Annotated in this window: 327 protein-coding genes, 5 tRNA genes, 1 other RNA gene and 4 pseudogenes (1 of these 337 cut by a window edge); 162 read left to right on the top strand and 175 right to left on the bottom strand. The window is 65.5% G+C overall.

Features of this window, described 5'->3' with window-relative positions:
- Positions 1-288: 288 nt before the first annotated feature.
- Positions 289-906 carry a trimeric intracellular cation channel family protein gene (locus EPN33_13150; protein TAN21570.1) on the bottom strand — a complete coding sequence of 206 codons (618 nt, stop codon included), beginning with the start codon at positions 904-906 and terminating at the stop codon, positions 289-291.
- 33 nt (positions 907-939) lie between these two features.
- Positions 940-2,160: an amidohydrolase gene (locus EPN33_13145; protein TAN21550.1), complete on the bottom strand. Its 1,221-nt coding sequence runs from the start codon at positions 2,158-2,160 to the stop codon at positions 940-942.
- 28 nt (positions 2,161-2,188) lie between these two features.
- On the opposite strand from EPN33_13145, the gene EPN33_13140 reads away from it, so the two are divergent.
- The 3 genes from EPN33_13140 to EPN33_13130 are packed head-to-tail and all read left to right on the top strand — an operon-like array spanning position 2,189 to position 5,712.
- Positions 2,189-4,981: a PIG-L family deacetylase gene (locus EPN33_13140; protein TAN21549.1), complete on the top strand. Its 2,793-nt coding sequence runs from the start codon at positions 2,189-2,191 to the stop codon at positions 4,979-4,981.
- A gap of 40 nt (positions 4,982-5,021) precedes the next feature.
- Entirely contained in the window at positions 5,022-5,294 is a 273-nt protein-coding gene (locus EPN33_13135) for a DUF2191 domain-containing protein (GenBank protein TAN21548.1), read from the top strand.
- On the top strand, positions 5,281-5,712 hold the full coding sequence (locus EPN33_13130; GenBank protein ID TAN21569.1) for a PIN domain-containing protein: 432 nt from the start codon (positions 5,281-5,283) through the stop codon (positions 5,710-5,712). The genes EPN33_13135 and EPN33_13130 overlap by 14 nt, the downstream gene beginning before the upstream one ends.
- Here the strand turns inward: EPN33_13130 and EPN33_13125 are convergent.
- The 3 genes from EPN33_13125 to EPN33_13115 all read right to left on the bottom strand — a co-directional run bounded on the left by EPN33_13125 (position 5,669) and on the right by EPN33_13115 (position 7,287).
- Entirely contained in the window at positions 5,669-6,979 is a 1,311-nt protein-coding gene (locus EPN33_13125; protein TAN21547.1) for a phosphopentomutase, read from the bottom strand. The two genes, EPN33_13130 and EPN33_13125, sit on opposite strands and share 44 nt — an antisense overlap.
- A 10-nt stretch (positions 6,980-6,989) precedes the next feature.
- The gene (locus tag EPN33_13120; protein ID TAN21546.1) at positions 6,990-7,205 is read right to left on the bottom strand and encodes a hypothetical protein; all 216 of its coding nucleotides are present in this window, start codon (positions 7,203-7,205) and stop codon (positions 6,990-6,992) included.
- Positions 7,206-7,211: 6 nt separating this feature from the next.
- A tRNA-Ala gene (locus tag EPN33_13115) sits at positions 7,212-7,287 on the bottom strand.
- A gap of 83 nt (positions 7,288-7,370) precedes the next feature.
- On the opposite strand from EPN33_13115, the gene EPN33_13110 reads away from it, so the two are divergent.
- From EPN33_13110 to metH, 5 genes are all read left to right on the top strand, one after another.
- Positions 7,371-7,958 carry a hypothetical protein gene (locus EPN33_13110; protein ID TAN21545.1) on the top strand — a complete coding sequence of 196 codons (588 nt, stop codon included), beginning with the start codon at positions 7,371-7,373 and terminating at the stop codon, positions 7,956-7,958.
- The gene (locus EPN33_13105) at positions 7,959-8,402 is read left to right on the top strand and encodes a PIN domain-containing protein (GenBank protein TAN21544.1); all 444 of its coding nucleotides are present in this window, start codon (positions 7,959-7,961) and stop codon (positions 8,400-8,402) included.
- A gap of 7 nt (positions 8,403-8,409) precedes the next feature.
- Positions 8,410-8,802: RNase P RNA component class A (gene rnpB / locus EPN33_13100), an RNA gene on the top strand.
- Positions 8,803-8,809: 7 nt separating this feature from the next.
- The gene (aroA, locus tag EPN33_13095; protein ID TAN21543.1) at positions 8,810-10,114 is read left to right on the top strand and encodes a 3-phosphoshikimate 1-carboxyvinyltransferase; all 1,305 of its coding nucleotides are present in this window, start codon (positions 8,810-8,812) and stop codon (positions 10,112-10,114) included.
- Positions 10,115-10,130: 16 nt separating this feature from the next.
- On the top strand, positions 10,131-13,706 hold the full coding sequence (metH, locus tag EPN33_13090; GenBank protein ID TAN21542.1) for a methionine synthase: 3,576 nt from the start codon (positions 10,131-10,133) through the stop codon (positions 13,704-13,706).
- Positions 13,707-13,849: 143 nt separating this feature from the next.
- On the opposite strand, the gene EPN33_13085 is transcribed toward metH, so the two are convergent.
- From EPN33_13085 to EPN33_13075, 3 genes are all read right to left on the bottom strand, one after another.
- On the bottom strand, positions 13,850-14,920 hold the full coding sequence (locus tag EPN33_13085; GenBank protein TAN21541.1) for an agmatine deiminase family protein: 1,071 nt from the start codon (positions 14,918-14,920) through the stop codon (positions 13,850-13,852).
- Positions 14,920-15,810 (bottom strand): carbon-nitrogen hydrolase, encoded by an 891-nt coding sequence (locus EPN33_13080; GenBank protein TAN21540.1) that lies wholly within the window; start codon positions 15,808-15,810, stop codon positions 14,920-14,922. Before EPN33_13080 ends, EPN33_13085 begins: the two co-directional genes overlap by 1 nt.
- A gap of 63 nt (positions 15,811-15,873) precedes the next feature.
- Complete coding sequence (locus tag EPN33_13075; GenBank protein ID TAN21539.1) at positions 15,874-16,449, bottom strand: hypothetical protein; 576 nt, start codon at positions 16,447-16,449, stop codon at positions 15,874-15,876.
- 20 nt (positions 16,450-16,469) lie between these two features.
- On the opposite strand from EPN33_13075, the gene EPN33_13070 reads away from it, so the two are divergent.
- Genes EPN33_13070 through EPN33_13060 form a run of 3 tightly spaced genes read left to right on the top strand, consistent with a single transcriptional unit; the run spans position 16,470 to position 19,221 of the window.
- On the top strand, positions 16,470-17,744 hold the full coding sequence (locus EPN33_13070) for a pyridoxal phosphate-dependent aminotransferase (protein TAN21538.1): 1,275 nt from the start codon (positions 16,470-16,472) through the stop codon (positions 17,742-17,744).
- Complete coding sequence (gene galE, locus EPN33_13065; protein TAN21537.1) at positions 17,741-18,739, top strand: UDP-glucose 4-epimerase GalE; 999 nt, start codon at positions 17,741-17,743, stop codon at positions 18,737-18,739. Before EPN33_13070 ends, galE begins: the two co-directional genes overlap by 4 nt.
- A 14-nt stretch (positions 18,740-18,753) precedes the next feature.
- Complete coding sequence (locus EPN33_13060; GenBank protein ID TAN21536.1) at positions 18,754-19,221, top strand: thioredoxin-dependent thiol peroxidase; 468 nt, start codon at positions 18,754-18,756, stop codon at positions 19,219-19,221.
- A gap of 1 nt (position 19,222) precedes the next feature.
- Here EPN33_13060 and EPN33_13055 read toward each other — a convergent pair whose 3' ends face one another.
- From EPN33_13055 to EPN33_13035, 5 genes are read right to left on the bottom strand one after another with little or no spacing between them, the layout of a single operon-like run.
- Positions 19,223-20,548: a glycosyltransferase gene (locus EPN33_13055; protein TAN21535.1), complete on the bottom strand. Its 1,326-nt coding sequence runs from the start codon at positions 20,546-20,548 to the stop codon at positions 19,223-19,225.
- Positions 20,355-21,365 carry a glycosyltransferase family 9 protein gene (locus EPN33_13050; protein ID TAN21534.1) on the bottom strand — a complete coding sequence of 337 codons (1,011 nt, stop codon included), beginning with the start codon at positions 21,363-21,365 and terminating at the stop codon, positions 20,355-20,357. Before EPN33_13050 ends, EPN33_13055 begins: the two co-directional genes overlap by 194 nt.
- A complete protein-coding gene (locus EPN33_13045) occupies positions 21,362-22,786 on the bottom strand; it encodes an O-antigen ligase domain-containing protein (GenBank protein TAN21533.1) in 1,425 nt (474 codons plus the stop codon). The genes EPN33_13050 and EPN33_13045 overlap by 4 nt, the downstream gene beginning before the upstream one ends.
- Before the next feature lie 3 nt (positions 22,787-22,789).
- Positions 22,790-24,892 carry a hypothetical protein gene (locus EPN33_13040; protein ID TAN21532.1) on the bottom strand — a complete coding sequence of 701 codons (2,103 nt, stop codon included), beginning with the start codon at positions 24,890-24,892 and terminating at the stop codon, positions 22,790-22,792.
- 6 nt (positions 24,893-24,898) lie between these two features.
- Positions 24,899-25,909: a hypothetical protein gene (locus EPN33_13035; protein ID TAN21531.1), complete on the bottom strand. Its 1,011-nt coding sequence runs from the start codon at positions 25,907-25,909 to the stop codon at positions 24,899-24,901.
- A 156-nt stretch (positions 25,910-26,065) separates the two neighbouring features.
- Here EPN33_13035 and EPN33_13030 point away from each other — a divergent pair, with 156 nt between their 5' ends.
- The 4 genes from EPN33_13030 to EPN33_13015 are packed head-to-tail and all read left to right on the top strand — an operon-like array spanning position 26,066 to position 29,249.
- Complete coding sequence (locus tag EPN33_13030; GenBank protein ID TAN21530.1) at positions 26,066-26,581, top strand: DUF892 family protein; 516 nt, start codon at positions 26,066-26,068, stop codon at positions 26,579-26,581.
- A gap of 32 nt (positions 26,582-26,613) precedes the next feature.
- Complete coding sequence (gene glgA, locus EPN33_13025) at positions 26,614-27,840, top strand: glycogen synthase (GenBank protein TAN21529.1); 1,227 nt, start codon at positions 26,614-26,616, stop codon at positions 27,838-27,840.
- 6 nt (positions 27,841-27,846) lie between these two features.
- Positions 27,847-28,614 (top strand): type III pantothenate kinase, encoded by a 768-nt coding sequence (locus EPN33_13020; GenBank protein TAN21528.1) that lies wholly within the window; start codon positions 27,847-27,849, stop codon positions 28,612-28,614.
- Positions 28,611-29,249, top strand: coding sequence for a hypothetical protein (locus tag EPN33_13015; GenBank protein TAN21527.1), 639 nt, complete (start codon positions 28,611-28,613; stop codon positions 29,247-29,249). The genes EPN33_13020 and EPN33_13015 overlap by 4 nt, the downstream gene beginning before the upstream one ends.
- Here EPN33_13015 and EPN33_13010 read toward each other — a convergent pair.
- The 3 genes from EPN33_13010 to EPN33_13000 all read right to left on the bottom strand — a co-directional run bounded on the left by EPN33_13010 (position 29,229) and on the right by EPN33_13000 (position 32,146).
- Positions 29,229-30,086, bottom strand: coding sequence for a site-specific DNA-methyltransferase (locus tag EPN33_13010; protein ID TAN21526.1), 858 nt, complete (start codon positions 30,084-30,086; stop codon positions 29,229-29,231). The genes EPN33_13015 and EPN33_13010 overlap by 21 nt on opposite strands.
- Before the next feature lie 92 nt (positions 30,087-30,178).
- Positions 30,179-31,615: an adenosylhomocysteinase gene (locus EPN33_13005; protein TAN21525.1), complete on the bottom strand. Its 1,437-nt coding sequence runs from the start codon at positions 31,613-31,615 to the stop codon at positions 30,179-30,181.
- A gap of 33 nt (positions 31,616-31,648) precedes the next feature.
- The gene (locus EPN33_13000; GenBank protein ID TAN21524.1) at positions 31,649-32,146 is read right to left on the bottom strand and encodes a hypothetical protein; all 498 of its coding nucleotides are present in this window, start codon (positions 32,144-32,146) and stop codon (positions 31,649-31,651) included.
- Positions 32,147-32,621: 475 nt separating this feature from the next.
- Between EPN33_13000 and EPN33_12995 the strand changes: the two genes are divergently transcribed.
- Entirely contained in the window at positions 32,622-33,635 is a 1,014-nt protein-coding gene (locus EPN33_12995; protein TAN21523.1) for a folate-binding protein, read from the top strand.
- Between the two features lie 3 nt (positions 33,636-33,638).
- Here the strand turns inward: EPN33_12995 and lon are convergent, their stop codons facing one another.
- The 4 genes from lon to EPN33_12975 form a co-directional block, all read right to left on the bottom strand.
- Complete coding sequence (gene lon / locus EPN33_12990) at positions 33,639-36,092, bottom strand: endopeptidase La (GenBank protein TAN21522.1); 2,454 nt, start codon at positions 36,090-36,092, stop codon at positions 33,639-33,641.
- A gap of 77 nt (positions 36,093-36,169) precedes the next feature.
- Positions 36,170-36,721, bottom strand: coding sequence for a hypothetical protein (locus EPN33_12985; GenBank protein ID TAN21521.1), 552 nt, complete (start codon positions 36,719-36,721; stop codon positions 36,170-36,172).
- Complete coding sequence (locus EPN33_12980) at positions 36,721-38,202, bottom strand: hypothetical protein (protein TAN21520.1); 1,482 nt, start codon at positions 38,200-38,202, stop codon at positions 36,721-36,723. Before EPN33_12980 ends, EPN33_12985 begins: the two co-directional genes overlap by 1 nt.
- 14 nt (positions 38,203-38,216) lie before the next feature.
- Positions 38,217-38,849, bottom strand: a complete 633-nt coding sequence (locus tag EPN33_12975) for a peptidylprolyl isomerase (GenBank protein ID TAN21519.1) — start codon at positions 38,847-38,849, stop codon at positions 38,217-38,219.
- 155 nt (positions 38,850-39,004) lie between these two features.
- Here EPN33_12975 and EPN33_12970 point away from each other — a divergent pair, with 155 nt between their 5' ends.
- Positions 39,005-39,853, top strand: a complete 849-nt coding sequence (locus tag EPN33_12970; GenBank protein TAN21518.1) for an alpha/beta hydrolase — start codon at positions 39,005-39,007, stop codon at positions 39,851-39,853.
- On the opposite strand, the gene EPN33_12965 is transcribed toward EPN33_12970, so the two are convergent.
- Together EPN33_12965 and EPN33_12960 are read right to left on the bottom strand one after the other, a co-directional pair.
- Complete coding sequence (locus tag EPN33_12965; protein TAN21517.1) at positions 39,850-40,254, bottom strand: hypothetical protein; 405 nt, start codon at positions 40,252-40,254, stop codon at positions 39,850-39,852. The two genes, EPN33_12970 and EPN33_12965, sit on opposite strands and share 4 nt — an antisense overlap.
- 168 nt (positions 40,255-40,422) lie before the next feature.
- Entirely contained in the window at positions 40,423-41,613 is a 1,191-nt protein-coding gene (locus EPN33_12960) for an acyltransferase (protein ID TAN21516.1), read from the bottom strand.
- A gap of 9 nt (positions 41,614-41,622) precedes the next feature.
- On the opposite strand from EPN33_12960, the gene EPN33_12955 reads away from it, so the two are divergent.
- From EPN33_12955 to EPN33_12915, 9 genes are all read left to right on the top strand, one after another.
- Positions 41,623-43,164 carry a hypothetical protein gene (locus tag EPN33_12955; GenBank protein ID TAN21515.1) on the top strand — a complete coding sequence of 514 codons (1,542 nt, stop codon included), beginning with the start codon at positions 41,623-41,625 and terminating at the stop codon, positions 43,162-43,164.
- A complete protein-coding gene (gene hemE, locus EPN33_12950) occupies positions 43,161-44,201 on the top strand; it encodes a uroporphyrinogen decarboxylase (GenBank protein ID TAN21514.1) in 1,041 nt (346 codons plus the stop codon). The genes EPN33_12955 and hemE overlap by 4 nt, the downstream gene beginning before the upstream one ends.
- Before the next feature lie 18 nt (positions 44,202-44,219).
- The gene (gene uvrA, locus EPN33_12945) at positions 44,220-47,162 is read left to right on the top strand and encodes an excinuclease ABC subunit A (protein TAN21513.1); all 2,943 of its coding nucleotides are present in this window, start codon (positions 44,220-44,222) and stop codon (positions 47,160-47,162) included.
- A gap of 37 nt (positions 47,163-47,199) precedes the next feature.
- Positions 47,200-47,694 (top strand): hypothetical protein, encoded by a 495-nt coding sequence (locus EPN33_12940; GenBank protein ID TAN21512.1) that lies wholly within the window; start codon positions 47,200-47,202, stop codon positions 47,692-47,694.
- Positions 47,670-48,203: a hypothetical protein gene (locus tag EPN33_12935; protein ID TAN21511.1), complete on the top strand. Its 534-nt coding sequence runs from the start codon at positions 47,670-47,672 to the stop codon at positions 48,201-48,203. Before EPN33_12940 ends, EPN33_12935 begins: the two co-directional genes overlap by 25 nt.
- A gap of 18 nt (positions 48,204-48,221) precedes the next feature.
- On the top strand, positions 48,222-48,905 hold the full coding sequence (locus EPN33_12930) for a M48 family peptidase (GenBank protein ID TAN21510.1): 684 nt from the start codon (positions 48,222-48,224) through the stop codon (positions 48,903-48,905).
- A 46-nt stretch (positions 48,906-48,951) separates the two neighbouring features.
- Positions 48,952-50,064, top strand: a complete 1,113-nt coding sequence (locus tag EPN33_12925) for a VWA domain-containing protein (GenBank protein ID TAN21509.1) — start codon at positions 48,952-48,954, stop codon at positions 50,062-50,064.
- A gap of 152 nt (positions 50,065-50,216) precedes the next feature.
- Entirely contained in the window at positions 50,217-54,857 is a 4,641-nt protein-coding gene (locus EPN33_12920) for a hypothetical protein (protein ID TAN21508.1), read from the top strand.
- Between the two features lie 319 nt (positions 54,858-55,176).
- Entirely contained in the window at positions 55,177-56,070 is an 894-nt protein-coding gene (locus EPN33_12915) for a hypothetical protein (GenBank protein TAN21507.1), read from the top strand.
- 604 nt (positions 56,071-56,674) lie between these two features.
- On the opposite strand, the gene aroF is transcribed toward EPN33_12915, so the two are convergent.
- From aroF to EPN33_12900, 3 genes are all read right to left on the bottom strand, one after another.
- Positions 56,675-57,781: a 3-deoxy-7-phosphoheptulonate synthase gene (aroF, locus tag EPN33_12910; GenBank protein TAN21506.1), complete on the bottom strand. Its 1,107-nt coding sequence runs from the start codon at positions 57,779-57,781 to the stop codon at positions 56,675-56,677.
- A gap of 193 nt (positions 57,782-57,974) precedes the next feature.
- The gene (gene lexA, locus EPN33_12905; protein TAN21505.1) at positions 57,975-58,586 is read right to left on the bottom strand and encodes a transcriptional repressor LexA; all 612 of its coding nucleotides are present in this window, start codon (positions 58,584-58,586) and stop codon (positions 57,975-57,977) included.
- A 77-nt stretch (positions 58,587-58,663) separates the two neighbouring features.
- On the bottom strand, positions 58,664-59,770 hold the full coding sequence (locus EPN33_12900; GenBank protein TAN21504.1) for a penicillin-binding protein: 1,107 nt from the start codon (positions 59,768-59,770) through the stop codon (positions 58,664-58,666).
- Between the two features lie 185 nt (positions 59,771-59,955).
- Here EPN33_12900 and EPN33_12895 point away from each other — a divergent pair.
- The 5 genes from EPN33_12895 to EPN33_12875 all read left to right on the top strand — a co-directional run bounded on the left by EPN33_12895 (position 59,956) and on the right by EPN33_12875 (position 65,361).
- Positions 59,956-60,033: transfer RNA gene (locus tag EPN33_12895), tRNA-Arg, on the top strand.
- Positions 60,034-60,085: 52 nt separating this feature from the next.
- A complete protein-coding gene (trpS, locus tag EPN33_12890; GenBank protein ID TAN21503.1) occupies positions 60,086-61,054 on the top strand; it encodes a tryptophan--tRNA ligase in 969 nt (322 codons plus the stop codon).
- A gap of 1,025 nt (positions 61,055-62,079) precedes the next feature.
- The gene (locus EPN33_12885) at positions 62,080-62,970 is read left to right on the top strand and encodes an N-acetylmuramoyl-L-alanine amidase (GenBank protein TAN21568.1); all 891 of its coding nucleotides are present in this window, start codon (positions 62,080-62,082) and stop codon (positions 62,968-62,970) included.
- Between the two features lie 31 nt (positions 62,971-63,001).
- Positions 63,002-64,096 (top strand): hypothetical protein, encoded by a 1,095-nt coding sequence (locus EPN33_12880; protein TAN21502.1) that lies wholly within the window; start codon positions 63,002-63,004, stop codon positions 64,094-64,096.
- Between the two features lie 290 nt (positions 64,097-64,386).
- Positions 64,387-65,361, top strand: a complete 975-nt coding sequence (locus tag EPN33_12875) for a MoxR family ATPase (GenBank protein TAN21501.1) — start codon at positions 64,387-64,389, stop codon at positions 65,359-65,361.
- A 230-nt stretch (positions 65,362-65,591) separates the two neighbouring features.
- Here the strand turns inward: EPN33_12875 and EPN33_12870 are convergent, their stop codons facing one another.
- Entirely contained in the window at positions 65,592-66,038 is a 447-nt protein-coding gene (locus EPN33_12870; protein ID TAN21500.1) for a hypothetical protein, read from the bottom strand.
- Between the two features lie 246 nt (positions 66,039-66,284).
- Between EPN33_12870 and EPN33_12865 the strand changes: the two genes are divergently transcribed.
- Complete coding sequence (locus tag EPN33_12865) at positions 66,285-66,623, top strand: 4a-hydroxytetrahydrobiopterin dehydratase (GenBank protein TAN21499.1); 339 nt, start codon at positions 66,285-66,287, stop codon at positions 66,621-66,623.
- Between the two features lie 197 nt (positions 66,624-66,820).
- Here EPN33_12865 and EPN33_12860 read toward each other — a convergent pair whose 3' ends face one another.
- Genes EPN33_12860 through EPN33_12850 form a run of 3 tightly spaced genes read right to left on the bottom strand, consistent with a single transcriptional unit; the run spans position 66,821 to position 70,760 of the window.
- The gene (locus tag EPN33_12860; protein TAN21498.1) at positions 66,821-69,043 is read right to left on the bottom strand and encodes a S9 family peptidase; all 2,223 of its coding nucleotides are present in this window, start codon (positions 69,041-69,043) and stop codon (positions 66,821-66,823) included.
- A gap of 41 nt (positions 69,044-69,084) precedes the next feature.
- Positions 69,085-69,354 (bottom strand): hypothetical protein, encoded by a 270-nt coding sequence (locus EPN33_12855; GenBank protein ID TAN21497.1) that lies wholly within the window; start codon positions 69,352-69,354, stop codon positions 69,085-69,087.
- A 20-nt stretch (positions 69,355-69,374) separates the two neighbouring features.
- Positions 69,375-70,760: a UDP-glucose/GDP-mannose dehydrogenase family protein gene (locus EPN33_12850; protein TAN21496.1), complete on the bottom strand. Its 1,386-nt coding sequence runs from the start codon at positions 70,758-70,760 to the stop codon at positions 69,375-69,377.
- Positions 70,761-70,883: 123 nt separating this feature from the next.
- Here EPN33_12850 and polA point away from each other — a divergent pair, with 123 nt between their 5' ends.
- Positions 70,884-73,391, top strand: coding sequence for a DNA polymerase I (gene polA, locus EPN33_12845; GenBank protein ID TAN21567.1), 2,508 nt, complete (start codon positions 70,884-70,886; stop codon positions 73,389-73,391).
- A gap of 10 nt (positions 73,392-73,401) precedes the next feature.
- Here the strand turns inward: polA and EPN33_12840 are convergent, their stop codons facing one another.
- The 6 genes from EPN33_12840 to galU form a co-directional block, all read right to left on the bottom strand.
- The gene (locus tag EPN33_12840) at positions 73,402-73,806 is read right to left on the bottom strand and encodes a MarR family transcriptional regulator (protein ID TAN21495.1); all 405 of its coding nucleotides are present in this window, start codon (positions 73,804-73,806) and stop codon (positions 73,402-73,404) included.
- A gap of 162 nt (positions 73,807-73,968) precedes the next feature.
- Positions 73,969-74,772 carry a YmdB family metallophosphoesterase gene (locus EPN33_12835; GenBank protein TAN21494.1) on the bottom strand — a complete coding sequence of 268 codons (804 nt, stop codon included), beginning with the start codon at positions 74,770-74,772 and terminating at the stop codon, positions 73,969-73,971.
- Between the two features lie 8 nt (positions 74,773-74,780).
- On the bottom strand, positions 74,781-75,074 hold the full coding sequence (locus EPN33_12830) for a cell division protein ZapA (protein ID TAN21493.1): 294 nt from the start codon (positions 75,072-75,074) through the stop codon (positions 74,781-74,783).
- A gap of 13 nt (positions 75,075-75,087) precedes the next feature.
- Positions 75,088-75,381 (bottom strand): hypothetical protein, encoded by a 294-nt coding sequence (locus tag EPN33_12825; GenBank protein TAN21492.1) that lies wholly within the window; start codon positions 75,379-75,381, stop codon positions 75,088-75,090.
- Positions 75,382-75,450: 69 nt separating this feature from the next.
- Positions 75,451-76,041 carry a DNA-3-methyladenine glycosylase gene (locus EPN33_12820; GenBank protein ID TAN21491.1) on the bottom strand — a complete coding sequence of 197 codons (591 nt, stop codon included), beginning with the start codon at positions 76,039-76,041 and terminating at the stop codon, positions 75,451-75,453.
- On the bottom strand, positions 76,025-76,930 hold the full coding sequence (galU, locus tag EPN33_12815; GenBank protein TAN21490.1) for a UTP--glucose-1-phosphate uridylyltransferase GalU: 906 nt from the start codon (positions 76,928-76,930) through the stop codon (positions 76,025-76,027). Before galU ends, EPN33_12820 begins: the two co-directional genes overlap by 17 nt.
- 55 nt (positions 76,931-76,985) lie before the next feature.
- On the opposite strand from galU, the gene selD reads away from it, so the two are divergent.
- Together selD and EPN33_12805 are read left to right on the top strand one after the other, a co-directional pair.
- The gene (gene selD, locus EPN33_12810; GenBank protein TAN21489.1) at positions 76,986-78,005 is read left to right on the top strand and encodes a selenide, water dikinase SelD; all 1,020 of its coding nucleotides are present in this window, start codon (positions 76,986-76,988) and stop codon (positions 78,003-78,005) included.
- Between the two features lie 153 nt (positions 78,006-78,158).
- Positions 78,159-78,977 carry a hypothetical protein gene (locus tag EPN33_12805; protein TAN21488.1) on the top strand — a complete coding sequence of 273 codons (819 nt, stop codon included), beginning with the start codon at positions 78,159-78,161 and terminating at the stop codon, positions 78,975-78,977.
- A 46-nt stretch (positions 78,978-79,023) separates the two neighbouring features.
- Here the strand turns inward: EPN33_12805 and EPN33_12800 are convergent, their stop codons facing one another.
- Positions 79,024-79,791 (bottom strand): ferredoxin--NADP reductase, encoded by a 768-nt coding sequence (locus EPN33_12800; GenBank protein TAN21487.1) that lies wholly within the window; start codon positions 79,789-79,791, stop codon positions 79,024-79,026.
- A gap of 250 nt (positions 79,792-80,041) precedes the next feature.
- Here EPN33_12800 and EPN33_12795 point away from each other — a divergent pair, with 250 nt between their 5' ends.
- Positions 80,042-80,683: a hypothetical protein gene (locus EPN33_12795; GenBank protein TAN21486.1), complete on the top strand. Its 642-nt coding sequence runs from the start codon at positions 80,042-80,044 to the stop codon at positions 80,681-80,683.
- 1,202 nt (positions 80,684-81,885) lie between these two features.
- On the opposite strand, the pseudogene EPN33_12790 reads toward EPN33_12795, so the two are convergent.
- Positions 81,886-82,587 (bottom strand): annotated as a pseudogene (locus tag EPN33_12790) (NYN domain-containing protein).
- 279 nt (positions 82,588-82,866) lie between these two features.
- Here EPN33_12790 and EPN33_12785 point away from each other — a divergent pair.
- Positions 82,867-83,370: a GAF domain-containing protein gene (locus tag EPN33_12785; protein ID TAN21566.1), complete on the top strand. Its 504-nt coding sequence runs from the start codon at positions 82,867-82,869 to the stop codon at positions 83,368-83,370.
- 13 nt (positions 83,371-83,383) lie between these two features.
- Positions 83,384-85,114, top strand: a complete 1,731-nt coding sequence (locus EPN33_12780; protein ID TAN21485.1) for a mismatch repair protein — start codon at positions 83,384-83,386, stop codon at positions 85,112-85,114.
- 246 nt (positions 85,115-85,360) lie between these two features.
- On the opposite strand, the gene EPN33_12775 is transcribed toward EPN33_12780, so the two are convergent.
- On the bottom strand, positions 85,361-86,215 hold the full coding sequence (locus EPN33_12775) for a DUF2231 domain-containing protein (protein ID TAN21484.1): 855 nt from the start codon (positions 86,213-86,215) through the stop codon (positions 85,361-85,363).
- Positions 86,216-86,287: 72 nt separating this feature from the next.
- On the opposite strand from EPN33_12775, the gene EPN33_12770 reads away from it, so the two are divergent.
- Positions 86,288-86,365: transfer RNA gene (locus EPN33_12770), tRNA-Arg, on the top strand.
- Between the two features lie 4 nt (positions 86,366-86,369).
- Here the strand turns inward: EPN33_12770 and EPN33_12765 are convergent.
- Positions 86,370-86,777, bottom strand: coding sequence for a nuclear transport factor 2 family protein (locus tag EPN33_12765; protein TAN21565.1), 408 nt, complete (start codon positions 86,775-86,777; stop codon positions 86,370-86,372).
- 324 nt (positions 86,778-87,101) lie between these two features.
- On the bottom strand, positions 87,102-93,176 hold the full coding sequence (locus EPN33_12760; GenBank protein TAN21483.1) for a choice-of-anchor D domain-containing protein: 6,075 nt from the start codon (positions 93,174-93,176) through the stop codon (positions 87,102-87,104).
- A 352-nt stretch (positions 93,177-93,528) separates the two neighbouring features.
- Between EPN33_12760 and EPN33_12755 the strand changes: the two genes are divergently transcribed.
- Positions 93,529-94,119 carry an MBL fold metallo-hydrolase gene (locus EPN33_12755; GenBank protein TAN21482.1) on the top strand — a complete coding sequence of 197 codons (591 nt, stop codon included), beginning with the start codon at positions 93,529-93,531 and terminating at the stop codon, positions 94,117-94,119.
- Here the strand turns inward: EPN33_12755 and EPN33_12750 are convergent.
- Positions 94,034-95,044, bottom strand: coding sequence for a hypothetical protein (locus tag EPN33_12750; protein TAN21481.1), 1,011 nt, complete (start codon positions 95,042-95,044; stop codon positions 94,034-94,036). The two genes, EPN33_12755 and EPN33_12750, sit on opposite strands and share 86 nt — an antisense overlap.
- Positions 95,045-95,133: 89 nt before the next feature.
- Between EPN33_12750 and EPN33_12745 the strand changes: the two genes are divergently transcribed.
- Positions 95,134-95,685, top strand: a complete 552-nt coding sequence (locus EPN33_12745; GenBank protein ID TAN21480.1) for a DinB family protein — start codon at positions 95,134-95,136, stop codon at positions 95,683-95,685.
- 114 nt (positions 95,686-95,799) lie between these two features.
- On the opposite strand, the gene EPN33_12740 is transcribed toward EPN33_12745, so the two are convergent.
- Complete coding sequence (locus EPN33_12740; GenBank protein ID TAN21479.1) at positions 95,800-97,626, bottom strand: hypothetical protein; 1,827 nt, start codon at positions 97,624-97,626, stop codon at positions 95,800-95,802.
- Positions 97,627-97,882: 256 nt separating this feature from the next.
- Between EPN33_12740 and EPN33_12735 the strand changes: the two genes are divergently transcribed.
- The 5 genes from EPN33_12735 to EPN33_12715 are packed head-to-tail and all read left to right on the top strand — an operon-like array spanning position 97,883 to position 100,978.
- Positions 97,883-99,220, top strand: coding sequence for a hypothetical protein (locus EPN33_12735; protein TAN21478.1), 1,338 nt, complete (start codon positions 97,883-97,885; stop codon positions 99,218-99,220).
- A gap of 23 nt (positions 99,221-99,243) precedes the next feature.
- Positions 99,244-99,825, top strand: coding sequence for a CDP-alcohol phosphatidyltransferase family protein (locus EPN33_12730; protein ID TAN21477.1), 582 nt, complete (start codon positions 99,244-99,246; stop codon positions 99,823-99,825).
- Between the two features lie 24 nt (positions 99,826-99,849).
- Positions 99,850-100,089, top strand: coding sequence for a hypothetical protein (locus EPN33_12725; protein TAN21476.1), 240 nt, complete (start codon positions 99,850-99,852; stop codon positions 100,087-100,089).
- Between the two features lie 19 nt (positions 100,090-100,108).
- Positions 100,109-100,438: a hypothetical protein gene (locus EPN33_12720; GenBank protein ID TAN21475.1), complete on the top strand. Its 330-nt coding sequence runs from the start codon at positions 100,109-100,111 to the stop codon at positions 100,436-100,438.
- Between the two features lie 9 nt (positions 100,439-100,447).
- On the top strand, positions 100,448-100,978 hold the full coding sequence (locus tag EPN33_12715; GenBank protein TAN21474.1) for an N-acetyltransferase: 531 nt from the start codon (positions 100,448-100,450) through the stop codon (positions 100,976-100,978).
- On the opposite strand, the gene EPN33_12710 is transcribed toward EPN33_12715, so the two are convergent.
- The 3 genes from EPN33_12710 to EPN33_12700 form a co-directional block, all read right to left on the bottom strand.
- The gene (locus EPN33_12710; GenBank protein ID TAN21564.1) at positions 100,975-102,561 is read right to left on the bottom strand and encodes a hydantoinase B/oxoprolinase family protein; all 1,587 of its coding nucleotides are present in this window, start codon (positions 102,559-102,561) and stop codon (positions 100,975-100,977) included. The genes EPN33_12715 and EPN33_12710 overlap by 4 nt on opposite strands.
- A 146-nt stretch (positions 102,562-102,707) precedes the next feature.
- Positions 102,708-104,690 carry a hydantoinase/oxoprolinase family protein gene (locus tag EPN33_12705; protein TAN21563.1) on the bottom strand — a complete coding sequence of 661 codons (1,983 nt, stop codon included), beginning with the start codon at positions 104,688-104,690 and terminating at the stop codon, positions 102,708-102,710.
- A 2-nt stretch (positions 104,691-104,692) separates the two neighbouring features.
- Complete coding sequence (locus EPN33_12700; protein ID TAN21473.1) at positions 104,693-105,634, bottom strand: GntR family transcriptional regulator; 942 nt, start codon at positions 105,632-105,634, stop codon at positions 104,693-104,695.
- A gap of 246 nt (positions 105,635-105,880) precedes the next feature.
- Between EPN33_12700 and EPN33_12695 the strand changes: the two genes are divergently transcribed.
- From EPN33_12695 to EPN33_12635, 13 genes are read left to right on the top strand one after another with little or no spacing between them, the layout of a single operon-like run.
- Positions 105,881-108,805 carry a TonB-dependent receptor gene (locus EPN33_12695; GenBank protein TAN21472.1) on the top strand — a complete coding sequence of 975 codons (2,925 nt, stop codon included), beginning with the start codon at positions 105,881-105,883 and terminating at the stop codon, positions 108,803-108,805.
- Between the two features lie 46 nt (positions 108,806-108,851).
- Complete coding sequence (locus EPN33_12690; GenBank protein TAN21471.1) at positions 108,852-113,225, top strand: hypothetical protein; 4,374 nt, start codon at positions 108,852-108,854, stop codon at positions 113,223-113,225.
- Entirely contained in the window at positions 113,215-114,495 is a 1,281-nt protein-coding gene (locus tag EPN33_12685; protein ID TAN21470.1) for an MFS transporter, read from the top strand. Before EPN33_12690 ends, EPN33_12685 begins: the two co-directional genes overlap by 11 nt.
- Positions 114,480-115,817, top strand: coding sequence for a DUF2891 family protein (locus EPN33_12680; GenBank protein TAN21469.1), 1,338 nt, complete (start codon positions 114,480-114,482; stop codon positions 115,815-115,817). The genes EPN33_12685 and EPN33_12680 overlap by 16 nt, the downstream gene beginning before the upstream one ends.
- Complete coding sequence (locus tag EPN33_12675) at positions 115,636-116,043, top strand: type II toxin-antitoxin system VapB family antitoxin (GenBank protein ID TAN21468.1); 408 nt, start codon at positions 115,636-115,638, stop codon at positions 116,041-116,043. The genes EPN33_12680 and EPN33_12675 overlap by 182 nt, the downstream gene beginning before the upstream one ends.
- Positions 116,040-116,420, top strand: a complete 381-nt coding sequence (locus EPN33_12670; GenBank protein ID TAN21467.1) for a PIN domain-containing protein — start codon at positions 116,040-116,042, stop codon at positions 116,418-116,420. Before EPN33_12675 ends, EPN33_12670 begins: the two co-directional genes overlap by 4 nt.
- A gap of 34 nt (positions 116,421-116,454) precedes the next feature.
- Positions 116,455-116,703 carry a hypothetical protein gene (locus tag EPN33_12665; GenBank protein ID TAN21466.1) on the top strand — a complete coding sequence of 83 codons (249 nt, stop codon included), beginning with the start codon at positions 116,455-116,457 and terminating at the stop codon, positions 116,701-116,703.
- Positions 116,621-117,106 carry a PIN domain-containing protein gene (locus EPN33_12660; GenBank protein ID TAN21465.1) on the top strand — a complete coding sequence of 162 codons (486 nt, stop codon included), beginning with the start codon at positions 116,621-116,623 and terminating at the stop codon, positions 117,104-117,106. The genes EPN33_12665 and EPN33_12660 overlap by 83 nt, the downstream gene beginning before the upstream one ends.
- 27 nt (positions 117,107-117,133) lie before the next feature.
- A complete protein-coding gene (locus EPN33_12655) occupies positions 117,134-118,345 on the top strand; it encodes an ergothioneine biosynthesis protein EgtB (GenBank protein ID TAN21464.1) in 1,212 nt (403 codons plus the stop codon).
- A gap of 6 nt (positions 118,346-118,351) precedes the next feature.
- Entirely contained in the window at positions 118,352-119,473 is a 1,122-nt protein-coding gene (locus EPN33_12650) for an L-histidine N(alpha)-methyltransferase (GenBank protein TAN21463.1), read from the top strand.
- A gap of 10 nt (positions 119,474-119,483) precedes the next feature.
- Entirely contained in the window at positions 119,484-120,992 is a 1,509-nt protein-coding gene (gene guaB / locus EPN33_12645; protein ID TAN21462.1) for an IMP dehydrogenase, read from the top strand.
- A gap of 36 nt (positions 120,993-121,028) precedes the next feature.
- On the top strand, positions 121,029-121,943 hold the full coding sequence (locus tag EPN33_12640) for a GNAT family N-acetyltransferase (GenBank protein TAN21461.1): 915 nt from the start codon (positions 121,029-121,031) through the stop codon (positions 121,941-121,943).
- On the top strand, positions 121,930-122,730 hold the full coding sequence (locus EPN33_12635) for an exopolysaccharide biosynthesis protein (protein ID TAN21460.1): 801 nt from the start codon (positions 121,930-121,932) through the stop codon (positions 122,728-122,730). Before EPN33_12640 ends, EPN33_12635 begins: the two co-directional genes overlap by 14 nt.
- A 110-nt stretch (positions 122,731-122,840) precedes the next feature.
- On the opposite strand, the gene EPN33_12630 is transcribed toward EPN33_12635, so the two are convergent.
- Positions 122,841-124,367, bottom strand: a complete 1,527-nt coding sequence (locus EPN33_12630) for a UbiD family decarboxylase (GenBank protein TAN21459.1) — start codon at positions 124,365-124,367, stop codon at positions 122,841-122,843.
- A 17-nt stretch (positions 124,368-124,384) separates the two neighbouring features.
- Here EPN33_12630 and EPN33_12625 point away from each other — a divergent pair, with 17 nt between their 5' ends.
- Complete coding sequence (locus EPN33_12625) at positions 124,385-125,008, top strand: class I SAM-dependent methyltransferase (protein ID TAN21458.1); 624 nt, start codon at positions 124,385-124,387, stop codon at positions 125,006-125,008.
- Here EPN33_12625 and EPN33_12620 read toward each other — a convergent pair.
- The 5 genes from EPN33_12620 to EPN33_12600 form a co-directional block, all read right to left on the bottom strand.
- Positions 124,974-126,086, bottom strand: a complete 1,113-nt coding sequence (locus tag EPN33_12620; protein TAN21457.1) for an NAD(P)/FAD-dependent oxidoreductase — start codon at positions 126,084-126,086, stop codon at positions 124,974-124,976. The genes EPN33_12625 and EPN33_12620 overlap by 35 nt on opposite strands.
- The gene (locus EPN33_12615) at positions 126,046-126,750 is read right to left on the bottom strand and encodes a methyltransferase domain-containing protein (protein ID TAN21456.1); all 705 of its coding nucleotides are present in this window, start codon (positions 126,748-126,750) and stop codon (positions 126,046-126,048) included. Before EPN33_12615 ends, EPN33_12620 begins: the two co-directional genes overlap by 41 nt.
- The gene (locus tag EPN33_12610; GenBank protein TAN21455.1) at positions 126,687-127,943 is read right to left on the bottom strand and encodes a beta-ketoacyl-[acyl-carrier-protein] synthase family protein; all 1,257 of its coding nucleotides are present in this window, start codon (positions 127,941-127,943) and stop codon (positions 126,687-126,689) included. Before EPN33_12610 ends, EPN33_12615 begins: the two co-directional genes overlap by 64 nt.
- A 204-nt stretch (positions 127,944-128,147) precedes the next feature.
- Entirely contained in the window at positions 128,148-128,891 is a 744-nt protein-coding gene (locus EPN33_12605; GenBank protein ID TAN21454.1) for a YebC/PmpR family DNA-binding transcriptional regulator, read from the bottom strand.
- A gap of 28 nt (positions 128,892-128,919) precedes the next feature.
- The gene (locus tag EPN33_12600) at positions 128,920-129,363 is read right to left on the bottom strand and encodes an NUDIX domain-containing protein (protein ID TAN21453.1); all 444 of its coding nucleotides are present in this window, start codon (positions 129,361-129,363) and stop codon (positions 128,920-128,922) included.
- A gap of 232 nt (positions 129,364-129,595) precedes the next feature.
- Here EPN33_12600 and EPN33_12595 point away from each other — a divergent pair.
- Both EPN33_12595 and EPN33_12590 read left to right on the top strand, forming a co-directional pair.
- Positions 129,596-129,727, top strand: a pseudogene (locus tag EPN33_12595) (ATPase).
- Between the two features lie 119 nt (positions 129,728-129,846).
- The gene (locus tag EPN33_12590; protein TAN21452.1) at positions 129,847-130,170 is read left to right on the top strand and encodes a carboxypeptidase regulatory-like domain-containing protein; all 324 of its coding nucleotides are present in this window, start codon (positions 129,847-129,849) and stop codon (positions 130,168-130,170) included.
- Here EPN33_12590 and EPN33_12585 read toward each other — a convergent pair.
- Genes EPN33_12585 through pyrR form a run of 3 tightly spaced genes read right to left on the bottom strand, consistent with a single transcriptional unit; the run spans position 130,151 to position 132,896 of the window.
- On the bottom strand, positions 130,151-131,437 hold the full coding sequence (locus EPN33_12585) for a dihydroorotase (GenBank protein TAN21451.1): 1,287 nt from the start codon (positions 131,435-131,437) through the stop codon (positions 130,151-130,153). The genes EPN33_12590 and EPN33_12585 overlap by 20 nt on opposite strands.
- Positions 131,434-132,354, bottom strand: coding sequence for an aspartate carbamoyltransferase catalytic subunit (locus tag EPN33_12580; protein TAN21450.1), 921 nt, complete (start codon positions 132,352-132,354; stop codon positions 131,434-131,436). The genes EPN33_12585 and EPN33_12580 overlap by 4 nt, the downstream gene beginning before the upstream one ends.
- Positions 132,355-132,356: 2 nt before the next feature.
- Complete coding sequence (pyrR, locus tag EPN33_12575) at positions 132,357-132,896, bottom strand: bifunctional pyr operon transcriptional regulator/uracil phosphoribosyltransferase PyrR (GenBank protein TAN21562.1); 540 nt, start codon at positions 132,894-132,896, stop codon at positions 132,357-132,359.
- A 78-nt stretch (positions 132,897-132,974) separates the two neighbouring features.
- Here pyrR and EPN33_12570 point away from each other — a divergent pair, with 78 nt between their 5' ends.
- Complete coding sequence (locus EPN33_12570) at positions 132,975-134,273, top strand: adenylosuccinate lyase (protein ID TAN21449.1); 1,299 nt, start codon at positions 132,975-132,977, stop codon at positions 134,271-134,273.
- Between the two features lie 5 nt (positions 134,274-134,278).
- Here EPN33_12570 and EPN33_12565 read toward each other — a convergent pair whose 3' ends face one another.
- Both EPN33_12565 and EPN33_12560 read right to left on the bottom strand, forming a co-directional pair.
- Complete coding sequence (locus tag EPN33_12565) at positions 134,279-134,974, bottom strand: hypothetical protein (GenBank protein TAN21448.1); 696 nt, start codon at positions 134,972-134,974, stop codon at positions 134,279-134,281.
- Positions 134,971-135,852 (bottom strand): thiamine phosphate synthase, encoded by an 882-nt coding sequence (locus EPN33_12560; GenBank protein ID TAN21447.1) that lies wholly within the window; start codon positions 135,850-135,852, stop codon positions 134,971-134,973. Before EPN33_12560 ends, EPN33_12565 begins: the two co-directional genes overlap by 4 nt.
- A gap of 107 nt (positions 135,853-135,959) precedes the next feature.
- On the opposite strand from EPN33_12560, the gene EPN33_12555 reads away from it, so the two are divergent.
- Both EPN33_12555 and EPN33_12550 read left to right on the top strand, forming a co-directional pair.
- Positions 135,960-136,265 (top strand): HU family DNA-binding protein, encoded by a 306-nt coding sequence (locus EPN33_12555; protein ID TAN21446.1) that lies wholly within the window; start codon positions 135,960-135,962, stop codon positions 136,263-136,265.
- Between the two features lie 168 nt (positions 136,266-136,433).
- Positions 136,434-136,754, top strand: coding sequence for an RNA-binding protein (locus tag EPN33_12550; protein TAN21445.1), 321 nt, complete (start codon positions 136,434-136,436; stop codon positions 136,752-136,754).
- A 55-nt stretch (positions 136,755-136,809) separates the two neighbouring features.
- On the opposite strand, the gene EPN33_12545 is transcribed toward EPN33_12550, so the two are convergent.
- Positions 136,810-138,063: a threonine synthase gene (locus tag EPN33_12545; GenBank protein ID TAN21444.1), complete on the bottom strand. Its 1,254-nt coding sequence runs from the start codon at positions 138,061-138,063 to the stop codon at positions 136,810-136,812.
- On the opposite strand from EPN33_12545, the gene EPN33_12540 reads away from it, so the two are divergent.
- Positions 138,062-139,312, top strand: a complete 1,251-nt coding sequence (locus EPN33_12540; GenBank protein ID TAN21443.1) for a cation:dicarboxylase symporter family transporter — start codon at positions 138,062-138,064, stop codon at positions 139,310-139,312. The two genes, EPN33_12545 and EPN33_12540, sit on opposite strands and share 2 nt — an antisense overlap.
- Before the next feature lie 46 nt (positions 139,313-139,358).
- On the opposite strand, the gene hemH is transcribed toward EPN33_12540, so the two are convergent.
- Positions 139,359-140,405: a ferrochelatase gene (hemH, locus tag EPN33_12535; protein TAN21442.1), complete on the bottom strand. Its 1,047-nt coding sequence runs from the start codon at positions 140,403-140,405 to the stop codon at positions 139,359-139,361.
- 10 nt (positions 140,406-140,415) lie between these two features.
- Positions 140,416-142,140 carry a gamma-glutamyltransferase gene (gene ggt / locus EPN33_12530; protein TAN21441.1) on the bottom strand — a complete coding sequence of 575 codons (1,725 nt, stop codon included), beginning with the start codon at positions 142,138-142,140 and terminating at the stop codon, positions 140,416-140,418.
- Between the two features lie 63 nt (positions 142,141-142,203).
- On the opposite strand from ggt, the gene EPN33_12525 reads away from it, so the two are divergent.
- Both EPN33_12525 and EPN33_12520 read left to right on the top strand, forming a co-directional pair.
- Positions 142,204-142,488: a type II toxin-antitoxin system prevent-host-death family antitoxin gene (locus tag EPN33_12525; GenBank protein ID TAN21440.1), complete on the top strand. Its 285-nt coding sequence runs from the start codon at positions 142,204-142,206 to the stop codon at positions 142,486-142,488.
- Complete coding sequence (locus tag EPN33_12520; GenBank protein ID TAN21439.1) at positions 142,463-142,912, top strand: PIN domain-containing protein; 450 nt, start codon at positions 142,463-142,465, stop codon at positions 142,910-142,912. The genes EPN33_12525 and EPN33_12520 overlap by 26 nt, the downstream gene beginning before the upstream one ends.
- A gap of 135 nt (positions 142,913-143,047) precedes the next feature.
- Here EPN33_12520 and EPN33_12515 read toward each other — a convergent pair whose 3' ends face one another.
- From EPN33_12515 to EPN33_12505, 3 genes are all read right to left on the bottom strand, one after another.
- A complete protein-coding gene (locus tag EPN33_12515) occupies positions 143,048-143,755 on the bottom strand; it encodes a hypothetical protein (GenBank protein TAN21438.1) in 708 nt (235 codons plus the stop codon).
- 162 nt (positions 143,756-143,917) lie between these two features.
- Positions 143,918-144,499: a phosphoribosylglycinamide formyltransferase gene (locus EPN33_12510; protein ID TAN21437.1), complete on the bottom strand. Its 582-nt coding sequence runs from the start codon at positions 144,497-144,499 to the stop codon at positions 143,918-143,920.
- Positions 144,496-145,524: a phosphoribosylformylglycinamidine cyclo-ligase gene (locus EPN33_12505; GenBank protein ID TAN21436.1), complete on the bottom strand. Its 1,029-nt coding sequence runs from the start codon at positions 145,522-145,524 to the stop codon at positions 144,496-144,498. Before EPN33_12505 ends, EPN33_12510 begins: the two co-directional genes overlap by 4 nt.
- A 26-nt stretch (positions 145,525-145,550) precedes the next feature.
- On the opposite strand from EPN33_12505, the gene EPN33_12500 reads away from it, so the two are divergent.
- Complete coding sequence (locus EPN33_12500) at positions 145,551-146,099, top strand: DUF1572 domain-containing protein (GenBank protein TAN21435.1); 549 nt, start codon at positions 145,551-145,553, stop codon at positions 146,097-146,099.
- A 2-nt stretch (positions 146,100-146,101) separates the two neighbouring features.
- Here EPN33_12500 and EPN33_12495 read toward each other — a convergent pair whose 3' ends face one another.
- Both EPN33_12495 and EPN33_12490 read right to left on the bottom strand, forming a co-directional pair.
- Positions 146,102-146,536 carry a PIN domain-containing protein gene (locus tag EPN33_12495; protein ID TAN21434.1) on the bottom strand — a complete coding sequence of 145 codons (435 nt, stop codon included), beginning with the start codon at positions 146,534-146,536 and terminating at the stop codon, positions 146,102-146,104.
- Positions 146,508-146,759 (bottom strand): plasmid stabilization protein, encoded by a 252-nt coding sequence (locus EPN33_12490; GenBank protein ID TAN21433.1) that lies wholly within the window; start codon positions 146,757-146,759, stop codon positions 146,508-146,510. Before EPN33_12490 ends, EPN33_12495 begins: the two co-directional genes overlap by 29 nt.
- A 78-nt stretch (positions 146,760-146,837) precedes the next feature.
- Here EPN33_12490 and EPN33_12485 point away from each other — a divergent pair, with 78 nt between their 5' ends.
- Genes EPN33_12485 through EPN33_12475 form a run of 3 tightly spaced genes read left to right on the top strand, consistent with a single transcriptional unit; the run spans position 146,838 to position 148,987 of the window.
- Positions 146,838-148,268, top strand: a complete 1,431-nt coding sequence (locus EPN33_12485; GenBank protein ID TAN21432.1) for an MFS transporter — start codon at positions 146,838-146,840, stop codon at positions 148,266-148,268.
- Positions 148,269-148,300: 32 nt separating this feature from the next.
- Positions 148,301-148,648, top strand: coding sequence for a hypothetical protein (locus tag EPN33_12480; protein TAN21431.1), 348 nt, complete (start codon positions 148,301-148,303; stop codon positions 148,646-148,648).
- Between the two features lie 6 nt (positions 148,649-148,654).
- On the top strand, positions 148,655-148,987 hold the full coding sequence (locus tag EPN33_12475; protein TAN21430.1) for a type II toxin-antitoxin system PemK/MazF family toxin: 333 nt from the start codon (positions 148,655-148,657) through the stop codon (positions 148,985-148,987).
- Here the strand turns inward: EPN33_12475 and EPN33_12470 are convergent, their stop codons facing one another.
- The 3 genes from EPN33_12470 to EPN33_12460 form a co-directional block, all read right to left on the bottom strand.
- Positions 148,988-150,208: an FtsX-like permease family protein gene (locus EPN33_12470; GenBank protein ID TAN21429.1), complete on the bottom strand. Its 1,221-nt coding sequence runs from the start codon at positions 150,206-150,208 to the stop codon at positions 148,988-148,990.
- A gap of 3 nt (positions 150,209-150,211) precedes the next feature.
- Positions 150,212-150,967 carry an ABC transporter ATP-binding protein gene (locus EPN33_12465; GenBank protein ID TAN21561.1) on the bottom strand — a complete coding sequence of 252 codons (756 nt, stop codon included), beginning with the start codon at positions 150,965-150,967 and terminating at the stop codon, positions 150,212-150,214.
- A 74-nt stretch (positions 150,968-151,041) separates the two neighbouring features.
- Complete coding sequence (locus tag EPN33_12460; GenBank protein ID TAN21428.1) at positions 151,042-152,460, bottom strand: HlyD family secretion protein; 1,419 nt, start codon at positions 152,458-152,460, stop codon at positions 151,042-151,044.
- Between the two features lie 86 nt (positions 152,461-152,546).
- On the opposite strand from EPN33_12460, the gene bioB reads away from it, so the two are divergent.
- The 3 genes from bioB to EPN33_12445 are packed head-to-tail and all read left to right on the top strand — an operon-like array spanning position 152,547 to position 156,535.
- Positions 152,547-154,691: a biotin synthase BioB gene (gene bioB / locus EPN33_12455; protein TAN21427.1), complete on the top strand. Its 2,145-nt coding sequence runs from the start codon at positions 152,547-152,549 to the stop codon at positions 154,689-154,691.
- A complete protein-coding gene (bioD, locus tag EPN33_12450) occupies positions 154,684-155,289 on the top strand; it encodes a dethiobiotin synthase (protein TAN21426.1) in 606 nt (201 codons plus the stop codon). Before bioB ends, bioD begins: the two co-directional genes overlap by 8 nt.
- The gene (locus tag EPN33_12445; GenBank protein TAN21425.1) at positions 155,276-156,535 is read left to right on the top strand and encodes an adenosylmethionine--8-amino-7-oxononanoate transaminase; all 1,260 of its coding nucleotides are present in this window, start codon (positions 155,276-155,278) and stop codon (positions 156,533-156,535) included. The genes bioD and EPN33_12445 overlap by 14 nt, the downstream gene beginning before the upstream one ends.
- Here EPN33_12445 and EPN33_12440 read toward each other — a convergent pair.
- Both EPN33_12440 and EPN33_12435 read right to left on the bottom strand, forming a co-directional pair.
- Complete coding sequence (locus EPN33_12440; GenBank protein ID TAN21424.1) at positions 156,504-159,146, bottom strand: serine/threonine-protein kinase; 2,643 nt, start codon at positions 159,144-159,146, stop codon at positions 156,504-156,506. The genes EPN33_12445 and EPN33_12440 overlap by 32 nt on opposite strands.
- A gap of 40 nt (positions 159,147-159,186) precedes the next feature.
- Complete coding sequence (locus tag EPN33_12435; protein ID TAN21423.1) at positions 159,187-159,390, bottom strand: cold shock domain-containing protein; 204 nt, start codon at positions 159,388-159,390, stop codon at positions 159,187-159,189.
- Between the two features lie 195 nt (positions 159,391-159,585).
- Between EPN33_12435 and EPN33_12430 the strand changes: the two genes are divergently transcribed.
- Positions 159,586-161,016, top strand: a complete 1,431-nt coding sequence (locus tag EPN33_12430) for a hypothetical protein (GenBank protein TAN21422.1) — start codon at positions 159,586-159,588, stop codon at positions 161,014-161,016.
- A 22-nt stretch (positions 161,017-161,038) separates the two neighbouring features.
- On the opposite strand, the gene dacB is transcribed toward EPN33_12430, so the two are convergent.
- On the bottom strand, positions 161,039-162,598 hold the full coding sequence (dacB, locus tag EPN33_12425) for a D-alanyl-D-alanine carboxypeptidase/D-alanyl-D-alanine-endopeptidase (GenBank protein TAN21421.1): 1,560 nt from the start codon (positions 162,596-162,598) through the stop codon (positions 161,039-161,041).
- A 148-nt stretch (positions 162,599-162,746) separates the two neighbouring features.
- On the opposite strand from dacB, the gene EPN33_12420 reads away from it, so the two are divergent.
- The 9 genes from EPN33_12420 (at position 162,747) to EPN33_12380 (ending at position 167,726) form a co-directional block, all read left to right on the top strand.
- Positions 162,747-163,235: a septal ring lytic transglycosylase RlpA family protein gene (locus EPN33_12420; protein TAN21420.1), complete on the top strand. Its 489-nt coding sequence runs from the start codon at positions 162,747-162,749 to the stop codon at positions 163,233-163,235.
- 139 nt (positions 163,236-163,374) lie between these two features.
- On the top strand, positions 163,375-164,307 hold the full coding sequence (locus EPN33_12415; protein TAN21419.1) for an rRNA pseudouridine synthase: 933 nt from the start codon (positions 163,375-163,377) through the stop codon (positions 164,305-164,307).
- A gap of 24 nt (positions 164,308-164,331) precedes the next feature.
- Positions 164,332-164,766, top strand: a complete 435-nt coding sequence (locus EPN33_12410) for a CoA-binding protein (protein TAN21418.1) — start codon at positions 164,332-164,334, stop codon at positions 164,764-164,766.
- Entirely contained in the window at positions 164,763-165,197 is a 435-nt protein-coding gene (locus EPN33_12405) for a hypothetical protein (GenBank protein TAN21417.1), read from the top strand. Before EPN33_12410 ends, EPN33_12405 begins: the two co-directional genes overlap by 4 nt.
- A 5-nt stretch (positions 165,198-165,202) precedes the next feature.
- Entirely contained in the window at positions 165,203-165,391 is a 189-nt protein-coding gene (locus EPN33_12400; GenBank protein ID TAN21416.1) for a hypothetical protein, read from the top strand.
- A gap of 94 nt (positions 165,392-165,485) precedes the next feature.
- Positions 165,486-166,352 carry a protoheme IX farnesyltransferase gene (cyoE, locus tag EPN33_12395; protein TAN21560.1) on the top strand — a complete coding sequence of 289 codons (867 nt, stop codon included), beginning with the start codon at positions 165,486-165,488 and terminating at the stop codon, positions 166,350-166,352.
- Positions 166,353-166,361: 9 nt separating this feature from the next.
- Positions 166,362-166,775 carry a DUF420 domain-containing protein gene (locus tag EPN33_12390; protein TAN21415.1) on the top strand — a complete coding sequence of 138 codons (414 nt, stop codon included), beginning with the start codon at positions 166,362-166,364 and terminating at the stop codon, positions 166,773-166,775.
- Positions 166,776-166,929: 154 nt separating this feature from the next.
- Positions 166,930-167,379, top strand: coding sequence for a hypothetical protein (locus EPN33_12385; protein TAN21414.1), 450 nt, complete (start codon positions 166,930-166,932; stop codon positions 167,377-167,379).
- A gap of 11 nt (positions 167,380-167,390) precedes the next feature.
- Positions 167,391-167,726 (top strand): hypothetical protein, encoded by a 336-nt coding sequence (locus tag EPN33_12380; protein TAN21413.1) that lies wholly within the window; start codon positions 167,391-167,393, stop codon positions 167,724-167,726.
- Here the strand turns inward: EPN33_12380 and EPN33_12375 are convergent.
- The 18 genes from EPN33_12375 to EPN33_12290 form a co-directional block, all read right to left on the bottom strand.
- Positions 167,723-169,054 (bottom strand): class I SAM-dependent RNA methyltransferase, encoded by a 1,332-nt coding sequence (locus tag EPN33_12375; protein TAN21412.1) that lies wholly within the window; start codon positions 169,052-169,054, stop codon positions 167,723-167,725. The two genes, EPN33_12380 and EPN33_12375, sit on opposite strands and share 4 nt — an antisense overlap.
- Positions 168,856-169,272 (bottom strand): PIN domain-containing protein, encoded by a 417-nt coding sequence (locus EPN33_12370; GenBank protein TAN21411.1) that lies wholly within the window; start codon positions 169,270-169,272, stop codon positions 168,856-168,858. Before EPN33_12370 ends, EPN33_12375 begins: the two co-directional genes overlap by 199 nt.
- Entirely contained in the window at positions 169,272-169,550 is a 279-nt protein-coding gene (locus EPN33_12365) for a type II toxin-antitoxin system Phd/YefM family antitoxin (GenBank protein TAN21410.1), read from the bottom strand. Before EPN33_12365 ends, EPN33_12370 begins: the two co-directional genes overlap by 1 nt.
- Positions 169,543-170,226: a hypothetical protein gene (locus EPN33_12360; GenBank protein ID TAN21409.1), complete on the bottom strand. Its 684-nt coding sequence runs from the start codon at positions 170,224-170,226 to the stop codon at positions 169,543-169,545. Before EPN33_12360 ends, EPN33_12365 begins: the two co-directional genes overlap by 8 nt.
- A complete protein-coding gene (treS, locus tag EPN33_12355) occupies positions 170,223-171,950 on the bottom strand; it encodes a maltose alpha-D-glucosyltransferase (GenBank protein TAN21408.1) in 1,728 nt (575 codons plus the stop codon). The genes EPN33_12360 and treS overlap by 4 nt, the downstream gene beginning before the upstream one ends.
- A gap of 6 nt (positions 171,951-171,956) precedes the next feature.
- Positions 171,957-174,254: a sensor histidine kinase gene (locus EPN33_12350; protein ID TAN21407.1), complete on the bottom strand. Its 2,298-nt coding sequence runs from the start codon at positions 174,252-174,254 to the stop codon at positions 171,957-171,959.
- Positions 174,254-174,871, bottom strand: coding sequence for a response regulator (locus tag EPN33_12345; GenBank protein TAN21406.1), 618 nt, complete (start codon positions 174,869-174,871; stop codon positions 174,254-174,256). Before EPN33_12345 ends, EPN33_12350 begins: the two co-directional genes overlap by 1 nt.
- A complete protein-coding gene (locus tag EPN33_12340) occupies positions 174,868-175,743 on the bottom strand; it encodes a class IV aminotransferase (protein ID TAN21405.1) in 876 nt (291 codons plus the stop codon). Before EPN33_12340 ends, EPN33_12345 begins: the two co-directional genes overlap by 4 nt.
- A 51-nt stretch (positions 175,744-175,794) precedes the next feature.
- Entirely contained in the window at positions 175,795-177,060 is a 1,266-nt protein-coding gene (locus EPN33_12335) for an ABC transporter ATP-binding protein (protein TAN21404.1), read from the bottom strand.
- Between the two features lie 1,012 nt (positions 177,061-178,072).
- Complete coding sequence (locus tag EPN33_12330; GenBank protein ID TAN21403.1) at positions 178,073-179,299, bottom strand: hypothetical protein; 1,227 nt, start codon at positions 179,297-179,299, stop codon at positions 178,073-178,075.
- 164 nt (positions 179,300-179,463) lie between these two features.
- Positions 179,464-179,811: a hypothetical protein gene (locus EPN33_12325; GenBank protein ID TAN21402.1), complete on the bottom strand. Its 348-nt coding sequence runs from the start codon at positions 179,809-179,811 to the stop codon at positions 179,464-179,466.
- Between the two features lie 360 nt (positions 179,812-180,171).
- Positions 180,172-183,411, bottom strand: a complete 3,240-nt coding sequence (locus EPN33_12320) for a hypothetical protein (protein ID TAN21401.1) — start codon at positions 183,409-183,411, stop codon at positions 180,172-180,174.
- 1 nt (position 183,412) lies between these two features.
- Positions 183,413-184,738, bottom strand: coding sequence for a hypothetical protein (locus EPN33_12315; protein ID TAN21400.1), 1,326 nt, complete (start codon positions 184,736-184,738; stop codon positions 183,413-183,415).
- Between the two features lie 568 nt (positions 184,739-185,306).
- On the bottom strand, positions 185,307-186,062 hold the full coding sequence (locus tag EPN33_12310; protein TAN21399.1) for an ATP-binding cassette domain-containing protein: 756 nt from the start codon (positions 186,060-186,062) through the stop codon (positions 185,307-185,309).
- Positions 186,059-186,406: a hypothetical protein gene (locus tag EPN33_12305; GenBank protein ID TAN21398.1), complete on the bottom strand. Its 348-nt coding sequence runs from the start codon at positions 186,404-186,406 to the stop codon at positions 186,059-186,061. Before EPN33_12305 ends, EPN33_12310 begins: the two co-directional genes overlap by 4 nt.
- Positions 186,407-186,409: 3 nt before the next feature.
- A complete protein-coding gene (locus tag EPN33_12300) occupies positions 186,410-186,904 on the bottom strand; it encodes a biotin/lipoyl-binding protein (GenBank protein ID TAN21397.1) in 495 nt (164 codons plus the stop codon).
- Positions 186,901-188,412, bottom strand: a complete 1,512-nt coding sequence (locus EPN33_12295; GenBank protein ID TAN21396.1) for an acetyl-CoA carboxylase biotin carboxylase subunit — start codon at positions 188,410-188,412, stop codon at positions 186,901-186,903. Before EPN33_12295 ends, EPN33_12300 begins: the two co-directional genes overlap by 4 nt.
- Positions 188,412-188,765: a hypothetical protein gene (locus EPN33_12290; GenBank protein TAN21395.1), complete on the bottom strand. Its 354-nt coding sequence runs from the start codon at positions 188,763-188,765 to the stop codon at positions 188,412-188,414. The genes EPN33_12295 and EPN33_12290 overlap by 1 nt, the downstream gene beginning before the upstream one ends.
- Positions 188,766-188,834: 69 nt before the next feature.
- Between EPN33_12290 and alr the strand changes: the two genes are divergently transcribed.
- On the top strand, positions 188,835-189,926 hold the full coding sequence (gene alr / locus EPN33_12285) for an alanine racemase (GenBank protein ID TAN21394.1): 1,092 nt from the start codon (positions 188,835-188,837) through the stop codon (positions 189,924-189,926).
- Between the two features lie 27 nt (positions 189,927-189,953).
- On the opposite strand, the gene EPN33_12280 is transcribed toward alr, so the two are convergent.
- From EPN33_12280 to EPN33_12270, 3 genes are all read right to left on the bottom strand, one after another.
- Positions 189,954-191,174 (bottom strand): aspartate aminotransferase family protein, encoded by a 1,221-nt coding sequence (locus EPN33_12280; protein ID TAN21393.1) that lies wholly within the window; start codon positions 191,172-191,174, stop codon positions 189,954-189,956.
- Positions 191,175-191,262: 88 nt separating this feature from the next.
- Positions 191,263-192,249, bottom strand: a complete 987-nt coding sequence (locus EPN33_12275) for a D-2-hydroxyacid dehydrogenase (protein TAN21392.1) — start codon at positions 192,247-192,249, stop codon at positions 191,263-191,265.
- 35 nt (positions 192,250-192,284) lie between these two features.
- Positions 192,285-192,734: a hypothetical protein gene (locus tag EPN33_12270; GenBank protein ID TAN21391.1), complete on the bottom strand. Its 450-nt coding sequence runs from the start codon at positions 192,732-192,734 to the stop codon at positions 192,285-192,287.
- Positions 192,735-192,794: 60 nt separating this feature from the next.
- Here EPN33_12270 and EPN33_12265 point away from each other — a divergent pair, with 60 nt between their 5' ends.
- From EPN33_12265 to moeB, 5 genes are all read left to right on the top strand, one after another.
- Positions 192,795-193,271, top strand: coding sequence for a hypothetical protein (locus EPN33_12265; protein TAN21390.1), 477 nt, complete (start codon positions 192,795-192,797; stop codon positions 193,269-193,271).
- Positions 193,272-193,328: 57 nt separating this feature from the next.
- Complete coding sequence (locus tag EPN33_12260; GenBank protein TAN21389.1) at positions 193,329-194,243, top strand: PLP-dependent cysteine synthase family protein; 915 nt, start codon at positions 193,329-193,331, stop codon at positions 194,241-194,243.
- Between the two features lie 8 nt (positions 194,244-194,251).
- A complete protein-coding gene (locus EPN33_12255) occupies positions 194,252-194,701 on the top strand; it encodes a M67 family peptidase (GenBank protein TAN21388.1) in 450 nt (149 codons plus the stop codon).
- Between the two features lie 6 nt (positions 194,702-194,707).
- Entirely contained in the window at positions 194,708-195,019 is a 312-nt protein-coding gene (locus EPN33_12250) for a MoaD/ThiS family protein (GenBank protein TAN21387.1), read from the top strand.
- A gap of 106 nt (positions 195,020-195,125) precedes the next feature.
- Positions 195,126-196,298, top strand: coding sequence for a molybdopterin-synthase adenylyltransferase MoeB (moeB, locus tag EPN33_12245; protein ID TAN21386.1), 1,173 nt, complete (start codon positions 195,126-195,128; stop codon positions 196,296-196,298).
- A gap of 26 nt (positions 196,299-196,324) precedes the next feature.
- On the opposite strand, the gene thiD is transcribed toward moeB, so the two are convergent.
- Positions 196,325-197,209, bottom strand: coding sequence for a bifunctional hydroxymethylpyrimidine kinase/phosphomethylpyrimidine kinase (gene thiD, locus EPN33_12240; protein TAN21385.1), 885 nt, complete (start codon positions 197,207-197,209; stop codon positions 196,325-196,327).
- A gap of 67 nt (positions 197,210-197,276) precedes the next feature.
- Here thiD and EPN33_12235 point away from each other — a divergent pair, with 67 nt between their 5' ends.
- Positions 197,277-198,029: a nucleotidyltransferase family protein gene (locus EPN33_12235; GenBank protein ID TAN21384.1), complete on the top strand. Its 753-nt coding sequence runs from the start codon at positions 197,277-197,279 to the stop codon at positions 198,027-198,029.
- Here EPN33_12235 and EPN33_12230 read toward each other — a convergent pair.
- A complete protein-coding gene (locus tag EPN33_12230) occupies positions 198,024-199,118 on the bottom strand; it encodes an AI-2E family transporter (GenBank protein TAN21383.1) in 1,095 nt (364 codons plus the stop codon). The genes EPN33_12235 and EPN33_12230 overlap by 6 nt on opposite strands.
- 2 nt (positions 199,119-199,120) lie before the next feature.
- Here EPN33_12230 and EPN33_12225 point away from each other — a divergent pair, with 2 nt between their 5' ends.
- On the top strand, positions 199,121-199,936 hold the full coding sequence (locus EPN33_12225) for a tryptophan-rich sensory protein (protein ID TAN21382.1): 816 nt from the start codon (positions 199,121-199,123) through the stop codon (positions 199,934-199,936).
- Here EPN33_12225 and EPN33_12220 read toward each other — a convergent pair.
- Both EPN33_12220 and EPN33_12215 read right to left on the bottom strand, forming a co-directional pair.
- Positions 199,924-200,307: a type II toxin-antitoxin system VapC family toxin gene (locus tag EPN33_12220; protein ID TAN21381.1), complete on the bottom strand. Its 384-nt coding sequence runs from the start codon at positions 200,305-200,307 to the stop codon at positions 199,924-199,926. The two genes, EPN33_12225 and EPN33_12220, sit on opposite strands and share 13 nt — an antisense overlap.
- Entirely contained in the window at positions 200,304-200,555 is a 252-nt protein-coding gene (locus tag EPN33_12215) for a ribbon-helix-helix protein, CopG family (protein ID TAN21380.1), read from the bottom strand. The genes EPN33_12220 and EPN33_12215 overlap by 4 nt, the downstream gene beginning before the upstream one ends.
- 43 nt (positions 200,556-200,598) lie before the next feature.
- Here EPN33_12215 and EPN33_12210 point away from each other — a divergent pair, with 43 nt between their 5' ends.
- The 4 genes from EPN33_12210 to EPN33_12195 are packed head-to-tail and all read left to right on the top strand — an operon-like array spanning position 200,599 to position 203,238.
- Positions 200,599-201,759: an aminotransferase class V-fold PLP-dependent enzyme gene (locus tag EPN33_12210; GenBank protein ID TAN21379.1), complete on the top strand. Its 1,161-nt coding sequence runs from the start codon at positions 200,599-200,601 to the stop codon at positions 201,757-201,759.
- A gap of 11 nt (positions 201,760-201,770) precedes the next feature.
- Positions 201,771-201,980 carry a hypothetical protein gene (locus tag EPN33_12205; protein TAN21378.1) on the top strand — a complete coding sequence of 70 codons (210 nt, stop codon included), beginning with the start codon at positions 201,771-201,773 and terminating at the stop codon, positions 201,978-201,980.
- 37 nt (positions 201,981-202,017) lie between these two features.
- The gene (locus EPN33_12200; GenBank protein TAN21377.1) at positions 202,018-202,482 is read left to right on the top strand and encodes a GatB/YqeY domain-containing protein; all 465 of its coding nucleotides are present in this window, start codon (positions 202,018-202,020) and stop codon (positions 202,480-202,482) included.
- A gap of 3 nt (positions 202,483-202,485) precedes the next feature.
- Positions 202,486-203,238 carry a hypothetical protein gene (locus EPN33_12195; GenBank protein ID TAN21376.1) on the top strand — a complete coding sequence of 251 codons (753 nt, stop codon included), beginning with the start codon at positions 202,486-202,488 and terminating at the stop codon, positions 203,236-203,238.
- On the opposite strand, the gene EPN33_12190 is transcribed toward EPN33_12195, so the two are convergent.
- Entirely contained in the window at positions 203,121-203,846 is a 726-nt protein-coding gene (locus tag EPN33_12190) for an HAD family hydrolase (protein TAN21375.1), read from the bottom strand. The two genes, EPN33_12195 and EPN33_12190, sit on opposite strands and share 118 nt — an antisense overlap.
- 71 nt (positions 203,847-203,917) lie before the next feature.
- Here EPN33_12190 and EPN33_12185 point away from each other — a divergent pair.
- The 3 genes and pseudogenes from EPN33_12185 (at position 203,918) to EPN33_12175 (ending at position 208,324) form a co-directional block, all read left to right on the top strand.
- Positions 203,918-204,736 (top strand): annotated as a pseudogene (locus tag EPN33_12185) (serine/threonine protein kinase).
- Between the two features lie 1,943 nt (positions 204,737-206,679).
- Positions 206,680-207,504 carry a phosphatidylinositol kinase gene (locus EPN33_12180; GenBank protein TAN21374.1) on the top strand — a complete coding sequence of 275 codons (825 nt, stop codon included), beginning with the start codon at positions 206,680-206,682 and terminating at the stop codon, positions 207,502-207,504.
- A 10-nt stretch (positions 207,505-207,514) separates the two neighbouring features.
- Complete coding sequence (locus EPN33_12175) at positions 207,515-208,324, top strand: DUF3037 domain-containing protein (protein ID TAN21373.1); 810 nt, start codon at positions 207,515-207,517, stop codon at positions 208,322-208,324.
- A gap of 32 nt (positions 208,325-208,356) precedes the next feature.
- On the opposite strand, the gene EPN33_12170 is transcribed toward EPN33_12175, so the two are convergent.
- Both EPN33_12170 and EPN33_12165 read right to left on the bottom strand, forming a co-directional pair.
- Positions 208,357-209,247, bottom strand: coding sequence for a VWA domain-containing protein (locus tag EPN33_12170; GenBank protein ID TAN21372.1), 891 nt, complete (start codon positions 209,245-209,247; stop codon positions 208,357-208,359).
- Between the two features lie 245 nt (positions 209,248-209,492).
- Positions 209,493-210,755, bottom strand: coding sequence for a hypothetical protein (locus tag EPN33_12165; GenBank protein TAN21371.1), 1,263 nt, complete (start codon positions 210,753-210,755; stop codon positions 209,493-209,495).
- Between the two features lie 30 nt (positions 210,756-210,785).
- On the opposite strand from EPN33_12165, the gene EPN33_12160 reads away from it, so the two are divergent.
- From EPN33_12160 to EPN33_12150, 3 genes are all read left to right on the top strand, one after another.
- Positions 210,786-211,460, top strand: a complete 675-nt coding sequence (locus EPN33_12160; GenBank protein TAN21370.1) for an ABC transporter ATP-binding protein — start codon at positions 210,786-210,788, stop codon at positions 211,458-211,460.
- Positions 211,393-212,673 carry a tRNA 4-thiouridine(8) synthase ThiI gene (locus EPN33_12155; protein ID TAN21369.1) on the top strand — a complete coding sequence of 427 codons (1,281 nt, stop codon included), beginning with the start codon at positions 211,393-211,395 and terminating at the stop codon, positions 212,671-212,673. The genes EPN33_12160 and EPN33_12155 overlap by 68 nt, the downstream gene beginning before the upstream one ends.
- A gap of 132 nt (positions 212,674-212,805) precedes the next feature.
- Complete coding sequence (locus EPN33_12150) at positions 212,806-214,023, top strand: DNA (cytosine-5-)-methyltransferase (protein TAN21559.1); 1,218 nt, start codon at positions 212,806-212,808, stop codon at positions 214,021-214,023.
- Here the strand turns inward: EPN33_12150 and EPN33_12145 are convergent.
- Positions 213,949-214,374, bottom strand: a pseudogene (locus EPN33_12145) (very short patch repair endonuclease). The gene EPN33_12150 and the pseudogene EPN33_12145 sit on opposite strands and share 75 nt — an antisense overlap.
- Positions 214,375-214,508: 134 nt before the next feature.
- Here EPN33_12145 and EPN33_12140 point away from each other — a divergent pair.
- Positions 214,509-216,344 carry an ATP-binding protein gene (locus EPN33_12140; GenBank protein TAN21368.1) on the top strand — a complete coding sequence of 612 codons (1,836 nt, stop codon included), beginning with the start codon at positions 214,509-214,511 and terminating at the stop codon, positions 216,342-216,344.
- Positions 216,345-216,388: 44 nt separating this feature from the next.
- Here EPN33_12140 and EPN33_12135 read toward each other — a convergent pair whose 3' ends face one another.
- From EPN33_12135 to EPN33_12045, 19 genes are all read right to left on the bottom strand, one after another.
- On the bottom strand, positions 216,389-217,438 hold the full coding sequence (locus EPN33_12135; protein TAN21367.1) for an EscU/YscU/HrcU family type III secretion system export apparatus switch protein: 1,050 nt from the start codon (positions 217,436-217,438) through the stop codon (positions 216,389-216,391).
- Between the two features lie 3 nt (positions 217,439-217,441).
- Entirely contained in the window at positions 217,442-218,209 is a 768-nt protein-coding gene (locus tag EPN33_12130) for a type III secretion protein (protein ID TAN21366.1), read from the bottom strand.
- 11 nt (positions 218,210-218,220) lie between these two features.
- Positions 218,221-218,490 (bottom strand): flagellar biosynthetic protein FliQ, encoded by a 270-nt coding sequence (locus EPN33_12125; GenBank protein TAN21365.1) that lies wholly within the window; start codon positions 218,488-218,490, stop codon positions 218,221-218,223.
- A 51-nt stretch (positions 218,491-218,541) separates the two neighbouring features.
- Positions 218,542-219,207 (bottom strand): flagellar biosynthesis protein FliP, encoded by a 666-nt coding sequence (gene fliP, locus EPN33_12120; protein TAN21558.1) that lies wholly within the window; start codon positions 219,205-219,207, stop codon positions 218,542-218,544.
- Positions 219,208-219,343: 136 nt separating this feature from the next.
- The gene (locus EPN33_12115) at positions 219,344-219,610 is read right to left on the bottom strand and encodes a hypothetical protein (protein ID TAN21364.1); all 267 of its coding nucleotides are present in this window, start codon (positions 219,608-219,610) and stop codon (positions 219,344-219,346) included.
- Between the two features lie 9 nt (positions 219,611-219,619).
- Positions 219,620-219,955: a FliM/FliN family flagellar motor switch protein gene (locus tag EPN33_12110; GenBank protein ID TAN21363.1), complete on the bottom strand. Its 336-nt coding sequence runs from the start codon at positions 219,953-219,955 to the stop codon at positions 219,620-219,622.
- An 8-nt stretch (positions 219,956-219,963) separates the two neighbouring features.
- A complete protein-coding gene (locus tag EPN33_12105; GenBank protein TAN21362.1) occupies positions 219,964-220,389 on the bottom strand; it encodes a flagellar basal body-associated FliL family protein in 426 nt (141 codons plus the stop codon).
- Positions 220,390-220,545: 156 nt separating this feature from the next.
- Entirely contained in the window at positions 220,546-221,793 is a 1,248-nt protein-coding gene (locus tag EPN33_12100) for a flagellar hook protein FlgE (GenBank protein TAN21361.1), read from the bottom strand.
- 43 nt (positions 221,794-221,836) lie between these two features.
- Complete coding sequence (locus tag EPN33_12095; GenBank protein TAN21360.1) at positions 221,837-222,148, bottom strand: flagellar hook capping protein; 312 nt, start codon at positions 222,146-222,148, stop codon at positions 221,837-221,839.
- 9 nt (positions 222,149-222,157) lie between these two features.
- Positions 222,158-223,531 carry a flagellar hook-length control protein FliK gene (locus EPN33_12090; protein TAN21359.1) on the bottom strand — a complete coding sequence of 458 codons (1,374 nt, stop codon included), beginning with the start codon at positions 223,529-223,531 and terminating at the stop codon, positions 222,158-222,160.
- Between the two features lie 62 nt (positions 223,532-223,593).
- Positions 223,594-224,046 (bottom strand): hypothetical protein, encoded by a 453-nt coding sequence (locus EPN33_12085; protein ID TAN21358.1) that lies wholly within the window; start codon positions 224,044-224,046, stop codon positions 223,594-223,596.
- Complete coding sequence (locus EPN33_12080; GenBank protein TAN21357.1) at positions 224,043-225,359, bottom strand: FliI/YscN family ATPase; 1,317 nt, start codon at positions 225,357-225,359, stop codon at positions 224,043-224,045. The genes EPN33_12085 and EPN33_12080 overlap by 4 nt, the downstream gene beginning before the upstream one ends.
- Before the next feature lie 71 nt (positions 225,360-225,430).
- Positions 225,431-226,102 (bottom strand): hypothetical protein, encoded by a 672-nt coding sequence (locus EPN33_12075; protein ID TAN21356.1) that lies wholly within the window; start codon positions 226,100-226,102, stop codon positions 225,431-225,433.
- 11 nt (positions 226,103-226,113) lie between these two features.
- Positions 226,114-227,121, bottom strand: a complete 1,008-nt coding sequence (gene fliG / locus EPN33_12070; GenBank protein TAN21355.1) for a flagellar motor switch protein FliG — start codon at positions 227,119-227,121, stop codon at positions 226,114-226,116.
- Between the two features lie 16 nt (positions 227,122-227,137).
- Positions 227,138-228,832 carry a flagellar M-ring protein FliF gene (gene fliF, locus EPN33_12065; GenBank protein ID TAN21354.1) on the bottom strand — a complete coding sequence of 565 codons (1,695 nt, stop codon included), beginning with the start codon at positions 228,830-228,832 and terminating at the stop codon, positions 227,138-227,140.
- Between the two features lie 18 nt (positions 228,833-228,850).
- On the bottom strand, positions 228,851-229,165 hold the full coding sequence (gene fliE / locus EPN33_12060) for a flagellar hook-basal body complex protein FliE (protein ID TAN21353.1): 315 nt from the start codon (positions 229,163-229,165) through the stop codon (positions 228,851-228,853).
- A 10-nt stretch (positions 229,166-229,175) separates the two neighbouring features.
- Complete coding sequence (gene flgC / locus EPN33_12055; protein ID TAN21352.1) at positions 229,176-229,628, bottom strand: flagellar basal body rod protein FlgC; 453 nt, start codon at positions 229,626-229,628, stop codon at positions 229,176-229,178.
- Complete coding sequence (locus tag EPN33_12050) at positions 229,625-229,981, bottom strand: flagellar biosynthesis protein FlgB (protein ID TAN21351.1); 357 nt, start codon at positions 229,979-229,981, stop codon at positions 229,625-229,627. The genes flgC and EPN33_12050 overlap by 4 nt, the downstream gene beginning before the upstream one ends.
- Positions 229,968-231,080 (bottom strand): AAA family ATPase, encoded by a 1,113-nt coding sequence (locus tag EPN33_12045; GenBank protein ID TAN21557.1) that lies wholly within the window; start codon positions 231,078-231,080, stop codon positions 229,968-229,970. The genes EPN33_12050 and EPN33_12045 overlap by 14 nt, the downstream gene beginning before the upstream one ends.
- Before the next feature lie 446 nt (positions 231,081-231,526).
- Here EPN33_12045 and EPN33_12040 point away from each other — a divergent pair, with 446 nt between their 5' ends.
- The 3 genes from EPN33_12040 to EPN33_12030 are packed head-to-tail and all read left to right on the top strand — an operon-like array spanning position 231,527 to position 234,972.
- On the top strand, positions 231,527-233,680 hold the full coding sequence (locus EPN33_12040) for a glycosyltransferase (protein ID TAN21350.1): 2,154 nt from the start codon (positions 231,527-231,529) through the stop codon (positions 233,678-233,680).
- Positions 233,677-234,477, top strand: coding sequence for an FkbM family methyltransferase (locus EPN33_12035; GenBank protein TAN21349.1), 801 nt, complete (start codon positions 233,677-233,679; stop codon positions 234,475-234,477). The genes EPN33_12040 and EPN33_12035 overlap by 4 nt, the downstream gene beginning before the upstream one ends.
- 18 nt (positions 234,478-234,495) lie before the next feature.
- A complete protein-coding gene (locus EPN33_12030) occupies positions 234,496-234,972 on the top strand; it encodes a gluconokinase (protein ID TAN21348.1) in 477 nt (158 codons plus the stop codon).
- Between the two features lie 6 nt (positions 234,973-234,978).
- On the opposite strand, the gene EPN33_12025 is transcribed toward EPN33_12030, so the two are convergent.
- Positions 234,979-236,004 carry an AAA family ATPase gene (locus tag EPN33_12025; protein TAN21347.1) on the bottom strand — a complete coding sequence of 342 codons (1,026 nt, stop codon included), beginning with the start codon at positions 236,002-236,004 and terminating at the stop codon, positions 234,979-234,981.
- 45 nt (positions 236,005-236,049) lie between these two features.
- On the opposite strand from EPN33_12025, the gene EPN33_12020 reads away from it, so the two are divergent.
- Positions 236,050-237,249, top strand: coding sequence for a GGDEF domain-containing protein (locus EPN33_12020; GenBank protein TAN21346.1), 1,200 nt, complete (start codon positions 236,050-236,052; stop codon positions 237,247-237,249).
- Between the two features lie 5 nt (positions 237,250-237,254).
- On the opposite strand, the gene xseB is transcribed toward EPN33_12020, so the two are convergent.
- The 8 genes from xseB to EPN33_11980 are packed head-to-tail and all read right to left on the bottom strand — an operon-like array spanning position 237,255 to position 245,613.
- Entirely contained in the window at positions 237,255-237,503 is a 249-nt protein-coding gene (gene xseB, locus EPN33_12015) for an exodeoxyribonuclease VII small subunit (GenBank protein ID TAN21345.1), read from the bottom strand.
- The gene (locus EPN33_12010) at positions 237,481-238,473 is read right to left on the bottom strand and encodes an ROK family protein (protein TAN21344.1); all 993 of its coding nucleotides are present in this window, start codon (positions 238,471-238,473) and stop codon (positions 237,481-237,483) included. Before EPN33_12010 ends, xseB begins: the two co-directional genes overlap by 23 nt.
- Positions 238,474-238,494: 21 nt before the next feature.
- Entirely contained in the window at positions 238,495-239,319 is an 825-nt protein-coding gene (gene mutM, locus EPN33_12005; protein TAN21343.1) for a bifunctional DNA-formamidopyrimidine glycosylase/DNA-(apurinic or apyrimidinic site) lyase, read from the bottom strand.
- On the bottom strand, positions 239,312-240,076 hold the full coding sequence (locus EPN33_12000; protein ID TAN21342.1) for a uroporphyrinogen-III synthase: 765 nt from the start codon (positions 240,074-240,076) through the stop codon (positions 239,312-239,314). The genes mutM and EPN33_12000 overlap by 8 nt, the downstream gene beginning before the upstream one ends.
- 12 nt (positions 240,077-240,088) lie before the next feature.
- The gene (locus EPN33_11995) at positions 240,089-240,994 is read right to left on the bottom strand and encodes a hydroxymethylbilane synthase (protein ID TAN21341.1); all 906 of its coding nucleotides are present in this window, start codon (positions 240,992-240,994) and stop codon (positions 240,089-240,091) included.
- Positions 240,991-242,418 carry a glutamyl-tRNA reductase gene (locus tag EPN33_11990; GenBank protein TAN21340.1) on the bottom strand — a complete coding sequence of 476 codons (1,428 nt, stop codon included), beginning with the start codon at positions 242,416-242,418 and terminating at the stop codon, positions 240,991-240,993. The genes EPN33_11995 and EPN33_11990 overlap by 4 nt, the downstream gene beginning before the upstream one ends.
- Positions 242,310-243,191, bottom strand: coding sequence for a hypothetical protein (locus EPN33_11985; GenBank protein TAN21339.1), 882 nt, complete (start codon positions 243,189-243,191; stop codon positions 242,310-242,312). The genes EPN33_11990 and EPN33_11985 overlap by 109 nt, the downstream gene beginning before the upstream one ends.
- Positions 243,192-243,243: 52 nt before the next feature.
- Entirely contained in the window at positions 243,244-245,613 is a 2,370-nt protein-coding gene (locus tag EPN33_11980) for an LPS-assembly protein LptD (protein TAN21338.1), read from the bottom strand.
- A 26-nt stretch (positions 245,614-245,639) separates the two neighbouring features.
- Here EPN33_11980 and EPN33_11975 point away from each other — a divergent pair, with 26 nt between their 5' ends.
- Complete coding sequence (locus tag EPN33_11975) at positions 245,640-246,476, top strand: RDD family protein (GenBank protein TAN21337.1); 837 nt, start codon at positions 245,640-245,642, stop codon at positions 246,474-246,476.
- 15 nt (positions 246,477-246,491) lie between these two features.
- Here EPN33_11975 and thiL read toward each other — a convergent pair whose 3' ends face one another.
- Entirely contained in the window at positions 246,492-247,430 is a 939-nt protein-coding gene (gene thiL, locus EPN33_11970) for a thiamine-phosphate kinase (GenBank protein TAN21336.1), read from the bottom strand.
- Positions 247,431-247,538: 108 nt separating this feature from the next.
- Here thiL and EPN33_11965 point away from each other — a divergent pair, with 108 nt between their 5' ends.
- Positions 247,539-248,018 carry a polymer-forming cytoskeletal protein gene (locus tag EPN33_11965; protein TAN21556.1) on the top strand — a complete coding sequence of 160 codons (480 nt, stop codon included), beginning with the start codon at positions 247,539-247,541 and terminating at the stop codon, positions 248,016-248,018.
- Between the two features lie 112 nt (positions 248,019-248,130).
- Here EPN33_11965 and EPN33_11960 read toward each other — a convergent pair whose 3' ends face one another.
- From EPN33_11960 to EPN33_11940, 5 genes are all read right to left on the bottom strand, one after another.
- Entirely contained in the window at positions 248,131-248,424 is a 294-nt protein-coding gene (locus EPN33_11960; GenBank protein ID TAN21335.1) for an ethanolamine utilization protein EutN, read from the bottom strand.
- Positions 248,421-248,708 (bottom strand): ethanolamine utilization protein EutN, encoded by a 288-nt coding sequence (locus EPN33_11955; protein ID TAN21334.1) that lies wholly within the window; start codon positions 248,706-248,708, stop codon positions 248,421-248,423. Before EPN33_11955 ends, EPN33_11960 begins: the two co-directional genes overlap by 4 nt.
- Before the next feature lie 3 nt (positions 248,709-248,711).
- Complete coding sequence (locus EPN33_11950) at positions 248,712-248,981, bottom strand: ethanolamine utilization protein EutN (protein TAN21333.1); 270 nt, start codon at positions 248,979-248,981, stop codon at positions 248,712-248,714.
- Positions 248,982-248,998: 17 nt separating this feature from the next.
- On the bottom strand, positions 248,999-249,304 hold the full coding sequence (locus tag EPN33_11945; GenBank protein ID TAN21332.1) for a BMC domain-containing protein: 306 nt from the start codon (positions 249,302-249,304) through the stop codon (positions 248,999-249,001).
- A 109-nt stretch (positions 249,305-249,413) separates the two neighbouring features.
- Positions 249,414-250,196, bottom strand: a complete 783-nt coding sequence (locus EPN33_11940; protein ID TAN21331.1) for a class II aldolase/adducin family protein — start codon at positions 250,194-250,196, stop codon at positions 249,414-249,416.
- A 29-nt stretch (positions 250,197-250,225) separates the two neighbouring features.
- On the opposite strand from EPN33_11940, the gene queA reads away from it, so the two are divergent.
- A complete protein-coding gene (gene queA, locus EPN33_11935; GenBank protein ID TAN21330.1) occupies positions 250,226-251,257 on the top strand; it encodes a tRNA preQ1(34) S-adenosylmethionine ribosyltransferase-isomerase QueA in 1,032 nt (343 codons plus the stop codon).
- Positions 251,258-251,361: 104 nt separating this feature from the next.
- A complete protein-coding gene (locus EPN33_11930) occupies positions 251,362-252,213 on the top strand; it encodes an RNA methyltransferase (protein ID TAN21329.1) in 852 nt (283 codons plus the stop codon).
- Here the strand turns inward: EPN33_11930 and EPN33_11925 are convergent.
- Together EPN33_11925 and EPN33_11920 are read right to left on the bottom strand one after the other, a co-directional pair.
- Entirely contained in the window at positions 252,178-252,771 is a 594-nt protein-coding gene (locus tag EPN33_11925; GenBank protein TAN21328.1) for a hypothetical protein, read from the bottom strand. The genes EPN33_11930 and EPN33_11925 overlap by 36 nt on opposite strands.
- 33 nt (positions 252,772-252,804) lie before the next feature.
- Positions 252,805-253,437: an alpha/beta fold hydrolase gene (locus tag EPN33_11920; GenBank protein TAN21327.1), complete on the bottom strand. Its 633-nt coding sequence runs from the start codon at positions 253,435-253,437 to the stop codon at positions 252,805-252,807.
- A gap of 2 nt (positions 253,438-253,439) precedes the next feature.
- On the opposite strand from EPN33_11920, the gene EPN33_11915 reads away from it, so the two are divergent.
- The 3 genes from EPN33_11915 (at position 253,440) to EPN33_11905 (ending at position 255,931) form a co-directional block, all read left to right on the top strand.
- Positions 253,440-254,786 carry a replication-associated recombination protein A gene (locus EPN33_11915; protein ID TAN21326.1) on the top strand — a complete coding sequence of 449 codons (1,347 nt, stop codon included), beginning with the start codon at positions 253,440-253,442 and terminating at the stop codon, positions 254,784-254,786.
- A gap of 426 nt (positions 254,787-255,212) precedes the next feature.
- A complete protein-coding gene (locus EPN33_11910) occupies positions 255,213-255,506 on the top strand; it encodes a type II toxin-antitoxin system prevent-host-death family antitoxin (protein ID TAN21325.1) in 294 nt (97 codons plus the stop codon).
- On the top strand, positions 255,503-255,931 hold the full coding sequence (locus EPN33_11905) for a PIN domain-containing protein (protein ID TAN21324.1): 429 nt from the start codon (positions 255,503-255,505) through the stop codon (positions 255,929-255,931). The genes EPN33_11910 and EPN33_11905 overlap by 4 nt, the downstream gene beginning before the upstream one ends.
- A gap of 153 nt (positions 255,932-256,084) precedes the next feature.
- Here EPN33_11905 and EPN33_11900 read toward each other — a convergent pair whose 3' ends face one another.
- The 8 genes from EPN33_11900 to ispE all read right to left on the bottom strand — a co-directional run bounded on the left by EPN33_11900 (position 256,085) and on the right by ispE (position 260,774).
- Positions 256,085-256,576: a 50S ribosomal protein L9 gene (locus EPN33_11900; protein ID TAN21323.1), complete on the bottom strand. Its 492-nt coding sequence runs from the start codon at positions 256,574-256,576 to the stop codon at positions 256,085-256,087.
- A gap of 2 nt (positions 256,577-256,578) precedes the next feature.
- Positions 256,579-256,863: a 30S ribosomal protein S18 gene (gene rpsR, locus EPN33_11895; protein ID TAN21322.1), complete on the bottom strand. Its 285-nt coding sequence runs from the start codon at positions 256,861-256,863 to the stop codon at positions 256,579-256,581.
- 26 nt (positions 256,864-256,889) lie between these two features.
- A complete protein-coding gene (gene rpsF, locus EPN33_11890) occupies positions 256,890-257,336 on the bottom strand; it encodes a 30S ribosomal protein S6 (protein ID TAN21321.1) in 447 nt (148 codons plus the stop codon).
- Positions 257,333-257,932 carry an aminoacyl-tRNA hydrolase gene (locus EPN33_11885; GenBank protein ID TAN21320.1) on the bottom strand — a complete coding sequence of 200 codons (600 nt, stop codon included), beginning with the start codon at positions 257,930-257,932 and terminating at the stop codon, positions 257,333-257,335. The genes rpsF and EPN33_11885 overlap by 4 nt, the downstream gene beginning before the upstream one ends.
- A gap of 6 nt (positions 257,933-257,938) precedes the next feature.
- On the bottom strand, positions 257,939-258,655 hold the full coding sequence (locus tag EPN33_11880) for a 50S ribosomal protein L25 (GenBank protein TAN21319.1): 717 nt from the start codon (positions 258,653-258,655) through the stop codon (positions 257,939-257,941).
- A 12-nt stretch (positions 258,656-258,667) separates the two neighbouring features.
- Entirely contained in the window at positions 258,668-259,693 is a 1,026-nt protein-coding gene (locus EPN33_11875) for a ribose-phosphate pyrophosphokinase (GenBank protein ID TAN21318.1), read from the bottom strand.
- A 53-nt stretch (positions 259,694-259,746) separates the two neighbouring features.
- Positions 259,747-259,820: transfer RNA gene (locus EPN33_11870), tRNA-Gln, on the bottom strand.
- Entirely contained in the window at positions 259,821-260,774 is a 954-nt protein-coding gene (gene ispE / locus EPN33_11865) for a 4-(cytidine 5'-diphospho)-2-C-methyl-D-erythritol kinase (protein TAN21317.1), read from the bottom strand.
- A gap of 38 nt (positions 260,775-260,812) precedes the next feature.
- Here ispE and EPN33_11860 point away from each other — a divergent pair, with 38 nt between their 5' ends.
- Genes EPN33_11860 through EPN33_11850 form a run of 3 tightly spaced genes read left to right on the top strand, consistent with a single transcriptional unit; the run spans position 260,813 to position 264,378 of the window.
- A complete protein-coding gene (locus EPN33_11860; protein ID TAN21316.1) occupies positions 260,813-262,129 on the top strand; it encodes a phosphopyruvate hydratase in 1,317 nt (438 codons plus the stop codon).
- Entirely contained in the window at positions 262,126-263,673 is a 1,548-nt protein-coding gene (locus EPN33_11855; GenBank protein TAN21315.1) for a 2,3-bisphosphoglycerate-independent phosphoglycerate mutase, read from the top strand. Before EPN33_11860 ends, EPN33_11855 begins: the two co-directional genes overlap by 4 nt.
- A complete protein-coding gene (locus EPN33_11850; GenBank protein TAN21314.1) occupies positions 263,674-264,378 on the top strand; it encodes a hypothetical protein in 705 nt (234 codons plus the stop codon).
- On the opposite strand, the gene EPN33_11845 is transcribed toward EPN33_11850, so the two are convergent.
- Positions 264,373-264,786, bottom strand: a complete 414-nt coding sequence (locus tag EPN33_11845; protein ID TAN21313.1) for a PIN domain-containing protein — start codon at positions 264,784-264,786, stop codon at positions 264,373-264,375. The two genes, EPN33_11850 and EPN33_11845, sit on opposite strands and share 6 nt — an antisense overlap.
- Positions 264,786-265,013 carry a hypothetical protein gene (locus tag EPN33_11840; GenBank protein ID TAN21312.1) on the bottom strand — a complete coding sequence of 76 codons (228 nt, stop codon included), beginning with the start codon at positions 265,011-265,013 and terminating at the stop codon, positions 264,786-264,788. The genes EPN33_11845 and EPN33_11840 overlap by 1 nt, the downstream gene beginning before the upstream one ends.
- An 88-nt stretch (positions 265,014-265,101) precedes the next feature.
- On the opposite strand from EPN33_11840, the gene EPN33_11835 reads away from it, so the two are divergent.
- The 4 genes from EPN33_11835 to EPN33_11820 all read left to right on the top strand — a co-directional run bounded on the left by EPN33_11835 (position 265,102) and on the right by EPN33_11820 (position 270,886).
- Positions 265,102-268,311: a hypothetical protein gene (locus EPN33_11835; GenBank protein ID TAN21311.1), complete on the top strand. Its 3,210-nt coding sequence runs from the start codon at positions 265,102-265,104 to the stop codon at positions 268,309-268,311.
- A gap of 102 nt (positions 268,312-268,413) precedes the next feature.
- On the top strand, positions 268,414-268,989 hold the full coding sequence (locus EPN33_11830; GenBank protein TAN21310.1) for a BON domain-containing protein: 576 nt from the start codon (positions 268,414-268,416) through the stop codon (positions 268,987-268,989).
- 25 nt (positions 268,990-269,014) lie between these two features.
- Complete coding sequence (gene mscL, locus EPN33_11825) at positions 269,015-269,443, top strand: large conductance mechanosensitive channel protein MscL (GenBank protein TAN21309.1); 429 nt, start codon at positions 269,015-269,017, stop codon at positions 269,441-269,443.
- 165 nt (positions 269,444-269,608) lie between these two features.
- Complete coding sequence (locus EPN33_11820; protein TAN21308.1) at positions 269,609-270,886, top strand: ATP-grasp domain-containing protein; 1,278 nt, start codon at positions 269,609-269,611, stop codon at positions 270,884-270,886.
- Between the two features lie 424 nt (positions 270,887-271,310).
- On the opposite strand, the gene EPN33_11815 is transcribed toward EPN33_11820, so the two are convergent.
- Positions 271,311-271,592, bottom strand: a complete 282-nt coding sequence (locus EPN33_11815) for an oxidative damage protection protein (GenBank protein ID TAN21307.1) — start codon at positions 271,590-271,592, stop codon at positions 271,311-271,313.
- 17 nt (positions 271,593-271,609) lie between these two features.
- Between EPN33_11815 and EPN33_11810 the strand changes: the two genes are divergently transcribed.
- The 9 genes from EPN33_11810 (at position 271,610) to EPN33_11770 (ending at position 279,295) form a co-directional block, all read left to right on the top strand.
- Positions 271,610-272,533 carry a methionyl-tRNA formyltransferase gene (locus EPN33_11810; protein ID TAN21306.1) on the top strand — a complete coding sequence of 308 codons (924 nt, stop codon included), beginning with the start codon at positions 271,610-271,612 and terminating at the stop codon, positions 272,531-272,533.
- On the top strand, positions 272,445-273,089 hold the full coding sequence (locus EPN33_11805) for a hypothetical protein (GenBank protein ID TAN21305.1): 645 nt from the start codon (positions 272,445-272,447) through the stop codon (positions 273,087-273,089). The genes EPN33_11810 and EPN33_11805 overlap by 89 nt, the downstream gene beginning before the upstream one ends.
- Positions 273,086-273,673, top strand: coding sequence for a hypothetical protein (locus tag EPN33_11800; GenBank protein ID TAN21304.1), 588 nt, complete (start codon positions 273,086-273,088; stop codon positions 273,671-273,673). The genes EPN33_11805 and EPN33_11800 overlap by 4 nt, the downstream gene beginning before the upstream one ends.
- Positions 273,674-273,679: 6 nt before the next feature.
- Complete coding sequence (atpH, locus tag EPN33_11795) at positions 273,680-274,219, top strand: ATP synthase F1 subunit delta (GenBank protein ID TAN21303.1); 540 nt, start codon at positions 273,680-273,682, stop codon at positions 274,217-274,219.
- Positions 274,220-274,281: 62 nt separating this feature from the next.
- Positions 274,282-275,811, top strand: coding sequence for a F0F1 ATP synthase subunit alpha (locus EPN33_11790; GenBank protein ID TAN21302.1), 1,530 nt, complete (start codon positions 274,282-274,284; stop codon positions 275,809-275,811).
- A 2-nt stretch (positions 275,812-275,813) separates the two neighbouring features.
- Positions 275,814-276,713, top strand: coding sequence for an ATP synthase F1 subunit gamma (gene atpG, locus EPN33_11785; GenBank protein ID TAN21301.1), 900 nt, complete (start codon positions 275,814-275,816; stop codon positions 276,711-276,713).
- A gap of 15 nt (positions 276,714-276,728) precedes the next feature.
- On the top strand, positions 276,729-278,192 hold the full coding sequence (gene atpD, locus EPN33_11780; protein TAN21300.1) for a F0F1 ATP synthase subunit beta: 1,464 nt from the start codon (positions 276,729-276,731) through the stop codon (positions 278,190-278,192).
- A gap of 3 nt (positions 278,193-278,195) precedes the next feature.
- The gene (locus EPN33_11775) at positions 278,196-278,453 is read left to right on the top strand and encodes a hypothetical protein (protein ID TAN21299.1); all 258 of its coding nucleotides are present in this window, start codon (positions 278,196-278,198) and stop codon (positions 278,451-278,453) included.
- Positions 278,454-278,614: 161 nt separating this feature from the next.
- The gene (locus tag EPN33_11770; protein TAN21298.1) at positions 278,615-279,295 is read left to right on the top strand and encodes an adenine nucleotide alpha hydrolase; all 681 of its coding nucleotides are present in this window, start codon (positions 278,615-278,617) and stop codon (positions 279,293-279,295) included.
- 190 nt (positions 279,296-279,485) lie between these two features.
- Here EPN33_11770 and EPN33_11765 read toward each other — a convergent pair whose 3' ends face one another.
- The 3 genes from EPN33_11765 to vsr form a co-directional block, all read right to left on the bottom strand.
- On the bottom strand, positions 279,486-280,379 hold the full coding sequence (locus tag EPN33_11765; GenBank protein ID TAN21297.1) for a hypothetical protein: 894 nt from the start codon (positions 280,377-280,379) through the stop codon (positions 279,486-279,488).
- Positions 280,379-281,590 carry a DNA cytosine methyltransferase gene (locus EPN33_11760; GenBank protein ID TAN21296.1) on the bottom strand — a complete coding sequence of 404 codons (1,212 nt, stop codon included), beginning with the start codon at positions 281,588-281,590 and terminating at the stop codon, positions 280,379-280,381. The genes EPN33_11765 and EPN33_11760 overlap by 1 nt, the downstream gene beginning before the upstream one ends.
- Before the next feature lie 118 nt (positions 281,591-281,708).
- Positions 281,709-282,146, bottom strand: coding sequence for a DNA mismatch endonuclease Vsr (gene vsr, locus EPN33_11755; GenBank protein TAN21295.1), 438 nt, complete (start codon positions 282,144-282,146; stop codon positions 281,709-281,711).
- A 146-nt stretch (positions 282,147-282,292) separates the two neighbouring features.
- Here vsr and EPN33_11750 point away from each other — a divergent pair, with 146 nt between their 5' ends.
- The 3 genes from EPN33_11750 to EPN33_11740 are packed head-to-tail and all read left to right on the top strand — an operon-like array spanning position 282,293 to position 286,129.
- Complete coding sequence (locus EPN33_11750; GenBank protein ID TAN21294.1) at positions 282,293-285,484, top strand: hypothetical protein; 3,192 nt, start codon at positions 282,293-282,295, stop codon at positions 285,482-285,484.
- Between the two features lie 28 nt (positions 285,485-285,512).
- Entirely contained in the window at positions 285,513-285,743 is a 231-nt protein-coding gene (locus EPN33_11745) for a toxin-antitoxin system HicB family antitoxin (GenBank protein TAN21293.1), read from the top strand.
- A complete protein-coding gene (locus EPN33_11740) occupies positions 285,740-286,129 on the top strand; it encodes a PIN domain-containing protein (protein TAN21292.1) in 390 nt (129 codons plus the stop codon). Before EPN33_11745 ends, EPN33_11740 begins: the two co-directional genes overlap by 4 nt.
- A gap of 4 nt (positions 286,130-286,133) precedes the next feature.
- On the opposite strand, the gene EPN33_11735 is transcribed toward EPN33_11740, so the two are convergent.
- Entirely contained in the window at positions 286,134-286,835 is a 702-nt protein-coding gene (locus tag EPN33_11735) for a hypothetical protein (protein TAN21291.1), read from the bottom strand.
- Positions 286,832-287,242 carry a hypothetical protein gene (locus EPN33_11730; GenBank protein ID TAN21290.1) on the bottom strand — a complete coding sequence of 137 codons (411 nt, stop codon included), beginning with the start codon at positions 287,240-287,242 and terminating at the stop codon, positions 286,832-286,834. Before EPN33_11730 ends, EPN33_11735 begins: the two co-directional genes overlap by 4 nt.
- A 115-nt stretch (positions 287,243-287,357) precedes the next feature.
- On the opposite strand from EPN33_11730, the gene lipA reads away from it, so the two are divergent.
- Complete coding sequence (lipA, locus tag EPN33_11725) at positions 287,358-288,269, top strand: lipoyl synthase (GenBank protein ID TAN21289.1); 912 nt, start codon at positions 287,358-287,360, stop codon at positions 288,267-288,269.
- Between the two features lie 34 nt (positions 288,270-288,303).
- The gene (locus tag EPN33_11720; GenBank protein TAN21288.1) at positions 288,304-289,740 is read left to right on the top strand and encodes a PAS domain-containing sensor histidine kinase; all 1,437 of its coding nucleotides are present in this window, start codon (positions 288,304-288,306) and stop codon (positions 289,738-289,740) included.
- Between the two features lie 31 nt (positions 289,741-289,771).
- Here the strand turns inward: EPN33_11720 and EPN33_11715 are convergent.
- Positions 289,772-289,858: transfer RNA gene (locus EPN33_11715), tRNA-Leu, on the bottom strand.
- A gap of 95 nt (positions 289,859-289,953) precedes the next feature.
- Here EPN33_11715 and EPN33_11710 point away from each other — a divergent pair.
- A complete protein-coding gene (locus EPN33_11710; GenBank protein ID TAN21555.1) occupies positions 289,954-290,439 on the top strand; it encodes a ferritin-like domain-containing protein in 486 nt (161 codons plus the stop codon).
- A 113-nt stretch (positions 290,440-290,552) separates the two neighbouring features.
- On the opposite strand, the gene EPN33_11705 is transcribed toward EPN33_11710, so the two are convergent.
- The 3 genes from EPN33_11705 to EPN33_11695 form a co-directional block, all read right to left on the bottom strand.
- Positions 290,553-290,885 (bottom strand): ArsR family transcriptional regulator, encoded by a 333-nt coding sequence (locus EPN33_11705; protein ID TAN21287.1) that lies wholly within the window; start codon positions 290,883-290,885, stop codon positions 290,553-290,555.
- Between the two features lie 83 nt (positions 290,886-290,968).
- Positions 290,969-292,606 carry a glycosyltransferase gene (locus EPN33_11700; GenBank protein ID TAN21286.1) on the bottom strand — a complete coding sequence of 546 codons (1,638 nt, stop codon included), beginning with the start codon at positions 292,604-292,606 and terminating at the stop codon, positions 290,969-290,971.
- A 4-nt stretch (positions 292,607-292,610) separates the two neighbouring features.
- Positions 292,611-294,035, bottom strand: coding sequence for an FAD-dependent oxidoreductase (locus EPN33_11695; protein ID TAN21285.1), 1,425 nt, complete (start codon positions 294,033-294,035; stop codon positions 292,611-292,613).
- 42 nt (positions 294,036-294,077) lie between these two features.
- Here EPN33_11695 and EPN33_11690 point away from each other — a divergent pair, with 42 nt between their 5' ends.
- Positions 294,078-295,667, top strand: a complete 1,590-nt coding sequence (locus tag EPN33_11690) for a peptidase S10 (protein ID TAN21284.1) — start codon at positions 294,078-294,080, stop codon at positions 295,665-295,667.
- Positions 295,668-295,730: 63 nt separating this feature from the next.
- Here the strand turns inward: EPN33_11690 and EPN33_11685 are convergent, their stop codons facing one another.
- The 6 genes from EPN33_11685 to EPN33_11660 form a co-directional block, all read right to left on the bottom strand.
- The gene (locus EPN33_11685; protein ID TAN21283.1) at positions 295,731-296,804 is read right to left on the bottom strand and encodes a hypothetical protein; all 1,074 of its coding nucleotides are present in this window, start codon (positions 296,802-296,804) and stop codon (positions 295,731-295,733) included.
- Positions 296,801-297,733 (bottom strand): ABC transporter ATP-binding protein, encoded by a 933-nt coding sequence (locus tag EPN33_11680; protein TAN21282.1) that lies wholly within the window; start codon positions 297,731-297,733, stop codon positions 296,801-296,803. The genes EPN33_11685 and EPN33_11680 overlap by 4 nt, the downstream gene beginning before the upstream one ends.
- On the bottom strand, positions 297,730-298,590 hold the full coding sequence (locus EPN33_11675; protein TAN21281.1) for a hypothetical protein: 861 nt from the start codon (positions 298,588-298,590) through the stop codon (positions 297,730-297,732). The genes EPN33_11680 and EPN33_11675 overlap by 4 nt, the downstream gene beginning before the upstream one ends.
- 204 nt (positions 298,591-298,794) lie before the next feature.
- The gene (locus EPN33_11670) at positions 298,795-299,802 is read right to left on the bottom strand and encodes an ABC transporter ATP-binding protein (protein TAN21280.1); all 1,008 of its coding nucleotides are present in this window, start codon (positions 299,800-299,802) and stop codon (positions 298,795-298,797) included.
- Complete coding sequence (locus EPN33_11665) at positions 299,789-302,356, bottom strand: hypothetical protein (protein TAN21279.1); 2,568 nt, start codon at positions 302,354-302,356, stop codon at positions 299,789-299,791. The genes EPN33_11670 and EPN33_11665 overlap by 14 nt, the downstream gene beginning before the upstream one ends.
- 10 nt (positions 302,357-302,366) lie before the next feature.
- Positions 302,367-302,951, bottom strand: a complete 585-nt coding sequence (locus EPN33_11660) for a hypothetical protein (protein TAN21278.1) — start codon at positions 302,949-302,951, stop codon at positions 302,367-302,369.
- 437 nt (positions 302,952-303,388) lie between these two features.
- Between EPN33_11660 and EPN33_11655 the strand changes: the two genes are divergently transcribed.
- Positions 303,389-307,453 (top strand): choice-of-anchor D domain-containing protein, encoded by a 4,065-nt coding sequence (locus tag EPN33_11655; GenBank protein TAN21277.1) that lies wholly within the window; start codon positions 303,389-303,391, stop codon positions 307,451-307,453.
- Here the strand turns inward: EPN33_11655 and murJ are convergent.
- From murJ to EPN33_11635, 4 genes are all read right to left on the bottom strand, one after another.
- Positions 307,386-308,969, bottom strand: coding sequence for a murein biosynthesis integral membrane protein MurJ (murJ, locus tag EPN33_11650; GenBank protein TAN21276.1), 1,584 nt, complete (start codon positions 308,967-308,969; stop codon positions 307,386-307,388). The two genes, EPN33_11655 and murJ, sit on opposite strands and share 68 nt — an antisense overlap.
- 181 nt (positions 308,970-309,150) lie before the next feature.
- Positions 309,151-310,470, bottom strand: coding sequence for a DoxX family protein (locus EPN33_11645; GenBank protein ID TAN21275.1), 1,320 nt, complete (start codon positions 310,468-310,470; stop codon positions 309,151-309,153).
- Between the two features lie 25 nt (positions 310,471-310,495).
- Positions 310,496-313,030, bottom strand: a complete 2,535-nt coding sequence (locus EPN33_11640) for an FtsX-like permease family protein (protein TAN21274.1) — start codon at positions 313,028-313,030, stop codon at positions 310,496-310,498.
- Positions 313,031-313,033: 3 nt separating this feature from the next.
- Positions 313,034-313,363 (bottom strand): PadR family transcriptional regulator, encoded by a 330-nt coding sequence (locus EPN33_11635; protein TAN21273.1) that lies wholly within the window; start codon positions 313,361-313,363, stop codon positions 313,034-313,036.
- A gap of 49 nt (positions 313,364-313,412) precedes the next feature.
- Here EPN33_11635 and EPN33_11630 point away from each other — a divergent pair, with 49 nt between their 5' ends.
- The 3 genes from EPN33_11630 (at position 313,413) to EPN33_11620 (ending at position 316,814) form a co-directional block, all read left to right on the top strand.
- Positions 313,413-314,234 carry an ABC transporter ATP-binding protein gene (locus EPN33_11630; protein ID TAN21272.1) on the top strand — a complete coding sequence of 274 codons (822 nt, stop codon included), beginning with the start codon at positions 313,413-313,415 and terminating at the stop codon, positions 314,232-314,234.
- Positions 314,222-315,886 carry a hypothetical protein gene (locus EPN33_11625; protein ID TAN21271.1) on the top strand — a complete coding sequence of 555 codons (1,665 nt, stop codon included), beginning with the start codon at positions 314,222-314,224 and terminating at the stop codon, positions 315,884-315,886. Before EPN33_11630 ends, EPN33_11625 begins: the two co-directional genes overlap by 13 nt.
- An 85-nt stretch (positions 315,887-315,971) precedes the next feature.
- Positions 315,972-316,814: an ABC transporter substrate-binding protein gene (locus tag EPN33_11620; GenBank protein TAN21270.1), complete on the top strand. Its 843-nt coding sequence runs from the start codon at positions 315,972-315,974 to the stop codon at positions 316,812-316,814.
- Here EPN33_11620 and EPN33_11615 read toward each other — a convergent pair.
- From EPN33_11615 to EPN33_11580, 8 genes are all read right to left on the bottom strand, one after another.
- The gene (locus tag EPN33_11615) at positions 316,811-317,248 is read right to left on the bottom strand and encodes a PIN domain-containing protein (GenBank protein ID TAN21269.1); all 438 of its coding nucleotides are present in this window, start codon (positions 317,246-317,248) and stop codon (positions 316,811-316,813) included. The genes EPN33_11620 and EPN33_11615 overlap by 4 nt on opposite strands.
- Positions 317,245-317,556, bottom strand: a complete 312-nt coding sequence (locus EPN33_11610) for an AbrB/MazE/SpoVT family DNA-binding domain-containing protein (GenBank protein ID TAN21268.1) — start codon at positions 317,554-317,556, stop codon at positions 317,245-317,247. Before EPN33_11610 ends, EPN33_11615 begins: the two co-directional genes overlap by 4 nt.
- Before the next feature lie 30 nt (positions 317,557-317,586).
- A complete protein-coding gene (locus EPN33_11605; protein TAN21267.1) occupies positions 317,587-318,027 on the bottom strand; it encodes a hypothetical protein in 441 nt (146 codons plus the stop codon).
- A gap of 245 nt (positions 318,028-318,272) precedes the next feature.
- Positions 318,273-319,835: a DHA2 family efflux MFS transporter permease subunit gene (locus EPN33_11600; protein TAN21266.1), complete on the bottom strand. Its 1,563-nt coding sequence runs from the start codon at positions 319,833-319,835 to the stop codon at positions 318,273-318,275.
- 60 nt (positions 319,836-319,895) lie between these two features.
- Positions 319,896-321,206: an HlyD family secretion protein gene (locus EPN33_11595; GenBank protein ID TAN21265.1), complete on the bottom strand. Its 1,311-nt coding sequence runs from the start codon at positions 321,204-321,206 to the stop codon at positions 319,896-319,898.
- Between the two features lie 8 nt (positions 321,207-321,214).
- The gene (locus EPN33_11590) at positions 321,215-322,717 is read right to left on the bottom strand and encodes a TolC family protein (GenBank protein ID TAN21264.1); all 1,503 of its coding nucleotides are present in this window, start codon (positions 322,715-322,717) and stop codon (positions 321,215-321,217) included.
- Positions 322,638-323,267 (bottom strand): TetR/AcrR family transcriptional regulator, encoded by a 630-nt coding sequence (locus EPN33_11585; GenBank protein TAN21263.1) that lies wholly within the window; start codon positions 323,265-323,267, stop codon positions 322,638-322,640. The genes EPN33_11590 and EPN33_11585 overlap by 80 nt, the downstream gene beginning before the upstream one ends.
- A gap of 78 nt (positions 323,268-323,345) precedes the next feature.
- Positions 323,346-323,816, bottom strand: a complete 471-nt coding sequence (locus tag EPN33_11580; protein ID TAN21262.1) for a methylated-DNA--[protein]-cysteine S-methyltransferase — start codon at positions 323,814-323,816, stop codon at positions 323,346-323,348.
- A 33-nt stretch (positions 323,817-323,849) separates the two neighbouring features.
- Between EPN33_11580 and EPN33_11575 the strand changes: the two genes are divergently transcribed.
- The 12 genes from EPN33_11575 (at position 323,850) to EPN33_11520 (ending at position 337,998) form a co-directional block, all read left to right on the top strand.
- Entirely contained in the window at positions 323,850-324,191 is a 342-nt protein-coding gene (locus EPN33_11575; GenBank protein ID TAN21261.1) for a transcriptional regulator, read from the top strand.
- A 14-nt stretch (positions 324,192-324,205) separates the two neighbouring features.
- Positions 324,206-325,024, top strand: coding sequence for an arsenite methyltransferase (gene arsM / locus EPN33_11570; GenBank protein TAN21260.1), 819 nt, complete (start codon positions 324,206-324,208; stop codon positions 325,022-325,024).
- A gap of 43 nt (positions 325,025-325,067) precedes the next feature.
- A complete protein-coding gene (locus EPN33_11565) occupies positions 325,068-326,027 on the top strand; it encodes a hypothetical protein (protein TAN21259.1) in 960 nt (319 codons plus the stop codon).
- Positions 326,006-327,085, top strand: a complete 1,080-nt coding sequence (locus EPN33_11560) for an MCE family protein (GenBank protein TAN21258.1) — start codon at positions 326,006-326,008, stop codon at positions 327,083-327,085. The genes EPN33_11565 and EPN33_11560 overlap by 22 nt, the downstream gene beginning before the upstream one ends.
- 12 nt (positions 327,086-327,097) lie before the next feature.
- Positions 327,098-327,820 (top strand): response regulator transcription factor, encoded by a 723-nt coding sequence (locus tag EPN33_11555; protein ID TAN21257.1) that lies wholly within the window; start codon positions 327,098-327,100, stop codon positions 327,818-327,820.
- Between the two features lies 1 nt (position 327,821).
- Positions 327,822-329,231 carry a HAMP domain-containing histidine kinase gene (locus EPN33_11550; GenBank protein TAN21256.1) on the top strand — a complete coding sequence of 470 codons (1,410 nt, stop codon included), beginning with the start codon at positions 327,822-327,824 and terminating at the stop codon, positions 329,229-329,231.
- Positions 329,232-329,300: 69 nt separating this feature from the next.
- Positions 329,301-330,566, top strand: coding sequence for an MFS transporter (locus tag EPN33_11545; GenBank protein TAN21255.1), 1,266 nt, complete (start codon positions 329,301-329,303; stop codon positions 330,564-330,566).
- Between the two features lie 110 nt (positions 330,567-330,676).
- Positions 330,677-332,089, top strand: a complete 1,413-nt coding sequence (locus tag EPN33_11540; protein TAN21554.1) for an MmgE/PrpD family protein — start codon at positions 330,677-330,679, stop codon at positions 332,087-332,089.
- Between the two features lie 115 nt (positions 332,090-332,204).
- Positions 332,205-333,695, top strand: coding sequence for an alkaline phosphatase family protein (locus EPN33_11535; protein ID TAN21254.1), 1,491 nt, complete (start codon positions 332,205-332,207; stop codon positions 333,693-333,695).
- Positions 333,670-335,379 carry a hypothetical protein gene (locus EPN33_11530; protein TAN21253.1) on the top strand — a complete coding sequence of 570 codons (1,710 nt, stop codon included), beginning with the start codon at positions 333,670-333,672 and terminating at the stop codon, positions 335,377-335,379. The genes EPN33_11535 and EPN33_11530 overlap by 26 nt, the downstream gene beginning before the upstream one ends.
- 7 nt (positions 335,380-335,386) lie before the next feature.
- Positions 335,387-336,907 carry an MmgE/PrpD family protein gene (locus EPN33_11525; protein TAN21252.1) on the top strand — a complete coding sequence of 507 codons (1,521 nt, stop codon included), beginning with the start codon at positions 335,387-335,389 and terminating at the stop codon, positions 336,905-336,907.
- A 2-nt stretch (positions 336,908-336,909) separates the two neighbouring features.
- A complete protein-coding gene (locus EPN33_11520; GenBank protein ID TAN21251.1) occupies positions 336,910-337,998 on the top strand; it encodes a tartrate dehydrogenase in 1,089 nt (362 codons plus the stop codon).
- Here the strand turns inward: EPN33_11520 and EPN33_11515 are convergent, their stop codons facing one another.
- Positions 337,999-338,664, bottom strand: coding sequence for a response regulator transcription factor (locus EPN33_11515; protein TAN21250.1), 666 nt, complete (start codon positions 338,662-338,664; stop codon positions 337,999-338,001).
- A gap of 107 nt (positions 338,665-338,771) precedes the next feature.
- Here EPN33_11515 and EPN33_11510 point away from each other — a divergent pair, with 107 nt between their 5' ends.
- The 8 genes from EPN33_11510 (at position 338,772) to EPN33_11475 (ending at position 351,783) form a co-directional block, all read left to right on the top strand.
- Positions 338,772-339,491: a response regulator transcription factor gene (locus EPN33_11510; GenBank protein TAN21249.1), complete on the top strand. Its 720-nt coding sequence runs from the start codon at positions 338,772-338,774 to the stop codon at positions 339,489-339,491.
- Positions 339,488-340,936 carry a HAMP domain-containing histidine kinase gene (locus EPN33_11505; protein TAN21248.1) on the top strand — a complete coding sequence of 483 codons (1,449 nt, stop codon included), beginning with the start codon at positions 339,488-339,490 and terminating at the stop codon, positions 340,934-340,936. Before EPN33_11510 ends, EPN33_11505 begins: the two co-directional genes overlap by 4 nt.
- 10 nt (positions 340,937-340,946) lie before the next feature.
- Positions 340,947-344,255: a TonB-dependent receptor gene (locus EPN33_11500; GenBank protein TAN21247.1), complete on the top strand. Its 3,309-nt coding sequence runs from the start codon at positions 340,947-340,949 to the stop codon at positions 344,253-344,255.
- 164 nt (positions 344,256-344,419) lie between these two features.
- Entirely contained in the window at positions 344,420-345,460 is a 1,041-nt protein-coding gene (locus EPN33_11495; protein ID TAN21246.1) for a hypothetical protein, read from the top strand.
- Positions 345,461-345,463: 3 nt separating this feature from the next.
- Positions 345,464-346,015 (top strand): cytochrome c, encoded by a 552-nt coding sequence (locus EPN33_11490; GenBank protein TAN21245.1) that lies wholly within the window; start codon positions 345,464-345,466, stop codon positions 346,013-346,015.
- A gap of 56 nt (positions 346,016-346,071) precedes the next feature.
- Positions 346,072-347,346: a TolC family protein gene (locus EPN33_11485; GenBank protein TAN21244.1), complete on the top strand. Its 1,275-nt coding sequence runs from the start codon at positions 346,072-346,074 to the stop codon at positions 347,344-347,346.
- Entirely contained in the window at positions 347,303-348,601 is a 1,299-nt protein-coding gene (locus tag EPN33_11480) for an efflux RND transporter periplasmic adaptor subunit (protein TAN21243.1), read from the top strand. The genes EPN33_11485 and EPN33_11480 overlap by 44 nt, the downstream gene beginning before the upstream one ends.
- A gap of 5 nt (positions 348,602-348,606) precedes the next feature.
- A complete protein-coding gene (locus EPN33_11475) occupies positions 348,607-351,783 on the top strand; it encodes an efflux RND transporter permease subunit (protein ID TAN21553.1) in 3,177 nt (1,058 codons plus the stop codon).
- Positions 351,784-351,803: 20 nt separating this feature from the next.
- On the opposite strand, the gene EPN33_11470 is transcribed toward EPN33_11475, so the two are convergent.
- On the bottom strand, positions 351,804-352,063 hold the 3' portion of the coding sequence (locus tag EPN33_11470) for a PIN domain-containing protein (protein ID TAN21242.1). The gene runs 145 nt beyond the window's last position; 260 of the gene's 405 nt are visible here — the last part of the coding sequence; its start codon lies beyond the right edge, outside the window; the stop codon is at positions 351,804-351,806.

Below are 352,063 nucleotides of genomic sequence, written 5' to 3'. Positions count from 1 at the left end.
GCTGCGCTGGGGGCCCCTACGCCCCAGCTCCGCTTGGGAAGGCCGCGCGCTTCTGTGGGTGCGCCGTGTTCGCCGCGCGGCCCGCTCTCTAAGGCCGAGAGCCCGCTGCGCTGGGGGCCCCTAGGCCCCAGCTCCGCTTGGGATGACCGCGCGCGTCTGTGGGTGCGCCGTGTTCGCCGCGCGGCCCGCTCTCTAAGCCGAGGGCCGGCTGCGCTGGGGGCCCCTACGCCCCAGCTCCGCTTGGGACGACCGCGCCGCGTTTGTGGGTGCGGGGCTACGCTCCGGGGGCTAGGCGCCGGTGATGCGCGCGACCGGCAGGCCCCAGCCTCGCCGCATGGCCGCAATGCGCAGCGCGAAGCACAGCCCCGCGCCTACAATCGCCGCCGCGACGGGCGAGGTGTGCAGCCCGTTGCCGACGACCACCGCGCCGGCGCCCACCAGTGCCGCCACCGCATAGAGCTCGGTGCGCAACACCGACGGAATTTCCCGCACCAGCACGTCGCGCACCACGCCGCCGCCGATGCCGGTGGTCATGCCCAGCAGCACCGCCGCCACCGGTCCGGCATGGTAGGCCAGCGCCTTGCTCGCCCCGGCGACCGCGAACATCGCCAGGCCGGCGGCATCGAAGGTCAGCACGGGGCTGCTCAACCGGTTGATGGTGCCACTCCAGCGGAAGGTGATCAGGCCGGCCAGAACCGAGACTCCGACGTAGCGCCAATCGTAGATGGCCGCGGGCGGCGTCGCACCGATCATGAGGTCGCGGGTGATGCCGCCAGCATTGCCCGCGGCAAAGGCCAGCACCAGGACGCCAAACAGATCCAGCCGGTGCTTTACGCCCGCGGTCGCGCCGCTGAGCGCGAACACAAACGTGCCGCCCAGGTCAAACACCACCAGCAGCGTCGAGATGACGACGTGTTCGGTAATTACCAAGTGCGCTCATTATGAAGACAACCACGCCTGCGCAGCAACTACCAGTGCTTCGACGCCGGTTTCCAGCGTGGGGTGGAGCACGGGCGCAAAGTGCGGGCTGTGATTGACCGGGATCGTGCCCAGCTTGCCCTCTTTTTCGGCCTGCGCATACGCTGCGGCGTCAATTCCACCCACAAACCAGAACACCGAGGGCACGCCCCATTCGCTGCCGAAGGAGCCGAAGTCCTCGCTCGCCATCGTGGGCTTAGTGTCCCGGACGCGATCCGCGCCGAAATGCTGGCGCAGCGCCTCCTCGACGCGCTGGGTTGCCTGGGGATCGTTGCGCACCAGCGGGTAGCGGTCGAGGGGCTTGATCTCCGGAGGCCGGGGCGCACCGGAGGCGGCTGCCTCAGCATTGACGATGCGTGTGATCGCCGCCAGTACGTGCTGGCGCACGCCTTCGTCAAAGGTGCGCACGTTGAGCTTGATCACCGCCTCGTCGGGAATCACATTTTCCTTGGTGCCGGCCTGCAGCGCGCCGATGGTGACCACCACGGCGTCGTTGGCGGCCACCTCGCGCGACACTATGGTCTGCAGCCGCAGCACCACGGAAGCCGCCATCACCACCGGATCGACGCTCGCCTCCGGCATGGAGCCGTGCGCGCCGCGGCCGAAGAGCCGGATTTCGAGGCTGTCCGCCGCCGACGTGGTCGCGCCCGCGCGGCCGGCAACGGTTCCCGACGGCATGCTCATCACATGCTGGCCCAGCACGACGTTCGGCTTGGGAAAGCGCCGGAACAGGCCGTCGTCGATCATGGCCTGTGCGCCCGCAGCGGTTTCTTCCGCCGGTTGAAAGGTGGCCATCAGTGTGCCGTGCCACTGATCCCGGGCCTGGGCAAACAGCGTGGCCGCGCCGATCAACCAGGCGACGTGCATGTCGTGGCCGCAGGCGTGCATCACGCCGGGCGTTGTGCTCGCATAGGCAAGGCCGGTGGCCTCGGTGACCGGCAGCGCATCCATGTCGGCGCGCAGCATCACCTCCGGCCCAGCGCCGTTCTCGAGCAGCCCGACCACACCCGTCTTCCCCACACCTGACGTAACCTTGTATCCGGCCGCGCGCAGCTTTTCCGCCGCCACCCCCGCGGTGCGTGTCTCCTGCATCGACAGCTCCGGATGGGTATGCAGGTCCTTGTAGATCTGTTCCAGGCTGGGCAGCAACCCGCCCAAGTTGCCAGGTACGGAAGCGCTCATAGCTTTACTCTAGGCCCGTTTTGTTACGATGAATTGTTTCCTGAGGAGCGGGTCCATGAAGCTGCGTGCATGCGCGATTGCGACAGGATTGTTGCTGGCCGCGGCGATAGCGGTGCGGGGGCAGGCGCCGCCGCCGCGCGCCATCGCCATCGCGCCACTGGTCGCCAGCCGCCAGCTTCCAATGGATCGCGGCGCGGCGGCGGTGTGGCAGAGCCTGGAAAAGCTGCACACCCGCGCCAGCCTGCTGTTCATCGTGGCGCACCCGGATGATGAAGACGGCGGTTTGCTCACCTACGAATCGCGCGGCCAGGGGGCGCGCGTCGCGCTGCTGACGCTCAACCGCGGCGAGGGCGGGCAGAACCTGATGTCGAACGACTTCAACGACGCCCTTGGCCTGGTGCGCACCCAGGAGCTGCTCGCCGCTGACCGCTATTACGGAGTGCAGCAGTTCTTCACCCGGGTGGTCGATTTCGGTTTCTCCAAAACCAAGGAAGAGACCTTTCAGCAGTGGGGCCGCGAGCGCGTGCTGGCCGATGTGGTCCGCGTGGTGCGGCAGGTACGGCCGCTGGTGATCGCCTCAACCTTCGTCGGCGGTCCCAGCGATGGCCACGGCAACCATGCCGCCTCGGGCGAGCTGGCGCAGGAGGTTTACGCTGCCGCCGCCGATCCCAAGCTGTTCCCCGAACAGATTCGCGCGGGATTGCTTCCCTGGCACGCGAGCAAGGTCTACGCCCGCGTTCCCATGCGCGCCTTTACGCCCAAGGGCATTTTCGACTACGCGCGCGGGATTTACACGCCCGGCCGCGTTTACGACTACGTGCAGCAGCGCTGGATCGAGGGCAAACCCTCGGTCAACGTGGCGGTTCCGGAAGGAACCTATGATCCCGTGCTCGGCGCCTCGTTCACGCAGCTCGCGCGCCAGGGACTGGCGGAGCAGCGCACGCAGTTGAGCGGCATCGGTATTCCCGACCTGAGGCCGGAGAGCACGCCCTATCATCTTTATGGCAGCGAGGTGAAAACCACCGGCCACGAAGGTTCAATGTTCGCCGGCATTGACACTTCGCTCGCAGGCATCGCGGATCTCGCACCGGGAGAAAATACCGGCGCGCTGCGGGAGGCGCTGCGGGCCATCAACGGTGACGTGGAGCAGGCGATGCGGCAGTTCCGTGGCCATCAGCCGCAGGCGATTGCGCCGGTGCTGGCGCACGGGCTGGCGGCGATGAACGCGCTGATACAGCAGGTCGCCGCAGGCGATTTCAGCGCGGCCGCCAAGGCCGACATCGAGCACGAGCTGCGCATCAAGCAGGCGCAGTTCAATGACGCCATTGTCGAGGCGCTCGGATTGCAGTTCACCGTGCGCGTGGCAGGGCGCGGCCGCGGCGGACGGGGTGGTCCGGCGGTGAGCCGGCAGGTGGTGATTCCGGGCGAGCAGTTCCGGGTCGATACCCACTTTGCCAATCCCACCCACGCGCCGCTCGCGCTGAGTTCGGTCACGTTGCGCACCGCTTCCGCTCAGCCGGATTGGACCATTTCGCAACCGGCGCCGGCTGCGGAAGAGGTCTTCACCGTGACCGTGCCGGCGAAGGCTCCGTCGACGCGTCCTTATTATTCGCGGCCCAATGATATTCAGCCCTGGTACGACATCGACGATCCCCGCTACGTGACCTTGCCCACCACGCCCTATCCGCTCGCCGCCTGGGCGAAAATCAGCTACGCGGGTGTGACGCTCACCATGGCGCAGGATGTGGAAACCGTGGCGCGCCCGGAGGCCAGCGGCATCGTCGAGAATCCGCTGGTGGTGGCGCCGCCGATTTCCGTGGTGGTCGATCCGCGCCAGGGGATTGTGCCGCTGTCGGCGCATGCAGTGAGTCTGACGGTAACGGTGCACAGCAATGTACCCGGCCCGGCGCGCGGCAGTGTGCATCTGCGCTTGCCCGAGGGCTGGACGGCGTCTCCCGCGAGCGCCGGCTTCGCGTTGCAGCAAAGCGGCGAAGAAGCACCGCTGCATTTCACCGTCACGCCCCGCGATCTCACCCGCTCCAGCTACAGCATCACCGCCGTGGCCCGCTACGACGGCCACGACTACGAAGAGGGCTATCACACCGCCGGGTACATGGGCCTGCGCCCCTACAGCCTCTATTTCCCGGCGATCTACAAAACCCGCGGCGTGCAGGTGGCGATGGCGCCGGGCCTGAAGGTCGGCTACGTCAGCGGCACCGGCGATCATGTCGCCCAGGATCTGGTGAACCTGGGCGTGCACATGCAGTTCCTGAGCGCCAGTGACATCGCCAACGGTGATCTGGGCGCCTATGACGTCATCGTGCTCGGCATCCGCACCTATGCCGCGCGCCCCGAGTTGCGCACCTTCAATGGCCGCCTGCTGCATTACGTGCATAACGGCGGCGTGCTCATCGTGCAATACCAGACCTCCGAGTACGATCATGACTACGGCCCATATCCCTATTCGCTGGGTGGGAACGGCGAGCGGGTGGTGGTCGAAACCGATCCGGTCAACATTCTCAAGCCCAGCGATCCGCTGCTGAACTGGCCCAACCACATCACCGAAGCCGATTTTCGGGGCTGGGTCGAGGAGCGCGGCCACGGCTTCATGCAAAGCTGGGACCCGCGCTACACGGCGCTGATCGAGACGCATGACCCGGAGCAGCCGCCGCAAAAAGGCGGTCTGCTCTACGCCGCTTACGGCAAAGGCGTGTACGTCTACGAAGGCGTGGCGCTCTATCGCCAGCTCGCCGATGGCGTGCCCGGCGCCTATCGCCTCTTCGCCAATCTGCTCAGTCTGCCGCGGCGCGCACAGCATTGAGCCAGCTCACCCATACTGCACGATATGGTAGTATGGGTCCATGAAGACGACGGTGGAGATCGCCGACGGCTTGCTGCAGGAAGCCAAGGCCGTCGCGCACGAGCAGAAGATCACGCTGCGGGAACTGGTGGAGGATGGCTTACGCTTGGCGCTGGAGCAGAAGCGCAAACCCAAAAAGCCGTTCAAGCTGAAAGACGGTTCCTACCGCGGCCAGGGCATGGTGAAGGACTTCACCTGGCCGGAGCTGCGCGACATTATCTACGAGGGGCACGGCGGGAATCCTCTGCCCCCGGACGGTGATGATCGCGGTTGACACCAACATTCTGCTGTACGCTCATCGCGCCGAGTTGCCGTGGAACAGCGCCGCCAGCGAGCTGTTGAAGAAGCTGTCGGAGGGGGCGGAGCGGTGGGCGATTCCGTGGCCCTGTATTCACGAATTTCTGGGCGTTGCCACGAATCCGAGAGCCTTTAAACCGCCGACGCCGCTGCCGGCGGCGCTACGGCAAGTGGAACTTTGGATGGCGTCGCCCAGTCTGCGCCTACTGGGCGAGGCGGCGGGGTATTGGGAGCGGTTGCAGGAACTCGTGCAGGCCGGGCATTTGGCGGGGAGTGTCATTCACGATGCCCATGTCGCGGCGCTGTGCCTCCAGCACGGCGTGGAGGAGCTCTGGTCAGCCGATCGTGATTTCAGCCGGATGCGCGGGCTTCGGGTGCGGAATCCGCTGCTGTAATCTCGGCGAGAAACGATTCGCCGGCGGCGAGCTGGGTCCCGAAGTTTTCCGCAATCGTGGCGCCGATGTCGGCGAGCGAGGCGCGCGTGCCCAGATTGACCGCCCGTGCGCCCGGCGCATACGCCAGCAGGGGAGCGTACTCGCGCGAGTGGTCGGTTGAGGGCGTGGTCGGGTCGCAACCGTGATCGGCGGTCAGCAGCAGCAAATCATCCGGGCGCATGGCGTCGACAATGCGGCCCAGCCCCTCGTCAGCTTCCGCCAGCGCGGCAGCGTAGCCGGTGACGTCGTTGCGATGGCCGTAGAGCATGTCGAAGTCGACGAGATTGGTGAAGATCAGGCCGCGTTCGATTGACTGGCGCGGGGCCGGGCGTGGCTGCGCCACGCCACCCGCTTGACGCTCGACCGGGCTGGGGGCCCCGGGAGCCCCAGCCCGGCCCTCGCGTACCGGCCCCAGCGCGGCCAGCGTCTGGGCAAGGCCGTCGGCATTCGATTCCATGGCGGCGTGCGAAGTGATGCCGCGCCCAAGGAAGATGTCGAAAATCTTGCCCACGGCATGCACCGGAACGCGCTGCTCCTCCAGCCGGTCCAGCAACATGCCCGGCGGCGGCGGCACGGCATAGTCATGGCGGTTTCGGGTGCGCGTGAAGCCGATCTCCGCGTCGCCAATAAACGGCCGCGCAATGACGCGGCCCACGCGCCAGGGGCCTTGCAGCAGCTCGCGCGCCGCTGCGCACATCGAGTAAAGCTGATCAAGCGGCACGCCTTGCTCGTGCGCTGCGACCTGGAAGACGCTGTCGGCGGAAGTATAGACAATCGGAAAGCCGGTGCGCAGATGCTCGGCGCCCAGGCGCTGGATGATTTCGGTTCCGCTGGCGGCGACGTTGCCCAGGGTGCGCCGCCCAATGCGCTGCTCGAAGGCCTGGATCAGCTCTGCAGGAAATCCGCCGGGAAATACGGGAAAGCCCGGGTCCAGGATGATGCCCGCCATTTCCCAGTGGCCGGTGGTCGTGTCTTTACCATCTGAGCGCAGCGCGCAGCGGCCAAAACCGGCGGTGGCCGGGCGTTGCGCCGAGACGCCCGTAAGCGGCCGAATGTGGCCCAGGCCCAGACGCTCGAGCGTCGGCAGGGGCGTCGGGCAGTGCGCGAGGACGTGGCCGAGCGTATCGCTGGCCGCATCGTCGGGCCCGTAGCGCGCCGCATCGGGCATGGCGCCAATGCCCACGCTGTCGAGCACGACCAACACGACGCGGCGAAAGCGCAGAGGCATTCTCTGCCGATTATTGCTTGGCGCGCGTGCGCTGTCGCTGCTGCCAAAGCAGGAGAATGAGGCCCAGGAGGGCGGCCGCCGCCGCAGGCCAATCGGATCGTGGCGCGCCCTGAGGTTGACCGCCCCCGAGCGCGGTCACCGGCATGTGCGGCAACAGCAGCACCAGCAACCCGCCGGCGAGCAGCGCCAGCCCCAGCCAAGTCCAGAAGCGAGCCGAAACAGTCACGAGGAGTGGTGGACGTGAGGGGGATCGAACCCCTGACCTCCGCGTTGCGAACGCGGCGCTCTCCCAGCTGAGCTACACGCCCCTTCGGAGCTTGATTTTAGCATGGGAGCCGGAATTTTCCTATTGACAGGGGCCATCGATTTCCTTATAAATATAAGTGGAGCAATGGGCGCAAAGACCATCGGCGAATTGAGTGCAGAACTCAAGAATCAACTCGTGCGAATGCGGATTGCGCCGGCGGGGACAGAAATTGCTTCGGTATCGCTGCTGAGCGGGAGCAAACCGGAGGCGGCCCGCAAAAAACGCGCGAATGCCTCCGCAGCAAAAAGCTTCGGCGCCGGCGACTCCATCTTCATCACGCTGCGGGAGGCGCCAGTCTCGGCGGGCGCCGAGCAACACCTGGAGGATTTGCTCCAAACCCTTGCCGAGGCCGAGCGGATTCCGCAATACGCGTTTGTGGCGCTCAAGTGGTTGCGCGACACCTACTTGCCCGGCCGCCACTCCTGGGCCGCTAGCCCCGAGGAGCGCGATCGTGTTCTGCGGCGTGCCATCGATATGGACCTCATTCGTGTCCATCGCGTGCCCAACCCCAAACACCCCGAGTTCCCTACCTCGAGTCTGCAATTGAATCGCGCCCATGCCGAGGTGCAACGGCTGTTCGGCCCCCATCCGGCGAAATGGGATTTTACTCCCATCAAAATTGAGGGTGAGCCCGCCTCCGTAACGCTGCGCCGGATGCGCGACGGAGACTGATTGCCGACCGCTTTCCTCGATTCGAGTGCCGCCCTTAAGCTGTATTTCGAAGAGACGGGGAGCGAGTCCATGCGCGCCTTCGCGGGCCGCGGCCTTCCTTGCGCCATCTGCTCCATCGGCGCCGTCGAATTCCGCGCGGTGGTGCGCGCAAAGGAACGTTCGCGAGTGCTGTCCGGCGGCGACGCCCGCTCGATGCTCGTCCACTTTGAGCAGCGCGTGAGACACGCCTGGACCTACCAGCCCGTGAATGAGGTGGTATTCGCCCTGAGTGCGGTTCTGATCGATCGTCACCCCTTGCGGGCGCCCGACGCCCTGCAGCTAGCCGCGGCCATGGTGCTACTTCAGATTCAGCCGATTGAGTTTGTCAGTTCCGATCATCGTTTGCTGGAGGCGGCGCGCCGCGAGGGGTTAGCCTGCTGGGATCCGGCGGGCGGCGTAGAATAGAGGTTCGGCAGGCGGGCGGGCAATCGCGGCGGAGCGCGCGCAAGCGCGCGGCGTCGAGGAAAGTCCGGACTCCGCAGGGAAGCGTGCTGGCTAACGGCCAGGGGGCCGGCTTCACAAAGCCGGTTTACGGAAAGTGCCACAGAAAAGGTACCGCCGCAGGTGTTCGCATCTGCGGTAAGGGTGAAAAGGTGCGGTAAGAGCGCACCGCTCCGCTGGCGACAGCGGAGGCAGGGCAAACCCCACGTGGAGCAAGGCCAAATAGGGAAGGGAGGACTTTCCCGGTCCGCTTGAACTTCCGGGTAGGCCGCTAGAGGCCGTCAGCAATGGCGGCTCCAGAGGAATGATTGCCGCCGCGATTTCGGTCGCGGCACAGAATCCGGCTTACAGTCCGCCTGCCACATTTTTCGATGGATCTCGCTCTCACTCCGGCCCGCAACTTCTCTGGTGCGGTGCGGCCGCCGGGGGACAAATCGCTCTCGCATCGCTGTGCTCTGCTGGCCGCGCTGGCCGAAGGGTCATCGAAGCTCAGCCATTACGCGACCGGCGCCGACTGCCAGAGCACGCTGGCGTGTCTGGCGGCTTTGGGCGTGGGTATCGAGCACAGCGGGCCGGAAGAAGTCGCCATCACCGGGGCCGGCTTGCGCGGACTGCACGCGCCCTCCGGTCCCCTGAACGCCGGCAATTCCGGCACCACGCTGCGCATGCTCAGCGGCATTCTGGCGGCGCAGCCCTTCGCCGCCGAAATTTCCGGCGACGCCTCGTTGTGCAATCGCCCCATGCGCCGCGTACTGCAGCCGTTGCGCCTGATGGGCGCTCAAGCTGCTGCGGCCCCGAACGACCGTCCGCCGCTGACGTTTGCTCCCGCCGGCGGCTTGCACGGCATCGACTACGCTTTGCCGGTTGCCAGCGCACAGGTAAAGAGCGCCCTGCTGCTGGCGGGCCTCTATGCCACGGGCGTAACGCGCATTGTCGAGCCTCAGCCCACACGCGACCATACGGAACTGCTACTGCGGCATTTAGGGGTGCCGGTCGAGCAAGCCGCGCAGCCGCGCGCGGTCAGCCTCGCGGGGCCGGTGGAGCGGCTGGCGCCGCTGGGCGACTTCCGCATTCCCGGCGATCCCAGCTCGGCGGCATTTTTTCTGTGCGCCACCGCCGCCATTCCGGGCGCCGATCTGCTGGTGGACGGCATTTCGCTGAACCCCACGCGCTCGACCCTGCTCGATGTGCTGCGCCGCCTGGGTGCACGCCCCGAGGTGGTCTCGATCGAGGAGCACGCCGGCGAACTCATGGGCAGCCTGCACCTCGATGGCCCGGAATTTCTCACCGGCACGCGCATCGCCGGCGCCGAAGCGGTCGCGCTGATCGATGAAATCCCGATTCTCGCGGTGCTGGCGACCCGCACCCGCGAGGGCATCGAGTTCGCCGACGTGGGTGAGTTGCGCGTGAAGGAAAGCGACCGCCTTGCCGCCATCACCCATAACCTGCGCGCCATGGGCGGCGTATGCGAAGAGCGTCCCGAGGCGCTGTTCGTTCCCGGCGGCCAGAAGCTGCACGGCGCCGAGTTGCCGAGCTACGGCGACCATCGCATTGCCATGGCGTTTGCCGTTGCCGCGCTGCTGGCTTCCGGCGACAGCCGCATTCAGGACGCCGGCTGCGCTTCGATTTCCTATCCCGAGTTTTATTCGGCTTTGGAACATCTGGTAGAACGGTAAACTGGAAGTTCTGACTATGCTCGATGCTCAAGCCCGTCGCGTTGCCCTTTATGCCGCTTTGCGCCAGCGCATTCTGGTGCTGGACGGCGCCATGGGCACCATGCTGCAGCAGCGTCAGCTCACCGCTGCCGATTTCGGCGGTCCGGCGCTTGAAGGCTGCAACGAGAATCTGGTACGCACGCGGCCGGACGTTTTGCTCGATATTCACCGCGAGTATCTCGATGCGGGCGCGGACATCATCGAGACCGACTCCTTCGGCTCGACCAGTATCGTGCTGGGTGAATACGGCCTCCAGGCCCATGCGCGCGAAATCAGCCGTATCGCGGCGCAGCTCGCCCGCCAGGCCGCCGATGCGGCGTCCACGCCGGCGCGGCCGCGCTGGGTCGCTGGGTCGATGGGGCCGACCACGAAAGCGATCACCGTCACCGGCGGCGTGACCTTCGAGCAACTGCGCGCGGCCTTCCGCGAGCAGGCCGAGGGGCTGGTCGAAGGCGGCGCCGATCTGCTGCTGGTCGAAACCTGCCAGGATACGCGCAACATCAAAGCCGCGCTGCTCGGCATCGAGGATGCGGGGCAAGCGCTCGGCGTCAAGATTCCGGTCATGGTCTCGGGCACCATCGAGGCCATGGGCACCATGCTCGCCGGACAATCGGCCGAGGCGCTCTGGGTTTCGCTCGAACACGCGGATCTGCTCTCGATCGGCCTGAACTGCGCCACCGGTCCGGAGTTCATGACCGATCATGTGCGCACGCTGCATACCCTCAGCCACCGCTACATCTCCTGCTATCCCAACGCCGGCTTGCCCAACGAGGAAGGCAAATACCGTGAGACGCCGGAGTCGCTGGCGCACCAGATGCAGCGCTTCGTGCAGCACGGCTGGGTGAACCTGATCGGCGGCTGCTGCGGCACCACGCCGGCGCATATTGCCGCCCTCGCCGCCATGGCTGCCGGTCAGACGCCGCGCCTGCCGCCGGCCCCTTCGCCGCGCGCCTTCTTCAGTGGCATCGAAACCGTCGAGGCGGACGATGCCACCCGGCCCCTGATCATCGGCGAGCGCACCAACATTGTGGGTTCACGGCTGTTCAAGCGGCTGGTGGCGGAAGAAAAGTGGGAGGAGGCGAGCGAGATCGCCCGCCGCCAGGTCAAAAACGGAGCCCACATTATTGACGTTTGCCTGCAGAGCACCGAACGCGAAGAGATCGGCGATATTCCGCCGTTTTACGAAAAACTCATCCGCAAGATCAAAGTGCCGGTGATGATCGATACCACCGACGCCCGCGCGGTTGAGCTTTCGCTCACCTATTGCCAGGGCAAGGGTCTCATCAACTCCATCAACCTGGAAGATGGCGAGGAGAAGTTCGAGCGCATCTGCCCGCTCGCCCGCCGCTACGGCGCGGCGCTGGTGGTGGGCTGCATTGATGAAGACAAGCTCCAGGCGCAGGCGTTTACGCGCGAGCGCAAGCTGGCCATCGCCCAGCGCTCGGTCGCGCTGCTCACCGAGAAATACGGTATTCCGGCGCACAACATCGCCATTGATCCGCTCGTTTTTCCGTGCGCCACCGGTGATGAAAACTACATTGGGGGCGCTGTCGAGACCATCGAGGGCGTGCGTCTGGTGAAAGAAAACCTGCCGGGCGTGAAGACCGTGCTGGGCATCTCCAACGTTTCCTTCGGGCTGCCGGCGGCGGCGCGCGAAGTGGTCAACTCCGTCTTCCTGTATCACTGCACCAAAGCCGGCCTCGATCTCGCCATCGTCAACGCCGAAAAGCTGGAACGGTTTGCTTCGCTTCCCGCCGAGGAGCGGGCGCTGGCCGAAGCGCTGCTGTTCAACGCGCCGGTGGAAAGCGTCGCGCCGGGCGCGCCCGCCGATTGGCGCCAGCAAACGAAGCAGCAGCGGGCGCGGCTCAACCAGCACCATATCGCCGCCATCGCCGAGCATTTCCGCGCCCCGCGCGCCTCCAAGGCCGCCGCCGTCGAATCGCTGCCGCTCGACGAGCGCCTGGGCCGCTACATCATTGAAGGCACCAAAGACGGTCTGGTCGCCGATCTCGAGCGGAAGCGCGCCGAGGGTGCCACCCCGCTGGAGATCATCAACGGCCCACTCATGACCGGCATGGCCGAGGTGGGGCGGCTGTTCAACAATAACGAGCTGATCGTGGCCGAAGTGCTGCAATCGGCCGAAGCCATGAAGGCCGCGGTGACGCACCTCGAGCAGTTCATGGAGAAATCCGAGTCGGCCACCAAGGGCTCCATCATCCTGGCCACGGTCAAGGGCGATGTGCACGACATCGGCAAGAACCTGGTCGATATCATCCTGTCCAACAACGGCTACCGCGTCGTGAACCTGGGCATCAAAATCCCTCCCGAGCAGTTGATCGAGGCCTATCAGCGCGAGCATCCCGACGCCATCGGCCTGTCGGGGCTGTTGGTGAAAAGCGCCGGCCAGATGGCGGTCACCGCCGGCGACTTGCGCGACGCCGGCATCACCGCCCCCTTGCTGGTCGGCGGCGCCGCGCTTTCGGAGCGCTTCACCACCACCCGCATCGCGCCCGAATACACCGGTCCCGTCTGCTACGCCAAAGACGCCATGAGCGGCCTTTCGCTGCTGAACACGCTCATGGATCCGGCCGGTCGCGCGCGCCTCGCCGCGCCGGCGCCGCCACGCGCCAACATCGTGCTCCCGGTGCCCGCGCCGGAAGTACCCATGAGCACGCGCCGCAGCCGTAAGGTCAGCGCCGATTTGCCCATCCCCACGCCCGCCAGCCTGGAGCGCTTCGTGCGTGATGTGCCGCAGCTTCAGGAGGTCTGGAGCTACCTCAATCTGCTGATGCTCTACGGCCATCACCTCGGCTTCAAAGGCAACTTCGAAAAGGCCTTGGCGCAGCGCGATCCCAAAGCGCTGGAGATGGCGCAGCTCGTCGAGGACCTCCAGCGCGAAGCCGCCGAAATCCTGCATGTCCGCGCCGTCTGGCAATTCTTTCCCGCCGAGCCTGACGGCAACAGCATTCATCTGTTTGCCGCCGACGCCCCCGCCGGCGCTATTCCGCTGCACAGCTTCCACTTCGAGCGGCAGCGCAAGGAAGACGGCCTCTGTCTTGCCGACTACGTCCTGCCGCCGCGCAGCGTCGATGAACGCCTCGTTCGCGACCACCTCGCCTTGCTGGTTGTCACCGCCGGTGCGGGCGTGCGCGAACGCGCCGAAGCCGCCAGGCAGGCCGGCCGCTACGTCTACTCGCATGGCCTGCAAGTGCTGGCGCTCGAAACTGCCGAGGCCACCGCAGAATGGCTGCACCGCCGCATCCGCGAGGACTGGGGCTTCCCCGATCCGCCGGAGATGACGATGAAAGACCGGCACACCTCCCGCTACCGCGGTAAGCGCTACGCCTTCGGTTATCCCGCCTGCCCCAATCTCAACGATCAGGCCGGCATCTGGAAACTGCTGCGCCCCGACGAAATCGGCGTGCACCTGACCGACGGCATGATGATGGAACCGGAGGCCTCAACCAGCGCCCTGGTTTTCCATCATCCCGCCTGTGCCTATTACTCCATCAGCGACGAGGCAGCCGGCCGGGCCGTCCCGCTGGGAGCCTGACCCGCTCGCGCGTCTTCGTCTTCCTCGCGCCAGTCGCGGTCGTCGTGCCGCGTCCAGTAGGCCATCAGCGCGATCACCACGCCGCACCACGCCCACCCGAAGAACGCCGCCCAGTGGAAATACATATCACTCTGTGAGATTCATTACGGCGCCCCGGCGTTGCGTCCACTCCGCCAGGCGCGCGGCTGCTGTTGCGTGAGGCAGTGGAAGGCGCCCAGGCCCCAGACCAGGTCGCGGCAGTCGAGGCCCACCACGCGGCGCGCGGGAAACAGCGCCTCCAGCACGCGCGCCGCGGCTTCGTCCTGGCGGCAGGCGAATTGGGGCAGCAGAATGGTCTCGTTGCCGATATAAAAATTTGCGTAACTGGCGGGCAAACGCTGGCCTTCCCATTCCACCGGCGCCGGCATGGGCAGGGTGTGGATGTCGAGGCGCCGGCCGCGCGCGTCGCGCAGGCTGCGCAGGCGCTCCAGGTTGGCGGCGAGGGGTGCGGCGTTGGCGTCCCCGGCGTTGCGCTCCAGCGCGGTGACCACCACGCCGGGCGCCACGAAGCGGGTGAGGTCGTCCACGTGGCCGTCGGTGTCGTCGCCCACGATGCCCTCGCCCAGCCACAGAATTGTTTCCACGCCCAGGTAGTCGCGCAACCGCGCTTCGATCTGCGTGCGCTGCAATTGTGGATTGCGGTTGGGGTTGAGCAGGCAGGCTTCGGTGGTGAGCAAGGTGCCTTCGCCATCCACGTCGATCGAGCCACCCTCGAGAATCATGCCCGGATGAAAAACCGGCAGCCCGAGGGCGTCGCCAATCCGCGACGGCACGGTATCGTCCAGATCGAACGGCGGATACTTCCCGCCCCAGGCGTTGTAGCCCCAATCGACAATGGCCTGACCGCTATCAGCTCGATTCAGAAAAATTGGTCCATGGTCGCGAATCCAGGCGTCGTTGTTGGCGATATGAAAAAACTCGACTTCGGCCACATCACCGATCTGCGCGCGTGCCGCCGCCTCCATCGCCGCATCCGCCACGCAGATGCGCACGCGCTCGCCGGGCGCCAGCGCCCGCACCATGGCGGCAAAGATTGGCGGGATGCGGTCCAGCTTGCCCGGCCAGCTAGCTTCTTTATGCGGCCAGGCGAGCCAGGTAGCCGCATGCGGCGCCCACTCGGCGGGCATGTGGAAGCCCTGCGGACCCGGCGGTCGCGTAAGGTCGAGGGCCGCCATCAGTCGCGCAGCCGGTGGGTGAGGTCCTGATAAGCGTCCAGGCGGCGGTCGCGCAAGAACGGCCAGTTCTGGCGCACGGTTTCCACTTCGTCGAGATCGCAGGCCGCCATCACGATTTCTTCCTGATCGGCCGATCCCTGCGCCAGCATCCGGCCGCTGGGATCGGCGATGAAGCTATTGCCCCAGAATTCAATCCCGTTGCCCTGCGGCAGTCCGGGGTCATGCTCCAGACCGACGCGATTGACGGCGGCCACAAAGACGCCGTTGGCGATGGCGTGCGCCCGCTGCGCCGTGATCCAGGCATCAAGCTGGCGCTCGCCGTATTCTTCCTTTTCCGCCGGATGCCAGCCGATGGCGGTCGGGTAAAACAAAATTTCTGCGCCCGCCATGGCGGTCAGCCGCGCGGCCTCGGGGAACCACTGATCCCAGCACACCAGCACCCCGAGCGGTCCCTTCGCGGTTGCAAAGCGCTGGAAGCCCAGATCGCCCGGCGTGAAGTAAAACTTCTCGTGATACAGCGGATCGTCCGGAATGTGCATCTTGCGGTAGCGTCCGCGCAGCGTGCCATCGGCATCGATCACCACCGCGGTGTTGTGATAGATGCCCGCGGCGCGGCGCTCGAACAGCGAGGCGATGACCACCACGCCAGTGCGTTTCGCCGCCGCCGCCAGCGCCTCGGTAGTCGGTCCCGGAATCGGCTCGGCGAGCGCGAACCGCTCGATATCCTCGACCTGGCAAAGATACGGCGTGCGGAACAGCTCCTGCGTGCAGACAATGTCGGCTCCGCCCGCGGCTGCCTGCTCGATGCCATTCACTGTCCGCGCTACATTCCCCTGCGGATCCGAGCTGGCCTTCGCCTGCAGCAGCGCAATATTGACCACCCTCGCCATCGTTCGATTGTACGGCACCCCCGCGCCTGCCTGTCCCCTGGCCCCTGACCCCCGACTCCTGCTTCACCGGTACAGCAGCAGCACCAGAAACAGATACACCCAGATGATGTCGAGGCAGTGCCAGATGATGCTGGTCAGGTCCATCAGCAGCGGCCGGTCGGACTGCAAGCGCCCGCGCCAGGCGCGCGAGAATACCCAGGCCAGCAGCCCCAGCGCCACCAGAATGTGCGCCGCGTGCGCCGCGGTCACGATATAGAAAAAGCCGCTGTTCGGATGGGTACTGATATAGACGCCGCTGACCAGCAGGTAGCGCCAGGCCAGCGCCTGGCCGAGCAGGAACAGCAACCCCAGCCCCAGCGCCACGCCCGCCCAGCGCAGCGTGGCGCGCATCAAGCGCACCTGCAGAAATCGCCGCGACCGCCAGAGCGCCACGCTGCTCGCCAGCAGCAGGCAGGTATTGGCGGTCAGGATGGTAGTCAGCTCGGGCGAGAGCCAATAGATGGTCAAGCCATGGCGCTTGATGTAAGCCAGCGTCAGCGCCAGGAAGAACATGGTCATGGCGGCCATGACCAGCCAGACGGCGCGGCGGAATTTCCGCACCGACAGGCCAATTTCCCAGTCCCGGTACTGTGTTGCCATGCTGTAGTTCCATTGTACGAATGACTGGCGCGGGGCCCCGAGCGGCTGCGCCGCTCGACCCGCTTGGCGCCCGGCAGGGCTGGGGCCCGTGGCCCAGCCCCGCCCGAGCGCAGGGCTACAATGAACAGCAGCCCTTCTGCATGTTTTCCGCGCGCACCGCCTGGCCCCTCGAACCCAATCGCCTGCATCAGCTTGCGGAGCAGTGTCGTGGCGACGGCAGCCTCATTGATCTCACGATTTCCAATCCCACCCGCTGCGGGTTTGAGTATCCGGCTGAGCTCGTGGCGGCGCTTGCCCAGCCCACGGCGCTCACCTACACGCCGCAGCCGCTGGGCCGGGAGCCGGCACGCGCCGCGGTCGCCGCCTATTACCGTGAACGCGGGCTGGCGGTTGCGAGCGACCGCGTCGCGCTCACCGCCAGCACCAGCGAAGCCTACAGCCATCTGTTCCGGTTGTTGTGCAACGCCGGCGAGGCGGTGCTAATGCCTTCTCCCAGCTACCCGCTGTTCGAGCTGCTCGCGGGTGCGCAGGACGTGCGGCTGCACGCTGTGCCGATGCTGTACGACCAGGGCTGGCTGCTGGACATGGCCATGCTTGAGCGGGCGCCCGATGACGTCCGCGCCCTGTTGCTGGTGCACCCCAACAACCCCGCCGGCAACTATATCCAGCCACAGGAGTGGCGCGCCGTGCAGGCGCTGGCTGCCGCACGCGGCTGGGCGGTGGTGGTCGATGAAGTTTTTTACGATTTCGCCATGCCGCCCGGAGCGCCGGTGGCCCTGGACTTCACCGCCTGCCCGGCCCTGACTTTTCTGCTGAACGGCTGCTCGAAGTTGTCAGCGCTGCCGCAAATGAAGCTGGCCTGGATCAGCGTCTTTGGGCCTGCCGCGCAGGTGCGCACCGCCTGGGCGCGGCTGGAGATGCTGCTGGATTTGTACTTGTCGGTCAGCACGCCGGTGCAGCTTGCCGCGCCGGTGCTGCTCGAAGCGCGGCGGGTGATGCAGCCGCAGATTCTGCGCCGGTTGTGCGAGAATCTGCATACGCTGGATGCGGCTCTCACGCGACTGCCCGCGATCGAACGCTTCCCCGTGGCTGGCGGCTGGAGCGTGCTGCTGCGCCTGCCCCGAATCCACAGCGATGCGGAGTGGGCGGAACGGCTGGTCGAACGCGCCGGTGTGCTCACCCATCCGGGACATTTCTATGGCCTGGAGATGGAGAGCTGTCTGGCGCTGAGTCTGCTGCTGCCGCCGGAGGTGTTTGCCGCGGGTGTGGCGCGCATGGCGAAGGAGATGGCATGAACATTCTGGTGGCCGGAGGCGCGGGTTATATCGGCGGCGTCATGAGCGAGCTGCTGCTGGAGCGCGGGCATAACGTCTGCGTCTACGACAACCTGTCGCATGGCTACCGCGACGCGGTGCCCGTGGCCGCGCATTGGGTCGAGGGCGATGTGGGCGATCGGGAAAAACTCGAGCGCGTTTTCGCCGAGCAGCGCATCGAAGGCGTCATTCACATGGCGGCCTTCATCGAGGTGGGCGAGTCGGTGCGCGAACCGCACAAATATCTGGAGAACAACACTTTGCGCGCCGTGGCCCTCTTGCAGGCCATGGAGCGCGCCGGCGTGCGCTTGCTCGTGCTCAGTTCGACCGCGGCCGTCTACGCGCCCAGCGCGCAGCCGCTGGCCGAAACTGCACCGCTCGCGCCCGCCAGCCCCTACGGCCTGAGCAAGCTTTATCTCGAGCGCCTGCTGGCCTGGTACGCCAGCCGCGGCCTGCACTATTACGCCCTGCGCTACTTCAACGCGGCCGGCGCCACGGCGCAGCGCGGCGAACGGCATCAACCGGAGTCGCACCTGATCCCGCTGGTGCTGGAGGCGGCGGCGGGCGAGCGCGCGGAGATCCAGATTTTCGGCGACGACTATGCCACGCCGGACGGCACCTGCATCCGCGACTACATTCACGTGTGCGACCTGGCCGAGGCGCATCTGCTGGCGCTCGACGCCCTGCGCGCGGAAGCGGCAGCCGGCGCCGCGGCGGGCCCTCTGCCGGACCTTGCCGCGCGCGCCTTCAACCTCGGCAATGGCGCCGGGTTTTCCGTGCGGGAAGTCATCGCAGCGGCCGAAAAAGTCTGCGGCCGGCCCATACCGCAGCGGTCATCTCCGCGCCGCAGCGGCGACGTGGACCGGCTGGTGGCCGACAGCACCAGGATGCGCGCGCTGGGCTGGCAGCCGCGTCTGTCCGATCTGGAAACCATGATCGCCTCCGCCTGGAGCTGGAAGCAGATAAAGCGCCGCTGACCTACAATCGAGTTATGCAAGCCGGCGATCGCGCTCCCTCGTTTTCGCTTCCCGATCAAAGCGGCCAGGTCCGCAAGCTGAGCGATTTCCGCGGCCATCCGCTGGTGCTCTATTTTTATCCGCGCGCCAGCACCTCCGGCTGCACCGTGGAAGCGCAGGAGTTCCGCGATCATTACGCCACCTTTCGCCGCCGTGGTATCGCCATCGCCGGGGCCTCGCCCGACACGGTTGCCGCGCAGAAGAAATTCGCCGACAACGAATCTTTGCCCTTTCCCCTGCTCGCCGATGCCGAGCGCGCGCTCTGCGAGACGTACGGCGTGCTGCAGCCCAAGAGCATGTATGGCCGTAAGTTCCTGGGGGTGGTCCGTACGACTTTCCTGATCGACAGCAAGGGCGTCGTACGCGCGGTGCTGGAGAAGGTCAAACCGGCGGGTCACGCCGAAGAAGTCCTCGAGGCCATCAAGACACTGGGTCTCGCCTGAGCTACGCCGCGCTCCGCCGCACCGCCAGCAGATCCTGAAACAGCGCCGCCAGCTCGGCCCCGCGCCGTTCGATACTGAACAGCGCGCGCGCCCGCTGCCGCGCCCGCTGGCCGCAGGCCAGCCGGAAGGGGCGGTCCTCCAGCAACCGCCGCAGGGCGGCCGCCAGCGCGGCCGGATCATTTGGTGCGACGGTCAAGCCCGTCAGGCCGTGCAGGCTAACCCAATCGGTGCCCGTCGCCAGCGTCGTATTCACCACCGGCAGGCCGGTCGCCATAGCCTCCACCTGCGCCACGCCAAAGGCCTCGGCGGGTGTGCGCGAGGGCAGTGCCAGCACGTCGGCCTCGTGCAAGCGCTGGGGCAGCTCGGCGTCCGGGACGTGTCCATAGAACCGGACGCGCTCGCCGAGACCGAGTTGTGCCGTCAGCCGCTCGAGGGCCGGGCGTTCGCGGCCGTCACCCAGAATATGCACGTTGGCCGCAAGACTCACGGCGGTCCGCAGCAGCACATCCACACCTTTATAGGGGACCAACCGCCCCAGAAACGCGATCACTGGCCACCGTTTCGGCCGCCGCTGCGCGCCCGCTTGGAGAAACGGCCGCAGGTCGAAACCGAAAGGAATCACGTGCACGCGCTCCTGCAGCGCCGTCAGCGCGCGGCATTGGGCGCTGCTGCTAGAGCTGACGACAATCGCCTCGGCGCGCTCCAGAAAACGCCGCGTAATTTCCTGCTGCGGCAGCGTCATCCAGCGCGGCCGGTCCAGCACTTCCGCGTGCAGCGTGGCGATCCAGCGGGTATGCCCCGGCAGGGCGAGCGCGGCCGCTTCGGCCAGCGGAAAGGGCAGATGAAAGTGCAGTAAATCGCTCTGCGCCGCGAGCGTGCGCAGTGCCGGATAAAATCCCGCCGCAACCGGCATGCCCGCCACCACCGGCGCCGGCAGCTCCCGTCCCTCGATGCCGGACGGAAACGGCCGCGGCGGGCTGCTCCAGGGCCGGCAAGCGAGCACGCGCACGCCGAAGCCGCGCTGCGCCAGATCGCCGGCTTCGGCGTGCAATACCGCCTCCACGCCGCCGCGGTCGCGGCCCCAGAATTTGTTCACCAACCCTAGCCGCACACTATCCGGCACAGACCCGCTCCTAGCGCCGGAGATAAAGCTGCGCGCTGCTCCAGACGGCATCGACCGAAACTTGTTCCAGGCAGCGGGCGTGGCGGCAGCGATAGGCCTGTCCACGCACGCCGGCGCGCGGATCGTAGCAGGGCCCGCAGCCCGCCAGACCCTGCACGAAGGGCTGGTCCGGCGCGTGAATTTGCGCGGCCGGTGTGGGCCCATACATGCCGAGCGCCGGGCGATCCAGCGCCTGCGCCAGCACCAGCGGCAGCGAATCGTTGCCGATGACCAGATCGGCGGCGGCGATGACCCCGGCGCTATGACGCAGCGGCAGAACGCCGGCCAGATTGCCGCGTGCGCCTTCCGGCAGGCGGCGGCAGATCCAGTCGACGCCGTCGCGGTCACCGGCGCCGCCGATCCAGCGCAGCGCCACGCCAGCGGCGCAGGCGCGCTGCGCCAGCTCGAGGAAGCGCTCGCGCGGCCAGACCCGGTTCGGCATCGCCGACCAGGGATTGCTCGCACCTCCCGGCGCCAGCGCCCAGCGCGTTCGCGCCCCGGCGTCTTGCCACAAGGCTTCGCCGCTGACCAGTTCGCTGGCGCTCAACTGCAGACGCGGCCGCAGCGCCGCGGGCGCACGAATGCCGGCCGCCGCCAGCAGATGCGCCAACTGTTCCAGCCGGTGCTGCTCCAGCCGGTAGGGCACAGTGTGGCCGAAGGCCAGCACCTGGCCGCCGCCGCTCAGCCGCGCGGTAGCGTACAGCCAGCGCGAGCGGTGCGCCAGCAGAATCATGCTGGGGCCGTAACGCCGCTGCCAATTCCGCAAAGCCCGCAGCCATTGCCAGCCGCTCGGCGTCCGCAAAACCCGCAGTTCGTCCACGTCGGGATTGTGTTGCAGCAGGGGTGCGGCATACGCCGTCGTGATCCAGCCGAGCGTGGCTTGTGGGTACGCAGAGCGCAGTGCCCGTGCCAGCGCCGTGGTCAGTAAGACATCGCCCGCCGCGGCGAGCTTGACGATCAGAAATCGCGGTGCGCCGCTCATGTACGTTGCCTGGCGCTGGCGTGGCTGCGCCACGCCACCCGCTTGACGCTCGGCCGGGCTGGGGGCCTCGGGAGCCCCAGCCCGGCCCCCGCGTGTCGACTCCAGCCGATGCCGGCGGCGGCGGTGAGCATAATCGCCAGCGCGAGCAGCCGCGCGTTCCAGAGCGCTTCCTGGGTACAGCAGGCGGCGAGCAGGCCGCCGTAGCCGGCCAGCACCGGCGCGGCGGCATGCCGGCGGGTACGGTCGAGCCAGCGCAGCGGCGCGGCCACCGCCGCGAGCAGCAGAAGCAGACCGACGGGGCCAGTCGAAGCCCACACCGTCAGGAACATGTTCTGCGCGCCGCGGAACGGACGGGCCGGCTCGACCGGCCCGTCCCCGCCAATCGCGGGCACGCCTAAATAGAGCGCGCGCCCGTAGCCCAGACCGAGCAGGGGATGGCGGGCAATCTGCCGCAGCGCCTCCTGCATGCTCTCCAGGCGGTCGCGGGTGCTGGCATCTGTACTGGGCGCGCGCACCGGCCCGCTCTGCCCGGCCTCCGTCAGCGTGGCGGCGGCGCTGCGCACGCGCTGCCAACTGCGCGCGGGAAACAGCAGCAGGATGGCCAGCAGCAGCACCGCGGCGCGCACTGTCGCGCGCCGGTGTCCCGCCCACCAGAGAAGGAGCATGCCGATCGCGAGCGCGGCATAGCCGGCGCGCGAATCCGCCGCGACCACGTTGCCCGCGATAGCCAGCACCAGCGCGTATGCGGCCCAGCGCCGCCCGCCGCGCGGGGTTGGCTGGCAGAGCAGCCAGAGCAGCGCCCAGGCGCAGGTCACGGCGTAGAAGTTGGCGTCGTAAAACAGCCCGGTGGCGCGCGGCATCGGGCCGCGCGCCAGCGGGCTCAGCGCCAGCACCAGCCGCGCCGCCTGCGCCAGGCCCAGCACCGCGTTCACCGCGATCGCGACCAGCAGCAGCTTGCCCGCGCGCCGCCGCCACGCCTCCCCGCCGCCCGCCAGCGCCACGCCCAGCAGGATAAATAGCCCGAGCTTGGCGGCATGCGCCAGGATGCTGAGCGCGCCGACGCGCGTGAGCGTCACGTCTCCGGCGCTCACCCAGGCCGGCGCCAGCGTCAGCAGCGACCACGCCAGCAGCGCCACCATGCCGATGGCCAAGCCCGGCCAGCGCTCCGGGAACAGTTTGCGCCCGGACCACCAGGCGTAAGCGAGAGCGGGGACCGCCAAGGTGGGCACGATAAAGTTCGGCAACGTCAGTCCCTGCGACCAGGCGATGTGCAGTCCCAGCGTGTGCCCGGAGACGATATCGGGAACGAACAGCAGCGCCAGCAGCAGCAGCGTCCGGATGCCCAGAGCGGCATCGGATGTGGCAGACCGATAGACCGACTGACCGACAGACCGATCGACCCATGTGGCAGTGGCGCTCATCGCTTAGGCCCGCATTCGCATCACCGCGGTCTCGGCGCCGGCCGCCGCTTCCAGGCGCCACAAGGGCCGCGCCGGATCGCAGGTCTTTGCCGGCGCCCGATTCACCACCAGCGCCAAGTTGCGCCCGCCCGCAGCTTCGAGCACATCGAGGCCGCGCCGCAGTTGGCTGGCGGGCGTCTGGCCATAATGGCTTACCACTAGCGTGCAATCCGCCAGCGCCGCCCAGAGGCTTGCTTCTGGCCCCGTTAAAACCGGAGGACCGTCGATGATCACCCAGGAAAATCGAGCTCGGGCCGCTCGCAGCAGATCGTTTCCGGCCCCGGCGGCCAGTGGCAGGCAAACCTCGCTTCGCCGCCCGGCGGCGATAAAGTGCAGATTGCCCTCCGCGTGCAGCACGCTCTCCACGCTGGCTTGACCGGTCAGTAGTTCGCTCAGTCCCGGGGCGACGGTCGCGTGGAAGCGTTCGTGCAAGGCCGGCCGGGCGCAATGGGCATCGAGCAACAGCACCGAGGGAACCTGCTGCGCGAGCTGTGCGGCCATTTCCAGTGCCAAATCCGACTTGCCTTCCCCCGCACCGGTGCTGGTGACCAAGGCTATTGCGACCCCGCTTTCGTTTTGCGCCAGCAGCAGTGAAGTGGTGCAGCGCTGAGCTACCGGCGCCACGGCCGCGCGGAGGTCGAGGTGGCGGGAGCGTCGCGGCAAAACGTCCGCCACCGGTACCCCCATCTCCTCTGCTTCCGGAAAGCGCAGGCGATCATCGGTCCGATCCTGCCACCAGACCGCGCTCAGCCCCAACGCCAGGCCCAGAAGCAGCGCCGCCGCCAGCGTCGAGGCCAACCGCGGGCTCACTGGCTGCGGCAGCGCCGCCGCCGGATCGCTCACGAGCAGCGCCGGCGGTGCGGCTCCGACAGCATTCGCCGCCTGCTGCAATTGCTCGAGCACGCCGGAGTAGACTTGCTGCCGCGCCGTCAGACTGCGCTGCGCCAGATCAAAACGCGCCAGCTCGGTTCGCAACTGCATCTGCGTGCCGCGCTGGCGCGCCAGGGCCGCACGCAGGCCGTGCAGTTGCTGTTCGACTGCGGCCAGGGCTTGGTGCTCGCGCTCGCGATGTTCGCGGCGCAGCGCGGCCAGGCTGGCGTCGAGTGAGGCAAGTTGCTGACGCGTCTGCCGCAGCGGCAGCGCCTGCGGCCGGTATTTTTCCCCCAGCTTCTCTACCTCGGCGGCCAGTGTGGCCCGCTGCGCCAGCAGATCTTTCGGCACGCCCTGGGTGGCATAACTGGAATCGGCAGCGCCCGAGGAGGCGTGCTGGGCGATCGTCGCGGTCTGTTGCAGCGCCGCGATTTCACCGCTCGTTTCCGCCGCGGCCAACTGCTGCCAGCGCTGGCTTGCGACCTGCATCTGGTGTGCGGGGTCGCTCAGGCCCTGCTGCCGCGCGACGGCGGTCACTTCCTGGGTGGCCGCCACCACCGCCGCGCGCGCCTGCCCGGCCTGCTCGCTCAAAAACTGCACCCGTTCCAGGGCCGCGGACCGGGCTTCGGCCGCCTTCCGCCGGTCGTAGGCTGCGATCATTTGCTGCACGAACGCCGTGGCTAACTGCGGGCTGGGGGCCGTGAAGCTAAGCTGGATCACCTGGCTGTCCGGCAGACTGGCGACCCGCAAATGCCGCCGCAGCGCCGCGACGCGTTCGGCACGTGAGGGCGGCAGGGGCCAATGCCGTGCCAGCCACGCGGGATAGCGGACCGGCGCCGGCAGCAGACCGGCCGCCTGCGGTCGTAGCGCCTGCGCCGCGCCCGCGACTACCGACCGCGCCGCCAGTTCCTGCGCTGTGGTCGAAGGCAGCGGCAGTAATGAAGCCATCTCCGGCTTCGCTTGGGGCGAGACTTGCGGCTCGACGCTGGCTTCCGCCTGATACTGCGGCCGGGCGCAAATCTGAAACGCAACTCCCGCCGCCAGCACCAAAGCCATGATGGCCGCCAGCGTTCCCCAGCGGCGGCGCAGCGCCCGGCGCCATGCCGTCCCGGGCGCGATCGCCTCGCGGCAGGTGTGCAGCGCCGGCTTGGCGCTGGGGCGGCCGAACAGATCACGTTGCATGGGCGTCAGGGGCATAGCGTCCTATTGACACACCAGCTTGCCGCCAGGGCCGATCGTACAGGGAGGCGTACTCGCGGGAGCGGTTGCGAAGCGTGGCGTCCAGTGGAAAATGATCACGCCTGCGATGATCTGCGCGACGGTGGTGGCCGCGAGTTGGAAGCCGGCGGCCAGGCCCGATTTGCCGGGGCTATAGGGGATATAGACCAGATCGAAGGGCTGCAAGCTGGGATCGGCGGCTTTAGCCTCCCGCACCCGGTCTGTGTTCACCCAGCTTGTGTGCAGCGTTCCGCCGGGCAGCCGGTGCACAATGCGGGTGTGACTGGTCAGGCTGTCGTGGCGCGCGCCCCCGGCCAGCGCCAGGGCTTCGAGCAGCGTCAGGCCGCTTGGAGGCAGCGGGTAGGCGCCGGGCCTGACCACATCGCCGGCGATGTAGACTTGTCCGGCAGGCAGCACCTGCACCATGTCGCCAGCACGCAGCGGCAGCGTGGCGGCGCTGCCGCCTCGCGCCAGCGCTTCCACCGGAATTTTGACGCCTGCGCTGCCCCCCGGTGGCCGCACCAGGACCTTATCGCCCGCGGCGCTGCGCACGACGCCGCCCGCGGCCGCCAGCATCGCGCCCAGGTCGGGATAGGTGCGCGCGGAGTAAACCCCCGGCGAACGCACCGCGCCGCTCACCGTCACCGGTTCGGGCGCGAATTGCTTCACCAGCACTTGTACTTGCGGGTCGCGCAAATACGTCTGCTGCAGGCGCGCCGCCAGCTTCCGTCCGGCCTCGGCGGCGGTATCTCCCTCAAGCCGGATGGCGCCGACTTCCGGCATGGCAAAACGTCCGTCAGCCGCCAGGCGCGCTTCCGTGCTCAGCTCGGGCGCGCCGGTCACACTGACGGCAATCAGGTCCCCCGGCTCAAGCCGCTGGGCTGCAATCGGCGGCGTGTCCTCCTGCACCGGCAGCGTGGCTTGTGCCGGCGCGGTTGCCGCCAGCGCCAGCGCCACGGCAATCGGGAGTGCATGATGCCAGAGTTGATGGGGCACCTTGCTAGCATCGACAGCTCATGAGAGAAACGCAATCAGCGTCGATGGGGGTACGCGCGTCCCGCTTTGAACCTTTCCGAGGGGTGCCGGCGGCAACAGCCGGGCCCATCCCGGCATCCGATTGCCCGTTCCCATTTCACCCAAGGAGCTAGCGCCATGCCCGTTTCCAGCAGCGAACACGACCGCTACATTCTGCATTTGAACCACGCTCTCGCCATGGAGAGTGCCCTGGTGGACCATCTGGAAAAACGCGCCGCCGCGGTGCCCAAACCCGACGTGCGCCAGCAGTTGCTGCGTCATCGCGATGAAACCATCCAGCACCGCGAGGCGGTTCGCGACTGCATCCTGTCACTCGCCGGTGAGGCCACGAGCACCAAGGCCAGCGTGCAGGCGCCGATTACGCCCGGCGTGCTGGGCAAAGTGATGACCGCGCTCGAAAGTGAAAAGGAAGATAAGCTGCTGATGGACGCCTTGGCCGATTTCGCCGTCGAAAATTATGAAGATGCCGTCTACGCTGGCCTGAGCCTGATTGCGCGCAACCTTGGTTACCCGCACCACGCCACCCGCTTCGAGGAGATCCGCAAGCAGGAGCGCGCCATGGCGGATTTCATCTCCTCGCATCAGCCCGACGCGGTACGCGACGCCTTTCCGCCGATTGCGCAGGCGGCGTAGGCCGCCAGCAAGCGCATGGTAAGGTGAAACACATGCGCGTTGCCCTGTTCACCCGCGAGTATCCTCCTCACATTTACGGTGGCGCCGGCGTCCACGTCGACTATCTCAGCCGCGAATTGGCGCGCAGCATCGAAGTCGAGGTGCACTGCTTCGGCGAGCAGCACAGCCGCTCCGGCAATCTCACGGTCGTTGGCCATGAGCCGTGGAATCGACTGACCACGGAAGAAAAGTTTCGCGGTGCTCTCGAGGCGCTCAGCGTGAATCTGGATTCCATTCAGCGCCTGCGCAATGCCGATGTGGTGCACACGCACACCTGGTACACGTCCATGGCGGGCTTCTGGGCCAAAAAGCTCTACGGCATGCCTTTTGTGCTCACCACCCACAGCCTCGAACCCCTGCGTGCCTGGAAAGCCGAGCAGTTAGGCAGCGGCTATCAGATGAGTTCGTGGATGGAAAAAACCGCAATCGAGAGCGCCGATGCCGTCATCGCCGTTTCCAACGGCACCAAAGCTGACATTCTGCGCGCCTACCCGGCGCTCGATCCCGCGCGCATTCACGTCATCTACAACGGCATCGATCTGGACGAGTACCGCCCCGACGTGGGAACTCAATATCTCGATGCCTTTGGCGTCGATCGCTCGCGTCCCTATATTCTCTTTGTCGGCCGCATCACACGCCAGAAGGGCGTAACCCATCTGGTGGACGCCATCCACCACCTGCCCACCGACACCCAGGTCGTGTTGTGCGCCGGCGCGCCCGACACCCCCGAAATTGCCGGAGAGATGCGCGCCAAGGTCGAGGCTCTCCGGCGCACGCATCCACGCGTGCTCTGGATCGAAAAGATGGTGAGCAAGCCCGAGGTCATTCAGCTCTACAGCCACGCTGCCGTGTTCTGCTGCCCCTCGATCTACGAACCCTTCGGCATCATCAACCTCGAAGCCATGGCGTGTGAAACCGCGGTGGTGGCCACCGCGACCGGCGGCATCAAGGAAGTCGTGGTGCCCGGCGAGACCGGCATTCTCGTTTCCGTGGCGCAGGACCCGGAGACCAACGCCCCGCTCGATCCCGCCACCTTCGCCCGCGATCTCGCTACCGCGCTGGCATCCCTGCTGGCCGATCCGGCGCGGCAGCAGGCCATGGGCCGCGCCGGCCGCGCCCGCGTCGAAGCCATGTTTTCCTGGCGCGCCATCGCGGCCCAGACCGTCGAGCTGTACGAATCGCTGGCCGGGGAGCGAGAAGTTGCCGCTGTGCGACAATGAGTGCCAGTGTTACTGGCGCTTGATATTGGTAACTCCAACACCGTCATCGGCCTGTTCGCCGGCGAGAAGCTGGAAGCTTCCTGGCGCCTCACCACCGCGCGGCATCAGACCGCCGACGAATTCGCTCTGGCGCTGAACGGCTTGCTGGCCGCGCATGCTGTCGCGCCCGCACGCATCACCGGTGCGATCGTGGCCTCGGTCGTGCCACCACTCGACGCCAACGTGCGCGCGGCGCTGCGCCGTCAGTTTGGCCTCGAAGCACTTTTCGTCGGCCCCGGCCTCAAGACCGGTATGCCCATTCACTACGACTCGCCCGCCGATGTTGGCGCCGACCGTATCGCCAATGCCATCGCCGGCTTCGCCGCCCACGGCGGCCCGCTGATTGTCGTGGATTTTGGCACCGCGACCACCTTCGACGTGGTCTCCGCCCAAGGCGAATACCGCGGCGGTATCATATGCCCTGGATTGGCCATTTCCGCCGAGGCCCTCGTCAGCCGCACCGCCCGCCTGCAGCGTGTCGAGCTCCGCGACCCCGGCCGCCTGATCGGCTCGACCACCGTCGGCAGCTTGCAGTCCGGCCTCTACTACGGCTATCTCAGCCTGGTGGACGGCCTGATTGAGCGCCTGCTCGCCGAGCTGGGTGCGGCCACCAAGGTCATCGCCACCGGCGGTCTGGCGGCGCTCATTGCCCCCGGCTCCCGCCATCTCCGCACCTGCGACGAGAACCTGACGCTGACCGGCCTCCGCCTCCTCTGGGAGCGAAATCATCCGTGAGCCCGCTGGCGCTGCCCGAAGCGCTCGAGGGCGACGGCTTCAACCGCCGAGCCAGCATCCCCTTCGGCCTTACGCCGGAGCACGTCCGCGCCGCTATGCAGGATTTCCTTGACTTCCTAACCGCGGTCGATTCCCAGCTTCATAGCCGCGGCATGATAAGCCTCGAAAACACAATGATGCAAGCCAACTTCAGCAGTTTAGTTGGGGAGCTGATCGCCAACCAGATACCCCGGTATTGCCCGACACTGGCCCGGAACGTTTATCACAACGGCCATCCCGACCTCCTGCCAGCGGGGAAATACCTAGGCGATGCAGCCCAACATGCCGGAGCCAATGGCATTGAGATTAAGGCGTCCCGCTATGCTCAGGGTTGGCAAGGACACAACGCCGAAGATGCCTGGTTGATGGTGTTTGTGTTCCGTAGCGGCCGCAACGGCCCGAAGCTCTTGCCCGGGCAGGGGTTCAAGTTCCTGCTGGTTGCGGGTGCGCTCTTGTCCAAAAGCGATTGGCAGTTTTCGGGCCGCTCGAGCACGAGCCGCCGAACCATCACCGCGAGCGTCAAACCGGCCGGCGCTGCCCGAATGACGGCGAACTGGATCTATAAGTGCCGCGAGCTACGCGAGCGTGAGCGATAGCTGATCCTGCGGTACAACCAGGTTCGCCAGCCTCGTAATGTTGTCCGGGGCGGCCTGGTAAAATGCAGCACTCCGCTCGATGCCGATGGATCCCACGGCGAGTGCGTTGGCAGCGGCCAGGGTTGACCCGGACCCCATAAACGGGTCAAGGATTGTCCCAGAGCCGCAGGGGAGCGATGCGAACACCAGCGCGCGCAGCAGAGCCTGTGGCTTTAGACTGGGGTGGTTGGCCAGCGCGCGCTCCTGCGCTGAAGTTCGCCCTGCCTCGATCACGTCTGCGAAGGGTGATCCATCCTGGAGTCGCCGGAGGCCTCCAGTTCCGTATTCACTGAGGCAGTCCGAAAGGCGCATTCCTTTTGGCATGGGCTTGCGCAAGATGCCCCAGGGCTCGTAACTGCCGCGCGGCAAAGAACACACATCCGGGAACTGCTCCTCTGCGTTTTTCGGCCGGTCGCCGCCGCGCAAGGTTCGTACAATTCTCACCAGTTGACCACGGAACTCCAGGCCCCCTTCCACCAGCGCCGCGTAGACCAGTTGACACAAAAACGAATTGGTCGCGATGAAAACATGCCCCCCGGGCCGCAGCACATGCGCCGCCGCTGCGGCCCATTCGGAAAAAAAAATACTGATCTCGCGGCGCTCTTTGGCGTTCAACGCCGTAAACCGGGGCAGTGGCTGGCGGTTCGCGCCGTCAAAGCTGGGAGGAATGCGCCAAATGCCTCCGGTCTTCGCGGCCCGCTTCTCCAGTTCGGCCGATTCATACTCGCGCAACCCGTAGGGCGGGTCGGTCACGATGGCGTGAATCGAGTGTTCCGGCGCGTGGTGCATCCAGGCCATGCAATCCGCATGGACCAGGAGCGCTCGCCCCACCTGTTGATGAGGAAAGCCGCCCGCCGGAGGTTCGGTGTGCGAGGGCACGTTCTGCCCGCTCAGTAGCGGTAGTGATCGGGCTTGTAGGGGCCGGTGACGGGCACGCCCAGGTAGTCGGCCTGCTGGGGGGTAAGGGTGGTCAGGCGGACGCCGATTTTTTCCAGGTGCAGGCGGGCGACCTCTTCGTCGAGCTTCTTGGGCAACGTGTAGACGCCGGGCTTGTAGGTGTCGCGGTTGCGCCACAGATCCAACTGCGCCAGCGTCTGGTTGGAGAAGCTGTTGCTCATCACAAAGCTCGGGTGCCCGGTGGCGCAGCCCAGATTCACCAGCCGGCCTTCGGCCAGCAGGAAGATGCTGTGGCCGCCGGTGAACTGGTACTGGTCCACCTGCGGCTTGATGTTGGTGCGTTGGGCGTCGGCGGCGGCGTTGAGCGCGTCCACCTGGATCTCATTGTCGAAGTGGCCGATATTGCAGACGATCGCCTGATCCTTCATGTGGCGCATGTGGTCGACCGTGATCACCTCGCAGTTGCCGGTGCAGGTGACGTAAATATCGCCCCGGCCGAGCGTGTCCTCGACGGTGGTCACCTCGAAGCCTTCCATGGCCGCCTGCAGCGCATTGATCGGGTCCACTTCGGTGACAATCACCCGCGCGCCAAAGCCGCGCAGCGATTTCGCGCAGCCCTTGCCCACATCGCCGTAACCGCAAATGACGGCCACCTTGCCTGCCACCATTACGTCGGTGGCGCGCTTGATGCCATCGGCCAGCGATTCGCGGCAGCCATAGAGGTTGTCGAACTTCGACTTGGTGACGGAATCGTTGACGTTGATGGCGGGCACCAGCAGCGTGCCCGTCTCCTGCATTTTGTACAGGCGGTGGACGCCGGTCGTGGTCTCTTCCGACACGCCGCGCCAGGCTTCGACGATCTTATGCCAGCGCCGCGCATCTTCGCCGTGCACGCGCAGCAGCAGGTCCTTGATCACTTTTTCCTCATGTGAGGCAGAAGGCGACTTGACCCAGTCCGAACCGTTCTCCAGCTCGTAGCCTTTATGGATCAGCAGCGTCATGTCGCCACCGTCGTCCACGACAAGCTGGGGTCCCAGCCCATCCGCGTGCGACACCGCCTGGTACGTACACCACCAGTAGTCCTCGAGGCTTTCGCCCTTCCAGGCGAACACCGGCACGCCCGTCAGCGCGATGGCCGCGGCGGCATGGTCCTGGGTGGAGAAGATATTGCAGCTTGCCCAGCGCACGGTGGCGCCCAGCGCCCGCAGCGTCTCGATCAGCACCGCCGTCTGCACTGTCATGTGCAGCGAACCGCTCACGCGCACGCCGGCCAGGGGCCGCTCGGGCGCATACTTGCGCCGGATCGACATCAGGCCGGGCATTTCCTGCTCGGCAATGGTGATTTCCTTGCGGCCCCAATCGGCGAGGCGCAGATCGGCAACTTTATAATCCCCGGCCGCAGCCGGCTTCGAATCCAGTACAGTGCTCATTCAGGTAGTGTAACCGTGGTTGCGGTTAACGCGCTAGGCGGCCACGGCGTCGCGCAGTTGCAGCCGCGCTTCATGGATCAGGCGCGCACAATAGCCGGGGTCGAGGTCGAGCCAATCGGCCAGCACCGCCGGCGGATAGCCCTCCAGCTCGTGGAGCAGATAAAGCAGCCGTTGCCCCGCCGGAAGCTGCCGCACCGCCTCGCGCAGCCGCAGGCCGGATGGGGGCGCCGCGCCACCGCCACCGGCAGCAGCAGCGTCGCTCGCGAATAATCCCCGGAAATGAACGGCGAAATGCGCGACCAGCCGCTCCCCATCCATGATCTCTTCCCTTAGACCGTGGCCGCTGTCGGCGCCCCGGCAGGCGTCCAGGAAGATATTGATTTCCATCCGTCGCGCCCGGTTCGCATCGCTCAGCATCCAACGGCACAGGGTGTAAATGCGCCGGCGCTGGCGTTCATATTCGGATTGCAGGAATTGTTCGTGAATACAGCCGCTGAGCGGCTCCAGTTGTAATTGTGTGCGGGTCGCCATCCCAACTCCTCTCGGCACCGTTTCTCGCGTTGCCTTTTATTCTTGCCCGGTTCCTGTGTAGCTTGCGCTTTGCCTATATCCTTGCAACTGAAACGCCACCACGCCGGGGCCTGGGCCAAATGCCCCCGGGCGGTGGACACCCACCGTGGATGCCCGGCGCTGCCGTGAGCGCCAAATGCTATGAATAAAGGAGATGCGGCGCTTCGTGGCCCGTCCTTGGGTGCGCTGCGCCGCTTCGCGAAATTGCTGTCCAGGAAAAGTCGCGGTAAAAACTACCTCTCGCGGAGAAGATGTCATACTGCTGCCCGTTTCAAAACGATCCCGTGCCCTCGCACTCCGTGGTTAAACTCAACATAGCAGAGGATTTCAATTTAGTTCGCCGCTCCCAAAGGCGGAATCTGGGCTGTACCGGCGAATACCAGCAAGTAGGCAAGGCCTTGCCGGTTTTGTCTCTCTCAGGCACGCTAGAAGAGAGATGCGTACTACTCCGCTTGCCGCTTCCGGCCAGGTCGTAACGCCCTATCGCGGCGGCCAGATTGCCGCCGTCTCCTCACCTGGCCTGGAATTTCACCCCTGGCCGGCCGGGCAACTGCTGCTCTATGACGCGAGCTGGCGCGCCGTGCTCGCCCTGGAAGGTCCAGAGGCGCGCAAGTGGCTAAACGGCATGATCACCACCAATGTGCGGGATCTGGTGCCGGGTCAGTGGGCGCCGGGTTTTCAGCTTGACCCCAAGGGCCACATTCTGGCCAGCCTCGACCTGGTCTGCACCGCGCCCGATTCCTTTTTGCTGCTCACCGATGAGGCGCAGCGCGAAGGCCTCGAACAGCGCCTGCGCCGCTTTGTCTTTATTTCGAAGCTGACGATCGAGGATCGCAGCGCCTCCTGGTCGGCGCTTCGGCTGCGCGGCCCGCGTGCGGCCGAGATAGCAGCAGAGGCTGGCTGGTGCGCTCCCGCGCCCGAGCCGCAGCAGGGGCTCGCGCATCCATCCGGCGGCTGGACGCTGGCGAGCGCGCCGGCGGGCATACCGCAACTCGAATTCGTCGCGCCCGCCGCCGCCGCCGCCGCTCTTTGGGAGCGCCTGCAAGCACTCGCGCAGCCAGCGGGGCCGGCCGCTCAGGAACGGGACCGCATTTTCGCCCGCCAGCCTCTGTATGGGGTTGACATCTCTGAAGCCGAACTGCCGCAGGAAACCGGCCAGATGGATCACCTCAGCTTTACCAAGGGGTGCTATATCGGGCAGGAGATCGTCGAGCGCATCCGCGCCCGCGGTGCCGTACACCGGCATTGGAGCGCCTTTGGTTTTGCGGCGCACGTGGCGGCCGGCGCTGCCATCGAATCCGAGGGCCGCGCCGCGGGCAAAATCACCAGCGTCGCACCGCCCACACAGGACAGTGCCGACACGAAATATTTTGCCCTGGGCTACATCCGCGACGCCACGCCAGGGGCGGCTGTCACCGCTGCAGGCGTGAGCGGCCAGCTACTCGAGTAGCGCTCAGGCACGCGAGCGCGCGGCCACCGGATCTTTCGCCGTCTCTGCGCCGCTCGCCGCGGGCGCCTTGGCTTCGGGCGCGCGGGCGGGGCGGTCCGACTTGGGCAGGGCCCACTCCAGCACCTCGTCCATGGCCCGGACGTAATGCAGCTCCAGGCCGTCGAGCTGCTCCGGCTTCAGGTCCTCTTCCACGTTCTGGCGGTTTTCCGCCGGCAGCACGATGTGCTCGATGCCCACGCGCTTGGCGGCCAGCAACTTTTCCTTGATGCCGCCAATGGGCAGCACATCGCCGGTGAGGGTGATCTCGCCGGTCATCGCCAGCTTCGGCCGGACGGGCTGATTGAGCAGCAGTGAAGCCAGCGCCGTCGCCATGGTGATACCCGCCGAGGGACCGTCCTTGGGGATGGCGCCCGCGGGCACGTGCATGTGGATATCGTGCTCTTTGAAGAAATCCTCGGCCAGCCCGAGCGTGGCCGCATGCGAGCGCACCCAGGTGAGGGCCGCCTGCATGGACTCCTGCATCACCTGGCCGAGATGGCCGGTCATGGTGAAGCCCTTGCCGCCGGGCATCTGATTGGCCTCGATGAAGAGCACATCGCCGCCGGTCGGCGTCCAGGCCAGGCCCACGGCGACGCCCGGCCGGCGCGTGCGCTCGACCACCTCGACTTCGTCGCGCACCTTGGGGCCGCCGAGAAACTCGCGTACAATCTCCGGCGTCACCGGCAGCTTCGCGCCTTCGGCGCCCGCGGGAATTTTGCCCTCGGCAATGCGGCGCGCGTACTTGCGGATCAGGCTGCCGATCTGGCGCTCGAGGCTGCGCACGCCCGCCTCGCGCGTGTATTGCCGGATGACGCGCTGCACCGCCTCGTTCTGGAATTCCAGCCGCTGGGCGTCCACGCCGTTCTCCTTGGCCTGCTTGGGAATCAGGTACTTGAAGGCGATGTGCAGCTTCTCTTCTTCCGTATAGCCGCTCAGCTCGATGATTTCCATGCGGTCGCGCAGCGGCTCGGGAATGGTATCGAGCATATTGGCGGTGGTGATGAACAGCACGCGCGACAGATCGAAGGGCACGTCCAGGTAGTTGTCGCGGAAGGAGAAGTTCTGCTCCGGATCGAGCACCTCGAGCAGCGCCGAGGTGGGATCGCCGCGGAAGTCGCGCCCGATCTTGTCCACCTCGTCCAGCATGAACACTGGATCGTTGGTATCCGCGCGCCGCAGGCCCTGAATGATCTGCCCCGGCAGCGCGCCGATGTAAGTGCGGCGATGACCGCGGATTTCCGCCTCGTCGTGCACGCCGCCGAGCGATAGCCGGAAAAACTTCCGCCCCAGCGAACGCGCAATCGAGCGGCCGAGCGAGGTTTTGCCCACGCCCGGGGGGCCGACGAAGCAGAGGATCGGCCCTTTCATGGTGGGGTTCAGCCGCCGCACCGCCAGATAGTCGAGGATGCGGTCCTTGACTTTTTCCAGATCGTAATGATCCTCGTTGAGAATGGTGGCGGCCTTGACCAGATCAATCTCTTCAGCCGAGCTGCGCGACCAGGGCAGTACCGCCAGCCACTCGACGTAGTTGCGCGTCACCGAATAATCCGCTGCCGCCGGCGACATCTTCGAGAGCCGCTGCAGCTCCTTCATCGCCTCCGTCTTGACTTCGTCCGGCATGCCAGCAGCTTCAATTTTCTTGCGCAGCTCCTCGGTGTCGCGCTGGGACTCATCGCCCTCGCCCAGCTCCTTCTGAATCGCCTTCATCTGCTCGCGCAGGTAGTACTCGCGCTGCGACTGCTGCACCTGATCCTGCACTTCGGTCTGGATCTTGGAACGCAACTGCTGCACTTCGAGCTCGCGCACCACGTGCCGGTTGACCTGCTCCAGCCGCAAGCGCACGTCGGGGGTCTCCAGCACTGCCTGGCGCTCCGCGGTCGGCAGCGATGGCAAATTGGCCGCCACAAAGTCGGTCAGCCGCGCGGGATCGTCGATGCTCGCCACCAGGCTCTGCAGCTCGTCTGACAAGGTGGGCGATAGCGCCACAATCTGCTGGAACACGCTCACGATATTGCGCTGCAGGGCTTCGGTTTCCGAATCCACCGTCGCCGGCTGATCCTCGACCTGCTCCACCTGCGCCCGCAGGAACGGCTCCGACTGCTGCCAGTTCAGCACCCGCGCCCGCGTCAGCCCTTCGGTGAAGATGAACAGGCTCTGGTTCGGCAGCCGCACGATCTTGTGCACGATGGCAATGCTGCCCACGGTGTGCATATCGCTGGGCTGGGGGTTATCGATACGCGCATCCTTTTGCGCCAGCACCAGAATCAGCTTGTCTTCCCCCAGCGCGTTGATCAGATTGACCGAAGACTGCCGTCCCACCGTCAGCGGCAGCACCGCATGGGGGAACAAAATCGTCTCGCGCACCGGAAGCACGGGGATCACGGCGGGAAAATCGGGGAGGCGAACCGAGGTAGCCATAGTTGATTAGAGTATATGCATGAAATCTGATAATAGCAAGCGCAACTACAAACGACTTATCTAGGGGTTATGACGCCTCAGCCTGCCGGCGTGATCAGCAAAAATCGGGTAACGTTATCCGCCCGATCACCGATGCCATGTTCTACCACTCTGGCTCCATAAGTGGTTGCTGCCAAAGCACCGGCAATGGCGGCCGTGTCGTGGCGCAGGTTGGCTTCACGAACACTGCCGGCCGTGTCAAAGAACGGCTCTGCCTGCCACTCCGGATGCCGCACCAGGAACCGGCGGCACTGCGCTAGCGCCACCGGATGGGAAATCAGGCGGTGAACCCCGGCCAAGGCGGTGTGTACCGGCACGATCAGGCACTGCTCGATAGGCAGCGTGTGCTCGCCCAGCGTCCGGACGCTGCTGGCCGCCAGCAGGCGCTGCACCGGCCCAATCGCCCCAACCAGAGAGTTCTCGACGGGTACAACTGCCCGCTGCGTCCGGCCGCTCGCGAGCGCAGCAAAGACGTCCTCAAATGAGTGGCATGCAAGCAGCTCGGCTCCTGGCTGCAGGATGGCGGCGGCGGCGGCGCTAAAGCAGCCGGCGATACCCTGAATCGCAACCGGCATCGCCATGGTTGCCATCAGTGCGGCTGCGCCTCCCGGGCGGCGAGGGCGCCGACCAGCGCCACACGCGCCAGAACCAGCGGCTTGAGCAGCGTAAATTGCGCGCTTTCGGCGTGGGCTGCGGTTGCGGCAAAATCCACGCGCGCCGCTTCGCTATAGGCCTCCAGCACCGCTGCGCCGGCGCGGCCGGCGTCCTGCGCGATACCGGCAAGGGCGTCGGGATCGCCGTTCAGGTAGGCGGCGTCGTCGCTGCGGGCCTGGCGGTCGGCTTCGTCGAGGCAACTTTCGAGCAGCGCGGCGGCATCTTCGCGGTCGCCCAGCTCTTTTTCCATTGCCGCCACGCGCACCGCCTCGGGCAGCGCCACCGGCCACAAACTTGCATCGAGCATACCGCTCGCCTGTCCGGCGAGCGCCAGCGCGCCATTGGGATTGCGATGCCGCTGGCTTTCGGCCTCGTGCACCAGTTTCCGGAATTGCTGCCACGCCGCTGCCTGCGCGGAGCGATCGGCGTCTGCGGCTGCATCGGCGGGAGGCGGAAGCTGCAGTTGGAACCGCCGCCGCGGTTGCAGCCCAAAGCGCCCGCGGAATTGCCCGCCAGCGCTCAAATCCATCTGCGGCCACTGCTGCGCCCACTGCGCAGCTTGGAGCGGATCGAGCAGCCGGAGCACCGTGAGCAGGCCGCGCGCTGCGGTGTACGTGGTTTGCGAAAGCGTCAGCGGCCCGGTGCGCAAGCTGCTGAGTTGCGCCGCAATGGTGCTTTGGAGTTCCTGGTCCAGTTCCGGTTCCTTGCGATGTCCGGCCAGCAGAAACGGCACCGCGGCTTCGATGCGGCGGGGGTCGGTTTCCTGCTTCGCCCATTGGTAGCCGCCCTGCACCAGCAGCATTTGATCCAGGCCGGGATTGTCGGCCCGCCGCAGGAGTGCCGCTACGCCCCGGTAAGGGAAGGCTCCGGTCACGCGCTCGCACTCATCGACCAGCGCCGCGAGGGCATCGAGCCTCTTCTGTTCGCTTGTCTCTGGCGCGTGCGCCCTCGCCATCGCCATGATGAGCTGGCTGTAGAGCGGTTCTTTGGGTACATCGGCGGAGCGCGTCAGTTGCAGGGCGGCGACGGCCTCATCGTGCCGCGCCAGCTCGGCCACGGCTTCCTGCTCGACCTCGGTTTTGACCTGAACGCGCGCCGTATCCAGCACCGGGTCGCCCGTCCCCGACGGCAGCGCCAGCGCTATCGCGAACGCGGCGCGGAAATCGCTCAGCGCCGGCTGGTCCGCGCCGGACGTCTCGTGCCGGCGGCGCCGCCCCGGCCCCAACTCATCGCGCGCAATCGCGCTCAGCATCGCCGGCGCCAGCAGACTCGGAACCGATGCGGTTGCCTGCCGCGCCTGTGCCAGCAACTGCACCACCAGCGGGTCCGGCTGTGCTGGGGTCGTTTCCGGCTTCTGCGCCGCGGCGCAGAGGCTCAACGCCAGCAAACAGCAGAGCGCAACGCCGGTGCGAAGCATGGGTGGCGCCTCTCTTAGGGGGCGGTGGTGGCGGTCCGGTGGATGGTGATCTTTATGATATGGACCGGCGTGAGAGGACGATTGTCACTCCCGTCGCGCGGCACCTGGCTGATGGCGTCGGCCACGTTTTGGCCGCTGATCACCTGGCCAAAAATAGTGTAATTGCCATTCAGCGAAGGATAGGGCGCCACGGTAATGAAAAATTGCGAGCCGTTGGTGTTGGGGCCGGCGTTGGCCATGGCGAGCCGCCCGGGGCGGTCGAAAGTCAGGTCGGGCGAAACTTCATTGGCGAACGCGTAGCCGGGAGTGCCGCTGCCGTTGCCCAGCGGGTCCCCCCCCTGAATCATGAAATTGGGGATCACGCGATGAAAGGTCAGACCGTTGTAGAAGGGCTTGCCGGCTTCGATTTTACCCGTGCGCGGGTTGACCCACTTTTGCGTCCCCTCCGCTAAGCCGATGAAATTACCCACCGTCAGCGGCGCCGCCTTGGGAAACAGTTGCACCGTAATCGTCCCCAAATCCGTTTGAATAGCGGCGGCGAAATTGCCGGGCGGAGCGGGTTGCGGCCCTAAATGGGGGGAGGAATGACAGCCCGCCAGGGTTACGGCCGCCACAACGGCCCCAAACACCAATGCATGTACGCGCATGCTGAAATTTTAGCCCGCTTTACGCAGCCGCGCCTAGAGGCGCAGACATCATATGCAGGGGGCGGCGAGACGGCTCCCCCCATGACATTTTTTTTGGTTGTACTGGCCTCCGGGCACGTTATGATGTAGCCGCTGGAGGCTGGAGTCCACCACCGATGCAGATAAGACGCGAACGGTATGGACAACTCAATTGCCTGACCGCGATTCCGGACGGGCCGGAGCAGTCTGCGCCCTTGCTGCTCGTCCACGGCCTGGGCGGCGGGATCTGGGGCTGGGAGCCGTTTCAAGCCTGGTTTGCCGAGCGCGGTTTTTGCAGTTACGCCCTCGAGCTGCCCGGTCATGGCGAGGATACCGACCCGGCCACGGCTCAGCGCATGGGCACCTACAGTGTGGAGAGCTACGCGCTCTGGGTGGCGGCGGCCATGGCCGAAATCGGCCGCAAATTTGTCATCGTCGGTCACAGCATGGGTGGTCTGATTGCGCAGAAACTCGCCGAATCCCACCGGCAGCCGGGCTATGTCTTTTTGGCCAGCGCGCCGCCCTGGCACATGTTCCGCCGGGCATATGGCTCCATGTGGCGGCATTTGTTGCGCCATCCCTGGAAGGAAGTGGTGTGGCCCATGTGCGGCGGCTCGGTGGTGCTGGATGCATCGCTGCAGGACCGGTTGGTCAACAACCGGCTGACGCCTGAGGTGCGCGCCGACATCGCGCACCGCGATGTACCCGATTCCGGCCGCGCTTCCATGCAGATGGCGGTCGGTCTGGTCAGCGTCGATGTGCGCCGCGTCACATCGCCCTGCCTGGTGATTGGCGGCAGCGACGACCGGTTGATTCCGATCAGCGAGCAGAAGTGCTTGTCAGAATTCTACAAATGCCCGCTGCAGGTCTACGATTGCGGCCACATGCTGATGATTGAAACTGGCTACGAAGCCGTCGCCGGCGGCATTCTGTCCTGGATTGCCGAGCTGCAGGGCAAGCCCGAAACCGCTGCCGGCGCCAGTTAACTGAGTACACGCGCGCGCTGTTGCACCAGTTGGCCGTATTCAATATTCGACTCGTCGGGCAGCAGCACCCAGAGCGTGTAAATTCCCAGCGCCGTTCCGAAGGGAATATTGATCAGCCGGATGATGCCCAGCACGATGGCCAGCATCCGCGCCCAGCTCTGGGCCATCAGCAGGCCCGCGCCGGCGATGATCGTCAGCACGGAATAAATCAACAAGGCCGTGCCGAGACCGCCCATCAGCGGTCCCAGAAAGTGCGGCATACCGCTACTCCAGGGGCCACCCCAGCCCCAGTCCCAAGTGTTGTTGAAACTGGAAAATCCGATCAGGACCAGTCCGCCGGGCAACCCGATTACTCCCAGGACAATCCAGAGCACGCCCAGAATGTTGCGATGCTTGGTCACGCGGCCCACTGCCGATCGCGGCGGCAGCCCCGGCGCCGCTAAAGCCGGCGCTGTGACTGCCGCCTTGCCACAGTGCGTGCAATAGGCCACGTTGGCATCTAACCGCGCCCCACATTGATTGCAGAACATAGTTCTTACCTCGTCCCACCGCCTCTACTTCGCAGCATATTACGATAATTCCGTTCCTGCCTCTACTGTACGTATCGGCCGCCGCGCCGGTTCACGCACATGACCAATCGCAGGCTTCCAATGGTCTTTGAGCTGCAAAAGCGGGCTTTCCAGCCAGCGCCAGGAGGCCGCGGCCACCAGCAGTGCCAGTGCCAGGCTGATGAGGTCGCGGCCAAACACCCCGGCAACGCTGCCGTTTAGCTGCAATCCCCACCAGGTGGTCGCCGCGGCGCCTACCAGAGCCAGCGCCGGATAGTGGATCAAATACGTGGTGTAGCTGACGGTGCCGAGCTGGCGCGCGGGCCGCAGCCGCAGAAAACGGCAGAGCGGCGCGGTGCTGCCCGCCCGCAGCACCGTCCAGCCGATCAGTCCGGCAAAGGCGATGGCGAGCAGCGAGTAGCCGAAGGTGGCCATCCAGAGATTGCTGCGCGAGCCGCCGGTGGCCAGCGCCAGCAGCGCGAACGCTCCGCCTGCGCTCAACCCCACCCCGCGCAGCCATTGCGGCAGCTTTTGGAGGTTGCTGCGATAGCGCAGTAGCAGCGCCAGCGCCGCGCCCCAAGCCAGACTATCGAAGCGCGCCGGCAAGAACTCATATTCCGGAAACGCGTGCGTATGGATCGCGAAGCGCAGGACTGGCGCGGTGAGGATCACGGCGGCCAACAGCGGCCACAGCCGCGCCGGCCGCACCCAGCGCACCACCGGCGCCCACATCAGATAAAACAGCTCTTCAATCGACAGCGACCACAGCACCGCCAGTCCGGCATAGACAAACACCGGCGCCTGGAACAGCCAGCCATGAAAATAGGCCACCACGCTCGACAGATACAGGGCGTGCATCGTCCAGTAGGTCCACGACTGCGGTCCGCCCCAGGCCACCGCGGCGAGCAGGTAGATGACCAGCAGGCAATAGTAGATGGGAAAAATGCGCAGCGTGCGGCGCGCGTAAAACGTCGAGAAATAATGCGGCCGCTCGCGGCTGGCGAGCAGAATCGAGGTGATTAAAAACCCCGACAGGACGAAAAACAGATCGACGCCCGCCCAGCCCAGGCCTGTGATCGCGTTCTTCCAGACCGTGCCGATGGTGTAGTGAAACGAGATGACGGCCAGCACCGCAATGGCGCGCAGGCCGTCCAGTTCCGCGATTCTGCCTTTGTTTTGCGGTGATAAAGCCAACTTCGTCCAAGGTATCATTGAACGTACATGCCTGATTTGGCGGTAGCTTGGAGGAGCCCTGAACGCCAGCGGACGGGCCCTGCCGGGAATCGAAGCCCGCACTCCAAGCGACCATCGGGAGCGACCAGGGCAAAAAGTGGCGAGCCACTGTCCACGGAAGACTGGATCTCCAGGGCATGGAATCCCGCGCAATTACGCCGTTTGGGCCGCGCTTTCAGCGATCTGGCGGTGGCGGAGCTGTGCCGCGGTGGCGGCCCGGTGCTGGCGCCCGATTTTCTCAAGCGCACGCGCTCGCTGCTGCGCAGCGCCCGCGGCGGCGCCGAACGCGCTCCTGGCTGGCTGCGGGAATTGTGCGCCGCCAGCCTGCATCAAAGTCATCCCCGCGCCATGGCGCAGCAAATCTGCGCTCCGGTGCCGCTCGCCGCGCTGGCCGAATCGGTTGTCGCCGCGCTGAATCAGAGCATAGCGGTGTGGGAGATGTCACCCGCGGCGACGCTGGTCGACCGGGAAGTCATGGGCCGCTTCAAGAAGCTGCTCGGCTATCCGGATTCCGCCGAAGGTTCGCTGACGCCAGGGGGCAGTTTCGCCAATCTCACCGCGCTGCAAGCGGCACGCGCGGCGCTGGCGCCGGAAGCCTGGGAGAGCGGCGCCACCGGCAAGGTTGCCATTCTCGCGGGCGTGCAGACGCATTACTCCGTGGCGCGCGCCGCCGGCATCATGGGCATGGGTACGGCCTGCGTGTTTCCGCTGCCGCTCGATGCCGCCTTCCGCACCGATGCCGCGGCGATTCCGGCCGTGGTGCGGCGCGCGCGCCGGGCCGGTTACCGGCGCTTTATTCTGGTCGCCACCAGCGGCTCGACGCCCTGTGGCAGTTTTGACGATCTGGAAGCCTTCGCCCGCGCTGCCGCGGCCCTGCGACGCCAGCGCGGTACGCGCGTCTGGCTGCATGTGGATGCGGCGCACGGCGGCGGCATGGCCTTTTCGCCGCACCTGCGCCGCCTGCTGCGCGGCATCGAGCAGGCCGATTCGATTGCCTTCGATCCGCACAAAATGATGTTCATGCCGCTGACCGCGGGTGCGGTTCTGGTGCGCGCGGGTGTGCGGTTGCGGGGTGCGTTCGAGCAAAACGCACCGTATCTGTTCAGTCCGGTGCGGCGCGAGATCCCCGATGTCGGGCCGTTCACGCTGGCTTGCTCGCAGCGCTTCGAGGCCCTGAAGGTATGGCTGGTGTGGCAGGCCTACGGTCCGCGCTTTTTCGCGGCGCTCACCGAAGCGGTCTGTGCTGCGGCCGACGCTGCTCATGATTACTGCAGCCGCTCACGGATTCTTGAGCCGGTACATCGCCCGCAGGCCAACATCTTCTGCTTCCGCCTGCGCGGCAAATCCAGCGATGGCCGCCATTGGGCGATTAAAGAAGCCCTCAACGCCAGCGGACAGGGTTATCTCAGCTCGACGGTGCTCGACGGCGGCCGTTGCTTCCGCATGGTGGCGATGAACCCGCGCTCCCGGCGCCAGGACGTCATCGCGGTGCTGCGTTCGGTCGAACGGCTGGCAGCGGAGCGCGCATGACCTCCGCGGAGCGTTTCCGAGCCGCCTGTGCCGGGCAGCCGGTCGACCGGCCGCCGGTGTGGCTCATGCGCCAGGCCGGACGGTACATGCCCGAGTACCGCGCCGTGCGGGCACGCTATTCGCTGCTCGAAATCTGCCGTACGCCGGCGCTCGCCGCTGAAGTCACGCTCACCGCCGCCCGCAAGCTGGGTGTCGATGCCGCCATTATCTTCGCCGACCTGCTCCTGCCCGCGGCACCGCTGGGTCTGGAGCTGGAATTCGTCGCCGGCGAAGGTCCGCGGCTTGCGCCGCCGGTGCGCACGGCGGCCGATGTGGCGCGGCTGCCGGAAGACTGGCACGGCGCCCTGGGCTTTGTGAGCGAAACCATCCGGCTATGCGTGGCTGATGCTGGACCGGATTTGCCGGTGCTGGGCTTTGCCGGCGCGCCGTTTACGCTCGCCAGCTATCTCATCGAGGGTGGCCCGTCGACGCAGTTTCTGCACACGCGCCAGCTCATGCGCGAAGCGCCTGCTGCCTGGGATGAGCTGCTGCGCAAACTAACCTCGGGTCTCGCCGGCTTTCTGGCCGAACAGGCCGCGGCTGGCGCCGCAGCGGTGCAGTTGTTCGATAGCTGGGTGGGCACGCTGCCGCCGGAGGATTATCGCCGCTGGGTTTTGCCGCACAACCAGCGTCTGGTGCAGGCGCTACGTCCGGCCGGCATTCCTGTGATTTATTTTTCCACCGGCACCTCCGGCTACCTCGAACTACTTGCGGAAACCGGCGCGGATGTACTGAGCCTTGACTGGCGCGTGGAACTGCGCGAAGCCTGGCGGCGGCTTGAGCCTCTGCCGGGGCGGGTTCCCGCCCTGCAGGGCAACCTGGACCCCACGCTGCTGCTCGCGCCTTTGCCGGTTCTGCGCGCCGCGGTGGAGGATCTCCTGCGCCAGGCCCGCGGCCACAAGGGCTTTATTTTCAACCTGGGCCACGGCATTTTACCTGCCACGCCGGTCGCAGCCGTGCAAGCGCTGGTGCAATGGGTTCGCGCGGCCGCCTGCTAAACTGAAGGTTTCTGGACTATGCCGGAAACAATTCAGATCCGCGGCGCTCGCGTTCACAACCTGAAAAACATCGATGTCGCTCTGCCCCTGAACGCCTGGACGGTGGTCACCGGGGTCTCCGGTTCCGGCAAGAGCAGCCTGGCGTTCGACACCATCTACGCCGAGGGCCAGCGCCGTTACGTGGAATCGCTGTCCGCCTACGCGCGCCAATTTCTGGAGCGCATGGAAAAGCCCGATGCCGACTCCATCGACGGCATCGCCCCCGCGGTTGCCATCCGGCAGAAAACCTCCAGCCGCAATCCGCGCTCCACGGTGGGCACGGCGACGGAAATCTACGATTACCTGCGCCTGCTTTTCGCCCGCGCCGGCACGCCGCTCTGCCCCGAGTGCGGCCGCCCGCTCGAACGCGAGGATGTCGACAGCGTGGTGGCGCGGCTGTTCGCGCAGGTGAACGGCCGCCGCTGTTTGGTGCTGTTTCCCGTCAAGGCGCCGGCCAAACGCGCGGGCCGGGCTGGGGCTACTGGGGCCCCCAGCCCGGCCGAGCGTCAAGCGGGGGGCGTGGCGCAGCCAGGCCAGGCCCCGCGCCAGTCAATGCGCAACGGCATGAAGGAGCGGCTCGCCGAGTTGCGCGGCCGCGGCTTCAACCGCCTCTGGCAGAGCGGCCTGACGGTGGAGTTCTCCACCCCCGAGTCGCTGCTGGAGTTGAATTTCCGCAAACCGATCTATGCGCTGGTGGACCGCCTGCGGGTCGAGCCGGACGAGCGCCCGCGCCTGGTCGAGGCGCTGGAAACCGCCATCCGCGAGGGCGGCGAGGCCGCCTTGGAATTTGTTCCAGAAACCGAAGGCGAGACAGTGCCGCCGCGCTGGCGCGTCGCCGGGCATCTGGAGTGCCCGCATTGTGGCCGTGCCGTTGAGACGCCCGAACCGCGGCTGTTTTCCTTCAACAACCCCTACGGCGCCTGCCCGCGCTGTCAGGGGTTTGGCCGCTCCAGCGAGATTGCCCGCGACCGCGTCATCCCCGACCCCGGCCGCAGCCTGGCCGAGGGCGCGATTGAAATTTGGAACACGCCCCGGGGCACGCGCTGGCGCAACGTGATGCGGCGCTACGCGCCGCTGGCGGGCGTGCCGCTGGACCGTCCCTGGCGCGAGCTCAGCCCCGAGCAACAGCACTGGGTGTGGGAGGGCAGCGGCCGCTTCCCGGGCGTGCGCGGCTTTTTCGCCTATCTCGAGCGGAAGAAATATAAAGTCCATGTGCGTGTGCTGCTTAGCCGCTATCGCAACTATGCCCTCTGCCCGGACTGCGGCGGTGCGCGGCTGCGGCCGGAGGCGCTTGCCGTGGTGTTGCGTTCCGCAGGCAAGATGACCGCCAACATTGCCCAGGTTACGGCCATGACGGTGGAGCGCGCGCAGGCGTTTTTCTCCGGCCTGGTGCTCAGCCCAGGGCAAGCCGCCGTCGCTCAGCCCGTTCTGCTGGAAATTCACCGCCGGCTGGAGTTTTTGCGCAAAGTGGGCCTCGAGTACCTGACGCTCGATCGCATGGCCTCGACGCTTTCCGGCGGCGAAGCGCAACGCATTCAGCTCGCTGCCTGCCTCGGCGGCCAGCTTGTCGGCGCGCTCTACGTGCTCGATGAGCCCTCCATCGGTTTGCACCCGCGTGACACCCAGCGCCTGATCGCCATCCTGCTCGAGCTGCGCGACATGGGCAATACGATTCTGGTGGTGGAACACGATCCGGAGGTGATGCGTGCTGCCGATCAGTTGCTCGATCTCGGCCCCGGCGCGGGCGAACAAGGCGGGGAGGTGGTGGCCATGGGAACCTGGCAGCAGGTCGCACACACTCCGGCTTCCCTGACCGGGCAGTATCTGCGCGGTGAGCGGTCGATCCCCGTACCCTCGCAGCGGCAACATCCCGGCCGCCGCGCGCTGACCGTGCACGACGCGCACGCCAACAACCTCGCCCACCTCGAGGTCGAAATTCCGCTGGGCTTGCTCGTCGCCATTACCGGTGTTTCCGGCAGCGGCAAAAGTACCCTGCTGCACGAGGTCTTGTATCGCAACCTCCATCGCGTGCTGCACCGGGTGGAAGCTGCGGCCGAAGAAGAGGAAGATACCGGCGCCGGCGCGGAATGGACCGGCTGCAGCGGCATCGACGGCCTCAGCTACGTCCGTGAAGTCGTTCTGGTCGATCAGTCGCCGATCGGGCGCTCGCCGCGCTCCAATCCGGTGACCTATATGAAGGCCTTCGACGGCATCCGCGAGCTGTTCGCGCGCCAGCCCGGCGCCCGCCGCCGCGGCCTGCGCGCCGGTCATTTCTCCTTCAACATTCCCGGCGGGCGCTGCGAAACCTGCCAGGGCGAAGGCGTGGTGACGGTGGACATGCAGTTTCTTGCCGATGTCGAGCTGGTCTGCGAGGAGTGCAATGGCACACGCTATCAGGCGAAAGTGCTGGAGGTGGAGTACAAAGAGCACAACATTCATCAGGTCCTGCAGATGAGCATCCACCAGGCGCTGGAGTTTTTTGCCGATCAGCCCAAAATCGTGCGGCCGCTGCGCTTGCTGGAAGAAATCGGCCTTGGCTACCTGCGCCTGGGCCAGTCGGCGACGACACTGTCGGGCGGCGAGGCGCAGCGTCTCAAGCTGGCCGCGCATCTTGCCCAGCCGCGTTCCGCCGACCGCACCCTGTTTCTGTTCGATGAGCCCACCACCGGCTTGCACTTTGACGACATTGCCAAGCTGCTGGCCGCCTTTCGCCGGCTCATCGCAACCGGCGGCTCGGTGGTCGTCATTGAGCACAATCTGGAAGTCGTCAAGTCGGCGGATTGGATCCTGGATCTAGGTCCGGAAGCGGGCGAGCGCGGCGGTCGTTTGGTGGCGGAAGGGACGCCGGAAATGGTCGCCGAAGCCCAGGAATCACTCACCGCGCCATTTTTGGCGCCGCTGCTGCTGCCCGTGTCCGCATAAGGTTGTCACCCTAAGCGGAAAGCGGCATCCTAGGATTGTGCATGTTCGTTCGCGCATGTTGGTGTTGGCACTGCTGGTCGTGTTGCCGGCTGGGCTGGCGGCGCAGGTCGCCTCTACGAGCGCCGTTCATCTCGACCCCAAGTGGGTGCAAAACTACGCCAAGCTGCAGGCCAAAGCCGCCAAGCAGCAGGGCCATAAACTCGCCGAAACCCTGGCGACCATGGCCGCCTATGACTACACCTTTGCCGACACCAGCTTCAAGGCTCACGATGCCTCGGCCGCCGATCAGTACATGGCGCAGATGACGGCACACGCCGATCAGGCCTGCGCTCTGCTGCAGACGCAGGTCAAGCTGGGGAAGAAGGACGGCATCAAACACGTCGAGGAAAACATCCAGCGCATCAGCTTTGGCTTGCGCGGCCTCGAGCAATCGGTCGGTTTCCGCCAGCAGGCGAAAGTGAAGGCCGCGGTCGATCACTTCACGGATCTGAACTACGAGTTATTGCAATGGCTGTTCGCACCCAAATCGTAGGCGCTGCTCTCGCGGGGCTGCTGCTCTTCGCCACGGCAGCCAGCTCCCAAATTCTCGGCCGCGATCCTCTTACCCCGCAGGAAGCCGACCAGGTGCGCAACACCGCCGACCAGCTCAACCAGCGCGTGCCGCTGCTGCTGAGTTTTGCGCAAGTGCGGCTCGATCAGTTTGAAAAGATCCGCGCCGCGCCTGCCACCTCGCCCGGCCGCTCCGCCCAGTTGTACCTCATGCTGCAGCAGTACCGCGCCATTCTGGCCGAATATGACGACGCCGTCGATGACCTCGCCAGCCCTCCCCAGCCCGGCGGACCGAAATATAAGGTCGGCAAAGTGCTCGATGGCGTCATCAAAGCGGAACAGGCCATGCTCGCGCACCTGCAACAAATTCAAAACAACTCCTCCTCCGCCGATCTCGCCAGCTATCATTTCGAACTTCAGAACTGCCTTGACGCCACCAACGACAGCCTGCAAAATGCGGAACAGGACCGCGCCAACGCCGGCAAGAAATGAACGGTGCGCCTGCCGCGAATGCGAGATTTAGAGCCTACCTTTCTGGCCGTTTTCCGCGAGCTGAAGCCGCGCACGCCGCTGCCGGCGCTGGAGATTCAGTTTTATCCGTTTGCCCAGATCAATAACACCATCCGGCTCCGGCAGGGCAAGCTGCTCATCCGGCTCAGCGATTTGCTGCAAGCGGCGCCGGAACTCGTTCTGGAAGCGCTGGCGCACATCCTCTTACGCAAACTCTACCGGCGGCCGATTCCGGAGAGCTACAACGCCCGCTACCGCCGCTTTCTGGGGCGGCGCGACATGGTCGAGAAAGCACATCTCATCCGCCAGATCCGCGGCCGCAAGCAGCTCGGCTCCCCGCAAGGCCGCCTTTACGACCTGGAAGTGCTGTTCGATGATCTCAACCAGCGTTTTTTTGCCGGCTGGATGGCGCGGCCCAATCTCGCCTGGGCGGCAGCGGTGGCGCGCCGCAATCTCGGGCACTACGACCCGGCGCACAACGCCATTCTCATTAGCCGCGTCTTTGATTCGCCGCGTGTACCCCGTTTCGTGCTGGAATACGTCCTCTACCACGAAATGCTGCATCTGCGCTTTCCGGTGAAAATGCGCGGCAGCCGCCGCTGTGTCCATTCGGCCGAGTTCCGCACCGAGGAGCGCCGCTTTCCCGGCTGGGCCGAAGCCGAGATTGCCCTCAAGCGGCTGTAGCGGTGTAGGGTTAACATCAAGGAAAGCGGTTCTGAACCTCTCGCCTATGCATCGCCATCCTGCATCTCTCGCGCTGATCCTTGCCCTGGTTTTTGGCTTGGGCGCCGCGGCCGCCTTCGCGCAGGGCCTGCCCAAGCAAGGCCCGGTCATCATTCCGAAAAAGAAGACCACGCCTGCGCAGCCCACCACACCCCCGCCACCGCCGCCCGGGCAGCAGACCCTGAAGCCCGCGCAGAAGCCACAATACAACTTCAGCGTCAATGTGCCTGAGGTTCAGATTCCGGTTTCGGTGCAGCTCAAGGATGGCCAGTTCGTGCCCAACCTGCCAGCCAAGGATTTCGAGATTTTTGAGGATGGTGTCAAGCAGACCATTGACAAGGTGACGGTCACCAACGACGCGCCCATGACCGCGGTGCTGCTGGTGCAGTTCAACAACACCTGGTATCCCATCCTCTATAACATCCTCAACGCCTCCTACGCCTTCACCGGCGCGATGCAGCCGCAGGATTGGGTGGCGCTGGAGACCTTCGATCTCAAGCCCACCATCGTGGTGGACTTTACCCACAACCGGCGCGCCATCCAGGCCGCCATCTCCTCGCTGCATTTCGCCAACTTCAGCGAAAGTGATCTGTTCGATTCCCTCTCCAACACGATTGACCGCCTCAATGGCGTTCAGGGCCACAAGACCATCATCCTCATCGCCACCGGCCTCAATACCTTCAGCCACATCAACTTCGATCAACTCCGCAAGCAGATCGCGCAGACGCAGAACATCACCATCTTCAGCGTCAGCATGAGCTTTGCGCTGGAGGAGTGGCTGCAGGAGAACGGCTACACCGGCATGTCGCAGATGAGCCTGCTGCAGGGCGACAACGAAATGCGTTACTTCGCCACCGCAACCGGAGGCCGCTATTACCAGCCGCGCTTCATCGGCGGCTTCTCCGATGTCTTCCGCGACATCGCCGGCGCCGTGCGCAGCCAGTACCTGATCAGCTATGTGCCCACCAACAAAAAACTCGACGGCACCAGGCGCAACGTCAAAGTCGCGCTGGTCGCCCCCGACGGGCAGCCGCTGATCATCACCAACCAGAAGCAGAAAAAGCTGAAGTACACCATCGACTACCGCAAGACCTACACCGCCCGGCACGTGGTGGAGTAGCAGTTGTTGCGAGGCGGATCGGTTACCGCTCGGTAACTTTCACAAAATTGTGACATTTTGCATCCCCGTCACGATATTGCTTGACGCGAGTCGGAGCACGCGCCTACTCTCCTCGTGAGTAGCTCACACCGTGAGCCACAGAAGGGTTGAAAATGCGGATGGCACGTAGCTTGCTCTCTCTCATCCTGACCTTGGGGCTGGCGCTCGCCTGTGTTAGCGTTGCCGCCGCACAGCAGCCGCCGCAGGGCGGCTTTCCGCCCTTCGTTTACAGCGCGCGCTCGCGCACCGTCGCGGTCGAGTCCGGCGACGCGACCGTCACCGCGATGATTCCAGTATTCCGAAAGCCCGGCCGCGGGCTGCCCTTTTCGGTTGGCCTCACCTACAACTCCAACATTTACATCAACACCGGCTCGGCCTTCTCCCTCAGCAACATGAACGGCTGGATGGTCGGGCCCAGCTATGGCCAGATCAACAATACGATCGACCAGAGCCACTCCGAGCGCGACGGCAGCGGCTACTGCCTCTGGAGCACCATCGGCGGCTTCTACTACACCGACCCCTCCGGGGCCGAGCACGATTTTCCTGGCAGCTATACCACCAAGGGCATCCTGACCTACCCGCGCGGCACCTGCCGCGCCGCCAGCGGCGCCGTCGTTACCGAGGCCAGCGACGGCTCCGGCTATCGCATCGACGCCGGCCCGAGCGGCTCCTGGTCGGAGACCGACAGGCACGGCGACGTGATCTATCCCAACGGCGGCAACAGTGGCCACGTGATCGAGGATTCCAACGGCAACTATATCTCCGACAGCGTCAGCGGCGCCGAAACCGACTGGACCGACACGACCGGCGCGGTGGTGACCAAGGAGATTGCGGAAAGCTCCGGCTGCACCAACCCGGTCGACGGCGTCCATTACCCCTCCTGTACCGCGATCGAGGTGCCCGAGCCCGGCTCGTCCGGCTACGCGACCTATTTGCTGGTTGAAAACACCATCGCCGCCAACACCTCGGGCTATTGCTCCGGCATCAGCGACTACTCGGGAACCGTCACCGTGCCTGTGTACCTCGTGTTGCCCGAGTACGCCAGCGGCACGCACTGGTACTACCAGTTCGGCTACGACGGCGCTGCCCGGCTGAACTCGATTACGTATCCTGCCGGCGGCGTCACCACCCTCAGCTACGGCAGCATGTGCACCTACGGCGATGGCAGCGTCGCCAGCGTGCAGGTGACGGAAAACAGCGGCCAGAACAGCGGCACGACCACCTACACCCGCGGAACCGGCTCGATGACCGTCGCCCGGCCCGACGGTTCGAAAACGGTCGTGACCTACGACGCCGGCGGCCTGCCGACCGATGTGAAAAATTACGACACCGACAGCCAGACGCTGCTCAAAGAGGTCGCCTACACGAATACCGGCGGCACGCCCGATTTTCCCTCCGCCGCCATCACCTACCTCAATGGCATCAAAGTCTCCGAGCGCGACACCACGTTTGACAGCTATGGCAACCTCACCAAGGCCACCGATATCGACTGGGCGCGCGACGCCAGCGGCGCCACGCGGCGCGTCACTTCCGTCAGCTATCTCTACGACACCAGCCCGAACATCGTCGACCGCCCGGAGACCATCACCGTGCAGGACGGTGCCTCGAACACCTACTCCCAGACGGCGATCACCTACGACAACTACGCCAGCCCGTCGGGTCTGGTCGCCTCCTCGGGCGCGCTCAACCATAACGCCAACTTCTCCGCTAGCTACACCACGCGCGGCAATCCCACCGAAGTCAGCCGCTACAGCTCCTCAGGCGCCGCGCTCGACACCTACTACCGCTACGAGGACACCGGCAACGTAGTGGCCACGGACGAACCCAACGGCAACCTCGTCTCAACCAGCTACGGCAACTGCGCCGACAGCTACCCCAGCAGCACGAGCGCGCCCGGCGGCAGCGGCGCGGCCACATTCGGCTATGACTGCGGGACCGGGCAGTTAACCTCGCGCACCGACCAGAACGGCAAGACCGTGTCGCTGGGTTACGATGCCTACGCCCGCCTCACCGGCACATCTAACCCAGATGGCGGCGGCGAGACACTCGGCTATCCCAGTCCCACGGAAACCCAGGTCTCGACCAAAATCTCCGGCAGCCTGGGCGCAACCCATTACACGCTGACCGATGGCTACGGGGCGACGCTGTTCTCGCAGACGCCGGTGCCCGGCGGCGGCTGTGACACGATCGAGTACATCCTCGACGACCTGGGTCGCGCCACCCAAGTGAGCGACCCCTACAACGAAACCACCTGCCTCGGCACGGTGCACGGCTCGGGTTTCACCACCGCGGTTCTCGACGGCCTCGGTCGCCCGAAATCCATCACCCTGCCCGACGGTTCCTCAACCACGAGCTACGCGTATACCGGCAGTGCCACGAAAATCACCCCGCCGGGTGGCACGCCGGCGCGCATCCTGGAGCGTGACGGCTGGGGTGACCTTTGGAAGGTGTGCGAACTCAGCGCGCAATCAGGCAGCTCCGCCTGCGGCCTGGCGATTGGCGGCAGCGGCTTCCTGACACAGTACACCTATAGCCCCCTCGGCCTGCTGAACGGCGTGAGCCAGCACGGCGAAAGCCGCAGCTTCGCCTTTGACTGGCTGGGCAGAATAACGAGCGAGACCACACCGGAATCCGGAACTAACTCGTTCACCTTCGATTCCTCCGGCACCTGCGGTACCGCCGCCGGCTCGTTGGTCGAGCGTGTCGACAACGCCGGCAACGTAACTTGCTACGCCCATGACGGCTGGGGCCGCGTTACCGCCATCACCTATCCCTCCGGCCCCAACGCCGCGGCCACTCCTGCGAAGACGTTTGTCTACGACGGCGCCACGGTCGACGGCGCCGGCATGACCGACGCCGCCGGCCGGCTGGCGGAGGCCTACACCGGTCCGGCGAGTGCTAAGATCACCGATGAGGGCTTCGGCTACGACGCCATGGGCAGGCCCAGCGAGTTTTACGAGGCGACGCCGCACTCGGGCGGCTACTACGTCATGGGCGAGAGCTGGTGGCTTGATGGCCAGCCGCAAACCCTGACGCAGCCCGGCATTCCCGCCGTCACCTACAACCCGGACACCGCCGGACGGATTACGTCGGTGACTGCCGCGAGCGGCCAGAACCCGGTGGGCAACGTGACCTACTTCCCTGGCAATCTGGTGAACGCGGTGACCTACGGTTCAGGCGATTACGACAGCTACGTCTACAACAATGACCAGCGCATGACGCAGTACACGCTGGACATCAACGGCAGCAACGACATCGGCAAGCTGGGCTGGAACGGCAATGGCACCCTCGCCTCACTCGACATCACCGATCCGTTTGCGACGGGCGACACCCAGAACTGCACGTACACGCAGGACGACCTGGGGCGGCTGAGCGCGGCCAGCTGCGGCGGCGAATGGAGTCAGACGTTTTCGCCTGATACCTTCGGCAACCAGTCCGCGCCCAGCGGGGGCAGCAGCCCGCTGGTGGCGAGCTTCAACGGCAAGAACCAGTTTGCCAGCGTCAGCGGCTTCGTTCCCAACTACAACGCCGACGGCGACCTGCTGGACGACCCCGTCGGCCAGGTGCGCAATGATTACGCCTGGGATGCCGACGGAAAGCTGATCGGAGAGAACGGGATGACGCAGACGTTCGACGCGCTAGGGCGGATGGTAGAGAACAGCAGCGCCGGGGAGGCGTTGTACACGCCCTCGGGTGCGCAATACGGCAACCTGCAAGGCCAGTCGACGGTAATCTGGTACGTCATCCCGTTGCCGGGCAGTGCGGCGGCGGTGTACCGGGGCAGCGCGCTGGCGCAGTACGAGCATGCCGATTGGCAACGGAGCTGGCGGCTGCAATCCACCCCCTCGCGCGGTTTCGACGGCGATCTCGCCTATAGCCCCTACGGCGCCTACTACGCCGGGACGGGCGGGCCAGCCTTCACGGGTGTTTTCCTTTACGAGGCGGGCCCCTACCAGTTCCCCTATCGCGCCGAATCACCCGCCCTCAAACGCTGGCTCTCGCCCGACCCGGCGGGGCTGGCCGCGGTCAACCCCGCCAACCCACAGACGTGGGACGCCTACGCCTACGTCGATAACCAGCCGCTGAGCAGCACCGACCCCACCGGCCTTGTCCGGCCCGCTGACTTGATGGGCTGGCTGGACAGCGAAATTGCCGGCATCCTGGACGGTGGCGGCGCAGGCGGCGGCTGCCAGATCAACGGTGCGGACGCCGGCTGTGGCCTAACGGAGGCGATCCTGGCCTCCGGCTCCGGTGCGCAGTGCCCGAACAACAACTGCGATCCGGGTGGGCCCGCCCCCTTCCAGTGCCTGCAGGGCGTCTGTGGCTATATGACCGTCCAATACGCGAGCACTCACGACAACGAAGTAGACGGCGCGCTGCTTACCAATTCCCAGTATCAGCAGTACCTCCTGTTTTCGTCACCAGGCCAAACCGAGGCACAGCGGGATCGCCTGCTGGCCGGGCTGGCCGCCGACGGATACGGAGCCACGCAGATATCGGCGCTGCCCGAATTCATAAGCGGTGGGAACGCAAACTTCGCCTGCAAGGCTGGCTTTGGCTGTCCTGCTGATGGTCGCTACGGGTACGGTGTTCACGTGGAAGGGCCCCGGGGCAGCCAGTTTATGCACGACGACACCAACAGCCCATACATCGGCCCGTTCTCGTTCTGGGGCGTAGATCCTTGGGCGCTACTGGAGCATTTCGCGGTCGACGTATTTTATGGATCCCTGTGCGGTTGCGTCATTGGCCGCTGAGCGGCCGGCGGGGGGCGGTCGCTGGGGGCTCGTGTTCGGGAGCGTCGCTGTTCTCGTCTCGCTGCTCTCCTCAACGGGCATCCCTCGCCCGAGTGAGAATCCCAAGGCGGTTGTCGTTACCGCCGCGTGGCGACTCAACGCCAGCAGCTTTCTCGCGGGCCCGCTGGCGTCCCCCCGCATTGGGGTGGGCGAGAAAAGCGTGCCGCCAATTTCTTCGATCTGGTTCGTGGACCCAGGCGTCCTGGTCGCAAGCTGGGTAACACGAAGAAGAACGCCGCCCAGATTGCTTCAGAACGGCAGTGAAGACCAAGCGTACCTAGTGAACCTCATATTTGTTGATGCAGGTTCGGGCGCCCTCCAGTACCGTACCACTGTGGCCGCTTATTCGCCCTGGGCGAGGATCGTCTTTGCCGCCCGAGGCAAATTCATCCTCTGGGACGGCAGCGATCTCACGCTCTACGGACCCAAGGCTGTCCCCCTCCGCCGCGCCAAACTGCCCCAGCGCCCCTGGACCTGGGATATTTCCGCATCGCCGGACCACGTCCTGCTTAACTCATTTTCGTATAGCCGAACCGCGGGCAAGACTTGGGAGTGGTTTGCGATTCGCACCGACACGCTCAAATGGCAATCGTCGACCGATGGGCCAACGGCCCAAGTTGCGGGGCCGAACGTGATCGGGGGCAGTTCGGGCTGGGGCTACTCGGTCCGCCGGAATGGAGGCGGCTGGACCGATGTGCCGGGCCTCCAGCCGGACCGGGGCATCATAGGCTTCGCTAACCCGAACCTCATGATACTATTCGGCGCCTTGCTGGACACAACCACCGGCATCGTCCGTCCCGTCCCCGGAATTGGCAGCGCGTGCGCCTGGCCTGGCAACGATTTTAGCTATGAGTCGTCGGGCGGAAAAAGGCTCGCTTTCGGGGATTGCCCGATGGTCGGTGCGCACCCCGCCTTCGATGTCGGCGGCCATAGCGTGTGGCGCGGGATCAGCATCTTCGACGCCCCATCATACAACCTGGACCACCGGCTGGTGGCCCAAGGGGCCAGCCTTAGGGGCGACGTGCGTCAGGCGCTTTCCTCCGATGGCCATCGCTTCGCGATCTTACATGGCACCGTGATCCAAATGTTCATCCTCCCCCCTCTGCCAGGCCCGCACCCGCTGCATCCGGAGTCGGTGACGGGTCATCAAGGCACGATGCGGCCGTGGCGCTAGCGCGCGCTACCATAGCGGCGAAGCCTACCTCAGCAGTCGCGGCAGGCCGGTCCATTTTGAGCGCAGCGGCCGTCGCCCTGGTGCTGCTCCTCCCCTGCGCGGGGCAGCGCCTGCCGCCCGTGAAGCCGGTGTGGCGCTTCGATTATCGAAAATTGCCCGGCAGCAACACCCTCGGGCTGCGCTTGCGACTGGTGCGGCGGACGGAATACGAGCGCATCTTCAGCCCTGGGCAGCAAGACGCTGCCTGCGGGCAGCCTCAATCTTCCCGTCCGGTATCTCGGTGGGCCCGAGAAGCGTGCAGTGTACGCCTATGATTGCCGGGCTTCCGAGTGGATCATTACTCTCCGCCGCTTTCAATGGCTTCTGCCGCTTGCCAAAAAGTGGCGATGGGAGGTATGGACGGTTTTTCGGCTCCAATGTCAATCGGCCCAGGTTCCGTCAAATTTGGCCGCTGGCGGCCAGCATCACCATTCTTTCTGGCGTAAGGTTGCTCTGATTGCCGCGGCGGTAACGGCCGCTGCCGTCCTGCTCGTGTACGAGCTCGCCAAGCCGCGAAAGACCACGATTTACGTGCCGCCGCCCGGGGCGCAGTGAGGCTCCCGCGCTATACCGCCCGGCACGTGGTCGAGTAGGCAGCGGCGGCCTCGTAGGGCGGCGCGGGTGCGAGCGGAGCCGGCAGCGTGCGGCCGACCGCGGCGGCGATGGCGCGCAGTGAAGGCATCAGCTCCGCAAGCTCCTGGGGCGCGATGGCCTGCTCGCGGTCGGACACCGACTCTTCCGGCCGCACGTGCACTTCGAGGCACAGGCCGTCGGCGCCGGCCGCGACCGCGGCACGCGCGGCCGCGGGGATCAGCGCGCGCCGCCCGGTGCCGTGGCTGGGATCGACCAGCACCGGCAGGTGGGTCAACTCATGCAGCGCCGGCACCGCGCTCAGATCGAGCGTATTGCGCGTGTGCGGATCGAAGCCCCGGATGCCGCGCTCGCACAGCACCACCTGATTGTTGCCGCGCGCCAGCAGGTATTCGGCCGCGCCCAGCCATTCTTCGAGGGTGGCGCTGGGCGAACGCTTCAGCAGCACCGGCTTACCCAGCTTGCCCAGCCGTTTGAGCAGCGCGAAATTCTGCATGCTGCGCGCGCCCACCTGCAGCATGTCGGCGTACTCGGCTACCAGCGGCGCATCTTCGGCGGTCATGACTTCCGTCACCACCGGTAAGCCCACGCGCGCTCCCGTTTCGGCGAGCAGTTCGAGGCCGGTGCGGCCCAGTCCCTGAAACGCGTAAGGCGAGGTGCGCGGCTTGTAGGCGCCGCCGCGCAGCAGATGCGCGCCCGCTGCCCGCGCGCCCAGCGCGGTTTGCTCGAGCTGCTCGCGGCTCTCGACCGAACACGGTCCCGCGATGATGACTACCTCGCTGCCGCCAATCACCGTCCCGCCCACGCGTACCCGCGTGCCCTGCGGCCGTTGGCTCCGCGCCGCCAAGGCGGCTCCCGCGAGCGGCTCCAGTGCTGCCACCCCCGCCAGCGCACCTTGCGTCCGGAGATCGGCAATCAGATCCGGCTCGGGCAGCTCCTCGCATTCATCGCCGGGCACGGCCGCGTACACGCCCGGGCCCAGATAGGTCAGCGCCGAGGTGGTAAACCCCAGCCGTTCCAGGAGGGTGCGGACGTTTCCGGTTTGTTGCGTCGTGGCGTCGGGCTGCATGCGAATTAACATGATGTTCCTGAGCAAAACAAAAGGCCCGCTGAAGATCGCTTCAGCGGGCCTGGGATTCTGATACTGCCTGGACTAGAGAGGTCTCAAGGCAGATCCCGCCCGTTGGTCCGGTAATACCAGTAATAGGTAAATCGGCTTATGCAGGTGGGAATCATGGACGTAGATCTGACTCTACCACAGACGCGACAGCGCGCTACTGAAATTTTCGTAACACTCCGATCACACGCCCCTGTACCTGCACGCGCTTCGCCGCCACGTGAATGGGAGGCATTTTGGCGTTGGCCGGTTGCAGCCGGATCATGCCGCCGGGCTCGTGGTAGAGCCGTTTCAGCGTCGCCTCGACGCCATCCACCAGCGCCACCACGATCTGGCCGTCCTCGGCAGTTTCGCGCCGCTCCACCATGACGTAATCGCCGTCGACGATGTGATCCTCGATCATGCTGTCGCCGCGCACCTCCAGCACGAAGCTGGCGCGGTTGCGGGCGATGTCTTGCAGCGAGATTTCTTCCGCGTTGGCGATGGCTTCGACCGGCCGGCCGGCGGCGATGCGGCCCAGTAGCGGCAGCGCGCCCCGGTCGGCCGCGCGCCGCGCCGGCGGCCGCCGCAACTCAATCGAGCGGCTTTGATTGAAGCCGCGCCGCAGGCAGCCTTTTTTCTCCAGCGTCGCCAGATGCGCATGCACGGTGGCAAGCGAAGTGAGCTTCAGCCCCGCGGCGATCTCCTCGTAGCTTGGGCAATACCCCTCGCGTTCGATAAAGGACTGCAAAAACGTCAGCACTTCGTGTTGCCGCTTGGTCAGTACCATGGCCGCCACTATAGGCGAATAAAACACGAAATGTCAAGCGCAAAACGGTTGCGCACGGCCCAAGAGCAGGGCGGCTGCTAATAGCCGCCGTCGCGGAGAGTCAGGGCGGGCCAGGAGGTGGGGCGGGTTTCGGCGGTGAAGATGTGCTCGCGGTCGAGGGCGGCGTAGATCTTGCCCGCGACGTCGGCGGCGCGCGGGCCGGAGACGGCGCCGTTGCCGCGCAAAATCACCACCACCACCAGTTGCGGATGGTCGATGCCCTGATAGCTGGCGAACAGGCCGAAGCGGGTGCCGTCACGGCTGCAGGTGCCCGTCTTGCCCAGAATGTGCTCGCCGCGGATGCGGGCGCCGCGCGCGGTGCCGTACATCACTGCTGCCATCATGCCGTCCTTGATGACAGGTGCATAGTTGGCGATATTCAGGTGGCGCTTCACGCGCGGCGTGAAGTCGGCTACCTGCTCGCGCGTCGTCGGGTGCTGCAGGTAATAGAGGGTGCCGCCGTTGGCGATGGCAGTTACCAGCGCCGCCAATTGCAGTGGCGAAATGTAGACGCCCTGACCGAAGCTGCTCAGCTTGGCCACGCCGCCCGGTCCCGGCTGCGTCGGCACTTTGCCCGGATCTTCGCCGGGGATGTTCCAGCCGGCGCGTTCGCCCAAGCCGACTTCGCGCTCGAAGTCCGTCACCGCGTCAAAGCCCATGCGCCGGCCCAGCGCCTCGAAATAGGCGTTGATGGAGTACGCCATGGCCTTGACGAAGGTGACCGAATCATGGGGTGCGATCCGTACCGGCTGATTCTCCGTGACCACGCCGTGATCGAGCGCCGCCAGTCCCACCGCCATCTTGGTAGTCGAGCAGGGCTGGTACTGAGCCGAAAGCGCCAGTCCTTGATTCACCATGGTGAGAATGCGCCCGCTGTTCGGATCGACGACCACGGCGGTGCCGTTGCGTTCGCCCAGCGCATTCACTGCCGCGGCGCGCAGGACTGGGTCCTCGCCGCCGGTCACATCGTCGGCGCTCAGGCCGTAGGCGACCGGGCGGGCGTTCCAGCTCTGCGTGTAATGCACGCGGCGGATATGGCTGCGGTGTCTGCGGCGTGATTGCGCTGCGCCTGGCAACAGCAGGGCGGCAGCCACGCCAATGACCAGCAAGAGATGTATATGCGATGAGCGGAAAAGCTTGGGCACAGTGACGCTCGTGTACGACTGCAAGTGATTGTACTCACATTAACGGCAAAACCGAAGCCCCGAATGAGTGATTTTCTGTCCTGCCCGTTTACTCATTTGCTTACAGTCGGTTACGCAAATTGTGCTTTCGGCATGCCGCCCGCAGGCAACCCGTCCCCTGCGCTAAACTAAGGGGGACGCGTCGCGCGCCTGTAGCTCAGCTGGATTAGAGCGTTCGCCTCCGAAGCGAGAGGTCGCAGGTTCGACTCCTGCCAGGCGCACCACCCGCCCGCGTCAACAGAGAAACCGCCCGCGGCGCATTCGCGCGCTTCCTGCATGCCTAAAATCGCGCTCACCGGAATCAAGCCCAGCGGCCATCCCCATCTCGGCAATTACCTGGGCATGATCCGTCCGGCGCTGGCCCTCGCCGAGCGCTATCAGTGCCTGTACTTCATTGCCGACTACCACGCCCTCACAACGCTGCATCAGGGCGATGAGCTGCGTCTCTATACACGCGAGATCGCGGCAACCTGGCTGGCGCTGGGTCTTGATCCGGAACGTGCCCTGCTGTACCGGCAGTCGGATGTGCCGGAGGTGATGGAGCTGGCCTGGATTCTCAGTTGTTTCACCGCCAAGGGGCTGCTCGACCGCGGCCACGCCTTTAAAGACGCGCTGGCGCAGCAACGCGAAGTCACCGCCGGACTGTATACCTACCCGGTGTTGATGGCCGCCGATATCCTCGCCTTTGGCGCCCAGGTGGTACCCGTGGGCCGCGACCAGAAGCAGCATGTGGAAATGTGCCGCGACATTGCGCAGCGCTTCAATCACGCCTACGGCGATTTGCTGGTCGTGCCCGAAGCGCTGATTCAGGAAGAGGTCGAAACCATTCCCGGTCTCGACGGCCGCAAGATGAGCAAGAGCTACGACAACACGCTGCCGCTGTTTCTGGACCGCGCGCCGCTGCAGAAGCTGGTGATGCGCATTCAGACCGATTCCACGCCTGTCGCCGAGCCCAAGCAGCCCGAAACCGCCGCCGTGTTTCAGCTCTACCGTCATCTGGTGGGTGCGGCCGCAGCCGCGCCTCTGGCCGCGAAATTGCGCGCGGGCGGAACCGGCTGGGCCGCCGCCAAGCAGGCGCTGGCGGAGGCGCTGGAGGCGGTGCTGGGCGAGCCGCGCGCCCGCTATCAGCAGTGGCTGGCCGATCCCACCGGGCTGGCCGCGGTGCTGGCCCATGGCGCCGAACGCGCCCGCGCGCTGGCGACGCCGCGCCTGGAACGCATCCGGCGTGCGGTCGGCGTTCGCTAGGGTGCGAGGCGCGGCACCAAATCGGTCACCCACGCGGGTGTCTTTAGGCATTGAATCCCCGCGCCTGTCCTGCTCACAATGAAGGTACGTTGCGTGTTTTGTTTCAGCTTCGCTTCCTGACGGGCGGGAGCGCCCTGGTGCTGGCCGGGGTGCTGGCGCTTGGGGCGCAGTCGCCGCGGCGCACGGAAGCCGCCGATGCTCTGCGCCAGGTGCAGCAGTTGCGCACGGCGCTGTTGCACAAACCGGTGGCGCAGCGCACCACTTCCGATTACAACCGGATCCTGGCACTGCTGACGCCGCTGTGGGCGAATCCTCAGGCGCCCGCCGCCGATGCCGCGCGCTTTACCGCCGCCAGCGTCGAAGTGGCGCAGGCGCGCGATCGGGGCGATCGCAGCGCCTACAGCCAGGCCGGCAGGATCCTGCGCGATCTGCTGCGCCTTTCCCCCTACACCAGCTACCGCCGCAACGCCGAGTTTGCGCTCGCGCAAATCGAAATTTATCACCTTCGCGATGTTGCCAGCGGGCGCGTCTGGCTGCGGGATTTTATCCGCCGCTATCCGGCCGATCCCCGCATCGCCGTGGCGCGCGCCGAAGCCGCTGGCCGCCGTGTTCCCGAACCGGAGTACATGGTTTCCCGCGGCCCCTTGCCAGCGCTGCCCTCGGTCGCGCCCCCGCAGGCGGTGCTCGCGCCCGAGGCGCCTGCCGCGGCCGCGCCGCCTCCCGCCGCGGCTGCGGAAGCGGCGACCGCGCGCTCGCGACGATGGACGGTCCATATCGGCAACATCGAGGGCGTGCAGGTGTTCACCAACGGCCATGGCAGCAGCGTCGTCATTGCGCTGCGCAGCAAAGTGCACTATAGCCGGGGCGCTCTGCCCAAGCGGCATCTGGTCTATTTCGATGTCAGCAGCCAGGGCGTGCCCGCTCACGACAATACCGGCGCCGCGCACCTGCGCGTGGGCGACGGCCGCGTCGTCAGCATTCGTATAGCGAATTTCAACCGTACCAGCACCCGCGTCGTGGTGCAGATGACGGCGGGCGTGCGCGCCGATCATGGCGGCTTTTATCCCAATCCCGACCGCCTGATCATCGGCCTTACCGGCGCCCATGCGGCTGCCACGACGGCGGCGCCTGCCCCGGCGGCGCCGATTCCTGCCGCCAAGCCGCTGGCCAACGGTCGCGATTCCCTCACCCGCGCCCTGGGCCTCAAAATCAAGACCGTGGTGCTCGACGCCGGCCATGGCGGCCACGATACCGGCACCATCGGCCGCGGCGGCTTAGACGAGAAGAACATCGTCCTGGACGTAACCCTGCGTCTGGGCAAACTATTGCGGCAGCGCCTGGGCCTCAACGTGGTCTATACCCGCACCACGGATGTCTTCATCCCGTTGCAGGAGCGCACCGCGATCGCCAACGCCGCGCATGCCGACCTGTTCGTTTCCATTCACGCCAACTCCGGCCCTTCCCCGCAAACCCGCGGCGTGGAGACCTATTTTCTGAATTTCACCCGTGACCCGCGCGCGCTGGCCGTGGCTGCGCGGGAAAATGCCGGCAGCGGTGACGGCATCCATGACTTGCCGCACCTGCTCCAGACCATCGCGCTCAACAACAAGCTGGAAGAATCGCACGAGCTTGCCGCCGATGTCGAACGCAGCCTGTCTCGGGCGACCGGCGAAGATAATCGCGGCGTCAAAACCGCGCCGTTCGTGGTGCTCATCGGCGCCCGCATGCCCTCCATCCTGGCGGAGATTTCCTTTCTCAGCAATGGCACCGATGACCGCCGTCTGCGCACCGCCGCCTATCGCCAGCGCATTGCCGAGGGACTTTATCAGGGGCTGCGCACCTATATTCTTTCGCTGAGCGGCACGTCCGCAGCTACTATTGCCAGCGACGCCTCCGTCCCCGCCCCGCACCGCTGACAGCAACCGCGTTCGGTTCTACACTAAAGAAGTGAAGTGGGTTCGTTGGTTGCTCGCGCTGGCAGTTCTCGGCACGGCGGCACTGGCCGCCACACCGCGCGTACCGGGGGCATCGCTCCCCGCCTTCTTCGACGGCTGGCAGAAGGCGCACAGCACTGTCCTCACCCGCGCCGGCTGGCAGTTGCCGCAGCCGGATGCGGCGGCGATGCGCGAGTACGGCTTGCGAGCCCTCGAGCACGATACCTATCAACGTTCCGGTCGTACGATCCACATCGAGGGCTTTCGTTTTCAGGATGCTGGTGGCGCCTACGGCGCCTTTACCTACTTTCGTCCGGCGAATTTCCACGCCTTTAGCTTGGGACCCAAGTACGCGCAGGCGGCTTCGGGCAATACCGAGATCTGGTTCACTCGCGGCGCCTGGCTCGTGCATGTCCACATGGATGTGTTAACCGCCATGACCGGCCGTCAAATGCGCGATCTTGCCACCGCCATGCCGGCTTCGGCCAACGCCGGCTTGACGATTCCCAGCCTGCCGCAATATTTGCCCAGCGATTATCAAACCGCTAATTCCGTGCATTATGCCGAAGGGCCAACAGCGTTTGCGGCCTCCTGCGCCTGGCTGCCGGCCCGCGCGGTCGGATTCAATCTCAGTGCCGAGACGGTTGTAGCGGACTATAACCTGCCCAATCGTCCCCCGGACGCACAGTTACTGGTGATCGCTTACCCAACGCCCCAGATGGCGCGCACCCGTCTGAGCCAGCTCGGCAGTCTTGTTGGCGGCGTGATCCGCCGCAGCGGGTCCTTTCTGATTCTGGTGCACGGGCTGACGAAATCGCAGGCTACGCCGCTGCTACAGGCCGTGAACTATGACGCCGACCTGACGATCGTTCCGCCAAAATATGTCGGGTTGGAAGGCTTGCCCGCGCTGATTCTGGCCGTGTTCGTCCTCTGCGCCTTCGTCATCAGCGTCTCGATCGTGTTGGGACTGATCACCGGCGGGTTGAGCGCCTGGCTTGATCGCCGCCTTCCGGGAGGCTTCCGCCTATTGCAACCGCAGTCGTTGACCCGGCTGCACTTGGGAGGGGCAGAAAGTTCCATTACGGCTGGTGGTCGTGACCACTTGTAACCGATTGAAAACAAAGAGACTATAGCGGCTCCAGAAAATATTTTTGATCTTGACAGTGCAGCGTTTCCGCCCGTAATATGCCCCCATCGATAGTTTCGGGGCCCAGCCCTTGCCGGCGGGTCTTGTTGCATCCCTCTTGCCGGGCTTCTTCGGAACTGTTCTCCAACCGCCCGCCCTCCTGTTGTGCCAGCAAAGGCATGGCAGCGGGGCGGGCATTTTTACAGGTCGGCGCCGCTCGACGCGCGTCGTTCACCGGGGCAAAGCCCGAGTAACGGCGGCGCGAGCCGCGAATGGTAAAATCAAGCCAACTCGTGGCGAGCCCCATCGAATCCGCCGTGGAACCAGGTTTGGCGCGATTGGAGCAGGCGCTGCATCGCGTGGTGCGCAACTCCGGCGATGCGGTTCGTCTGGCCGTAGTCGCAGTGCTGGCGCAGGGGCACGTGCTCATTGAAGATGTCCCTGGCGTAGGCAAGACCACCCTGGCGCAGGCGCTGGCACGCGCCTTGGACTGCAACTTCCAGCGTATTCAGTTCACCAGCGATCTGCTGCCGAGCGATGTGATCGGCGTCAACATTTACAGCCAGTCGGCCGAGCGCTTCGAGTTCCATCCCGGTCCGCTGTTCACCAACCTATTACTGGCAGACGAGATTAACCGCACCACGCCCAAGACGCAATCGGCGCTGCTCGAGGCAATGAACGAGCGCCAGGTGACGGTGGATCATCAGTCTTACCCACTGCCGCAGCCGTTCTGGGTGATGGCGACGCAAAACCCGATCGAGCATCACGGCACCTATCCATTGCCCGAGTCGCAACTCGACCGCTTCCTGTTGCGCATCCGCATGGGCTACCCGGCGCCGGCCGACGAGCGCGCCATTCTGCGCGGTGAAGCCGGCGCCAGCATACTCGAGCGCCTGGAACCGGTCATCAGCCAGGCCGAGATACTGCAGTTGCAGCGCGGGGTTGAGGCGGTGCAGGTTTCCGATGATGTGGTCGATTACGAACTGGCGCTGGTGGATGCCACCCGCCATCATCCGGCGCTGGAACTGGGCGTAAGTCCGCGGGGCATGCTCATGCTGCATCGCGCGGCGCAGGCGTGGGCGATGCTGGAAGGCCGCAACTACTGCGTCCCGCATGACGTCAAGCGCCTGCTCCTGCCCTGCTGCGCCCATCGCGTAGTGCTGCGCGGACACGCCGCCGAGCACGCTTCCGATACCGCCCTGCAGGTGCTTCAGGAAATCGGCGCGCAGGTGGCTGTGCCGGAATAGAGCCGTATTTCAGAACGTCAGTATTTCAGTACCGCGAAGCCTGACGCCTATGGCGGCAGCTTGGAGGAGCCCTGGGCGCCAGCGGGCGGACCCTGCCGGGAATCGAAGCCCGCACTCCGAGCGACCAACGGGAGCGACCAGGGCAAAAAGTGGCGAGCCACCGCGCTGGCCTGAAACAAAAAGCGGAGCGGCCGGAGCCGCTCCGCGGTTGAGGTGGTCATTGCGAGGACTTACAGAAGCCCGCCGCCGCTGCAGCTATTGCTCACCACTTGAATGTTGGTGACCTGGAGCTGCTCCGCCTGCTGGGCCTGTTGCTCGGGTTGCTGTTGTTCCTGTTGTTCTTGCTGGTTCTGGGCGGGATTGGTAGCGGCTGCCGCCGGCGCCGAACTCGGCGTGCCGGTTACCGTCACCGTCTTGCCCACGTGAGAACTTAGATCCACTTCGCTGCTGGCAGCGGTGAGTGCGTAGGTTTTCGCTGTGGAAGAATCCGTCAGCTCATAACCCTGGCCGTTGCTGGCCTTTTGCAGGCAGCCGGTTGCGGTTACGGGTTGCTGACTCTGTTGTGCCTGTTGCTGTTGCGGTTCCTGTGTCTGTTGTGCCGACGCCAGCGGGGTCATGGCCAGACCGACCATGGCCGCCAGCGCCATCACGGCCAGCGCCAAAACCGAGTTTTTCATCTTCTTCGCCATTGTATTCCTCCTGAAGTTCAAACAATTGCGCATCAGCCCGACGAAGAAGTGGCTACATTCCGCTGCCAGACGCTGCTTGCTCGCCAGCGCGGATTCGGGCTTTCTGCAGGCTTTTCTTTTTGCCTCTGAGGTAAGGGATGCCGCGCCGCTGCGGAAGGTTGGGATGAAAGCGGAGTGGAAGCCTCTCACACCGGGGGGCGACAACTTGGTGGTACCGTGATTTCAGGAGGGAAAATGCCATCCGCTCTCGCCGAAAAACACTGTGCGCCGGTTCCTGCCGGCACCGCGCCGCTGCGTGGCGATGCCCTGCGCCGGCTGGCTGCAGAGACGCCCAAGTGGGAAGTCATCTCCGAACACGAACTGCGGCGCAAATTCGCCTTCCCCGATTTCGCCAGTGCGCTGCAATTTGTGAATGCCATCGGCGCCATCGCCGAGCGCGAACAGCATCACCCCGACATCAGTCTCGGCTGGGGCAAAGCCGCCGTCACAACCTGGACGCATTCGGTCAACGGCCTAAGCGAGAATGATTTCATTCTTGCTGCCCAGATCGACCGCCTGCCGCAGGCGAGCTAGCACAGCGGCGGGTTGGGGCTCGGGGCCCCCAACCGGGCGCGAGCAAAGCGGGGCGCGCGGCAGAGCCGCGCTGGGGCCCGCGCCATCCGATGCCACGAGAACGATTTCATTCCCGCCGTGCCCGCACCGGCGTCTCGCCCGACTGAACACTGAAAACTGATTACTGACAACTCTCTCGGCCGCCTGCCGCAGGCGAGCTAATTGTTGGTCGCGATGGTCTGGCCTTCCTGCAGTACCCGCTGGAAGAAGTTCGCGGTCGCGGCGTAGGTGTGGATCCAACTGATCCAGCGCAGGAAGCCGTGAATCTCATCGGGCAGCACCATTTGTTCGAAGGGCACTTTGGCGGCGCGCAGGCGGCCGACGAGGCCGATCATCTGCCCAAAATCCACGTTGCGGTCGTCGTCGCCCTGAATCAGCAGCACTGGCGAGCGCCAGTTGGCGACATAGGCATCAGGGGAGGAATCGAACCCGAGATTGCCGCGCTGACCCGGTGGCACTTGGTCGCTCTGTCCAGGATGGTCGTACTGCCAGGGCGCTGGGGGCGGCCCGCCGCGCGAATAGATGGTGCTCCAATCCTCGACGCCGTGGAAATCCACGCCCGCGGCAAACAGATCGGAGTTGTGCGACAGCGCCATGCCGGTCAGGTAGCCGCCGTAGGAGCCGCCCCAGATGCCGATGCGGTGCGGATCGACAAACGGCAACGTGCGCAAATACTGATTCGCGGCCACGATATCGTCGTATTCTTTGCCGCCGCGCGGGCCCGTGTGGGGCGCCATGCGGAACGCCCGCCCGTACATGATGCCGGTGCGGTAGTTCACCGAAAGCACGTTGAAACCGAGGCTGGTCAGGTATTCATTCTCCGCGTAGGCGTAGTGATAGTAATCCATCGGGTGGAAGCCCAGCATCATCTGCCGGCGCGAGCCGCCATGGACGAAAATCAGCGTGGGTAGCGGCTTGTCCGCCGCGGCGCTGCGCGGCCGGAAGAGCTGGCCGTGAATGTGAAGGCCGTCGGTGGAGGGGAATATCACCTGCGTGGGCGTGACCAGTTGGTTCCCGGGAAAATCCGCCGGCAACGCGCCGATCATGGTGCGCTCGCCCCCGGCGCCAATCACATAGGGCATGGCCGGCGAAGTACCGCTCGATCCCAGGCAGACGAGTTGCTTGCCATCGCCGGTTTCTACCGGACTCCATTCGATCGTCGCTCCTTGCGTGACGGCCACTGGCGCGCTGCTGCCATCGAGCGGCACCCGCCACAAGTGGCGGCGATCAATATCGTTCTGGTTCGAGTTGTACACCACCGTCGTCTTGTCGGGCAGCAGCGTCACCGCCTTGATCTCGAATTGCCCCGGCGTCAGCAGCTTGGCGGTGTTGAGCTTGCCATCGGTAGTTACGTCCGAAACCGAGTAGAGGTGGTTCCAGCCGTCGGCTTCCGAGCTAAACAACACCTCGTGATTGGCGCCAACCTGCAAAGCATCGCCCATGGTGGTGCGGTACAGCGTGTCATCCGGCTGCGTGCCGCTCTCCCAGAAGCGATGCGCGGTGAAGGTTGTGGCGTCGGCCACCCACAGCTCCCACTTGGGAATGCTGACCGCCGGAATTGGCCCCGGTTCGAGATCGGCGGGCTCGGGGCCGTCCGGCGGCGGCAGAATCTTGTCAAAGTGCCGCTCGCGGATGAAGACGATCTCGGAACCGTCCGGCGACCAGCGCGGATAGGAGTCGTTGTCGACCGATGGGGCAAGGTAGTGAATGTAAGAGCCGCCGAGGGTGTAGACGGCAATGAGGGAATGTCCGGGCCGCCGGGTCACCCAGGCGATGCGTTTGCCGTCCGGCGACCATTGCGGCTGCAGGTTATCGCCCTGAATCCACACCAGCATGTGCGCCTGCTGCTTGCCTGATGTGGGTGCAATCCAGAGCAGGTTGCGTGCCGCCCAGATCACCCATTGCCCATCCGGTGACAGGGTGATGTCCTCGCAATCCTCATTGGGGCAGCCCATCTCGCCCAGCAAGACCGGCTCCTGGCCACGCGTCACCGACCACACCTGTTGCTGCGGCTGTACCACGCTGCTGTTTGGATCGGCGGTGTGGTCGAGCCGATTCCATTCGCTGCCGCGCGCGTAGACCACAGTCTTGCCATCGGGCGTGATTTGCAGCGCCGCGATCTGCTGGCCGTCGTCGAGGGTGTAATGGGTGAGCTGGATGGGCCGGAAGCTGGGGCCATCTGCCACGAACACATTGCGCACGCCGCGCAGGTCTTCCGTCCAGGCGATATGCTCGCCCTGCGTGGAGGCCACTAGCGAGCTGGGGAAGGGCGAATCCATCACCTGCCGCAGCGTGAAGCCGCCGGGAGCGGCCGCGCCCGGCGCTTGCGCCGACAGGGCAACGGAGAGGCCAAGGAGAGCAAGAGGGAGCAGACGAGGCATATCGCGCTCAGCCTAATCCAAGCTGCTGGCCAGAAGCAAGCTTATCGATTTTCCGTCACGCGGGTCGCCGGCGTGTTCTGGCAGCCCAGCGTTCCGGTCACGCCGGAGGTGACCTGCGCACAGGCGTTGTCGTGCGCGGCCCGGATGGCTTCCGGCAGCGTGCGCCCTTGCGCGGTGCGGCAGGCGCTCTGGCCCTGGTACGTGACGCAGACAGTGGCGCTGAACTTGGCGGTGTGCGTGCTCGACCAGGTGAGGTAGAACAGCACGATCACCACCAGCGCGATCAGGGAAAAACGAAGCGTGCGCGGCATGACGGCTTGGAAGATCCAGTCTATTCCGAGTGCGCGAGGGTTTCCACTGCGGCCACGCCACGTCCGATGCCGCAATGCCGGAACCCATGCGCTTCGAGTTCGCCAGGCGCGAATAGATTACGCGCGTCGAACACCAGGCGCTGGCGCATGCGCGCGCCCATGGCCGCCCAATCGGCCGTGCGGAATGCCGGCCATTCGGTCAGGATCAGCACCGCTTCTGCCCCTTCGGCCACGTCTTCAGCGCGATCGCAGTAGTGAATGTCGCCTTGGAGCTCGGTGCGGGCGCGGCCCATTGCCTGCGGGTCAAACGCACGCAAGTGCGCGCCCAATCGCAGCAGCTCCCGCACCACAGCATAGGCGGGAGACAGGCGCGTGTCGTCGGTTTCGGATTTGAAGGCCAGTCCCAGCACGCCCAGCGTCTTGCCCTGCAACACCCACAGTTCCTGACGCACTTTCTTCATGAACTGCTCCACCCGGCGCGCGTTGATGGCCTGCACTTCCCGCAGCAGCCCGAAGTCGTAGCCCAGTTCGGCTGACATCTCCACGAACGCGTTCAGGTCCTTGGGGAAACAAAATCCGCCAAACCCGATGCCCGGCCGCAGAAATTCCTCGCCGATGCGGTGGTCCAGCCCGATGCCCCGCAGCACTTCGGCGGCATCCGCGCCCGCCAGTTCGCAAATGTCAGCGATGGCATTGGCGTAGGAAATCTTCATCGAGAGGAACGAGTTGGAGGCGTGTTTGATGAGTTCTGCACTGTTGACGCTGGTGGCCACCCACACCGGCGCTGTCCTGCCGCAACTGCGGCTGGGCTGGTCATGCCAGCCGCAATGGCAGGTGCCCTCCAGCACCGGCGCATAGATTTGCCGCAGGCGCTCGCCGGCACGCTCCTCGTTGCAGCCCACCACAATCCGGTCGGGATGGAAAAAATCGTAGACGCCAGTGCCCTCGCGCAGAAATTCCGGGTTCGAAGCCACATCAAAGTCGAGCCCTTGGGCACAGGTCGACAGCACCCGCTGAATCTGCTCCCCGGTACGCACCGGCACCGTGCTCTTGCTGATCACCAGCCGGTAGCCGCGGGCATGGGCCGCAATGGCGCGCGTCACCGCATCCACGGCCGCCAAGTTCGCCTTTCCGTCCGCATCCGGCGGCGTTCCCACGCAGATGAAGATGACCTGCGCAAACTGAATCGCCTCGGCAATATCGCTGCTGAAGCGGAGCTTGCCCGCCGCGCGTGCTGCGGCAATCACCTCCGGCAGGCGTTGTTCATAAATGGGCACGCCCCCGGTTTGCAGCAGCTCAATTTTGGCCCGGTCGGCATCGACGCAGAGCACGTCATGACCAAGGGCCGCCAGACAGGCGCCGGATGTCAGACCAACGTATCCTGCGCCGACGACGGAAAGCTTCATGCGACTGTAGTATAGAAGATGCCCGATCGCCCCGGCGCGCTGTTCGCCCTGGCGCGACTGCATTAGAATTTGGTCTTGCCCTCAGCTACATTTCCTCCCCGGCAGCTTTACCTGATTGACACGATGGGCTACGTGTTCCGGGCGTTTCACGCCTTGCCGCCGCTCAGCAATTCCCGCGGCGTGCCCACCCAGGCGGTGCTCGGCTTTGTGAACATGCTGCGAAAGTTGATCCAGGAGCAGCAGCCACAGGCGCTGGCCGCCGTTTTTGATCTCGCGGGGCCGACCTTTCGGGATGAACGCTTTGCCGCCTACAAAGCCAACCGTGCCGCCGCCCCGGAGACGCTAGCGCCCCAAATTCCCTATATCCGCCGCGCCCTGGAAGCTTATCGCGTGCCCATCCTCGAGCTGGCGGGCTTTGAGGCCGATGACGTGATCGGCACGCTCGCCCACCAGGCCGCCGCCGCCGGCGATGAGGTCGTGGTCGTTTCCAGCGACAAAGATCTGCTGCAGCTCGTGGGCCCGCACGTGCAGGTCTACAATCCCAGCAGCAACACCTTGTACGACGCCGAACAGGTCATCGCCAAGTTCGGCGTCCGTCCCGAACAGGTCGCCGATTACCTTGCCTTGCGCGGCGACGCCGTCGACAACATCCCCGGCGCACCCGGCATCGGCGAAAAAGGCGCGCAACAGATCATCGCCCGCTTCGGCTCCCTCGATGCCGCCCTCGCTCATGCCGCCGAGGTCGAACGCAAAACCTACCGCGAATCGCTCCAGAACAACCGCGAACAGATTTTGCTGAGCCAGGAGCTGGCCACCATCGCTACGCAGGCCCCTGTCGCCTATGAGCCCGATGCCTGGCGCCTGCAGTCCCCCGATGAAGACCGCTGCCGCGCGCTCTTCACCGAACTCGAATTTCATCACCTGTTGCAGGCTCTCCCCGCGGTTCCCCTCGCGCCGCCGCCGGTCTCCGAGGCTTATGCGGCTGTCGATCTGGAAGCGCTGCTGAAGTCCGCGGAGCCTCTCGGCTTGGCCGTTGGTCTCGATGGCAGCCTGGGTCTGGGTTCGACGAGCGACACGCGATCCGGTTTTGCGACCGCCGCCATCGTGGCCGAATGCCGCACCGCGCTGGCGGATGCCTTGCACAGCCCGCAGCGCCACTGGGCCTGGGCTGATGCGCGCGAAATCCGTGCGGGCCTGGCTGCGATGCAACTGTCCCGGCCGGCTCTGGATCCCGACCGCGTGTCCGATGTCGGCCTGCTCGCCTATCTCGACGATCCCACCCAGTCCGGCTACGCGCTGGAGGCCGTCGCCCGCCGTCTCGCGCTTCCGCCCGAGGTTGCCGATGCCGGCCAGGCCGCGCTCACCGCCGGTCGCGCCTCCACCGAGCTGCTGGCGCACGTGCGCACCTCCGGCCAATGGCCGGTCTATCGGGACATCGATTTGCCGCTGGTGCCCGTACTGGAGGCCATGGAAGCCGCCGGCGTGCGGCTCGACCCCGAGCCGCTGCGCCAGCTTTCGCTCGACTTGGAGAAGCGCGCCCTCGCCTGTCAGGAGCAGGTGTTCGAGCTCGCCGGCTGCCGCTTCAATCTCAATTCGCCCCAGCAGCTCGCCGACGTCCTGTTCGGCAAGCTCGCGTTGCCGGCGCCAGCCAAGCGCGGCAAAACCAAGACCCCTTCGACCGCGGTGGATGTACTCGAGACGCTCGCCGAGCACGCCGTCATTCCCCCGATTCTCGAATATCGCCAGCTCAGCAAGCTGAAGTCGACGTATGTGGATGCTCTGCCGCCGCTCATCCGGCCCGAAACCGGCCGCCTGCATACCACCTTTGTGATTGCCGGTTCCGCCACGGGCCGCCTGGCCTCCATCAATCCCAACCTGCAGAACATCCCCATCCGCAGTGAAATCGGCCGCCAAATCCGCGCCGCCTTCGTGGCCGATCCTGGTCATGTTCTGCTTTCGGCCGACTACTCCCAGATTGAGCTGCGCCTGCTGGCGCACTTCAGTCAGGATCCGCTCCTGCTGCAGGCGTTTCGCGGCGATACCGACATCCATCGCCTTACGGCCGCCGAGGTATTCGGCGTGCCGCCGCTACTCGTGACCGACGAGCACCGCCGCCGCGCCAAGGCGGTCAACTTCGGCATCGTCTACGGTCTTTCCGCCTTCGGCCTGTCGCGCCAGTTGGGGATTCCGCAAAAAGAGGCCGCCGGCTTCATCCGGCGCTATTTCGAGCGCTACGGGGGCGTGAAAACCTACATCGAGCGCTCGCTGGCGCAGGCGCGTCAGGAAGGCCGCGTGCGCACGTTGTTCGGACGCGTGCGGCCGATTCCCAATCTCGACTCGCGCAATCCCGGGCTGCGCGGCTTTGCCGAGCGCACCGCCATCAACACGCCCCTGCAAGGCACCGCCGCGGATCTGATCAAGCTGGCCATGATCCGCCTGCAGCCGCAACTGGCCGCGCATGACGCGCGCTTGCTCCTGCAGGTGCACGACGAGCTGGTGCTGGAAGTTCCCGAGCGCCAGGCCGAGGCTCTCGCAAGCGCGGTCCGCGCCGCCATGGAAGGCGTCGCCGCGCTCGCGGTACCCCTTCGGGTTGAAGTCGGCATCGGTCCCAACTGGCGCGACCTCAACTGAGCCGACCCCCTCAGCGCGGCAGCGGCTCGGTACCCTCCTGCAGCAAATCGAGGTACTGCTGGTAGGCAAACAGCATGGGCATGTTCGAGTCTCCAAATCGCTGCACCATCCCCAGCCGGGTCATGTTTGCAACCGCGCGGGCCACCGTAGGGTAGACCAGACCCGTCCGCTGCTCAATTTCCGGAATCGAGAAGATCGGTGCCTTTTGCAGTGCCGAGTGTACGTGTAGAGCAGACAGCCGCGTTCGCCCCAGGCCGGAAAGCTTTGCCCGATCTTCCTCGAGCAATTGCAGAATCGCAGCCGCGGTCGCCGCGGCCTGCTCGGCCGTCTCACTGATTCCGGCAAGGAAGAACTCGAGCCATGACTCCCAATCGCCTTCCGTACGAACGCGTTGCAGCAATTGCTCGATCAGCACGGCTTAGCAGCGGCAAAAGTGGGCCAACATTGACCGGTGGATCGGGTGGAAGCGGCGCAGGCACAAAGGCCCGATATGGCCGAATCTCAGCGGACAACTCGATCCAGCATCCCGTTCGGGGGTTCACAATTAAATTTTTTAAATGCGCGCATAGGCGCGCGTCTATTCCTCAATTCGCAACTGGACGCGCTCGATGGCGGTGGCGCGGCCCTCCAGGCTTTCGATGAGAGTGCCGCACAGCCGGACATCTTCTATGGCCTGCTCCAGTTTGCCGGGGTAGCCGTGCAGCAGGCGGGGCAACACGCTGGCGAAGGTCGATCCAATCACGCCCTCGTAGGCGCCGGTCATGCCCACATCGGTCTGGAAGGCAGTTCCCTGCGGCAAAATGCGCTCATCGGCCGTCGGCACATGCGTGTGCGTGCCCAGCACCGCGGTTACGCGGCCATCCAGATACCAGCCCAGCGCCTGTTTCTCGCTGCTCGCCTCGGCATGAAAATCCACCAGGATGGTGCGGCACTCCGGCGGCAATTGCGCCAGCAGTGCGTCGGCGGTGCGGAACGGGCAGGCCAGCGGGGTCATGAAGACGCGCCCTTGCAAATTCAGTACCGCGAAGGGCTCGCCACCGGCGGTTTGTCCCTGAAACAGGCCGCGCCCTGGCAGGGCATCGCCAAAATTCGCCGGCCGCAGCAGCCGGTGGGCGGCGTGCTCGGGCTGATCCTTGGCGCTCTCCCACCACGGTCCGATGTCGCGCTTGTCCCAGATGTGGTTGCCGCCGGTCAGCACTGCAATACCGCAGCCCAGCAGTTCCTGTGCCAGCGGCGGCGTAATCCCGAACCCGCCGGCGGCGTTCTCGCCGTTGGCGATGACCACGTCCGCCCGGTGTTGCGCCGCCAGATCGGCCAGATAATCCCGCACTACGCGCCGGCCGGCATGGCCATAGATATCTCCAATGAACAGCAGACGCATGGGCGCGCCTACCCCGCCCGGTCGAGCAGGTGGTCGAGATCCGCTGTCAGCGCCCGCGCGCGCTCGCCCACCTCGCGTTGCAGTTTTTCCACCTCGCCGCGCAGCGCCTCGTTCTCATCGGCGAAGTTGATCGCTGCCAGCACGGCCACCCGCAACGAGTCGACCACGTGCGTTTCTTTGGCCACCTGCCGCATCTTGGTGTCGACGCGCTCGGCCAGACGCTCAATGGTGGCGCTGTCGCCGCCGCCGATCGAGTAGTTCTGATCGTAAATGCTGACGCGCGTGCTGAGTTTGCCCGTCATCGCGCGGCCTGCGCTAGCCCTCCACGGCCTCGAGCAGTTTGCTCAGCCGGCCCAGGCGCTGGCGCACTTCGTTCCGTTCCTTGCGCAGCGTCACCAGTTCCTGTTCCTGCTGCGTCTGTCCCTGCCGCAGCTTGTCCTGCGCCGCCTGTAGCGCACGCAGCTCCGCCAGCGCGCGATCGCGTTCGGCACGCGCCTTTTGCAGCGCCTCGGCGACCTGCTGAATCCTGGTTTCCAGTTCGAGAAATTCGTCCCAGCCCTCGCGGGCGAGTTCGGGTGATGGCTCGGGTGATGGCGCGGTAGTAACCATAAAGCAGAATCAGAATAGCTGTTTGCCCCCACCCGATGCAATCGGCAAGAACGCTGGGAGGGCCGCGCGTCAGCTACTGTCGCGCAGCGTCTCCAGCACCGGCCCGCGCGGCCGTGTCACCGCAGCGTGGCCCGGGAGCAGAAACCGGTTCGGCAGCAGCGCGGCTTTGCGGATGCCGACGCGCGGCGTCACTATGATCTCCTCTGGCCGGAAGCCGTCGTCGGCCAGAAAAATCTCTCCCCTCTTCGTCAGGTCGCATCCGTTGCTGGCCCGGGTTACGTCCAGCGCCCGTGCCAGCCGGCCCGGCCCGGAGAGCGTCAGTGGCGGCACACCCTCTTCTTCGGCCGCGCGGAACAGCACCCCGCCTGCCTGCCCATCCGGCAGCGTCGAGACGTTGAGGCATAAATGCATCCCGTAGATCAGGTAGATGTAGAGGTGGCCGGGTGGCCCGAATAAAACCGCATTGCGCGCGGTGCGCCCCACGGCCGAATGCGCCGCTGCATCGCCGCTGCCCAGGTAGGCTTCCGTCTCCACCAGCCGCACGCGCCGCTCGCGGCCCTGCTGGCGCCGGATCAGGAGTTTGCCCAGCAACGCCGGGGCGACCTGCAGCGGGCTGGCGTCAAAAAACGCCCGCGGCAAGACCCTATAGCTGCAGGCCATGCAGGTACTGGCGGAACGCGGCGCCCAGATCCTCGCGCTTCAGCGCCAGCTCCACGGTCGCCTGCAAGAAGCCGAGCTTGTCGCCGGTGTCGTGCCGCCGGCCCTGGAACTGGTAGGCGTAGAAGGGCTCTTCCTGCGCCAGCGCCCGCATGGCGTCGGTGAGCTGGATTTCCCCTCCGGCCCCGCGTTGCTGCCGCCGCAGATGCTTGAAAATGCCCGGCGTCAGCAGATACCGTCCCACCACCGCTAAATCCGAAGGCGCCTGCGCCAGCCGGGGCTTCTCCATTACATCCGCCACCCGCACCACCGGCCCCAGAAACTGATCCGGCCGTAGCCGGTCGGTGGCCGGCGCGGGCTTGACGACGCCGTAACTGGAAATCGCTTCGCCCGCAATTTTTTCCACCGCCACCACGCTGGCGCCCGTGGCTTCATACACGTCCAGCATCTGCCGCATCACCGGCACTTGCGCATCAATCACATCGTCGGCCAGCAGTACCGCGAACGGTTCCTCGCCTACCAGGTTTTCCGCGGCCAGCACGGCGTGCCCCAGGCCGAGCGCCTCCTTTTGCCGTACGTAGGCGACATGGATCATGTCGCTCACTTCCCGCACCACCGCCAGCAGGTCGGTTTTGCCCTTCTCCTCCAGCATCCGTTCCAGCTCGAAGCTGACGTCGAAGTGATCCTCAATCGAGTTCTTACCCCGGCCGGTGATGATCACAATTTCGTCGATGCCGCTGTCCAGCGCTTCTTCGACGCCGTATTGAATGATGGGCTTGTCGACCAGCGCCAGCATCTCTTTGGGCTGCGCCTTGGTGGCCGGCAGAAAGCGCGTTCCCAGCCCGGCGGCGGGAAACACGGCTTTGCGGATTGGTTTGGGCGGGGTCGGCATCGCTCGGGGCCATTTCAGTTTAGCAAACGCGCCTGCCACAGAGGATAATCGATACATGCGGCGTTTGACCGAACTGGCGCGCGCCTGCGGCTGCGCCGCCAAGCTCAGCCCGCAGATGCTGGAGGCCGTCCTGCCGGGATTGCACGGCTTTCACGACCCCAATTTGCTGGTAGGTTTTGAGGGCGCCGAAGACGCTGCCGTCTATCGCCTGCCGCCCTCGGCCCCGGCCAACTCCGCCCTGGTCCAGACCCTCGATTTCTTCACGCCCATCGTGGATGATCCTGGCGACTTCGGCGCCATCGCCGCCGCCAACGCCCTCAGCGATGTTTATGCCATGGGCGGGCGTCCCGTCCTGGCGCTGTCCATTCTGGCCTATCCGCCCGGCGAGGGCACCGAACTGCTGCAGCGCATCCTCGAAGGCGGTCTGGAAATCCTCGCCGAGGCGCGCTGCGCGCTCGGCGGCGGCCACAGCCTGCGCGACGACGAGCTGAAATTCGGCTACAGCGTCACCGGCCTGATCGATGCCACGCGCGTGCTGCGCAACAGTGGCGCCCGCGCCGGCGATCAGTTGTGTCTGACGAAATCCATCGGCACCGGCGTGCTCACGACTGCGCTCAAGCGCGGTGAGCCCCTCGACCCCGCTGATTTTGCGGCCGCCGTCCGCTCCATGCGCACGCTCAATCGAGAGGCCGCCGCTGCCGCTCTGGCCGCCGGCGCGCACGCGGCCACCGATGTCACCGGCTTCGGCCTGCTCGGCCACGCCCGCGAGATGGCGCGCGCCAGCGGCGTGCATCTGCGCCTGGAGGCGGCGGCCGTGCCCTTGCTGCCTGGCGCCCGCGCCTGCGCTCTCACGTGCCAGTCGCAGGGCCTGCACAACAACCAGGCTTTTGTATCCCCCGACGTAGAGTTCACCGGTGCGATCCCGGACGACCTGCAAGCGCTTCTCTTCGATCCGCAAACCAGCGGCGGCCTGCTGGTCAGTCTTCCGGCCGCGGCCGCCCCCGGCTTTCCCGGCGTCTGCATCGGCCGTGTCGAACCCGCACGCCCGGATGCCCCCTGCCTGACTGTAGTCTAAGGGAGGCAGCTTGGAGGAGCCCGGAGCGCCAGCGGGCGGACCCTGCCGGGAATCGAAGCCCGCACTCCAAGCGACCAACGGGAGCGACCCGGGCAAATAGTGGCGAGCCACTCTGCGGAGTTCCGGAGCTGCGGCTGTTGTACACTCGCCTTCGTGGCTCCCTTCCGCCTCGCCGCGCCCGAATCTCTGCGCCCGCTGCTGGCCGCGGCGTCCGTCGAGGTCCTCAGCCCCGCCGTGCCCGGCGACGAGCGCGAGCGCGAGCGCTGGCGCCGACTCTGGCTGGAGCGCCGCCAGGGTGCCGGCGCGACGCCTGCCGAAGCCGCCGCGGCGCTGCAATCTCCCTCACTGCGCGCGGTATTAGCGGCCTTGGATCGCCGGGCCGACGGCGTGCTTTTGGATGACACCGCACCCGCGACTGCGGCCTGGCAACTGCTGGAACCACGAAACCGGCAGGTCTGTACCGAGCTCTGGCTGGGAGGCCATCCGGAAACGCCCTCGGAATGCTTTGCCTGGTGGGAAATGCCGCCGGCCGGAAACGTGTCACTGGCCGCGGAGCAACTGTGCGGTGCCGTTGCGGAATTTGCCCGTCTGCAGGCGCAGCCGGCGGTGGCCGCGGTAGTCAGCTTTCTGGGTAGCGCGGTCACCCGCCGCCCGCCCGCGCCCGCGTTTCTTGCCACCTTAGCCGCGCGCGCGCCGGTGCAGCCGATCTCGCTTTACAGTCCCCTGTTCTTCCGCGACGGCGGGCTCCAGGCCGCCGCCCTGCTGGCCGAAATCCGCCGCCATACCGGCGCGGCTGCGCCCGTTCTCTTTATTCCCCAATTGGCGCGCGATGAATTTGCCGCCGCATTGCTGACGCTGAAGGTGCCTTGGGCGGGCCCGCTACTCGCCGGTGCCGAACTCCCCGCCGCCCGCTTACCGGCTCAGGCCACTCCCGCTGATGCGCAGGCCGCCGCGGCTTGGCTTGTCCGTTGATCTATGCGACCAACGGGAGCGACCAGGGCAAAAAGTGGCGAGCCACTTAGGCTCCCGCCGCCACCTTCGGCAGAATGAAGTACACCTCTTCGTGCAGATCCGCCTTGGGGTAACCGCAGCGCGTCAGAATCCCCTTGGTGTTCTCGATCATTTGGGGGTGCCCGCACAGATACGCCGCCGTGTGACCCGCGGCAAAGCCCGCCGCGTCCGCGTATTTGCGCACGAGATCTTCGGCGCGTCCGCGCTCGCCTGCCCACGCCGGATCTTCCCACGGTCGCGAAATCGCCAGCGTCACGCCCACATTCGGCAGCCGCGCTGCCAATTGCTGCAGCTCCTCCGCGTAGCCGAACTCCCACGAGCGGCTGCCCGCCTGAATCAGCACCATGCGCGTGCCCTCGGGCGCCCAGGCGGCATCCCGTGCCCAGCTTCGCAACATGCTCACGAAGGGCGCGATGCCGGTGACCGTGGCCACCATCAGGTGCTGCGCGTGGCCGCGTTTGCGGTCCAGTTGAAACAGACCCTTGGCGGAGCGCCGTACATGCACGGTGTCGCCCACCTGCAGCCGGTAGAGCAGCGGCGTCAGCTCACCGTGGGGCACCAGCTCGAAGAACAGCTCCATTTCTTCTTCCAGGGGGCTGGAGACGACCGAGTACGGCCGCTCATGGATTCCGTTTTCATCTTCCACCGCCAAGGTCGCGTACTGGCCCGGGCGGAACGGAAACGGCTGCGGCAGCCGCAGCCGCACCGTCCACAAATCGCCGCTCAAGTCGTGGCGGGCGGTAATCACAGCAGGGAAGTATTTGGCTGTGTCCATGGTCACCCCGGTGCTGCTGCGATTGTACACGTCCACCCGTCCAACTGTTCCGCCTACCCCAGGGGATACCTAGTTGTAGTGCCTCTTCTTGCCAGAAGCACCATATGTTGGGCATAACCCCAACAGTCACTTTAATTTCCTCTATTTGTGGGCCCGACTCACAAGAATAAACTTGCAAGCGGCTGGCTCCGATGGTACAACTGTACGCGGTAGTGCTGTTGCTTCTGCCCGCAGATGTAAGGAGGTTTCGATGAACATTCGCCGTTCGTTCTTGGCGACGATGGGACTGGCCGCCGCTGTTGCGTGCCTGCCCCTGTTCGGAACCACCGGTGCGATTCTGAGTCCGATGGCAGGCACGGTGGCTGTTAATGGCCAACCTGTCGCCGCGGGTTCGGCCATTGTAGCCGGTGATATTGTTTCGACGAGTGCCGCTGGAAGCGCCCGCATGGTGCTCCCTGGCGGTTCCATGATCGCCGCGTCTAATACCAATTTCCGGATGGAAAGCGTCAATGGCGCTACCCAAATCCGTTTGACCAACGGTCTGGTGAAGGTTGCCGGCATGCTGCCGGTCGCCCTCAACACCCGCACCGTGGTTCCCACCACCTCGCAGTCGCGTTTCAACGTCTATGACCTTTCGGGGAAAGTGTACGTTGAGGCCGTTGCCGGCTCGGTTGCCGTGAAGTCTGCCCACAGCAGCTACACGGTCAAGGCTGGCAGCGCGGTGTCTTTCAGTGACGCGCAAGCTGCGCCGGCCGCCGCTGGCGGCGGTGGCGCCTCGATGGCGGTTCCGGTCGCGATTGGTATCGCGGCGGGGGCGGCTGTCGTGACGGGCATTGTCGTTCACGAAGCGACCAAGTGCTCCAACTGCGTCGTCAGCCCCTCGGGTCTGTAAAGATTCGCTAGGCTGCAACAGCAACAAGGCCGTCCCGCTCGGCGGGACGGCCATTTTTTTTGCTGAAGCGAAGCCGGGGCAAGGGGCCCCCGGGGGCTCGCCACTTTTTGCCCGGGTCGCTCCCGATGGTCGCTGGGGGTGCGGGCTTCGATTGCCGGCAGGGTCCGCCTGTTGGCGCTCAGGGCTCCTCCAAGCTACCGCCGGCGGAGCGGCTTGGCGGCCTTTGGGAGCGGGCCGCGCGGCGGGACAGCCGCGCTGGGCGCCCGCGATGAAGCAAAGCCCAGGCTGCAACAGCAACAAGGCCGTCCCGCTCGGCGGGACGGCCTTGTGCTGCAGCTCCGACCGAATTCTCTAGCCTAGCGCTTGGGTTTCCGCCGCCGCGGGCCCGCGCCGCCTTCGCCCTTCGGCTTGCGGCCGCCGCGCTTCTTCCGCCCGCCGCCATCCGCCACTGCGGCGGCCAGGCTGAGCGGGGCTTCCTCGGTTTGCTCGCCATGGATTCCGCTGTAGTAGCCGAGCACGGCGATTTGCGAATCCTCGGGATCCACTTCTGCGACCGCCACCACGGCCGCGGGGCCTTCCGCGATGTTGCCGTTACCCTCTACGGCACTGACCGCCGCTTCGCCTTGAAATACCGGCTGTTGGTCCCCGTCCGTGGCGGGCACTTCTGGTCCTGCCTCGGCACCATTGCCGATGTCGCGTGCCTCGCCGCTGCCCTCTTCCGCGCTGCCCACGTTGCCGGGCGAGGCGCTGGCGGGCGCACCATTGCCGGTGGGCGGAATGAATACCCGCAGCGCGCCCCGGCGATCACGCTGCAGCCGCAGCCAGTTTTGATTCTGGCCGGCGCGCAGCAAATCCACGATCGAGCCAAATCCGAACTGCTGTTCATCGAAATTCGGCTCTTCCGCCCGCAGCAATTGCTTCACGTTGCGCAAATAGAGCGGCCGCGGATTGGTGCCCTGCAGCGGCGCCAGAATGCGTTGCAACAGATCCAGCGCCTCTTCCGGCGGCCGGCTGGGCGCGGCCGCGGCCGGCGGCGCGCTTTCATAGCGCGGCGCCGCGGCCGGGGCTTCGTCCATTTCCTCTTCCATCCCCTCCGGCCGGACTTCACCCTCGCTGATCGCGGGTTCGCTGGCCGCTACCGGCTCGCGCTCCAGCGGCTCAACCACGAAGCTGTTGCCCTGCTGGCGCAGGTTCACCAGGCCGGCTTCGGCCATCTTCTGCATGAACACGCGGAAGGAGCTGGAGCCGTAGTCGCGTTCATTGAAGGTCGAATCCAACTGGATCAACGTGCTCTTCAGCAATCCGAGCTGCGCCTGCACTTCGCGGTCGGCCAGCACCTTGAGGCCGCGATAGACCAGCGGCACGGCGCGCTCCAGCGTGTACACCGCCCGCCGCCGCGTGCTATCGTCCCGCCGGCGTTCGGCGGGCGAGGTCGCTTCGACCAGATTTTCATAGGCGAGGAATTCGCGGCAGTTGCGCTGCAGAATGCTGCTGGTGAAGCTGCGGCCGCCCACCACGAACACGGCCTTGTTGTACTGTTTCAGTTTTTCGACGAGCGCAATGAAGTCGCTGTCGCCGCCCACCACCACAAAGGCGTTGATGTGGGGATGGTTGATGGCCATTTCCAGGGCGTCCAGCGCCAGGTTGATATCGGCGCCGTTCTTGTCGCCGCGCGGCGTGAGGTCGCGTTGCACCATCAGAACGGCGTTTTGGGTCAGCGTCCGGGTCAGCTCGCCCGCCCGCTTCCAGTTGCCATAAGCGATTTTGGTTACGACTTCGCCGCGCTCCTTGAGCGCTTCCAGCACCAGCGCCAGGTCGAAGTCGCGGTTGAGCGTGCTGCGCACCCCGATCTGGATGTTGTCGAAGTCAATGAAGACTGCAATTTTGAGTTTTTCTTCGTTCACAGTTTTTTAGGCCTGCGACCGGCCCTGGCGCCGAAGCGTACGTCCTGTATTGCCTGAACTGGCAACGGCGCTGCGCACTAACAAAGAGTTGGGTCCGGTGCGGCGGTTTCGAATCGCGCATGGCAAAAGCGGACTGCGGCACATGCGCCATTCCTAGGCTACCACATTCTCTGCGGGAATGCCAGCCCTGGCCCCTGAGCCCTGTCCCCTGTCCCCTGCCTTATGATGGAGGGCATGGCCGCCTCCGAATCTGCTTCTGCTCCCCACGTCGCCCTGGCGATGGATCTGGACCGCGTCGAGGCTCTTTCCGACGATCTGGAGCGGGTCGCCGAGGAGAGCGACGCCGCCGGCCTCCTGCGCGTGCTGGTCGGCATGTTCAAGGCCCGCGTGCCGCATTATCACTGGGTGGGCATCTACCTGCTGGAAGGCGGCGAGTTGCGCCTGGGTCCTTTCGCGGGCGCCCCCTCGCCGCACGTGCGCATTCCCGTCGGCGAGGGCATCTGTGGCGCCGCAGCCAAGCAGCGCGCTCCCATCATCGTGCCCGACGTGCACGCCGACCAGCGCTATTTGGCTTGTTCGGTGGCCACGCGCTCCGAAATTGTGGTGCCGATTCTGGATCAGGGCCGGGTGCTGGGCGAAATCGATATCGATAGCGACCACCCCAACGCCTTCAACGAGCACGATCAGGCCTTGCTGGAACGTGCCGCCTCGTTGATTGCCGGCGCCCTCTCCCGCGCCCCCCGCCGCCCGCGCTGGGAACAGCCGGAGGCCGTGGCTGGCTAGCGCTCCCGCCGCCGTGGGCGCCGCTGCTGAATACGCGCGCCGCCTCGAACAACAGCGCCGCCGGCGGGCGGAGGGCCAGCGCCTCGATCTCCGCCTTGGCCTGGCCAAGCTGGCGACGGTAGCCGGCTGGCTCATCCTCGCCTGGTTGTCACTCATCCGCCATCTGTTCGCCGGCGCCTGGCTCTGGCTGCCGCTGGCGCTGCTCATTTTCCTGTTCTGGTGGCACGACCGCGTCATCCGCTCCCGCCGCCGCGCCGAGCGCCTTGCCAGCTATTACGAGCGCGGCCTGGCGCGTCTGGAGGATCGCTGGAGCGGCAGTGGCGATGCCGGCGAGCGCTTCCGCGATCCCCAGCACGCCTACGCCTCCGATCTCGATCTTTTTGGCGCCGGCGGTCTGTTCGAACTCCTCTCAACCGCCCGCACCTCCATGGGCCAGGAATGCCTGGCTGGCTGGCTACTCGCGCCCGCCGCGCCCGCCGCCGTGCGCCGGCGCCAGGCTCAGGTCGATGCGCTGCGCCCTCAGGTCGAGCTGCGCGAAACCATCGCTGCCCTGGGCGAGGACCTGAACCAGAGCGTCAACCCCAGCCGCCTGCGCGCCTGGGCCGAGGCCGCGCCCAGTTTCCGCCGCCTCTGGCTGCGCTGGATTTTTGCCGCGCTCGCCGCCGGCGCCATCCTCCTGCTCGTCTACGCCATCCTCACCGGCCAGTTTGCCTGGCTGTTTCTGCTCGTCCTCGCCGAGGTTCTGGTCCTCTTCCGCCTCGGCTCTCAGCTCGATCCCGTTCTCGCCAATCGCGGCGCCGATGGCGCCGGGCTGAGCTTATTTGCCGGCGTCGTCGAGCGCCTGCCGCAGCCGCTCCCCGGCGCTGCTGCGGCTCTGCGCCAACTCGCGCATCTTTCCGACTGGATGGAAGCCAAAGACAGCCTGTTGGGCAAAGGCCTCGATTTCACGCTTCTTTACAGCGTGCATTTGGCCTACGCCGCCGAGGCCTGGCGCCGCCGTTATGGCGCTCAGGTCGCGCAGTGGCTGGATGCGGTGGCGCAATTCGAGGCGGTGCTCTCGCTCGCCTGCTACGCCTACGAACATCCCGGCGATCCCTTTCCCGAGCTCGATGAATCCGGCGCGCCGCATTTCCTCGGGGAAGAGCTCGGTCATCCCTTGCTGCCGCAGGCCACCTGCGTCCGCAATTCGGTCACGCTCGACGATTCCACCCGCGTGCTGCTGATCTCCGGCTCCAACATGTCCGGCAAGAGCACGCTCCTGCGCACCGTGGGTATCAACGCCGTGCTTGCACAGATGGGCGCGCCCGTCCGCGCCCGCCGCCTCCAGCTCAGCCCCCTGGCGCTGGGCACCCGCCTGCGCACCGCCGATTCGCTGCAACTAGGCCGCTCCGGCTTCTACGCCGAAATTCTGCGCCTTCGCCAGGTCTTCGAGTTGACCCAAGCCGGCCTGCCGCTCCTGTTTCTGTTCGATGAGTTGCTGGAGGGCACCAACTCCCACGACCGCGTCGTAGGCGCTCAGGGCCTGTTGCGGGCGCTGCTGGCCCGTCCCGCTCTGGGCATGATCACCACCCACGATCTGGCCCTGACCGCGGTCGCCGCCGAAGGCGGCGTTGCCGTCCGCAACATGCACTTTGAAGACCAGATCGAAGGCGACGACGTCAGCTTCGACCACAAACTCCGCCCCGGCGTCGTGCAGAAAAGCAACGCCCTGGCCCTCATGCGCATTATCGGTCTGGACGTGTGAGCTATCGCCGGTGGGCGGGCTGCTCTGTCGGCTCCCCGGGTTGTTCTGGCGGCCGATTTTACCGGCCCCGGGGGCGCCGTAAAGCGAGGGAGACGGCAAGAACCTCGCACCGCTGTCCAGCCCGCCACACGCACGCCTGCACCTCGAGTTTCCTTCCGTTGCGTTCCTGCCGCCGTCCTCCTTCGGTTTCGCAATTGAGAAAGGCAAACAACAAAACCCCTTCCGCGGAAGGCCTCCAATTGGATGCTAACAGGCTCTGTGCCCCGGCAGGCGAATTTCGATTTGTCCTTTGCGAGTGCGGACTTCGAAGCAGGGTTGGGGATGCACCGCCGGTCCGTTCAGCACCCGGCCATCCTTCAGGGCAAAGCGCGAGAAGTGGTAAGGACACACTACGCTATCCTCCAGCAGCTTACCCTCCGCCAGCGGGCCGCCAAAATGGGAACAGGTTTCCGCCAACGCAAAAATCTGCTCGCCGCGCCGAACCAGCACAATCGGGGTGCAGTTGTAATACGCGCGGGTCAGTTTTCCCGCAGGCAAAGCCTCGGCCGCCATAATGGCGGTAAACTCGCTCGGATATTCCGCACCTGCGCTGCGGTCCACTCCCACGCGTTGCTGGTACACCATCTGCCCGCCGAGCCGGGCAGCGCAGCCCATTATGGCGAGCCCCAGCAAGGAAGCGATCCTGCCGCTCGTTCGTGCCCCCTTCCTGCGCAGTACGAGCGAGGTGGTGAATATCCCGATGGCGCCCAGGTTCAGGAGTCCGTGGAACAATCCGGTTCTCCGCGCCGGAGGATCCACATCCGACCAATCCGTTACTCCCGCCGCTGCCGCCGCCAGCGCGCCCGCCAGACCGAGGGTGATGGCCGCATCCGCGGCATGAGCAAGCCACGTGCTGTCGCCGGCCAGCGCCAGGGCATCGAACACCGCTGCACCACTCCATAGTCCGATCGGGATATCCGTCAGCACGACGTGGAGCGGCTCCCCCAACCACGTCCCATTCAGAAAGTTCCTCATGGCTTGCGCGACCGGGCTACCGCGGGCGTACAGCACCCTGTCGAGCGCCTTTTGCAACCGCTCTGGAATGGGAGCCGCCTCTGCCATACGCGTAACGATGCTCCGGATTACGCCGCCGTTGTCGCCGAGGCCACCCGTGCTACCATCAAGTATTCGCGTGCGCCCTTAGCTCAGTTGGATCAGAGCGTCTGGCTACGAACCAGAAGGCCGGGAGTTCGAGTCTCTCAGGGCGCACCACCTCTTACAAACCGAGTTCGGTGAGGCCGGGGTGGTCCAGCGGGCGCGGGCCGAGCGGCCAATGATAAAGGCGCTCACTTTCCTTGAGGGCCAGGTCGTTAATGCTGGAATAGCGCAGCGCGCACAGCCCTTCCCCATCAAATTCCCAGTTCTCGTTGCCGTAGGAGCGCCACCACTGCCCCTGGCTATCGTGGCTTTCATAGGCATAGCGCACGGCGATGCGGTTGCCCTCGAACGCCCAGAGCTCCTTGATTAAACGGTATTCGAGCTCGCGCGCCCATTTCTGCTTCAGGAACGCCACAATCTGATCACGGCCGCGGACGAAGTCGTTGCGGTTGCGCCAGCGGCTGTCGGCCGAATAGCCGAGCGCAGCGCGCTGGGGATCGCGGGCATTCCAGGCATCCTCAGCCATGCGGATTTTCTTTATGGCAGTTTCACGGGTAAACGGCGGCAATGGTGCTCCCACATCTCCTCCTTGCCGTCAGTATAGTCCGCTGCGGCAAAGCCGCATTTCCCGACAGAATCCGCTCATGCCGCCACCCATCGTCAACGTCGGCTATCGCTCAACCAACTATTGGATGATCGGCGCTCCCCCGATGGCGTTCACTTAACGCGGCAACTTGGAGACGCCCCGAGCGCCAGCGGGCGTCCGTTGCCGGGGAGCGACGCTCGGCCACAGCCCGACCACCGGGAGGGCGGCTCCAGCAAGAGGTGGCCGTGCCACCTTGCCGGCCGCCTACTGCACGATCAGCGTCAGCTTCTGCACAGCATTGCCGCTCGTGCCGCTGGCGGTAACCGTCAACGTATAGGTGCCCGCCGGTGTGCCCGACGTCGAGCTGCTCCCGCCGCTCCCGGCCCCGCCGCCGCACGCCACCATCAGGCTCAGCGCGCAGAAGCCGATCCCCGCAACCAGCCGGCGCCGCGCCCGTCCGCGCAGCCCCAGCCAACCCGCCAGCAGCAACAGCCCGAGCGCGCCAAGCGCCCAGTTGGCGGCCGGTGGCCAGCCCGCCGGCGCATCCGGCGGCGGCACGGCGCGGCTCCCCCGCGCCGTCGTGACGACTGTGACCGTTACCGCCGCCGCTTGGGTACCCGAGATTGTGAAGCTGGTCGGCGCCGCCGTGCAATTGACGCCCTGGGGCGCGCCGGCGCAGCTCACGCTGAACGAGCCGCTCGCCCCTGCCGACGGCGTGAACACCAGCCCGTAGGAAGCCGTTCCGCCCGCCGTCACGCTCGCCGTGTTCGACGAGCCGCTGGCGATGCTCGCAGTCAGCGCGCTCCCGGTGCCGCTCAGCGACACCGTTTGCGTGTTCGATCCGCCGTAGGTCACCGTCAGCGTGCCGCTGCGGCTGCCCGTGGCCGTGGGAGTGAACGTCACCGCGGCGGTGCAACTGGCGCCGGCGGCCAGCGAACTTCCGCACGTGTTGGTGGTGGCAAAGTCGCCCGAGGCAGTGATGCCCGCAATGGAGATCGCCGAGTTGCTCTGATTGTTCAGCGTCACCGTTTGCGCGCTGCTGGTGGATCCGGTCAACTCGCTGGCAAACGTCAGTGACGTCGGCGAAACCATCAACTGGGGGGCCGCGGCGCCGGCCGCGCCCACCATCGCCACCTGGGCCGTCAGGCCGCCCGAAGCGGTGATGTTGAGCGATCCGGTGCGCTGTCCGCTGGCCGTGGGATCGAACGTGACGGCCACGCTGCAATTGGCTCCGGCCGCCAGCGTGCTCGTGCAGGTCGTGGTGAAGGGGAAATCCGGCGTCGACACGATCGTCAAGCCGCTCACCGCCACCGTGCCGCCGTTGGTCAGCTTCACGGTCTGCGCCGCGCTTGCCGTGCCCACCGGTTCCGAGCCGAAGCTCAGCGACGTCGGCGTGGTGGTCAGCGACGCCGATCCGCCGCTGCCCGCCATGGCGACCACGGCCAGCGAACTCGATCCTCTGGCGGCCGCCAGGCGGCGCGCCCGCATCGTCAGGGCCGGGTTCGACGCGCTGCTCGCCAGCGCGCCCGTGAACGAGATCGCTCCCGTCAGCGGACCCGCCAGGGCCGGCGTCAGCGTGATATTGATAGTGCAACTGGCGCTCGCGGCCAGGCCCGTCGAGCAGGTGTTGGTCTGGCTGAACTCGCCCGAGGCTGTGATGACCAGGCTGTTGATGGCCAGGCCGCTGTTGTTGGTCAGCGTCGCCGTCTGCGGCTGGCTGGGCTGTCCCACCGTCACGCCGCCGAAGTTCAGCACCGAGGGGCTCAGCACCAGCCCGTTCGGACTGCCGTCACCGGCCAGCGACACCGCCTGCGTGCCGGCGGAGTCGGTGATGGTCAGCGCCCCCGTCTGATGGCCTTGCAGCACGGGCGCAAACGTCACCGCGATGCTGCAACTGGCGCCGGCGGCCAGGGAGGCGCCGCACGTCGAGGACGCTGTGAACTCCCCGCTCACCGCGATGAACTGAATGCTCAGCACCGCCGTGCCCGAGTTGGTCAGCACCACGGTCTGCGGGGCTCCCGTCAGCGCCGCGTTGGCGCCCGGGATCGGCTGGCTCCCGAAGGCCAGCGCGCTGGGCGACAGGCTCGCCCCCGCCGCCACGCCCACCCCCGTCAGCGCGATCGGATGCAGCCCGTCCACGCTGTCATACAGGTTCAGCGTGCCCGTGCGTGTTCCTGTCGTCGTGGCGTTCATCGTGACGTTGATGACGCAGTTGGCGCCTGCCGCCAGCGAGCTGCCGCACGTCGTCGCCGCGCTGAAGTCGCCGCTCGCCGCGATGCCGCTCAAGCTCAACGGTGCGCTCCCGGTGTTGCTGATCGTGACGGTTTGCGGATTGCTCGGCGCGCCCACCGTCTGGCTGCCGAACGACAACTGCGCCGGACTGGCCAGGATCCCCGGCTGGGTCCCGGTGCCGCTCAGCGTGGCCAGGCTCCCCAGCCCGCCCGTGCCGCTGAGCACCACCGCGCCGGCCCGCGCTCCCCCGGCCGACGGCGTGAAGGTGACCGAAACCGGGCAACTCGCGCCCGGCGCCAGCGGCGCCGTCGTCGAGCAGCCGCTCACCAGCGTGTAGTCGCCGCTGGCGCTGATCGAGCTCAGCGTCGCGGCGGCCGTGCCGTTGTTGCTCACCAGGATGGTCTGCGCCTGCGAGGCCGTGCCCACCGCCTGGGCGCCGAAGGCCAGCGACGGCGGCGTCAGCGCCAGGCCGGGCGCCGTGCCCTGCCCGCTCAGCGCCACCGTCTGCACCGTGCCGCCTGCCGTGACGGTCAGCGTGCCGGTCACCGGGCCCGTGGAGCTCGGAGCGAAGCTGACATTGATGCCGCAGCTTGCCCCCACCGCCAGCGTTCCTCCGGTGCAGTTGTTGCTTTCCGCGAAACCGCTGGAGGCGGCGATGGAAGTGATGCTCAACGCCGCCGTCCCGCTGTTGGTCAGCACCACGGTCTGCGCCGGCGAGCTGGTTCCGCTCAATTGGCCGCCGAACTGCAGCGCGCCGACGCTCAGGTTCGCCCCCGGCGCCACGCCCGTTCCGCTCAGTACCACCGCTTGCGTGCCCAGGCTGCTGGTGATCACCAGCGCGCCGCTCTCGGCCCCGCTCACCTGCGGCGTGAACTGCACCTGAAGGGTGCACGTCGCCCCGGCCGCCAACGTCGCCCCGCAACTGTTGGCGGCGCTGAAAGCGCCCACCGCCGTCACCGTCAGCGAACTGACCGCCGTCGTGCCGCTGTTGCTCAGCGTCAACGTCCGCGCCGGGCTGCTCGTCCCGACCAGCGTCGGAGCGAAGCTCAGGTTCGCCGGCGTCAGGCTCAGGCCCGCCGCCGCGCCCGTGCCGCTCAACGGCACCGTCTGCGTTCCGCTCGACGCATTGTCGGTGATCGTCAACGTGCCGGTGCGCGCGCCGGTGGCCGTCGGCGTGAAAATCACCGCCAGGCTGCAGCTCCCGTTGACGGGGATGGTGGCGCAACTGCCGGCCACGCTGAAGTCCCCGCTCGCCGTCACCGCGCTCACCGTCAGCGCGCTGCTGCCGCTGTTGCCGATGGTCACGCCCAGCGCCGCGCTCGGCGTGCCCACCGTGACCGAGCCGAACGCCAGTTGCGAAGGCGTAATCGCCACGCCCGGCGCAATCCCGGTGCCGCTCAGGCTGACCGTCTGCGGACTGCCCGCCGCGCTGTCGTTGATCGTCAGCGCGCCGCTGGCCGCCCCGGTTGCGGTCGGGCTGAAGGTCACGCTGACGCTGCAGCTCGCCCCCGCCGCCACGCTCGAGCCGCAGCCGTTGGTCTGCGCGAACGGCCCCGTCACGCTAATCGAAGTGATGCTCAGCGGCACGCCCCCGCCGTTGCTCACGGTAATCGTCTGGGCCCCGCTGGTGGTGCCCGTGGCCTGGCTCCCGAAGCTCAGCGCGCTGCTCAGCAGTCCCGCCGTCGCCGGCGCCGCGCCCGTCCCGATCAGCGCCACGCTGGTGGCGCCGAGGTTAGTCGCGAGCGCCAGCGTGCCGCTCCGCGTCCCGAGCGCCGCCGGCGTGAACGTCACCGTCACCGTACAGGTGGCGCCCGGCGCCAGCGATGTGCCGCAGTTGTTGCTCTCGCTGAAGTCCCCCGAGGCGCTGATCCCGCTGATGGCGTCCGCCGCCAGGCCGGGATTCGTAAACGTCACCGTCTGCGATGCGCTCGTCGTGCCGGTCGCCTGGGCCGCAAACGTCAGGCTCGCGCCCGACGCCACCGGAACCCCCACCGCGTTGACCACCTCCAGAACGCGGTGCGAGTTGCGTTCTACAAAATACAGGTTCCCCTTGGCGTCCAGTTGCGGCATCATCGGCTCGCCGATCTCGGTCTGCGCCGCCACGCCGGTCCCCGTGCTGTAGTTGTCCACCCCGTTTCCGGCCAGTGTCACGATGTTGCCGCTGGCGGCGATCACTTCGCGGATTTTGGCGTTGAACGCGTCGGCGATGTACAGGTTTCCCGCGCCGTCCACCGCCACCCCGCCGATCGGACCCAGCGTGGCCGCCGTCGCCGCCGCTCCGTCCCCCGCTCCCTGCGTGCCGCATGCGCAACCGGCGACCGTCGTGATGATGCCCGTCTTGGCGTTCACCTCGCGAATCCGCCCGCTCACGTCCGCCGCCGTCACCGCCGCGTACGGATTGTTGCTGTCGCCGATATACAGGTTTCCTGCCCCGTCCAGCGCGACCGCCCACGGTCCGTTGAACGTCGCCGCCGTCGCCGCGCCGCCGTCCCCGCTGTCGGTGCCGCTGCCCACAATGCCGGCGACCGTCGTGATGACCCCCGTCTTGGCGTCCACCCGCCGCACGTCGTGGTTCGACGAATCGCCGATGTACAAGTTCCCCGCGCCGTCAATCGCCAGCGCGTTCGGGTTGGCCAGTTGCGCGCTCGTTGCCGCGCCGCCGTCCCCGCTGAATCCGGTCTTGCCGTTGCCCGCGTACGCGCTGACCACCCCTGCCGGCGTAATCGCGTACACCGTCGAGGTCAGGTTGTCGGCCACAAACAGCGTGCCCGCGGCGTTCGCCGCCACCGCCGCCGGGTTCACCATCGGTGTGCCGCCCGCGATCTGGGCGATATTGCCGTCCGGAGTGACCAGGCTCAGCCGTCCCGGTTTCCCGCTGTCGTTGTCTCTATACGTCGCCACGTACACGTTGCCACTGCCGTCCGACCACGCCGCCGCCGGATCCAGCGCCGTGTTCAGGGCCGGGTAGATCGGATCGGAGGCCTGTGCGTGGATAAACGAGTCGTAGGCGTTGCCGTTCCCCGCCACCAGCGCGCTTGCCCCGCCCGCCGCGGCCTCATACACCTGCATGTTTTCGCCCACATACAGTTTGCCCGCCGCGCTGACGTAGATGGCGCCCAAAAACGTGTTCGGAGCCGCGATCACCTGCGTCAACGTGCTGCTCCCCGCTGCGATCTCCCACAGGCCGCCCTGGGCCGTCGACGTGGCGAAATACACATTGCCCGCGCTGTCCACGCTGTCGCCCAGCAGGCCCGAAAGGCTGACCTTGGTGGCGGTGGCCCCGGCCGCCGGCGCCACCGTGCCGCCACCGGCGACTACAGTCACGTTGCCGTTGGCCAGCGTGATCTGGGTGAGGGTCGGGAACGCCGTCGGGCTCCCCAAATCGGTAACATACAGATGCCCGCTGCCGTCCGCCGCCACCGCGCTGATGGACGCGTACGGGTACGCCAGCGCCTGCGTGGCGCCTCCGCCCCCGGCCACGGTCGACATCACGCCCGCCGCGCTGACCTCGCGCACATGCGCGGCAACGCCGTTGGCCCCGCCGGCGACGATGAACACGTCTCCGGCCCCGTCCACCGCCACGCCCTGCGGCCCCAGCAACTGGGCCTGATTCGCCGCTCCCCCATCGCCGCTGTATCCGGCCACGCCCGTGCCGGCGAATACGCTGATCTTGCCCGCCGTGTCAATCTTCCACACGACATTGTCGAGATAGTCGGCGACGTACACGTCCCCGCCGCTGTCGGCCGCGATGGCCGCGACGTTCGACAACGTCGCTTCCGTCGCCGCCCCGCTCCGGACCGCGCCCGGGCAGGGGTCGGATGCCGTGTTGGCGCAGACATGGGTGGCGCCGGTGCCCGCCAGCAGCGTCAGGTTGCCGCTGTTGTCCATGCGGAACACGTGGTTCACGTCGGAGATGTACAGGTTGCCGGCCGCGTCGCCCGCCAGTCCCGTCACCCCGGCGATGAAATTGGCCTTCAGCGCCGGCATGGCGTTGGGTCCGCCGCCCGCGATGGGTTTCACGGTGAGCTGCTGGGCGCCCAGCGGCAGCGCCGCCGCAAACGCCAGAAGAGACACTAAGGACATGAGGAATCGGGGGGGGCGTGTCATACGGGGTGAAAGTATATCATCACATCTCGATTTTCTGACACTCTCGACTCATTTTTTTTGTATCCTAACAAGGCACACAGCCAATGTGCCGCGATGGTCGCCTGGCCGGAGCAGCGGCATTGCGGCCCCGTTCCGCCTCTGAACTCGTCCAGAATGATGCGTGACACTCGGGAGTAGAGTGAACGCATGCAAACGCAATGGGCTCCCGAGCCGCGCCGGCTGGCGTCGCCCCCACGGTCGCAACGCCGCGCAGCGGCGCCGCCAGCCCGCCTGGACGCCGGACCAGGCCGAGGTCGTCGTCGCTTGTCCCGCGCATCGGAACCGGTCACCCCATGTTGACTAGAATCTACTCATGCCGCCACCCATCGTTAACGTCGGCTATCGCTCGACCAACTATTGGATGCTCGGCGCCGGGCCGAATCGGCTGCTGGTCGATCTGGGTTGGCCGGGAACGCTGGGCAAAATGAAGGCGGCGTGGCAGCGCGCGGGCGTGCCCGCCGGCGAGGTGCGCTACGGCCTGGCAACGCATTACCACATGGATCACGCCGGACTGGCCGAAGAGCTGAAGCGCGAAGGCATGCGGCTGATCGTCCTGGAGCAGCAAGTGGCGGCGATTCCGGCGATGCGCGCCCACATGAAGCCGGGCGATCACTACATCGAGATCACCAGCGACGGCAACCTGGTAATGGCTGCTGCGGAAAGCCGGCGGCTGCTGGCCGAACTCGGCCTGAGCGGCGAGATCGTTCCTACGCCCGGGCACAGCGACGACAGCGTTTCTCTGCTGCTCGACGATGGCAGCGTGTTTACCGGTGATCTGCCGCCGCTGGGCCTGGCCACCGAAGAAGAACTGCCGGCGGTCACGGCAAGCTGGGACCGGCTGCGCGGGCTCGGGGCTCGCTGGATTTATCCCGCTCATGGTCCCCAGCGCTCGCTGATGGCGTGACGGGCATAGCCGCCGCGAGCAGAAACAAGGCGCCGGCGAACATGAGCGTGTCGGCCAGAAAGTTGAAGCCGATGAGATTGCGCAGCGCCACTGCCATGGGGACGTAAACGGCGGCGACCACCACCAGCACGGTGGCGCCAAGTGCGGTGGCGGCGCTGCGCGTGTGCTTGTTCCGCAGCAAGAGCACGCCGGCGACGGCGTAGATGACGGCGGCGAAATACGTCCAGAAGGCGTGGCCGAAAAGGCCCGGCGGCGTGACCCGGTTCAGCGGAATGCCGGGCACGTAGTTCGCATGCAGAAATTGCTCCAAACTGTAATACAGAATTGCAATGGCGACAAAGTAGCGCGCCGCCGTGGCTTGGATTTCGCTGAGGCGTCGATCGCCCGTGAAGGCCGGGCTGGGGCTCGCGGGGCCCCCAGCCCGGCCGAGCGGCAAGCGGGTGGTGTGGCGCAGCCACGCCGGGCCCCGCGCCAATCGATGGCCCGTGAGCGCTGCGGCGCCCGCCAAGGCGCCACCGCTGAAGGCAAGCTCCCGCAGCGCCAGCGCCAGAGCGAAGCGATTGCCGGGCTGATGCAACCACCCTGGGATATCCATGAGCAGGACGAAGAGAAAAAAGACGAGCGCGACCAGGCTGGCGGCGAGGCGTCCCTGGACGCGGGTCACCAGGCTGAGGCCGGCTGCGATGAAACAGGTACCCACAAAGTACGCCCAGAAATCGTGCCAGGGAATCCAGGGCGGTATCAAAGCGGCAATGGCGCGGTGGAGCGTGAGATGTTGGCTGCCGAAGGCCGCCAGCGGAGCGGCATAGCAGACCGCGCCCAACCACAGGACCGCGTCGCCACCGCGGCGCACGCACAGCGTGATGATGGCAGTCACGATAACGGCGCCAAAGACGCCATAGCACCAGAGCACGGGACTCAGCATCGAAGATTCCCTCAGGCTGCCATAACAGTAGAACGCCCACAATAGCCGCTTCGCGCGGGCGTTCGATAGCCAATCGGGCTGACGCAGCGATGCTACGATGCGGAAGAGGAAAGAACATGCCTGCTATCGAGCGCCCGCAAGCTCACGAAGCCGATCCGTACTTTTTCCGCTACATCGACTTGGTCGCGGGCCAGGACCCACTCGCCGTGATGGAGGCGCAGCTTGCCGAGGTGAGCGCGTTGGGCGCGAAGATCTCCGAGCAACAGTCGCAGCACCGCTACGCAGCCGGAAAGTGGAGCCTGCGGCAGGTGCTGAACCATGTGACCGACACCGAGCGCGCGTTCGCCTTCCGCACGCTCTGGTTCGCGCGCGGCTTCGAGACTCCGCTGGCCAGCTACGATCAGGAAATCGCCGCTGCCGCCGCCCAGGCGGATGCTATCGCCTGGGCCGAGCATCTCGAAGAGTTTCGCCGTGTCCGGCTGGCCAGCGTATCGCTGTTGGCGCATCTGCCGGCGGAAGCCTGGGATCGTGCCGGCATCGCCAGCGGCAAGCGCATCACGGTACGTGCGCTGGCGTTTCTGATTCCCGGCCACGTGGCGCACCACCTCGCGATTGTGCACGAAAGTTACCTCAGCGCTTAGCGCTTGGCGGCAGCTTGGAGGAGCCCGGAGCGCCAGCGGGCGGACCCTGCCGGGAATCGAAGCCCGCACTCCAAGCGACCATCGGGAGTGACCAGGGCAATAAGTGGCGAGCCACTAGTGCAGGCGGATGTAGGTGAGGGCGGAGACCGTCTGGCCAGCCTGCGTGGCTTGCGTGGGGTCGACCTGGTTGCTGTCGAAGCCGCCGGCAACAGCCGGCGCCTGCTGGAGCAGGCTGAGATCGACTTTCAGCAGAAAGAGGCCATCCTGGCGCAGGACAAGGCCGTAGGCGCGGCCGTCGGAGCCAGTGTAAACGGCCATAGTGGACGGCTGCGCGAGGGTGCTGCTCTGCCAAGGCAGGCCGTCCGGGGCGGAGGGCACGCGTCCCCAGCGGAGGGGATTGGGCTGGGCGGGAGTGCCGTTGACGGCGGCCTTCGGCAACCCAACCACGGCGATGCAGCCGCCGGTATTCGCAAGCCAGCCCAGATGGCCGACCAAATCCACATCCATGCCGCGCCAGGGCAGCGCGCAGCCGCTGGTCACCGTAAACTGCGCGGCAGGCGCCGTGCTCGTGCTTCCTTGAATCGCAGCGTTGTTGAGATTCAGATTCAGGAACGTTCCGGCGGCGCTATCGGCAGCCGTGAGTTCGCCGCTGGTAGGATCCCATGCGGCACCGGCGGTCTGGGTACCGAAAAAGGCGCCTTGCGGCGAGAGGGTGACGACCGTGCCCTGTTGCAAGTTGAGAATATCGACCCCGCTCGCGCCGCTGGCAGCCACGAACGGCGCAAAGATACGTTCGGTGCGGGAGTCATAGGCGAAATTGAAGCTGGCGGGCACGGCGATGGCGGCGGAGGTCTTGCCGGTGTTGAGATCGAGCGTGATATAGCCGGCGGCGGTATCGAGAATCGCCAGATGCCGCGCACTGTCGATCAGCATGGCGCAGACCATGCAGGAGGTGCCGTTGACGGTCACCGCGGTGTTGACCGGAAGTGCAAAAGAGCTCACGACCGAATTCTGACTGGCATCCACGACCTGCAACAGGTTGCTGGCGGCACTGGCCACGAGAATGCGATTGCCCGCAGGATCAGCGGCGGCCAGACTGGGCTGATAACCGGCCGGCATGTTCACGGTGGCGATCTGCTGCCCCGAATCGAGATTGACCACGGCCAGGGCTGCCGGTTGCGGCACGTAGGCTTCGCTGGCGATCAGCGGCTTACCGCTGGAATCGGTGCCGGCCTGAACGGCGGTGATAGCGATGGCGCTGGCGGTAGCGGGGTTCGTCGGCAGGCTGCGGACCAGGACCGAATTGGGCGGGCCAAAAGGATCCGGGTTGATGACGCTCAGCCCCAGCATGCCGGGCTGCTCGATGTTCGCCGCGACTTTCATTTCCGTCGGGCTGATTAATTGCGTACCGGTGATCGAGGCCCCACTCATGTCGATGGTGGCGCCCTGGGCAAAATTGGTGCCAAGGACATCGAAGCTGACGGGCAGGCCCGCGGTGACGATGCTGGGCGTCACGCCCGTAACCAGGGCGGTGGGATTCAGCAGGGTGAGCGTCCAGGTCGCGGTCTTGGTGGTTTCGGCGGCGGCGGTGGCCTGAATCACGACCTGATTGGGACTGGGCACGACCAGCGGCGCCTGGTAGACGCCATCCGGTGTGATGAAGCCCAAAACCGCGTTGCCGCCCTGCACGTACTTGCCGTCCTGACCCACCGCATAAAGGATGGTGGGGTTGGAGGTGTTAGCGATCTGGCCCACCATCGCCAGGCTGGAGGGCACGACCTGACCGTCGGCATTGAGGGAGGAGATGACGAGATTGCTGGTGGTGGCCGCGAGCGAGATGGCCAGCGGCGGCGGCGGAATGTAATAGGTGTTACAGCCGCCGGCACTGAGCAGAATCAGGCCGGTAAACAAAAGAAAAGGCCAAAGGCGGCGACGGCTCATGCAAACTGAATTCGTCATGCGGCGGGAAAGTCAGTGCTCATTATACCGAAAGAGAACGGCGGGTCAGTGGCCCTTGACGTGCTCAAGAATTTATCAGATATGATCCGCATCTTTTTGGAAAGCACTACCGAATTGGCGCTGGCGACCGGGGCCATTGTCTTGTCGACGGGCATCGCCTATTTGGCGCTCCAGCTTCTGTGCCGGGGCATCGAGCAAAAATTGCATCCGCATCAGTGATTTAAGGTGGACGAAGCGCATGCTGCATCCGTTACAATCGACGCCAATGCGTTCTCCTTCGCGTCGTTCGTGGGCCCTGGGAGCCGGGGCGGCTGTGATCGTTGTGGCCCTTGGGTTTTGGGGCTGGCATGCGCGGGCGAATCCCGCGGCTCCTATCACGGTCGCATCGCCTGCGGCGAAGGCCGCTGCGGCAGCGCCGGCCACCGTTAGCCACAGCATCACCATTCCCCGGCGCAGCAATTTTGTGCTGGCGATGGCCCCGTTTCATCTGTCGGCGAGCCTGCTTCACAACCTGGTTGCCGCGGCACGCCCTGTGTACGACCTGGCGGACATCCGTGCCGGCCGGACGCTCACCTTGGTGCGCAACACCGCGGGCGATTTGAAGGCGCTCGTGTATCAGATCGATCAGAACCATAAGCTTTGGATCAAGGCCGAGGCCGCCGGCATGCCCGGCGCCGGCGCCCGTACCTGGCAGGCCACGATCGAGACGATTCCGTTCACCACCCGGTTGCAGAGCGTGTGCGGTGTGGTGCAGTCGTCGCTATTTCAGGCGATCGAAGATGCCGGGGCGCAGGATGAGCTGGCCGTCAAGATGGCGGACATTTTCCAGTGGGACCTGGATTTCAACTCCGATACGCGCGCGGGCGATGAGTTTAAGGTGCTGGTCGAGGAGCACCTGCTGCAAGGCAAGTTTGCCGGCTATGGACAGGTCGTGGCGGCGCAGTACGTCAACGATGGCCGTCCCTACTCGGCACTGCGGTTTCACGACCCGCAGGGTTACATGGCTTACTACATGCCCGATGGACGGCCGATGAAGCGGGAATTTCTGAAATCACCGCTGCCGTTCATTGCGCGCGTGACCAGTGGCTTCAGCTTGCACCGCCTGAATCCGGTTTTGAAAATTTATCGTCCGCATCTGGGAACGGATTTGGCCGCACCGGTGGGTACGCCGGTGCAAGCCATCGGTTCCGGCGTGATTGCACGTGCGGGCTGGCGTGGCGAAGACGGGCGGATGGTCGAGATCCGCCATCCCAACGGCTACCAGACCTTCTATCTGCACCTGTCCAGAGTTTTAGTGCATGTGGGTGAGCACGTGGCGCAGGGACAGCACATTGGACTTTCGGGCAGGAGCGGCCTGGCGACCGGACCGCATTTGGATTTTCGAATTGAGCACGACGGCGTCTTCAAAAACTACGAGGTATTCCGCCGCAAGTTGCCGCCAGGCAAACCGATTGGCCCCAAGCTGATGCCCCAGTTCGAAGCTTTGCGCGCGCGCTACATGCCTGAGCTGGCGCAACTGCAACCAGCGAAGAATGCCGCGACGGCCACCGCTGCCCCAGCGGGCCGCCGCCCGTAAACGCCGTTTGCGATAATTAGGGCGTGGCGACGGTAACGGTCAAGCCGGCCTGGCCGGAATGGTTCTATCCTGCTAACCTGCTGACCGAGCTGCGGCTGCTGGCAGTTCCGGTCATTGTGGCCGCCGTGGTTCTTCGCAAACCGGGCTGGGCCGCCTTGATCTTCATCGCTGCGGCGGTCAGCGACGGCTGCGACGGCTGGATTGCGCGGCACTTCAATCAGCGCTCCGCGCTGGGGCTTTACCTCGACCCGGCGGCCGACAAGATTCTGATTGCGGCGCTGTTTCTGACGCTGGCGCTGGTCGGTGAAATGCCGTGGACGGTGACCATCATCATCTATATCCGGGACCTCTGCATCGTGGTTTCCGCGGCAGCTCTCTATTGGGGGGCAGGATTCCGCGACTTTCAGCCCACCTGGTGGGGGAAGGCGTCGACCACCGCCGAGCTCGCAACTGCCGGAGTCACGCTCCTGGAAGCCTGGTCGACGAACGGATTATTCCGGTTTTTGGAGCGCGTGGGCTGGGTTGCCGTCGTCAGCCTGGCCGTGGTCTCCGGCATCCACTATGCTTTCACCTCGGCCCAGCGTTACCACGCGCAACGGGCTTGACCGCTGGCGGCATCCTACGGTGCGGTGACGAAAGAACCCATCCCGATCACGCGAACGCCGTCCGCGCGGGAGCGGATGGTGCACCTCGCCGAGCAATGCTCGCGGCGCGCACGGGTGCAGAGCGACCGCGCCAAAGCCCTGCTACGGGCGGCGCGCACGCCCGAAGGCCGGCGGCGCAACGTGTTGGCGCTGATGGCGGTGTGCGGCGCCGCGGGCGCCCTGATCGGCCTGGCGCTGGGCTGGCACAGCCAGCGGCGGCGTTGAAGGAGATGCCGGAGGCGATATGTCGCATGCAACAGTACGCGAGAGCTGGGCTGGGGATCCCGGGGCCCCCAGCCCGGCCGAGCGTCAAGCGGGTGGCGTGGCGCAGCCACGTCAGGCCCCGCGCCAATCAATGTCCATGCCGGAACTCAACCGCCGCCTGGTAGAGCAGCGCGGCGCGATGGTCGATACCATCACGACCCTGCGCCGCCGCGTCCGGAGCAAAGCCCGCAACCTGATGCCCTATCAGCAACTGCGGCGGCACCCGGAAGCCGGCATGGCGCTTGCGGCAGTGGTGGGACTGATCGCCGGCCGCGTGATCGGCAGGGTCGCCGGAGGCTTTCTTCGCTAAGCTGACAGAGTGGATTACCGCGGGTTGACGCAAGCGGATGTGGCCGAGATTTTTGCGCTCGATCAGCGCTGTTTTCCGGTCGGGATTGCCTACAGCGCGGAAGAAATTGCCGCGTACTTGCGGATGCCGGGGTTTCATCAGGGCTGCTCGCGCGCGGGGCGGCTGGCCGCCGTGCTGCTGAGCGCGCTGGGCAAACGCGAGGGCCGGGCCGGGGATCCTGGGGCCCCCGGCCCCGCCAAGCGTCAAGCGGGTGGTGTGGCGCAGCCACACCAGGCCCCGCGCCAATCAATAGGCCGGGGGCACGTCATCACGGTTGATGTGGCGCCGGAGGCGCGGCGGCAGGGAATAGGGCAGGAGCTGATGCGCAACGCCGAGGCGTATTATCGCGCGCGCGGGGCGCGCGGCATGCGGCTGGAAGCGGCGGTGAACAACGCCGGCGCACTGGCGTTTTACGCGCGTTTGGGTTATCACATGACGCGGCTGCTGCCAGGCTACTACGCCGCGGATCTGGACGCACTGCGGCTGGAGCTGGACTTTTAGGATCTACCGGATTTGCCCATACCGCCGCCGCCGGGTGATTCAAGGCGGATGCGGGCGCCGGCGGGAACGAGGAGATTGGTCTTGCCCGGCAGTTCGCGTTCCTCGCCGTCCTGCACCAGCAGGGTACGGCCGCAGGCGCCATCCGACCCGCCGTTCAGACCGTAGGGGGCGAAGCGGCGGCGTTCACACAACAGCGTGACCTGCGCGGGCGCAAGCACTTCTACTTCGCGGATGAGACCATTGCCGCCGCGAAACTTTCCCGTGCCGCCGGAGCCGCGGCGGTAGGCGTAGCGATGGACGCGGAACGGATAGGCGTACTCGAGCGCTTCGACCGGCGTGTTGAGGGTGTTGCTCATGTGCGTGTGCACGCCGGAAAGGCCGTCGGCATCGGGCGCGGCGCCCATGCCCCCGCCGCAGGTTTCGTAATAAGCGTAAGGCTGGCCGGCGCGATGATCGCCAGCGGGATATTGGCCGCCGATGGTGAGGTTGTTCATCGTGCCGCTGCTGGCCGCGGGGATGCGGTCGGGCAGCGCTTGCGCGAAGGCGCGCAACAGGACATCGACGATGCGCTGCGAGCATTCGACGTTGCCGGCGGCGACGGCGGCGGGCGGACCCGCGTCGAGCACGCTGCCGGGCGGGATGACCATGGCGACCGGGCGCATCAGCCCCGCCGTGGGTGCGGCCTCGGGCGGCAGGAGGCACCGGAAAACGTAAAACGTGGCCGAGTAGGTAATGGCGGCGACGGCGTTGACACTGCCGGTGACCTGCGGATCGCTGCCGGAAAAATCAACCCTGGCGCGGGCGCGGCGCGGATCGAGCGTGAGGGCGACGTGCAGGCGGATGGGGCCGGAACCGAGGCCATCGTCGTCAAGAAAATCCTCGGCAGTAAACGTGCCCCCGGGCATGCGCCGCAGTTCGGCGTGCATGAGGCGCTCGGAGTGATCGAGCAGCGCGGCCATGTTGCGCTCCAGGCGCGGCAAGCCGTACTTGGCCGCCAAGGCCTCGAGGCGCGCGGCGCCAATGCGGCAGGCGCCCAGCTGCGCCGTCAGGTCTCCTTCGCGCTCCTGCGGCGTGCGGACGTTGCTGAGGATCAGGCGCAGCAGGCCCTGGTCGAGCTGGCCGCGGCGCATCAGCTTCAGCGGCGGGATACGAATGCCTTCCTGAGTAATCTCACGGCACAGTCCCATGGAGCCGGGATAGGTGCCGCCGACGTCGGCATGATGGGCGCGGTTGGCCACATAGAACTCCGGCCGGCGCCGGGCCCGGCCGGAGCCGGCGAAGACGGGCATAACCAGGGTGATGTCGGGCAGGTGGGTGCCGCCCTCGTAGGGATCGTTGAGGATGGCGACGTCGCCGGGCTCGAGCGCGAGTGCCTTGAGCGCGGCGGCGACCGACATGGGCATGGATCCGAGGTGTACGGGCATGTCATCGCCCATGGCGATGACCTCACCGGCGGCGTTGAACAAGGCGCTGGAGTAGTCGCGCCGCTCTTTGATGTTGGGCGAAAAAGCGGTGCGCCGCAGCGCCACGCCCATCTCCTGCGCGATGGCGTGAAAGGCGCTTTTAAAGATCGCCAGCTCAATCCCGTCGTTTACTGGCGCGGGTCCCTGCGCGGCTGCCCGGGGCCGATGCTGACCGCGCGGGTTGTGCGCGCCGCGCTTCCCGCTTGTGCTCGCCGCAGCTTGGGGGCCCCGAGGCCCCAAGCCGCGGCTGCGCTGCTCTCTGATATTCACGACGCGACCTCCAGGATCAGGTTGCGCCAGCCGTCCACGCGGGCGCGCCAGCCGGGCAGCACGACGGTGGTGGCGCTGTACTCATTAATGATGGCCGGACCGGTGAAGGCATCGCCGGCGTGCAAGCGGTCGCGGTTGTAAACGGCGCTCGCGCGCGGGCGGCCCTGGAACCAGACGGGGCGCTGGGCCACACGCGCCTGGCGGCCATTGCCGCGGCGCGGCGTCTGGCGCCGCATTGACAGTGGGGAAGAGGCCGCAATCATGCGGACGCGCACGCTCACCACCTCCAGTGGCCGTGCGGCATCGGCGTAGCCGTAGCGGCGCTCGTGCAGACGATGGAAGCGCGCGGCAAAGCCGGCGCCCGCCGGCAGCGTCAGCTCAAAGCCCTGGCCGGCGTAGCGGACGTCGAGCGAGCGCTCAGCCACCGCGTGCAGGTGCTCGGTGCGCATTTCCTGTGCGCCCTGGCGCTCGAGCTCGCGGAAGATGTGTTCGAGCCGGGGCGCCAGGGCCGGCGTGACTGGCGCCATGACGGTGCGGGAGTAGTCCCGGACCATGTCGGAGCGCAGAATGCCCACCGCCGAAAGCGCGCCTGGCAGCCGCGGGACCAGGACGCGGGGAATCTCCAGCGCCTCGGCCAGCGCGCAGGCGTGCAGCGGGCCGGCGCCGCCAAAGCAGACAAGGGTGAACTCGCGGGGATCGTAACCGCGCTCGACCGAAATCACCCGCAACGCCTTGGCCATGGCGGCCTCGGCGAGGCGCACAATCCCATCGGCAAAGGCTTCTACCGTGGCCACGCTGCCTTTGGCGGCGTCGAGAAAGCAGCGCGCGCGGGTCACCTCAAGCCGCATGCCGCCGCCCAGTAGGCCGGCAGCGTCGAGCCGGCCAAGGATCAGGTTGGCATCGGTGACGGTGGGACGCTCGCCCCGGCCGTAGCAAATCGGTCCGGGATCAGCGCCGGCGGAAGCGGGGCCGACCTGCAGCGCACCGCCGGCATCGAAGCTGGCGAGCGAGCCGCCGCCGGCGCCGACGGTGTGAATATCGAGCATGGGCACGGCCACGGGCAGGCCCAGGACCTGCGCTTCGTGGGTCGTGTGCAACCCGCCGTTCTCCAGCAGCGCCACGTCGGTCGAGGTGCCGCCCATGTCGAAGCTGAGGATGCGGTCGAAACCAGCCTGGCGCGCAGCCTGGTACGCTCCCACGACGCCGCCGGCGGGGCCGGAAAGGATGGTGCGCACGGGTTCCCGGGCCGCCGTCGCGGCCGAGGTAATGCCGCCGGAGGATTGCATCACATGCAGGCGCGCGCCCGGATTCTGGCGCCCTAATCCGGCATCCAAGTCGCGCAGGTAGGCACCCATTTTGGGGGCGAGATAGGCATTCAGCAAAACTGTGGCGCCGCGTTCGTATTCGCGGAACTCGGGCAGGATGGCGTGCGATACGGAAATGGGCACGCCCAGAGAGGCGAGGGCAGCGGCGACGGCACGCTCGTTGGCGGAATTGGCGAAGCCGAACAGCAGCGAGATGGCGATGGCCTCCGGCCGGGCGGTGGCGACGGCTTCCGCCAGGCGCGCCAGATCGGCAGGCGTGGGAGCTTGCAGGACGCTGCCGTCGGGCAGCGTGCGCTCCGCGATCCCGAAGCGCAAGGACTCCGGCGCGAGCGGCGCGGGTTGCGGGTTCGACCAGCGATAGAGCTCCGGACGCGCCTGCCGGCCGATGGCGACCGTATCTTCGAAGCCGGCGGTGGTGATGAAGGCAACGCGGGCGCCGGTGCGCTCCAGCAGGGCATTCGTGCCGACGGTCGTTCCATGGCGAACTTCGGCCGCTGCGGCATCGAGTTGCTTCAGGCTCTGCAAAATGGCCTGGCCAGGATGGCTCGGCGTGGACAGCAGCTTGAGCACACGCAGCTCGCCCTCCTCGACCCAAACGCAGTCGGTGAAGGTTCCGCCGGTATCGATGGCGATGCGACGGGAGGCGACGGCCACGCTCACGAACGCCTCCGCGGCCGGCCGGGCCGGGGATTCACGGGTCCGCAGCCCGGCCGGACGTTAAGCGGGTCGCGTGGCGCCGCCCCGCGGGGCCCCGCGCCAGTCAATGTCCGGCGCGGAGTGGGCAGCAGCGCGGGCCGGACTTCGACGCCGGCGCGGCCGCGCTGCAGGGCGGCGGCATCGTTGAGGGGCGCCGCCGCGCTCGGCCAGCCCATAACGGCGGCGGCTTCCGCCAGCGGATGCGGTTCGGAGGGGGCGCCCATCAGGCTGCTGGGTTCGGTGATGAGCTCGCCCAGGCGCGCTTCCGTGGCCGTCATGAAGACCCCGGCGGAGCGGCGGACGGTCTGGGCGACGTGTTCGGCGGCGCGCTGGCGGGCTTCGTCGGGCCGGCGGGCGCGGATGGCGTCCATGATGAGCTCGTGCTCGTGCACGAGCTGCGGTCCGTAGGCGTCCATGGCAATGATGAGATAAAAAAAGCGCATCAGCCGGGACTGAATCGCCGTCACGATTTCCACCAGATGCTCATTGTGAGTGGCCTGGGCGATGCCTACGTGCAGGTTGAAATTGCGCTGCAGGAAGGTGGCGTAGCTGGCGCGCACGCCCACCCGGTACTCGTACTCGGCCGCCTGTTCCAGCGCCTTGAGCTGTTGCGGCTGCACGCGCAGCGCCGCCAGGCCGGCCGCCGCGGGATCGACGATGAGCTGTACTTCATGCAGGTTATGGAACTCGGCGAGCGTGAGCGGGGCGATAAAGTAGCCGCGGAAGGGGACGATGGTGATCAGGCCGTCGCGCTGCAGGCGCTGGCAGGACTCGCGCACCGGGGTGCGGCTGACCTTGTAGCGGCGGCAGAGCTCGGCCTCGCTGAAAGGCTGCCCCGGGCGCAGCGCGCAGGTAATGATGTCCTGTTTGAGGGTGCGGTAGAGGCGTTCGGCGGTGGTCATCAGAAATAGCCTGGCGCAAACGGTGCAATCAACAATCGGTATACAATCCGTGATCCTACGGTGTGCCGTGGGGTGCTGTCAAGACGGGAGGTGCGGGGCATATCCAGAGAATACAGCCATATCTTCCCCAAGCACAAACTCGGACTCAAAATTAAATTGACAAACTGATTTTGATGAATTATAAATGGCCGGAGCGGGTGCAGCCGGAGAGTCCATTTCAGTCACCCGCCACAAAGGAGTCTGTCCATGAAGACGCTATTCCGTTTGCGCACCCTGGGGCTCGCGCTGGCGCTCGCCCTGGCGGTCCTGCCGGCCGCTCAGGCCCAGTCCAGCGGGCAGATTCAAGGCGTGGTGAGTGATCCCAGTGGCTCCGCGATCCCGGGCGTGAAGGTGGTGGCCACCAACACCGCCACGGGCACGACGCGTGCGGTGGAGACCGGCGTCGACGGCCGCTTCCTGCTGCCGGCACTGCCCCTCGGGCCCTACAGCCTGACCTTCAGCCATGTGGGTTTTACCACCACCAAGGTGGCGGGCATCGTGCTGCAGATCGGCAGCAACATCGTGCGTCACGACGCGCTCAAGCTGGCGGCGCAGCAGACCACGGTCGAGGTCTCGGGCACGCCGCCGCCCATTGACGTCACCAAGAGCAACGTCGCCGGCGTCATTACCACCAAGCAGATCACGCAACTGCCCATCGCCAACCGGCAGTACCTGGATCTGTCGCTGCTCATGCCGGGCACGACCCAGGACGCTTCGCGCTCCTTTTACAACAACGTGCAGATCGGCGGTGGCGGCCATTACTACTCCAACAGCTTCACCGTGGACGGGGTGAACAACAACTGGGCGGAGATGGGCGAGCCGCGCCAGAATATCCCCGAAGGCGCGGTGCAGGAGTTCAAGGTGTACACGTCGCAGTACGCCGCCGGAACCGGAGGCATGGCCACCGGCGGGGCGGTCGCCGTGGTCACCAAGAGCGGCACCAATGCCTTCCATGGTGATGTCTTCGAGTACTGGCGCAATCAGGGACTGAACCGGGACAACCGCTTCCAGCAGGCGGCCGAGCTGGCGCAGCATACCGGCAAGGCGCCGCTCAACCGCAATCAGTTTGGCGGCGATCTGGGCGGGCCCATCGTCAAGAACAAGCTGCATTTTTTCGGCAGTTGGGAATCCACACTCACCCACAGTTCCTACACCGTCTTCAGCAACAACCCGGCGATTTTTGGCGGCTTCGAGGGCGTGTTTCCGCGGCCCAGCCACGACGACTTGCTGAATCTGCGCTTCGACTACCAGATCAATGCCAACCAGATGATGTTTGCGCGTTATAGCCAGGAGTGGAACCTGCTTACCTGCCAGGGCTGCGGCGGCGACCGCGCCTCCAATTCCGGCTACGACGGCTTGATCCCGCGCAAGTCGCTGGTGGCCGGCCACACCTGGCAGCTCAGCTCCAACGTGGTGAACAATTTCCGCTTCCAGTACGCGCGCTCCGCCTACCTGCTGGCGCCCACCCAGTGCCCCCAGGCCTGCGGCCAGAACATCTGGACGACGCTGGGGCAGTATCCGGCGTCGCGCTTCGCCCCCTACCATGTGCAATTGAATTTCCCCGATTTTGCCTGGGGCAGCGACTATGGCGAAGTGGGCATCGAGCACCATTACGAGTACAAGGACACGCTCAGCATTCTGCACGGCGCGCACAACATCCAGGCCGGCTTCGATATCCAGTACGTGCCCTTCGCCGATGACGGCAGCTACGATCATCTCGGCCATTTCTCCTTCAACACCGATCCCAGCCAGCCGCTCAACCCCAGCAACGCTCCCAATAACGCCAGCTTCAGCGCCGCCAATCTGTACTATCCCGCCAGCGGCACGACGCCGGCCTACGGTCCAACGTCCTTTTTCCAGCTGCAGCCGCCGGTGACGACCTCCGTGCCGACCGCGGACACGAGTTATTTTTTCAGCGACCAATACACCGGCATCCGCAACCTGAACCTGAGCCTGGGGCTGGTGTACGATCGCCAGTTCGGCTCCTTCAACGAGCACATCAACCCGGCCGCGTATCCGCAGCCGGTGCCCTTTCTGGGTGACCCGTCCCAGCGCGGCGACAAGAACAACTTCGGGCCGCGCCTGGGCCTGAGCTGGGATATGAATGGCAACGGCCGGGATGTGCTGCGCGCCGGCTACGGCATTTACTACGGCAATATCCAGACGCTGCAGAATTTCGGAGAAGACCGCAACTTCGCGCAGCAGGAAATCCTGATTAGCTGCAGCAAGCCCGGGCAGGCGAGCTGCCCCAGCTATCCCGACGCCACTGGTCCGGCGCTCACCATCCTGCCGACGCTGACCGTGCTGGCGCCCAATTTCCAGAATCCCTATTCGGAGCAGTACAATCTGGGCTTTTCGCGCGAGCTTTCGCCCAACTTCTCCCTGAACGTCGATGGGGTGTATGAACTGACGCTGCGCGACTACAAAGTGGTGGATTTGAACTATCCGGTGAACGGCGTGCGTCCGCTGTCGCAGTTCAATCAGATCCAGCAGCACGATCCCATCTACAAATCCAAGTACAAGGCGCTGTATGTGCGCGCGGATAAGCGCTTCAGCCGCAACTATCAGTTCCTCCTCTCCTACACGCTTTCCAGTTGCATGGGCAGTGGCGCGCAGGGGGCAGTGACCGACTACAACAACTGGTCGCTCGACTGGGGACCGTGTTCGATTGACCGCCGCAATGCGCTGGTGGCCAGCAGTTCCTACCAGGCGCCCTGGGGCATCACGCTGGGGGCGATCTACAATCTGCGTTCTTCGCCGCCCTTCAGCGTGACCTCGACCACGCGCAACGCCGACGGCACCTCGCAGTATGTCGTGGGCACCAGCCGCAACCAGGCGCGGCGCGACCTCGATTTTACGGCAGTCAACGCCTATCGCACCTTGCTGGGGCTGCCCGCAGTATCCTCAGCCGACATCGCGAATGAGCGCGTCAACGAATTCGACCTGCGGGCCTCGCGCGGGTTCAGCCTGGGCGAAGCGCGGCAACTCGAGGTGATCGGCCAGCTCTTCAATGTGTTGGGCACCTACAACTACACCGGGGTGACAACCAATTTGCGCTCCAAGGCCTGGGGGCAGCCGACCAACGCCGGGCCGCTGCAACAAGCGGAGTTGGCCATCAAGTTCTCGTTCTGATAACGTCAGGCCTGCCAGCTCCGGGCTGGCCAAGGAGGGTAACGCCATGCGCCGTTTATTGCTGTGTGTCTCGCTGGGGGTGTGTCTGGGCGTGGGAGGCGCGGCGCAGGCGAAGCCGTCGGTGGCCCCTCAGTCTCCGGCGGCTGCAGCCGGACCGCTCAGCCGCGTCTTCGCGACGGGCTGGTTGCTGCAGGATACGAACCACGACGGCCTGGCGGACGCCATCGTGGGCCACATCGTCGTGCCCGCGCAGCCGACGGAAGCGCAAAACGCCGCGGCGGCGAATTTTGCAGCGCGGCTGGCCCATGGCTCGATGGGGTTGACGCCATCGCTCGTGGTCGTTGCAGGCACAGCGGCAGCGGCAAGCGGGCCGCACATCTATATCGGCCGCGGCGCCGTGCCGGCCGCGGATGCAGCCGCCCTCCGCGGCTGGACGTTCCGGCTGGAACCGAAGCATGGGCGCGTGGCGCTGCTCCAGCCTGGAACCGGCAATCACGATCTGCTGGTGGTAGGCGATGCCGCGGGCATGACCACGGCGGCTGATGCGTTTACCGCCCACGCGCCGTTCCTGTGGCCGACCGGCAAGAAAGCTGCCGACCTGAGTGCCATTGCGGCGGCGGTGAACGCCGCGGCGCCGGGCGCGAAGGTAAAGCTGGTGGGGCTGGACTATCTGGCCGGACAGGCAGGCATCGATAAGGCCTATTTGGTGGCGAGCGGGCCGATCACCGCCGCCGGGCTGGCCAAGGCATTTGCGGGCGGCAAGCTGGCGCCGGTGCATGAGCTGTTCGTGCTGGGAGGAAAGGCGATCACGGCGGTCAACCCCAAGCCGTTTCATGCCAAGCCGGTAGCAGCGCCGCCGGCGGCGGCAGAGACTGAGTCGCCGGCCAGCGGCAACGCTCCTGGCGACGGCATGAAAGGCCTCGATCTGGCCAAGGTTTATACCGCCAAGGGATGGTTTGCCAAAAGCGGCCCGGTGCCGGTGCCGGCAGTCCTCAAGGCGCACCTGTATGTGCCGGCCGGCGCGGCGGGCGTCGCGCTGGCGAACCTGGCAGCGCGCATGGGGCTGGAGTCGCTGGGCGTCACGCTGCCCCTCGCTTCGCCGGCGAGCCTCGCCAACCTGAAGAAAATCGACGCGCAGCCCGTGGTGGCGGGTAGCAACGCTATGGCCGAGGCGATTGCGAAGAAGCTCCAGGCACACGATCCCACGGCGGCGCAAGCCGATCCGGCGCTTGCACCCGGCGAGGGCGAAGTACGCGTCGTGGACAACAGCTTTGGCAAAAATGCCGCAGTTATGGCCCAGGGCGATGCCGCCGGGCAGGCAGCGGCGCTGAGTCTGCTGGCCGATCATTTTCCCAACGTCTGGCAGGTGGGCAAGCAGTACGCCTCGCTGGAGAACGTGCGCTACGCCCTGCACCGCTTCTTCTCGTTGCACTCGGGCGTGGGTCAGGCATCGGCGGGATTATTCTTCCTGAACCAGTGGCTCGATGCCATCGGCACCAAGCCGGTGAGCCATGTGCAGGTGTCACTGTACGCCGATCTGGTCGATCCGAAGCTGGCAGGCTTTATTCAGCAGGAGGTGCAGGCCAAGCTGCATGTCCCGGCGACGGTCGAAGCGGCGAGCCTGCGCGCGGGAACGCGCTGCTGCGATGCCGATCCGGACTTTCATTACAGCAACCCGGAGTTTCCCTTCCAGCAGGCGAAGCCGACGTTTTCGCAGACCATCCATATTCCCTGGGAAGGAACGACGCTGCTCGACGATGTGCGCACCGCCGCGGCGAAGCTGAAGCCGGGCGAGCCCGTGACCCTGGAAGCGCGGGTGAGCGAAGGGCCGCAGGAACGCGAGAAACTGGCGGCGCAGTTGCACGACATGCTGGTGAAGGCGGGCGCCAACCCCGCCGCGCTCCACATTACCGTGCTCGACGCCTATAAGCAGGGCTATAGCTGGCTGCACGACGTGGTCGGGCCGGAGCTGGCGCAGTTGCAGCAGCAGGGCCACAAGATCGCCAAACTGGATATTGACGCCGCCAAGGACGTGGACGAAACCGGAATCCGTGACATGTACTCGCCCGCGCGCTGGATGCAGGAGCTCTATCCGGTAGACGAAATTCTGGCCAAGCAGATTCCGATGCCGCTCGCCGACATTCATCTGGCGGAGTTTGACGACTCGCGGCCGGTGGAAACGCCGCTGCAGATCGCTTTCCGCGATCCCATGAATCCGGCGCCCAGCCCGACCTACAAGGTCACCGCCTACGACACCGCCGGCAACGTGCTGCTGAGCAAAACGTTCTCCGTGCACACGGTAATGCAGCCCTACTTCAGCGCCATGCCGACCTACGAAAACGTGCAGGTGGATACGGGCTGGGTCACGCTCACCAACGGTGCGCAGACACTGCTCGATCAGCGCATCGAGACCGACATCGAAAAGTTCTGGCACACCTACCAGACCGTCACGCTGCCGCGCATTTACCGCTTCATCCTGGCGCAGGCGCACGGCCATCTCCGGCCCGAGTACGTGCCGCCGTTCGATACGCTGCAGATGGATTTCCAGCTCTCCGAGCCGAACTACAACATCGGCATCGACCGGGAGCGGATCTCGTCGCTCGAGGCGCTGCAGGAGGACCTGTTCTATTCGACTGAGACGTTCATCGACACGATGGGCGATCTGGAAAACGGGCGGCCGGAAGACTACGTCGGGCGCATCATTCCGGTGATGCATCCCTCGCGCGACGGTGAAGACGGGACGGTCAAGATTAACTTCTACGCCAAAGCCGCGCCCAATCCGCTGGTCAGCTTGAGCTGGACGGACGCGCAAGGCAAGCAGCATAAAGAACTGCGCAATCTGCCGGCCCTGAGTGGTGCGTTTCAGCCGCGGTTGATTGCCGCGCGGGTGAAAGCCAACGTGCCGGGCATTGAAGACCTGACCTGGCTGCTGCCGGTCGACAAGCGGCATTACGACATGGCCGCCTGGGCGAAGCTGGAAGGCCGCGAGCGGCTGGAAAGCAGCATGTTCACCGTGGATCAGGCGCGTGGCGAGCTGCACTGGCTGGACGCGATGCATGCCGCCGGCATTTATCCCGACGAGCTGGCCTGGCCCGATCTACGGCACATGCAGGTCGAGCTGGAACTGCCGCGGGCGCTGGGGCAGCCGCCGAAATCTCCGCAAGCACGGATGTTAGTGAGCTGGAACGTGCCGCCGCCGGCGCACGCGCGGCCGCAGATTGCGGACGTGCAGCCCATGGCCACGCCCACCGGGCAGAAATACTTTGTGCAGTGGCAAGAGCCGATCGGGCCGGCGGAGAGCGCCGCGAATCTGGCGCGTCTGGCGCAGTATCCGGGTGTCAATGTTTACTCGATGGGGCGCAGCTATTTAGGCCAGGTGATCTGGGCCGCGGACATCATGCTGCCCACGCCCGCCAAGCTGATTTCCTGGCCCAAGGAGACGACCTGGAAGGCCTCGATTGTCTACTCGGCGCGGCAACACGCCGATGAGCCCTCGAGCACCAGCCACGTCGAACGGCTGGCGGAGCTGCTGGTGAGCGACCCGGCGTACCGCAAGGATCTGCGCCAGGTAAATGTGGTGCTGCATCCGATTGACAACCCGGACGGCGCCAAAATGGACGTGATCGAAGACAAGATCATGCCCGACAATCTGCTGCACTTCGCCTATCACGGCTCGCTGGCGGCCGATGTGTCGATGGGACAAGGCGAGATCGACCCGGTCTATCCGGAATCGCGCACTCGCCGGCTGCTGCTGACGCAGTGGAATCCGGATGCGTTTCTGAATCCGCACGGCTACCCTTCGCACGAGTGGGTGCAGCCCTTCAGCGAATATAGCGCCTGGGTGCAAAGCCGCGATGGCGCCAACAACGGCCGCACCTGGTGGCTGCCGCGCGGCTGGTTCACCAGCCTGGGCTATGAACGCGCCGATAGCCCGGACAACTATTCCAAGGCCATCGCCTTCGCGCTGCGCGACCGCATTGTGGACGCCGAACGCAACGTGTCCGGCCTGCTGCCGCTGGAGAGCCGCATGGACGCGCGCTATCAGCGCTGGGGTCAGGCCTTCCAGCCCGACAACATGCAGCAGCCGATTGTGAACGGCATCCGCATCTATATGTCGCTAACCGGAACGACCAGCCACCGGCCAGGCATGGCCGGCCAGGGCGCCAATAACAAAGTGACCTGGGATCAGGGCTACACCGAAGCACCGGATGAAACCGCGCACGGCGCCTACATGCAACTTATGGCCTCAGCCGGCTTTGCCTATGATATGGTGCACCTGAAATACCTTGCCCAGGGCAAGCTGCGCGTCGAGCGCAGCGAGCACCCGGGCAAAGATGGCGTGAGCTGGCTGCGGAACCGCAAGCGGCCCATCCTGCCCAGCTCCGAACCCAAGGTCGCGCCCATGCCCGATGGCCATTAACGATTCCGCCAGTTCGCCGCCAACCTCGCCGACGGCCTCCGCCCCGGCACCGCCGCCGTTTCGCTGGAAGGCGACGACGTCCGCCCAGCGCAAGACGCTGGTTGCGTCCGGCCTGGGCTGGATGCTCGACGCCTTCGACGTGATGCTGTACTCGCTGGTGTTGACCCACCTCATCACCGCTTTCGGGATGAGCGAGTCCACCGCGGGGCTGCTGAACACTCTCACCCTCATCGCCAGCGCCATTGGCAGCCTGATCATCGGCCTGCTGGCGGACCGTCTCGGGCGGCGGCGGATGCTGAGCGTCAGCATCCTGATTTACTCGCTGTTCACCTTCGCCAGCGGTTTTTCGACCAGCATTACCATGCTGGCCACGTTCCGGTTTTTTCTGGGCCTGGGCATGGGCGGGGAATGGAACGCCGGCGCAGCGCTCGTGGCCGAGACCTGGCCGACACACTGGCGCGGCCGCGCGCTCGGCATCGTGCAGAGCAGTTGGGCCATCGGCTACGCCTTCGCCACGCTGGTCGCGGGACTGGTGCTGGCCCATGCGAGCTGGCGCTGGGTGTTTTTTGTGGGCGTGATACCGGCGCTGGTGACGCTTTGGATTCAGCACGGCGTGCCCGAGCCGGAGCTGTGGCAGCAGCAGCGCGGCAAACCACCCAAAGTACCGCATCCGGAACTATGGCGGCGGGCGACGCCGCGCCTCGTGGCGCTGCTGGCGATGAACACCTTCGGCATGTTTGCCTGGTGGGGCATGTTCACCTGGCTGCCGGCCTATCTCATGTTGCCGCTGGACAGGGGCGGGCGCGGTTTTGCCCTGCTCGGCAGCACCGCTTTTCTGCTGATCCTGAACCTATGCGGCATGCTGCCCGGCTATCTGCTGTTTGGGGTGTTCGCCGACCGGTGGGGGCGCAAGCGCACCATCGTGATCTATCTGGCGATTGCGGCGGCATTGGTGCCCTGGTTTGCAGCCGCGCGGCAGCCCACCGAGATTCTGATTGCCGCCTCGCTGGTGGCCTTTTTCGGCACGGGCTTTTTCACTGGCTCCGGCATCTTGGGCAGCGAGCTGTTCCCCACGCCCATCCGTGCCACCGCACTCGGCGCCTCCTACAACGTCGCCCGCGGCCTGAGCGCGTTCGCGCCGCTGCTGATCGGCGGCTTTGGCCAAACGCACGGCCTGGCGGGAGCCTTCGAGTTGTGCGGCATCGCGTTCGCGCTCGCCGCAGTGGCCGCCCTGTTTGTGCCGGAAACGCGGGGATGGGAGTTGGAATGAGAAGAGTTCACAGCTTACAGTTCTCAGTTCTCAGTTTTGTGGCCGCGTTGGCCCTGGCCGGATGTAGCGCCAAGGCACCTGCGCCGGCGAGGGTCGAAACTTCGCCGGTGATGCCGGTGGAGCAGGTGCATTCGGTCGAGGCGTTCTTGCAGACCTTGCCGGCGGCGCAGGCGCCGCCGCTCACCGAGATGGATGCCATGACGCTGGCGGCGTATCCGCTGTCATGTCTCGATCACATTCAGGCTAGTCCGGGGACATCGTATGCCGCGTTTGAGCCCGTCGCGGCCAAGGCGAAGGGCAAGCCGGCGGCGGCCGCGCCTGCGCCGCGCGGCGGGTATCTCTGGCAACCGGCGGGCGCTAGCCGGCTGTTGCCCGGCTATGCGAAGCAGCGGGCGTTTTACGGCTGCTTTGACTGGCACTCGGCGATCAACTCCACCTGGACGTTGGTGACCCTGCTGCAGCGGTTTCCCAAGCTGCCGCTGGATTCGTTGATTCGCGGGACGCTGAACCAACATCTGGGCAAGAGCAATCTGGCGGGCGAGCTGGCATACCTGCAGCAACACAAGTCGTTCGACCGGCCCTACGGACAGGCGTGGATCCTGAAGCTTTATGGCTCGCTGCTCGACTGGAACGACCCGGAAGCAAAAAAGTGGGCTGCCAATATGGCGCCGCTGGCGGCATTTGTCTCCCAGAACCTGGCTGACTATTGCAAGCATCTGCCCACGCCGGATCGCATCGGCGTCCATCCGAACACCGCCTTCGACATGGATCTGATGCTGCCCTATACCGCGGCGGCGCATGATACGGCGCTGCACACGGTGATTGTGGCGACGGCGCAGCGCTTCTACGCGCACGATCAGGATTGCCCGACGGCGTACGAGCCTGCCGGGGTTTCATTCCTGTCGCCTTGCCTCGCCGAAGGCGCGCTGATGGCACGGCTGTTGCCGCAGGCGCAGTTTGTCGCCTGGTACAACGCCTTCATGCCGCGTATGTATTCGACCGCCTTCCGGACGCTGGTGACGCCGTTCGACGCCAGCAAGATGCTGCCCTCGCAGATGGCGGGCCAGTCGCATCTTCTCGGCCTGGCGTTTTCGCGCGCCGCGGCCATGACCGCCATTGCCGGCGCCCTGCCCCACGGCGATGCCCGCATTCCGGTGCTGGAACGCCTGGCGGCGATCCACGCCAACGCCGGCTTCAAGGACCTCGACAGGGCCGGCTATCTGGAGACACACTGGATCGCCACCTTCGCCCTGCTGTATCAACTCGAGTTGCCGCCGCCGGGGGCGGCCGGCCGGCGCGTGGCATCCATACACCAGCAGTAATATTGTATGGATGAAGAAAACGCTCAATATCGATGCTGAGCTGCTCGCCGAGGCGCGGGCCATCTGCAAAGCGCGCACCGATACCGAGACCATTCATCAGGGCCTGAGGGCTCTGGTCCGTCAGGCCGCCTACGAGCGGCTGCGCCGTTACCTGGGCTCGGAGCCGGACGCCCGCGATGTTCCCCGGCGGCGCGAGCCGCTGCGCGCGCGCCGAGCGGCGCGATGACCCTCGTTGATACGTCGGTCTGGGTCCGCGCGCTGATGGGCAAGCTGGAGTATCAAGCCAAGCTGGACGGGCTGCTGGCGCGCCGAATCGCAGGAGGACACGAGCTCGTCCACGGCGAGCTGCTGGCCGGCGACACCGGCGGACGGGCGCGCCTGCTCCGCGATTACCGCGAACTGCCTTGGGCCCCGCGGCTTCCGCACGAGCAGGTGGCCGCGTGGGCGCGCCGGCATCAACTCTGCGGTCGCGGCGTGGGCTGGATCGATCTGCATCTTTTGGCTGCGGCGCAGCAGCAGAACTGGCCGCTGTGGACCGCCGACGAACGCCTCGCCGATCTGGCGCAAGAGCTAAGACTCGCCTACGCACCTGGCAACACATAGGCTGTGTACACAGCCTATGTGTTAACCTGAGGGCGTGAACAAGAACGTCACCTTGGCGATCGATGAGCGGACGCTGAAGGCGGCGCGCGCCTACGCCAGGCAGCACGACACCACCCTGAATAACCTCATTCGGGAGTGGCTGGAGCGCACAGTCGTGAACGATCAGGCGGCGGGCGTCGACCGGCTGTTGCGCACGATGGATGAGCATCCCGGGCACTCGGGCGGCTGGAAATGGAATCGAGAAGAGATTTATGAGGAACGGCTCGGCCGCTGGATCAAGTAAGGCCTTTCTCGATACGAACATTCTGATCTACGCGCTCGACAAGGACGAGCCGGAAAAACAGCAGCGCAGCCGCTCGCTGCTGGTCGACCTGGGGTGCACGCGCAGCGGCGTAATTTCGACCCAGATCCTGCAGGAAGTATTTTCGGTTGCGATGCGCAAGCTGAAGCTTTCGCCCCTGGGCGCCAGGGCGGTGGTTCGCGACTTGTCGGCGTATGACCTCGTGCAGGTGAATCCGGCGATTATCGAAAGCGCCATGGACTGCGTCATCCTGCAGCGGATTTCGATTTGGGATGCGCTGATCGTTGCCGCGGCGGCGGCCGCGGGCTGCCGCACATTGTATACGGAAGGCCTGCAGGCGGACTCAACCATTCTGGGTGTGCGGGTGGAAAATCCACTGGCCTAGCCGCACAATCAATAGAGGAGGTGCGATATGGCAGGGGTGCTGCAGCGGTGGCAGGAGGCGCAGGCGGCAAGCGATCAGCTCTGGCGGGCGGTGAAGCCCGAGGCTCTGTACGAGCGCCCGGTTCCGGAGCGGCATCGGTTGGTGTTCTATCTCGGGCACTTGGAGGCGTTTGACTGGAACCTGCTGGCGCCGGCGCTGGAGCTGAAGCCCTTTCACGCCGAGTGGGACAAGCTGTTTGCCTTCGGCATTGATCCGGTGGATGGCGCCCTGCCGTCTGATCCCCCTTCGGCCTGGCCCGCGATCGGCGAAGTCGGCGATTACAATCGCAACGTGAGGCAGCGGCTCAGCGACGCACTGGCGCGGCAGGGAGGCGAAGCCGTGGCGCAACGGCTGGAGGTGGCGCTGGAGCACCGCTGGATGCATGTGGAAACGCTGAGCTATTTATTCCATAACCTCCCGTATGAGCACAAACAGCCGGGCCCGGCACCGCGCCAGAGCAGTGGAGCGGTCAAAGCAGCGACAGCGCCAGTGGGCATTCCGGCAGGCTGCGTTACGCTCGGCCAAAACCGGCGCGGCGCTTTCGGCTGGGACAACGAATTTCCGGCGCACACCGAACCGGTCACGGCGTTCTTGGCGGATCGCTACAAGGTGACCAACGGCGACTATCTGGCGTTCGTGAACGATGGCGCCGCACCGCCCCATTTCTGGACTCAGCACGACGCGACTTGGTTTTATCACGGCATGTTCGGCGAAGTGCCCCTGCCGCTCGACCAGCCCGTCTACGTCACACACGCGGAAGCGACCGCCTACTGCCGCTGGAAGGGTGCGCGTTTGCCGAGCGAAGCGGAATGGCACCGCATGACCTATGGCACGCGCGATGGCAGCGAGCGCAGTTTTCCGTGGGGCGAAGCCGCGCCCCAGCGCGCCGCCGGCAATTTCGATCTGCGCGGCTGGGATCCGGCCTCGACCACGGCGTTTCCCGAGGCCGCCAGCGCCTGGGGCGTGGAAGATCTGGTCGGCAACGGCTGGGAATGGACAGCGACGCCGTTCGCGCCGTTCCCAGGCTTTTCCGCATTCGATTTCTATCCCGGTTATTCGGCCAATTTCTTCGACGGCAAGCATTTCGTGATGAAAGGCGGTTCGGCGCGTACCGCGGCCTGTCTGTTGCGGCGCAGCTTTCGCAACTGGTTCCAGCCCAGCTATCCTTATGTGTACGCCGGCTTTCGGTGCGTCAGCTAGGACAACATGGCTGAGACTCTAACGCTCCCCGCACTGCCCGAGGAATCCAGTGATAACGAGTTGCTGCAAGCGGCTCGCGCCGGGTTACTGCGGGAGGGCCAGAAGAGCCTGCCTTGCAAATACTTGTACGACGAAGTGGGCTCGCTGCTGTTTGAGGCCATATGCGCTTTGCCGGAGTACGGACTGACGGCCGCCGACGAACGGCTGCTGCGCGCGCATGCCCGCGAAATGATCGCGCCCTTCCGCTCCGGCGTGATGGTGGCGGAGCTGGGCAGCGGCAGTGCGCGCAAGACGCGTTGGATCTTGCGGGCTCTGACCTCCGGCAGAAAAGACGATCGGCCGCCAACGCGCTATTGGCCCATTGAAATTTCGTCCTATGCCCTGGAGCGCAGTCAACGCGAGCTGGCCGCGATCGCGGGCCTGGAGGTCGAGCCACTGGCCGAGGAGTACGTACAGGGATTGCGAACGATTGCGCGCCGGCGCCGGCAGGCCCCTGACGAGACAACTTGGAGACGCTCTGAGTGCCGGCGGCCGTCCAATGCCGGGGAGCGACGCTCGGCTCCAGCCCGACCACCGGGAGGGCGGCTCCAACAAGAGGTGGCCGTGCCACTGAGTAGGCGCCCCTTGTTGGTCTTGTTCCTGGGCAGCACGCTGGGCAACTTCGATCCCCCGGATGCGGTCGCATTTTTGCAGGACCTGTGCAATCTGCTGCAGCCCGGCGATGGCCTTCTGCTCGGGCTCGATCTGGTTAAACCGGCGGCGCTGTTGCGCCGCGCGTATGACGATCCGGCGGGCGTGACCGCGGCGTTCAATAAGAATCTGCTGGCGCGGCTGAACCGGGAGCTGGGAACGGATTTTGACTTGGCGCAATGGCAGCACCGCGCGGTCTACCGGGCGCGCCAGCGGCGGGTGGAAATGCACCTGCGGGCGCGGCGGGCGCAGCGCGTGCGACTTCCAGACGGCGAGGTGTTCGAGTTTGCGCGGGGCGAGACCATCTGGACGGAAAGCTCGCACAAATACCGCCTGCGCGACATCCGTAACCTGTTGACGGAGGCCGGCTTCCGGCTGGAGAGGCAATGGGTGGATGCCGCTTGGCCGTTTGCGGAGACGCTGGCCTTGGTAAACTAAACGCTTACCCATGATTGAGCTGCCGATTCCTGATTCGCTCACCTTCGACGACGTTCTCCTCCAACCTGCCTATTCCGAAGTCCTGCCTACGGAAGTGCATACGGCGACGCGCATGAGCCGCCGCATCCGGTTGAACATTCCCATCCTTTCGGCCGCCATGGACACGGTGACCGAAGCCCGGCTGGCTATATCGCTGGCGCAGCAGGGCGGGTTGGGCGTGATTCACCGCAATCTGACGATTGAGCGCCAGGTGGAAGAAGTCGATAAGGTCAAACGCTCCGAGAGCGGCATGATTGTCGATCCCATCACCATGGAGCCGGAGCAAAAAATTGCCGAAGCCCTGGAGGTCATGCGCAAGTACAAGATTAGTGGCCTGCCGGTGACCCGGCAAGGCAAGCTGGTGGGCATATTGACCAACCGCGACCTGCGCTTTGAGACGCGGACCGATATTCCCATCGGCGAGGTGATGACCAAGGAGAACCTGATCACCGTGCCCGTGGGCACGACGCTGGAAGCCGCCGAAGCCATCCTGCATCAGCACCGGGTGGAAAAACTGCTGGTGGTGGATAACAACTACGCGCTCAAGGGTCTCATCACCGTCAAAGACATTCAGAAAAAACTGAAATACCCGCTGGCGGCCAAGGACGAGCAGGGCCGTCTGCGCGTAGCGGCAGCGGTCGGAGCGACCGGCGATTTTCTGGAGCGCGCACAGGCGCTGGCGGCGAAAAAAGTGGATGTAGTTGCGGTGGACACGGCACACGGACACTCCAAACGCGTGCTGGAGGCGGTCCGGAAGCTTAAGGCGGCACTGCCGGATATCGATGTGATCGCCGGCAACGTAGCGACGTTCGAAGGAGCACGCGACCTCATTGAGGCCGGTGCAGACGGCATCAAGGTCGGCATCGGTCCCGGCTCCATCTGCACCACGCGCATTGTGACCGGCGCAGGCGTGCCCCAGATTACCGCCATCCTCAATGCGGTGAAGGCGAGTGTGGCGGCCAGCAAGAATCCGGACAAGCGCGTGCCGGTAATTTCCGATGGCGGCGTGAAGTATTCCGGCGACATCAGCAAGGCCATTGCGGCCGGCGCCAGCGCGGTGATGATGGGCAGCCTGTTTGCCGGCACGCACGAGAGCCCGGGCGAGATCATTCTGTATCAGGGCCGGACCTTCAAGAGCTATCGCGGCATGGGCTCGTTGGCCGCGATGGAGGCGGGTTCGGCCGAACGCTATGGCCAGCACGAGTTGCAAACCGCCGCCGAGGGCAATCGCAGCGACAAGCTCGTACCCGAAGGCATTGAAGGCCGCGTGCCCTACAAAGGGCCACTGGCGGCGATGGTGCACCAGCTTGTGGGCGGCCTGCGCGCCGGCATGGGCTATTGTGGTTGCGCGTCGATTGAGGAGTTTCAGCAAAAGGCTCGCTTCCTGCGCATCTCCACCGCAGGTCTGCGCGAGAGCCACGTCCACGACGTGATCATCACCCAGGAAGCTCCCAACTACCGGCGCGAAAGCAGCGACTGAGGCAACTGCGAGCCGCTCCGAAGCACCTAGAGAAAGGTGAGCTGGAAGCGGCACCGCGACGCGAATCTCGCGCCTTTGGCGGCGGTGTGGCAGGCGGCGGAAGCGGCCGGCGCGCAAAGCGTGTTCCAGACCTACGCCTTTGCACGCCATTGGGCCGCCTGCTTTGCCGATGAAGCCGAAATCTCCATCGCCTGGCGCAGCGACCCTCCCGTAATTATTCCCCTGGCACGGTGCCGCGGGCGCTGGGGTTTGCTGGGCGAAGGACTGTTCGACTATCAGGATTTGGTGGGTGCCGCTGAGCCGGAAGTAGAGGCCGATGCGGCTCGCTGGCTGGCCTCACAATGGGGCGCACCGGTAACGGTTACGGGCGTTCCAGAGGCATCGCCGTGGCGGGAGCTTTGGAGGCTGTCGGGGCTAAGGGAAAAACGCTACGCTGCGGCGCCGTTACGCCCGGCAGGCGCGGATGATTTAGCGGCAGGGCATCCCCGGGTCGAACACCGCTGGCGCGCGGCCGGCGTCACCCTGGCCGTAGTATCGGCGCCAGCCGATCGCCTCCGCATGCTGGACTGGCTGCTTGCCCGCAAAGCGGCGGCACTGGAAGCCCGGAACGAGCGCAACGTACTGGGCCCGAAGGAATGCCGGTGGGTGCTGCGCATGGTCGAGCAGGAGCCGGCGGTGGCCGAGTTGTGGCAGTTGCGTCGCCGCGGGGACGTGGTGGCGGGTCTATTGTGCTGGCTCACCCCGCAGGTCCGCTATGCCTACACCATCGCTTATGAACCCGGGGCGGCAGCGATGTCTCCGGGTGTTCTGGCGTTATACGCGCTCTTGCGTCACACTAGGAGAGAAGGGCGGGCATTCAATTTTCTGACCGGTGAGCAGGCATTCAAGCAGCGTTTTGCCACCGCCCGCGAAGAACTGTTGCGCTACCAGAAGGACGATGGCACATTCTAATTCCGACTCTGCCGGATGGGTGGATACCCATTTGCATCTATTGCCCGGCCTGGACGATGGCCCCAAAGATTGGGACGCATCGCTGGCGATGGCTGAGGTGCTGATCGCTGACGGCACGACGCACGTCGTGGTAACGCCGCACAGCAACTATCAGTTCTCCTTCTCACGGGCGCGGACCGCCGAACTCTGCGGCGAGCTGCAGGAAAAGCTGCAAGGGCGCGTGCAGGTCATGGCCGGCTGCGAGGTGCATCTCAGCTTCGAAAACGTCAGCGCGCTGCTGGAGCGGCCGCGCGAGCTTTCGCTGAATGGCGGCCGCTATGTTCTGGTGGAATTCCCTGAATTCTTCGAGCGGCAGGCGCTCGGCAGCGCGCTGGAGCAGATCGCCGCGGGGGGCATGGTGCCGGTGCTGGCGCATCCGGAGCGTAACCCCGTGCTGCAGCAGAATCCGGGAACGCTGGATGAATATTTGCGGCTCGGCTGCCTGGCGCAAGTGACGGCCTCCTCGTTTCGCGGGCGTTTTGGCAAGCGCGCCGAACAGTTCAGCCTGGAACTGCTGCGCGGCGGCCGCATTCACCTCGTCGCCAGCGACGGCCATTCCGCCGAGCAACGCTCACCGAAGATGTCCGCGGCGGCCGCGTTCATTGCCGAGCGTGCCGATGAAGAGATGGCTCAGGCGCTCTGCAGCGCCAATCCACTGGCGATAGCGCTCGACCGGCCGAAGTTACCCTACGCGCCCAAGCCGCCCGAGAAGAAGAAGAGTTTCTTCGCCCGGCTGATGAACAGTTAGAGCAAAACCAGACCTGCTATAGCCCGGCGGCCCGGGTCGTTTGCGGCTTCGACACCAGGAGAAGCCGCACGCACTCCGGCCGAGCGTGCTACACCAAGTCTGGTTTTGCTCTAGAGACCCAACTTCGGCCAGAGGGCGTCGACGGTGGCCTTGGTGGCAGCGTCCATGAGAATTTCGCCCGGCCAGGGGCGGAGAAAGCCTTCACTGGGCCATTTGCGCGTCGCATCGACACCCATTTTCGAGCCGAAGTTGGGCAAGCGCGAAGCGTGGTCGAGGGCGTCCACGGGACCGAGCGTGAATTGAATGTCGCGCTCCGGATCGATGTGATTGAAGGCTTTCAGGACCACATCGGGAATATTTTGCACGTCGACATCCTCGTCCACGACGACGATGCACTTGGTGAACATCGCCTGCCCGAGACCCCAGATGCCGTTCATGATCTTGCGCGCATGGCCGGGATACGCCTTGCGGATGCTGACGATCATGAGGTTGTGAAACACGCCTTCAACGGGCAGATTCACATCCACAATCTCGGGGAACTGCATTTGCATCAGCGGCAGGAAGATGCGCGTGATGGCCTCGCCCATCCAGCCGTCTTCCATGGGCGGTTTGCCGACGATCGTCGTGGCGTAAATGGGATCACGCCGATGGGTGATGGCGGTGAGATGCAGCACCGGGTAGTCATCCGCGAGGGAGTAGAAGCCGGTGTGGTCGCCGAAGGGGCCTTCGCGCCGGCGCTCGCCCAGATCGACGTAACCCTCGAGCACGATTTCGGCGCAGGCCGGGACTTCCAAATCCACCGTCTGGCATTTGACCAGTTCCACGGGATGCTGGCGCAGGAAGCCGGCAAGCATCATTTCGTCCAGCGAAGGCGGCGCCGGCAGAATCGCGGCAAACGTCGTGGCCGGATCGGTACCGATGGCGACGGCGACCTCCATGCGCTCACCCTGGGGGGAGCGGTCGAGCGGCGCCTGCACCGCGGGCAAACCGTGGGCGCGGCGGAGCACCTCGCCGCCCGCCTCCCCCAGCGCGCGCTGGCGTTCACGCAGGTGATCCGCGCCCTGCTTGTGAATCTGCCAGTGCATGCCCAGCGTCTGGCCGTCGAAAACCTGCAAGCGGTACAAGCCCACGTTGCGCCGTCCGCTGACCGGATGCTTGCTGAACACCAGCGGCAGCGTGATGTAGCGGCCGGCATCTTCTGGCCAGCACTGCAAAACCGGAAAATCGAGAACCGAAAAATCTGCTCGCTTCACGACCTCCTGGCAGGCGCCGGATTTGACCGTGTGCGGGAAAAAGGCGCCCATTTCGGCCAGCTTGGGCAACATCTTCAGCTTGCCCAGCAAACCCTCCGGCGGTTTCATTTCGAGCAGGGCGCGGATGCGCGCGGCGATTTCATCTACTTGATTGACCCCAAGCGCCATCGCCATGCGGCGGCGCGAACCCATTTGGTTAATAAGCAGCGGATGACCAGCGTAGCCGGTAGGGTTTTCAAACAGCAGTGCCGGGCCGCCGCGTTTGCTGACGCGGTCGGTGACCTCGGTGATTTCCAGTACCGGGTCGACCGCGGCGCGGATGCGTTTCAGTTCTCCGGCTTGTTCCAGGGCGGCGATGAATTCGCGTAAATCGGCAAACGCCATGCGCCATTATAGTGTGCATGGCGGACGCGAAAGCGCACTGGCAGCAGGTATACGCGAAGGGTAAACCCGGCGAGCGGAGCTGGCACCGCCCGCATCTGGAGTGCTCGCTGGAGCTGATCATGCGCGTGGCCGGCCCGCCGGACGCGGCGATCATCGACGTCGGCGGGGGTGACGCCACTCTGGTGGACGATCTGCTGGCACGCGGCTATTCCCGGCTGACGGTGCTCGATATCGCGCCGGCAGCACTGGCGGCGGCGCAAAAACGCCTGGGCGCGGCGGCGGAACGCGTGCGCTGGCTTGCCGCAGACATCACCACCGCCCCGCTCGAAGCCGCCGCCTTCGACATTTGGCACGATCGCGCACTGTTCCATTTCCTGACCGGCGCGGACGAGCGCCACGCCTATGCGCGTCAGGCGCACAAGGCCATCAAGCCAGGCGGCTTCCTGATGCTCCGTACCTTTGCGCCCGGTGGGCCATTCCAATGCAGTGGCCGCGAGGTCCGGCGCTACGATGCCGCAGGCTTACAGGCGGAACTCGGACCCCAATTCGTTCTGGAGGAGAGCGGCAGCGAGCGCCACGTCACCCCTGCGGGCGGCGTGCAGCCGTTCACCTTCGGTCTCTTCCGGCGCGCCAGCGGGTAGCCGCCACGAGTCGCCTGCCCAGGGCCGGATGAGCGCAGAGAGGCAGTAGCGCGGCTTGCAGCCAGGCAGGCGCGAGCACTGCGGCGCGCAGCCCGGCGCCGGTACGGAAACTGGCGCGCGAGGCTTGCCGCAGTGCCGTGGCGTAACCGGCCGTATTTCCCTCCGCGATGGCCGCCGCCGCAAGCTGACCGGAAAACAACGCGCGGGCGATGCCGTCGCCGGTAAACGGATCCACAAATCCGCTGGCATCGCCTGCCATGAGGTGGCCGCCGGCAAGCGCCACCCGCGGGCCGAGCGTGATTCCGGCGGTGATCACCGTGGGCGTGGCCTGGTGTGCGCCGCGCAAGCGGGCCACGAGAGCGGCGCTGCCCTCGACGCGCGCGAGCCAGGATAGAAAATCCGAACTGTCCGCTGGGGGCGGCGCGAGCCGCGCGCGCAGCAGGCAGCAGACGTTGGTCCAGCCGTTCTCCACCGGCGCCACCCCGCAATAGCCCCCGCGCAGGCTGTAGAGCTCGACTTCCGGCCGCAGCGGCAGGCCGTCGAAGCGGGCCTTAAGGCCCAGCCAGCGCGCTCCGCCGGTGGCTGGCTGCCGGCCGGTGGCCCAAATGACAGCGCGGGCGGCCAGCGGCTCGCCGGTGGCCGTGCGCAATAGCCAGCCCTGGCCAGATGGCGTAGCGTCCGCGATGGCGCACCGCGGCCGCAGGCTGACGCCGGCTTGTCCAGCGGCGCGCCAGAGAGTGGCATCGAGCGCCAGGCGCGAAATGCCGCGCGCCGGCTGCGGCAAAGAAAAGGCGGCGCTGGCCCCGTGGGAACTGACCAGGTGCGCTTGGCGGATGACGGGAGCCTGGGCAAGCAGCGCGGGCGTCCAACGCTCCAGTAACGGCACAGCTTCGGCGGAGATAAATTCACCGCACACCTTGTCGCGTGCGCGGCCGTCGTCGAAGCCGCTGCGCTCGCAGAGCACCGCCGTCAGGCCGCGTTCGGTGGCGGCGAGCGCCGCGCTCGTGCCCGCCGGGCCGGCGCCGACAATGGCGACATCATAGATCACGGTTGCACCAGAGGATGAGACCCACGCGATAGTGGCTCAGCCGCAGAACCTTATGGGGCCAGGGCTGCGCAAGCTGATCGAGTTCGGCGGCCGTGTAGGCCTGGCGCACGCTGCGCGGTCCGTCGTAGCGGGTGATGCGGCTGAAGCGCGCTGCCAGCAGGCGAATGAACCAGTAAGGAATCCAGGCGCGCTCGAGGTCGTTGATGAGCACCGCTCGCCGGGCGACGCGCCGCATTTCCGCCAGCAACTGCCGTGCCATATCGCCATGAAAATGGTGCAAAAACAAGTTGCAGGTGACCACGTCAAAGCTGGCGTCCGTAAAGGGGAGCTGCAGCGCGTCGCCTGCGACCCGGCAGCCGCTTGCGCCCAAATGGGAGGTGCGGCGGTCGAGCATCACCACCTGCGCGCCGGACATTTGGGCCAGGAGTGCTGCCAGCTCACCGCGGCCTGAGCCGACATCCAGCCATGTGGCCGGAGCGATCTGGGCAGCATGCAGCAGTTGCCGCCAGGAGCTCAGGCCCCCGAGATGGCGGTTGATCCACCAAAGCTCGGCAAGACTACGGTTGACTTCCTGCGGCGTGCCGGCATCGTCATCGAGCAGCTCCTGCGCCAACTGCTGCCGCACGGCGATCAAGCCTCCGCGGCGCTGAGCACCAGCGCGGAGTTTTTCGATCCGAACGCAATACAGTTGCACAGGGCATGGCGGATGGCGGTTTTGCGGCCGGGTTGCGGCACGTAGTCCAGATCACAGTCGGGATCGGGAGCTTCGAGGTTGGCCGTGGGTGGCAGCGTGCCGTCGCGTATGGCCAGCAAAGTTGCGGCTACCCCGGCGGCGCCGCAGGCTCCCTGCGGATGCCCGATGAGCGATTTCAACGACGACATGGGAATGGCATAGGCCGCGGGGCCGAAGGCGCGCTTGATGGCGCGGGTCTCGATGCGGTCATTGAGTACGGTCGCGGTGCCATGCAGATTGACGTAATCGATGACTTGCGGCGCGAGGCCGGCGTCTTCCAGCGCCAGGGTCATGGCGCGCGCGGGTTCTTCCGCCGACTCGTCCAGGCGCACCCGGTGAAAGGCTTCACACGTGGAACCGTAGCCGGCGATCTCGCCGTAAATATGGGCGCCGCGCGCCCGCGCATGCTCGCGCTCTTCGACCACGAACATCCAGGAGCCTTCGCCCAGCACAAAGCCATCACGGTCGCGCGAGAAGGGGCGTGAGGCACGCGCCGGTTCCTGATTCCAGCGCGTGGTGAGAATTTTCATCAGATGAAACGCCCGCACGATCAGCGGGGAGAGCGGCGCGTCGGTGCCGCCGCAGAGGACCGCATCCACCGTTCCGCACTGGATCTGCTGGCGTGCGTAGCCGAGCGCATCCGTGGAGGAGGTGCAGCCGGTGGAAATCAGGTGGCTGAAGCCGCGCAAATTAAAGCGCATGGAGGCTTCGCTGGCGATGGTGCCATGCGTCGCCGAAGGAATCGTATACACGCTGCAACGCCGGTCGGCACCGCTGAAATACAGCGAAAACTGGCGCTCGACGAATTCCAGCGCGCCGCCTCCGCTGCCGATGAGCACGCCCATGCGGCGGCGCTCGTCCAGGCGCAAGGCTGCCGGGTCGATGCCCGCATCCGTCAGCGCCTCACCGCTGGCCGCCAGCAGCAGCGGCACCACCCGGCTGACGTGCCGCAGCTCGGTCTCGTCCATGTAGTCCCGAGGCTCGAAGCTAGCGGCGTAGCCGCCGATCTCAATCGGCAGTTGTGCTTCGACAAAGGCGTCGATGCGCCGGATTCCACTTGCGCCTGCCGTCGTCGCTTGCCAGAAAGCTTCCCGCCCCAACCCGTTGGGGCTCACCGCCCCGATTCCGCTGATGACCGCCCGACGGAATTGCATGATCCTACTATGAGTCTTAGACCTGCCTTGGGATGCAGATAAGTTCTTCAGTATTTCTGAATCCAGTGGCGGCAGCTTGGAGGAGCCCGGAGCGCCAGCGGGCGGACCCGGCCGGGAATCGAAGCCCACACTCCAAGCGACCATCGGGAGCGACCAGGGCAATAAGTGGCGAGCCACGTTGCTGCTTGCGTGCGGCTCTAGCTCTTAGGCGCTGGCCAGTTCGGCTTCGTCCATGTCGAAGTTGGAGTAGACCTGAGTGACGTCGTCGCTTTCGTCAATGGCGTCGAGCAGCTTCACCATCTGCTCGGCGTCCTTGCCGTGCAGTTTGATGTAGTTCTGCGGGATCATGGCGACTTCGGCGTTGGCGGGCTCGATCTTCTGCTGTTTGACGGCGCTGAGGACGGAATCGAAATTTTCCGGAGCGGTCAGCACTTCCCAGCTTTCGCCGTCATCGAGCATGTCGTCCGCGCCGGCCTCAAGAACCGTCGCCATCAGATCATCTTCGGCAGCGGCGGCCTTGGGAACGGAAATCGAGCCGCGCTTCTTGAACATCCAGGCGACGCTGCCGGCCTCGCCCATGTTGCCGTTGTTCTTGCTCATCAGGTGGCGGATTTCGCTGACGGTGCGGTTGCGATTGTCGGTGGTGACATTCATCAGCACGGCCACGCCGCCCGGGCCGTAGCCTTCGAGCGAAAACTCCTCGTACACCGCGCCCGGAAGCTCGCCGGTGCCGCGCTGGATGGCGCGTTTGATGTTGTCGGCGGGCATGTTTTCCGCCTTGGCCGCCAGCACAGCGGTGCGCAGGCGGGGGTTGCTCTCGGCGTCGCCGCCGCCTTCGCGGGCGGCAATGGCAATTTCTTTGATCAGGCGGGTGAAGATTTTGCCGCGTTTGGCGTCGGTGGCAGCCTTCTTATGCTTGATCGTGGCCCATTTGGAATGTCCGGACATAGCGCGGAAGCTATTGTAGCAAAGCCTATCAGTGCACGAGAGCCAAAACCTCGTCCAGCCCCGGGACTAAGGCGTACTGCGCCAGATCGGGCCATTCGACCCAGCGCGCCTGCCGGGCATCGGTCGCGGCGTGCGGTTCGGCGCGCGTGTCCAGCGGACTGGCTTCGTACTCAACCAGTACGTAGTGATATTGGACCTGGCCCGAGGCATCCCGCACCAGGCGGTCCACGACCGTGAGCAAGCGGCCCACCGCGATCGCAATGCCGGTTTCTTCCTCCACTTCACGCGCGGCCGCGGCGCGCGTCGTCTCGCCCAGCTCGACGGCGCCGCCCGGCACGCTCCACAAACCTTCCAGCGGCGGATGGCCACGCTCGACCAGTAGCACAGCATTCCCTCTCCGCACCGTCACCCCCACCCCGACGATGGGACGCTGCGGGAACTCTCGCCCAGAGGAAGAAGCGTGATGGCTCATGCTTGCTTGACCATAGTAGCCGCCTCTTGCCGAATCTGTGTATCTTAGTCGTAGGCAGGGGCGCGAAGCACCCCCTGCTGGGAGGAATCTTGTGAACTGCCCTGCTTGCGAAGCCGACCTGGATCTGGACGAGGAACAACTGCAGGAAGGTGGCATCGTCCACTGCGAAGACTGCGGCTCTCGTTGTGAGGTCGTTAACCTGCATCCGCTGGAACTCGAAAAAGTGCAAGGCGACGACGACGACGACGATGACGAAGACGATGACGACGATTTCGACGACGATGATGACGATGACGACGATGAAGACGAGGACGAAGACGGCTATGGCGACGATGTCGACAACGACGATGAGGACGAGGAGTGAGTGGCTCGCGTAACGCGGGGGCCGGACTGGGGCTCCCGGGGCTCCCAGCCCGGCCGAGCGTTAAGCGGGTGGCGTGGCGCAGCCCCCCCCGGCCCCGCGCCCGTCAAAAGGCGCAGGCCTTGGCGGCCTTGCTGTTGACGCTGGCCGTGAGCATGGGCGCGCAGCAAGCGCCGCCGTTGGGCCGCAGTATCTACGGCACGGTGCTCAGCGCCCTGAACCAGCCCATCGCCTCCGCCATCGTGGTCCTCAAGAACATGAAGTCCAATGTGATCCACAACGTGATCACCGATGAGCGCGGCGCCTACGCCTTTCACGATCTGCAGCCCGGCGCCAGCTACCAGGTCTACGCCGAATGGCAGGGCCACCGCAGCAAAACCCGCACCGACTCGCAATATAATCCCAACCCGACGGTGCGCCTGGATCTCACAATTCCGGTGTCCTAGCGGAGTAAACCACCCGTCCGCCCACGATGGTGTAGATGGCTTTGCCGCGCAGCTTCCAGCCCGCGAAGGGTGAGTTGCGGCTGAGGGAGGCGCCCTGCGCCGGGTCATAGGTCCACGCCGCCGCGGGATCGAACACGGTGAGGTCGGCGAGGCTTCCGCTGGCGAGCGTGCCTCCGGGAAGGCCGAAGGCACGCGCCGGCGCGCTGGTGAGAGATGCGACCAGGCGCGCCAGCGACAGCTGGCCGGTTTCGACCAGGCGCAGGCCGAGCGGCAGCGCGGTTTCCAGGCCGATGATGCCGAACGGCGCGCGGTCGAACTCCTGCAGCTTCTCGTGCGCGGCGTGGGGCGCATGATCGGTGGCGAAGGCGTCGAGCGTGCCATCGGCCAGGCCGGCCACCACCGCGGCGCGGTCGGCGGCGGTGCGCAGCGGCGGGTTCATCTTGAAGTTGGTGTCGTAAGGCGTCGCATCCTCATCGCACAGGATGCAGTGATGCGGTGTGACTTCGGCGGTGACGCGCACGCCCCGCGTTTTGGCTTCGCGCAGCAGCCGGACCGAGGCCGCCGTCGAAACGTGGGCGATGTGGATGTGCGCGCCGGTTTCTTCCGCCAGCAACAGATCGCGCGCCACCATGGTGGCTTCGCTGGCGCTGCTGATGCCGCGCAGTCCCAGCCGCAGCGCCACCGCGCCGGCGTGCATCGAGCCGCCGGCGGACAAGTGCAGGTCTTCGGCATGCTCAATCACCGGCACCCCCAGCATGCTGGCATATTCCAGCGCCCGCCGCAGAATCTGGGCGTTCATCACCGGCCGGCCATCGTCGGAAAACGCCACCGCACCCGCCTCGCGCATGGCGCCCAGGCCCGCCAGGTGCTCGCCTTCGCTCCCCGCGGTGACGGCGCCGATGGGATACACGCGCGCGTGCCCGGACTCGCGCGCCCGCTGCAGCAGATAGGCCGTGCCGCCCGCATCATCATTCACCGGATTGGTGTTGGGCATGGCGCACACGGCGGTAAAGCCGCCCGCGGCGGCGGCGCGGGTGCCGCTGGCGATGGTTTCCTTGTAGGCAAAGCCGGGCTCGCGCAGATGCACGTGCAGGTCAATGAAGCCGGGCGCGATGATCAGCCCCGTGCAGTCCAGCACTCCCGGGCCGGCGGCGGCAATGTCTGTGCCCAGATCGCGGACGCGATCTCCCTGCACGACCACATCGCCGGTCTGGTCCAGCCCTTGCGCAGGATCGAACAGCCGGCCGTTCTTGAGGATCAGGTTCATCGTTTTGCACCGAGGACCGTGTGCAGCACCGCCATGCGGATGAGCACGCCATTTTCCACCTGCTCGCGGATCACCGACTGCGGCGAATCCGCCACTTCGGCGCTGATCTCCACCCCGCGGATCACCGGCCCGGGGTGCATCACCAGCGCATCCGGGCGGGCGGCGCGCAGCCGTTCGGCGGTGACGGAAAAGCGGCTGACGTATTCGGCTTCGCTGGGGAAAAAGCTCTCATGCATGCGCTCCATCTGAATGCGCAACACCATCACCACATCGGCGCCGTCGAGCGCGGGCTCAAGCTCGCCGTAGAGGCGAACGTTTTTGCCATAGGCGGCAAACTCCGGCGGCAGCAGCGTGCGCGGGCCACAGAGGCGCAGCTCGGCTCCCAGCCGTGACAGCAGCAGAATGTTCGAGCGCGCCACGCGGCTGTGCAGAATGTCGCCGATGATGGCCACCTTCAGGCCGGCGATGCTGCCGCGGTGGCGCAGAATCGTGAAGCCGTCGAGCAGCGCCTGGGTGGGATGCTCGTGCATGCCGTCGCCGGCGTTGATCACCGGCACATCGGCGTGATCGGCCACCAGCCGGGGCGCGCCGCTGGAGGCGTGGCGCATCACGATGCCGTCAATCGCCATGGCGCGCAAGGTGTAAACGGTATCCAGCAGCGACTCGCCTTTTTCAATGCTGCTGGCCTGGGCGCTGACGGAGACGGTCTCGGCCCCCAGCCGCCGCGCCGCGACTTCAAACGAGGTGCGGGTGCGCGTCGAGGCTTCGTAGAACAGCAGCAGCAGCCGCTTGCCGGTGAGCATTCGCGGCGGTGGCGTTTTCTGGAACGCGGCGGCGAGGCTGAGAAACTGCTCGATGCGAGCCAATGGCAAGCCCTCGATGCCGAGAACGTGCGCTGGTTCGGGATGAGCGTTCATGCTTAGACCGGTTCGACCAGGAGCACCCGTTCGGTGCCGTCCATCTCCTTCAGCTTCACTTCCACCATTTCGCGCGCCGTGGTTTGCACGTATTTGCCCACGAAGCTGGCCTCAATGGGCAGCTCGCGGTGGCCGCGGTCGATCAGCGCGCACAACTGCACCCGGCGCGGACGGCCGTGATCAAACAGCGCGTCGAGCGCGGCACGGATGGTGCGGCCGGTGTAGAGCACGTCATCCACCAGAATCACGTTCAGGCCATTGATGTCAAAGTCGATCTGCGAGGGTTTGACTTCGGGCTTGACGCCCACCGGCGACAGGTCGTCCCGGTACAGCGTGATGTCGAGCGTGCCGACCGGCACCGGCTTGTTCTCGATGCGGCCCGCAAGAGCGGCCAGGCGGCGCGCCAGCGGCTCGCCCCGGCGCCGGATGCCCACCAGCGCCAGCCCCTCCACGCCATTGTTCTTTTCCACAATTTCATGCGCCAGCCGCACCAGGGTGCGCTCAATCTCGGAGGCAGACATGAGTTGCGCTTTCTCGCGCAACAGAGGCATGGAGTCAGCCATAGCGAGGTTATTCTAACAGGGGACAGGGGCCAGGGGACAGGGGCCAGGCAAAACAACATGATCGCAAGGTATACACGCGCGGCGATGGGCCGCATCTGGAGCGACGAAAACCGCTTTGCGCAGTGGCTGGCGGTGGAAAAGGCCACCGCTGCCGTCGAGGCGGAAATGGGCATCATTCCCGCCGAGGCGGCACGGGAAATCGAGGCCAAGGCCGCCTGCGAACCGGAGCGCATCGCGGAGATTGAGGCCGAGGTCAAGCACGACTTGATCGCCTTCACCACCAACGTCGCCGAGCACGTGGGCCCGGCCGCGCGCTATTTTCACTACGGCCTGACCTCCAACGACACCATCGACACCGCCCAGGCGCTCCAGATGCAACAGGCCGCCCGGCTGCTGCTCGAAGACCTCGATGCTCTGGGCGCGGTATTGCGGCGGCGGGCCCGGGAGTTTGCCCACACCGTCCAGGTCGGCCGCACCCATGGCGTGCATGCCGAGCCGATCACCTTCGGACTCAAGCTCGCGCTTTGGTATAGCGAAAATGTGCGCAACATCCACCGTTTGCGCGCCGCGGCCGAAGACCTGCGCCTGGGCAAGTTGAGTGGCGCGGTCGGAACCTTTGCCCACTTGGACCCGGAGGTCGAGGCGCGCATCTGTCAACGGCTCGGGCTGAAACCCGCGCCCATCGCCAATCAGGTGATCCAACGGGAAGAGCATGCCGCCTTTCTGTGCGCCATCGCCGTGTGCGGCGCCTCGCTCGAAAAAATTGCGCTCGAAGTCCGGCACCTGCAGCGCACGGAAGTGCGCGAGGCCGAGGAGTTCTTTTCAGAAAAGCAAAAAGGGTCTTCCGCCATGCCGCACAAGCGCAATCCCGTCACCAGCGAGCAGATCTGCGGTCTGGCGCGGCTGCTGCGCTCGAACGCGCTGGCGGAGCTCGAAAACGTGGCGCTCTGGCATGAGCGCGATATCAGCCACAGTTCCGTCGAGCGGGTCGTGTTGCCGGATTCCTGCATTCTGCTCGACTACATGCTCGCCAAGACCACGAACCTGATCGATAAGCTGCTGGTCTATCCCGAACGGATGCAAAAGAATCTGGAGTCCTCGTTCGGCCTGGTCTTCAGCGGCCAGCTCTTGCTGGAGCTGGTCGAGAGCGGCATCAGCCGCGAGCAGGCCTACCGCTGGGTGCAGCGGCATGCGATGGAGAGTTGGCGGACAGGGGCCGATTTCCGCACCGCCATTGAAGCCGATCCGGAGATCCGGGCGCAGGTGAAGCCGGAGACCATTGCGGCGGCCTTCGACCTCAAACATCACCTCCGCAACGTGGATGCGATTCTGGACCGGGCGCTGGCGCAGGAATAGCGGGGTTAACGGGCTGCGTCGCCGGCCTTCACTCGCACCAGCACAAAATGGGTGCCGTCGCTTCCGGTGCGCACCGCCACATAGCGCACATCGTCTTTTGACCGCCGGAGCTGCAGGCCTTGCGTGCCGTTTTCCCAGCGCTGCTGCACCGCACCCAGCCGGCTGAGCTGCTGCTGGTAATAGTGCAGCACCTGCGCGGTCGAGGCGGGGGCCCGGAACTCAGCGACGTTCACCAGCATGGCGCCGCCGCCGCCGCGCAGCGTGACCTCGGCGCCGGGGCTGTCGAAGTGGACTCCGCGGATGCCATCGATCTCACTGAAGTCAGCGCTGTTGTCGTGGAACGGCGAATCGGCGGGGGACAGCACCTCGGTCGCCCCCGGATAAATCGTCATGTCCAGTTGGGCGAGATCGGGCTGCGGCACGACCTTGATATCGCCGAATGGCGATTGTATGCTCACCCGGGCATTTTTGCCGTCGCCTTGCACATGGAGGTTGCCGAGGGGCGATTGAATATTGGTGACCTGATTGGCGCCGCTGCCGCTGGTCACAATGTGGGTGTTGTGCACAAAGCGGCTGATGACGAACACGCCAAAGCCGACGATCACCACCAGCACAATCAGGATGCCGGCAATGACCGCCAGCCAGGCATTGTTGCGCTGGGGCGGCCGGGGAGCGGAAGGCGGGGGGTAAGAGGTGCTCATGATGGTTGGGGACCTCGCTGCGGCGCAAGCGGGTCGATCGGCACAACCGGGCCGGGCCCCGCGCCTGTCAATACTACGCGCAAATCGGCCGCCATGTTCCCGGTGGCGAACAGCCGGATGCCGGCGATCCCCGCCGCGCCCTGGGCAAGGCACTGCGCGGCGTTGCCGGGGTTTACGCCACCCAGTGCCAGCACCGGTCTACCGCACTGGGTTGCTGCACCCAACGCCTCCAGACCCAGCGGCGGCCCAAAGGCCAGCTTGGACGGAGTGGTGAAAACCGGCCCGAAGACGCAAAAGTCGGCACCTTCAGCAGTCACCACCTCGACGGCGCTATGGCAGCTCTGCACAATAAGAAACTCGGGCGGTACGAGCGGCCGCAGCCGGGACGGCGGCAGGCCGTCCGCCGGGCAGTGGACGCCATCAAAGCCGGCCGCCAGTGCTACATCCAAACGGCTGTTTACCAGCAGTTTGGGGCGGCCCGGCGGAATGGCCGCACGCAGCTTGCGGCAAAAGGCCAGTAATTCTCTCCCACTAAGCTGCTTTTCGCGAACTTGGATAAAATCTACACCCGCCCGCGCCACCTCCACCAGCCGCTCGAATCCCTCCCAGCCGGAGCCATTGCTGATGCAGTATAGCCAAGGGTGATCTAACGATCGAAGTGCGTGATTTCGCTTGCCGCTGCCCATAAATTCAACAAACCCAGTCCGCTGACGATCCCGCGCACCCAGGAGCTCAGCAGCACCAGCCGCCAGGAACTCGCTCCGCTGATGACCGCGATGGTATTGGTCCAAATCGGTGTCCAGGGCAGGGTCAGCAGAACCAGACCGACTTCGATGGTGAACACCACCAGAACCGCCTGCCACAGACTGCGTCTCCATGAGAGGGAATGCCGGGCGGCTGGCGATTCTGGATTTTCGGCCATAGAAGATTGCATGCTGCCTAATATTCTGCTATAAACCGGGTCAGTCTCCCCCTGGAGGGCATCATGAACCGTAGTGACCTGAGCTTGGCGATGGCGAGTGCCAGCGGCATTCCGCGCATGACCGCGGAGCGGGCACTGAATGCGGCACTGGCGGCGATGGCCGAGGAGCTGACGCGCGGCCAGCGTGTCACCCTGGCCGGTTTTGGCACCTTCAAGCCAGTAGCCCGCAAGGCGCGCATCGGGCGCGATCCGCGCACCGGCACACGGCTGGAGATTGCCCCCTGCAACTCCGTCCACTTTGCCGTCAGCCCCGAGTTGCGCGACGCCCTGAACCTGACCGTGCTGCGTGCCCATAGCGCCGGTGCGTAACCGGGTTCCCCCCATTGGGGTGCCCGCAACGCACCCGGAAACCGTGGTATATTGACTATGCGTTTGTCTTCTGCTCGATGCCTGTAGACCGCCGGTACGAACCTGTTCCGCTCGCCTATTCGCTATAGACCAGCCAAGTCAAATAGCTCTCTCGTTGAAGGAATTCCCTTGAAGAATATTTTTGTTGGAAATCTGTCGTTTCACACGACAGAAGCAGATTTGCGTACCGCGTTCGAACCGCACGGGGCTGTTAGCCGGGTCAGCATCATGACCGACCGCGACACCGGCCGTTCCCGTGGTTTCGGTTTCGTGGAAATGGAAGACGATCAGCAGGGCGACGCCGCCATCGCGGCGCTGAACGGCAGTGAAATCGACGGCCGGGCTCTGAATGTGAACGTTGCCCGTCCCCGTCCGGAACGCGCCGGCAACGGCGCCCGCGGTGGACGCGGCGGCTTTGGCGGCGGCGGCCGGCGCGAACAGCGCTGGTAGGGGCCTCGCGTTTCATTCATCATCAAGAGCGGCTCACCGAGCCGCTCTTTTTGTTTTACTGTAGAACGTCGAGATATTTCAGTGCGCCGCCGGTGTTGTAGAGCACCACCGTCTCGTGCGGCTGCATCCAGCCGGAAGCGTAAAGCTGGCGCGCCGCCGCCACGGTCGCGGCGCCTTCCGGCGCGGCAAAGATGCCTTCTGTCGCCGCCAGTTCGTGCACCGCTTCCAGAATCGCTTCGTCGGTTACGGCCACCGCGGTTCCGTGGCTGTCGCGCAGAATATCGAGCACAATCTTGTCCGCGTAGGGCTTGGGCACACGCAGGCCCGCAGCCAGCGTTACCGCGCCCTTCCAGGCATCGATGGCCTCGGTGCCGCGGCTAAAGGCTTTCACCACCGGCGCGCAGCCGGTGGATTGCACCGCGACCATGCGCGGACGCTTGGCGCCCATCCAGCCCAATTGCTCCAGTTCGCCAAAGCCTTTCCACATGCCAATCAGGCCCACGCCGCCGCCGGTGGGATAAAAGATCACATCCGGCACTTTCCAGCCGAGCTGCTCCACCACCTCGTAGCCCATGGTCTTTTTGCCCTCGACGCGATAGGGCTCTTTCATGGTGCTGACGTCGTACCAACCTTCGCGCTCCTGCCCCTCTTTCACCAGCCGGGCGCAGTCGCTGATCAATCCGTCCACGAGGGTGACATGCGCTCCATAAAAGTTGTACTCGGCTAAGTTGCCTTTGGGCACATCCTTGGGCGCAAAAATGTGGGCTTCCAGGCCGGCCTGGGCCGCATAGGCGGCCAGTGCGCTGCCCGCATTGCCGGCCGTCGGGATGGCAATCTTCTTGACGCCGAACTGCTTGAGCATGGTGACGGCACAGCCCAGGCCGCGCGCCTTGAAGCTGCCCGTCGGATTCAGGCCTTCATCCTTGACGTACAAGTTCTGCGCGCCCATTTTCTCACCCAGCCGGCGCGCGTGCAGCAGCGGCGTCTGGCCTTCGCCCAGCGTGACCGGCGTATCCGAGGGCATCAGCTCCTGATACTTCCACATCGAGCGTTCCGCCTGCGACCGCGCCTGCAGCTTTTCGGGATTGAGTACCTTGCCCACGGCCGCCAGGTCATAGCGAACATACAATGATCCCTGGCATTTGGGACAGACGGTTTGCGGCCGGTCCGCCGCGGCATGCTCTCCGCAGCGGCTGCATTCCAGGTGGGTAACGTAGGTCACCACAGCAGCATAGCACTGGCCCTGGCCCCTGACTCCTGGCCCCTGACCCCTGGCCCCTGGCCCCGGTTCCCTGTACCCTAGGCCCATGCGCCGTCTGACGCTTACGCATTGGATTTTCATCGCGCTGGTCGGGGGGGTGGGGATCGGCGCTTTGTGGCCGCACTTCGGTATGGCGTTGAGCCCGCTGGAGGTGATTTTTCTCCGGCTGATCAAGATGATCGTGGGCCCGCTGATCTTCGCCACGCTGGTAGTCGGCATCGCCGGACATGGCGAACTCAAGGGCCTGGGCCGCATCGCCGTCAAAGCCATTGTTTTTTTTGAGGTGGTCACCACCTGCGCGCTGGTGCTGGGATTGCTGGCGGTGAACTGGCTCAAGCCCGGCGCCGGCGCCACGCTCGGCGGCGCGGCCGCGAGCGGAACCGTACTGGGGGGCGGGGGCGTGCATCCCGGCCTGCTGGACAGCCTGATTCTGCATACCTTCCCGCAAAGCTTCGCCCAGGCGCTGGCCAACGGCGAAGTCCTGCAGGTAGTGGTGTTCAGCGTGCTGTTTGCCATTGCGCTGGTGATGGCGGGCGCCGAAGAAGGCCAGCCCGCGCACGTGGTGCTGCGCTTTTGCGAGGGCTTGATGAAGATCATGTTCAAGCTCACCGAAATCGTGATGTGGACGGCGCCCTTCGGCGTGTTGGGCGCCGTCGCCGCCAGTATCGGCAAGCAAGGGCTGGGGGTGCTGGTGCCACTGGCCGAGCTGGTAGCTACGCTCTACGGGGCGCTGGCGGTGTTCCTGGTGGTCGTGTTCGGTGCGACCATCGTGCTTTTCCGGGTACCCTTGGCCCGCTTCTGGGCCGCCATCAAGGAGCCGACGCTGATTGGCTTTTCCACTTCGAGTTCAGAAGCGGCACTGCCCAGCGCACTCGAGAACATGGAAGCCATGGGCGTTTCCCGCCGTATCGTCGGCTTCGTGATTCCGACCGGCTACAGCTTCAACCTGACGGGAACGACCCTGTACCTGAGCCTGGCGGCGATGTTCATCGCCCAGGCGGCGCACATGCACATGAGCCTGGGCCAGCAAATCTTCATGCTGCTGACGCTGATGCTGACCAGCAAAGGCGTCGCCGGCGTATCGCGCGCGGCGATTGTGGTGCTGGCCGCCACCGCTGCGACCTTTGGCTTGCCACTGTCGGGCGTGGCGCTGCTGCTGGGCGTCGATCAGTTTCTGGACATGGGCCGCACCGCCGTCAATGTAATCGGCAACTGCCTGGCCGCGGCAGTAGTGGCCCGCTGGGAAGGCGAAACCCTCGCCGCCCCCACCGAACTAGCCGCCGCCACTCGCGGCTGATAGCTGATGGCCAACCGTCAGCGAACCCCTCGGCGCCCCCAGCAAACTACCGGCCGCTAGTCACCACGGATGGTTGATAGCTGACAACTGGCGGCTTCTTCGTCAGACAGCAGCCCTCATAGCAGCCATCGGGCCAAACACCGCAGCGCCCAACCCCTCGGCGCACGCGCTCGGGATCACACCGCTCGAGAATGAGTTCCCGCAGCAGACTGGCAAACGCCGGATGGTCTCCCGGCGTCTTCACGCGCACCATCGGCACGCCCAGCGTATCCGCCTTTTGCCGTACCTCGCGGTCCAAGTCGTAGACCACTTCCATGTGGTCGGAAAGAAAGCCCAGCGGCACGACGGCCACGCCTGGCACGGCGCGCTTGGCGCAAGCGATCAACACGGATTCCACCGTGGGTTCCAGCCAGGGATCTTCCGGCCGGCCGCTGCGGCTCTGAAAGGCGAGATGGTAGCGCGCCTGGCCATTGGCGGTGGCAATCAGCCGCGCCGCTTCCTGCAACTGCTCCCTATAGGGCGCGACCGCCGCCATGGTTTCCGGAATGCTATGCGCCGTGAAGATGATTTCACTGCCTGAGGGGAGCTGCTCCAGCGCGTCCTGCACGCGTTCGATCCAGATCGCCAGGTATTCGGGGTGATTGTAGAACAGCCGGATTTTGTCGATCTGCGGTGCGGCCTTGCCCAGTGCCGCCGCGACTATGCCCCGTGCGCGCTCGATATCCTCGCGGTACTGCTGGCAGCCGGAATAAGAGCCGAACGCCGAAGTCACCACCGCCAGCGCGCGCCCGATTCCGTCCTGCGCCATCTTGCGCAGCGTGGCTTCCAGCATCGGATGCCAGTTGCGGTTACCGATGTAAACCGGCAGGCGCGGACCTTTCAGGTCCAGCTCGTTTTGCAGATGCGCCGCCATGGCGCGCGTGGCTTCCACGATCGGGCTGCGGCCGCCCATGGCGCAATAGTGCTCGGCAATTTCCTGCCGCCGCTGCGCGGGCACATTCCGGCCGCGCAGAACGTTTTCCAGGAACGGCAGCACGTCTTCGAGCTTCTCCGGCCCGCCGAAGGAAACCAGTACCACCGCGTCATATTGCATGGGTTATATCTTAACGGCTGGCGCCCCCACCTTTCACTACTGCCAGCGGCGGTTGCGGGATCGCTTCGCCGTCTTTGCGCGGATCCGAGGCGCCGTATTTTACTCCGGTTGTCGAATCGAACATGACCGCTTGACCGCCGCCCACGCGATCGCTGTACTCGTTGCCGACGGTAATATGGTCGCCCTTGGCCGTAAGGGTATCGATCACGCTCTTGGGTGCGCGGTCTTCGATGAAGAAATGACAGCCGCCAAAGGTGTGGTTCGTGAAGCGCGGTGCTTCCATTGCGGCCTGAATGTTCATGCCGTAGTCGGCAATGTCGCTGACGTACTGCGCATGCGCCTGAGCCTGGTTCAGGCCGCCCATGATGCCGAAGCCAATGTGCAGGTCTCCTTTTTGCATGAACGCCGGAATCAACGTGTGGAAGGGACGTTTATGGCCGGCGAGCTCATCCGGATGACCGGGCGTGAGCACGAATAAGGCACCGCGATCCTGCAGCATGATGCCGTAATGATCGACCACCACGCCGGAGCCAAACTCATCGTACAAGCTCTGAATCAGCGAGACGATATTGCCCTGCGCGTCAATCGCGGTCAGATAGACGGTGTCGGCGTTGAAGCGCGCGGCATCGCCGGGAGGATAGCTGCAGTTCGCCTGATTCATGTGGATGAGCTTGGCGCGCTGCGCGCCGTAGACTTTGGAGATCAGCCCGGAAACCGGAATTTTGGCGAAGCGTGGGTCGCCGTCATAGCGCCGCAGGTCGGAATAGGCCAGCTTCATCGCTTCTGTTTTGACGTACCAGGTCTTGGGATTGGCAAAGCCCCATTGCGCCAGCGGAAACTGGCCGAAAATGTTGAGCATTTCGAGTGCGCCAAAGCCCTGCGTGTTGGGCGGAAGCTCGTAGACCTGCCAGCCATGGTAGGTAGTCGAAATCGGCGCGACCCACTCCGGGCGAAAAGTGGACAGATCCGCCGCGCTCATCACGCCGCCCAGCCGCTTCGACGTTGCCAGAATCGCCTTGGCGATCGGGCCATCATAAAAGGCGTCCGGTCCCTCGTCGGCGACCAGGCGCAGCGCCCGGGCATATTCGGGATTGCGGAAAACCTGGCCCACCTGCGGCGTCTGACCGTCGATCAAAAAGACGCGCCGGCCATTCACGTCCGCGGCGAGCTTGCGCTGCTGCGGTTTCCATGCGCTGGCGATCCACTCCGTGACCGGGTAGCCGTGCTCGGCATAGTAAATCGCCGGCTGAAACAGCGCTTTCCAGGGCAGCTTGCCGTAACGCGCATGCAGCGCCTCCCAGCCGCGCACCGCACCTGGCACCGTGACCGCGTCGATCCCGGACATGGGCATGCGCTGGTCGCCTTTGGATTCGAGATAGGCGGGCGTAAGTTTTTCCGGCGACCAGCCGCTGGCGTTCAGACCTGCGAGCTTGCCCGTTTTCGCGTTCCACACCATGGCGAACAGGTCGCCGCCCATGCCGTTCATCATGGGTTCGACCACCCCCAGTGTGGCGTTGGCCGCGATCGCGGCGTCGGCGGCCGAGCCGCCCTCGGCAAGAATTTGCGCGCCGGCTTGCGCTGCCAGTGACTGGCTGGCCGCGACGATGCCCAGGCGGCTGATCACCATCGAGCGCGCCTGCTTACGGCCCGGGAGCTTAGGATTGTTCGGAATTTGCGCCAGCAACAAACCGGCTGCCGCCACCAGCATCAGGAAAAGGCGAAATAGAGACCGCATGCGCGCAGTGTAGGCGAAACCGCATTGCAGCTACAAGTGGCTGCATGAGGGTACAATAGCCCTATGGCCACCTCGGTCGGTATCCGGGAATTGAAAAACAAGCTCAGCGCCTACGTGCGCCGCAGCGAGGCGGGTGAAATCATCGAAATTACGGCTCATGGCCGAACCGTAGCGCGCCTCTTTCCGCCCGCCTCTGCGCAGGCTCCCGGCATGGGTTACGACGCGCTAGTGGCGGCCGGCCAAATCATCCCGCCGCGCGATCCCCATGCAAGGATTCGCTGGCCAAACATTCACCTTCCGCCAGGAACCGCGGCAGCCCTGATTGACGAAGATCGAGATGAGCGCTGAGCCACAGCACCGGACCGATTACATCGAGAGCAGTGCTCTCGTCGCTGCCTTTCTAGAGGGCGACGCGCAGGCCCGCTCCATCATTTTCGGGTCAGGGCAAATTATCTCGTCATCACTGACCTTGGCAGAGGCCGAACGCGCGCTCACTCGCGCCAAAACCACCGGACGCATCACCTCCGGCGAAGAGGCGGAATTCGCACTGGCTCTCTGGGATTTTTCACAACGCTGTTCCATGATGCCCGTGAGCCAGCTCATCCTCGGCAGAGTCGGGGCGCCTTTTCCGGCAGAGCCGGTTCGAACCCTGGATGCGATCCACTTGGTTACGGCGCAGACGTTGGGTTTGCCACCGCAACTGGTGCGGATTCTGACCCGTGATCGTCGCGTCCGCGCCAACGCGCTCGCCCTCGGCTTCCAGGTTGCCTGAGGGGACAGGACGGCGGCAAACAGCAGGCTCAACAGGCTGCCCGCACCGCCCTAAGCAACTCGGTAGCGCTCGCGAAAAGCCGTGCAAACACTTGTTGGCGGCTATGGTCGTTCATTCCAAGTCGCTCAGCGACCTTCAGAAAATTCTCGCCTTTGCATGCGCGACGCCTGTGGAGCGGAGCGCTTGGAGATCGCGGAGGAACTGGATGTGCATCGCTGGATCAGCAATTTTCTTGCACTTCAGAAACGCCTCCAGCTTGCCGATGCTTTTCTGTTCCTCGACCTTGGGAATGAATTCAGCCAGCTTGCTCTCGTTTAGCGAATCGATGAGCACTTTTGTGAGATAACCCACCTGCTCGTCAAATTCGCTCTGCTCTTCCGTCGCCGGGATGTGCAGAGATGTCAGGCAGTGCTGGTCGGCATGGGCCAGCGGCCTGAACAGGTCCCAGCCGTTATTCTTATGCCACTCCTTCTGAAACGCTTCGAACTCTTGCCTAAATACCAGGTCTGGCATCGTGGGTTGTGCGAACTCGGCCAGGAAACTGCGTTTGATGGCCGTGCCGCTCATTGGGCCCGGCGGGGCGATATCGAAGGTTTGCCAGTGCCCGCGTTCTGATTCAGGCAGGCATTGGCCCAGATCGCCCAAGTAGGCAGCGATGTAGTTCGACTGGTCATTGTCAATTGGCAGACCCGCGATTCGTGCGTTGGGGACAAGACAGGCGATGACGGTGGAGTTGGTCTCCGGTGACTTTGCATTCCAGAAAGCTTCGATGTCGATGCCGGTTCCCGCTCGTGCGATGTATTGAGCGCACTCGTCAATTGCACTCGCGATTAGATCGGCCATCCACGCATTATAGACCGCCATAATGAGCGAGTTGGCGGGCTGGGCGGCAGGCTCTGGCAAGCTCCCGCTCCGAACTTTCGGCACATCGCAACCCTACAATTACGCCGACACTCCCGCACCGCGTCCAAAACCGAGAGCGCCGCCGGCTCTGCGAGCAAGCCGCTAAATAGCCACCACGCGGCGATCCTGGAGACGATAGGTGCCGATGGCGACGCGGCGAATGGCTGCGGGGTAGAGCTTGTGCTCTTCGACGAGAATGCGTGCCGCGAGCGAAGCGGCGTCGTCGGTATCGAGCACCGGGACGACCGCCTGCAGAATAATTGGCCCGCCGTCGAGCGTCTCATCGACGAAGTGCACGGTGCAGCCGGAAAACTTTACGCCGCCATCGATGGCCTGCTGTTGGGCATCTAGTCCCGGAAATGACGGCAGCAGCGAAGGATGGATGTTGAGAATGCGGTTGGGAAAGGCCCGCAGAAAATAGCCGCTCAGCAGGCGCATGTAGCCCGCCAGACATACCAGCTCGACGCCCGCCTCGCGGAGCTTGGCCACCACCTCGCGGTCGTACTCCTCGCGCTCGCGGCCGGCGCTCGCCAGCGCGCAGGTCGCCAGGCCTTGCTCGCGCGCCCAGATCAGCCCCGGCGCCTGCGGGCGGTTACTCAGCACCAGCGCAATCTGCTCCGGAAACGCCGCCGCAATCGCCTGCAGATTCGATCCGCGTCCGGAAATCAGCACCCCAAGCTTCATGCCTTCCACACCACCCGCCGGCCGCCAGTAACGATGCGCCCAATGCGCAGCACCGGCTCGCCCTTGCGCTGGAGGTAACGCGCAAAGGCCGCAGCATCCGCTGCGCGCACTACCGCGATCATGCCGATACCGAGATTGAAGGTCCGTCGCATGTCCGCCAGCGGCACCTCGCCGAGCCGCTGCAAAAGCTGAAACAGGGGCGGCCACGTCCAGCTCGCGGCGTCGATTTCTGCGGCGCAGATCTTGGGCAGAATGCGGGGTAAGTTGCCCGGAATCCCACCGCCGGTAATGTGGGCCAGGCCACGCAGCCGTGGCAGCCAGGGCCGCAACAGCGGCAAGTAACTGCGGTGCTCCGCCAGCAGCACCTCGCCCAGGCTCGCTCTGCCCACCTCTTTGAGCCGCGTGCTCGGGCGATACCCCGCTTGCTCGAACAGAATTTTCCGCGCTAGCGCATAGCCGTTGGTGTGCAGGCCGGCCGAGCGCAGCCCGAACAGGATGTCGCCGGGCCGAATGGCGGCGCCGGTCAACAGCGTGCGTCTTTCGGCCACACCTACGATGCAGCCGGCCAGGTCATATTCGTTCGCCGCGTAGAAGCCGGGCATTTCGGCAGTTTCGCCGCCCAGCAGCACGCAGCCATTTTCGCGGCAGCCACGGCTTAGCCCTTCGACCAGTGCAGCCACGGTCGACGGCTGCATGCGGCCCAGCGCGATGTAGTCCAGGAAAAACAGCGGCCGCGCGCCCTGCACCAGAATGTCGTTGACGCAATGGTTCACCAGATCACGGCCGACGGTATTGTGAATGCCGGTTTGAAAAGCCAGCTTGAGCTTGGTCCCGACTCCATCCATGCTCGCCACCAGCACCGGTTCGCGCAGGCCGCGCGGAAGCTGGAACAGGCCGCCGAAGCTGCCAATCTCGGCCAGCACCTGCCGGTTGAAGGTGGCGCGTGCCAGCCGGGCAATCTGCTTTTTAGCGCGATCAGCGGCAGCGATGGAAACACCCGCAGCGGCGTAGGTTTGGCGAGGCATGGAAACACAAATTCTACAATGAAAGCATGGCTCTCGAATTCACCGCCTCCTGCCTTGCCGACGCCACCAGCCTGTTCCATTACTACAAAACCATGGGCGAGCGCGCCTTCGCCCAGCTCAGCGACGCACAGCTCACCGCGGCGCTCGACCCGGAGATGAACTCCATCGCCCAGATCGTGAAGCACCTGGCCGGCAATATGCGCTCCCGCTGGCAAGGCTTTCCCGACGCGGACGGCGAAAAACCCGACCGCAACCGCGACAGCGAGTTTGAAGCGCCGCCGCAAACCCGCGCCGCGATGATCGCCCTGTGGGAGACAGGCTGGAATTATGTCTTCGACGCCCTGACCCCGCTCACCGATGGCGATATGGCGCGCGCCGTCACCATCCGCGGCGAAAAGCACTCCATCACCCAGGCCGTCCATCGCCAGCTTGCCCACTACGCCTACCACGTCGGCCAAATCGTGTTTCTCGCCAAGCACTTGCAGGGCGCCGCCTGGCAGAGCCTGAGCATCCCGCGCGGCAAATCCGCCGACTTCACCCGCCGCGTCCAGTCCGGCGAAACCAGCCAGCGCTAAAGTTACGAACCGGCGAGCAGGCAGAGAGCGCCGCGCGCTGCGAGCGCTCGGTCGAGGGTTACGACCAGTCCGTCTGCCGCATCCGCTGTGGCAAGCATCCAGGCATCAGCCCACATCTTTGGCGAGGCGGATCGGTCGCGGGTGTGTTGCCGGAACTGCCGCTCCACCAATCGGGGTTCGGCAATAAATGCCACCCGGTCATCGGAATAAAATCGGTCGTACACGCGCCAGGCTTCCCGCATGGTGAGCGGTTTGCCGTCCATGGCGGCCGCCGTCGTTGTGAGGCGTAGAAATCCGAGCTGCGAAAGCCGGCAGAAGGCAATGGTGCCGCGCTCACGCTCCCACCAGTTCCGCGCGACAGCCGCGTGGACATGCTCCGGTGTGGCAATTGCCAACCAGACGTTTAGATCAGGGAAGCTCAACGAGCTCATAGGCATCCTGGTTGCTCAGCCCGATGCGCCGGCCAGCGGGACGGATCAATGGAGGATCGAGTCGCAGACGGTGCGCTGGGCGAGCCGGCCGCGCTTCGTCCACGGCGCGTTCTACGCCGGCCAGGATTAATTCACGCGCCGAGCAGCCACGCCGTGCCGCCGCTTCCCGAATGCGCCGGTGGAGGTCGAAGGGCAAGTCTAGCGAGGTGCGTACGGTCTCGGGCTTCATTCCATTATTTTGGCTGCCCGACTTAAATAAGTCAAACAGCGTCGCGCCGCGCCTTCTCAAAGCGTAGGGCCTCACTGGGTGCAACGGCGGCTACACTGGGCACATCATGAAGGATCGCCCGGGCATCGTCGCGCGTGGGGGCTTTACGCAGCTTGTCGTACCGGAGGGCGGCCTGTGCCACGGCGAAAATTGACTCCATCTCTACAGCCGAGTAGGCACCAGCATGATATATTCCGTTCCCGGCGCGTGGCTTGGGCCGGTGGCATCGGCAATGTGCTGGAGTGGTACGACTTCGGCCTCTACGGCCTGCTGGCGCCGGTGCTGGCGGCGCTGTTTTTCCCCTCGCAAAGCGCCTGGGTGGGACTGCTGGAGGTGTACGGCGGCTTCGCCGCAGGCTTTGCCATGCGGCCCCTGGGCGCCTGGGTGCTGGGCCATTGGGGCGACCGGCGCGGACGGCGCTACGTCATGGTCGCCTCGGTGCTCCTGATGGGCGCCGCCACCGTGGCGATGGGCCTGGTGCCCACCTATGCGGCCATTGGCGTCTGGGCGCCGATCCTGTTGATTACCATTCGGCTGTTTCAGGGGTTCTCGGTTGGCGGCGAATTTGTCGGCTCCGTCACCTACCTCGTCGAAGCGGCCGCACCGCGCCGGCGTGGCTGGGCCGGCAGTATCGCCAATCTGGGCTCGACTGGCGGTATGCTGCTCGCCGCAGGCGTTGCCGCGCTGGCGGCGAGCTGGGCTGGTCCCGTGGTACTCGCGGCCTGGGCCTGGCGGGCTCCGTTTATTGCCGGCGGCGTGCTGGCGCTCGCCGGCTATTGGCTCCGTCGCGGTCTGCCGGAGATGCTTCCCGCAGCCAGCAAGCAGAACAAACCTGCCGCCGCTCCCCTGGCGCAGGCGCTGCGCCGCGCGCCGCGGACCATGCTGCTGGCCACTTTGTTCAGTTCCGGCTACGGCATCGCCGATTACCTGACGATGGTTTATCTGCCTACCTACGCCCACACATTTGGACACCTGTCGCAGGCCTTCGTGCTGCGCGTCAACACCGCCGGGCAAGCCTTGGCGCTCGCCGTGGTGCCGCTGGCAGGCTGGCTGACTGACTGGGCCTTGCGCCGCCGCACGTTGCTGGCCGCAGCCTTCTTCCTCGAGGCGGCCATCGCCTGGAGCGCCTTTGCGCTCGCACGCCAGGGTCCGGCCGAGCTCTGGCTAGCACAACTGCTGTTCGCCGGCCTGCTGGCTCTGGTGATGGGTGCCGGACCGGCCATGCTGGCAGAACAATTTGCGCCCGAGTTCCGTGTTTCCGGTCATGCCGTGGCGTTTAACGTGGGCATTGGCATGGCAGGCGGGACCGCGCCGCTGGTTGCCGTCGCCCTCACTCACGGCGTCGGAACCCCGATGGCGGCTGCGGCTTACCTGATCTTTGCGGCTCTGCTCGCCGCCGTTTCCATCCTGTTGTTGCCCGACCGCAGCCGCGAAGAGCTGCTGGTAGATCCCCACTCCTGGCCGGTTTGAGACTAGCTATGCGCATAGCTACGCTAGAAGCTATGGCGTGCATAGATCCGCATAGCGTCGTGGCTCCCCAGCGCCATATTTCTGCCGTCGAGGTGCTCTACGACGGAGGACCGGGCGGGTACGCGCTGGCACGGCTCGTTTGGGACGGTGAAGAAGAAGTCGGAATCCGGTGGAACGGGTCGCCGGGCGAACCCGGTATGGGCAATCCGCAGTCCCGCGCTCGCCCGACCTGGTTTCTGCTGCCGCGCGAGATGGCCCAACCGGCGATCGATCTGGCTGAACAGAACAATACCGCAATACCGCGCTGGCGGCGGGCTATCGCGCCATGGCGGCAGATCCGGAGCGCGAAGCCGAGGCTTGGGAATGGACCGAGGGATTAATCGGCGATGGTACCCGTCAGGCGCGGTGACATCTGGTGGGTCAGCTTCGATGCCGCGCAGGGCGGTGGGGTGCGCAAGACGCGTCCGGCCGTGGTTATCAGCAACAATATAAGCAACACAATTCTCAACCGGGTGGTGGTGGTCCCGCTGAGCCGCCAAACCGAAAAGATTTATCCCAGCGAGGCCAAAGTCAATGCCGCTGGAGTCGAGGCCAAAGCCATGGCCGACCAGATAACCTCCGCCGCAAAAACGCGGTTGCTACGGCTCGGTCGCCTGGAAAACGCGGATCTCCGTGGCGTGGAGCAAGCGATTTTGCTGCACTTGGGCATACACCGCTGACTATTCGAATCGTAGCGCCTCGATGGGGTCGAGGCGGGCAGCCTTTTTCGCCGGGTAGAAGCCGAAGAAGATGCCAATGCCTGCGGAAAATACCGCCGCCACAACAATCGAGGCCGGCGAAATATCCACCGGCCACTGGGCGATGGCCGAGATCACCCACGAGGTGCCCAGGCCAAAAAAGATCCCAATCGCGCCGCCCGCCAGCGCCAGCACCAGCGCCTCGATCAAAAACTGCCGCTGCACGTCGGCTTCCGTCGCGCCCACGGCCATGCGAATGCCAATTTCGCGCGTGCGCTCGGTAACCGATACCAGCATGATGTTCATGATCCCGATGCCGCCGACCAGCAGCGACACGCTGGCGATCGAAGCCAGCAGGATGGTCATGATCTGCGCGCTCTCGTTGGCGACATCCGCATAAGCGGCGAGATTCATCACCGCGAAATCATCTGGCTGGCCGGGACGGATGCGGTGCCGGCTGCGCAGCAGGTCGGTGATCTGCTGCTGCGCCGCCGCGGTCGCCTGGTTGGAGACCGCCGAGACAGCAATGTTGCTCAGCCAGTAATTGCCGGTGATTTTCCGGTTGAGCGTGGTGTAGGGCACGTAGACGTTGTCGTCCTGGTCCTGCCCCATGCCGCTTTGACCTTTGGCGATGAGCGTGCCCACGACCTTGAAAGGCAAGTTCTTGATGCGGATGGCTTTGCCCACCGGGTCGGCGCCGTCGGGGAACAGATTGTTCACCACCGTCGCGCCCAGCACAGCCACGTTGTTGGCGTCGGTAACGTCCGGTTCGGTGAAGGTCGAGCCCTGATCGAACTGCCAGGCGCGGATGTCGAAGTAGCTGGGCTCGGTGCCGGTGATGTGCGTGCCCCAGTTGTTGGCGTTGTACACCACTTGCTCGCTGGCGGTCGCGCCCGCGGCCGCCGCCCGCACCGCCGGCACCTGCGCCAGAATGGCTTGTTCATCCGCATAGGTCAGGGTCTTGGTCTGCCCCCAGCCCAAATGCACCGCTCCCGCCTGGCGGCTGCCCGACTGCACGTAGAGCAAATTGCTGCCCATGGCCTGGATACGGGCCTGCACCTGTTCGCTGGCGCCCTGACCCACGCCCACCATGGCGATCACCGCCCCCACGCCGATGATGATGCCCAGCATGGTGAGGATGGAGCGCATTTTGTTGCGTGTCAGCGCCACCAGGGCGACGCGCAGTACGGAGACGAGATCCATAATTCAGTCCTCGGCTTCCCCCTCCTCTTCGGCGCCATTTTCCGGCAGCTTCTGGAGTTCTTCTGCGGCATCGGCGGGATGCGCCACCGGCTCATCGCGGCGGATACGGCCATCTTTGAAATACACAATGCGCGCGGCGAATTGGGCGATGTCAGGCTCGTGCGTCACCAGCACGATGGTGATGCCGTGCTCGCGGTTGAGCTTCTGGAAAATGGCCATGATCTCGATGCTGGTGCGGCTGTCGAGATTGCCCGTAGGCTCGTCGGCCAGCAGCAGCGAAGGCCCATTCATCAGCGCCCGGGCAATGGCCACGCGCTGCTGCTGTCCGCCGGAGAGCTGGCTGGGGTAGTGGTCCTCGCGCTCCGCCAGGCCGACGATGCGCAACACCTCGCGCGCGCGCTCCTTGCGCTCGGCAAGAGGCATGCGGGCGTAGAGCGCCGGCAGCTCGACGTTCTCGAGCGCCGTCGTGCGACTCAGCAGATTGAAGCCCTGAAAGACAAAGCCGATCTTGCGGTTGCGGATATGGGCCATCTCGGTCTTGTCGAGGGTCGAGACATCGACACCGTCGAGCTTGTATGAGCCGCGCGTGGGTCGATCCAGACCGCCGATGACATTCATGAACGTGCTTTTGCCGCCGCCGGACGCGCCCATGATGGCCACGAACTCGCCCTTGTGGATCACAATATCCACCCCGCGCAGCGCGGGCACCTGCACCTCGCCGAGATCGTAGATCTTGTGGACGCCGGCCACCGCAATCACAGGAATCGCCTGCGCCTCGCCGGCGAATATCACTTCCGTGCTGGTCAGGACTTCGTTCACGGTCTTACCCTCCGTTAGCGGCCCGGGCGTCCGCCGCCCGCGCCCGGCAGGCCGCTGGCCGTCTTCGCCAGCTCGCCGGTCACCACCTTGTCGCCGGCTTTCAGTTGTCCTTGCAGCACCTGCGTGACGGCGGTGTGGGTGAAATCGGTGATTCCGGTGCGCACCTTGACCGGAACCAGCTTGTGGTTGGCGTCCAGCGTCCAGAGAATCGCCGTGGTGGGACGGTTAGTCTGTCCACCGGCCACCTGCGGATGCGTGGCGTGCTGGCCTGGCGCGTGCGCCCCCGCCGCGGGTTTCGCCTGCGGCGCGCCGTTGCCGCTATCCTGCATGCCGTACTGCCCCAGCAGCGTGCGCAATTGAACCGGCGTCAGGCTGGGCTTGAAGCGCAGCGCCGAATTGGGCACTTCCAGCGTGTTCAGGGCGCTGGCCACGGGAATGTTCACGTAGGCGGTCATGCCGGGGAACAGCTTCTGGCCGGAATTCTTGAACTCAATAATGGTGTCGTACTCGACCACGTTCTGCACCGTGGTGGCGTTCATGCGCAATTGCTTCACCACGCCGCGATACGAGGTATCCGGATAAGCATCCACCGTGAACGTCGCCGGGTCGCCAACTTTGAGGCGGCCTTCGTCGCTCTCGTCGGTCTGCATGTAGACCCACATCGTATCCAGATCGGTCGCTTCGCTGAACAGCAGCGGCGCCGAAAACGAGCTGGCGACCGTCTGGCCGGCATCGACCGCGCGGTTGATGATCACGCCGTCGACCGGGGCGTAAATATTGCAGTAACCGAGATTGGTTTCCGCGGTGGTGACCTGGCTTTGTTTGCCTTTGGCCGCAGCCTGAGCGGACTTGAGCGCCGCTTCCGTCTGCGCCAGGCCCGCCTGCGCGCTGGAGTGCGCGGCCTGATCGGTCTGAAAGGTGGCGACATCGGTATCACGCTGGGCCGCGGACACAATGCCCTGTTGGTACAGGCTCACGCTGCGGTCGCGCTGCAACGTCGCCTGCTGCAGCGCGGCCTGGGCTTGCTCGATTTTGGCCTTGGCATCCTGTACGTTGGCCTGCGCCACGCCTACCTGCGCTTGGGCGTTGGCGAGATCGGCCTTGGCGGCCGCCAGCGCATTCTCGTAGGGCGTCGGGTCGATCTGCGCGATCAACTCGCCCTTCTTGACCCTGGAGTTGAAGTCCACGTTGATCTTGGTGATCCGGCCCGACACCTGCGCGCCAATCGAGACGGTGTTGATCGGGTTGACCACCCCAGTTGCCTGCACTACGGAAGTAATGTTGCCGGTCCGCACCGCCGCCGTGAAATACGTCGGCGCCGATGAGCGGTTGGCGACCAGTACAATGGCCACGATAATCACCACCACTACCGCTGCCAGAACCTGGAAGCTGCGCGCATGCAGCAAGGAGCGTGGGTGCTTTTCGGTTGCCATTTCTCTGCCTTCACTTCTGAGAACGCCCCGGCCAAAGACACGGTTACACCACCGCCGTTTCCAGGCGGTATCATGGTCTACGAACCATGGCTACTGCGACCACTGCTCCGAAATGGACCGTAGAAGATGTATCCAATATCTACAATCAACCCCTCCTGGAGCTGATTGAGCAAGCCCACGAAGTCCACCGCCAGCACCAGCGCCACCACTCCGTCCAGATGTGTCATCTGCTGTCCATCAAGACGGGCGGCTGTCCGGAGGATTGTTCCTATTGCCCGCAGAGCGCCCGCTATCACACCGGCGTCGAAGCCGGCAAACTGCTCGACCTGGAAACCGTGATGCAATCGGCCGAGCAGGCGCGCGCGGGCGGTTCCAGCCGCTTCTGCATGGGCGCGGCCTGGCGGCAGGTCAAAGAGGGCGCCGACTTTGATCGCGTACTGGAGATGGTGCGCGGCGTGGCCGGCTTAGGCATGGAAGTCTGCTGTACCCTCGGCATGCTCAACGCCGAGCAGGCGCAGCAGCTCGCCGACGCCGGCCTCACCGCCTACAACCACAACCTCGACACCTCACCCGAGTTCTACGGCCACATCATCACTACGCGCACCTATGAAGATCGCCTGCGCACGCTCGAACACGTCCGCGGCGCCGGCATTTCGGTTTGCTGCGGCGGCATTCTGGGTCTGGGCGAAGCCGACGCCGACCGCGTGCGGCTGCTGTTCACGCTGGCGAATATGAATCCGCCGCCCGAGAGCGTGCCGATTAACGCGCTGGTCGCGGTCGAAGGCACGCCGCTGGCGGAAAACATGCCGGTCGATTGCTTCGAGCTGGTGCGCGCCATCGCCACCGCGCGCATGCTGATGCCCGATTCGCGCGTGCGCCTCAGCGCCGGCCGGCTGGCGCTCAGCGACGAAGCGCAAGCGCTCTGCTTCTACGCTGGCGCCAATTCGATCTTCGTAGGCGAGAAGCTGCTCACCACGCCGAATCCCGGCGAGGATCACGATCACGCGCTGCTGGCGAAGCTCGGGCTGGACCCGGAACCGGCGCCCGTTGCGACTTCCCTTTTCCCTCTTCCCTCTTCCCTCTCCTCCGGCCTCGCGGAACTGGAGCGGGCCTGGGATGAAGAACTCGCCGAGCGCGAACAACGCCAGCGCCGCCGCCGGCTGCGGGCCGCCGAGGGCGAGGATTTTTGCTCCAACGACTATCTCGGCCTGAGCCAGCATCCGGGCATTCGGGCGGCGATGGTCGAGGCCCTGGATCAGGGCCTGGAACTGGGTTCCACCAGTTCGCGCCTCGTGCGCGGCAACCACGCCGCCATCGTCGAGCTCGAAGCCGAGTTCGCCGCCTGGCAAAACCGCGAGGCGGCGCTGCTGTATAGCTCCGGTTACACCGCCGGACTGGGTGTGATCACCGCGCTGGTCGGCCGTGGCGACATTGTATTTTCCGATGAGCGCAACCACGCCAGCCTGATTGAAGGCATCCGCGCCGCAGGCGCGCGGCGGGTGCTCGTGCCCCACGTCAGCGCCGATGCGCTGGCCGAACGGTTGCGCCGCTATCCCGCCGTCGGCAAGCAGCGCCGCTGGGTGGTGATCGAGTCGGTCTACAGCATGGATGGCGACTTCGCGCCGCTCGAAGCCATCGCGGAATTGTGCCGCCAGCACCACGCCGGCCTGATCGTGGATGAAGCCCACGCCCTGGGCTTGTATGGCCCTGAAGGCGCCGGCCGCGTCGCCGCCGCGGGCGAGGCGGTTGCCAACGCCGCCGCGGCCGTGTTGCATCCCTGCGGCAAAGCTATGGGCGCCAGCGGCGCGCTGGTGACCGGCTCGCGGCGCCTCATCGAGCACCTCGTGAATCAGAGCCGCAGCTTCATTTACTCGACCGCGCCGGCGCCGCTGCTGGCGGTGCAACTCACCGCCGCGCTGAATGCGGTGCGGCGCGAGCCCCAGCGGCGCGAGCAGGTGCTCGCGCGCGCGTGCCAAATCCGCACCGAGCTGGCCGACGCCGGCCTGGCGACGCTCGGCGCTCCCGCTTCGCCCATCATCCCCGTGATTGCCGGCAGCGACGCGGCGGCGCTGAAGCTCGAAGCTGCCCTCGCCGCCGAAGGCCTGGACGTCCGCGCCATTCGGCCGCCCACCGTGCCCGAGGGCACGGCGCGGCTGCGCATCACCGCCCACGCCGGCCAAAGCCCGGCCGCGTGCAGCCGCCTGGTGCGCGTGCTGGCGGCGCATGCCTAACGGTTGGTTCGTCACCGGCACGGATACGGGCGTCGGTAAAACCGTGGTAGCGGCAGCGCTGACGCTGGCCACGCCCGGCGCCTACTACTGGAAGCCCATCCAAAGTGGCGTCGCGGGCGATCCGGCGACCGACACCGAGGCCGTCGCCCGCTGGACCGGCCTTCCGCCCGCGCGCATTCTGCCCGAAGCCTATCGCCTCAAGCTGCCCGCCTCGCCGCATGTTTCCGCTGCCGCCGAAGGCGTCGCCATCCGCCGCGAGCGGCTCGGCCTGCCGCCAGCGCCCGCACCCATCATCGTCGAAGGCGCGGGAGGGTTAATGGTCCCGATCAACGACGACGCCACCATGCTGGATCTAATGGTCTGGCTGGCGCTGCCCGTCGTGCTGGTGGCGCGCACCGCTCTCGGCACCATCAATCACACCCTGCTGAGCCTCGAAGCGCTCCGCCGCCGCGGCCTCGCGCTGCATGCGCTGGTGCTGAACGGCGAGCCCGTGCCTACGACGAGGGAAACCCTGCGCCGCTGGGGCAAGCCCGAGCGCCTGATCGAACTGCGGCCGTTGCCTGTGCTCAATCCGGAGGCGCTGCGTGGCCTCTTCTAATCCCTATCGTGGTCGCATCTGGTTTCCCTATACGCAAATGCAGGGCCTCGCCGCGCCGCTCGAAATTGTGCGCGGCGAAGGCGTCTGGCTCTACGCCCGCGACGGCAGCCGCACCCTCGATGCCATCAGCTCCTGGTGGGTGACGCTGCACGGCCACGCCGAGCCGCGCATCGCCGAAGCCATCGCGCGCCAGGCGCGGACACTGGAGCAGGTGATCCTCGCCGACTACACTCACCCCCTGGCCGAGGAGCTGGCCGAAAAACTCGTTGCCATTACCCCGGCCGGCCTCAATCACGTCTTTTACTCCGACGACGGCTCGACCGCCGTCGAAGTCGCGCTGAAAATGGCGCTGCAATGCTGGCAGCAGCGCGGCCAGCCGCAGCGGCGCCGCATCGTCGCTCTCGAAAACGCCTATCACGGCGACACCCTGGCTGCGATGTCGGTGAGCGAGGCGACCGCATTCACGGCGCCCTTTCAAGAATGGATGTTCCCGGTCGAGCGCGTTTCCGCAGAACGCCCCGAACCCCTCGCCGGGCTGCTCGCCGATCACAGCCACGAAATTGCGGCCCTCATCGTCGAGCCGCTGCTGCAAGGCGTGGGCGGCATGCGCGTCCAACCGCCGGAATTTCTGCGCAGCGTGCGCCAGCTCTGCGATCAGCATCACGTATTGCTCATTGCCGACGAAGTCCTCACCGGCTTCGGCCGCACCGGAACCATGTTCGCCTGCGAGCAGGCCGGCATCTCTCCCGACATCCTGTGCCTCTCGAAGGGCCTGACCGGCGGCGCCCTGCCGCTCGCGGCCACGCTCTGCACCGACGCCGTCTTCGAGGCCTTCTTATCCGCCGACCGCGAGCGCACGCTCTTCCACGGTCACTCCTACACCGGCAATCCGCTGGGCTGCGCGGCTGCCTTAGCCTCGCTCGAAATCTTCCGCACCGAGCCGGTCATGCAGCGCATCGCCGCCATTGCCGCGACCCATGCACGCGCGCTGGACCGCCTGCGCACCCATCCGCGCGTAGCCGCCGTCCGCCAGACAGGCACGGTCGCCGCGATTGAGCTCCGCGACGATGGCCGCGGCTATCTCTCCGAAGCTGGCCTGCACCTTCGCCGTCACTACGAAAAAGAAAGCGTCCTGCTGCGGCCTCTGGGTCCGGTGGTCTACGTCCTCCCGCCGTACCGCATTCAGCCCAGCGAGCTCGAGTGGGTCTGGGACGTTATTGCCGACTCTTTGGAGACGCTAGCGTAAGCAGGCCAATGTTTTCCGACAGCCCGGGCTCGTCCTGAAAGACGGCCTGGTTGCCATCCGGCGATACTGCGACGTAATTCACGACGCCCACGTCATTGTAATTCGCGTCCCAGAGCGGCACAATGCGGGTTGAGACCTGCGTCCGGCCCCGGCCATCCCAGGAGAGCTTCCACAGGACGGTGCCCAGGTCAGCTTGCGCCTGCAGCACGTACAGGCTGCCTGCGGCGGACACGGCACGGTTGACTGAGCCCTGGAATATCTGCCGCGGCGGCGCATGCAAGTCCGTCACCCAGAGGCCGGCAGCGGGATCATTCGCCCTGCGGGCCGTAAGGCGATAGGCCACCTGCCGCTGATCCGGCGACCAGGCCAACAGGTCCGCACCCGCGGGAAGAGCACCGATCGCCTGAACCTTGCCATCTGGGTTCAGTACATCCAGGGTGTTGCCATTCTGGAAGAGAATCCTGCCATCACGCCCAACCGACAGGTAATACGATGCTGTCGTCGGTAAGCGATACAACGTGCGCGGCGATCCGCCCGCAACGGGGACTGTGCGAATGGCGTGGGGGTACATGGAGACAAAGTACAAGCTCTGGCCGTCCTGGCTCCATACCGGAAAGATATCTTCCCGCTGATCCTCGACCAACGGCACTGCGCCCGATCCGTCCGCATTGGCGACGCCGATGCTCTCGCTGACCACTCCTTTAAGTGCGGCGAAATAGGCCAAACGCTTGCCGTCGGGCGAATACTGCGGGCCCCACAGCCAGCGCGCGGGATCCACGTGCAGCATCTGTGGCGTTTGCTGATTGACCGGCGTTTGCAGATTGACCTCGGCCAGCCCGATGCCGACGTGCATCGTGTCGAAGATGATCCGCTTTCCGTCAGCGGAGATATCGAGGTCGGCGTCGTCGCCTTCGCCGGAAGTAATCTGCTGCAAGCCCGAGCCGTCGACGTGGATCTTCCAAAGGTTCATCGCCCCGGAGCCGTTGTACGCGAAGTAAATGGTGTGGCTGTCGGGTGTCCAGACGGGCGAGGTGGCCAACCCCGTAGTCGTCAGCACGCGGATTTTGCCGCTCGCCAGATTGGCCACCGCAAGATCGCGGTAGGGTCCGCTGGTATAGTTGGCCGTGGAAAACGCGACATAGCGGCCATCGGGGGAAAGGCGCGGGTATACCACCTCGGTATCGCCCGGAGGAATGCCCACGATCTGGTGTGGATTTTCTCCGCCGCTGCTCGCCTCCCACACCGCGCCGTCGTGCTCGTACACCAGGTCGCCGTCGCGCGTGAAGCTGGGCTCGGCAGCATCGGGCACCACGCGGCGCGGCGTGCCGCCCAGCGCCGGAACTTCCCAGATATCCGAGAGGCCGCTGTGGTTCAGCCGCGCGTAGGCGAGCGTTGCGCCATCCGGCGACCAGGCGGGATGTTGCTTCGCGTTCGGCCCGTGCGTGACCTCCGCCGGTGTGCCACCACTCAGCAGCGCCACGTAGATGTTGTAATGGCCGTCTTCGTTCGAGGTAAAGGCGACCGAGCGGCCGTCGGGCGAAAACACCGGCTGCGCCTGCACGCCCGGAAAGTTGGTCACCGCCGTAAAATGCCAGTGCGCCGACGGCGCCGGGCGCATCGCGAAAAACACAGCCAGGCCCACAACCACCGCGGTGAGGGCCACCGCGGCGAGCATCGGAACCTGACGGCGCGGGGCAGGCAGCGCGGCGAGCGCCGCGGTGCGGGTCGAGGAACTGCCGGTGAGCGCCGCCAGCGCAAACTCGAGGTCGCGCGCCGATTGAAAGCGCGCGGCCGGATCTTTTTCCAGGCAATGATCGACCACCCGCTGCAGCGCCGGTGCCAGCGTATCCGGTGCCGCCGTGATCTCCGCCGGTTCCTCTTTGAGCACCGCGGTCATAGTTTCCGCGGCAGTGTCACGCTGGAAGGCGCGCCGGCCGGTCAGCATTTCGTACAGAATCGCGCCCAGGGCAAACAGATCCGAGCGTGCGTCCGCCGCCTGGCCGCGCACCTGCTCCGGCGACATGTAGCCCGCCGTGCCCAGCACCTGCCCGGCACTGGTCACCTGACCGGCGGCTACGGTCTCGGCGTCGTCACTGACCGTCTCAGCCACTTTGGCCAGGCCGAAATCCAGAATCTTGGCTTGGCCGTCGCGCGTGAGAAAGATATTTTCCGGCTTGAGGTCGCGGTGAATGATGCCCTTGGCGTGCGCCGCCGCCAGCCCGCGCGCCACCTGCTGCGCTATCTCAATCGCTTTCCGCGGCGGCAACGCGATCGCCGGCGTGAGCCGCGCGCGCAGCGTCTCGCCCTCCAGCAGCTCCGTCACCAGATAAGGCGCGCCCTCGGCCACGCCGAAGTCGAACACGGCAAGAATATTGGGATGACTGAGCTGACCCGCCGAGCGCGCTTCGGTCTCAAAGCGCCGCAGCCGCGTGGGATCGCTTGTCACCGCCGCCGGCAGCACCTTGATCGCCACGTCGCGGTTCAGGCGCCGGTCGCGGGCACGATAGACTTCGCCCATTCCGCCCGCGCCCAGCGGCGCCACGATCTCATACGGTCCGAGAGTGACTCCCGCCTGCATAGACTGGTAGTGGCGATTATACCCCGCGCGCATCCCTAGGCCCGGGGTCGGATTGAGTTGTCGGTCGGGAGCTCTACAGTACCGTCACATCTTCGGCCAGCAGACCCTTGGGGCCCTGCTTGACCTCGAACTCCACCGCCTGGCCCTCGGCCAGGGAACGATACCCTTCGCCCTGAATCGCTGTGTAATGCACAAAGACATCCTCACCGCTCATGCGGGTGATGAAGCCATAGCCCTTGGCATTGTTGAACCACTTGACAGTTCCCTGCTCTTTCACTGACTACCTCTCGGAGATAAAGAATACGCGCTGGGACTGGATGCTGTCTCTCCCGCAGCCACTCCGAACACGCCGCACAGGATAGCATGGAACTCCCGCCCCCCAGTAGAGGTTTTTCCACTAGGGTCACCCTGCGCCGTTGGCGCAAAAGGCCCAGCGCCACCTCCGGGTGCAACCCAGTGCATACTGTACCCCATGAAGCGCCTCCCCCTCGCTTGCCTGTTGGCCGCGCTCGCCGCCGCGCTGCCGCTGCTGCTGGCCGCAACCCGCCCGCCGCAGCCTAACGCGAAGGCCGGGCCGGGGCTCCCGGGGCCCTCGGCCCGGCCGAGCGTCAAGCGGGTGGCGTGGCGCAGCCACGCCAGGCCCCGTGCCAGTCAAAGTCATTTGGCGGCAGCTTGGAGGAGCCCCGAGCGCCAGCGGGCGGACCCTGCCGGGAATCGAAGTCCGCACCCCAAGCGACCATCGGGAGCGACCAAAGCAAAAAGTGGCGAGCCACATCTTTTTGTTTGGGCCATGGAGTCACGGCATCCGCATGCCGCTATGGAGATGAAACCCGGCGTCCGCTCGCCGCAAGGCCTGGGCCGCGATTTTCTGGCCGTGTTCAACGTCGCGCCCGGCGCCAAGCCCTTCGGCAAGCTCGTCGCCATGCTGCCCGTGGGCCAGGCGAGCATGGCCCACCACACCAGCTACGCTCTGCCGCCGGATGGTCATTTGTACGCCAACGACTGGCTCGGCAACCAGACCTACGTTTTCAATCTTCACAACCCCCTGCACCCGCGCCTGCTGCGGCAGTTTGGCAGTGTGGGCAACTTCAGCTACCCGCACTCGTTCATCTATTTGCCGAACGGCAACACCCTGGCGACGTTTCAATACTCCGGCGGCTTCAATCACGCCACCGGCGGGCTGGTCGAGTTCGCGCCCGACGGGCATGTCGTCCGCTCCGTCTCCGCTGCGGTCGCCGGCTACCCGAATATTCGCCCCTATAGCCTGGCCGTCGTGCCCGCGCTCGACCGCGTCGTCTCCAGCAGCGCCGACATGATGGGCGCGCAGCCCAGCCGCGTTGCGCAGGTCTGGCGTCTCTCCGATCTCACACTGCTCAAGACCATGGTTCTGCCCGGCTCGGATCCGCGCACGCTCCCCGACGTTGCCGATTCTTCCGAGCCGCGCGTGCTTGCCGATGGCCGCACCGTCGTCGTACCCGACTTCTACTGCGGCCTGTACCGGGTCGACGGCCTCGCCGGCAATAATCCCACGCTGCGCGCTATCTACGACCCCGGCTACCGCTTTTGCGAAGTTCCCGTCGTTGAGGGACAATACCTCATCTGGAATACCCAAAGCGGCCACGCCATCCTCAGCATCGATATGCACGACCCCGAACACCCGCATGAGGTCAGCCGCATCCTGCTGCCGCCAAGCAATGACCCGCACTGGATTGCCGCCGAACCTGGAGGCGATCGCCTGGTGATTACGGGGTATGGCGCCATGGAAACCGAAGTTTTGTTTGCCGCCATCAACCGCAGCACCGGCCAACTCCGTCTGCTGCCTTACAAGCTCAACCTCACCCGCCGCTGGCCGAACGGCTGGACCGGCAGCGCCATCCCGCATGGCGCGGTCTTCGGCAATTGATGCGAGCCGCCGCCCGGCTTCGCTACCACGCGGCGAGCAGGTTGGCGATCTGGTCGATCTGCTTGCGCACGGCAGCATTCGGCCGGTTGACGTTGTTGCTTAGGATCGAAAATACCAGCGTGTCGCCCTCGCGCGCCTGCACGTAGCCGCTGAGCGAGTTGACGTGGCTCAGCGAGCCGGTTTTGGCGTCGAGCCGCCCCGTGGCCGCTTCGTGCAGAAAGCGGTGCTGCAGGGTGCCGTCCTCACCGGCCACAGGTAACAGGGCGTGCCACGCTTTCGCCTCTTGGCCCCGGTCCATATAGAGCAGCAGGCGCACGATGCCCGCGGGTGTGACCAGATCGCTGCGCGCCAGACCGGAGCCATCGATCAGCGCCGTGTCGGTGGCATTCAACCCCGCCTGATACAAGAAGCCATGGACGACCGCCTCGCCCGCGCGCGTCTCCGCATCCGGGCTGGGATCATGGGCTGGCGAGGCGCTATTGCCCAGCAGTTTTCCCAGCACGCGCAAGAGCAGCTCCGCTTCCAGATTCTGGCTGACCTTGGCCGTGACCTGTTCGATTTCGGCCAGCGGCGGCGATTGCCATGCGGTGAGCTGGTAGGGTGGGCCGGACAGGCAGTTGCTATGGCAGGCAATGACTTTGCCCTCGACTTTGATCCCCTGCGCCTCTAGTGCCTGCTTGAGCAGTTGCCCAGCGTACAGCGCCGGATGGCGCACCGCCAGAGCTTCCAGCACCCCAGGGTTATCCAGTGCCATCATGCCGGTCAGCCGCAGCGCGCCTGTGGCCGGGTCCAGATTGAGGTCCACGCGCGTGGCGCTGCCGGCTGCGCCGGTGCGGATCAGATTTTCCGTAGCGGGCGGATTCAGTGCCGGCGTCCAGACCAGCCGCGGCAACGCGCCCGGCCGCGGTCCAGGGTAAATCTGCAGGAAGCGGGTGTTGTCGTTCAGCGTCAGCGCCGACACCGGGGCGCCGTAATCCCAGAGCATGTCGTCGATGGCCCAACCGACGGGATAGGGATCATCGGTGAAATAGCTGTCGTCCCCGACGATGTTGCCTTTGATCTGCGTCACGCCACGCCCGGCCAGCGACCGCGCCAGCAGCAAGGGGATGGCACTCGGATCGTACGGCAGCGCAGGCTCCGGCGGCGGCACCTCGTAGGGGTAGGACCGCCCCGACAAACTCGGGTCGCCGGCGCCCACTAGAACCACGTTGCCGGCAATCACCCCCTGGGCATCCGGCGCGGCGGTCGATTGCACCACTGTGTGAAACCGGAAGTTGCTGCCCAGCAGGCTGAGCGCAGTCGCCAGCGTGAACAGCTTGGCGTTCGACGCCGGCGTAAACCAGCGCTCGCCGTTATGGTCGAACAGCACCCGCCGCCGGCTGGCGTCGTAAACGTACACGCCCCAGAAGCCGTGCTGAAATCCAGGCCCGCGCAGTATCTGCCCCAGCCGTCGCTGCAACACCTTCTCGACCGGCGTCAAGGGAGGATCGGTCTTCGGCGGCACGCCCGCCGCCGCTGCCACCGCGGGCAAAAGTAAGGCAATCAGGGCGATTCGGGTCAGACGGACAGTTCGGCTCGGCATTGTGGACTTTCGAGGCAACCTAAGCTATAATTAGGGCATCTTACTTCCACTACGAGAGCCATCCGGCACCCTCGAGGAAGCATCCCCAAGCAAAGGAGTTTAACGCCACAGCCGTACCCGAACAGCACCATTTGTTCCCTAGCTGCTCATGAGACGAATCTTTGCCTTCCTCCTTTTGACCATGTCGCTCCTCAGCGCGCCTTTGGCCGTGCGGGTTCCTAACGCATCATCGGCAGGCCAGCCTGAGGACTTTAGTCCTGCCGCCCCCATTCCTCCGGTCAAGCTCCCCTACCAGGTGGGTATCGCGAGCTGGTATGGCTCATTTTTCCAGGGAAAAGAGACCACCAGCGGCCATCCGTTCAATATGTGGGCCATGACCGCCGCCCACCGCACCCTGCCGTTGGGCACGCGCGTCCGCGTCACCAACCTCGCAAACAATCTGGCCGTCATTTTGCGGATCAACGACCGCGGTCCGGTGCCTGACTCCCGCATTATTGACCTGAGCTATGGCGCCGCCCGGGCGCTGCATTTCAGCGGTCAGGGCCTGGCGCCGGTTCGTATCGACATTCTTGCCCGCAAAGGCCCCCTCGGCGTCACCGCGTCGCCCAACGCCACCCAACTCGCCTCGCTGCCCTGATACCCTAGATGGGCATGGCACTGGCAAAGCTCCTGACAGTTATGCGGGCGGCGGTGGGGCACGGGGGCCCCCGCCGCCGCTCCCCCGCAGACGCGGAGAACGGGCCGCCGGGCGAAGCACGGCTGGGTGCCCGCGATCAATGAAAAGCCGGCTGCAAAAGCTCATCGCCCAGGCGGGGTATGCCTCCCGCCGGCAAGCGGAAACACTGATCACCACCGGCCAGGTGAGCGTCAACGGCCGCATTGTGACCGAGCTGGGCAGCAAAGCCGACTGGGACACGGACCGGATTGCCGTAGCCGGCAAGCCGCTCCAGCGCGAACGGAACCTGCGCTACCTGCTGTTTTACAAGCCCAAAGGTGTGGTCAGCACCCTCAGGGATCCAGAGGGCCGCCCCAGCATCAGCGATTACACTCGCCTGCTGCGGGGCATCAAGGAGCGTCTCTATCCCGTCGGGCGGCTGGATTTTCACTCCGAGGGCCTGATCCTGCTTACCAACGACGGCGAGCTCGCCAACCATGTACTGAAAGCCAGCACGGCGCTGCCCAAGACCTACTGGGTGAAAGTCAGCGGCCGGCCCAGCGAAGAACATCTCGAACGGCTCCGGCGCGGCGTCACGATCGATGGCCGGCGCACCGCGCCGGCGCAAATCCGCTGGCTGCGCGACGCCGGCGCCAGCGGCCGCGCCCGCCAGCAGGCAGGCGTTTACCGCACCTCGCGCGAAAATCCCTGGCTCGAGGTGGTGCTGGTCGAAGGCCGCTATCATCAAATCCGCAAAATGTTCCAGCTCGTCGGTCACCCGGTGGAAAAGCTGAAACGCGTGGCCATCGGCAAATTGACCATTGGCCAGCTACAATCAGGAAAGATGCGTCCCCTGACCGAAGCCGAAATGTTCGGCCTGCAAAAAGCAACCCCACGCCAACCAAGGGCGCGAGGTAAGGCGGGCGCGCCGCCCTTGGCGGCAGCTTGGAGGAGCCCCGAGCGCCAGCGGGCGGATCCTGCCGGGAATCGAAGCCCGCACTCCAAGCGACCAACGGGAGCGACCAAAGCAAAAAGTGGCGAGCCACATAGCTAATCGCCAATCGCTACCGATTTGCTCATGAAACTGAAGCCAGAAATCCTGGAAACCATCCGTACCGCGCACACCATCGCTGTCGTCGGCCTTTCGAGCAATCCCGCGCGGCCCAGCTATGGGGTGGCTCGATATTTGCAGTCCCAAGGCTACCGCATTATTCCGGTAAACCCGGGCGAGCGCACGGTGCTGGGAGAAACGGCCTTCCCCTCGCTGGATGCGATTCCGGACACCCTGCGGCCGGTAGATATCGTCGACGTCTTTCGCCGCAGCCAGTTTGTGCCGGATATCGTGGAGCAGGCGATCGGTCTGGGCGCGCGGCTGCTCTGGCTGCAGGAAGGTGTATCCCATGCCGGCGCCGAAGCGCGGGCGCACCAAGCCGGCATGCAAGTTGTGTCCGACGCCTGCCTGCTGAAAGCCCACGGACGCTTTGTGCGCCCAGAAGCGGTGCCGCAATCATGAATCCCTGGACGAACCTGCTGAGCTGGGTGTTGCTGTTTCACATCGCCGGTATCGTGCTTTGGATCGGTGGCTTGTTTTACGCTCTCTCGGTGGCGCGCAGCGGCCGCAGCGGCGATGCGCTGCCGCTGCGCCAGCAGCGGGCGGAGCTGGCGCAAAAGGCCATGCGCGCCATCGCGCATCCCGGCGCTGCCATCACCATCCTGGCGGGGCTGATTTTGTTTTACCTCCTGCCCGGCATTCGCATGGCGCCCTGGCTGCACGCCAAACTGCTGCTGGTCGTGATCCTGATTATCTTGGACATCCTGCTGACGGTCCGCCTGCGCCGCATGCCCGAGCAGGACCTGGCGCCCAGGCAATTGGGCATCTTCCACGGCTCCATTGCCCTGGTATTTTTCCTGATCCTGATCATGGTGCTGATCCGGCCCTTCTAGCCGCCATGCATACGATTTATGTCATCGTTTTGATCGCCTGCACCGCCGCCGTGTTGGCGCTGGTGCTCTGGCGGCTGCGGCATTTGCGAGCCAATCCTATGCCCAGCCGCGGGCGGCTCATCAACGAATGGATCTGGACCGTAGTGCCGGTCGCCATTTTGGTCGCGCTGCTCTGGCGTACTCTGCCAAAATAGGAACTTGCCCGAATTGCAGCACACTTCTGCGCCCTCGCTGACAGCAAGACCCGTCAGGCCACGGACGCTTCCGCCCGCGGCTCCCGCGCATACGCTGGGCGAGTGGGCCGGAAGCTGTCTGGCGCTGACCAAGCCGCGCGTCACCCTCCTGGTCGTGCTGACCGCCGTCGCCGCCTGCTACGTCGGCGCCGACACGGCGCTGGGTTGGGCGCTATTGCTCAAACTCGCTGTGGGCACCGCCCTCCTGGCCGGCGGCACCGCGGCGCTCAATCAGCTTTGGGAGCGGCGTACCGACGCCCTCATGTCCCGCACCATGGCGCGCCCGCTGCCGGCGGGAAAAATTCAGCCGCCGCCGGCCGCTCTCTTTGGCGGCGTGACCATCGCCGCCGGTACAGCACTGCTCGCCTGGGGTATCAATGGGCCCTGCGCCTATTGGGGGCTGGCGACCAGCGCCGTCTACCTGCTGGCGTACACGCCGCTGAAGTTCCGTTCCCCCATCAGCACGCTCATTGGCGCGCTGCCCGGCGCCGGACCCATCCTGATGGGCTGGGCTGCGGCGCGGGGTGGCCTCGACACCGCCGCCTGGATTCTGTTCGGCATTCAATTCTTGTGGCAGTTTCCGCACTTCCTCGCCATTGCCTGGCTCTACAAAGAGCAGTACGAACGCGCCGGCATCCGCATGTTGCCCGTGGTCGATGAAAATGGCAGCGAGACCTCGCGCCAGGTGCTGCTCTATTCGCTCGCCCTCATTCCCGTCAGCCTGCTGCCCAGCCTGATCGGCCTCACCGGACCGCTCTACTTTGCGGGCGCGCTGGTGCTGGGCTGCGGCCTGCTCTATGCCAGCCTTCAGAGTGTGCGCGCCAAAACGCGCAAGAGTTATCTGTCGCTATTGCGGGCCAGCGTGATCTATTTGCCGCTGCTGTTCGGCCTCATGGCTTACGACCGGCTCTTCCATCCCTGATCGGGCATCATGTTTGGCTGGAGTTCATTGCCTGTCTGGATCGCCACCCTCAACCTGGTGAGCGCGGCGCTGCTGGTCTGCGGCCTGGTTTGCATCAAGCGCAAGCGCGTGCGCGCGCACCGTGCCTTCATGCTTTCCGCCTTTGCCACCTCGGCCGTATTCCTGGCGGTTTATCTCGCCGATCATTTTCACAACGGCATCGTTTACTACACCGGCGTCGGCTGGCTCCGGCTTACCTATTTCGCCATCCTCAGCACGCACTCGCTGCTCGCCTCCGCGGTGCCGGTTCTGGCGATTATCACCCTGGTGCTGGCGCTGCGCGGCCGATTTCGCCGCCACCGTCAGTGGGCGCGCTGGACCTGGCCCATCTGGATGTATGTCTCGGTGACCGGCGTCGCCGTCTACTGGATGCTCTACCGCTGAAGTTTTCAGTTCTCAGTTTTCAGTTCTCAGTCCTGCCGCCGCCGTCCCAGCGTGCGCCCATCTCGACGAGCCTTTACTGAAAACTGATGACTGACAACTGATAACTGCCCACTTTGGCCTTCCACTTGCAAGTTCCAGAGCAGGAGGATTTTCCATGCGAAAGTACTGCGGTTGGATTGCGCTCGTGGGCCTGCTGCTCGCTTCTCTGCCGGCTCTGGCGCAAGGTCCCACGCGCTTTAACATCTTTGGCGGCGCGCTGTTAGGCTCGCCCAGCGGATTTGTGGGCGGCGGCGAGTTGATTTTTCCCATCAACAGCCACATTGCTTTTGTGCCCAGCGCCGCGCTCGGCCGCAGCGGTCATACGGGACTTTTTACGCTAGATGGTACTTTTCGCTATGAGTTCCACCCCGACAATGAAGCCTTCATCCCGTACATTCTCGGTGGCGTCGGCCTGTCGCAATGGGGTTCGGCCACGCACGGTTCGGCGATTATCGGCGCCGGCATTCGCTTCCCCATTGGCCACGACATCTGGATCGTACCCGAAGCGCGTGCCGCCGATCACGGCCTGGCCCGCTTCACCATTGGCATCAGCAAATCGTTTTAAAATAAGGGAGCGTGAAGTCTGCCGTAAAAGCTCCTCTCGTCCTGCTGGGCCTGGCAGTTGGCTTGGCGTTACTTGTCGCGCTTACCAACGTTGGCCAGCGGCCTGCGTTGAATCCAGAAGCGGCCGCCGCGAGCGCGCCCGTGCCGGAAGAAGCCGATGCTGCCATCGGGCAGATGGTGCTGGCGCGCTGCGGCGGCTGCCATGGACTCAACACCCTTACGCAGCATCCGCAGGACGCCACCGGCTGGACCAGGACCGTCAACGAGATGGTCGGCCTCGGCGCACAAGTTTCCGCACAGGATGAGCCCGCGCTCGTCGCCTACCTCGCTAGGCACTTCGGCAACTAAGTTTCGCGGTGCAGCTTGACGGCCGTCTCGATGTGCGCCGTCTGCGGGAACAGATCCAGCAGGTGCATCTCCATGATGCGGTAACCCGCCGACAGAAGCTGCCGCAGGTCGCGCCCCAGCGTGGCGGGGTCGCACGACACCAGATGCAGGTGCACGGGCGCCAGCGCCACGATGGCCGCCGTCAGCTCCGGGCCGAGTCCGGCGCGCGGCGGATCCGCGACCAGCAGATCAACCGGCTCAGGAGTACGGCGGCGCAGGTACGCCAACGCCGGCATGGCCGCGATCGTCACCCCGGCGGTACGGGTCGTGGCGAGATTGTGGCGCAGGTCTTTTGCCGCAACCGGGTTGGCCTCCACGGCCTCCACTCGTGCAAACGCCGCAGTTAGAGGCAGGGCAAACAATCCCACCCCGCTGAACAAGTCGAGCGCCGCCTCGCCCTGCTCGCCCGCGGTCACCGCTGTTACGATCACTTCCGCCAAGTAGCGGTTTACCTGAAAGAATGCGCCGGGACTGACGCGATAGCTCCGGCCCGCGACCGCAAACGAGAGTGGGGCATCGTCGTGCAGACCACCATCCTGATTATCGACGGCCAGTTCGAGTTCCGCTCGCCCGCTGACGTCGGCGGCGGCAAGCTCGGCAATGCCCTGGTTAATCGCCTCTGATGCAATCGGACAGTGAGTGATGGCCAGCACGCGGTGGCTCGCCGCCTCGTAATAACCCGTACCCACGCCCGGCTGCGCCTGCAAGCGGACGCGATTGCGATAGCCCCACGGCTCGGCGGCATGTTCCTGCACTTCCCCCTCCCACACCACGCCTCCGGTCCGCTGCAATGTTTCAAGCAGGATGGCGCGCTTGAGCGCAAGCTGCTGCGCCGCGCTGGTGTGCTGGAGCTGGCAGCCGCCGCAGCGGCCGAAGTACTCGCAGCCCGGCGCAATCCGTTCCGGCGAAGGTTCCAGAATCTCGAGCAGCCGCACCCGCCGGCCCTCGCGTTCTATGCGCACGCGCTCGCCCGGCAGGGTAAAGGGCACGAAGACTACCTCGCGGCGCCCAGCCGCATCTGCCGGCAGCCGCGCCAGTCCCTCCCCGCCGTTCACCAGCTTTTCAATGGTGACTTCGAGCGTCTCTACCACTAGAAATCCACCGCCACGCCCGCCGCCACCGCCGCACGGTACAGTTGCTGATCCAGAGTCGCCAGCGGAAGATTCTGGCGCAGCGCCAACTCGAGGTATCCCGCATCGTACGCAGTCAAGCGATATTGCCGCGCCAGCGCCGCGCTCGCCGCGAGAGGGGTTTGCGCTCCCGGTTCGATATGAACGAGCGCTAGCCACGCCGCAGCCTGCTGACAAGCGTAGTCGAAAGGATGTCCCAAGGTGTTGTTGCGGTCGGACATCACAATCGCATTCATGACTTCCCACGGCAACAGGTCAGGCGCTAGCGCCTCGTATTGCTGCTGGATCAGCTCTCGCACCGACACTGCGAGCACGGGAATCTCGCCCTCCAGTACCCAGCGGAGCAGCACGGAAGCATCCAGCACAAGGCCTTTCACTAATGGCCTTCGTGGATCATGGCTACGATTTCTTCGTCGCTCACCGGCCGCGTGCCAGGGCTGAAGTGCTTCCGGTACTCGTCGAGGTCAGCAAAGATCTCCTTCCAGGTGCGCTTGGGCACTTCCGCCGCAGGAACGACCTTGGCTACAAGTTTGCCATGCCGGGTGATGCCGATTTCCTCGCCCGTGCGGGCGCGCTCCACCAGCTCGGAGAGCTTTTGCTTGGCTTCAAATAGGCCCACGGTCTTCATCGCATCCATTTCATCTAGATTATACATCTAGGTAGAACAGGCTCAGGCGCGGTGCTTTCCAATGCTCCAGCAGCCGGCGCTGCACGAATTGCCGCTCGATCATGGCGAGCTGCTCCGGTCGCAGCCGGCGCCGGTAAGCGGCCAGATCGCGGTCCATATCCGCGCGCAGCGCGACCATGACTTCCACCGGCGTTGCGGCCGTGAGTGCCGCCAGCAGCTTCTCATCGCATACCGTCAAAACTCGGTCAAGTTGCTCGAGCGGCCCCATCGGATCAGCGGCCGCCAGGCGCCGCACGGTATCGACGACATCGCTGGCCGTCCCGTCAGGCAATGCCGCAGCAAGCCGTGCGGCGGCGTTTTCCAGATGCGCGCGGATGCGGCCCGGACTAAAGGTATCCTCTTCCGGCGATGGAGGTTCAGGCGTCGAGGGCGCGCCCACCGCTGCCGCCCGCGCCGCTTCGGCTGCGTCCAGCACTGCTGCGGCGCAATACATTAGCGAGCGATGCCGCTGCGTATCGCGGCGGCGGCCGGAATCGAATTTCTCAAAGGCGGCATCAATGCCGGCCAGCACTGCCGCCAGCGGAATGCCGGCTTCGCGCCAGGACGCAATCAGCGCCCAATCGACCGGCGAGAGCAGAATCTGCGCGCCCCGCTTGTGCTGAAAATGCTCTTCGATTTCGGTGAAGTAGTTGAAGTAGTTCACAACGCAGGCACGTCGCTGCCGCCCGGGGGTTCTAAACGGAACCAATAATAGCCGTAGGCGCCCAGACTGAGCTGGTAGGGCGCGGTGGCGATTGCCGGAAACACCGTCTCGCCGAACATTTCATGCGGCGTCCAGCCGGCAAAGCTCGACAGATCCAATTCGACCGCCTGCGAATGCCGCGACAGGTTGGCCACCACCAGCACGCAGCGCGCGCCCGGCATCTCTCCCCAGGAGTGCGAGGACTGCTTCGCCAGCCGGCGCAGGTAGACCAGCACGCGCTCATTGCCCGGGGTCAGGAAAGAGATTCCGCCCCAGCCGAACAGCGGGTTGTTGTGCCGCAGCTTCAGCAGCGATTTCATCCAGTTGAGCAGGGAATTGGGGTCCTGAAACTGCCGCTCCACATTGACCGCCTGAAAGCTGTAGATGGGGTTCTGAATGAGGGGCGCATACAGGCGTTCGGTGGGCGCCTTGGAAAAGCCGCCGTTGCGGTCGATGTTCCACTGCATGGGCGTGCGCACGCCGTTGCGGTCGGAGAGATAAATATTGTCGCCCATGCCGATTTCATCACCGTAATAGAGAATCGGCGTGCCCGGCATGGAGAAGAGAATCACGTTCATCAGCTCAATTTCGCGGCGGCTGTTGTCCACAATCGGCGCCAGCCGGCGGCGGATGCCGAGATTGAGCTTCATGCGGGGTTCGCGCGCGTACTCGTAGTACATGTAATCGCGCTCCTCGTCCGTGCACATCTCCAGCGTCAGCTCATCATGGTTGCGCAGAAACAGGCCCCACTGGCAGTTCTCCGGGATGGGCGGTGTCTGCGCGAGAATGTCCACGATGGGCCGGCGCGTTTCCTGACGTACCGCCATAAACAGCCGTGGCATCAGCGGAAAGTGAAACGCCATATGAAATTCCGCCGGCTCGCCCGGCTGTGACTGCCCGAAATACCGTACCACGTCGCTCGGCCATTGATTGGCTTCCGCCAGCAGAATGCGGTCCCCGCCGTAGCGGGCGTCCACCTGACGGCGCAACTCTTGCAAAAACGCATGCGTTTGGGGCAGATTCTCGCAGATGGTCTGCTCGCGTTCGAACAAATACGGCACGGCGTCGCAGCGGAAGCCGTCCAGGCCGAGATCCAGCCAGTAAAAGACGGTCTCGATCATCGCCTTCCGCACCGCCGGTTCCTCGTAGTTCAAATCCGGCTGATGACTGTAAAACCGGTGCCAGAAATAGGCGTTGGCGACCGGATCCCAGGTCCAGTTGCTGACTTCGGTATCGGTGAAGATGATCCGCGCCTGCGCGTAGCGGTGCGGGTCGGAACTCCAGACGTACCAGTTGCGATAGGGGGAATCGGCGGAACTGCGCGCCTGCTGAAACCAGGGATGCTGGTCCGAGGTATGGTTGAGCACCAGATCTGCGAGCACACGCATGCCCCGCGCGTGCGCCTCCTCCAGCAGTTCCCGGAAGTCCTCCAGTGTGCCGTAATCGGGATCCACGTCGTGAAAGTCGGCGATGTCGTAGCCGTCGTCGCGCAGCGGCGAAGGATAAAAGGGCAGCAGCCAGAGACAGTCCACCCCCAGCCATTGCAGGTAATCGAGCTTGTCGATCAGGCCGCGAAAATCGCCGATGCCGTCGCCGTTCCAGTCGGCAAAAGCACGCACCGGCACTTCGTAGATGACGGCGTTTTTGAACCACAAGGACGGGGCGGGAGCGGCAGACGTACTCATGCTTCTTTAGTGTGCCGGAGCCGCGGTGGTGGCGTCCACTAGCGGGGTCGCGCTTCCGTCGGCGGCAGGCGCGGGCTGACGCGGTAGAAAGACGCGGAACGTCGTCCCCTGACCCGGTTCGCTCGCCACTTCAATGCGGCCCTGGTGCAGCTCCACTACCGAGCGCGCGAAATAGAGGCCCAGGCCGGTGCCGAACTCCCGGCCACTGAGCGGGTTCTGAATGCGGTTGAACTTCAGGAACAGACTGGAAAGCTTGTCGGCGGGAATGCCCACGCCGTTGTCGCTGACCTCCACCACGACCTGGTCGGGCGTCGGACTCCAGGCAAGCCGCACCGTTCCGCCTTCCGGCGTGTACTTGATAGCGTTATCGACGAGATTGGCGAACACCTCGCGCAGCCGCACCGGATCACCCTGCACCAGCCCCGCGCGGCTGTCGCCCGGACTGGCCGCCTCCGTGAGCAGCAAGTTCTGATGGTAGCGCGCGGCGCGCGGTTGAAACTCGCTCGCCAGCGTGCGCAGCAGCGCCGGTAGATCCACCGCCTCGGTGCGCAGCAGCAGGCTGCCCTGTTCCAGACGGCTCACGTTCAGCAGATCGTTCACCAGCGCGATCAGGCGCTCATTCGATTCATAGGCGCGCTGCAAGTAGTGCTTCTGTTCGATGTTCAGCGGCCCCAGCACTTCCTCAATCAGCAGCGCCAGCACGCCTTTCACGCCGCTCATGGGCGTGCGCAACTGGTGGCTGGCGATGCTGATGAACTCATTCTTCATGCGGTCGACTTCCCGCTCCTGGCTGGCGTCGCTGAACACCACAATGCAGCCCTGCACCCCGCCCTGCTCGTCCCGTACCGGCGCGGCGCTGAACGTCACCGGCAGCCGCGTGCCGTCGGCGCGCAGCAGCGTCAGGTCGCGCAGCAGGCGGAAGGTCCGGCCCTGCGCCATGGCGCGGCGCACAGGGTCGGGATGCTGCGGAAGCTGGCCTGGATGCTCTTCGCTGAGCTGGATGACTTCGGTATAGGGACGATGCAGCGCCTGCGCCGCAGTCTCGCCCGTCAGCGCCGCCGCGGCGCGATTGAACTCGATGATGCGGCCTTCGCCATCCACGGCAAACACGCCGTCGCCCATGCTCCCCAGCAGCGCTTCGGTCTTGGCGCGTCCGCTCTCCACCTCGCGGCTGTAGCGCTGGTAATAGCGGAAGGCGGCGCGTAACAGCAGGCCGGTGGCCACGGCCAGCAGAAAGATCACCAGCGCGATCAGCGCCAGCTTGTCGTAAAAGACGCGGTAGATATAAAAGCTGAAGCGCACCGGCCGCACCAGCACCAGCGCCATCTGTTCTTCCGGCAGCGGCGCATAGGTAATGGCGTGGCTCTCGAGCTGAATGGCGCTGACAAATTCGCCGCTGCCGCTGTGACCGGTCAACGCCCTGGCGGTCCCGGGGAGCTGCGCGATAATCGCGGGCGTGAACGGGCCATTCACCGGACCCGAAACAATCTGATGGTCGCGGTCCACGACGTATAAATAGCGGTTGGGGCCGGCGCTGAGGTGGTTCACCCAGTCCCCGACTACCGCCGTGGGCAGAAAGCCCACCAGCACGCCGGTGCTGCCCGCTGCGCCCGGGCGGTGCGCCGGCGGGTTGAAGCTGACCGGCACCGCAAACGCCAGCCGCCGCGGCCAATGCGCCCGGGCCGGCAGCGCCGCCGAGGTTACGGACCGGCCTGCCTGGGCCTGCTGAAACCAGAGGGGCAACACCGCCGCGGTCAGCACCGGAACCAGAGCAGCCGGCGGCGGGGACAGATCCGTGGCCGCAACCGTGAAGTCCGGAACTTGGCTGCTCTCCTCCGGCGCCGCCGCCAGCAGGGCGCCATCGCCGCGGTAGAGCGCAATCGCCATGAATTCCGCGCGCCGGGCGCGCAGGCGCGACAGATTTTGCCGCGCGCTCTGCTGCGCGCGGGCGAGGTCTTGTTCTTGCTTCCGCTGCGTCCGCGCCGAGCGCGACTCCGGCTGCAGGCTCTCCCGCAGCAATTGCTCCAGCGAGCTCTCATCCGCCGCGCCCGCCAGCGCTTCCCGCTCCCCGCCAAAGTTGGCTTTGAGCAGCGATACCGAGAACTGGGCCACCTGCTGGTCGGCGCCCGACTGCGCCGCTTTGGTGTTGCGGATGCTGGTGGCCACAATGTAGTAGGTCAGCAGCAGAATCGGAACGAAGGTGAGGATGACGAAAATGGCGGTGGAACGGATGACCGAGGCGGTCAGCCAGCGCAACAGCGCCTCGGCTTGATTCGAGATCGCCTTGCGCAGCGCCGACCACATCAGTTCGGGCTCTCTACCGGCGCGCGCAGGTTCTCCAGGCAGGCCGGACAGCGCAGGCGCACCCGGAAGTTGCGCGACCAGGGATCGGAGAAATCACCATCCAACTGCAATTCCATCCGCCCGCCGCACTGGCGGCAGCGGTAATCCCGCTCATAGCCTAGCAGCGACGCCAGCGCCCCAGCATCCCCCTGCGCCGGATCCACGCTCAGCCGGAAGCTGGCAATCGGCCGCCGGCCGGGATTCGATTCCAGCAGTTGCCGCACCCGCGCCACCACGTCGGCGGGCGCGACTTCCGATTTCACCAGATAGTCCGTCGCGCCCAGCCGCGCCGCCTGATGCTTGTCCATGTGCTGGCTGAGGTTGGTGAACAGCACCACCGGCGTGGACAGGAAGCGGCGGTCGGCGCGCAGCGACTTCAGCACCTCCAGGCCGCTGATGTCGGGCAGCATCACATCCAGCAGGATCAACTGCGGCGCCGCCTGGCGCACGCTCTGCAGTGCCTCGCGCCCGCTCGCCGCTTGACGCACCGCATAGCCTTCATGCTCCAGCCGCCGGGCATAGGTATCCCGGATCAGGTCTTCGTCTTCCACGATCAGGATGGGCCGCCCCGCGCTCATACCTGTTTTGCCGCGAGCTCCTTGTGCGATGCCACGTAACCCCCCACCAGTTCCTTGAAGATAGCTTGGGCGCGCGCGGTCAGCGGCCCGCGCGGAATGTCCCGGGCTTCAATCCGCTCCACCGCCTGCACCTCGCGCGTGCTCGAGGTGATGAAAATCTCCTCGGCCGTGTACAAATCGGCCTCGGTCAGCGCCGCTTCCTCAATTTTCAGTCCGTGCTTGGGCGCGGCCGCCAGCAACAGCTTGCGGCTGATGCCCGGCAACGCGCCCGAGCTCAGCGGCGGCGTGCGCAGCCGCCCGTTGCGCGCCACAAAAATGTTCGCCGAAGTGCATTCGGCCACTTCCCCGCGCGGATTCAGCAGCAGCACGTCGTCGTAGCCGCGCGCATGCGCCTGCTCCACCTGCACCAGGTTATGCGACCAGGTCAGCGTCTTGGTGCCCGCCAGCGGCGCTTCCGGGTCGCGCCCATGTGGCTGCAACAGCAGCTTTGCCGCCTCGCCCCAGCTCCGCAGCGCCCGCGTAAACACCAGCACGTCGGTCGCGCGCTCATGCGGGCAGTCCAGCAATCCGCCGCCGTTGCGGATGAAGTACACCCGCGCTACCGCCTCCTGCGCGTCATTCCGGGCGATGACGGCCGCCAGCGCGCGCTGCATCTCCTCTTCCAGCCCACTCATATCCATCAGCAGCTTGGCCCCATCGGTCGCCAGTCGCTGCCAGTGATCTTCCAGAGCAAACGGCACGCCCTGGTAAATCCGCAGCGTACTGAACAGCCCCCAGCCGCTCAGCAGCCCCGTCTGCAGCGGCGAGACCCGCAGCTCCGCAGTGGGAACCAGCTGGCCGTTGTGCCAGGCAAAAGCATGAATTGAGTTCACAACCTAATCATAAGCGCCCCGCGCCGCCAGGGTCGAGCCACTCTCATGCCTTCAGCTTCCCGCGGGCTCGCCGGCACAGGCGGAGCCCTCACTCCCTTGCCGCAGCCAGTCAAGTTCGGGAACCGCAGGCGGCCCAGTCAGCTCCCAGAACCGCTGCTCCAGCGCCGGGTGCCCTCCGCCCCCGTCGGCCGTGCCGCTGGCGAGCGCGCTCAGGCTGCCGGTCTCGACCAGCCGCCCGGCTTTCAGGATCGCGTAATGTGTCGCCACCCGCTCCACCAGCCGCAGATCATGACTGGCGAGCAGCACCGTTCCCCCGCCCGCTGCAAACCGCCGGATGATTTCGGCCAAAATCGCGCTCGCCGTAATATCCAGTGCCTCGAACGGCTCATCCAGCAGCAGCACCTCCGGAGTGCCCACGAGCGCGCATGCAACCCGGATTTTCTGCTTCATCCCGGAAGAATAAGTCGGCAACAGGCCGTTCTCCGCCCCACCAAGATCGAATAGCTTCAGCAGCGCCTCCGCCCGCCGCGCCGCCTCCCGGCCCGGCAGCCCCAGCAGACGTCCCACCAGGATCACTGACTCCGTCCCCGTCAAATAGTCGAATTCCTCGAGCGAGCCGGATACCAGCCCCACGCGCGGGTCGCCGAGCCCCGGCCGCACCTCACGCCCCAGCACCCGTAGCGTTCCCGCGCTCGGCTCCAGCAAGCCCGCAAGCATAAATATAGTCGTCGTCTTGCCGGCGCCATTCGGGCCCACGAGGCCCAGCACTGTACCCGTCTCGACCGCGAACGACAGCGCTTCAACCGCAAAGCGCCCCCAATCGCCGTAGCGCTTGCTCGCCTCCCGCAACTCGATCGCCGCGCTCACGACAGCACCGCTCCCATCCGCGCCAGCACCCGCGCCGGCCAGGTAGTCGCAAGCTGACTCTTTAAACGCCGGACCACCGCCTCCCGGATCAGCAGGCAGACCCCGGCAAGCGCTGCCGGCCAGATCCACGCCGCGGCGCCGGGCCAGGTGCGCAGAAATGCAAGCAGGAAGCCTACCGTCCAGATCATGGTGCCCAGCAGAATCCAATTCCCTCCGGTCGCATTCATTCCGGAGCGGAAATCCGAGCGCTCTACCGGCTCCGGGTAGGCGCACGACAGCAACAACCCCGCCGCGCCTTGCGAGGAAATAGTGCTCACCGCGAACGCGACTGTCGCCACGATCCCCGTCCAGCCCCCGGGCCGCTGGGCCACCGAAAGAGCCAGCGTCGGCGCAAGGACGACAATTTCGATCCAATCCAGCACCCGCCCGCGCTGCAAAAGCACTTGCCATGGCGCCACCGCGGCCGACGCATGGCGCCAGGTTCCGGCGCCGTCAATGCCAAGCAGATTCCCGCGCACTAGCGAAAGGAAAAGCAGCGCAAAGCCGCAGAAGGCAATCGGCATCCCCGGCTGCATTGTACCGGGCGCGAGCAGGGCGAATATCGGGAGCCAAAGCGCGCCGAAGGCTAACGCGAAGTCGATGTTGGCATGCCGCAACCAGCCAATCAGCGCCGCGCGGCGGAGGGCCGCAGCCGGACCCGCGCCTGCACCCAACGCTCCGGTGCGAATCACTTCCCGCTGCCGCCCTGCCAGTCCTTGCAGCAGGACGCGTCGCGTGAGCCAGCCGTCCGCAGCACAAACCGCCAAAAGCAATCCGAGCAGTTCCGCCACGCCGCCCGCACGCTGTCCCACCCAATGCAGCGGCACCAGGCCTCCTGCCAGCCAGTTCCAGGTTGCCAGCCCAAGGGCAATGGCGAGCCCGGCCATGCGCTCAACGACGGCTCCGCCCGGTCGGAGTAGCACCAGCGCCAAATGCGTCACGCGCAGCGTAGCAAAGAACAATAGCGAAAGCGCCGCCACCAGCAGCAGCGCCCCACCTGCAGAAGGCCGCAACGCAAGCACCGCGGCGACCAAAGTGACCACAAACCCGCCGGCGACCACAGCGGTGAGCGGCGCCAGCGCAACCGCGGCCGTATAACCAGCCCAGAACCCAGGCCGGATGGCCCACGGGCGCAGCGGCACGTGCCACCCGAAGTCCACACGCAGGATTGCCGCCGACGCCAGCCACGCGCCCCACAACCCCAGCCCCAACTCGCCCATGCGTCCATCGAACGCCGCCGGGCTGAGGTTCGCGTGCAAGCGAGCAATCAGCGAAACTCCCAGCGTGATCCCGGCTGCCAACCCCACCAGAAGCGGCAGCGCACCCCCGCGAGCCTGAGTCCTGCGCCACCGCCCGCCCAGCAGCGCGCCTACTAAGAACCAAAAGGAGGCCAGCGCGCTCGCGGACCGCCGCTCGGCTCCGCTCATTTGAGGCACGCAAAAGCGACATAGCCGCCGAGGTACCAACCGGCGGCGAAGGCGATTGGGTTCCCTGTCATACCCCAGACCTTCAGGCCGATAGACACGACTGTTCCGGTGAGGCACCAGTTCCAGCGGCCGTCGGGATCGAAACCAGACGCCGGGTCGCCATCCACGTATGCATAGGGGTTCCAGGTCTGCGGCTCGAGCGGGTCGACGCCACCGAGCGGCAAGCCAAAGCCGGGCAGGGTCGCCAGGCTGGCGACGGGCGATTCGGGTTCGAGGTCGCCGGGCGCGCCCGCGGCGGTTATGCCCAGATCAAAGCCGTTGGGCGATGGCGCCGGCGGGCCGTTCACGCCTGCCGGGTCGGGCGTGGCCCAGCGGGCTTCCAGCGCGGCGTACTTGCGGTACTGGAACTGGCTCAGGTTCGATTCGCTGTCCAGCTCGTGGCCGGTAAACAGAATCGGCGTCGCCGTCTGCGTGCAGCCCGTCGGCATGCCGAACGGACCATACGTCAGAAAGCTCCCATTCGGGTACGTCGCGTTCTGCCCACACGTGGCCACGTTATTGCCGTTTTCGTCGGTCACGGCGCGCGTCGTCCCGACCTGGTCGGTATGGAAGTAGTACACCGTGCCCACCCCGGATCCAACCACCGCGGCGATCCGCTCGGCCTCAGGCGATGCCGGCGCTGCGGCCACGCGGTTGCCCGCTTTCGGCGGGTTCGACCAGATGTAGTCTGTCCAGACGCCGTTCGTCAGGCTCGCAACCATGTTGCCCAGCGCATCGCGCGCGTAGACGGTTGTCACCGAGTCCGCCGTCTTTTCCACCCGCCGCAGTAGACCGTCGTAGACGTAGCTGCCGCTGGCGCCTTCGGTGTAGAAGTTCACCAACTGGCTGTTGCCGTCCCAGGTGTAGTTCGACCCGGCGCTGTCGGTCAGCAAATTGCCGCTTGGGTCGTAGCTGTAGCCGACGATCTGATTGTTGCTGTTGAAGCTCAGCCCGCTCAGCATCGCGCAGCCCGTGCCGCTCGACAAACCCAGGTTGCCGTACTGATCGATTGCAAATTGACAGCTCGTGCCTCCTCCCGTCGACCAGCTCAGCAAACGGTTGAGCTGATCGTAGTTCATGGTGTAATCCTGGCTCGCGTTGCCGAGTGCATCCGTCAGGGAAACCACGTTGCCGTTATCGGCCGTCTGCACCCCCGCCTTCGTATACCCAATCGACAGGTCCATCCTCCAGGTGCACTGCTGCGATGATTGGGCTCATCCCGCAAGCGCCGGGCCCCCCCGCCCCTCCCGCACCATCCGTCCCGCCCGCTGCCGGCGGCTCGCCGGGACCCGCCGCGCAGACGCCCCTGGACCAACTAAAAAGCCGATTGATCCGGTGATCACGCATTTTAAGCCTTGATAAGGCTGAGAACGTAGGCTCCGGTGATAGAGATAGCTGACGTCGTGATAGCCAGTAGGAGGAAGGCGCCCTCCAGCCCGATCGAGGTCGCAATAACCTGTGGATCTGGATCGTAGCCAGCAGATGCGACGTGAGTTATGTAGAGCCATATCGCGTATACCTGGATGGCGATGAACAGCAGCAAGAACACTGGGCCGAACGGTACACCAAACCCCCGAACCAGCTCTATATCAAATATGCTCGTGCAGGCCAACATCAGTACCAGCCCAAGGAGCGCAAACGTTCGCCGAACGTGCGTGGAGGCCAGCGCGGCGGTGGAACTCTTAGCGTCAGGCATTGTCTGTTCAGTGTCCTCCTGGTACACGGCCTATGGCCTCACCGACCGCTAACCCGACAGCCCCAACATAAAACGCCGCTGCTGCCATTAGCCTCATGAGAGATCGCTGCCCCTGGGAACTAGCCGTGCTGCCCATCCGACGCAGGCTGGAACGGAAGCTCGACAGATAAAAGGCAAATACCGCCGCAGGCGCACCCACCGCGACCGCTATCGTCCACATCACGGGGCCAGCAAATGCGGAAGCCACGGACCAAGCCATAAAAGCGCAACCCACGACCATGAAACCAAGCATGACCCAAATAACCTGGATCTCGCGCCGGGGGTCAAATTGAGTCTCCATTTTGCCTCTCTCCGAGCGGATCACATCACAAAGTGGCATGCCAGGGCGTGGGCGCCGAGGGACCACCCAATAGCGCCGAGGAACGGGTCCGCCGTGGCCAGGCCGGCAAGCCCAAAGCCTAGGGCGCCAACGCTCATTGCTACGCAGCCCCACCATCGTCCCGACGGGTCGACGAAAACTACGGGCGTATTGCCGACATACGCATACGGGTTCCATGTCTGCGGTTCAAGCGGGTCGACGCCACCGAGCGGGAGGCCGAAGCCAGGCAGGGTCGCCAAGCTCGCGACGGGCGATTCGGGTTCGAGATCGCCGGGTGCGCCCGCGGCAGCCGGGCCGAGGTCAAAGCCGTTGGGCGAGGGCGCAGGCGGGCCGTTCACCCCGGCCGGGTCGGGCGTGGCCCAGCGGGCTTCCAGCGCCGCGTACTTGCGGTACTGGAACTGGCTCAGGTTCGATTCGCTGTCCAGCTCGTGCCCGGTGAACAGAATCGGCGTCGCCGTCTGCGTGCAGCCCGTCGGCATGCCGAACGGGCCATAGGTCAGAAAGCTCCCGTTCGGGTACGTCGCGTTCTGCCCGCACGTGGCTACGTTGTTGCCGTTCTCGTCGGTTACGGCGCGCGTGGTCCCGACCTGGTCGGTGTGGAAATAGTACACCGTGCCCACCCCCGAGCCGACCACCGCCGCTATCCGCTCCGCATCCGGCGACGCCGGCGCCGCGGCCATCCGGTTGCCCGCCCCGGGCGGGTTCGCCCAGACGTAGTCCGTCCAGACGCCGTTCGTCAGGCTCGCCACCACGTTGCCCAGCGCGTCCCGCGCGTAGACGGTCGTGACCGAGTCCGCCGCCTTTTCCACCCGCCGCAGCAGGCCGTCGTACACGTAGCTGCCGCTTGCGCCCCCGGTGTAGAAGTTCACCAACTGGCTGTTGCCGTCCCAGGCGTAGTTCGACCCGGCGTTATCCGTCAACAAATCCCCGCTCGCGTCGTACGTGTAGCCCACGATCTGATTGTTGCCGTTGAAGCTCAGCCCGCTCAGCATCGCGCAGCCGCTGCCGCTCGACAAACCCAGGTTGCCGTACTGATCAATCGCAAATTGACAGCTCGTACCTCCTCCCATCGACCAGCTCAGCAATCGGTTGAGATGGTCGTAATTCATGGTGTAGTTCTGGCTCGCGTTGCCGAGCGCATCCGTCAGGGAAACCACGTTGCCGTTATCGGCCGTCTGCACCCCCGCCTCCGTATATCCAATCGAGAGGTTCATTCTCCAGGTATTATCGCTCGGATCGCTGGGGTTTTTGACCGAGATCTGAACCGGTTGCAGGCGGCTGTTGTAGTCCACGTACCCTACCAGCCCGTTGCCAAACTCCTCTTCGCTCAGCCCGCCCGCCGGCGAGTAGGTCCGATAGTGCAGGAAATCGTACTTCGCCGTCTGGTCCGACAAAAACTTCGCCCGCCCTTCGTAATCCGTGGTGGCGTCAATCTCGCGCCCATCGGGCAGCTCCTCCCACTCGGCGTCGCCCAGATAGTCGTAACGCAGGCTGGTGTGATACGTTTGGCTGCTCACGACGGTGTCATAGGTCTGCAATCGGCCCATGGCATCGTACTGGTCCATGCCAATTGAAGTTGAACCGCTGATGACCCGCGTCATGCGGCCAGTGGCGTAATCGGTCGCAGCACCGGTGGAGTCGATGTCGTAGTCGATCTCGACCGCTGGCGTTGCCGCGGTCTTGCCGCTCACCGTGTAGCTGCGCGCGCGCAAACGATTGAGCGCGTCATACGTGTAGTTCTCGATGGTGCCGTTGGCGTCCTGCTGCTTGATTAAGTTGCCGTCGTTGTCGTAGGTATAGTCCACTGTTCCACCTTCCGGGTTGATCGCGTCCACCAGCCGGTTGAGATTGTCATAATCGAACGTGCGCGTCTCGCTGCCCTGGGTCACAGCCTTCAAGTCATCGAGCGAACCGTAGCCATAGTAGGTGGCGTAGCCGTCGCCGCTGGCGTCAGTGAACTCCTTCACTTCGGCCAGACGCCCGAGTGCATCATAGAACTCCTCGCGCGCCCGTCCGGCGGCGTCGGTGACCGTCCGGTTGGGACCGGAGTAAGCTATGGTCATCGTACCTCCATCGGAGTGTAGGATCTGCGTCGGGCGCCCCAGGCCATCAAACGCGGTCGTGTCGCCTGGCTCGGTGGAGTTGCTGGTGGCCTTGGTCGAGCCGATGCCGCTCGAAAAATAGGGATAGGAAACATACAGTGGCATCTGCTCGCCGTCGAACGCCGTGTCGGTCGTGTCCCAATTGGTCCCGTTGTACGTCAGCTTGCGGTCGGCACTGCCCAGGCCACCCCAGTGCGCAAATGCGTCGGTCCAGGCGGAGTTTATCGCCAGCTTTTTGGTCTCGACCGAGTTGGCCGTATAGGCGTAGGTGATCTTGCCGCCATCCGGATTGTTCTGCCCGGTGAGCCGGTCGAGCGGATCGCTGTAGGTGAAGCTGGTCGTGGTCGCGTTCTGCACGTCCGTGCGCGAGGTCTCAAGACCCGTCGTGTTGTCGTAGGCCATGGTGAACGAGTGCTGGACGGTCTTGCCCGCGGTCGTGGTGTTCGGCAGCGTGATCTGGGTAAGGTAGGCTGCCTGATCGCTCGAACTATAGGCAAAGCTCGTGGTATTGCCGTTGCCGTCGGCGTGGGTGAGCCGATTTCCGGCATCGTCATACGTAAACGATTCGCTGATGTTGCCGGTGTAGTTAACCTTGGTCAACGTGGTCAGGTTGCAGCGCGCGGTGATGCCCCGGCCGGCCCCGTAGGCCGGATCGCGCCCATCGGTGGCGCCGCTCGCCACCAGCGGCGACTGGTCGTAGGCGTACTCGGTCTCCGCCGTCACCGTCCGCGAGCTGCCCTCGATCTCAACCACCGTCGGCCGGTCCACGATGTGCACGCCGGGCGCGCAACCGTAGGTATGCAGCGTCACCCGGGTGAGCGCGCCCGGCGCGCCCGAGCCGTAGTCGTACTCGTCCCTTTCCGTTTGCTGTTCGTTCGCATCGTAAAAGTAGGTCTGCTCGCTCACCTTGCCATCATCTTCGGTAATTTCCTTCGACGCCATCTCGCGCGGGTTGTTCCACGTTTCCGCCGTTGTCCGCAGCGTCGCCCCGTTCCAGTCTTTGGCCGTAATCGTTGCCTCCACCGGCATTTGCAGCGTCGAAACGGTCGCGTCGTTTGGCTGCAAGGGCACCGTGTAGCCGGAGTAGGCGTAAACGGTGGCGACGCTTGCGCCCCGCACTTCATCCTGATTGGTGACCGTTACTGCTCCACGCCGCCCCGCTCGATGGCCAGGTGGTCGCGTAGGCAAAGCTCTGGTCCAGAACCTCACTTGACCCGTCGAGGCTGACGTAGCGCGCCGTGATCGCCGGCTCGCCGTAGCGGTCCAGGCAGGTTCCGCTGGTCGAGGCGAACTGCCCGCCTTCGGCGGCCGCGTTCATCCCCCAGACGTAGCGCACGTAGCCGCCCGTTGGGAACGTCACCCGGTCGAGCAGCCCATAGGTCGCATCGTACTGGAAGGTGAAGCTCTCGCCGTCCGGCAGCTCAATCGAGGTCACCACGGGCTGCGAACCCGAAACCGTTCCCGGCACTGTACACGTTCCTGACTCGGACGTGCTGTCTACGCTGTAGCTCGACGCCGCCGTGCCCCAGTCTACCGTATAGGCCGCGCTCTCGCCCGCAATCTGCACGCTGTCGCCCGCGCTTGCCCCAAACCCCGAGGTCGCCACCGCCGCCCGGCCCACCGTGTCGGTCGCGGTCACCTTGCCACTGCCGCTGTCCGTGAGGGTGATCTCGTTGCCGTTGCGGTCTTCAATGACGTCGGGCAGCTCGGCCGTGAAGCCGTTCGCCAGCGCCTGCCTGCCGGGGTCGTTGAAGATGTAGCGGGTGCCGTCGGCATCGGTGACCGTTACCGGCTGCAGGCTGAAGCTGCCGCTGGGCTCGCTCGTCGTCGCCAGAATCGCACCCTCCCCGCCCGTCGTCACCCCGCCCGGCGCCGGCTGCACCTGGGAGCACGAGTTCGCGGGCGCGCCCGGCGCCGGACCAAAAATCGACAACCCCATCGCGTGCCGCCCGCCCTCGCTGTCGCGGAACATATAATCGGTCGCGTAGTCGCACACATAGCTGCCGTTCACCTCCTGCCGCGTCACCTCCGTCAGCTCCGGCAGCGAATAGGTCCAGCCGCCCTGCTCGAGGTAGGATGCGTCCGTATTCCAGCTCGGGTTGCCCGGCGCGTTGTTTTCCAGATGGTGTACGCCCGCGAAGTCGTACACGAAGCAGAACGGGATCGAAAGCTGCCGTCCTTTGGGCGGCGTGGTGCAAATGCGCCAACTCACCGATCCCGTCGCCGGGTTCACGAACTCGCTCACGCCGCCGCCGAACACCTGCACCGCATCGTCGCCCTGCGGCAGCCGCGCGCTGATGTAGCTATGGCCGTGCTCGGGTAACGGCGTCGCCGTCGAAGCCGTGAGATTGGGGATTTGCGCGTACGCCAAGCCAGCGCCGAACAGCGATAGGGCGATGGCAATTAACCTGCTGGCGGGGGCGAGGAGCGGGATTCTCAACTGCATGGCAGCGTCCGGAAATGAGCCGAATAGCTACCAGCCTCAACTCACGCCGTGATGCAGTCAATCCCCGTTCATGTGGGGTCACGCCGTCCCATTTCAGGGCTCACGCATTCTCCCTTCCGGCCAACCAAATGATCCCTTTGCCCATCTAATTACTCATAACCGTCCTTAGCTTGACCGGGCAGCTCCGCCGGCCCTGCCCTGCGTAGCGCGAGCGCGAAGCAGGGATACCGTGGGTGCGCACCGCCGATCCAACACTCGAACCATGTCCGTCAGCCTTGTCTCACCACTCGCGACTCGCCACCCGCCACGGCGCCCCGTACGCGCCTGTTCCATTTCCTGTTCCGCGTGTGCCACTCCAGACATTCAAGATCCCCAGCAAATACGCTGCTTTGCGTTGCAAAGTGGTACAGTTAGCGTAAAAAAAGGGAACAGCGGACGAGACCAAAAGCGCACATGTGGCGGCAGCTTGGAGGAGCCCCGAGCGCCAGCGGGCGGACTCTGCCGGGAATCGAAGCCCGCACTCCGAGCGACCAACGGGAGCGACCGGGGCAAAAAGTGGCGAGCCACCTCAGCCCGCCTTGAGCGCCCACTCGTCCTGCCGCAGGAATTCGCGGACGACCGGATCGGCGGTGGCATCCATCTCCGCCACGGTGCCGAAAAAGCGGACTTCGCCCTCGTGCAACAGCACCAGGCGATCGGCCAGGCGCCGGGCCAGGCGGGTGTCGTGCGTAACAACTATGCTCGTCAACTTGACCTGTTGTTTCACGCGCACGATCAGGGCGGCGATCTTCTGCACCATGATCGGGTCCACCATGGTCGTGGGCTCATCGTAGAGGATGGCCTGGGGTTTGGCGGCCAGCGCCCGCGCGATGGCCACGGCGCGCTTCATCCCGGTCGACAGGCTCGCCGGGTAGTCTTCCCGCTCGGCGCGCAGCTCGACCATGTCCAGCAGGCCGTCCACCACCTGCGCGATCTCTTCTTCGTCGTGCATGCCCCGCTCGCGCAGTGGAAAGGCGACGTTTTCGGCCACCGTGAGCGAATCGAACAAAGCGCCGGACTGGAACACCAGCGTTACCTTCTTGTGCATGGCATTCCGTTCGGCCTCGGTCATATCCGGAACCGACTGCCCGTCCACCAGTATCCGGCCGCTATCGGGCGTGAGAAAGCCCATGATCAGCTTCAGCATGACCGACTTGCCGACGCCACTACGCCCGAGAATGCAGACGGTTTCGCCGCGGCACACCTCGAAGCTCACGTCCCGCAAGACCGTATTCGAGCCAAAGCTTTTGTAGACGTTGCAGAACTCGAAGTAGCAGTCGCTCATGCTTGTTGCCGCCAGCCGCGATATTGCTCGAGCGTGTCCGCCTCAGCCGTCCACTGGCGCTGGACTTCTTCCGGCGCCGCCGGATCGACCAGATCGTGAAACAGCGCCTCCGCAGCGGTATCGTCGTCGGCCAGCACCGTAAACACGCCCTCCCAATCGATGCGGCAAACCACCGTACTGGTTCCGTTATCCATCCTTCGGCGCACCAGCAGGTACGGTTCCTCGCCGCCTCCGATCTCGGCGGTTCCCAGGTGGACCAAACTCCAGTCCCCAAGCGGCACGCGAAAATCGGATTGCCGGCAGAGGCCGGTGATCGCGAAGACTTGTCCGTCGGCAGCCCGCATTCGTTACTCGACCTCGGCGAGAACTTGCCCGGTAGCGACCGTTTCCCCCGAGGTTACCGCAAGAACCACCAGCGTACCGCTCTTGGGCGAGCGCACCTCGTTCTGCATCTTCATTGCCTCCAGCACCAGCAATTCCTGGCCGCTCTCCACATGGACTCCAGCTTCGACCATCACCCGCACGACTTTGCCCGCCATCGGCGCCGTCAGGCGAGCGCGGCCGGATTGTTCGAAATGGTGGCGTGCCAGCGCCTGACGCGGATCGCGCACCGCGGCCGCCGCGCCACGGCCGGCGCCCGAAATCCAGATCGCGCCCTCGGCGCCGCGCGCCCAGGCGAACGTGTAGCTGCGGCCCGCGAGCAGCAGCGAAAGCGTGGCCGCATTCGGCTGCGCGATTTCGACCGCCAATTCCTCGCCGTCAGCGCTCACGCGCCAGCCGCCATTGCGCCGGGCGATTTCCAGCCTCCGCGATTGCCCGGCAATTTCGATCTCGAACGTCATGGCCGGCCTCCGCCGAGCACGGCGAGACGCGCGGCGCGCTGCCAGTTGCTCGGTCCGTCGATCTGCCGGTCCGTCGGCCGGTCGCCCAGGCTCAGCGTGGCGGCAACGGCGGCAGAGGCGCTGGCCGCCTCGAACCAGGCATCAGCATCGGGAGCGGGCAAGGCGGGCTTGGCCTGCAGGCGTGCGACGAAGCCGGTGTCGGTGCGGCCCGCCTCAAAGTCCGCATCGGCGAACACGCGCCGGAAAAATTCGAGGTTGTTCCGCAGGCCGGCAAGCTGATATTCGCGTAGCGCGCGGCGCATCCGCGCCAGCGCCTGCGGGCGATCTTCGCCCCAGACAATCAGCTTCGACAGCAGCGGATCGTATTCGAGCGGCACCGTCCAGCCCTCGTACACGCCCGTGTCCTCGCGCACGCCCGGACCCGAGGGCGGCCGCAGTCGCAGGATCGTGCCCGGGCTGGGCATGAAGTTTTGCTCCGGGTCTTCGGCGTAGATGCGGCACTCGATGGCGTGGCCACGGCGCACGATGTCGTCCTGACCGAACGAAAGCGGCTCGCCCGCGGCGATGCGGATCTGCCAGGTGGCCAGGTCGAGGCCCGTGCACCATTCTGTGACCGGATGTTCAACCTGCAGCCGCGTATTGACCTCGAGAAAATAGAAGCCCTCGTGCTCATCCACCAGAAACTCGACCGTGCCCGCGTTGGTGTAGCCGGCGGCGTTGGCAATGGCGCAGGCGCAGGCGCCCATGGCCCGGCGGGTCTTCTCGCTCAGGTGCGGCGAGGGGCTCTCCTCGATGATTTTCTGATGGCGGCGCTGGATACTGCACTCGCGCTCGCCCAGCCAAAGCATGGCGCCGTGCTCATCGCCCAGAATCTGGATTTCGATGTGGCGCGGCGCCAACACGGCACGTTCCAAAAAGACGGCGGCATCGCCAAACGCGGCGCCCGCTTCCGCGCCGGCCAGCGCGTAGGCCGACGGCAAGTCTTCGGCCCGGGTCACCAGACGCATGCCCTTGCCGCCGCCGCCCGCGGCGGCTTTCAGCATCACCGGGAAGCCGATTTGCGCCGCCACGCGCTGTGCCTCTGCGACCGACGTGACCGCATCCACGGTGCCCGGCAAAATCGGGATGTTGTGATCCTTGGCCAGCTTGCGCGCCGCCGTCTTGCTGCCCAGCGCCGCCATCGCCTCGGGCGCCGGGCCAATGAATTTCAGTCCGGCATCACGGCACGCGGCCGCAAATTCAGCATTCTCGGACAGGAAGCCATAGCCGGGGTGAATCGCTTCGGCCCCGCAGCGGCGGGCGGCATCGAGTACGCGCTCGACGTTGAGGTAGCTCTCATGCGCTGGCGCTTCCCCCAGCCGGTAGGCTTCATCGGCCTCGAGCACGTGCAGCCCGCAGCGGTCGACATCGGAATACACGGCAGCGCTGGTGATGCCCAGGTCACGGCAGGCCCGGATCAGGCGGACAGCGATCTCACCCCGGTTGGCGATGAGAACTTTTCGGAACATCAATTCCCCAACGCGGGGAGCCAGTTCAGGCTGGCGGCCAGCTTCAGGACATCATCCACGCTGATATCGTTCCAGTGATTGCGCTCGGCGCCCACGCCGCTCTCGATCGCCTGCTTCAGGTAGCAGCCGCCCAAATCCACCGCCATCCGGTCGCTGAGCGGCACGCCCGTGCGGCGCTTGAATTCGACCCAGGCGGGGTGGGGCAGGCCCAGCCAGACGCCTTCGCCGTTGACCAGAAACTTGAGATCGACGGTGTCGGAGTGGCGCGTGGCAATGCCCACCATCAGGCACTGAAACTCGCAGTGCACGCTCTCGTGGGTCAGCGGATCGGTAGCAGTAAAGTCCTCGTACATAGCGGCAAGCTATCACCATACCATGCCGGCAGCTCTGGTAAAGTGAAGGAAGCTCTCCGCGTTCCACGCATGAAATCGCGTAATTGGGTGGAAATCTCCCGCGGCGCCCTGCGCCGCAACCTCGCCTACGTCCGCCAGCTCTTGCCGCCCGCAACCGCCATCTGCGCGGTGGTGAAGGCCGACGCCTACGGCCACGGCGCGGTCGCTTGCGCCGAGGTGTTTGCCGCCGCAGGCGTGGAATGGCTGGCGGTCACCTCGGTCGAGGAAGGCGTCAAGCTCCGCCACGCCGGCTTGCAGCCGCGCATTCTGGTGCTCGGAGGCTTTGAAGCCGAGGACGCGGCCGATCTGTTGCAGCATCACCTGACGCCGGCCGTTTGGGACGCCGCTCAGGTCCGCTGGCTGGGTGCCGCGATGAATGGCCACCGCGCAGGCATTCATCTGAAGCTGGAGACGGGCATGGGGAGGCTCGGAGTCACCGCAGCGCAGGAAGCCGAAGTCGCTGCCGCCTTGCACGCTGCGCCGGGCGTGCAGGTCGAGGCCGTCTTTTCGCATCTCGCCAGCGCCGATTCGCCTGACGGCCATCCGAGCGAGCAGCAGCACGAGCGCTTGCTGGCCGAGGCGGCCGCGCACCACTTCACCGCTACCTCGCCCGCCTGGCACCTGCTCAATAGCGAGGCCGCGCTGCGGTTTCCACAGTGGGGCGGCGCGATGGCGCGCGTGGGCCTGGCGCTGTACGGTTACAGTGCACAGCCGGAGCACGCTCAGCGCCTGCAGCCGGCGCTGACCTGGAAGACGCGCGTGGTGGGGGTAAAGGAATTGCCCGCAGGCCACGGCATCGGCTACGGCGCCCGCTTTCATACGCCACACACCATGCGCGTGGCCACGCTCGCTGCGGGCTACGCCGATGGCTACCGCCGCGAGTTTTTCCCCGGCGCCCAGGTCGCTCTGGGCGGCGCGCCTGCGCCCGTGGTCGGCGCGGTGAGCATGGATCTGACCACGGTCGATGCCTCGGCGGCGCCGCAGCTCGCCCTCGGTGATACGGCCACGCTGCTGGGCGCCGGCGCTCCCGATGCGGCCGGGCTGGCGCAACTGGCGCATACCATCCCCTACGAAATCCTGTGCGGCATTTCCGCCCGCGTCGAGCGGATCTACGTCGATTGAATCTTTCGACCGCGGGCGAACACCTAACTATGCCTTTTTCGCTGCGCGAAGCGCCTTGCCGACGATGCGCAGGGCTTTGTCGACGTGCTGCTCTTCGAGAATGTAGGGCGGCAGCATGCGGATGGTGTAGGTGTGGGTGACGTTGGCGAGCAGGCCCTGCTCGACCATGCTGTCAAACACCGGCTTGGCGGGACGGTCGAACTCCATGCCCAGCATCAGGCCTTTGCCGCGCACTTCCTTCACAAATTTGTGCTTCTTCGCCAGAACTTCCAGGCCCTGCTTCAGACGCTCACCCATGGCGCGGATGTGGGCGTACATCTCTTCGCGATCGAGAATATCGAGCACCTCGATGCCCAGGCGGCATGCAAGCGGCCCACCGCCGAATGTCGTTCCGTGGCTGTGGGAAGTCAGCGCCGTCGCCGCCGCGCCGCGCGCCATGCAGGCGCCCAGCGGATAGCCGCTGGCAATGGGCTTGGCGGTGATCAGGATATCCGGAACGAGATCGGTCCACTGGTGCGCGAAGAGCTTGCCGGTGCGGCCCATGCCGCACTGGATCTCATCAAAGATCAGGCTGGCCTGATGCTGTCGCGCCAGATCGGCCGCGGCGCGCAGGAAGGAGGTCTCCAGCACGTGGATGCCGCCTTCGCCCTGCACCGGTTCAAGAATGATGGCGCAGGTATTGGCGTTTACGGCCGCCGTGAGCGCGGCCACATCGTTGGCAGGCACGAAGTGCACTTTCGGGAGCAGCGGCCCGAAGGGGGTGCGATATTCGGTCTGGCCAGTCACGGAAAGCGCGCCCATGGTGCGGCCGTGGAAAGAGTGATCGACGGCGACCAGCTCATACTTGTCCGGCGAAATTTTCTGCGCCACCGCGCGCGCCACCTTGAGCGCGCATTCAGCGGCTTCGGCGCCGCTTACGGTGAAAAACGCCCGCTCCATGCGGCTGGCTTTGGTCAGCTTCTCCGCCAGCGGCCCCTGGTAGGCGTTGTAATACATGTTCGAGCTGTGAATCAGCAGCTTGCTCTGTTCCTTGATCACCGCCAGCAGGCGCGGATGCGCGTAGCCCAGGGCGTTCACGCCGATGCCGGTAATGAAGTCGAGATACTTCTTGCCGGTGCTGTCGTACACGAACACGCCCTTGCCGCGCTCCAGCAGCAGCGGCACGCGGGTGTAGGTGGAAAACAGATATTGGGCTTCAAGATCCTGAATGCGCTTCAGGGCCGTGGTGGTGGAAGGCGCAGTGTCCATGGGAGTGAGTTTACAGTTTACAGCTTACAGTTTACAGTTGCGCGCCGCGCCTGCGGGAGAGATTGGCGGGCGTAGCCGCCACGGGAACTCAGTAGCCGCGGGCCTTGTCGACCAATGGTGACAGCGGCTGGCCGGTGAGGAAATTGCGCAGATGGCGCGCCACCAGCGCGGCCTGCAGATCCCAGGTGTCGGGCACCGCAGCCGCTACGTGGGGCGAAATCAGCAGGCGCGGGCAATGCCAAAGCGGGGAGTCCGGCGGCAGCGGTTCGCGGCCAAACACGTCGAGCGCGGCGCCGGCGAGGCGGCCGGTCTGCAGCGCCGCCAGCAGGGCGCCTTCGTCGAGTGCCGTCCCGCGGCCGAGATTGAGCAAGAATGCGTGCGGCGGCAGCAGCGCCAACTGCGGCGCCGCCACGCGCGCGGCGGTGGCCTCGGTTGCGGGCAGCGCCAGCACCAGATAATCCGCTCGCGGCAGTAATTCCTCCAGTTGCTGATCGCCATAGACCACGGCACAACCGGCAACCGGCAACTCGGGATGGTGGCGCACGCCCAGCACTTTCATGCCTAGCGCGGCCAGCCGCGGCGCCAACTCGCGGCCGATGTTGCCCAGTCCGGCGATCACGGCGGTGGCGCCGGCAACGCGCCGCATGCGGCCCAGCCAGCGTTCCGGCTGCCAGCGCGCCGCGGCCTGATCCTGCATGGCCTCCGGCAGCCGCCGCGCCAGCGCCAGCAGCAGCGCCACCCCATGCTCGGCCACCATGGCGGCATGAACACTCGCGCCGTTGGTCACCGCGATGGGACTGGCGATCAGCTCAGGGCTAAGGAGTTGATGCACTGCCGACGAGGGGCAGTGAATCCAGCGCAGGCGCTTGGCGCCGCGCCACAAGCGCGGATCGAGCCGCCAGGCGATGACCGCATCCGCGTCGGCGAACAGTTCCGCCTCGGCCGCCGCGGTTGTATCGGTGAGCGGATCTTCGACAGCGCGCGGGTAGGTACAAAACGCGACCTGCGGAAATTCCTGCTGCAACTGCGCTGTGGCCGTCGCCGGCCAGTGCCAGATGCCACGCACGCTGTGCATGGCAATGACGATTTTGGCCGTCGGCGCGCTCACGCTCAGGCCTGGAGAACGGCCGCGGCGTCTTCTTCCCAGGGCTTGGGCTGACGGCCCTCGTCGCGATACCAGATGCGGTCGTAGAGATAGCGGTCGCTCACCGACCCCAGGCTCTCGTTGTAAAGCGAGGGGATGCCGCAGGCGAGGCGCAGCTCATCTTCGAAGTGCGCCAGCGCGCTCATCGTTTCCGGCAGCGCCGGAATTTCGGCATCGGCGGTCTTGAAGAACTTCTGATAGCCACGGTCTACCAGCCGGGCGAGCTCCCCGCGCACCACCAGGCCGGGGCGGACGGCGATTTCGACCGCACGCTGCTGCTCGCCGAGAATGGCGGCGCAGCCGTTCTTCCGCGCCAGCACCTTGCCATCACGCAGGGAACTCAACTGAAAATCCATGGCGGCCAGCTTTTCCTGCGCGGCCGCCAGGGTGGGCGGGGTATTTTTCACTCGCGTCATGGAGTCTCATTATAAGCCCGCAGCAACAGCCCGGCGGCCGCGTTACGGTAGCCTTGAGAGATGAATCCCTACGACGTATATCTGGGCGACGCTGATCCGATGGCGGTACTGGCGGCAACGCCGGAAAAATTGCGCGCCCTGGCGCGCACCCTGCAGCCACGTCTGGACGACAGCCCCGCCGCGGGCAAGTGGACCCCGCGGGAAATTTTGGCTCACCTCGCCGATGAGGAAATCGTGTTCGGCTTCCGCTATCGCCAGGCGGTTTCCGAAGATCACCATGTGATCCAGCCCATGGATCAAAACCGCTGGGCGCAATCCTACTCGATCTATAGCGGCGACCAGGCGGTGGCACTGTTTGCGGCGGTGCGCGCGTGGAACCTCCTATTTCTGCGCTCCCTCAGCGCCGAACAGTGGGCAAAGCCGCTGACCCATCCCGAGCGCGGTACCATGCCATTCCGGGTTTATGTCGAAACCGGCGCCGGGCACGATCTGAACCACCTCAGCCAGCTCGAGGCCGCTGAGCGCGCGCTGGCTTAGAGGCGAGTGCGACCGGGGTCACGCTGCGCCGCCGAGGCCGGTTGCTAGACTTGGGGCATGGCCGTGGGGCAGGGCATCGTCGAGCGCATTGGCAACACGCCGCTGCTTGGGTTCGCGCGGATCGGCGCCGAAGCGCCCGCGGTCGAGATTGTGGCCAAGGCGGAGTGGGCCAACCCAGGCGGCAGTGTGAAAGATCGCGCCGCCTGGCGCATTATGCAGGCGGCGGAGCAGGCGGGCGAACTGCGCGCCGGGCGCACCTTGCTCGATGCCACCAGCGGCAACACCGGCATCGCCTACGCCATGCTGGGCGCGGCGCGCGGCCATCGTGTGCGGCTGTGCCTGCCGGAAAACGCCAGCCCCGAGCGCAAGCGCATTCTCGCCGCCTACGGGGCCGAACTGCAACTGACCGATCCGGGCGAGGGATCCGACGGCGCCATCCGCGCCGCCCGCGCGCTGATTGCAGCCGAGCCGGAACGCTATTACTACGCCGATCAGTATGCGAATCCCAACAACTGGCAGGCGCACTACTACGGTACGGCCGAAGAAATCTGGAAGCAGACGCAGGGACGCGTGACCCACTTCGTCGCGACGCTCGGCACCAGCGGTACCTTCATGGGCACGGCGCGCCGGCTGAAGGAGTTGCAACGCGACATCCGTTGCATCTCGCTGCAGCCCGATTCGCCCTTTCATGGCCTCGAAGGCTTGAAGCACATGGCCACCGCGATTGTGCCGCCCATTTATGATCCCGCGCTTGCCGATGAGGACCGCGCGGTGAGCACCGAAGCTGCCTACGCGATGGTGCGGCGGCTGGCGCGCGAGGAGGGCCTGCTCGTCGGCATCAGCAGCGGCGCGGCGCTGGTGGGCGCCCTGGCGGTAGCGCGCACCGCCGCGCCGGGCGCGCTCATCGTGACGATTTTCCCCGACGCCGGCGACAAATATCTCAGCGACCGCTTCTGGGAAGCCAAGGGGTAATCTGGATTATGGCTCTAGTCATCCCGCAAGCGCAGCTCGACGCGGTTTTGCGCCACGGCGAGCAAACCTATCCGGACGAATGCTGCGGCCTGCTGCTCGGCCGCATGGAAGCGGGTGGGCGGCGATGTATCACGGCCATCCGTCCCATGCGCAACGCCAACACGGCTTCCCCGCGCAATCGCTTCGACTTCGACCCGCGCGAGCATCTGGAGGCACAGCGCCTGGCCCGCAGCCGCGACCTCGAGATCGTCGGTTTTTATCACTCCCACCCCGACCATCCGGCGCGGCCGTCGCAGTACGACCTCGACCATGCCGCCTGGCCGGGCTACTCCTACCTCATCGTCGCCATTCACCAGGGCAAGCGCATTCCGATGGATGGCGCGAATTCCTTCGAATTGGCGGAGGACCGAAGCCAATTCTTACCTGAACGCATCGAATCAACCCAGGAGGTGTCGTAACCAACCATGTCTGTTTCCATTCACATCCCCACCGCCTTGCGGCCCTACGCGGACCGGCAAGCCACGGTGGAGGCCGAGGGCGGAGATGTGGCCGAGCTGCTCCAGCATCTCGTCCAGTCGCACCCGCAACTCCGGCCGCATCTGTTCACCGCGGACGGCCAGCTCCGCAGCTTTGTCAACGTCTACGTCAACGACGAAGATATCCGCTATACTGGGAGTGAGCGCACTCCTGTGAAACCCTCCGACACGCTCTCGATCATCCCCTCCATCGCCGGCGGCTGTTGCGCCGGGCGATGTTGCGGCTCGCACCGCCTTTAGGCGGGGCTGCGCCCCACGGCCTTTCTGTGGCCGGCCTCCCCGATTCGCCCCCGTATAGAATTTTGACTGAACCTCCGGCCTGGCAGGCCGGTGGAGGTATTTATTTATGGCTACCGCGACCATGCCCGATCTCAGCAACGATGAGATTCTCCGTTACAGCCGTCATCTGATCATTCCGGAAGTCGGAATGGACGGGCAGCGCAAGTTGAAGGCGGCGCGCGTGCTCACCATCGGCGCAGGCGGGCTGGGCGCGCCCGTGGGCCTGTACCTGGCCGCTGCCGGCGTGGGCACCATCGGCATCGTCGATTTTGACGTGGTCGATTTCACCAACCTGCAGCGCCAGGTTATTCACTCGACCGCCGATGTCGGCCGGCCGAAGCTGACCTCGGCGACCGAGTCCATCTGCGCCATCAACCCCGGCGTGGAAGTGGTCGGTTACGAGACCAGGCTCGACAGCAGCAACGCGCTGGAGATCTTCCGCGGCTACGATCTGGTGATCGATGGCACCGATAACTTCCCGACCCGCTATCTGGTCAACGACGCCTGCGTGCTCAGCGGCATTCCGAATATCTACGCCAGTATTTACCGCTTCGAAGGCCAGGCGTCGGTGCTGGCGCTGCCCGATGGCCCCTGCTACCGCTGCTGGTATCCCGAGCCGCCGCCGCCAGGCTTGGTGCCAAGCTGCGCCGAAGGCGGCGTGCTCGGCGTTCTGCCCGGCTTGATGGGCATGATCCAGGCGACCGAGGCCGTCAAGCTGATTTGCGGCATCGGCGAGCCGCTGAAGAACCGGGTGCTCTTATTTGATGCCCTGCAAATGCGCTTCCGCGAGCTGAAGCTGCGCAAGAATCCGGAATGCCCCGTCTGCGGCACGCACCGCACCATCACCAAGCTGATCGACTATCAGGAGTTCTGCGGTATTCGCGGCGAGGAGAAAACGCCCACAGCCGCCGACGCCGCCCAAGTGCCTGAAATCACAGCCACAGCGCTGCAGGCCGAGATCGCCACCGGCAAGGCGCCGTTTATTCTCGATGTGCGCGAGCCGCACGAGTGGCAGATCGGCCGCATTCCCGGCGCCGTGCTGATTCCGCTGGGCGAGCTGCCCAAGCGCCTGAACGAGCTCGACAAAAGCCGAGCTATCGTGACCCAGTGCCGTTCCGGCGCGCGCTCGCTCAAAGCCGCGCATGTCCTGCTCGATGCCGGCTTTGCCAACGTGCGCAATCTGAAAGGCGGCATCCTCGCCTGGTCCGACGAAGTCGATCCCAGCGTGCCCAAGTATTAGGCGGTCGGCGGCGGCGGCGCGAGACGCTAGCGGGTGGTGTAGCTGGGCTGCGGCGCCGGATCGACGTTGCGCGAGGTGGGGGCTTCCTGCAGCCGGTAAAGGTGATTCAGCGGTCCGGGGCCAGGGCCGATGGCGTAGGACTGCTTCAGCGCCGCCGTGAGATAGGCCTTGGCCATGACCACGGCATCCTGCACCTGCTTGCCATTGGCGAGATTGGCGGCCAGGGCGGCGGAAAAGGTGCAGCCGGTGCCGTGGGTGTTGGGCGTGCGCACCCGGTCGGCGGTGAGGGTGACGAACTTCTCGCCATCGTAGAGCACGTCGGAAGGCCGCTCCGCGTGGCCGCCCTTGATGATGATGTAGCGCGGACCCATCGCGCTCAGCTTTAACGCCGCTTGCTCGAACTCTGCGGGTTTGGTCGGCCGGATGCCGGTCAATGCCTCGGTCTCATCTAGGTTTGGCGTGAGCACGTTGACCCGCGGGATAAGCTGTTTGCGGAGCGCCTCCCAGCCGCCTTCGTCCATCAAAACCGTGCCCAAGGAGGCTTGGCGCACCGGATCGAGCACCACCCACGGAAGAGGATGCAGTTCCAACTGCCGCGCCACCGCTTCCACATTGGCGCGGTTGCCGAGCATACCGATTTTCACCGCGCGGGGTGACAGCTCGCTCAGCAGGGCCTCTAGCTGGCGTTCGAGCATCTTCGCCGAAACCGCTTCGTAAGCCTGTACGCCGCTGGTGGTTTGTACGGTAAGTGCCGCGATGCAGGCCAGGCCATACGCCTGATTGGCGGCAATCGCCTTGATATCGGCCAAAACGCCGGCTCCGGCGGTGGGGTCAAAGCCGGCAATCGTCAGCACCAGTGGAGGCGCGGCAGGCAAAGGGGCCATTACTTTTGTGTAGACCCAAAGGCCCATGAATGCAAGAAATTTCTAGGCAGGCGGGACAACCGCCAGTGCCGTCGCGCCACTCTGCAAGGACTACATGTTGGGCATCATACCGGCTGCCGGCAGCGCCACCCGCATGCAGCCGCTGGGCGGCTCGAAAGAACTCCTGCCGCTGGGGCGTCACCCGGCGGCCGGCGAACGCGCGGGTGCTCTGCGCGTGGTGTCAGAGTATCTGTTGGAGCGCATGCGGCTGGCCGGCGCCGACCGCGTCTGCTTCATAGTGGCCGGTGATAAACCGGACTTGCTTCGTTTCTATACGCACAGCGCCTGGGCGGAGCAGATTTTTTTTGCGCTGCAGCCGGAGCCGGCCGGACTCTGCGATGCAGTGTTCCGGGCCGCGCCGCTGGTGCGGCCGCAGGAGCCGGTGCTGATCGGCCTGCCGGATACGGTTTGGTATCCGCGCGCCGCGTTTGCAAACGCGGTGCGTGAGGATGTTCATGTGATCACCTTTCCGGTGGCCCGCCCGCAGGAATTCGACGCCGTGATTGAAGCGGCGCCGGGCCAGGTAGCGCGGGTCGAGGTGAAGCGGCCCGGGAGCGGCACGCGGCGGGTGTGGGGCGCCATTACGGCGCCCGGCGAGGTCTTTCTGCGGCTGCACAAATTCTGGTGGACCCGGGGCCGGCAGGAGCAGTTCCTGGGCGATTTGTTCAACGCCTGGATCGCCGCCGGCGAACGCGTCAGTTGCGACCGCCAGGGCACGCACTACTGGGACATTGGCACGCCCGCCGGCTACGAGCAGGCGTTGGCCGAGCGCGTCTGGGAAGAACCAGAACCGCAGCGGGCCTCATGAGGCCGGCTCAATCGGAGGTGGCGGTGGGGGCGTGCTGGAAGGCAGGATGATGGATCGTTCGCCTTGAAACGTGCGCCAGCGCGTCCAGGCGGCGCGCAAAATGGCCAGGATGGGAACGGAAAGATAGACGCCAATAATGCCGGCAATTTCCGCCCCGGCCAACACTCCAAACAGGACCGCAAGCGGATGTAGTTGCACCCGGTGGCCGAACATGCGCGGCGACAAGTAGTAGTCCATGAACAGCCGCCAGGCCCCGATGAACAGCGCCACGAAGATCACGTAGGGATATCCGGAGAAGAACGCCACCGCCAGCACCGTGACGGCGCCGATCAGTGGGCCGACAATCGGAATGAAATCCAGCAAGCCTGTGGCTACGCCCAGCGCCACCGCATACGGAATCCGGAACGCGACAAAGCCTCCGACATAAACCAGCAGCGTCAGCACCGCGAGGATAATCTGGATGCGGATGTAGTTGGCGAGCACATCGTGCATGTCCTGCAGCAAGTCGCGGACAAACGACCGCTGGCGCAGGCGATCGAGCTGGTCGAGGATAGCCTGAGCAAAGCGCCCGCCGCTGAGCAGAAAGAAGATCGCCAGTACGGGCACGAGCAGCACCCAGATGATGTTGCGGCCGACGCTGGCGAAGGCGGACAACATCTCCAGGATCCAGCCGGAGATTTCATGCTGGTGGCTGGCCAGAAACTGCTGGACGCGCTGTTCCGTCTGCGGATTCCAGTGCCGCAGCCGCGCGATCTGCTGCAGCAGCTCCCCGCTGGTTATGCGGTGCATCAAGGCCGGAAGCGAATCGGATAGCCGGCCCGCCTGCCGGAGGATTTGCGGACCAAAGACGGCAAAAAAAAGACCGATGGCCACAGAGATGAGGATGTAAATCGTTAGAACCGCGTGCCCGCGCGACAGCCGCGCCCGGTGCTGCAAACCGGATACCGCCGGCTCCAGCAGGTAGGCGAACATGATGGCGAACAGAAACGTGACCAGCGTGTGCCAGGCGAAGTAGATAAACAGCAGCGCCAGCGCATACAACAGGACGGTCGCCAGGGCCCGCGCGGTGCGGGCATCAAACAGCAGCATTGATGGGCGCGGGCCCCTGCGCGGCTGCGCCGCGCGTCCCGCTTGTGCTCGCGCCGGACTGGGGACCCCGTGAGCCCCAATCCGGCGCTGCGCATGGCTGTGGCCGGGATGCGTTGCCTTCCCGAAACCGGCCGCCCTTGGTAGTTCTGCAGCTTTTTCGGCCAGCTTTGCTCACGGCGCAAAGCGGCGCGACCGGCTGGAGGCCGGCTTCACCCGATTTCAGCAGTGCGATCATGATGGAGAGCACGGCCATGGCAATCATAGCCCTACAAAGTTGGATGCTGCTGCTGTTCGTGGTGGTGAATTTTGCCGTAGCCGGCGCCGGGGCACGCATCGGCGGGCGCAACCATTTCACCGAAATCTGGTACAACAGCCTGCGCAAGCCAGCGTGGTATCCCGCGGAATGGGTATTTGCGCCGGTCTGGAGCGCGATTGCCGCGGTCACCGGCGTTGCCGGCTGGGCCATCTGGGGCCAATGGAGGAACGGTGCGGCCGCCACGGCACTCGTGCTCTACGGCTTTTGCCTGGGATTCAATGCCGTCTGGCAAGGGGTGGTGTTTGGCTTGCGGCGCCTGGGGAAAGGAGTAGCGTTCGCCTGGCTGCTCTGGGGCACCATCGTCCTCACCATGCTCTATGCCGCAGCCGATGGCACCTGGACCTGGCTCTGGCTCCTGCCCTATTGGCTCTGGGTCGGCTACTGCCTCCGGCTCAATCACGCACTGTGGGTGCGCAACCGCGTGCGCGCCCTGCCGCCTTCATCGCTGGAGCCGGAAGTCTTGCCCGCGGCTTCCCCGGAGCCACCACCTCAAACGTCGTAAAAGCGCAGCTCCGGCATCGGGAAGTGCCGACGGTTGCGCGTCCAGAAATTGAGCCTTTGTGTAACCGCCACACTGGCGATGAGCGCATCGGGCAGCTCCAGCCCGTGGCTGGGAGCATAGCGGCGCATCAACTCGCCCGCCAATTCTCCCTCCTCGCGATCCAGCGGAAGGCAGGTCAACTCCGCCAGGAGCTGTCGCAGGGCTTCGCGCTCCGGCGCCAGAACGCCGCGCCAAAGCTCTGCCACGTTGATGGCGCTCGTAGCGATCAGATCCTCGCGCTGACTCAGATCGTGCCAAGCCTGAAGTAGGATCCGATTACGCCCCCGAAAAACCTCGATCAGAATATCGGAGTCGACCAGAATGCCTGTCATCGCAGGCGTTCAGCACGGGTGTTGCGGCGCATCGAGCGGATATATTCGTCGGTATCGGGCAAGTCGGTGCGGTCCTTCCAGATGCCGACAACGGCTTCCATTGCTTTGCGCCGCCGTTCGAACGAACTGACGTATTTTTCCCGCAGTGCCTTACGCACGAGATCCGACACGGTCGTGTGTCGTGCGCGTGCCTCCGTGCGGAGCCGATCCCAGAGTATTTCATCGAGGTAGAGCTGCGTGCGCCTCATGGTGCATAGCATACACCGCTGCAATTGACCCAGTGGAGCGGGTATGCTGAAGGGGATGGCGCCGCAACCGATCTATCTCGACAATCACGCCACCACGCCGGTAGACCCGCGGGTGTTCCGGGCGATGGAGCCTTATTTCACAAGTGAATTCGGCAACGCGGCCAGCAACAGCCATGCCTATGGATGGGCCGCCGCGAAAGCCGTGCAGCAGGCGCGGACGCAGGTGGCGGTGCTGATTGGCGCCGAGCCGAAAGAGATCGTTTTTACCAGCGGTGCGACGGAAAGTGACAACCTGGCCATTAAAGGCGTGGCGGACTGTTGTCGCGGCAAAAATGCACACATCATTACCACCAACTTCGAGCACCATGCGGTGCTCGATCCGTTTATACGGCTGGAGCACGAGGGCTTTGCCGTCACACGGTTGGCAGTCGATCACGACGGCCGCATCCGGCTGAGCGAGCTGGAAGCGGCGCTGCGGCCGGAGACTGTGCTGGTCAGCATCATGGCGGTGAACAACGAAATCGGCACGGTACAGGATATGGAAGCCATCGGTGCGCTTACCCGCGCCCGCGGCATCGTCTTTCACTCCGACGCCACACAAGCGGTGGGCAAAATGCCGGTGGACGTGAAGCGCTGGAAAGTGGACTTGCTGTCACTTTCGGGCCACAAGATGTACGGGCCCAAAGGCGTGGGCGGCCTGTTCGTGCGCTCGGGCGTCAAGCTCATTTGCCAGCAGGATGGCGGCGGGCATGAGCGCGGCATGCGCTCGGGCACGCTCAACGTGCCCGGCATCGCCGGCCTGGGCGCGGCGGCGGCTATTGCGGCCGAGGAGCTGCCGGAAGAGAGCCGCCGGATCGGCGCGCTGCGCGACCGGCTGCGGGATTTGATTCAGACGGGAGTTGAAGGCGTAAAAGTCAACGGCAGCCAGACCCAACGCGTGGTCCACAACCTTCATCTAACCTTCCCGGAGGTGGATGCGACCACGCTGATGATGAGCATGCCCGAAGTCGCCTGTTCGTCCGGCTCCGCCTGTACGTCCAGTTCACGCAATGCCAGCCACGTGCTGTTGGCCATTGGGCTGAGCGAGGATGAGGCCCAGCGCTCGGTTCGTTTTGGCCTCGGCCGCTTCACCACGGCTGAGGAAATCGATCGTGCCGCAGCGCGTGTGGTTGACGCGGCACGGCAGTTGCGCGCTCTCGCTTAGGCGCCACCACCATGGCCGATGTGCTCAGTTGGGACGACGCCGACGAGATTGCGCAAATCCTGCGCGCGCGCTTTCCCGATACCAACCCGGAAACGGTCGCCGAATTGGAGATCGCCCGCTGGGCGCGTGAAATTCCCACGCTCCAGGGCAAGCCGGCGCCGGGAGAGAGATTTCAGGCGCAGGTCGAGAACATCCGGGCCGCATGGTCCCGTGCCGCGTGAACTGTAAGCTGTAAACTGTAAGCTGTAAGCTTGCGTTATGGCCCTCTCCGAACAGATTCAGCAGGACCTGGTCGCGGCGCTCAAGGCGCACGACGAGCTCCGCTTGTCCACGCTGCGCATGATGAAGTCCGCGCTCCAGTACCGTAAAGTCGAGACGGGGCACGACCTGGATGATGCTGAAGTTCACAAAGTGCTGGGCACGATGATCAAGCAGCGCGAGGACTCGGCCGAGCAGTTTACCGCCGGCGCGCGGCCCGAGCTCGCCGCCAAGGAAAAAGCCGAAATCGTCATCATCGAGGGCTATCTGCCGCGGGCGCTGTCGCCGGAAGAAATTGAAGCCACCGTCCGGGCCGCGATTGCCGAAACCGGCGCCGCCAGCCCGAAGGATTTGGGCAAAGCCATGAAAGCGGCCATGGCGCGCTTCCAGGCCAACCAGCAGCGGGCCGACGGCAAGCTGGTCCATGCCGCTATCACGCGCCTGCTCAGCGGCCAAAACGGGTAATTCATGAAGCCGCGCTGGAGTACGCGCCTGCTCCGGGAGCTGGCCTTCATCGTCATTATTGGCACCCCCGTGCTGTTGTTTTTTCTGGTGATGGCGCCGCGTTCCCATGCGGCGCACCTGCTGCGGCAGTTGCGCACGGTGCAGGTGGAACAGACGCGATTCACTGCCATTGAGGCCTTGGCGCGCGCGTACGGCGATTCCGCCGCCTGCGTGGGCGACAACTGCCTGTTCCAGTTCCAGAACGCCTGGCTGCACTGGCTGCGGCTGGCGCCACACACCGAGTTCAGCGTCATGATCCGGCGCGAGGGCGGCGCCAGCGACCCCGGCGGCGGCGTGGTCGGCTCCATGGATATGGCCATGCTGGTTAGTCCCAATACGTACACCAACCGCGGCGGCGCCATCGCCAGCGCCATGGTCTTCGACCATATGGACGCGGACGGCCTGCCGCCTTACGACGCTGCGATTACCTTCGACAGCAAGGGCCAGCCCGGCCGCACCGTGGTGCGCATGTCGCCGCGCGCCAGTGCCGGCGAGCAGCGCCGGGCGCACGAGTTCAACCTGGGCTGCCTGACGCGCGTCGGCGGCTGCCGCACCAGCCGGCAATTGCTGCCGGCGGTGTGGCGTGGCGTGCGCCGCATTCAGACGGTGCGGCTCGCGCCGCCCTTACGCGGGGCTGCGCCCCGGGCCTCCCGTTGGTCGGCCTCCCCGCGGCCGAGGCCGTTAATCACATCGCAGACCGCGGCGGCCGTGAACTGAGCCCCTAATTCCCGGAAGCGGCGCTCGAGATCGCTCGCCGGCAGACAAATCCCGATGAAGGCCACGCCGGCAGCGGCAGCGCAACGCGCGTCGTCGACCGTGTCGCCGATATAGAGGCGCGCGCCGAGCCGGCGCAACCCCTCGGGATCGGGCTTGGCGGGAGCATCCTCCAGCGCGACCATCTCGGCAAACGCGCCGGCGGCACCGCAGTGCCGCAGCGTAAATTCGGCATCGCGGCGCGGCCGGCCGGTGAAAATGGCGAGGCGGTAGTGTTCTGCGAGCTGCGCGAGCTGTGCCGGCGGCAGCAGCCAGGATTCGCGGTGAATGAGTCCCTCCGGACCAAATACGCCTTCGCCAGGCGCGCCCCGGTAAATTTGGCTGAACACCTCGACCACGCGCTCACGCGCTACCGCAATCCCTTGCTGCCGTAGCAATTCGCGCGTCACATCCCAGTCGTTATTGAACCCGCCTGCCAATTTGAGGCTGACAATTTCGGCATCCGCCGCGGGGCGTCCGCCCAGCGCCTCCAGCGTGCGGCCAATGCAGGTGCGAAACGACGCCGAGACATCCACCAGCACCCCGTCGAGATCAAAGACCAAAGTATCCATCGAGAGAACTTATACTGTAGGGCATCGTGGAGCAGCGATATCGCATTTTAGGCAAACTGGGCGGCGGCGGCATGGGTGTGGTCTATAAGGCCGAGGACACCACCCTGGGCCGGTTCGTGGCGCTGAAGTTCCTACCGGACAACTTGAGCCAGGATGCCCAGGCGCTGGAACGGCTGCGGCGCGAGGCGCGGGCGGCGAGCGCGCTCGACCACCCCAATATCTGCACCGTTTACGACATCACCACCCAGGATGGCCAGCTCGCCATCACCATGCAATTCCTCGAGGGCACGACGCTCAAAGGCAAGCTGACACGCGGCCAGCCGCTGCCGGCCGATACCGTCGTGGACCTCGCCATCCAGATTGCCGACGGCCTGGCGGCGGCGCACGCCAAGGGCATCATCCACCGCGACATCAAGCCCGCCAACATTTTCGTTACCACGCGCGGGCAGGCGAAAATTCTCGATTTCGGCCTGGCAAAGCAGCAGGCGCTGGAGCCGGGCGCCGCCGATCCGGAAGCGCCGACCATCGCGGGACCGCCCAGCGACCTGACCTCGCCGGGCACAACCCTCGGCACCATCGCCTACATGAGCCCGGAGCAGGCGTTGGGCGAGCCGCTCGACGCCCGCACGGATTTGTTCAGCTTCGGCGCGGTGCTGTATGAAATGGCCACGGGCCGATTACCGTTTGAAGGCCAGACCACGCTGGCGGTATCGGACGCGATTTTACACAAGGCACCCACGCCACCCGAGCAATTGCATCCGCAGATCCCGCCGGAGCTGGCGCGCATCATCGAGCGCTCACTCGAAAAGGACAAAGCCCTGCGCTACCAGAGCGCGGCCGACATGGAAGCCGATCTGCGGCGGCTGAAACGCGATACCGACTCCGGCCGCGTGAGCTCCGCCGTGCGGGTCGCGCCGGCAGCGGTGCGCCGTCGGCGCTGGTGGATTCCAGGCGCCATAGCGGCGGTGGTGATTGCAACTGGGCTGGCGTTCGTCTTCACCCGCCGTGCGCCGGCGCTGACCGACAAGGACTCCGTCCTGCTCACCGCCTTCAGCAATACCACCGGCAACGCCGCCTTTGACGGCACCTTGCGTACCGCGCTCGCGGTCAGCCTGTCGCAGACGCCCTACTTCAATGTCGTCTCCGATCAGCAGATCGCCAGCACGCTGGCGCTGATGGAGCAGCCGGCGAATGCCATCGTCACGCCTGCCCTCGGCCAGCAGATTTGCGCGCGCGATCAGATAAAAGCGATGCTCGAACCCTCGATTGCCAGCCTCGGCAATCAGTTCGTGATCACGCTGCAGGCGGTCGACGCGGCTAGCGGCAGCACGCTGGCGGAAACCCAGGCGACAGCAAACGGAGAAGGCGAGGTGCTCGGCGCGCTCGATAAAGCCACCGCGCGGCTGCGGGGCAAGCTGGGCGAGTCGTTAGCCTCGATTCACCAATTTGATCAGCCGCTGGCCATGGCTACCACCTCATCGCTGCCGGCACTGAAGGCGTTTACCCTCGCCGGTCAGGAGCTCGGGCAGGGCGAGTATGGGAAGGCGGTGACGGCGGCGCAACAGGCGGTCGCGCTCGATCCGAATTTCGCCATGGCCTACCGGGTTCTAGCCACAGCGTACGATGACGAGGGCGGTCTGCAGAAAATGCTGCCCGCAATGCAGCAGGCGTTTGCCCTGCGTAATCGCACCAGCGAACAGGAAAAGTTGCTAATTGCCGCCAGCTACTACGAATTGTCGGGCCAAATCGACAAGGCAATCCCTGCGTATCAGCTCTATATCCAGACGTACCCACGCGACTTCCGCGGCCAGAACAATCTGGGTGTTGCGTACGCCCAACTGGGCCAGGCGAGCAACTCGCTCACGCCAGCACTGGCCGCAATCCGATTGCAACCACAAAATGTTCTGGCTTATTCCAATGCCGCCTTCGCATATCTCGCACTCGACCGCCCGGACGAAGCTAAATCCATTCTCGACGAAGCACTCGCGCGCCACGTGGATAAGCCATTCATCCACATTTCGCTGGCCCTCGTAGCGTTGGCTGAAGGCGACCATGCGGGTTGGGTGCGGGAAGTGGCGCTGGCGAGCCGTACCTCGGGCGGCAAGCTTCAGATGCTGGCCTATGAGGCCGATATTGCTGCCATGCACGGCCAGTTGGCTGAGGCCCATGCTCTCGACCAGCAGCAAGATCAGATCGGCGCGCAGATGGACAATCAGTTTGTTGGCGACCAGAACGCCGCCTATGAGGCCGCAAACGAAGCTGCTGTCGGGCTAGTGGCCACCGCGCAGCGCGGTATCGCGCCTCTGGTGCGTTCCCAGGACCCATCGGTGCAGGACACTGTCGCTTGGACAGCGGCGGTGATCGGTGATACGGCCACAGCCGAGCGCCTTGCGGCCGAGCTGGCGCGTTCCCAGCCCCTGAGCATTTTCGTGAACTCGATCCAGGTGCCGGATATTCAGGCATGGATTGCGCTGAAAAAAGGCGACGCCAAAGCTGCCGTCGCAGCGGCGCGAAAGGCCGAGCCCTACGACGGAGGCTCGATGACGTCGCTCTACACCCGCGGCGCCGCCTTCCTCGCGGCCGGCAACGGAAGTGCAGCCGCGAGCGCATTTCGCAAGTTGCTGGCACTGAAAGGCATTGCGCCGGAAAATTCCGATGCGCTCGCCTGCGGCCTCTCGCAGCTTGGCCTCGCGCGCGCGCTCGCGCTGCAGCACCAGACCGCGGCCGCCCGCACGGCCTACCAGGACTTCTTCGCGCTCTGGCAACACGCCGACCCCGGCCTGCCCGTCGTCGCCCAGGCGAAAACCGAGTACGCCCGGCTACACTAGCCGTAGTGCCAATCGTCGCGGTAGAACATGTGCGGCCGATGCGGGGCGGAGCGCAATCGCACCTGATGCGCTGCGCCGACGGGCATTTCTACGTCGTCAAGTTCGTGAACAATCCGCAGCACCGGCGCGTGCTGGCGAATGAGTGGCTGGGGGCGCGGCTGGCGCGCGGACTCGGCTTGCCGGTACCGCCGGCGGCGATGATCGAAGTGCCGGAGGAACTGATTGCCGGCTCGCCGGGACTGCGGATGCGCATCGCCGGTCAGATCGTGCCCTGCGCCAGCGGCCTCCAGTTCGGCTCGCGCTTGCCCGCCGATGACCCCTATGCGCCGATTTACGACTACTTGCCCGAGCCCGGTCTGCACCTGATTGCCAATCTGGAGAATTTTGCCGGTTTTCTGGCGTTCGATAAATGGACGTGCAATTGTAACGGGCGGCAGGTGATTTACTGCCGTACGGGTCCGCACAAGCCGCTGCGCGCCTGGATGGTGGACCAGGGCTTTTGCTTCAATGCCGGCGACTGGGATTTCCCCGACAGCCCGCTGCGCGGGGTGTATTGCCGCAATGTGGTCTACGCGGGCGTGACCGGGTGGAAATCGTTTGAGCCCTGGCTGACGCGGCTGGAGCAGTATGAAGAGGCAGCGATCTATGCCGCTGGCGAAGAGATGCCGCCGGAGTGGTACGGCGACTTCGACGAGCTGCAGGCGCTGCTGGGGCGGCTGGTGCGGCGGCGGCCGCGCGTGCGCGAGTTGATCTGGGAGGTCAAACTTTCCCCCCGGGCCCCGTTCGACAACTGGCGCGATATGGCCTTCGAGGCGGCGGGAGGGCGATAGAGTAAGAGCCATGCTGCGGGCCTGCCAATACGTACTCATCCGGCTGGCGCCGAATCCCATCCGGGACGAAGCCGTCACCGTGGGCGTAGCGCTATTCGATGCGCGGCAGGGAGGGTTCACGGGCGTGCGGCTGCTGCCCGACCTGACCCGGGTGCGGCAGCTTGCGCCTCAGTTTGACCCTGCCGTGCTGGAAGGACTGGAGGCCGACCTGTTGCTGCGGCTGCGGACCAGCGAGCCGGCCTGGCTGTCGCGGCAATACTTCCTGGAGCTGGCACACGAAACCTTCAGCCACACGCTGCGGCTGAGTGATCCGCAAACGGTGCTGACCGCCGATCCAGCCACCGAGCTGGACCGCCTGTACCAGCAATATGCCGCGCCGGTAAGCGCGATTCCGGACGCCGAGGCCGCCGTCGCTCGCGGCGCGCGCCGCCGGGTGTTGCTGCATCTGCGGCGCATCTTTACCGAAGAGCGCGTGCTGCGGCACATGCAGCGCAACGTGAGGGCCGGCGAATGGCTGGCGACGCCCGACCGCTTCGCGTTCGATTTCCATTACCAGGAGCGCGGCGGTCAGCAACACCACGTCATCCAGGCGCTGCCCTGGGCGAGCGGCGAAGGAATGGTCAAAGAATTGTGTTTCACCGTCGAGCGCGTGCGCCGGCATCTGGGCCCATTCGACGTGGCCGCCTTTCACGATGACGCGCCCGACGAGGAAGCCGCCTACCTTGCGGCGCTGCTCAGCGAAGCCGGCGTCCGGCTGCTGCCGCTGGCCGAAGCGGCTGCCGAAGCCGGCCGTATCCGGGCAGCTCTCGGTCTGCGCTGACTGTAAGCTGTGAACTGTAAGCTGTAAGCTTTTTACCGCCAGTACCCGCGCCGCGTCACCGCATGCAGGTGCTTGTGCTGCGGATCGCGCACCACGACGCGAATGGCGTGAAAGCCGGGCGCGGTCTGGCTGGAGCGGTAGACAAGACTGTACTGCAGACGGATGTCCTCCGCCACCTTGCGGGTAATATCGTTGACCTGGTTCAGGTTCTTGGGGAAGTACGCCAGGCCGCCGGTCAGCTCCGCAATCCGGTTCAGCACGCGTGCGTTGTCGCGCCGCACCCAGCCGCTATCTTCGTGATCGCTCAGGCCGATGCAGTAGATCAAGGGCGCATTCTGCACCCGCAGAATCTGCTCGGTTTGCTCGAGATTGTGGCCGCTGGCGTCGTCGGCGCCATCGCTGATCAGCAGGATGACTTTCTTGGTGTTTTTGCCGTAGCGGTTCAGGTACTCGACGCCGCGAATGATGGCGTCGTACATCGCGGTGGCATAGTCGGGATTGATTTCGCCGAGTCCCTGCTCCAGCGCCGCAATACTGCCGGTGAAGGGCGCCACCAGATGGTACTCGTCGTTGAACTTGACGATGAAGGTCTGATCGTCGGGATTGCCGGCACGCACGAAATTCAGCGCCGCGCGGTCCACCTGCTCGCGCTTGGAACGCATACTGCCGCTGTTGTCCACCAGAATGCCGGCGGAAACGGGCGCATCGCCACTGGTAAACGAATCCAGCGTCTGCGCGGCGTCATTATCGTAAACCGTGAAATCGGACTGCGGCAGGCCGGTCACGGCGCGCCCATGCTGGTCGAGCACGCTCACCTGCGCCAGCACTTCGCCGACATCGGCGCGAAAGATAGGCACGCTCTGCTGCTGTGCGAACGCAGCGGTCAGAAGGAGCAGGAAGATGGGGAACAGCCGCCGAGCCATGAAGCTGAATTGATTATCGCATTCCGGCCTGCCCGCACCCTCCGCACTCGGCACGAAATCCCAGTGCTGGGGCTGATGATGGATGTCAAGTGGCTCGCCACTTTTTGCCCGGGTCGCTCCCGATGGTCGCTTGGAGTGCGGGTTTCGATTCCCGGCAGGGTCCGCCCGCTGGCGCTCAGGGCGCCTCCAAGCTGCCGCCAGCTGCCACCGGTGCTGTACACCGAAGATCGATCCCACGGCCAGATCTATGGAAGCGTGCTGGCCGTGAGTCCGTTTGCGGGGGCGTAGCGGCGGGGCAGCCGGGCGGAAAGATTCTTGAAGGCGGGATAAGCGGCCACGAAGGCCAGCGTCAGCACGAAGCTGGAGTAGCTGCGGATGAAGTAGCCGTGGAACACCCAGGCTTGCAGCGCCAGCGTGCCCGCCGACAGCACGGCGCAGCCGGCCAGCACCGGCCAGGCGTTCTGGCGCTTGGCCCAGCGCTGCAGCCACAAGCCCGCCCGCAGCAGCAGCGCGGTCAGCACAAGCGACGCCATGAGCAGGCCGAGGCCCTGCGGCAGCCAGATTTCCAGTACGCGGATCACCAGGGTTTGCAGAATGTAGAACACCAGCGAATTGGCGCCCCAGTAGCGGAGTTCTTTCCACGGCGCGGGCTTGCCTAAAGCAAAATCAGCGTCCGTGTATCCCGCTCCGAGAGGGAGCGTGCGGCTTTTCCTGGGGTCAAAGCCGCAGGCGGTCTGGCCCGCCGGGCCATAGCGATGCTGATTTTGCTTTGAGCGCGCGCGCGGCCGGTGTGCAATCCAGTAGCGGAACAGATCGAGCAGCAGCGTGGCGTAGGCCACGCCCAGCAACCAGTAATCGGCGCTCATCCAGAATTTGTCGAAAACGAAACCGCGCGTGGCGACCACCGCGCCCAATGCCAGCAGTGCCAGCAGCGCCACGCCGAGGCGCATGCGGCGGCGGGGATAGCGTTTGAGGTGCGCGCCCAGCAGGTAAAAACTCAGCCACGGCAGCAGCGGAAACAAGCCTGGCGACAGGAAAAACGACGACACGCCGCCGGCGCTTGTTTTCCAGTAGTACACGTGCGCATTCAGGAAGTGGATCAGGTAAGGCAGCGGGAACAGCCAGGTCCAGAAGCGCGGCAGCATCCAGCGCAGCACCAGCATCGCCAGCATCGCCATGCCGGCGCTCTGGAAGACATCGGCCTGGCCCAGGGTGCCATTCACGTAGTTGTTGGCGAAGCCGGCGAAGATCAGAAACAATCCGTTGGCGGCGATGCGCAGCTCGTCCCCGCGGTCGCGCGCGGCGATGTGCCAGAGGTTCATGCCCGTGGAGGCAAAAAACAGCACCGCGCCTTCGGTGCCGATCTGCAGCCAGGGCGCGTGCGGGAAGGGCACATGCGCGATGACCATCAGCAGGCAGGCGAAGCCCTTGATCATGTCGACCGCAAAATCACGTTCGGCGGCGACAGCAAGCGGGCGCGGAGCGGGGTAGGTTACAGCTAAGGCCATGCGAAGCAGGTACTATATAAACTCATTCTCATGCCTACGATTGTGCGGGCCGAAAAAGTTACAAAAATATACCCCGTCGGAGAGATTCAGGTGGCAGCCTTGCGCGGGGTGACGCTGGCGGTGGAAGCGGGCGAGTTTGTCTCCATCGTGGGGGCTTCGGGCAGCGGCAAAAGCACCCTGCTGCATATTCTGGGAGGGCTGACGCAGCCCACCCGTGGCCGCGTCTTCATTGAAGGCACGGAATACGGCACTTTATCCGATGGCCAGCGGACGGCCCTGCGGCGGCGCTCGATCGGCATCGTCTTTCAGAAGTTCAATCTGCTCCCTACCTTAGATGCCGCCGCCAACATTGCGATTGCACGCGAAATTGCCGGCGCACCGGCGATTCCCGACGGCTACGAACAACACCTGGTGCAACTGCTGGGCATCGGCGAGCGGCTGCATCACCGTCCGACGCAGCTTTCCGGCGGCGAGCAGCAGCGGGTAGCGATCGCCCGCGCGCTCATCAACCAGCCCCGTATCCTGCTGGCCGATGAGCCCACCGGTAATCTCGACTCGGTCAACTCGGAAGCCGTGCTGGGCGTGCTGCTGGAGCTGAACCGGACGCTGGGGCAGACGATTCTGATGATTACGCACAATGCCGCTGCAGCCTCCATTGGTAACCGCGTGCTGCACATGCGCGACGGTCTCATGGTTGAGGATTAGCTCTCAGTCGTCAGTTCTCAGTTGTCAGTTTATGGAGTTCCTGCTGCATGGGCACGAGTTCAACCTGAAAGGGGCGAACCGGGGGTTTTTCACCTCGCGCCTGCGCGCCAATCTTGAACTCATGCTCGAAGGCTGCGGCTGCACTATCGGCATGCGTGGCCTGGGATTGCTGGTGAGCTGTCCGATCGAGCACGCTGCCGCAGTGCGCGCGCGGCTGCAACGGGCGCTGGGCGTGCAGACCATTACCGCAGGGGAGCGCACCGAGCCGGAGGCTGGCGCGATTGCGCCGGTGGCGCTGGCGGCCATTGCGGCGCAGCGGGGGCCGACGTTCGCGCTTGACGTCCAGCGGCCGGATAAAGCGCTGGCGCTGCGGTCCTATGACGTCGCCGTCGCCGTGGGTCGCTATATTGAAGAGCGGCTGGGCCTGCCCGTCGATCTGGAGCAGCCCGCGCGGAAATGCACGATTCTACTGAGCCGCAAGGGCGCGCTCGTAAGCCGGGGCGCCGAGACCGGCCCCGGTGGCATGCCCGCCGGAACCGCCGGACGCATGGTGGCGCTGCTGTCGAGCGGCTTTGATTCCCCGGTCGCCGCCTATCGCATGATCCGGCGCGGCGCCCGCGCCGGCCTGCTGCATTTTTACGCGACGCCACCCGCCGGCCAGGGCTCGAGTGTGCCTGCCGTCGAAGCGCTGGCGCGCCAGCTCACCCGTTACCAGCTCCACACGCGGTTGTATCTGTGTCCCTTCGTGCCGGTGCAGCAGGCCATTGTCGCGGCGGCGCCCAGCCGCTTCCGCGTGCTGCTCTACCGCCGCATGATGCTGCGCATCGCCGCCGCCGTGGCCACGACCGCCCATGCCCACGGGTTGATCACCGGCGACTCGCTCGGTCAGGTCGCCAGCCAGACGGTGCTGAATCTTGAGGCGGTCAGCGCCGCGGTCCGCTTGCCGATTTATCGCCCCCTGATCGGTGACGACAAGCACGCCATTCAGGCGGAAGCGCGCGCCATCGGCACCTTCGCCATCTCCAGTGAGCAAACAGAAGACTGCTGCAGCGCCTTCATGCCCCGCAGCCCCGCGTTGTCCAGTTCGCCGGACGAGCTCGCGGCCGCCGAGCGTGACCTGCCCACCGACGAGCTGGTGCGCGCTGCCGTCGACGGCATTCAAACCGTCCGCCTCAAGCTTGCCGGTGGGGAGCCAGCCACCGCTGCCACCTGACTCCCTCTGCGCGGTAAAATTGCTAAAATCGGCTCGCCACTGCGGCCCGCAGGAAGTAACCTTGAGGAGGATCGCTGACGTCCAATGAAAGCTCCGACCACGACATCTCAGGACCGCTCGCGCGAGCCGGGCATTACGGCCGTTGAACTCTGTGTTGGGGCCGGTGGCCTGGCTCTCGGTGCCGCGCGGGCCGGCATATCTAAGCAGGTTCTCATCGACAACGATCCGCGGGCCTGCGAAACTCTCCGCGAAAACTTGAAGGCACTTGTCTCCGTCCAGTCGAGCTGGAGCATTTGTTGCGAGGACATTTCGGGGTACGACTTCTCACAACACTCGGGGGTTGACGTTGTCATCGGCGGACCGCCATGTCAGCCATTCTCCCGCGGCGGAAGCCGCCGTGGCTGGACGGACAAACGCGAAATGCTGCCCCACCTCGTGCGGGCTGTCCGCGAATGCCACCCGCGCGGTTTCCTGATTGAAAATGTTAGGGGGCTCCTGGACCCCCCATTCAACGATTACTTCACCTACGTTACCCTCCAACTCCAGTTTCCAGGTGCCGAACGAAGACGGGGGGAACGATGGCGAGAGCACAGAGCGAGGCTTCTTCGTTTACAGGCCCGAAGATCTGCCTCCGAACCTCGGTATAACGTAACCTGGCGGACTCTGAACGCGGCCGACTACGGGGTGGCTCAGCGCCGCGAGAGGGTTTTTGTCGTCGGGCTTCGCGCCGACATTGCGGAGACCTTCGCCTTCCCCGAGCCGACGCACACGCGCGAGAAGCTCATTTTCGAGCAATGGGAAACTAGCGAATACTGGGATCGCCATGGCGTGGCAAGGCCGGGGCGGCTTTCGCGCTCACCACGGCTGGGGACCGACTGTCTTCCGCACGATTCTCCGCCCCTGGGCGCGGCCTGGCGAACGGTACGCGACGCGATCGGCGACTTGCCGCGATTGAGCCGAGGCCGTGCGTCGCGTGGGATTGCGAATCATTGCCTCAATCCCGGCGCACGCTCGTACGCGGGGCACGAGGGTAGTCAGTTGGATTGGGTCGCAAAAACGATCAAGGCCGGGCGCCACGGCGTGCCCGGTGGAGAAAATACCCTGAGCATGCGCGGCGGACGCGTGCGTTACCTCTCAGTGCGCGAGTGTGCGCGCCTCCAGTCGTTTCCCGACGACTGGGTATTCAGCGGCTCTTGGTGCTCCTGCATGCGCCAAGTTGGGAACGCCGTCCCAGTGAGCCTTGCCGAGGCGGTCGCGGTACCGCTTGTCGCCGCGTTGAAGGGCCCGGCGCAACCGGCTAGCCCAAAATGCGCCCTTGCGAAGCCCGTGCTCCCAAATTCGAAGCACTGAGACTCCCTCGGCCCGTAAACGCCGAGCCACCCAGCGGTCTCGCCGGACATTAGACTCGATCTTTTTGCGCCAGAAGGCTTGGCGCGCATATGGGAGCCTCCGCTGACACCTTCCGCACCCGTGCCAGAAGCAGCCGTCAACAAACAGTGCGACCCGCGCCGCCGGGAAGTAGAAGTCGGGTCGGCCTATGACTCCGAGCGGACGAACACGCCAGCCCCGGAATCGGAGCCTCACCAGGCACATCCGGACAAGCACTTCGGTCGAGCGGTTACCGCCTGACCGAACTCTCGCCATCCGCTTCGAGCGATTCTCAGCGCTCAGCGGGTCGTGCCGCTTGACTGCACCACTCATTTTGGCTACCCTCAAAAGAGTCCCCGGACTTCGGCGGGATTGGCCGACTGCCTTAGCATTCTTCCATAACCGCCTTGGCTTGGGACACTTTTTCTATTCGCGGCCGCTTAACCTTCCGCGAAAGAGGAGACATCATGACCAACCCTGCCCTGAAGCCCCCCAAAATAGTCGGCGAAACCCTGGAGATGAAGGTCGCCAACATGACGTTCATGTTGGAGCGGCTTGCGCAAGACTGCGCGCCGCTGCAGTTTATCCGCGAGCTGACGGAAAATGCGATCCAAGGCGTACAAGCCGTTGACGGCGGTCGCGGCGAAATTCGCTGGGACTTTGACCGTGTACGCTACGAGCTCGAGCCGAAAGAAGGCTACAAGCTCGCAGTCATAGACACGGGCATTGGCATGACCGGCCCGGAGATGGTTGAGTATATCAACCAACTTTCCTCGTCGATGCACGCCCAATCCAAGCACGGTAACTTCGGAATGGGTGCTAAGATCGCCGCCGCCCCCAGGAGCACCCACGGCCTCGTGTACCTGAGCTGGAAGAACGGCCAGGGATCGATGATCCACCTTTGGAAAGATCCTACGAGCGGGGCCTACGGTCTTCGCCGACACCCGAACGGCGAGTTCTGGCTACAGATTACGGACGACATCAAACCGGATCCAATCAAGGGACACGGAACTGCCGTTATCATGCTCGGCAACAATTACGATGAAAACACGATGAACGCGCCGCCGGAGGCCCAAATTCCATCGCGCTGGATCACGCGTTACCTGAACGGGAGGTACTTCAGGTTTCCCGAAGGCGTGACCGTAAAGGCTAGGGAGAACTGGTCCGCGCTCGATGACAGCCACAACATGCTCAGGAAAGTGACCGGGATGGAGGATTGGCTCAAGAAGAACTCATCCGAGTCGGGGGTCCTGAAACTCAAGGACGCCAAGGCGCTGTGGTGGATACTGAAGGACAAGGTCGACGACTCTGGTAGCCACCCGGCCAACGGGCACTGCGCGGCCCTCTACGACGACGAGTTGTACGAGATGACGGTTGGTCACCCAGGAGTGATTCGACTGCAGTCGTTCGGAGTCATTTTCGGGTATAACAAGGTGGTCATATACGTGGCCCCTACGCAGAACGAAAGCGGCGGCCTGACGGCCAACACTGCCCGAACCCAGCTTCTCGTCAGTGGACAACCCTTGCCCTGGGCCGAGTGGTGTGCCGAATTTCGCGAAAACATGCCAGACCCAATATCGAGACTGATCGACCGGGTTGCGGCGGGCGCGGGGAGCACTGAAAGTGCGGCGTCAATTCGTGAGCGTCTGAAGCAGATTAGGGATTTGTTCAAATTCAGCCGCTACCGCCCCGCGTCCTCGGGCAAATTTGTCGTCGAGGACGATTTCACGAACGCTGGCGGGATGGCGCGTCGGGACGGTGCTGGAGCGGCCGGCTCGGGTGCAGGTGGAAGCTCGCAGAGAGGCAACGGTGGGCGCGCCGGCGATATCTACTCGCTGTTTGCCGGTACGGGCACAACCCCGGCGGAGGAAGTTGCGGGTCTCTTCGACCCTCAGGTGAAGTGGGTCTCGGTAAAGGATGGCTCGCGCACGAGAGACTTCCTCGAGGACCGCGCGGCAAAGTACCTGGCGCTCTCAAACACTATTCAGGCAAACGCGGATTTTAGGGTGTTCACGGACATGACCGCCCGCTGGTGCAGGCAGTACGGCCACGTTCCGAGCGCGGAGCCGGTGATCGAGTCGGTCGTGCGGGAATGGTTCCAGCAGCAGCTGGTCGAGGCCGTTCTGGGCGCACTCGCTCTCCGCAGGTCCGGGAACTGGAGCGAGCAGGAAATCGAGCAGCTGTGGTCCGAAGAAGCGCTCACGTCCGCGGTGCTTCCCCGGTACCACATCGACGAGCGCGTCAAGCGCGCACTCGGCGGCAAGTTGGGAACCCTGAAGGACAGAGAAGCGTCGACTGCGTAGCCGCCCGCAGACGAGCGCGCGTTCTGGATCTCCGGTGCGGCGCTCTAGCCCGCGCGCCAGCGCGCCTGGCGGTGCAGGAAGGCGAGAATTTCGGCGACCGCGGTGTAGAGGCGCCCGGGGATGGGCGCGCCGATTTCGACATAGCCATACAGGGCGCGCGCGAGCGGGCGATCCTCGACGATGGGTACGCCGCTGCGCACGGCCAGAAAGCGGATGCGGGCCGCCACCAGATTACGCCCTTTGGCGACCACCACCGGCGCCGCCATCACCGCAGGGTCGTAGCGCAGGGCGACGGCGTATTCGGTGGGGTTGACGATCACCACGCTCGCGAGCGGCACATCGCGCATCATGCGGCGGCGCGCCATCTGCCGTTGAATGCGGCGGACGCGGCCGCGGGTTTCCGGATTGCCCTGCGTCTCCTTGTTATCTTCTTTGACCTCCTGCTTGGTCATCTTCAGCGACTGTTCGTGCTGGAGGCGCTGCAGCAGGTAATCGGCGCCGGACCAGATCAGCAGCACCAGGCCGCCGCGCCAGGCCATGGCCATACACAGCTTGACCGTCCAGGCGAGCGCCTCCGGCACGCTCATGCTGCCCGACTGTATCAGTTGATTCCAGCTTCCGGCGAGCACGCTCCAGGTGAGCCAGGCCATCACGCCCGCGGGAATAATCGACTTCGCGGTTTTGCTCAGCGTCGCCGGCGAGAAGATGTTCTTGACGTTCTCCACCGGCGACAGCCGGCTCAGCTTGGCCAGCGCCTTGCCGGAGAACACAAAGCCGCCCTGAAACGCCACCGCGGTGCCGCAAATCCAGGCGGCCGCGGCCATCGCCGCCGACCACTCCAGCGTCAGCAGAAAGGTCGAGCGGAACTGCTGCCAGCCGATCAGCAGCCCGGGCGTGGTGGCCTGTTGCAACAGCGCCGCCATCAGCCGCCGCCACTGCGCCACGCCGCCGCTCGAACCCCAGGCCATGACGGCGATGGCGGCGAGCAGGCCGACGGCGCCGGGCAGATCGCGGCCGCGCGCGACCTGGCCTTCCTTGCGCGCTTCTTCGCGCCGGTGGGCTGTTCCTGGTTCTGTTTTTTCGGAGTTCGCCACCGCCTATACCTTGTGCGCGTTTTGCAGAAAGAAGCCGATGGCGCTCTGGAACTGCGGCCCCACCAAACTCGGCCAGAAGCGCAGGGCGGCAACGAGCACGGCGTAGCCGACCAATTGCTTGACCGGAATGCCGACATACATCACCGGCAACTGTGGCGCAATTTTGGAGAAAAAGGCCAGCGTGACGTCGATCAGCAGGGTGGCGATGAGGATGGGCATGACCAGCTCCAGGCCCCAAATCCAGAGGTTGCCGGCAAAGTGCAGCAGTTGCTGGCCGGTGAGCGCCGCAAGGCTGGTGCCCAGAGGCAGCTTGGCGAAGCTCGAGAGCAGCGCCAGCAAAATCCAGCGATGCACACCCATCTCCAGGAAAATGTAGAGCACCACCAGGCGATGGAAGGTGGTCATGATGGTGCTGCTGGCGCCGGTGGTGGGATCGATCGACGTTTCCAGACTCAGGCCCAACTGGAAGCTGGCCACTTCACCGGCGAGGATCGCGCCTTCAAACACCACCTGCGCGGCCAGACCCAGAAAGGCTCCGATAATCAACTCCGACAGCGCATCCCCGAACAGATCGAGCACCGTGCGATGCGGCATCACGGGCGAGGTAATGGGCAGCAGCAGCGCCGTCAGCGCGATCACCAGCGCCGCTTTGACGCGCGCCGGTACGGCCGTTTCGCCAAAAAATGGCGCGGCGATGAGCAGGCCGCTCATGCGGCAGGCGATCAGCAGCGCCGGCACCACGTAGGCGATCCACTGGGTGGGGATGGTCACCGGTGCGCGCCTCAGTGCAGATAGGGGTAAAAGTCGGCGAGCAGGCGGAGGGTGAAGGACACCATCTCGTGAAACATCCAGGGCGCCAGAAAAAAAGCGCTGATGGCGACCGCGGCCAGGCGCGGGACGGTCGAGACGGTGGTGTCCTGAATCGACGTCACCACCTGCAGAATGCTGACCACCAGGCCGATGACCGTGGCAAAGATGAGGATGGGCGCGCAGATCAGCAGCGTGATGTCCAGCGTCTTGCGGGCGAGTTCAACGGCTTGATCGGGGTTCATGGAGGTCGGTCGGTGTTTCGGTCAGTCGGTCTATCGGTCACGTAAGCGTCGTCACGCAAAGCTGTGGAGCAGGGAGCCAACCAGCAGATGCCAGCCGCCGGCGGCTACGAAGACGAGGAGTTTCAGCGGCGTCGAGATCACCACCGGGGGCAACTGCAGCATGCCGACCGCGGTCGTCACCGAGGCCACCACCATGTCAATCGCCATGAACGGCAGGAACAGCACCACGCCAATCTGGAAGCCGGTCTGCAGCTCGGAGACGATGTAGGCGGGAATGACCACGCGCATGGGCAGCGCCTGAGCGTTGGCCGGTCGCGGCATCCTGGCCGCCGCGGTGAACAGCGCGAGGTCGTTTTCGCGCGTGAAATGCAGCATGAAATCCTTAACCGGCACGCTCGATCGGTCGAGTGCCTGGGTGATGTTGATGCGGCCGTTGTTGTAGGGAACGACCGCGTTCTGGTAAATCTGCGCGCCCACCGGCTGCATGATGAAGTACGTCAAAAACAGCGTTAGCCCGATGAGAATCTGATTGCTGGGCGCGGAGTTGGTGCCCAGCGCCTGGCGCAGAAAGTGAAACACCACCAGCAGGCGCACGAACGGCGTCATGGAGACCAGAATGGCCGGAATGAGCGTGACCAGCGTGAGAATGACGACGATCGTCCAGGACAGGTCGTTGTTCATGCCGGGCAGGCGCAAGCCGGGGGCTTGCACCAGCATCGCCGCGGGTGCGATCACTGCAGGGCTTCCTTTGGCGCGGGCACCCAGCGCGGCTCTGCCGCGCGGCCCGCTTGTGCTCGCGCCGGGCTGGGGGCCCCATGGCCCCAGCCCGGCGCTGCGCTGTGAGTTGTGTGAATCACTGGAGTTCTCCGCCCGCTTGGCTGGATGACGGCGGCGTCTGCAGGAAATCGTCAAAGTCGTGTTCGCCGAGTTCGGTGAGCAGCGAGAGGGAATGCGTGGTCGCGCCTACCAGCAGCTCGCGGCCATCGACCGAGAGCAGCCCGATAAAACGGCGCTCGCCCAGCGAGAGGGTTTCAATCAGCCGCAGGCGGCGCTGACGGCGGTGATGCGGCCGGGCCAGCCAGCGGCGCAGATCAAAACCGTGCATGCTGTGGGTTGCCATGAGATCCGTTTACGCCAGCCGGGTGATGCGCACCGCCAGCTTTTCGTCCACGCCTTCAAATTCCGCCCAGGCGAGCAGTTGACCGTTGGCGCGGACGGGAACATCGGCATTCTGCTGCCAGCGCGTTTCCACCACCGATTGCGGCGCCATGCGCAGCACATCGCCGACCGTGAAGTGCGGCACGGACAGTTTGACTTCGAGATTGCAGGGCAGCCACTGCAGATCCGTCCAGCGGTCGAGCGGACTGGACGGTGCGGGCGCTGCCACCGCCTCGGGCGCGGCGGGAGCGGGTGGTGCGGCCGCTTCGGGAAGGACTTCGGCAGTGGCAGGGGTAGCAGTGGCCATAGGGATTCTCAGCGCTGGATCAGAAACTGATCAAAATAGACTTCACGAACGCCGGCATCGGGCAGGCGCTTCTGCATTTCCGCAAGCACGGCTTTTTTGAGATTTTCTTTGCCCGCCGGCGTGAGCAGCACGGCGGAAGTCTGCGCCGTCACCAAATTCACCAGGGTGTCGCGCGCGACCGTCTGCACGGCGACATCGTCTTTCGCCGTGGGAGTATTCAGTCCCAGAGAAACGCCCAGCCGCAGATAGGCCGGTGTGGGGTCGTCCAGGTTGTAGACACTGGTGGGCAGGGTAATCACCCGCAGCGGCAGTGTTGCAGCCGCGGCTTTGACTTTTTTGCCGCCCCCGTGGAGCATCCCGCAGCCGGTCAGGAGCATGACGGAAAAGGCAACCGGCGCGGCGGCAATTCTTAGACGCTTCCTCATGCCCTGCATTAAGGCAATTGAAGCGCCATGGCCAGCTTAGAAGTCTCTAAGAAAAAGGGGGCTGGCCGCGCGCCTGCACGGCCAGCCCTGGCGGAAAGAACGATTGACTGGCGCGGGGCCTGGCGTGGCTGCGCCACGCCACCGGCTCCCCCGCGTATCGGACCATTATTGCTGCATGTTGAGCGTCGCCTGGGTGACTTGATTGAAGGTGGTCACCGCTTTAGCGCTGGCTTCGTAGCTCTGCTGCGCCTGAATCAGTTCGGCGAACTGACCGGCAATATCCACGTTGGACTGCTCAATCGAGCTGCCCTGCACCGAGCCGCGATTGCCGGACCCTGGTGTCCCGATGGTGGCGATGCCGGAGGCAGCGGTGGCGATGAAATTGTTGTTGCCAACCGCCTGGATGCCCTGGTCATTGGCGAAGGTTGCGAGTACGACCTGCCCCAGCGTCTGGGATTGCCCGTTGCTGAAGGCGCCGGTGATGGAGCCGTCGGGGCCGATACTGAAGTTGATCAAGCTGCCGCTGGGCACACCATCCTGATGCGAGGCCAGAGGGGCTGAGGCCGCCGCCGCCTGCGTGATGAGCGAATTGCCCTGGGGACCGAACAGCTTCCAGTTGATGTTGAACGCCGCCGCGCCATCGGCGAGTGCGGGCGAGGTGAGGTTGACGGTAATCTGCGGGGGCGTGCCGGTGCCGCCGGTCAGGTCGCCACTGGTATTGAAGGTCAAATTGCCGCTGGCCATGGTGGTGGGCGTGGCGCCGCCCGTATCCGCGCCGGGCAGGGTGACGGTATAGCTCCAGGCGTTCGTGCCGGTCTTGGTAAACGTCGCGGTCAGGGTGTGCGTGCCACCGAGGGAGTCGTAAACCTGAACCGGCTGCGAGAACGTGCCTCCCACCGCGGTCTGGCTATCGAGATTCATTCCCATCGTGACATTGGCAGTGGCCCGGGCAGGGCTGGTAATGCCACTGCCCACCAGCAGATTGCCGAGCGGCGCGTTGGGGTTGACCACGCCATTCACCGCTGGATAGCCCTGCACCAGACTGCCATCGGATGCTTCCAGATAGCCGGTGTTGCCGAGGACGAAATCGCCGGCGCGGGTGTACACTTGCTGGCCGTTGTTGTTGACCACGAACATGCCCGAACCCTGAATGGCCAGGTTCGAGTTAATGCCAGTGGACTGGATGGCGCCGTCGGTCAGGTTCATGGTCACGTTGCCGATGGCGGTGCCGGTGCCGACCTGCATCGGGTTGCCATCGCCGGATTCACCCAATGACTGATAGAACAGGGTGGTGAACTGAGCGACCGACGATTTGTAGCCGGGCGTGTTCAGGTTGGCCAGGTTATTGGCGATCAGCGTCATCTCCTGCGAGCTGGAGTTGAGGCCGGATAGCGGGACGGAAAAGGAAGGCATAGGGGCTCCTGTACGGAAAGTTGCAAATTGCCAGTTGAAGGTTTCAGGACTGGGCGGGCTTGGGACCAGCGTTGGCGCCGGAACCCGTGCCGGAGCCCGAGCCAGTGCCGGAACCGGAGGCGGGCTTCAGATCCTGGTTGATCGAAATCAACTGCTCCAGGCTGTTGAACTGGACCAGTTGCGAGACAAACTGCGTCGGATCCATGGGCTTGGTCGGATCCTGATGCTTCAGCTCGGCGGTGAGCAGACTGATGAAGTCGTTGCCGTTGAGCAGGCTATTGGCGTTGGTGGGCGCAGGACTGGGCGGGTTGCCGCTGCCGACGCTGCTGGTGTTGGGTGAAGCGATGCTGTGCATACGGTTACCTCAGGCGAGCAAATTCAGACGCGATCCTTGGGGGGTGGGGGGCAGCAATTCGGTGGGGGCCGCAGGCGCGGGTAGCGGCGCGGCGGGAGCGTGTGACGTGACGAAAGGGCGCGGCGGGGCTTGCGGCTGCGAATGGTTCTGCGCACTGCCGTTGCTGCTGCCGCCAGTCTGGGAGTGAATGAGTTGCAAATTACCGACCTGCACCTGGCGGGCGGTGAGCGTCTGCTCCAGCACCGGCAACTGCGCGGTGAGCCAGTGATGGGCATCGGCGCTGGCGATTGCCAGCGTCGCCCCGAGCACGTTGTTTTGCATGGTGGCGTGCAGTTGCACGGTGCCGAGCTGCTCGGTGCGGACGGCAAGGTTGATTTCGCGATTGGCCTGTCCTCCGAGCGCCGCATGAGCGGAAGCAGCTTGCCAGCCGGCTTGCAGGGACGGCGAGGGCGCGGCGGCCGGCGGAGCGGGATTGGCGGCCGTGGCCGGCGAAGCTGTGCCCGGCGCCGGATGGGACGCGGCCGCGAGCGGTGCGGCCGGCGTGGCCGTTCCCGCGGCGTTCGCAGCGAGGCCAGACGGCGCTGGCCCAGGCGTTACAGGCGGCGCAGCCGGCGCATTCCCATTGATCTTGAACGCGGGCTTGGCCGCGCTGCCGGAAGCCGGCGCGCCCGGCGTCGCGGGTGTAAACGCTTGCGCTCCGTTGCCGTTGGAGTTGCCGGCGGCGTTGCCGCTGCCAGCATGGGAATCATTGCTTGCCCCCGGCTGACCCGGCTGTGCCTGGCTGACCGGCGCCGGTGCAGCGTCGGTGTGCGTGGGTGCAGGTGTTGCCACGGCGGCGGGTGCCGCCGGGGCAGCGGACTTTGCGGACGCGATCGCGGGAGCCGGCAGCGTCGTACTGGCCGCCGCCACCGTGACTACCGGAAGCTTGGGCGCGGCGGTGGGCACCGCGGCGTCAGATTGCGGCGCGCTCTCCGTCACTGCCGCGGCGCTGCCCGGCGGCGCCGGAATGGGCAGTGGTGTCGCAGCAACCGCAACTGCTGCCGCCGGCAAAGAAGCGGCGGGCGCAGAAGGAGACGGGGTACCTGGGACGGCAATCAGGGCCGCTACCGGCGCTGCCGATGCGGCCGGTGCGGAAGCAGAGGACGGGGGCGTGCCTGGCTTCTTATCCGGCTTACCCTTGCCGGGCGTGCCTTGCGGCCCCGCAGATTTTGCGGATGCGGCCGGCGCCGCCAATGCCTGCTGCAAGTGCTTACCAAAGCCGTTTGTCTGCGCCGCAGCGCCATGGGGCGCTCCTGTGGAATTCGGCGAAGCCGGCGTGGCCGATGCGGAAACCGCGGCATTAGCCGGGGCCGGTGCGGGCGCGGACGTTGGAGCGACTGCCATCACGCTCCCCTTCTTGCACGCCGCCCGCCAAAGTCCCGTCCCCAAGGGAAGATTAGAAGCTTCTAACCTTCCTCGTGCTGGCGGTCGTGCCGGCGCAGCAGGAAGGCTTCATCCAAGGCGGCCTGGTCACGCCGGAGGCGTTCACGGCGCTCGGCCTCACGGCAGTGAGCCTCGAGGGTGTCGAGGGTTTCGCGCTCGCGGGTGCGGTGCAGCAGCACAAGCTGCTGCTGAAGCTGGGCGCGCTCGGCCTGGACTGCCTCGAGCCGCAGGCGCACCGCGCGCTCGGCTTCAATCTCATGGCGCAAGCCGGCAAGCTGCAACTCGGCGCCGCTGACCTCACTGCTCAGGTCGCGCAGCAGCGCCGACTGCTCGCTGCGAGCCTCGGCGCGGTTGCCGGCTTCGGCGGCGGTAATCGCCTGGCGCCGGGCGGCCAGCCGCGACAGCTTCATTTCTTCCTGCCGCTCGAGGCTGCGGCGTAGTTGCAGGACGCGCTGCAAGGAAGCGGTGAATTTCACGCGCTTTCTCCCAGCGGCAGCTCGAGCAATTGTTGCACCGAGGCGGCGAAATCGAGCTTCTCTGACGAGCCCTGGCGCAGGTACGACTGGATCACCGGCAGCGCCTTCAGCGCCTGGTCGAGCAAGGGATCGGCCCCAGCCTGATAGGCGCCGATGCGCACCAGGTCTTCCGAGCGGCGGTAGGCCGCCAGAAGCTGCCGCAGCCGGCCGGCCTGGCGGCGATGCTCGGGTGAAGTGACGGCGGGCATGAGGCGGCTGAGGCTGTCCAGCAGATGGATCGCGGGATAGTGACCCTGCGAGCCGAGCTGGCGGTCAAGAATGATATGGCCATCGAGCAGCGAACGCACGGCATCGACCAGCGGATCCTGCTGATCGTCGCCCTCCATCAGCACGGTATAGAAGGCGGTGATGCTGCCGTCGCGGAACTGGCCGGCACGTTCGACCAACCGCGCCAGCAGCGCAAACACCGAGGGCGTGTAGCCTTTGGCCGTGGGCGGCTCGCCCGCGGCGAGGCCAATTTCACGCTGCGCCATGGCGAAGCGGGTGAGCGAATCGACCACCAGCAGCACGTGCCTGCCGCGGTGGGCAAAATGTTCGGCGATGGCCGTGGCGGCGAGGGCGGCGCGGATGCGCAACAGCGGCGACTGATCGGAAGTTGAAACCACCACCACCGAGCGCTTGCGGCCTTCGTCGCCGAGCGCGTCCTGCAAAAATTCGCGGACTTCGCGGCCGCGTTCTCCCACCAGCGCCAGCACGGTGAGGTCGGCCATGGTATTGCGCGTCATCATGCCGATGAGAGTGCTCTTGCCCACGCCGCTGCCGCCAAAAATCCCCAGACGCTGGCCGCGGCCGCAGGTCAGCAGGCCGTCGATGGCGCGGATGCCCGAACCGAGCGGCTGTTCGATGAGGACGCGGTCCATGGGCGAGGGTGGCTCGGCATCATACGGCCGCGTCGCATCGGTGAGAATTTCGCCGAGCTCATCGAAAGCAAGGCCGCTGCCGTCGGTGACGCGTCCGAGCAGGGCATCACCCACCGGCATGGCGGGCTTGGCGCCCCAGGTCACCAGGCGATCGCCGAAGCGAATGCCTTGCAATGCGCGTAGCGGCATGCTCAGGACGGTAGATTTGCGGAAACCAACCACTTGCCCCTCCACGCCGCGGCCATCGGCGCCGAGAATGGCGCAGACTTCACCCACCGAGCAGGGCGGGCCATCGCTTTCGACGATCTGGCCGACGGCTTTGACCACGCGGCCGCTCCAGCGCCAGGTGGGCAGGGACTCCAGCGTGTGGAAGTAAGGACTGAGCGGCTGCATGGATTCCCGCAGGGCTGCGCTCGGCTGCGGCGAGCGATCCGCTGGCGGTGAAGGTGCCGTTTCCAGCATGACTAGTCCAGGGCGGGTCTGGAGGCATGGACCAGCGCCGTGCGCCGGCCGAGCAAGTCGGCAAAGCCCCGCTCAATCTCCTGCAGTTGCGCATCGAGGCCGAGGTCGGTGGAACCTGTCGAGGTTTCCAGGCGGCAGCCGTTGGGTTCGAGCGCTGGGTCGGCATGCAGCGTGGGTGCGGGCGCCAGCAGGGGCTCGCGCACGAGCAGCGCCTCCCAGTGCGGCATCTGCGACGGCGGTACATACAGTTCGACGCGGGTGCCGGACGAAAGACGGTCGAGTGCCAGACGGGCGCTGGCGGCCAGAAAGAGGGGATCCATCTGCGCCTCGCGGTGCAGGATGCGGCGGGCGATGCTGAGCGCCAGCTCCACGACTTCCCGCTCCAGGTGCAGAAAATAACGTTCCCGCTGTTCCGCAAACGCCAGCAGCACCTGCGCCACCGTTTCGCGTTCGCCGGCGATGCCGCGTTCGAGCGCCGCGGTGAGACTGGCCTCCATTTCCGCGCGGCCCTGCTGCCGCGCTTGCTGTTCACGCGCGGAAACTTCTGCTTCGCTGACGCCGGCGGGCTGCGGCGCGGGTTTCGACTGGGTGCGCTGGTCCTCGCCGGGTTCGGCGTGATCCAGATAGACGAACTTTTCGACAACCAGCGTGCGTGCAGACGAGGACGTTTTCATAGCGTTCGCGCTCAGACAATCAGCTCTTCGTTGTGGTCCGCTTTGAGAATCATCTTGCCTTCCTGTTCCAGACGGCGGGCAAGGTTGACCGCTTCCTGTTGCGCGTGCTGCACATCGCGGGCGCGCACTGGCCCCAGGGCTTCCATGTCTTCCTTCAGCATATCGGCGGCACGGCTCGACATCGCCTGCAACACATGCGTGCGCAGGTCATTGGGCGCGCCTTTGAGAGCCAGGGCGAGGGTGCGCTTGTCCACGGCGCCCAGCCACTCGCGCAGGCTGGCTTCGGGGACCGAGACCATATCGTCGAAGGTGAACATGAGGTCGCGGATGCTGAGCGCCATGGCAGGATCGGATTGCTCGATGGCCTCCAGCACGCGCTTGCTGGCGGCCATTTCCGTGCGGTTGAGGATATCGGCGACGGCTTTGACGCCGGCGTAGGCGCGGCGGGACTTTTCCCCCAGACCTTCAAACTTGCGGTGCAGCACCATGGAGATCTTTTCGGCCATCTCCGGCGAGAACTGGCGCATTTCCGCCAGGCGGCGCACGGCTTCGGCGCTGGCGCGCTCGGGCAGCAGGGTCAACAGGCTGCTGGCGGCGCGCACGCCCAGGTGGGCCAGAATGACGGCGATGGTCTGCGGGTGCTCGTCCTGCAGGAATTTGGCGAGTTGCGGTGGATCGGCCTGCTGCAGCGAATCGAGATTGCCGGCCCGGGCCTCCTGTGCTTCCATCACCTGGCTGAGCAGCTCGCGCGCTTCCTTGTCGCCGAAGGCCTTGACCAGCAGGTTGGTGGCGTACTCGGTGCCGCCCTGGGCAAGGTAGCTGTGCGTCATCAGGAGGTTGCTGTATTCCTCCAGGACGTCGTGGGCTTCGGTGGGCGCAACAAAGGAGAGCTCGCTGATCTCCTCGGTGAGGCGCTGCACATCATTTTTGGGCAGGCAGCGGTAGACCGAAGCCGCGGCATCATTGCCCAGCAGGACCATGAGCACGGCCGCTTTGCGCACGCCGGAGGGGGCAGGCATGGGAGCCAAATGCATGTTAGCGGACCTCCTGGTGCTTGTTCATCCACCCTTGGACCAATCGGCCGGCGACAGCGGGTTCGCGCCTGACGCGTTCCGACAAACGTTCCTTGAGCTGCAGTACGTGGGCGACCTCGGGCGGGGTGGCGTCGGGATCGGCTTCGAGCAGCTCGGTCATGTTCAAGATCTCGTGCTCTACTTCCGGCGGCATGGCCGGGGTTTCGTTCTCCTGCGGTGCTGCCGGCGCCATAGCTTCACCGACGCCGAGCTGCGGATTGGGCGCATGCGCACCCGCAGCGGGCTTATGGCCGCGCAAGGTCATCGCCAGCGCCAGCACCACCAGCAGCAGGGCGCCCAGGGCCGCCGCGATCCAGGACAGCGGTACGGGCAGGCGGTCGCTCCAGGGCACCGGCGCCGCCGGTTTTCCGGCCGCGGCCGGGGGCGCCGGCGGATTATAGAACGGAAGGTTGGAAACGGTCAGCACATCGCCGCGTGCGGGATTGAGGCCAATCGCGGCCGAGGCCAGTGCCTGCAGTTGCTGCATTTCGGCGGGCGAGCGCGGCACGTCGACCGTGATGGTTTTTTTGCCCTGCGGCTGCGTCGTGATGGCGTCATCCACGACCACGGCGGCCGTGATGCGCTGAACGGAGCCGGCGGCGCGGGTCGTGTGGGTCACGTCGCGGCTGACCGCAAAGGTCTGGCTCTGGGTCTCCTGACCCTGGGGACCGCTAAGGCCGAGTTGGGCCTTGAAGTTCGTGCCCGGCGCCTGCGACGTGGGTAAATTGCTGGTGGTGCCGGGCACGCCGCTGGCGGGGGCGACGGCGGCCGGACCGGTGCGGCTGACATTCGAACTGACTACGGCGCTGGCGTTGGGATTGTAGGTTTCCTGGGTTTGGTCGCTGGTCGTGGGATCATAGGCGACTGCCACGCTGGCATGCACATGCGCCGCGCCGACGATGGGCGCCAGGGTGGCGATGATCTTCGCCTGCAGGTCGCTCTCGAGCTTGCTCTGCGTCTGCTGGCCGCTGCTCAGCGCCACCTGGCCGCTGGCGTCCATCACAGAAACATCCTGCGCTGCGAGGTGATCGACGGCGCCCGCCACCAGATGGCGGATGGCGGAGACCAGACTTGTCCGTAACTCACCATCGCGCAAGTTGACGACGACGGCGGCCTTGGCCGGCCGCTCTTCGGAGGTGAACAGGGAATCGTGCGCCTGGGTGATCTGCACCCGGGCGGTGCGCACGTCGTCCATGGACTCGATGGTGCGCTCCAGTTGCCCCTCGAGAGCGCGCTGGTAGTTGACCTGCTCGGCGAAATCGCTGCCGCTCCAGTTGGTCTTATCGAACAGCTCAAAGCCCTGCTGGTTGCTGTGCGGCAGACCCGCTGCCGCCAGCGCCAGGCGCGCGCGGCTGAGTTGCGCCTCGGGCACGCTGATGCTGGCGCCGTTGGTGCCGGTCTGATAGGGAATGGCCAGCATGTCGAGCCTGGCCGTCACCTGCTGGGCGTCGTTGGGCTGCAGATTGGCGTACAGCACCGTGTAGTTGGGCTGGTTGGCGCGCAGAATCAACATGGCCAGCAGCACCAGCACGCCGATGACGCCGCCGGCCACGATCAGCCGCTGGCGCGGGTTCATGCTGCCCATCATCGATCCCATCTGGGCGCCGGCCTGGCGCAGCGAAAGCAGCGATTGTCCGGGAGTGGCGGTTTGCGACATGGCTTAGTTCAGCACCGGTTAGAACTGCATGTTGGCGATCTGCTGATAGGCCGCGACCGCCTTGTTGCGCAACTGCAACATCATGCCGAAGGCCAAATCCGCCTTTTCGACGGCGATCAAACTGGCGTGCAGGTCCTGGCTTTTGCCCTGCAGCAAGGCGCCCACCTGCTGTGCCGCCTGCGACTGCATGTCCTGCATGTTCTGGATGGCGCCATCGAGCTGCCCGGCAAAGCTGCCGCCGGCGGCGCCATCCGCTCCGGCGGGCGGCGTAGGCGCGGTGGCCGGTGTCGGGGGCGTGAGTAGTGGCAGGTTGGCGGAGATTAGCGGAATCATCGTAAGCCGTTTAGCTCAACAGGGTGAGCGTTTGTTGGATCATGCCCTTGGTGGCCTGGGTGGCGGAGATATTGAGCTGATAGGAGCGGACGGCCTCCATCAGGTCGGTCATCTCCTGCGCGGGATTGATGTTGGGATAGGTGACGTAGCCCTGGGCGTTGGCGTTGGCGCTGCCGGGTTCATAGCGGCGGATCAGCGGGGACTGGTCGGTGACGACGGCCTGGACGGCCACGCCTTCGCCGGCCGTGCCCGTGCCGGACGGGGGGGAGGCCTCGGCGGTATCCAGCGCGTTGGCAAACGCCAGCGGCTGCGAACCGAACACCACCTCCTTGCGGCGATACACCTGCCCGGGATTGGCGCCCGCGCTTTCGGCATTGGCGAGGTTGCTGGTGACCACCTCGGCGCGCTGGCGCTCCGCCAGCAGCGCCGAAGCGCTGATATCGAGCACGCCAAACAGATTCATGGCAACTGACTCCCTCCGTTAATGGCCAGGCTCAGGCGATGGAATTCGTCGCGCAGTAGCGCCACGCCGGTGGCGTACTGGAGCTGGGTTTGCGCCATCAGAAATGATTCCCGGTCGAGGTTCACGTTGTTGCCGTCGGGGCGCTCCAGCAGGCCGCGGACGTTGTGTTCGGCGCTGGCCGGATCCAGGCCGCCTTCGGCGGCGGCGAGCGCCTGCTGAAAATTCAGATCGCGCGTCTGGTAGCCGGGCGTATCGATGTTGGCCATGTTGGAGGCGATGAGCGTCTGCCGCGTGGTGGCCACATCGAGATAGCTCTCGAGACCGTGAATGATGGCGGGATCAAACGAAAGCATGAGTTCCGGTTGCCTCCGTCCACGCCTCAGCACGGCGAGGACCAATGCGGCTCACGCCGCCTTCGCCCGGGGCTGCGCCCCACGCCTCCCGCTGGTCGGCTCCCCTCACGTCGCCGGTGCGCGGACGAGGGGCGGTCTGCCAGGCTTGGGCGGCGGGAAAATGACGCGGCAGCAGCTCTTCCTGACCCGAGGCCAGAATCGAGGCCCGTTCGAGCGCGTGCTGCAGTTCGCGCACGTTGCCCGGCCAGGGATATTGTTCCAGCAGATCGAGCGTCTCGGCGGCGAAGCAGAGACCGGTCTCGCCCGTTTCCGTCTGCCATTGCCGCAGAAAATGCCGCGCCAGCGGCACGATGTCTTCCGGACGCTCGCGCAGCGGCTGCAGTTCGATGGGGAACACCGCCAGGCGGTAATAGAGATCGCGGCGGAACTCACCCGCCGCCACCTTGGCGGCCAGATCGGCATTGGTGGCGGCCAGCACGCGCACATCCACGTGCTGGGGGTCGTTGCAGCCCAGCCGCTGCAGCTCGCCCTGCTGCAGGAAGCGCAGCAGCTTGGCTTGCAGCGCCAGCGGCAGGTCACCGATTTCATCGAGAAAGAGCGTGCCGGTGTGGGCGTTCAGGATGCGGCCGGCGCGGGATTGCACCGCCCCGGTAAAGGCGCCGCGCACGAAGCCGAACAGCTCGGATTCCAGCAGAGCCTCGGGAATCGCGGCGCAATTGACGACCACGAACGGCCGCTGCGCGCGCGGACTGGCGGCATGCACCGCTTCGGCGATCATCTCCTTACCGGTACCGGTCTCCCCCAGCAACAGTACCGGCGTGCGGCGCGGCGCCACCATGCGCACCAGCGCGCTGACATCGCGCAGATGGAGGCTGCGGCCGATCATTTGCGGCAGCAGCTCGACGGCTGCGCCCAGCCGTGGCTCCAGCGGAAGGCTGCGCGGCGCCGCGGCCACCGCGGTCAGCCGCGCCGGAGCAGCGGACCGTTGCGGAACCGCTCCGGCCTGGAGCTTGTCCAGGCAGGCGGGCACGCCCTCGGCCGGAAACGTCGCCGAATCCACGACCTCGACCGGCATTTGCGGATACTGCGCCGTGACCATGTCCCGTAGCTCACCGGCGTCGAGATCGGGCAGTTGCCGGTCCAGGACCAGGCCGGCGCAGGGCGTGGCCTCCAGTTTCAACAGGGCATCGGCGCCGCCCAGGGCTTCCAGGCCCGGCTGGCGGGCCGCCAGCAAGGCATCGAGGACCTGTTTGCGGAAGGCGGCATCGCCGCTGGCCACCAGCACGACGGGCGGCGGGACAGCGGAGACGGATTGTGGCGTGTGAGTCAAAGTGGCTTCTCCTGAGTAGCAGTATCCAGATACTACGGAGGGATTCTTAGAATTTGATTAGGCCAACATTAATTTTTTCTTGGTCCGGCCACCGTTTTCAGTGATTTCCGGGCGCTCCGCTTCACCCGCTGCACGCCGGGGGCCGCGCCCGCCGGGGCCGCGGGCTGGCCCTCGGCGTGCTGATTGTGATGTGAGTCATTGAGGAGTCAATTGACGTGTCCCTGACCAGCATCGCGCTCGCCGGTTACGGCGTCCGCACCCGCCATGGCGCCAGCGTGCCCGCCGCGGCGTCCGTTCTGCACCCCGGCGAGCGGCTGCTCGCGGGAACGCCGGCGCAACTGCACGCCGCGGCGGCGACGCCCGGGCGCACCACCTTTGTTCCGGTGCACTATGCCGCCGGCGGGGAGTGGGAGCTGCTTGCGCTGGAGCCGCGGGGCTTAGGACCTCCGCTGCCGCCCGGCGAAGCCGGTGACGAGCGGATCGATCTGCGCATCCGCATTGCCGCCACTACCGCCGCGCCCGAGCCGGCAAGCGAGGGCGGCAGCCAGCCCTGGCAGCGGCTGCGGACGGCGCTGTGGCAGGAGATGGCGCAGACCGGCAGCGGCGTCGCGGCCATGGCGCAGCTCACACAAGCGCCGGGGCTGCACGCAATATGGCCAGCCCTTGGTTTGCGGAATCTGGTGGCCATGCTCGCGCGACAAGGTGCGCGGGCGGAAGCCCTGAAGCTGGTCGAGCAGGCGCGGCAGGCCCATCCGGAGTATCGCGAACTGGACTATCTGGCGGCGAAATTATTGCTGGCGGAAGGCGATCCCCTCGGGGCGCTGGCCGCGCTGCGACGGGCGACCCGGGAGGTCGCGAACCCCGGGGCGGTGTACGTGGGCAGCGGCGGCGAGGCAGGCTATCGCGCACACCACGTGATGGCACAAATCGCCGAGCGCAGCGGCAACCAGGCGGTCGCTATCCGTCATTATCTGACCGGGGTGCTGGCGCGGCCCGCGTATGAGCCCTCCGTGATTGGGCTGCTGGGGCAGCGGGCGCCGCGGTCGTCCTTGCCCGGTCTGGATATGCTGCTGCTGCATCTGGGGCGCGCGGAACCCCGCTATCAAACCGCGGTATTCACCTGGTGGCTGCTGCATCAGCGCTGGGAGACGGCGGCCCGCGCGCTGCGCATATGGACGATGCCGGAGGAGCAGCGCCGCGCGGCCGAGGAACGTTTGGCCGCGGTACATCCGCCGGTGCAATGCGCACGCCGTGCCGGCGAGCGTGCCGGTGTGGTGCTGCAAGGGCCATTCCTCATGGTGGCGAGCTCGGCCCGCATCAATCGCTATTTGGGAGGGGCTCTGCTCGCCGATGCTGCCTTGGACGTGGCGCTCGAGCCCACACTCCCGGCCGAGGAGCGGCAAGGCGCCTTCCCGGCGCCCGCGGGTTGGGCGCAGGGGTTGCGGCGGCTGCCGCGGCGGCTGGACGTTACCATCCGCCATGGCTGGCCGCCCGAGTTCACGCCGCCCGGGCGCGGCAAGCTGGCGGTGATTCTGCCCTGGGAGTTCGGCGCCATTCCGCGGAGCTGGGTCGAGCCGATGAACCGCATGGACCGCATTTGGGTGCCGTCGCAATTCGTAGGTGAGGTGTTGGCGCGGGCGGGCGTCGAGGCCAGCCGGGTTGAGGTCATCGCCAACGGCATCCACCGGGAGCTGTTTCGCCCGGAAGGCGCAACCGCACGGCCTGCAGAAGTCCGTGGCATGAGTTTTCTATTTGTTGGCGGAGCGATTGCACGCAAAGGGATGGATGTGCTGCTGGCGGCCTGGCGCCAGGCCTTCTCCGCCCGCGATGAGGTCACGCTCGTCATTAAAGCCATGGGCGCGCAGACGTTTTACCGCCATCTCAGTCTCGCGGAGGAGATTGCCGTAGCCAGCCGCGATGCCAAGGCGGCGCCGATCCTCTATCGCGAGGACACGTGCAGCGAGGCCGAGCTGGCGGCGCTCTATCGCGGTTGCGATGTGACCGTGCTGCCGTATCGTGGCGAAGGCTTCGGCATGCCGCTGGCGGAAGCACTGGCCTGCGGCAAGCCGGTGATTGCGACCGCCGCCGGGCCGGCGCCCGAGTTTTGTCCGCGGGAGGCCGGCTGGTGGGTGACCGCCCGCGAGCAGGAGGTTCCGCGCGCGCTGCAGCCGCCGCAGGCCATGACCGGCCCGTTCACCTGGTTCGAGCCGGACGTGGACAGCCTTGCCGCGGCCCTGCAAGCCGCCGCCAGCGCCAGCGCCGCCGAGCGCGCCCGGCGCGGCGGCATTGGCTCCGCGCACCTGCACGCCCGCTACGGCTGGGAACACATTACCGCGCAGTACCGGCAAAGCCTGGAAGCCTTGTTATGAAAACCGCACCGCGTAAGGCTGCTTTCGTCTTGGGCGCCACTGATCAGGGCACCTTCATCCTCAACCGCTTCGACTACCACCGGCTGGCGCCCGATACCACCATCGGCATCGGGTTCCATCTCATGGATAGTTGCGCCTGCGATCCGACGGAAGTGAACGCCGAAGTGGGGCTACTGGAGATGAGCCAGCAGCTTCGCGGCGCCGGGGTGGTCGCGCTCGACTGCGGCGCCAACATTGGCGTGCATACGGTGGAGTGGGCGCGGGCGATGACGGGCTGGGGCACGGTGGTCGCCTTTGAGCCGCAGGAGCGGCTGTTCTACGCACTGGCCGGCAATATTGCCCTGAACAACTGCGCCAACGCCTGGGCGCGGCATGCTGCGGTGGGCAGCGCCTGCGGCAGCCTGCGCGTGCCCGTGCCCGACTACAACCAGCCGGGCAGCTTCGGCAGCCTGGAAATGCGGTGCGCGGCGGACAACGAGAATATCGGCCAGCCGATCGATTACTCTTCCGGCGCGACCGCTGAAGTGGAATGCGTCAGTGTCGACTCGCTGGGGCTGGGGCGCGTGGATCTGCTCAAGATCGATGTCGAAGCCATGGAGATGGAGGTGCTCGAGGGCGCCCGGGCGACGATTGCGCGCTGCCGTCCGGCGCTGGTGGTGGAGGCGCTGAAAGGCGAAAAAGAAAAGCTGCAGCCCTGGCTGGAAGCCGCCGGCTACAGCGTGTTTGCCATGGGGCCGAACCTGGTCGCGGTGCATGCCGCCGATCCGCTGTGCCAGAGGATCCGGCCCGCCCACTAAAACGTTATTCTGGGTACGGTGTTGTACTTGGTCATGGGTGTGGCGGGAGCAGGCAAAACCACGGTGGGCCGCGCGCTGGCCCAGGCGCTGGGATGTGCGTTCCTGGAAGGCGACACGCTGCATCCGCCCGCCAACATCGAGAAAATGGCGCACGGTATTCCCCTCAACGATGCCGATCGCGCGCCCTGGCTCACCGCGATCCGCAAAAAGCTGGAAGAGGCCGCCGCAACAGGCTCCGATCTCGTGGTCGCCTGCTCGGCGCTGAAGCAGCGCTATCGCGACACGCTCGATCACGGCCTGCCCGTGCGCTGGATTTATCTCCAGAGCGACCCGGCGCTTTTGCACCAGCGGTTGGAGCAGCGGCAGGGACATTACATGAAGGCCAAGATGCTGGCCAGCCAGCTTGCCGATTTGGAGCCGCCCAGTGCGGCGAACGCGGTCATCGTAGACGCGGCGCTGCCGCCCGATCAGATCGTGGCGCGGGTGCTGACTTAGTCCGGGTCAGGCAGCCGGAGTTTCGGCCAGCAGCGTCCGGAGTTTGTTCTGCAGGCTCTTGTAGCTGATTTGCAGTTGCCGTGCGGCGAGGCGGCGGTTCCAGTGCGTGTCGGCGAGGGCTTTGAGGATAGCGACCCGCTCTGCTTGCCACGCCGCTTGCCGGCCGATAGCGAGCAGGGAAACGGGTTGGGCCGGGCTCAGCGATGGTAGCGACGAAGTGAGCGCCGGAGTTGCAACCGCCTGCGGCGGCGCCGGTTCGAGGAGGCTGGCCAGAAGGGCATCCGTATCGGTGAGCACGACGTAGCGCTTGATGAGGTTTTCCAGCTCGCGCACATTGCCCGGCCAGGAATATTGCAGCAAGCGCTTCCGCAACGTGGCCGGAATGACCGGCACGGCGCGTTGATATTGGGCACTGTATTTTTCCAGGAAGTGGTCGGTCAGCCGCGGAATATCCTCGAGCCGTTGCCGCAAGGGCGGCAACTCCAGGGCGATCACGTTGAGACGGTAAAAAAGATCGCGCCGGAATGCGCCTGCGGCGACCGCCGTGTGTAAATCCGCGTTGGTGGCCGCCACCACACGCACATTCACGCTCAGCGAGCGCCGCCCGCCCAGCCGGCTGAACTCACCATCCTGCAATACCTGCAACAGCTTGGCCTGCAATTGCAGCGGCATTTCGCCGATCTCATCGAGGAAGATCGTGCCATCCTCGGCCAGTTCGAATTTGCCCGATTTCTGGCGCGTGGCGCCGGTGAACGCTCCGGGCTCGTAGCCAAACAGCTCACTCTCCCACAGTTCGTCCGGGATCGCGGCGCAGTTGATTTTGACGAACGAGGCGGTCCGTTCGGGATGGGATCCCAGCAGGCGGGCGACGACCTCCTTGCCCGTCCCACTCTCGCCCTGGAGCAGCACAGTCAGATTCGTACTCGCAATCTGATCCAGCGTGCGACGAATGGCGAGAATGGTTGGGCTTTCTCCCAGCAGCGGCAGCGGAGTTGCCAGGGCAGGCGCGAGGGCGAGCGAACGCATGACCATAATGGCTCACCGTAGCGCAAAAACAGGACGCAAACATCCCCCTTGATGGGTGCTGCCGGATTGAGGCTCAAGATGGCGCGGCGCGGGGATCGCCGCCAAGCGCAAGAGGCGACAAGGCGGCGTTCTTGCTCATCTCATCCCTGTGAGAGCCGGGTGAAAGGCGAGTGGATGCGTGTACAACCAGGCAAGCTGACCATCCCCGCTGATGCCATTGTCGAGGTCGAAAACGAGCCCAGCCCAGAACTGTTTGCGCAGCATGGCGCCGCCCTGACCAGTCTATTGCGTTTGGCTTTGTTGTCGGGCACGGAGTTGACGTTGCCAACGGCCCTGCAACTGGTGCTGGATACCGCCCAGACGCTCGTGAATTCCGATCGTCAACTGATCTGTTTTGCGCCGGCCCAGGCTCCCCAGGCTTGGGAGCGGCTGGGGCATGGCATTGAACTGGGGACGGTGCCGGAGGAAAACGTGCTCAACGCCTGGGTCGGGCATGTAGGCAAGCCGGTTCTGGTCACACGCGGCCGAAATGTTGAAGTGGACGCGTATCTGGACCGGCTCCAGGCGAAGGTAGCCGCCGCGGTGCCCCTGTTTTTGCAGCATGGCTGGGCGGGATCACTCCAATTGTTTCGCATCGCCGAACGGCACTTCAACGAGACCGAAGCGCGGCTGACATGGATCCTGAGCTTGCTGGCGGAAAATCAGATGGCGGCGATTGAATCCATGCGGCAGTTGACGCAGTTGGCTTCGACCGATTACCTGACCGGGCTGCGCGCGCGTGGATATTTCGAGCGCGCGCTGGAGCAGGAGGTTCATCGCTGCCTGCGCCGCTCCAGCCCGAGCGGCTTGCTGCTGCTCGATCTGGATGACTTCAAAGCCGTCAATGACCGCTGGGGACACCAGGCCGGGGACGACGTGCTGCGTCAGTTCGCGCGGCTCTTACCGCTGGGGCTGCGGGAAGTGGACACGGTCGCACGCTTCGGCGGTGATGAATTCGCGCTCATTCTGCCCGATACCGGTGCGGAAGGCTTGCGCCTGGTCGCTGAGCGGGTGAGTGAGAGCGTCGAACAGTTCCGCTTCCGGCTTCCGGAATGCGAGCAGGATCTGCACCTGCACCTCAGCCTGGGACAGGCGGTTTGTCCCGATCAGGGACGCAGCGCCGAACAGGTCCTGCGTGCGGCCGACGCCTCGCTCTACGAGGCCAAACGGCACAAGCAGCCACTCTGGCATGGCGTGCGGCACGCAAGCTGAGTGGGCTAGCTCTCCTCGGCGCTGCCATTGTCGTGCAGCGAAAAAGGCGCGGCGGTGGCTTCGCCGGCGCGCTTCACCAGCATTTCCACCTTGCCTTCGGCTGCATCAAGCTGCTGGCGGCACTCTTCGACCAGTTTCATGCCCTCCTCAAAGAGCTGCACCGAGCGCTCCAGCGGCAGCTCGGCGCTCTCCAGTTCCTTGACGATGGCCTCCAGCCGTCCCAGGCTGTGTTCAAATCCGCCGTTTGCGGGCATGCGCGTCCTCCTCGGCGATCTGGGGCAGGTGGGCGGCGCCGACCAGGCCGGCATCGGCGCCCAGCGCGCTAGGCACGATGGTGGGATTGGTGGAGCGCGCCACCAGCGAGCGTTTGTGGACTTCGGCCATGAGGCTGGGGGCGAACGCGTCCCAGCCGTTGGCGACGCCGCCGCCAACGACATACAGCGGCAGATTGAAAATATTGATGAGGTTGGCAATGGCCACGCCCAGCGAGCGGCCGACCATCTCGAACACTTCGCGGGCGACGGTATCGCCCTGCTTGGCCTTGATATAGACGATTTCGGCGGTCAAGTCACCCAGTTCGTCGGCGTCGCGCGCCAGTTCCGGCGAGCGGCCGACGCGCACCGCGGCCATAGCCATGCGGCTGATGGCGCTGGCGGAGGCGTAGGCTTCGACGCAGCCGAGATTGCCGCAGCCGCAGAGCGCGCCGTTGGGGTCGATGGTCATGTGGCCGAGTTCGCCGGCCATGCCTTCGCGGCCGTGCCAGATGCGGCCGTCGAGAATCAGACCTCCGCCGATGCCCGTCCCCAGCGTCATCATGCAGAGGCTATTCACGTTGCGGCCCGCCCCCACCCAGCTCTCGCCCAGCGCGGCGGCGTTGGCGTCATTCTCCAGCACGACCTGGGTGCCGAGAAGCTGCTCAATATCGTCGCGCACGGGAAAATCGCTCCAGCCGGGCAGATTGGGCGACTGGCGCACGGTGCCATCGGCCAGGTTGATGATGCCGGGCACGCCGATGCCGATGCCGCCCAACTGCGCCTCGGGCAGACGCTGCTCGATTTCCTTCACCGCGTCGCACATGTCGGCGACCACGCGCAGGCGGCCCTCCTTGACTTCGGTGTCGAGGTTGATGCGCTCGCAGATGGCGCCCTCCGGATCGACGGCAGCGACGCGCAGGTTAGTGCCGCCGAGATCGACGCCAATGGTGTAGCGGGAGTTGGTACTCATCCCCAGCAGTATGGAGGCGAATCAGGGCTTTTGGCAATGCGCGCAAAAGTGGGCACTGCGCCCGGCGAGCACGGTGCGCCGGATGGGGCGGCCGCAGCCGGGGCAGGGTTCACCGGTGCGGCCATAAACGCGGTGCTGGAGGTGGAACCAGCCGGGTTCGCCGCGGCTATCGACGTAATCGGAGATGGACGAGCCCCCGGCGGCAATGGCCTCGTGCAGTACCTCCCGGATGGCCAAACGCAGGCGGCGCAGGCGGGGCGCGGAAACCCGGCGGGCGCGGGGATGAATGCCGGCGCGAAACAGGCTTTCATCGGCGTAAATGTTGCCCAGACCGCGCAGCAGCTTCTGGTTCATCAGCGCGGACTTGATCGGCGCCGCACGGCCGCGGAAGAGCGCGACGAAGGCGGGGGCGGCAATCTCCAGCGGCTCGGCGCCGGGCGCGATGCCCAGTTCCAGCGCGAAGCCGCCTCCTGCCGGCGCCGGCGCCAGCGCGATTTTGCCGAAGCGGCGGGGATCGCGAAAGCGCAGTTCGCGGCCGCCCGAGAGCCGCAGGTGCGCATGGGTGTGCGCCGCCAGCGGCGCTTCCGGCGCCGCGAGCACAAGCTGGCCGGTCATGCCGAGATGAAACAGCAACTGCCAGCGTAGCTTCGCACCTTCCAGCGAGAACACCAAATACTTGCCCGCACGCTCGATGGCAGCGATACGCGAGCCCGCGAGGCCCGCGAATGCTTCCGGGTTACCGCGCAGCACTGAGGCGCGGCGCAGCCGCACATCCTCGATCCGCTGGCCCAGGATCTGACTGCGCAGGCCGCGCGCGACGGTTTCCACTTCCGGCAGCTCAGGCACGCCAGCAACTCCGCAGCGCGGCGATGATGCTCTCCACGTCCGGCTGTTGTGCGGTGGCGGTCACTTGCCAGCCGAGCTGCGCGACTGCCGTCGCGGTGACCGGTCCGATCACGGTGATACGGACATCCCGCATGCGGCGGCTGTGATCCTCGCCGAGCAGCGCGGCCAGATTGCGGGCGGTCGAGGGACTGGTGAACACTGCCGCATCGGCGCCCGGGAACAGCGCCGGCGCTGCCGCGCGCGAGGATTCGGCCAGCACGGTTCGATAGGCCACCGGACTGACAACCGTCGCTCCCCGCTCGCTCAGCACGCGCGGAATCAGTTCCCCAGCAGCCTCGGCGCGTGGGAAGAAGATGCGCTTACCGGCCAGGGGCTGCGCGGCCAGCGCCGCCGCAATGCCGGCGGCTTGCGCGGCCTGCGGCAGCAGGGTTGCGGCCCAACCGGCGCGATGTGTCAGCGCCGCTGCCGTTGCCGTGCCCACGGCGCAGATCCAGCCGCGCGGCGGCGCCAGTGACCGCACTTGTGCTCGCGCCAACACGGCGCGCGCCGCATTGGCGCTAGTGAAGATGCAACCGTCAAAAGTAGCGAGTTCTTCGAGTGCGGCCTCGAGCGGCGCGGCATTGAGTGGCGGCGCGATTGCAATGGTGGGCAGTGCCACCGCCTCGGCGCCCTCGGCGCGCAGCCGCTCGAGCAGTTCGCCGGCTTGCTCGGCCGCGCGCGTGACTACGATGCGGCGGCCAGTGAGAGGCGGGGGCATGGGAAAATTCTCTTAGCCGAGAAAGGAGGCGGCGCCCTGCGCCAACAGAGTCTCGGCGAGGTGTATGCCCAGAGCCTCGGCCTGTTCGGGAGCGGCCGAGGCAGCTTGACGTAAGACCTGCGTGCCGTCGGCTTTGGCAACCAGAGCGTCGAGATACAGTTTGCCCTCACCCTGCTGGGCATAGGCGGCCACCGGTGACTGGCAGCCGCAGTTGAGCCGGCGAAGGAAGGCGCGTTCGGCGGCGATGGCGGCAGCCGTGGGCGGGTGGTGCAGAGGGGCGATGGCGTCCAGAACCGCGGTATCGCCGGCGCGGCACTCCAGCACCAGCACGCCCTGACCCGCGGCCGGAACAAACTGGGTGGGGTCGAGACGCTCGGCGATGGCGTCCGCGAGTTCGAGCCGCTCCAGGCCGGCGACCGCCAGCAGCAGCGCATCATAAGCGCCTTCGCGCCAGCGGCGCAGGCGGGTATCGACATTGCCGCGCAACGCGACGATCTGCAGGTCGGGACGCAGCGCCAGCGCCTGCGCCTGGCGGCGCAGGCTACTGGTGCCCAGGCGGGCGCGCGCAGGAAGAGTGGTCAGCGTCATGCCGGGAGCGGCAATCAAAGCATCGCGGGGATCGGCGCGCTTGAGGGCCGCACCCAGCACCAGACCGGCCGGCAATTGCGCGGGCACATCCTTGAGGCTATGAACCGCAACATCCAACTCGCCCGCCAGCAGATGCGCTTCGATATCCTGCGTGAACAGGCCTTTGCCGCCGATCGCCGCCAAGGGCACGTCGGTGCGGCGGTCGCCGGCGGTAGTGACATAGTCGACGATGCAGTCGCGGCCGTGAGCGTGCAGCAGCGCTTGCACGTGCGCGGCCTGCCAGCGCGCCAGGGCCGAGGCGCGCGTGCCCAGGCGCAGCGGCGCGCTCATTCCCGCCCCACCGGCTGACCGGCTTTGGCGCTGCGCGCGTCTTCGCGGGCGGCCGGCTGGCGCAGGCCGAACAGCCGCGCGGCCCAGGCGAGCAGCAGCGGACGCTCGGCGGCGGGCGCCTGCGCCGCTTCTTTTACCTGCACCAGCGGTTCGTGCAGCCACTTGTTCATGAGGCTGCGCGTCAGGGCTTCTATGGCATCGGCTTGTTCCGGGCTGAGCAAGCCGAGGCGCTTGCGCGAGCGTTCCCATTCGGCGGCGCGCAGGGCCTCGGCGCGGTCCTGCAGCGCGCGCAGCAGCGGGGTCACGTCCTGCGCCTGCCGGCGCTGGAGATAGGTTTGCACTTCTTCTTCGATGATGGCTTCGCCCAGGGCGGCTTCCTGCCGCCGTTCGTGGAGATGGGTGCTGACGACCTGATCGAGATCATCGACGTTATAGACGAAGGCGTTTTCAAGCTGATGCACGCTGGGCTCGATATCGCGCGGCACGGCGAGATCGAGAAACAGCATGGGGCGGCCGTGCCGGCGGGCCAGAAAGCGTGCGGCGTCGGCGCGCGTGACCAGGGGTTGCGGCGCACCGGTGCAGGAAATAACGACATCGGCCAGCTCGCCCAACTCCGCGAGGCGCTCCAGAGGGTGAGCCTCCCCACTGCATTTTTCCGCCAGCTCCCGCGCATGCGCGAAGGTGCGGTTCAGGACCAGCAGGCGGGTGGCGCCTTGCGCCAGCAGGTAGCGGGCGGCGGCGGTGCCGATCAGGCCTGCCCCCAGCAGCAGGACGGTCTTATGGCTGAGATCGCCAAAGATCTGCCGGGCCAGGTCGACGGCGGCCTGGCTCACGCTTACCGGCTGCGCGGCGATGGCGGTCTCGGTGCGCACCCGCTTGGCCGCATGAAAGGCGCGCGCGGCGACGGCTTCGATCTCGGAACCCGCCAGGCCGGCGGCCTGCGCGGCCGCAAAGGCCTGCTTGAACTGGCCCAGGATTTGCGGCTCGCCCACCACCAGCGAATCCAGGCTGGCGGCGACGCGAAACACGTGGCGGATGGCGGCGGCGTTCTGAAGCTGATAGAAGTGCTGGACTTGCGGCAGACGGGGCTGGCCGGTGGCCGCCGCGAGAAAGGCGAACAAATCGGGCGCCACGCCCTCTTCGGCGGCCACCAGTACCTCTACCCGGTTGCAGGTCGACAGCAGCATGCCCTCGCAGACCTCCGGCTGCGCCGCCAGCAATTCCAGCGCCGCCGGCAGCGCCGAGGCGGGCAGCGCCAGCGGCTCACGCTGTTCGAGCGGCGCGGTGTGGTGACTGATGCCGAGGAGATGCAGGCTCATTGCAGAAAAAGGGAATGCACCTGGCTCATGCCATTGGCAAACCAGCCGGCCAGGGCGATGGCGAAGCACGCCAGCGTCAGATACGCCGACCGGCGGCCGCGCCATCCCGCCGACCAGCGCGCGAATAAGAGCACCAGATACATCACCCACGCCAGCAGCGCCAGCAGCACTGTGGGATCGTTCAGCGCCACGCCACCCAGCAGCGCATCGGCCCAGTAGGCGCCGATGACCAGGCCGGCGGTCAGCAGTGGAAAGCCGATCAGCAACGAACGATAGCCAGCCAGATCCAGGGTCTGCAGCGAGGGTAAACCGATCTTGACGGCGCGGGGAATGCCCTTGGCCTTGAGGTTGCGCTCGGCCATGAGGTACAGAATGCCGCTGCCCATGGCGACCACCAGGCCGGCATAACCGATGAAGATCAGCACAATGTGTACGTATATCCAGCCGTTGAACAGCAGGCCGTGGTCCAGCGGCGGCGGCCCGCCGCGCACGCCGGCGGGAACGATCGTCGCCGCGGCCGCCAGCAGGCAGATCAGCGGGACTACCACCAGACTGAGGGCCCGCGGCGAGTACACCCGGTAGACCAAAAGGAAAAAGGCGGCGATGACGAAGGCCAGCAGACCGGTGATGATGCGGTAGAAATCCGCCGAGTGCGCTGTGAAGATGGCGGTAGTCTCGACCAGGCTGACGAACTGGAACAGGAAGCCGGCGGCGACCGCGGCGCGCGCCAGGCCGAAGATGGCGTTCTGCTGCTGCGGCTCTTTCAGCAGCGCTGCGGTGATGGCGGCGGCCAAGCCGGCGACATAGAAGCCAAGCGCGACCCGGGCCCACAAAAAGCTAAACGCTAGTAGAGAATGCACGCCAGCACCGAACCTCAATTATAGCGTTGCAGGGAGCTATCTGGCATGGCGAGCGCATGTGCGCGAAGTGCTAGAACACTTGGTTTTGGCGCTTGAGATTGCCGAAGGTGGCGATATTCGCCAGCGTGAAGCTGAACAGAATCTGGTTCTCACGGCGCACCGACGCCAGTGCGAAGCGGCGGTATTCCACCGAAAAGCCGCAACAGTCCCAGTTATGACTGAGCTGAAAGGTGGTGTACAGCAACTGGCCGCCATGGGCGTCGTAGGCGACGTTGCCGCCAACGCTGGTGCCCGGCTGGGTGATGTCGCCGTAGCCCATGCCCAGACGCAGTTGGTTGTAACGTGGAAGGGTCAGGCCGGAAGCAGCGCCCGGCAGCGGGCGCAGCAGATAATCGCTGCCGGAGATGAAGGCGTTGCCGAAGTGAAAATTTCCGGTGAAAGCGCTGGCGCTGATCTGGTGATTATGGCTGTCATAATCCAGGCGCCATACGCCGTCGAAGCGGGCGAACGGAGAGACGCGCAAAATCGAACTCAGGGGCGAATAGTGCAACGGCAGCGCCTCAGCGGCAAAGGGTGACAGCAAAGCGGTCGCCAGAAATACATTGCGTTGGCCCGGCTGCAGCGCGCCGCCAAAGGTGGGATCGAAGTAGTACTTCTGCAACAGCGTCCAGGAGAGCAGCTCACGGGAGCGGCCTTTGGGACCGGTGGCCGTCAATAGGCGGTTGGTAAAGCCATAGTCGAGCTCGCGCGTGTTGGAGAGAATGTCGAGGGCATCGAAACGGATCACGTCGTTGGCATCCTGCACGCCACCGGTAACGTGATAGCCGATTTCGGGTTCAAAGACGTGCTCCAGGCGGTCGCCGAGCAGACCGCCGGGACCGGAATAAACTTTGGCGAGCGCGGGCGGGCGCCATTCGATATCGGCACCATAAGCGTTGCGCCACAAATCGCCGGAGAGCAGCAGCGGCGCGGCCGTGGGGGACGGAGATGCGGCCTGGCGTTCGGAGTAGAAGGTTGAGTTGACCGAAACGTCGCCGGTAAACGTACCGACGGAGGTCGCGATCGGGAGGCGCAGATGCGGTGTGAAATTCAGCCGCGGCATGATGCCGGTGACGAAATCCGGCTCGTTGCGGTCGAGCAGCCCGGCGTTGGCATCCCAGGAAAAATACAGCGGCCAATGGCGCGTCAGCGGCTGGGCATAGGCGTTCCAGTCGAAGCTGGGCAGTGCGGTCAGGTTCAAGCTGGCATTAGGAGTGGTTCCAAGGAAGTCCTGATAGCGATGGCCGGCGACGGTGAGGTCCTCGCCGTTCCATTGCTTTTCGGAAAACCCGGTGGAAATGGCTTCGGAGTTGATGGCTTCGGCAAAGGTGTTCTTGAAAACGAGGCGGTACAGGTAAGACGAGAGATAGTCCACGTCGAGCACGGTCCGGAAGCCATTGGCGGCCGTGTGGTCGCCGGTGACGTGCAGTTCCTGACCTCCTTGGTGCAGGCGGCCGCCACGGCTCAGCGCCAGGCCGTGATCGAAAACGCCGTCCAGTTGCAGGTCGAGATCGGAGTTTAGGGTGGGACGGCTGGCAATGTGGACGTGGTCGGCCCAGCCGCGGGCGCTGTACCATTCGCCGCCGGCGGTCACGTTTACGTTGGGAGCCGCCGCCCAAAAATAAGAGTCGCCGAGCACATAGCCCTTGACGTTGCTCTTGCTTACGACGGGCACGAGAATGCCGCTGTGGCGGCCGGTGCGGGTGGTCGAATAGGTCAGAAAGGGCGCGTAGAAAATGGGCACGTCAAAAAGACGGAAGACGACGTGGCGGAGTTTGGCGTTCTTGCCCAACTCGACGGTGACCTGTTGCGCGCTGAAGATCCATTTGGGGCTGGACAGAGTGCAGGAAGTCAAGGTGCCGTCTTCCAGCCGGTAGACGTCGGGGCCGAGGCGCTCCAGTTTGCGCCCGGAGAAGACCAGGGGATTGGAGGCGAGCGCGGTGGGCTGGCGCCCGCGCAAGCGGATGCCGCTCACGCCATGGAAATCGTCGAATTCCCCGGTCGAGCGCAGGAAGTTGTAGGTGGCGCGCGTGCCCTCGATGTGCGTCTGCTCGGCCACGCTGTCAAAGGCGACATGGCCGATGGCCACGGCTTCGCCGGTCTGAGCGTTGTAGGTCATCTGGTCGGCACTGAGCCGCGAAGCGCCCAGAGTGAGATCCACGTTACCTGTGGCACGATATACCGTGTGACCGGGTACGAGACTGGCGGAGATGCGGTCGGCAGCCAGGGTCACGATGGCGCCGCGCTGCAGGGCGCCTTGCAAGGGGAATGTACGCTTCGGCCGCGTTTGGGGAGGGTTACTGCTTTGATTCCCCGCCTGGGGCCGGGCGGGCTGGGTGAGGCCAAAAACGGTGGCTACGCCGAGGATAATCAAAGATGGCAGACGCACACGTGCCCACATTGTTCTTTGTAGCTTAGCGAATTCCGATGGCGAATCTGCGTAACGATGATCCTCCCGGCTTGTTGCCGCCGCTGCCCGCGTGGCGGCGCGAGGTGCGCGAGCGCGTAGAGGCTTACCGCGCCAGTCACCCGCAGCCACCGCGCGGCAGACCCGCGCGAGTCAGCGAGGCCGGGCTGACGCCCGACGCCGGCGCGGACGAGCGCGTGCTGCCCTTCCAGCTACAGCCGGCGCTGCTGGTGCGGACGGGAACGGGCTCGGTTGAACCGATTGCGGATCCGGTTCCTCTGGCGGAACCGGTGCCGATTCGCAAGCCCGAGCCAGTTGCCGAGAAACGGGAGAGTGCCACCGAACCGGTCTGGAGCAACCAGAGCGAATACTTGCAGCTTCCGCTGCCGATGGGCGCGACCGCCGCGGTGGCGGCGGGGCACTTGCCGGTCGACGTCGCGCCGCCGGGACTGCGCCTGCAGGCCGGCCTTACCGACGCGCTGGTGGTGATCGTGGCCGCCGTTTTGTTCGCCTTGGCCGGATGGGCGAGCCAGAATTTCCCGGCGCTTTCCAGCGGAGAACTGCGGCGGCTATTGCCCGCGCTGGTGGCCGTGCCCGCCGGTTTGGCGGCGGTGTACCTGCTGCTGTGTGCCTATGCCGGAGGAGCAACGGTCGGCATGCGCCGCCACGGTCTGGCGGTGCGCGGGTGGGATGGACCGCTGACGCCGGAAGCACGGCGGCGGCGGGGCTGGGCGAGCGTAGTTTCGCTGGTGGCGCTGGGTCTGGGCTTTTTCTGGATCCTGTGCGACCGGCAGCATTTGAGCTGGCATGACGCCATGTCGCGCACCTGCGTGGTGCTGGCGCCGCCGGAGGAGTAGCAGTGGCTCGCCACTTCAGGCCCAGTGTTGCCAGCCGCGCGGGGACAAACGCCGTCGCCGTCCGGAGGTATCGCGCAGCCAGCAGCCGGAGCCGGCGATGATGCGACCGATTTCGCGGTGGCCGGATGCGCGAGGCAAGCGGCGGTGGGGTGGCAGCGTAAACAGCAGCTCGTAATCTTCGCCGCCATAAAGCGCGCGTTGCAGGCCGGCGGGCGCCGGGAGCGAGTCGGCGAGGATTTCTGCGCCCACGCCGCTTTCGCGGCAAAGATGGTCCAAGTCAACGGCCAAGCCATCGCTCAAATCCATGGCTGCGCTGGCGCGGCCGCGCAGCGCCGCTCCCAACTCCCATCGCGCGCGGGGGCGCAGATGCCGCGCGCGGGCATGGCGGGCGGCGGCGCTCGCCATCGGCTGCTGATCGTGCACCAGCTCGCGGCCCCAAGCGGCTTCGCCGAGGGGGCCAGAAACAAAAATCCGGTCGCCGGGCCGCGCGCCAGTTCGGCGAAACGCCTTGCCGGCAGGCACCTGGCCGACGCCGACGGCATCGAGAACAATGCCGTGGAGCGAGGCACTACTGTCGCCGCCGATCAAGGTGGCGCCGGCCTCGCGGCAGGCGGCCAGGAATCCCCGATAGAAGCCGCGTGCCCAAGCCGTGGGTAAATCGGGCGGTAGCGCGGCGGAAACCAGCAGGGCGAGCGGCTCGGCGCCCATGGCCGCCAGATCGCTCAGGGCGCGGGTAGCGAGGCGACGGCCGCACGCGGGCGCGGGGTCACGGGCGCGCAGAAAATGGACATCTTCGACCAGCAAATCGGTAGTGAGCACCAGCTCCCGCCCCCGGCGCGGCCGCACGAGAGCGGCATCATCGCCGATGCCCAGGCGCAGCTCGGAGCGCCGGGTGGGGGCGAAAGCCAGCGCCTGACGGCGAACCCATTGCAGCCATGTGCGCTCGGGCAGCATCTTGTATTGAGAGTAGCGCGATGGCGCTAAGGGATTCCCCGGTTGCCGTGCGCTACGTGCGACCGTACAATAAACTTAAGACTTTAATTACGAGGTGTGCCCTTGCCCATGTGGAAGAGCCAGAATGAGCGGGAGACTCCCGCACCGCCCGCCAAACCGCAAAGTGTCAACCCGCCGGCGGCTCCTATGCCGGTCAGTTCGGCCCCGGCGCCGCAGCGTGTGAGCAGCGGAGGATCCGAGCGCGCCACGCACCTGAGCAAGACCATTCAGCTCAAGGGCACGGTCAGCGGCAACGAAGACCTCTTTGTGGACGGCAAACTGGAGGGCTCCGTCGAGCTGCCGAAAAACGTCCTCACCATCGGCGCCAATGGCCAGGTGCAGGCCAACGTCAATGCCCGCGAAGTGATTATTCTCGGCAAGCTGAACGGCAACGTCATTGCCGCCGACCGGGTGGAGATCAAGGCCCAGGGCGCGCTCACCGGCGATGTGAGCGCGGCGCGCATCAGCATTGAAGACGGCGCTTTTTTCAAGGGCGGCATCGACATCCGCAAGCCGGGCAACGTCAACACCGCCAAAGCCTCGGCGTAGCTTCTTCGCTCAAGCGCGGGCACCCGGCTTCGCTGCGCTCCGCCGCCTGCGCTCCGCGTCCGCAAGAACGGGGCTGGGGCCCCGTCGCCCCAGCCCCTCCCGGGTGCGCGGATTAGGCTAAATCGAGGTGGTCGAGGATGCCGATGACCGCAGCGTCGATGGGGGCGTGGGGGCGGTCGACGGCGGTCATGGCGGCATAGCCGTCGAGCACGACCAGGACGCGTTCGCCGACGCCAGCGTCAACCGCATCCAGGGCAATCAGGGCTGCTCCTCCGGCGGGCGTGCCGCGCGCCGGAAGCTGGCCATCGGCGAGCGCCTCCGGTTCGATGAGAAGCAGCTTGCGGCCTTCGTGGCTGGGATGCTTCTGGGTGGCGACGACTTCGCCGATGACGCGGCCGACGATCATCGAGCGGCCTCCGGCAGCCAAGCGCGGTTGGCGGCGGGATCGACGATGCCGACGATAGTCGCTTCGGTGGGCGTGTCGCCCTGCCAGGCAAAGCTGGCTTCTTTGCCGCGGCAGATGTAGACGATTTCGCCCACGCCTGCGCCGACGGCGTCGAGGGCGACCTGGGTGTGGCCGACGGCGGCCCCTTGAGCGTTGAGCGGCTGGATCAGCAGCAATTTATAACCGCGCAGGGCATCGTCTTTGGCGGTGGAAACGACCGTGCCGGAAATGCGGGCGAGAAACACTGGTTAGCGCACCGGTTCGACGGTGTCAACGATGCCGACGATGGCGGCGTCAATGGGTTTTTCCTGGCCGTCGCGGGCCATGCGGGCGGAGCTGCCCTGGACGATGAGTACACGCTCTCCCGCCCCAGCGCCGACCGTATCGACGGCCACGACATAGCCGGCTTCATCCTTGCCTTCAGCGTTCTGCAGGCGGGCAACCAACAGCTTGAATCCTTCAAGGCGGGGATCTTTGCGGGTGGCGACGACGGTGCCGATGACGCGGGCCAGTTGCATGAGAAGTGAATCCGCGTTCAGGCGTTGGCAGGCAGGCCGGGCAGTGGCACAGCGCGCGAAAGGCCGGCAGCGGGACGCGGAATGACGTGGACCGAGATCACCTCGCCGATGCGGCGGGCGGCAGCGGCGCCGGCATCGGTGGCGGCTTTGACGGCGGCGACGTCGCCCTGCACGATGGCGGTGACGTAGCCGGCGCCGATTTTTTTTTCCCAGCCGACCAGGGTGACGTTCGCGGCTTTGACCATGGCGTCAGCCGCTTCGATCATCGCCACCAAGCCCTTGGTTTCGATCATGCCCCACGCTTCGCCGCTGAGTTCTGCCATAGCTGCATCTCCTCGGAGGATTGTAGCTTACCTTACCAGGTGCACGAAGGGGAAGCCGACCAACGGAAGGCGCGGGGGCGAAGCCCCCGATAAAAGCGGCGCGAGCCGCTTACCAGCGGCGCTTGCCATTGGCAAAGTTCAGGGCGGGCGGAGAGGCCGCCGCAGGGAGCTGGGGGGCTTCGGCCACGACCGGGCAAGTGGGCGAGAGGGCGGCGGCGCTGGTAACGCCTTCGTAACGCTGGCGGGCGATCAGGAGCTTGTCGACTTCTTCCCGGCCGAGCAGGTTCTGGCGGCCGAGCAGATGGGTGACCAGCGCGATACGGGCAAAGTGCTCGACCGTCTCCATCTTGAAGTAGGCTTTCCAGACGTCTTCGCCGTAGCAGACCACGCCGTGATTGGCCATGAGGATGGCGTCGTAGTGCGGGATGAGCGGGCGAAGGGTGGCGGAGAGCTCGGGCGTGCCGGTGGTGCCGTAGGCGGCGAGGGGAATGCAGCCGAGAGCGAGCACGACTTCGGCGAGCAGCGCCTGGTTGAGCGGAATGCCGGCGGCGGCAAAGCCGGTGGCGGCGGGCGGATGGGCATGAACGACGCCGTTGATTTCGGGGCGGAGCTGGTAAATGAGCAGATGCATGGCCATTTCGCTGGAAGGATTGCGAGTGCCTTCAAGCTTGCGGCCTTCGAGATCGGTGACGACCAGGTCGGCGTCGGTCATCAGGCCCTTACTCATCGAGGTGGGCGTGGCGAGAATGCGGCCGCCGGGCAGGCGGACGGAGATGTTGCCGTCGCTTGCGGCGACGAGGCTTTTCTGGTGCAAAAACTGGCCGATGCGCAGGATGTCGGCGCGTGCGGCGGCCTCGATCGCTTCGGGGGCTTGGGCGTGCTCGTCTGCCATGCGGCCATTATCCCCTATGCTGAAAAAGAATGCGTCTGAGCGAATTTGATTACGAGTTGCCGCCGGAACGGATCGCGCAGCAGCCGCCGGAGGAGCGCGATGCGGCGCGGATGCTGGTGTTGCACCGCGCCGATGGACGCCTAGAAGACCGGCGGTTTCGCGAGCTGCCCGAGCTGCTGGCGCCGGGGGACTTGCTGGTGGCGAACGACTCGCGCGTATTTCCGGCGCGGTTGCTGGGGCAGCGGGCGAGCGGCGGAAAGGTGGAAGTGCTGCTGCTGGAGCCCCAGGGCGGTGTTGAGTGGACGGCGCTGGTGCATCCGGGGGCGCGGCTGGACGTGGGCGCGCGGTTGTCTTTTGACGAAGGATTAGAGGCCGAGATTGTTGCACGTGGAACACGGGGCGAGCGGAGGCTACGGTTTTCCGGCGTTGAACACCTGAGCGCGTGGCTGGAAACGCACGGGCACGTGCCGCTGCCGCCGTATATCCGGCGGCCGGACGAGGCGATGGACCGCGAGCGCTATCAGACCATTTACGCGCACGAAGCGGGTTCGGCCGCGGCGCCGACGGCGGGTTTGCATTTTACGCCGCGGGTGCAGGCGGTGCTGCTGGAGCGGGGCATCCGGTGGACGGCGGTGAGTCTGCACGTGGGGCTGGGGACGTTTCAGCCGGTGGTAAGCGAGGAGATCGAGCAGCACCCGATGCACACCGAACGCTTCTCGGTAAGCGAGAGCGCGGCGGCGGCGCTGAACCGGGCGCGGGCGGAGAGCAAGCGGATCGTGGCGATTGGCACGACCGCGGCGCGGGTGCTGGAGACGATCGCGCCGGAGCCGGGCGCCGCATTCCGGGCGCAGAGCGGGGCGACGGGTATTTACATTTATCCCGGCGGTCGGCCGTTCCGGGCCGTAGATGCGCTGCTGACCAATTTCCACGCGCCCAGGACAACGCTGCTGATGATGATCGCGGCGTTCGCCGGAATGGAGCCCGTGCGGGCCGCCTACCAGCACGCCCTCGCCGGCGGCTACCGCTTCCTGAGCTACGGCGACTGCATGCTGATGCTGTAAATTTCGGTGTTCCAGGCGCTGTTCCATCCAACTTCCAAACTGTGCCATTTGCACGCGAAAAGCCGCGCCAGGACTGAGTGGGCCGCGGACACTGCGGCAACGGAATGGAACAGCAAACGGAACAGCGCGCGGAGGTGGCAAGATTTTGTGACAATTGGAAGGTGCCGCAAGAACCGACTCCTATTGGGCGCCATCATGGGCTACTGACCGAATTCCGCCGGGCGTTTCGCGAGGGACCGCCGGAGACGCCGCTGGCGATGGAGGGGCCGCGACTGGTCGGCGAAGCGCTGCGCAGCGGCGTGCAACTGGAGAAGGTGCTGTTCAGCCGGCGCGGCCTGGAGCAGCAGGGCGCGAAGCTGCTGCCGCAACTTTCCAAACACACCGAGGTTGCCGTGGCTGAAGACGCGGTATTCGCCGGGGCGATGGATGCGGAGCATCCGCAGGGCGTGGCGGCGCTCGCGGCATGGGCGGCGGCGAAGCTGGAGGCGGTATTCGGCGAGCGGGCGTTAATCGTGGCGGCGGCGGGGTTGCAGGATCCCGGCAATCTGGGAACGCTGATCCGGGCGGCGGACGCGTTTGGAGCGAGCGGGGTGGTGGCACTGGCGGATACGGTGAGTCCGTTCAATGCCAAGGCGGTGCGGGCGAGCGCGGGATCGCTGTTTCATTTGCCGGTTGCGGCGAGGGTGACGGCGGAAGATCTGATCGCGGCGTGCCGCAGCCGGGGCGTGCGGCTGGTGGCAACCGGGGCGCGCGGCGGCGTGGCGCCTGCCGAAGCCGGCCTCGAGGGTCCGGTGTGCCTGATGATCGGGCAGGAAGCGGCGGGCGTGCCGCGGGCGCTGCTGCGCGCGGCGGATGCGACGGTGAGCATTCCCATCGCCAGCCGTGTGGAGTCGCTCAACGCGGCGATGGCGGGGGCGATCTTACTTTTTGAGGCGGGCCGGGTGCGGGGCCATTGATTGGCGCGGGGCCCCGCGTGGCTGCGCCGCGCGACCCGCTTGACGCGCGGCCGGGCTGGGGGCCCCTGGAGCCCCAACCCGACCCGCGCTCTCCAGCAATAGTTCGACCAGGAATTTCTTCCAGACGTTGGCGTAGGTGTGGGTACCGTGGCCGTGGGTGTCGGGGCCATCGGGGATGAGGATGAACTGGCCGTGCCTGACCTGCTTGATGGCCGACTCCATTACCAAGGTGTCGATGTCGGGCGGGTTGACCTGATCGTCGGCGGAGTTGACCGCGATCAATGAGCACTGGATCTTGCCGAGCTCGGGCGCGGGGTTGTAGTCGCTCGAAGCGGCAAACTGATACAGCATGTTGTTGGCGTCTTCGCGCTTGCGGTAGCGCTCGATGGCGGCAGTAAAGCCCCGATCGGCGAGCTCCTCGGTGGGCATGCGGCGGCGCATGTCCTTGGGGCTGGAGACCATGATCATGAGGGCGTAGAAGGCGCCGTCGAAGTGCGGCTCGACGGCGTAGTTGCCGCCGTCGTAGCCGGGGGCCTGCGTGATCGAGTCCATGACCATACGGCGATACCAGCGCTTCCCTCCCTGCTGCGGCTACGCAGGGAGGGGATTGCGGCCGGCGATCTGGGCGGGTTCGCTGGCCAAGGGCATGGAGGCATCCATGAAAGTGGGGTACATTTCCGGCCACATCCAGCTCTGCATGCCGCCCATGGAGGTGCCCATTACCAGGCGCAAATGGTTGACGCCGAGGTGCTGGGTGAGCAGGGCATGGGTGGCGCGGATCATGTCGTGGTAGCCGTAATGCGGGAACTTGGCGCGTAGGCCGTCGCTGGGCTTGCTGGATTCTCCGTGACCGATGAGGTCGGGCAGGATGATGTAGTGATTGCGGATGTCCAACGGTTCGCCAGGGCCGTAGAGCGGGTCGGCGAAGATGGGGCTGAGGAACTGATGGCCGGTGCCGCCGGTGCCGTGGATGATGAGGACGGCGTTGGTGGCAACGCCTGCGGCATTCTTCTGGAGATGGCCGAGCGTGGTGTAATGAAGGCGGAGCGAGGGCAGGACCTCGCTATCGGCGAAGCGGAAATTGTGGATGACGTAGTCGCCCTCGGTGGTGGGCCAGTTGACGCGCGGGAGGCGTTGCTGGGCGCTGAGGGTGAAGGCGAGGGCGGCGAGCAGGCCGGCCAGGCAAAGTATGCGCTTCATAGCGGGCAGCATAGCAGAACTCATGTATGTCGTTGTTTGAATCACAAGGCGGACCGGCGGCCCCGCCGCCGCTGGCGGACCGGATGCGGCCGCAGCGGCTGGAGGAACTGGTGGGGCAGCAGCATCTGCTGGGGCCGGGCAAGCCGCTGCGGGTGCAGATCGAGCGGGATCAGTTGGGATCGATTCTGCTCTGGGGTCCGCCGGGGGTGGGCAAGACGACGCTGGCGCGAATCATTGCGGTGCAGACGCGGCGGCGGTTCGTGCCCTTCAGCGCCGTGACCAGCGGGATCAAAGAGATCCGGGAGGTGATGGCGGCGGCGGAGCGGGCGCAGGCGGCGGGGCAGCGGACGATTCTGTTCGTGGATGAAATCCACCGCTTCAACCGCGCGCAGCAGGATGCGTTTTTGCCCTACGTCGAGAGCGGGGCGATTACGCTGATCGGGGCAACGACGGAGAATCCGAGCTTTGAGGTCAACTCGGCGCTGCTGTCGCGGGCGCGGGTGTATGTGCTGGAGGCGCTGGGTGATGCCGATCTGGAGGCGCTGCTGCGGCGCGCCATCGGCGACCGCGAGCGGGGCGTGCTGGCGGAACGGAGCGAAGTGCGCGAGTTGCTCGTGGGCGAGCCGGAGCTGCGGCGGATGGCGGCGTTTGCCAACGGGGACGCCCGCGTGGCGCTGAACCTGCTGGAAGTCGCGGCCAGCGGAGCGACGCCGGATGCCGAGGGGCGGATCGAAATTACGGCCGAGCTGCTCGATGCGACGCTGCAGCACAAGGCGCTGCTCTACGACGCCGCGGGCGAGCAGCACTTCAACCTGATTTCGGCGCTGCACAAGTCGGTGCGCAACAGCGATCCCGATGCCAGTCTGTACTGGCTGGCGCGGATGCTGGAGAGCGGCGAGGACCCGATGTACGTGGCGCGGCGGATGGTGCGCATGGCGTCAGAAGACATCGGGCTCGCCGATCCGCGCGCACTGGAGCAGACGCTGGCGGCGCGGGCGGCGGTCGAGGCGCTGGGGATGCCGGAAGCGGCCATGGCGCTGGCGCAGGCGTGCGTGTACCTGGCGCTGGCGCCCAAATCGAATGCGCTCTACACCGCCTACGGCAAGGTGCTGGAGGATGTGCATGCGACGCGCGCCGAGCCGGTGCCGCTGCATCTGCGCAACGCGCCGACGGGGCTGATGAAGGGCCTGGGCTACGGCCGCGGCTACCAGTACGCGCACGACCTGGAGGCGAAAGTCGCGGCGATGGAATGCCTACCGGACAACCTGCGCGGGCGGCGCTATTATGAACCCGGCGAGCAGGGCTGGGAAAAGCGCATCCGTGAGCGACTGGAGGAATTGGAGAAAACGAGGCGGCCCGATACCGACCGGTGAAGCCGATCATGCCGCCCCGGCAGGTCGTCGCGAGTTGCAGACGGATCTCCGGTCGGCGATGAAAAAGCGGCAAGCCGAAGAGGGGGTGGTGCTCCGAGCCCTGAGTACCGCCATGGGTAATGCCGAGGCGGTCGATTTCCCACCCGGACCACAGGCCCAAACCGAAGTGGAACGCCGGGAGCTTGGGGCTGCCGATGTGGCTGGGATCGCGCAGCGGATGCCGCAATTGCCCGCGCAGAGGCGGCGATTGTGGGGTGCTATTTTGGCAGCTGAGGATTGGCGGGGTCGGACGCGGACTGCTGGCGTCGCCTGATGGGGCAGCAGTGACAGCCGTTTCGGAACGTATGGACGATTTTTTATTGTCGTGCCCTGAGCCGCGTTCTGACAGCGCTGGTCATTGTAGCTTCGTGAAGCTACAATAGGCATATGACGACGGTGGGGTTGCGAGAGTTGAAGAACCGGCTGGCTGAATACATCCGCGAGGTGAGAGCGGGTGGGGCGGTGGTGGTGACCGATCGCGGGGTGGTGGTGGCGGAAATCGTGCCGCCGGGAGGGGTTGTGGCCCGTGCGGCCGCGACCCCTGGGCTGGCGGCGCTCGCCGCGAGGGGAGAGGTGACGCTGGGCGCGCCCAATGACCCGAGTGTCTACCCGGAGCTTCCCCCGCTGCTGCGTCCGGGCCGAGCTGCGGAATTGCTTGACGAGGAGCGCGGGGAGCGTTGAACGTTTACGCGGAGTCGAGCGCTGTGCTGGCGTGGCTGCTCGGTGAGGCGCTTACTGCGCAGGTACGCGAGGTACTGCAGCGCGCCGAAATTGTTGTCGCGTCGGAACTTACGTTGGTGGAAGTGGACCGGGTGCTGGTACGCAGTCTAGCGTTGGGCGAGTCGACCGAGGCAGCAACCGCAGCGCGGCGCGCTCAAATGCAAGAGGCCGCCAGCCGCTGGCAGGTACTCCATGTGACTGACGGGATCATGGCACGAGCGCGGCGGGCGTTCCCCTCCGAGCCGGTGCGAACGCTGGATGCGCTACACCTGGCTTCGGCGCTCGAAGCCGCCGCAGCCGTGAGCGGCTTGGAGCTATTGAGCCTGGACGCGCGGGTGCGGCGGTCGGGGGAGTTGCTTGGGTTCCGGCTGCAGCCGCTGGGTTAGCTTCGGGGGTCGGGGTCTGGGGGCTAGACCGCATCGCCATTGGTTGCGGCGGTGAAGCGCGGGTGAGTTGCTGGAGGAGGAGTGGGGGAGAGTGAGGCGGGCGGTTGAGGCGGGCGACCGCCGCGGGGGCGGCGGTCGTGCGCGGGGGTGCAGCTAGGCTTCGGGGGTGGGGGCGGCGTCGGCGGCGGATTCGTCGCCGGTGGACTCGCGGGCGATGGTGATGGCGAGTTCGGCTTTGACGTCGCGGAAGAGGTGGAGGGTGACTTTGTGGTCGCCCAAGGATTTGAGCGGGTCGGGAAGGTCGATCTTGCGGCGTTCGAGGTCGAAGCCGCGTTCGGCGAGGGAGTGCATGATGTCCATCGAGGTGACGGAGCCGAAGAGGGCGTCTTTTTCGCCGGCGCGGCGCTCGAAGACCAGTTTGACCTGGGCGAGCTGAGCGGCGAGGGCCAAGGCGGCGTCGCGGTCGCGGGCTTCGCGGCGGGCGGCGGAGGCGCGCATCTGCTCGATGTTGCGCAGGTTGGCGGGGTTGGCGGCGATGGCCAGGCGCTGGGGCAGGAGGAAGTTGCGGCCGTAACCGTCGGCGACCTTGACCACGTCGCCTTTGCGGCCGAGCTTTAAGACATCTTCTTTGAGAATGATTTCCATGGCTATATCTCCGCGGCGAAGGGCAGCAGGGCGATCTGGCGCGCCTGCTTGATGGCGCGGGTGAGATGACGCTGGTGCTGGGTGCAGGTGCCGGTAATGCGGCGGGGAACGATTTTGCCGCGCTCGGCGACAAACTGCTGCAGCAAGCGGTAATCTTTGTAGTCGATCTTGTCGATGCGATCGACGCAGAACTTGCAAACTTTGCGGCGGCGGGTGAATTGCTTTTTGGGGCCTCCGGAGCTGCTGCGGCCCGCGGGACCGGAGGTAGGGCGTTTTCCATCAGTCATGGCATGATCCTCGATTCTGAAATGGGTTAGCTGGCGAGGGCTCCATCGCCTTCGCCTTCGCCGCGACCTTCCATGGCGGCGGCGGGATCGTCATCGGCGTGGCCGGCGCTCTCGGGACGCGCGGGGCGGCGCTCGAGGCGGGCGGCGCGATGACGGCGGCGCTTTTCGAGCCGCTTTTCCAGCTCGTCGGTGCGCACCGCGAGATACTTGATCACCGGCTCGGCGATGCGGAGGCGGCGCTGCAGCTCCCCAATGGGTTCCGAGCCGGCGGATTCCAGCTCGAACAGGACATAGTTGCCCTCGCGGAAGCCGCGCACGCGGTAGGCGAGCCGGCGGCGGCCGAGCTTGTCGACTTTACGGACGGTGGCGCCACTGGCGTTGGCGGCGGATTCGAAGCCGGCGACCAGTTGGTCGGCTTCTTCGTCCACCAGGTCGGGGCGCACGATAAAGATCACTTCGTAGGTTCGATTCATTCTGTTTCTCTCTGCTTCACGTTGTACCGTGTCATCGCCGCGGCGATGCCATCTTTCAAAACCAACTCCACCACATCGGCCGCGGTGGCCGCGGTCTGCAAGGCTTCCTGCGTCTGCGCCTTGCTCCAGCGGTGCAGCACAAACTCCACCCGGTCCGCAATCGGATGGCCGGGGTCGATGCCCAGGCGCAACCGCGCAAACTCCGTCGTTCCCAAACGCGCGACCACCGACCGCAGGCCGTTGTGGCTGCCGGCCGAGCCGCGCTCCCGGAGCCGGAGGGTGCCAAAAGGCAGATCCAGCTCATCACAAACCACCAACAAATCCGCCACCGCTTCCTTGCCGATCAACTGGGCGATGGCGTCGCCGCTGAGATTCATATAGGTCAGCGGCTGGGCGAGCCATACGGGCTTGCCCTGTAACTGCCCGCGTGCTGTCAACGCCTGGCATTCGCGGGTGCGAAGCCGGACGCCGGCGCGGCGCGCCAATTCGTCTACCACCATGAAACCGAAGTTGTGAGGCGTCGCCTCATACTCGGCTCCCGGATTGCCGAGTCCCACCACCAGATACGGCGCATCGGGATCAGGGCTCGCCGGCATGGGTGGCTACTTCTTCTTCTCCTTCTTCTCCTCGGCTCCCTTCTCGGAACCCTTTTCGGCGGCCTTTTCGGCGCCGGGCTCTTCCTCAGCCTTCCCCTTCTTGATGACTTCCGGTTCAGCCGTAGTGGCGGCAGCTTCCGCCGGCGTGGGCTCAACCACTTCCTTGATGGCGATGACGTGGACGACGACGCGATCGGCTTCCGTCAGCACGCGGCGGTTGGCGCCGACCTGCAGATCGGAGACCCGCAGGGTCTGACCGATGGAAAGATTGGAGACATCCACCAGCACCTGCTCGGGGATGTCGCTGGGCAAGCACTCGATTTCGATTTCGCGGGTGACCAGTTCGAGAATGCCGCCCTGGGTCTTGACGCCCACAGCCTCGCCCTGGGGATGCACGGGAATGCGCACGCGGATGGCCTGATCCATGGCGATGCGCTTGAGATCGACGTGCAAGAGGTGGCCCTTCAGCGGCTCGCGCTGCCAGTCGACCACCATGACGGCGGTGGTTTCGCCGCCGGCGACGGCCAAATTGAAAATGGTGTTGTGTCCGGACTCGGAATGGAGGATGCGGCCGACGGCTTTGGGGTCGACGCTGAGGCTGATCGCCTCCTGGCGGGCGCCGTAGAGGGTCGCCGGGATGCGGCCGGCGAGGCGCATCTGGCGCGCCGGACCTTTACCACGCGTGGCGCGGGTTTCGGCTTCGAGAGTTACAGAAATCGGCATAACGAATGACTCCTAAACAAACAGCAAACTGACCGAGGTCTCGTCGTGAATAGAGCGGATGGCGGCGGCCATCAGACCGGCGATGCTCAACACCTGGATGCGCGCCCGCGCCTGCGAAGTCTCGGGCAAGGGAATGGAATTGGTGACGACGACGCGCTCGATGGGCGATTTTTCGAGGCGCTCGACGGCGGGACCACTGAGAACGGCGTGGGAGGCGCAGGCGAGCACGCGCTTGGCGCCGTTGCGGATCATGGCGTCGGCGGTTTTCACCAGCGTGCCGGCGGTGTCGATGATGTCGTCGAGAATGACGACGGTGCGATCCTGCACGTCGCCGATGACGTTCATGACTTCACTCACGTCCATAGCGACGCGGCGCTTGTCCACGATGGCGAGGGCGGCATCGAGCTTCTTGGCGAAGAAGCGGGCGCGCTCGACGCCGCCGGCATCGGGGGAGACGATGGTGAGATCGGGCAGGTCCATGCGGCGGAAGCAGTCGACCAGCACGGGCGAGGCGAAGAGGTGATCGACGGGGATGTTGAAAAAGCCCTGAATCTGGGGGGCGTGCAGGTCCATCAACAGGGCGCGGTGGGCGCCAGCGGTGGTGAGCAGATCGGCGACCAGCTTGGAGGAGATAGGCACGCGGGGCTTGTCTTTACGATCCTGGCGGGCATAGCCGAAATAAGGGATGACGGCGGTGATGCGGCGGGCGGAGGCGCGCTTGAGCGCGTCAATCATCAGCAACAGCTCCATCAGGTGGATATCCACGGGATCGCAGGTGGGCTGGACGACGAAGACATCGGCGCCGCGGACGTTTTCGAGGATCTGAACGTAGTTTTCGCCGTCGCTGAAGCGGGTGAGGCGGCATTGGCCGGGCTCGATGCCGAGGTGGTTGCAGATCTCGGCGGTGAGCGCGGGATTGGAGGTGCCGCTGAAGATCTTCAGCTTGTCGTCCGGGTGCGCCTTGCGCGGGCCGCGGGAGGGCTGCGTCTTGTCCGCCTTGTCTGCCGATTGCGCCACTTTCATAGGACTGGTAGCCATACAGTATTTCAGTGTCTCAGTACATCAGTATTTCAGTTACTGACGAACGCTCTTGGCTGGGGCGTTAGGATTCGAACCTAAATGCCATGCTCCAAAGGCATGTGTCCTGCCATTGGACGACGCCCCATCAACTCTCGAACTGCACACCGTGCTGAACCACGCGGCGGGGCACGAAGCGCGCACGCCAAGTACAATGGCGGCGCGCCAAGGCTGTGGCCACGGCTTTGGCCGGCTCGGCACGGCTGAACAAGCCGAACTGAGCGGCTCCGCTGCCGGTCAACCCGACCCAGGCGGCGGAGGTGCGGCAAAGCTGGCGGTGAATGCGCGGAAAGTCTGGGGAAAGAGAGAGGACTCCAGCGAGGAAGTCGTTCTCGATTCCGGCATGGACTTTCGGCTCTTGCGAGCCGCGGTTCCGTAACGTGCGGAACGCCGGCAGCACCTGGTCAACCAGGCTGCAGAACTCCATTAGTGTACTGGAACGGACCTTTTCCGTCAATTGGGCGCGGTGGCGGCGGTCCCAGTCGGCAAAAGCGGCAGGGGTAGCCAGACCCGAGGTGCTGGCGGAGCGGGGCATGGCCAGGATGCAGTGCCAGGGGGCGAGATCGGGCAGGGCGTAGACTTCATCGCCACGGCCGAGGCCGAGAACGGTGCCGCCGAGGAGGAACAGGGGCACGTCGGAGCCGAGCTCGCGGGCGAGGGCGAGCAGGTCGCCGAGGGCCGGAGGGCGGCGCGCGGCGCGGGCGAGCATTCGCAAAACGGCGGCGGCATCGCTGGAACCACCGCCGAGGCCGGCGCCGAGAGGGATTAGCTTGTGGAGCGTAATGGCGATGGCGCCAGGGATGGCGAAGCGATGGGCTGCCAACTCAGCGGCGCGGACGGCGAGATTGGCGCGGCCGGTGGGGATGGGCAGGCCCGTGGTGGTGAGGGTGACGCCGCGGCCACGGTGGAGGGTTAGCTCGAGGCGGTCGGCGAGGGAGATGGTCTGGAAGACGGTGCGGAGCTCGTGAAAGCCGTCGGAACGGCGGGCGAGGATCTTCAGTCCCAAATTGATCTTGGCGTAGGCGTGGGCGGTGGCGTACATGGGCGATGACCAGAAGCCAAAGCTAGTAGAATCGGGGCATGGACGCAATAGCCACGCTGACGGCGCGGGAAATTCTGGACTCGCGGGGCAATCCGACGGTGGAAGCAGACTTGACGCTGGAATCGGGAGCGCGGGGGCGGGCGGCGGTACCGAGCGGGGCGTCAACGGGCGAGCATGAGGCCGTGGAGCTGCGCGATGGCGACCCGAACCGCTATGGCGGCAAAGGGGTTACGCGGGCGGTGGCCAATATTAACCAGACGCTGGGACCGGCACTGGTAGGGCACGACGGAGAAGACCAGACGGCGCTGGACCACCGCCTGATCGAACTGGATGGGACGCCAAACAAATCACGGCTGGGCGCCAACGCACTGCTGGCGGTGTCGATGGCGGCGGCGCGGGCGGCGGGGAATGCCCACGGCTGGCCGCTGTACCGTTCGCTCGGTGGGCTGAACGCGCGGACGCTGCCGCTGCCGATGATGAACATTCTGAATGGCGGCGCGCACGCCGACAACAACGTGGATTTTCAGGAGTTCATGGTGATGCCGGTAGGGGCGCTGCGATTTTCCGAGGCGTTGCGCTGGGGCGTGGAGGTGTTTCATGCGCTCAAGGCGGTGTTGAAGAAGCGCGGCTATGTCACGGCGGTGGGCGATGAGGGCGGGTTTGCGCCGAGCGTGAAGAGCAATGAGGAAGGCATTGAGGTGGTGCTGGAGGCGATCGCCAAGGCCGGTTATAAGCCCGGAGAGCAGATCGCGATTGCGCTGGATCCGGCGGCGAGCGAGTTTTATGACGCGGCGGCGAAGCGATATGTCTTCAAGAAATCGGACCAGCGGTCGCTGACGGCGCAGCAGATGGCGGAGTTCTGGGCGGGGTGGGTGCGGCAGTATCCGATTGTGTCGCTGGAAGACGGCATGGCGGAGGATGACTGGGAGGGCTGGAAGGCACTGACGGAGAAGCTGGGCGCGCAGATTCAGCTGGTGGGCGACGATTTGTTCGTCACCAACCCGGAACGATTGCGGCGGGGGATTACGGCGGGCGTGGCGAACTCGATCTTGATCAAGCTCAACCAGATCGGAACGGTGACGGAAACACTGGAGACGGTGCGGCTGGCGGCGGAGAATGGCTACAGCAGCGTGATTTCACACCGGTCGGGGGAAACGGAAGACACGTTTATTGCCGATCTGGCGGTGGCGACTAACGCGGGGCAAATCAAGACGGGATCGGCGAGCCGGACCGATCGCGTCGCCAAGTACAACCAGCTTCTGCGGATTGAAGAAGAGCTGGGCGCGGCCGCAAGGTTTCCTGGACGCGCGGCGCTGGCGAGGAGTCAGGGGCCAGGAGCCGGGGGCCAGGGTTGAGCGCGCAGCCGGTGGTGCTGGCGATTCTGGATGGCTGGGGATTTGCGCCGCCGGGACCGGCGAACGCGATTGCGCTGGCGCGGAAGCCGGTGTACGACCGGATGCTGCGGCGCTATCCGAACACGCTGATTCACACCTCGGGCCCCTACGTGGGTTTGCCGGAAGGACAGATGGGCAACAGCGAAGTGGGGCATCTGAACATCGGCGCCGGGCGCGTGGTGAAGATGGATATCACGCGCCTCGATGAGGCGATTGCCGACGGCAGTTTTTTTAAAAACGCCGCGCTGCTGGGGGCGATGCGGCACGCGCGCGCGGGACAGCAACTGCATTTGCTGGGATTGTGCAGCGATGGGGGTGTGCATGCGCACCTCAACCATTTATATGCGCTGCTGCGGATGGCGAAGCAGGAGGGGGTGGAGCGGGTGTGGGTGCATGCCTTCACCGATGGGCGCGACACACCGCCGCACTCGGGGCGCGAATACCTCGAGCAGATCGAGCAGAAGATGCGGGAGTACGGCTGCGGGGCAATCGCAACGGTAAGCGGGCGGTACTACGCGATGGACCGGGACCAGAGGTGGGAGCGGATCAAGCTGGCAGTTGAGGCGATGGTGCATGGCGCCGGACCGACGGCCATGTCGGCGACGGCGGCGCTGACGGCTTCCTATGAGCGCGGCGTGACGGATGAGTTCGTGGTGCCGGCGGTGGTGGGCGAGGGACGGATCCGGGACGAGGATGCGGTGATCTTTTTTAACTTCCGGGCCGACCGGGCGCGGCAGACGACCAAGGCGCTGACGCGCAGCGGCGAGGCGCCGGCCGGGCTGGATACGGTGATTCCGCCCAGTTCGGTGCCGCAGCGGCTGCATTACGTGTGCATGACGCGGTACGACAAGACGTTTACGCTGCCGGTGGTGCTGCCGCCGGAGGCGCTGGAGCACATTCTGGCGCAGGTGCTGGCGGAGCGCGGGCGGCGCAACCTGCGGGTGGCGGAAACGGAAAAGTACGCGCATGTGACCTACTTCTTCAATGGCGGAATCGAAAAGCCGTTTGCCGGCGAGGAGCGGACGCTGGTGCCGTCGCCGAAGGTAGCGACTTACGATTTGAAGCCGGAGATGTCGGCCGCGGGTGTGGCGGAGGCGGTGGTGAAAGGGATGGCGAAGGGCGCGTTTGACCTGATCGTGGTGAACTTTGCCAATGCCGACATGGTGGGACACTCGGGCAAGATTGAACCGACGGTGAAAGCGGTGGAGACGGTGGACGGCTGCCTGGGCGAGATCGAAGCGGCGCTACAGCGCAAAGGCGGGGCGATGCTGGTGACCGCCGATCATGGCAATGCGGAAGTGATGCGAATGCCGGATGGGAGTCCGCATACGTTTCATACGACCAATCCGGTGCCGCTGATTCTGGTGGCGGAGCCGGAAGCCGGCCAGGCGCCGGTGCGGCTGCGCCACGATGGGTCGCTGCGCGACCTGGCGCCGACGCTGCTGGGGATGCTGAAGCTGCCGGAGCCGCCGGAGATGACGGGAAGGGATTTGAGGATCCGCTAGATGGAAAAACTGGATTTACGCGAGAAGGGTGGGAATCAGCAGTACTCGGAGCGGCGGTTGTTCATGCAACTGCTGGCGTTCGGGAACTGCACCATTGTGCCGGGACTGCGGCGGGCGCTGCTGGCGAGCGAAATGGAAGGCGTGCTGTACGAGGATGTGAACGACCCGAATGGGGTGGGGCTGCTGACGTGGAGCGAAGATCCGGCGTTTTTCGTGACCACGTTGCGGGAGTTTTTGCAGGCGCCGCCGTTCAACGAGCTGACGTTCAAGCCGGAGTACACGATGCTGGGGCACACCTACGGGATCGGATTCGAGCCCGATCTGAAGGACGTTTTGCTGGACAAGCCGCGGCGGTCGGTGACGGAGGCGGCGCATCCCTGGGCGGTGTGGTATCCACTGCGGCGGGCAGGAGCGTTTGCGGCGCTCGATCCCAAGGATCGGGGCGCGATCCTGAGTGAGCACGGGGCGATCGGGCACGCGTTTGGGACGGCGGGGTACGCACAGGATATCCGGCTGGCGTGCACGGGACTGGACCGGAACGATAACGACTTCGTGATTGGGCTGGTGGGGGAGAAGCTGCATCCGCTGGCGGCATGCGTGCAGGCGATGCGGAAGACGCGGCAGACGGCCAACTTCATTTCGCAGATGGGGCCGTTTTTTGTGGGGCGGGCGGTGTGGCGGGCGATGAAGACGGGAAAGCTATAGCAAATCGCGGGGACGAGCGGCGATGTCGGGGAAGGCGCGGAGTATCGCTTGATCAAACGTTACTAACGGGCAGCCGCGCCGTTCGGCGAGTTCGACGAACAAGGTATCGTAAACGGCAACGCCGGAATCGGCGGCGCGAGCTAGAGCCCTGATCCAAAGGCTGGAAATCACGGTGGTGGTGATGGGCAATGCTTTTGCCAGAGTGAGCCGCTCCTGCGCACGCTCGAAACTGATCAGTCCTGCGCGCAGGTTCGTCCAGAAGACATTGGCCAGCTCCGCCTGCCAGTGCGCCGGCGCCAGAACGCGTTTCACCGATCGCCACATGGGCTCCACTTCGTAGAGAAAGGGTTCAGTGCCGAGCAGGAGATAGGCAATAACATTGGTGTCCGCCACCACCTGGGTCAGCATTACGGACGGCCCACTCGCTTCCAAGCGTCAATTTCCTCGGCTGTAGGTGCGCGCACCTGATGACGGCGAGATTCGGCGATGGCGCGGAGGAGGGCGTCGCGGTCACGATATCGCTCCTGGAGACATGCGCGAGCTTCCTGCTCCATGGAGGTGCCATTGCGACGGGCGGCTTCCTTCATTTCCTTGACGGTTTCGTCAGGCAGGTTGCGGATGGTGATGGTGGCCATGACAGCATCATGCTAGCACTTTTTCGGGGCTGAAAAAGGGGCAGGGCTGGGCTATGCTCGGGTGTCGGCTTTTCCAGGAGAGCAAACCATGGTGCGACGGATGTTGTTGATACTGGCTGCCTTTGCGGTAGCCGCGGCGGCGCAAACAGTGAACCCGGCGCTGTATTCGGGGATGAAATGGCGGATGGCGGGGACGTTCCGCGCCGGGCGCACGGTGGCGGTGTCAGGGAATGCGGGGCAACTGGACACCTACTATATGGGCGCGGTCGATGGCGGAGTGTGGAAGTCGAACAACGACGGCACGACGTGGGAGCCGATTTTCGACCACGAGCCGGTGGCGTCGATCGGGGCGATTGCGGTGGCACCGTCCGACCCGAACATCATCTACGTGGGTACGGGCGAGGCGGATCCGCGGTCGCAGTTCTCCGAGGGCGCCGGGATGTTCAAGTCCAGCGATGGCGGCCAGACGTGGACGCGGATTGGACTGGAAAAGACCAAGCAGATTGGGCGGATCGTGGTGGATCCGCATGATCCGAACAGGGTGCTGGTGGCGGCGTTGGGGAACGTGTACGCGGCGACGCCGCAGCGGGGCGTGTACCGCTCGAGCGACGGCGGGCAGACGTGGACGAAGGTGCTGTTCACGGACGACAACACGGGCGCGATTGACCTATCGATGGATCCGGAAAACCCGCAGGTGCTTTATGCGGCGCTGTGGGCGACGCGGCGTCCGCCCTGGACGGTGTATCCGTCGTCGCACGAACCGGGCAGCGGGCTGTATAAGTCGACCGATGGCGGCAGCACCTGGACGCATTTGAGCGACGGATTGCCGGCCGATCCGGGACGGATCGGGGTGGCGGTGGCGCCGACGGATTCGAACCGGGTGTACGCGATGGTGGATGCGGGCGCGAAAGAGGGCGGATTTTACCGGTCGGATGATGCGGGTGCGACCTGGAAGCTGATGGACACCGACAAACGGGTCTGGAACCGGGGGTGGTATTTCGAGTCGATCACCGTCGATCCGAAAGATGAAAACACGGTGTTCGCAATCAACACGTCGGTGTACCGGACGACCGATGGCGGGGCGAATTTCACCGTGTTCCGGGGCGCGCCGGGCGGAGATGATTATCACCAGCTTTGGATCAACCCCAGCGACCCCAGCCATATGGCGTTGGCGAGCGATCAGGGCACGATTGTGACCGTGAATGGCGGCAAGAGTTGGAGTTCGTGGAACAACCAGCCGACGGCGGAGATCTACGACATCACCACCGATAACCGCTCGCCTTATTGGATCTACGGGGCGCAGCAGGACAGCAACAACAACGGCGGCGCGGCGGCGAGCGCGGGGCCGGGCGGCACGCGCGCGACTTTCGGCACGGGATGGGCAGGGGAATGCGCGGCCGGCGAGAGCGGCGGGATCGCGGCGAATCCGCTGGCCAAGGATCAGATTTTCGGCGGGACGGTGGCCAAGTGCACTCCGGCTTCGGGGGAGCGGCACGACGTATCGCCGCTGCTGGCGTATCCGGGGCAGAACTTCCGGAAGACGTGGACACTGCCGGTGGCGTTCTCGATGGCGGACAAACATGAGCTTTTCTTCGCCAACCAGTTCTTATTCCAGACCGTGGACGGGGGGAATTCATGGCGGAAGATCAGCCCGGACCTGACACGCGAGGATCCGGGGATTCCGGCGAATCTGGATGCGGCGACGGCCAAAGATACAACCTACGCGGAACGGGCGTACGGGCCGCGCTGGGGCGTGATTTATACAATTGCGCCTTCGCCGCTGCTGGCGCATGAGATCTGGGTGGGAACCGACGATGGCTACATCCAGGTGACGCGGAACGACGGCGCGACGTGGCATAACGTGACGCCGCCGGAGCTGACGCCCTGGAGCAAGGTCATCCAGATGACGGCGTCGTATTCGAATCCGGAAGAAGCGTTTGCGGCGGTCGACCGGCACCGGCTGAATGACAACCGCCCTTATATTTACCGCACACGGGACGGCGGAAAGACGTGGACGAAGATCGTGAACGGGATTCCGGAGGGTCAGTATCTGCAGTCGCTCACGGCCGATCCGGCGCGCAAGGGGATGCTGTTCTGCGGCACCAACCTGGGCGTGTATGTGTCGTTCGACGACGGCACGCAGTGGCAGTCCCTGCGGCTGAACATGCCGCCGGTGGAGATTCGCGGGTTTGCGTTCCACGGCAAATCGCTGGTGATCGCCACGTTCGGGCGCTCGTACTGGACGCTGGACGACATCAGTCCGCTGCGACAGGCGCGGGCGTCGATGAACGACGCGGCAGCGGTGCTGTACAAGCCGGAGCCGGCGGAGCTGGCGGCCGGGAGCCACCGCTCTTACGGCGGGGCGAATACGCCGCAGGAGACCGCGAACCTGGATCCGATGCTGGTGGTGTCGGCGGCGGCGCCGCCCTCCGGCGCGGTGATTCATTACTATTTGCAGTCGGACAGCGGGCCGGTAACGCTCGATATCCTGAATCGCGCCGGCACCGTGGTGCGGCATTACAGCAGCGCGGAGCCGGTGTTCCATGTAGACCCGAACACGTTGACGGTGGCGCCGGAGTTTGCGGCGGCGCTGCCGGTGCTGAGCGCAGCGGCGGGGTCGCACGAGTGGAGCTGGGATTTGCGTGAGGTGAAGCCGGGCGCCGGCCCAGGCGGCGGGCGGGGCGGATTCTTCGCGCGCTTCTTTGGCAGCGGCGGCACGCCGGCGGCGCCGGGCGCGTACACCGTGCGGCTGACGGCGAACGGACATCAATACACGCAGCCGCTGGTGGTGACGGCCGGGCCCGGGGTTCACTACTCGGCGGCGGCGATGGCGGCGCAGGCGCAGCTTGCGGACCAGATTCAGGCGGTGCAGAGCAAGGTTTCGGCGGCGCGGCGTGAAGCGGGCGCGGTGTATGCCAAGCTGACCCGGCTTGCGGCGCAGGCGGGCGACAACAGCACGCTGGCGGCGTCGATCGCGGCGCTGAGTGAGAAGGCCCATGCGATCGAGGGGTTTGCAGCGGCGTCGCCGAATCCGGATGCATCGGGAGAAGGCGATGCGGTGCCGGCGCCGACCAGCCTGACGGGGCTGGAGGGCATCCTGCGGCAGCTTGCCGGCGCGGCGCACAACGGCTACGACGCTCCCTACGAAACCGTGCGGCAGGGCTTCGCCAAGGCCAACGTGATGGCGGAGGCGGAGCTGGCGAAGTGGAACCAGCTCAAGACGCATGACCTGGTGGCGCTGAACGAGCAACTGCAGAAGGCGAACCTGGGGACGGTGAGCGTCAGCAGCCGGGAATAAGCTAGTCAGCGGGTCAGCTAGTCAGCTAGTCAGCTAGGCAGAATTGCCCGGAAGCGCGGGGCGATGCCGCCGATGTCCGCGATAGGCGCATCTAAATGCGTCATGAAGAGGCGGCGAGGCGGGAGTGGTTTTCTGTGGCTAGCGGGAGGAGTGGCAGCGGGGACGGCGATCGGCTGGATGACGGCGCCGCACCGCGGGGGCTGGACGCGGAACCAGGCGCGACAAAAAATGGGCCATTGGTATCGCGCCAGTGTCCGGCGGATGCGCAAGCGCGGACGCGATCTTGAGAACCGGGTGCAAGGGGGGGTGGCCGAATTACGGGAGGTCTGGAGCGGGCGCGAGCATTACGTGGACGCGAATACGCTGACCGACCAGGTGCATACCGCCATCGGGCGCGAGTTCGCCGAGCTGCTGCCGCATATCAATCTAAACGCCGTCGGACACACGATTTATCTGCATGGGTACGTGCGCGAGGCCGAGCAGCGGGAACGGCTGATGGCGGCGATTTGTGGGGTGGACGGGGTGGAAGAGGTGAGCGCGGCGGAACTGCGGGTGCAGCCATGGCGCGAGCCAAGGGGTGATACGTTCGTAGTGCCAGAAACGGACCAACGGGAGGCGAGCGCGCCAGCGCCGCCGGCATCCAGACCGCGCCGGCGCAACCCATCCGCACCGGCGTAATCCAACTTGCGGCAAGATAGAGCGCATGTGGAAAGAATTTCGCGCTTTTATCTTCAAAGGCAATGTGGTTGATCTGGCGGTGGCGGTGGTGATCGGCGCCGCGTTTGGCGCTGTCATCACCTCGCTGACGAAGGACATCCTGACGCCGCTGATTGCAGCGATCGTGGGGAAGCCGGATTTCTCCCGGTTTCACCTGGTGCTGAACAACAGCAACATCACGTACGGGCTGTTCATCAACGCTCTCATTGCCTTCATCCTGATCGGGGCGGCGGTGTATTTCTTTGTGGTCGCACCGATGAACTCCATGCTGCGGCGGCTGCACGGGCCGGCGGCGGACACGCCACCGACGACCAAGAAGTGCCCGGAGTGCCTGAGCGACATTCCGGTGGAGGCGCGGCGGTGCGCGCACTGCGCGCAGCCGGTGGGGCCGGCGACGGCGGCTCCGGCAAGCTAGAGCGCGCGTTCACCTGGGCGCGTGGCAGACGCACGGTGCGTGCGCCGAGAGCGGGTTGTGTCCGCGGGATGCGCGCGGCGCCAGGTGGAGTGGGGCTGCTAGAAACGGAGGCGACGCTTGGGGTACGCAAAAAGCGAGTCAGGGGAAAAGTGATAGCGTGGTCTTATGGCTTCTGGGCGGCGGGTGCTGCTGGTCGCGACGACGACGGGCTATCAGACGGAAAGCTTTCGCAAGGCGGCCGAGGCGCTGGGGGTGGAGTTGGCGCTAGGCACGGACCGCTGCGACAAGCTGCTGGATCCGTGGGGCGATCACGCGGTAGCGATCAAGTTCAATGATGTGAAAGGGGCGCTGGAGGCGCTGCGGGCGCGAGGGCCGTTCGCCGGGATTGTGGCCTCGGGGGACCGGGCGGCGGTGATGGCGGCGAAGGTGGCGGAAGGGCTGAAGCTGCCGTTTCATCCTGCGGCAGCGGCGGTGTTGTGCCACGACAAGCTGGCGTTCCGGGAGGCGATGAAGGCGGCAGACCTGCCGACGCCGTGGGTACAGAAATTCAAGCTGGATACCGTACCGGCAGTTGCCGCGGCGGCGGTGAAGTATCCGTGCGTGCTGAAGCCGGCGATTTTGTCGGGCAGCCGGGGGGTGATCCGGGCGAATAACGCGGAAGAGTTTGCGGCGGCATTTGAGCGCATCCGGCAGATATTGATCGACCCCAGCATCCGGCAGTGGCGCGATCCGGGCGGGGACTGGATTCTGGCGGAAGGCTATATTCCCGGGACCGAGTACGCGCTGGATGGCTGGATGGCGACGGGCGAGCTGCGGCGCTTTGCGCTGTTCGACAAGCCGGACCGGCTGGAGGGACCGTTTTTCGAGGAGACGGTGTACGTCACGCCGTCGCAGCTCGCGCTGGAGCAGCGGGCGCTGATCTGGGACATGGTGGAAGCGGCGGCGCGGGCGGCAGGGCTGGGACCGGGGCCAATTCATGCGGAAATCCGGCTGGACGGCGACACTGCGTATGTGCTGGAGGTGGCGCCGCGCTCGATCGGCGGACTGTGCGGGCGGGCGCTGCGCTTCCGGCGCGAAGCAGGGATGGGGCCGGATGGGCGGCTGATCTCGCTGGAGGAACTGCTGATCCGGGGCGCGCTGGGCGAGCCGGTGGGATCGTGGCAGCGGGAAGAGCGGGCGGTGGGGGTGATGATGATTCCGATTCCGCGCTCGGGCGTGCTCGACCACATTGACGGGATCGAGAAAGCACGCCAGGTGCCGGGCGTGGAGGCGATCGAAATTACCGCGAAGCTGGGCGAACCGCTGCTGGCACTGCCGGAGGCATGCAGCTACCTGGGATTCATTTTTGTGCGGTCGGTGACGGCGAAGGGGGCGGAGAAGGCGTTACGCGATGCGCACGCGGAGTTGGGGGTGTATATGCGGGAAGCGCTGCCAGTACTGTAGAGAGTTGTCAGTAATCAGTTTTCAGTGATCAGTCGGACGGGGCGCCTGCGGGTGCGGCTCGGCAACGCTGATGGCTGACTGCTGAAAGCTATTTGGCTTTGGTGGGGACGGGGACGAAGCCGGGGGGGAGGGCGGCGCCTTCGCCGAAGAAAAACTGGGCTTTGATAGATCGCGGGCGCCCAGCGCGGCTGCGCCGCGCGGCCCGCTCCTCAAGGCCGCGGATCCGCTGCGCCGGGGGCCCCACGCCCCAGCTCCGCTACTTGGCTTTGGTGGGGACGGGGACGAAGCCGGGCGGAAGGGCGGTGCCTTCGCCGAAGAAGAACTGGGCTTTGATAGATCGCGGGCGCCCAGCGCGGCTGCGCCGCGCGGCCCGCTCCTCAAGGCCGCAGATCCGCTGCGCCGGGGGCCCCACGCCCCAGCTCCGCTACTTGGCTTTGGTGGGGACGGGAACGAAGCCGGGCGGAAGGGCGGCGCCTTCGCCGAAAAAGAACTGCTCGAGTTGTTCCTGAATGAGTTTTTGGGCCTCGGGGGTCCAGGGAGCGAGGCGGTATTCGTTCATGACCATCTTGGCGTGTTCTTTCCAGAGGACCCAGGCTTCGGCGGAGACGTTTTCGAAAATGCGCTGGCCTAAATCGCCGGGCCAAGGTGGTTCTTCGAGGCCGGGCAAGTCGCGGCCCAGCTTCACACAGTGAACGATTCGAGCCATGCTCTTATCATAGACCCGTGCGGATCGTATTTCTCGGAACTCCTGCCTTCGCCGTGCCCACTCTGGAGGCGCTGGTGCGGGCACCAGGCATGAAGGTGACGGCGGTGGTGTGCCAGCCGGACCGGCCCGCAGGGCGGAAAGGGGAATTGCAGGCGCCGGCGGTGAAGCGGGCGGCGGAGAAGCTGTGCATCGAGGTGTATCAGCCGGAGCGGATGCGGGGCGGGGAGGCGCAGGCGTGGCTCGAAGCGCAGCGGCCGGATGCGCTGGCGGTGGTGGCGTTTGGGCAACTGCTGCCGAAGACGATGTTTGGGCTGCCGCGCTGGGGCGCGATCAATGCCCATGCGTCGCTGCTGCCGCGCTTTCGCGGGGCGGCGCCGATCCAGTGGGCGCTGGCGCAGGGCGAAACGGAAACGGGCGTGACAACGATGCGCATCGACGCAGGACTGGACACGGGCGACATTTTGCTGCAACGGGCGCTGGCGATCGGGCCAGAGGAGACGGCGCCGGAGTTGAGCTTGCGGCTGGCGGCGCTGGGGGCGGAGCTGATGGTGGAGACGTTGACGGGTCTGGAGATGGGCAGCGTGCAGGCGCGGCCGCAACCGGAGGGGGCGACGCTGGCGCCGATCTTGCGGCGCGAGGATGGGCGCATTGACTGGAGCTGGACGGCGCAGGCGATCTACAACCGCTGGCGGGGGTTTCGGCCCTGGCCGGGGATTCATGCGCGCTTTCGCGACCGGCAGCTTGCGATTCTGCGCTGCCGGCCAGTGGCGGGAATCGAGGCGGATCCGGGCTGCCTCTTGGAGCGCGCGGGCGCGCTGATGGTGGCCTGCGGCGCGGGCGCCCTGGCGCTGGATGAGGTGCGGCCGGAAGGCCGGCAGGCGATGCGCGGGGCGGATTTTGCCCGGGGCGCGCGGCTTGACCGGTCGGCGAGGCTTCAGTAAAATAGGTGATTCCAATGCCCTTTTTGGATCCGGATCCCGGGTCCCTGTCCGAATCCAGAACAACTGTACAAGCATGGATAAGATTCTTCAGGAGTTAGGCAATTTACTGCTCGGCAGCATTCCGACGATTCTGCTGTTCGTGGCGCTGCAATACTACCTGAAATGGGTGCTGTACCGGCCCTTGCAGCGGACGCTCGACGCCCGGAGCGGGCGGATTGAAGGGCGCAAGGCGGCGGCGGAGGGGATTCTGGCAGCGGCGGAGCAGAAGCTGGCCGGCTATGAAGCCTCGCTACGGCAGCGGCATCTGGAAAACTACAAACTGATCGAGGGCAAGCGGCAGGAGGGCCTGCAGCAAGGGCAGACGCAGATTGCGACGGCGCGGCAGCAGGCGGCGCAGGCGACCGTAGAGGCGCGGCAGCGGCTGGCGGAGCAGTCGAGCGAAGTGCATGCGCAACTGCGCACCACGGCCGAAGGACTGGCGCAACAGATTGTGGCCAAGGTTCTGCGCGGCAACTCCGCGGCGAAACTGGATCAGGCGCCGGGGGTGGGGGCATGAATTTGATGATGCTGGCGGCGTGGGTGCAGGCGATGCCGGATATGCGCAGCATGAGCTGGTGGCTGCCGAGCGGCGCGGCGCGGGATATCGTGTGGTGGGCGGTGTTCAGCCTGAACCTGCTGGTGCTGCTGTGGTTGCTCTGGAAGATGCTGTACGGCGGGAAGAAGTGGAATATTCCCATGATGCTGCGCGGGCGCGGGGAGATGATCCGGCAGGAAATTGAGGGCGCGGAGAAGGCGCACCAGCAGGCGGAAGCGCGGCTGGCGGAGATTGAAACGCGGATCACCAATTTGCCGGCCGAGATTGCCGCGCTGGAAAAAGAGGCGGCGGCGGAAGCGGCGCTCGAGTACGCGCGTGTGGTGGAGGAAAGCCGGCGGGAGGCCGAGCGTATCCTGCTGCTGGGCAAACAGGAAATTGAGGCAGCGTCGAAGCTGGCGCAAAAAGAACTGAAGGGACTGGCGGCGGCGCTGGCGGTGGATTTGGCGGGACAGCAGATCCGCGAGCGGCTGACGCCGGAAGAAGACGAGGCGGTGGTGCGGGCGGCGCTGGCGAGCATGAGCTTCGACAGCGGGCGGCCCAACTAAGGCGCTATGGCAGCCGTGGAACAACGTTACGCGCGCGCGCTGGCCGATCTGGTGGCCAAGGGCGATATGGAAGCCGAGCCGATGCGCGCGGATTTGGCGAAGCTGGCGGCGCTGGTGAGCGCGAGCCAGCCGCTGCGGGCGGTGCTGGCCAGTCCGGCGGTGCCGTGGGAGCGCAAGAAGAAGCTGCTGGATGTGCTGGCGCAGAAGCTGAAGCTGGCGCGGCTGACGCGGAACTTTCTGCTGGTGACGGCGCAGCGCGACCGCATCAGCTATGTGCCCGGGATTGAGAAGGCGTTTGAGCAACTGCTGCTCGATCAGCAAGGCATTGTGACCGCCGATGTAACGAGCGCGCGCTCGCTGTCGGAGGCGGAGCGGGCGGCGCTGGAAAAGGAACTGGAAAAACATCTGGGCCGCAAGCTGCGGGCCCGCTATCGCACCGATCCCGAGCTGGTGGGCGGCTTCCGCGCGCAGGTGGGGGATCAGGTGTACGACGGCAGCATCCGGGGGCGGCTGGCGCGGCTGCGGCAGGCGCTGCTGAGCGCCTAGCGAGGCGCCCGGCGATGGTACGAACGAACTAACCACTAACCACTGACCACTGACCACTCATTATGGCTTCCCTTCGCACTGACGAAATTTCTGAAATCCTGCGGACGCAGATCGAGAACTACGACACCGTGATGGCGGTGGACGAGGTGGGCTCGGTGGTGTCGGTGGGCGATGGCATTGCGCGCATTTACGGCCTGGAAAAGGTCATGGCAGGCGAGCTGGTGGAGTTTCCGCACGGGGTGGCGGGCATTGCCATGAACCTGGAAGAAGACCAGGTGGGCGCGGTGATGCTGGGCGACTACACCGAGATCAAAGAGGGCGACCAGGTGAAGCGGACGCACCGCATCATGTCGGTGCCGGTGGGCGAGGCGCTGATTGGGCGGGTGGTGAATGCGCTGGGACAGCCGATTGACGGCAAAGGCGCCATCGCCACCGAGCAGTTCAACCCCATCGAGCGCATTGCGCCGGGCGTGCTCGACCGCTCACCGGTGAAAGAGCCGATGCAGACGGGACTGAAGGCGATTGACGCCATGGTGCCCATCGGGCGCGGGCAGCGCGAACTGATCATCGGCGACCGGCAGACGGGCAAGACGGCGGTAGCGCTGGACACGATTCTGAACTCGAAGGGCAAGGACCTGATTTGCATTTACGTTGCCATCGGGCAGAAGCGCTCGACGGTGGCGCAGGTGGTGGCGACGCTGGAACGCTACGGAGCGATGGACTACACCATCGTGGTGGCGGCGACGGCGAGCGATCCGGCGCCGATGCTGTACCTGGCGCCGTACGCGGGCTGCGCGATGGGCGAGTACTTTCGCGACTCGAAGCGGCATGCGCTGACGATTTACGACGACTTGTCGAAGCACGCGGCGGCATACCGCGAGATTTCGCTGCTGCTGCGGCGGCCGCCGGGACGCGAGGCGTATCCGGGCGATGTGTTTTACCTGCACTCGCGGCTGCTGGAGCGCGCCAGCAAGCTGAGCCAGGAAAAGGGCGGCGGCTCGCTGACCTCGCTGCCGGTGATTGAGACGCAGGCGGGCGACGTGAGCGCCTACATTCCGACCAACGTGATTTCGATTACCGACGGGCAGATCTTTCTGGACAGCGATCTGTTCAACAGCGGCGTGCGACCAGCCATCAACGTGGGTATATCGGTGAGCCGCGTGGGCGGCAACGCGCAGATCAAGGCGATGAAGCAGGTGGCGGGCACGCTGCGGCTGGCGATGGCGCAGTACCGGTCGCTGGCGGCGTTTGCGCAGTTTGGCAGCGACCTGGACAAGACGACGGCGGCGCAGTTGGCGCGCGGGCAGCGGATGGTGGAGCTGCTGAAGCAGGATCAGTACTCGCCGCTGCCGGTGGAGAAGCAGGTGATCGCGATTTTTGCGGCGACGAACGGGTACTTGGACGACCTGAAGGTGGAACAGGTGCGGCCGTTCGAGGCGGCGCTGTACGAGTTTTTGGACAACGCCAAGCCGGGGCTGGTGACCGAGCTGGGACAGAAGAAGACGCTGGACGACGAGCTGAAGGCGAAGATCCGGGCCGCGCTCGATGAAGCCAAGCAGCGGTTTGCGGCCGAGGAGCAGGCGAGAGCGTAAGGATGCCGAACCTTCTCGACATCCGGCGGCGCATCCGCTCGGTGCGCAACACGCAGCAGATCACGCAGGCGCTGAAGATGGTGTCGGCGGCGAAGCTGCGGCGGGCGCAGGAGCAGGCGCTGGCGGCGCGGCCCTACGCCGAGCAGTTGCACGGCCTGATGGCGGGGCTGGCGGGTTTTCTGGATGCGCAAGAGCTGGCGGATATGCGGCTCGAGGACGAGGAGTGGAACCTGGGGCAGTTGCTCGACCAGCGCGCCGTGCGGCGGCGGCTGCTGGTGGTCGTGACCACCGACAGCGGCATGGTGGGCGGCTTCAACGCCAACGTGCTGAAGGCGGTGGCGGCAGCACAGGCGGAGGGGGCGGGCGTCGAGAACCGTTATTTGTGCGTGGGGCGCAAGGGGCGGGACGCCTTCAAACGGCACCATGCACCGATGCTGGCCGAGCATGTGGGCCTGTTCGCGCATGCGATTCAGCACGAGGCGGCGCGGCAGATTGCCGCCGAGGCGATGCGCGCGTTTGCGACCGGCACAGTGGACGAAGTGCTGGTGATCGGGAATGAATTCAAGTCGGTGTTGCAGCAGGTCGTGGTGACGCGGCGGTTGCTGCCCTTCGCGCTGCCGGAAGCGAAAGCGGCGGGGGAGATGCGGGACTACATTTTTGAGACGGCGCCGGCGCAGCTTATCGGTGCGCTGCTGCCGCGCGCGATTGAAACGCAAATTTACCGCTCCTTGCTGGAGTCGCTGGCGAGTGAGCATGCGGCGCGCATGAACGCCATGGAAGCGGCGACGAGCAACGCCGGGGATTTGATCGACTCTTTGACTTTGCATATGAACCGCGTGCGCCAGGCCGCCATCACCAAGGAAATCATCGAGGTGGTGAGCGGGGCGAGCGCGCTGGGATAAGACGGAATTTTTCGCATGGCCACACCAACTGCAACTGCCACCAACGTCGGACACGTGATTGAGATCACGGGTCCGGTCATCGTCTGCCAATTTCCGGAAGGGTCGCTGCCGCCGATCAACCAGGCGCTGCGCGTGACCTCGAAGGGCTTCGACGTGCCCAACCCGATGAGCATTACCGTCGAGGTGCAGCAGCACCTGGGCGAAGGGCGGGTAAAGTGCATCGCCATGGAAGCGACCGAGGGATTGGTGCGCGGCATGGAGGCGATCGACACGGGCGGGCCGATCATGGTGCCGGTGGGCAACGCCTGCCTGGGGCGGGTGATGAACGTCATCGGGGAGCCGGTGGACAAGCTGGGGCCGATTCAGACGGAGCTGCGCTCGCCCATCCGGCGGCCGGCGCCGTCGCTGGAGGAGCAGTCGACCGAGCTGCAGATGTTCGAGACCGGCATCAAGGTGATTGACTTGCTGGAGCCGTACCTGCGCGGCGGCAAGATTGGCCTCTTCGGCGGCGCGGGCGTGGGCAAGACGGTCATCATCATGGAGCTGATCAACAACATCGCCACCAAGCACGGCGGGGTATCGGTGTTCACGGGCGTGGGCGAGCGCACGCGCGAGGGCAACGACCTGTGGCTGGAGATGTCGGAGTCAGGCGTGATTCACCCCGGTGATTCGGCGAAGAGCAAGGCGGCGCTGATCTACGGACAGATGACGGAGCCGCCGGGCGCGCGGCTGCGGGTGGGACTGACGGGGCTGACGGTCGCCGAATATTTCCGCGACGTCGAAAACCAGGACGTGCTGCTTTTCATCGACAACATTTTCCGGTTCACGCAGGCGGGCTCGGAAGTGTCAGCGCTGCTGGGGCGCATGCCTTCGGCGGTGGGCTACCAGCCCAACCTGGCCACGGAAATGGGCGAACTGGAGGAACGGATCACTTCGACCAAGAACGGATCGATCACGTCGGTGCAGGCGATTTATGTGCCTGCCGATGACTATACCGATCCGGCGCCGGCCACCACGTTCGCTCACCTGGATGCGACCACGAACCTGAGCCGCGCGATTTCGGAAATGGGTATTTATCCGGCGGTGGATCCGCTGGCGTCGTCGTCGCGTATTCTCGATCCACGCATCATCGGGGCCGAGCATTACGGCGTGGCGCAGAAGGTGAAGCAGGTCTTGCAGAAGTACAAAGACCTGCAGGACATCATCGCCATTCTGGGCATTGAGGAGCTGAGCGAAGAGGACCGGCTGACGGTGGCGCGGGCGCGCAAGGTGCAGCAGTATCTGTCGCAGCCGTTCTTCGTGGCGGAGCAGTTTACCGGCTTGGAAGGCAAGTACGTCAAGCTGGCGGACACGATTGCCGGGTTCAAGAAGATCGTCGAGGGCGGCCTGGACGAAGTGCCGGAGCAGGCGTTCTATATGCAGGGGACGCTGGAGGACGTGTACAAGAAGGCCGAAGAGCTGCAGAAGGGCGCAAAGTAGGCGATGGCCGAGACGCTCAAGCTGGTGCTGGTGACGCCGCAGAAGCTGGTGTTTTCTGCCGAGGCGCGCTGGGTGGAGATTCCGGCGACGAGCGGCGAGATGCGCGCGCTGCCGGAGCATGCGCCCACGCTGGGGGAGCTGGGCAAGGGGACGGTGCGGTATGAGGCCGTCGCCGGTGGCGAGCAAAGCGTCGAGGTGACCGGCGGGTTTTTTGAGGTGCTGGGCGATAAGGTGACGCTGCTGGCCGATGCCACTGCGTAAGGAGGGTCGGGGCGATATGCGGCGCGGCGCGGCGTCCTCAGGCGCTCAGGCTCGCACAGGCGCCACTGGCGCCTGTTGCCGTACTTCCGTGTACGCTCCCTCGCCCTCGCTCCTTGTGTCCTTGCGGCGCTTGCACCTCACCCCTCCCGGAGATTTGAATTATGCCGCACGAGAAGCTGCCTAAGGCTTACGTTTCCTGGAGTTCGGGCAAGGACTGCGCGTTTGCGCTGTGCGAGGCGCGGCGGCTGGGGCTGGCCGATATTGTCGGTGTGCTGACTACGCTCAACGAAGTCTACGACCGCGTGGCGATGCACGGGGTGCGGCACGCGCTGCTGCGGCGGCAGATTGCTGCGCTGGGACTGCCGGCGCTGGAGATTCCGCTGCCGAGTCCGTGCAGCAATGAGATTTACGAGGAGCGGATGGCGGCGGCGTGCGAGGGGCTGAAGGCGCAGGGCATCCGGCACGTAATTTTCGGGGATTTGTTTCTGGAAGATATTCGCGCCTATCGCGAAGCGAATTTGGCACGGGCGGGGATGAAAGGGATTTTTCCGCTGTGGGAGCGGCCGACGCGGGCGCTGGCGGAGGAGATGCTGGCGGCGGGGATCGAGAGCTGGATTGTGTGCGTCGATCCGCGCAAGCTGGACGCGCGCTTTGTCGGGCGGCGCTGGGATCGAGCGCTGCTGGCCGAGCTACCGGTGGAGGTGGATCCGTGCGGGGAAAACGGCGAGTTTCACACCTGCGTGACCGCGGGGCCGATGTTCGCGGCGCCTATCGCGGTGCGCGCGGGCGAGGTGGTCGAGCGCGCGGGGTTTGTGTTTGCGGATTTGGCCGCTGCTTCTTGAGCGCAGCCTCGAGCTTGCGGCTTGCCAGAAACTCCTCCAGGACCTTCGTGACGGCGTCTCCGTCGGTTCGTGCCCCGTACATTTTGCGGACGGTTTTGAGGAGATCGGGGTCGAGCCGGAGCGTCTTGCGGCGCTTTTCCGCCATGAAACATTTTAACGCCCCGCTCGCGGAGCCGGTGTCGGTGCCTAGCTAGCCATTTTTGCCGATTTCGGTCATGATGGCTTGTTCGTAGACGCGCGATGGCGGGAGATTGGAGGGGGATGTGAACGCCAGAGCGACCTGATCGACAGTCGTGGTGATCTGCCCGGCTGGGATGATCACTCGCAACGTGCCGGGCGGTTCGGTGCAGCCGAGGTCATACCAGCGGAAGGTCAGTGCGCCAGGTTGGGGAGCGTACTCCAACAGATTGCCGCCGAGCCGCTCGCGAATGCGCTGGTAAACCGGGGTGGGGCAGACGAAGAAAAGCCCCTTTTGGCATAACGGTTCGCGCCTGAGGACGTGTCCCTTATAGATTAGCTGGGGGAGAATTCGCTTTGCGACATTCTCCCAGTTCAAGCCGGCTTTACTCATTCCAGGGAACTCCTCTTCCTTAAGAAGCGCGGACCGCTGGTCGCGATAATTACCGGTTGTGTCGATTGCTTGGACCTCGACTGCGACGAACTCTTCCAGAACTCCGCCGGGCGACAATAGGGCAAGGATCCAGTCGACAAAGTAATTTCCGCCGCCCCGACGCTGGGGCAGTCTCAACTCCTTGCCCCAATGCTTGCCGAAGACCGCGACCACGCGACGGGGAACGGTTGCGGCAGCGCCAGCCGGGAGGAGGTCGAGTCCGGGGCCGAAGGCACCTTCCACAATATCTCGTAGGACTCGGTAGGAGCTGCCGTACAGCCGGAACGGGCAGCAAATCACCGGGTCTGGACGGGTCTGGCGGACGGTGCATGCACCGCTGGGGGCGCCGTCGCTGAGCGTCTTCTCGCATCTTCCATCCAGAAAGGGGCACCAAAGCCTGGATCTCCCCGAGAGTGCGGCCGGGGATCGGTCCGCTGGGTCGTAGCCGAAGAATTCGACTATCTTCAGTGCCATCAGCTCGCCTTCGCGCGACGCCGGGCTTTGGCAAAGCGGTCGGCGAGGGCCCCGGCAATTGCGCGTGCCAACAACGGGGGCACCGCATTGCCGACCTGCTCGTATTGAGCCACACGGGAGCCGAGGAACCGGTACGTGTCGGGGAAGGATTGCAGGCGTGCTGCCTCCCTCACGGTGAGTGCCCGGTCCTGGTCGGGAAGGAAGACAGCGCCCCAGTGCGGGTCGCATTTAGTCATGATGGTCCCAGCCAAGCCGTCGTGACGCAAGCGGCCGTACCGCCGCGTGTGATCGGACTTCCGCGCCTTCTGCATTCCCTTGGGCAGCAGCTCGAAGGGGATGTCCCGCCAGGAGCCGCCCGGTTTGACGTAGCGCAGACGGCGCGCGTTCTGCGATGACAGGCGTGCTGCGAAGTGATTAAACGTCCCTCCCCCACCGTTGCGTAGAGATATTGCGTACTCGCTCTGAGCAGGTTGGTCATACTGGACCACTTCAGCGCCCTGGCCCATCCGCAACCGTGGAAGGTCCGAGATTGCATCACGCACGGTGACGGCAGGGGGGAGGGTCTGTTCCTCCAATGGGAGCGGCCTTAGGGTCATGGTGCGACCGCCTTTGAAATTAGCGCGTGCAACTGCGAAATGAGTTGGCATTGGAGGGGCGGGGGCAGGGCCGGGGCGCGCACCTAAGATGATCAGGCGCCAGCGCTGCTGTGGCACTCCGTAGTGTGCAGCGAAGAGGATTTGGGTCGATACCGCGTAATGCCGCTGTTGGAACTCGGCGATGATCCTCTCGAAGATCTTGCCCTGCGCAAGCGAGAGCATCCCCGGCACGTTTTCGAAGACGAAAGTCTGCGGGGAGAACTCGTCGATGAAGCGGATGAAGTGTGCAAACAGGGCGTTTCGTGGGTCGCCGAGGAACCGCTCAGGCGCATTGATCGAGAACCCTTGGCAGGGTGGACCACCCACAAGCACGGAGAGCTCGCCGCGCATCAAGCGCAGGGCGCGCCTAACCGCGGCCGGATCAACCGCCTCAACGGGTCTGCTCTCGGCCCAGACCTCAGGGTGGTTTGCGCGGAATGTCGAGATAGCTACTTCATTGATGTCGTTCGCGTAAAGGCACCGGAACCGGGCCTGACGGAACCCCTCGGTTATCCCGCCTGCGCCGCAAAACAAGTCGATTGTTGTGGGTGCTGCGTTTTCGGAGCTGGCCAGCATACTTGAACGCAGGATTACACGAAAGGCCCACCATAGGCCAGCCAAAAGTAGGGTGCGGGGGTGCGATGTACGGGGGGACTGTGGCTGGCTCGGGGACCGGGCGCGGCCGGGGCCCGAGCTAGCGGACCTTGGGGTGCCTGCGCGACTCGGCGCGGGAGAGGACGCCCTGGAGGCGGTGCTCAAGTCTCCGTGATCGTGCGGTTTCACATTCCCAGATGACGGAGACGCTCCAGCCTTGTTCGCGGAGGCGCCGTGCATTGCGGCGGTCGCGGAGCTGATTGCCGAGGAGCTTTGGCGTCCAGTAGCTTTTGCGGGACTTGGGGAATCTTCCGTCAACGCAGCGCGCGTGACAATGCCAGAAGCAACCGTGGACGAAGATTGCCTTGCGCAAGCCTGGAAAGACGAGGTCGGGCGTGCCGGGAAGGTCGTGGCGGTGCAGGCGGAAGCGGTAGCCGAGGCGGTGGGCGGCGCTGCGGACTGCGAGTTCGGGCTGGGTATCTTTGCTGCGGATTCGCGCCATGTTGCGGCTGCGGGCGGTGCGCGAGATTGTGTCCATTGCGCTTGATCCTAACGCGCGTTAGCGGCGGACGCAAGTTTTGCGTCCGTTGCAGCCGCGTCGTATTGTTCTGCGCGGAAGCGCGAACGTATAATGGGGGAACTCGGTACTGCAACTTTCTTTGGCGAGCTCACTGCGAGTAACAAATGAACAAAACTGAGGTCTGTGTGTCGGCGGGGGTGTGTGCCTGGCGGGGGGCGAGGCGTGGGCTGGCGCTGGCGCTGCTGCTGGGGCTGGGGGCGGGCGCGGCGGCGGCGCAGGGGTTTACGCTGCGGGGACACGTCGAGAACGGGCGCGGACAGGGGATCGGGGCGGTGACCGTCGCGATGCGGCAGGGGGAGCAGCGGGTGAGTGCAGTGACCGCGGCCGATGGGGCGTTTCAGGTCGAGTTGACGGCGGGGGTGTGGACGCTGGAGGCGGCGCGGGCGGGGGCGAAGCCGCTGGGGTCGGCGGCGCTGACGCTGCGGGCGGGGGACACGCTGACCGTCATCTGGGGCGTGCACCAACAGCGGGTGGAAGTGGCACATGCGGTCGCGGCGGCGGCGGGGGCGAGCGGGCATACCGAGCAAGTAAATACGCTGCCGCTGCGGGGGCAGGCGGCGAGCGAGCTGGACACGCTGGTGCCGGGGACGGGGGCGACGGGTGGGACGGCGGGATCGTTTTCGGTGAACGGGAACCGGTCGGAGTACAACACTTACCTGGTAAGCGGGACCAATGACCTGGATCCGTTCCGGCAGCAGGAGGCGATCGGGCAGGGCGGGGCGTTTGGGGCACCGGCGGTGCTGATTCCGCTGGGGGCGGTGGATCAGATTCACGTGGTCACCAACCCCGGGGCGGTGTACACGCCTTCGGGCGCGGTGCTGACCACGACGCTGCGGTCGGGTACGGCGCAACTGCACGGGTCACTGTTTGAGTACTTCGACAACGACAAACTGGCGGCCAATAACTTCTATAACAACTTCTTCGGCCGGCCACGGCAGGCGTTCCGGAATAACCAGTTTGGATTTACCGTGGGCGGGCCGCTGCCGGGCATCGGCGGGTTTGGGTTTGCGTCGGTGGAGGCGCAGCGGGAGGCAGTGGGGGTGACGTACGCGTCGCGGCTGCCGACGGCGGGCGAGATCGCGACGGCGAGCGCGCTGGTGCAGCAGTCGGGACGGAGCGTGAATCCGCTGGCGCTGACGATCCTGAAGCAGTATCCGGCGGGGCTGGGGACAGGACCGCTGAGTTTTTCCGTGCTGGGGCTGAACAACGGCAACACCATGGTGCTCAAGGGTGACCACGCGGTGGGTGTGCATACGAAGCTGGCGGCGACCTATATTTTGGGCGACAACGGACAGACGTTTCCGCAAGGGCACCTGGGCGAGACGAGCGGATCGCGGCTGCCGGCGTATAGCGTGGTGTCGCCGACGCGGGTGCAACTGCTGTCCCTGGAGGCGACGCGGGCCGACGGCGGCGCCTGGACGGAACACGCGCGGGCGGGGTACTCGCGCTTTTTCGAGACCACGGCGCCGGGCGATGCGGGATTCAACCCCGCGAGCCTTGGACTGAACACCGGCGCCTCGGGGCGCGACAGCGGGCTGCCGGAGATCGACATCGCGCCGGGATTTTACGAGAACCTGGGCGCTTCGACGGGGCTGCCGCGCGGACGGGTGAGCGACGTGTACGACTTTGCGGCGAGCGCGCAGCACCTGGCGGGCGGGCAGCAGTGGAGCTTCGGGGGCGAATACACGGCGATTCAGGAGAACGCGTTCGTGGACAACGGCTTCCGCGGGCTACTGGTGTTCAACGGGTCGCAGCTCGGGGATACGCTCTCGCAGAATTTTGGCACTGCCTCGCTGGTGGATCTGCTGGCGGGGCTGCCGGCGCCGGGGGCGACCGCGATTGCGCGCGGCAACGGGCAGCGCTACATGCGGCAAAAGCGCTGGGGGGCGTTCGCGCAGGATCAGTGGCAGCTCAGCCGGGCGGTGCAGGTTACCGCAGGGGTGCGCTATGACCGCTTCGGGGTGCCGTATGTCACCGAGGGGCATTTGAGCAACTTCCTGCCCAGCGCGGGGCTGGTGCCGGTGGGTGCGAGCGGGCTGGCGACGCTGTATCAGCCGAACGCCTGGGATTTTTCCCCGCGCGCGGCGGTGGCGGTGCATGGACGCGGTGGGCGCATCTGGCGGGCGGGATGGGGATTGTATTTTGATCCGGCGGCGCTGGACCAATACATGCAGGACTCGACTTCGAACTCGCTGGTGGCGGGGCCAGTGTATAACCCGATTGGGTCGAGCGCGATTTTTTCGGTGACCCCGGCGGCGCCGATTCCCTTTGGGCCGGGCGTCGCTATTTTTGGCGGCGCGGTGGCGCAGCCGCCGTTTGATGTGTTTGGGGTCGAGCAAAATTTTCCTGACCCGCGCGTGCAGGTCTACCACGTAGCGCTGGAGCAGGCCGTCGGAACCGGCAATTCGCTGACCGTCGCCTACTACGGCAGCCGCGGGACACGGCTGCCAGTGGTGCTGGATGCCAACCAACCCACGCCGGGCGCGGCGGGCACGGCGGAGGAGCAGGCGCGGCGGCCGTTTGCAGCGACGTATCCGGACTTTCGCGTGATCAATATCCTGACGGCGGCGGCGCACTCGAATTACAACAGCCTGCAGGTCTCGTCGCGGCTGAACGGCTTCGCGGGCGTGCATGTGCAGGTGTCCTACACCTGGGCGAAATCGCTCGACGACAGCTCGGGCGCGGGCGGCTACAGCGGCGGGCTGCCGCAGGACAGCCACAACCTGGGGCTCGATTACGGGCCGTCGAATTTCGACCAGCGGCAACACCTGAGCCTGACGTACGCGTATCTTCTGCCCGCGTTCACGGCAGGACCGGGGGCGTTGCGGACGGTGCTATCGGGCTGGCAGGTCAACGGCATCACGACGTTTGGGTCGGGATCACCGTTTACGGTGATGCTGGCGAGCGATAACTCGGGAACGGGCGAGTTCCGCGACCGGCCCAAGCTGGTGGGCGATCCGAAGGCGCCGTTCAATCCGACCGGGTCGTATCTGAACCCGGCGGCGTTCGCGCTGCCCGCGCCGGGGACGTACGGCGATCTAGGGCGCAATACCTTCTACGGGCCGGGGCGCAACAACTTCGATCTCTCGCTGGTGAAGACCACGGCGTTTGCCGGCGACCGCACGCTGCGGCTGCGGGCGGAACTGTTCAATGCCTTCAATCACCCCAACTTCGCCTCGCCGTCGACCATTTTCGGCTCCGGCTACCGGCTCACGAGCACGCCGGACGTGTTCAATCCCTACTTCGGGGACGGCGGCCCGCGCGCAATCCAGTTGGTGGCGGAAATCCTGTTTTAGCCATTTGCATGCACGGTATACTACCTGCATGCAACGCATCATTCAAATCCGGGACGTGCCGGAATCGCTTCATCGCAAGCTGCGCATACGTGCGGCGGAAAAGGGCCAGTCGCTGGCGCAATACCTGCGAGAGGAACTGGTGGAGATTGCGAACACGCCCACCGAGTCGGAAATACGGGAGCGGCTGCGGCGATTGACGCCGGTTACCGGCAATTTTTCGACGGCGGAAATTATTCGTGCGGACCGGGACAGCCATTGATCGTCCTGGACGCGTCGGTGGCCGTCGATTTGCTGCTGCTGCGCCTCGAGCCGGTGACCGTAAGCCGGGTGACCGGGAGGCAGCAGAAAGTGCATGTGCCGCACCTGCTTGATCTGGAGGTAATGCAAGCGCTGCGTCGCATCGTCCGCCGGGGAGAAGCGAGTGACGCGAGTGCCGCTCTAGCATGGACACAACTGGACGCGATGCGCTTCCGGCGGCATGGTCATCTGGCGCTGCGCGACCGCATATGGGAGCTGAGAGACGCGCTCAGCGCGTATGATGCAGCTTATCTGGCGCTGGCCGAGGGACTCGGCTGTCCGTTACTCACGCGGGACCGCGGGCTGGCGCGGTGTCCGCTGGCGCGGACGACCGTCGAGCTGGTTTAGGGCGTCAGTCGCCGCGGTGATTGAGTTCGGCGAGGAGGGAATCGGCGGCGGCGGGGCGGGCGACGGCGCCGTCGAGGATCTGCCGGGCGGTAGCGGTGTGGTAGAGCCAGCGGTTGCTGTCGTGGTCCTGCTTGATGACGCCGCCCTTGATGGTGATGCCGCCGAAGAGGCCGCGGCTGCGGGAGTAGGCGAGCATTTTGGCGTGCATGGTGAGGTCAGTCTGGGCGTCGGCACTGCGGCCGACGGGGCCGGCGGTGGCGGCCATGTCGCCGCCGAGGGTGAACTTGTCGTGCAGCAGGTGGTTTTCGCCTTCGCGGTTCATGATCAGCATCACCACGTCGGATTCCTGGGCGCCGATCTGCAGGCCGAAGCTGACGCCGCCGAGGCTGACGAACAGGGGCGCGGACCAGCCGGCGGAGCGGCCCTTGCCGGAGTCCAGGCGGCAGGTGACGACGCCGCGGCCCATGGCGCCGCCAAAACCGAAGCCGGCGCGCTTGTAGCCGGGCACAATCATCACGCACTGGGTATGCTTCAGGATGGCGCTGGGAATGCCGCCGTCGGGGGCGCTCATGATTTCATGAAACACTTCGGCGGAGCGCTGCAGGCGTTTGAGCGCCTTTTGCGCGTGGGCGCGCGGAGCGAGCGCGGCGAGCAGGCCGAGGCCCAGAGCGAGCGCCAGGAAATGGTTGGCATTGCGTTGCGTCATTTACCCTCCGGAGGACGATATCCGAGCAGATGAAAGGCCTGTGTCACGCCGCCAATGGGGCAGGCGGCAGTCCAGCGCAGTGTTTGACGGATGACGGGGTCCTGCTCCTCACCGGTGTCGCACTCGACATCGTGGGTGAGGCAGCGGAACACGCCGGCGCCATCGTGCACGATTTCACAACCGCAGCGCTGGGCGAGATGGCGGCGCGCGCGCTCGACGACGGTGCGCAACTGTTCTTCGCTATCGGCCGGATCGACGGGCTCGAGCGGGGAGTCGAAGTCTTCGAGCGTGAAGACCGCACCCAGGGCGGAGTCGGGATGCAATTCGCCGGCGGCCACGAAAAACACCTCCAGGCCGACCTGGCTGGCAAACCATCGCACACGCTCCTTGCACGCCTCGTCGCTCACGCGAGCACCTCTGAAAAACAGTTTACAGCTTGCAGCTTACAGCTTACAGCGGAGCGGGATGGACGGAGGAGGAGGGGGATAGCGCTGGGAGTGTTACCTTAAAGAGGAGAACGGAATGGAAACGCTGGTACAGCTCGAGACCGAGGCGCCGCCGCGGGAAGCGCGGCCGGAGTGGCTGCGGGTGCGGCTGCCGGGAGGCGAGAACTACCAGCGGCTGAAGAGCATGGTGCACCAGCTCGAGCTGCACACAGTGTGCGAATCGGCGCACTGCCCCAATATCGGCGACTGCTGGAACCGGGGCACAGCCACGTTCATGATTCTGGGGAATCTGTGCACGCGGCGCTGCGGCTTCTGCGCGGTGCCCAAAGGGCGGCCGCTGGCGATCGACTGGGACGAACCGCGGCGGGTGGCGGACGCGGTGCAGCGGCTGAAGCTGCGGCACGCCGTCATTACCTCGGTGGACCGCGATGACGACAACCTGGGCGGAGCGCGGGTGTTCGCGCAGACGATTGCGGCCATCCATGAGCAGCTGCCAGAGTGCTCGGTGGAAGTGTTGATTCCGGATTTTCGCGGCAGCGAGGAGGCGCTACGGATTGTGCTGAATGCGCGACCGCAAATCCTTAACCACAACACGGAAACGGTGCCCGAGCTGTACCGCTTTGTGCGGCCGGGGGCCAAATTTGACCGGTCGCTGGAGCTGCTGCGCAACGTAAAGCGCTTCGCACCGGGCATGCTGAGCAAGAGCGGCCTGATGCTGGGGCTGGGGGAAACGGAAGCGCAGCTTATGGCGGCACTACAGCGGCTGGCGGACACAGGGTGCGACATTCTGACACTCGGCCAGTACCTGAGACCCTCGCGCAACCATCTGCCGGTGAAACGGATGTACACACCGCAGGAGTTTGCTGACATCAAGCAGCAGGCGCTGACGATGGGTTTTGGGCATGTGGAAGCTGGGCCACTGGTCAGAAGCTCCTACCATGCCCGTGACCAGGCCGAGCAGGTAGTCGCGCGCACATTACCAATGTAGTGCCGACACTTGGAAGCTGCATCCAAGCATATGGATGCGCCTGCTCCGCTCTATCGGGATTGTACTGGCGATCATCGGCCTATCGCTGGCCGCCATGTGCGCATTGTTCTGGATTCAGCCCAGCCGCGAGGTCACGCTTTTGGTGTACCTGCCGGGCATCGTGATCGCCGAAGCAGTGTTTGGGCCGTGGGCAGGCGTGGGTTCGGTGCTGCTGAGCGTTGCCGCCAGCTTCTATTACCGCATTTGGTATTTGCCGCTGCAATCGACACAGAATATCGAGCCGGTGCGCTACGTAGCCGTCGAAGAACTGATCCTGCTGGTGGTGGGCTTGTTCCTGGTGTGGCTGATGGATCAGCGGACGCGGAGCCGGCGCGGGCTGGCCAGCGGGGCGCAGCAGTTGGCGGCGATCATGCGCAACGTCAGTGACGCCGTATTGGTTTTTGGCCGCGATTTTCGCGTGATCTCGATGAATGCCGGGGCGCATGTGATGCTCGACCGTCCGGGAGGGACGCTGTTGGGCGACCACGCCGACGACTTGCAGCGGCGATTCCAGTTCACGCCGGAAACCCCGCCGGTGGCGCCGCGACCGCCCAATCTGGCGGCGGCCACGCGGACGGGCATCACGATCCACGAACGGGGCACGATCACAGATCTGAGCCGCAACCGGCGGATTGAAGTGACGATCCACGTCATCCCCTGGCGCACGGCGCCGAATCGGATCGAGGGCTCGGTGGTGGTCATCACCGACCGGACGGCGGTCAAGAATCTACAGATGCGGCTGGTGGAAACCGCACGGCACGCAGCGGTGGGGCAGATGTTTTCCGGCCTTTCGCACGACTTCAATCATGTCCTGGACATCGTTCGTCGCGCGCTGGCGGTGCTGGAGTTGCACGAGAACGCACCGCCGGAGGAGCGGCGGCGCTACCGCGAGATGATCGACCGCGCGGCGGTTGACGGCAGCTTGCTGGTACGCCGGCTGCGGGACTACATGGCAGGGGGCACAACGCGCACGCAGGTCAATCTCACGACAATTGCAGCGGAAGTCATCGAACTGACGCGGCCACTGTGGCGCGCGCATCCGGCGTTGGAGTTGGTGGCTGCATTGCAACCTGTACCCAACGTTGAGGCACAGCGCAACGATGTGCAGCGAGTGCTGGTGAATCTGGTCTTTAACGCCGTCGAAGCACTGGGAGCGTTACCGGGGCGGATCGTGGTCCACACGGAAGCCGACATGGATCACGTCCGCGTCTGGGTGGAGGACAACGGTCCTGGGATCGCACCGGAAAATCTTCCGCGTTTATTTGAGGCGTATTACACCACCAAGCCGCAGGGGATGGGGCTGGGGCTATTCGGAGCGGCGCAGATTGCGCGCGATCACGGCGGCACGCTGAGCGTCCGGAGCGAGCCGGGCAAGGCGACGCGCTTTACGCTGGAGCTGCCACTACAAGCCAGCAGCGAAGCTGGGGCGTAGAGCCGAGAGGCGGGGCGCCGGCGATTCAAGATGGTGCCGCAGAAGGGACTCGAACCCCCACTCCCTTGCGAGAACGTGGACCTGAACCACGCGCGTCTGCCAGTTCCGCCACTGCGGCACGTCCGACTATTTTACCCTAGCAACGGCGATTTTGGGGGAAGCATCGGAGGCGGTATTGGTCCGAGCGAAGGAGATGCGATGCCGCATGAGAACCTGCCCCAGTTGCAATCGCTGCTGGTGGATGAGATGGAAGACCTCCTCCATGCAGAAAACCAGCTTGTCAAGGCGCTGCCGAAGATGGCGAAGGCGGCGCACTCACCCCAGCTTCGCCAATGCTTCGAAGATCACCTGCAGCAGACGCGGGGGCACATCGAGCGGCTCCAACAGGCGTTTACACTGCTCAAGGTAAAAGCGAAGGCGCAGACCTGCAAGGGCATGCAGGGGCTGGTGAATGAGGCCGAAGAAAGCATGGACGAAGGGAAGGACCGCGATCCGGCCAGCGCCGATTTGAGCCTCGTCGTCGCGGCACAGAAAATCGAACACTACGAGATCTCCGGCTATGGCACGCTACGCACGCTGGCCGACCGGATCGGGGAAATGCAGGTGGCTCGGCTGCTGGCCGACAACGAAGCCGAAGAGCGGACTGCCGACGAACGGCTGACGGATGTTTCGCAGCCGCTGTTCGCGAAAGCGGCCTAGCGGTTCGCGCCGCTTTTACTCGGGGCTGCGCCCCGCGCCTCCCGTTGGTCGTCTTCCCGCCGTATCCGGCGCTGCGAGCTGGTTCGTCCGCAGGGGCTGGGCCGACGGCGGGACTAGACGGCGCTGGCGGTCTGCCAAGTGGCGGCGACTTCGGCGCGAGTTGGCTTGGGGCGCGTTTCCAGGTAGGTCTCAATCTCGTGCAGGAGCGGAGCGACGCCGTCGACGAGATGAAACATCTTCCGTTTCTGTTCCCAGCGGCAGATGACGATGCCGGCGCGCTGCAGCCGCGCGAGGGAGTGGGAAACGCGGCTCTGCTCGAAGCTGAGGGTCTCGGCGATCTGGGAGACGGTGGCGCCGCGCCGGCGCAGCATTTGCACAATCGCCATGCGGGAAACGTTTGACAAAGTGGAGAAGAAATCGCGGTATTCGTTGTGTTCCATGCCCATGATCCTCGGCGATTCACGTCTAGCGCCGTCTACCACTGACAACGGGCAAATCCCGGCGAAGTTACAAAATTCTTGGATAAAATTTACAATTCGGTCAGGTTGTCTGTCCAGTCCAGGGTTTCAATGCCTTCGGGGAGGCTCTCGACCAGCGCCTTGGCCTGCGGGAAGCGGCGTTGCAACAAGTCTGGGTTGGGGTTATCTCCTTCAAACCAAAGGCCATCGGGCAAATCCTGGGCGGCAACCAACTGCAGTCCCCAGGTGGTAAAGCTCTCCACTGCGATGGGAGAGGCGGGCTCCGGGCCGACGCTGGCAACGCGGCGGCAGCCGCAGCCGCGGAAAAACGCGATGGCGTGGTTCATCTCCATACGCCAGCGCCGGGTGGTAGCAAAGGCCCGGACTTCATAAGCAGGACTGGATTCTTCGCCGTGGCGCAGGGCGAGGGCGAGCCTTTGGGCAGCTTCGAGCGGGGTCGAATGGTCGCAGCTAGCTTGTTGAGCCAGCCAGGCGCCGTGCTCGAGTGCGAGTGCGGGATCGGGTTCGGTGGCGCCGCGGGCCAGTAGATCGAAGAGGCTGCGGAGTGCGCCGGCGCTGGCGAGGCCCTGCGCCTGGGCGTTTTTGGCGACGAGATCGCCGGCCCAGACGTCGCTTACGGCGTAGGCCTCACGGAGAGCGTCGGCCAGGGCGAGGGCATCGTCGGGCGCAGCGAGAAAGCCGTTGACGCCATGGATGATCTGCTCGGCTAAACCGCCGATTGCGGTGGCCACGATGCGTGCGCCTGCCGCCTGGGCGTCCGCCAACAGGCGGCTAAAGGGCTGCTCCCAGCGGGAGGGTACGACCGCCACGCCGCAGGCGGACAACAGCGCCGGCATTTCAGGCGGCGGGACGGGCGGGTGAAAGACGATCTGATGACGGGCGGCGAAGCCAGCGCGCAGACGGAGCTGTGCGGGCTCATCGTGGACGTGGAGGATGTCGAGTTGCAACGGCTCTTGCATCTGGTCGAGAGCGGCGCCGAGTAGCTCGGCACCGGCGGCGTGACCGGGGCCGCCAGCATAGAGCAATCGCCGGGTGCGGTTGAGGGGCGAGAGCGCCTGCGCGCGATCGTGGAGGCCAAGGCGGGGGGCGATGACGGCGATGCGTTCGGGTGGGGCACCCTGTTCGATCCAGAAGTCGCGGGCGAAACGCGAGCTGGCGACCAGGGCATCGGCGCGGACGAGGGCGGTGCGCCAATCCTCAGGACGATGACGGTAGAGAACCATGCGCAGGGGCAGCTCGGCCATACGGCGCAACTCGCCGCTGACGCACCAAGCGCATTTCCAGCCGGTGCGGCCGGGGCCGGAGCAGCGCTCTTCGGTGCGATGCCAGAGGCGCTGGGTGGGGCAGAGGGGGGTGAAATCATGCAGGAAGACGGCGTAGGGAATGCCGCGCTCGCGCAGGTCGAGCAGCAGGGACGGACTCACTGCGCCCAGGCTTTGGACGAAGACGGCCTGGGGCTGGGCGATATCGAGAGCGCGATGCCAGGCGGATAAGGCGCCTTCCCCTGCCGCCGGGGTCATGACGTTGAGGCCTTCCCAGGCCGGCGGCGCGGGGCCGCTTTGGGGCGTGAGGCTGAGCACCCAACCGCCGAGGGCGCGCGCGACTTCCCACGCGTACTGCTCGATTTCGCCCGGCGACTGCGGGTAGAGCGCGTGGACGACCTGGAGGAGCGGTGTTGAGGACTCCACGGCGCTATCCTAACGCCGATGTGATCCTGGCCGCAGCGGCAACACCGGAGGCGATGCAGTCGGGCACACCGACACCAGCGTAGGCATTGCCGGCGAGGGCCAGGCGGGGATATCGCTCCAGGGCGGCGAGCAGCCGCTTTACGCGCTCGTTATGGCCAACGGTGTATTGCGGCAGAGCGCGACGGCAAGCGCGAATGCGGACCAGATCCGGAGGCTGGGTGACGCCGAGGATGGCTGCAACATCGGCGCGGGCGTGGGCTTCGATCAGCGCGTTGGCGGCTTCCGCCAGAGCTTCGCCGTAGAACAGCCGGAGGAGGGCGGCGCCGGCGGGGGCACGGCCGGAAAACTTCTGATGGGCGAAGGTGCAGGCCTGGAGATCCGAATCGCCGCCGGCGAGAAAGCCGTGGCCGGGCGGCAGCGCGGGGGCGGTGCGATAGGCCAGATTGACGTTGACCGATGAAGAGAACGGGATGGACGCCAGTGGAGCCGCGAGTTCGGCATCGAAATCGCGCAATAGGGTAGCAGCGCGCCAGGCGGGGGCGGCGACGATGAGGCTGGAGGCGTCGAGCGGGTCGCCCTGTTCCAGTTCCAGACGGAAACCGGCGCCGTTTCGTGCGATCGCCTGGACGCAGGAGTGCGCGCGAAGGCAGGGCTGCAAGCGCTCGACCAGTTTGGCGACCAGCGTACCCATGCCGCCGCGCAGGGTCATGAAAATGGGTGCACCGGAGGGCCGATCGCCGGGCGCGGAGGGTGGGACGGCGCTAAGGCAATCGGCGCGGCCACCATAAACCCCGGCGAGAAGCGGTTGCACGATGATCTGCGTGAAGGCGCGGCCAGCATGGCGACCGAAGCGGCGCTCGAGATAGGCGGCGACCGTCTCATCCTCGCGTGGTGGCGCAGCGGTGCGGGGCCAGTGCCAGATGACCGCGGCTTTGACGGCAGGAGAGAACAGGGGCGAGCGCAGGACCGGGCCGAGGCGCGTCGGCGCCAGCATGCGCCAGCCGGCGGGGAGGGGTTGCAAGTGGCACGGCCACCTCTGGTTGGAGCCGCCCTCCCGTTGGTCGGGCTGTGGCCGAGTGTCGCTCCCCGGGAACGGACGCCCGCTGGCGATCAGGGCGTCTCCAAGTTGCCGCGTATGGCCACGATGGAGCAAGCGCGGACCGCCGGGTTGGGGCTCGGTGCCGATGAGCTCGCCTTCCAGGCCGAGCTCGCGGCAAAGCTCCACGGCAGCGGGCTTGCCGGCGAGGAAAGAATCGGGACCGCCTTCGAGCAGAAATCCATCCACACGCTCGCTGGCGATGGCGCCACCCCAGCGATCGCTCGCTTCCAGCACCACACACGCGCGGCCGGCCTGCTGCAGCGTCCAGGCGGCGCTGAGGCCGGCGATACCGCCACCGATGATGGCTGTGAGTCCTGAACTAGTTGTCATGGACACGATTTCTCTGGAAGAGCGCAGTCTCTGAATGCCATAATGCGCGCGCAGGACTATTTTAAACCATCAGGAGTCATTTCAATGAGGATTCGGGTTCCGCGCGTTTCCGCGGCTCTCTTGCCAATTTTAGCCTTGGCACTGGCTACGCCGTTGCTGGCGCAGCGGCGGTTCTTTTTCCAGCCCGGAGCGCAGCAGCATCCGTATGATCCCAAGCCGACGGATCCGCCGCCGGTGGTGACGCATCATCAGATTACGATTGGCGGGCAGACGTATGCGTATACGGCGACGACGGGGCGGCTGCCGGTGCCGGATGCGGAAGGCAAGACCGAAGCCCACATCTTTTTTGTAGCGTATACGCTCGATGGCGCCAAGGCCGGAAGCCGCCCGCTATCGTTCATTTATAACGGCGGGCCGGGCGAGCCGGCGATCTGGGTGCAGATGGGCGGCTTTGCGCCCAAGCGGATCGAGCTGCAGGAAGACGGCACGCTGCCGCCGCCGCCGTACAAGCTGGTGGATAACCAGGAGAGCTGGCTGCCGTTTACCGACATGGTCTTTATCGATCCCGACGGCACCGGCTACAGCCGTGCGGTGAACGAAAAAGCGCTCAAGTACACGTCGGGTGTAGCCGGCGACCTGCAGTCGCTGAGCCAGTTCATCCGCCTCTATTTGACCAACTACGGGCGGTTGAGTTCGCCGCTCTATATCGCCGGGGAAAGTTACGGCACGTTCCGGTCGGCGGGTCTCGCGGGATACCTGGCGCAACAGGGTATCGCGCTGAACGGGGTGGTGCTGCTGTCGAGCGTGCTCAATATGCACACACTCGATGAGTCGCCCGACAATGACTTGCCCAACGTACTGTTCGTGCCCTCCTATGCCGCGATTGCCTGGTATCACAAGAAGCTACCCGCCGATCTGGAAAAGCTGACGCTGCCGGAGCTGGAAAAGCAAGTCGAGAACTGGGCCACGCACGACTACATGATGGACTTGGAGATGGGCGACCGGCTGCAGGGCGCGGCGCGGCAGCAGGCGATTACGCAGATGGCGCGTTACACCGGCCTCGATCCCAAGCTGCTCGACAATTACAACCTGCGGATCGACAGTTCGCTATTCGAGAGCTCGCTGCTGCGCGGCGAAAAACGGGCGGTGGGGCGGCTCGACGGCCGCATGACCAGCTTCAACCGGATTCCCGGCAACCCGTACAACGATTTTGACCCGAGCTGGGTGCAGCGGCCGGTGTACACGCAGATGTTTCTGAAGTACGTGCGCGAGAACCTGGGCTACAAGACCGATGAGGTTTATGGCGGTGGGATTGCGCGGCCGTGGCAGTTCAACATGGACTACGACCAGAACATGTCAACCCTACTGGAGAGCGCCTTCGCGAAAAATCCGTACATGAAGCTGATGCTGGCGGGCGGGTACTACGATCTGGCGTGCCCGTTCTTTGAAGCTGAGTACAGCATGTGGCACCTGTTCCTGCCGCCTTCGGAGCAGAGCCATATCGTCGTGGAGCTTTATCAGACCGGCCACATGATCTACCAGGACACGCCGTCGCGGACCAAGCTGGCGAAGGACGTCGAACAGTTCATCGCGAACTCCAGCCACGATCAACCGATGAATTTAACGCACTGAGGGAAGAGGGAAAAGGGAACGGGCTCAGGGTCGCCCCTTTTCCCTTATCCCTTTTCCCTCCCGTTACTCGCTTGCATAGTCGATTTCGAGGTGGCGGACGCGCCAGCTTGCCAGCCAGAGGAGGAGGGCGGCGGCGATGAAGACGCCCAACACGTCCCAGGCGGGGGCGAGGGCGTTGCCGCTGGTAGCGAGGAGCTGGAAGAGGGCATTGGTGCCGGGGCCGGAGGCGAGGCGGAGGGGGAGCAGGCCGATCAGGTAGTAGATGATGCTGATGTGCTTCAGCAGGGAGGGCAGGAAAGGGTTGATGCCTTCCCAAACCAGCAGCGCCACCACCGGGATGATGGGGTTGCGGGCAAACAGGCCGACCACAAGGAAAAAGGCGCCGTAACCGAGGCAGGCCAGGGCAGTGACGCCAATGTAGGCGCCGAACTGAGCCCAGCCGTGCTCGACGCCGAGGAGCTGGGAACGCATCAGCGGGCCCATTTGCCAGCCGAGAATTAAAAGTTGCAGGGTGACGCTGCCGCTAAAAATGATGACGGCGGCGAGAAGACCGGCGAGGAATTTGCCGGCGAGGACGATTTCGCGGCGGACCGGGGCGAGGAAATAGAAGTGCAGGCTGCGGTCCATCAGCTCGCCGCGGAAGAGGCGCAGAAAAATCCCGAGGCAGCCGAAAAAGACGACCAGGCGGAGGGTGAAGAACTCGTAGATCGAACCGAAGACGCGGCCGCTATCGGCGAAGCTGGGGGCGAGACGACGGCTCCAGCCATTCAGTTTGCCGTCGAGGAAGGCCACGTTGTACATGGCGTCGGAGGTGGCGTAGCGGAAGTACTGGAGCTCGTGGTGGTGGCGGCGCATGCGGCCGCTTTGTTCGGCGGGAGGGCCAAGGCGCTGCAGGACCTGGGCGGGCGTCATGCCGGTGGCCAAATTGGAAAAATCGGCGTCGGTGATGGGATGCTCGCCATGGGCCATCCAGGCGGCGCGCTGCTGTGCGAGGAAGTGAACCTGGGCGCCGTAGACGGCGATCAGGCCCAGGGGCGCGAGCGCTAACAGGTAGATCCACCAGCTCCGGTGCGACCAGAGCGTTTTGCGCAACTCCATACGGAAGACGACGGCGAGTTGGCGCCAGCGGCCTTTCATCGCGTACCTCCAGGCTGGACGAGATAGTCGTAGACGGCGCGGGCGTCTTCATCGGCGGGCTGGACGCCTTCGATGTCGAAATCGGCCAGCGCCCAGCGGTTGAGGGCGAGAAAAAATTCGCGGGGATCGCGGGTGGTGACGAGCACGGCGCCCTCGCCCAGCTCGGCCTGCAGTACGCCGGGCAACTGGAAGGCTTCGGCGGCGAGGGCGCGGGCGCGGCGGCAGCGGACGCGGACCTGGAGCGGATGCTCAGGCATCTCCTCACGCACGCCCTGAATGGCGCCTTCGGCGACCACATAACCGTTGCTGAGCATGACCACCTGATCGGAGATGGCATCGACCTCGTGGAGGACGTGGCTGGAGAGGATGACGTACTTGCCTGCGACGGCCCAGCTTTGAAACAGGGCAATGGCTTCGGCGCGCGCCAAGGGATCGAGGCCGTTCAGGGGTTCATCGAGCACCATCACCGGCGGTTCGAGCACCAGGGCGAGCGCCAGACGGGCACGCTGGCGATTGCCCTTGCTCAGACTGGCGAGCTTCTGGCGGGCGGAGGCGAGCAGGCCGACGCGGTCCAGCGCGGCGGTGGCGAGGCGGTCGACGCTGGTGGTTTCGCCCGCCAGGCGCAGGAAGGAGGTGAGAAGTTGCCAGGCGGACATGCCGCGCGGGAAGCTATCGAACTGCGAGCTGTAGCCGACCAGGCGGAAGAGGCGCTCCGGATCCTCGTTGGTCACGCCCAAGACCTCGATGTGACCGCGCGTGGGCTGGATCAAGCCGGAAAGCAGATTCATCAACGTCGACTTGCCCGCGCCGTTGGGGCCGACCAGGCTGGTGATGCCGGGCGGCAGGGCTAAATTGACGTGGTTGATACCCAGGACTTCGCCGTAGAACTTGGAGACGTCGTGAAAGACAACGCCGGTTGTGGCGGTCATCGCACCACCGCCAGGCCGCGGATTTTCAACTGCACCAGCCAGAGCGAAATGCCGGCGATGGCGGCGACGACGATCCAGGCAGCCGCGACGAGCAGGGGCGCGAGCGGGGGCTGGCGGAAGATGGCGGTCCAGACGACGAGATGCAGGGCGTTGAAGCTGAACAGATCGCCGGCCTGGGTGGAGAGCGTGGCGTTGATGGCAGCGCCGAAACCGGCGCCCAGGAAATCAATACCCAGCAAGGCGCCGATGGCGATGATTTTCCAGCGTACCCAGGAGGAAACGGCGATGGCGAGGAGTGAGAGCACGGTGATCCAGATCCAGCTTGCGAGCACGATGCTGATGCCGATCCAGCCGAACTGGGAGCGCCAGGCGGCGCCGCCGATGCTCATCTGCACGGCGTAGACGATGAGGCCCGGAACCCAGGTCAAGGCCGACAGCAGAGCAAACAACACACTGAACTTGCCGAGCATGTACTCCCAGCGCGAGAGCGGGCGCGCCAGGTAGAGGCTGAGGCCGCCGTTGGTGACGTCGGGAGCGACCAGGCCGGGCGCGGCAAAGGCGGCAAACAGAAAGGCGAAGACGCACTCGGTGTGCAGCCATTGGGCGAAGAAGTTGTTGTCGATGGTGACGAAGGAGTGGAAGTTGCCGAACTGGCTGAGAAAACCGAGATTGTTGGAGACGTAGACCAGCACAAGTTGGATGAGGGGGACGAGCAGGCAGATCAGGAACAGGACCGTCAGAAAGCGGGAGGCGAAGACGCGCCGGCGGGCGTAGCGGTGAATGACGCCCACTCGCTGCCAGGCGGAGGCTGCGAGGGGTCCTTCGTAGCCGCGGTAGGTCTGCTTGTAGACGGCCATCGATCTATCTTAATCGCGGGCACCCGCGCAGGCGCCATTGGCGCCTGCGCCACTCGGCCCCTGCGGGGCCTCGCAAAGCCGCCCGCTCTCTCCGTCCTCGCTGCACCGGGCCGGGGGCCCCTACGCCCCGCCCGGTGCGGTTCTTCTGCCCAGAAGGTACGGGCTCGGGGGAGGGCGGTTCCGTGAATTTAGGCCAGGCGGAAGCTAAGTTCCGTTCTCGTCCATGGCGCGGAGGAAGATGTCTTCCAGGGTGTCGCGGCGGAACTGGACGCGGCGGAGCTGGATGTTGGCGGCGGCGGCGGCCTGGTAGATGTCACGCAGTTCGAGGCCGGAGGGGAGGACGGTTTTGAGGCGGCGGCCACGGCGGGCGACTTCGCAGCCGAGGGAAGCGAGGGTGGCCGCGAAGGCGGTGCCGTCATCGGCAGTTTCGAGCTCGAGCAGGCGCGAAGCGGGCGGCGTGGCATCAAGGCGGGTCTGATGGACGGCGCGGCCGTGCTTGAGGATGAGGACTTCGTCGCAAGTCTGCTCGACGTCGCGGAGCAGATGCGAGCAGAGAATGATGCGCATGCCGGTGGCGTCGCGCATCTGGCGGATGAGCCGGAGCATGCGCTCGCGGCCTTCGGGATCGAGGCTGTTGGTGGGCTCGTCGAGGATCAGCAGCTTAGGGCCGTGGACGATTGCCTGCGCCAGCTTGGCCATCTGGCGCATGCCTTGGGAGTAGCTGTTCAGGGGACGATAGCGCGCTTCGCCGAGGCCGACATAGAACAGGCTTTCGTGGGCGCGTTCGAGAGCGGTTTCGGGCGGCAGTCCGCTGAGTTCGGCCATCATGCGGGTGAGCGCAACGGCGCTCATGTTGCCGATGAAGGCGTCGTTTTCGGGCATGTACCCCACGCGGCTCACGCCGCCCTCAGGCGGGGCTGCGCCCCGGGCCTCCCGTTGGTCGGCCTCCCCTTTGCCGCGCCCTCGGCCGATCGGCTGGCCGAGGAGGCGGGCGGAGCCTGCGGCGGGTTTGACGAAACCGAGGAGGGTGGCGATGAGGGTGGATTTGCCGGCGCCGTTGGGACCGAGCAGGCCGACGGCGCGGCCGGTAAGGCGGGCGGTGAGACCGTCGAGGGCGATGCGCTGGCCGTAGCGGACCCGCAGGTTTTCCAACTCGATTACCGGAGTGGCAACCGGCGTTACCTGCGGGAGGGCGCTATCAGCGATGGCCATGGGAGCCTTTGGGCACGGTTTTGTGCGGCGATAGACCTAACGCTAGCATGTTCTGGAGGGTGAGGCCGAGCAGGCCGCGGGTGCTGGCGACTTCAATCGAGGTGGGGGCAGCGTAGGCGTAGGTCAGGCCTGGCGTGGCGTTGCCGAGCAGCGCCTTGACCTCGGGCTGGAAGGTGGAGGAGATCGACGGCAGCAGTTTTTGCGCCAGCGGCCCGAGGCGGTCGCCGAGATTGTGGTAGAACAACGCGGAAAAATTGGTGTGGCCGTTCTGCGGCAACTGGGCCTGAAACTGGCTGGAGAAGGGCAGGCTCGTGCCGGAGTCGTCGGTCTGGAGGCCGTCCTGGACTTCGGCGACGCTCGATCCGGCGAGTAAATAGCTGCCGGCGTAGGTGTAGGCCAACACGGTTTCGGCGTTCTGGTTGACGCTGTAGATGGTGTTGCCGTTGGTGGACTGCTGGGTGAGGGTGAAGTGATGTTTGGGATTGGCGGCGGCGTCGCCATCGTGCAGTAGTTGCACAATGGCGTTTTGCATGGCCTGGGAATCGTTGACTTCGACCACGGCTTTCCAGGCGGGCTTAGGGAGCACGGGACCGTCCTGCGCAAAGGTAAATTCGCCGCCCAGCAGACCGGAGATGGTTTTGAGATCGGCGTTCAGGGCCTGTTGTTCGGGCGTTTGCGGCTTGGCGGGCTGAGCATGGTGATGGTTGCCGTGCAGCAGGGCGATGACCTGGGCGGGAGACTCGGTGAGGAAACTGACGGCTATGGTGGCGTTCGGCGAAAGAAACTGCAGGCCGCCCATGGGACCGGGCGCGGCCAATATGCCGAAGAGACCGGTGCGCGGGCCGCTGAAGTCAACCTGGACGTAAGATGGCGTGCCGTCACTGTGCAACTGGCTGCGGGCCACCAGAAATTCCGGATGGGAGCCGCTGGAGGGCGCGGGATTCACGGTTTTATGTACGGCGCCGAAGTGCATTTGGTTCACATCGGCGGCGAGAATCCAGCTTGCGCCTGCCTGATAGAGGGGTGCGACTTTCTGATAGAGCGGAGTTGCAAGAAATGGACCGGGGCCCGGCTGGCCGGCAAGGGCGGCGCATTCCTGCAGGAGCGTGCCGTTGTGCGTGGCGACGAGTTTGCCGTTGCCGATCCAGATCAGCATGGATTTGCTGCTGCCGGGACCAGCGGCGGCGGGATTGGAGAGCACGCGCGGCTGGGGACCGTGGCCGGATTGCTGCTCGAGTTGAGCGGCGAGACCGGGCTTGCTGACCGAGGCGAGAATGACGACGCCCGCGGAGGGCTTGCGGGCGGCAGCCACTGCGATCTCATCGCCGAGATAGCTGGTGAGCGACTGCAGGGTGTTGAGCATGCTTTCGAGTTGCTGACCGTTGGTGGGACCGCCGTGGGCGGAGGGCTGGTTCCACCAGGCTTCGAGTGCCGGACTGTTACCCAAGTCGCTTTCGAGGATGGAGTGCGCCTGAGTGAGCGTCTGGTTAAGGTTGGGGATGGCGGCGTAGACAAAGGCGTTGGCGGGGACGAGCGAAAGCAGGGCGGATTGATGGCGCGGCGGGGGTGCGGGCAGGGATTCGAGCTGTTTGCCCATGTTGGTCAACTCGTCAAGCATGGCGAGGTACTGGCCGGCGTTCTGGCTCCAGTCGAAGGCGTCGCGCATGGGCACGAGGCCGAGGCGGGGATTACTGGTGGCTTCGTGACCGGCGAGGACGGTTTCGGTGTAATTCTGGCCGCCGCGCTCGTAACGGAAGGCGACGCTGCCCTGAGCGACGGCGACGCGGGAGCCCATCAGACCGTGGGCGACGGAGAAGACCGTGCCCTGGTCGGTGATGCGGCTATCGGCGGTCGCGATATAAAGGCGGCGCGCCCAGCCGTGATCGGTGGCGCGGACGATGAGGTTGCCGTGGAGGAGGTGGATGGTGGTGCCCGTCCAGCCGCGCTGGAGGAGGACGTCGGTACGGCGGGCCAGCTCGAGTTGGGTACCGGAGCGCAGCTGCAGCTCGGCGCCTTGCGTAGTTCCGGTGCGGATTTCGGCGCCGCTATTGAGCACCGTGCCCGCAGCGACGGGACGGACGCTGGCGCCGCTGACGGAGAAGACCGTGCCACTGTTCTGGGCGACGGTGGCGAGTGCTTGCGACTGGCCGGGCAGCACGCCGGCGCGCGCGCCCCAGACGAGGACGGCAATTACGATGATGGCGGCCGCGGCCGCCAGCCAAACAGGGATGGCGCGCGGCCGGGGTTTGGCCGCGGCGATCGCGGCTGGTGCAGTGGTGGGGTGGAGGGCGTGACGACAGGCGACGCAGTGGTGCAGGTGATCTTCGACGAGCAGGCGGCGCGGCGGGGGCAGCGTGCCGGCGCGATAGGCGGGCAAGAGCGCCCGGAAGGCGGCACAGGATTCCAGGGGTAGTTGGGCGGCAAAGGTGGCCTGCAGGGCGTCCGGATCGGCGCCGGCCTCGCGCAGCAGGTCGCGGACCTCGGCCGCGCTCAGGCTCTCATCTTGGGGCAACAGGGCTTCTGCCGCCAGCCGGATTTTCTCATCGCTATTCATCGGGTTCTCCCTAGGACTTCGCCAAGGCTGCAGGGGCGGCCTGCTGGCGCCAAATCTTGAGCAGCCGCCGGAGCAGCCGCTTCTTGCGGTTTTCTACTTCACTGACGGTGATCGCGAGGCGCGCCGCCAGCTCCTGATTGGTGTAGCCGGGCCAGCCGTCAGGATCGAGCTGCTGGGCGGCGAGCGAGCGCAACTCGGGTTCGTCGCCTAATTGTGCGAGCACGCGTTCGCGCTGCTGCGTGCGCTCGAGGCGGACATCGGGCCGCAACTGGGGCGCGGCCAGGGCGTCGAGATCGTCGGCGCCGGTGGTGCTGCGGTGCAGGCCGCCGCGCTTGAGGTCGAGAAAATCATGCCAAAGGACGGTTTTGAGGTAACTGAGTACCGGGCCGCGGCTGGGTTCCCAGCGCACGCGGGTGTCGGTGGGATCGAAGTGGCGGGTCAGGACATCCATGGCCAGGTCCTCGGGCCCTTTGCCGGAGGCGCGCAAGACGGGTTCGGCGGCCGCTTGGGGAAAACAGCCAAAAAGGCCATAGGCATACAGCGTTAAGCGCTGCAGCAGCTCGCCGGCGTCCGTTTCGCTGGTTGGGCTCAGCATGAGTTCACTCCCTGAATGCGAATACGTAACCGTGGCTTTTCCAGTTTGGCCGAAATTGGCGCGCCACTTTTTGGCCTGGTTGCCGCCGTTGGTCGCTGGCGCCCGGGGATCCGTGGCTCGCCACTATTTGCCCTGGTCCCGATGGTCGCTTGGAGTGCGGGTTTCGGTTCCCGGCAGGGTCCGCCCGCTGACGCTCAGGGCTCCTCCAAGCTGCCGCCATCAGAGCTGCCACCAAATGACGATTGTGGCGCATTTGGCGGCGGGCGGACCGGCTACGGTGAGCGCGGGCCAGACGGCGAGTTTCACAATCACAATGCCGCCGGTGATGCTGGCACGAACGCGGTGGCGATGGCGCGACAATTGCGAAAGTGGCGCCACGCGGCAGGGGCTTTCGGTGGGTTGTATCTGAGGTTCTACTCTGATAATCTCGCAGCCTGATGAGTGGGAAGTATCAGTGTGCGATTTACCTGGCACTGGTTGCGACGGCCTTTGCACAAGCGCCCCGACGGATTCGGAGCGCGGTCGATCTGCGGCAGACGGTACGACTGCCAGGCAACACGGTTTGGCGCGCGCACGCCGCAATAGATGAAGGCGCCGCGCCGCCGGATCTGGAGCTGCAGCACATGCTGCTGCTGCTGCGACGCTCGCCGACGCAGGAAGTAGCGCTGCGGCAATTGCTGGCGGCGCAACGCACGGCGGGTTCGCCGGAATACCATCACGGGCTGACGCCGCAACAATTTGGGGAGCAGTTTGGGCCGGCGGCGAGCGACATTGCGACGGTGGAGCAGTGGCTGGAGAAGCAGGGCTTTACGGTCAATGACGTGTCGCCGGGCGGGTTGGTGATTGACTTCAGCGGCACCGCGGCGAGCGTGCGGCAAGGGCTGCACACCACGATGCATCGTTACCGGGCGGAGCAGCCGGGCGGAACCATGCGGCAGTATTGGGCGAACGCCACGGATCCGGCGATTCCGGCGGCGCTGGCGCCGGTGGTGGCGGGGGTGGTATCGCTGAACAATTTCGTATCGCGGCCGGCGATTCAGGTTTTGGGTCAAGGCGAGGGCCATGTGGCGACGGTGCTGGATCCGTCGCCCGAGTTGGATTTCACGTACAACGGCACAAATCTGCATGCGCTGGTTCCGGGTGACTTCAACACGATTTACAACATCAGTCCTGTACTTGCGCAGGGTGTGAATGGAAACCAGGAAACGATTGCGATCGTAGCGCGCTCGGAAATCACTCCGAGCGACGTCAGCGATTTCCGGAACCTGTTTCAGCCGGGCGCGACGGGCAGCCTGCACGTGGTGCCGGCCACTGCGAATGCCCCCGGCATCCTTCAGGACGATGGGAACGAGGCCACGCTGGACGCGGAATGGGCGGGCGCAGCCGCGCCCAGCGCGACGGTAGATCTGGTGGTTGCCGACAGCAGCGCTACGACCGACGGCATCGTGCTCTCGGCGCTGTACATTGTCGATCACGATCTGGCGCCGATTCTGACGGCCAGCTACGGATTGTGCGAAGCCCAAATGACGGCGGCGGGGAATGAGTTTTTTAACAGCCTGTGGGAGCAGGCTGCCGCCGAGAGGATTACGGTGCTGGTGAGCGCGGGCGACAACGGGGCTGCGGGATGCGACGACCCGAGCGCCGCCGCCGCGAGCAACGGGCTGGCGGTGAGCGGGTTTGCCTCGACCCCTTACGACACGGCGGTGGGCGGGACACAGTTTAACGAAGGCAGCAGCACAACGAGCTACTGGGGAGCGAACCGAACGGCAGATTACTCCTCGGCACTGAGCTATATTCCTGAGCTGCCGTGGGATGAGATCGGCGGTGGTCAGGCCGGCACCGGCATTTCCGCGGGATCGGGCGGTGCCAGCAGCGTGTACGCGCGGCCGTACTGGCAGGTGGCGCCGGGGGTGGCGGCGATCAGCGGCGGCATGCGTCTGGTGCCGGACGTTGCGTTTAATTCTTCTGCAGGCCATGACCCCTATGTGATCTGCCTGGGCTTGAGCTGCCAGGTGGCGGCGGACGGCAGCTTCCATTTCTATGTGGTGGGCGGCACGTCGGCCTCGACGCCGTCATTCGCGGGAGTGATGGCGCTGGTGGATCAGAAGAGTGGTAGCGGTAAGGGGCAGGGGCTGGCGAATCCGGTGCTGTACCGGCTGGCGTCGACCTCGGGCGTTTACCACGATGTCACCAGCGGCAGCAATGACGTACCCTGCGTGGCGGGCTCGCCCGACTGCCCCACCAGCGGGGAGCTGGGTTTTAACGCCGTGCCCGGCTATGACGAAGCCACCGGGCTGGGATCGCTCAACGTTGCCAATCTGGTGAACGACTGGAGCAGCATCAAATTTGGCGTGAGCCAGACAGCGCTGACGCTCAAGCCGCCGGCGAACGCCACCGTGGGGCAGAGCATTCCGCTGAACATCAGTGTCACCGGGGGAAGTAGCGGCCCGGCGCCTACGGGCACGGTGGATCTGCTAGCGCAATTCAGCGACGGCAGTGAGCAGGCGGTGGGCAGCTTTGCGCTGGGTTCGGGCGGGACGCTGGCGAGCTCGACCGCAGGGCTGCCCGGCGGGACGTATACCGTGGTGGCGAGCTACGAGGGCGACGCCAACTACGGGCCGAGCACGTCAGTGCCGGTGAACGTAACGCTGGCAAAGATTACGCCCACGGTCACCATGGAGTTCTATACCAGCGATCCCGCGAAGCCAGTTTCATCCGTATTCTTTGGGGATCCGGTGGTCGAACAGGTTGTGGTCAGTGGGCCGGCGGGCAGTGCGATCGCCACAGGCAGCGTCACTCTCACGCCGATCGGGCAGGGCTTTCTTCCCGGTAGTTTTTCGCTCGACCCCACCGGCAGTGAGGCGTTCTCGAGTACGCCCTACTCGGCACAGACCTATCAATACACCGCTGCCTATGCTGGCGACAGCAGCTATAATGCGGCAACCTCGGCGCCGGTGACGCTCATCGTCAATCCCAGTCCAACCACGCTGAGCATTAGCGCGGGGGATAACGCGACCATCAACGTTGTGCTGGAGGCCCAGAGTCAGACTGCGCTAGACGAGTTCGTTCAAATTTACAACGGCAGCAGCGCGCTAGTGCCGGTCGAGGTCTCCGGGTCGCAGATTGATGCATCAACCGGTATGGAGCGGGCCGAGGGGACGTTTTCCTTGCCGGAGCTACCCGGGCTCTTGGCTACGATCACGGCGAAGTTCAGCGCACCGAACTTCGTGGCGAGTACCTCGAATGTGCTTACAGTGCCGACGCCGGCTAACCCAGTCTTCAGCCCCACGCAGCTCACGTTCCCTCCAGAGCCATATGGGCAGTCAAGCCCAACGCAGACGGCCACGCTCACCAACCAAGGCGCGTTGTCGCTTGCGCTCAAGCCCTTCTCCTCCACGGTGCCCTTTACGGTCAGCTCGGATTGCCCGGCCACGTTGGCGAGCGGCAAGAGCTGCACCGTCACCGCGTCCTTTGCACCGACGCCTTCCAGCGCGCCGGACCCGACTGTGACCGTGTCGTTTGGGGTAACGGGGCCCGACGGCGACTCTCTCGGTGGCCTTGGCCTGCAGGGCACAGTGCAGACTTTTAGGCTTTTTGGCGGCGGGAGTACGCCGACGGTCACCCAGGGCCAGAGCGGCACCTATAACATCACCCTAACGCCTTACGGTAGCTTTGCCGCCGAGGTGACGCTTGGCTGCTCCAACTTGCCGCCATTCGTGGCTTGCTCATTTTCCCCAGCCACATTGACCCCGGACGGCAAGAATCCGGCGACGGCAACCCTAACCGTTACGACCAAGGCGCCGCCTACATCGGCAAGCTTTTGGGGTGTAGGTTGGCCGCTGGACTGGCGGCTGCTGTTTGCGCTGGTGGCCTTGGGGGCTGCAGTAGCCGGAGCGATGCTTACCGCGAAACGGCGCCTGCGTGCAGCAGCATGCAGCGGCGGCCTGACGTTAGCTCTCATGTTGCTGGCGGCCTGCGGAGGCTCTCCATCACAGGTAGTTGTGCCGCCACCTCCTCCCCCATCGAATCAAGGCAACGCCACCGGCTGGCTGTCTCCGTCCAGCGTTGGATTCGGCAACGTCGGCGTAGGAGAGACGAGCGCGGCGATCACGGCGATTCTGTACAGTACCGGCAGCGCGCCACTCCAGATCAGCGGGATCTCATTCAGTTCCGGAAATGCAGCGGACTTTCATGAGACGAATGACTGCGGCAGCTCGGTCGCGCAGAATGCAACCTGCAAGATTTCGGTGACGTTCTCGCCAGGCCAGGCGGCCGCTGAGCAAACCCGGCTGACCATTGCAGCCAGCGCGCCGATTAACAATATCGACTTGAGCGGGACGGGCGTAACCAGCACCCCGCCCGGTTTCTACACGATCACCGTGACGGGGACGAGTCCTGGCGAACCGGCTATAACGACCCCCGCCTACCTCAACGTTACCGCGCCCGCAGCAGCCGGCGGAGGGCGCGGAGTTCAGGAACGCGCATCGCCCAGGCGGCGCTGAGGTAGACGGCGCCGTAGAGGCCGAGCACCAGGATAGCGGTGGACCAGGTGCCCCAGTGCGGCAGGGCGCGCAGCAGGGCGCGGCCGGCGATGGCGGCGGCGATGGCGGCGGAGGCGATTTTCGCCAGAAACAGCCGCGAGACGCGCGGGGCCTGAATGCGGCGGCGCAGGCCACGGCGGAGGAGCGTCATTTCGACCCAGGCGGCAATGCCGGCCGCGAGCGTCAGGCCGGCGACGCCCCACTTGGCGTTGATGCCCAGCCAGCCAGGCAGCCAGAAGGCGGCGATGACGCCCAGCACCGTCGTCAGCGAGACGCGGACCATGGCGTAGTTGAGCGGGCTGCGGGTGTCGCGCAGGGCGTAATAGGTCGACGAATACAGGCGGCCCAGGCCGGATGCGACCAGGCCGACACTGGCGCCGGCGAGCGTACCCCAGACCCAAAGGACGTCGCTGGAGCCAAAGGCGCCGGTGCGGTAGATGGCGGCAACGATGACGTCGCCAAGCGCAAGGAACGCGACCGCGGAGGGCACCACGAGAAATGCAATCTGACGCAGGCCGAAACCCAGACGCTGGCGTAGTTGCGCTTCGGCATCTTCGCCCGCGACCACGCCGGACATGGCGGGCAGTTCGACTGCCGAAACCGACATGCCGAACAGGCTGATGGGCAGCAGATAGAGCGTCTGCGAATAGGCCAGCGTGGCCATGGCTCCGGTGGGCAGCCAGCTCGCCAGCCAGGCGTCGATGTAGGCGCTGATCTGAATGACGCCGCGGCCGGCAAACACCGGCGCGGCGTTGCGGATGACTTCGCGGATGTGCTGGGCGCGATAGTTCAGCGAGAGGCGGAGCTGGCCCAAAATTTTATGGACGGCGGGCCACTGGATGGCGACCTGCAAGCCGCTGCCGACGACGGCGCCGAGCGCGGTCCATTCCGCCAAGTCAAAGCGGCCATAGCGCCAGCCGAACAGGACCATGGCGGCGATGATGGCGCCGTTCCAGATTACCGGCGCGGCGTAGGACAGGAAGAAGCGGCGATGGCTGTTGAGCACGCCCAAGCACCAGGCCGAAATCACCAGCAGGCCGGCGCCCGGAAATAAAATTCGCACCAGGCGGATCGTCAGCAGACGCGTGGTGCCGCGGAAGCCAGCGGCGATGAGGTCGATCAGCCAGGGCGCAGCGACCACGCCGATGGCGACGAAGATGGCGGTGCCCAAGGCGAGGATGGCGAGAATGCCGCCGGCGAGACGGCGGGCTTCCTCTTCATCGCCCTTGGCCATGAGGCCGATGTAGACGGGAATAAAGGACGCCGAAAGCACGCCTTCACCAAACAGGTTTTGCAGTAGGTTGGGAATGCGGAAGGCAGCCTTGAAGGCATCGGCGGCAGCGGAGTTGCCGAAGAAGTAGGCGAAGACGCGCTCGCGCACGAGGCCCGAGAGCCGGCTGAGCAGAATGCCGGAACCGGCGAGCGCCGCCGAGCGCCGTGCGGGGAAACGCTCTGCTTGGGTTGCGCCCTGAGGCATGCGCTTTCAGTATGCGGTAGAAAAGAAGTGGCTAGTGGTTAGTGGCTAGTGGTTAGCCGCTCAGCGGTTGAAGGGAGAGTCTTGCGACATTGCTTGGCGCGGGCCCCCTGCGCGGCTGCGCCGCGCGTCCCGCTTTGCTCGCGCCCGGCCGGGGGCCCGTCGCCCCGGCCAGGCGCTGCGCTTAGCGGTCGAAGGGAGCGTCTTGCACCCAGTGGAAGCCGCGGCTGACGAGGCGGAAGCTGGAGCGGGGGATGAGCTGCAAGGAGACCTGGAGGCGCGCGTTGTCCAGGGTTCCGGTGAGGAAGAGCTGGTCGGGTGTGGGGTGGCGGAAGGTGAACTGGGCGGGCGGGCCTTGGGGTGGGGTGAGGGCGAGGGTGCCGGCGGCGGTGTTGAGTGCGGCTTTGTAGCTCTCGAAGTTGCCGGGCATGGTTTGCACCATCAGGCGGTTGGCGGAGACAAAGAACACATGCTGCCAGCGCTGAGCATCGGTGACGAGCGGCGGGCGGGGCTGGTTGTTGAGGGTGAAGGTTTCGACTTGCCAGAGGCCGGCGAGGGGCGATTGCGGCGGGCGGGACTGGAACGTTTTAACCCCCATCCAGACGTTGCCGAGAATCAAGAACAGTGCCATCACGACCTGTACGCCGAGAGCGATGCGGTTGGCGCGGCGGCTGCGGCAGAGCTCGAAGTGGCGTGAGGGCGCGACGGGACGGTTGCGCACGACGGCGTCCCAGAGGCGCTGAGCTTCGGGGGCCAGCACCAGCACGGAGAGGAGAATCAGCGTGCCGGAAAGGATCTTTACCGGCACGTCGTAGGTCATGTTGAGCAGGAAGACCTGGGTAGCGTCGGCGAGCGCGATGAGGGCGCCGAGGATAGCGGTGCGCGGAAACAGCAGCAGCGCGCCACCGAGAAATTCGGCGCAGCCGGCGAAAAATTCGTAGCCGGGCGCGGCGCCGATCGAAGCCCAGAGAACACCCATGGGCGAGAAGCTGCCGTAGGGCTCGAGCAGGCGGTGATAGCCAGGCGGGGACATCTGCAGCGGAAAGATTTTGACGATGCCGTAGGTGAGCAGCGTGGCGCCCAGGGCGAAGCGCACGACTACGCGGAACCAGCGGAACAGCTTGGTGTACTGTTCGCGCTTGCGGTCGAGAACGGACCAGACGAACGTGGCGGCCAGCGCCAGCACGAAGATCAGGGCCAGCTCGACCCAGTCGTAATGGCGATCGCCGCTGCCGGTCTCGCGCGTGAGCATGTGAGCGAGGTGAAAGACGTGGGTCCCGATCCAAGTGATAACGGCGCGCGCGGGCGAGGTCATGTCCAGCTCGAAGGCACCGTTGTCGTTGGTGGTGACGAAGAGCAGCGAAGTCAGCATCTGCGTCAGCAGGATGTAGAGGCCGAAGTAGACGAAGCAGAAGCGGAAGGCGATGCGCGTTGCCAGACGCCAGCGCGGGGTGGAGGGGGCGATGCCGGTGGGCGGCGCGGCAGCAAGCGGTTCAGTGGCCATAGGCAGAGTATCGGGCCACAGTTTACTATTCGCAGCGGAGGGTTTCGGCAGCGTCGATGCGGAGGGCGCGGCGTGCGGGAAGGAAGCTGGCGAGCAGACCGGCGGCGAGCAGGGCCGCGCCGGCAAGCAGCCAGGTCAGCGGGTCGAAAGCGCTGACGCCGAACAGCAGGCTGGAGATGTAGCGCGACAGAAACCAGCACAGCAGCCAGCCGGCGGCGATCCCTGCGGCGAGCACGGCCAGGTTCTGGCCGAGCACCATGCGGATGACGGCGCGGCTGTCGGCGCCGAGGGCCATGCGAACCCCGATTTCGCGCCGGCGCTGGCGCACCTGAAAGGCGAGCACACCATAGAGGCCGACGAGCGCCAGCAGCCAGGCGAGGAGAGCGAAGAGCGTCAGCAGCAGGGCGCGGAACCTGGGCTGCGCCAAGGCGGCTGCGAGCGCCGCGTTGAGGGTGATGGGCTGGCTTGCAACGAGATTGGCGCTCGCCCTTGGGAGTAGCGCTTCGAGCGCCTGTGCGATGGCGGCGGGCGGCAGCGGCGAGCGAACGAGAAACTCCACCTCGTCGAAATTGCCGTAGTAGGGGAAGTACACCTGCGACCGGCTGCCCGCGGCCAGATCGTCGTTGTCGCGCGTGTTGCCGGCGACGCCGATGATCACGTCGGAGTCATCTCCTTGGGCAAGGCTTCGGCCGAGAACGGAGGCAGGTGGCTGGCCAGGCCAGAATTGTGCCGCCAGAGCAGCGTTCACGACCACGGGCATCGACTTGCCCGGGAATTGACTCTCTTCTGCCGGCGAGAACGAACGGCCCGCGAGCAGGGGAATGCCCATCGCCGCAAAATAGTGTGGGCCGATCTCTATCATGCCCGTGGCGGCGTGGCTCTGGCCGGGTGTGCTGGGCAGGCGCAGAAACGCGCTGTTTTCGGGGGTAAAGGGCAGGTGCACGGTGTAAGTGGCCGCGGTGACACCGGGGAGCGCGCGCACTCGCGCCAGGAGTCGCTGGAAGGTCTGGCTGCGGCGCGGCCAGGCCAGATGCTTGCTTTCCGCCGCCGTGCTGGGTGCGGTGAGACCGATGATGGTCGTCTGGCTCAGAGTGAAACCTGGGTCGGTGTTGAGCAGATTGCTGAAGCTGCGGACCAGAAGCGTGCCGCCGGTCAGCAGAACAAGTGTGAGCGCGATTTCGGCGATCACGAGCCCTTGGCGCAGGCGCTGTGTGTGTGAATCTCTGACGCTCGTGCGGGCGAAGCGCAGCGCCGGCGCCAGCGCGCAGATCAATCCGGCGGCGAGACCCACGGCGGCGGCAAACCCTAACGTCGCTGGATCGAGCTGCACGGCGTCGAGACGGGGAATGTTTTCGGGTCCCAGTCGCGCCAGGCGGAGCAGCAGCCACGCCAGCCCGGCCCCGGCTGTTGCACCCGCCAGCGCCAGCCACAGGCCCTCGGCCAGAAGAAGCGAGGCCAGCCGCAGGCGGCCCGCGCCCAAGGCGCGCCGCAACGCGAATTCCTGGTGGCGCGCCAGGCCGCGGCCAAGCAACAAGTTCGTAGTGTTGGCACAGGCGATGAGCAAGAGGCAGACGACGGCGGCAAAGAGCATCCAAAGCGCGGTGCGAGCCTGCGGCCGGGCGAGCTGCTCCATGGGCGGCACGAGCGCCAGACCGTCTGCACCCCAGGAATGAAGCGCGCGCGCCTGGCGCTGGGCGATGACGGCGATGGCTGCCTGCGCTTGTGATCGGGCTTGCGCCAAGGGCACGCTGTCCGGTAGGCGCGCGATAACCTGGCCGGTCGCGTCCGGTCCGGGGGTGCCCGCGATCCAGACGGACGTGTACGGCGGGTACGCCTTGCCGGGTGGCAGCACCCCGGCGATGGCGTAGAGCCTGCGGCCAATGCGGATGGTTCTGCCGATGACTGCGCGCGAACTGCCCAACTGTGTGTGCCAGAAGCGATCGCTGACGAGAGCGTCCTGCCCGCTTGCGCTGAAGCCGTGCCCCACTTCAGGCCGCACGCGCAAGGTTGCCAGCAGGCGCGGCGAAGCGGCCGAGACGTAAGCGTCGCGCGCTGTGCCGTCGACCACGACCGCGTCGTCGTCGTAGCCCACGATACCGACGCTGGTGAAGGCGCGGCTCCTGCTGAGCGCCTGCAGGACTTGTGTGGGCAGATTTACGATGAGGCGGCGCTTGCCCTGCCAGGATTCGTACATACGCACGCTCACCAGGCGCGCGGCGCCAGGATAGGGCAGCGGATCGAGCACCACGGTGCGGACTACGCTGAACATGGCGGTGGTGGCGCCGATGCCGAGGGCGAGAGTGAGCACGGCGACGGCGGCGAAGCCGCGGGCGCGCCAGAGGGAGCGGCGGGCGAAGCCGATATCGCGCAGCAGCTCGTCGAGCCAGACGTGCACATCGGCGGCGCGGGTGCGCTCGCGCAGGGCGAGATCGTTGCCGAGGCGGCGATTCGCGCCCGTGGACCGGTTGGCTTCTTCGAGCATGGCAGCGTGGGTGGCGAGTTCCTCGGCGATGTCGCGGACGAGACGGTTGCGGCGGAACAGGTTCCAGTAGCGGCGCATGGCTTAGGCCTCCAGAAACGACGTCACGGCGCCCGCGGTCTGGCGCCAGCCGGCGCGCTGGCGCTCGAGCTCGCGGCGGCCGGCGGGGCGGAGGCGGTAGTAGCGTGCCCGGCGCTTGTTCGCGGTAACGCCCCAGGTGGAGGCGATCCAGTCCTGCTGCTCCATGCGGTGCAGCGCCGGATAGAGTGAGCCTTCTTCGACGCGCAGCAGATCGTTGGAGGCCGCCAGGATATGCTCGGCGATGCCGAAGCCATGCATGCCGTCTTTGGGCGCACGCTCGAGGGTTTTGAGAACGAGCAGTTCGAGGGCCCCCTGTAGCGTTTCATTCCCCATAGCCAGCTATGGTATCAGGCGCTGAGCAACGGCGTGCTACATTTTGGGGATGGATGAGGCGGTTGCGGTCGCAACGAATGCCCTGACGCGGACGTTTGGGACCTTTACGGCGGTGGACAATGTGACGCTGGCAGTCGCACCGGGGCAGTTTTTTGGGTTTCTGGGGCCGAATGGCGCGGGCAAATCGACCACGATCAAGATGCTGACGGGACTGCTGGCGCCGAGCAGCGGCGGGGTGAGCATTCTGGGGCTGGATCTGTTTAGCCATCCGGTTGAGGTCAAAAGGCAGATTGGAGTGGTGCCGGAAGGGATGGCGCTGTTCAGCCGGCTGACGGGGGCGGAATATCTAAACTTCGTCGGCCGCATGTACGGGCTCGACCGGGTGACGGCGGCGCGGCGGTCGGGCGAACTGCTGGAGTTCATGCAGCTTACCGACGCGGGACGCAAACTGATTGCCGATTACTCGCACGGCATGCAGAAGAAGCTGGCGCTGGCGGCGGCGGTGATTCACGGGCCGAAGGTGCTGTTTCTGGATGAGCCGTTCGAGGGCGTGGACGCGGTGGCAGCGATGACGCTCAAGACCATGCTGCAAAACATGATTGCGCGCGGGGCGACGATATTTTTGACCAGCCATGTGCTGGAAATTGTCGAGCGCCTGTGCAGTCACGTGGCCATCATTCATCACGGCAAGCTCGTGGCGCAGGGATCGCTCGAGCAATTGCGGCAAGGCGTAGCGGCGGAAGCGGTGGCGGCCGGCGAAGGCGGCGAAGCCGCAGGAGCGGCAGCGGAGCGGCTGACGCTGGAGCAGATTTTTCTGCGGATTGTGGGTTCGGGGCAAGGAGTGACGCAGGAGTTGTCGTGGCTGAGCTGACCGCAGCGGCGCCGCTGCGGCTGCAAGATCAACTCCGCGCCATTCTGGGGGTGCGCTGGCAGCTCATGATGAACGGGATGCGGACCACGCGCGGGGCGCTGGAGGCGATTTCGCACGCGTGGGCGGGCATCTGGTTCACGATTCTGGGGGTGGGCGGGGCGATCGGGTTCGCTATTGGCGGCTGGCACTTCGTTCACAATGGCGAGGCCATCTGGCTGGGGATGCTGCTGTGGCCGCTGTTTCTGTTCTGGCAGATTTTTCCGCTGGCAGCGACGGCGTTCGCCGACCATCCCGACCTGAGCCACCTGACCCGCTATCCGCTGAATTTCCGGGCCTACAGCTTTGTGCGCGTGCTGTATGGCTCCTTCGATGTGGCCAATCTGGTGGGCGCGTTGTGCACGCTGGGGCTGATGATCGGCGTCACTATCGCGCGGCCTCGGCTGGCGGCGCCGGCGATTCTGGCCGGGCTGCTGTATGTCGCCTTCAATCTGCTGCTGACACAGATGATTGCCGCCTGGCTGGAGCGATGGCTGGCGAAGCGGCGCACGCGCGAGATGCTGGCGGTGGTGTTTTTCATCGTCATCATCGGGATCGATTTTCTCGGGCCGATCACGCACCGGTTGCGCACGAATGCCGCGGCGGCGGCGCACCTGCCGCTGTTCGTACCATTGGCGTCGTGGCTGCCACCCGGCCTGCCCGCCAAGGTTTTGGCAGCGGGCACGGCGGGGCACGTGCTGCTGAGCATCGGGGCGCTGGTGCTGCTGGCGGTGTGCGCGGCGATTGTGCTGAAGCTGCTGAACCTGCGGCTGCACGCGGAGTATGCGGGCGAGGTGATCAGCGAGGCCGTGCCGAATGCGCCCGCGCCACGCCGTCCGATGGCGCCGGCGCTGCCGGAGCGGGTGCGGGTGCGCTGGCCGTGCGGCGACACGCCGGCGATGGCGGTGGCGAGCAAAGAGTACGACTACATGCGGCGCAGTCCCTACGTATTTTTTGCACTGGCCATGCCGCTGGCACTGATGGTGCTCTTTATGCTCGGAGGCTCCAGCGGCGCCCGTAGCGATCAGTTCTGGAGCACGTACGCCTTTCCCTTCGGTCTCGCCTATGCGGTGATGACGCTAATGAATCTGGTGTATAACGTCTGCGGCGCCGATGCCGGCGGGGTGCAGCTCTACTTTATGGCACCGGTGCGGTTCGGCGAGATCCTGGCAGGAAAAAACCTGGTGTACGCGGTACTGCTGGCGATTGAGGGGGTGCTGCTGTACATCGTGGCGCGGTTGCTGCACTATCGGCCGACGGCGTTCATGCTGACGGCGGCGGTGCTGGGCTACGTGTTCCTCGCGATCTGCAGCTTCACCGCCGGGAATCTGGTATCGCTGTATCTGCCCAAGAAGATGGATATCGGACGCATGGGGCGGCACGCGGCACGGGGTGTGAGCAGCATGATGGCGATGGCGATTGAAGCGGTGGCGATCGCGCTGGTGGTGCTGGCGGTGGTGGTGGCGAAAGGACTGCGTCAGCCGGAAGTGGGACTGCTGGCACTGGTGATTTTGACGGTGCTGGCGGCGATGGCCTATCGGCAGGTGCTGGAGCAGACGGACCACATCGCGCTGGCACGGCGGGAAACACTGATCACGGAGCTGACGAAGACCTAGAGCGGCCCCGTGGTAAAATCAGAGTTCGTGCTTCCATCCCCGGATTGGAAGCGCTTGCGCCTGGCGTATCGCCGCGCCCATTCGTATGAAGAAGACCCCGCAAGAAATTTCTGTCGCCCACAGCCCCGACTCCGACGATGCCTTCATGTTCTACGCGCTGGCGACCCACAAAGTGGGGTTGCCGGGAGTGAAGTTCAAGCACGTGCTGAGCGATATCGAGGACCTGAACCGGCGCGCGCTGGCGCAGGAGTTTGACGTGACCGCGGTCAGCTTTCACGCCTATCCCTATTTGCAGGACAACTACCGGCTGCTGAACCACGGCGGCAGCGTGGGGTACGGCTATGGGCCGATGATTGTGGCGGCGCGGCCGATCACGCCGGAAGAAGTGCGCGGCAAGACCATCGCGATCGCGGGCGAGCGTACGACTTCGGCGCTGGTGCTGCGGTTGTGGCATCCGGAAGTGAAGACGACGGTGATTCCGTTTGATCAGATCATTCCGGCGATTGTGGAGGGGCGGGTTGAGGCAGGACTGCTGATTCACGAGGGCCAGCTCACCTACTCGGCCTCGGGGCTGCACAAGGTGCTCGATCTGGGGCGCTGGTGGCTGGACAGCACCCAATTGCCGCTGCCGCTGGGAGGCAACGTGGTGCGGCGGGCACTGCCGAAGGAGTTCGCCGCGGAGCTCTCGACGGTGTTGAAGGCTTCAATTCAATACGGCCTCGAGCACCGGGACGAGGCGCTGGCCTACGCGCACCAGTTCGCGCGCGATATGGACGACCATCTGGCGGATCAGTTTGTGGGCATGTACGTGAACGAGCGGACGCTGCGCTACGGCGAGGACGACAAGCGCGCCATCGCGGAGCTGCTGCGGCGCGGGCACGCCGCGGGCATGATTCCGCACGAACCCAAGCTCGATTTTCTGGATTAGGCGCGGCCCGGCACGCAGATTGCGAACCAATCGGCGTGGCGTTCGAAGTGGCGCGGGTTGAAGGTCAGCAAGGTGTCGGCCTTGGCCTTGCGCGCGCAAGCGGCAATCAGCTCATCGTAAATGCGCCCGCCGCCGATGCCGTCACGGGCGCAGGAGGCAAGCGTCGCCAGCCATTCGCCGGCATCCAGAGCGACAGTTGGAAACCGTTTCCAGACCAGCTCGAGTGCGTCCCAGGTTTCTGTGGGCGGGCTGCGGTGCGCGGGCGGCAGGCGCGTCAGAACCGAATACGCCTCCGACCAGCAGTGGACAGCCATGACAGGCTGCTCGTCCGCTCCGATGCGGCGCTGCCATTCCGCGTTCGCAGCCGCATGCAGATCCTGCCACGGCCGGATCATCGCGATCATGACGTTGGTGTCCGGCAGGAAGCGGCTCATGCGGGGGAGCGCGGCCGGCCTGTTCGAGGGCCCGTCGGGCGCCTCCGCGGCATGCGCCCGCGTTCGTTACGGATGCGCGCGAGCGTGCGGTTTACGATGTCCGCGGTGAGCGGAGGGACCGGGCGGTCCGGGACCATAACGGTCACTCCATCACGGACCTCGGTATGCCAGTGGGCGACGCGCGGGGAGAGTACGACGCGGCCGTCGTCGACTTCCACTTCAATCTCGGTGCCCGGTCCAAACTCTGCCTCCTCGCGGATAGCCTTGGGGATGACGATTCTTCCGGCAGCATCAATGGTAGTCGTCATGGTAGTGATTTTACCATTGGGCGCAGGGCGTCAGTGGGCGGCGCCAGCGCCGGGCTTGGCACCGGTGCGGGGTTTGCGCATGAGCCAGAGGAGGGGGATACCGGCAAAGAAGATGATGCCGAAGGCACGGACGTCGATGTAGCTGGCGTAGGCGGCCTGCTGCTGGACGGTTCCGTAAAGCAGGCCGGTGGCGATGTGCTGCGCGTCGGCAGGGTTGACGCCGTGGCCGATGAGCAGCCCCTGCATGTGTGCGAGCGCCTCCTGCACAGCCCGGGTCGCTCCCGATGGTCGCTTGGAGTGCGGGCTTCGATTCCCGGCAGGGTCCGCCCGCTGGCGCTCAGGGCTCCTCCAAGCTGCCGCCACGGGAATCGAAGGCGCGGCTGAGGAGATAGCCGGCGCGACGACGATGCCCATGCCCCGGGCGGCCATGGTGTTGCCGCGTTGCTCCAGGGGAAATTCCTCCAGCAGCACGGCCTGGGAGAGGGGCTGCAGGCCGCCGCCGGTGGTGCCCTGCAGAATGCGGCAGGTAATCAGGAAGGGCGGTTGGGCGCGAGGCCGCAGAGGACGCTGGAGACGGTAAAGCCGGTGACGACGGTGAGCAGCAGGCGCTTACGGCCGATATGGTTCGACAGCCAGCCGGTGATGGGCAGCACGATGGCGATGGCGACCAACCAGGGATTAATGGCGGGGCGCTGGTCCATAGTGGATGCCGTACCTCAGTGCATGGACACCGATCGGCCGTGCGACGGGCGCTTCATCAGCATGACCAGCGGCACCATCAGCACGAAGATGATGGCAAGCAGATAAAAGACCTCGATGTAGCTGAGCATCACGGCCTGCTTGACGACCATGCCGTAGACGGCGCCCAGCGCCTGGTGGGAGGCGGTGGCGGCATCCATGCCGCGGATGACCAGCATGTGGGTGAAGTTCTGCAGCATGGCGTGCAACGTCGGGCTGGCGCTGGTGATCTGCGCCGTCAGGCGGCTCTGGTGAAATTGCGAGCGGCGGGCGACGAGCATGGTCGCCACGCTGATGCCGGCGCTGGCCCCCAGATTGCGCGTGAGATTGAACAGGCTGGTGGCGTTGCCCATGTCCTTGAGGGGAATGGCGTCCATGGTGACGGTGGTGAGCGGCACGAAGATGAAGGCCATGCCGCCGCCCTGAATGATCTGCGGAAAGAAAAACGACCAGGGGCCGGTGGCCAGGTTGTAGAAGGAGAACTGGTAGGTCCCCAGCGCCGCCGCCAGCAGCCCGAAGGTCAGCAGCAGCCGCGGATCCCAGCGCCTCGACATCAGGATGCCGACAATGGGCATGAAGACCAGCGCGCCGATGCCGCGCGGGGCGGTCCATAGGCCGGCCGTGATGGCGCTATAGCCGAGCAGCACCTGCATGAACAGCGGCAGCAGCACCAGGCTGCCGTAGAGCACGAAACCCAGCGTCGTCATCAGGAACACGCCGGTGGCGTAGGTGCGGTCCTTGAAGACCCGTAGATGTACGATGGGGTCTTTGACGGTCAGTTCCCAGACGACGAAGCCGGCCAGCATGACGAAGGCGATGATGGCCAGTGCGACGATGAAATGCGAGCCGAACCAGTCGGCCTCCTGTCCCTTGTCGAGCATGATCTGCAGGCAGGCGATGCCCACCGCCATCATGCCCAGTCCCCAGCCATCCACGCGGCTGCGGCTCGGCTTGATGTAGGAGGGGTCGAACAGGAACATCCGGGTCATGATGATGCTGGCGATGCCGATGGGCAGATTGATGTAAAAGACCCAGCGCCAGGAGTACATGTCGGTCAAATAGCCGCCCAGCGTGGGACCGAGAATGGGCGCCACGACGATGCCCAGACCCCAGAAGGCCATCGCCTTGCCGCGGTCCTGGGGCGGGAACGACTCCAGCAGCACGGCCTGCGAAATCGGCTGTAGCGCGCCGCCGAAGGCGCCCTGCAGGCAGCGGAACAGCACCAGCAGCGGCAGCGAGGGCGCCAAACCGCACAACAGGCTGGCGACGGTGAAACCGGCGACGGCGGTGATGAGCAACCGCTTGCGGCCGAACTGGTTGGCCAGCCAGCCGGTGATGGGCAGGACGATGGCGTTAGCCACCAGATAGCTGGTCAGCACCCAGGTCGCTTCGTCCACCGTGGCCGACAGGCCGCCGGCGATGTAGGGCAGGCTGACGTTCACCACCGAGGTGTCCAGCACCTCCAGAAAGGTGCTGAGCATCACCGTGATAGCGATGATCCAGGGGTTGATGATGGGATGGGTGGCCTGATCGCGGGTCATGAAGCTGGTAGCTGATGAAGCTGGTAGCTAGTAGCTCGTAGCTGGTAGGAACTACGGGAGCTATTTGTTGGTGAAGACGGTGGCTTCGACCGACAAGCCGGGGCGGAGGCGGCTCAGGTCCTGACGCGGGTCGAAGACGATCTTGACGGGAACGCGCTGGACGACCTTGACGTAGTTGCCGGTGGCGTTTTCCGGTGGCAGGAGGCTGAAGACGGAGCCGGTTCCGGGGCCGATGGAATTGACGGTGCCGTGCAAGATTTCGCCGTAGGCATCGATGCTGACATCGGCTTTCTGGCCGGGGTGCATGTCTTTGAGCTGGGTCTCCTTGTAGTTGGCGACGACCCAGACGTTTCTGACGGGGACGATGACCAGGACGGTTTGGCCGGGCGCAAGGCGCTGGCCGAGCTGCACGGTTTTGTTGCCGACCTGGCCCTCACTGGGGGAGCGCACGACGGTGTAGTCGACGTTGAGCTGCGCCAGCGCCACGGCGGCTTCGGCCTGGGCGACTTTAGCCTGGGCGGTCTTGGATTGGGCGCGACTGACGGCCTGCTGCTGGGGAGCGGTGGCGGCTTTGCGCTCGTTGGCGGCGGCTTCGGCCACGGCGGCACGGGCGACGTTTTCTTTGGCGACGGCGCTGGCGACCTGCTGTTGCGCGGCGGTGACCTGGGCCTGGGCGGCGGCGACACCAGCCTGCTCGGCGGTGGCGGCGGTTTGCGCCTGCTGGTATTGCAGGGCGCTGATTTCCTGCTTGCCCACGAGTTGGGCGTAGCGGCGCTCGGTGGAGACGGCGTTGCCGGCCTGCGCCTGGGCCTGCTGTAACGTGGCCTGCGCGGCCTTGACCTGGGCATCGGCGGCAGCCACCTGCGCTGCCGTGAGCTTTTCGTTGGCCTGTGCCTGCTCGGTCGCGGCCTGGGCGGCGCTGAGGGTGCCGCTGCTGCTGGCGGTGGTGATGGGGATGTTGGTGCGGGCGCTGGAGGCGCCAGCTTCGGCGGCCTGGAGGTTGGCGTCGGCCTGCTGGAGCTCCGCCTTGTAGACGCGGTCGTCCAACTGGAACAGGACCTGACCGGCGTGAACCCTCTCGTTGTCGTTCACGTTGACGGAGATCACGGTGCCGGCGACGCGGGGAGCGACGGGCTCGATGTGGGCGGTGATCTGGGCGTCGTCGGTGGAGACGCGGTTGCGATAGTAAAAATACGCCCAGATGACGCCGGCGACAATGATGACGACCACAATGCCGAGGATGTGTTTGGTTTGCGGGCGCCTGGCCGGCGCGGGAGCTTCCGTGGCTTCGGCCGTGAGGGGCGGGGGGTTAGTGACGGCGGGACTGCTGGGCATCGGCTTTCCTTCTTCCTGACGATTTCCTTCGAGCATGAACTGCCTCAGTGGGTGGGCAGGTAGTTCTGAAATTGGGTGGCTGCCACGCCCAGGGCCTGGGCGAGCGAGGCCTTGGCGAGGTTATAGCCATAGAGGGCGGCGATATAGTTTTCGTCACCCACGGCGACGGTTTGCTGGGCCTGGATGACTTCGAGGTTGTCGGCGACGCCCGCGCGGAAGCGGTCCTGCGCCAAGGTCAGCTCCTGGTGGGCCAACTGCTGCGCATGCTGGGCCACAGCGACCTGCTGGTGCTGGCTTTCGAGATCGAGCAGGGCAGAGCGCACCTGGACGCCGATGGCGGCCTGCAAATCTGCTGTGCGCGCCTCAGCGTCGCGCAACTGCGCTTGCGCGCGGATGCGCTCAGCGGCGATTTGGCCGCCGGCAAAAACGGGCAGGTTGATGGAGGCGCCGACGGCAAAGATGGGGTGGTTGGAATCGAGCTCGTGACCGATGGTGCCGTAGCTACCGTCGAGGGAGACAGTGGGCAGCCGTCCGGCTTTAGCCGAAGCAACCAGCAGTTGGGCCGAGCGCACGACCTGCTGGGAGGCGCGATAGTCGGGCCGGGTGGCAAGCGCCTCGGCAACCGCGGCGGCGGGCGCAGGCGCGGGCAGCGTGGCAAACGGAGTGGTGCTGGTGAGCACGAATTTCTGCGCCAGCGGCAGGCCAATGGCCCGCGCCAGGGAGAGCCGCTGCTTGGCGAGGGCATTCTGCTGCGCGGTCAATTGCTGCTGCTGCTGATCACGCTGTACCTGAGCGCGCACGACGGAGAGCTTGTCCACGACTCCGGCCGCAAGCATGTCTTGAGCCTGCTGTAGGGCGCTTTGGGCGGTGGCGAGCTCGGCCTGCGCGGCCTGCACGCGGCTCTGATCGGCCACGCTCAGCAGGTACTGATTGGCGACGGCGAGGACGACAAGATTGCGCACGGATTGATAGTCATCGTGAGCGGCTTTTTCGAGGCTGGAGGCGGCGCGGGTGCTGTCGAGGGCGCTGAGGTCGAGAAGGGGCACGTGGGCCGCGGCGCTTGCCTGGAAGACATTGAAGGGACCGATGATTTGCGGGGCGCCGGGGAAACTGAAACCAAAGGCGGCGAGATTGATTTTTTGCCGGACTTCACTGGCGCTGGCGTCGACGCGGGGCAGTAGGGCCGCCATTTGCGCAATGCGCTGCGCCCGCGCCTGCTCACTCATGTTACTGGCCAGCAAGGGCGCGAGATTTTGGCGCAGGCCGCGCGTGATCGCATCGGCCAGACTCAATCGCAGCGGGGTGGAGCTGAGCGTGCCGGCGGGAACGCCGCCGGCGGCATCGGTCTGGGTGAGAGCGGGCAAGGGCAGTTGCAGTGGCGGCACCTGATTGGGATGCGCCGGAGGCAGGCCCTGGGCGGCCAGGAATGTGGTGGCCAGAGCCACGGTTGCGAAAACGCCAACGGCCTTACTCATGTTTGTTTTCCTTGCGCACGCCTGCCCAGAACAGTTCAAAAACAAATTGGGCGCCATCGAAGGCGGTGTCATCGGTGAGACCCGGCACGCCGGAGAAGCGCATCAAAAAAACGCCTTTGACCATCTCCATGAGGGCCAGGGCGGTTTCCATTGGCGGCAGGCGACGCAATTCGCCAGCTTCCATGCCGTCGCGCAACACACCTGCGAGCAGTTCCGCGCCTTCCGTGTAGAGATCGTGCGTGGGGCCACCTTTGTTGCGGCAGAAATGCCCGAATTCAGTTACGTACATGCGGACGAAAGCCGCATCGCTGCGGAACAGGTCATATCGCACTTGCAGCACCGCGCGGATTTTCGCCTCGGCCCCCTGCGCGCTTGCGACCGCCTGCTTTGTGAGCTCGAGAGCGTCACGCAGCCGCGACAAAAGGGCAGCCCAGAAGATCTCCTCTTTGCTGTCGTAGTAGAGGTAGAGGGTGCCTTTGGCCACACCCGCTTCCGAGGCTATTGCATCAACGGTCGCAGCTCCAAAGCCGCGTTCGCCGAAGACCTTGCGCGCGGCCGCTAAAATCTCAGCTTCGCGGAATTCGGTGAGGGCCTGACGGCGGGTTTTGCCTGCAACAGTCATTATACTGACCAGTCAGTCAAATGAATACACCAGTAGTGTAGCATGCCAACCGGTTGTTGGCTCAACATTTAGAAATTTTTATTGGGCGGCTTCGAGAGCCAGCAATTGAGCCTTGATATCGAGGCGAGTGGGACCGGAATATCCAGTCAGGCTGCCGTCGCTGCCCAGGACGCGATGGCAGGGAACAACGATGGGAATGGGGTTCGCGCGATTGGCTCCGCCGACGGCGCGAAAGGCTTTGGGCTTGCCGACCTTGCGGGCTACATCGGCGTAGCTGACGGTCTTGCCATACGGGATGCGCACAAGGGCGCGCCAGACAGAGCGCTGGAAGTCGGTGCCATGCCAGTCCAGTTTGAGGTCGAACTGTTGGCGGCGGCCGGCAAAATACTCGCGCAACTGGCGGGCTACGGCGGCGGTCTGGCGGGGATTGTCGGTAGCGCCGGGAGTGGACACGTCGCCGAAATGGATTTCGCGCAGGCCCTGCCCGGAAACCACGAGGGTCAGCGGACCGACGGGGGAATCCATGACCGTGCGGAAAAGTTTTTCCATGCGCTCAGTGTAGCGCGTGGTATATTTCTGTAAATGCAGAAGTACAGAGATGTGGACGTCACGCGCATTGCTGACCAGTTTACGGCGCTGGGGGCGGAAGCACGGCTGCGGATTCTGCGGCTGCTGCTGAGCGCGCATCCGGCCGGCATGGTGGTGGGGGATGTGGCGGCGGAGCTGGGAATACCGAGCTCGACGTTATCGCACCATCTTGAGAAGCTGAAGCACGAAGACCTGGTGCGCGTCCGGCGCGAGGGCACTTACCTTTGGTACTCGGCGAATTCGGAGGCGCTGCAGGAGCTGCTGCAGTTCCTGTACGCCGAATGCTGCACCAGAAACAAGGCGGTAGAGCCGCAAGCCGTTGTCTGCTGCAAGTAAACAAGGAGACACGCATGAATACCGAACTGAAAGAGGCTGTGAAGGCGAAATATGGCGAAGCTGCGCAGCGCGCGGCGAAGGGCGCAGGCAGCAGTTGCTGCGGACCGTCGGGGTGCTGCGGCGGGGGCGACCCGATCACTGTCGACCTGTACGGGGCCAGTGAATCGGGCGAAGTGCCGGAGGGAGCGATGCGGGCGTCCTTGGGCTGCGGCAATCCGACGGCGCTAGCCGAGCTGAAGGCTGGAGAAACGGTGCTGGATCTGGGATCGGGAGGCGGCATCGACGTATTGCTCTCGGCCCGGCGGGTGGGACCGGCAGGGAAGGCGTACGGGCTGGACATGACGGACGCAATGCTGGCGCTGGCGGAAGAGAATAAACGCCAGAGCGGACTGGAAAACGTCGAGTTTCTGCGGGGTGAAATCGAGAATATTCCGCTGCCGGACAACAGCGTGGACGTGATTATTTCCAACTGCGTGGTGAACCTGTCAGGCGATAAAGACCGCGTGCTGCAGGAAGCGTTCCGGGTGCTGAAGCCAGGCGGACGGTTTGCTATTTCCGATGTGGTGGTGCGGGGCGAAGTGCCGGCGGCGATCCGCAAGAGCATGGAGTTGTGGACGGGTTGCATCGCGGGTGCGCTCCGGGACGAGGATTACATCGCCAAACTGCAGCGCGCGGGGTTTGCCGCACCTACGATGGAAGTGACGCGGGTGTACTCGGCGCAGGATGCGGAGGAATTCCTGAGCGGCGATGGGTTCGACCGCGAAGCGGTGGTACGGGAAGTGGAGGGCAAGTTTGTGAGCGCGTTCATCCGTGCCACGAAGCCAGGGAATTGACTAGTGCCGGGCCCCACCCGGCTGCGCCAGCTACCATAGGCAGATGCTGGTTGTGGTCGGGTGTGTAGCGGCGGCTATCTTTGCGGCCTGGCTGGTGTGGCTGGGCTCGCGGCCCGCACCGCGGCCGTTTCCGGCCTATGGCTGGTGGGCGCTGGGGGCACTGGTGCTGCTGGAGATTCTGCTGGCGCTGCGCGTGCCCGGGGTGATCACGTTTTTCACGGCGCTGATCTGGACGGCCTATATTCCGCTGATCGATGCGGCGGTATACCGGCAGCGGGGGGACTCGCTGCTGCACCATCCCGGCACGTTTGTGGCGATGACGCTGCTGTCGATTCCGGCGTGGCTGATTTTTGAAGCCTATAACCTGCGGCTGCGGAACTGGGCGTATGTGGGTGTGCCGCACGATTTCTGGGTGTTCGCACTGGGGGCGGGCTGGGCGTTTGCCACGATTTTTCCGGGGATTTTTGAGACCGCAGAACTATTTGCGTGTGTATGGACGGAGCGGATGCGGTCGCGCCCGTGGCGCGTGCGGGCGACCGGCGGCTGGATCACACTCGGAGTGGTGTTGCTGGTTATGCCGCTGCTGTTGCCGGCAGCGCTAGCGCCATATTCGTTTGCGCTGGTGTGGGCAGGATTCATCTTTCTGCTCGACCCCATTCATTGGCGGCGCGGCTGGCCCTCACTGTTGGGTGAGCTGGAAGCGGGACGGCCGGGCTGGCCGGTGGCGCTGCTGCTGTCCGGGGGGGCGTGCGGGTTTTTCTGGGAATTCTGGAACTATTGGGCGCAGGCGCGGTGGGAATACATCTTTCCGATCTTCCATAGCTACCGGGTTTTTGCGATGCCATTTCCCGGATTCATTGGATTTCCGCCGTTTGCGCTGGAATGCTTCGTGCTCTACATATTTCTGGCGCACACATTGCTGCCGCAAGGATTGCGGGCGGGTGCGTATGATAGGCTGATCCGAAGCGAGGAGAACAGACATTGCCCAGCCGCTCAGACGTAAAGTGGTCGCAGCTACGCGTGGGTGTATTGGTGGCGATTGCGGCCGTGATTCTGGTGTTTGTGATCTTCGCGGTCACCGGGCAGTCGTCGCTTTTCTCCCCCAAGATAACGCTCTATGCATACGTGCCTGATGCCGGCGGTATGCTGACGGGAGCGGGAGTGAACCTGGAAGGGGTGGCCATCGGCAATGTCACCGAGATTCACCTGGCCGAGCATCCTCCCGATCCGAGCGTACCGGTCAAAATCACCATGAGCGTCGCCAAGGGCCACAGCCGCTGGCTGCGGCAGGATTCGACGGTGGTGCTGGGCACGGCAGGGCCGCTGGGACAGACGCTGGTGAATATCAGCAAGGGGACGCTGGCATCCCCACCGGCGGTGAACGGGACGGTGCTGCGGGGCATCGCGTCGACGGGTATCAACAGCCTGCTCGTGACCAGCCACAGCGTGCTTGCCAACGCCAACGAACTGGAACTGCGCATCGGCAAGATCCTCGACCAGATTCAGGGTGGGCAGGGATCGATTGGAAAACTGCTGTATTCCAACCAGCTCTACGACCGATTCGACAGTACGGCACGGAACCTGGAGGTGCTGACGGCGAACCTGAACGCCGGCAAAGGCACGGCGGGCAAACTGCTGACCGACGACACGCTCTATCAGAAGCTGAAAACCGCGCTCGACAATGTGAACACGCTGGTGGCGCAGTTGGAGCACGGTAACGGCACCATGGCAAAACTGATCCACGATCCCAGCCTGTACAATCATGCCGACCAGCTCATGTCGAGCCTGCACCAGACCACGCAGGGGATCAACGAAGGGCACGGCGCCATTGGCGCGCTGCTGACCAACTCGCCGACCAGCGCCAAACTGAAAGACGCGCTGGCGCGACTGGACGCGGTGCTGGCGGAAATCCAGACAGGCAACGGGACCATCGCCAAGCTGATGAAGGATCCGGCGCTGTACAACAACCTGAACAATCTGAGCGCCGAGAGCCGGGCACTGATTCAGGCGATTCGCGCCAACCCGAAGAAGTACCTGACCATTCACCTGGATATTTTCTAGAGAGGGGCTGCGGTGCGGGTCCTGATCGTCGAAGACGAAAGCCGGCTGGCGGCGAACGTGGCACAGGCGCTGCGCGAAAACGCGGGTTATGCGGTGGACACGGCGGGGGACGGGGAACAGGGGCTGTATCTGGCGACAGCGCCGGCGGCGGGCGAGGGGGCGGTCTACGATCTGATGGTGGTGGATCTGATGCTGCCGCGGCTGGACGGGGAGACTCTAGTACGGCGCTACCGTGCCGGTGGCGGCCGGGCACCGGTGCTGGTGTTGACGGCGCGCGACGAGAAGGAATCGGTGGTGGCGCTGCTGAACGCGGGGGCGGACGATTACCTGACCAAGCCGTTCGACATGGGCGAGTTTCTGGCGCGGGCGAAGGCGCTGATCCGGCGGGGGCAGGGGCAGCGCAACCCGGTGCTGCGGCTGGAGGATCTGGAAGTGCATACGGCGGAACGGAGCGTGCGCCGGCAGCAGCGGGCGATCAACCTCACGCCCATGGAGTACCGGGTGCTGGAGTATCTGGCGCACCGGCCGGGGACGGTGGTCTCGAAAGCCGAGCTGCTGGAACATTTGTACGATTTCAACTGGGAAAAATTCAGCAACGTGATTGAAGTGTATATTTCCGGGCTGCGGCGCAAGCTGGACGATCCGTTTGCGCGCAAGCTGATCCATACGCTGCGGGGGCAAGGGTACGTGCTGCGGGAGGAAACAGCCGTGGCGCCGGCGGCGCCGGAGGGTTAAGGTGAAGCTGGTATCGCTACGCGGGCGGCTGCTGGCAGCGGTGATCGTGGCGCAACTGTTGCTGGCGGCGGGGCTGGTATGGGCGGGGACGGCATTCACGCACCGGCAATTGCGGCTGGCTTTCGACGCGGCACTCAATGGCCGGGCGGCGGCGATAGCGGCACTGGTACGGTATCCGGAGACGGGGCCGGGGCTGCGCTTCGACACGACGCGGGTGCCGCCGCCGGTGCGGCCGCAGGAGCCGCCGCTGTACCTGATCCGCAGCGGAGCGACGCCGGTGGCGGGAAGCATTCCCAGCGCCATCGCACTGCCGGCGCCGGGGGCGGCGGCGCATTACTGGAATTTTTCCTATCGCGGTGTGCCGTACCGGGGCCTGGTGCTGTCGCACCTGCCGGTGCTCGACACCGAAGAGCACATGTCCTTGCCGTTGCCGCGGCTGACAGTGTATTACGCCGCACCCACTTCGGCGTTGGAGCAGCAGACGGTGGCGGCAGGGGTGGCGATTGCGGCGGTGAGCCTGGTGCTGCTGGCGCTCACCTGCTGGTACGCGGCCTGGCGGATCCGGCGGGAGCTGGAGCCGCTGGACGAGCTGGCGCAGCAGGCGGCGGCGATTTCACCCCAGCATTGGAGCTTCACGCCGCCGGCGCGGGCGGTGGTGGCGGAGGTGCAGCCGCTGATTGCCGCGCTGGAACGCATGCTGGAGCGGCTGCAAGCGGCGCACCGGCAGCAGCTTACGTTTCTGGCCGACACGGCGCACCATCTGAAGACGCCGGTGGCGATCGTGAAATCGACCCAGCAAACGCTGCTGCAGCGGCCGCGCGCGGAATCCGAATACCGCGCGGCGGCGGAGGCGACGCTGCAGGACACGGAGCGGCTGGAGCTGCTATTACAGCGGATGCTGCGGCTGGCACGGCTGGACGCGGAGCAGGACGGCCAACCGGCAGCGCGGTGCGCGGCGGCGAGCGCGGAGGTGGGAGCCACGCTGCAAGGTGCGCTGGAACGGGCGCGGCCGCTGGCGCAGGCGCACGAGATCGAGTTGCGGAGCCGCGGCCTGGACAGCGCGGCGGCGGTGGGCGCCGAGGCGGAAGATCTGGAACAGGCGTGGGTGAATCTGCTCGAAAATGCGATTCTGCACAGCCCGCGCGGCGCGGCGGTGGAGCTGGCTTGTACAGTGACGAATGGGCGCGGGCCGGTGGTGACGGTGCGCGATCATGGCGCAGGCATTCCGGCGGAGCAGATGCCTTTCCTGTTTGCGCGGTTTCACCGCGGGCCGGAAAGCCAAGGCTTCGGGCTGGGGCTGGCGATTGCGCGGGCAGTGGTCGAAGCGGCTGGCGGGACCATCCGCGCAGAGTCATCAGCGGAGGGAACCGTCCTGCGGGTGCAATTGCCTGTGGCGGAAGCTCCTAAATAGATGTTAATGTCTGTTTCATCTTTACTGCTGCGGTCACCGCGATGCTAGAGTGACGCGGGCCGGACTATCATGACTACCTTCACTGCGGCCGAGGAGCGAACCAATCAGCGCAACGCGGTGATGGCTGGATTTTTAGGCTGGACGCTGGACGCGTTCGACTTCTTCATCCTGGTGATGGTGCTGGGGCCGGTGGCGCATGGCTTTGGGCGCTCGATTCCCGACATTGCCTTTGCCATCAGCGCCAGCCTGATGACGCGGCCGGTAGGCGCGTTCATTTTTGGCCTGCTTGCGGACCGGCTGGGCCGGCGCAAGCTGCTGATCTATAACATTATTTTCTATTCGGTGGTCGAGGTTCTGTCGGGACTGGCGCCGACCTATGGCATATTTCTTGCCTTGCGGTTCCTGTACGGCGTGGGCATGGGCGGGGAGTGGGGCGTAGGCGCGTCGCTGGCGCTGGAATCGGTGCCGACGCGCTGGCGCGGCCTGCTCTCAGGACTGCTGCAGGAAGGCTACGCGGTGGGCTACATCATCGCGGCGATCGCCTATGCGGTGATTTATCCCGTGTACGGCTGGCGGGCGATGTTTTTTGTGGGCGGGTTGCCGGGGCTGCTGTCGCTGTTCATCATCGCCAAGGTGAAGGAGACGGAGGCGTGGCATCAGGCGAAGACGGATTGGAAGAGCTACAAGCGTGCCATCTTCGGGCATAAGAAGCTGTTTCTCTATCTGGTGGTGCTGATGGCGATGATGAACTTCGTCTCGCACGGCACGCAGGATCTGTACCCCACTTTTTTGCGCGTGCAGCGGCACTTTAATGTACACACCACCTCCTGGATCACGATTTTCTCGATGCTGGCGGCGCTGGCGGGCGGCCTGGTGTTCGGGCTGTGGTCGGAGCGGTTTGGGCGCAAGCGGTCGATGATCGTGGCGCTGCTGCTGGCGGTGCTGACCATACCGCTGTGGGTGACGGGTTCGAGTCTGGGCTGGATCATCGTGGGCGCCTGCCTGATGCAATTTATGGTGCAGGGGGCGTGGGGCGTGATTCCGGCACACCTGAACGAGTTGTCGCCGGCGGCGCTGCGGGGCTTTTTCCCGGGGTTTGCCTATCAATTGGGCGTTTTGATCGCCTCGACGGTGATCTATCTGGAGGCGACGCTGGGGCAGCACCTGCCGTATTCGACGGCCATGGGAGTGGTCGCGGTGATCGTGCTGGTGGCGGCGGCCATCGTGATCGCCGTGGGGCCGGAAGCGCGCGGGATCTCCTTTGTGCAAACAGGTAAGGAAGCCGGCGGAGCTTCGGTTGCGCAAACGCATGGGTTGGAGGGAAAGCCGTTATGAACCGCCGGGAATTTACGCAAGCATCGCTGGCCGCCTGCGCGGCGCTGGGATTGGGCGGCGCCGGCCGGCTGGCGGCGCAGCCGGCCGGGAGCGCGCAGCCGGACGCGGCGGTGGCGTGGCCGGCGACGCCGGGCCTTACCCGCTATGTGGGCGAATTCATTTTGAACACACGGTACGAGGAGATCCCGGCCGAGGTGATCGCGCTGGGCAAGAAGTCGATTTTGGACGGGCTGGGGCTGGCGGTGGCGGGCGCCAAGGCGCCGTCGGGACCGCTGGTGCTGGAGTATCTGCGCGGCGAGGGAAACTGCGCGGGCAGCTATAGCGTGCTGGGCACGTCGCTGAAGACCTCGGCGCGATCGGCCGCGTTCGCCAACGGGGTGGCGATGCATGCCGAGGATTTCGACGATACGCAGCTTGCGGGTGAGCCCAGCCGAGTTTACGGGCTGCTGTGTCATCCGACTTCGCCGGTGCTGCCGCCGACGGTGGTGCTGACGCAGCCGGGACGGCACTCGGGGCGGGATTTCCTGCTGGCGTATCACCTGGGCGTGGAAGTAGAAACGAAGATCGCGGAAGCGATTTCGCCGAATCATTATATTCAAGGCTTTCATACCACCGGCACCATCGGCACTTTTGGCAGCGCCGCGGCGAGCGCCCGGCTGCTGGGCCTCAACCTCACGGAAACCCTGCGTACGCTGGGCATTGCGGGCAGCGAAGCGGCGGGGGTGCGCGAAAACTTCGGAACCATGACCAAGCCGTTTCATGCCGGGCGGGCGGCGGCCAACGGGTTGTTTGCGGCGCAGTTGGCGAAGCTGGGATGGACGGCTTCGGAGGAGATTCTGGAGGCGCCGCTGGGGTTCTTTCACGCGGCCGGCGGCAGCTATGAGTACCGGCCCGACTTGCTGCTGCATAAGTTGGGACATCCTTGGACGTTTGCGAAGCCGGGAGTTTCGATCAAGCCGTTTCCTTCCGGCTCGCTGACGCATCCGGCGATGGGGCTGATGCAGGAGCTGATCCGGAAAAATCATTTGCAACCGGACGAAATCGAGAAGGTGGATATCGGCGTCAACTCGCACAACGTCAAGACGCTGCTGTATAGCGATCCGCACACCGGCCTGGAGGCGAAGTTCAGCATGCAGTATTGCCTGGCGGTGCTGCTGGTCAACCACGGGCAGGCCGGTCTGGCGCAGTACACCACGGCGGCGGTGCAGCAGCCGGCGGTACAGGCGATGGTGAAGCGCGTGCATGTGTATGCCGATGCGCGCGCCAACGCCGCCGGTTTCGACAAGATGACCAGCTTTTTGGCGATTCACCTGAAGGACGGCCGGACCCTGAGCGGGCGCGTGGATTTTGCCAAAGGCAGCCCCGCCAATCCGATGAGCTACGACGAGGTGGCGGAAAAGTTTTACGGCTGCTGCGAATTTGCGGGCTGGGAGCGCAGCCGCGCCCGGCAGGTGGTCGGCCTGGTGGCCAAACTGGAGACGCTGCCTGCGGCGAGCGCGCTGACGCACCTGCTGGCGAGCTGAATCGGTACATCCAGCCGGGAGCGTTTGCGGGCCGCTCAGGTGAATAAATTTTAATGCCCGCTTCAGATTCGGGGCGCACGCCGGGGCGAAACTGCGGGAGAGGAGTGAACCGCTGATGCGAACCCGTTTTTTGCTTGTTGCCGCTGCGGCCGTTCTGGTGAGCAGCGTGGGGATGAGTGCCCGCGCCCAGGAAACAGCGCCGGGGCAGACGAAACATGTGCTGGTGCTGACGATGGACGGCAGTCACGCGATCGATCTGCAGAACTACGTTAACAGCCATCCGCATTCTAATCTGGCGGCGCTTTACCGGCACGCGATCTTCTATAACGACGCCTCGACGCCCTGGCCGTCGGATTCGTTTCCGGCGGAGATGGCCATCATCACCGGCGGCACGCCCTATTCGACGGGCGTGTGGTACGAGATCAGCTACAGCCGCAAGCTTTCGCCGCCGGGCTCGCACTGTGCCACACGGGGAACCGAAATCGCGCTCGATGAATCGATCGACTACGATCCCAACGCGCTCAATGGCGGTGGCGGCATCGATCCCGCCAAGTTGACGCTGAACCCGGACAAGGGCTGTACGCCGGTGTATCCACACGACCTGCTGCGGGTGAACACGATCTTTGACGTGCTCAAGGCGAAGGGGCTGTACACCGCGTGGATTGACAAGCAGATTGGCGACGAGATGGATCAGGGGCCGACTGGACACGCGATTGACGACTTCCTGAAGATCGAACTGCATCACGCCCATGCGGCCCACAGCCTTCCCGGCATCTTCCATTTCGATGACCTGCGCACCGAGGCGCTGCTGCACGAAATTGACGGCCGGGATCATACCGGCGCGCACAAAGAGCCGGTGCCCAACATCATGGGGCTCACTTATCAGGCCATTAGCGTGGGCGAGAAGCTGAAAGCCGGCTATGGCTGGACGAACGGCACCGGCACCAAGAGCCCGGCGCTGCTATCGGCCTTCGACCATACGGACATGGAGATCGGCCGGGTGCTGGCCGAGCTCCGGAAGAACGGCCTGTACGATTCGACCACGGTGATCGTGACCGCCAAGCACGGGCAGATGCCGATTGACATCAACAAATTGGTGAAGGTGGACCCGAGCGTGATGGTGAACGCGGTCAATGGCGTGCAGCAAGGTCTGGTGGCGGACAGCACGGGCGACGATATTTACATGTTCTGGCTGAAGGACCACAGCAAGACGGCGGCAGCGGTGACGGCACTCGAAGCCATCCAGAAGCAGGCGCACATCCGGCGGATCTTCTCGGGTACGGCGTTGAACCTGCTGTACCGTAATCCGGCGACGGATCCGCGCACGCCCGACATCATCGTCGAGCCTTCGCTGGGGGTGATCTACACGAAACCGAGCAATCCGACCATCGCCGAACATGGCGGTTTCAGCTACGAAGACACGCACGTGCCGATCATGATCAGCAACGTGGCCTGGAGGCCGCGGCACGTGCGCGCACCGGTGCATACGATGCAGCTTGCACCGACGATTGTGAAGCTGCTGGGGGCGGATCCGAACCAGTTGCAGGCGGTGCGGATCGAAGGCACGGAGGTGCTACCGGATGTTCCCGGATTCGGTGTTCACTAACGTCCGGCGCTGGTCCGGTTGGGCAGTCCTCTTTTTCGCGACGTCGGCGCTCGTCTTTGCGCAGGCACCGGCTCTGCGGGGTGCGGTGCGGAACGCGCACCACAAGCCGATGGAAGGGGTGGTGGTCACCGCCAGCCGGCCGGACAGCAACATTGCGGTCAGCGTTGATAGCCGGGCGGATGGAAGCTATCGCTTTCCTGCCGGAACGCTGGCGCGAGCAAGTTACCAACTGACCATTCGTGCTGAAGGCTTCGATCTTGTCCAAGCGCGGCCGGCGGCGGTAGCGGCGGGCAAGACGGCTCACGTGGACCTGGAGCTGGTTCCAGCCCGCGATGAGGCCGGCCAACTGACGGGCTCGGAATGGTTGCAGAGCGTGCCCGGCACGCCCGCGCAAAAGCAGGCGCTGTATCACTGCGTGGCGTGCCACTCGATCACGCCCATCGTCGAGAGCAGCTATAGCGCCCAAAGCTGGATGGCGGTCCTGATCCGGATGCGGAACTGGGGCGGCGAGAGCGTGCGGTCGAGTCCGGTGAAACTGCCGTTCAGCGAGGCGATCAAGCCGGATCCGGTGCTGGCAGCCTACCTGGCGAGCATCAACCGCGGTCCGGATGCCAAGTGGGACTATCAGACGGCCAAGCTCACGACCAATCCGCGTCCGGCGGGCGCCGCGACGGACGTGCTGATCACGGAATACACGCTCGATCCGGGGGCGCTGCCGCACGACGCCATTGTGGACTATCGCCCGGGACCGTACCGGGGCGACATCTGGTACAACGATTTTCAGCGTGATTTGGTCGGGCGACTGGATCCCCGCACCGGCCAGTATAAAGAATGGAAGCTTCCGGCGCTGAAGCCGGGGTGGCCGGAAGGGCTGTTGTCGCTGAAGTTTGGTCCGGAGGGCGACCTGTGGATCCCACGGTTTCGCAAGGCGGGCATGACGCGCTTTGATCCGCGCACAAAAAAGTTCACCACCTGGCCGGTGCCGGCCGACTATAACAACGCGCGCTCGGATACTTCGCATGTCTCCCCGTGCGGGCCGAATGGCGTAGTCTGGTTTCCGGATACGGAGAACCGCGTGATGTACCAGCTCAACCCGGCGACGGGCAAGATTGATGTGTTTCCGCTTTTCCCCAGCTATCATCCGGCCCATACCGTGGATGTCTATGGGCATAGCACCAAGCCGACGGGCCACCGGAGCTACGGCACGGCGTGCGATGCCGCGGGCAACGTCTATTTCGCCGATATCGCGGGAGGCAATATTGGCGAGATCAACGCGGTGACGGGGAAGGCGACGCTGTACAAGACGCCGACGCTGGAATCGGGTCCGCGGCGCATGTCGATGGATGCGACGGGCAAGCTTTGGTTTGGCGAAAACTATTCGAGCAAGCTGGGCATGTTCGATACTCGCACGCATCAGTTCCGGGAATGGACGCCGCCAATTCCCTGGAGCGGGCCGTATCCGGCGATGCGCAACCGCTTGGGCGATGTCTGGACGGGCGGCATGAGCACGGATTTCGTCTATCGCCTGAACCCCAAAACCGGGCAATGGACCAGCTATTTGCTGCCGACGCGCAATGCCGAAATCCGCTGGATCACGGTCGATAGCTCGACCACGCCACCGACCATCTGGATTCCGGAGGTGCATCGCGGCAAGATTGCACGGCTGCAGATTCTGCCGAATTGAGGGAACGATGGAACGGCGCAAGTTTCTGACGAGCGTTGTCCTGGGATCATCGGCGGTGGCCGCGAGCGCCGGGCCGGGGCTTTGGGCCCAGACCGTGAAGCCGGCAGCAGCGTGCGAACCGGAGGCGCTTCCGCATTCGCCGGGACTCACGCGCTACGTATCCGAGTTCATCGTGGGGACGAAGTACGAAGATATTCCCGCGGAAGTGATTGCGCGTGGGAAGAAGACGCTGCTGGATGCGTTCGGGGTGGGACTGGCGGGATCGGTATCGGAACCGGGGCGGCATGTGCGGCTCTATCTGGGCCGGCAGGGATGGTTGCAGGGCCAGGTCAGCATTTGGGGCACCGAGTACAAGTCACCGGCCCGGTTTGCGGCGTTGGCGAACGGCATTTCCATTCATGCGGATGACTTCGACGATACCGGCTCATCGCTGCATTCCTCGGCGCCGCTGCTGCCGGCGGTGGTGGCCTATTGCGAGATGGGGCGGCGCAGCGGCAAGGACCTGATGACGGCGTTTCACGTGGGCGTCGAGGTCGAGAACAAGATCGGAGATGCGATTTCGCCGCGGCACAAGGCCAGCGGATTTCATACCACCGGGACGTGCGGCGTGTTCGGGAGCGCTGCGGCGAGCGCCAAGCTGCTGGGGCTGACGCCTACCGAGACGGCGATGGCGCTCGGGATTGCGGGATCGGAAGCGAGCGGTTTGCGGCGCAACTACGGCACCATGACCAAGCCGTTCAACGCGGGCCATGCCGCGGAAGGCGGCGTGGCAGCGGCCGATTTGGCGGCGAGCGGATTTACGGCCGCGGCCGATATTCTGGAAGCGCCCTTGGGTTTCTTTCAGGCTTACGGCGGGACCTACACGCCGCATTTGATCGCGGGACGGCTGGGCAACCCCTGGATGTTCCTGACGCCGGGCGACATGATCAAGCGATTCCCGTGCGGAACGATTCAGCAGCCGGTGATGGATTTGGTGTTGCGGCTGGTGCGCGAGAACCACATTACGGCGGACGAGGTGGCGCAGGCGGAGGTGGGTGGTAACCAGAGGAACATCACTACGCTGATGCGGCACCATCCGCAGAATGGCCTGGAAGCGAAGTTCAGCATGGAGTTTGCGGTGGCGGTGATTCTAATGGACGGCAAGGCGGGCCTCGTGCAGTTCACGGACGCCTCGGTGCAGCGGCCGGAAATGCAGGCCATGATCGAGCGCGTGCGTTTCTATCGGGATCCGCGGTATGACCGGCGCGCGGCGGAGGGAGCCGACATCCAGGCAGTGTTGCTGGAGCCGAGCGTGGTGACGCTACATCTGAAGAGTGGCCGCACCATTTCAGCAGTGACACAACCGCAGAAGGGCAGCCCGCAGAATCCGATGAGCTACGACGAGGTTGCCGAGAAGTTCCGGGGTAACGCCGAATACGCGCGCTGGCCTGCGCGCCAAGCCGAGTATGTGATTGCGACGGTGGCGGCGCTGGAGAAGCTAGCCGATGTGTCGCCGCTGATCCGCGCCCTGGCACGGGGCAAGACTTAGCTATGAAACAGTTCACGATTGCAGTAATTCCGGGCGACGGCATCGGGCAGGAGGTGGTGCCGGCGGGCATGGGTGTGCTGGAGGCGGCGGCGCGGAGGTTTGCTTTCGGCCTCCAGTGGCGGACGTTTGACTGGGGATGCGAGCGATATGTCCGCACCGGGCGGCTGCTGCCGGAAGGCGGACTGGAAACGCTGCTCGATTGCGACGCGATTTATCTGGGGGCGGTGGGGCATCCGGACGTGCCCGATCACATCTCGCTCTGGCAACTGCTGATTCCCATCCGCCGCCGCTTCCGGCAATACGTGAATCTGCGGCCGGTGCGGCTGCTGGCGGGGACCGAGAGTCCGCTGCGGGGAGCAACGCCGGCGACGATCAATTTTTGCGTAGTGCGCGAAAACAACGAAGGGGAGTACTCGGAAATTGGAGGCCGGGTCTATCCCGGCACCGAGGAAGAATTGGCCGTGCAGGAATCGGTATTTACGCGCCGGGGCTGCGACCGGGTTCTGCGCTACGCCTTCGAGCTGGCGCGCACGCGCCGCAAGCATGTCACCTCGGCGACCAAGTCCAACGGTATCGTGCACACCATGCCGTTCTGGGACGAGCGGTTCCGGGCGATGGCGGCACAGTATCCCGACGTGAAGGCGGATCAGTATCACATAGATATTTTGACGGCGCACTTCGTGCGCCATCCGGATTGGTTTGACGTGGTGGTGGGCTCGAATCTGTTCGGTGATATTCTTTCGGACCTGGGGCCGGCGATCGCGGGTTCGATCGGCATTGCGCCGTCGGCGAATCTGAATCCGGAACGGGAGTTGCCTTCGATGTTTGAGCCGGTCCATGGCTCTGCGCCCGACATTGCCGGGCAGGGCATCGCTAATCCCATCGGGCAGATTTGGAGCGGGGCAATGATGCTACGGCATCTGGGTGAGGAGGCCGCGGCTGACGCCATCGAGAGAGCCATCGAGGACACGTTGGCGAGCGGCGGTCCGCGGACGCGGGACCTGGGGGGCAGTGCGTCGACGGACGAGGCGGCAGCGGCCATCGCCAGCGTGGTGGCGAATGCTCCCGCGCGGGGTGCTGGCCGAGGCTAACTACTGCAGGCGGTACCCGACGCCACGGATGGTCTGCAGGCGCGGACCGAGGGCAGGGCCGAGTTTTTGGCGCAGGCGGTTGACATAGACCTCGACCAGGTTGGTTTCGGTCTCGAAGTTGCGATTCCAGACATATTCGACAATTTCCGAGCGGGTCACAACCTCCGGACTGCGCAGCATGAGGCACTCGAGCAGGCTGAATTCCTTGGGGGTGAGAGACTGCTCGCTGTCGCCTTGGCGGACGCTGCGGCGGCGGCGGTCCAGTTCCAGGGTTCCGAAGCGCAGGATGGAGCCGCTGGCAGGCAGGCGCCGCCGGATCAGGGCGCGCAAGCGGGCGTGCAGCTCGGCCAGCTCAAAGGGCTTGGTGAGGTAGTCATCGGCGCCAGCGTCGAGACCCTCGACGCGCTGCCCCACCAGGGTCCGGGCGGTCACCATCAGGACCGGGGCTTGCAGGTTCAAGGAGCGAAGCTGGCGACAGACTTCCAAGCCGTCCATGCCGGGAAGGCGCAGATCGAGGATGATGGCGTCGTATTCGCTGGAGCCTTCGGCGAGATCCACAGCGCGGCGGCCGCTAGCCGCCAAGTCTACGTCATAGCCCTCGCTGCGCAAGGAGCGGGCGATCAGGCTTGCCATGCGCTTCTCGTCCTCGATCACCAGCACTCGCATGCCTCCCAAGTCTAGCAAGAGGGGTCAGGGGGCGGGGGCCAGGGACCTGGGGTGGTGGTTGACAGGCGAGTAGGAAAGGGAATAGGCTGCCTGCAAGCTGAGAGGGTATGCGAGTCTTACTGGGCAAGGCGGAACGCCGGACGGCGCTTTTTTGGGCGCGCGCGCTGCGGGAAGACGCACACGCGGTGGATCGGGTCGCGAGCCTGGCGGCAGTACTGAGCGCGGCGCAAGCGGCTGACTATGCGGCGCTGGTGCTGGACACTGATCTGGAGCCGGAGATGAGTCCGGTTGGGGTGCGGCAGCACTTGCGCGCGCACCAGGTGAATTTGCCGGTGTTGTTCCTGCTGCCGGCGGCCGGGCACGCGGCCGCGATCGTGGAAGAGCAAGCGGAGGGTGATCGCCGCCGCACCAGTTTTTTGCGGGAGCCGTTTCGGGTGAGCGAGCTGCGGGCGCGGCTGCGGCATCTGGTCTATGGTGCGGGCGCAGGCGCCGGTGCATCTGCCAGCCGCACGAGGGCGGTGGCCGGCGTGGCCTCGACCAGGCTCATGCTGGATCCGCAGAGCCGGTGCGCGCGCCACGGCACGGTCGAGATCGAGTTGACGCGGAAGGAGTACGCCCTGCTGGAACTGCTGCTGCTGCGCGCCCCGCGCCCGGCTACGCATGCCGATATCGCCACTCACCTCTGGGACCGCGCCAGCGTGCGCGACTCGAATTTGATTGAAGTCTACGTTGCGCGGTTGCGCCGGCGTCTGCAACGAGCGACGGGTGAGGCGCTGCTGCAGACAGTGCGCGGCGTGGGCTACCGCATCGGGCCTGAGGAAGCATGAGTGCTCACTCTCTGCGTCCGCTGCGCTACCGCATGATCCGGCTGTCGTGGATCACGGTGGGCGCGCTGCTGCTGGCCTCCTACGTGAGCATGTTTCTGCTGCTCCGGCAGCAGGCACAGCGCGAGCTGGACCGGCGGCTGCGGAGCACGGCGGTGCCGGTGCTGCAGCACTTTGAGGCGACCAAAGACAAGACCATGGCCGACCTGAAGGAGTTCGGCTCGCCCGGACAGTATTTCGAGATTCTCGACTCGTCCGGAGAGGTGCGGGAACTATCGAGCGCGCTGAGCAGCGGCCTGGACCTGCCGGCGGTGAACTGGACCAATCTGCGCACGCCCGCCTGGGGCTATTCGCACAGTCCAGACGGGCAGCGGCTGCGAGTGCTGGCGCTACCGTTTACGCGGCTGGGGCAACAGTACACCCTGATCGCGGCGCTCTCTACGTTTGGGATGAACCACATTCTGGACGACTTTGGCAAGGTGGTAGCGGTGACGCTGGGCGTGGGACTGTTGCTGGCGGGACTGATCTCCGCCTGGTACGTGGACAAGAGCCTGGAGCCGGTGCGCGCCCTCACCGCGCATGCTGAGCTGATGGCGGACCGGATGATTCACCCGCGCCCGGGCGAGAGCTGGCAGCCGCTGCCGCTGCCGGTGCCCCAGGATGAAATCGAGCGGCTGACTTCCACCTTCAACCGATTGTTCAGCCACGCCGACAAGGCGATGCGGCAACTGCGGCAATTCATCTCGGACGCGTCGCACGAAATCCGCACGCCGCTGGCGGTGCTGCGCGGAGAAAGCGAATTGCTGCTGAGCGGGAGCTTGGCCCAGGCGGATGTGCAGCGGGCGGTGGCGGGGATGGATCAGGAACTGCGGCGACTGACGCATATCGTCGAAGGGCTGTTGACGCTGTCGCTGGCGGATGCCGGACAGCTGCGGCTGTTGCGCGAACCGGTGTACCTCAACGAAGTGCTGGAAGACGCCTGCGAGCTGGTGGCGGCGCGGGCGGCCGCCAAACAGGTAAAGCTGGCGCGCGCGCTCGGCCAGGGGGTGGCGTATGGCGGCGACGAAGCTTTTCTGCACGAGCTGTTCGTGATCCTGCTGGACAATGCCGTGAAGTACTCACCGGCGGGAGCGCCGGTGGAAGTCACGCTCCGTGCGGACATGGAGGAGATCGAAGTGGCGTTCCGGGATCACGGTCCGGGGGTGGCGCCGGCGGAGGTGGAGCATATCTTCGAACGCTTCTACCGCAGCGTGAATCCGGCCATTCAAAATCAAAGCGGAAGCGGCCTGGGTCTTTCCATTGCGCAGGCGATTGCGACGGCGCACGGGGGCGCGGTGAGCTACCACGCCGCCAAGGGCGGAGGTTCCCGCTTTGCCGTCCGGCTGCCCCCGGCGCCGGAGGGCGCGGTGTCCAGCGGCGCGGCGCTGGAGGAAGTTAACAAATATTAATTTGCCGTTCATGCTGGCGGGAGTGCGCGCCGTAGACTTCGCCTTGTACGCGGAGGGAACACTCGTCATGCTATCAAGCCGAATCTTATGCAGGGGATTGCTGATTGCCAGTCTGGCGCTGGTGCTGGGAGCGGCGCTGCCGCTGGCCGCGCAAGGCGTAGGGGCAACGCTTTCCGGCAATGTCACGGATCCGAGCGGCGCCTCGATTCCGGGCGCGGTGGTCACGGCCAAAAACGAGGGCACGGGCGCGACGCGCACCGTCAACTCAGATGCGCACGGATTTTACAACCTCGCCAACCTGCAGCCGGGGGAGTATGACGTCACCTATTCGGCTACCGGATTTGTCAAACAGGTGCGACCGCGGCTGACGCTGACGGTGGGCGAGCAGCTCGCGATCAACGCCAAGCTGGTGCTGGGCAGCACCTCGCAGGTGGTGCAAGTGACGGGCGAGGCGCCGGCGGTGCAGGTGGCCTCCTCGACGGTGAGCCAGACGATCAACAGCCAGACCATCCAGCAATTGCCGCTGAATGGCCGTTCCTGGACGGATCTGGCGACGCTGGAGCCGGGTGTATCGAATCCGCAAATGCAGCCGCCGTTCAACGGCGGGCGCGGCCAACGCGGCTTCGGCAGCCAGATTTCGATTTCGGGGCGGCGGCCGCAGGACAATGACTACCGCATCGACGGCATCAGTGTCGAAGATTACATGAATGGCGGGCCGGGCAACGTAGAAGGCGGCGCGCTGGGCGTGGACGCGGTGCAGGAGTTCAGCGTGCTCACCGGGACCTATCCGGCCGAGTACGGCGATTCCAGTGGCGGCGTAATCAACGCCATTACGCGCTCGGGGACCAACAGCTTTCACGGCTCCTTGTACGAGTACATCCGCAACAGCTCGCTCGATGCTGCCAATTACTTCGACTGCTGGGGTGCGGGTTCCGGCTGCACCAAGCCGCCGCTCAACCGCAACCAGTTCGGGGGCTCCGCCGGCGGCCCCATCCAAAAGAACAAGACGTTCATCTTCGGCGACTATGAAGCGATTCGCGAGGTGCAGTCGCTGAGCGCGGTGGACGTGGTGCCGAGCGCGGCGGCACGGGCGGGCAACCTGAGCACGGGCACGGTGACGCCGGACGCGTACGCGCAGAAGTTCATGAACACGTTCTTTCCGCAGCCGAACGGGGCGGTGACCGGCGACACGGGCATTTACTCGTTCGCGGGGCGGCAGATCAACAACGAGAACTTCTTCACGGGCCGGCTGGATCACCACTTCAGCGCGAACGATATTTTGTCGGGCACGCTCGAATACGACAAAAACAATCTGAATTCACCCGACGAATTCAATCAGAAACGCGCCAACTACGGAGTGCAGCACGAGCTGTATGCCCTGCAGGAGACGCACATTTTTGACCCGAATCTGATGAACTCGATGCGGCTGGGGATTTACCGGACGCCGGCGCAAGTGGGCGTCACCACGCCGGTGACGGCGGCAGCCGGGGACACCAAGGACTGGGACAGCGTGCCCGGCCACGCCGCTCCGGACGTGAAGATCGGCGGCCTCACCGAGTTCACCGGGGGCGTGGGCGCGCCGTCGTTCTACGATTTTCACTACACAACGATCCAGTTCTACGACGACATCAGCCAAACCGCTGGGGATCATTCGCTGAAGTACGGTTTCGAGGCGCAGCGCATCCGCGACAATCTCACCGCGGCGACGGACGGCAACGGCGTGTACAGCTATGGCTCGCTGTCCTCGTTTCTGACAAACGCGGCGCCGCATAACTACACTGCGCTGCTGGGCGGGGGCGTGATCACCGGCCGCAGCGTGCGGCAATCGGTGCTGGGCGCCTACGTGCAGGATGACTGGCGGTTGCGCTCGAACCTGACGGTCAACATGGGGCTGCGCTACGAGTACGCCAGCATTCCGACAGAAACTCATGGGGATCTCGCGATCCTGCCGACGCTGAGCGCGGCCCAGGACCGCTGCGGCCGCTACGTCCCCGGCGCCTGCAATCCCAACCTGACCGGGGGCTACTATCTGAGCAACCCTACGAAGTATGATTTTGAGCCGCGCTTCGGGGTTTCCTGGGATCCCACCGGGCATGGCACGACGGCGATCCGCTCCGGTTTTGGCATGTATGACATTCTGCCGCTGCCGTACATGTTCAACCTGGAGTATGTGTTCACGGCGCCGTATTTTCAGGAGGGGGTGACGAACGCGCCGCCGGCGGGGAGTTTTACCAACTCTGCGAATCCGTCCGATGCCTATTACTCGATTGCCTCGAGCACCAAGACACTGCGTAACGCCTTCATGGACCAATACCCGAAGCGGTCGTACGTGATGCAGTACGACCTCAACATCGAGCACCAGTTCACTCCCAGCATGTCACTGATGGTGGGTTACGTCGGCGATGGCGGCGTGCATGAACCGTTCCGTTCGGAGGAAGTGAACGGCGTGGTGCCCACCAACCCGAACGTGCTGGTGTGGCCCACGAACACCACCAACAACGATCGTGTCAATCCTAACTGGGGCGTCATCCGGGGATTGATGTTCGAAGGCAAGAGCAACTACAACGCGCTCGAAACGCAGCTCAACCGGCGCATGAGCCATGGCGTGCAGATGACCGCAACCTACACCTGGAGCCATGCAATCGACGACGGCACGGATACGGTCGCGGGGGACACCAACGCCAACGCCATCCCCGGCCTGTTCTGGTTCAACCTGCACGCGGACCGGGGCACTTCGGATCTGAACGTGGGGCAGACGTTCATGTACAACGTGCTCTGGCAGTTGCCGAACGGCAATTCGCTCCCCTCGGTGGCGAAAGCGGTGGTGGGCGGCTGGCAGGTGGGCAGCATCCTGCACATGTCCAGCGGCGCGCCGTTTACGCTGACCATCAGCGGCGACCGGCTGGGCCAGTTCGCCTCGCACCCGTGGGATGTGCCCAACGTGAATCTCAGCGCACCGGGATGCGGGGGCAGCCTGTACCAGGCGGGGCCGTATTACATCAATCCGGCTTGCTTCTCTGTGCCCAGTCCGGCGAACGTGCGCGGCGATACGGCGCGTAACGGGTTCACCGGGCCGAACGACTACGATCTGGATCTGTCGCTGGTGAAGAACATACCCGTGCACGTGATCAACGAGAGCTCGAACCTGGAGCTACGGATTGCGGCGTTCAACATTCTCAACCATCCCAACTTCAATCCGCCGGTAGACAATACCGACATGTTCGATGCGAAAGGCAATGCGCTCTCGTCGGGCGGCTTGATTGACTCCACGTGGGGCACCAGCCGGCAGATGCAGCTCGCGCTGAAGTTGACCTGGTAGCGGTTCGCATTTCGCTTGTGCGGCAGCAGCCGATGACCGGCTGCTGCCGCGAAATAAACAAAAATTAATAGCTGCTTCAGCCGCAGGATTGGGCGCGAGCCGACACTGAATGTGGAGGCGCGGAGCGGGTCGGAAGAACCTAGGCGGCTGCGCCGGGAGATGCAATGAAACTATTTACCCTGATCCTGTTCGCGGGTCTGTTGATCGGCTGCAGTAGTTCGAACCCCAGCAGCAAATCCAGCAGCGCGGTAACGACGGTCGCACCCGCGGCAGCGCCGCTGCGGTTGCTCACGAGTTATCCGCTGGACAATGCGCCAGCGGGCCACTTCGACCATCTGGCGATCGATCTGAGCGGCGGCCGGCTGTTCAGCACCGACGAAGGCGGGGCGATTGAGGTGGTGGATTTGGCGAGTGGCAAGATCCTGCACACCATCACCAACGACAAAGAGCCGCACGGCATCGTCTACCGGCCCGACGTGGACCGGCTTTACGTCACCGATGGCGAGGCGGGGCTGCTGCGCATCTATAGCGGCAAAACCTATCAGCAGGTGGCAAGCGTAAAGCTGTGGCCGGATGCCGATTCGGTCGGCTTCAACCCGGCCGACCATACGCTCTACGTGGATAGCGGCGGCGATGCACTGCATCAACCGTATTCGCACTTCAGCGCCATCGACACCACCAGCGCGAAGCGGCACTCGGACATGCACATCGACGCCAACGATATGGAAGCGATGCAGATCGCGTCCGGGGGCGCGCGCATTTACTTGAATCTGCGCAGTAAAGCCGCAATCGCCGTGATCGATCCGCAGGCGCACAAGGTCGAGGCCGAGTGGCCGATCCAGGGCGCGAACAATCCCACCGCGATGGCGCTGGATGAGGCCGATCACCTGCTTTTTGTAGGCTGCCGGAGCGGGCAGATGGTGATTTTCGACACGCAAACGGGCGAACAAGTGCAGTCGCTGCCGCTGGGGAAAATGGTGGACGACATGGTTTATGATGCGGCCAGCCGGCGGGTGTACGCCGCCTGCGACGGGAACATCTACGTGTTCGAGCAGCAGACGCCGACGCAGTATCAGACGGAGATCATCCGATCAGCCGCCTTGGGCAAGACAGCCCTGCTGGCGCCGTCGCTGCGCCGGTATTTTGTCGCGGTGCCGAAGGCGGCGAACACTCCGGCGCAGATTCTGGTTTTCGAGGTGAACTGAGAAATGAAGCCGATTGCAAGCCCAGTTGTGGGCGAACGCCGCAGAGCGGGAAAACTCAAGGTGGTGATCGCGTATCTTCTGGGCATCGCTACCCTGCCGGTGCTGGCGTATCTGGTGGCCTACAGTGGTCATTTCCCGGTGGCGACGAACTCGCATCCGCTGCCGCTGGAGGTGAGCCTGGCGGACCGGGCGCTGCATTACGCCTCGGTCGATGGGGCACCGGCGGTGGTTCCGGTGAAAGTCAGCGATGCGGGGCTTACGTCCTCCGCCCAACTGTATGCCACCGAGTGCGCGTTCTGCCACGGCCTGCCGGGACAGGCCGTGCCCCATGCCGCCACGGGCATGTTCCCGCCGCCGCCGCAGTTTTTCACGAAGGTCGACGATGACCCGACCGGCGTGATCTACTGGCGGATCAAGAATGGCATCCGGTTGACGGGCATGCCTGCTTTCCGGCCCACGCTCAGCGATGACCAAATCTGGTCGCTGGCGCTGCTGCTGCAACGGGCCAAGCGGCTGCCGGCGCCGGCGCAGGCGGAGTTGCACCCCAACCACTAGAGCCGTTAAGGGTGGCTTCAGGTGGCTCCGGCTGCAATGTAAACTATAGCCTTCTCATGCGCATTCGGATCTTAGGTTTATCCGCGGCCGTGCTGGTGTTGGCGGCGGGCGCGCAGGCGCCGCCAGCGCGGCAGCTCACGCTGCCCCAGGCGCTGCGGATGGCGCGCGCCAACAGCGCCACATTCGAGGCCGCGGTGGCGACGGAGGCGATCGCCAAGGCGGGGACGACGGTGGCGCGCGCAGGACTGCTGCCGTCGGCGAATTTCCTGGGCAGCTATCTCTACACGCAGGGGAACCGTTATATCGCCAACAACGCGGTGCACGAATACCTGAGTCAGGGCGATGTGCATGAAGCGCTGAGCTTCGGCTCGCTGGCCACGGTCAGCAAGGCGCAGGCGGCGGAAGCGTTCGCGGCGGCGCAGGCACAAATTGCCGGGCGCGGCCTGGATGCCACGGTCACGGCGGATTATTACATGCTGGTTGCGGCCGGACATGGTCTGACGACGGCGCAGTTGGCGCTGGCGGACGCGCAAAAGTATCTGCACATCAGCCAGGAACTGGAAAACGGCGGCGAAGTGGCGCACTCGGACGTGATCAAGGCCGACTTGCAGGTAGAGCAGCGGCAGCGCGATTTGCGGCAGGCGCAGTTGGCGCAGCAGCAGGCGCGGCTGCAGTTGGCGGTGCTGCTGTTTCCGAACTTCGAGGAGAATTTCACGCTGGTGGATGACCTGGCGACGACGCCGGCGCTGCCAGCGCTGGCGCGCATTCAGGCATTGGCGCGGAATCACAACCCCATTCTGGCGGCGGCGCAGGCCACGCTGCAGGAGGCGCGGCAGGACGTGGTGATTGCCCGGGCGGGCCTGCTGCCGGCGCTTACCCTCGACTACACCTACGGCATCGACGCCGCGCAGTTTGCGGTACGCAATGAGCTGGGGCTGCCGAATCTGGGCTCATCGGCGACGGCCTCACTCAGCATCCCGATTTTCGATTGGGGCGCGCGGCATGCGCAACTGCGGCAGTCGCACCTGCTGCAGCAGGAGGCGGCGGCGCAGCTCGGCTTTACGCGCCGGCAACTGGAAGGGCAACTGCTGAGTTTTTACGCGGAAGCACAGGCGGCCGAGGGCGAGCTGGCGACGCTGGCGCGCTCGCGGCAATTGGCCGCGGAAAGCCTGCGGCTTTCCGCGCTGCGCTACAAGGATGGCGAAGCCACCATCGTCGAACTGGTGGACGCCGAAACTGCCAACACGGCTGCGCGCGACGCCTACGACACCGGCCTGGTCCGCTATCATGTGGCGCTGGCGCAGCTTAAAACGCTTACGGGGCCGTTCTAACCTTATGTGGAGAGGCAAAGCAGTGGTATTGCTCTCGCTGGCGGCGGTGGCCGCGGCGCTCAGCGTGGCCTGTACTTCGGCTTCGGAGGCGACGGCTGCACCCAGCGTCGCCGTGGCAGTGACGCCGGTCGCGCGCATGCCGATTCAGCAGTGGGTACGCACGCAGGCGGTGCTGTATCCCTTGCAGCAAGCCATCATCACGCCGAAGATCAGCGCGCCGGTGGCGCATTTTTACGTGCAGCGGGGCGATACCGTGCATGCCGGGGAGCTGCTGGCGCAACTGGAAAACAGTGACCTCAAGGCGGGCAACGAAGACGCCCAGGCGCAACTGCAGGCGGCGCAGGCGAACTACCAGACGGCAGTGGCGGGGGCGATTCCGGCGGCACTGAAGAAAGCGCAGCTCGATGTCACCGCAGCGGAGCAGGCACAGGCGAACGCGCAGACGATTTACGAGAGCCGGAAGCAACTGTTCGCGCAAGGGGCGTTGCCGAAGCGGACGCTGGATCAGGCCAAAGTGAATCTGACCGACGCACAAAACGCGACCGCGCTGGCACAACAGCATCTGCAGGCACTGGAGCGCGGCGGCCACAGCGCGGCGCTGCGGGAGGCAGCGGCGACGCTGGCGGGCGCCCAGGCGCGGGCGGCGGCGGCGGCGGCGCAGTTGAGCTTTTCGGAGATCCGGAGTCCGATGGATGGGGTGGTGACGGACCGTCCGGTGTACGAGGGGGAGCTGGCGACGACGTCCAGCCCGCTGATGACGATCATGAATCTGGCGCAGGTGGTGGCGCGCGCGCATCTGCCGGCGGATCAGGCGGCGCTGCTGCGGCCGGGCGCCAAGGCGACGTTGACGGGGCCGGCGGGCAAGACGTTCCCCGCGAAGGTGACCATCGTCAGCGCGGCGACTGATATCGGCAGCACGACGGTGCAGGTGTGGGCGCAGGCGGCCAATCGCGGCGACGCGCTGCGGCCGGGTACGACGGTGACGGTGGCGATGCTGGCGCGGACGATTCCGGACGCGCTAGTCATCCCGGCGAGCGCGCTGCTCACCGACACGTCCGGCGCCACGACGGTCATGGTGGTGGGAGCGGACCATCATGCGCACTCGCGTGCCGTAACGGTGGGCGTGCGCGAACCGGATGCCATTCAAATTCTTAAGGGCCTGCGCGCGGGCGAGCCGGTGGTGAGCGTGGGCGCCTACGCGCTGGCTGATGACACGCCGGTGACCGTCACGCCGGTGAAGAGTCCGCAGCCGTGAGCCTTATGGATCTGCATCGCGCCGAACCGGCGGCGGCGGGAGCGCGCAGCTACGTCAAGCGCTTCTCGCGGCCGGTGATTTTCCTCATCGTCGTGCTGTCGCTGGTGGGGATCTTCGAGGCACTGAAGCTGCCGATCGCGGTGTTTCCGCATACCAGCTTTCCGCGCATTGTGGTGGGCGTGGACAACGGTGTAATGCCGATCGACCAGATGATGGTGACCATCACGCGGCCGCTGGAGGAAGCGGTGAACAGCGTGCCGGGGCTGGTGAAGGTCACCTCCATTACCAGCCGGGGATCGGCGGAGATCGACCTGTACTTCAACTGGAACGTCGATATGGTGACGACGCTGCAGTTGGTGAACGCCGCTATGGCGCAGGCGCAGTCCTCGGTGCCGCCCACGGCGCAGATCACCTCGCACCGGCTGATGTTCTCGAGCTTCCCGATCATCGGCTACAGCCTGACATCGAAGACCGTGCCGCAGACGGAACTATGGACGCTGGCGACCTACGACCTGAAACCGCAACTCAACCGGCTGCCGGGGGTGTCGACGGTGCTGGTGCAGGGCGGGCAGGTGCCCGAGTTTCAGATCACGCCCGATCCGGCCAAGCTCGAAGCCACCGGCATCACGGTGCAGGACCTGCTGAGTGCGGTTGAGAGCACGAACCTGGTGAGCTCGCCCGGGCTGCTGGCGCGGAACCATCAATTGTTCCTGGGACTGGTGAACGGGCAGGTCACCGACCCAGCGCAGATCGCGCATATCGTGGTCAAGAGCACGGCGACGGGTGTGCCGGTGAGGGTGGGCGACGTGGCCAGCGTCCACCCTTCGACCCAGCCCAAGTACACGCTGGTGGACGCCGATGGGGTGCCGGCGGTGCTGCTCTACGTCAACCGGCAACTCAAAAGCAACACCCTCGCCGTCGCCGACGAGGTGCATGCCAAGATCGCCGAGCTGCAGCGGGAGCTGCCGCCGGGGATTCAGGTGCAGCCGTTCTACGACCAGTCCACCATCGTTTCTGAGTCGATCGGCAGCGTGCGCGATGCGATCCTTCTGGGGCTGATTCTGGCTTCGATTGTAATGGTGCTGTTCCTGCGCGACTGGGGCACGTCGCTGGTGGCGGGGCTGGTGATTCCGTCGACGATTCTGATCACCTTCATTGTGATGGCGGTGCTGCACCAGAGCTTCAACATCATGAGCCTGGGCGGTCTGGCCGCCGCGGTCGGCCTGGTGATTGACGACGCCATCGTGATGGTGGAGACGATCGTGCTGCACCGGGACGCGGGCAAGGGGCGGTTGGAGGCGATCCATGCGGCGATTCACGAGATTGGCAAGCCCCTGGTGTTCTCGACGCTGACGCCGATCGCGGTGTTTCTGCCGCTGATCTCCATAACGGGAGTCACGGGGGTTTTCTTCCGGGCGCTGGCGATCACGGTGGGGGTGGCGCTGCTGACGTCGCTGGCATTGGCGCTGACCTGGACGCCGGTGCTGAGCCTGCACCTGCTGCAGAACCGGCCGCCCAAGCCGATGCCGGCGAACTTCGATCAGATGGACGGGGTGCATCGTGTGCTGGCGGCGGAGGAAGCCTCGCTAAGCGGCTTTTTCCTGAAGGTGGTCGAGTTCTACGACCGCTGGATGCGGCGCGCGCTGGCGCGGCCGCTGTGGCTGGTAGCCTTCAGTATCGTGCTCATCGCCGCGAGCTGGTTCTGCTACAACGCGCTGGGTACGGGGCTACTGCCGTTCATGGACGAAGGCGCCTTCACGCTCGACTACGTGATGCCGCCCGGCAGCTCGCTGGCGGAAACGAACCGCGTGCTGGTGGGGGTGGACCACATTCTGCATACGATTCCGGAAGTAGCAGGCACCTCGCGCCGCACGGGTCTGCAGTTGGGGCTAGCGGCGGTGACGGAGGCCAATACGGGCGACATTTCGGTCGATCTGACGCAAAACCGCTCGCGGGGCATTCAGGCCATCATGGAGGAAGCACGGCGGCGGGTGAGTCGCGCCTATCCACAACTCGACATCGATTTCACCCAGACGCTGCAGGACATGATCGGGGATTTGACCAACGCGCCGCAGCCGGTGGTGATCAAGATGTTCAACCCCAATGGCGAGCTGCTCAACCATTGGGCGCCGATTGTGGCCGATGCCATCTCGAAGAAGCGCGGCGTAGTGGATGTGCTGAATGGTATCGATGATGCCGCCAGCGGGCCGGCCATCGTGTTTCACGTCAATCCAGCCATCGCCGCGCATGCGGGGTTTACGGCGCAGGAAGTGGCGACGGACGCGCAGGCGCTGCTGGAGGGCGTGCCGGCGACCACGCCGGTGATCACCGGCGGCCGAGCGTACACCATCCGGGTGCGCTACCCTGCCACTGACCGGGCGACTTTGCAGGACCTTCGTAACACGGTGCTGGTGAGCGCCTCGGGTCACACGGCTACGCTGGGGACGCTGGCGACGGTGACCGAGCTGCCCAGCCAGACGGAGATTCTGCGCGAAAACCTGCAGCGCGAGATCGCGGTTTCGGCGCGCCTGGAGGGCATCGACCTCGGCCACGGCATTGCCGAGGTGAAGCAGGCGGTCGCGAGCGTGCACTTGCCCACCGGCATTCGCGTAGCTTACGGCGGCACCTACGAGACGCAGCAGAAATCGTTCGGCGATCTGGTGCTGGTGCTGGTGCTGGCGATTGTGCTGGTGTTTCTGGTACTGCTGTTCGAGTTCCGGGACTTTTCGGCGCCGGTAGGCATTCTGGCCTCGGCGGTGCTGTCGACCTCGGGCGTGTTCTTTTTGCTGTGGATTACCGGGACGGAATTCAATATCGCTTCGTTCATGGGACTGATCATGGTGGTGGGCATCGTGGCGAAGAACGGTATTCTGTTGCTCGACGCCGATGAGCAGTTCCGGCGTATGGGGCTGCCGGCGCTGGAAGCGATGGTGCAGGCGGGACGGCGGCGGCTGCGGCCGATCGTGATGACGGCGGCGGCGGCGGTGGTGGGGATGCTGCCGCTGGCTTTCGCGCTGGGCGCGGGCGCGCAGATGCTGCAGCCGCTGGCCATCTCGGTAATTGGCGGCATCGTGATCTCGATGGTGCTGTCGCTGCTGATCACGCCGGCGGTGGACTACTACCTGCGGCGCGCTGGCGGGGGGCACGCGCCGGCGCTGGAGCCACAAGCCGTTCGCGACTAAGACACCGGCGCTCGGCGGGGCTACATCGCCGGAGGCGCGAGAAGCTCGATGCGCGCCGCGTGGCCGGGGGCACGGGCGAGGCGGCGGTCGCAGGTGAACAGGGGCGCATCGAGCCGTTCGGCCAGCGCGACGTAGATGGCGTCGTAGGCGCTTAGGTTGTAGCGCAGTTCCCAAACGCGTGCAAGCAGAGGCTCGTGGCGATGGCGCCATAGGCGCAAGGCGCGATAACGGCCAAGCGCGTCCGATGCGGCCGCGGCGCCGGCCGGCGAAGTGGCGTACT

This window comes from Acidobacteriota bacterium (assembly GCA_004299485.1).
GTDB lineage: Bacteria > Acidobacteriota > Terriglobia > Terriglobales > SCQP01 > SCQP01.
Note: the sequence above shows the minus strand (reverse complement) of the source record. Positions and strands in the feature narration are given on the sequence as shown.

Coding starts and splice junctions, on each gene's coding strand:
- EPN33_12080 (TAN21357.1), bottom strand. CDS start 225,359: ATGCAGCCGCTCAGTCCTTACTTCCACACGCTGGAGTCCCTGCCCACC.
- EPN33_13050 (TAN21534.1), bottom strand. CDS start 21,365: ATGAGCGGCGCACCGCGATTTCTGATCGTCAAGCTCGCCGCGGCGGGC.
- EPN33_12315 (TAN21400.1), bottom strand. CDS start 184,738: ATGCAGTTGAGAATCCCGCTCCTCGCCCCCGCCAGCAGGTTAATTGCC.
- EPN33_12560 (TAN21447.1), bottom strand. CDS start 135,852: ATGGAGACGCAGTCTGTGGCAGGCGGTTCTGGTGGTGTTCACCATCGA.
- lexA (TAN21505.1), bottom strand. CDS start 58,586: ATGGTACTGACCAAGCGGCAACACGAAGTGCTGACGTTTTTGCAGTCC.
- dacB (TAN21421.1), bottom strand. CDS start 162,598: ATGCCGAGCCGAACTGTCCGTCTGACCCGAATCGCCCTGATTGCCTTA.
- EPN33_11475 (TAN21553.1), top strand. CDS start 348,607: ATGGATCTGCATCGCGCCGAACCGGCGGCGGCGGGAGCGCGCAGCTAC.
- EPN33_12750 (TAN21481.1), bottom strand. CDS start 95,044: ATGCTGAGTCCCGTGCTCTGGTGCTATGGCGTCTTTGGCGCCGTTATC.
- EPN33_13080 (TAN21540.1), bottom strand. CDS start 15,810: ATGGCGAGGGTGGTCAATATTGCGCTGCTGCAGGCGAAGGCCAGCTCG.
- fliG (TAN21355.1), bottom strand. CDS start 227,121: ATGCCTGCCCCCTCCGGCGTGCGCAAAGCGGCCGTGCTCATGGTCCTG.
- EPN33_12795 (TAN21486.1), top strand. CDS start 80,042: ATGAACATTCGCCGTTCGTTCTTGGCGACGATGGGACTGGCCGCCGCT.
- EPN33_11945 (TAN21332.1), bottom strand. CDS start 249,304: ATGGCAGAACTCAGCGGCGAAGCGTGGGGCATGATCGAAACCAAGGGC.
- EPN33_12650 (TAN21463.1), top strand. CDS start 118,352: ATGGCTGAGACTCTAACGCTCCCCGCACTGCCCGAGGAATCCAGTGAT.
- EPN33_12275 (TAN21392.1), bottom strand. CDS start 192,249: ATGCACAGCGTGCGTGGCATCTGGCACTGGCCGGCGACGGCCACAGCG.
- EPN33_12470 (TAN21429.1), bottom strand. CDS start 150,208: ATGGATCTCGTCTCCGTACTGCGCGTCGCCCTGGTGGCGCTGACACGC.
- lon (TAN21522.1), bottom strand. CDS start 36,092: ATGGCTACCTCGGTTCGCCTCCCCGATTTTCCCGCCGTGATCCCCGTG.
- EPN33_11915 (TAN21326.1), top strand. CDS start 253,440: ATGTCGTTGTTTGAATCACAAGGCGGACCGGCGGCCCCGCCGCCGCTG.
- fliE (TAN21353.1), bottom strand. CDS start 229,165: ATGATTCCGCTAATCTCCGCCAACCTGCCACTACTCACGCCCCCGACA.
- treS (TAN21408.1), bottom strand. CDS start 171,950: ATGAGTACGTCTGCCGCTCCCGCCCCGTCCTTGTGGTTCAAAAACGCC.
- EPN33_11880 (TAN21319.1), bottom strand. CDS start 258,655: ATGCCGATTTCTGTAACTCTCGAAGCCGAAACCCGCGCCACGCGTGGT.
- EPN33_12415 (TAN21419.1), top strand. CDS start 163,375: ATGAAAAGCCGGCTGCAAAAGCTCATCGCCCAGGCGGGGTATGCCTCC.
- EPN33_12515 (TAN21438.1), bottom strand. CDS start 143,755: ATGGCCGATCTAATCGCGAGTGCAATTGACGAGTGCGCTCAATACATC.
- EPN33_11820 (TAN21308.1), top strand. CDS start 269,609: ATGGCTTCTGGGCGGCGGGTGCTGCTGGTCGCGACGACGACGGGCTAT.
- aroF (TAN21506.1), bottom strand. CDS start 57,781: ATGTTAATTCGCATGCAGCCCGACGCCACGACGCAACAAACCGGAAAC.
- EPN33_12075 (TAN21356.1), bottom strand. CDS start 226,102: ATGAAAACGTCCTCGTCTGCACGCACGCTGGTTGTCGAAAAGTTCGTC.
- EPN33_12540 (TAN21443.1), top strand. CDS start 138,062: ATGCGCCGTCTGACGCTTACGCATTGGATTTTCATCGCGCTGGTCGGG.
- EPN33_11790 (TAN21302.1), top strand. CDS start 274,282: ATGGCTTCCCTTCGCACTGACGAAATTTCTGAAATCCTGCGGACGCAG.
- EPN33_11480 (TAN21243.1), top strand. CDS start 347,303: ATGTGGCGCTGGCGCAGCTTAAAACGCTTACGGGGCCGTTCTAACCTT.
- EPN33_13040 (TAN21532.1), bottom strand. CDS start 24,892: ATGCCCCTGACGCCCATGCAACGTGATCTGTTCGGCCGCCCCAGCGCC.
- EPN33_12330 (TAN21403.1), bottom strand. CDS start 179,299: ATGGACCTGTCGATTGGGTATACGAAGGCGGGGGTGCAGACGGCCGAT.
- EPN33_13045 (TAN21533.1), bottom strand. CDS start 22,786: ATGAGCGCCACTGCCACATGGGTCGATCGGTCTGTCGGTCAGTCGGTC.
- EPN33_12220 (TAN21381.1), bottom strand. CDS start 200,307: ATGACAGGCATTCTGGTCGACTCCGATATTCTGATCGAGGTTTTTCGG.
- EPN33_12970 (TAN21518.1), top strand. CDS start 39,005: ATGCAGATAAGACGCGAACGGTATGGACAACTCAATTGCCTGACCGCG.
- EPN33_12000 (TAN21342.1), bottom strand. CDS start 240,076: ATGCCCCCGCCTCTCACTGGCCGCCGCATCGTAGTCACGCGCGCGGCC.
- EPN33_11860 (TAN21316.1), top strand. CDS start 260,813: ATGGACGCAATAGCCACGCTGACGGCGCGGGAAATTCTGGACTCGCGG.
- atpD (TAN21300.1), top strand. CDS start 276,729: ATGGCCACACCAACTGCAACTGCCACCAACGTCGGACACGTGATTGAG.
- EPN33_12205 (TAN21378.1), top strand. CDS start 201,771: ATGGCCGATGTGCTCAGTTGGGACGACGCCGACGAGATTGCGCAAATC.
- arsM (TAN21260.1), top strand. CDS start 324,206: ATGAATACCGAACTGAAAGAGGCTGTGAAGGCGAAATATGGCGAAGCT.
- EPN33_11695 (TAN21285.1), bottom strand. CDS start 294,035: ATGACAACTAGTTCAGGACTCACAGCCATCATCGGTGGCGGTATCGCC.
- EPN33_11630 (TAN21272.1), top strand. CDS start 313,413: ATGGATGAGGCGGTTGCGGTCGCAACGAATGCCCTGACGCGGACGTTT.
- EPN33_13075 (TAN21539.1), bottom strand. CDS start 16,449: ATGGCAACACAGTACCGGGACTGGGAAATTGGCCTGTCGGTGCGGAAA.
- EPN33_12260 (TAN21389.1), top strand. CDS start 193,329: ATGGCCGTGGGGCAGGGCATCGTCGAGCGCATTGGCAACACGCCGCTG.
- EPN33_12760 (TAN21483.1), bottom strand. CDS start 93,176: ATGACACGCCCCCCCCGATTCCTCATGTCCTTAGTGTCTCTTCTGGCG.
- EPN33_12860 (TAN21498.1), bottom strand. CDS start 69,043: ATGCCTCGTCTGCTCCCTCTTGCTCTCCTTGGCCTCTCCGTTGCCCTG.
- EPN33_13010 (TAN21526.1), bottom strand. CDS start 30,086: ATGGCCTGGATGCACCACGCGCCGGAACACTCGATTCACGCCATCGTG.
- EPN33_11580 (TAN21262.1), bottom strand. CDS start 323,816: ATGGAAAAACTTTTCCGCACGGTCATGGATTCCCCCGTCGGTCCGCTG.
- EPN33_12365 (TAN21410.1), bottom strand. CDS start 169,550: ATGTATAATCTAGATGAAATGGATGCGATGAAGACCGTGGGCCTATTT.
- EPN33_12660 (TAN21465.1), top strand. CDS start 116,621: ATGAGCATCCCGGGCACTCGGGCGGCTGGAAATGGAATCGAGAAGAGA.
- EPN33_11645 (TAN21275.1), bottom strand. CDS start 310,470: ATGGCCACTGAACCGCTTGCTGCCGCGCCGCCCACCGGCATCGCCCCC.
- EPN33_11565 (TAN21259.1), top strand. CDS start 325,068: ATGCTGGTTGTGGTCGGGTGTGTAGCGGCGGCTATCTTTGCGGCCTGG.
- EPN33_13000 (TAN21524.1), bottom strand. CDS start 32,146: ATGGCGACCCGCACACAATTACAACTGGAGCCGCTCAGCGGCTGTATT.
- EPN33_12565 (TAN21448.1), bottom strand. CDS start 134,974: ATGAGCACCTCTTACCCCCCGCCTTCCGCTCCCCGGCCGCCCCAGCGC.
- EPN33_12680 (TAN21469.1), top strand. CDS start 114,480: ATGGGAGTTGGAATGAGAAGAGTTCACAGCTTACAGTTCTCAGTTCTC.
- polA (TAN21567.1), top strand. CDS start 70,884: ATGGGCTACGTGTTCCGGGCGTTTCACGCCTTGCCGCCGCTCAGCAAT.
- mscL (TAN21309.1), top strand. CDS start 269,015: ATGTGGAAAGAATTTCGCGCTTTTATCTTCAAAGGCAATGTGGTTGAT.
- EPN33_11595 (TAN21265.1), bottom strand. CDS start 321,206: ATGCTCGAAGGAAATCGTCAGGAAGAAGGAAAGCCGATGCCCAGCAGT.
- EPN33_12675 (TAN21468.1), top strand. CDS start 115,636: ATGCCCGCATTCCGGTGCTGGAACGCCTGGCGGCGATCCACGCCAACG.
- EPN33_11615 (TAN21269.1), bottom strand. CDS start 317,248: ATGAGCCGCTTCCTGCCGGACACCAACGTCATGATCGCGATGATCCGG.
- EPN33_12825 (TAN21492.1), bottom strand. CDS start 75,381: ATGGTTACTACCGCGCCATCACCCGAGCCATCACCCGAACTCGCCCGC.
- EPN33_11640 (TAN21274.1), bottom strand. CDS start 313,030: ATGCGCCGCTACTGGAACCTGTTCCGCCGCAACCGTCTCGTCCGCGAC.
- EPN33_12745 (TAN21480.1), top strand. CDS start 95,134: ATGCTACGATGCGGAAGAGGAAAGAACATGCCTGCTATCGAGCGCCCG.
- xseB (TAN21345.1), bottom strand. CDS start 237,503: ATGCCCGCAAACGGCGGATTTGAACACAGCCTGGGACGGCTGGAGGCC.
- EPN33_12095 (TAN21360.1), bottom strand. CDS start 222,148: ATGCACAGCATCGCTTCACCCAACACCAGCAGCGTCGGCAGCGGCAAC.
- EPN33_11815 (TAN21307.1), bottom strand. CDS start 271,592: ATGGCTCGAATCGTTCACTGTGTGAAGCTGGGCCGCGACTTGCCCGGC.
- EPN33_12690 (TAN21471.1), top strand. CDS start 108,852: ATGCGCCGTTTATTGCTGTGTGTCTCGCTGGGGGTGTGTCTGGGCGTG.
- EPN33_11485 (TAN21244.1), top strand. CDS start 346,072: ATGCGCATTCGGATCTTAGGTTTATCCGCGGCCGTGCTGGTGTTGGCG.
- EPN33_11620 (TAN21270.1), top strand. CDS start 315,972: ATGAAGAAGACCCCGCAAGAAATTTCTGTCGCCCACAGCCCCGACTCC.
- EPN33_12820 (TAN21491.1), bottom strand. CDS start 76,041: ATGGCCTGCAGCTATAGGGTCTTGCCGCGGGCGTTTTTTGACGCCAGC.
- queA (TAN21330.1), top strand. CDS start 250,226: ATGCGTCTGAGCGAATTTGATTACGAGTTGCCGCCGGAACGGATCGCG.
- selD (TAN21489.1), top strand. CDS start 76,986: ATGCGGCGTTTGACCGAACTGGCGCGCGCCTGCGGCTGCGCCGCCAAG.
- EPN33_13125 (TAN21547.1), bottom strand. CDS start 6,979: ATGCCTCTGCGCTTTCGCCGCGTCGTGTTGGTCGTGCTCGACAGCGTG.
- EPN33_12155 (TAN21369.1), top strand. CDS start 211,393: ATGCCGCTGCAGCCTCCATTGGTAACCGCGTGCTGCACATGCGCGACG.
- EPN33_12160 (TAN21370.1), top strand. CDS start 210,786: ATGCCTACGATTGTGCGGGCCGAAAAAGTTACAAAAATATACCCCGTC.
- EPN33_11735 (TAN21291.1), bottom strand. CDS start 286,835: ATGACGCAACGCAATGCCAACCATTTCCTGGCGCTCGCTCTGGGCCTC.
- galU (TAN21490.1), bottom strand. CDS start 76,930: ATGCCGACCCCGCCCAAACCAATCCGCAAAGCCGTGTTTCCCGCCGCC.
- EPN33_12255 (TAN21388.1), top strand. CDS start 194,252: ATGGCTCTAGTCATCCCGCAAGCGCAGCTCGACGCGGTTTTGCGCCAC.
- EPN33_12870 (TAN21500.1), bottom strand. CDS start 66,038: ATGAAAAACTCGGTTTTGGCGCTGGCCGTGATGGCGCTGGCGGCCATG.
- EPN33_12835 (TAN21494.1), bottom strand. CDS start 74,772: ATGCGTCTGCTGTTCATTGGAGATATCTATGGCCATGCCGGCCGGCGC.
- EPN33_12210 (TAN21379.1), top strand. CDS start 200,599: ATGCTGAAGGGGATGGCGCCGCAACCGATCTATCTCGACAATCACGCC.
- EPN33_12955 (TAN21515.1), top strand. CDS start 41,623: ATGCCTGATTTGGCGGTAGCTTGGAGGAGCCCTGAACGCCAGCGGACG.
- EPN33_11950 (TAN21333.1), bottom strand. CDS start 248,981: ATGCAACTGGCCCGCGTCATCGGCACCGTCGTCGCCACCCGCAAAGAT.
- EPN33_12755 (TAN21482.1), top strand. CDS start 93,529: ATGCCGCCACCCATCGTTAACGTCGGCTATCGCTCGACCAACTATTGG.
- EPN33_12735 (TAN21478.1), top strand. CDS start 97,883: ATGCTGCATCCGTTACAATCGACGCCAATGCGTTCTCCTTCGCGTCGT.
- EPN33_11635 (TAN21273.1), bottom strand. CDS start 313,363: ATGGGGAATGAAACGCTACAGGGGGCCCTCGAACTGCTCGTTCTCAAA.
- EPN33_12235 (TAN21384.1), top strand. CDS start 197,277: ATGTTGGGCATCATACCGGCTGCCGGCAGCGCCACCCGCATGCAGCCG.
- EPN33_11655 (TAN21277.1), top strand. CDS start 303,389: ATGAGTGGGAAGTATCAGTGTGCGATTTACCTGGCACTGGTTGCGACG.
- EPN33_11520 (TAN21251.1), top strand. CDS start 336,910: ATGAAACAGTTCACGATTGCAGTAATTCCGGGCGACGGCATCGGGCAG.
- thiD (TAN21385.1), bottom strand. CDS start 197,209: ATGGGCCTTTGGGTCTACACAAAAGTAATGGCCCCTTTGCCTGCCGCG.
- EPN33_13130 (TAN21569.1), top strand. CDS start 5,281: ATGATCGCGGTTGACACCAACATTCTGCTGTACGCTCATCGCGCCGAG.
- EPN33_11545 (TAN21255.1), top strand. CDS start 329,301: ATGACTACCTTCACTGCGGCCGAGGAGCGAACCAATCAGCGCAACGCG.
- EPN33_12700 (TAN21473.1), bottom strand. CDS start 105,634: ATGACCACCGCCGAACGCCTCTACCGCACCCTCAAACAGGACATCATT.
- EPN33_12035 (TAN21349.1), top strand. CDS start 233,677: ATGAAAACCGCACCGCGTAAGGCTGCTTTCGTCTTGGGCGCCACTGAT.
- EPN33_11720 (TAN21288.1), top strand. CDS start 288,304: ATGCGCCTGCTCCGCTCTATCGGGATTGTACTGGCGATCATCGGCCTA.
- EPN33_12765 (TAN21565.1), bottom strand. CDS start 86,777: ATGGCTGAGGATGCCTGGAATGCCCGCGATCCCCAGCGCGCTGCGCTC.
- EPN33_12230 (TAN21383.1), bottom strand. CDS start 199,118: ATGCTGCTGTTTGATGCCCGCACCGCGCGGGCCCTGGCGACCGTCCTG.
- EPN33_11490 (TAN21245.1), top strand. CDS start 345,464: ATGAAGCCGATTGCAAGCCCAGTTGTGGGCGAACGCCGCAGAGCGGGA.
- EPN33_12525 (TAN21440.1), top strand. CDS start 142,204: ATGGCCACCTCGGTCGGTATCCGGGAATTGAAAAACAAGCTCAGCGCC.
- EPN33_12170 (TAN21372.1), bottom strand. CDS start 209,247: ATGGCTCGGCGGCTGTTCCCCATCTTCCTGCTCCTTCTGACCGCTGCG.
- EPN33_11840 (TAN21312.1), bottom strand. CDS start 265,013: ATGGCCACCATCACCATCCGCAACCTGCCTGACGAAACCGTCAAGGAA.
- EPN33_11750 (TAN21294.1), top strand. CDS start 282,293: ATGAACAAAACTGAGGTCTGTGTGTCGGCGGGGGTGTGTGCCTGGCGG.
- EPN33_12385 (TAN21414.1), top strand. CDS start 166,930: ATGCGAAAGTACTGCGGTTGGATTGCGCTCGTGGGCCTGCTGCTCGCT.
- alr (TAN21394.1), top strand. CDS start 188,835: ATGAAATCGCGTAATTGGGTGGAAATCTCCCGCGGCGCCCTGCGCCGC.
- EPN33_12605 (TAN21454.1), bottom strand. CDS start 128,891: ATGTCCGGACATTCCAAATGGGCCACGATCAAGCATAAGAAGGCTGCC.
- EPN33_11965 (TAN21556.1), top strand. CDS start 247,539: ATGTGGAAGAGCCAGAATGAGCGGGAGACTCCCGCACCGCCCGCCAAA.
- EPN33_12740 (TAN21479.1), bottom strand. CDS start 97,626: ATGAGCCGTCGCCGCCTTTGGCCTTTTCTTTTGTTTACCGGCCTGATT.
- EPN33_12625 (TAN21458.1), top strand. CDS start 124,385: ATGGCGGACGCGAAAGCGCACTGGCAGCAGGTATACGCGAAGGGTAAA.
- EPN33_11535 (TAN21254.1), top strand. CDS start 332,205: ATGCGAACCCGTTTTTTGCTTGTTGCCGCTGCGGCCGTTCTGGTGAGC.
- EPN33_11585 (TAN21263.1), bottom strand. CDS start 323,267: ATGACTGTTGCAGGCAAAACCCGCCGTCAGGCCCTCACCGAATTCCGC.
- EPN33_12610 (TAN21455.1), bottom strand. CDS start 127,943: ATGCAATTCCGTCGGGCGGTCATCAGCGGAATCGGGGCGGTGAGCCCC.
- trpS (TAN21503.1), top strand. CDS start 60,086: ATGCCTAAAATCGCGCTCACCGGAATCAAGCCCAGCGGCCATCCCCAT.
- EPN33_12270 (TAN21391.1), bottom strand. CDS start 192,734: ATGACGCGAGTGAAAAATACCCCGCCCACCCTGGCGGCCGCGCAGGAA.
- EPN33_12925 (TAN21509.1), top strand. CDS start 48,952: ATGCATCGCCATCCTGCATCTCTCGCGCTGATCCTTGCCCTGGTTTTT.
- EPN33_12300 (TAN21397.1), bottom strand. CDS start 186,904: ATGACGTTCGAGATCGAAATTGCCGGGCAATCGCGGAGGCTGGAAATC.
- EPN33_12975 (TAN21519.1), bottom strand. CDS start 38,849: ATGCGCGTACATGCATTGGTGTTTGGGGCCGTTGTGGCGGCCGTAACC.
- EPN33_11610 (TAN21268.1), bottom strand. CDS start 317,556: ATGACGACTACCATTGATGCTGCCGGAAGAATCGTCATCCCCAAGGCT.
- EPN33_13140 (TAN21549.1), top strand. CDS start 2,189: ATGAATTGTTTCCTGAGGAGCGGGTCCATGAAGCTGCGTGCATGCGCG.
- EPN33_12200 (TAN21377.1), top strand. CDS start 202,018: ATGGCCCTCTCCGAACAGATTCAGCAGGACCTGGTCGCGGCGCTCAAG.
- EPN33_13135 (TAN21548.1), top strand. CDS start 5,022: ATGAAGACGACGGTGGAGATCGCCGACGGCTTGCTGCAGGAAGCCAAG.
- EPN33_11495 (TAN21246.1), top strand. CDS start 344,420: ATGAAACTATTTACCCTGATCCTGTTCGCGGGTCTGTTGATCGGCTGC.
- EPN33_13070 (TAN21538.1), top strand. CDS start 16,470: ATGACTGGCGCGGGGCCCCGAGCGGCTGCGCCGCTCGACCCGCTTGGC.
- EPN33_12045 (TAN21557.1), bottom strand. CDS start 231,080: ATGGTCACGGCGCAGTATCCGCAAATGCCGGTCGAGGTCGTGGATTCG.
- EPN33_12670 (TAN21467.1), top strand. CDS start 116,040: ATGACCCTCGTTGATACGTCGGTCTGGGTCCGCGCGCTGATGGGCAAG.
- EPN33_11845 (TAN21313.1), bottom strand. CDS start 264,786: ATGCTGACCCAGGTGGTGGCGGACACCAATGTTATTGCCTATCTCCTG.
- EPN33_13145 (TAN21550.1), bottom strand. CDS start 2,160: ATGAGCGCTTCCGTACCTGGCAACTTGGGCGGGTTGCTGCCCAGCCTG.
- EPN33_11680 (TAN21282.1), bottom strand. CDS start 297,733: ATGACCGCCACAACCGGCGTTGTCTTTCACGACGTCTCCAAGTTCTAC.
- EPN33_12695 (TAN21472.1), top strand. CDS start 105,881: ATGAAGACGCTATTCCGTTTGCGCACCCTGGGGCTCGCGCTGGCGCTC.
- EPN33_12420 (TAN21420.1), top strand. CDS start 162,747: ATGAGACGAATCTTTGCCTTCCTCCTTTTGACCATGTCGCTCCTCAGC.
- EPN33_13055 (TAN21535.1), bottom strand. CDS start 20,548: ATGGGCCCACACCGGCCGCGCAAATTCACGCGCCGGACCAGCCCTTCG.
- EPN33_12020 (TAN21346.1), top strand. CDS start 236,050: ATGGGTGCTGCCGGATTGAGGCTCAAGATGGCGCGGCGCGGGGATCGC.
- aroA (TAN21543.1), top strand. CDS start 8,810: ATGGATCTCGCTCTCACTCCGGCCCGCAACTTCTCTGGTGCGGTGCGG.
- EPN33_11990 (TAN21340.1), bottom strand. CDS start 242,418: ATGGCGCGGCCGCCGGTCGGCGTATCTGACGCTGGCGTGCTTCGCCAT.
- EPN33_12165 (TAN21371.1), bottom strand. CDS start 210,755: ATGGCCTTAGCTGTAACCTACCCCGCTCCGCGCCCGCTTGCTGTCGCC.
- EPN33_12115 (TAN21364.1), bottom strand. CDS start 219,610: ATGGCAACCCACAGCATGCACGGTTTTGATCTGCGCCGCTGGCTGGCC.
- EPN33_11910 (TAN21325.1), top strand. CDS start 255,213: ATGACGACGGTGGGGTTGCGAGAGTTGAAGAACCGGCTGGCTGAATAC.
- EPN33_12325 (TAN21402.1), bottom strand. CDS start 179,811: ATGCCTGACGCTAAGAGTTCCACCGCCGCGCTGGCCTCCACGCACGTT.
- EPN33_11830 (TAN21310.1), top strand. CDS start 268,414: ATGAAGAGGCGGCGAGGCGGGAGTGGTTTTCTGTGGCTAGCGGGAGGA.
- EPN33_12960 (TAN21516.1), bottom strand. CDS start 41,613: ATGATACCTTGGACGAAGTTGGCTTTATCACCGCAAAACAAAGGCAGA.
- EPN33_11665 (TAN21279.1), bottom strand. CDS start 302,356: ATGAATAGCGATGAGAAAATCCGGCTGGCGGCAGAAGCCCTGTTGCCC.
- EPN33_11805 (TAN21305.1), top strand. CDS start 272,445: ATGAGGTGCGGCCGGAAGGCCGGCAGGCGATGCGCGGGGCGGATTTTG.
- EPN33_12685 (TAN21470.1), top strand. CDS start 113,215: ATGGCCATTAACGATTCCGCCAGTTCGCCGCCAACCTCGCCGACGGCC.
- flgC (TAN21352.1), bottom strand. CDS start 229,628: ATGAATCTGTTTGGCGTGCTCGATATCAGCGCTTCGGCGCTGCTGGCG.
- atpG (TAN21301.1), top strand. CDS start 275,814: ATGCCGAACCTTCTCGACATCCGGCGGCGCATCCGCTCGGTGCGCAAC.
- EPN33_12025 (TAN21347.1), bottom strand. CDS start 236,004: ATGGTCATGCGTTCGCTCGCCCTCGCGCCTGCCCTGGCAACTCCGCTG.
- EPN33_12985 (TAN21521.1), bottom strand. CDS start 36,721: ATGGCAACCATGGCGATGCCGGTTGCGATTCAGGGTATCGCCGGCTGC.
- EPN33_12305 (TAN21398.1), bottom strand. CDS start 186,406: ATGCGGGCTGCCGACGGACAAGTCTTCGCGATCACCGGCCTCTGCCGG.
- atpH (TAN21303.1), top strand. CDS start 273,680: ATGGCAGCCGTGGAACAACGTTACGCGCGCGCGCTGGCCGATCTGGTG.
- EPN33_11835 (TAN21311.1), top strand. CDS start 265,102: ATGGTGCGACGGATGTTGTTGATACTGGCTGCCTTTGCGGTAGCCGCG.
- EPN33_12505 (TAN21436.1), bottom strand. CDS start 145,524: ATGCCTCGCCAAACCTACGCCGCTGCGGGTGTTTCCATCGCTGCCGCT.
- EPN33_12050 (TAN21351.1), bottom strand. CDS start 229,981: ATGCTTTCGTTTGATCCCGCCATCATTCACGGTCTCGAGAGCTATCTC.
- EPN33_11685 (TAN21283.1), bottom strand. CDS start 296,804: ATGAAAGGCCGCTGGCGCCAACTCGCCGTCGTCTTCCGTATGGAGTTG.
- EPN33_11930 (TAN21329.1), top strand. CDS start 251,362: ATGGAACAGCAAACGGAACAGCGCGCGGAGGTGGCAAGATTTTGTGAC.
- EPN33_11980 (TAN21338.1), bottom strand. CDS start 245,613: ATGTGGGCACGTGTGCGTCTGCCATCTTTGATTATCCTCGGCGTAGCC.
- ispE (TAN21317.1), bottom strand. CDS start 260,774: ATGTACGCCACCGCCCACGCCTACGCCAAGATCAATTTGGGACTGAAG.
- EPN33_11775 (TAN21299.1), top strand. CDS start 278,196: ATGGCCGAGACGCTCAAGCTGGTGCTGGTGACGCCGCAGAAGCTGGTG.
- EPN33_11670 (TAN21280.1), bottom strand. CDS start 299,802: ATGGCCATCGCTGATAGCGCCCTCCCGCAGGTAACGCCGGTTGCCACT.
- EPN33_12290 (TAN21395.1), bottom strand. CDS start 188,765: ATGTACGAGGACTTTACTGCTACCGATCCGCTGACCCACGAGAGCGTG.
- EPN33_12865 (TAN21499.1), top strand. CDS start 66,285: ATGCCATCCGCTCTCGCCGAAAAACACTGTGCGCCGGTTCCTGCCGGC.
- EPN33_12480 (TAN21431.1), top strand. CDS start 148,301: ATGGCGTGCATAGATCCGCATAGCGTCGTGGCTCCCCAGCGCCATATT.
- EPN33_12775 (TAN21484.1), bottom strand. CDS start 86,215: ATGGCAGAGGCGGCTCCCATTCCAGAGCGGTTGCAAAAGGCGCTCGAC.
- EPN33_11850 (TAN21314.1), top strand. CDS start 263,674: ATGGAAAAACTGGATTTACGCGAGAAGGGTGGGAATCAGCAGTACTCG.
- EPN33_13030 (TAN21530.1), top strand. CDS start 26,066: ATGCCCGTTTCCAGCAGCGAACACGACCGCTACATTCTGCATTTGAAC.
- EPN33_12875 (TAN21501.1), top strand. CDS start 64,387: ATGGTAAAATCAAGCCAACTCGTGGCGAGCCCCATCGAATCCGCCGTG.
- EPN33_11530 (TAN21253.1), top strand. CDS start 333,670: ATGTTCCCGGATTCGGTGTTCACTAACGTCCGGCGCTGGTCCGGTTGG.
- EPN33_12545 (TAN21444.1), bottom strand. CDS start 138,063: ATGGGCCTAGGGTACAGGGAACCGGGGCCAGGGGCCAGGGGTCAGGGG.
- EPN33_12580 (TAN21450.1), bottom strand. CDS start 132,354: ATGAACGCTCATCCCGAACCAGCGCACGTTCTCGGCATCGAGGGCTTG.
- EPN33_11660 (TAN21278.1), bottom strand. CDS start 302,951: ATGCTGAGCCCAACCAGCGAAACGGACGCCGGCGAGCTGCTGCAGCGC.
- rpsR (TAN21322.1), bottom strand. CDS start 256,863: ATGACTGATGGAAAACGCCCTACCTCCGGTCCCGCGGGCCGCAGCAGC.
- EPN33_11505 (TAN21248.1), top strand. CDS start 339,488: ATGAGTGCTCACTCTCTGCGTCCGCTGCGCTACCGCATGATCCGGCTG.
- EPN33_13005 (TAN21525.1), bottom strand. CDS start 31,615: ATGAGCACTGTACTGGATTCGAAGCCGGCTGCGGCCGGGGATTATAAA.
- uvrA (TAN21513.1), top strand. CDS start 44,220: ATGCCGGAAACAATTCAGATCCGCGGCGCTCGCGTTCACAACCTGAAA.
- EPN33_12175 (TAN21373.1), top strand. CDS start 207,515: ATGCTGCGGGCCTGCCAATACGTACTCATCCGGCTGGCGCCGAATCCC.
- EPN33_12935 (TAN21511.1), top strand. CDS start 47,670: ATGGCTGTTCGCACCCAAATCGTAGGCGCTGCTCTCGCGGGGCTGCTG.
- EPN33_11975 (TAN21337.1), top strand. CDS start 245,640: ATGGCGAATCTGCGTAACGATGATCCTCCCGGCTTGTTGCCGCCGCTG.
- EPN33_11515 (TAN21250.1), bottom strand. CDS start 338,664: ATGCGAGTGCTGGTGATCGAGGACGAGAAGCGCATGGCAAGCCTGATC.
- EPN33_12400 (TAN21416.1), top strand. CDS start 165,203: ATGCATACGATTTATGTCATCGTTTTGATCGCCTGCACCGCCGCCGTG.
- EPN33_11600 (TAN21266.1), bottom strand. CDS start 319,835: ATGACCCGCGATCAGGCCACCCATCCCATCATCAACCCCTGGATCATC.
- EPN33_11745 (TAN21293.1), top strand. CDS start 285,513: ATGCAACGCATCATTCAAATCCGGGACGTGCCGGAATCGCTTCATCGC.
- EPN33_11920 (TAN21327.1), bottom strand. CDS start 253,437: ATGAGTTCTGCTATGCTGCCCGCTATGAAGCGCATACTTTGCCTGGCC.
- EPN33_12390 (TAN21415.1), top strand. CDS start 166,362: ATGTTTGGCTGGAGTTCATTGCCTGTCTGGATCGCCACCCTCAACCTG.
- EPN33_12265 (TAN21390.1), top strand. CDS start 192,795: ATGAATCCCTACGACGTATATCTGGGCGACGCTGATCCGATGGCGGTA.
- EPN33_11875 (TAN21318.1), bottom strand. CDS start 259,693: ATGGCTACCAGTCCTATGAAAGTGGCGCAATCGGCAGACAAGGCGGAC.
- EPN33_12430 (TAN21422.1), top strand. CDS start 159,586: ATGAAGCGCCTCCCCCTCGCTTGCCTGTTGGCCGCGCTCGCCGCCGCG.
- EPN33_12980 (TAN21520.1), bottom strand. CDS start 38,202: ATGCTTCGCACCGGCGTTGCGCTCTGCTGTTTGCTGGCGTTGAGCCTC.
- bioB (TAN21427.1), top strand. CDS start 152,547: ATGGCTACTGCGACCACTGCTCCGAAATGGACCGTAGAAGATGTATCC.
- EPN33_12460 (TAN21428.1), bottom strand. CDS start 152,460: ATGGCAACCGAAAAGCACCCACGCTCCTTGCTGCATGCGCGCAGCTTC.
- EPN33_12350 (TAN21407.1), bottom strand. CDS start 174,254: ATGTGGTCGGCGCTGCGCAAGGCGATCTCGAATCAAGCCGAGGCGCTG.
- bioD (TAN21426.1), top strand. CDS start 154,684: ATGCCTAACGGTTGGTTCGTCACCGGCACGGATACGGGCGTCGGTAAA.
- EPN33_12190 (TAN21375.1), bottom strand. CDS start 203,846: ATGGATACTTTGGTCTTTGATCTCGACGGGGTGCTGGTGGATGTCTCG.
- EPN33_11510 (TAN21249.1), top strand. CDS start 338,772: ATGCGAGTCTTACTGGGCAAGGCGGAACGCCGGACGGCGCTTTTTTGG.
- glgA (TAN21529.1), top strand. CDS start 26,614: ATGCGCGTTGCCCTGTTCACCCGCGAGTATCCTCCTCACATTTACGGT.
- EPN33_11590 (TAN21264.1), bottom strand. CDS start 322,717: ATGACACCGCCTTCGATGGCGCCCAATTTGTTTTTGAACTGTTCTGGG.
- EPN33_11800 (TAN21304.1), top strand. CDS start 273,086: ATGAATTTGATGATGCTGGCGGCGTGGGTGCAGGCGATGCCGGATATG.
- lipA (TAN21289.1), top strand. CDS start 287,358: ATGGAAACGCTGGTACAGCTCGAGACCGAGGCGCCGCCGCGGGAAGCG.
- EPN33_12570 (TAN21449.1), top strand. CDS start 132,975: ATGATCGCAAGGTATACACGCGCGGCGATGGGCCGCATCTGGAGCGAC.
- EPN33_13110 (TAN21545.1), top strand. CDS start 7,371: ATGGGCGCAAAGACCATCGGCGAATTGAGTGCAGAACTCAAGAATCAA.
- EPN33_11885 (TAN21320.1), bottom strand. CDS start 257,932: ATGCCGGCGAGCCCTGATCCCGATGCGCCGTATCTGGTGGTGGGACTC.
- EPN33_12195 (TAN21376.1), top strand. CDS start 202,486: ATGAAGCCGCGCTGGAGTACGCGCCTGCTCCGGGAGCTGGCCTTCATC.
- EPN33_12855 (TAN21497.1), bottom strand. CDS start 69,354: ATGCCGCGCACGCTTCGTTTTTCCCTGATCGCGCTGGTGGTGATCGTG.
- EPN33_12785 (TAN21566.1), top strand. CDS start 82,867: ATGGATCTGGACCGCGTCGAGGCTCTTTCCGACGATCTGGAGCGGGTC.
- EPN33_12655 (TAN21464.1), top strand. CDS start 117,134: ATGGCAGGGGTGCTGCAGCGGTGGCAGGAGGCGCAGGCGGCAAGCGAT.
- EPN33_12090 (TAN21359.1), bottom strand. CDS start 223,531: ATGGCAGTCGCTCCAACGTCCGCGCCCGCACCGGCCCCGGCTAATGCC.
- EPN33_12100 (TAN21361.1), bottom strand. CDS start 221,793: ATGCCTTCCTTTTCCGTCCCGCTATCCGGCCTCAACTCCAGCTCGCAG.
- EPN33_12215 (TAN21380.1), bottom strand. CDS start 200,555: ATGAGGCGCACGCAGCTCTACCTCGATGAAATACTCTGGGATCGGCTC.
- EPN33_11705 (TAN21287.1), bottom strand. CDS start 290,885: ATGGGCATGGAACACAACGAATACCGCGATTTCTTCTCCACTTTGTCA.
- fliF (TAN21354.1), bottom strand. CDS start 228,832: ATGTCGCAAACCGCCACTCCCGGACAATCGCTGCTTTCGCTGCGCCAG.
- EPN33_11525 (TAN21252.1), top strand. CDS start 335,387: ATGGAACGGCGCAAGTTTCTGACGAGCGTTGTCCTGGGATCATCGGCG.
- EPN33_11925 (TAN21328.1), bottom strand. CDS start 252,771: ATGGTCATGGACTCGATCACGCAGGCCCCCGGCTACGACGGCGGCAAC.
- EPN33_12225 (TAN21382.1), top strand. CDS start 199,121: ATGGGCGCGGGCCCCTGCGCGGCTGCGCCGCGCGTCCCGCTTGTGCTC.
- EPN33_11765 (TAN21297.1), bottom strand. CDS start 280,379: ATGGCACTGAAGATAGTCGAATTCTTCGGCTACGACCCAGCGGACCGA.
- metH (TAN21542.1), top strand. CDS start 10,131: ATGCTCGATGCTCAAGCCCGTCGCGTTGCCCTTTATGCCGCTTTGCGC.
- guaB (TAN21462.1), top strand. CDS start 119,484: ATGATTGAGCTGCCGATTCCTGATTCGCTCACCTTCGACGACGTTCTC.
- EPN33_12110 (TAN21363.1), bottom strand. CDS start 219,955: ATGGCCACTGCTACCCCTGCCACTGCCGAAGTCCTTCCCGAAGCGGCC.
- EPN33_12720 (TAN21475.1), top strand. CDS start 100,109: ATGTCGCATGCAACAGTACGCGAGAGCTGGGCTGGGGATCCCGGGGCC.
- EPN33_12920 (TAN21508.1), top strand. CDS start 50,217: ATGCGGATGGCACGTAGCTTGCTCTCTCTCATCCTGACCTTGGGGCTG.
- EPN33_12475 (TAN21430.1), top strand. CDS start 148,655: ATGGTACCCGTCAGGCGCGGTGACATCTGGTGGGTCAGCTTCGATGCC.
- hemH (TAN21442.1), bottom strand. CDS start 140,405: ATGCAATATGACGCGGTGGTACTGGTTTCCTTCGGCGGGCCGGAGAAG.
- EPN33_12440 (TAN21424.1), bottom strand. CDS start 159,146: ATGCGCGCGGGGTATAATCGCCACTACCAGTCTATGCAGGCGGGAGTC.
- EPN33_11770 (TAN21298.1), top strand. CDS start 278,615: ATGCCGCACGAGAAGCTGCCTAAGGCTTACGTTTCCTGGAGTTCGGGC.
- EPN33_12850 (TAN21496.1), bottom strand. CDS start 70,760: ATGAAGCTTTCCGTCGTCGGCGCAGGATACGTTGGTCTGACATCCGGC.
- EPN33_11690 (TAN21284.1), top strand. CDS start 294,078: ATGCGCGCGCAGGACTATTTTAAACCATCAGGAGTCATTTCAATGAGG.
- EPN33_12410 (TAN21418.1), top strand. CDS start 164,332: ATGAAACTGAAGCCAGAAATCCTGGAAACCATCCGTACCGCGCACACC.
- EPN33_12335 (TAN21404.1), bottom strand. CDS start 177,060: ATGGCAAGTGCTTTTGCAGCGCGGGCGGGTGCTGGATTGGATCGAAAT.
- EPN33_11500 (TAN21247.1), top strand. CDS start 340,947: ATGCTGGCGGGAGTGCGCGCCGTAGACTTCGCCTTGTACGCGGAGGGA.
- EPN33_12125 (TAN21365.1), bottom strand. CDS start 218,490: ATGAACCCCGATCAAGCCGTTGAACTCGCCCGCAAGACGCTGGACATC.
- EPN33_13060 (TAN21536.1), top strand. CDS start 18,754: ATGCAAGCCGGCGATCGCGCTCCCTCGTTTTCGCTTCCCGATCAAAGC.
- EPN33_12280 (TAN21393.1), bottom strand. CDS start 191,174: ATGGACACTGCGCCTTCCACCACCACGGCCCTGAAGCGCATTCAGGAT.
- EPN33_11760 (TAN21296.1), bottom strand. CDS start 281,590: ATGCTGGCCAGCTCCGAAAACGCAGCACCCACAACAATCGACTTGTTT.
- EPN33_12295 (TAN21396.1), bottom strand. CDS start 188,412: ATGTTCCGAAAAGTTCTCATCGCCAACCGGGGTGAGATCGCTGTCCGC.
- murJ (TAN21276.1), bottom strand. CDS start 308,969: ATGCCTCAGGGCGCAACCCAAGCAGAGCGTTTCCCCGCACGGCGCTCG.
- EPN33_12405 (TAN21417.1), top strand. CDS start 164,763: ATGAATCCCTGGACGAACCTGCTGAGCTGGGTGTTGCTGTTTCACATC.
- EPN33_11940 (TAN21331.1), bottom strand. CDS start 250,196: ATGGCAGACGAGCACGCCCAAGCCCCCGAAGCGATCGAGGCCGCCGCA.
- rpsF (TAN21321.1), bottom strand. CDS start 257,336: ATGAATCGAACCTACGAAGTGATCTTTATCGTGCGCCCCGACCTGGTG.
- hemE (TAN21514.1), top strand. CDS start 43,161: ATGACCTCCGCGGAGCGTTTCCGAGCCGCCTGTGCCGGGCAGCCGGTC.
- EPN33_12600 (TAN21453.1), bottom strand. CDS start 129,363: ATGAGCCATCACGCTTCTTCCTCTGGGCGAGAGTTCCCGCAGCGTCCC.
- EPN33_12635 (TAN21460.1), top strand. CDS start 121,930: ATGGCACATTCTAATTCCGACTCTGCCGGATGGGTGGATACCCATTTG.
- EPN33_12830 (TAN21493.1), bottom strand. CDS start 75,074: ATGACGGGCAAACTCAGCACGCGCGTCAGCATTTACGATCAGAACTAC.
- EPN33_12500 (TAN21435.1), top strand. CDS start 145,551: ATGGCTCTCGAATTCACCGCCTCCTGCCTTGCCGACGCCACCAGCCTG.
- EPN33_12800 (TAN21487.1), bottom strand. CDS start 79,791: ATGGACACAGCCAAATACTTCCCTGCTGTGATTACCGCCCGCCACGAC.
- thiL (TAN21336.1), bottom strand. CDS start 247,430: ATGCTGCCCGAGCGCACATGGCTGCAATGGGTTCGCCGTCAGGCGCTG.
- EPN33_12310 (TAN21399.1), bottom strand. CDS start 186,062: ATGAGCGACTGCTACTTCGAGTTCTGCAACGTCTACAAAAGCTTTGGC.
- EPN33_12585 (TAN21451.1), bottom strand. CDS start 131,437: ATGAACCTGATCCTCAAGAACGGCCGGCTGTTCGATCCTGCGCAAGGG.
- EPN33_12930 (TAN21510.1), top strand. CDS start 48,222: ATGCGAGATTTAGAGCCTACCTTTCTGGCCGTTTTCCGCGAGCTGAAG.
- EPN33_12345 (TAN21406.1), bottom strand. CDS start 174,871: ATGAGCGCGGGGCGGCCCATCCTGATCGTGGAAGACGAAGACCTGATC.
- EPN33_12140 (TAN21368.1), top strand. CDS start 214,509: ATGACCAACCCTGCCCTGAAGCCCCCCAAAATAGTCGGCGAAACCCTG.
- moeB (TAN21386.1), top strand. CDS start 195,126: ATGGCTACCGCGACCATGCCCGATCTCAGCAACGATGAGATTCTCCGT.
- EPN33_11900 (TAN21323.1), bottom strand. CDS start 256,576: ATGGAAATCATTCTCAAAGAAGATGTCTTAAAGCTCGGCCGCAAAGGC.
- EPN33_12995 (TAN21523.1), top strand. CDS start 32,622: ATGCGTACTACTCCGCTTGCCGCTTCCGGCCAGGTCGTAACGCCCTAT.
- fliP (TAN21558.1), bottom strand. CDS start 219,207: ATGCTGGTGCAAGCCCCCGGCTTGCGCCTGCCCGGCATGAACAACGAC.
- EPN33_12885 (TAN21568.1), top strand. CDS start 62,080: ATGACGGCGGGCGTGCGCGCCGATCATGGCGGCTTTTATCCCAATCCC.
- ggt (TAN21441.1), bottom strand. CDS start 142,140: ATGCGGTCTCTATTTCGCCTTTTCCTGATGCTGGTGGCGGCAGCCGGT.
- EPN33_11575 (TAN21261.1), top strand. CDS start 323,850: ATGCAGAAGTACAGAGATGTGGACGTCACGCGCATTGCTGACCAGTTT.
- EPN33_12105 (TAN21362.1), bottom strand. CDS start 220,389: ATGCAGGGCATGAGGAAGCGTCTAAGAATTGCCGCCGCGCCGGTTGCC.
- EPN33_12490 (TAN21433.1), bottom strand. CDS start 146,759: ATGAAGCCCGAGACCGTACGCACCTCGCTAGACTTGCCCTTCGACCTC.
- EPN33_12250 (TAN21387.1), top strand. CDS start 194,708: ATGTCTGTTTCCATTCACATCCCCACCGCCTTGCGGCCCTACGCGGAC.
- EPN33_11675 (TAN21281.1), bottom strand. CDS start 298,590: ATGGCCGTCTACAAGCAGACCTACCGCGGCTACGAAGGACCCCTCGCA.
- EPN33_12555 (TAN21446.1), top strand. CDS start 135,960: ATGAACCGTAGTGACCTGAGCTTGGCGATGGCGAGTGCCAGCGGCATT.
- EPN33_12510 (TAN21437.1), bottom strand. CDS start 144,499: ATGAAGCTTGGGGTGCTGATTTCCGGACGCGGATCGAATCTGCAGGCG.
- EPN33_11995 (TAN21341.1), bottom strand. CDS start 240,994: ATGAGCGCGCCGCTGCGCCTGGGCACGCGCGCCTCGGCCCTGGCGCGC.
- EPN33_11960 (TAN21335.1), bottom strand. CDS start 248,424: ATGATCGTCGGCCGCGTCATCGGCGAAGTCGTCGCCACCCAGAAGCAT.
- EPN33_13085 (TAN21541.1), bottom strand. CDS start 14,920: ATGGCGGCCCTCGACCTTACGCGACCGCCGGGTCCGCAGGGCTTCCAC.
- EPN33_12010 (TAN21344.1), bottom strand. CDS start 238,473: ATGAGTACCAACTCCCGCTACACCATTGGCGTCGATCTCGGCGGCACT.
- EPN33_12495 (TAN21434.1), bottom strand. CDS start 146,536: ATGCCTATGAGCTCGTTGAGCTTCCCTGATCTAAACGTCTGGTTGGCA.
- vsr (TAN21295.1), bottom strand. CDS start 282,146: ATGGACACAATCTCGCGCACCGCCCGCAGCCGCAACATGGCGCGAATC.
- galE (TAN21537.1), top strand. CDS start 17,741: ATGAACATTCTGGTGGCCGGAGGCGCGGGTTATATCGGCGGCGTCATG.
- EPN33_12630 (TAN21459.1), bottom strand. CDS start 124,367: ATGGCGTTTGCCGATTTACGCGAATTCATCGCCGCCCTGGAACAAGCC.